The organism is Winogradskyella sp. (assembly GCF_965228925.1).
GTDB lineage: Bacteria > Bacteroidota > Bacteroidia > Flavobacteriales > Flavobacteriaceae > Winogradskyella.
The window spans coordinates 2,652,884-3,114,256 of the sequence record NZ_OZ245845.1; the positions used below are offsets into that span (position 1 = coordinate 2,652,884).

The window sequence follows — 461,373 nt, forward strand, 5'->3', positions numbered from 1 at the left end:
TCTAATGATAGCATAAGTAATACCTTAGACCTACCGGCAACTTTAGACGCTCCTCGACAATTGGATATTGAAGGGAACACAATTTATTTTACCAATGGGACTTCGGTCTATGGGTTTACAACTGGATCCTCATCCGTTTCGGATACACCAATACTTACTTATCAGTCTAGCAGTCAATTTGGTGCCATGTATGGATTCTCGGTAAAGGATAACACCATATATATCGCCGATGCAGGGGATTTTGTGTCCAACGGAACAGCTTTTGAATATGATTTGGATGGAAATCTCCTCAATACTATAACGACAGATGTTGCTCCAAACAGTTTCCATTTTAATTAGGATATCTTTTTTAAAAAGGTCTTTAATAATTTAACTAAATGATGAAATACTTATGAAGAATCCAATATATATGAGTTGTCTGGACATCTATACATCCAATAGCAAAACGTCTCAACTTGAAAAATTTCAAACAGGTATTGAAACAGAAAAGTTTAAGACCATGCCTTTGATGAGCTGGGACATTTTTATGACCGATTATTACCAGAGAATTGAAGCATCCCAAAAGCAAATGGAATTGGACCAAGTATTGTCGTTTGCAAGAAAGTTCAAGTGGAAAAACGACTTCAAAAGTGCCTTTGCTGAAAATGATTATGAAGCCTTAGTAATTACCGATAAAGATCAAAATATCATTTGGGTCAATTCTGGTTTTACCCAAATGACGGGATATTCTAAGTCTTTTGCTCTTAACAAAACACCTAGGTTTCTGCAAGGTGAAAAAACCTCAGAAAAGACGAAACGTAGAATTAGACAGAGTATTGAAAAGAACAAACCCTTTAGGGATATTGTTTTCAACTATAAAAAGGACGGAACCCCTTATAAATGTGAAGTTCATGTTATTCCGTTGTATAATGAACATACGACTCATTATATGGCTTTTGAGAGACAAGTAGTGTAAACTATACTATTACTCAAATTGATTTTAAAGTTATTAATGGTATACATAAAAGTGTCTATATACCACTCAAAAAGATGAATTTATATTAAAATTTGAAAAAAGCCGCGTAATGCGGCTTTTTAATTTAAACTAGTCATTTGGTTGTATTAAACCACCGCCTCTAATCATAATTTGCCGGTCAAAACGGTCATTGATATGAACTGCGTATTGGCCCCTTGGAAGATGAGAGATATCTATGTTTGTTTGAATACCAGAAAAATTAACATTGATCAAAGGACTTAAATTACTAGTTGAAACACTGTATAATTTGATATTCGTGTTTAGACTATTTGTATCATAGTCGAACGGAATAATTATATCTGAGCCGCTAGAGGTATTTAAATGTATTCGTCCAGCAACTGAACTTGACCATTTTATTGGAATGCTAATTTTATTATTGTTCTCATCAATTTCCGTGACTTCCGTTTCAGCATCCAACTTGAAGACTATTTTGTAATTATCTCCAAAAGCAAGCGCTGGAAAATCGGCACCAAAAATGGTATGAGAAAATAAATATGATGAGTTAGCAGGTATTGGAGGAATACTAGTCACATAAGGTAATTCATATTCACCAATACCAGATCCTGATGTCGCTTCAATATAGTATTTAACTTTTGAAGATGAGGCAGGCACAGAAGTGGGATTTTCAATTAAGGCGCTAACTATTTGCAATGTAGTTGATGGTGTTATTTTGTGCTTGTCTGTTCCTAAATTTGAAAGTGTAGTATTACAGTCAAAACAATCACTAATGACTAAAACATTATTTGTTGTCGTAACCAAGTCTGGATTACCATTTACCGTATCACATACATCACCAATACCATCTCCATCAGTATCAGATTGATTTGGGTTGGCATCATTAATACAGTTATCACAGGCATTTCCGACACCATCATTATCCGCATCTTCTTGGTTTGGATTGTGGTCATCTGGGCAATTATCTTCACTATTAAGAATCCCATCATTATCGTCATCTTGAGGATATATGTAATCACAACGATACAAGCGCCTTATATTACTCACAGAACAAAGAATAGAACTGCCTTCAATCCAATTAATAAAGCCATTAAAGTCTAGGTAATAATAGGTGATAACCGTAGTTCTGAGAACGACTTGTTCAAAGTCGCCACCGGGAGTAGATGGATTGATTTGATATGTGCACTCACCTGTTGAGGGATTCTCATCGTTTCTTAATTCAATTTCGTAATTGTAATAGATGCTTGTAAAGTCTGGATTGCCTGAAGTACTGGTGTAATTATTTGGTTCAAAGAAATATGTTGCTATAACATTTCCGTGATCATAAGAAACAAGTTCTAATTTATACACGTAAGTATTAAATGAAGGATAACTAATATCATATACTCTATGATTCAACAAATCTCGTGTTGAGTATTCCCCTTTCAAGATTTGCCCATATAAGCTAGGAGAGTACTGTTCAGTTAAGAACGATGTGTTATTGTCTAAGCTGGTATTAGCACAGTCTTCTGCTGGCAAAGGATCTCCTAAAGTTTGTGCATTACTAAGTTGCGCAAAGCACAAAATATAACATATAATAAATGTTTTTTTCATTTCATTCAGTTAAATAATTAATATTTACATTAGAATCACATTTAAGGCACGTGAATTTAGACAGCAAAGAATTAATTTGAATTGAGATGAAAGTAAGATTATTTTTACAAAAATAAAAATGAAGTCTTATAAATTATCAATTTAATAATTTTAGGCAGTATTAAATTTTAGTTTGCCAAATAGAAGTAAGTCCAACTTGAAAAGCATTTATATGTGTTTCTTATACCATTGATTAAATTGACTTGATAAGAACATTTAACTTAACTATAATAAACAATAAGGGTAAAACTGAATTTAAGTTTTTTTATTCTTCGAACATTAAATTTTCTATAGGCGAATTAAACAGGGGGGGGGGTAAGGCTCTCAGGCCTTCAATGTCTGCGGGTCTATCAAAGCTTCTATCACCAACAGTGATATCAACAATGACTGCGGCTAACAGTGGATCGGACGAAGTGCCCAAAGTCCCTAGATTTCCAGGAGTTTCCTTTAAAACAAAATCTGGTGTTAATCCATTCGTTGGCACTAACACCTCATTAACGTTGGTGGAGTTAGCGATAAGCGGAAATAAGGCATAAGTGTGACCTGCATTTGCGTCGTTCAGACTAGTAAAGTTTTGCGAATCAAATATTAGCTGGTTAGATTGTGTCTTTCCAGCAGTCTCATCACCGATATGAATAACCTCTATATAAGGTCTTAAACTATTGATTATCAATTCACTAGCCGAAGCAGAGTCATCAGTCGTCAGCACATAGACCTTATTTAAATTGAGACTATTTATACTTGTATTATTAGATAGCGTACTTGTAAATTCAAAATCTCTATTGCGCTCTTGCTGATTGTTATTATAAAACAATTTAGAGAACACTTGTCCATTAAATTGACCTGTTAACATACTCGCCAAATGTACAGCCGTTTGTATACTACCGCCACCATTATATCTCAAGTCCAATACAAATTCCTGAACACCTGCGGATTGAAATTGGCCAAAGGCATTGTTCAATTCATCGTCAAAGCTACTTGTAAATCTATTATACATTAAGTAGCCTACATTAATTCCTGAAAAACTAAGCACATCTGCGATATGAATAGGATTTTCGGTATAAATTTCTCTGGTAAGGCTTACACTTTCTCCGTTTGGGATAATGGTGTCATCCTCTACTTCTGGTGTGCCATTATTTTCATAGTCCGCAAAATTCAAAGTGTAACTGTTTTGGCTTAATAGACTAAATAAATTTGTCTCGGTAAGATTAACCCCATCCACACCGCTAAAGATTTGGCCACGAGTTAATCCCAGATTGTCGGCAACACTGTTATTTAAAACAAGTGTTATAGCCCCAAATACTTCCTCACTATCTTCGGATAATCTATAAAGATTAAATTCTAAACCATTAGTAAGTATGGTGCCTTGCTGTGCATTCAATATATCAAAATAGTTTGGAACTATGGCACTAAACGAATCTAGGGAATTAAAGGTTAAGGTTTCAAATAAATCTTCTGGCTCAGCGAATTCATCAAGATAAGCAGAATACTCTTCAGTTTTTTCATAACGATTATCAACACCATTAATTCCAAATCTATCATTGGATAAATCAGGGACGTTGTCATTGTATAAATAGAAGGCATTCATCGCTTTCCAAACAAAGTCGTTGATGTCGGCGTTGGGAACGGCATTATCATCTAAATCTTCAAAGCAGCCTGTTAAGGGTAATGCCACAGCACAAGCTAGGAACAAAACTTTAATTTTTTTCATAGTTTCGGTTTTCTTAATAAATAGCAATCTTTTACTTCTGTCTGTAAAACTCTAAATTTACTTACATTATTATAAATAAAAAAACTTTGTAACAAAATGTAAGGTGTATCGTCGTAACTATGAAAGCGACTAAAAACCGTTTTTTTAACCCTGAGCATATCTGAGCAAAGTGCGGACGAAGTGTCGAAGGGACCACCAATCAAATTAGTAATGAAGCAGGCAGATTTTGTAAGCTTAGTAATGCCATTTAAGGATAAAGTATTTCGTTTAGCCAAGCGTTTATTGGTATCGCGAGAAGAGGCCGAAGATGCTACCCAAGAGATACTATTGAAATTATGGAATAATAAAGAGAAGATTAGCAACTATAAAAATGTAGAAGCCTTTTCTATGACAATGACCAAGAATTTTTGTTTAGACCGATTAAAATCTAAACAAGCGCAAAATCTTAAGATTGTTCACAGTAATTACACGGACAACAACGCGTCATTACAGAAACAGGTAGAAGCTAGAGATAGTATGGACTGGGTGTCTCGAATTATGGAAGATTTGCCCGAGCAACAAAAAATAATAGTGCAATTAAGAGATATAGAACAATACGATTATGCCGAAATCGCTAAAATGTTAGACATGAATGAGACAGCTATACGTGTCAACTTATCCAGAGCACGAAAAACAATAAGAGAGAAATTGACTAATACACATCGTTATGGTATTAAATAGTATAGAAAAACTAATTGAGAAGTACAACAACGCAGAGACATCGCTTAAAGAAGAAGCACAGTTAAGAGCCTATTTTGAAAGTGATGATGTAGCGCCACATTTAGAGCATTATAAGCCTTTGTTTCAGTACTTTTCGTTAGCACAACAAGAACAGTACACCAAAGACGTTCCATTAAAACCTAAGAGAACAAAATTGTATCAATGGATTTCTGTCGCAGCCGTTGCCGTTCTAATGCTCGGAATTGCCATTCCGCAATTCTTTGGTCCTACCGAAGAAGAAAAGAGACAAGCACAGATAGCTTATGAGCAAACCTTGGAAGCTTTCAATTTGGTCTCTCTAGGAATGAATAAAGGCAAGCAACAACTTAATTCTCTGGCTATGGTCTCTGATAATTTAAATCAAGGTATAGAAGAAGCTAGTCGATTAAGTGAATTTTCAAAAACAACAAACAGAATTTTTAAAAACAAGTAACAAACACACAAAAATTAGAGAATCATGAAGAAATTAATTGTAATAATCGCACTTATCGTCGCACCAATGGTATCAGGGGCTCAAAGCATCTTTGATAAATTCGAAGATATGCCAGAAGTGGCTTCGGTTATCGTTAATTCAAAAATGTTCAGTATGATCGCCAGTATCGATATTGATATGGATGACCCAGAAGCGCAACAGTATATGGACATGGTAAAAAAGATTACTGGCCTTAAAGTTTTTACAACTGGCGATGAAAAAATATCAGCTGAGATGAAAGCAACGGTAAGTAAGTATCTTAAATCCTCAGAATTGGAAGAACTAATGCGTATTAAAGATGGTGACCAAACCGTAAAGTTTTATGTTAAGGAGGGCAAAGATGAAAACCATGTAAAAGAACTATTAATGCTTGTAAGCGGATTAAAAGAAATGATGGATGGTGATATTGAGATTAATGGGAAAAAGCGCGAATTCGAAACCGTATTGTTAACGCTTACCGGCGATATAGATTTACGACAAGTGTCTAAGATCACAAATCAAATGGACATTCCTGGTGGTGATCAGTTGAAAAAAGCTGGTGACAAGAAGAAAAACTAAGAGTACTTCAATGATACAATCAATCAAAAAAATAGCAGTAATTGGCGTCTTGGTTGCAACCTTTATGAGTTGCAACCAAGGCCCCACTTTACAAACCTACTTCGTGGATCATGAGTTAAAGCCTGGGTATTCCCAAATAGATGCTCCTACGAGCTTAATTAATGTTGACCAAGTTGAAATGACGGATGAGCAACGCGAAGCTTATAAATCTGTAGATAAACTCAATATTTTAGTCTATACACCTACGGATTCTTTAGAAGGCATCAGTGCTGAAATTGAGAAAGTCAATAAGATATTAAAAGACCCCAAATATGAAGAACTTATCAGGGGTAATACGATGGATGGAAAATTTAGTGTAAACTATATAGGTGAAGTGGATAATGTTGATGAGGTTATACTTTTTGGAAGCGCCGAAGATAAAGGATTTGTCGTAGCACGTTTGTTAGGCAATAATATGAATGCGGGAAAAATTTATTCTTTAAGGTCTGTTTTGGAAAATGCATCATTTGATGATTCTAACCTAAACGGGCTTACGGAATTTTTTAAATAAACTGACAATTATTTAAATGTTACTGTAAATCGTCTTGAAGTTGTTCTTCAGGACGATTTTTTTTGCCATCATTTTTAAAGGCATACCAAAAGGCTATAATGACTAAAACCCCAAAACTCCCAAACAACAGGACTTTTACAATAAAGTAATCTAAAATATGCAATAGTCCGGCGATAAAAAAACCGATACCAAGAATGCTTACGACGGTCAGTGCTAAAGAATTTTTATTGACAGGGAATTGCTTCATATACCAGTATAGTTGCTTGGTGAAATAGCCTTTAACTCAGATTTGATGGCATCTGAGACCTCTAAGGTATCAATAAAATCTGAAATGGACATTTTGGTGATGGTTTCGTTGGTTCTCGTAAGGCCTTTTAAAGCTTCGTATGGATTAGGATAAGCCTCGCGTCTTAGTATGGTTTGAATAGCTTCTGCGACCACCGCCCAGTTTTCTTCCAAGTCTTTTTCAAATTTAGTACTGTTTAATAACAGTTTGTCTAAACCTTTTAAGGTCGATTTAAAACCAATGATGGTATGGCTAAAAGGGACTCCAACATTTCGTAAAACGGTACTGTCCGTTAAATCACGCTGTAATCTAGAAATAGGTAATTTTGCAGCTAAATGCTCAAAAATAGCATTAGCCATCCCTAAGTTACCTTCACTGTTTTCAAAATCAATCGGGTTGACTTTATGAGGCATGGCAGAACTGCCGACTTCCCCTTTTTTAATTTTTTGTTTAAAATAATCCATCGATACATAAGTCCATATATCCCTATTTAAATCGATGATAATGGTATTTATGCGTTTTAAGCCATCAAATAGTGCGGCCATATGGTCGTAATGCTCAATTTGAGTGGTTGGAAACGAATGTTGCAAGCCTAATTTTTCTTGTACGAAATCTGTTCCAAAAGCTTTCCAATCTATATTGGGGTAAGCCACCTTATGCGCATTAAAGTTCCCGGTAGCACCTCCAAATTTAGCGGCACTAGGAATATCGTTCAATAAATTAAACTGTTCTTTAAGTCTTGCGGCAAAAACGGCAATTTCCTTACCGAGTCTTGTAGGTGATGCCGGCTGACCATGGGTTCGGGCCAACATGGGGATGGCTTGCCATTCTTCTGATAAGGTCTCGATCTTATTGAGTAATGTTAAATATTCAGGGACATAAACAGCGTTCATGGCATCCTTAATACTCAGAGGAATTGCAGTGTTATTAATGTCTTGTGAGGTCAGTCCAAAGTGAATAAACTCTTTATAATCCGATAGACCTAAAGCATCAAACTGTTCCTTTATGAAGTATTCAACTGCTTTTACGTCGTGATTGGTGACCTTTTCAATGGCTTTAATGGCTGAAGCATCAGCCGGTGTGAAATTCTTGTAAATTGCTCTTAAGTCTTCAAAGACGGGATGAGAAACGGATGTTAATTGCGGTAATGGTAATTCACAAAGTGCTATAAAATATTCAATTTCTACTAAAACACGATATTTGATCAGTGCTTCTTCAGAAAAATAATTGCCTAAAGCCTCAACTTTAGATCGGTATCTACCATCTATTGGTGAAATTGCGCTAAGTGCCGAAAGTGCCATTTGCTCAAGAATTTTGAAGCATCAAAGATAGCAAAGTAAGTTAAGAGTTATAAGTTATAAGTTAAAAGTTATGAGTTAAAAGTTAAAAGTTATGAGTAAAAAAAGAAGAATAGCTTTTGTTCATTATAACACTTTGTAGAAAATAGTACTAAATTCAGTTATTTTCACTCATCACTATTTTTTATTTTTTTTAGAATGTGTTTGGCCCTAGCTTTAAAACCAGAGCTTTGCATCTGAAAATCGCGTTCCAAAATCATGGCGAGTTCAGGATGAATCCAATGGTATTCCGTTCCTAATAGATATAAGGAATTCATCGAATAGGCCTTAGGCGCAATTTTCTCGTCATTAATCATCCAATCGAAACAAGCTTCTACAATTTTTTCTCTGTGTGTTTCCGTAAGCGCGGCTTTAATCTTATGGTCCTTCTTAGAATAATAGGCTTTAATAAGATATTCGCAAACCTTAGCCACAGGTCGAACAGCGGGATCTAAATGTACCTTTGATACATGTTGGGTAAACATATCGAGATGTGGAATTATAGCTTCGAGTCGTTCTCCACACATAAATTCGAATACCCAAGCAGCGCGACAAGAAATTTTATCATCCACGTCAAATAGAATTTCAAGGAGAGGTTGAACCAGTTCAGGATGGTCTATAACAAGATTGGCATAGTATAATCGCTTTTCCCGCGAATGATTTACATAATTTAACTCGTTGTAAAGTTGGTCTTTTGTCAAAATTTAAATGTCTATTCGAGCGTTTTTTATCACTTAAAGTGAGTAAAAAATACTTCTATTGGCGCTACATTGAGCCATTGAGAATTTATTCATGTTAAATTTACTTGCTTCATACAATTTTCTTTCGAAAATCGCTCAAACTGATGTAAATTTAAGTCCTAAATTAATCAAAAAGTCATGATAAAAAAACTGCTTAAAAAGCTTGGACTCGCCCTATTGATCGTTTTCATTATTGCTCAATTTTTCGGACCGGAAAAAAATGAGGGAGATATCGCTTCTGTCGGCGCATTTCTAGAAGATACCAATCCACCAGAAGATGTAAAACTAATTTTAAAAACAGCTTGTTTTGATTGCCATAGCGACCATACACGTTATCCTTGGTATAACAGCATCACACCGGTAAATTATTGGTTGGCTGACCATATACGACATGGTAAAGGAGATTTTAACGTCTCTAAATGGAATGATTATTCGGATAAGAAAAAAGATCACAAACTAGAGGAATTGGCAGAAGAGGTAGAGGAACGACATATGCCATTACCGAGTTACACATGGACGCATGGTGATGCTAAATTGACAGATGAACAAATTGAAGCTATAGAAACTTGGGTAAAGACAGCGCGTATAAAATACGCTTTTGTCAAAGAGCCTGAATAGTGTAAATTATTCAAAATTCAAAAAGCAAATTCCAAAATAATGACTTGGAATTTGTTATTTGGTTCTTGGGATTTTATCCGTTATGGAAAAAAGCTTACTTATTATAGGATTCGTTTGGCCAGAGCCCAAAAGTTCTGCAGCAGGAAGTCGAATGCTGCAGTTAATAGCACAATTTCAAAATCAAGGCTACATCGTGACATTCGCTTCAACAGCGAATACATCTAACAATACCTTCGATTTATCACAAATTGGAGTTCTCACCAAAGACATTTTTTTAAATGATAGCTCGTTTGATGATTTTATCTCAAATCTAAATCCGAGTATAGTAGTGTTCGATCGATTTATGACCGAAGAACAATTTGGTTGGCGCGTCGCTGAGCAATGCCCCGAAGCTTTACGGATTTTAGACACTGAAGATTTTCACGGTTTGCGAAAGGCGAGGGCATTGGCCCAAAAGGAAGGCATTGAGGTATCTAAGGATCATTTACAAAATGATACCTCAAAACGTGAAATAGCGAGTATCTATCGCTGTGATTTGAGTTTGATTATTTCTGAGGCTGAAATGGATATTTTGACGCGGCAGTTTAAGATGCCTGAAAGCCTACTTTATTATTTGCCATTTCTGCTGGAGTGCACCTCTAATGATCATGTCAATCAATTACCAAGCTTTGAAGTACGCAAACACTTTATAACGATTGGTAATTTTTTACATCCACCAAATTATGATGCGGTGTTGTATTTGAAACAAAAAATTTGGCCATTAATTCGTCAACAACTTCCAACAACGGAATTACATATTTATGGGGCTTACCAATCCCAAAAGGCCGTTCAATTGCATAAGGAAAAAGAAGGCTTTTTAATCAAAGGATTCGCTGACGATGCCCATGAGGTGATGCAAAAAGCAAAACTATGCCTGGCACCATTGCGATTTGGAGCAGGACTGAAAGGCAAACTCGTTGATGCCATGCAAAATGGTACACCCTGTGTCATGTCTACCATTGCGGCGGAAGGGATGTTTGGAAATTTAGAACCCAATGGTGTGGTAGAAGATGATCCTGAAGCCTTTGCCCAAAAGGCCGTTCAACTTTACACCAATCCTGCAGTTTGGAAAGACAAGCAGGAGTATGGCTTTAAAATCTTAAAAGAAAGATTCAATACGACGAGTTTTGAAAACCAGTTCGCAGATAAAGTTGCAACACTAAGCGGAAACCTAAAAGCGCATCGACAAAGTAACTTTATTGGCAATATGTTGCAGCATCAGACTTTACAAAGTACCAAGTATTTAAGTAAGTGGATAGAGGAGAAGAATAGCAATAAATAATCTTAAAAGCTTAGTTTTGCATTGCTAGGATTTAATTTAGCCTCTAAACCTATCACTCAACAATTAGAATATAGTTTATTTAAAATTAGGACAATGCTTAATTGAATGCATTGGGTCACAATTTTTATAACATGAAAAAACTTATCGCTGTTATGGGCATGATGCTGATGTTAGCTTCATGTGGCAGTTCTAAAAATGCGGGTATACAAGTGGTTAAATTGGCGGAAACAACAGAAAGTTGGAACGGCGATACATTGCCAAAATATCCAGAAGGGCAGCCAAAAATTACTGTGCTAAAAATTACTATTCCACCAAAAACGAAATTGCACAAGCACTACCATCCCGTTATCAATACTGGTGTTTTATTAAAAGGTGAGTTGAAGGTCATAGATGCCGATAATAATGTTTTGACTTTAAAAGAAGGTGATGTTATTGTCGAGTTGGTTAATAAAATACACTATGGCTACAATGAAAGTCATAAACCTGCAGAAATTATAGTGTTTTATGCAGGAACCGAACACGACGCTATTACCGTGCTTTCAGATGAATAAACATCCAAAAAATAGACACACTTCTGAAAAGGTCTTTCCCTATTGGGTATGGCTGATATATGCCATATTATTTGCATTATCAATTCCATGGTATTTATCAGAAGCTATAGCCATGCGCTTGGTGTTGGGTTTGCCCCTTTGGCTAGTTGCCAATATTTGTGCTATCGTAATGATGGCAGGGTTTACGATTTGGACCATTAGAACCTATTGGAAAGATTAAAATTGCATGGGTACAACAGGGGTAATCATATTGAGTATAGGGGCGTATCTAATTCTTTTATTGGCACTTGGCTTAATCGCCAATAAACAACGTAAATCCAATACATTAAAAGATTTTTATCTCGCTGGCGGTAATATGGGGGCTTTTGTGTTGTTATTTACACTTTATGCTACGCAATACAGTGCCAATACGATGCTTGTAACTCCTGCCGAAGTGGTCAATAAAGGTATGGGCATGATATTGATTTTGGGATACATGACGGCTGTGGTCGTTTTTTATCTTACGTTCGCACCACAATTGTATAACATATCGAAGAAACAGAGTTTTATTACTCCAGGCGATTGGTTTGATTATAGATTTAAGTCTCCTAAGCTGACGCTACTTGCCAATGGTATACTCGTTTTAGTTTCTATTAATTTCTTATTGTCGCAATTGATGGCCATGGGGCATATCGTTAATGGGGTTACCGATGGTCAAATACCATATTGGGTAGGGGTTGTGTCGCTTGCGTTTGTGGTGATTGTTTATGAGACTTTAGGGGGCATGCGCGCTGTAGCGTGGACCGATGTGATTCAAGGTATTATGCTATTTATTGGCTTAATAGGTTTATTTATAATGGTGATGCCAAGTACGGATGAATTGGCAAAGATTAGTATATGGCTTATTGAAAATGAGCCTAAAAAAATCGCTGTACCCGATGTTAGTTTTCGCATCTATTGGGCGAGTTTATTGCTTATGATCGGATTGGGTGGTGCTGTTTATCCCCAGGTGATTCAGCGTATTTATGCCGCCAAGTCTGTCAAAACGCTAAGAAACTCACTAGGCGCAATGATTATAATGCCCTTAGTAACCGTATTGATCCTGTTTCTTTTAGGTGTTATAAGTATACCGCATTTTATTGACTCTGAAGGTGTGTCCAAGGATACCGTACTCCCCGAGATGCTGCATTATTGGGGTAGTTTATCCGTATTCAATTTTGGATTAATGATTATGGTCGTTGTAGCGCTTATTGCAGCTATTATGTCCACGGCTGATTCTGTATTACTCTCTTTGTCTTCAATCATTGCCAAGGATATATTTGGCAAATCAAAATACAAGAGTGCCTCTAGTGAAAAGTTGACCAAATTAGGGAAACTATGTTCATGGGTCATCATGTTCATTATGGTGCTCGTGGCGCTTCATCCTAAGATAACCTTATGGGGTCTAATTGAATTGAAAATGCAAATATTAGTTCAGGTCGCACCTTTATTTTTGTTGGGTGTTCACTCAAAGACCATCAACTCAAAAGGCATGTTTTTAGGCCTTGCAGTCGGCTTTTTATTCGCTACAGGAGCCTTTTTAATAGGAGTCAAGACTATCGGTAATATCCATGTAGGCCTTATAGGGTTTGTTTTAAATATTATGGTAGCCTATAGCTTTTCTAAAAAATCGAAATAGTTAAGGTAATGAATAACGAAGACGTGTAAGGCTAGTTTTGCATTGGAGACCAACTAAAATAGTAGATGCCATAATGGTCTAGGATTGACCTAAATTTTTCAGGGTCGTGATGCCAATGTTTATCTTTTTTCATTTTTTCAACGATTTCATTATTAATATCAGGATTATTAAATCGCAATAACTCTTCAATCGTTTTAAAATAATCTGATGTCCCAGTGTTTTTAAAATTAGTATTTCTTAAATATTGAAGTAACGCCGTTTCAATTTTTTTATAATATTCGGCTTTGTGAAAGTTGTTTAGATAAAAGAGTGCTTCTCTGTTGGATTTGTCAAATGCAAGTTCAGCGATTCTCGATTTATAAGGCTCCTCATAAACTCTGTTATCAAGGGCTCGTAATGCTAATAGCCAATAAGGTTTGGGTTGGTATAAAATCATGCTATCGAGCTCTTGTAGTATTTTATTTTCAGAGCGATCTTCAAAGCTTGTGCTATTCCAGTATCTATGGTATAGCTCACTCGCCATATGCCCCCCAGACATTATGCAACCACTAAACGTTTCTACCATTTGGTTGTCATCCAGAAAATTCCTAAATATTAATTTTAAATTGGGGTATGAACGATCGGCTAAAGCCCAGCCAGCGTAACAAGCAACAACTGCATTTTCATTTTGGGTTAAAGTCACTAATTCTTCAATGTTTGCTTTGGCTTTTAATTTTTTGAAGTTTCGATAATTAGCGCCTTCCCAACCGCCTATGCCTACGGATTCATATTCAACAATATTTATTTTAGCAATACTATCTATTATCGCTCTTAATCTTTTGGGAGTATCCAAATATCTTTTAGAATGTTTAGAAATGACTGTTGTACTGTTCTTTAAATTGATTTCGTTATTCCCATTATCATTGCAGGATATTAAGCATATGGCAATGACAATCAAAACTGTTTTGAAATCGAAATACTTCATTTAAGACATAAATTATTGGTAGTTTCTAAACGTAATGTGAGGCGATAAATTATACGTGTACCGTTTTTAATAATTATTTGTACAATTCAAAAATGTAAAGTATATTTGTCATATAGTAAAAATAATTTTACTTAATATAAAATATATTTGTCAATTATGAAAACGGAAACGTATATGCAAAAAGAGCAACGCGCTCTGCTAAAATTGATCAACTTTAGGTTGCCACGTCGGTTTATGACCATAGGTATTATTATCTGTGTGGCAACAATACTTTTAATGGTATTTAGGGAGACCTTGTTTGGTGAGGAATCTTTAGTTATCAGAGATACATTGCAAAAATCCTTATTAATAGGAATGCTCGTGATGTCCATCACCAAAGATCGGGAAGAAGATGAGATGACTATTCAGTTACGCATGCAATCTTATGCTTGGGCTTTTATTACTGGTGTGATTTATGCCTTAATCATGCCATATGTAGAGTTTGGGGTATCTAGTGTATTGAATGCTGATAATGAAACCTTTAAAAATCTTGGGGATTTTCAAGTATTACTGTTTATGCTCCTAGTACAATTAATGTGCTATCACGTTCTAAAACGTTACAGATAATGGAAAATACAATTAAAGTGGAACGTGCCATTTTGAGTCTAACCCAAGATGATTTGGCCAAAAAAATTGGAGTGTCCCGACAAACCATTAACTCTATTGAAGCCAATCGTTATGTGCCTTCAACGGTTTTGGCTTTAAAATTATCGAAAGTGTTCAACAAACCTGTAAATGATTTTTTTAAACTAAGTACTGATGATTGATGTATTGATCATACTATTTATGATGCTTCTTACTTTTTTGATGACTTTTATGTAGTATTTCGATGTGATAGTGTATAACAAAAAATCTACACTATTATGAAAGCTAAAATTCAATCCTTTGTCGTCCTGGTTCTATGTCTTATAATTGCATCTTGTTCATCAGATGATGACGGTAATGTTACTTTAACTCCAGAAGGCCAATGGCTGGTAACATCATTGCTAATAGAATCATCGTTTGATTTTAATGGTGATGGTAATGCCTCACGAGATATGTTTCAAGAAACGTCTTGTTATAATGGTAATAGCATCCAATTCTTTGATGACGGCGACGTCACTATTGATGTTGATCTCGCCTATATTTTTATTGATAACAACAACCTGCACGATGTGGAATGTCAAAATGGATTTGGGTTAACGTCAACTTGGACACAAAATGGAAATACTATAACCGTTGTTAATGATTTTAACGATGATGATTTGGTCGGAACAATTTCTGGTAATACCATAACGTTAACGGTCGAAAATGGCTTTGAAGTTGAATTCTATGATGCTGTAAATGACGATGTCGTGATAATGGATGAAGATTTCACTATTATTTTTACAAAGCAATAAACTAAATTCTATTTCAAAATATCTAGCAGCTCCTGCATCCCTGCCGTAGCGGTTTTGGCTTTAGAATTATCGGAAGTCTTAACAAGCCCGTAAGTGATTTTTTTAAATTGAGCGAAGATGATTGGTCTTATTCTGATAGTATTTAAAATACTTTTAAGCTTTTTGATAACCTTTCTCTAATACCTTTGATAATCGCGAGTATGATTGTCAAGCTAAAAATTGTTGATTTTAGAAGCCTCAACATCCGCCCAAGTATTCCAAATGGCTTTCAATAAAGGCTTAAAGGTTAAACTATCCTTGGTTGTTTCTATACTATCAAAAAGATCATGCATTTCTCCTCTCAAATTGGAATATTGGGTTGTGAATTCTCCCATTTTGGTCCATGCCTTGGCATGATTTTTAAAGGCGGTATGAAAATTTTCTGGACAAGCATTAAAATCTAAACGGTTTAAGGCATTGACATACTGTTCAATGGTAGAGGCTAAAGATATACGTTTACATGCATGATTTCTAATGGCACCCAAAGAATCATCATGTTTGAGAACAGTATTGATGCAATAGTGGGTTGTATCTTTACTAATAACCTTATTTTTCTTTTTATCTGTGCAATTTATAATAAGCAAGCCAAAGCAGATTAACCCCAATCTTATAGATGAATTCATAGTTTTAAGATTTTAAGTAACTCCCTCATACCTTCAGTCGCAGGTTTTGCAATCACATTAATATTAGAATTGCGAACAACAGCAGGCTTAGGATCTATATAGTAAATACATGTATCTGGTTGCACATAGTGAATAAGACTAGCCGCAGGATAAACTTGCATACTCGTACCAATTATTAACAAGATATCTGCCGCGTAGCATATTTTTATAGCTATTTCCATCATAGGAACGTCCTCACCAAACCATACAATATGAGGCCTTAGCTGATAACCTTTTTCACAGGTATCCCCCAGGTTAATATCTTCGGTCCAAGTCTTAATACCTGTTGGATTACCCGTACTACGTACTTTTGTGAGTTCGCCGTGCAAATGTACCACGTCACTACTACCGGCTCTTTCATGAAGGTTATCTACGTTTTGAGTGACAACGGTGACTTTGTAGTTTTGCTCTAAAGCGGCAATGTCCTTATGTGCCTGATTGGGTTCGACCTCTTTAAGTTGTCTACGTCTTTGATTGTAAAACTCTAAAACCAATTCGGGATTTTGCCGAAACCCTTCAGGTGATGCCACCTGCATCACATCATGACCTTCCCATAAACCATCATGGTCCCTAAAGGTCTTAACACCACTTTCGGCACTCATGCCGGCGCCGGTTAATACTACAATATGCTTCATAGGTTAAAAATAGTCAATTTTGTATCATTAGGAAGGAATCCCGAAAGCTTTCGGGATGACCGAAGCATCTGTTTGCTAAAAGTGTCTCGGGATTCTTAGCTGCGCACTGAATAACATTCCTTATTTTTGGTATATGCCAGATTTAAAACTACTTGAGTATTTAGAATCCTATCTCACCGAAAATCGCAGAAATCGCTTTAAGAAGGTATTGGCCCAGCGTACGAAGCATTTTACGGTGGCCACCGAAGATGTCTATCAGTTGCACAACACAAGCGCCGTTATACGTTCTTGTGATGTTTTTGGTATTCAAGAGGTCAATATTGTAGAAGAAGTAAATTCAAAACGCATCGATCGAGAAATAGCCATGGGAGCACAAAAGTGGGTGGACTTAAATCGTTATCATACTACCAAGTCATGCATAGCCGATTTAAGATCCAAAGGCTATCAGATTGTTGCGACGAGTCCACATGCCGATGACTGTGATTTAATCGATTTTGATATTTCGGCAAAGTCCTGTTTTTTCTTTGGAAGAGAAACCGAAGGTCTATCACAACAGGTCTTGGATAAAGCCGATTGCTTTTTAAAGATTCCCATGTTTGGATTTACCGAAAGTCTCAATATATCGGTTTCTGCGGCCATTATTCTTCAGCATGTCACTTCAAAACTCCGGAAGTCAAACATTAACTGGCGATTAACCGAAGAAGAATTCATCGAAAAACGATTCGACTGGATAAAGAAAACTATAAAAAATTATGATGCTATTGTAGAACGTTATCAATCCCAACGCTAATTTTTTGTAACTTTAAATACTAACTAAAAAATCAAGAAATTATGATGATAGCACTTTACATCGTCCTCGCCATCATTGCCATAATCGTACTTCTGGCATTGGTGGCACCAAAATCTTACAATGTAAGCAGAAGTATTACCATTGATAAGCCAATAGCAGAGGTTTTTAACTACTTAAAGTATATTAAGAATCACGATGAGTGGTCGCCTTGGAAAAGGAAAGATCCCAACATGAAGCAAGAGCATGTTGGCACAGATGGTGAGGTCGGTTTTATCGCCAAATGGGAGGGCAACAAAGACGTCGGTACCGGAGAGCAGGAAATTGTTTCTATTACCGAAAACAAATCCATAAATAGCCAATTAAGGTTCTATAAACCATGGAAATCCCAATCCGATGCCTATTTAACCACGCGCGAGCTCGATGCTAATTCTACAGAGGTGGTTTGGGGTTTTTCGGGAGTGAATAAGCCACCTTCAAATATCTTCTTTCTATTTTTCAACATGGATAAAACGGTAGGGAAAGATTTTGAAGAAGGCTTGAACGACTTAAAACAAATTTTGGAATCCCGATAACGTAAAATCAATGAATTATGAAATGTGATGTTTACCTTTCTTTTGACGGCAATTGCGAGGAGGCTATGGCCTTCTATAAAGATATTTTTGATGGCGACTATATGATGGTGATGCGCTATAAAGATGGTCCACCAGAGTACAGCAAACCAGAGATTGAGAATAAGATCATGCATGTGACCATGACCTTTGGTAATGGCTGTGAGTTAAAGGCTTCTGATGATTACTTTATGCCGCTGAGCAAAGGGAACAATTTTCATGTTAGCGTTGCCGCTGATGATGAGGAACAAGGCTATGCCATTTTCGCAGGATTAATGGAAGGTGGTAAAATAGCCATGCCATTTGAAGAGGTATTCTGGGGCGGCAAATTTGGAAGTGGTACTGACAAGTTCGGTGTACAATGGATGGTAAGTTCACCAGATGAAAGTAAAAATGTATAACTCATATAAATTTATAAATAGATGACGGTAGGTTGGTTTGAAATACCTGTTAATAGCATGACCCGTGCCAAAGCATTTTACGAAGCAGTATTTAAAGTTGAAGTAAAAGAGGTCGATTTTGGTGGATTGAAAATGGGATGGTTTCCACATCAAGAGGGTGATCGTGGTGCTACGGGAACGCTCATAAAGCAAGAATCTTATGTGCCTTGTCAGGATGGGACTTTGGTATACTTTACCAGTGAGGACGTTCAGAATGAACTCGATAGAGTAGAGGCTGCGGGAGGAAAGATTTACCAAGGCAAAACCAAAATCTCAGATGAGCATGGCTATATGGGCGTATTTATAGACACAGAAGGTAATCGGGTGGCCTTACACTCTAATGCCTAGGGTTGGGCTTTGTCTTTCTTGTTTTTCTTCTTTTTGCGGTCTTTACTGCGTTGAATCACTTTGTATTCTTCATAGCATTCACTAATGGCATCCAATATTTGAAGATCATTGGCCGTATTGATGAAGTCTTTGGAGTAATTACACTGATTAACGATTTCGTCTAGGTCGTATTTGGTAACCTGAAGCAAAACCATAAGCATTTCCCGGTCAAATCGTTTAGCGAGCTGATTTCGGATTTCATCATCCTCCTTAATCTTCTTAAGCTTTTGCATTTCGTTAGGCTTTTTGCCAAACATCTTGTAGAGGAAGTCTGCAGGATTAAATATGGCCCCTAATACTTTGGTGGCAATATTGGTTTTTCCACCTTCGTAAGCTCTTCCATATAAGCCAGAAATTCTATATTGATTGTTGTTACGAATAGGGACTTGCATCATATCCACCTCTAAATAACCCGTAAGCTCTAAGGATTTCACCGTCACTTCTTCTAAGGCCAATGCCAATTCGGTCATGACAATTTCCGTATTGCCAAACTTCAACCAGTCATTGGTGACCCTAACTTTAATAGATTTGTAACCTATATAGGACAAGTGTAAGGTATCATTGGCTTTAGCTTTTATCTCGAACGTACCATCATCGCCTGTTGCCGTACCCACCACTTGATTAATATTAACAATATTGACCTCACTCAAAGGGCCTTTGGTCGTAGAACTCGTAATGGTTCCTTTTACGGTTTCTGGCATTTTGGTGGCTGTACTGTCTTGACTATAGCCGTATACTGTAGAAAGACATAAAAATATTGCTAATAAATATCGCATTCGTATTAATTACAATGTAAAGGTAGTAAACAAAACGGATTTAAGGTCGGCAATTCATCGATTTGACTAAATATTAACAGGATTATCGAGCTTTCGTTCGTTTATTATAGTGCTATCAATTAAGGCTACCATTTGCACATCGCCAACACTTTTGTGTAGTTGTACTTTTCTCTTGAACTATAAAACATGGTCACATGATTTTTCTAATTGGTGCTCATACATGCTTACGACTAGATACAATATGATAAAGATTGATACAGATTATACGGCTGTTTCCCCTTAAACTTTAAGACCTGACAGCCAAAAGAGGATCGTTGTATTGTATAATTATGATTATCTTGTTATCTGAAAAAGAAAAAAATTGAAGGAAAAAGCGTTTTTAATACTATTTACGGTATTATGTCATTTAAAAATTATAGCCCAAGCAGAAGCATCAAATTGGTATTTTGGTACAAATGCTGGTCTTAATTTTAATGCAAGTACGCCAATTGCTTTAATTGACGGCCAATTGGCAACTGATGAAGGTTGTGCCACTATTTCAGAGCCTAATGGCGAATTACTTTTTTATACCGATGGTGTTAACGTATGGGATAAGCAACATAATGTTATGCCTAACGGCACAGGACTTACCGGAGATGCTTCGAGTACACAATCAGCAATTATAGTACCTAAACCAGGTAGTGAATCCTTGTATTATATTTTTACTGTTGATGATTTGGCAGGACCAAATGGCGTAAGGTATTCAGAAGTAAACATGAACTTGAATAACGGTAATGGCGATATTACTAATCAAAAGAATATTGAATTAAGCGCTTCGGTTACAGAAAAAATTACGGCCGTGAAGCATGCTAACGGTATAGATTATTGGGTAGTTGTGCACGACTGGAACAATGATAACTTCTTATCATATCGCATAAGTGCATCGGGTGTTTCAAGTACTCCTGTTATATCTGCTGTTGGTCAGGTTCATGGAACTAATGGATTGGATTCTAAAGGCTATATGAAGATTTCCCCCGATGCCAATCGTTTGGCATATGCCGCCTGGACTGGTAATAGTGTTGTTGAAATATTTGATTTTAATAATGCAACAGGCGAGGTTTCTAACCCCATTTTAATAGATGATGGTTTCTTTTCTCAAGGACCTGCTTCTGGTGCTTATGGAATAGAGTTTTCACCGGACAGTCAACTTTTATATGTTACTGATCAGAAATTTTTATTCGGATTTGTCACCAGCCGTTTATTCCAGTTTGATTTGAGTCTTGCTAATGCTAGTGATATGATCAATTCGGTAACGACACTTTATGACGACAATAGTTCAAATACGATTCTTGCGGCTCTTCAGCTGGCAACGGATGGTAAGATATATATTGCCAAATCTCAAGAACATTTTTTGGATGTCATTGAACATCCAGATGAGATTGGTTTTGCTGCGAATTACATAGCCGACGCTATCGATTTGGGTGGTGGACTATCTGGGGCTGGATTACCACCTTTTATAACATCGTTTTTTAATTTTTCAATTTTATCACAAGGTGGTTGCCTCGGGCAGGCTACCAATTTTGCCCTAAACACCAATAGCGACATAAACTCGGTCATTTGGGATTTTGGCGATGGTTTTACATCAACAGATATTAATCCCATTCACCATTTTGAAAATCCAGGGACTTATAACATCACAGCAGAAATAAGTGCTCCGGGTGAAACAATCAACGTTTCAAGTTTTATAACGATTTACGAGTTTCCCATAGCCAATACACCAGATGATATGTCTATTTGTGATGATATGAGCAATGATGGTGTCGAACCATTTGATTTAAGTTCACAAAATGACTTCATACATCCAACATCTCCAGAAATAAGCATTACTTATCATCTTACGGAAAGTGACGCTTTAAATAATTTGGCCCCACTAGAGTCGCTTTATGAAAACATCTCTAATCCTCAAACCATTTATGCAAGAGTTCAAAATATTTCAAACGCCGATTGTTTTGATATGACGTCTTTTGATTTAAACGTACTGTATACACCGGATTTTAGTGAAGAAACAATTTACTTATGTACGGACCAACCTGCTACTTTAAGTGCTGGTCTTGAATTTGACGCTTATATGTGGTCTAACGGTGAAACCACAGAATCAATAACGGTTACATCTCCAGGAACTTATACTGTTGAGATTCAAAATATATATCAAACATCCCAACAACAACAGATTATATGTACAGGGACTAAAGCATTTACAGTTATTGAATCTAGTGAGGCTATTATAACCACGATAGAAATTAATGATTGGACAGCGAATGATAATACTATAACTGTTGTTGTAGAGGGCATTGGAGATTATGAGTTTTCCTTAGATAACTCTAACTACCAAGATTCAAATATATTTAACAATGTGCCATCTGGCGATTATACAGTATATGTGAGAGATAAAAACAACTGTGGTATTGTAACCGAAGTGGTGTACGTATTGCACTACCCTAAGTTTTTTACTCCTAATGGGGATGACAATAATGACTATTGGCATATAAAATTTTCTAATACCGAACCCGATCTGGAAGTACTCATTTTTGATAGATATGGAAAGCTGCTTAAACAAATAAACGCTAATTCAATCGGTTGGGATGGCACATTTAACGGTACTAAAATGCCATCCTCAGATTATTGGTTTGTCATTAAAAGACCGTCCAAGAACCAGATGTATACAGGTCATTTTAGTTTAAGACGATAGTGTATCTATCTTCTCCTTGAACGACGTGGTCTATCCGAGGCCGAACGTCTACTCTTTTTAGATCTGTCCGAACGTCTGCCTTCAGGTCTTTCTGAATCGCTACGTCTTCGTGAACGCCGTTCTCCTCTTGGTCTGTCGTTACCTTTTCGCTTTCCACCGCGACCTCTGTCACGTCGACCGCCACCACTGCGACCTCTATTTTCGGTGAGTTCTACATTGACAAAACGACCATTATATTTAAAATCGGTAAAGAAGCTTAAGACCTTGTCCTGCAAAGCTTTTTCTGTATTAAAGAAGGAGAAACTGTCTTTGACATCGACTTTAAAGACATCATCGCGACCTAATTCCAAAACGGCTTTTAAGAAATCTTTGAGCGACATCCAGTCATAGCCATCCTTGCGTCCAATGTTAATGAAATAACGTACATCATCAGCCGACCGCTCTTTAGAATCGCTATCGCTAGAGGCAGAGACCCTTAAGTCCTTTGCATCTTTGTAATAGTTATAGAATCTGGTAAACTCTACCGAAAAGAATTTCTTAATCAGTTCGTCCTTGTCTGTATCTTCAAATAAGGTATTAATGCTGTCAAGGTAGCGATCAATCTCGTGATTCACTTCGGTATTGTGAATTTTATTGGCCAAACTCATTAGTTGCACTTCACAAATTTCCATTCCAGAGGGAATATCTTTTTGTTCAAACTGCTTTTTGATGATGCGTTCGATGCTTTTGATTTTTCGTACTTCGCTTTTGGCAACAATCACCATAGATACACCTGTTTTACCGGCGCGTCCCGTGCGACCAGAGCGGTGTGTATAGGTTTCAATCTCATCGGGGAGTTGGTAGTTAATCACGTGCGTAATATCATCCACATCTATACCACGGGCAGCCACATCGGTAGCGACCAACATCTGAATTTGCTTATTTCTAAAGGATTTCATGACCAGATCACGTTGATTCTGGCTTAAATCTCCATGTAAAGCTCCAGCATTGTAGCCATCTTCGATTAGTTTTTCGGCCACACGTTGGGTATCCCGCTTGGTTCTACAAAACACGACTGAGAAAATATCAGGATTGGCATCTGCTAAGCGCTTCAGTGCGAGGTAACGATCGCGGCCATTGACCAAGTAATATTCGTGGGAGACTTGATTGGTACTTTCGTTTTTGTTACCGACCGTAATTTCAATAGGATCGTACATAAACTTTTTGGCAATAGAAGCGACTTCTCTTGGCATGGTTGCAGAAAACAACCAGGTACTTTTATCCATGGGGGTATGCGAAAGGATATCTGTAATATCCTCATAAAAGCCCATATTGAGCATCTCATCGGCCTCATCCAACACACTGTATTGAATTTTTGAAATATCAACCAATTTTCTACGGATCATATCCTTCATACGACCCGGAGTGGCGACGACGATTTGCGCGCCTTTTTTGATCTGTTTGGCTTGTTCGGTAACACTGGCGCCGCCATAAATCGCTACGACATGCAAGCCCTTGCAGTATTTGCCATAAAGGTTTAATTCGTTGGTGATTTGCAGACAAAGTTCACGCGTAGGCGATAGGATCAACCCTTGTGTCGTTCTGCTATTAATGTCAATTTTCTGAAGCATTGGAAAGCCAAAGGCAGCTGTTTTACCAGTGCCCGTTTGTGCTAAGGCGACCAGATCGCGTTCTTCCTCTAGTAAAACGGGAATGGCTTTTTGTTGGACTTCACTAGGTGTAGTAAATCCTAAATCGGTAATAGCATGGAGTAGATCTTGGTTAAGACCGAGTTCTTGGAATGTACTCATTTTGTACTGTTAGTTTATGTGTTATGCCGTGTTATTTTAGAAGTGTCTCGACATAACTTCGGCCTCTTAGCCTTACTAACCTAAACTTCCTATAACACTTGTCCTAAACCTTTTAGGACCTTTCGCTCAATAAAGGCGCAAAGATAGGCTTTTATTTGGATTGTTGGATTTTGTTAGTGCTTATCTGTCTCTTATATGAAAAGTAGCAGATTTTAAGCACAAACTTTTAAGTTTTACGAAGGCCTTTAATATATTCATTTTCTTTAGTTTAAGCGATTATAGCACTATTTTTCATATACTACGTTAGCAAACGTTATTTTTATTCTTTTATAAATTTAATTGTAATTCCATTATCAAATTTCAAGAAATATAACCCATTAGTAAAGTTTCTAATGCCAATTAGCTCACTATTAGAAATACTTCCGTCTTTAATTTCTGCCCCTAATATATCATATATTTTATAGGATTCTTTTGAGGTTAAATTTTGTATTTGGATAAAGTTAGATGCTGGATTTGGATACAATTTTATAGCTTTATTAGGTAAATAGGTGTCTACCGAAAGTGCACCTATATCAAATTTGGAAACTAAATTATCGCTAAATTCAGCAATATAAAGATCATTTCCATTTAGTATTATTTTATTAGGGTTATTTAATCCCATTACTACATCAACAACTGTAGGTGAAATATCTGTAATATCAATTCTTGAAATTTTATCTAATTCAAGATCAGCAAAATAAAGGTCATTTTCGTTGAAAGTTAATGTACGAACATCATCTACTGTAATTACTTCAACAGCTATTGGCGTAGGGTCTGTAATGTCGATTTTTGAAATTTTATTCCCATCGAGCTCGGCAATATAAAGGTCATTTCCATTTAAAGCCAATCCGGAGGGTCCATTTAATCCTGTTATAACATTCACGGCTATTGGTGTAGGGTCTGTAACATCAATTTTTAAAATTTTATTACCAAAGAATTCAGAGATATAAAGGTCATTTCCATTTAGGACTAAATCAAGAGGTCCAAATATTCCTGTTACAACATCTATAGCTATTGGTGTTGAGTCTGTAATATTAATTTTTGAAATTTTATCTCCAAATAGCTCAGCAATGTAAAGGTCATTTCCATTTAGAACCAACCCATTAGGCCCACTTAATCCTGTTACAACATCGACGGCTGTTGGTGTTGAGTCTGTAATATCAATTTTTGAAATTTTACCTCCACTGCTTTCGGCAATATAAAGGTCATTTCCATTTAGAACCAATCCTGTAGGTCCATTTAATCCTGTCACAACATCTGTTTGTGCATAAATAATATTTTCACTAATGATCAGAATTATCATTGAAAGTAAAATGTAAATTGGTTTCATTTGTTCTTAATTAAATTGTTTATACTTAGTTTAATGTTTACTAACGCTAAGATAAGTTCAGTTTTAATACTTTGGCCGAGCTCAGTACAGGTTGAATTTATTGATTGATACTGAGACAACATTTAATGTTTCGACTGTGCTTACGCTAAAGCTTCAACAACAAGCATACGTTCAACACAGGCAAGCTATGTATGACAGTTCAATACACGGCGAATTTAGGTTTTTACGAACTTAAAGTCAATGAATTAGGAAATGAATTAGTAATGAGTTTTTAACAGCTGTTTACTTAATCCACTTTATCAAATACAAGATTCCTCACGCGACCAGTCGAGACTGTAAGACCTTTAATGCTATTATCCGCATTACGTAGAAATTTAATGATATTGCCTCCAGCAGTAAAGACATCGCTTTTCGCTGTCGTGAGTTCAAAGTCACTGGCTCTGGGATGGGTCCCAATGATTTTATTATCCTTAATGATTAGCGTATAAGAAGAACTTAATTCATCGCTATGATACGTCCCAGCAAATTCTTTGAGACTGTTAGTATTATAATTTGGTGGGGTAAATGCTTCTGAAACAATCGGTGCATCATCGTTGATGACTACAATCATCGTAGTGTCATCCTCATTTTTTTTGAACTCTACATACAAATCCACACCAACATTCAACATTTTGTATTTGTTTTCAGCTACAGGTGCCAGTTTACTCTCGTTTGTGCCACCTCTGTTGTACATCAGCGTATCGTTTTTTACGTAGATTCTACGGGCATAACTACCGGCTTCGTTCCAATAATTACCTTCATAACGTTTTAATTCTGCGTTGTTGAGTTTTATAAAATTATCGGGTGCTTTGTCTTCTGAATCTGGTACATCCTCTTCCTGTAAATCATCTTCTAAAAACAGGTCCGCCACCTGTAATGCCAGATTGGTTGGATTGGACGCGGCTAAATTGCTAAATACCATTACTGCAAAGTCCTGATCGGGGAAGCGCCCTAGATAGCTTCGGTAACCCGCATCAGCTCCACCATGTTGAATCTGCTTTAAGCCTTTGTATTCATTAACAAACTGGCCATAAGCGCCACCAAATTCCGAACCATTATTTAATTTTGCAAGCGTATTCATTTTTGAAACAATATCAGCAATGTCTTCGTTTGGTTTATTAAGGTGCATGGACCATAAGGCTAGATCTTCAACCGTAGTAAACAGACTTGTGGCGCCTACATTGGCATAATTCAGGACGCTTTTTTTATAAGTTCCATCCTGTGAATAATAGGAGTAGGCTCTGTTTTTTACCACCTTCTGATGATCGTCATAAAAAAGTGTTTGGTTCATTTTTAAAGGCCCAAAAATGTGCTCTTGAGTGAACTCAGCAAATGATTTACCGGATATTCGAGCGACCACTTCGGCTAATAACGTAAACCCTGTGTTAGAATAGGTATATTCTTCACCTGGCTGGAAATTTAAATCTTTCTGTTTGGCCACAAGTTTCATAATATGTTCTTTGGTAATGACATCATCCCATCTCCAACCTGCAAGATTGAGTAAACTCCATTGATCGCGCATGCCACTGGTATGGGCTGCCAAATGTCTTAGGGTAATTGTCGTACCAAAATCTGGGACTTCGGGAATGTGTTTACGAATATCGTCATCAAAAGACAATTTGCCCTGTTGTTCTAATAATAAAATAGCATAAACAGTAAACTGTTTGGATACCGAAGCAATATGAAAAACGGTTGACGGTGTAACAGGAATATTGTATTCGAGTTGGGCACTACCATAGCCTTTTTTAAAGATAATATCACCTTTGCTTACTACGGCAACGGCCGCACCTGGTTTATTGATGTCATCATAATTGCTAAAGATGTTATCAATTTTCGTTTCAATTTCAGAAGTAGCTTTCTCTTGGGCCTTTACAATCTGTACAGAGAGGAATAAGACAAGCAAAAGCCCATTTGTGCTTAGTTTTTTAATGGATGTCATGGTATAGTATTTGCTACTAAATTACCAAAAACCAAATAAATAGCGTATAATAAAAATAGTTGCAATTTTATTTTTTGAACAACGCCTCAAAAGCAGCATAAACGGCTAGGTGCAGGGCGTCACCATGATCTTGCTCCTCCAAGAACTTAAAATGAACTTCTGTGTTTTCTTTGGCATTGGTTTTTAATGCATCATAGAGCGATTTTGCGTCACGTTCCATAATCTCACCTTCCTTACCTACCGCGACATAAATTTTCTTTTTTGAAGTGTATGATTTGGGTTTTAATTGCAATAAAGACTGGTTATCCCACCAAAGACTAGGGCTAACGATGATATAATTGTCAAAGACATCGGGCTTTTTAAATAATACTTCTGTAGCCAGCAAACCACCTAAGGACTGACCTATAATGGTCCGTGTTTCTTGTACGCGGTATTTTGAATTGATAAATGGGATGAGATCGTTTTCGATATAACTAATAAAATTTTCAGATTTTCCAGAGGTCGGGAAGTCTTTTTTATCTTGCGCTATGCTTGTAGGATAGGTGAAATCACGCCTTCTATCAACATTAGAAATACCAACAACAATAGATTCTGGAAGCATATTTATCCAAGAAAAAGAACCAAATTGTACCAATCCAGCGATATGAATAAAGTCCTCATCGATTGACCCGTCTAACAAATAAATAACGGGATAGGTCTTGGTAGAATCGGAAGCATACCTATGCGGTAAATAAACATTGATACGGCGATCTTCATTTAGGCTATTAGAATGGAATCTTATGGATTCTCCTATACTTAATGGGTTGGTTTCAAGTATTTTTAAATCATTTTGGGCGTCTAACTTTAAAAGACCAAAAAAGATAAGTACTGTTAGAAGGTTTTTCATATTTAAAGATTGTTTAAATAATCTATCAAAGACTGTACAGCCTTTCCGCGATGCCCAATTCTATTTTTTTCTTCTAATGAGATCTCGGCAAAGGTCTGATTGTAACCTTCGGCCTTAAAAATGGGATCATAACCAAAACCATCATTACCTTGTTTTTCTGTAGTGATGTCTCCTTTACAAATGCCTGTAAAGGTTTTGAATTCTCCATGGAGATACAAAGCAATCACCGTTTTAAACTGTGCTTTGCGTGAGCTCGCATCCTCTAATTCAGACAGTAGTTTGTCCATATTGTCATCCGCATTACGCTGCGGACCTGCATAATGGGCCGTGTCCACACCAGGACGTCCATCTAAGACTTCTACTTCCAAACCGGTATCGTCCGCAAAACAATCGTACCCATAATGTGCTTTAATGTAATTGGCTTTTTGTTTGGCGTTGCCTTCAATGGTACCCGTCGTTTCTGGGATCTCCTCGGTACAATCAATATCCTTCAAGCCCAACAGCTGTATATGCTGTGGTACAAGGGCTTGTACTTCTTTTATTTTGTTCGGGTTATTAGTAGCGAAGACCAGTTGCATAGACTCAAAGTTTACGTTCAAATATAAGTACATATTCACTAATTTTATCACGAATCCATCAAATCATGAAAAAGTATTTGCCCCTTATTTTTGTTCTTGCTCTCGTAAAATTAATCATCCAGTGGTTAGGTAATCGCAACTATGGTTTCCATCGCGATGAATTATTACATCTTTCGGTCAGTGAACATTTGGATTGGGGATTTATGGAGTTTCCTCCGTTCATTGCTTTTGTAGGCAAGTTGTCCTATTGGTTTTTCGATTATGATTTATTGGGAGTGAGGCTATTTCCAACCCTTGCAGGAGTCACTATTTTGGTGCTTTGCTGTTTTATGACTAAAGAGCTAGGAGGAAAATTCAGGGCTGTACTTTTAGCGGGAATTTGCATACTGGCTTTTGTGCCCTTTTACAGAAATCAGACCTTATTTCAACCCGTGGCTTTCGATCAGTTATTCTGGACACTAGGGCTTTACTTTTTAATCAAGTTTATCAATTCCAAAAACAAAAGGTTCCTCATCTTAACCGGTATAACATTAGGATTTGGTTTGCTTAACAAATACACCATGCTGGTTTGGGCCTTTGGTATATGTATTGGATTGTTATTCTATAAAAAAGGAAGTTTATACAGAAACAAGTGGCTCTATATGTCTAGTATTGTGGCCTTACTAATGTTTTTACCAAATATAATTTGGCAGTTTAATCACGACTTTCCACTTGTACGACATATGAAGCGACTTCATGAAGGTCAACTCGATGCTATAGGTCCGTTGAAATTTATTTTGGACCAGGTGGAAATGGCTCCAATATTCCTCATGTTTTTGTTTGGGTTTATGGGATTGTTTTTTAGCAAGAGATTAAGGGCCTTCAAGGTTTTAGGAATCGCTTGTTTGGTGATATTTTTTACCATGTGGTTAGCAGGGGCCAAGACCTATTACATTTTTGCCTTATATCCTGTACTGTTTTCGGCTGGTGCTGTTTTTGTAGAACAGTTGTTGGTGAAGCGTTTGAATTTGGTTTATGCCGTTGCTGGCTTCGTTCTTTTACCCATGGTCTATTTTATTCCAGAAGCGACTCCCATGCTGCCTATTGAGCAATTTGTGAAATACAAAGGCTTGGAAGAAGTTGACGGGCGCTATGAACTAACGGGCGATTATGCCGATATGTTTGGTTGGGAAGAACAAGTGGCACTGGTCGATAGTGTTTATCGATCCTTAGGTGATGAAGAGCGACAGAATTGCATGCTTTGGGCAGAGAATTATGGTGAAGCAGGAGCCCTAAAAATACTTGGTAAGCCATATGATTTACCTAATCCAATCTGTCGCCATGGCAGTTTTTGGTCTTGGGGATTTGGCAACAAGGAGGCTTCCGTTTGGATTAGCTTAGGTAATGAAAGGCCCTCGGTAGAACATGTATTTGAAGATATCGAACAGGTAAAGATGATTACTCACAAATATGCCATAGATGAGGAGCATAACATTCCACTGTATATCTGTAGACAACCAAAAGTAGATATCGAGACCTGGTGGAAAGCTTACGAGCCTTATATTTTTGATTAGACAAGTCCAGTTCAAGATTTAAGAAGGTCTTGGCGAATTGCCGTATCTTTATAAAAAACTTTGAGCTATGCGCATCTTCTGTTGCTTTATTTTCTTATCCCTTTTCTCTTTTTCCCAAACAACTGTTGAAAAAATAGAGGGTCACTGGACGCTAAACATTGATGGAGAACCCTTCGATATTAAAGGAGCAACCTTTGGTTATGACAATGATGTCGCGAATTACGATAGGTATTTTGAAGATTTGAAATTTTTAGGGGTGAATACAATACGAACTTGGGCAACGGGAGACCATGCCCCGCAATTGTTAGATGCTGCCGAAAAACATGGTATGAAGGTTATGATGGGCATTTGGATGCGGCATGGACGTCCAGGTATGGAAGATGATGACAGCTTTGATTATTTGACCGATATTAAAGGTATGGAAGAGATGTACAACAATGCCATAAGCAAAGTTGAGGCCTATAAGAATCATCCCGCCGTATTGACATGGGGCGTTGGAAATGAAGTATATTTGAATATCGCTACTGACGAAGAAAAAATGGCCTATTCCAAGCTATTAGAGCGTATTTGCAGTAAGATTAAGGAATTGGATCCCAACCATCCGATTACCTCTGTAGAGGCTTGGACCTTCGGTATGGATTGGTGGCAAAAACATGTGCCCTCCATTGATATTTATGGTTTGAACTGCTATGGGCCTGGCGCTAACCTTCTTCAAGAGGAATTGGAAAAACGACAAATCGATAAGCCTTATATCATCACCGAGTTTGGAGTTATAGGTGAATGGGATGTGCAAACCGATAAAAACGGTGTTAAAATAGAACCCTTGGATAAGGAAAAATACCATGCCATAGCCAGTGGCTATCGTAATTGGATCGCCAACAAATCCTCTTGTCTTGGCGTTTATATGTTTCACTATCGCAGTCTAAACAATTTTATGTCTCCGTGGCTCTTCACACATGTCAATAATTTAAAGCGACCTCAATATTGGGCCATTAGAGAAGCCTTTACAGGCAATAAGCCTAGCAACAATGTTCCGAATATTGAAGCATTTAGCTTACCAGATGCAACATATAATAGCGGTACCTGGATCCCTATGAATTTGAAAGTTTCTGATGCTGAAAATGAGACCTTAGATATTAGCTTTTATTATAATCAACGCGAAGGCAGCAGGAAGCGTCGCGATCAGATTAATCCATTAAACTTCAGAGGTAATTTATCCGAAGGTTTTGAGATCGAACTGCCCAAGGAGCACGGTGCTATTAAAGTTTATGCCTATGCTAAAGATAGTTTTGACAACTTAGGGATCGCCTCGACCTCCATTAAGGTAGAGGATAAGGATGCCAAAGCTGTAAAGTATAAGGTGCCAAAAGTGAATTTACCGTTTTATGTTTATAAGGACAATAATGACTTACCTTATTCCGCTTCAGGCTATATGGGCAATTACAAGGCCTTAAGTGTTGATTTGAATGAGAAAAAAGAGGTGCATTCTGGTGAGACCGCTATAAGAATTAATTATTCTGAAGAGAGTGGTTGGTATGGTATTGCCTTTATGGACCCAGCTAATGATTGGGGGGATATTTTGGGTGGTTATAATATTTCTGGGGCTAAAACCTTTAGTTTTTGGGCGAAATCTAAATTTAGTGGGGTTGTTGTAAAACTTGGTTTTGGTTTAATTGATACTGATAAACCTTATCCCGATACGGCAAAAAAAGCCGAAGAGATTACGCTAAGCTCAGAATGGCAAAAATATACCATAAAACTTAAGAAAGCTGATCTCAGTTGTATTCGTTCAGGTTTGGTGCTATTTGCTAATAGTTATGGTTATCCACAGACGATTTATATTGATGATGTTGTTTTTGAGTAGTTAAAGGCTATCTAAAATCAATGGTACAGCTATTGGATTGCCCAAACCACTTTACGCGATTTTTAGAAGCAGTTTTATAAATGAAGTCTCTAATCATTCTTGGAATAAAAGCCAATAAGGCAGCGACGCGCTTCCACTTGGGGATTTTAGAGATAATTTTGAGAAAACCGTCAGAATGGGTCTTTACTCCATGTTCATCTATAAGAATCACTGTATCTAATTGCTGTGTAGGAAAACCATGTTTAGTCAATAACTCTTGACCGTAAAGTGACTGAAAAGCGACAAATTGAAATAAATCTTCTGGCGCAAATTTCAACAGCCAACCGACCACACCATTACAAAGATTGCACTCCCCGTCAAAAATAATGATATCCTTAGTGATTTGATTTTCCATGATTAGATAGTTTATAGCATAGTAGACGTTGGAGGTGGGAAATACTTTCAAGTTCTAAGAATTTTTAGAGATTATTTATGATAATTGTCAGCTTCATACATGGCTAAAAGTCGTATATTAGATATAGGAATTATTAATTAAAACAAGTAAGATTATGACGGTAAATTTTCAATATGTAAATACGCATGTAAGTGATACATTATCAGCATTTACAACAGAAAAATTAGAAAAATTAGCTAATAAATTTGAGTTTTTGATTTCTGCTCAGGTGTATATTAAACACGATGACAAAGACCATGATGCAGGTAAAATTTGTAATATAGAGTTGAGTTTACCCGGACCACGTATCTATGCGACTTCCAATGAAGCCACATACGAGATGGCGGTTAATGAAACCATCAATGATTTAACGCGTCAATTAAAGAAAAGAAAAGAGGTTTTTAAAACCTATTAGTTGTTAATAACGCTTAGGCGTTAATAATACCAGAGGGTTCGTTATTTTTTATCCATGGTGATAGGGTTCGTTATTAAAAGTAACGGACCCTTTGTTATGTCGTTACTTTTTGCTTTAGGTCGTAGAGCTCTATTTGGTTCTCCTTCCCTTTGAGCTTTAATTGGCCCAGATGGCTAAATTGTAGATTCGCATTTGGATTTAATGCTTCCTTGACGGCTTTAGACACAATGAATTTTGAATGATAGGTATTGCACTTGGCCTGGATTCTGGCTGCCGTATTAAGGACATCTCCTGTATAGATAATGTCCTTTTTTAGCACACCAATTTCACCAGTAGTTACAGAACCCATATGCAGCCCTGCCTTAAACTCGGGGAAAATACCGAATGTTGCTAAATAAAACGCTTTTCTTTTGAGAATTGCCGTTTCAATTTTAAAAAAACACTGAATGCAATTATTGTTTTCTACCCCTTTATCCGCTTTCCAGGAGATGACAATTTCGTCTCCAACATATTGATAGATTTCGCCATAACTTTCAATAATGGCGTTGGTCATATCAGAATAATAGGCGCTAATGAGTTTAAAGTAGTCTTTATGACCAATCTTTTCTGCTATAGTGGTCGATGATTTCATGTCTAAAAACATAAAAATTCTTAGCTCTTCTTTAGGTTTGTGATATTTTCCAAATAAAAGATTGTAAAATACTTCATGACCCAAATAATCTATAATTTCAGAAAACAGTAAAGCAAAAAACACACCAAGTCCTGTGTAATAGACGATACTCCAAAAGGCAAAAACACTGAAAAAGTTCATAAACTCATCCATAACATGTTCGCCAAAAGGCCCTTCGTTAAAGGTGCTCATACTGTTTAATACGGTCAGTACAATAAGAAATATTATGATTAAGAAAGTATAAATGATGGTCTTTGTAACAATCTTTAATCCTAATGCGGACTTTTGGAATCGTTTTTTGAGCCATACCATTTCGATATAGCCCTGTAATAGTCCCATGAGCAGCGTGGCAGGAAAGACATATCCCAAATTACGAGAAAAACTGTATTGGTTTCCTGTTGCGGGGTATATAGCACTATTCCCTAAAATACCGTATTCTACTATGGTGTATGTAACTCCAAATATGCACCAAAGCACTGCAAAAGGGGTGTATCGATTAAGACGTCTAGTGAATTTCGCTGAAAACATATTAGCGGTGGTGGTAAGGTTCGTTCCTCAAAATAGTAAACCCTCTGTATAATTGTTCTATAAAAAATAGGCGTACCATTTGGTGTGAAAAAGTCATTTTAGAGAGCCCTAGCTTACCGTTGGCTCTATTATATATGGCTTCAGAAAAGCCGTAAGGCCCACCAATAACAAAAATTAGTGTTTTGATTCCAGAGTTCATATGTTTTTGTAAATAGCCCGAAAAGACAACAGAATCCATTTGCTTCCCATGTTCATCGAGTAGAATGAGTACATCCGATTTTTGAGTTTTAGAAAGGATAAGTTCACCTTCCTTTTCCTTTTGTTGTGCCTCGGAAAGGTGTTTTACATTTTTTATATCGGGAATAATATCAAACTCAAACCGTATATAATGGCTTAGGCGCTTTTGATAATCTTCAATAAGAGCTTGAAGCTGTTTGTTATCGGTTTTACCTATGGCAATGAGTTTTATAGTCATAGAGACAAATGTACAATCTTAGTTAGAAGTAGCAATTTTGGATTTTTCAAAAACTGTGAATATAATTTTCTTCAGTTTCTTGTAATCCCAAAGTATTAAATAAATATTCCCCAATAACATAAGGCCTGTTACTATTGGTGTACCCTTGAATTGCATTGAGCTTACAATAAAGAAAATATTTATAATGACGGGAAGATAGAGTAGGGAAGCAAAGAACGTCGTTCTTGGTATTAATAGTAGAAATGCTACTAATAGTTGATATATGCCAAGAAAATTCCAATACCAACCTGTTTGATACAATGCCTCGAAGAAGAAACCTATTGGGTTTTCAACACTAATAGTTGTAAATCTATTGCCTACAAGTTTAGTATAGCCTGAAGGTAAAAAAGCTAGGGCTAACAATATACGTGTGAACCATGTGAAAATGAGATATACCTTTTTACCGTAAATTTTACTGTGAAGTTTTTCAAAAGGCGACATCTATAGATTGGTTTACTTTACGACGAATCAAAACAGAACTTGTAACAGTTCTAATTTCTTAATCAGAAATCAATCCCTATTTTTACAGCAAATAAGACTTTACATGATTTCAAAGGAACAATTCGATAAGGAAATAGCGTTAATTATAGCCAATGCCATACGTGAGGATGTGGGTGATGGAGACCACAGCTCATTGGCTTGTATACCGGCTACAGCCATGGGTAAGGCAAAGCTCTTGGTCAAGGATGATGGTATTATTGCCGGTGTTGAATTTGCGAAACAGGTGTTTGCTTATGTGGATGCAAAGATGACTGTTGAGGTCTTAATTGAAGATGGCGCGGCCGTAAAATATGGTGATATAGCCTTCTATGTGGAAGGGGCTTCTCAATCCATACTAAAAGCCGAACGGCTGGTATTGAACGCCATGCAGCGTATGAGCGCCATTGCTACAAAGACCAAAACATTTGTAGATTTGCTAGAAGGTACAGGTACCAAGATTTTAGACACCCGTAAAACAACACCAGGCATTAGGGCATTGGAAAAATGGGCTGTGAAAATTGGAGGTGGAGAAAATCATAGATTTGCCCTGTATGATATGATCATGTTAAAGGACAATCATATTGATTTTGCCGGTGGTGTAGCAAAGGCCATTAATATGACCAAAAAATATCTGGAGGCTACCCATCGGGACCTTAAGATTATTGTTGAGGCTAGAAACTTAGATGAGATAAAAGAAATTTTAGATTGTGGGGGTGTATATCGTATTTTAATTGACAATTTTAATTATGAAGATACGCGTAAAGCCGTAGCATTAATTGGGGAGCAATGCTTAACGGAATCTTCGGGAGGCATCAATGAAAATACAGTGCGTCATTATGCTGAGTGTGGCGTAGACTATATTTCTTCAGGTGCCTTAACACATTCAGTCTATAATATGGATTTGAGCTTAAAAGCCGTATAGGATGACCAAGGCCATCGAAGACAAACTCGATAAAATTCCTGTTCTCAATTTGGTAGTTCGCTTTTTTAAGCAAATACGACTGCCAGGTTTTGAAGGCTTATCCATTTATGATCTGCTGGAATTGTATATTTTGGGTATTGTTAAGGGTGCTTTGACCACTAGGGCCAGTGCCATAGCTTTTAGTTTTTTTACCGCTATCTTTCCGTTTTTGTTATTTGTGATCATCTTAATACCATACATTCCCATAGATGATTTTCAAACGGAATTTTTAGAGTTTCTAAATTCAATTTTGCCTCCCCAAACATCGGATTTCTTTTTTGCAAATATTTTTGAGAATATCAGCGGAGGTTCTGGAGCAGGTTTATTGTCATCTGTGTTCCTATTGTCGATGCTGCTCATGGCTAATGGTGTGAATGCCGTATTTTCAGGCTTTGAGAACTCATATCACGAGCAATTAACACGTAATGTTTTTCAGCAGTACATGTATGCTCTGGGGGTAGCTTTAATTTTAGCGATTTTAGTATTATTAACCGTTGCCGTTTTTGGATATACGCAAATCTATATCATTACGCCACTAAATGACGCTTTAGAGACCGAAGAGGCCACTGGACAACAATGGATGTCGGTGGTTAAATATGTATTCTTTGTCATTATGGTGTATCTCGCGACGGCAACCTTATACTATTTTGGTACTAAGGAAGGGCGACATGGCAGATTTTTGTCCATAGGCGCACTTCTAACCACGCTGCTCATTATGTTAACGTCCTACTTGTTTGGTATATATATAGATAATTTTTCGCAGTATAATAAATTATATGGTTCAATAGGTGCCCTATTGATATTACTGCTATATCTATGGTTGAACTCTAATATTTTACTTTTGGGATATGAGTTAAATGCTTCATTGCAGTATTTGAGGAAGTATCCTAGAAAATAACCACATCTGCTACAATTATCTATTTAATAGATACTGAAATTCTGTACTATGTGATGGAATTGTTCTTATGTATTTATGTCTGTTGCCCCATCTATTACTTAGTATTTTAATTGTTTTTATGCACTAATATAAGAACAGACAATGAAATAGCTGTAGACTATTTCAGATATAGATTTTAAATTTTAACATTTAAAAGAGTGACGTTTTTATAATTGCTGTTATAAATACAAAATGAACGCTCAGAACCGAAATGCAGAACTTAATTTAAAATCACAATGATAAGTACTAATTCTTTATCTGATTTTATTGTAGTTCGTAGAAAACTAAAAGAAACGTTGGGTGTAAGTCATTGAATAGTAAAAAATTACATTATTTTAGAACGGTGTTGAATATATTGAATTTATTCATCATTTTTTGAACTTAAGCATTTAATTGACCAATGAAACTAAACCAATACGAATGGGATCCTGAAACAGACTTAATTGCTGAGGGAGCATTTGCCGAGGTATTCAAAGCTAAAGATACCAACAACGAAAATAGATTTGTAGCCTTAAAAATATATAAAGAAGGCATTTCAAAAGGGACATCTGGAAATAGTATGGGTAGCAAGTACACGCTTGAAAAAGAGTTTCGAAAAATCGATGGTCTGTCTCATACGAACATCATAAGTTTTTATGGGTTGGATTATATCACACATAAAGACAGTCTCGGCAGAGCATCAAATTACCCCGTAATTATTATGGAGTATGCCAGTGAAGGGACGCTCTTGCAGTTTTTGAAGCATAATGGATCTCCAGATATTGTTGAAGATTTAATGATACAAATAATCGAAGGTGTCGCTTATCTTCATAAAGAAGGAACCATCCATAGGGATCTAAAACCAGGCAATATATTGGTTTCGAGAAATAGAAGAGGTGAACCAGTTGCGAAAATTACCGATTTTGGAATAAGTAGAGATACGGTTAATACAGATAATATAGAACAGTCAGTCACTGAAGGTGTTGGTACGCCACACTATATGGCTCCAGAACAGTTTTACAAGAAAAAGTTTGGTGCTAATGGTGAAGTCAATGAACAAACAGATATTTGGGGTATTGGTGTAATAATATATGGAATGCTAACAGGAAATCTTCCGTTTTGTCATGGGATAAATGATTTTGAACTTGTTAGGGATGCCATAACCATGGAAGAGCCTAATCTCGATCCGATTCCCGATCGCTATAAAGAGCTTATTAAATGTTGTTTACAAAAAAAGGCTGAAAATAGACCAAAGAAAGCTGCAAGTCTACTACAAAAAATTGGAGCTACATCTACGTTCGAAGCAGAGAAAACTATTGACATTCGAGAGCTTAAAACTAGTTATGGAGAAAAGACTATAGATATACGCACGAAGGGTCAAACGAAGAAATCTGAAAATAAAAGGAAGATAATTATCCCAGTCATAATATCAGCTTTAGTGCTTTTACTTGTCGTAGTTGGGTTCTACTTTTATAAAAGTAATGAAGTTCCATCAGAGTTAGCAGTTATTCAATTTAATAAAAAGTTTGGCTACTTAGACAGGGATGGTAACAGAACTATTACAGCAAAATATAACGCAGCATGGGCCTTTTCTGATGGTTTGGGATTGGTGAAATCCGGAAGTAAATGGGGTTTTATAGATGCTAGTGGAGAAGAAATTATACCAATGAAGTATGATAACGCATTGCCATTTAGCGAAGGACTTGCGCCCGTAAAGATTAGCGATAAGTGGGGTTTTATAAATAAAAATGGAGACGTTAAGATTGAATCACAATATGATAATGCTAAAACATTTTCTCAAGGTCTAGCACCAGTAAATAAGGCGGGTAAATGGAGCTATATAAACACCAATAACGAAACCCTCATTCCAGGACCTTACGATGCAGCATATTCATTTTCTGAAGGATTAGCGGCCGTAAGAAAAAATAATAAGGAAGGATTTATAGATAAAAATGGACAGTTGCTAATTCCATTTCAGTATGATGTTGCTTTGTCCTTTTCAGATGGTTTAGCAGCGGTTAATATTAAAGGTAAGTGGGGTTTTATTAATAAAAAAGGTAACGTGGTGATTAAACCAAGTTTTGATAATACTTGGGGATACTCTCAAGGACTTGAGCCTGTTTTATTAGATGGAAAATGGGGTTTCATTGACAAGAAGGGTGATTTTGTAATTTCAAATAAGTATGAAGGTGCATCCGGATTTTCAAATGGACTTTCGGTAGTTCGTTTAAATGGAAAGGAAGGCTTCATTAATAAAGATAATGAGATCGTAATTCCTTTAACTTATGATTATGCAGATACCTTCTCTAAAACCGATGAATAATAATATTATGGAAATTTCTAACAATTATATGTACGCACCAGTTTACCTAAATGAAATAGGGCAACGCGAGAATAATGAAGATTCTATATATCCTAAAAACCCGTCATTACATGATAGACTGTTTATAGTATGTGATGGTGTTGGAGGTCGAAGCAAAGGAGAAATAGCTTCAGCATTGGTTTGTGAGAAATTTGCCGAATATATTAATCAATACGATAAAGATCATGTATCCAAAGCCTATTTTGAGTCGGGTTTGAAGTATGTAGAAGAAAAAATGGAAGACCATACAAAGGAGAATGTAGAAGCATTTAAAATGGCGACCACATTAACGCTACTGTATTTTTCTACAGATTATAAAGCGGCTTATTTAATATGGATAGGAGATAGCCGCATTTACCATATTAGGAATGGGGAAATCCTATTTTAAACAAAAGATCATTCAGAAGTTCAAAGTTTGATTGATATGGGTGAGATTACCCAGTTAGAAGCTGAGAATCACCCAAGACGAAATGTGATTACTAGGGCAGTTTCTGGAGCATCTCGTCCAGCAAGATTAGATTACAAAGAAATAAACGATGTGCTTCCAAATGATTTTTTCTTACTATGTACAGACGGCATTTTAGAAAATTTAAATCACCAGAAGATTAATATGTGGTTTGATAAAGATTCGAGCCCAGGAGACATAAAGAACAAAATAGAAACGCATGCTTATAAGAATACAAGAGATAATTACTCTATGTATCTTCTAAAAATTAGAAACAATAACTACTAAGATAATTTTAAATCCATTGAACATGAAAAAAGTAACATTTATAATTTTATTGATTGCATTCAAGGTTTTTGCACAAGATAAACCCACAATAGCCATGCTGTCATTTAAAGCTTCGAACCCTGAGGAAGATTATATCGAAGCCGAGCTGGCATTTCAAAAAGTGAAAACTTTGTTAGTACAAACTAATCGATTTACTATAGTAGATAGGGAGAGTTTAGGTATAATAGATATTGAACAAGGAATTCAAAGTGAGCTTACATCCATTAATGCTGAAGTAGTCCGTCAAGGGCGAATTTTAGGAGCAGAATACATCATCAATGGAAGGCTCGTAAGTGTTGAGTACAAGGTCATTGCTGGTGAATTATATCGTCCCATTTTTACCCTCATTTTAGAGGTGCTTGATGTTGAAACGTCCGAAGTTATAAACAGCGAGGAATTTAAAACTGGGATTTTAGATCCAAATCCTGGTGGGGTTACTAAATCTGAGGCCTTTTCAAGTGCTTTAAAAGCTAAAGAAAAGAAAATTCTTAAAAACTTCATCAATAAATTTTTACCCGAGAAAGTATCCATAGTCACTATTGAAGAAAATAAAGGTAAAACCGAGGCGCTAATTAATACGGGTAGTGACAGTGGTACCAAAAAGAATTATCGCTTCGTAGTTTATAAAGTATCAGAAATTGTAGTGGATGGTGATAAAATAAAAAGAGAGCAACAAATTAGTCAGTTAAAGGTGGTAGAAGTACAAGGGACTAAATTATCACTCGCCAGAGTCGTTAAGGGCGAAGATGAATTAAAAGAAGCCTTTAACAACGGCGATAAATTAATATGCAAATTAAAATAAGATGAAAACTATTAGCTACATACTTTTATTAATGAGCTTTCTGGTATTATCGAATTGTGGAAGCTCAAAGGAAGCAGAATTTACATCCGCAAGAGTAAAATATATATCAAACAACGATTATGAAACTTTAACGCTTAGTAGCGTTGATTCAGGATCAGACAAAGAAGAGGCCATATATAAAGCACAAAAACTCGCATTTCAAAATCTGTTCTTTAGAGGCGTACCTAACTCACCTTATAATAAACCATTGATTGGTCTTAATGAAAGCGAGTCCTATAAAAAGCATAAAGGGTATTTAAATGAGTTTTATAATGGCAGAATGCAAACATTTATTACCAATTCCACGGATTTTATCGATAAAAAAGGACCTGGTGTAACGGCAACCGTCAATCTCACTATAAACATGAGAGCCTTAAAGAAAGATCTTCAAAGTAATAACCTAACACAAAAATTTGGAATATGAAACAGCTAAGAACCATAATAACCATAACATTCATCACCTTATTTATACTAAAAACACATGGTGTATTTGCGCAATGCGATGAAGATTTAAATGTCATACAACCTAGTATCATGGTTTTACCTAGAACAAATGCAGGAGAAGATTTAAGAACCATTATAGATGAAAGACCAGAAATTCGTGTGGGTATTTCAAGAGTAACGACATATCTCAACGAAAATCATGATTATCAGACCTATGACTTTGAAACCAAGTTAAAAGCTTTGATTAGAGCAGGCGTTATTACGGATACCCAAACTAAGAGTGAGGTAAAAGATGCTTTGTTAAAAAATATACCAGCGGATATCGTTATGGAGCTCGATTTTATGCCCATAGAGCAGAGAGTCGGAGACCGAGTGAAAAATCAAGTAAGAATAGTGTTAGAGGCGAACGTTACTGCGACGGGTAAAAATATGGGAAGTATGATTTGTGAATCAAATGCAAGGTACACACCCGATTTAGGTGCACTAGCAAATAATGCGCTTAAATTTAAAACTGATAATGATGTACCATGTGCGGATGAGTTTTTGAATGATATGATGAACGACTGGGCCAAAATTTCCTCAGGCGGGCAATCCCTAACAATAGATTTTAGTATTGATAAGGATTCTGATAAAGACATGAATTATATCGTAGAATCTAAGAAAGACAGACTTAGATATGTCATTGAAGATTGGTTGGGAGAAAATGCGCTTAGAGACGGATATAAGATAGCAATGTCTACTGAAAATAAAGTCATAGTTGAAGACTTTCGATTTTCGAAGTGCGACCCTAATACTGGAAAAAGACAATCTACAACTGATATCGAACGCAAGCTAGATCGATTTTTTATTCGACTAGATGACCTGTCCGCCACCCTTACAAGTAGTACGGGGTCGATTTTTGTGAAAATTAAATAATACAACTATTATGAAAAATATATTAACCATATTATTAGTTCTTGGAATATCTGTAAAAGGGCTCTCTCAAGAAAACACTATAAACCTGTCCGTTATTTTAACCAATAGTGGCATGGAAGAGTTGAATACTGCTCAAAAGCAAAAGATAGAAAGAAAATTATATACTATGGTCACTAACCATGGTATAGCAGGCGATAGTTATTTTGTACTTTTTCCTAAATATGAAATCTACAATGAAACCTTAGTCGAAGGATTACAGAATCTCACGGTTTTAGACATAGAATTCAGTTTGTTCGTGAAGGAAATACAAACCGGTAGGATTTATGGTTCTCTAACACAAACTATTCAAGCCCAAGGACCATCAAAACGAAAAGCAATCGATAAGAGTATTTCTAAAATAAACACCTCTGGGGACGAGGTCGAAGCTTTCTTGTCTAAAACAAAAAAAGATATTATGAATTACTATGAGTCAAATTGCGTCCAAATCGATTCCGAAGCCAATGAACTCATAAAACAAGAGCGCTATAAGGAAGCCATAGCACTTTTATATGCTGTTCCTAAAAGCACTGGGAATAGTTGCTACACAAAAATTCAGGATAAACTAAATGAAGCTTATTTAGGTTATATGAATGCCACTTGCGAAGACAATATTATCAAAGCAAAAAATGCTATAAAAAACAACAAAAACAAAGATGCATTGGAAGTTTTGGAAGATATCGAACAGGAATCTACTTGCTATGAAGAAGCAAAACAATTAAGCCTTGAAATAGGTGGAGGTATAAGTAAAACCACATCTTCAGGGAAAAATGAGCAAATTGCAGCTGGTGGTGGTGTTACTGCGACATCTTCAACTGCAAAGGTTAAGACGGCTAAAGCAGAAACAATTGCTGAGAAACGCAGAGCAAAAAGAGTTAAAGCAGTTGCTGTCTCTCAGTACAGAAGTAGACATGAAAAGTTTATGATGGACAATAATTAGTAGTCATGGCAACACTAGAGTTGTACTTTAACTAGAGCAACTTAGTGCCTGTTTTATTTCGATTGTTGGTTGTTTAACAAGTAAAAAAGAGAAAAATGAAATATAGTATTATTAGCCTTTTCCTGATGCTGATAGCATTGGATGGTTTCGGACAAGAAATAGGTGATTTCAATCTCGAAGATATGATTAAAGAGTATAAAATGAGTTTAGATGATATTGGAGAATTTAATGGCTGTGGGCATGTTTTAGATGGGCCATTGTACATTATGAAGACACTAGAGAATAAGTCTTTAGATGCAGCAATTCAATTTAATAATTTTGATACTGATAAAGTTGGTGAAGAGGTTTATCAACAAATTATAGAAACGAATACAGTTTTAGATGATCATTGGGCAAAGGACGAAATTGCAAATGTGGTTAAAAAACTGACGGAGCAGTTGGACCCTGAACATAAGAAGGAGTTTAAACTAAAAATATTGGATTCTGAGGTTGTAAATGCCTATACAACTTACGGTGGCTATATTTACCTAACAAGTGGCTTAATAGACTTCGTAGACAGTTATGACGAGTTGGCATTTATAATAGCACATGAGATTGCCCATGATATTAATTTACATACACAAAGAAAAATTATCAAATTATTACTCACCTCAAATCTTTTAGATGAAATGAACCTTAATACCATTAGGGATGTAGTTGTAGGTTTAAATACTAAGTATACAGCCCCTTTTGATCAAATAGATGAATATGAGGCGGATAAACATGGCGCTATTTTGGCCCATAAGGCGGGTTACGATTCCAGTAAATTTGCAGATTTTTTTAAAAAGATGGAGAAATATGATGATAAGACAATTTTAAAAAAAGTATCATCTACCCACCCTTTTTCTGAGGATAGAATAAATTGTTTAGAGACCTATATTGCTGACTAGTTATGCAAGCAAAGATTATTTTATTTGAAGATAGAGAGATTCTTCTGAACCCGAACGAAGAATATACCATAGGTCGGATAGGCCATAACGCCATGATCGAAATTGATGATTCTTCTGCTTCTAGAAAACACGGTATTCTGATTTTTGACGGAACAAAAGTTCTTATTAAGGATACCAATAGCTTAAACGGAATTTCCGTTAATGGACAAAGAATAGATTCGGATGTTTTTATAGAAATCGATCCTAATGACTCTATTAAAATAGCCTCTAAAACTTTAAAAATTAAGGGTGGAGATGCTAGAATCTCTAATCAAAAGACACAAAAAGAAGACTCAAACCTTAAGGAAAAAATAAGGAACGGTAAAGTCCTTAATATAGGGAGGTTACCAAGCAATGATATTGTAATTGATGATCCTACCGTATCTAGATTGCATGCTAGAATAAGTTATGAAAACGATCAATATTTTATAGAGGATTTAGGGTCCAAAAACAAAACATATCTTAATGGCGATCCTATAAAGCATAAAACAAAGTTTGATGATAATGATATTATCACAATCTCCTTTTATTCCATCAATCTTTTAGAAGGGCTAAAAGATCTTAAAAAAGAGAAACATTCCATTTCCGCAATGGCTATTGAAAAAGTTTATCCCAATGGAAAAGTTGGACTACAACCTTTATCGGTAAATATTAATACATCGTCCTTTATTGCGCTTATGGGTCCATCAGGTTGTGGAAAGAGTACACTTTTGAAATGTCTTAATGGCGAAAACCCAGCAACAGCAGGTGAAGTGTTTATACATGGATTGTCACTCAATAAGAACTTTAATTTAATTAAAAAGAAAATAGGTTACGTTCCCCAAGATGACATTATCCATAGGGAGTTAACCGTTTATAAAACCTTGTATTATGCTGCGAAACTGAGGTTGCCAGATGATACCAGTGATGACGAAATAAATAGTAGGATATCTAAAGTTATAAAAAACCTCAATCTAGAACAAGACGAGAAAAAGGACATTCGCGACATTAAAGTTGGAGATCTTTCAGGTGGGCAACGCAAGCGAATATCAATAGCCGTAGAATTATTGACCGAACCTACAATTCTTTTTCTAGATGAACCCACTTCACCACTAGACCCAGAGACTATAGAAAGTTTTCTAAAAAGTTTGAAGTCCTTAACATCCGAAGGCACAACCATTATTATGGTTACGCACAAACCCGAAGATCTTAATTATGTTGACGAAGTCGTCTTTCTTGGGGTTCAGGGACATTTAACATACAAAGGAGCTGCAGAACGTTTAGTATCTAATTTTCACGTCGATAATATTGTAGAAGTTTACAGTAAAATGAGTGATCCAGAGGAAGTGGTTACGCATTACAAAAAGCCAATTGAAGGACTTTCCAAGGCGCCATCAGGTCCTATAGAACTTAAAAAAGACAAAGCTGATTCGTTCTTTGCCCAATTGTATTGGATGTGCGTAAGATATTTTAAAATCAAAATGAGCGATAAGCAAAACTTGATTTTATTATTGGCGCAACCTCTTATCATTGCAGGTCTTGTATGCTTAGTATTTAATCAATTTAGAATAGGTGTCTTATTTCTAATGACGATATCAGCGATTTGGTTTGGTGTAAGTAATGCCGCCAAAGAAATTGTGGGCGAAATAAACGTATACAAGAGAGAACGGATGTTTAATCTTAAGATTAATGCCTATATAATATCTAAGTGTATCGTACTATCCATAGTTGCTCTGGTACAAACCCTGGTTTTTGTTAGTATCATTTATTTGAATTTTAAGATGAATCCGGTTACTGAGTTTGAACATGTTTATCTAAAACCATATGTCTCAAGCCTATTATTTATGTTTTATATAGCATTTGCTGCAACATTAATAGGGCTGCTATTATCTGCATACTTTACGTCTACGGAAAAAGTAATGACTGTTGTACCAATTACCTTAATGCCTCAAATTATGCTGGCAGGAGTTATGACAAAAATTGATAATGTTCTAGTGGAAATACTGAGTTTTACGACACTCGGGAGATGGGGAACCGAGGGTTTTTCTAGAATCCAGGATAAAGCGTTTGAAGGAGTTGATAACGGAGGAAGCGTCTTGGTTTCTATGAATCCAGCATTAAGTAATGGTCAGATAAGCGATGGTTGTAACTGCACTTCGGTAAAGGCATTGACCAGCTTGGATTTATATAACGAAAAACTCATAGATGAAGGAAATTTAATCGGTTCTATGTTCAATAGTTTTTTGGCCAACTTGTTGGTGATAGCATGTCTGAGTCTAATCGTTTATGCTTTGATATACTATTCTCTAAAACGAAAAGATAGCCTCTAAGATTAATCATGAAAAACTTCATTATATATTTCGTCATCGTAATTTTATTGACGTCTTGTGGCAAAAAACCAACGTTTATTTCTGTCAAAGATCTCAAAGTTGAAAGTGTCAGGGATTCTATGATGTCTATAAAAATGAATTATGTGGTTTACAATCCAAATACCATAAAATCAAAATTAAAGGAATCGGAACTGAAGATTTATTATCAAAATACTGAAGTAGGTGAGGGCTTTTTAAATCAAGAGATTTTATTATCTCCGAAAGACACGATTCAAATCCCATTAAATTTTAAAGTCAATATAAAACGTCTTAGTGAATTTTACCCGAAGCTTCTGAGTCTTGATTCCTCTAGGTTCGACGTTGAGAGCAATAGTAAGATCGAGACCATACTAAAGACGTTTTCCATAAAAGGGAATGAGATCGTTTATTTAAAGGTAAATGATATTGTACAATCAGAAATTAGAAATAGAATTAAAAACGGTGGAAATTTTAAAATTAAAGGCATGACTATCGATAAGATACCGTCGTTGAATCAGTCTAATTTCAAGATTAATATTCAAGCAAATAACAATTTCCCTTTTGACTATGTGTTAAAGGAAATCGACCTTAATTTTTATAATTCTTCAACAGAGATTGCAAAATGGCAATTGGGAGAGCGTTTTAATTTAAAAGCTAATACATCCAATACAATTCCTGTTTCGATTGTTGTAAATAATCTAAACGTTTTAAAGAAAGCAAAGCCGTCTTGGTTTACAAAACAGGAAATAGAATTTGATATGTTAGGTAAAGCGGTTATTTTAGTGAATGGGTATAAATTTGAAGTACCCATACAGGACGCACTTAAATTCGACATAAAAACGCTAACCAAAATATTTGAATGAAGGATAAAGAAATCATTGAAAGACTAAAGACAGGAGATGAAAGTGGATTGAAATACCTATACCAATATCAGAATAAGATAACAGCATATGTAATTAAAAATAATGGTAATGAAGCCGATGCAAAAGATCTTTTTCAGGATGCGATTATCGTTTTTTACAAAAACGTAATGTCCGGAAATTATCAGCAAAAATCGAAGATAAGTACATATTTGTTTTCAATATGTCAAAGGCAATGGTTAAACCAGTTAAATAGAAGAAAAAGCAAAGTGCAAACAACGAGTGACTTTATAAAGTATGAAAAAGGCGAACAGACAGAGTCTAGGGACGAAAGTTCTAATGAAGGACTCTTGAGTTATATTGTTAAGGCCTTAAAGGAGCTAGGTGAACCTTGTAAATCTTTATTGGAGGCCTCAATTTATCTACAAATGAGTATGAAAGATATAGCTCAAAAGTATAATTATAAAAACGCACATTCTGTAAGACAGCAAAAACTAAGGTGTCTTAAACGTTTAAGAGGCGGTATGGATAATAGGATTATCCAACAGCTAAGCTAATTATGGACGAAACATCAAAACATATAGATCTAATAGATAAGTATCTTAACCAAACCCTTAGCCAAGAGGAATTGGAGATGTTTAATACACAATTATTAAGCGATCCAGATTTTGTGAAGGAGGTTGAGCTGTATAGGATAATTTATGCAGGCATTAAAAAGGAAGGTGAAGATGCATTAAAGGAAAGGCTGGGTAAATATGCCGAAGAATACAAAAATGAGGATCAACATGTTCCCCAAAAAGGAAAGGTAATTAAGCTGATCATGCGACTTAGCGTTGCTGCGACCATTGTATTGGGGGGGTATTTTATTTTCAATTATTATAATCAAGGTCCCAACGCCGTAATTGATGGCCCAAAAGTAGTAGAAACCGATACAGTCCAGGAAAAAAAGCCTAAAGACTCCATTTTTGAATCTAGTAAAGAAGTATTGGTAGAAGAGAATGACACCAAGAAAGAAATCATGCCCCAAAAACCAAAAAATAATGATACCTTTTTTAAAGATAATTCACAATTGTCTATAGGTGGTGTGGAAAAATTGAGCAAAGAACGAATTAGAAAAATCACCTATCCACAGCAGTTACAGTATACCTTTAACGGTAAAACCCTCTCTATATTTGGTGATCCACTTATAGCGGCTTTACAATTACAAGTACTTAAAAAACCGGATGGAGCTTATGTATTGAAATACAAGAATAAGTACTATGAAATTGAACAGAAAGCTTCGAGAAGCGATTTCATTGAAAGTAATAAAACCTACAGTGCAGGAATAAAATCAGACGAACAGATAAACATTAAAATAGAAAGTATCGTTGAGTCTTCGATACCTTATTCTAATATTGAAGTAGCCTTGAAGGTCGATAATTCTAATATATCATATGCATTTAATAAAGACATAAATGAATTAACCTTAACCGGAAATATAGATCAATCAAAAGCAACTTTGTTTTTATTGGATAAAGAAGGCAGCATCTATTATTTCCTAATGTTGGGTAATGCTTTATATGAATTAAATGCGAATCAAAACTCACCAACAAGCATTATGCAGTCAGACATATTAAAAAGCAAAAACACGAGGCTTTTTAGGGAAAGAGATGCTTTTATCAAGGATGTTTTCCTGATAAATTAAAAAAAATCAACAAAAAAAAGTGACGTTTCTGTTTTTTGGGTATAAACAATTGTAAGTAACAATTAAAACCAAAAAACATGTCACTCAAAATCAAAACTCCCTCCCCATTTAATGTAACCTACACCTATCCGCAAATAGCAAAACTTATTGGAATTCTGGTTCTGTTTCTATTGTCCTATTCTAATGTTCAGGCCCAAGAAGTATTTGAAGTAAAGTTTAAAGTGGGTTTCACCCAGTATAGAGGCGCACTAGTTGTTTATGATGGTGGCTATGGCAAAATGAGAGTCAGATATTATAGAGATGGCCGAACACGAATGGTTGAGCAATCAATGAAAGTTGAGAAAACTCTATACGGGATGAAACTAAACGGTCATAACCCTGTTTATCCTGGTACATCAACAGCACATCCGTCTTATAATGCAGATAATTTCTACATCTCAATTCATGAAAATGGTAATTACAGTATTATTAGCGTAGATGATGATGGGACAGCTGCTGCACAAACTACTATCCGATTAATAAAAGGAAAGTATACAACTGAAAACTTCCTGGATGATTTTAACTGGACACTTAATTCAAAGGCGTCCTACAGAAACATCTATTTTAAAAATGCTTGTGGATCCGATATCAAATTGGCACTTAGATATCGCTATAACGGCAAAGATTGGACCACAAAATCATGGTACCATATTGATGGTAATGAGAAGACATATCTGTCCTCTAATGGCATAAAGTTGTCTACTGAAAATAGTATCGTTTACGTATATGCATATACACCTTATAATACACATAAGTGGTCGGGTGATGACTCTCGATACATAGATGGTAAACTCTATAAAATGAGAAAATACGAGATGGAAATTGATGCCGATGGCGATTACTACATTGATCTAAATTGTAATAGCCAATAGTCATTTAAAATTTGGTATCAATATAACATTGAATCAAAAGTTCTAGCCTTCCTAAAACTAGAGGGAAAAGCAATCTTAAGCTATTAATTAATCCGAAACTGTATTACCGATGAAACTGACCAAAACACTTATTTTAATATTAACTTTTAGTTGTGCAATAGGATCTTACGCTCAGTACTATCCGCCGATTCCAGAGTACCAGGAACTAGATTCTTGGAATGGTTCATCTTGGGATCCGTTTATATCGATAGATTATACCTTTAATTCAAATTGCCTTCCCATTTTGGGCATTCAAGAAGCTTCATCAGGTCAATTATCCGCAAGGTTGACTTGGCAGTATAACGAAGATGATTTAGTATTAGAATTTTTGACTGAAACCTGGAATTCTATGGCTATGACCTGGGAAAATCTGCTTTTGGTCACTTCAAATTACAGCAACAATAATCAGAATGTTGAAGTATTAAGCTATGATTGGATAATCGACCAATGGGTGCCAAATGGAAGAACTCTATTGTCCCTCAATGCAGAAGGTGGTTTGATTGAGAATATCGGGCAGAATATAGGCGATGATAATAGCTCATATATTAACTCTAATAGAACTGTATACACCTATCAAAACGGTTTGCCCATTGAAGAAATTGAGTACGAATGGGATGTTGTAGCCGGAGTTTGGCTGAATTTAGGAAGGTCTACTCGCTTCTACAACGCAAATAATGATATCGAGGCCATTACATCAGAAACATGGAGCGTAAACCAATGGATTGAAAGTTCGGAACAGGTATATACTTATAATTCCGAAAACCAAGTGTTGCAATGGCAGATGAATGTCTGGGACTCAAACAGTTTTAGCTACATGCCAAATGGCAGATGGACTTATAGCAACTACTCTGGTGAATATCCACAGACCATTCTTTACCAGTCATGGATCGGGGGTGCTTGGATAAGCTTTAATAGAGAGGAAAGAGTATATCCAGATTGTCTTGAAACGTTATCTTCAAATGAGTTTGATTCGCAAGATTTAAGGGTTTATCCGAATCCATTTAAAGAAACGCTCAAATTAGATATTACACAGCAAATAGAACTTCAGTCTATAGTAATATATGATATAACAGGGAAAGAAGTATTTCACTCTTCTGAGAACCTAAGACAGTTAGATTTAAGGCATCTCGAAGCAGGTACTTACATTTTAAGTCTTCAAACAGAGAAAGAAAAGACAACGTTTAAAATTGTAAAACAATAAATAAATTAAAACTATGAAGAATTTTACCCTTATATGTTTAGCATTCGTATCAATTCAACTGTCAATCTATGCTCAGGTTTTGCCTACGGATACACCTGAAACTATTGATACGGAAATATGGAATGGATTTTCATGGGATTCAGCCTTTTTTACAACAATTACGTTTAATGCAAACTGCTTACCCACGGTTGCGCTTTTTGAGCAGTATGACGATTCATCCAATTCTTATAATAATCTAAGAAGAGATACACAGGTATATGATACCAATTCTAATCCTGTCACTAGTTTGGTAGAAGTATGGGATGTTGCCACTTCTGCTTGGATAAACGAAGAACAGACTATAACTACTATTACAAACAATGAGATAGTCTCAGAGTTAACGCAAATTTGGGATTTATCATCGTCAACTTGGATCAATGCATCTAGAGATGATTATACGCATAACTCTCAGAGTCAAGTCGCTGTCGTAACTACATTAGAATGGGATACTGATAATGATATGTTTGTTAATGTTCTTCGTAAAACATACACATATTTTCCAAATGGTTTAGTGGATACGATTTTAGATGAGGATTATGATACAAATACTTCAGGTTGGGTCAATTCTATTAGAGCTACTTATACCTATAATGGAAGCGATTTGGTTTCTGAGTTACTAAGCGAAAGCTGGTCAGGTACGGAGTGGGCACCATTAGCAATTAATAATTTCACATATGATTCAAATGATTCGATAACTGAACTTTTGCTAAGTAACTGGAACGCTACATCAATGTCCTATGAGGCTTCACAAAGAACATCTTATACCAATAATTTGTTGGGACAACCTACTGAAATCTTACTAGAGGTGAATATAAGTGGTGTTTGGTTTAATGCTAGTCGCAATTTTCAAACCTTTCCCAATTGTCAAACACTATCTATTGAAAAAGATGACAAAATAGAGTTTGAAATATTTCCAAACCCTTTTGCAAATACTATTAACCTGAAAGTTTCCGAGCCTATAGTTTTTCAATTGATGGAAGTTTTTGATCTAACAGGCAAAACCGTATTTAAAACATCAGCAAATTTAAGATCCTTGGATTTGGGGCATCTCGAAGCAGGCACCTACATTTTGGTTCTTCAAACGGCGACGGAGAAGACAACGTTTAAGATTGTAAAACAATAACTATTAGTTTTAGGTGTTACCAGCCATCTCGAAACCGGGATGGTTTTTTTGTTTAAAACATCTTATTTTTGAAAATAAAAACAAATCTCATGAAATATACGTTTAGCCTACTCTTGGTCCTGATAACAGTTGCAAGTGGTTTTAGTCAAAGTATTCTTGGTAAATGGAAAACCGTTGACGACGAAACCGGAAAAGAAAAATCTGTTGTTGAAATCTATGAGGACGATGGCAAGATTTACGGTAAGATTGTTGAGATATTGACGGAGAAGAAAAAAGCGGTTTGCAGTAAATGTAAGGGTAACAAAAAGAATCAACCTATTTTAGATATGGTTATTATTGAAGGATTAGAAAAAGACGATGATGTGTATGACGGAGGCACAATTCTCAATCCAGAAAACGGAAAAGAATACAAATGTAGATTGAAAATAGGTGAAGATAAGGATACGCTACAAGTTAGAGGTTATGTGGCGTTCTTCTATAAAACACAATATTGGGTTAGACTATAGCGGATTTAAATGATTGAAGGAGTTTTAGTCATATTATTTTTCATTGCCGTTGTAGTACTATTGGTTTATTTGTCCACGAAAATGAAAACTAAATCTGAGCGCGAAGAGGAAGAGAAAATGCGCGCAAGTCTCGAAGAGGCCTATATTTTCGACCCTGTTACAAATTCAAAAATTACCTTAGAACAAGCTGAATCTGGAGAATGGGAAGTGAATGAAGACGAATTTTGGGAAATGCCAGAGGAGGATATTAGAAAGTTTGCTTTCGAAGAACAAAAAATAGAAGAAAGAGCGCTCAATTTGTTACGATCAAGTAAACAATTTTTGAAAACAGAACCCTTATCAGATGATGAGATAGATGTCTTAGAATCGGGAAAAATACTCTCACAGTATGGGGATTGGAGTTACAATAATATTTTCAAATTCAACGAAGGATTTATCTTAACTCCATATGTTAAATATGAGTATAGGGTATTGATGTGGCTAAAAATTTTTGATATAAATGGGCATTATTACTTCAGGGAAAAGACAAAAGTCGAGGCATTTTTTGATAAAATTCGAATGGATGACGACATAGAAATTAACAACTATGAATGTTATACCTTTAAAAAGTCTTATAACGTATCTAAGGTTGGAATACTTATTCGGAAAATTGCTCAATTCTCTGGCCTAGAAATAGAAATTAAAGATGAGAATTTATTTATTATTTCTCAAAAGTTAGTAAATAAGGAAGACATTATTAAGTTTGAAAAATATTGTCAATACTATATAGAGACATAAAACCATTTTATTAAGCTGACCCATTTTTTAGATGTTATATTGCCTATTCCGCTTCAGAAGGCTTTTACCTATCATATTACTGAAGCCGAAGCCCAATTCCTTAAAACAGGGATGCGCGTCGCTGTACCTTTTGGGAAGCGCAAGATCTATACGGCTCTGGCCTACAACGTCCATAATAATCCGCCAACGGCCTATGAACCTAAAACCATACATCAAATATTAGATGAATCCCCGGTTGTAACAGCATTACAGCTAAAGCATTGGGAATGGATAGCCCATTATTATATGTGCACTTTGGGGGAAGTGATGCGTGCAGCGATGCCTAATGCTTTTATTCTAGAAAGTGAAACCCTCATTTCAAGAAATGAAGCTGTAACCATTAAGGATTCTGAATTAAAAGATGATGAGTTCTTAATTTATGAAGCATTGCACTATCAATCATCCTTAAAGATTCAAGATATCGTTGCTATTTTGGATAAGAAGCGCATTTTACCTGTGGTTAATGGTCTGGTTGAGAAAGGGGTGCTACAGCTACAAGAGGAGCTATACGAAAAGTACAAGCCCAAGTTGGTACGCTATATAAGGCTTCATGGGCATTATAAATCCGAAGACAAGCTCCAGGAATTATTAGAAATTCTGAGCCGTGCACCAAAACAACGTGAGGTTATTTTAGCCCTATTCCATTTAAGAGCTTCAGAACATCGACCCATCAAAGTGTCGGAATTGATAAAACAAAGTGGCGCTACTTCTGCAATCATCAAGGCCTTAATAGATAAAGGGATTCTTGAAGACTATCATATACAGACCGATCGCATTCAGTTTGAAGGAGAAGCACCTATAGCGTCTAAAATCTTAAACGAAACACAGAAAGAGGCCTTTAATGGTATAAAAACGGCCTTTAATACTAAATCCGTGGTCTTATTGCACGGAGTGACCTCTTCTGGAAAAACTGAAATTTATGTCAAGCTTATTGAAGAACAGCTTGAAGCTGGGAAACAAGTTCTTTATTTATTGCCAGAAATCGCTCTAACAACACAGCTAGTGCAACGTATGCAAGGGTATTTTGGGGAGAAGGTAGCCGTATTTCACAGTAGGTATTCAGGTAATGAACGTGTTGAGGTTTGGCATAATTTATTGGCCAATTCAGAAAAAGCACAATTAATTATAGGTGCTCGATCGGCTTTGTTACTGCCATTTTCCAATTTAGGACTCATTATAGTAGATGAAGAACACGAGCAATCTTATAAACAATTCGATCCTGCGCCGCGTTACCATGCTAGAGATGCTGCTATAGTACTAGCTAGTATGCATAAAGCTGAGGCACTTTTAGGGTCGGCAACCCCAAGTTTAGAGAGCTATTTCAATGCTAATCAAGGCAAGTACGGCTTGGTAGAACTCACCAAGCGTTACAATAATGTTTTAATGCCAGATATAGAGTTGGTAGATTTAGCAGATAAGTACAGGCGCAAGAGGATGAAGGGCCATTTTTCGGATCGGCTAATCGAAGAAATGACAGAAACCTTGGACCAAGGCTTTCAGATTATTTTATTTCAAAACAGGCGCGGTTTTTCACCGATTGTAGAATGTAAAAGCTGTGGGCATTCTCCGCAATGTCCCAATTGCGATGTCAGTTTAACGTATCACCAGTATAGAGACCAACTGCGTTGCCATTATTGTGGATATCATACGGTAATGCCCAAAAGTTGCGAAGCTTGTGGTAATGCGACTTTAGACACTAAAGGTTTTGGTACGGAACAAATAGAGGGGGAGGTAAAGGCATTGTTTCCAGATCAGAAGGTAGCTCGTATGGATTTGGATACGACGAGAGGTAAGCACGCCTTTGAAAAAATCATCACCAGTTTTGAACAACGTGACATCGATATTTTGGTAGGCACCCAAATGCTAACTAAAGGTCTCGATTTTAGGCATGTAAAACTTGTTGGTATTATGAATGCCGATAATTTGTTGAACTTCCCTGATTTTAGGGCCCATGAGCGTAGTTACCAACTCATGACGCAGGTATCGGGACGGGCAGGACGAACCGATGTGAGGGGCAAGGTATTAATCCAGAGCTATAATCCGCATCACAATATCTTACAGCAAGTTTCTACAAATGCCTATAATGAGATGTATACCGAGCAACTGAACGATAGGTATAATTATAAGTATCCACCAATTTATAGGTTGATAAAGCTTACGTTTAAGCATAAAGATTATAATCGCGTGAATTTAGCAGCCGATTGGTATGCCAAATCGCTGCGTCAAGTATTTAAATCGAACATTCTCGGACCGGAGTTTCCGCCAATATCGCGCATTCGTAACTTGTACAATAAAAACATTTTGGTAAAAATTCCTCCGCAGCAGTCTTTGGTCCAAACCAAAGCGGCGATAAAAAGGATTGATAATAGCTTTAATGCCATAAAAGACTTTAGGGCTGTTCGGGTTATTATTAATGTGGATAATTACTGAAAAACACCCCTAAGGTCCCCTCAAGGGGACAAAACTTTAAACCCAATACTGAAGTAATCGAGAACATGAACTATTGAGAAACCCAGGTTTTTAAGGCTATCTTTTAAGTATATCGAGCTTAATTGTCCCCTCGAGGATTATCGAAATTAAAGTAATAGCTTTAATTGAAGATACCGAGCGTAGCTCATTAGGGGTGTAAAACAAAAAAATCCCAAAACTATGTTGGGATTTTTTTGTTTGCCAAAAGGCAAAGAGATATTCTAAAAATTGTAATTTTTTACATATTGTTTAAAGCATCTACAAGTTGGGTCTTTTTATTTCGACTTAGGGGGATTTCATAAGCACCAACTTCAACATTTTTACTGTTAAAGCGATCTATTTTATCTAAATTCACAATGTAGGATTTGTGAATTCTCAAAAACTTGCCTTCAGGTAATTCTTTTTCAAAAGCTTTCATCGTAGATAATACGACAAGGCTATTTTCTTCCGTTACAACTTTTACATAATCGCCTAAAGCTTCAATCCATTTAATATCCTTAATATAAACTTTACGTTTTTTAAGGTTACTCTTAACAAAGATGTGTTCTCCATCGGTTTCGTTGAAATCTAGCTTTAATTTGTGCTGCTCAATAGCTTTTTCTACGGCAGTATTAAAACGTTCTTTGGTAATTGGTTTTTGAAGATAGTCGGTAGCGTCGTAATTAAATGCTTTAAAAGCATATTCCGTTTTACCTGTAACAAAAATAATTTGGGGTTTGTTGTTGAGTACATCCAAGAGCTCAAAACCGTTTAATACAGGCATCTCTATATCTAAAAAGATAAGATCTACTTTATGTGTATTAAGACCGTTTTTTGTTTCTAACGCACTGCTGTATTCTGCAATAAGGTTAAGCGAAGAGTGGTTCTCAATTAACTTAACTATAGAGAGACGTTGAATCGCGGAATCATCAACAACTACACAGTTTAAAGTCATAACATTACTATTTTATTAGGTTAAGATATCGACAATAGTACAATAATTTCGGTTAAAAAACAAATTTTACCGACAAACTGTAAAATTTAACATAATCTTTAGTGCAAAAATTGTTGGAAACTTTGCTATCAAAAACATTGCCAGAATTAGAATTAATGCTTATTTTTGCAGCCGTTTTATGAATAAACAAAATAATTAATTATGAATCATTATGAAACTGTTTTCATCTTAAATCCCGTTTTATCTGAAGATCAGATAAAGGAAACAGTTAAGAAATATGAGGATTTCCTCGTTTCTAAAGGAGCTAAGATGATTGCCAAAGAAGATTGGGGCTTGAAAAAGCTGGCATATCCAATCCAGAACAAAAAAAGTGGTTTTTATCACTTATTTGAGTACCAAGTTGCTGGTGAAGCAATAGAACCTTTAGAGTTAGAGTTTAGACGTGATGAGCGTTTTATGCGTTACTTAACTGTAAAATTAGACAAGCATGCTATTGCTTGGGCTGAGAAGAGAAGAGAAAGAAACAAACAAAAAGCTTAATTATGTCATCAATAGAACAACAAGCAAAAGGAAAAAAGGATGGTGAGATTAGATATCTTACACCATTAAACATTGAGACTCAAAAAACTAAGAAGTATTGTCGTTTTAAGAAGTCAGGTATTAAGTATGTAGATTATAAGGATCCTGATTTCTTATTAAGCTTTGTTAACGAACAAGGCAAATTATTGCCAAGACGTTTAACAGGTACTTCTTTAAAGTACCAAAGAAAAGTATCTGTGGCTGTAAAGCGTGCTAGACATTTAGCCTTAATGCCATACGTTGCTGATTTATTAAAGTAAAATATCATAACAATGGAACTTATATTAAAACAAGACGTTGAGAATTTAGGATTTAAAGACGATATTGTAACAGTTAAGAACGGTTATGGTAGAAATTATTTAATTCCTCAGGGACATGCTATTATGGCAACACCTTCAGCGAAAAAGATGCTAGCTGAGACCTTAAAACAAAGAGCATTCAAAGAAAAATCAATTATTGAAGCCGCTCAAAAAACTTCTGAAGCTATTTCGGCGTTAGAAGTAAAAATTGCTTCTAAAGTAGGTGCGGGTGATAAGCTTTTTGGATCCGTGAACAATATGGACCTTGCTGCAGCTTTGCAAAAGGAAGGTCATGAAATTGACAAGAAATACATTAATGTGATAGGTGGTAATGTGAAGCGTTTAGGTAAATACAATGCTGTCATAAGATTACACAGAGATGTCACGGTAGACTTACCATTTGAGGTAGTTGCTGAAAAATAATGACTTCAAAGTTTTCAATATAAAACCGTTTAGTTATCTAAGCGGTTTTTTTATTGAAACAAATTTTTGCAGAGTAGTTTACTGCGAATTCAAATATTTTAATTGAGATCATACCTCAGAAAATGGTATTTCAATAGAGTTATAATTTGAGTTTTAAATTGAATTAATCCTGCTCAAGAACAGGATCCCATAGGTTAGATGATATGAAAAGACTATTACTCGTATTTATCCTGGTCACTTTTACTGGCTGTAAGGATTCAAAGTCTAGTCAAGGCACTGATTTCAATCGTAAATCAAAGTTGATTGAACTCTTTAAGACTTCAAATTCTAATTACCCTAATATAAGTGTACATAGAGGTGGTATGGGCTTAGAAAAATATCCCGAAAACTGTTTAGAAACTATGAGCTATATCAATGATAGTATTAAGGCGGTATTTGAAATTGATGTGTCGCAAACTAAAGATGGAAAACTCATATTAATGCATGATAATGCTTTAGATAGAACCACCAATGGAAGTGGCTTAGTTAAGAATTTGAATTATACAGAATTAAAAGACTACAAGCTTATAGATGGTTATGGAAAAGCAACTCCATTTCGTATTCCACTATTCAAGGATGTTTTAAAGTGGTGTAAGGCTAAAAATGTAATTTTAACTGTAGATATTAAGCGCAGTGTTAGTCAAGCGCAAGTGATAGATGCAATTAGGGCTGCTAAAGCAGAAGATAATTGCGTTATCATTACCTATGATCTAAAACAAGCACAATCGGCTTTTGAATTGGCGCCAGAATTATTATTATCAGTTTCAGCGAGAAATCATGCAGAGTTAGATCGCTTAATAGACTCGGGAATCCCTACAGAAAATATGCTCGCCTTTACTGGGACGCGTTTATCTAAAGCGTCATTATATAAACGTCTTCATAAAGAAGGTATAGTCTGCATACTTGGGACCTTAGGGAACTTAGATAAACAAGCAGAGGCTAGAGGCGAAGACATGTATCAATATTGGAAAAGTCTTGGAGTAGATATATTGGCTACGGATAGACCTTTTAAAGCTTATAATGCTATTAATTGATTGATTTTCAGATATATGAAAATAAAATTTTAAGAGATGCTGAAATACTGAAATGCCTATCTGTAGGCTTAGCTTCCAAAGTCTCGTGCGCCTGCATGCCGGCTAGACAGGGGCAGATCAGCAGACAGGATTCAGCACAAATAAATTGACCGTAAATGAAGTACACACGATTAACAAAAGAACAATTTGAAGAATTACACCAAGAGTTTATCAATTTTTTGGCGACACAGTCTATTACAGCAGACGAATGGGAAGATATCAAAACAAATAAACCTGAAGCCGCAGAGCAGGAGCTCGATGTATTTAGCGACTTGGTATGGTATGGTGTACTAAGCAAAGTTGAATTCCTAGAGCACATTTCTCCCAACCAAATACACCTTTTTAAATGTGGGGCAAAGGATATGCACCTTATTGCTCTTAAATTAAAAGAAAATAAAGCGGATTTCACTACTAAAGAGGGCTTTCAATGGCTTCGTAATAATTTGCTCTCAGACGATATAGAGTTCTATAATGCCAAAAAAGGTTACTCAGAAGATAAACATCAAGATATATTCAAAATTGTACAACAAGGAGCCAATATCACCAAAGGTGAATTGTTTCAGTATTTTGAGAAGCTAATCCAACAGAATTAGATTCCTCTTAGAAGTAAGTAAGCTAAAAGAGCAAGGTTTTCTATTTGTATTTATTAAGCAGACCAAAATCGAATGGCGTCCAAAGACAAGATGTTAAACCACTTTCTTTAAATCCGGTGTTTACCCAAGAATTACAGGTTTTAAAGCATGAATAGTTTCCTTTTGCCTTATAAAAATCATCATTTGCGGTGTAACCCTTATTTTTCAGTATAATTTTTGTGCCGTCATCATTGAGCACAAAGGTTTTAAATACATAATGATTCAATTTCTGGAGTTCAGAATCATTTACTTTTATAGCTATCCAATCTGATTTTTTACGACGATATCTGGTGACATGAACCAACGTAGGGCTTTTTAAAAATATGGCCTTAAAAGCATTATTAAACGTTAAATCTCCCCATGTTGGTGTGTTTATGTAGAAATTTTCATCCCCCCAACCAAATGATAAATAATTATCGTTATGGTCATACCTAATTCCAGATAAAACCGAGCCTGCAATATCTTTTTTGGGCATAATAATTTCTAAATGAACACCATTTGTGCTCAAAAAGATTGTTTTATCAGCATTCTTAACCCCATCAACGCGATTGATGGTAATTAATGAGAGTACCAAAGAAATGAGAATGTAAGTCAAAGGAATGATTAGAATGTATAAAAACCACTTGAATATGTTCCTTAAGATGACTTTCATTTAACTTTTTAACAGTGCATCCTAAACTGAAATTACTCGTATCTCAAGGACTCGATAGGATCTAGTCTAGCAGCTTTTGTCGCAGGATAAAGCCCAGAAATAACGGCCACAATAAAAGCAATGGATGTGGCCCAAATCATGGCTACCCAAGGTGTGGAGAACTCCAGTTGAAATCCAGCCGCGACTCCCCATCCAATTAAAATACCGAGCGAAATCCCTAAAATACCACCAAGTTGCCCAATGATAATGGTTTCCATAAAAAATTGAAAGGCAATCGTTCTACGCTTCGCTCCTAAGGCCTTGCGGACACCGATTTCTCGTGTACGCTCACTAACCGAAACCAACATAATATTCATCAGAGCAATGGTAGACCCAAATATGGTAATGATACTGATCACCCAAGCCGCAATGTATAATGTACTCGTATTCTCTGCCACACGATTAATTAAATCTTCGCTGCGTTCTATACCAAAGTCATTCTCCTCAATAGGGTTGAGTCCGCGAATATTTCTAAAGGTCAATATGGCATCGTCTTGAGCACCTTCTAACATATCTGTTTTATCGACTTTGACACTCAATCTATAGTTAATGTTGGGATTCGTAAAAATAGACCGGGCTTTTTGTATAGGCATCACAACAGTTAAATCTTGATTATTGCCAAAGGTGGAGCCTTTCTCTTTTATTACACCAACCACTTTAAATTTAGAACCTCTCACGCTGATGGTCTTATCTATCGGGTTTTCATCAGGGAATAGCGCTTTCTGCAGATCACTACCAATCACACAAACGGCGTTGTTGTTTTCAATATCAGCAAAGTTTAAAGAACGACCATTTTCTATTTCTAAACCAGAGTTTTCAATATAATGCTCGTTAGAACCTATAATGGCAACCTCAGGATCGGTTTTTTTGTTCTCATATTTTACTTCTGAAGCTCTGGATCCATAGAATGACACAGCCACTTGGGTAAACGGAAAATCGTAAGTGTCGATAAAGTCCTTCACATTTCTGTAACTAATGACCGGGTTTATTTTTTGGCGTTCCCTACTGCTTTGGCGTTGGGCTCTAAACTCATAACGTTGAAAGTTAAAGGTATTGGCGCCCATCGACGAAAAATTGCTAGAAATGGTATTCTCTAAGGCTGAAACACCACTTAATATGCCAACTAAGGCCATAATGCCAATTGCGATGATCAAAACCGTTAGAATGGTGCGAAGAAGTTGGCTTTTAATAGAACCAAATGCAATTTTAATATTCTCTCTAGCTAGTGAAAACATAGTGTTGTCTAAAGTTAGTTGGATCGTTTAAAACCATAAGACGTTCTAAACCCCATAAAGTTACTATAAAAATAAAATTACTTGGGTTTGCCTCTAAAATTTATAATATTTTTGTGACATATGAGATTAGATGATGTTAATCTCATAAGTCACACTGAGCTTGTCGAAGTGTTTTTGAAGTTAAAAAAGTAGATTTAGAAAACTAGAATTGTCACACTGAGCTAGCCTGTGCTGAGCATAGTCGAAGCATCGAAGCGTTGTTGAAGTACTTAAGATGATTTGTATTCAACGAGATTTGAATTCGTTGAACGTTCGGTTCAGCTATGCTGAAACTGCGATTTAGCTACGCTGAATCTTTAGATTTCTCGATTACGCTCGAAATGACAGTGTGTTTTAATTTGATTTAAATAATTGTTTCATTAAAAAAAGGATGCCTGCTGTAGTTTATCCTGAGCAGGGTCGAAGGATGGAAATATTATGGCGCAAAAACCAAGTATTCCTAAAGGTACCAGAGATTTCAATGCCTTAGAAGTAGCCAAACGCTCTTATATCATAGAGACGATCAAAGCGCAATTTGAGCGCTATGGATTTGAGCCTATTGAAACCCCAAGTTTTGAAAACTCAGAGACCTTAATGGGCAAATATGGGGATGAAGGTGATCGTTTGATTTTTAAGATTTTGAATTCTGGTGACTATTTGAGTAAGGTTTCTGAAGAGGACTATAATTCTAAATCCGAAAATGTACTAACATCGAAAATTTCCGAAAAGGCCTTACGTTACGATCTAACCGTACCATTTGCACGTTATGTAGTACAGCATCAAAATGAGATTGCCTTTCCCTTTAAACGTTACCAGATTCAACCCGTTTGGCGTGCTGATCGACCCCAAAAAGGTCGTTTTAGAGAGTTTTACCAATGCGATGCGGATGTTGTTGGGTCAAAGTCCCTTTTTCAGGAAGTGGAGTTTATACAATTATACGATGCGGTTTTTACAACCTTAAAGTTAGAAGGGGTGACCATTAAGATCAATAATCGTAAAATTTTATCCGGTATTGCCGAAGTCATTGGTGCCCAAGATAAGCTTATTGACTTTACGGTAGCTTTAGATAAGTTGGATAAGATAGGTGAGGAGAAGGTCAAAGCGGAAATGCGCAGTAAAGGAATTTCTGAGGATGGAATTTCTCAGCTTCAACCTTTGTTCACTTTAGAAGGGGACTTTGGAGAACAGGTAGAGCGTTTAAAATCCATTTTAGGGACGTCTGATATAGGTTTAAAAGGTATTGAAGAGTTAGAGTTTATAAATTCGGCCATTTCAACACTGGGTTTAAACACGGCAACATTACAATTGGATGTAACGTTAGCCAGAGGGCTCAATTACTATACGGGAGCCATTTTTGAGGTCTCTGCTCCAGAAGGCGTTGATATGGGCTCTATTGGTGGAGGTGGCCGTTATGATGACTTGACTAGTATATTTGGAAAGCCTGATACCAGTGGCGTTGGGATTAGTTTTGGTTTAGATCGCATCTATTTGGTTTTAGAAGAATTAAACCTTTTTCCTGAAACCATTGCAAATACTACAAAAGTGCTATTTATTAACTTTGGAGACAAAGAAGCTCTGGCTTGTTTAAAAGCCGTTACACAATTAAGAAAGGAAGGTGTAAAAGCTGAGTTGTATCCTGATTCGGCCAAGATGAAAAAACAGATGACTTATGCGAACAGGCGCCATATACCTTTTGTGGTTTTAGTAGGTGAACAGGAGTTAGCTTCTGAAAGCTTTACATTAAAAAATATGGATACCGGTGAGCAGCAAACCTTAGATATGTCTGCTTTACTAAAGGCCTTAAAATAAGAAAAGCCCGACCTGAGTATTGGTCGTGGCTTTTCCAATCACTAACTAAAAATAAAAATCACGTCTATTCAATTATAATTTTTTTGGAGTGGATTCCAGTGATGGTTTTGAGTTGTATAATGTACACTCCCGTACTTAGATCCTGTAGTTGATACTCGTTATAGGTTTCTTGCCATAAGTCGGTGTTGGTATAAACTACCTGTCCATTTATGTTGTAAAGTTGCATTTGCTCTAATTCTATCAGTTTTGGATTTAAAACAACGATTTTACCGCGATTAGAACTGTAGTACATTTTTAAATCTTCAACAGTGAGCTCATCATTAGATAGGGTTTCTGGATTGTCGAAAACGAGTTCAAAACGACTTAGATGGTCGCCAGCGCTCAATAAGACGTCATAATCCTCAGTTCTTAAATCGTGGTAGAGACTGAGGTCAATATCGTGTATATAGATATTGAGATCTTCGGGCACATGTTGTAATGAATCAATTCTGATGGTGTTAGTACCGTCAATACTTGTTTTGATACCTAGTGGAAAAATAGTTGTGGTACTGGCCTCATTACTGGCTTGAATAATGTATTTCTCATCATTGATCATCCAGAACATGTCGTCGGTCTGAGCATTACCTAATATCCCGTCATAGGCCCAGTCCACATCAGGCGTTGCATTCTCATCGATGGTCAACAGAATTTGTCGGCTGAGTTGAAGTGTGTTGCTCGATTTAAAACCTAATCTAAATTTCATTCGCTCATCGACAATGCTATCTATAGGTTGAGAGTTCGTCACATTAGTACCACGCATAAATATAGAATTTCCACCACTTTCCTTTGCGAATATGCGCTGGTCATTTTCAAAAGTGATAGTTCCATTACTGGTACCGTTTACAAAGAAGCCCTGACCAACGGGGATATAGCGACCAGGTGTTTTGGTCCCTACACCGACTTGAGCTACATCGGGATGAGGAGCTGGTGCCGAAACCCCACCAGATAAATTATAAAGGGCATAGCCCCCTTGATATTCAGAGAGTATATGTGAACCGCCACCCCAATGTTCCCAGAAAGAAAGGGTACCTGATAAGTTGGGATTGTCATTAATAAACTCGTCAGCATCAATTGCCGAAGCATAAGGATTGCCCACAAGATAGCTATTACCAGAATTAATATTTAAGGTGATGTCACCATTATTTGGTTTTCCAGAAAAGACATAATTTTGCTCATCCAATATGTCCCCTGTACCCGGGCCTTTCATTGTAAATCCTTCGCCAGGTGACATTAGGCCTGTTCGGCGCACGTGTTGCCAAGATGAGTAATCGCCAGAGGTAGAATTAGAAAACTTCCAGAGCCAATGAAAGGCAATGCCGATTGGACTGGTATTGGTACCATCATAGCCACTAATGAAACTAATAGTCTGTGGGTTGCTAGCGTCACTACCATCCATTATGACTTGTGGGATGGTATAGTCAGTATTATTACTTGTCTCATTAATGATGCTAACCGGTGAGGACCAGACATTATAAGTATACGTATCTGCGGTGCCTTGTTGATCACGCTCTATTTTTCCTTTGCTTGTAGGGTCAAGTAAGCCATCATCCCCTTGAATTAACTGCGATTCTCCTTCCAAATCTATAAAGCCGTCTAATTTTAAATACCAAGATACATTAAGTTCTGAGTCATTGGTAACATGGTATTCAATAGCATTGGAGCTGGCATCTTCTTCATTAATATACAAGCCTAAATGTCTTTGAGTATCACTGTAGGTTATATCATCATGTTCTATGCGAACGATAGACCAATCATAGTCGACGACATCCTCTCCGCGAACACCATCAGCAGAAATGTCAACCGCTAATGGTAAACTAGTATTCCCTTGTTGTGAAACAAAAGGCATAGGCGCCGACTGATAAGTGATCTCTTTAATATTGTACATTTTTGCACCGGTGCCTTCATCTACAGCAGGAGTCGTTAAGTTATCGGTAATGTCTCCTTTAAAGCTATCCAATCGATAATATTTCACTAAGTTCGACCATGACAATGAGCTAATATCTCTTGGGATTTCAGTACCACGAACATTTCCATTATCTTCGATTTCTTGGTATACAAGTTTTTGAATTTCATCATCGGATAAGGCTTTGTCAAAGAGTCTTACTTCATCCACATAACCCTTAAAGAAAAGGTTCGTGTTTGCTGTATTACTTCCTATTGTAAATGAACTTGTATCACTATTTAATGCACCACTTTTTGAGATAGATCTATTTAAGGCACCATTAATATATAAGTTTAATTCCTCAGATGTACTACTGTATGTTGCCGCTATATGAATCCATCGAGAATCGGCCAGAGTTGTTCCACTTATTAGAGAGGATCCACTAGCCGCTACTTGGATATTGTTACCGGGTAAAAGTCTTAGGTTAAAATTACCCTGGCCAAACAACATTCGAGATGCACCAAAACCTAATGGGTCGAGTTTTATCCATCCCATTAATGTAATCTCAGACCATCCACTCGTCAGAGACTCATCCTTTATGTAATCATTACGACCATCGAAATAGAGTTGTAATTTTGTGGATATATCCCTTGGTGACCCAAATGCGCTATCATTGGTGTCAAAAAGGTCTAATAAGCCATCACCATCGGTGTCATTAGTATCATCTATAAGGCCGTCATTATTTGTATCGAGATGAGGATAAAGGGTTTGTGAAATATCATAGGTGCTTGTGGAATTATTATAAGTGTCTATGTAGTCGGGGAGGCCGTCACCATCGGAATCTAAAACATGATAAGTATGACCCATACCTTGATTTTGATTACCAAAAGCTGTACTCATAGTACTTCCATCCAGAAAATCATAAATATCCAAAATACCATCAGCAAAATATTCAGAAGTGCCGTCAGAGTTAAAGTCTTTTTCCCTTACAGCATCCGTATCTTCACCATCACCGACACCATCTCCATCAATATCGCCATCTCCGTTTTCAAAACTCGAGTCTCCAGAGTTCCCAGCACCCGATTCATCAACATCAAAAATGGTATCATTATCACTGTCTAAATCTAAATAATTTGGGGTGCCATCGCCATCTGAATCTAAAGGTGTAACGCCCTCGGCGGCATCGTGCATACCGTTTGCGTTTGAATCGACCCAAGTATCTATATAAGCTTTTCCATTACTTGTAGTGGCAAATCCAGATTCTACCACATCGGGTATACCATCATTATCACTATCCAAGTCAAATACATCGGCCACGTTATCACCATCCGTATCGCATAAAGTCTGTGTAATTTCAATATCATCAATAGCTAGGTCGTTACCTAGACCACCAAGTTGGTTGTTATAGAAGTAAACATTAAACTCACTAACGGAAAATGTTAAATCTGCAGAAAAATTGTGCCAGCTACCGGCGGCATCTCCATTTATAGAAGGTGGAATGTCGCCCGTCGTTATAGAGGCCAATAAGTTATTGCTAGCATCTCTAAACTCAACAAGGATGTCGGGCCTTAATCGTGTGGCAATCCCTGGTGCAGCAACTGTATCTAAATTTAATACCCAAAAACTATAGGTAATGGGAATATTGGGAAGTGCACCTGAAATATTTGCCGTATAAAATATGCCTGGATCTATGGCAGCGTTGAACATCGCCATTCTTCCATTGGTGTCTCCAGTGGTATGATCTTCTCCGGTATACCAGTAAGCGTCTGCCCATGAACCTATTTCCTCTATAGGTGTATCGTCTATACCATCACCATCTGCTGCACGATAATAAACCGTGTATTCCCCATCATTCAAATCGTCGCCACCGGTCGAACAGCTTGCAGTACCATCTTCATAACAATATGTGGTCACCGCATTGTAAGTTGTATTAATGGTAGTTCTATTACCAGTGCCAAAGGATTCATTTAAAAATTTATAATTAGTGGTCACTGAGATATTTGAGTTCTTGCAGGCCGCTTCTTCAAGCGCATCTGCTATACCATCATTATCATCATCAATATCTACATTGTCTAATACACCATCCCCATCACTATCAAAGAAATTTTGTTCTGCGGTGGCTTGTATGTCAAAGACAAAGCTCGATTCATCTAGGTCATCATTCGCAATGGTGACCGTGGAGGATTTTAATCCCGCGGTACTGGAATTAAACTGTACCTGAAATGTTGTGGATCCTCCAGCTGCTATGGGGGATGAAAAAGGTGTTCCAATAATTGAGAAATCAGTTGTGTTTGACAGGGTAATACTTGAAATGGTAAGTGCTGTTGTACCTGTGTTGTTAATAGTAAATGTTCTTGATTTCGATTCGCTGACATTCACAGATTCAAAATCGGTATGATCACTTACGGCAGGGCTAAGGTCGTTATTGGTAATAGATACGCTATTGCCTTGAACATCAATTTCTGGTCCTGGTGGTGAAGTACCTTCAATAAGGACATCATCGATATAATTATATTCACTATCACTGCTAGCTGTACCGGAAAACCTGAATCGTGAACTTGAATTAAATGTATAGGTTGCGTCATCTAGGGTATGACTAAAATAATGTGGATTACTAGTTCCGTTACTAGACCAATCTACATCTCTTTCCCAAGTTCTTACAATCGTCCAGCTCGTTCCATCATAATATTGGAGGTTAAAGCCTTCATCATCATCAACACCTGATGATTTATGACAAAAAGAGATATCAATAGACGTATAAAACGATAGGTTCAAGACCGGTGAGGTCATATAATTGTTAGAGGTCTGATCATCTTTGGTATAGATACATCTGCTACCGCTACAAGACCAACTCGAACTATTATATAATCCTGCATCGGATCCACCATCGGTCCAACCTTGTAGTCCTGTATTAAAATCATAGGAGGCTATGGTAGTTTGTGCCCTTAGACTATAAGTACATACAACTAGAGCAGCTAAAATAAATACGTTTTTGATAAACGGTTTCTGTTTTTTAGTAGGGTAAATGGATTTCATCGGTTAATAGTTATATAGATTAAGGGGTCTAATTTTAATTTTTACTTCTTGACAATTAAATGTTTAAAGAGGGTTTGTTTTGAACTTGATAAGCTTACAGCGTAGATACCTTCCGCAAGTTCAGAAATATCCACCTCATCATTAAGATTACTCAGTGTTACGGATTTTGTGAGTCTACCTTGCATATCAATGATTGTGACACTTAAATCTTCTAAAGAATCAAATCCGTTAGATTTGAAATGAAAGGTATCTTTGGTCGGATTGGGGTATATACCAATATCCGTCAAATCTTGCGATGTATTACTCAGGGTTTGACCTGTAAACTGAATTTTCATAACCACTCCAGGGTTTTCTATACTTACGCTCGAGGTTCCTGAAGGACCACTTGTACCGCCGGTATTATCGGTAATGGCGTAAAATGTTATACCATCAGGATCTATGGCAACATCTCTATAGCGATCGTTTGATGAGTGGAATTCTTCATAAACTGAGCCGTCTAATAGTGTAGGGTTACTATCAATGCCATCGCCTGTTGCGTTCAATTTTACTCTGTATATGGTACCGCGCTTCAACGTTGGTATAAGCAAAGACTCACCCCAGTCTGGGATAAGGCCGCCTTCATAAATAGAAATACCAGCTGGCGCCACCGTTGGCCAAGTCAACCATCCACCAGTGGGTTCTGTAGTGATCGTACTGCCATAGGTGCCTATTGGTTCAACAAAATCGCTAGGTGCTCCAGATGGGTAAGACATGCTCTCTGTCATAGGTGTAACACCCGGAGCACAATTGTGATTGCTAAAACCGCTACCAGTGCATCCACCTGGAGTAGAGGACCAATCACAATACGTGAATCCATAGTTGTCAAATCCTCCTGATATTTCGGGCCAACCGTAATTTTTTCCGGCTTCTATGATATTAATTTCATCATCGACTTTTCCACCGTGCTCAGACGCATATAACTTTCCGTTAGATCCAAATACAATACCTTGAGCATTGCGATGACCATAGCTAAAAACATGACTTTTAACGCCGTTAAGCAAAGGATTGTCGTTTGGTATTGAGCCATCTAAATTTAAACGTAAAATTTTGCCTTTATAAGCATCAAAATCTGTTGTACTCGTCGGTAAGTCTTGAGACTGTATGGGATCGCAGGCATTGCTAAATTGATTGGCGCCTTGATCACCTATGGAATAATATAATTTTAAATCTGGCCCTATGATGAGTTTGCCAGAGTTATGGTCGTTACTGGCGTCAAGACCGTCAACAATGGTCATGGCCGATAAAGGTTCTAAGATATCGTTAGTATAATTGTAATCGTAGCGTTCTATGATTAAACGCCTATCAACATCGCCTTCCGTATTATCATTGTTATCATCCGAGGGGTTAATATCATAGGTATAGGCTAAATAAATATAGTTGTTACTTGACGTGGTGATATCTGCATACAAATCAGGGTGTATGGCCATGCCCATAAGTCCGTCTTGTCCTTTGGACTGATGTACCTCAGCAGACAAATCGAGTAAGACAGACTTTGCTCCAGAAGTTTTATCAATCTTTACGACTTGTTTACCTTCCCGTTCGGTAATCCATAAGCCCCCATCCGGTCCGTAGATAATGGTATTGGGATAGTCTAAGGTATTATCTGGGGTAATATTAGATACCGTCCAGTCAGAATCATCCGTCACAGGATTTTGGCCAAATGAAAGCATGGCCGAGAAGATCAAAACTTGGGTAAGGTTTTTTTTCATCATGGGGCAATTTGGAGAACGAAAAATTTAATTTCTTCGTTTTCAGGGCTAAACATAACAAAAAAAATTGAAATAATCCATAAAGTGTTTGATTTTATCGACAAAATACACATTAACTATGCGATTTTATGGGAAATAGTGAAAAAACCTTAGAACAATTCAGGATTTGTCCTCGATTAAGATTTAAGGCAAAAATTACTTAACTAAAACGTTCTTGGTAGCGGCTAAACCACCTAATTTAATAGCATAAAGTTCCTATACTTACATTCTTAACGCTGTATTCAGGTAATTGCTTTCTGAATGTTTACGTTAAGGCGTATGGAAACTTGAGAGCAAGAAACCTCATATTTTGATGCTGTATTAAAAGCTATAAAGCAGGAAAAGCCGCAATCAGTATTAAGATACTGATTGCGGCTTTTCCGGGCATTAACCAAAAATATAAAACTACTTCTACTTTATTATAATTTTTTTGGAGAGTGCTCCGGTCAAGGTTTTAAGTTGTATAATATAGACACCTGTACTGATATTTTGAAGATCATATTCATTATAGGATTCACGCCATAAATTGGTATTGTTATAAACCACCTGTCCATTAATAGTATACACCTGTAATTGTTGCAATTCTATCAACTTGGGATTTAAAACAACGATTTTGAGGCGATTAGAACTATAGTACACTTTTAAATCTTCGACGTTGAGGTCGTTATCAGATAAGGTTTCTGGTGTATCAAAAACGATTTCAAAACGATTTAAATATTCGCCAGCATCTAATGAGACTTCATAAGCCTCAGTTCTTAAATCATGATAAAGGTTGAGGTCAATATCATGCACATATATATTAAGATCCTCAGGAACATACGCTAAGGAATCAATTCTGATGGTGTTAGTACCGTCAATACTTGTTTTGATACCTAGTGGAAAAATAGTTGTGGTACTGGCCTCATTACTGGCTTGAATAATGTATTTCTCATCATTAATCATCCAGTACATATCGTCGGTCTGACTCTGATCATCATCCAATATACCATCATAGGCCCAGTCCACTTCAGGTGTCGTATTCTCATCGATGGTCAACAGAATTTGTCGACTTAGCTGAAGAGCGTTATTCGATTTGAAACCAAGTCTAAATTTCATTCGTTCATCGGCATTACTATTATCCTGCGGCTCAGAGTTCGCAACGTTAGCGCCACGCATAAATATAGAATTTCCATCACTTTCCTTTACAAATACACGCTGGTCATTTTCAAAAGTGATAGTTCCATTACTAGTACCGTTTACAAAGAAGCCCTGACTAACGGGGATATAGCTACCAGGTGTTTTGGTCCCCACACCGACTTGAGCTACATCGGGATGCGGGGCTGGTGCCGAAACCCCGCCAGATAAATTATAAAGGGCGTAGCCCCCTTGATATTCAGAGAGTATATGTGAACCGCCACCCCAATGCTCCCAGAAAGAAAGAGTGCCTGATAAGTTAGGATTGTCATTAATAAACTCGTCAGCATCAATTGCCGAAGCATAAGGATTGCCCACAAGATAGCTATTACCAGAATTAATATTTAAGGTGATGTCACCATTATTTGGTTTTCCAGAAAAGACATAATTTTGCTCATCCAATATGTCCCCTGTACCTGGGCCTTTCATTGTAAATCCTTCGCCTGGAGACATTAGGCCTGTTCTGCGCACATGTTGCCAAGATGAGTAATCGCCAGAGGTAGAATTAGAAAACTTCCAAAGCCAATGAAAGGCGATGCCGATTGGACTGGTATTGGTACCATCATAGCCACTAATGAAACTAATAGGCTGTGGGTTGCTAGCGTCACTACCATCCATTATGACTTGTGGGATGGTATAACTATAGTTATTGGTAGCTGTATCCGTTGCACCAACCGGTGATGACCAGATATTATAAGTATAGGTATCTGCCGTACCTTGCTGATCCCTTTCAAGTTCGCCATTAGTGGCTACCATGAGATCGCTATCGTTCTCTTGGATCAGTTGTGATTCCCCTTCAAGGTCAATTTTTCCGGTCAAGCTCAGGTAATGTGACACGGTAAGGGCATTACCAGTATCCGCTGCATTATCCCCAGATAAAGTGAGCTCATTGGCATCCACATACAAGGCCAATACTTCTCTATTGTCATTTTTTCCAGAGGGCAAGGATGAATTGTCCATGGTCACGTTATGCGATGTCCTTACAATGTTCCAATCCACGGTAACGGATGCGTCTACAATCGATGCAGCTCCCGGAATGGTTTGAATATCGCCATTGGTCCAAGTTGCGCTAGTATCCCAATTGCCATCCTGGGTAGACTGGTAGGGTAGTGGAGCGGTTTGTCGATCCACAGTGTTCAGATTTCTCAAGGCTCCCTGGTTGCCATTTCCAGAAGCATCGTCTGTATTCGTATAGGTATAGACCGACATTGGATAATAACCGGCCAGATCACTCCATGGTATGGCATTAATATCGTTCTTTGTAATCGATGTCGGTAATACTTTACCCATTACCTGACCCGAGTTGTCCTCAATCTCTTGATTCATGACAAAGCGCAACTGATCTAATGAAAGTGCCGTATCCCAAACACGAACTTCATCAATATTACCCCTAAAATGTTGGGTAATGGTACCCTTACCTGCGGCACCAATTAAAAATGAGTCATCCGTATCTACCGGGGCACTCCTAGTGGCTGATCTGTTCAAGACACCGTCTATATAGAGTGCTATGGTCGTTCCATTATAAATCGCTGCGACGTGGTGCCACTCATCATCCGGTATCCCAACGTTGGCATTTAAAAGTTGTGTACCACTGCCGTTTACCCAATACATTTGTATTCTATTGGCATCGGATATTCTAAAGTCGAATCCCGAAGAAAATGCTGTGGTTCGTTTAGATACAATAGATTTGGTGCCCGTATCGGCGGCATCGCGTTTAATCCATGCAGAGATGGTAAATCCTGTTGGCTCTAAATCCAAGTTGTCTTCCATATCGATATAATCCACGGCACCATCAAAATAAACGGAGCGCTCTTCAATGACCTGTGGGGCATAGCCAAAGGTAATATATTTGGTACCATCAAAGTCATATACAGCCTCTAGGTTACCGCTTCCGTCAGAAGTCATTACTCTATAATCGGAAGTAGGATCAAATACACCCGTATCTGAAATAAACATGTAGTAGTTCCCGGGTGGTGCAATATTTCTTACAGCATCTTCTTGTAAACGCACTTTAACCTCTGGGATGTCACCGCCATTTTCTACAACTTTCCATATTCGTTGCATCCCCGTAAACGTCACGTCCGTCGTTAGGGCAGGCGTAATTCCTGCACTCATATTGACTGATATTACTGAAGCCGTTAAATTTAAGTCTACACCATTGTTTCCCCACATTAAAAACTCTTTATCATTAAAGGTGGTGGTATTGGTGTTTTTGTTTTCCGTATTGGTATCGTAAATATCCGTTAGGCCCATGGTAAGCACACCCTGTGTTCTCCCAATACCATCTGCGGCATCATTAACACTTCTGGATTGCTTTTGGTTAAGTTCAGAAGCATCATCGCGACCGATTCCTGCTACATCATAGTTATAACTAGCATTAGCGGATTGATCCCAAATAACGGTACCGTCACTGTCTACATAGTCTTGTGATGTGCCATTGACTCCTAGGGTAATACCGTATTTTATAGCTAAATAGGATTGGATTCTGTTTCTGGCCTGTGTTAAGTCCCCATCATCATTCGTAGCAGAATAAGTAATAACCTCGGCAATACGGCCATCAAAGCTGCCTTCAAAATACTGACTACGACCCAACCAAAATCTTGTATCATTAACCGTACCAAAGGAAGCTGCATCAGCAGTAACATTTCCAAAAGCTTTGGCATTGAGGAACATATCCATATCGGTATCAGTGGAATTGTGTCTAATGTTGATGATGCTAACTTGATTAAAATTTGTTGTCCCAGAGTTATCTGCTCTTCCATAACCTATACCTGAACTTGTACTATATGTCCCAATACAGTAACCAAAATACTCACTGGTAAATCTTTGACTATAAGCACCATAGCCAAATCCTGTAACATCTTCTGTCCTAGTGTTATTTGTAGTTGGATTGGTACTGGTAAAGGCATCAGCAGGGAACATGGTATTTGTAATGATGACATCTGGAATAATGATCACGAACATATCGGAGCTATTGAAGCCTCCTGTACCAGTTAGTACATCCCTAGACCCAAGATTTGCAATATAGGTTAAATCAGAACCAGCCGTATTGAGGTCATTTGTAAAATCGATAACCGGATTAAAATTAATATTCCTTGAGGTATTGTTTTGGTAAGTTGGCTCTAGCCCAGTTACCATAACTTCTGCATTGTTCCCCTTTCCATTATCCACCATTTGACTTACCAAAGCACCATCGGAACCTTCACCGATACCGTCGATCATATCTGCTTTCAGCCAAAGATCTAAATTGTCCGTTACGCCACCAGGGGCTTTTGTCGGGGTACAATAACTGGTTCCGGTAATGGTAATATCATCGATAAAGACTTCATCATTATCTTCACTTGCATCACAGCGAAGTCTAAAACGCGATATGGCTGAGGCGGGGAAGCTGTAATCCGAACTTTTAAGCGTCACGATTCTCCCGTAAAATATGGTGGACGACGAGGTTTCAAAATCGGCATCTTGTTCTGCGATTTTACCACTTTCAAAAGTATATAAGGTTGTCCAATTAGTTCCGTTGTCACTGCTGTATTCTAAAATGAATTCTTCTGTATAAGTTTTAGTATTCGGGGTACCACCATCATATGTAGACTCCATACTGTTGGGGGCAAAAAAGAATTTGAAATCTACCTTGTCGTAGCTCGATAGATCAAAGGCCGGGGAATCGAAAGACGATGTCGTTCCTGTGGGATCATCATCTCTTACTCTTAAACTATAATTACCACCATAGGACCAAGTTGCATTATTTTCTCTGGTGGCATCAACACCACCTGAGGTCCAACCGTCTAGTCCGGTTTCAAAACTCGCGGTATGTATCACTGAAGATCCACAAGGCGGTGCAACTATACCAGTTCCCTGAATACTAAAATTATAGGGGTTTTCATCGGCGTCACTATTAGCGATACTCACGGATGCGGTAATGAGACCTAAACTCGTTGGGGTAAATGTAATAACAAAACTTGTGCTACTACCAGCAGTAATGGCATTACTTGGTATAGAGGTTACCGAAAAGTCAGATGAGCCCGTAATACTAACGTATGGGGAGCTTCCTGTTAAGTTAAGTGTATTGGACCCACCATTATTTTCAATCACAAAGGTATTGGCCGAGGAATTAGATGAAGCAATAACATTTCCAAAATCGGTATTGTCCAAAAACGAGGGTGTTGTATCCCCATCGGCAATCGCATTGGAGTTTCCAAAGACATCCATCTCTGCCAAAGGATTAAATCCGTTACCTTGAATATCGAAAGTATATGGATTTTCATCGGTATCGTTACTAGCAATGCTTATAGTTGCGGTTCGTAAACCGTCTACAGTGGGATCAAAGGTAATATTAAATGTCGTTGAACTACTAGCACTTATAGTAGATGAAGGTGTTGTGCTTAATGTAAAATCTGCTGTGTCACCAGATATACTTACATAAGGTGAACTACCAGTTAAATTCAAAGTAGTTGTTCCAATATTTTGAATGGTGAATGTATGGACATCCGTTCCACCGGTCGTATTCACATCTCCGAAATCCGTATCATCAGAGACGTCCGGTGTTGTGTCACCATCTACGATGTTTGTACCGTTACCTTGTAAATTGATTTCGGGACCCACAGGAGCAGCTATGACGATACCGTAATCTTCAACCTCACCGTCAAAATTTTTTTCACAGCTGGTGGGATCTGAATTGTATTTTGCGGATACCCGCATTCTTGTGGTCCCAGGTGTTGCACCAGCAGGAATATTAATCGTTAAGGGTGATAAGCTTGTTGCTCCGCTAGTGACATTTTGGGCGGTGCCAAGGTCGTAAGCTTCACCCGCATCATCGAAGTCACCATCCAGATTCCAGTCGATCCATGCATAGGCATGTATTGTGACATTACCATCCGTATTGAGACTAACGCTTAAGGACTCCGTACCACCTGGCGATACGTTAGCAATGTGTGTAGCGGTAAAGTCCTCATAGCCAACGTCTTTTCCTGTACCATCGGAGTTGTTGATGGATTCAAAAGTAACGTTGGTAACACCAGTTTGATAGTCTAAATTCCCATAAGAGCCACAATAAATTGGGCTGCTAGAACCTTCAATAAGGACATCATCAAAAAGACTATATTCGCTATTGCCATCAGCAGTACTAGACAATCTAAATTGTGAGCTTGCATTAAATGTGTAAGTTCCACTACTTAAGATTGCATCAAAACTAGTTGATGAGCCACTACCATTGGTCGCCCAATCTACTCCAAAAGTCCTAGTTCTTACAACGGTCCAGCTCGTTCCGTCATAATATTGGAGATTAAAACCTTCACCATTATCGACATTAAATGATTTATGGCAGAAAGAGACACTAACAAAAGCATAACCGGTTAAATCCACAACGGGCGAGGTCATATAATTATTGGGCGTCTCATCATCTTTGGAATAAATCATTTGGCTGCCATTACAAGCCCAAGTCGAATTCGTAAATAATGCTGCATCGCTACCACCAACGGTCCAGCCTTGTAGACCAGATTCAAAATCGTAAGAGGCGACGGTGGTCTGTGCACCTATACCATAACTAAAAATAATTAGAGCAGCAAATAGAGATGCTCTTTTAATAAGCAGTTTACGTCCCATAATAGGTCAATTTCATTAATTGATAATAAATATTGTATATCTTATGGGGTAAGAATTTTACTTTTTATATGTTATGGGGTAAAGATTTTATTGTTTTACAATGCGTTTTATTTTTCGATAAACGATTGTCTTGAACTTGAAAGGTTTATCGTATTCATCCCTTTTCCAAGTTCAGAAACATCCACATCGTTATTGGGGTTGTTGAATATAACAGATTTTGTGAATTTTCCTTGCCTATCGATAATAGCCACATTAACATCATTTGATAATATGGACAGCGAAAACTTTAGTTTATTTGTTTTCAGGGCTAAACATAACAAAAAAAATTGAAATAATCTATAAAGTGTTTGATTTTATCGATAAAATACATATTAATTGTACGATATTGTATAAAATAATGAAAAAAGCCCTAGAATATTCAGGGCTTTTCTTTGGTTAAGATTTAAGATTTGGGGCAAAAATTACTTAACTAAAACTTTCTTAGTCGTTACTGAACCGCTTACAGTATATAACTTAATAATATAAGTTCCAGTACTTAAGTTCTTAACCTCGTATTCAGAGTAACCGCTTTCTGAAACGTCTTCTATAGCGTAAACCGATTGGCCAAGAACATTGAAGAGTTCAATGGACTGTACATCTATAAAGTTAGGGTTAATCAATACAATTTTTTCTTTATCATTTGAATAAAGGACATCGAGACTTTGGTTGTCTTCATCATCAATGCCCAGTAATTGTGCTTCAGTGGCAAAGGTGATTTCGAAGCGATCTAGGTATTGTTCTGCATTTAAGAAAACTTCATAATCACTTACTCTTAAGTCGTGATATAATCCAAGATCAATATCGTGCAGATAAATGTTGATGTCATCAGGTACATTTTCTAAGGCATCAATTGAAATGGTATTAATACCGTCTACACTGGTTTTAAGACCTACTGGATATGTGGTCGATATATCAGCACTATTACTAGCTTGGATAATGTATTTGTCATCATTAATCATCCAGAACATGTCGTCGGTCTGATCGTTATCCAATATACCATCATAGCCCCAATCGACATCTGATGTTGTATTCTCATCTATGGTCAATAAAATTTGTCGTTCTATATGCAAATCATTATTGGACCTAAAACGAATTCTAAATTTCATCCTCTCATCAATAGCACTACTATCGATTTCAGTATTTGAAACATTTCCACCCCTCAAAAATACTGAGCTTGCGCTACCCTCTTTCTGGAAAACACGTTGGTCGTTTTCGAAAGTTATGGTACCCGTACCTGTTCCCTGTACGAAGAAGCCTTGACCTACCGGGATGTACTGACCTGGTGTTTTTGTACCCACACCAACCTGTGCCACATCGGGGTCTGGTGCCGGTGCCGGTACGCCTCCAGAAAGGTTGTACAGGGCATAGCCACCTTGGTATTCACTTAGGATATGAGAATTGCCACCCCAATGCTCCCAGAAATAAAGCGTACCCGATAGCGCTGCCGCGTTGTCCGCGATAAATTCGTCAGCATTAAGGGCTGATGCATACGGATTACCAACGAGGTAGCTGTTACCCGCATTAATGGTTAATGTAATTTCACCATTATTTGGTTTTCCTAGGAAGACATAATTCTGTTCGTCTAAGATTGCGCCCGAACCAGGCCCCTTCATAGTAAATCCTTCCCCGGCAAATAAAGTTCCCGTTCGTCTTACATGCTGCCATGAGGAATAATCGTCAGTGGTTTGGTTCGCAAATTTCCAAATCCAGAAAGATGCAATGGTTATGGGGTTCGTTGGACTTCCATCGTAACCTGCGGCCACAAAGTTAACGGGATTGGTACCATCATATATAATATCTTGGACCGTATAGCTATAGTTATTGGTAGCTGTATCCGTTGCACCAACCGGTGATGACCAGATATTATAAGTATAGGTGTCTGCTGTACCTTGCTGATCCCTTTCAAGTTCGCCATTTGTGGCTACCAGAAGATCGCTATCGTTCTCTTGAATCAATTGAGATTCCCCTTCAAGGTCAATTTTTCCGGTTAAGCTTAAGTAATGGGACACGGTAAGGGCATTACCAGTATCCGCTGCATTATCCCCGGGTAAGGTGAGCTCATTGGCATCCACATACAGGGCCAATACTTCTCTATTGTCATTTTTTCCAGAAGGCAAGGATGAATTATCCATGGTTATGTTATGCGATGTTCTCACAATATTCCAATCCACGGTAACGGATGCATCTACAATCGATGCGGCTCCCGGAATGGTTTGAATATCACCATTGGTCCAAGTTGCACTCGTATCCCAATTGCCATCCTGGGTAGACTGGTAGGGTAGTGGAGCGGTTTGTCGATCCACGGTGTTCAGATTTCTCAAGGCTCCCTGGTTGCCATTTCCAGAAGCATCGTCTGTATTCGTATAGGTATAGACCGACATTGGGTAATAACCGGCCAGATCACTCCATGGTATGGCATTAATATCGTTCTTTGTAATGGATGTCGGTAATTCTTTACCCATCACTTGACCTGCGTTGTCCTCAATCTCTTGATTCATGACGAAGCGCAGCTGATCTAATGAAAGTGCCGTATCCCAAACACGAACTTCATCGATATTACCCCTAAAGTGTTGGGTAATGGTGCCCTTACCTGCGGCGCCAATTAAGAATGAATCATCCGTGTCTACCGGGGCACTCCTGGTTGCTGATCTGTTCAAGACACCGTCTATATAGAGTGCTATGGTCGTTCCATTATAAATCGCTGCGACGTGGTGCCACTCATCATCCGGTATCCCGACGTTGGCATTTAATAGTTGTGTTCCGCTGCCGTTTACCCAATACATTTGTATTCTATTGGCATCGGATATTCTAAAGTCGAATCCCGAAGAAAATGCTGTAGTTCGTTTAGATACAATCGATTTGGTGCCCGTATCGGCGGCATCGCGTTTTATCCATGCAGAGATGGTAAATCCAGTTGGCTCTAAATCCAAGTTGTCTTCCATATCGATATAATCCACGGCACCATCAAAATAAACGGAGCGTTCTTCAATGACCTGTGGGGCATAACCAAAGGTAATATATTTGGTACCATCAAAGTCATACACGGCTTCCAGGTTACCGCTTCCGTCAGAAGTCATTACTCTATAATCTGCTGTTGGGTCGAAAACCCCCGTATCTGAAATAAACATGTAATAGTTTCCTGGAGGTGATATATTCCTAATGGCGTCTTGTTGAATACGTACCTTCACATCTGGGATGTCACCACCATTTTCTACAACTTTCCAAATACGTTGCATTGCTGTAAATGTTACGTTAGTAGTTAAAGCTGGTGTAATGCCGGAACTCATATTAACAGTTACCGTAGTGGCTGCTAAATCCAGATTAACACCATTACTCCCCCACATTAAAAACTCTTTATCATTAAAGGTGGTGGTATTGGTGTTTTTGTTTTCGGTATTGGTATCGTAAATATCCGTTAGGCCCATGGTGAGTACACCCTGTGTTCTCCCCGTACCATCTGCGGCATCATTAACACTTCTGGATTGCTTTTGGTTAAGTTCAGAAGCATCATCACGACCAATACCGGCAACATCATAAGCATAACTGGCATTAGCGGATTGATCCCAAATAACGGTACCGTCACTATCGACATAATCTTGTGAAGTCCCATTGGCTCCTAGGGTAATACCATATTTTATAGCTAAATAGGATTGGATTCTGTTTCTGGCCTGTGTTAAGTCGCCATCATTATTAGTCGCAGAATAGGTAATAACTTCAGCAATACGACCATCAAAGCTACCTTCAAAATATTGACTACGACCCAACCAAAATCTAGTATTGTTCACTGCTGCAAAATCCGCGGCATCTGAAGTGGTATTTCCGATAGCATTAGCATTGAGATACATATCCATGTCAGTTACTGCCGCATTATGTCTTATATTAACAATGCTTACTTGATTATAATTTACAGTCCCTGTATTATCGGCTCTTCCATAGCCATTACCCGATCCGCTACTTGAACCTATACAATAGGCAAAGTATTCATTAGAAAATCTTTGACTATAAGCACCATAACCAAATCCCGTTACATCTTGTGCTCCCCAAATACCTGTCGGATCAGTACTTGTAAAGGTGTCTGCAGGTAACATGGTATTATTTATTGCGATATCTGGTATGAGAACCACAAACATATCGTTACTGTTAAATCCTCCGGTACCGGTTAATACATCCCTGGACCCGAGATTTGAAATATAGGTTAAATCAGCACCTGCAGTGGTATTATCATTTGTGAAGTCAATAACTGGATTAAAATTAATATTCCTAGTCGTGTTGTTTTGGTAAGTAGGTTCTAATCCTGTTACAACGACTTCGGCATTATTCCCTTTGCCATTATCTACCCATTGACTTACGGCGGTACCATCACCATTTTCATTGGAGCCATTAACCATATCAGCTTTCAGCCAGAGGTCTAGATTACTAGCTATACCTCCAGGTCCTGCGGTAGGCGTACAATATCCAACACCAGTAATTGTTATATCGTCTATATAGACTTCATCATCATCTTCGCTGGCATCACATCGTATTCTAAAGCGCGATACTGTAGACGCTGGGAATGTGTAGTCTGAACTATGTAAGGTCACTGTTCTATGATAGAATGTAGCTGTTGAAGATGTTGCAAAATCAGCATCATTATTAGAAATATCACCACTTTCAAATGTTCGAACAGTGGTCCAGTTCGTCCCATTATCACTACTATATTCAAAAATAAATTCTTCTGTATACGTTTTAGTATTGGGGCTACCACCACTATATGTGGATTCCATACTATTAGGGGCAAAGAAGAATGCAAAATCTACTTTATCGTAGGCTGATAAGTCAAATGCAGGGGAGTCAAAAGAAGACGTCGAACCCGCTGCATCATCATCTCTTACTCTTAAACTATAATTACCACCATAGGACCAAGTTGCATTATTTTCTCTGGTGGCATCAACACCACCTGAGGTCCAACCGTCTAGTCCGGTTTCAAAACTCGCGGTATGTATCACTGAAGATCCACAAGGCGGGGCAACAATACCAGTCCCCTGAATACTAAAATTATAGGGGTTTTCATCGGCATCGCTATTGGCGATACTTACCGATGCTGTAATGAGACCTAAACTCGTCGGGGTAAATGTGATAGCAAAACTTGTGCTGCTGCCAGCTGTAATGGCATTACTTGGTATAGCGGTCACCGAAAAGTCAGATGACCCCGTAATACTAACGTATGGGGAGCTTCCTGTTAAGTTGAGTGTATTGGATCCACCATTATTTTCAATCACAAAGGTATTGGCGGTAGAACCAGCAGAGGCAATAACATTTCCAAAGTCGGTATTGTCCAAAAACGAGGGTGTAGTATCCCCATCTGCGATCGCATTGGAATTTCCTAAGACATCCATCTCTGCTAGAGGATTAAATCCGTTACCTTGAATATCGAAGGTATATGGATTTTCATCGGTATCGTTACTGGCAATGCTTACGGTAGCCGTTCTTAATCCATCGGCACTGGGATCGAAGGTAATATTAAATGTCGTGGAACCACTAGAAGCAATCGGTGTTGTTGGATTGGCGGTCAAGGTAAAATCTCCCGCATTAGCACCAGTAATGCTAACATATGGAGAACCACCGGTCAGATTTAAGGCGGTAGTTCCAATATTTTGAATGGTGAATGTATGCACATCCGTTCCACCGGTCGTATTCACATCTCCGAAATCCGTATCATCAGAAACGTCCGGTGTTGTGTCACCATCTACGATGTTTGTACCGTTACCTCGTAAATTGATTTCGGGACCCACAGGAGCAGCTATGACGATACCGTAATCTTCAACCTCCCCATCAAAGTTTTTTTCACAGCTGGTGGGATCTGAATTGTATTTTGCGGATACCCGCATTCTTGTGGTCCCAGGTGTTGCACCAGCAGGAATATTAATTGTTAAGGGGGATGCGCTTGTTGCTCCGCTAGTGACATTTTGGGCAGTGCCAAGGTCGTAAGCTTCACCCGCATCATCGAAGTCACCATCCAGATTCCAGTCGATCCATGCATAGGCATGTATTGTGTAATTACCATCCGTGTTGAGACTAACGCTTAACGACTCTGTACCACCTGGAGATACATTAGCAATGTGTGTAGCAGTAAAGTCCTCATAGCCTACGTCTTTTCCGGTACCATCGGAGTTGTTGATGGATTCAAAAGTAACGTTGGTAACACCAGTATCATAGCTTAAATGTCCGTAAGAGCCACAATAAATTGGGCTGCTAGAACCTTCAATAAGGACATCATCAAAAAGACTATATTCGCTATTGCCATCAGCAGTACTAGACAATCTAAATTGTGAGCTTGCATTAAATGTGTAAGTTCCACTACTTAAGATTGCATCAAAACTAGTTGATGAGCCACTACCATTAGTCGCCCAATCTACTCCAAAAGTCCAAGTCCTTACAGTGGTCCAGCTCGTTCCGTCATAATATTGGAGATTAAAACCTTCACCATTATCGACATTAAATGATTTATGGCAGAAAGAGACACTAACAAAAGCATAACCGGTTAAATCCACAACGGGCGAGGTCATATAATTATTGGGCGTCTCATCATCCTTGGAATAAATCATTTGGCTGCCATTACAAGCCCAAGTCGAATTCGTAAATAATGCTGCATCGCTACCACCAACGGTCCAACCTTGTAGACCAGATTCAAAATCATAAGAGGCAACGGTAACTTGTGAATAACTTAATGAAGTCAAAAAAAGTGCATAGCACATTAATGCACGTTTCCCTAGTTTTAAGGTAAAAGTTCTCATAAGGGGTAAGTTTAGTTTGGGACTAAAATTATGCGTCAAACATAAAACTTTATTCCATAAAGTGCAAAAATAATCGATGAAATACACAGTATTAATTGTAAATTATTGAAAATGAAGTTTTTAAATTAAAGAGATTTATACTAAAATCAATACTTATCCGAACGATTTTGACTATTGGAAAACAAGGTGGACTACCTAGGATTGATTTGACTTGTAGTTGGCCTTCTTTTGGGTAGGTTAGTGTGAGATATCACTCCATATATGAGTGGCCATCTGTAATCATTTTTCCTCAATGCGACTTTTGAAGGTATCTATCAAGACATTAGAAAAACTTGGTCCGCTAGGTATCTCATAACTGTTGGTAAGAGGCTTGCTTGTCACTGAAGCATCAGGGCTTCCTACAATAGAACTTTCAGCATCTGTTGGTACAATTGGTGCCAGTCTTATGGTACCTAGCTGTTTGGTTTGGTAATTTTCAATACGCATAGCAGTGAGAACCATGGGCTCGTAGTTAGGGGCCTCTACCACCAAATCATAGGTTCCAGCAAATATGGGTCGGTAATAGCTACCATGCGAATCGGAAGTCGTCCAGGAGCCAAGCTTATCATGCCCTGCAACCATTATGGTAGCCCCCTCTATGGGTTGTTCCGTATTGACATCTTTTATAAATCCTCTAAACCCATAGGTGCCTTGTATGAGATAGTCGATTAAGGCATCTTTATTATAATTCCAAAGTGTTTTTAATTGACTTGAATACGGTTTTTTGATCGTAGATAACTCTATGGTCATTTCTTTGCAGCGGTGGTCGTGGTTCATGTAATCTTGTCGACTTCCATTCACCAAATACCAGTCTGCGCCATTAGTGATACCATTATTTTCATCATCCATATATCCTGAAGGGCTATTATTCTGAGCATTATCCCGGTACTCTCCAGCTGTAAGCACAAACCAAGAATCATCAGGGTGTCTGTCGTAGGTATTGTCCCATGGATAGTTGACCAATTCGATACCACTGTGAAAGTTGGCGGCTACCACAAAATGATTGTTCTCAGCCAGTTCCATAAAAGTCAGCGTTTCGGTCTGATAAACTTCACCGTCGGGATGGGCTCCTTCGAGGTTATCTGGATAATTTCTGTTTAAATCTACGTTATTAGCATTACCTCTTCGCGCATGGGCCACTGAGGTATTATCAGCACTCAGGTGATACGTACCATCAGGATTGGCGTTGGGGTTAATCCATATCTCGGCACCATTGATTAAGTCTGTGATTCTGGCATGATCTGGATGATTTTCGTCCCTGTAGGCAGTGATTAAATAATCTACAAGGTTCATCATTATCGGAAAACCAGTGAGTTCATCCCCATGCATGGTGGCTGTATATAGCAATTTTGGTTCTGCTTCGTCCGTCAATACATTATCAGAAATTTTTACAAAGAGTAGTTCCTTATCGCCTTGTCCAGTAGGTCCAATACTAAAAAAATCAACAATATCGGAATGCGCAGTCTCAAAATTTTGCATTTGAGCGGCATAGTCTGCATAGGTCGGATAGGCCGTTAGCGGAAATTCTAAGGTATAGCCCAGTTTTGGAGCTTTAGAATACTCACTAATATCATCGGACATGAGGCGTTCATTGATGTCGTTATCATCTTTGTAGACTTTATAGGGAATGTTCAGGCCTAGGAAATTTTGAAACTGCTCGCGATTAGCCCAAGCTTTTATCGTTTGTGTATCTCCATTGAACGCCACAATGGTCATCAATTTTGTAAAGAATCCCAATTCTTTCTCATTATCAACCCTAAATGTGAACGTGAGTTCCCCTTGAGTATCCAATAAATGGTCGATGTCTTGTTGTTGTAATTCTTGGGAATTACCATATAGGCATACCAAAAGCATAGCGGTTAAGCTTAGGTAAATTGTTTTCATCAGATTTGGGATTAATGAAACTAATTTTGAGGCTAATATATCAATTAATTTTAATTTTCATCCATAAAGTGTATTAAAAAATCGATTAAGTGTAATATCCTGTTTGAAAATTAAAAACATATGTCCGTGATTCCTCCTATAATTTCAGAATTAAAAGTACGATTGGTCTCAGTATTTAAAGTACATATTAAGTGGGCTAAGCTGATAAATATCATGGGAAAATTTAAACGGCATGACTAACTTTAATAGTGAAGAAATCCAAAATCCATTTGCTATGTTATCTATTTTATTGCCTACCGATTTTTCAAAAAACTCTGAAAACGCGATTAGATATGCTTTAGAGTTTTACAAGGCTGAAAGCTGTAAGTTTTATTTTTTGCATTGCTATCCGCCTGCAATTTTTTCCTATGAGTACCAAATACATAAGGGGCTTGTAGGTAAAAATATTCATGATATTCTTGAAGCCGAAACCAAAGAACGGCTATACGACTTCGCCTTTTCAATCATGAACGACTATGGTCATCATAAAGAATTTAATATCCTGGTCGTTAAGGGTTTTTTACCGGATCAAATAGTGCGTGTCACATCACAACATCATATTGATCTTATCGTTATGGGTACTAAGGGGGAAACCGCTTCGGATAGGGTAGTATTTGGTACCAATGCCATTCAGGTCATTAATAAACGTTGTTGTCCGGTGATTGCTGTACCTGAAGCTTATAAATTTAAGGGTATCAACAATATACTATTCCCGTCTGATTTGAATATATCATTTTCATACCATCACTTAAAAGCTATTGCCAAGGTTTTAGAACTGCACGAAAGCGAGATTAACATTCTACATGTGTCTTATAGAGGATTGACCTCGACCCAGCGAAGGCACAGAGTATTATTGGAAGAGGCTTTTTCTGGTTTTAGAATCCATATAGTTATTAAAGAGGACAAGGACATTGCAGACGTTATCTATGATTATCAAAAAGACCATGAATCAGAACTTTTAGTGATGATTAACAATAAGCAAATGTTTTTTGAAAATTTATTCTTTAAGCCCACGATTTCTAAGATTGCAATGCATTTAAGTACGCCTTTTTTGGTGATTCCGGCATAAAAGATTTAAAAAGCGCAGCCTCGATAAAGCTATTTATCAATTGCCCAATATGATGCCTTCTAGAACATCACCAACAAAGTAAGACACCGTAGCGGCTAACGCTCCTAAGATGAGCGTCTCTAAAATGCCTTTTATTTTGCTGGTTTCCGTGACATAGGTTTTTAATATTCCGATGACCATAAAACCAATAGAGGTAAAAATACTGGTCCATAGAAAAAGACTGCCGGGAAATGGGCTAAAGTAATCCCAGACATAAATCAGTAAAGGAATCAGCCCGATTAAAATAAAAGAGCAATAGGTCACGAAGCCCATCATTAAAGGCGATTTGGTTTCCTCAGTCATGATTAACTTATCTTTCATCATCACATCGACCCAAAGGTCTTTATCTGCGGTAATCCGATCCACAACTTGTTGTAGCATCTCTCCCTCAAATCCCTTGGCCTTGTATATCGCTTCAACTTGCTTGCGCCCCAAATCGGGTGCCTTCTCAATAGCGCTGTACTCTATAGCCTTATATTTGTTGTAATTATCTTTAACAGACTTGGACGAAAGATAAGCACCTACAGACATGGCAAAACCATCGGCTAGTAAATTGGCAAAGCCTAGTATGATAATGACCGCATTATCCAGTCCTGCGCCAACAGCTCCACAAACAACAGCAAAGGTGGTCACCGCACCATCGATACCGCCATAAACAAATTCACCTAAATACGCTTGGTACTTCTGGAACCATATCTTTTTTCTGTGTTCGCGATTTTCTTTTGGCGGCATTGTTTTAAAAGATATTATAGCTGTAAAGCATTTGAAACGGCAACTATTTCATAATTGGCTGTTTGTTCACTTGTGGTTAAAGCCTTATGGGCACTGATGTTAAAAGTTTAGTCTTCGGTTTTTGAATGTTGTTTTATGGAATCCTGACGCTTCTTTTCTTGCCGCTCCAGTCTTCGCTCTACTCGCTTTATGGAATCTTGATGTCGTCTTTGTTGTCGTTTTAAGATTCTCGATGCGCGTTTTATGGAATCTTGTCGTCGCTTTTCTGTTCGTTCTAGTTGTCTTTGCGCAATCTCTGTCGAATCTCGCTTTCTAAAGATATTGTTGAGGAATTTAGAGGTTTTGCTTTGGGGTTTCTCGCTGTAAACACTGTCATTTTTATAATAGGTAGTATCGGCTGTTTTATGATTAATCCATTGATTAGCCCTTATACCTTTTCTAAAACTACCAGATACAATCAGCTCACCACTTTGGTCATATTGGAAGTACTTGCCCGACTTGTAGCCATTTTTCCAATGGGTAACGGTCTTCACCTTTCCGTTTTCGTGCCAATGTCTCCAGGTGCCATTTTTTAACCCATAATTAAAAAAACCATGTTGGGCCAATTGCTTGGATCTATAAAATTTCTTAAACTCGTCATGTAATAATAAACCTCCAGCATTGGCATAAGAACTATGCACCTCACCAGATTTAAACCAATAATACTCTTTGTTCTTATTAAAGCCCTCTAACTTTTTAATATACACATAGCACTCGATATCAAAATCGCCCTGTCTTATTCGTTTGCGTTGAAGGTCTGAAGTTATAGATAAAAAAAGGAGTAGCGATCCAAAAATTGCGACTAGTTTATGCATCCTATAGTTTTTTATAAAAATAAACTTTTTCCATTAGTTTCATCCAAAAGCTGACTTAATAAGTTTCCAATTTGGCATGTACCTTATCGATTTCCTTATCGATATAGACCTGAGCATAGTGCACATAGCGGTTAAAGGACTTGCTGGAATAGCTATGGCCACTGATTTTTCGTACTAGATGCTCGGGCATGCCGAGAATCAATAAGGTTGTAATAGCGGTTCGTCGCATCATATGGGAGCTCATCTTATCGCAAAAGCGTTGCTGTTTATTGGCGCTCACATTTTTGGCTTTACCAAGGCGTTCCCGGGTCATGGCAATAGGTTCCGTAAAACCTGCACGTTCGCCAATACCCTTTAGGGTTCGGTTGAAGATAAATAGACTGATCTTGCCAAAGATGGGCTGTCGTGTCGATTTGGGCTTGTAATTTTTGTAAATATCCACCGCATAGTTGGGCAGTTTGATATAGCTATAGGTTTTGGTTTTTTTGGATTTGACCTTAAGATACCATTCCCCGTTTTGTTTCTCAAAATTTTTGGAAGTCAATTGGTAGATGTCCGAGAACCGTAGGCCTGTGGTACAGCCAAAAACAAAAACATCCTTAACACGTCGTAGGGCAGGGGAGAGCTGATGGTGAAAGGCCTCATCATGAATTAAAAACTTTAATTGTTCTGGGGATAACACCAAGATGTCTACTTCTTCTTTACGCACATAAAACAAACGCTGAAAATCGCCAGTAGGGAGATCCTTATCGTACTTTAACCAATTAAAAAATGTTCGGATCTGTTTGATGTTATGTCCCACATAGTTGTCGTAGCAACCCTTTTTATAGAGGTAGGCCGTAAATTTTTTATAGAATTTCTTCCAGTAGTTTTTTTCAGAGCCCATCTCGCGCTTATTGAGTTTTGAGGCATCACATATACGAAGCTCAAAGCCCGTCTCTTCTATAAAACCTTCAATATTCTTGAGGGTAAAACGGTAATTATCAATGGCGCTGTTGGTGATGCGCTCACCGTTTTTCTTAAGGCGTTTTCCGGTTTGACTATCCCTAATAAACTGTCGAAACAAGGGGAGCAGGGGAGTTGTTTTTTTCATCTAGACCTATTTTAAGAAAAACACAAATCTAGGGGATTATTTTTATTAGGTCTTTAGAAAAGAGAAGCTGCCGTTTCTAGTAGCTCTTTGTTGTTGTTTTGTTGTTTGGACTATGCTTCGGCAAGCTCAGCAGGGGAGAGTCCCCCATTACCAGAAAGCACTTATAGTTTTGTATAGGTTTATGTGGCGTCTTCAAAAATATAGTCTACACAAAAAAACCTCCATTATCTATGATTACGGGCACTTCTAATCCATTGGTTTCTGCATTGGTTAGAGTATTACCTTCTAAGGTGAACATCATTGTAATTACAAAGTTTACAGCAGTTATGGTATTACACATATAGGTATATTCATAACTAGAATCTGGTAACTGCTCGACATCTAAATGAATATTATCGGTGTCTAAAACTAAAAAAACCTGTGCCATCTGAATTAAAAATAAGTTGATCTCCTCGGCTACATTAGGTTTCATCCAATAAATTGGCATTGGCCTGCCCGTTGCCATTATAGTCGTTGGTGCTTTCTACGGATAGTGAACCGAGTTGCTAAGTACCAGCTATACTAGAATTACCATTGTCGTTATCATCGTCGCTACAGCCCATTAGTCCTAATAAGCCAAAAACAACTGCGTATATTTTTCTCATTTTGAGAAATTTTATTTAGCCATAAACCTATAAAAATAGATGCATTGCCATGTTATGTTTTTGGTTAATTTTCCCGCAGTTTCATTTGCAAACTGTGCCGAGGTAGCACCATCAAATATATTTAAAATTATAACGTTCATTCACTCGGACTGCAAGTCCGCGCTATCCACGTCTGCGCCATCGGGGATTATGGAATTTATAACTACGGCTCATTAATTAAAACTACAACTAATAAAATAGTTTAACTAATTATACCACACGAACGGATTCGTGCGGTAGCGGGGGCGCCATAATAACTGAACAAATGCCACGCTAGTGGAAAAAAGGGTTTGATAAAAGTTTTGGAGCCAAACTAATTGCATAACTTTTCACATCTTTTCTTAATTTTTCAAAAACACTCAACAAATATTCGTACTCGCCTTTTAATATGAAGTCTGTATAATCTTCGTAGATTAAATAACCAATTCTTAGTTTGTAAATATTAAAATAATATTCTGTATATCGAGAGTCAAAAACACCTACCGAAGCATCTTCATATTCTTTAGGTATTTTATTCATTTCTAAAGTTCTTAAACCACCTATAAAACTACTTATCAATTCAAAAATATGTGCTCGAAAAGAAACTGTTTTTTTTTCGTCATTTGTCATAGATATTCTACAATAAAACATTTCATTAATTATAGTGCGCTCATCTAAATTTGAAAGATCGGTTCTTTCAAATATCTGTTTTTCATCTATTATTTCATAAGAAATATTCATACTCTAATTATTAAGTAACTTTTCATTAGCCTCATTAACAGCTTTCATTGCTTTTGATCTATCTCTTAAATTTCTTCCTACTGGATAGGCATTTAAAACATTAAAATCTTTATCCAGAAATATTTCAATAGCAGTCTCACCTCGAGTACCTACAGTCTGACCCACGTCTATTTTAACACTATATTGTCTTGTCCCATCTTCAGCATACTTTATCACTAAATCTTTGGTACTTTTTGCTTTTGCAATAGCGTCATTTACTACATTTTTTAATTTACCTATATTTTCTGTAAATGCCTGAGTCCATAAATTCTTATCTGCAAATGTAGATTTAAATCCATGTCTATGTATTATGTGCTCAATGGCTGTTTTATAAGGGCTTAATGGATATACGGCAGCCCCCCATTTTACCTTAAAACATAAATTATGAACAAGTATATTACTCTTTGTTACAAAATACGAATGATTACCTTCAACTTCAAAATTGTATACCTCAACAGGTTTATTAATTTTTCCTACTTTTAATACTACTTCTTTAGAAAAACCTTTTAGGGTTAATGAGTCTCCAACATTAATATACTTAGCTTCTTTCCATATACCACTCACATAAAAAGGATGTTCGTCAGTAGTTTTTATAATATTTTTATCTGTTTCAATTGTTCTAATATGATCTGATTTTGATTTAAACGTCTTAGTTACCTTCTTTAATTCATTCTTTGATAAGTTTTCATTAAATGACCAAACATAATCGCCTACTTGTATATCTTCTATATTTTCATACTCATTCTCAGCAAGTACTTGTGTTCCTGCGACAAAGCAGAGCTTATTTGCCACTTTGACTACATGCTCAGTCACATCTACAAATTCATCGCCATACTTAGCTGCGAATTTAAACCCTTTCCCTAACTTCCCCGGACCTGGTAATATTCCCACTGTATTTATCAAATAGTCATACCATTGAGCTTCTGTTCCATCTAAATTTTTTCCGGTTGCTAAATTTTCATAAAGTTCTAATGGTAGGACAAAATCAGCAGCTTGTTTAGTTGTTGTAACTAAACTATTTGTAAAAGTCACCATTGCATCAATTTTTTTCTGAGCTGCTTTACTTTTTTCGTATGCTCTTTCTAATTCCTCTTCCGAGTTAGCATCTTTCCATGCAAATAAATCTTCAATAATTTGCATAAACTTATCCCCTGGGTTTGATGTATACTTTCTTTTAAAGTCTTTCTCTATTTCATTAAAGTTTTTATCAGATTCCAAGCCATCTATATCAATAGCTGATATTGGAGTATTAGAAGCAAACTGATATGGAGTATAAAAAGGGTAGCCTTTAAATAATGGATCCGTACTCAAGAACTTACCTAACCTAGGATCATAAATCCTAAACCCATAATCAACTTGTAAACCTTCCCCTTTGACTTCATCGTCTTTCTCCTTACCATTAAACCCATAACGGTATGTATCTGTTGAGCCATGGCGGTTTGGCATTAGCATTCCGAAGGGATAGTAATCATTGTAGGCAATTACATTAGGTTTAAAGATACCACTATCATACAATTTTTGATCCGTAATGACTGCCAAAACATTACCTAGGTGATTGCTTAACTCATAACGTTTGTCACCCACAGTATTTTCATAATCGTCGTCTTCAGCTGTTAAGTCGTTTACGTATTTTTGTAACCCTAATCGGGAGCTTCCATATAAATGGTGTTCAGATAATTCAAGATCAACAATCTCTACTATTGATGTCGTACTTGGGTCTATAAATAGATGCGCATTCGCACCCGATTGGATATGTGTTCCTGGATGAAGTGTAATAGAATTACCCGCCTGCAGCGTTACATTTCCTGTTGGAGTTATGGTATAACCACCACTTTGTGCTGCTATGATATTGCCGCTGGCTTGTATAAGTTCGGTACCACTATGCACAACATCCGCAGGGATGATAAAATCTACTGCATTGCCCGAACCACCCGAAGATATTACAGCACCGCTAAAATATATAGCCATGGTATTACCTTGGGCATCCCTAATGTAATAATTTGTGCTCGTTTGTTGAGCGTCCCCTTGAGGCACTGTGGTTTTAGACAACCGGTTCCCTAAACCATCATAGTCAAAACTAATCGTCGTCCCATCAGCTTTAGTGATTTGTCTTACTTTACCATCGACGCGCCAATCTATATTAGAGATGCCTTCTTGTTCGTCCTTAATCAGTTGGCCAATAGCATCATATTGATAGTTAGGTCCTTCTATTAGACTTGTAACTGGATTTAATATTCCATCAAATTCACCAGTATCTTCATTCAAAACCCCAATATTTTGACCAGTATCAATATCCGAATCAAAAGCGTTATCTGTAGCAAGATTTTCTGTTACGGCGTATAAGCGATTATTTCTTAGAGCCTTGTCTTGGACATCCGTGTTATATTGATAAGAAAAATTGTCCATTGGTACATCATTTACAGAACGGGTAAGATCTGTCAAGTTACCATTACGATCATAATTATAGGTAGATGCATAGGCTCTTTTGTCATTACCCACATCATAGCTATCCATAGATTTAATACGATTGAGCTGGTCATAGGTGTAATTGTTTTGCAACACACTTAATGGGTTCTCATCCATATCAATAAGGCTAGTCACCATAGTTTTGATATTACCATTATAGAGGTTATTTGTGTTAACATAAGTACCATTTTCTGCAAGTCTAAATGGGTTTGTTCCACCAATAGTTTCATAATCTCCATTAAAATAATTGAGTGAATAGGCAAATGCATCTGTAGCTGTTATAGTACCCAAATCATTACCTACATCATTAACACCTGCTTCCTCGCTATTTACACCTTTTAACCACCCCTGAATTGTATAAACATAGTCCATTCCCTGAACTTGCTTGTCTCCCAATAGAGCCCTTGCTAGAGGTCCGTGCTCATAATATTGGTAGTTAGCATCCTCTTCCCAAATTACACCGTTTTCTGAGGTCTTAACATTCATAATACGATTGTCGTCATCGTATGCGTAACGGTGGAGAAATTGATCGGGTTTATTGGGCTGATACTTCACCTCATGGACGTTACCACTTATTAGGTCATAATCATAATGAATGCGCCTCAAATGGGCTTCACAATCTAAAGTATTAGCATCTTCGATACAATTTGGGATTTTTAAACTTGTAATATAAGTGATGAGTTCTTTTACATTGCCATGAACATCGTAATTATAAAACAGACCATTATCAAATGGTTCGCTGTTATCAATAGTCGTGAGTTCATCAAAATACAAGACAGCAGTTACCCTATTAATGCTGTTATAAAGTGTATAACCACTAGTAAATAAGTCATTAGAGTATACAGCGGACATAGTATTGGCTGTACCTTCTACGAGAATCGCATCGTCATAAAACGTCTGAGTCACTTCCCTTCTTCTGGTCGATATATCATACGGAAAGCCCTCAGTATCAATCTCGGTACCATCTAAAACTTTTTCCAGACGACCATTATCGTTAATTATATATTCATTGAGTGGCAGTTTTACTTCCCCTGCTTCTATGATACGCCCCAATCCATCATATGTGGTATAACTAAAGTCTTCTTCGGTTTGACCTAGAATATTGTCTATGGCTTGCTTCTCATTTTGTGAAGCAATAATACGTCCTAAATCATCATAGGCAAAACGCGTTTCACCACCGTCCGGTGTTTTTTGCCAAACGAGTTGGTTTAATGAATTATAACGGTATTGTGTCTTAAGGAAATGATTTGGTAAGACCGTCTCATCCGGAGTTTGCTCACCGCTGTCCCTAATAGTGGCTATATCGGGTGATAGTGCGTTGAACTCAACTCTATTTGCCCCTTGTGGAGGGACCGTTTGTATTAGATTTCCCGCTTGATCATAATAGTATAAGGTATATTGATATTCTTTATCTTCATATTGTAGTGTAAAGCTCTCTTCCACACTTTGCAATGCCGCATTAATATAGTCTATTTTGAATTTACGTTTAAGACGATTAATATACTCTGCATAATTATCAGCCCCATATGCTTCTGATACATTTGTCGCAAATTGCTCACAATCTGAGGGTCCATCATAAGGAGGAATATCAATATTGGCGGGCATAGGATCTGGTGGGCAAATACTATTGATCTCAACATAGTGGGCCGCAAAATCGCGCCATACTAAAAACCCTTCTATTTCTGGAGTTTCAGGGTCATCATTGATACCATCCGGGCTCAAGCCCATATAGGGCTGATAAGCAGCAATGACACTATTGTAATCGTCGTAACCATAGTTTAAGGGTGTAGCCCCAAAACCTGAAATAGTTAGAAATAAAGGATGCTCTGTAGAAAGTGTACTTAAATTACCATTACTGAGAACAGTTAAGTATTCAATATAGCCTTCCAAAATATATTGGTAATTCCGATCGGAAAAGTACTCCCAACTATATTGACTCGGAATTTCATACCCTACTACGTTTTGTAAATTGGCCACAAAAGTGTTTTGGTAGATACTTTCACTCCAAGGAACTGGCGTTATACTTTGTGGTATACAAACCTCACAGCTATCATCATCTACAATACTTTTACTGCTAATAACCGATATAGACTTTGAAAAAACTAAAGGTGCTGTTGGACTGTTGACAATTGTATCTAAGTTACAGCTAAAGTTTAAAGGAAAATATTGAGATGAAGTTATATTTCCATATGTCTGGTAGAACAGTAATGTTGAACTAGACGGTATATTTCCGACAGGCAATTGGCCAATAAAATAGATGCTTTCTGTATTCGGAAGTACTCCCAAAGGTGTAATACTAAGGTAATCATCGCTAAAATCAATTTGTTTGACTAGGACGTAATAATTTGACGCGCCAGAAAATTCCAGCTTTAGATAGTCTTCATTGTCAATTGCATAAGGGTAAGTCCAATTGACGCTACTAAAGGCATAATTTGGATCATTGAATATGATTTTAGCATTAGATTCAAAAAAAGTTCTAAGGTCGTTGGTAAGATAGCTTGTCACAACAAAATTGCCTATGCCATTAGGATCATTATTTGTTTTTACCTGATTGATTAGTGCTATCATTCCATTACTAAATATTGCTTTATTATTTTCAATATCAGCTATGCACGGAGCTGGCATAACTTCAGGATCACAAGCATCATCAATGCCATCATTATCGGTATCACCTATATTAAATGCATTAGGGCAACTATCACAAACATTACCCACACCATCATCATCTGAGTCCGCCTGATCGGTATTTCCATCTTTCCAACAATTATCACAACCGTCATCTACATCATCATCATCAGAGTCAACTCCAATGAAGGCTTCACATAGGTCATTCATATCGCATTGAAATGCACCTTTTTTGTAAATAAAACTATTAGGGTTATTAAGACTGTCAGTATAAGCTAATGTACCATCAACCTCTATTAAATTAATTGAAGTAAAACTACTAACATCTAGATTATTAATATCACCTGGTCCTACGCCTAGAAGTTCCACAATTAAAACACCATTTCTTCTTAATACAAAGTTATTGGAGGGGTCATTAAACTCCCATACTAATGAATCCCCTAAATTAATTTGATAAAATTCGTCTAAACAGGTGGCGTAAAAAAGAACATTGGATGTAATATTATAACTACTGTCGTATATATGTCCTTGGGTTAATAGAAAATTCATTAGCCCAATCAATGCAGTGTCACAATTTAAAGGAGTACAACCAATAGGGTCGCATAAATCACCTATACCATCGCCATCGCTATCCGTATCACCACAACCATTATCATCGTCACATAAATCACCTATGCCATCACCGTCACTATCTAAGACACCACAAGGGTTGTTAGATTCTATATAACTACAACAGTTATAGTCTAGAGCCGTAATGTTACTATATATAGCTCTTGGTATCGCAAATGTATATGTGGTTCCATAAATAGTCATACTTTCTAGAGACGAATAAATGATTTGTAATTCGTCAAGATTACCATCGGCAAACTCTATACGATGAAAAACTATAAAATCACCACTATTAATATCGTTGTATAGTACACTGTTTAATGGAATTGACACTATTTCGGTAAGCCCTATAGCTATGGTTCCAGTATGTGTTGAAACATCATAACTCCAAGTCGCTCCTAAGTTAGTATCCCCCAAGAATGTTGGTAAAAAGTCGTTAGCACTATATAAGCCAGTCGTATTTAATGAAATATTCTGATTAAAAATTTCATTAGAATTGTTGAGTGAATTTAATAGATTAAGTATTGCTTCGGTAAAATCATCGGCATCTTGGCATTCGTCATCATTTAATGGCCCACCAGTTAAAGGGCCTTCTCCAACTGGATCATCTGGTCCTCCGCCCGAACTTCCTCCATTAATATAGCATTCCCCTATGCGCGCAATAGTTTTTCCAGAAATAATGATTTCTTCAATAATGACATCAGGTTGAGACGGGTTGGCGATTTTAACGGTCATTAAAAAACCAAACTCTATTGGATTTACTTCAGTATATCCTTCGTAATTAAACTGACTGATTTCTTTTATAATCCATGTGTTGTTGTAGTTTGACCATGAGTAATTATTATCCTGCAAGTAAAACAAAATAGGATTGTTTGTTAATATACTGGTCGTGTTACTAGAGGTAATGTTTAAATATAATTCACTATTACTGGGTGAACTAAAATTAAAGTTCATATTACTATTAGGCACATTAAGCACAAACACACCACTTTGTTCTACGTAAGTGGGTAGGCCTCCCAAGTCTAAATAAAGATCCATACTTAAATAACTATCATTATAAGGTATCTGATATGGATTGGTAGAAAAGCTTAAACTCCCATCACTATTGACATCCTCAAATAAGCCATTTACAAAAAATTCAAAATCTCTACCCATAGGGCATTGGCCTGTATCTATATAGTAATTATAATCCGTTAACTCTTCTAGATCTTGTGAGTTTTCTACCGCGGACGCAGAAGAATCATAAAGGTAATCCTCAGACACGATACGTTTTATTTTATCAAAATATAGCCCAGCATTATCACCACAAACAGCTCCAGAAGATTGATTTGTAGAAACACTAAAAGCCACATTAAGTCGCAATAGAGGATCATCATCTGTGATTAGCCCCTCACCAATACAATTATTATAGGTGTTGTTGTTGATAGCATAAATATTAGACAATGCGCTAATTACACGGTCTCTAAAATTAAGATATGAGTTGAGATACACATCCCAAAACTCTTCTTTGTCTTCTTGTGTCTGTAATGCAGCAAAAGCACTGTTATAATCGTTGTAACTACATTCACTAATAGAATTACAAACTACGGTCAATATACTTTCATAAGCTATTGCCGCGTTTGAGCTGGCAATTAAGAAATTGTTCTCAATAAAAGTTTGAAAATCTGGTAAACTAGGAAACCCGAGCTCTGCTGCTAAATCAACTGGAAAGGCGTTATATAAAGGATCATCTAATAAGAGATTTGTAATCGTAGCTTCCGTAAGATAACCTTTGCCCAGAGCAGCGTTATAGTCTAAATTCTCTAAATAGTTTTTGAATCCATCGATATTAACATAAGCGGTCGTTGTTTCTAAAATACCATCTCCGTTAGAATCTACTGTGACTTCCAAAGTATTGAGACTAATGACCTCACATAGTTTAAACGCAAAATCTACATATGAATATTCTGGATGAAAAGCCATAAGCGAATAGGCCCAGTGATTGGTATAGAAATAGTCGAAATCACTAAAATTAAGCAAAAAGTGAGGCTCAACTAAACCATATCCTTCATTTAATGGATCTTCAGTAATTAAAGGATTGGCATCAATAAAAGGGTAATCTATAGGATTAATCAAGGGATATTGTGTAGACTCGCCATTTTCATCCAAAGGAACCGATATATATACAATACTTCCATTTTCATCGTAATAATGAAAGGGATCACTTGGAAATTCTAAATTAAAAGGTGTCCGCCAACTAAAAAAATCTGGCATTTGTCCAGAGTATAAATTGTCATATAGGGTTGTAATAAATGGGTTGGCAAGTAAATTTTGCTCGTTATAAATACTAAGTAAGTCGGTATCATCAATTTCCGGACTATTGCCATATTGACCGCCCAATTCCATATCTGCTTTTATAATTAATGTCTTAACATCACAAGAAATAGATTGAATCGTACTATTGGGATCTGTTGTACCAACCCCATCAGTTTGACAATTAGAGTTACAAGCCTCTACAAGTAACTCATATTCTCTCTGAAATCGTTCTGTTAAGGCATTTGTGACAAAAGTCAAATCCTCGGGAGCCACGGTGGCAAGTGTTTCAGTATATTCTAATAAATTTGTATCGATATACTCTTGTAGTCCACCACCATTTGGTGCAATGGCATCCTCACATTCTTGACAACTGCTAAAACAACCATCTATACCGGTGTCAGGATTAAAAAATCCTAAATCAAGAATACAATCACTATCACTCTGCTGTACTTTTACAATCCAGTCATCGGCGAACTTATCTAAAGCATTTTTGTTTACTTTTAAGGTCTTTAGTATTTGCAGATTTCCTATAGGTGGTGCCGGGACTGTTGTAAAGTTATCTGAAAATAACTGTTGCGTACTGCCTAGAGGACTCACTAAATCAACAGCATCGTAAGGAATCAATGTTTCGTCATTTGTTAAAGGATCGTCATCTTGATCATCATAAGATAGCAAAACAGAGATTTGTGTTTGAGTTGTAGCATAGCCCAAAGGATGAGACGTTGCCTCTGTAGACTGAATATTGTCGACTAAGGCATTGCTTAATAGTGAATCCCCACATTCCGTTATAGCATCAAGGCCCAGATCAAATACAAAAGGATAACCCTTACCATTATACTCCGCGATCTCAGCAAAACAATCTGGTTGAAAAATATCAGTAACACCTAGACTATAAGACATTGTATGAGCATTACTCTCTGAAACCACGGCCTTAAACATTTGTGTTTTTAGGCCATCTGATATGCTTAAACCAGGAAATTGATTGGAGTTATATGAGGTGTTATTTAAGATGTCCTGTGTAGTGAGTCCATGAGTCAAGGGATCAATACCATCTTCCGTATTTATACCCTCCTCGTCATCTAATCCTGTTAAGGCAGGTGGGTTATCGGCAACTAAAGCCGTTGCAATGGTCCGCCCCTGTGGATCAATGTAACTTACACTTACCTGCTTGTTTGGATCAACAACTGCGTTTTTTTTGTAATGATTATGTAAGCCAACCTGATAACCAAATAAGCGATCTAATTCATTTTGAATTGGTTTTGCATAGACATATTGCATTTCGTGCCCCGAATTTATCTGATGTGTTAGTCCAAGACCACCTTTCTTTTTAATTCTACCCGTATTATCATCCGTATAGATAATTTGTGAAAAGGGATAATTTAGAGCATCTGGAATATAGTCTCTAAATTGACTCGTGGATGTGTTTAATCGAGAATAGTATTTACTCGCTCCGGCTTCAGGAGACATCTGGGTTGCAGCGATACCACAGACATCGTTTGCGGCACTATCCCAATCAAAATCTAGATGCGAGTATTTATCACCATTTATATTGAGGTTAAAATTTTGGTGAAACCCTAGTTTATTTTTATCAAAACTTGCCGGTACAGGTAAGACTTCTATTGCCGGTCTACCTTGATTGTCGTAAATCACTTCGCCGACAATAGCATTATTATCAGTATTTATTCTAGTTACGGTTTGACGATTTCGCAAAGTGCCATCAAAATAACTGACCACTTCTTTTTTCTTACCTTCCTCTGCGTAACTAGCCTGAAACTGCCAGTTTTTATTTATTTCATGTCCTGTCGTTAATGTAATAAATGCGTCGTTCCAATCTTCTAAATGGGAAGCGTTTTGAGATTGAAAACTCCAATTTCCTTGTTCAAAGAAATACTCACCGCCAGAATAGGCCATACCAACAGCCCTCACTCTAAAAGCTAAATGGCCTTTTCCGAATATATTTGCAATTGCATATTCTCTTTGGTCTGTGTTAATCCTAGTACTATTGTTTTTAAAGTCTTGGAGTGTAAGGGGAATCATATCTGGAGTGCGATCATAATTATCATACCAAGACCATTCCAAATCATAGCTCACCGCGCCTTCCACAGCTCCCCACTTCAAAATATATTCATTTGTAGAGGCATTATAGGTAATATCGCCTGTGGATATCGGAGGCGCATTAGCAGCAAGTGCCTTAATCTTATAAGCGACATAGCCTAAAGTCAACCTTACGTTATCGGGTAAAGTATTTGTCGTATTACCTTCTTGCTGAGTGGTAATATTAATTATTTGGACGTTTACACCATACCTACCATCAATTTTATGATAAATCTGATCTATAGTATTACCTGAGCTACCATCAACTGCATAATCCAACACAAAGGTTTTAGTATAGGATGTATCCGAACTTCCATCGGAGAGAAAAGGCGTGATTTGCAACTCTATACTGGTACTATAGTTAACGAGTGATGGAGTGTCATCATTATCGATAAAAAAATGAAGGAACGTTTCTGGTTCATAGGTGTCAGTATTAGGCTCTGTCACACCAGTATCGGCATATGGTAGAGGTAGAGTGGTACCGATTGCAATAGTCGTCTGTTCATTAGGATATTCAATACTCGTTTGAAACTTAGGGGGTAAATTCTGAGTTTGTACTGTAGACATTGAACACCATAGTGCTATTACAGCGAGACAAAATTTGTTTGATAATGATGTTAAATATTGCATAATATTACATTTAGTCATTAAAGTTTAGAGTATTTGGTAGTTTTTATAAGCCTTTACAGGGACGATTTTACCATTTTTTTTATGGATGTAATTATCGAGATCAAGTAGTTTTTTTTGTTCTGGTTCAATTAATGTTTTGTGGTCTGTAACACTAATCTCTAATCTGGGATTAGCCATTTGCCTGCCGTCCTCATCATTATAAGGAAATTGGGCGCTGATATACAGTACCTGCTTTGTTATCATGTTGTCACTCTTATTGATGTAAAGTTCTACTTTGCTGTAAGGGAGTTGGGATATTTCTGGAGCGACTAAAATACATTTCCAAGTCGTAGTTGTTTCAGTCAGCTCTTTAGCATCAAATTGACTAATAATATCTCTAAGGTTAGATAAATAATCCATGTTGCTGGGCATATCCAAGTTGTTGCTAATAGACATTGCTTTTTGAAGTTTATTGACTTTTAATACAGTTTTAGAATTGTGATTAGTTAAAAAAATGGTTTCTTTAATTTTTAGGAAAGAATCAAGCTCATCTTTTATAAGCACGCCTTTGTAATTCGCCGTATGTTCTTCAGACACGTAAGTGGGAAAGTATTTATAATCCAAATTGCAGGAAAAAGTGCTAAATTGCTCAGAAGTTTTCAAGCTCATTTCCAAAACTTCCATGACCGAAGTTTGGGAAAAACCAAACTGTATGAAGAAAAATAATAGTCCTAGGCTATAAATGTGTGTCTTGTAATTCATTAGTCGTTCTTTTTTGTGCTAGACCTTGTTTCCTGTATGGTATAAACCCCTTTTTCGGTTTCTTTTTTAACACGAACCAGACCTCCTTCTTGGTCATATTCATAGTAGGTCGCATAATTATTCTCATCTAACTCTGCCATTAAACGCTGCGTGTCCTCATCATAGACAAAGCTTTTCATTGTACCATTTAACGGGTAGACCCTAATATCATCAAACCAAGCATCTCTTGAGGGATTGTTGTTAAAAAGTTCAATCGTAATAAGTAATTGAGAACTCACAACATTACTGGGGACTTGAAATTTACCAATAATACGTTGCCATCCGTCTATGATATTACCACTGACCGTAAACGGAAATACAATCGGACTTGTAGAGTCAATACCGTCATCGTCAAAAGCAATATTAATACCTACTTCAGTGGTATAAGTTGTCACTTTAGTAGCATCTTGTTTTACCCAACCACTAACTACATACCATTCATTAGGCTCAGGAAAAAATGAGGAACATTCTACATAATCTTGGCTGTGGGTATTTAAGCTTATTAAAATTGTCAATACTATAATTAAATGCTGTTTCATAATTTTTAAAAATAATAGGTTGGAATTTCAGGGTTATTAGGAAAAGTGATTTCTATATAAAATTGATTTAGCTGAATTATTCCGCTACAGTCCTGTATTTCAACAGCTTTTCTAAGGAAAAAGTCTAGATTTCCATTGCTATCAGTTGTCATTGTGCCCTGAATTTGATTATTGACAAACTCAAGTTCTTGTGCCGGAAAAATATCTTCTATGAGAAGTTTTTTTACAGTTTGCGGATTGGCATCAAAGTATATGTTGGCCGTAAAATTTAAAGGTTGATTCGGCGTACCTGAATAATTATAATTCACGTTAGCACCAAATCCACAAACTAAACCATAATATGTGGCTGGAGTATTAAATGGCATAGAAAAGCTAGCCGCATCTAGATTTAGGGTAGAAAAACAGGAACTATAACCAGTTTTATTGAAAGTGATTGAAATATCGCATGAACCAACTGATGGGTTATATGGTACATCTTGAGCTGGATGCGTATACCTAATTTGTATGTTGCCAGAAGCATTTTCTACAAATTCAACTGTGCCATAACTGTTACATTGACTATCATCATAAGTGATTGTAGTCCCAGCAAATGGATAATCTGTATCAAATACTTTTATCTCATTAGAAGTAAGATTGGCATCAGTTACTGAGTAATCGGAACATGTTATACAAATATTACAATCGTTTGGATAAGTCCCGCCACAAGGGCAATTATTAACAATAACATCTGCACATTCATGTTGGGGTAGAATTAGTTCACATTTACCAATCTCTTCGTATTGTTTTAACATAGCAACGCTACTAGAAGGTGGTACTTTTATACTATATTTCCCTGTATGCGCTGTTTCTGAGGTTACCGTAGCAGAAAAATTTTCAACCGCCGTTTGAAATCCAAAATGAGAGTTTCTGTGTCCATAGCCATTGGGGTTATTCACTCCACTTGCAACGTAGCTGTAATCTTCGAAGCCATCGTATCCCATTTCTCGGTATTGACTATTAGACGCTACCGCTGTGGGTAGGGTATAATTATAACCATATTGTGCTGCGGAAAAACGATTAAGCGCATCCTTATTTTCTAATTCCGCACCAAAAGGACTGTACTTCGTGACTTCGCTGGCAAAGGTCCAATTACTTAATTGTCGCTGCCACAGGTTATTTTCGTACTTGTAAAAAGGGGAAAAACTAGTGAAAAAACCATCTTGTCGAGGTGATATGCCATTAGAACGTCCCGTTAGATAAGCATATGACGCCACGGCACGCCAATCGCCTTTAATATTATTTACAAATGGGTTGGTTCCGTAACTCGGATAGCTGATAAGCCCATTAGCCAAGACAGGTGAATTACTAACCGGATATTTACTTAGATTGTTTTCACGTTGGGTATTCCAAAAATCATTGTATTCAACAGCTGATGCATTAACGATTTTGGGATCGTCGACACCACCACCTCCATTATAAGAAAAATTGGGGTCACTAATTTTTTCTAACTCAAACAGATTAGCCATACTGGTGATAGATGCCATAGAAGCAGATTGTAAATTACGTTGATGTGAGCGAACCACCTTCACTCTAATAGGGTTTTCACTTTCATCTCCACAAGCATTTACAACATCACCGTTTCTATCAATTAGAATCATGGCATTATTTTCAACTTGATTGATCCAGTATTTATCTAATACAATACCCGAGTTAGACAACAAAGCCAACTCATCTCCTGGTGCAAAATAGTCCGATAGTGACGTACTGTTTGGATAATTGTCTATTAGGCTATACCAAGCCGTAGCCCCATCATCATCTTCTGTACTGCCTGGTGTGGACTGTACGGGCTCTAACCAAGCTTCAATACCTAAATTATCTACAGCTTGCCCCATGCCTTTATAGGCCCAATGCGCAGGATACATATGGTTGTAATACTTATCTTCATATTCATTAATGGTTTCAGTTAGCAACACCTGACCACTCAAGGCATCCCATGCTAAGTTTTTAGTTCTAACTGAAGACCCTAAATCGGTAGCGACCTTTTCCATTAAAATTCCGGTTTTGTGCACGACTTTAGTGGTCGTTGTACTTCTAAACTTTGCGGTATTAGATTGATGGGTATAAGGTAAACCACCTAACCAGATCGGTATGACGCCTATACCAATGGGTATCACAAAAAAGTTTGTATTAACATGCACTCCATGTACTTCTGAATTGTTATAGCTTTCATTAAAATCTGTTATAACATCATAATGTGTACCTATTAACCTATTCGATTGGCTGCCGTCCTCTAAAATCACGGGCAAGTTATTGTCTAAATTCCCATTATCATCGACATTATAAATATAGTCTATGCTAGATATCGGCATACCGCTTTCATTGAATACTTCTTGTTTACTAGGTTTTCCGTTCATATCATTGGTGACAATGGAGAAGCCTTGGGATAAGACTAATTCCGTATTCACATCTAGTTTAAGTATATTGTCCAAGATTTCATCAGCATTTGACACATAGTTTCCTCTGCTATCTATTTCAGTGAAGTCAGCTATAGTTGGAAAATCTTTAGAGGTATAAAATGTATTGACAACACTTCCTGTTGCATTGTTTTTTACGAAACTATCGTCGGTATTATCATTTTCAGTTCCGTTGTCATCAATTTTCGTCAAATTTCTAACTTCGACTCTACTGTAGGTTACCGTTGCTGCTGGAAAGAAAGACTTTCCGAAAGGTTTTTCGACATAGTCATGTGCTTGTAAGCGGTCTTTACTGTCAAAAAATGGTAATATATGAGGATTCTCCTTACTCATATTAGGTTCCCATGTGGCAACACCACTAGACCCCAAGCTTCCCACTAATCTATAGGTATATTCCTGTCCATAGAAATTGCTGTAAGGATTGTATTTGTCTGTTTGGGGCAGATTGACCATCTCATCCCAATTATCAAACATCTTAATGGTTTTTACCCGCAAACCTCCTCCTAATTTTGCATTAGTAGGGTGTTTTAGACGTATCCAAGACTTTTCTGGGTTAAAGTACTTTGCTATATGTTTATCTCTTAAGTATTTGTTTGGCCCTACAAATATTTCAGACAAGACACCTATCGAGGTAAAAATACCGTCTACAATTTCTCCAATATTGGTGGTATTGGGTTCATCATCTCCTGTTCCATAGGCATAGCGATTAAGATTTTTTCTAGCAAAATACCACCCTGCTTTAGCTATTGGGTTGACTTGTCTATTACCATTCACACCTCCCTCTATGTCTTGGGTTTCGATCCTTATTAATGCAATATGGCCATAATCTGGATGGTTATCATGCAATCTAATATCAGGGGTCTCTGGGGTAGCGACGTTAAAATAGCCTTCCACATAGTCTTTGGAGCAAGAACTCCCTGTTTCCATATTCAACAAAAACTTGTAATATATAGGTTTGTCAATATGTTCACCCAAATATTTTCCTATAAACTCATCGATTTGATTATCTAGGCTCTCATTATTGGCATAGCTTTCTAAGGGTTCGAGCAATTGAATAGCGATGTAATTATTATCCAATACATCGTCTCCGTACAATCTATGATCTGCACTTAAAGTCACAGATCCATTATGATTAACTCCAACAACTTTAAACATTTGCATGGCCTCCTCATCCTGCACATACTTATAGTCGTCTGACTCATATTCTAATTCAATCTTGCCACCAGAGGGTAAATCTATAGCTGATAGCGTCCAAGCGGATACGTATAGATCCTGTAACGTCTTGTTATTTTGTTTTACAAAAGGAAACTCCTGACTTGTTATTGGATTATTAGCTTGGCATGAGGCACTTAAACTAGGCATTTGACTATTATCGATGGTAAAATTGGTTGGACTTTCTGCATTATCTACAATAACGGCAGTGTCATTATCGAAAATAGGTTTATAGTTGCCCCAAACGTCATAAGACTTTATTTGATAATCTGGATTAGGGTTGTTATAATTAAACACATACGGGGTATATTTACCCATTTTAGAACTTCTATAGGTAAAATACAGTTTCTTTAGAGTCAGTTTGCCATTACCATTAGCAATACTTCCGTTTGGGGTGCCTTTAACTAAATCATAAGTATATTCAAAATAAGCCGTCTTTATGGGGTCTACCGGATCATTAAGTTCATCAACATCCTCTAAAAGTAACTGGTGCTGAAGATACTCTGGTTTAGAGTATAATCGTATTTTGTCCAGTTGAAGCATAAGAGAATTTTCAGTTCCTCGTCCATCTTCTCTATCTGATAAATCAAATAACGCAACATGTGTTTTAGTCTCTATCTTAGTCACATATTTTAATTCTTTAGTACCAGAAACATAATTGGCTTTTTGGTCGTTACCTTTTGTAAATAAACCTGGATTATAGGTCGCCTTATTGCCAAATGGTACGCGCCAATTATAATTCCCATCTGCATTGGTGTAGGTAATTTTTGTATAGGCGCCTAAATCATCATCTGTTGGGCCATTACCAGTAAGATCTTCATAATCTGTAGATAAAATCGAGGTTAGCAAATACGTATGGGCATAGGCTGGGGTCTCTACATTGTTATAGAAATTATCAAAACCTGAACTATTACCCATATCATCTTCGCCAGAAATTGGGGTGATGGTACCATCTAATAAATCTGAAGCATTTGGCGTTCTGTTTGTTGAAAACGTTACTTCATTTTTTATACTATTGACAGCTGCCTCACCATAAATATAAGTTGAGCCATCGGGTTGTAATATTTTATAGCCATTCGTATGATGGTTTTGCAAATTGATATGAGGAATCACAAAATTATCAGTAGCCTCGGCTTTGGTAATCTTTTGTACCGCTTGGTTACGCTTTTCTCTATGTGCACGTTTAATTTTTCCTGCAATGCTATAATCTATATGACTCGCCAGCCCTGAAGCTTCGGAATACTCCTTAACTTTAAATGCACCAATGGCTCTTTTGCCTAACAGTTGATCTCCATCGGGATATAAGTCTAAGGCCATGGCACTTTCGCCATGTAAGGTGTTCTCAAAAAGTGATTGCTCATCATCCACACTTAAGTCCCCAGAAACCTTAAAATAAGTTGGTTCATAATCTATATTATTATTCTGTGAGGCTTTAAACTTATTAATAACTGGTACATCCCATACACCAGTCCTGCTGGTTGTAGGAGCATACTCTAAATCTACTCCTGCATGAAAACCCCAGCCCCCTTCGAACTCACCACCAAGACTAAAACTATCACTATTGTCTTCAATTTTTTGTCCAAAAAGATAACCTACCTGACTTTTATAAGGACGAAATTGTCCTCCTATACCTTGTCCATTAATACTGTAAATATCGTAAGTATAATTCGTGGTAGGCAAGGTAAGTGTACGTTTAGAAGCAATGCGCTCATTTTCTCTGTTAAAATCTAAAAGATCATTATGGGTAGCAGATTCGGTATACTCATAACCAAAGGCATTGGCCTTTCTGTTAGCCTCATCTTCATTTAATTTTTGTTGGGTATAAAAGGCTGAGACTCCGGCTTCAAAACTTAAGACAGTAACATTGGGACCTACAGAGGCCGTAAATGTATAATTTTCATTATCATAAGCCATACGCTTTGAGGGCGTAAAGGTGTTGTCCAAAAATGAAATCCCGCGGGTCATGTTTGAAGATGAATTTGCTTTATCAACTTGCCAACTTCCGTCTTGCTTTTGAGTAACTTGTGTAGACTTTCTCGATGTTGATGTATTAATATTAAATGCTGTAATTCCTTGTCGACTGTTAAAAGGAATACCTAAACCTATATTATTAGTTAGTGCATGAGTGGTACTATTTTTTGTGTCTTGTAAATAACTATCAAAGCTTTGTGAAGCTGTTGGTGTCACGGAAGCTCCATCCTCAACTGAAGAAGTAATATTCATACCTACTGATGTGCCGGTGCAAAATTTATAAGACAACCCAAATGATGGACTAAAAGAAAACCCTTCATAATTATTAAACATTAAGGTGGCACTTGCGCTACCACCAAAGCCAAATTCGCTGCCAGAAAGTTGTCCATTGATAGAGAGTGTAGTACCAACGGTTCTATTGGGTTTCATAGAAGTTCTGTAGGTCATTTCATCCCCTTTAAAATCATCCGGTAAACCACGGACTTGTCGGTTGATTTGTCCAACATTGAGATTCCAGCCCAGTCCTACCCAAGAGGCTTCTTGATCCATAGATATGCCCGAATCATAGGACAGATTTAACGGATAACCTCCAACATCCATAATAGGAATATTATAATTAAAGTCACCCGAGGATAGATTGACCATATCAGATGTACCAATCGGTGTGAACGTATTAAACTCGGGTTGTGAAGGACCTCCCGTCAATGCAAATAGACTAAAAGGTTGAACTGTAGTCATAATAAGCTGCAGCGCTAAATAACTGGCTATAACTTTTGAAAACTTACTTTCTCTGATGTTCTTCATTCTGATCGTTTTTTCTTAATAAACCTATGGTTTGTAACTCTTCTTAATTAGACTTTTCTATTAATTGTTCTAATTTGGCGAGTCGTGCTTCTAGTTCTTTATTTTTCTTGGTTTGTTTGTCTAGTTCTTTCTGTTGCTGAATCGTGTAAAGGGTTAATTCCTCTATCTTTTCCAAAAGCTTTGCATTCATATCTCCTAATAGTAAACCATCCTTTTTGATCTCACTTTGTGTCGGGATATTTGGTAAATGGCCCTGAGTGGTTATATATTGCTCTAAATCTTGTAAAGAAAGTAGGTTGTAGTCTGATGCAAAGACATAATCTGGCCAACTTCCTTGCAGTTGTACCTTAACTTCTTCACTAATCATTTTACCTTTTACTGCCAAATGATAGTCATTTGGAATTTCGGCAGCAGTTACACCAACACCTATCTTATTGTTGGTTAATATATTACCTTCAATCATGGCACTTCCATCCTTAACCACGAGTTTGTGGCCATCTGAAGACAAATAATCGCCATATCCTCCTATGACAACTCTTGAGTTCGATTTTGGCATATGGATAAAAGCCCCTAAACTCGGATCTCCTGCCACTTTAAAAACTTGAACATCTTGGGCATCATTTAACTCAACCCATTCGATATTTCCTCTAGCCATTACCATAAACCTATTACTAAAATTATTATCGAACATGGAGAATTCTAAGGTCGGATCAATCGCTCCCTGATGACTCACAAAATCAAAATTTCTTCTTGCTGGATTTGCTGGAATAGGGTCGCCAAATTGTGCGATGATTCCATCCGATGGTCGATCGACAATAAGCCTTTCTGATAGTATAGTTCCTACAACCTCCAAGGCCTCACTGGGTGCATTGGTGCCGATGCCCAATTGCCCATTAATATTGACCAAATCATTTTGAAAATCACCCCAGATGAGCGGATTGATGGTATTGGAATTTTCGATATAGAGTTTGTTGCTCCCCGTTTCGTTATAGCCCGCTTGGTATCCCAAAAATAAGTTGTTATTGCCACTAATATTATTAAAGCCACTATCAGCGCCTAGATAAACATTGTTGGCTCCTGTTTCATTAAAGCGACCCGCACGATAACCGTCGAACAAGTTCTTACTACCTGTAGTTGTATTATAGCCTGTTTCATAACCGCTAAAAACGTTATTACTCGCAGAGGCGTTGCTGTATCCGGCACGCCACCCGCTAAAAACATTAAATCCACCATCTGCATTGTTATAGCCAGCTTGATACCCATTAAACACATTGCTTCGGCCTGTCGTATTGTATCTACCTGCGTTGGTCCCTAAAAATAAGTTCTCTTTTCCAGAAATGTTTTCATAACCGGTATTTCTTCCTATAAATACATTATCTTGACCTTCGGTATTCTTGTAACCAGAATAGGTCCCTAAAAACACATTATTCTCCCCTGTTAAGTTCTCACGACCTGAGCCTCCTCCTACAAAAACATTGTTACTTCCAGTGGTATTATTAATACCTGTGGCACTACCTAAAAAGACATTATTACTTCCCGTGGAATTATCATATCCTGAGTAATAACCATTAAAAACATTATTTGATCCCTCGGTATTACTTCTACCTGACCAATACCCATTAAATACATTATTTTCACCTATGGTATTATTTAATCCAGATTCGAAACCTGTAAAACTATTACGACTGCCCGTACTATTATTAACCCCTGCTCTAGACCCATTAAACACATTGTAATTACCGGTTGTGTTATAGGAACCTGCGGTATATCCAATAAACACATTCTGTTCTCCTGTTAAATTAGAACCACCTGAGCCTGTCCCTACAAAAACATTTTTACTACCAGTGGTATTGGCGTCACCTGAATTATTTCCCAGAAAAACATTGAGCGTACCAGTGGTATTCTCATATCCTGATCCTGCCCCAAGAAAAACATTGGAAGCCCCTTCGGTATTATTAAACCCCGCATTATTTCCTATGAAAATGTTATTCGCACCTATAGTGTTAAAAAGGCCCGCCCTTCCTCCAATAAATATATTCTGTATACCCGTAGTAGTGCTCCTACCAGCTCTATAACCTGCGAAGACATTATAAGTGCCTGTGGCTATCATACCAGCATCTTCACCAAGGTAAGTACTATAATCCCCTTGAGTTCCAGAATTTGTGCCGTAATTGGTAACACCCGACTGTGCTTTGACACCAATTGAAAAGGTTAATAAGATTACAAAAGCTATATACTTCATATGTTAAAATTTATAAGTTTTATTGAAAACTCAATCTGCTGACATCCTTACTAATTGGCCCTAGCCATTAACTTTTCCAATTTTGCGAGTCGTTCTTCCAAAGCTTTATTTTTTTGTGCTTGTTGTTCTATTGCTTTTTGTTGCTTTTTGACATAGTTTGTCAATGCTTCATTTTTCTTGTTTTGTGCTTCAATTTCTTTCTCTTGCTGAATCGTATAGAGTGTTAGTTCTTCTATCTTTTCTAAAAGCTTTGCATTCATATCTCCTAATAGCAAACCATCCTTTTTGATCTCACTTTGTGTCGGAATATTTGGTAAATGGCCTTGAACCGTTATGTATTGCTCTAATTCTTGTAAAGAAAGTAGGTTGTAGTCCGATGCAAAGACATAATCTGGCCAACTTCCTTGCAATTGCACCTTAACTTCTTCACTAATCATTTTACCTTTTACTGCCAAATGATAGTCATTTGGAATTTCGGCAGCAGTTACACCAACACCTATCTTATTGTTGGTTAATATATTACCTTCAATCATGGCACTTCCATCCTTAACCACGAGTTTGTGGCCATCTGAAGACAAATAATCGCCATATCCTCCTATGACAACTCTTGAGTTCGATTTTGGCATATGGATAAAAGCCCCTAAACTCGGATCTCCTGCCACTTTAAAAACTTGAACATCCTGAGCGTCATTTAACTCTATCCACTCTTTATCACCATAAGCCATTATCCTAAATCTGTTGCTATAATTATTATCGAACATGGAGAATTCCAGAAGAGGGTTACTCGCCCCTTGATAACTAATAAAATCAAAATTTCTTCTCGATGGATTTGCAGGTATAGGGTCGCCAAATTGTGCAAGCGCCCCATCAACTGGTCGATCAACAATAAGCACTTCCGATTTAATTGTTCCGATAACGTCTAAGGCCTCACTGGGTGTATTGGTGCCAATGCCTAGTTGTCCATTAATATTGACCAAATCATTTTCAAAATCACCCCATATGAGCGGGTTGGTAGTATTGGAGTTCTCTATATAGAGTTTGTTGCTCCCCGTTTCGCTCAAGCCAGCATTATAGCCCAAAAATAAATTGTTGCTACCACTAACATTATTATAACCTGCGGATTGGCCAACAAAAACATTATTACTGCCTGTGGTATTTTTTCTGCCTGCCTGATGCCCGGTGAAAATATTACTTGCACCTATTGTATTACTATAGCCTGATAAAACCCCAGTAAACACATTATTCACGCCTGTTAAGTTCTGATTACCTGAACCGCTCCCTACAAAAACATTATTACTGCCAGTGGTATTATTACTCCCTGAGGTATTACCTAAGAAGGTATTATGACTTCCAGTGGTATTATCGTTACCTGATGTATAACCATTAAATACGTTATGTGATCCTTCGGTATTGTTTCTACCTGACTTATAACCATCGAAAACATTATTTTCACCTGTTGTATTCCATAGTCCAGATTCAAAACCTACAAAATTATTGCGACTTCCCGTGGTATTATGTGCTCCTGCTCTAGAGCCATTAAATACATTATAAACTCCTGTTGTATTATCATAACCTGCTGTATATCCAATAAACACATTCTGTTCTCCAGTCAAATTAGCACCACCTGAGCCACTCCCTAAAAAAACATTTTTACTACCAGTGGTATTGGCGTCACCTGAATTATTTCCCAAAAAAACATTGAGCGTACCAGTTGTATTTTCAGATCCCGATCCGGCGCCTAAAAAGACATTAGAAGAGCCTTCCGTATTATTAAAACCTGCAAGATTTCCTATAAAAACGTTATTCGCGCCTGTAGTGTTATAAAATCCAGCTCTTCCGCCAGTAAATACATTTTGTATACCTGTTGTATTAGTAATACCAGCTCTATAACCCGTGAATACATTATATTGTCCTTCCGTGTTGTTAGCTCCTGACTCCGCTCCTAAAAAGACGTTATAGTCTCCAGTAGTGTTATCATATCCTGAATCAGCTCCTAAAAAGACGTTATAATCGCCTTCTGTATTAGAAAAACCAGAGCTTCTACCTTGAAATACGTTTCTTAGCCCTGTTGTATTGTTTCTTCCAGCCTGATAACCAGTAAACACATTGCTACCTCCAGTTGTATTCTCAAAGCCCGAAAATGCACCCGAAAACACGTTACTACTCCCAGTCGTATTATTATAACCAGAAGCGCGTCCGTTAAATACATTACTATTTCCTGTGGTATTATTTATCCCTGTATTTCCGCCAATAAATACATTACTACCTCCAGTAGTTGTACTAGACCCTACATTATATCCTAAAAATGTATTATAATCACCGGAAGCCAATACCCCGGCATTAACGCCAAAGTAAGCACTATTAGTTCCTTGTGTTCCAGAATTCGTACCATAGTTGGTAGTTCCGGTCTGCGCCTCAACACCAATGACGAGGGTGAATAACATGGCTAAAATTATATGTTTCATGTTTCAAAAATTTATCTGTTTTTATTGAAAATTAGATCCGTTGATATACTTTTAATTAGACTTAGTCATCAATTGTTCTAATTTTACAAGGCGCTCTTCCAATGCTTTATTTTTTTGGACTTGTTGTTCTATCGCTTTTTGTTGCTGTTTGATTTCTTTTTGCTGCTGAATGGTGTACAGCGTTAACTCTTCTACCTTTTCCAACAGCTTCGAGTTCATGTCGCCAAGTAAAACTCCATTTTTCTCAACATCTTGTGCACTTGGAATATTTGGTAAGTGACCTTTAAGGTTTATATACTGCTCCAAGTCTTGAAGGGATAATAATCGGTAATCTTTAGAGAAGACATAATCTGGCCAGCCTGAAGCAAACAACTTCACTTTAACCTCTTCGCTTATGATTTTCCCATTGACAGCCAAATGATATTCGTTTGGAATCTCTGCAGCGCTGACCCCAACGCCTATCTTATTATTAGTTAGGATATTGCCTTCAATCATGGCACTGCCATCCTTAACGACAAGTTTATGTCCATCTGAAAATAAATAACCGCCAAACCCTCCTATGACTACCCTTGAATCCGATTTTGGTAGGTGAATTAAAGAGCCTAGGCTTGGATCTCTCGCCACTTTAAAAACTTCCGCGTTCTGGGCATCTTTTAGTCCAATCCACTCGGTATCACTTTTAGCTCTTACCACAAATCTATTGCTAAAATTATTATCAAACATGGACAACTCTAAGCTGGGGTCACTTGCTCCTTGATAACTCACAAAATCAAAATTTCTTCTTCCTGGATTTGCGGGTATAGGGTCGCCAAATTGAGCAATTATTCCATCCGATGGTGGATCAACAACAAGTGTTTCTGATTTAATGGCTCCCACAACTTCCAATTTCTCACTCGGGGTATTGGTGCCAATACCGACATTGTTGGTATCGTAGAAAATATCGTTACTATTATTAATGCCCCAACACGCACAATTTTGATTATTATTACTACCATATGGTAACAATTGGATTAACGTCGCCTTTGGTAAGGTAGCGCTGTCGTCACCATAGGTAGAATCGCCACCTCGACCTCTTAAGTGGATACTTATTAAATTGTTGACACCATCACTGTAAAGTTCTACTTTAATGGCGTCCGCTGTAATAGGCTGCTGATCGGTTATATCCCAGACATAAATACCGCTATCTATCCAGCCTCCTGTACCTTCTTCAATTATGGTCCATACAGCATTATTTCGATAGCTTATTCTCCATGCCGTATTGGGTTGGGGCTGATTGGGGTAAGTTCCCCCAAATGTTATATAATTTATTTGTTTGGCTGTAGTCCAAGTCACTTGCCAATTTAATCCATTTCCAATTGTTGGAGTACCAAGATCTTCGCTTACTGCGACACCATATTCATTAAACTGCGTTACCGACGCATAATTACCAATTGATGGATCATATAGAATATCTAAAGGTGTTCCCCTGCCAGTACCAACTGGAACACTTCCACTCAAAGTGGCATCTACTGAAAGTGCCAAATTTACATTAGCATCTGGCTGTTGCTGTGCTTCTCCAAAAATTGGAAGCAATAGGGTGATGATTAACAAGCCTGTTCGTAAACACATTTTTCTCATTAGTTATAGTTTAGGGGTTGCTCTTCAAAGTTAAATTCAATAATACCATGTCTAAATGGAATATCATTGTAGACTAATTTTATAGTTTCGCTAGTAACACTTACCGTTTTAAGACGCTCATCATATGAATAGAATAGCTTAATCATAGGCAATATATTGGCCGTACGAGCACAAGACATGCTCATAGCTTATAATATAAAATTAACGTAAGGGATGGGATTATTTACACTATAAATTTAGTAATAAAAATACTGTTAAAGAAACCTTAACATTTATTTATTGTTAAAAAAATGTTAAGGTTGTGGTCTCAAGGTTCTAAAATTTACGGTTTTTAGCTTTTTTTATAGAATGTCTTAACCTCGTTATTGTACTCAACGCTAATAGAGTCGCTATATACGGTCTTTATCTTCATATCCCCTATAGTCTCAGACTCTCTTATTTTGTACATTTTATTATTCACAGTAATAGCAATAAGCCGTTTACTGCTTAGTCTATTCTTTATAAAACCGTGATAAATTACGCTGGGCCAAATTGTTTTTGAATATGTAGGGCTTTTACTAACCTTTTTTTTAGGTACTATCTTTTCTGTCCTTAGAGGAGTCGCCTTACGAGGCTCACCAAAAGGGCTTCGCTTTGGAAAAAATAATTCTACCGAGTCCTTGGTAGTTCCCATATCTAAATCCACACTGACAAAGTTATCAATGCCTGTTGGACTTGTATTGACCACCTCTTTTTTTATGAAGGCTTTAAAGAATATGGCCCCATAAATAACCACACAAAGTGTAATGAGTAGAGCATTTATGGTTTTCTTTTGCATTATTCTATCGTCAAGGTTCGTGTTATACTATTGTCACTTTGATTCCCGGCCTGGTCATAGGCTCTTACCCTCCAATAATATACTCCTGTATTTGAAAAAGTATACTGATAGGTGTTATTTTGGGTGTCATCCGAAAATAATAAGGAACTAAAGTTAATATCGGATGCAATTTCTATAGTGTTTGTCACAGTCGATTGGATATTGCCCGTATCCGTGCCATTGGTCCAATTAAAGGTGACTTCGGTAGTACTTGTAATATTATCATCTGGAGTATTCAAGGTGGGTATATTAGGAGCTACTCTGTCTATAAAGAGTGATCGTTCCGAAAAAGTGGTTTCAGAAGTGGTATTTACACCTTTGACTTTCCAAATGTACTCGGCATCGACATCAAATAGGGCAGCGTCTATATTAAAACTTGTTGTCGTAATACCGGCTTCCTGATATATGGTCGTTTCTCCATTGTTGCTTTTTACGACTTCTGAAGTATAAGAGTCCACGCTGCTCAACGTATTCCAAGTAAATGTGATGTTTGTGTCATTGGTATAGAGTTCATCTGAGGGTGTTGAAAGGAGTACACTTTGATTAGTAAGATCATCCGAAACTTCTACAGTAAAATTGACGGGAAATGTAAATTCTGTTTCGTAAGCGAAATTTTCACCCTTAACACGCCATTGATAACTCCCTTCATTTAAGTTATATTCTAATAGATTTTGAGACACCAAAGAATCTAATGCGAGCGTCTGATTTTGATCCAAAACCTGCACCCTGTAGTTATCGGCCCCGTCAAGATTTTGCCATAAAAATTGCACCGTATTTCCCACTACAACCTGTCCTTCTGCAGGTGACGCGATTTGTACGGTATCGCCAGTAATATCCTCTTCTAGAATGTCATCGCAACTGTAAATGACTACGATTAATAAAAAGCAAAGTAACTTAAATATTTTTTTCATAATTCTGTAAAATTAACTTGAGAAAGAGTTTTTTTGAAGACGTTCTATAATTTTTTTCGGTATAAAATTCCGAGCAAACCACTTTGGAGGCCGTAAAGTCCTTTTCAACAGCATGTAACAACTTCAGCAGCGTGTTGTAATCCCCTTCGACCTGTAAGACATTAGTATAAATAGTGAACTCATCATCACTAAAGACATGTGTGTCCTCGATATCGTGAATGTTAATATCAAAGTCGGTGCTAGTCACAAAGTCTAATATGAGTTCTTGCACCAGTTCGGGATCTTTGGTTTGCCCACCAATAAGGTCATTTAACTGGGCAATTTCATTTTTAAGAAAATAAATCTGTTGATAAGACCCATCGACGGTATTTAATTTCTTATTGATATTGCTCAGTTGACTTCTGATTTCAAAGATGCTCTTAAAATTCTTTTTATAAGCCGCCATAAGAAGTATGACGAAGCCCACAATAATAAAAAGAAACTTTTTTTTATATGTAATGTTCTTAAACATCAGAGTGTGATTTGAATTAAGAATTCATTTTCTGATTTTGAATCTTCCCTGTACTTGGTAATTTCTAGATCTTTTACCCATGCTATTCGCTTTAAGTCTTTCACCCAAGTATTAAATGTGCTATCAGAGGTCGTATAGCCCCCAATTTCTATGCGATTTAGATGAAAGCTTATTTTTTCGTCTGGTTTTATCTTTCTAGTGGGTTGTTTAAGTTTAATAAGATCCAATGAAATTGTCGAAGGTACCGACTTACCAATATCACTGAAATAGCGCACCGCATAGTTTTTATCGATTACACCGCTAGACATCAATACCTTTTCTTTTAGAACACGTTCCTCTTTTAAGGTATTGAGTTGCACTAATGATTGGTTTGATAATGACATCAAGGATTCTTTTTCGGCGAGTTCCTTGACTTGATGCTGTAGGAGAAAATGGCTTAAAAACAAGGCGACCATGATTATGGCCAACACGGCTGCTCCATAAATCTTAAAATACCTTTTGTATTTGTGCTGTTCTCTGTTAAAGCTCAAATGTTCATCCTCTGTTTTAATCTGCGTATTTGGATATAAATAATCAATTAATGATGCCAAAAGAACCGTTTCCCTCTCATTGATCATATCATTTCCAATCGCGTATGTGGTGTTTATCTCTGTTTTCTTTTCATAAGATACTATGGAGCCATTCTCAAGTGTTATCTCATAATTATGACCTGCCAAAACGGATTCGTTTTTTAAGGCTAGCTGCAGATTGATGAGCACAAAAGGGCCTAATGCCATATGGACCACGTAGCGGTCTAAGGCATTGATCTGTGCCAATAACTCGGTAATGGCCGCTTTTCTGGTTAGGGACGCAAAGATACTTTGGTCCTGATGGTACTCATAAAAATAAAAGTCATCTGGATTGGACTTAAAAATTAAACCATTTCTATAACCAACTGTGTGTTGTACATCCTTAGAAATCACCGTATCTCCATCTATATGGACGATAATAGGATAGTTTTTCTTAAGGTATTTTGAGGTGGAAGCATCGAGTTTAGAGAAGTTTTGTCGGTTTAAAATATGGATTTCCTGATCTTTAAAAAGGAACTCCATGAGATGGTAATCGGCAGTGCCGTCATTAGTATTTACACCCAAAACATAAAAGGTCTTGGATTCCTTTATAGTATTTATGAGCTTTTTTATCATTATACTAATAGGTTACTGTTGGTTTAATAAAAATATGAAGTTTAGATTTTTCTTTTCGTTTGCGTCTTCCACTCGTAAACCAGCTAAAAGGTGGAATTCTTGAGAAAAATGGGACACCTGTTCCTGAGTTTTCATTTTCTAGTTCTTCTAATCCACCCAATAAAATCATCTCGTTATTTTTCACACTAATTAAGGTCTCAAACTTTTGGGTAGCCTTTCCTGGAGGAGCAGTCTCTGCAACCCTTCCTAAAAAAGAACTGCGTTCTACTACAATATCTAAGGTCACCGTTTCGTCCTTAGAGACGAAAGGCTTAATATTGATACTAAGATTGGCCTCGGTAGATTTCCAGGTTCCTGATTGTAATATATCGGTGGTTACATTACTAGTTAGTAGTTGGTTATTTTGTTCAAAATAATAGTTTGTTTCTCCAATAGTTGAGTTGGCTTCATGTCCGTTCAAGGTGACCAGCTTTGGAGTGGATGAAAGTTTTATCAATGAGTTATTCTCTAAAAAGCTAAGATTTAAATAGAACTGCTCAGTAACTTTTCCCAAATTAATGATGCCCAATCCATTAAATGCATCTATAAGATTATTCACGGAATTTGCATTTAGCGAAACATTGGTAGAGGGATATAAAACACCAGAAGTGGTTCTGGTTTGGTCATCCAACCCAGCTTGGATCCCTGTTTGGATTTCATAAGACTTTTGATATTGGACGATGATGACTTCTATTTGAATGACAGGGACTACCCGATCAATTTCCCTGATGTAATCCTTAAACTCTTGTATATGGGTTCTAGAGCCGGAAACCACAAATCCATTGAGCTCTAAAAACTCTTTGACCTCTAAATTTTGGGTTATGGTAGCAGGAAGGGAGGCCAGTACGGTCTCTATGGTTCGGTTTTCTAACTGGACCAACTCAGTAGTTCTTAAGCCCTTAGTATCATGCTGTCCTATAAGATAAACGCCATCTACAATCTTATAAGTGTAATTCTCCCCAGTAAACAGATGGTCTAAAAGTTGATCGAAAGTAATGCCTTGAGCAATTAGTGTTGTGGCGATGCCTTCGGGGGTGTCATACATAGAAACGCTGATATTTAGCTGATCTGCAGCTTCTATAATCATTGCTGCAGCATCGGCTTCATATGCTCTAATGGATAAAAATCCTGAACTGGTTAATTGCATCTCAAAGTCACCACCGTTATCCGTATTACCCCTCGTCTGTTGTCTTGATGTACCCCTTCTGTTCCCTTGGTTATTAGCAGGGACTTCTTTGGGTGTTATGTCCTTATTTAAAAAATAGTTCTCATTGTCATCAACTGTTAAGGACAAACCATTGGACTTAGACATCATTTCCATGACTTGGTGAAAGGGTCTATTGAGAATGTAGGAAGATACTTTTTGATCCTTTATATCTGGTGCCAATATCACATTTTTTCCAGAGGCATCGGTTATGGCCTGAGCTACTCTTGGTAAGGAATCATTTTTCAATTTTACAGATAAAAAATTGTTTGCATCATTATAGCTTACATCTATGGCCTTTAAGGGCTCAGGTTTTTCCTCTACAACAACTTCTTTCTTTTTATTAAAGATGATAATATTATTGCTGACACTAACATCCAAATCGTACTTATCAATCAAAAATCTAAAAACGTCTTTCACGCTCACATCAAAGAAATTACTTCGCACAATATCCGTCAGCTCAGGATCAATACTTACATTTAATTGGTGTTCTTCCGCTAGCGTCGATAAAAAATCGTAAAGTGTTAATCCAGTAAGATCAATCCGAATACTTTCGTTTAAGCTTTCTTTGGTCTTTGATAATTCTTCAATTTTTGCATTAAAGGTTTCTATGCTGCTTTGGGCAAACCCAAATTGCAACATCCCTACAACTGCTATTGAAATAATACATTTTCTAACCATAAACTATGAATTAATAAGAATGGGGTAGATCTCGTCCAAAGATGTCATACCGTTTGCAAACACCTTAAAAGCTTTATCCGCGAGTTTTTCGTTTTTTATAAAATCTGAGTTTTCAATGGTATTGGATTTTATAGCATCAGCAACCTCTAAGGAAATCGGTAAAATTTCGTAAATCGCTTTCCGACCTTTATATCCCGTATGGAAACATTGATCACATCCTACCGGTGCATAATGCGTCTTTAAAGATTGAGGAAACTTGAAATTTCTGGGGAAATCTTCAGGATTTACCTGAACTTCCTTTTTACAAGAATCGCACAAAAGCCTCAATAAACGTTGTGCCACCGATAGATTAATGGTTTCAGCAATTAAAAACCCTGGAACGCCCATATCCAATAGCCTAGAGATCGTTCCTATGGACGAATTGGTATGAATAGTAGATAACACGAGATGCCCTGTAAGAGACGCTCTTATGGCCATTTGTGCCGTTTGGGCATCCCTGATTTCACCTAACATAATGATATCGGGATCTTGTCTTAAAAATGATCGCAGTGCAGAAGTAAAGGTTAGCCCTATATCCTCCTTGAGTTGCACCTGATTGATTCCTTTTAATGTATATTCAATAGGATCCTCAACAGTAACAATATTGCGTTTTATATTGTTTAAATGTTTTAATGTGGCATAAAGGGTGGTGGTTTTTCCAGATCCGGTAGGGCCACTAATTAAAATGATACCATTGGTCTTTCTAACCGCTTCGAGATAAAGCTGTAAGTCTTTATCTTCAAATCCTAATTGATTAATATCCAGGCTCGAAGCATTTCTACCCAGAATACGCATCACTACCTTTTCACCATAGTGCGTCGGAAGGATGGATACCCTGATGTCAAAATCTTCATATTCGATTCTGCCATCTTGTGGTAAGCGTTTCTCTGTAATGTCGAGGTTAGACTTAATTTTAATTTGATTAATGAGTTCGAGGTAATTTTCCTTTTTTATGGTGTTCTTTTCTATCAGAAGCCCATCAATTCTCAGTCTCACCCTAGCATCCTTTTCATAAACTTCTATATGAATATCACTGGCGCTGATATCCCTAGCCTCAAAAATCAACTCTTCTAAAAAATTATTTGAAAACGATACAGATCTGGTGTTACGGTTATTGGCACGATAATATATAGACAGTGCTTTTTTTACCGACAGGCTGTCCTTAAGTTCCAATACCACCTTTTTGTTTAGAATAAGCTCCAACTCGCTTTGTATGGCTTTTGAATTACCAGCGCCTTCTTCGTCCATATAAAATGTCAATTCATCCTTAGATATGGATTTAGGGATGATCTTAAAATGATTGGCCAGATCAGCATTAATACTTTGCTGCAGCTCTACGTTAATATCGATATGGTCTATATGTTGTGTGGGCACTATAATGTTGGAATTTCAATTTTAAAAAGGAACTTGAGGCCTAAGTTAAGGCCGAGAAAAATGGATAGGTAACCCGCAAGTGGAATAGTCTCAATGGTTTTGAACATATTCGTTATCAAATGTATACCGAGTGAAAATATGAGACCTGACACAAAAAACAAAATGAATGCCTGTAAACTAAATAAGGGAGTGATGGCTAAGAAAAATAAGATATCCCCCAGGCCAAGCATCGTGTCAACTGGATTATAAAGGCGCTTTTCCTTTATTGAAAAATACAGGAACAGTCCTAAAATATTTAAGCCCACAAACAGAACATTATAAAGCATATGTGTAAAATTCAGCTTAAAATCTAAATAGTTTATAGCCAAGGCCACAATTACTAAAAGTAATGGTAGACTCATATGTATAGCTCTGTATTTAAGGTCTTGAACGATAATGATAAGTAAAATGATACAAAGACATATGTATGCCACGGTTAATGCCATACTAATCCCTCACAATTTCCTTCAAAACTCGGTCGTGGTTGATTTCCCAAGTATTGTAATTACCATCACCATCAAAATCCTGCAAGGAGGTAGCCGTGGCCTTAAAGGTATTCATGGAGGCCTCAATGACTTCTATTTTATAGACGGCTTGCCCACCTTTATCTATGGTGAGTTCATGCTCAAAGCCCAGCTCGTCAAAATCTGCCGTATAGCGTGAGTATCTGTAAAAATGACTTTTTTGCAAACCATGAATCATACTCAGCATATTCTGAGCTTCTATAGATTTTGCTGATGTTACAATAGAGGTTTGATTGGGTACTACTAAATAAATAAGAATTCCAATAATGCATAATACTACAAGTATTTCTTGCAACGAATATGCTTTTACATAACCCTTTTTCCCCGTTCTTAAATTTTTATGCTTAACCATTCTTAAAAAATTATTAACCGACAAAGTAGAAAAAAATACACTACTAAATATTAACCGAAAGTTAACATATTTGTGCGAAAATAATGTCTTTTTTAACAAAGAAAAAATCGCTATTTTCACCAAATGTTGTCATTTTCTGATTTATGGCATCATAAGACGTTCTTTTATATATAAGCTTTAGATAGAAATAGGATTACTATCCCTTCGGAATGCTAATGCCAAACCGCCATGGCTCAACAGATACATACCGTTATGGGTTTAATGGTAAGGAGAAAGACGATGAAGTCAAAGGGGAAGGTTTACAAGTTGATTATGGGTTTAGGATTTATGATCCTAGGTTAGGTAAGTTTTTATCTATGGATCCTCTAACTTCTAACTACCCATGGTTTACCCCATATCAATATGCTGGTAACAAACCTATTAAATTTAAAGACTTAGACGGTCTTGAGGAGGCACCTAATGATAGGGATACGGATCCATACGAAACTTATAAATCAAAATCAAAAAATTCATTACTTGAATGGTTAGGTATTTTAAGCTCAAAAGAAATCTCAAGTGTAAATTTTGGTGATCAAAAGCAGGCTGATGCTTTTCAAAGAAGACAAGAATTAGCAGATAAAAAATGGAATACGCACGTTGAAAATGCGATAAAAGTTAAAAAAGATTTACTCAACGTAGCAGATATAGTACTTCCTGTTAATCTAGCACATATCCTTGTTACAGGTCAAGATATAGAAGGTAATACACCAACACCAGGTCAGATTGCAATGGAAATAGCCTCTGTCGTACCAATTGCTAAATGGCTTGGCAAAGGGTTTAAAGTCGTAGTTAAACACGGTGATGGGTATATAAAGTTAGGCGAAGAAGCGCTTCAAAAGTTTATGAAGCATAACCCTTGTGGTTGTTTTGTGGCGGGAACTGAAGTTCTAACTGATGATGATTACAAAAATATTGAGGATATAAAAGTTGGTGATTTAGTTTGGGCTTATGATGATAAAACACAAAAATTAGATCTTAAACCTGTAACTAATATCTTTAGTTATACTAGAGACCATGTTTACAAAATTTACTTTGGAAAGGAAGTTATTGAAGCTACCAAAGACCACCCATTCTTTATTGGTGGTAAATGGATAGAAGTAAAAGACATCAAAATTGGCGATAAGCTGACCCTTTATAATGGTAAAGAAGTTTTAATAGATAATATAACTTACCATAAAGGCGAATACAAAGTATTTAATTTTGAGGTTGCAGATTTTCATACGTATTATGTTTCTAATAAAAATGTACTAGTTCATAATACTAACTGTGATAATATCGCTGATTTATTATCAAAAAAGGGTAAGGGTCTGTTAGACGATAGTTTAATTGATAATGTTAGTTTAGATGGATTTTTTGAAATTACAGATTCAAACGCTTTCTTCCACATATCTGATATACACAATAACGGTATTAAAGGTGCTTTGAGGAGCGTTACCGATCTTTTGGAAAAAGCTGCAAAAAAATCTAAATCGGAACAGGCAACAATAATGTTTACTACTGTTACTAATAAAGATTTGAAAGATCCTAAAATAGGTAAAGAAATAGCAGAAAAACTAGGTTTTGATTTCAAAGTTATTGAGGGTACTAGTGGTACTAATGTTATTTGGACTAAGATAATGGAATAGAATAATTATGCTTGATTTTAGACTAGAAACAATTGTAGAAGTATCATTAGCCTCTGTGTCAGGTGACTTTTCAGAGTGGTTTGATTCGGATAATTGCGAGATATTATTTGTAAATTCGTCAGGGATTAATAAGTCAGAATATTTTGATTTTCTTGAAGGTGAAATAATTGTATTTCAATATAAAACTACTTCCTACCGTTCAATAATCACTAATCAAAGGGTTTTATCATTGAAAAATGGTAAAATAGAGTCATTGATGTTGGGCGAGATTAAAAAAGTAAATAAGCCAAAACAGTTTTATATGATTGATGGTGAGATTAAAGAGTTTCCTCTTATTAAGCATGTAATAATTGAGTCTAATGATGGCAAAACAATAAATCTTAACGCGGAGAATTCTGTTTCATTATACTTTATTAGAATCTTAGTAAGTAATTTATTTTTTGTAAAAACTAAAGGCAAGTATTATTATTTGCCTAATAAATATAGATAATCCCGATAGCGCTAACCTAGACGCAGATAGCATCATGCATGGACTTGCAGCCATGCAATAAAACAACTGCACATACTTTGACTTAGAAGGATGACTCAAAAATGCATTTTGCCTCTCTGGTACATGATTTCCTGTTCTGAGTACAGCACCTCTCAAAGTCTTCTTCGAAGGACAAGGTAGTCGAAGGGTCGAAGTATATGGCGTTCCAAATAAATGATCAACCAAGCACAAAATTTAAGTTGTAGTGGTGAGCTCTTTTTATAAAAAGCTCAATCATAGTTTTTTAAATAATAGGATATACCCAAATGTAGTGATACCTACCGCTCCAAAATCTGACTTAAATTAAAAATAGGGGAGTACATCGCAATCATAATAAAGCCCACAACACCACCTATGAAAATAATCATTACAGGCTCTAAAATTGTACCAATCATTTTGGTAGAATGCTCAATGTCTTTATTGTACTGATCAGCGAGTCCGTTATACATTTTATCAAGTTCATTCACCTGTTCGCCTATAATGGTTAAAGAGATAATTTTTTGCTCAAAAAAGGAATATTTCTTTAAGCTATTGGCTAAGCTCTCTCCTTTTAAAACATCGTCTTTGGCGCCGATCAAAGCTCTTTTAAGGGGATAAAAGGAAATCATCTTTTCGGTAAGATCCAAGGCCGTTATTAAAGGCGTTTTGGCCGATAATAATAAACTTAAAGACTGGCAAAACCGCGCCAAATACACCTTTTTAAGTAATTTGCCAAAGAAGGGTAATTTTAGTAGTAATTGCGCTGTAAAACTTCTGTAAGTGTCGTTGGTTTTTAAAAGTCTGTGACCGATAATACCGACTAATACCAACCCGAGAAAGACTATGGCTATGGTATTAAAGTGTTTGGAAAGATTCACAACAAATTGGGTGATGGACGGCAAGTCCTTACCAAACTGCTGAAATACCGTGGCGAACATAGGCACTACATAGTTGAGCATAAAATAGAGCACCGCAAAAGTGATGATGAGTACAAATACAGGATAGGCGAGTACAGATACCACCTGGCGTTTCATACCGATCTTTCTTGAAAAGTAGGTTTCCAATTGTTTAAAAACTTCGGGCAGTCGTCGCGTTTCTTCCCCGATTTTAATACTGTAATATTCATAAGGGCTAAAGGACTTATGGGCCTTAACCGCTTCGTGCAAGGTCTTTCCCTTTACCACATCGGTATTAATGGCTTCGTAGATCTGTTTTATGTGCTTCGACTTTTGCTGCTCGGTCAACAATTGTATGGCCTGATTAAAGTCAATACCGGAGGATATCAAGGTGGCAAACTCTCGGTAAAAAGCTTCTTTTTGTTTATCTGAGAAGCGCTTTAGACTAAGGCCTTCAAAACTAAAATCCGTTTTGGATTTGATCTTGGGTTTGGAGGTTTCGTATCGACTGACATCAATCTTCATGGAACAATTGTTTATTAATGATGGTGTTGGGAGGTTGCTTTAAAAAGTAATGGGCACTGATAGTATCATTGAGCAATTTAAAGGCTACAGTTAATTGCGGTGGTTGGCGCGTTGCAGCCGCTGAGAACGTTTTACTTAAGATATTGATTTTGAAGGTGTCGCTATTAATACCTTCAACCGTTCGTGTAATAACCGTTTTGTTAAAGTTGTAAATCACATCGGGTTTTAAATAGTTGTTGAGGATCAATTGGCCTTCACTAAAGTTGCACGTTGTAGATTGGTTAATATCCAGTAGTAAGGTGGTATTGAAAAGGTTGTAATTAATGATCTCAGTGTTTTCTTTTTCAAAAATCGCCATTTGTTTATTAATCAATGTATATAATGAATAGCTTAAGGCAATGATAATACCTGTTAAAATAAGGCTTATTAAGGCCTCTAACATTGTAAATGCACTAATTCTTTTCATCTAAATACAAGGGTGCTACTTTAGGGATGGTATGTGTTTTGTTGCCTGTTTTGATTTTAAAATCGAAACGAATAATATGCTCCTTTTCTAAAATAGTAACCTGTTTTTCAATTCTGTAATCCTTATAGACGTAATCCTCATTCTCAAAGTCTTGGTCGGCCATAGATTGCTGATACAACTCCTCCACCTGATGTTTTGCATTGTAACTAAGCACGGATTTGTTTTGCTTAATGACATTGATATAAACCAAAAAAGCGACCAAAATGCATATCGAAATAATAGCGATAGCAATCACCGATTCTACAAGAGAGTTGGCTTTTAGAGACTTAGAATTCTTTGATAACTTCATATCTGGAGTTCTCAGTATTAAACAATGGTAATCTAACAAAATTTTTGGGTAAACGCTCGCTGTCGATATTACAATTTTGAATCATGTTTTCGTATTCTGAGGATTTGGTCTTTAAAACAAAACGGTCGGAATACACCGTGCCTGTAATTTCGCCTTCCAATTGTGTTTCACCATAGCAATACACGTCACCAATAATCTGCGAATCGGGCGCGATGGACAAATGTCGTTTTAAGGAGCCGCTGTAGGTGTTGCCATTAATCACAATTCCACCTGCGATTTTAGCATCCTTTTTTATGCTAACACTTATAGAATCGATATCGTTCTCTACATAAATGCTCGATGGATATTTTAATAATGCACCATTATTGATCTCAACATGTTCTTCGGAGATGATCTGAAGATTGCCAGTAAAGTTGGGCGCGATGACAACTGATGGGGCAATGACCAAAATGTCCTCTATAGTATTTGATGTTTCTATGTCCATTGGGTTTTTGGAAAATAAAATAATATTGCCTTTTAATTCCAGTTCCTCTATTGTGGTATTGTCAGAGACATTAATGACTAAGGTCGGCTTACTAAATTCATTAAAAATTGACCTTGAATTGAAGTCACTTAAGGATTGCATTTCGGTGTCAAATAAGCCATAGTCTAAAACATCCGATATCTTGGGAAGTACATCTTCAGATTTTAGAGTAGTTCCTTTGATGGTTAAAGAGGTCTTGATTTTGTTATCGATATAACCACGCTCTGTAGCACCTTTAGGCACTTTAATGTCGCCTATGATCGATGACTTTCCCGATAGTTTCAGTATATTGTCATAATCGGTAACGTAAAGCGCTAATTTGTCATTGCTATCAGAAGATTTTCCTATTAAGGCGGACTTAACAATCGTATCGGTCTTAAAGCCCGTGGTACAAATCAATACGTCATAAAACCCCCATTTTTTCTTGATTCCCGTCGTCGTAATACCAGTATTAAAAATATCGATGGTATTATTTTCTTCATCTAAGGTGCTGTAATTAGACAAGAAGTAATTAAAAGACGCATTATTGGTGTTAATCAATTCCTCACTAAATTCTAATTTATCGATAAGTATATTTTGATAATGGGCTATAAAGACCAAACACCCGCACAAGACAGAGATAATCACACAAATAAAAATCGTGTTGGATAGAGAAGAGGACTTTAAATAAAACTTTGATAACATATGAGTGATGACAAAATCTTGTAAAGATTAAAAATAGGCTATTTCCACCGATATTATGAGATCATGTCTAAAGAAAATGCTTTGAAGGATACCATACGGCAAGCAATAAAAACAGAGGACATTTCAAAACCAACTAGTTTTCATCATTCAGTATGTTTTTATCAACTTTAAATAGTTTCCCATGGCCAGGGATGATATAATCTGCATGTTTTAAAAGTAGTTTTCGACTCTCGACCAAAGCCTGCATATCCATATCAATGGCTTGCATATGGTCTGGTTGATGAAGGTTAAATTGTTGTTCTTCCGTATCAAGCCACCAAACGACATCTCCAGCAACGGCAACCTTACCTTTCGGCGTATTCACAATTAATGAAAGGTGCTGTTTAACATGCCCTGGTGTATGGACAATTTCAATGTCGTTACCTAGAACGTGCTTATTAAATTCTGTCATAAGGTCTTTCTCATACATTAAATCGGCATCATAAGTGATGTACTTGGCGTTTTCAAAAATACCTGCCAATAATATATGATCTGGATGATAGTGGGATAAGAACACATAATCGATATCATTTGTTTGTAATTGTTCAGCGCTTAAGGCTTGTAATAAGGCTTCTCGATTACATCCGGGATCAGTGATAATCTTTTTATCACCTGTTGTAATCAAGCAAACGGTTGAACTGGCTTTCCAGCCTTTATCGAGCGGTATGGCGTAACCTTGGACTAAAACCTTGATTTGGGTCATAATTGGAATTAAAAACTTTTGAATCTGTAGCCTTTCTAAAACTGCAACGTTATTATTTATAGCCCTTAAAATACACAAATTTATGCAATCCATACATTCGGTATTGACGTTTACTTTTGAAGTGAGAAGAGGCTTTTTTGCCTAAATATTGCAATGGTTCAATACAGACAAAAGTTCTGTGTGTACAGGAATAAAAGCATTTCACAAAACCAAATAAGTTTTCTATCTTAGTGATACCCTTTAAAAGAACCATTAATAGCAAAACCTTAACGTTATATGTTTTGCTATGCCAAAAAAAATAGGAAATATTGAAATCTATATGGGACCCTCCCAAATAGGTAGCCCCGACAATCTTCTCACTCCAATAATCGACTTCATTGATGGCGCTCAAAAGAACTTGAACATTGCCGTACAAGAAATTGATAATGTTGACATTGCGAAAGCCATCATCAGGGCAAAATCAAGGAAAGTTAGGATACGGGTGGTACTAGAAGCTGATTATCTTATCTCCAAAAAGACAGGACCAGATCCCTTTAAATCCAAAGGCTCTACTTATGAAGTTAATCGAGAGTTGTACAATGCTATTTTAAGATCAAAAATTCGTGTGAATTCGGACTTTAATCCTAAGATTTTCCATCAAAAATTTATAACAAGAGATAATACTTCTGTTCTGACTGGGTCGACAAATTTTACTGATAATGGTGTCGAAAAGAACCTCAACCATATTATTATTGTTCACGATGAAAAAGTTACAAAAAGCTATAATGATGAATTTAAGGAAATTAGAAATGGACATTTTGGAAAATTTAATATTGGGCACGATAGAAGACCAAAGGAGATAGAGGTGTCTGGCGTTAGGGTTAAGACACTCTTTGCTCCAGATCATAATCCCGAAATGGAGATCATGAAACAAATTGCTAAATCCCAGAGCCATGTCGATTTTGCAATCTTCACATTTGCCAAATCATCTGGAATTGACGATGAGCTCGTGAGTGTTTCTAGGCGTGGTGTTAACGTGAGAGGGGCTTTTTATGCCATGCAAGCTAATCAAGATTGGTCGGCAAAAGATACCTTCAAAGGTAGTCAAGCCCAACTTTTCTTAGTGCCCAAAAAAGGACTTTCCAATCCAAAACCGAGAAAATTGCACCATAAGATAATGGTGATCGACAAGCAAGTCATTATTGCGGGGAGCTTTAATTACACCGCACCTGCTAACTTAACGAACGACGAAAACATTATCATTTTAGGGGATTTGGATGCAATAGATCCTCAGGAGATTAATCGCCAAAAGGACTTGGCCAAGTACGTTTTAGATGATATAGATCGGATTATTGAAGACTACGGGGAAGTTATTATCAACTAGATAATAATGCCATAAAATATCAAAGGCATACTTAGTCCTATCTTGACTATAGACTATTACTCTCGAAATTTATAGAATACTAGTTGGAGAAGATTCACAATAGTAAAAGTCTATTATTGGCATTACCATTTTACAATTATGTCTTCCATTGACCAAAAAAGTGAATTGAAAGTGTATTAATTTAACTCATCTGTATACAGATCCTTATGCTATTGACGGTAAATAGCTAGTTAAAAAAAGGAAAACCAGAAATATTCAAAAGAACTAGTTTTATAATTGAAACACTATATTCCATAAAATAAATTAGACACATAATAAGCCCCATGATGTTCTGAAGAAGTAATGAACTTTTGAAAAACAGTTGGTGACATAGAGGTTTGTTTCTTTAAATGATGTATAAAATGAGATTGGTCATAATAGCCGTCTGGAACTATATAGTCTAATTTTTGCCCTTTTAGAAGATTGAAGGTATGGTTTTGAATCTTTACAATTTCGGTGTATGACTTTGCGGACATTCCTAAATTGTACCTAAAAAGTTGTTGAAGCCTTCTTTGGCTGAGATTTAATTGAGAGTTGATGGTTCTAACTGAAATATTCCCCCTGTGTTTTATAATTTCATGAAGAGCTTTGAGTACTCTTATATCGACAAACAAATTGTCTGCGCATGCTTTAAAAAATGAACTTGCATTTTGCAATACCTTTGAGCTCTTTAGATTAGAATTTATGAGTTCGCCCAAATAATCACTCATCTGCTTTGAGAATGCCTTAAGCGGTACTCTTTGTTCCGAAAACTCGTCTGCTGGTATTCCTATTAAATACGGAATAGCATAAGGCTGTAACTGGATTGTTAGAGCACGTTTTATAACACACATATTCAATTCAAAAGGATATCTAGAATTACCTGAGATGTAAGCTGTTGTTTCTTGCGTATTACCTTTATGGTCTTTAATTGAAAATGCTGTACCAGAAATTACATTGATGTAAGGATAGCCCGTTGGAAATGCCTTTACTTGAATATTAATTCCATTGGCTTCCTCGACAATCCACATGTCGCGAATGAGGAGTTTAGAAGAGCTATCGAGCTGTATTGGGATGATCTGCATACTATGAATCTAAAGATAATCATTTATATTTATTCTGTTTTTTGTTTTATGTTTCATGTATAATTTACAGAGATGTATATAATTTTTAAGGTTCAGTTATGACCGAAAAACTCATTAAAAGTATAAATAAGCTCATACCAAATATGACTTCAGAAGCTGTTGAAATATTTGAAAAGTCTAAAATTAAAACTTTAAAGAAAGGAGAACACATTTTAAGAGAAGGACAACTTTGTTCTTCTTACTATTTTGTAAATAATGGTGTTTTACGAACCTATTTTTTAGATGATGGTACTGAAATATCAAATTGGTTTGCTTTCGAAAACTTTTTCTTTACCGAGTTAGAAAGCTATACGTTCAAAAAGCCTTCGAAATATTATATACAAGCTATAGAAGCGTGCGAGATTCTGGTTATTGGTAGGAAGCAAATAGACGATTTCTTAAAACATCCTATTGGTCAAGAATATGTCAGAAAAAATTGGGAGTACGCATTTATCCATCTAAATAATGTCATAACATCATTTCAAAGTAAATCGGCAAAAGAACGCTATGAGGAACTCCTCCAATTTCCAGATTTCATTCAGCGTATCAAACAAAAAGACCTCTCTTCCATGTTAGGCATCTCACAGTATTCACTCAGTAGAATTAGAAATAAAAAGAATCAGTAGTTTGCCGAATTTGTCATTTGGCAATTTTTTATTCGATTAATTAAGTGATTTTTGAAAAGTTAATGGGTGTAAACTTTTAAAAAATGACAAATTCCGACTACAGATACCAGTACTTTCAAAAACCTTTTATAGCGTCGATTAAGGAGAAAATGGAAAAAGGTGCACTACTGATGGAAGAAAGGATATTTTCAAGATCATTAGAACTGATAGAGGCTAATAAAGCTATATTAGAGGATCAACAATCACATGAGCACCTTCATACTGTAAGTTTTGTAATTGCATCATTCGAAGAACTTAAAAAACTATATGATGAAAAAAAAGCTCTAGACATTATCAAATATGCATTTGTTGACAGCTTATCATTTGTAACCGAACAAACAAGAGCGTTTTTGGATCAATCAGAAGATCCCTTCAAAGCGATTGTAGCCATATCAAAACAAAAAGAAAAAGACTATGGAAAAACATTTTTATTCCATAGAAGGCAAGATGACGATAGCGCATATCTTTTGGAGGTCAAAAAGTGTTTCTACTGCAAAGTTTTAAAGTTAAATAGCGCAAAAAAACTCATGCCAATATTCTGTGATTTTGATACAAATTGGATGATGGCTATAGACCCATTAAAACATAGATTTAAATTTGAAAGACCTGAAACAATAGGAACTGGCGGTGAGATATGTAAATTCTATTTTACCAGGGTAAATTCCAAAAGCGAAGATTGATCGTCCCTTCGATTTTAACTATGATTTCGTTTTTATACAATACAGGCATTTTAAAAAATAGTTTATTTGTTAATCTTAATAGGAAAACATGTCAGCAAGAAAGGTTGAAGTTAACATAATAATCAAGACCAACCCCGTAAAGATCATACAGGCGTTTACAGAATTCGGTATGCTAAAAGACTGGTGGGATGTTGACAGGAGTTATATTGATAAACGTTTAGGTGGAACTTATACCTTAATATGGGGTATTTCTGATGAAGGACTGAAGTATGTCTCGACTGGGATAATAGATGAATATAACCCAGAACAGATATTAAAGATTAAAAACCTTAGCTACATATCTACTGAGCGACCTGTTCTTGGTGGAATGACTCTTGAAATTCGAGTAGAGGAGCAGCCTAATGAAAATGCCAAAGTTTACTTATGTCAAGACGGTTATCAAAATGGTAAACACTGGGATTGGTATTATGATGCCGTTTCTCAAGCATGGCCACAAATGCTAAACTTACTCAAGGACTATCTTGAAAAATAAACTCTAGTTTTAAGACTATGAAATATACCATCGAGACAATTATTAGTAAACCGTTACAACAAGTTACGCAACTTTATAATGATACCTCAAACAACAGTAAATGGATGCCAGGATTTATTAGCCATGAAATTAACTCAGGAAGTCATAGGAATGCTGGTAGCAGGTCAACTTTTACATTTAAAATGAATGGTAGAGACTTTACGATGACAGAAACCATCATAAAAAATAACTTGACCGAAATTGTGGTCGAGTTTATATCAAACGGCACTGTAAATACACAGACAACACAATTCTCAAAAATAAATGAACATAGCACAAGCTATAGGGTTCACGAATCTTTCAAATTAAAAGGCTTTATGATAATTATTGGGCTCTTAATGCCCAACGCGTTCAAAAAACAAACAAGAAAATTTGTGCACGCTTTTAAGAGTTTCGTAGAAAATCAATAAGTCGTGGTAAACCATCAATCAAAAATATATGAGCAGTTATTAAAGATTTCTGATGAGCAAAAGCAACAGGATTGTTTTACACTACTTGACCTAATGGCAGAAATTACAGGTGAAGAACCAAAACTTTGGCATGGTCAAATGATTGGATTTGGCAGCTATAGTTATAAATATAATAGTGGACGAGAAGGAGAATGGTTTTTAACAGGTTTTTGCCCAAGAAAGAATAATTTGGTCATCTATATAGTGGCAGGGTTTAAGGCTTATGATGAAATACTAGCAGATTTTGGAGTGTACAAAACGGGTTCTTCATGTCTTTATATCAATGCGTTAAAGGATATTAAGATGGATAAATTGAAATTACTTATTGAAAAATCCGTGCAGCACATGCGCACTAAATACAATATTAAAGTATAAAATGAACGCTATCATAGGATTTACTTTGGCCGTAGTACGTATGGCAGATATGCTAGAATTTTATTCAAGAGTATTTGGTATTGTCTATGAAAGTTTTGATGACTTTGGGACTACATTATATCGCGGTAATTGGGGTAATTTAGACATTCTGTTTTGTCCTGCAGATGTCGCTAATAATAAGGCAACACAAAATAGACATCAACTAGAGGTTGAAGTTCAGGATATACATACAGCTATCGCCTTGATTAAAATTCTCAAAGGCGAACTAATGGGGTCAATCCATGAAACTGAAGCAGCCTTAAGTATTGGTTGTTATGATCCAGATAGAAATTCTATTGTGTTAAAACAAAGAACGAAGTAAAGACATAAAGATATTTTGGAAACACCAAATACACTTTGCTAGCTGTTCGTTCTTACTTAGTTTTTCTGCTCAATGATATTTTTGAGCTTTCCTACGTCTACTTTTACGACATTTTCATTTTTTACCTTTCTTTTTCTTTGTAAAAATTGTTCTTGAATTGAAATTACTTCCCATTCAATTAACCGTTCCAATTGTTTTGATGATATTCCTAAACAAGTCCGAATAACGGATGATAATTTAAGATTGAAATCAAAAGGATATTTGATGTTAAAAGTGATGATTTCGATGTTTGAATTTAAAATATCTTCCAAAGTTATACCATCATGACATATTTTATAGTCAACACTTTTAAAGTCAAATTCAATATTGTTTTTTTGTTTTATTTCATAAGAGAATGCGTATTTCCACGCTAGTTCGGATTCATTTTCAGAAAGTTGTTCATACAGCTTTTTGTTAATTGAACTTGTTTTGACGCGATGGAATATGGTCATATTAGTTGTACTATCACATTTTTGGCATCTGTAAATCAGCCATACATCTACATTTTTTTTTTGAGCATTTAATCTGAATTTTTCACTACAATAAAATCTATCATTATTGCAATGACTGCATTTTTTTATTAAAAGAGGAGTGTTTGTTGCTTTGATCTCCCAAGTATATTCGTTTCTCACAATTTATAATTCCGCTTAACATTTTTTTGATTTTTAGACAGCATTTAATCATTACGTTTTCAGAATTGAATTATCAAGACCGAAAACAATACGTGATTGCTCTTACAGCAAGACAGCAAAGAATGATTAAATGAAAAACCGATTCGAGTAGATCACTCGAATAAAAAAGTCATTAGCCCAGTGGTTTCTGAGGCTAATTTTAAGCGAATATAAATTTAAGAGTCGTTCTCAAAATGTTATATGTTTACATCTTATATGATCGTCGCAAAAATACTATTTTTTTTAATAGGGAATAGTGATACCGCTATTAATATGGTGTCTGAGCCGAAGGGTTTTTTGATAACAAGAGATTGATAGCGAGTTTCGTATTACCATTTTTTGTTTCCTATGCACTTTGAAGCAAGCTTCAGTGCCGTCAACAAAAAAAGCCCAATACTTTCGTATTGGACTTTTGCTGCTGTAGCGAGATCGAGATTTGAACTCGAGACCTCCGGGTTATGAATCCGACGCTCTAACCAACTGAGCTACCTCGCCATTATTGCGGCTGCAAATATAAAAACAAATTCTACGACAACAAACATAAGATTCTAAAAAAAATAATTTTCGTCTAAAGTTTTGAATTGTATCATAATTGTATATATTGAGCCTTAAATCAATGCTTATATGGACGATAAAGAAAAATATGAAATGGAGTTTGTGATCCAAGCATCCCCATCGCTTATTTACCAGTACATCTCAACACCTTCCGGTTTATCAGAGTGGTTTGCCGACAATGTTAATTCTCGAGGAGAGTTATTTACTTTTATATGGGATGGTTCAGAAGAACAGGCAAAACTGTTAACCAAGAAAAGTGGCGAACGCGTTAAGTTCCGTTGGTTAAGTGATGAAGAAGATGGTGCAAGCTACTATTTTGAAATACGAATTCAGGTCGATGAGATTACCAAAGATGTGTCCTTAATGATTACCGATTTTGCAGAAGATGATGAAATTGAAGAAGGTAAAATGCTCTGGGATAATCAGATCTCGAGTCTTAAACAAGTTTTAGGCTCTCGTTAACTCGTAACTAACTCAACTATTATATCTTTGTCTCGGTTTATTTAAAAACTAAATCGAGACTTTTTTTATGGTAAATTTTAATGGACGGCTCTACGATCAGTCCCACTCTAATATCACCCCTGAAAATAGAGGGTACAAATATGGTGATGCCCTTTTTGAAACCCTTAAAGTGGTCAATGGAAAGCTCTTTTTTTGGGAAGATCATTACTTTAGACTTATGGCGTCCATGCGCATTATGCGAATGGATATCCCCATGCACTTTACCATGGAATTTCTTGAAGCGGAAATACTCAAAACCGTTGAGGCTAATCATTTGATGACAGCTGCGGCTAGAGTACGATTGAATGTCGATAGAGGAGAGGGCGGTAAATATTTACCTAATGATGACACGAATATCGCATTCAATATTAGCGCCGAAGCCCTGGATAATCCATTTTATAGCATCGCCGCTCATGGCAATTACAGTGTTGATCTTTATAAAGATTTTTTTGTAGCTCCAGGTATACTATCTGGTTTAAAATCTAATAATAAGGCGATTCAAGTTCTTGGTAGCATCTATGCTAAGGAAAATGACTATGATAATTGTTTGGTATTAAACACTGATAAATCCGTCATTGAAGCACTAAATGGCAATTTATTTTTGGTAAAAGGCGATCAAATAAAAACCCCTCCTTTAGAAGACGGTTGCTTACGTGGTATTATGCGTAAACAGGTTCTAAAAATCTTGTCCAAAGATGTTAATCTCTATGTCGAAGAGGCCTCCATTAGCCCATTTGAGCTACAAAAAGCAGATGAACTTTTTATTACCAATGTTATAAAAGGGATCATACCTATTACCAAGTATCGCAAAAAATCATACGAAAGCAGTTTTGCTCAAAAAGTCGTAGGCCGACTCAATGCGCAATTGAGGCTCATGTCTTAATTGTAACTTGGATTCTCTGGTGCGTTGGACCAAATACTGTATTCGCCACCGAGTTCCAACATTTTTTCACGCCAAAAGGTGCTGCAAGATTTGGCGATGATACCATTATTGTAAATATTCTCAGAGACTAGCCAAGCATTAGACTCCAGCTCATCATCAAGTTGCTGCTCGGCCCAGCCAGAATAGCCTAAAAAGAATCTAATGTCATCCTTTGATATTCTTTGACTGTTTATTAGTTCTAGGACAACATTAAAATCACCTCCCCAAAAAATACCGTTAGAGATTTCGATACTATTAGGGATCAATTCAGGAGATTTGTGTATAAAATATAAGTTGTCTTGTTCAACAGGGCCTCCGTTATAAACAGTAAATTCTGATTCAGTACCCTCAATAAGGTCTTTAAGATTATAGTCCAAAGGTTTGTTTAAAATAAACCCAACCGAACCCAATGCATTGTGATCTGCTAAAAGAATCACTGCACGATTAAAGGAAAGGTCTCCGATAATGGATGGTTCTGCAATGAGTAAATTGCCTTTTTCGGGCTTAATCATATAACTCTATAATTAATAGTCAACTAAATCTAGGATATTTTTGGCACTTAAACAACTTTAACTCCTTAAAAATTAGAGCAAAAAAAAGCCTGCTAGATAAGCAGGCTTCGTATCTTTAAGAAAAAATGTCTTAGTTTACAGCGTTGCTTAAGTCAGAACCTGCCTTAAACTTCACTACATTTTTAGCTTTAATCTTGATAGTTTTACCGGTCTGAGGGTTTCTTCCGTCTCTTGCAGCTCTTCTAGAAACTGACCAAGATCCGAAACCTACTAAAGAAACTCTGTTTCCTTTCTGTAATGCTCCTTCAATGTCAATAAGCATAGAATCTAATGCTTTTTTCGCAGCAGCTTTTGTAATTCCAGCATTCTCTGCCATACCATTGATTAAATCTGTTTTGTTCATAAATGTTAAATTTAAATTGTTAAAAATTCGGTTTTTAATGATAATTCTTAAAAATCCGTACACAAATTTATTAGTAATATTAAGCTATGCAAGTAATAGCAAGGGAAAAGAGCGTTTTTGTTGATAAGTCATGGCATTTGTTAATAAAGGAATGCATTTTGTCGGATTTTTTACAACGTCAATGATAATAAGGGTTTACAGAAGTTTGGCGCCTTCTTTAAATTCAAAACCATTTAATAAGGACTTTATATCCAATTTTCGCTTTCCAGGGAGTTGGATTTCATTCACTTTTATATAACCACCAGAACATGAAATTTTTATACTGTTTTTATCCGTAAAAATTAGTCCCGCACTGTGTTTATGTGCAGCTATTTGTTTTTCAATACCATATATCTTGACGCTAAGTTGTTCTTCCCCACCATTATCTAAGTAGCACCAAGCAGTTGGAAAAGGGTTTAATCCGCGTATTTTATTGTAAATGGTATCTAAATCTTCTGTCCAATCAATTTTACAATTATCGCGATTGAGTTTATAAGCGGTTTTTAAATCCGTTGACTGCGGTTGAATGGTCGTTGAAATAGTATCAGTTTTAATAGCTTCAGCCGTTTTTATAACCAGATCACTTCCTAAATGCATTAAATCGTCGTGAAGCTCCCCTACAGTGGTATGATCTTCTATCGTGATGTCTTCACTCAATATAATGGCACCCGTATCAATTTTTTCATCAATAAAGAAGGTGGTAACACCTGTTTTGGTCTCACCGTTGATAATGGCCCAGTGTATTGGGGCGGCACCTCTATATTGTGGCAATAAGGACGCGTGCAGGTTAAAGGTACCATATGCTGGCATTTGCCAAACGACTTTGGGCAACATTCTAAAAGCAACAATGATTTGCAAATTAGCATTCAAAGCCTTGAGTTCTGCAATAAAGGATTCGGCCTTTAAATTTTTGGGCTGTAAGATATGTAATTGGTGTTCTAGTGCAAATGCCTTTACGGCTGAAGCCCTTAGTTTTTGTCCTCGACCAGCCTTACGGTCTGGAGCGGTAATGACGCCGACCACATTATAATTATGGTCTAATAGGGCTTTTAAACTGGCAACGGCAAAATCTGGAGTGCCCATAAAAACAATTCGTAAGTCGCGTTTTTTTGTCATGAAAGCGTGTAGGTATTAGCGGATGTTAGTTTAATCTTATTGATCTCAATAAGCTCAGACAGACTTTGGATCAGTTGCTTTTCGGTACAATTTATGGTCTGTAATAATTGGCGCGAAGATAAGTCTTCCATTTGTAATGCGCTAAGAATACGATGGGAAACACCAATAGGCTCATCTTGGGTATTAGCCTTCAATTGCAAACACACTGAGCAAATTCCACATGGTTTGGATACCTGTTCACCAAAATAGCGAAGCATTTGTTGGCTTTTGCAAACCTTGTCATTTTTGATATAGTCGAGTACGGCATTCACCTGCTGATGTTTTAACAGATGCTGTTGCTTAATAATTTTGGCAATGGGGTTAATGGTCGCATCGTCTTCGCGTGGTTTTAAAAATGTAATTTCAGAATCAGTATTTGCCATTTGTAAACTGATGATGCCATCTTTTTCCAGTTGCTGTAATTGGGAAATCACCTGTTTTTCAGACAAGCTCGATTTTTGTGTAATCAGGTTTAAATTGACCTTTGTTTCATAATCAAAAATACCTCCGTAAGTTCTGAGCAATGCTTTGACTATAGTGTTTAAATCGAGATGTTTTTCTAGATATTGAAATAAGATTGTATTACTAATTAAGAACTGTATTTTGGTTCTGAAATTAAAATGCTGTGTTAAGGAGATAACGGAATTTCGATCTAATAATATGAGAGCGTTGTAGGTGATACTAGGATTTAACTGATATGTAGAGCAAAAGGACCTAAAATCAAATTGGTGTGTACTGTTTTCCCCTTCTCCATAGGCAATTTGAAAATAGCTGCTCAATTTTTTGTAAACCTTCTTTATAAATTTTACGGCGGGCAAGACATTTAAAAACTGTTGGCGCAAATGATCTTCATCGATAGGCTGATTTAGGATAATGGCGTGTGCCAATGTACCATCTCTTCCAGCACGACCAGCTTCTTGATAATAACTCTCTAAACTTTCCGGTAAATTAAAATGAATGACGGTTCTAACATTAGCTTTATCAATGCCCATTCCAAAAGCCGTTGTAGCGACCATAATCCGCGTTTGTCCATGGCTCCATTCTTGCAAACGCTCTTGCTTTTCTTTATTGGTCATACCGCCATGATAAAAGGTCGATGAAAACCCTTTGGTTTCCAGATAGTGGTGGATGTCTTTTGTGGCGCGTCGATTTCTTACATATATAATTGAAGTCCCGGGATGTGTATTTAAAGTATGTTCTAATTGGAATAGTTTATCCTCCGTAGACCTTACATGATAAGCGATATTGGGTCGGGCAAAGGAGCCCTTAAAAATTCTGGGCGCAATAAAATCGAGATTGGTGATGATATCTTCAACAATATTGTGCTTAGCTGTTGCCGTAAGGGCGATGCAATTTACATGGGGATGTAGGGTCCTCAGGATAGAAATATGCTTATAAGCTGGTCTAAAATCATTCCCCCATTGGCTAATACAATGGGCCTCATCTACAGCGATAAGGTTCACTTTCATCTGCTGAATGCGTTCTTGTACTATAGGTTGCTGTAAACGCTCTGGTGAGAGATACAAAAACTTATACTTGCCATAGATACAATTATCTAGTTGTGTGTCTAAATCGGTATAAGACATTCCAGAAGTCAGAGCAATCGCTTTAATGCCTTTTTGCTTTAAGGCGTTCACTTGATCTTTCATTAAAGCAATAAGAGGTGAGACCACAATACAAATCCCATCCCTAATGAGTGCGGGAATTTGAAAACATATGGATTTTCCACCACCAGTTGGCAACAGCGCAAAGGTGTCTTCACCATCCAATACGGAAGTAATGATATCTTCCTGTAAAGGTCTGAAGGAGGTATAATTCCAATAGCGTTCTAAGACTTCTATAGGATGCATTACTGTATATTTAATTCCTCTAGAATAAAATCCGATCGTTGTTCAACGGATGCAAAAGGCACATCAATGAGTTGATAGCCAAAGCGTTTATAAGTGCTCAGTAAATGATGATGAATCTCTATGGCTTGTTCAAAATTTTCATAGCGCTCACTATCGCTGATGAAAATTTCTTGCCATGGGGCCAATATAAATACATAGTCATATAGGTTAACTTTAGAGGCTTCAATAAAATAATCAGGGTAAGGATCACCAATATAATCCATATAGGCTAATACATCTGGAATACCTCTATCTAAAAAGACAACAGATTCGTGCTCTTGTGAAGCATTGTTAAACTGTTGTATTCTTCCTTCCAATAACTTTTCGCTAAAAAGCAAAGGTTCTATAAGAAAGAGTTGTTCAATACCATCCTTTCTGGCCTGTAGCGTTACTTGTCGCGATATTTCATCGTAACAAACAAAACCTCGTTCTTTTAGATGATCGATAATGGAGGTTTTCCCAGTTCCTGGGCCACCAGCAATAACAACTTTTTTTGGATTCAAATTGGCAGTATTTTTGCAGTAAAAATCGGGATAAAATATTAAAACGAAAAATGTAAAGTAAGATGTATCTTTGCATTTATAAAAGCTGATAATGGACAATAATAAAAAATCTGAAGAATTTTACAGCAAGCTAAAGTCTCAATTACAAGATACGGCACTTTGGCCCACAGAATATTTATATAAGTTTATCGTAATTTCTGAGACTTCAAAGATCGAAGAAATAAAATCCTTGTTTAATCATTTAGGCGCCGTAATAGAAACGAGGCCATCTAAAAATGGTAAATACACAAGTGTCTCTGTGAACGTTAGAATGAAAAATCCAGATGCTGTCATATTAAAATACAAAGAAGTTGCAGAAAAAGTCGAAGGCGTAATTTCGCTGTAATATTTCTTATAAGCTAGCTATTTTTTTGTACTTTGCGACAAAACCGTAAACTGCAGGTTTTATAATTACTACACATTTTACATTTTGATAGATAATTTAGAATACAACACAGAGCGCGAGCATTTAATTATACCAGAATATGGCCGTCATTTGCAAAAGATGATCAATTATGCCAAATCGCGCGAGACTAAGGAAGAGAGAAACAAATTGGCAAAAGCTATCATTTCCGTTATGGGGAATCTTCAGCCGCATTTGAGAGACGTCCCAGATTTTCAGCATAAATTATGGGATCAGCTTTTCATCATGTCCGATTTTGAATTGGATGCAGATTCACCATTTCCAAAACCGTCTAAAGAAGAACTCACAGCAGGGCCGGAACCTTTAAAATATCCGCAGAATCATCCCAAGTATCGTTTTTATGGCAATAATATCAAAACGATGATCGATGTGGCCAGTACCTGGGAAGATGGCGAAATGAAAGAGGCTTTGGTCTATACCATCGCCAACCACATGAAAAAGTGCTACCTCAATTGGAATAAGGATACCGTGGAGGATATCGTTATTTTTGATCACTTGTTTGAGCTTTCCGATGGTAAAATCAATTTAAAGGATAGCGAAGAAGATCTAACGGATGCCTCTAGCTTAATGAAAACCAAGTCTAAGTATGGTAGTAAGAGCGGTTCTAAAAAATCCAAAAAGAAATATTCCAACAACAGAAAACGTTACTAATAACGTATGAGTACATTTAAAATTGAAGGTGGCCACCAACTAAAAGGTTCAATAAAACCTCAAGGTGCCAAAAATGAGGCTTTGCAGATTTTATGTGCGGTCTTGCTCACCCCAGAAAAAGTAACTATCACTAATATCCCAGATATTGTAGATGTTAATAAGCTCATTAAACTTTTAGCTAATCTTGGAGTAACTGTTGAAAAATTAGCTTCGGATACCTATACCTTCAAAGCGGAGCATATTGATCTCGACTATCTAGAGTCTGATCAGTTTAAAGTGGAAGGACGCGGCTTACGCGGTTCCATAATGATTGTTGGTCCCTTATTGGCGCGCTTTGGTAAGGGGTATATCCCTAAGCCTGGTGGGGATAAAATAGGACGACGACGTTTAGATACCCATTTTGAAGGCTTTATTAATTTAGGTGCTAAGTTTCGATATAATAGAGAAGATTATTTCTATGGCGTAGAGGCAGAGCAATTAAAGGGGACTTATATGCTTTTGGATGAAGCCTCGGTTACGGGAACTGCAAATATCGTTATGGCAGCGGTCTTGGCCGAAGGTACAACAACCATATACAATGCGGCCTGTGAGCCTTATCTACAACAATTGTGCAAGATGCTCAATAGAATGGGAGCCAAGATTTCGGGCATAGGATCTAACATGCTTATCATTGAAGGTGTAGAGCACCTCGGCGGAACAGAACACAAAATGTTGCCTGATATGATTGAAATTGGTAGCTGGATCGGTCTAGCTGCCATGACCAAAAGCGAGCTGACCATTAAAGATGTGAGTTGGAATGATTTAGGTCAAATCCCAAATGTGTTCAGAAAGTTGGGAATAACGGTTGAGCAGCAAGGGGATGATATCCACATACCAGCGCATAAAGATGGTTACCAGATACAAAACTATATTGATGGTTCTATTTTAACCATTGCCGATGCACCATGGCCAGGATTTACACCGGATTTATTGAGTATTGTACTGGTTATTGCCACGCAAGCAAGAGGTGAGGTCTTGGTACATCAAAAAATGTTTGAAAGTCGCTTGTTTTTTGTCGATAAGCTTATAGATATGGGGGCAAAAATTATCCTATGCGATCCACATAGGGCAACGGTAATAGGGCATGATTTTAAGTCTACTTTAAAAGCTACCACGATGACATCGCCAGATATTAGAGCAGGTATTTCTTTATTGATAGCAGCACTCTCTGCCAAAGGCACCTCTACTATACACAATATTGAACAAATAGATAGAGGCTACGAAAATATAGACGAGCGCTTAAGAGCTATAGGCGCAAAGATTGAGCGCGTGCCGGGCAATTAAATTTAAAGACTTATAAAGGTACTTGCGTTTTACTATATCATCCTAAACTGTTCTTAACTCATTACATTACGGATTTTCTGCAAATACGCCATCACATAAATTTTAGACCATTATAGTAATGCTTTAAAAGCCAGTACTGACACATGGCCTTATACGATGTCCAATAAAATTTCGGTTTTATTTGGTGGAATTTGTCCTTAATTGTTTAATTCATAGATAATTGTGTTAATTATATCTAAGAGTTTCTAATTGAGCTCTATAATTATCGTATCTTATTCAAAAATTGCTATTAAGTTAAGTACAATGGATTCTATGTTCCCTCTAAAGCATTGTATTCTATTTTGTTTTTTGTTAATGGGGCAACTCATAGCTGCTCAATTGAATGATTTTGATTTATCACTATCCGTAATTGATGAATCCTGTGCTGGTAATGGCTCTATTTCAATGACCGTCTCGGGCACTACAGATGGTGCTTCAATCGTCTACAATCTTTTTTTATATCCAGATGTTAATACACCCATTGCACAAACGTCTGCAAATATCTTTAGTAATTTAGAAAGTGGTAATTATAAGGTACAAGCGATACAGGCGCTCGGAGAATTACAAAACTCACAAAATGCTGATGGAACTGTAAATAGTGTATTTTCTGTTTTAGATTTTGAAATTGAACAAGGTGCGCTAGGGGAATGTGATACATCGAGTCTTATTGTAACGACATTATCTGGTAACCCCGAATTTTATGAAATTATTTCTGGTCCAGTCACTGTTCCTTTACAAGAGGAAAATACCTTTAATAATCTCCCAGATGGTACTTATGTTATTCGTGTTTTTGATGATTGTGGTAATGCCTTAACAAAAACCTATACATTAATAGCTGTTGAAGCTTCTTTTTCAATTAGTGCGATTCAACAACCAGATATTTTAGATAGTTGCGAAGAAATCACAATAAGTTATTCAATTATTGCGCAAAGCGGAGTAATCCTTTCATACCCTATATCGGTAGAATACACCTCTAGTTTATTGGATGGAAGTGCATCTACAAGTTTTACCAATACTTATGATACTGGTCCCGATAATGAACTTGAAATTACTGAGACTATTGCAAATTTTGACGATGAGACCTATGAACTAGAAATTACAGTTCAAGACGACTGTGGCAATATAGTAATCAATACTGAGGTTGTTGACCTTAATCCCCAAATTAGTTTAATGCCCGTACCTGGTATTTGCAATGATAATCTGACGATCAATGTAACTAATATATTACCACCATACACTTTAGAATTTATTGAAGCGCCAGAGGGGTTCAATCCTTCGGATTTTAATGATAATGACGGTGTTTATACAGAATCTACAATCTTATTTGAGCAGGAAGAAACGGGCTTACCTATTGGAACTTATACTGTTGTTGTAGTGGACTCCTGTGGCAGAAGCGATACGGCTACTGTTGATTTGGTTGAAGAGCTAGAAGAGCCCATGATAACTACAAATAATAGGGGATGTGACCCTTTAACTGGAGAATTTACTTTTAGTATTCCTGACAGAGAGATTGTTTCTGCTGTATTTATGGACGCACCAGTGGACTATGAAAATGATATACCAGATAATATAGGCAGTTTTATATCGTCGTCAGGTAGTCTCTTAGCAGTAAGTGATTTGGTGATAGGATCTTATATGTTAGAAGTGATAGATAATTGTGGTAATATATATTTAGAAGAAATTGTTATCCCAGAATTAGAAGACTTACCTCTAAATATTAGTACATCACCTAATTGTCTATCAGATACAGGCAGTCTGCGAATTGGGGGTTCTTATGGAACTATTGAATCTGTTGTAGTTATTGAGGCACCATCTACATTTTCGTCGACACTACCGTTTGATTATAGTGATGCTATACTGGCAAGTGGAATTTTTTATGTGGATAGCTTACCAACAGGTAATTATACTGTTCAATTTACTGATAGTTGTGGTAACGAATTCACCTTTAACCAAAATATTGAGAGTTATGTAAGTGACCCATCGATTTATAGTTTACAAAAAAATTGCGGCTCTTTTGATTTAGGCATTTTGGATACTGATGATTCAGTCACTAATAAATCGTTTTGGTTTCAAAAGTACTATCCAGATAGTGATAGTTGGGGCCATCCAGATACGGGAGTTATTTATACAGAAGGTGAGCTGCCCAATGATTCAAATGCCATTGCTATTCAAAATGGAGAAACGATTCTTAACAATTTCTTCATAGGAACTTTTAGGTTGATAAAAGCCTTTCAATCTTTTAATGACCTAAATGCTGATTCGTATTGTCTTGATATTTTTGCGGAATTCGATATAGGTTCAGATCTGATTATAAACAATGTCTTTAATCTTAATTGTGATGGCGGTTCGGGTCCATCAGATATATTTGTAGATGTCACGGGGGTTCCTCCATATAATTTTTCCATAATTTCGCCAATAGTTATAGATAATGCCGAGGACAATGTTTTTACAGGTTTAGATCCTGGTATTTATGAAATCAGAGTTGAGGATGCCTGCGGTAGTATAGAAGCTATTAGCATTAATTTAATGGATTTGGTTCCTGTGGTAACCATTGGTTCACCCATGGATTTAGTGATTTGTAGTGAGGAATCTACCAACCAAGCTATTTTTGATTTATCCCAACAAAATCCAGAATTGTTAGGTAGTCAAAATCCAGAAAATTTTACGATTACGTATCATTTAAATCAAAATGACGCCGATTCTGGTAATAATCCCATCTCAGAAAACTATGAAAACATAACCAACCCTCAAACTATTTTTGCAAGACTGATCAACAATACAATAGATATCTGTTATAAAACGACTTCTTTTCAACTGACAGTCGGCTTAATTCCAGAATTAGGGGTGGACGAATCGATTACCATTTGTGAGGATGCCCCGATTTTACTGTCGGCAGATTCAGGGTATTCTAGCTATTTATGGTCTACGGGCCAATTAACTAGAGATATAATTGTTAATACAGCAGGTGTATATTCGGTAACCGTTTCAAATGATTATGGTGACTTTTCGTGTAGCGCAACTAAGACTTATACAGTCGAGGCCTCTGGAGTAGCTGTTGTTAATTCCATTGTTACCGAAGACTTCACTGCTAATAGCAACTCTATCACCATTGAAGTATTGGGTCTAGGTGACTACGAGTATTCATTGGATGGATTAACTTACCAGCCACAAAGCTTCTTTACGGATCTAAGCACCGGTGACTACACTATTTTTATAAGAGATAGAAATGGTTGTGGTGTTATTACAGAATCAATTTCATTACTCGATTATAGAAGATTTTTTACCCCTAACGGCGATGGCGATAATGAATATTGGCAAATTTCAGGGTCTCAATTTGAACCTGATTTAAAGGTTTTTGTTTACAATAGATATGGAAAATTATTAACTGCTTTTTCAGGTGATCAAAGAGGATGGGATGGGACTTATAATGGTAAAAGAATGCCAACCAGCGATTACTGGTTTGTTGTAGAAAGAAAGAATGGTAAAACCCATGTAGGTCACTTCACGCTTAAGCGTTAGATAATCACATTTAATATTGAATTGTTGTTATAACGTATAATACATTAAAACCTCTTAGAATAGTTTATACTAAAAAAACCCTGCGATAAACAGGGCTTTTAGAATTGTTTTTTGAAATGGTTATTTCGGTTAAGACGTGGCGTCTTAAAAGAGCAACGCTTTAAATTTTGATTTATTATATAAATCGTTAAAAAAATTAAAATTAATTACAGATAATGTTAATTTAATGCGGATTTATAAACCTCTAAACAGCGTTCTCTAGCCATTTTGTGGTCCACTATAGGGCGAGGATAGGTTAACTCCTGAAAGTCCGGCACCCATTTTTTAATGTACTCTAAGTTTTTATCAAACTTTTGAATTTGAGAGGTGGGATTAAAAATCCTGAAATAGGGAGCGGCATCGACTCCCGAACCGGCAACCCATTGCCAGTTCCCCACATTGCTTGCCATCTCGTAATCGTGCAATTTTTGAGCGAAGTAAGCTTCTCCCCAACGCCAATCGATTAAAAGATGCTTGCACAGAAAGCTGCCGACCAGCATTCTTACGCGGTTATGCATAAATCCAGTTTCATTGAGTTGCCTCATACCTGCATCGACTAAAGGATAACCCGTTTTACCTTCGCACCATAATTTAAACTCCACTTCGTTATTTCTCCATTGTATCCTATCGTACTTAGGCTTAAACGCTTGGTCCTTGGTATGAGGAAAGTGCCATAGAATTTGCATAAAAAACTCACGCCAAATTAGCTCTTGCCAAAAGATTTCATTTTTTTCTGCAATAGCTTTTTCAACCATCTTTCTGATGCTAACCGTCCCAAATCGGAGATGAGGTCCCAGGCGAGATGTCGCATCTTTGGCAGGAAAATTTCGAGTTGCTTCATAGTCTTGAATGAGCTTTGGATTAACCGTGTAAGGTAGTACGCTTTGAGAGCCACTTTCAAAACCAATATCGGATAAACTTAAATGGGGTAGGTCCTTCGTTTTTAGCAGTCGTTCAAGATGCGCTTCTGAAGGGTAAAATTTAAATTCACTGTGTTTGAACCCCGCCTTCCAAGTGCGCATATATGGCGTATAGACCACATAGGGATGACCATCTTTTTTTACGATTTCGTCTTTTTCAAAAATGACTTGGTCCTTGAAGGTTTTGAATGTTATGCCGTTCGATTCTAAGAACTCGCCTATTTCGGTATCCCTAAGCGTGGCGTAAGGCTCATAGTCGTGATTGGTATAAACGGTTGCAATACGATATTCTTGTATGAGTTGTTTGTAGATATCTATAGGTTTGCCGTGATATAATGCTAAACTGCTCCCATGTTCATCCTGTAACTTTTGTCTCATCTTTAAAAGGCTGTCATGTATAAAATTGACACGCGCATCGTCTTTAGGCAGTTGATCTAAAATCTCTGTATCAAATATAAAAACGGCTAATACGGGATGTTCACCGTTTAAGGCGTGAAATAGCCCTACATTGTCCTCTAGTCTCAGGTCTCTTCTAAACCAGAATATGTTTATTTTACTTTTCATTCTATTTGATATGTTTTATGTCATTGCGAGGGGAGAATGACCGTGGCAATCTCTTTATCTTCTAATATTAATAAACAGATAGCCATATTGTTCGTGCCTCACAATTCGCTATGACAGCTAGTAAATTAATACTTACCAAACAGTTCTTCTAATTTTTGAGTTCTGTAATTAAAGATCTCTTCAAGCTTTGGTTTAACCAATATAGGATGAACCAATTGTCCTAAAATACCCATTGGGATTTTATAGTCCACAATATCTTCCATTTCCACGCCTCCATCAATAGCTTTAATAAAATGTTTATGATGCCATAACGAATAAGGACCAAAGCGTTGTTCATCTACAAAGTATTCCTTATCCTTGACATGTGTAATTTCCGTAACCCACTTGGTTTTAATACCTAATACAGGAGTCACGATGTATTGAATAATCTGTCCGGGATACATAGGCCTGTCAGCACCAGAAAGTATGTTAAAGCCCATATAATCAGGTGTAATGGTTTTTAGATTTTTTGGACTCGATAAAAACTCCCAAGCTTCATCAACGGATATGGGAAGGTTCTGTTTTTTGTGTAAGGTATATATTTTCATGAGTTCGAAAGTCGAATTTATACTAATTATTAAACACAATATAGCCGTTTAAGGATGTTGCGATACAGAGCCAGATTAAGTAAGGTATCAGCAAATACTTGGCATATTTTAAACGGTCATTTCTAAAAGTGATAAAGAAATAAAAGATCACCATAAGCAAAAGGCTAATGACCAGTAAACCTAAAGTGATGCGATGCTGATTGAAAAATACCCAATTCCAACCTACATTTAAAAGTACTTGAAGCCCATAGACCAACCATATAAATCTTGAACTTCGGTTATGGAAAAGTTCGGCCAAATACCATGAAAAACAGACCATGATCGTGGTCCAAGCTGCTCCAAAGACCCAACCTGGTGGTGTCCATGGTGCTTTGTCGAGATTTAAGTACCACGAGGATTCTGGGCCATTATTCATCAACCAACTGCCAAGAGCCAGTCCGCCAAAATTGATGATTAAAAACAAGATGAAATAGACCAGTTTGCTCAAGGCATCAGTTTTTTAAAGCATCAATTTTTTCAAGTACACTTTGAGCGGCAGCATATTTTTTGTCGCTTTCGGCGCGGTTGGTGGTTGAAAGCTTATGCCAATCGGCCATGAGCTTTTCGTATTGTTTTTGCAGCTTTTCGAGCTCAGATGTTTTTTTAAATAAACCAAACATAGTTTTAATTTAAATATTTCGTGATGCGAGAATTAAAGGGTTTGGTAATAGAGTAGAAGAAGTCTAAAAATTCCCCGTGCTCATCCACCAAATACTTTTGAAAATTCCATTTAACGGTAGAATTTTGTTTCCCATTAATGGCTTTTGTTGTTAGCCATTCGTATAAGGGATGCTGATTTGGACCTTTGACATCGATTTTTTCAGTGATTAAGAACGATACACCATAATTGACTTCGCAAAACTCTTGGATATCTTCTGTAGTGCCAGGTTCTTGTCGTCCGAATTGATTACAAGGCACACCAATAATGACCAAGTGGTCTTTATAAGTGTCGTGCAGCTTCTGAAGCTCTCGATATTGCGGCGTAAATCCGCATTTTGAGGCGACATTAACGAATAGTAGTTTCTTACCTCTAAATTGAGACAAGGCTATAGCTTGACCTTGCAAACTGTTAATTTGGATGTCATAAATTGATTTTGATGCTTTTCGGGTCACATCGTTATCTGTTGCACTGAGCGTGCCAACAAAGGCTTTAAGTGGGTTCATAGGTTTAAATTTTGAAGCTTACTATGCCACAGTCCATTTCAAAAATCTGTCCTGAAAGAGATGCGGCCTTTTCGGATAATAAGAAGGTCGCCATATCGGCGACTTCTTCGGGTTGTAGGTATTTTTTTAGAGGATGGCGCTCATTCATATTTTCTATCATACGTTCGTTGCGCAGTAATTTCGATGCCAAATCGGTATCCGTAACCGTTGGAGCAATAGCATTGACTCTTATAGTCGGTGCCAGTTCTGCCCCTAAGGATTTTGTTAACCCTTCAACAGCCGACTTTGAAGCTGCAACACTCGCATGAAATGGCATACCTAGCTTTGCCGCTACCGTACTGAACAATAGGATAGAAGGCTTATGACCATGCTTTAATGCTGGTAAATACTTCTGAATAGCTTTTACAGCGCCAATGACATTGATATCAAAGTCTGATTTAAAATCGTCAATACTTAGCCTGTTTATAGGTTTTAAATTAATACTGCCCGGGCAATACACTAAACCATCAACAGCTTCAATATCGGGTAATTCATCACTGAGAATATCACAATCATAATGCCTTAAATGCTCATGAGAGGACTCAGGAGGTGTTCTACTAATATTCACGATGTTATGTGTTGGAAGCAAAGACGAGACGATTGCATGGCCTATGCCTTTGCTTCCACCAATTACAATGATAGTCTTCATTGGTCTTATGCAGCCGTTAAAGGTCTTCCTTTTAAGCGCTTTTCAATTTTTTGTTTTATCACTGTAAGACGCTTCATCAAGTCCATTAGTTTGGTGTCTTTCTTTTGCTTATAGATTTCATTTACCCCAAGAATAATTTCTTTGGCCTCTCTTGCGGCTAAAATTCTATCACTAGTGGTCTTAAACGAGAACTTTCTGTTTTCAAATTCTACTGCTCTTTCTAATATATCCATAGCTTAATTATTTAAATAGTTTTGTAATTCTGCGATTTTTTCTGGTGTATTGAATTCACCTCCATAATATGTGGTTACAGTTGCTGAGGTATCGTCTTTCACACCTCTCGAAGACACGCATAAATGCTTAGCATCAATGATAACCGCAACATCTTCTGTATCTAATACTGTTTTTAATTCATTGGCTATCTGGTTGGTCAAACGTTCTTGAACTTGAGGACGTTTGGCATAATATTGCACAATACGATTCAATTTTGATAAACCAATCACTTTCCCTGAAGATTTATAGGCGATATGTGCCTTACCAATAATAGGTACAAAATGATGCTCACAGTTGGAATAAAAGGTAATGTTCTTCTCTACCAACATCTGGTTATATTGGTACTTATTGTCAAACAAGGCTACCTTGGGTTTATTTTCTGGATCTAAGCCCGAAAATATCTCCTCCACGTACATTTTTGCCACGCGATCTGGCGTGCCTTTTAAGGAATCATCAGTTAAATCTAAACCAAGTACATCCATGATTTCTGAAAATAATATGGATATACGTTCTTTCTTTTCTTCATTAGACATCTCAAAAGCATTAGCTTTCATTGGTGTTTCTAACGATGTGAATAAATGATCATCACCTATGTCATCAATACTAAAACCGTTGAGGTAGTGACCATTTTTTTTGGAAATTGTTTCTGTATTCATAGAATCTTTTTAATGTGCTGTCTTTAAGTACTCCACACTTAAATCAAAGCACGTGTTAACGTTTTGAAATAGAGTTATTTGTTATAGTTCTTTGACGCGAGCATTTAAATCGGCCTTTGTCAAAAGTTCTTTTTTTAATATGTTTTGTTGCCCTGCCTTGCACGCGTGCTCTCCACATTTTGAAACTGCTCGGTTTCATTTCTCGTCGCATCAACGCTATGACTTCTTGTTCTTTAAGTCCAAATTGAAAAGTAATAGCTTCGAAAGGAGTGCGGTCTTCCCAAGCCATTTCTACTATTCTATCAATATCTTTTATCTCTAAAATCATATACTCTCAGGCATGGCAAACTGCATGTCATATTTCACTTTTTCATCCATAAGTTTGTCAAAAAACTTTTTATTTTCCTTGAACGTCTTGTTGTTTCTAAAGTGTATGAATCTGCCTTGCGCATGAATGCTAGAACCATTGACCTTATAAATCACTAATTGATAATAAGGAATAATCCAGGTGAAATTTTTCAAGCCTTGATTGATCATCACCAAGATACCCTTAGGTCGTAATTCAATATTCGCATAATTAATATCTGACACTTTGTTCATCATGCTCTGCATATTAGGACTCACTTCGTCAACAATCATACGTTTAGAGCCCACACCATGCATTTTCAATTTCTGTACCAAACTAAAAGGACTGCCAATAAGGTCAGCTATAATTTGTTTATGTTCAGGATGGTGATGTGTTGTGTTCAATATCATGACATGGTAAATATACAAAATGTTTAACCTTTTGTATTTAAAGTTAAACAAAGTTTAACACAGAATTAAGAATGTAAGAAAATTACCTTTAAAATCAGGCTATTCGTTCCTTAACATACGATTTCTGTCCCTTATGGTATGTCGTTTGAGAATGCGAAAACTTTCTTCGATAACCTCGGCGTCTTTTTTCATATTCCATAAGATATCGCTGGCTTTTTTCCGGTTTTCTTTAATGTCTACAATGGGGTAGGGATAATCAACACCCAGTTTAAAACTGAAGAAGGCCTGTTCCATGGGTGTCATAAGGTAAGGTTCGTGTACAAATGGTGTATCTAGGTGAGCCAACTCTGGAACCCATTTTCTGATGAAAACTGCATCGGGATCATGCTTTAGACTGTTCACTGTCGGATTATAAATCCTTAGGTTGTTAATACCCGTTTCTCCCGCTTGCATTTGTAGCTGTGGAAAGTGTATACCCGGTTCAAAATCCAGAAACTGCTGCGACAAATGTGTTGTTGCGGCCTGCCAAGGTTGCCATAAAATATGTGTAAAGAAGGAGGCTAACATAGCCCGCATTCTAAAGTTCACATATCCCGTTTCAATAAGACAGCGCATACTGGCATCTACGAGGGGAAATCCTGTTTGTCCTTCGCGCCAGGCCTTTTGATAGTCTTTTGAAATACTCTTTTTAAGCTTGTGATACCCTTTATTGACACTGGCATTTTCCATGGTATGCTCCATCTCGAACTTCTGAATAAAATGAGCTTGCCATCGCAATCGTGATATAAATGCGCCGATGTGACGTTTATCCTTAGACTTAGTTTTGACGTCTTGCGCTTTTTGGAATACTTGGCGTATGGATAAATTACCCCAAGCGATGTAGGGCGAAATTCTGCTACAGCTTGTACGTGATGCTTCTGGCTTCGAAATGTCAAACATATAGCTTTCGTGGCGACTTTCTAAAAAAGAATTGGCGTATTTCCAACCTATGGCACTGCCGCCTCTTTGAAATTTCGTGTCGGACGGCGTCTCTAAGTCCGTCACTGTTAAGACCTTCTCCAAAGTTTCAATATCTTGAATTGAGAGCAATTGGTTGGCCTTTGGTTGAAACTCCTCTAGATCTTGATACATGTACGCCTCCCAGTTTTCAAACCAATTATCCCTATTGGTCAAACCGCGTTCAACACCGTTGTTTTTGTTTTCCACCCAGTTAATCATGTTGTTTCTGCAATAGCGCGTAAATTCTTTATCTCTATTGTATGTGACGAGTAAACCAGTTTCTGTATGTGAGTAAATGGCATCGACTTTGTAAAACTCCTGAATAAGGTTAAAGGCCGTCTGTATATCGCTTGTTACCGTCAATACCTTGGTGCTGTATGGTTTTAATTGCGCATTGATGTCTTTTAAGGATTCTTTTATAAAATTAAAATGGCGAGGACTGTAATGGTCGTCGCTTAACAGTATAAACTCAAAGACATAGAGTAAGAGCGTGCGCTTGCTTGACTTTAAGGCATTGGAAATGGCCTCGTTATCCTCGAGTCTTAGATCGCGTTTTAGCCAAACGACATTTATGCGTTCTCGGTCTGCCATTCTAAAGTCTCTAAAAAGGTTTGCGCATTATTAAAGTGCCTTTCCTTCGTTTCCAGATTCATTTTATCAAAAGTCCGTATTAGCATGCCCAGTCTCGGATTACCCAAAAAGAAATCGCGGTGTTTATCCATAAAGGTCCAGAACAAACCATCCCAAGTCGATTGCCAATCCCCTTTTTTATAATTGCTCATTTTCATAATGTAATTGCTGCTACTGATATATGGTTTAGTAGACATCAAACCACCATCGGCATAGAGACTCATACCATATACATTGGGCACCATCACCCAATCGTACGCATCGATAAACAATTCCATAAACCATTTATAAACATCATCGGGATCAAACTCGCATAGCACCATAAAGTTGCCTAAAATCATTAAACGTTCTATATGATGCGCATAAGCGGTTTTGTTCACCTTTCGAATAACATCATCAATGGGTGGAATCCCAGTGGTGCCATTATAAAAGGATGATGGTATGTTGCGTTTAAAATTCCAGAAGTTTTTGGTGCGTTCTTCGGTACCTTTTACTTCATAGACTCCTCTTATAAATTCCCGCCAGCCCAGAATCTGCCGGACAAAACCTTCTGTTGAGTTCAAGGGCACATCATGGGATTGGGCGTATGCAATGGCTTTTTGTATGACATCCATAGGGTTTAAAAGTCCGACATTGATAAGCGGTGATAGAACACTATGATTCAAAAAATGAGCTTCTTTGACGATGGCGTCTTCGTAGATACCGAATTCGTGAAATCTTATGTCAAAGAATTGTTGCAACCAGGCTTCCGCAGCTTCAAAGTCTATAGGATAAATGCTCAATGCTGATAATTCTCCATAATGGGTACTAAAATTTTGACCAACATAGTCTTCGGCTTCTCTATGATACTCGGTTTTGTCAGGAAATTCTATACGTGGTGGTATTTTATCCTTTGGATATTTTTTGCGATTATCCGTATCATAAGTCCATTTGCCTCCTAAAGGTGCTCCAGAATTCATCAAAATATTTCTGTTTTTGCGCTGTTGCTTGTAGAATGCGGTTTGAAAAAATTTGGTCTTAGACGGTTTAAAAAAGGACTTTAACTCATCTTCAGAATTGATAAATAGTGGGTTCTCATACCAGGTTACTGTAATGTACTTTGAAACGGACTTAATATGCTTTTGAAGCCAATTATCCGTAGGATTTATAATATGTAGTCGTTTTAACCCATCGGCAATCAAACTTGGAATCAAGGTTCTTACGTCACACAGGCCCGATGTGGCTTCTATATAATGTACCTGCTTGCCTTTAGATGCCAAATAGGCTTCATAGGCTTTCATGGTGGCGCGATGAAAGGCTATTTTTTGTTTGTGAAATTTATAATGTTTAAAGAACAGAAACTCTTCGACCATATAGATATCACAGTTCAATTCGAGAACGGGTGAGTTCTTAAACAGTTGATGTGGAAATATGAGTGTTGCTTCTTTCATTTTTGTTTTCATTTGATTTAATCATTGCAAACACAGTGAAGCAATCTTTTAATTTTATGAGATTGCCGCGTCATTCGTTCCTCATTCCTCGCAATGACAATTAGTTTAAAATAAACTTGGTTGTAACCAAAGCCTTCTAAATGTTCCGCTAGTATCATAGCGCTCTGCTTGTAATTGTACATTAAACTTTCGGTCTCTTGGGTCGTTACCAACCCCAGCGACGTACATCCAATTGCCATAATTACTGTGTACGTCATAATCGATCAGTAAGGACTCGAAATATGAGGCGCCTATACGCCAATCGAGTTCGAGTTCCTTGGCAAAATACGATGCGACATTTTGTCGACCTCTGTTACTCATCCAACCCGTTTCTTTTAGTTCTATCATATTGGCATTGACAAAATCGGAAGGCGTTTCGCCATTGATCCATTGCTCTATTTGGGAGGCATTGGTAGACCATGTATAATCTTTTTGTAGAATGCCACCTAATTTAAAAATGTGGTTTCTATGTTTCATGGCGATGTATTTAAAATAGTCGCGCCAAATCAATTCGAAAATGAGCCAATAGGTCGATTGATTTTTAAAATATTCTTGTTCAAATTGTTTTACTTTCCAGTAAATCGTTCGCGCCGACATACTGCCATTTGCTAACCACGACGAGAATTTTGAGCTATAATCTACACCGACCAAACCATTTCTGGTTTTTTTGTAAACCCCGAGTTTTTTGGTGTTAAACGTATAATCTTCCAAACGCTTCAAAGCTTCTCTTTCTCCTCCTTTGAATGGGAATGCCGAATGCGGGTGGGGCTGAAAATCTTCAAATCCTAAATCTGCAAGGCTGGTAATGGATGTGTTGTTGTCGATTCTGTATTCCTCAGATTGTTTTTTAGTTTGAATCGTTTCACGTATGGCAATATATTTTTCAAGTTTTTTTCTAAATACGGTGAAGACCTGTGGTGTATTGTCAATCTCAAAATTGATATCATCAGGATGATACAAAAACTGGTTGTACATAGAATGCCATCCAATATTTGATAATTTTGATTTTACCGCAATTTCAACATCCACCTCTTCTTGGGTCCATTCCTTTTGCAGGTAAATACTTGAAACATTAAAAGTTTCACAGAGCTTTGGTACGACAGCCTCTGGTGTATCATGGTAAACCAATAAATCAATATTTAAGGCATTTAGCTGTAGTTTTAAATCTTTAATAGATTCAATTAGGAATTTTGCCCTAAACTTTTCGGTTTTTTTAAATCCATAGGCATTCAACTCAAATAGCCTAGGATCAAAACAATACAGGCCAATGACACGCTTACCATTTTTACAAGCTTCAGCTAAAACGGCATTGTCAATAGTTCTTAAGTCATTTCTAAACCAAACTAGGTTCGTTTTTTCGTTCTTCTGCATCTTTCACTACAATATTTTACAGTATTCCAATTTTTAGCCCATTTTTTTCTCCAAACGAATGGGCGTTTACAAACCAGACATATTTTTTCTGGGAGATGTTGTTTTTTAACACCTTTCATTTTGGCTCAACCAAGGCATTAATCATACCCTTAAAAACAAAAGCGTGGAATGGCAAAACCATATACCAATACAAACGCCCCCAAACGCCTTTGGGTCTAAATACAGCACGTTGGTAAAGTTTATCCTTGACGATCTTAAACTCTAACCAAGCTTCACCGGGGAGCTTCATCTCTGCAAAGAGTAATAGCCGTTTTTCGCTTTTGTCCGCGAACAAAACACGCCAAAAATCTAAAGGATCACCAGGTTCTAAATAAGTATCATGCGTTCTGCCTCTACGCAATCCTACACCACCAAACAACTTGTCGACATAACCTCTTAGTTTCCACAAACCATTAAAACTATACCAGCCATTACGCCCGCCAATACTCCATATTTTGTTTATCGTGAACTGTTCGTCCTTTACTTTTCTGGAGCGCACATCTTTAAAACAACCAAACTGCGGTAATTCGATGTGTTTGGAGAGCTGATCCTTAAAAACGCCACTGCTGACAGCATCCTTCCAGCTAGAAACCACTGAATTTTGCTGTATTTTTTGAAAGGCCAAATTCACCGCCGTTTTATAGGTCATAGGCTCGATATCAATATGTTCATTGATATCACTGGGTTTACCAATGACTTCGACCTTCATACTATCCACTAAAGCTTGGGCCAACTGAAACGACGTAGAGGTAACAAAATATAACCAATACGATGACAGTTTAGGGGTTAATATGGGGAGCGTATATATGTATCTTTTTAACCCACGAACCTTAGCAAACTGCAATAACATATCTTTATAAGTCAATATCTCGGGCCCAAAGATGTCGTATGATCTATTGTATAGTTGTTTTTTTCCGATAGCACTTGACAAATAGGTGAGAACGTCCCTGATACTGATAGGCTGAGATTTGGTGTTTAGCCATTTTGGTGTAATCATAAGAGGAAGCTTCTCTACAATATCTCTTATAATTTCAAATGAGGCGCTGCCACTTCCTACGATGATTCCTGCTCTGAAGGTGGTGAGGGCATACTTGGATGATTTTAAGGTATCCTCAACTTGTAAACGCGACTTCAGGTGTTTGGACAAGGAATGGTCATTGACGATACCACTTAAATAGATGACTTGTTTACAACTAGTGGCTTCTATAAGATGTTTAAAGTTTAATGCACATTGAAGCTCCAGATTTTCAAAATTTTTGGCATTGGTCGCCATAGAATGGATAAGGTAATAGGCGACATCTATGGTTTTAGGGATTTGGTCTGCTTTTGGATGAAGAAAATCAATCTTGATAAACGTACATAATGGATGGGTTTCGATTTCATCCGGAATGCGATTCATGTCACGGACACAACAGATGAGTTCGTGCTTAGCTTCAAGCAGCTGAAGTGCTAGTCGTTTGGCAATGTAGCCCGTTGTGCCTGTTATTAAAATACGCATTAGTCATTTAATTTTTCCAGTACGGTTTTAGGTCTTTGATAGTCTAATCGGGTTTTTAACTCGGGTACAGCATAACCGTCCAAACCATTAATAGTGGCGACTTTGCCTTTAGATAAATTAATGAAACCATCTTTCTCTAATAAATCGTCGGGAACGTATAATTTGGTGATTTTACCAATCAATAAAATGGTATTGTTTGCTTTAATTGGGTATTCTTCAACATATTCCATAGCCATTTGAACCGGACAGCCTTTAACAAATGGGGCTGAAAAGTCATCTTTATATTCTTCCTCCAAATCGGTCACATCAAATTCTGATACAGAAGCATCATATTTAGCGGAAGTGTGATGGGCGTCCTCTAGAATATCTAAGTGGATGTGATTTAGCGTATATTGTCCCGTCGTTTTGATATTATCATAGGTATTCCTGATCACCGTTGTAGGTCTTAAGAAAAAACCTAACAAGCCAGGATTAGATCCTAGGTGTGTTACAGAACTAAATACCGCCACATTAGAGGTCCCAAGCTCATCTATAGTACCAATGAGATTTGCAGACTTATAGCCAGAACAACTGTTGATTAAGTTGATACGGTATAAATGATGCATAGTGTTGATATCCTCTAAGGAAAATGTAGCCATTTATAGATGTATAAAATTGTTGATTTTTATGTTTTCGGCCTTGAGGTCGAACATGAGATTGTACAAGCCAAAGAATGTACGATTGATGTAAATAAAGTGCTTAGACCCTCTATTACCATTCATGTTTCTGAGTTCGGTACTCTTAGAATATTTCTGTCCCATTTCTGCCACCTGATTAAAGAACTCTGGATTCGAAAAATCAAAAATGTCGTTATGAAAGGGCTGCGTAAAGAGGCTTAGTAATTCATGAAACATTGCGCTAAAAAACTGAATCTCTTCTTCAGAATCATCTGGTCTCAAGATTTCCAATTCGTACATTTTTGCCTTGAAGATATTTGGGTCTTCAATACTTTCTTTTTTAGCAAGTTCAAAATACGGGACATAAAAGTCATCTGGGATGGATTTCATACAACCAAAATCTAAGGCGATTAAATGACCATCTTCGGAAATTAAGAAATTACCAGGATGGGGATCGGCATGCACTTTTTTAAGTTTATGAATCTGGTACATATAAAAATCCCATAGGGCCTGTCCTAGGATATTGGATAAGTCTTGATTCGTATTATGCGCTACAAATTCTGAAAGGTGTTCACCTTTCATGTAATCCATGGTGATGATGCGCTCAGAAGAGTATTCCTCATAATAATTAGGGAACTTTAAGTTTGGAATATGCTTACAAGCTTCAACGACTGCTTTGCTCTGTGCTACTTCTAAAAGGTAGTTGGTTTCCTCGACCAATTTGTCTTCAACTTCCTGAAAGTATTTATCCGAGTCTTTACCTTTGATATTGAACATTTTAATCGCTACAGGCTTCACCAAAGCCAAGTCTGAGGCGATACTCTCCGCAACTCCAGGATATTGGATTTTCACAGCAAATTTTTTCCCATTCTTATCTGCGATGTGTACTTGACCAATGCTCGCAGCATTAACTGAAGTTGCGTTGAAAGTATCAAAAAGTTCATTGGGATGTTTCCCAAAATATTTTTTAAATGTCTTTATCACCAAAGGTGGTGATAATGGTGGTACGGAAAACTGAGATAGGGAAAATTTTTCTACATAAGCTTTTGGTAAGATACTCTTTTCCATACTAAGCATTTGTGCGACCTTGAGTGCACTGCCCTTAAGCTTTTTAAGGCTATCGTAAATATCTTCTGCGTTGTTTTTATTGAGACGTTCCTTAGCTTCTTCTTTAGAATTCACCATTTTGTCTCCGTAATATTTTAAATAATTAACACCGACTTTAGCACCTGTACTAACCAGTTTTGAGGCACGGGATATTTTGGTTATGGGTATACTATCTATGGTCTTCATTTAGTTCATGTGCATTTTTTCTTTATACAAGAATTTACCGAGATCAATAATACTTTTGAGTGGTGCAGTATCTATTAAATCGAAGCTCGCCCTAACGGATTTCTCAATAAATAAATCTGTTTTTTCGAACCCCGGTGAAGTATCATCCAGCCAAAACCGCATAGTCATTAATAATTGTAGCCAAGCCGATTCTTTTAAACTTCTGTTTTGTAACCGCACCAATTGTTCTTGTTTAAGGTCAATTGTTTTAATGTTGAGGTGCTCGATATAGTTGACAAATCTTTTCTTGAGATGGACGAGCGTTCTAAGCGATTTTAAAGAAGATTTATGGCCATCAAGGGCATAGGTCACATAACTTCTGTTCGCTGTCAATACCTCGAAGAAGGTGTAATAGAAACTCAATAATTTATTCTTGGCGTCAAAGGTTAAGTAGTCTTCACTTTTTTCTAAGACAGCATGCGCATTGTCAAAGAATATTTTAAAGATAGATCGCTCTAAAGAGTCAAAGGAAGCAAAAAAGCCATAGAATTCTTGTTCTTCGAAATTATGGTCCTTCGCGAATGCGTAAACGGATTTAGGATTTTCGTTATGTGTCAACACATAATCCATGTAAAACCCGACGATGTCTGTTTGTGATATTGATTTTTTCTTAGCCATGGTATTTACTTTACCATGTAAAGATACAAATTGTTTAACTATTTTAATTAAAGGTTAAACAAAATTTAACAAGATGGATGGATTTTCGCCTATATGTTGGCTTAACAACCGTCTTTACAACAGTCATCCTCCTTAACCAGTTTGCAGCTCATTACGGCCAAAAGAGCTCCAATAACTGGTGCGGACAGATACAACCATAAATGCTGAAGATTTCCTGAAACCACTGCTGGGGCTAAGGATCTAGCTGGATTCATGGAGGCCTTGGTCATGGGGCCTGCAAACATGGCTTCCAACAGAATTACAGCACCGACGGCTATGGCAGCCATAGTGCCTATTTCTTTGCTTCCTGTAGATACATTGATAATGACTACCATTAAAAAAAACGTTAGCAATAGTTCTAAGATAAAGGCTTTATATGGAGCAAAGCCTTCCGCTGGGTAGGTGTGCCCAAAGCTATTGCTCTCTGGAAATAAAATCCATAGGGTTCCAATAGCAAGAAATGCGCCTACAACTTGAAATAAAATGTATACTGGAACATCAGCCCACCTGAATCGCTTTGCGAAAGCAAATGCTATAGTCACTGCAGGATTAAAATGTGCGCCAGATATCTCCCCAAAGGCATAGATCATAGCCATCACAATCAACCCCCAAGTTATAGCAATACCAACATGAGATACGGCACCGCCTGTGATTTCATTCACGGTCATAGCACCACAACCGCAAAATACCATAGAAAAGGTACCTACTAACTCTGCAAATGCTTTTTTCATAAGGTTTTTAAGTTTGAGAACACATAGTTTAGCTCCGTTGCGATTTGAAGGCTACGTTCTAAATACATTTCGGCCTGTTGTGGTGTATTGTCGAATGCCTTAGGGTCTTCATAGGTCAAGGGAATACGTTGTTCTGATCCTGGTACAAAGGGACAAGCTTCGTTCGCCGAATCACAAGTCATAATTGCTGCAAATTCTGATGACGGATTGAAGGCTGCATCAAATGGTTTTGAGAATCCAATAATAGGATGGGTTACCTCAGAATATTTAATGGCATAGACTGGATTGCTCGTATCAGAAAGTTTTTCAATCTTAAACCCGGAAGTTTCTAGCGCTTTTGCCACCAATGGAAATAGGGCAGTAGCTTCGGTTCCACCAGAGTATGTAAATACATTACCGATGTTATGGTAATGAGCTAATGTTTGTGCCCAGACTTGAGATAAATGACTACGACGAGAGTTATGGGTACAAATAAAATTCAAGTTAATAATCGCTCCATCCTTGATTTTATTCTGAATGAAATCAATCAGTTGTTGTAAAATCTCTTTTCGTTCATCCGGGATGGATTTACTTTCTAGTTGGCCTAGGGTACGAGCGATGCTATTATAAATCATGTATTGTGCGTTTTAGGATATACCTACTATTTTACTTCGTCTTTCTAATATGACTTTGTTTTTCCATTGCCCATTAAGACATCCGATCTTTTCTCTATAGCCGATGGTTCTGAAACCGCATTTTTTGTGAAGTTTTAGACTAGCAATATTGCCTTCCATGATACCACCTTGTAGGGTCCAAATACCATTTTTTTCGCTTTCATCTATTAGTTTTAGAAGCAATTGTGTACCGATGGACTTTCCTTGAGCTTCTGGGTGAACATATACACTTACTTCGGCCACACCTTTATAACAATTTCGGTCCGATACTTTGCTTAAAGCTCCCCAACCTAAGATTTTTGAGTTTTGTTTTAGCGCAAATCTGCAATAGGACAAATGCTTTTTGTCCCAGGTATTAAAATCAGGAATTTCAGTTTCAAATGTGGCATAACCAGCAGCAATACCCAATTTATAGATTTCTGCTACAGCCGCATAATTTGAACGCTTAATGGAAACAAAGACCATGTATTACAAGCTTAACAACACCCTGAATTTGGCTCACAACAAGCCGATGTTTTTTGTAAATCCGATAGTCGCACACGTGGTTTTTCTGAAGGAATGCCACAATTGTCTTTGGCTAAACAATCGGTTTGGGTTGTAGTCAATAAAAAGTGCTTACCGTCAAAGTCTAAATTGTACTTGCCAATAGTATCGCCTTGGTATTCAACTTCAATATCCAAATCACCAATGTTTAGGACATTTTGAGAGAGTTCTATAATCTTCAACAGTTTTTCGGGATGTAGTCTATGATCGTAGTCGTTGGCTTCCCAAAGTTGAAAGTTAACGACTTCTTCATGTCTAACGGTGCCACCACAATCTATAAAGTCTTTTGTAACTTTGCCTACTTCGGTGACGTGAAAATGCCTAGGCACTAAGGTGCCATTTGGTAATTGAAAAGCTATAGTATCTAGCGTTTTGAGCTTTGATTTTATTTCTGATAATTTCATATTTAAAAATTTAACAACAGTCGTTGGATTTTATGTCTTGGTTAAAAAATACGTTTAATACATGTTTCATTTCGGACCATTTGTCTTGATCGATACAGTAGCAAACACTGGTTCCTTCGATACTACCTTTTATCAAGCCCAAGGTTTTCAGTTCTTTAAGATGTTGAGAAATAGTCGCTTGTGCTAGTCCAATTTCCTCCACTAAATCCCCACAAATACAAGAATTTGTTTTAAAAAGATGATGCAAGATAGCTACACGTGCTGGGTGTGCAAACGCCTTCGCAAGTGTTGCGATTTCATTCTGTACATCGGTAAAAATCTCAGTTTTTGTGAGTCCCATTGATCAATTCATTTATATATTGCAATATTACGATTAATATTCGATTTATTAGACCTATTAGCCTAAAAATTTACTTCTTTTAAGTATTCCTTAACACCTATACCCTAGGTTATATAGTACCTTTATGCCACTAATAAAAAATCACTTAACACTAATCAAAATGAAGAAATTAGTACTTTTTGTATTTGCATTAACACTTACGTTTTCTGTAAGTGCGCAAGTTGAAACCCCCCAACCGAGTCCTTTTACAAAAATTGAACAAAAGGTTGGTCTTACTGACGTTACCCTAGAATACTCTCGCCCGAGTATGAAAGGAAGAAAGATATTTGGAGATTTAGTTCCTTATGGCAAGATGTGGAGAGCCGGCGCTAACAAGAATACAACCATTACGTTTAGTGATGATGTTACTATTGATGGTAATAATGTAAAAGCAGGTTCTTATGCTATTTTTATTTCTCCAAATAAAGAATCTTGGGATGTCGTTTTCTACTCTGATACTGAAAATTGGGGTACTCCAAGAGAGTGGGACGATTCTAAAGTAGCTGCTAAAGCTTCTGCCAAGGCTTATGAGATGCCTATGAGTGTTGAAACTTGGACTATTGGAATTGATGATGTCACTAATAGTTCTGCACACATTGGTTTTATCTGGGAGAATACGTATGCCGCTGTAAAGTTTGAAGTACCTACAGATACCAAGGTGTCTGCTTCTATAAATAAAGTGATGTCCGGACCATCACCTAATGATTATTATGCTGCGGCAGTCTATAGCTTATCTGAAGGTAAGGATTTGGATAAGGCCATGAAATGGATCGATAAGGCCGTAGAGATGACCAGTGATCAGCCACGTTTTTGGTACTTGAGACAGCAGTCTCTGATTCATGCAGCCAATGGTGATAAAAAAGGTGCCATTGCAGCCGCTAAAAAGTCGCTTGAAGGTGCAACAAAAGCTGAAAATGCAGACTATATTAAGATGAATAAAGAGTCCTTAAAGGAATGGGGAGCGATGTAATACATGCTCTTTAAGAGAAATATCTGAAAAGCGTAACTTATTGAGTTACGCTTTTTTTGTTTACATCAGCTATAATTTAAACCTATACAATGCCTAACCCTATCTAGGGTAGCAATGAGATCCATACTTCTATCGAATGACATCATATTGCTTTCCTTTTTGCCTTGCCTTATGAGATTATTAAAATGGGCTATTTCGTAACTATAACCGATGGTCTTATAATCAAACGTTTTCAATTCGGTATGCCCCTGTCGGTCAATCAGCAAGACCGACGATGGCTCGTGAAAGCGTCCATTGATTTTAATGGTTCCATATTCGCAATACAACGTAGCTTCTGTTTTGGTCTCTTCGAGTAAGGTGCTTTTTAAATGTGCTTTTGCCTTGTTGTGATGAAATATCATCTCACAATTGGAATCTGCTCCATTAGGGAAGGTCTCAGCTTTTGCTTCGATACGATTCGGTATTCCGAGCGTCGAAAGTGCAGCGAAAATAGGGTAGATGCCTATATCCAATAAGCTTCCTCCACCTAGGGCTTTGTCAAATACTCTTGAATTTTCATCATATAATGGATGGAAACCAAAATCGGCTTCCATTTTAATAACCTCACCAAAATACTTGGTTTCTATAAGCTTTGTCACATATTGAAAATGCGGTAAGAATGCGGTCCATAGGGCTTCCATTAACAGCGTATTGTGCTTTTGGGCCATTTGAATCATGTCTTTGACTTCATTGAGATTCATAGCAAAAGGCTTTTCGCATAACACCGGAATGTTGTGGTTTAAGCAGAGCAGGGTATGGGTATGATGAAAACTATGTGGGGTTGCAATATAGACGGCATCTATATTTGGATCTAAAACCAATGCTTCATAACTGTCATAGGATGCACTAGCATTAAATTCGGATGCGAACTTTTCCGCTTTTAAGAGATTGCGCGAAGCTATACCATAAAGTTCAGTGTTGTCCAATGTGCTCAAATCAAGAGCGAATTTTTTGGCGATTTTCCCTGCACCAATGATGCCCCAACGAATAACTTTTAGACTCAAGCCTTTACCTTTTTAGGTATTATGGGTTGTAAAATATGAGCTATGACCATAACAATAACACAGCCAATTAAATTAAGCCATAAATACGGTAAATTGATAATTTCGAAATTATCTAAGAAATAAAGTACAATGATAAAAACCTGAGTAATCAGTGCTCCAATAAAAACCGCATGACCTCTAATGTGTTTAAAGAAAAATGCCAACAAGAAGATGCCCAGTACATTACCGTAAAATATGGATCCAATAATGTTGACGAGTTGAATAAGGTTCTCTGCAAGGTTGGCAAAACAAGCAATGATAATAGCTACGATGCCCCAACCAAAGGTAAACCATTTGGTCATATTGACCATGTGTTGCTCTCCTTTATCGTCTTTTAAGTTTCTTCCGTATAAGTCTATCGAGGTAATGGTGGCCAATGCATTAATTTCTGAAGCCGTAGAGGACATAGCTGCAGAAAGAATTACAGCCAGTAAAAGGCCAATTAAACCTTTGGGTAGGTGATTCAAAATAAAAGTGATAAACATATAATCCCTGTCATTGGTTTCCGTGTCCTTAGCGGCATCTTTATACAGTGTGTTTAGTTGCGCTGATTTTTCCTTATAGATTTCACTTTCAGGATTAGATTTTAAGTCTTCAACTTCCTTTTGAAGTTTGATGTATTCGTCTCTATATTCGGGATCTATGGCTTTTTTGATCAGGAATTTTGATTCTGAACGATAGGTTTTTTCTAAGCTGTCAATTGCGAATAACTCAGATTTCAAATCAGGGTTTTTACTTTCAGTATAAGCTAGACTTAGGCGTTGTTTGGTATCGAAAAGTTCAGCCTGTTTATCCTGAAGTGTTTTATAGGCATTACCATATTCAGAGGCTAAAACCTTTTGAGTAGATGCATCAATAAAGTTGAGAGGTGAGGGGTTAAATTGGTAAAAAACAAATACCATGACTCCAACCAACAAGATAAAAAACTGCATAGGGACTTTCAACAAGCCATTAAAGAGTAGGCCCATTTGCATTTCCTTCATGGATTTACCCGATAAGTAGCGCTGTACTTGACTTTGATCGGTCCCAAAATAGGACAACATTAAAAAAGTACCGCCAATAAATCCAGTCCAAACGGTATATCTATTGTTTAAATCAAAAGAGAAATCCAAAACTTGCATTTTACCTGTAGCGCCAGCAATATCTATGGCATCGGTAAAAGAAACTTTATCAGGAATTAAATTAATAATAATGACCAAAGCCGCAATCATACCAGCAAAAATGACAAACATTTGTTGCTTTTGAGTTACCGTTACTGCCTTTGTTCCTCCCGAAACGGTATAGATGATGACAAGGACACCGATGATAATGTTAAGAGTTATGATATTCCAGCCCAAGACGACCGATAGGATAATGGCTGGTGCAAAGATGGTAATACCAGCAGCTAAACCGCGTTGAATCAAAAATAGAATGGCGGTAAGGGTCCGGGTTTTTAGGTCAAATCGGTTTTCTAAAAATTCATAAGCCGTGTAGACTTTCAGACGATGGTATAACGGAATAAATACCAAGCAGATAATGACCATAGCGATGGGTAGTCCAAAATAAAATTGAACAAATCCCATACCGTCCGAAAAGGCCTGACCTGTGGTGGATAAAAAGGTGATAGCACTGGCTTGGGTGGCCATAACGGACAAGCCGATGGTCCACCATTTTGAGGAGTTTCCACCTCTAACATAGTCCTGAACGTTTTTACTGCCTCTAGTTTTCCAAGTACCATAGCCTACAATAGTAGCTAAAGTGACTATTAAAACCGTCCAGTCAATCCAATCTAAAGTTTGTTGCATAAGCTTAAGCGAATGAAGCCGTTATGAAGTAAAATAGAACAATGTACAGGGCATTAGCAATTAAGACAATGGTATACATTTTATCCCATTTTTGTTTTGGTTGAGGTTGGTCAGGGTTGTGCATATTAATCAGTTGTTAGTTTTTAGAGATTAAATTCTTCATTTGCTCGTTGAAGATGTCAAAAAATCTTGAAATGTTAGAGTGTTTTTTATAAAGAACCCCGTGGCACCATATTAGAGTTTTTATTTTCACACCTTTAATCATTTCAGATTTGATAGAACTGCATCCATCAGACATATACCCATTGAGTAATAATAATTTTCCGTCATTAAAAAATTCTGTAGCTAGTTCTCTTACATGATTTTCTAATACTAAAAATGTAGCATCAGTTAGCTTTAATTCATTTTTTGCCAAACATATTGAGAATAACGTATTAAGAGAACTAACTTTAGTCTTATGTTTTTTTTCAAAATCAGATTTATAATCTTCATTTGCTAGATTTGAGGGTATATAATTGATTAGAAAATTAATTTCATCAGATTGGTTTTCGATTGTCTGAGATTGAAGGCTCAGACAGACTAAAAAGGTCGATATTATCACATAAGTTTTTATCAAGATTTTTAATTTCAATTAAATGAATAATATATAATATCAGTTTTTTAGGGTTGTTTGGTCTTCTTTTCCAGCAGACAATAGATTGGCGAAAAGGCGATAAGCGCCAGAAACACCGGCAGGAAATTCCCTGAAGAAACTCAAGCCCGTATATATATAATTTCCTTTGCCGTATTTGGCGACAAGTAAGCTACCTTCTTTTGAGCTTTCCCCTTTGTCATTCATCGCTAACAAGGGAGTAAACTCATCGGACCATTGATTAGGGAAATAGAGACCCCGTTCTTGAACCCATCCTTTAAAGTCTTCTTGGGTAATCTTGTTTGGATAATTAAGTATTGGGTGATTAGGATCTAAAATTCTGACTTCGGCATTTTCATCGGTAACACGATCCCTTGAGAGTTGCAAATCATAAGGCGCAATATTGTCGGTTTTAATGCGTCGATTGGTATTGTACTGCACGATTAAATTACCGCCTTCATTAACATAATCTAATAGGAATTTTTGCTTGAATTTTAATTCATCCAAAATGTTATAAGCTCTTATGCCGACTACGATAGCATCAAAATTTATAAGGTTTTCAGGAGCAATTTGCTCAGGCTTTATAATGGTGACATTATAACCGATTTGACGTAAACTCTCAGGGACAACATCCCCAGCACCTTCAATGTAGCCAATATTGTTGCCGCGTTTAGTTATACCTAGGCGTACCACCTTACTCTTGCTTGGCAGCAATACCGTTTGATAGGGAATATGGTCATAGTCAATTTCTATGAGTTCGTCCGTGTAGAATTCTCCGTTGATATTTACCATTGGCGTAATCAATCCTTCACTTTGGCCTTTGGGTGGAAGCACTGTAAAAACTACTTTCTGGATATCTCCTTTATTGGCGATTTCAATTTTTTGTTTTTCAGGATAGACGCTCCAATCGTTTGGATATGCCATTTGCACATAACCTTCGACAGCATCACGACCTGCTTTCACAGTGATTTCAATCTCTTTTTGTTGATCGTTTTCGAAAATGAATACCTTATTACTTATACTAGCAGATACTTCTGGTATAATTTCAAAGGGTCTGTATAATTCCCCTTGATCTGGTTTTGAATAGCGATACACCACTGGTTTTGTAATTGTTAGTGGCGTGCCATTGATATTTAGATTAAAATCGACAAAGACTGCTCTTGGCGTTTCAGGTAATCCTATGAGTTGTTGCTCTTCAACATGATACATGCCCAAGGAACTTTTCTTATTGAGCCAATAAGGCGCCGTAGTGGCGATATCACTAGGAATCGTAATACCTTCTTCGAAATTTAAACGCTCGTTTTCGGGCATTTCCATGTTTTTTGAAATCCCATTTTGAAGTGTAGACAGCTTGTAGGATACTAGGTTTATTTTTGCATTACTTCGATTTAAAGCTTCTATTCTCAGGCTAATTGTAGAGTTTGGTGAGGTATGTGGTGCGCTAGCCGAAACTTCCAAATACAGACCAGCACAAGCTTCGATAATAGCTTTAAGTTCTTTGGATTTAATTGTTTTCCAATGCTCATTTTTTACGGTTTGGAGCAATTTGTAAGCTTCTAACAACTGTGGTAGGTGTGCAGCAGGATTTATAAAATTGAAATTCTTTTCAATCCCATTTAAAATGTCTCCGATGGCTTGTCCACCTTCAATTCTGCTCCAAGAGGTATCGATTCCAGCGAACACGTCATTACTGCCATCTAGAGGTTCTCCTTTTAAAAATTCAATGTATTCTTCCTGAGTACCGCGTGTGGTTAAACGCCCAAAGCCTTGGCACAGATGCTGACTGCTTGCCAAAGAGGCCACCTCGTTATTAGACATGCCTTTAGTGGGATAATAAACACCGATATCAAAATTGATCATGTTGCTTTTGTCTGCTTTCTCAAAGTTTTCTCGACTACCATAAAACCACCAAGAGGTATTAAAGAACAAACGTTTGGGCTGCCAAGTTTCCGTAAGACTTAGCTGCGACGGATATTTTGAAGCATCATTGGTCAAATCGAAAGCTTCCATACTCAACATGGCAGATGCCGTATGGTGACCATGTGTACTTCCTGGCGTTCTGTGATCGAAGCGGTTGATGATAATATCTGGTTTAAACTCTCTAATGGCCCAAACGACGTCCGCCAGAACTTGATCTTTATCCCAAATATCGAAGGTCTCACTAGGATGTTTTGAATAGCCAAAATCATTAGCTCTAGAAAAACGCTGCTCACCGCCATCCACACCTCTGGCCGCCAATAGTTCTTGCGTTCTGATTACACCAAGCAGCTCTCTTATTTCTGGTCCAATAAGGTTTTGGCCACCATCACCACGTGTTAGGGATAAGTATGCTGTTCGCGCCTTTACTTCGTTAGCCATATAAGCAATCAAGCGCGTGTTTTCGTCATCGGGATGTGCGGCAACGTAAAGTACTGAGCCCAAAACATTGAGTTTTTGAACGGCCTCATAGATTTCAGAAGAACTCAGTTTTTGGGGTTGCTGTGCTTTTAATGTAACCAAGCTACCTAATACGAAACATAGGCAAAGTGTAATCCGGCGCATGTGCTTATGAGTTAGTGACGTTTCAAATATATAAAAGTAACTAACTTATGGGTTTGGTTTTAGGTTTTGTTTAACGTTAAAATATACCTGATGTTTCCTTGCAAGCTTATTGCTGATATATTCCAAGAATCGGGTCGATTCATATCTGAAAATCACAAAATAACTACAACCACTTCTTGCGTTTAAAATAATATAGCATGGCCAAGAACATTAGAATCATTATACCCCAAAGCACGAAGTAGCCATATTTATATTGAAGTTCAGGAATGAACTGAAAATTCATGCCATAAATGCCAGCAATAAAGGTCAATGGAATAAAAATTGTCGCAATAATAGTTAATACTTTCATCACTTCGTTCATCTTATTACTAATGGTCGTCATGTACATATCCATTAAACTCCAAACCATTTCACGATAAATATCTATATTCTCTGATACTTGAATTAGGTGATCGTAAATATCTCTATAATAAGTAATTGTACGTTTGTAGATTAAGGGTTGATCATCTTTAGTAATTCTGCTAATGATTTCGCGCAATGGAAAAATAGCACGTCGAACTTTTAGGATTTCTCGTTTGAGTTGTTGAATTTCAATATTTACATCGTCCCTTGCTTGTCCTTCAAATAATTCGGTTTCTACATCTTCAATTTTATGCCCTAAAGTTTCAATAATGGTATAATAATGATCGACCACAGCATCGATTAATGCATACATAAGGTAATCCGACTTAAGGCCTCTAATTCTTCCATTATTATGACGTAACCTGTGTCTTATGGTTCCAAAAACATCACCTTCAGATTCTTGAAAGGTCAGAACATAGTTCTTTCCAAGTACAAGGCTAACCTGCTCAATGACTAAATTGTCATTTTTATCGTAATAAAGCATTTTTAATACCAAAAACAAATAGGCTTCGTATTCATCAATTTTTGGACGTTGGGTGGTGTTAACGATATCTTCTAAAACTAGAGGATGTAGGTTGTACTGCTTACCTATATTTTCAATTTTATCGGTGTGCTTAAGGCCATCCACATTAATCCAAGTCACCGAATCTGTTTCTTTGTAGTTGACGGCCTCTTCAATATTGAGGAGTATGGATTCTTCAACATTTTCTTTTGTGTAATCGAAACACTCCACCTGAAAATCCTTATCTGATTTTTCACCCGTATAAATAAGGGTGCCAGGGACCTGACCGATATGCTTCACATAATCTTGAGTACGTTTTTTACTAGCTCTTTTTGCCATATTTAGGGGATACTTTAATTTAAAGCATCTTTTTGTATTAAAGTTACAGCCTTTTGAAGAATAAGATTATTTGGATAGGTGACTAAGTCTCCATTATCTTCACGTAACAGTAATTGAAATGCTCTTATATCTTCAATAATGGCTTCAACGGGATAATCCTTATCGTGAATCTTTATTTTATCCCCCACTTTATAAGGAAAGGAGAAAAACATAATAACTCCCGAGGTTATATTACTTAAAATAGACCAAATAGCGAATAGCCCTATGCCAATAACCGCAAATACCGAGGAAAATACCAAGGTAATATCATGTGTGTCGAACCCCAAAATAAAGGCTTCTATAAGAAACGCCATAAGCACTAATGTTACTGTAGCATAACGACCAATTAAATGGGCTCTTGCTTCCGTTGTACCACTACGCTTCCCGATGCGTTTAACACTAAGCACGATGATGGTCCTTACAATGAATAGGACAATGAGTACGATGACCGAATAGATAATTTCAGAACGGTAGGTTTCGAAGAATTGTATCATGTTACAGTACTTTGATCTGTAACAAATATAGTTTAAAATAGGTGTCGGTTTAGTGTTCCGACTGTCCCAATAGCTATTGGGATAGGAATGTGTCGAGAACTGGATATTGAATTCATCCTACTTCTCGATATAAATTTTATAATTTTAAAGGGCAGAATTTACTCGAAACACCTACTATTACTGTAGTTTTAAAGTTTTTCTCAAACTCTCGTCTACATTACTATTTTTGCTCCAATAGGCCGATTTAATAGATTCTAACTTCGTGGCTTTTGTTGTTAAGGTCTTTGCTGAAGCACCATAACCGCTTTTGGTGGTTTCTTCCCAACCAGAAATGTCATATGGAAATTCTAGATTAAAATTGATTTTAAGTGTTCTGTTGAGCTCAGGATATGTGATGGTATAAGTGCCGCCGTCTAGGCTAGCAAAGGCGTTATAGGCTTTGATGTCTTTGTGTCTTAAACGGATGAACTCTAAAGATGGCACGACATCTATTTCTCCAGTGGGTAGGCTTTTTGGGTCGATGCGGAGTTTCGTCCATAGTTCATTTTCGGTCCAGGTTTTTTCAATATTAAAGTGTTGGTCGGCTTCACTCTGAAAGTAAGAATGCGACATCACTTCAAAATCAGTTCTATTATTAATTTGAGTATAGACTTGTCCGCACCACTCTTGAATAGACGCCGAAACTTTTAAAGCGTGGGCATTATTAGCCACAGGATAGAACGTACTCTGCATAATAGAATAGGGGTAAATCCCCGTATTAAAATTTTTGGTAGCATTGAGTTTTAGAACGGGGGTATTAGATTCACTATAATGATCTGCTTTGACTTGGGCCTTGGGTAAAAAATCTTCGGTAACAAAAACTAATACGGCAGTACCATCTCGTAGTTCTCCATAACGTGCCTGTTCTAGTTTGTAAGAGGTGATTTCGGCTTCGCCAGCATACCAATAGGCTTTGAATTCTTGAGATAGCTTAGTTTTTGGCTTTACAGGAGCTTCTTTTATTTCAGATATCGCAAGTATTTCAGTAGTTTCAGGTCTATCGTCTTTGCAAGACATGACGATAATTAGCATACATATAAAGCATAAAAAAACGACAAGTGCTTTTATGGATTTGTTCATTTTTCAAGTTTTTTACAAAAATAAGAAGATATTAGGTGTTAACTATGTTAATTAACGTTTCATAAAACAAATGCGTGGGTAGGCCTACCACATTATTGTAGGAGCCCTCAATGTGGGTAATGCCGATAGCCCCAATCCATTCTTGTATGCCGTAGGCACCAGCTTTGTCTAGGGGTTTATAACTGTTGACATAGAACCAGATTTCTTCATCTGTCAATGCTTTAAAGGTTACTTTAGTGGTTGTGTTGACGAGTTTTTGACGGTGTCTTTGCGTAAAACAAATCGAGGTCATTACTTGGTGCGTGGTATTGCTTAAGGATTTTATCATCCTAAAGGCATCTTCTTCATTTTTTGGTTTTTCGACGGCTTTCCCATCCAACCAAACAATAGTGTCACTCGTAATTAAGATATCCTTTTCCGCAAGGTTCTTTTTGAAAGCCTCCGCTTTTAACTTGGCTAAAAAATCGGTGATTTCGGTACCTTTCAGAGTTTTGGGATAAACTTCATCTACGGGATGCAGTTGGACCTCAAAATCGATAAGCATAGCCTTTAAAAACGCATGGCGCCTGGGCGAAGCCGATGCCAAAATGAGGTTGTATTCTTTGAGTTGGTCGTTGAGCATTTATATTATCTAATTAAAAGTTAAAACCCTGCATGTACACTTTGTAGGACTGAAATTTTATTGCAACCACTTTAGTTTCTATAAACTTCTTGAACGTATTTGTCATTTCGAACGAAGTGAGAAATCTCATTGCAAAATGAAACTGTGAGATTCCTCGTCCCCCGAATTCTCGGGGTCTGTCGGAATGACATTAAGCTCCTTAGTGAATTTCATTTCAACAAATATGGATATAGTGTAATTGAAAGCAATCCTGTTAGCATAACTAATTTAAGTACTAAACTTAAATGTTTATAATGTGATTTATGTTCTGCACCAAATAGTTTTATAGTGATATAGATTAAAGGTGCTATGACGAAGATGAGGAAATAACCGACAAAAAGCTGTTGTTTAAACAAGTTGGTAATGACGTAGTAGACTACAGAGAATAATGGAATCAACGACAGTATACATACAATTTTAGTGCTGCGTTCTCGGCCTAATGCGATGGGCAGTGTTTGCATACCAGCTTTATGATCACCATCAATATCTTCAATATCCTTAACCAGTTCTCGAATAAAGTTAATCATAAAGGCAAAAATGGCGTAGTCTAAAATAAGTCGAAAAAAGAATATCTGAACTTCTCTATTTTCTTCATTTATAACGGGCAGTAATTCAAAAATCCCTACTAAAAGCAAGCTCAAAGCTACCGTCAGAGACACCACAATATTTCCGATGAGTAACATCTGCTTTAAGTAAGATGAGTAAATGTATAGCAGTGCAGAGGCTATAATAAAAATGACAAAAAAACCTGATTTTCCAATACCATTAGATAGATAAAAGCCTAGCCCAACTCCTATAATATTGAGTATAATAAATAATCTAAGCGCTACCTTTTCCGAAATATGTCTATTAACAATCAACCGTTCTGGTTTATTGACTTTATCCGTTTCAATATCGTAGATGTCGTTAATGACATAACCACTAGCGGCAATACAAACGGTAGCAATTACCAATAATGAAAAGTTCAAAGGGCTCAGTGTAGTCATAACTCCATGACTTTCAAAAAAGGGGAGGAGCAGTGCATACTTAATTAAGATTTGCGCTAGGGCAATCATAACTAGGTTTTTCCAGCGCATTAGATTTAGAAAATGAATCATGTAATGGGATTAACGAGAGAGAATTTGATTGATTAAATAATAAGCGATATACGCCACTCCAGCAAAAACAATAAGGCTTACAATGGTGGTTCTAATAAATAGCCTGCGTTCTTGCTTTCTTATTTTATCTTTTATTTTTTGCTTGTCAGCCTTGCTTAAATCTTTGTGCATAAACTCCATTTCGTAATGGAGGTGAGCTTCGAGATCTAGTTTTTCTTTATATACAGAAAAGGGCACAGAGGTTTTTTGGTTAAAGGTCGATTGGCTGTTGCCAAAACCTATATAACCAAAACCTGTACTATGTCTTCTACTTCTGCGTCCCATGTATTAGTCGTATTTTGCATCGAAATTGCTATTCCATTTACCATGGACTTTAAGCACCTGTTCTATCACATCGCGCACGGCACCTTTGCCGCCATTTTTGTGCGAGATATACTTCGAAATTGCCTTAATCTCAGGTGCCGCATCCTGAGGGCAGCACGGTAAGCCTACTAGTTTCATCACCGGATAATCTGGAATGTCATCTCCCATATACAACACGGATTCGGGCTTGATATTGTAAATATCCAAATATTCATCCAACTGTTCAATTTTGTGGTGTGCCCCGAGATAAATATCGGTAATACCAAGACCTCTTAGTCGTTTTCGAACGCCTTCATTAGAGCCCCCAGAAATGATACAGACCTTAAACCCCGCATCCACAGCTGTTTTTAAGGCAAAACCATCTTTAATACTCATGCTTCGCAGCATTTCTCCATCAGTGGTAACTGTAATAGTGCCATCGGTGAGGACACCGTCAACATCGAAGATAAAGGTGGTAATATTTATTAAATGTTCTTTATAGCTTTTAGCGTCTGATTTATCCATTTGTTTTTATAATGTGTCACTTCGAGAACCTCAGTGACCCGTTTTATCTTTAGTCTTTCTTTGGTTATTGGGAACAGTCGAGACACCATGAGTTTTTTTGATTGAAGCGGTCAACAATTCATAAATGGCTTTGTGTGCTTCATTCTCTATTTGCTTTAAATGCCTTCTGATGGTTTTTTTATCGTTGCGTTTTGCTGGTCCTGTTTGCGCCATATAGGGTGACATGTCCTGAACCTTTTTGGCCGTTTCTAATATTAAGGGCTTTAAGATATCAAAATTTATGCTTTTCGCATCACTAATCTCGTGGGCAATGCGATACAATTGATTGGTGAAATTATTGACAAAAACGGCGGATAAGTGTATGGTCTGTCGTTGCTCTGTAGTGATTCTATAAGGCGTACACCCTAAGGCTTCAGCCAAACCCTTCATAAACTGAAGGTTAGACTTTTCAGTAACTTCAATACAAATTGGTATAGCACTAAAGTCGAGATCTGCCCCTTTAGAAAAGGTTTGTACTGGGTAAAACACAGCACGCTGATTTTTTTTGTCCAAATCGTGAATAGAAACACTACCTGAGGTATGGGCCACTAAGCGATTTTCAAAAGGCAGGTCTTTGGATAGCTTAGTAATACTGTCATCGCTGATCGCCAAAATATAAATATCCGCCGCTTTTATTTGCGATAAATCATCCGTGGTTTCAACGGCATTGGCGTAGGAGGATATAGCGCTGTAGGAGCGATTATACCACTGTATCAAAGTAACAGCATCAGACGATTTAAACGCTTTATACAAATGTATGGCCACATTGCCAGCGCCAAGAAGAACGACAGTTATCATGCTGTAAAAATAGTAAGATTTAGATTAAAAGAATAACTTTGAACTATGGACAAATCAGATATTAAAAGTAGAGCAGATGTGTTTAAGTTGGTTTCTACTTTTTACGCCAAAATTAGAAAAGATGAGGTTCTAGGCCCTTTTTTTAATAAGACGATTAAAGATTGGGATACGCACCTAGAGCATTTAACGACCTTTTGGGAATCGAGTTTGTTTTTAAAAACCAAGTATTATGGTAACCCCCTAGAGGCTCATGTCAAGGTCGATGCAGCTCACAACAACACGATTACAGAGTTACATTTTGGCTTATGGTTGAATTTATGGTATCAAACCATAGATGAATTGTTCGAAGGGGATTATGCCGAAAATGCCAAACGTCGTGCCCGAAAAATGGGTACATTTTTATATTTAAAGATTTTTGAAGCTAGAACTAAATAAAACAACTAACGAATTATGAAACTTCTTAATGAATTTAAAGAGTTTGCCGTAAAAGGCAATATGATGGACATGGCCATTGGTATTATCATTGGTGCCGCATTTAACAAGGTCATCGATGTATTGGCTAAGCAAGTATTGTTGCCTCCCTTGTCCTTGCTGTCCGATGGGATTAACTTTCAGGATAAGAAATTGGTGCTTAGAGATGCCATTACCGATGCAACGGGAACCATCACAACAAGTGAAGTTGTCGTAGCTTATGGTGCACTTTTGGAAGTCTTTCTCGACTTTTTAATCATTGGTTTCACGATTTTTATTGTAGTCAAAGGGATGAACCGATTACGCAATAAAGCACAAGATGCCGACGACCATACGGTTGTGACTCCAAAAGATATAGAACTCCTGTCTGACTTAAAACATTTGATGGAAGAGCAAAATCAATTGTTAAAGTCTAGAGCTTCGAATTAATTAAAATTTAAGATGCTAAGCGATTAGGAAAGCAAAAGTGACAGCTAAAAATTTATTGGCAATTTTTAACGCTTTTTGAGGGTTTAAAAACGACTGCAAAATCATCAAAAAGCATTATCTTTGCACGAGCTTAAAAAAGCCTACCGCGCTATGCAAAAGAAAATCATTAATTTCCTCTTTTCCACAAGACTTACTGCTGTTTTATTTATTGTTTTTGCTGTGGCTATGGCCACGGGAACTATCTTAGATAGAAACATGGAAACCTCGCCAACACCTTATACCAGAACTTTGATTTACAATGCTTGGTGGTTCGAGACCATCATGGTCATTTTTGTGATTAATTTTATTGGTAACATAGGACGATACCGCCTATGGCGAAAAGAGAAGTGGGCTACCTTAATTCTACACTTGGCATGGATATTTATCATTGTTGGTGCCGGAGTAACGCGTTATATTGGATATGAGGGTATGATGAATATCAGGGAAGGAGCGACAGAAAGTCAATTCCGATCTTTAAAAACCTATATCAGTGGTCGTATTGTGGGTAAATACGAAATTAATGGGCAGTTGCAACAACGCAATATTATGGAGGAGGTGGATTTTTCGCATCGTCTAGATAATGATTTTGATCGTACCTATGATTATGGAGACACTAAGGTCAATGTGAAACTCAAAAAATTTATCAAAGGGGCAGAAAAAGATATCATACCGGATGAAAATGGGGAAAGCTATTTGAAGATTGTTGAAGCCGATGATGGAAGACCCCATAATCACTTTTTAAAAGAAGGGCAAATCTCTAATTTACATAATATTCTAATCTCCCTAAATAAGGAACAAGAAGGCGCTATAAATATTTTTAACACTGAGGAAGGTTTATTCATTAAGTCACCTTATGAAGGTGAGTTCATGACTATGGCAACTGGTCAACGGGGTAAATTGGTAAAAGATAGCTTGCAACGCTTAGCACTGCGCTCGCGATACCTTATTGGGAATATGCAATTGGTTTTTCCTAAACCCGTCGTGAAAGGTGTTTTTGATATTGTTAAAAAACCTACCATTCTAAAAGGAGATCAAAGTGGTGCTGTTCTAGATATAACGGCTAATGGTGAAACTAAAAGTATCAACCTCCTTGGTGGCCCGGGTACCTATAACAGACTGGAAGACATCAATGTGGGTGGGTTGGATGTGGCCTTGCGCTTTGGCTCTCGATTAGAACAGTTGCCCTTTCAGGTAAAGCTTAATGACTTTATTGCCGAAAAATATCCAGGGACTGAGAATGCCTACTCTTCTTATGAAAGCAAAGTCACTGTTTTAGATCAAGATCAGGGAGATTTTGATTATCACATCTACATGAACAATATTCTCGATCACAAAGGCTATCGGTTTTTTCAAGCGAGTTTTGATCCCGATGAAAAAGGTACGGTATTATCTGTAAATCATGATCGTTGGGGCACTTACATTACGTATGCTGGTTACTTATTATTATACTTTGGACTAATGGCGATTCTCTTCGCTAGGCATACACGATTCGATGATTTAAGACAACGTTTGTATAAGCTTAAAACGAAAAAGGCAAAGTTGATGACGATGATTACTTTGTTATTGAGCTTTTCTGGTTTAGCCCAACAGCATTCGCAAAGCGATGGTCATAATCACTCCCAAAAACCGGCCAAGGCACAGATTGATTCTATTTTACACGCCAATATCACACCAGAAGCCCATGCTGATAAATTTGCAAAAATGGTCATTCAAGACTATAGCGGTCGTATGATGCCGATGCATACCTATGCTTCTGAAACACTTCGAAAGCTCAGTAAAAAAGATGTCTACGAGGAGTTTAATGCAACTCAGGTCTTCCTATCTATACAAGAGAGCCCGTTATTATGGTATAATGTACCCATTGTTTATTTAAAGAAAAGAAAAGCGGACTCAATACGAACGCTTATTGGGGTAGACTATGGGGAAAAATATGCCAGTTTAGTCGACTTTTTTGAACCAGACGGGAGCTACAAATTAGCGCCATATCTCGAAGAAGCTTACAAGGCACAGGTCCCTAATGGATTTCAGAAAGAGGTGAAGGAGGCCGATTCGCGCGTTAATCTGTTGTACAATGCCATACAAGGGCGTTCCGTTAAAATATTTCCTGTTCCAGAGGATGAAAACAACACTTGGATATCGGCATTAGAATTTAGAGAAGCAGGCTATGGTGATAAAATAAGAGATTCCCTATACCAAAATTTTATCAATAACGGTTTTAGTGCTTATCTAGTCACTTTAAATAATGCTAAGCAAACAGGCGATTTTACAAAAGCTGAAGGACTCTTAGAAGGTATAAAGAAAACCCAGCAAAAATTTGGTGGTGATATCATGTTATCGGATGAAAAGATTGAAGCTGAAATTCTATATAATAAGTACGATATTTTTAAACAATTGTTCAGCTACTATATGTATGCTGCTACGGCTTTATTTATCCTCATTATTTTTCAGATATTTTATTATAAAAACAAATGGTTGAAAATCGCGATTAACGTTTTGATTGGCATTCTTGTTGCTTTATTTGCCCTTCACGTAGTCGGTTTGATTTGGCGCTGGTACCTTTCAGGTCACGCCCCTTGGAGCGATGCCTATGAGTCCATGATATACGTGGCTTGGTCGGTGATGTTATTTGGTTTATTGTTAGGTAGAAAAAGTAGTCTTACAGTGGCGGCGTCTGCCTTTGTTTGTTCTATAATTTTAATGGTCGCCCATTGGAATTGGATGGATCCGGCCATCGCCAACCTTCAACCTGTTTTGCAAGGCTATTGGCTTATGATACACGTATCGGTTATTGTAGCGAGTTATGGTCCTTTTGCCATAGGTATGATTCTTGGTGTAACAGCCCTGCTTTTAATGATTCTAACCAACACAACCAATAAAGAACGTATGCTCATAAACATAAAGGAATTGACCATAATTAATGAGTTGGCATTAACCATAGGTCTAGTGATGTTAACCATTGGGAATTTCTTGGGCGGTATGTGGGCTAATGAAAGTTGGGGTCGCTATTGGGGTTGGGACCCTAAAGAAACTTGGGCCTTAATCAGTATTATGATTTATGCCTTTGTGATTCATATGCGATTAATCCCTGGATTACGCGGACGATGGTTGTATAATCTCATGTCCGTGTTGGCCTTTGGAAGTATCTTAATGACTTATTTTGGAGTTAATTTCTATTTATCAGGCTTACATGCCTATGCCAGCGGTGATCAGATACTGAGTTTTCAGTTTATAGCTATTACATTGGTTATCATAGCGATATTAGCCTTTTTCGCCTATAGAAAGCACAAGATCTATTACAAATAGTCAATTATTTCTTTAGTATTTTTTTAACACATTGTAATTTTTTTTAAATTGAGGTTTTAAACTAACCCTCAAAGATGGATTACTTCAAAAAATTAGGAACTGCAAATTTGTTCATGTTGATCTTATGTGCAGTTATAATTATTGTCGCAGAATATTTGTTTTTAACCGGAGATCAAATGCATGGTATATTTGTGGGCCTTTGGGCACCAACCTTACTGGGTGTTATGATCTACTTAAAGCTTGTAGATCATGGTGGCAAATGATATCGTTTTATGGTTTTCTATTATTGTCATTGCGCTGGTTGCACTTTGGGCGATTCTTATGATTCGTGCCTATAATAAGGCTGGTAAAAACGACTAAACTTCTCTTACACTCTTTTTTATGTTCCTTATCTTTGCGTAAAAAAGAAAATGCGCTTAACACTTCGCCTCGCAGCAGTCTATAATATTATTTGGGGCACTTGGGTCGTTTTGTTTCCCAATCATTTTTTTGACCTTGTCGGTATGGAGCCGCTTAATCACCCTATGGTTTGGCAGGGTATGGGCATGGTTATCGGAGTTTATGGTTTGGGCTATTGGTGGGCATCCTATAATCCAATGAAGCACTGGCCTATTGTTGCTGTGGGCTTTTTAGGGAAAATCTTTGGCCCTGTAGGGTTTCTATTTAATTATTTAAATGGCGATGTACCTTTTGCCTTTATGTATACATTGATCACTAATGATTTTATCTGGTGGATTCCATTTTTTCTGATTCTTAGGAAAGTACATGTGGATCATAAATGGAAACTACAATGATTAGAGTCTTATGTCTTTTGTTAATAGGGTTCTATCTGTTTGCTGGGAGTTATCATTTTATAAATCCGGGGTTTTACTCAGATCTAATTCCCGATTACTTACCATATCATTCGTTTATTAATTATGTAAGTGGTGTTTTGGAAATCGTTTTGGGTATTGGTGTTGCATTTCCGAAGACAAGGTTGCTGGCGGTTAAAGGTATCATTGTATTACTCATTTTATTTATACCATCGCACATTGATTTTATCATCAAGGGGTCTTGTGTAGAAAGTGCCTTTTGTGTTTCACCTTGGATAGCCTGGTTGAGATTATTGATTATACATCCAATACTCATGTATTGGGCATGGATGATTAGAAAAACGGATGCCTATGACACTTGAAATCATAAGATTACTCATCGATTTTGGATTTGTCGTTTTAATTTGGGCCGTTCAATTAGTTATTTATCCGAGTTTTGTCTATTATACCAAAGCGCGTTTGGTCGAGTGGCACAGAAGCTATACCAAACGCGTTACTTACATCGTATTGCCTTTAATGTTCAGTCAATTAATAGTGTGTACTATTCAGCTGTGGCAAACTGTAAATTGGTACACCTGTCTTAGTTTAATCCTAATTTTGATATTGTGGTTTCTGACGTTTCGCGTCTTTGTGCCTCTCCACTTTAGTATAGATCATAATCGTCCTGTTGAGAATGTCTGTGAAAAGTTGGTGACAAAAAATTGGTCGCGAACGGTCTTGTGGACAGTATTATTTTTAATATCCTTGCTTAATTTTCTTTGGAATTAAAAAAAAATGTGCATATTTGCGCCATTATGATTGCTTAATTCACCTTTCGGAAAAAATCATCACCACTTCATGTGATGTAGAAATGCTAAACAAATGACTTGTTTAGCTATGTTCAATAGTACATTTTTTAAATTATGCAATCCAATAAAATTTCAATATTACAATTTTTCAAATATCTAAGAATCGCAGTTTCAGGTAAGGAACAGAATTTTACCTCTGGTAGTATACGTAGGGCCGTTTTTATGTTGTCCATTCCTATGATTTTGGAAATGCTCATGGAATCTATCTTTGCTATTGTCGATATATTTTATGTTTCTAAGGTTAGTGTCAATGCGGTGGCGACTATAGGGCTTACCGAATCTGTTATCACTTTGGTATATGCCGTAGCCATAGGTTTAAGTATGGCGGCTACAGCTATTGTGGCACGGAGAATAGGCGAGCAAGATCCTGAAGGGGCTTCGCAGGCGACGGTGCAGGTAATAGGTCTCGGTGTTTTGGTAGCGGCCGTTATCAGTGCCATAGGTATATTTTTTCCTAAAGATATCTTACAACTCATGGGTGGTGAACCCGATTTAATTGCAGAAGGCTATGGTTATACCCAGATTTTGCTAGGGGGGAATGTAACCATTATGCTATTGTTTTTAATCAATGCTGTTTTTAGAGGAGCCGGTGATGCTTCAATAGCTATGTGGGCTCTGGTACTTTCTAATGGCTTAAATATCATTTTGGACCCTATATTTATTTTTGGACTAGGTCCGATACCAGCTTATGGCGTAAAAGGTGCTGCCATTGCAACGACCATCGGTAGAGGTACAGCTGTAATCTTTCAACTGTTGGTTTTATTTTATGGTTGGAGTAAAATAAAAATCGCTTTTAAGGATATTGTTCTTAGAGTTGCCGTAATGGTTAATCTTATCAAGGTATCTCTAGGAGGTATTGGACAATTTTTAATTGGCACATCATCTTGGGTGTTTTTGATGCGAATTATGAGCGAATTTGGTAGTGAGGTTTTAGCCGGTTATACGATTGCCATACGGGTCATGATGTTTACACTTATGCCTGCTTGGGGAATGAGTAATGCGGCAGCGACCTTAGTAGGTCAAAATCTAGGGGCCCAAAAACCAGATCGTGCCGAAGCTTCTGTCTGGAAAACAGGAAAATATAGCGCTTTTTTTATGGGCTTTGTATCTGTGGTGTATCTCATTTTTGCACCAGAGATTATCTCGTGGTTTACATCAGAAACCGAAGTGATTAAAAATGGAGCTTTATGTCTCAGAATTATTGCTGCCGGTTACGTGTTTTATGGTTACGGTATGGTGATTATTAATGCCTTTAATGGCGCCGGCGATACAAAAACCCCGACCTGGATTAATTTTATTTGCTTTTGGCTATTTCAATTGCCATTGGCTTATATATCTGCCTTATCCTTGGATTTAGGACCGCTAGGTGTTTTTATCGCCATTACTTTGGCAGAAGTATTGATTACGGTAATTGGGCTTATATGGTTTAGAAAAGGCTACTGGAAAAATGTAAAAGTATAAAAAAAGCCTTTCCATTTCGGAAAGGCTTTTCAACCTAATTAAACTAAGATTAAGCTTCAGATGTGGTTGAAGTTGAAGCTACAGCAAGGCTGTATACAACTAATCCAAAACCTATTTTATTCACGGCATCACCAATGTTATAAATAACATCCATGTTAAGGCCTAATCCAGCTAAACCGTCATACCAACCTTCTGTTCCGGCCATATAGCCTAAAGGATAGATAGCCCATCCCACCAATACAAACCAACATAAGGTTTTGTGTGCTTTTAAAACGGCTCCACCAGCTTGTTCTGCCAATTTTTTTGCGGCTCCAAACCAAATGATATAAACAATAGCAAAATACGCTAGACCAGAGATAAGTCCCCAAACGGCTGGTCCAGGTGCGGTGGTATGTACAGCTTCACCGAAGTAGCCAGTCACTAGCATAATGACTGATAAGAAAATCATTTGCCACATTAGGGATTTTTTAGCGCCTGCAACTTTTAAGATAAGATAAAACTCAACACACATTAGTGGTACGGTAAGGACCCAATCGACATATCTAAAAAATGTTGGGGATTCTTCGAAGGATGCCCAATAATCTCGCATGTACCAATAATGTACTGCAGCAATAAATGTAATTAATCCTGAAACAAGGATTGATGTCCTCCATTTTCTATCAAAGCTGTTCATTGATAAAAAGAAAAAGGCCGAAGCGGCCATCATGGCCATACACCCGACAAAGAATGTAAAGCCAACGTAATCATCAGTTGCAATTTTACTTGCTTCTGCCATTAAAACGGTTAGTAATTTCATAATGTTAATTATTTTGTTTAAGCAAATTTAAAAATAGTTAAACAAAAATATGTTTAAAGTTTTCATAAAAAAATTAAACAAAATATAATTTTCATACCTTTATATTATGAAATTCCCAATTTTCAGTTTGATTTTTACCGTATTCTTATTTTGGCTAACCACCCAGATTAGTGCGTCTTATGAAGAATATCTATCCTATATTTTTATATTAACTGTAGGCATAATTCACGGGTCGAATGATATTTCACTCATTAAAGTTGTAAGAAAACGAGAGAAACTTTCTATAAAGTACCTGTTGTTTTACATTGGACTCGTTCTTTTAAATACTATTGCATTTTTGGTTTCGCCCATTTTAGCTCTAGTTCTCTTTGTTCTTATTAGTTGCTATCATTTTGGCGAACAACATTTTCATCATCAGATTAAAGAACTCAATATCTTAAGTAGACTGTTGTTTTTAAGCTATGGAATTTTAATATTCGGTTTGTTGTTTTACTTTAATTCAGATCATACATCTCTAATCATCACTGATCTAATAGCATACGCATTAACTGAACATCAATTTTTATGGTTTTTAGGTGTTGGGATTATTTCTACTTTGTTGTTTTATGGCCTTAATTTTAAAAACTTTAAAACCGGGTCTAACCATTTTCAAGAAGTATTTTTGATTTTATTATTTGCTATACTCTTTAAGTTGGCCGCATTATTATGGGCTTTCGCCATATATTTTGTAGTATGGCATTCCATTCCTAGTCTTAGGGATCAGATTAAAGTACTTTATGGCGAATCCACTAAGATAAGCATTATGCAATACATAAAATCTTCATTGATGTATTGGTTGATTTCAATTTTTGGATTAACGCTGCTATACTTCGCTACCAGCTATTACCAAGTAAATTTTGTGACGGTCTTTTTTGCTTTTCTAGCTGCGATTACAGTTCCTCATGTGATCGTCATGTATTTTTTAAATAAGAATTGAACTTTCTTTAAAACATTTAAAAGTCTTATCTTATTTTTATATCATGAAAAAACTAGGATTAAATACCATATGTACACACGTTGGTGAAATTAAAGACGAACAGTTTAAGGGTTCTATTTCGCCCATGTATTTGAGCTCTTCTTATGAGTTTTTGGATGTTGATGTAAAACGTTATCCAAGATATTTCAATACGCCAAATCAGGAATATCTCTCCAAAAAGATTGCCGCACTAGAACATACGGAAACTGCCCTAATTTTTGGTTCAGGTATGGCTGCAATAAGCCATATGTTTTTGGCGTTTTTACAAAAGGGCGATCATTTGGTGGTACAAAATACGTTATATGGTGGAACGGTTAATTTTATAAAGGAAGAGTTTCCTAAATACGGTATAGATTACACATTTACAAATGGTTATAAGGTGGAAGATTTTGAAGCTGCCATCCAAGGGAATACAAAGCTCATCCATATCGAAACCCCTTCAAATCCGTTGTTGACCATTACGGATATCAAGGCTTTGGTTCAACTGGCCAAGTCCAGAAATATCTTAACATCTATAGACAATACCTTCGCCTCACCTGTCAATCAAAACCCTATCGATTTGGGTATGGATATGGTGATGCATTCGGCGACCAAATATTTTGGTGGTCATAGCGATATATGTGCCGGTGCCGTTGCCAGTACCCAAGAGCATATTGAGCGGATTTGGAATGTGAGTAAGAATTTGGGAGGTAGCCTGAGTGATATGACGGTCTGGATGTTAGAGCGCAGTATGAAAACCTTAGGACTGCGTGTCAAAGCCCAAACTAAAAATGCTATGAAGTTGGCCAAATGGTTGTCTAAGCATCCTCAGATCGATAAGGTCTATTATCCTGGTCTAAAATCGCATCCAGAGCACAAACTGGCAAAATCCCAAATGAAAGGTTTTGGAGCGATGCTGTCTTTTGAATTAAAAGAAGGTTTGGATGCTTATCAATTTCAAAAGGCGTTGCGATTAGTAAAATCGTCAATGAGTTTAGCTGGTGTTGAAAGCACCGTTATTTCACCACATTTAACATCTCATGCCTTGTTAACCCAAGAGGAGCGAGAGGCTGTCGGTATTAGCGATCGGTTAATTCGATTTTCTGTTGGGATAGAAGAATTTAAAGATGTAAAGAAAGATATCAATCAGGCTATAGCGCGGCTAACTTAGGTTTTTGTTTTCTAGAGTCGGTTGTTATACTGATTCCAACTTGAATTCTGTTCAAGTTGTTTTTTCTAATATGCTGTTTTAAATAACCTATTTGAAGTCTGGAGTTTTTCAATACGTTAATACCAATGCCGGCGTAAAATCGATTTTCGTGAAAGACCTGATCCTGAAAGTTGACAAAGGGCTCTTCGGAGATCAATAAGAAAAACGTTTTGCTTAAATCGTACTTTAAACTGATGCGATAACGAAAACGGTTTTGAAGTTCGTTTCGGTCTGAAAAATCTAAAAAGCGATGTTCTAGTTTTGTCCGGTGCTGGATACTTATCTTGGATACCTTTTGAGTAAAGGTGTACTGTTCAAAAATACGGTGCTCGTGTATATGAGGTTCGTTATCAAATTCGAATACCGTGTCAATATCCAAATACGCATAACCAAGCCCAATAGTCATATTAGTGTTGAGATGGTAATTGCCCCTAAGCGATACAAAAGCCAAATTATAGTTAGATGAAGGTTCGTAAAACCGTAATTCGGCATAGGGATTAAGACTTAATCGTTCACTTAATCTGTGATGGCTTCCGTACGTATACCAGGATCCCAAATAATCCTCGGAGGGGTTTTGGGCAACTAATTGAAAGGTGTAAAAGACTAGAAGTAGAGAAAGCAGGATTCTCATGATAGCTATGTTAAAAAAAGAGGCAGCCTGAAAAGTGAATTGATTAGTTTTGTCATTCTGAGCGTAGCGAAGAATCTTATTTCATTAATAATTGATACATTATGTTTTGATCAGATTCTTCATTTTATTCAGAATGACACTTTTCAGACTGCCTCCTGGTCATGGAATTATTAAACGTGGTCGTTTAAGTGATGGTGTTCATCAATTAAGGGACCGCCTTCTATGATTTGATTGGAAGCTTCACTTGCAAATTTTTCAAAGTTCAAGTGGAAAGAATGGGCTAATTGAATAGCCTTACTTATATAAGCTCCTTTTTGTAACCAAGTATTCATAGGATCTAACATTTCTGTTGGAACATTAGGACAATACTTTGGCATAAATAATCCAAATATTGGATGTTGTTCATAATCGACATTGTCTAAGTCTCTATTAAGTATGGCTGTAATCATAGCTCTTGTATACTTCAATTTTATACGAGAGCCTACACCGTATGGGCCACCGCTCCATCCTGTGTTTACCAACCAAACGTTCACGCCGGCTTCTTGCATTTTTTTACTTAGCATTTCTGCATAAACTGTGGGGTGTAGTGGCATAAATGGCTCACCAAAACATGCAGAGAATGATGGTACGGGTTCGGTAATTCCTGCTTCTGTACCTGCTACTTTAGCGGTATAGCCAGAAATAAAGTGGTATGCGGCCTGACCCGGTGTTAATTTAGATACAGGTGGTAATACACCGAAGGCATCACAGGTTAGGAAGAAGATATTCTTAGGATTATCCGCATAAGATGGGATTTGGATATCTTCAATATGGTAAATAGGATAACTCACACGTGTATTTTGTGTTATTGAGCTATCGAAATAATCCACTTCATTATTGTCCTTGAAAATTACGTTTTCTAGGATGGCACCGGGTTTTATGGCTCTATAAATGTCTGGTTCTTTCTCTTCTGTTAGATCGATACATTTGGCATAGCAACCTCCTTCAAAATTGAAGATTCTATTTTCAGCAGTCCAACCGTGTTCGTCATCACCAATCAGTTTACGATCTGGATCGGCAGAAAGCGTCGTCTTACCAGTTCCTGATAAACCGAAGAATATCGCAGTATCTCCATCTTCACCTACGTTTGCAGAACAGTGCATAGGCAATACATTTTTATCCACAGGTAATATCATGTTTAATGCCGAGAAAATCCCTTTTTTCATTTCACCAGTATAAGCAGAACCGCCTACCAGTGCTATCTTCTTAGTGAAGTTAAGAATAGAGAAGTTACCTTGTCTCAATCCATATTTTGCAGGTTCCGAGCATTCATAACCCGGAGCACAAAGCACTAACCATTCTTCTTCAAAGGTTTCTAGTTCTTCAGGTGTTGGTCTTAAAAACATATTGTAAATAAACATGTTGGACCAAGGATATTCAGTTACGGTTCTTACACCCATTCTGTATTTAGGATCAGAACAAACAAAACCATCGCGAACGAAAATCTCTTTTCCGCTGAGGTACTTTTCGATCTCGGATTGTAGGTAATCAAAATTCTCGGGCGAAATGCCTTTATTGGTTTTTCCCCACCAAACTCTGTCTCTAGTATAATCATCTTTGACTAAAAAGCGGTCTTGAGGTGAACGTCCTGTGAATTTTCCAGTATTAATGGCTAAGGTACCATTTGCAGTTTCTTTTCCCATTCCTTTTTCAACGGTAATGGCTTGTAATTCTTCTGGCGTTAAGTTCCAATGTGCAGTTGTGTCCTTAAGGCCGTACGCAGTAAGGTCTTTAGTTTTCATAATCGGTTCTTTTAATAATGTTTCCATGAGTTAATAATTTAAAATGGCCAAATCAATGGCACTAATACTAATGTCGTTATTAAGAAGAGTAGCAGTAGTGGTGCTCCTACTTTTACATAATCAATAAACTTGTAGCCCCCTCCGGTCATTACCATAGCGTTGGTAGTGGTACCAACGGGTGTCAAGAAAGCGGTTGAGGCACTTATGGCCACGGCAATCATAAATGGCGCTGCGGATAGACTCAAAGTATTTGCGGCAATGATAACAATAGGTGCCATAAGTACGGCTGTCGCTGAATTGTTGATGACTTGACTAAATGTCGTGGTTAAGAAAAAGACACCGCCGAGTAAGACAATTGGATGTAGATTTCCTAAGGTCTCCACTAAGCCATCGGCAATAAGTTGTGCCGTCCCCGTTTTTTGTAGTGCTAATCCCATCGGGATCATAGCGGCAATCATAACAACGCTAATCCAGCTTATACCTTTGTACGCCTTGGTTATAGGGACACAACCCGTCACTAAAATAATGCCTGCAGCAATCAATGCGGCGATAGCACCGGGAACAATTTTAAACACCAGTAAGCCTATCATCAGTACAAGGGCAAAAAGGGCGATATAGGATTTATAAGTAATATTAGTCACTGTTTTCGCCATCCCTTCAGGGCTTCCAATAATGACAAGATTTTCGTGATGCGCTTTTAATTGCTCTATGTCACTCCAGATGCCTCGAATCAAGAAGGCGTCACCAGCCTTGACTACAACTTCACGGTCGGTAAATGGTTTATTATTTCGAGATGCGGCCATGAGTTGTACCCCAAAACGTTTAAAGAAGCGACCGACTCGCACTTTTCTGCCTACTAAAGTCGATTTTGGAGTGACTATAATTTCGGTCATACCCACCTCTTGATTAATTAGGTTATTACGAAGCTCATCGGCAATAGGCTCTAAGGGTAAAAGCCCCAATCTAAATCTGATCATTAAAGCATTAATGGCTTTAGTATCTCCCTTTACAGTGATGATATCGTGGTATTTAAACTCGGTGTCGTTAGAAGGAAATTCTATAAAAGGCTCGTTACCCTTTAATACATTGGGGTGGCGACGTTTTATCCTTAGGATAGAAACTTGATGCTCGTCCTCAAAATTCCATTTACCAAGGGTTGTTCCTAATAATGGCGATACAGAACGCACTCTAAGGCGATAATAGTCATCATCCACTTTATAGGCTTCAATCCATTTGTGAAGCGTAGAGCTGATGTCTACAGGTTTATTATTGGTCTTATTGCTTGGTAGTAATCGATATCCAATATATCTGAAATAAATCAGTGCGATAAGTAATAAAGGCAGGCCTATTAAGGCAAATTCAAAAAACGAAAAACCTTCTAATCCACTTTCCAACATGGTATTATTGACAATAATATTGGGTGGTGTTCCAGTTAATGTCAATAAGCCCCCTGTGTTCGATCCAAAAGCTACAGGCATTAAGAGCTTAGAGGGTAGGGTACCGATACTCCAGGCTGAAGAAATGGTAACAGGCATTAAGGTGGCAACGGTTCCCGTATTACTGACTACTCCAGAGAGCAATCCTGAACCCAATGTGGTAATGAGTAAGAGCTTGGTCGTACTTTTACCTGCCATTTTTATGAATTTTTGCCCTGCTAAAGCTGTCCAGCCGGTTTGGGATAGCCCTTCTCCTATAATAAACAAAGCGGCTATCATAATAACCGTAGGATTACTAAAGCCGCTTAAGGTTTCCGGTAAATCTAAAATTCCGAAGAGAAACAGACTTAACATAGAGAGCAGAGCGATGATATCTGGAGTGAACTTGCCCCAGATGAAGAGTATAATCGTAGTAATTAAAATAATTAGCATTAAAGTCATTTCTAGAGTGTTTTTGCGTTACACCTTAAAGTTAGAAATACTACCGTAAAGTTACTGGCAATGTGGAGCAATTATTATGACGAATGTCATGCTTTTTTGGAATTGCGAATTATTCAATTTTAGTCATGTATTTAAGAAGGCCAATGGAGAGAATTTAAACGAAACCGTTTGCGAAATGAAAAGAAAATGGGATTCTATATCCTTTTTAATATTTTTGACATCAGAGAAAACTGAAATCCAGATGAAATTAGACATTTTAGCCATTGGGGCGCATCCAGATGATGTAGAATTAGGTTGCGGAGCGACCATTGCTAAGGAAGTAGCAAATGGTAAAAAAGTTGGCATAATAGACCTAACTAGAGGGGAGCTAGGCACCCGTGGTACTGCAGAGACACGTGATGCAGAGTCTGCGGAAGCGGCCAAAATCCTCAATATAGCTGCACGTACGAATATGGAATTTGCTGATGGGTTCTTTGTTAATGATAAATGGCATCAAATTGAACTTATTAAAGAGTTACGAAAGTATCAACCAGACATCGTGTTATGCAATGCCGTTGAAGATCGCCATATCGACCATGGCAGAGCAAGTCAATTAGTCAGTGATGCTTGTTTTTTAAGTGGCTTGCGAAAAATTGACACCAAGCACGATGATGGGGATGATTGGCAATTGCCTTGGCGACCCAAAGCAGTGTATCACTATATTCAATGGAAAGACTTAGAGCCAGATATTGTTGTTGATGTCACTGGATTTATGGACAAAAAGATGGAAGCGGTACTGGCCTACAAAACCCAGTTTTTTGATCCGGATAGTAAGGAACCAGAAACACCCATCTCGAGCAAAAACTTTACAGATAGCATCAAATACAGAGCTCGAAACTTAGGAAGACTTGTCGGCACTGAATACGGTGAAGGCTATACAGTTGAGCGGTATCCTGCGGTAGATTCTTTATTTGATCTTATATAGGACTACAAAAAAAGCCCTTCATTTCTGAAAGGCTTGGTCTTTTTGGGTGGAAGATCGGTCTCGAACCGACGACCTCCTGAACCACAATCAGGCGCTCTAACCAACTGAGCTACAACCACCATTTTAATTAGGATTGCAAATGTAAACGATTTACGTTTTTCTGCAAAACCTTTTTTTACTTATTTGTTTTGTATCCCATGGTTTTAGTATTTCCAAAGGACTTATCAACTTTAATACGTTCTTTTCGATTAGCCAATTCCCAAGCCGTATGAAACACGAGTCGTGCTCTATTTTGCAATAAATCGTATTCGATTTTATCTGGGGTATCACTCGGTCTGTGATAATCATCATGTGTTCCATTAAAATAGAAAATCACAGGGATATTATTCTTAGCAAAATTGTAATGATCCGATCTGTAATAAAAACGATTGGGATCATTATCGTCGTTATAGGTATAGTCTAGTTCAACATTGCAATACTTTATATTGACGGCTTCTGAGATATTGTGCAATTCTGTACTCAACTTATCACTGCCAATGAGATATACATAATTTCTATCACCCTCTTCGCGCTTTGGATCTGTTCTACCAATCATATCGATATTTAAATTAGCGACAGTATGTTCTAAAGGAAATATAGGATCAATATCCGTATAATGCTTTGAGCCTAAAAGCCCTTTTTCTTCACCAGTAACATGCAGAAACAACATGGAACGTTTTGGTCCATGACCATCTTTTTCAGCCAATTTGAAGGCTTCTGCAATTTCGACAACTGCAACCGTACCCGAGCCGTCATCGTCGGCACCATTATAGATTTCACCATTTTTAATGCCTTCGTGATCCAAGTGTGCAGAGATGACAATCACTTCGTCAGGATGTTCTGTACCTTTAATGTATGCCACTACATTTTCTGAGGATACTAATTTCGAAGTACTCTCTATGGACAAATCCATATTTGTATTAAGCACTTTTGGTGTTTCATCTTCTAAAAGTTGACTATGCAAGGCTTTACCTAAGGTTTCACTCACCATAAGCATCATCATGTCTTGTTCATTGCTCTTTAAACTTAGTCGTCCCGATACGCCAGCCGCTGCTTGTCTTTGATAGTAGGGCGCATATCTCTGGAATAAATAGTCGTCGACATAAATAAGGCCTTTAGCACCATTATCCTTTGCTGCATCACGTTTACTGGATAGTGATTGGCGCCCATTCGTCCATTTGGTATTCTCTTTACTGCCCGTCGTGATATAGTTGCCTTCTGCATCCTTGGGTTCTCCTGCCTTGGCTAGTACAATTTTACCTTCGACATCTATATCCTTATAATCTGAGTAGTTATCGGCGTCTATGCCATAACCGACATAGACCATAGCGTCTTCCGATATATTGACATTTCCAGAGGCTCTTAATACGATATGGTCGTCAAAACTTTGAAAAGGGGTGCCATTCACAGAAATTTTCGCTTCAGCTACACCTTGCTTTTCTAAAGGGACTTCCTGGAAATAATCATAATTACCTAAAGGTGTACTAATACCCATTGATTTGTATTGATCCTTTAAATACGCAACAGCCAATTTCTGACCTTTTTCTCCGGTATTTCTACCTTCAAATTCATCAGAGGCATAGGTGTATAAAAGGTCCTTTAATTCGTCTGAAGTAATAGTAGTTGCATATATTGTGGGGTCAATTTGTTCTGCTTCATTCATCTGTATAGCAGCCGTGCTGCGCTTAGATGAGGTACCACAATTTACCAGTAGGACTGAAATGCCAAACAGTAATAGTGTCTTTTTCATTACAATATAAATTAAATAGGAGTTACTTTTTTAAACAAAAGTCACTCAAAAAGTGGATTGCTAAAAATACAAAAAATCGAGGTTGAGCGCTTTGGGGCATTTCGCTTTCGGTAAACTTTAACACTATATGACTTCTGGATTTAAACGAACTGGGGAATTTGCCAAGTACCAAGCCGTGGCGAAGATAAGCTTTGTTCGTTTTTCCAAAAGAGGGTAATTAATTTTATCTGCGGTATCTGTGGGCTTTGTATAGTCTTCGTGTTCACCATTAAAAAAGAACACCACGGGAATGTCTTTTAGCGCAAAATTATAATGATCGGATCTGTAGAAGTAACGGTTAGGGTCACTATCTTCATTGTATTTATAATCCAAGTCTAGGTTCACAAAATTAGAATTGGCTTCTTGTATGATGAAATGAAGTTCGGTACTTACACGATCTGCTCCAATAACATAAATATAATCTTCATTGTCTTCATGTCTTTCATCAATACGGCCAATCATATCAATATTTAAGGTGCTAACGGTGTTTTCAATGGGAAAAATGGGATGAGCTGTATAATACCGTGAACCATGCAGTCCGACCTCTTCTGCGGTGACATGCAAGAACACAACGCTTCGTTTAGGGCCATAGCCGTCTTTGGATGCTAGTTTAAAAGCTTCGGCCATTTCAAATACAGCCGCTGTCCCCGAACCGTTGTCATCTGCTCCAGCATATATTTTTCCGTCAACGATACCTTCGTGGTCCGAATGTGCCGAAATATAAATGTATTCATCCGGAAATTCCGAACCTTCAATATAGGCGATAACGTTTTGTGATGCACTTAAATCATCAGGTAAAGCCTCTGCTGGCACTGTTTGATAGTAATCAGGATGCGATTCAGGGGCTTTTATATTCAGTGATTTGTAATAATTTCGGATATAGTCGCACACTTTATCATGACCTTCTTCTCCCGTCATTCGACCTTCGTACTTGTCATCGGACACCTCTTCAACATAGGTTTTTAGCTGTCCTGCGTTTATGGTACCCATATAGTACTCAACCCTACTTTTATCATCGTAAGATATACTATCTTTTAGCTGATCTATCTTTTCGCTGTGACGAAGTGTAGAACAAGAACCAACAAGAACAAGCGCGGAGGCAACTAAAAATTTCATGTAACTATTTGATTTGCGCAAAAATAAGCTAAAACACGATATATTTTCTTAGCTCATCAAGGAAATTTTATAAATTCTCGTCAATATCGAGATCTTCCAGGATTTCTTTGGAATCTTCTAGATTTTCTTCATCGCGTTGCTCGAGTTGTTCTGTATCTCCAATCTCTGTCGTGGCGTTAATACTTTTGTAAATGGTTAAAGCCAAGGCAATGATAACCATTAGAAAGATATACTGGATGGTTTTAGTTTTGGCCTTCTCTTTTTTTGAAATGAATAGTATGACCATTCCACTAATAAATGCGACGATAATAGGTGCTATGGCCAAGTTAGAGAGTGGGGTAACCGCTAAAATGACCGCTAAAAGTGCCGCTATAAAACCTAATATGATGAATAATTTTTTAATCATTCTGTTGTATTATTAAGAATGTTCTGTTTAATTTTTTAGTCCAGAAGCGGACTCAATCTTTAACTCTCCATTTCCGACTGGAATTTTAAATCTTGCATATACCGGAATTTTATTGGCATCCGCGGTTAGCCATAATAAGTTATCATTGTTCCCTTTTAAAACGCCACTTCCTGTCATGGATAAAGCCAGTTTGTAGCATTCCTTTTTTCCAATTTTTGTAGAAATGGTTTCTTTGCCTAAATATTTTAAAGTGATGATTTTTTCGCTGTTGTCAAAGAGTACTGTAAAGTTTTGTTGATCGCCTGGACTGGCTTTATGTATATCTAAGTTTCTTATATGATACAATGTGCTTACAATATCTCTAGTAGCGGGTTTAATCTTTACGCTTTTCTTCTCATCCCAAGTCGTACCATCTTTTCTTTTTTTACGTTTTAAGCTGTTGACGAGTTTAGACTTATGGTTATACTTGTATTGCATAAATTTATAGTAGCCCCCTTCACTGATATCTCTTTTGTACAAATAAGGTGTGAGTGTTTTTGGGTTAACATAACTTTCGTACAGGTCTCTAATTTTAAAAAAGTCATCCCATTTTTTATAGGTAGTCGCTGTACATTTTAAACGCATTAAGGTGCTTTTGGATGTTTTTACCTCACTGGTCTCCATTTTAACCTGCGCAATATTGGTCAACAAACCTGACATGTTGTAAGATGCAGAATACACCAGTTTCTCGCCAGCGGCAATCGTTTTATTCTGTGCAAAACTAAAGGCTGTAAAAAAAATGATGGCAAATAATGCGTAATGTTTCATAAAGATGGGTTTGTGATACTAACGTATTTAATAACATATATTGTGCCGAAAATACAACCCATAATTTAATGTTGCTAATTTTATTTTGAAATCAAGAGGGCTAATTAAACAGAAAAAACTAAAAAAACCCTTTGGCAACATCAAAAAGGGTTTTATATTTGCACCCGCCTACGAAACGCTTTTGGCGATTCTTTGACAGGCAAGCCCGTTAAGGCAAAAGCAATAGACACTGGAGAAATGGCAGAGTGGTCGAATGCACTGGTCTTGAAAACCAGCGAGGGTCACACCTCCGGGGGTTCGAATCCCTCTTTCTCCGCAAAAGGAATCCACAACGTTAGTTGTGGATTTTTTATTTCAAGCATGTCGAAAATTTATTTTCGTAAATGATTGGAATTAAAAATAAAACCTCGAAGAGGTTTTTGGATTCTATGCTTGCCCAGGATAACCTTCTGGGATCATTGAAAATAATCCCTCTTTCCCATAAAAAAATCCGTAACAACAGTTACGGATTTTTATTTCTGTATATAGTTTGATTTATAAACCTTACACCGTCAAATCCGTCTTACGCTTATTAAGCTCTTTAATAAATGGTTGCTTTGTCAGCACCTTATCCGTAGCGTTTCTTATGGCATTTGCCAAAGCGCCTCCAGCAGGTGGTAAGCCAGGCTCACCTAAACCAGTAGGGGACAACTCATTGTCTACAAAATAAGTGTCGACGATCGGAGTTTCTTTCATTCGTATTAAGCGATAGGTATTGAAATTAGTATCATCAGGTTTTCCCTTCTCAAAAGAAAAATCTCCGTACATGGCATGTCCTATACCATCAATGACTCCGCCTTCAATTTGATTTTTTGCGCCCGTAGGATTGACGACAATACCACAGTCTACAGCAACTGTAACTTTTTCAACTTTTGGTTGTCCATTGTCTAAAGAAATATCAACGACTTCTGCTACATGGGTATTATGACTATAATAGGCTGCAAATCCTTGATAAGTATTGGAATTAGGTTTTCCCCAGTTGCCTTTTTCAGCGGCAAGCTTTATAGTATCAATCATACGTTTTGCTGAATACTGAATGTTAGGATCTTTGCCGTCCTCAACATTAGCTAATAAGTCCAATCGTAATTGTACGGCATCTGTATTTAGTTCTATGGCCAACTCATCAAAAAAGCTTTGCTCTGCAAAGGCCAAAAAGTTGGTATATGGTGCCCTCCAAGCTCCTGTGGTGATATTACTTTTATAATTTCCTGATTCAACTTTATAGTTAGCAATAGCGCCGGCCGGAAAGAAATTAGGTATTAATCCATACATGTTGGAATTAATGGCAGCTTCCTTTAAATGATACCCCGTGACTTTACCATCTTTTAATGAAGCTCTAATTCTATACTTAATTGCAGGCCTATAAATCCCTGCAGCCATATCATCTTCGCGAGAAAAAATCACCTTGACGGGCTGCTTGGTCAAATGAGAGATCTCGGCAGCTTCGAGTACGAAATCCCCATAGAGACGTCTGCCAAAACCACCACCCATTCGTGTCATTTCCAAATGGATATCTTCTTCATTTCTGTCAATTAAATTGGCGACTCTTCTTGCCGTTCCAGCGGGAGTTTGTATGGGGCCGACTAAATGCACTTTTTCATCAGTGACATTTGCATAGAAATTCATGGGTTCCATACAGTTGTGAGGAAGAAATGGGGACTCATAGGTCCGCTCAATAATTTTATCGGCTTCGGCAAAAGCCTTCTCAACATTACCATCTTCTCTGCGCACATCCAGATTTTTGCTATCTAGAATTTTATTGAGTTCTTCATCATGGTCCGAAGTACTTTCTAGAGTTCCATCATTGGCCCACTCTATATCTAATGCTTTTTTTCCCTTCATTGAAGCCCATGTATTAGAGGCTAATACGGCAATTTTATCACCAAATTTTATAACGTCTGATACGCCGTTAACAGCTTTAGCTTTAGTGGCATCAAATGCTTTGATTTTCTGGCCAAATGCTGGCGGACGCGCTACGGAAACATATTTCATTCCTTCATTGGTGTAGTCTAGTCCAAATAACGGCTGACCCGTAATGATAGCATCCATATCTACATTTATAGCATCCTTGCCAATAATCTTGTAGTCTTTTGGAGATTTGAGGCTTACATTTTCCGGTACTTCTAGTGTAGCCGCTTCATTAACCACATCGCCATAGCCTAAAGTATCGCCACTGGCATTGGTTATAACGCCATCAGAGGCTTTGCAAGTCGATGCATCAACTCCCCATTTTGTAGCTGCAGCATTTATCAGCATCTGCTTTGCCGTAGCACCAGTTTGCCTTAAGGCATCCCACCCAAAACGAATGGACTGGCTACCACCTGCGACTTGTCTCTGAAAATTTTTTGTATCTAAATCACCTTGCTTAACCGTGACATGTTCCCAAGGCACATCGAGCTCTTCGGCAATAATCATTGGCATAGAAGTTTTAACACCTTGTCCAATTTCTGGATTGGGTGAATAAATGGTGACATAGCCGTTATCTGCAATCTTAATAAAGGCGTTAAAATCGTTGAAGTTTAATTTTGATATGTCTACAGGCGGTTTAGCCGTTTCTTTACAGGCTGTTAAGAAATTAAACCCAATCAATAATCCACCACTGGCCAAGGCAGAAGTCCTTATAAAACTTCGTCTGCTAAATGTTACTTTGTTTTGATCTTTCATAATTGTTGGACTTAAGACATTTTCTTAGCAGCTAAAGCCACTGCTTTTTCAATTCTATTGTAGCTAGCACAACGGCATATATTGCCGTGCATGGCATTTCTAATCTCCTCTTTTTCCGGACTTGGATTTTGCTTTAAAAAGGAGGTAGCGGTCATGATTTGACCCGCTTGACAATAACCGCACTGCGGAACATCGAGTTCTTTCCATGCCTCTTGTACCGGTGTAAGTTTATCTGTGGCCAATCCTTCAATGGTGGTGATTTCAGAATCGGTTAAACCCGATGCTGGTACGGAACAGCTTCGTATGGCAACACCATCGACATGAACGGTACATGCACCACATTGTCCTATGCCACAACCGTATTTGGTACCCACCAAATTAAGTTCATCTCTAAGCACCCATAATAGGGGCGTATCGTTGTCTACGGTAACAGATACACGATTACCATTGACCTTTAAATTAAAACTCGACATTATAAATAATTCTATTATTCGCTTAAAATTAAGAAATTATGAGCATTTTTAGTACAGGTAGTTCGTTAACATTTATAAAAAACTGGAATAGTTAAACCCTAAAATGAGCGATTTTTTAAATCGGTTATCGTTAAAACTTTTAGATTATTGAATTTATATTTTGATTTGAAGTCTTCTAAACAATAATCTCTTACAACCAGAATAAGGTTGGGATGTGCTTTTTCAGTAGTATTCTGTAAATGCAGAAGTAATTGATGGAAACCTAAGTTTTTTTTTATTTCCAAGGGACCTATTTCATCGAGCACAATGACATCGGCTTTGTTAAGATGCCAGGCCTTCTTGATCCGTTGTTCGACATAATCAAAGCTGTCTTTGGCAAAATTATATTTTCCTACAGTCAAATCTCCATCGCTTTTCTCCATCGCTAAAAGCTTCCCTGTTTCGATCTCCAGAAACATACGTTTTCCGTTAATATCTGGTGATAAAAAACCGACAACATTAGATGTCTTTTTTACCCATTCCTGCAATGCTGTTGTTTTGCCGCTTCTGATCCTATCAGATAAGATGTATATTTTAGTGTTGGTCATCTTCGGAAAAATAGAGTGATAAGCTCAACCAGTGAATTACAAATGATTTTGAGCGTTTTATGACCTGCTTTTTATTGGATGACAACTGCAGTGCTAAACCAACATAATTTTTAATATCGGGCATCAAGGTCATAATCGTATTTAATGTCTTTTGGTTTTTTACTTTTTCCTTGTTGGCCCATTTCTGAATAAGATATTTAAAGATAGGGTTGAAGAGAAACAAAAAGAAAACAATGGCGGCAAGTGTTCTTAAGATAATCGTTAAGGCCTGCTTATGCATACCAGAAAACAAAAAAACGACAGATGAAAACAGCAAAAGACCAATGATGAGTCCTACGCGCTTTCTTTTCCGTTTTTTTACGGGGTCTTTATTAGTCGCTAATTCCAAATTCATATGCTGTAATGACTTTGCAGTTTTGAATACATTTTCTGGGAGTTTAAAGGCAAAGCTACCAGCAAAAACCCCAACGATGAAATACAATAGTCCGTAAAACACTAAAAATAGCCATGGTAATTCAGTGATCCAATCGGCTTGTAACTTGTCTTGAATACCATCAAAAAACCGTTGGATGGATACCCATAGATTCATGCCAAATATAATGGTAAGTGTTAGTATCTTTTGAAATGCAGACTCTAATAAAGCCAATGCACCAAGGCTCATGGCCGTCATTTTATTAACTCCAAATACACTATACAAACTGGCCCCAAGTACCCCTTGAAACAGTACAGCAACATAGGCCATTGGAGGTGAATGGGGACTGGCCATCGCCTTTATGAGTATAACAAGTATAGTCGCTTTTATAATGGAATTGAACCTATTCGTATTGGATTTTGCGATATAGGTAATAATGATAATGGCGAAACTGCCTAAAAGAATACCACTAAAAGGAATTTTTGCCGCATGTAACAAGCCGCCCAAACCACTTTCACTTATGGCCCAAACGGCTATGAGCTTTGTGTTGAGTAATTTTGGCTGCGATTGAAATACGAGCATATTATGCTTTTTTGACTCTATTGATTAGTTCTTTATAGTCCTCTTGAGTGTCTACATCAAACAATGTCTCTGTTTTTAAACCAATAATGTTATCCCCTTGTGAATTTAAAAATTCTTTTGCGCCTTGATCTCCTTTCAATTCCGTTAAATCTGAAAAATAACGTTTTGGGATGACGATTGGTACACCAAAATTACCGATATAATCTGTAGCAACAATTTTTCTTTGCTGGGCTTTGTATGTGGCAATAAGCTCATTAAAATAAGCTGGTGGAATTAGAGGTTGATCTCCTAATGTAATGAGTATGGCATCAATATGTTCTCTATTTATGCGTTCAATTCCACATTTTATACTTGAACTCAATCCATTTTGATAATTAGGATTGACAATGACTTCGATCTGATGTTTTTTAAGGTATGGCGCAATGGATTCTGCTTTAGCTCCTATGACACAGTAGACCTTGTCCACATCCGTTAACTTCACATTTTTTATAACATATTCTAGCAGTGTTGTTTTTTGTAAGGGCAATAGTTGTTTTAGAACACCCATACGCGATGAACTTCCTGCCGCAAGAATTAAGGCTGCAATGCGAGATTTAGGCATAAGTTTTACCAGAAAGTGTTCTCAATGAAACCGGATTTGTATTACGAACTATGGCTAATATTTCAGAAAGGATAGATAGAGCAATTTCTTCAGGGGTAATGGCACCGATGTTTAATCCTGCGGGACTGTAAATCCTATCTAAAAATGCCTCGTCGAGCTCTTCTTTATGGTCCAACAAATCATTTAGCAATCGCTCTCTTCGCTTTGCGGACCCTAAGATACCGATATATTTAGCCTTTTCCTCTACCAATCTTAATAGGTATTTTAAATCTAAAGCATAATTGTGTGTCATTACAACCACAATTGTTTCGTTGTCAATGTTTAGGTCCACTAGTTCTGGCGTACTATCTATTACGGATGTTGCACCGGGAAAATCAGACCGTTGTTTTGGGTCGTTTATTGATGCTATGACATCGATTTCCCAACCCAATAAGGATGACATTTTGCAGAGTTTCACGGCATCATGTTCGGCACCAATAATTATCAATCTTGGACTGGGGTTTAAGGCTTGTGAAAATTTTTGAAGGCCTTCAATATCTATAGTTTTGTTAAATGGGTAGGTATAGCCATCTTCTAATCTAAAAACACTTCCATAATTGCCGATGGCTTCATCTTGTGTTGAAAAATAGGAATCTAGGATAAATGTTTTGCGTGAATCCAGAGTCTTTTTAAACACGGTTGTGAACACTTCAGTAATAGAGATTAGTTCAATTAATATATATAAAGTGCCTTCGCAGCCCAAGCGGTATCGGCCATCGTAAGTCATCATTTTAGACTTGCCGTCCTCGAAAACAGATGTTGTCTGTCGTCTTACTTCAGCTTCAACACATCCACCACTGACGGCACCCGTCATTTTAAGATCCTCAGAAATGAGCATTCGTACCCCTGGCTTTCTGTACGAAGACCCTTCGAGATAGACTACGGTGGCTAGTACGCTCTTGAGACCTCTTTCTTGATTGGCAATGGCTTGTGCAATTATATCTTTGAATTCGTGGGTCATTTTGGGTCGATTCGATGTGGATAACAAAGTTTATAAAAATACAATTTTATTTATCAATAAAACATACGACTTAGTTAAAGCTTCTATGGCTATTCATAATAACTTAGCATTATTCCTTAATTTTGTCGAAAAGAAAAAGATGTCCATAATAGATCATTTAAAATGGCGCTATGCCACTAAAAAATTCGATAATTCAAAGTTATTATCCACTGAACAACTTCAAATACTTAAGGAGGCATTTAACCTTACCGCCTTGTCCTACGGTTTGCAAACCTTAAAAATGGTGATTGTTGTGGATAAAGCGATTCGTGAAGCCTTGGTGGAACATGCTTATGGGCAGCGGCAAGTGGCAGATGCCTCTCATCTCCTGATATTGTGTATTCAAAACGATATTGATGATACCGATGTAGAACAGCATTTTGGTAATGTGAAAAAAATAAGAAATACGCCGGATAGTGTTTTAGAACCTTTTGAAAGCGGTTTGAAGACTACAATTAATAATATGCCAAGCGAGAAGAAGGTTAATTGGGCTTCGAAACAAGCTTATATTGCCTTAGGAAACCTTATGACCGTTTGTGCTGTCGAAGGTATTGATGGATGTCCTATGGAAGGTTTTAGTCCAGTCGAAATTGATAAGGCCTTAAAACTAGATACCTATGGCTTAAGTTCTGTTTTAATGTTTCCTGTAGGTTACCGCGCGGAGGACGATATGTTTGCCGAGCTTAAAAAAGTAAGAAAATCTCTATCCGAAACCATAATTGAATTATAAAAGATGCGTCTAAAACGTCTTCAAAAGGTTATATTTGTTTGATAACATATAACTATAGATTTTTATGCCTGGATTCGAATTATTTGGTGATTTAGAACGTGCAGAAGTTAATGATGTATTAGACAATGGCGTGCTCATGCGTTATGGTTTTGATGGCATGCGCAAAGGCCACTGGAAGGCTAAGGAATTGGAGTCAGAATTAACCAAAGCTTTCGACTCTAAGTATGTACAATTAGTATCTAGTGGGACAGCTGCCGTAACTGTAGCATTGGCATCTGCTGGAGTAGGTGCAGGTGATGAGGTGATTATGCCCACATTTACCTTTGTGGCTAGTTTTGAAGCCATTATGATGCTGGGAGCCATTCCTGTTTTGGTCGATATTGACGCTACTTTGACCTTAGATCCAAAATCTGTTGAAGCAGCTATAACTTCAAAGACTAAAGCCGTTATGGTGGTGCAGATGTGTGGGAGTATGGGTGATATGGATGCTTTGAGGTCTGTTTGTGATAAGCACAATTTGATTTTTGTTGAAGATGCTTGCCAGGCTATAGGAGGAAGCTATAAGGGACAACCTCTGGGAAGCATTGCCGATATAGGTTGCTTTTCCTTCGATTTTGTAAAGACGATTACCTGCGGCGAAGGCGGTGCCGTAGTTACAAACCATAAGGATTACTATATAAATGCCGATCATTATTCGGACCATGGGCACGATCATGTTGGTAATGATCGTGGCGCTGAAACACACCCTTTTTTAGGATACAATTTCAGAATTTCCGAATTGAATGCTGCCGTTGGTTTGGCTCAGGTGCGACGATTACCGGAGTTTATTCAAATTCAGAAAAGAAATTATACCATTATCAGAGAAGCACTTTCTCAAATTCCAGAAGTGGAATTTAGAAACGTACCAGAAGGCGGTGTAGAAAGCTATGCATTTTTAAACTTCTTCTTACCAGATTTAGATACAGCTCGGAACGTTTCAGAGGCCTTTAAGCAAAACGGTATTGATGCCTGTTTTCATTACTATGACAATAATTGGCATTATATAAGAAAGTGGGACCACCTTAAGAATCTTAAATCATTGTTCCCCATATCAAAAGAAGTCAAAGAAGGATTAAAATACCTTCAGACAAAAACGTTTCAGCAATCGGATTCTTATATAGCTAGGAACATATCCTGCTTAATAAAAATGTCTTGGACACAAGAAGACGTTGAAAATCGCGCCAAAAAAATGGCAGATATCATCAAAGAATCATGCCATATCGTCTCTTATTAGTGATGTACAGTTTTTGTATAGGTCACTTTCTAGTAATTAGTTCATAGTATTTCTATTTTTAGGTCAAACTAAATACTATGAAGATAAATTACACGCTTGCATTGCTGTTTTCTTTTTCAATGGTTTCATTGTTTGCACAGCAAATGCCCATTGATTTTTCAGACAATTCACATACTTTTAATGTTTGGGGTGGCAGCACATTTGCCATTGTGCCTTCACCAACAGATGCCAGTAACCCTACTGGGGAGTTTTTTCGATCAAGTTCCGCACTAGAGCAAGGCCATTATATCGATTTATCCCAACCTATTGATCTAGATGCTGAGGATGAGATTACACTGCGGTTTTATGCCTTTGATCCTAGTGCGCACACTGTGGTTGTTAAATTAGAGAATGGCACAAATCCTGATATTGAAGTTAGTGTCGCCGTTCCATCAAATCAAAATAATTGGTCGGATCTCACTTTCGATTTTTCTACGGTAGGCGGTAGCGGTGCCTATAGTAGATTGGTCATAAGGATAGATGATGGCAGTACTGTGCCGGGAGCATTCCGTATCGATGATATTAATGATAACTCGGTTCCAAGCGACCCTCATGAGTTGGATGTGATTTACACAGACTTGGTTTGGTCTGATGAATTTGATAGCTCAGTTCAGGCAGCTGTTGACGACACGAAATGGTACCACCAAACTTTTGGTCCCAATGGTGGACAGTGGTTTAATGGTGAGGAGCAACATTATACGGATCGACTAGACAATTCATTTGTCGAAAATGGCTTTTTAAACGTTGTTGCCAAGAGCGAAACCTTGACGCAAGATGGAGTGACCTTAAACTATACATCGGCTAGGTTAAATTCGAAATTTGCCTTTACATACGGTAGGGTAGATGTTAGGGCAAAATTACCAGCAGGCGATGGTACTTGGCCAGCGATATGGACACTGGGGAAAAATGTTAATGAAACAGGCGCTTATTGGCAAACACAGGGCTTTGGAACCACAACGTGGCCAGCATGTGGTGAATTAGATATTATGGAGCATGGCTTAGGGGCAACAAATCATGTCAGTTGTGCCATACACACGCCATCGAGTTTTGGCAATACAATCAATACACAATCCTTTACTTTAAGTGATGTCGCCAATGATTTCCACATCTATTCTATGAATTGGTCACCAAATCAAATTACCTTTATGATTGATGGTGTAGGTTACTATACCTATAACCCTGCGGTTAAAGATGCAGACACATGGCCTTTTGATTTGGAGCAATATTTAATTCTGAACGTAGCTATGGGTGGTTTTGCGGGTGCCATAGATCCTGGTTTCATTGAAAGTCCTATGGTTATTGATTATGTGCGCGTATATCAAAACACGGGATTGAGCATTGATGACGTATTTGAAGCTAGATTTAGCGTTTATCCCAACCCAACTTCGGATTATATTAATATTGAAACCGACGAAACCATCACGCATGTTGAACTTTATAATACTTTAGGACAACGTATTATTCAGCGTTATGGAAGTACAAAACGCATCAATGTCGGAGACTTAAAATCTGGGGTTTATATTTTAAAAATCCACTCAGGAGACCGTTCAATAACTAAGAGGGTATTACTAGATTAACGTGAGTTCGATATATGTATAAATATACACCTAGTTGTAAAGTAGTTAATAAAATATAAGAACCTTGTCATTCCGAACGAAGTATGAGGAGGAATCTCATTATCCTGAGATTTAGCTGCGCTGAACCTTACGGTTTTGCTTCGCAGAATCTAAAGATTTCTCGTTCCCCTCCCGATAGCTATCGGGATCGGGGTCTGTCGAAATGACAAACGTCTGAAAATTAAGAGTTTGGGGTATATTAATATGCAATTCTTATCTTGACTTCACCTTAGACTAATAATTAACGTAGTCCACAATCTCCAGGCCATAACCAATCATACCGACGCGCTTGGTTTGTAGACTATTAGACATTAGTTTGAGCTTACTTATTTTTAAGTCGTGAAGTATTTGGGCACCAATACCAAAGTCCTTGCTATCCATAGGTATTCTAGGTGCTTTTACTAATTTACCCTCAACTTGATTTTCCTTGAGTACAGCAAGACGGGATAGGAGATTCATGGATTGTGCCTGCTGGTTTATGAAGATAATAGCACCTTTCCCTTCAGAATTGATGGCATTGAACATGTCGTCTAATTTCTGATCAGCATTATTGGTCAATGTACCTAATATATCATTATTGACTAAAGTCGCATTAACTCTTGTCAATACCGACTCGTTAGATGTCCAATTGCCTTTGGTTAAAGCAATATGAACTTGATTATTGGTAGTTTGTAAATAGGCTCTTAGTCTAAATTTACCAAAGCGTGTTTCTATATCAAAGTCCTCTTTTTTCTCTATTAAAGAATCGTACTCCATACGATAAGCAACTAAGTCTTCGATAGATACTATTTTTAGATCGAATCGTTTGGCCACTTCCATAAGTTGTGGCAGGCGCGCCATAGTGCCATCTTCATTCATTATTTCTACAATAACCCCTGCAGGTTCAAAACCGGCCAAACGCGCAAAATCAATGGCAGCCTCTGTATGGCCTGTACGCCTTAAAACACCTCCTTCTTTCGCAACTAATGGGAATATATGGCCAGGTCTCGCCAGTTCGAAGGCCTTGGTATCTTTTTTTACTAAGGCTGTTACGGTTTTTGCCCTATCACTTGCAGAAATTCCCGTACTAACACCATTTCCTCTTAAATCTACTGAGACGGTAAATGCCGTTTCCATGGGATCTGTATTGTTCCTTACCATCATGTTCAGCTCTAATTCTTCACAACGATGTTCGGTGAGCGGTGTACAAATTAAACCTCTACCATGAGTCGCCATAAAATTGATCATTTCTGGTGTCACTTTTTCAGCAGCAGCCACAAAATCACCTTCATTTTCGCGATTTTCATCGTCTACAACAATGATAACCTTGCCTTGACGAATATCTTCAATGGCCTCTTCAATAGTGTGTAGCTTGGTTTGTGTATTCATAGAATTTACAGTCATCACAAGGATTTTATACGAAACAAAGATACGCTTATTTTATATTCTGAATACAACTTTGGTAGAAGTCGTGTTCTATCTTATTTCTAAGGATGACATACTTTAAAGGGTAGAGCGGCAAGGATAGCACTAAAAGAATTGGATTTATGCGTTTGTCTTTTTGTCCAATGGTTTTATAGAATGTTGAATATACATAAGCGTCAACAACAACGTAAATTGCAAAAAAGATAAATGCTATAATGCTTAAGTTAATCGAAGCATCCGCAATTACAGGTAATTTATTGTTTTTAAAAACAAAATGTAAGCCTAGTAAAGCGCCTCCAACAATAAAACTGACCAAGCTTGTTTTTGAGTAATCTTTATAGTCTTTTAATAAACGCTTTCCTTTAATGATATTATCGCCCACTTCAAGACCTTCTTCCTTTAGGTTTTCAAGGGGGATATTTCTATTCAGTAAATTATGTAGGGCAATTTCCTTAGGTTTTTTATCTAGGTCATATTCCCCTTGCTGTTTAATTACATTAACCAATTCTTCAACTGTATATCTTTTGTAATAATTATAAGATTTGGTTTCACTTTCCGAGAGCTGTAGTCTATTTTTTGGTGTAAACAATCGTTTTAAAGGCACCAAAATGGCATCAAATTGAAAAACGCCTTTATCATTGGTAGTTCGATAAGTCAAATACACACTCAAAGGAAACATGACCATAGTAGAAAGCCATGAGCCTATTATTGGGCTAAAACTCCCTTTTTCTGCACTTTTCTTGGCAAAAATGCCGAAGAAATGATAAGATAAGAATATGACCATTGCTATTACAATAGGCAAACCAAGACCACCTTTCCTAATTAAAGCGCCAAGTGGAGCCCCTACAAAAAAGAGAACGATACAGGCGAAAGCCAAAACAAATTTGTCATGAAGGGCAATAATATGCTTATTTAACCAAATCGCTTTGGTTTCAAAATTTTTCTTGTTAGAATCTAGAATCTGTCTTGTACTATTGGCAGAGTTGATGGCCAAATTTACGATTTGAACTTTTTTGTTCGCTCCAAAAAGGTCGAGTATTTCACCTTTATATATGGAGTCTTTTTTAGTGATATTGATGTTTGCATTAAGTGCAGCATAAGTTGAACGGTTGTAAAGGGTTTTTGCTAAATAGCCATAGTCCTTATTACGTTCCTCTTTTAAGGTATCTATGGCTCTGTTGAGCTGATTAATATTCAGCATATTATAACGGTCCGTAAAATTCTTTTCATCGAGATCTTCAGAGTTCAAGATTTCTAAATCGACATTAATGGTGTACGAATCAAAATAACTTTTTGCATGAGGTTTGTTCTGATTTTTACGGGCATCTTTATTGACTATTTCTTCATAATAGTTACCATTAGTTAGTTCTAATTGCAAGATATTAGAATCTGGTGTACTTTTTAATTCTCCTTTTTCAGAAACAATAACTATGTAATTTCCAGATTTTGAAGAGCTTTTTTGATGCATGACTACACCCTCTAGAAACTGCCCTCTGTCTCCACTTTTTTTATCGACTTTAATATTGATATTACCGATTTCATTAAACTGACCTTCAGCTATCGCCAATGCGGGTTTTACCTTAGCGATATTTCGTCTTAGGTTATAAAAATTGAATTCGCCCCAAGGGATGACGTTGTTGGCAAAAAAGAAGCAGGCAACACCAAGGGCCACTATAAAAACACTAAGACTACGCATGGCCCGCTGTAGGGAGATCCCTGTGGATTTCATGGCAGCAAACTCATAGTTCTCGGCAAAATTTCCAAATACCATTATGGACGACAACAAAATGGTTAAGGGTACTACTAAAGGAATTAGTTTGGGGATATAATACAATATGAATTTAGCCGTAACTGAAATATCCAAGTCTTTACCGGCGAGTTCAGAAATATAGAGCCAAACTCCCTGTAGTACAAAGATGAACATGAATATAATTAAGACGCTAAAAAACGTTCTTAAAAATGTGATAAGTATGTACCTATCAAGTATTTTCACTTATTTGCGTTTAAAACCTTAGTCGATTCTGTTAATAAAGTAATCGTCGTATTTACTCTCGTCAAATGTAAATAAGGTTTTTGAGATAGGCTGGTCGGTTTTAAAAGAATTAACAGTTAAGGTTGTTTTCGTTCCATTTTTGCCGACCTCTATAAGATTGTAGATATGTTTTGTTGTGGCGTCAATCCCCAATAGCACATGTTTAATTTCAGAGTTGGTGTCCATGGGACTCAGTTTGACATACTGGATTTTTCTGCCTTTTACATTTTGAACAATATCCATTCTATAAATATAGCCCTCTTCATAAAACGATAGCATTTTACTAGGTGTAATGGTACCTTCATCTTCTGTGTTGTCTGAAGAAATGGTCACTTCCTCGTCTTCAGGACTAATCGTATACAGGGTTTTCCCATCATAGATTCTGGTCACCCCTAAAACATTAAGCTTATATTTTTCGCCTTCAATGACCACATCACCTCTGGTTTCTTGTTTAATATTCTCACTCACATTATTGAGCTCATATTTAAAGTCTAAACTTATATTCTCGTAGGCCTTTATGATGTCGCTCACTTCATTTAGTAATGTTTCGGCATTTGCATCACTTTGGGCAAAGCCTAGCATGCCTAACCCTAAAAATAATACTAGAACAAATAGTCTCTTGCTCACAAGATTTTTGTTGTTCTTATTGCATTCGTGAATCTTCGATTTCATTTTGTTAATGTCTATTGTCGTGTTATGGTTTTTCATTTTCTAATAGTTGGTCCAAAGCTACTAAATCTGGCACTAATACCTGTCTTGCTTTACTACCTTCAAAAGGACCAACAATACCTGCGGCTTCCAACTGATCTATTAATCTTCCAGCTCTATTGTAGCCTAGTTTTAGTTTTCGTTGTAATAAAGAAGCCGATCCTTGTTGTGCCGTCACAATAATTTCTGCAGCTTCCCTAAACAATTTATCTCTATCTGAAATATCTATATCAAGATTTGTGCCACCTTCTTCGCCCATATACTCTGGTAATAAGTGTGCATCAGGATAGGCTTTTTGTGCACCTATATATGCTGTGATTTTTTCAACTTCGGGCGTGTCTACAAAGGCACATTGCAGGCGTATGAGATCATTGCCTTGGGTGTAGAGCATATCCCCACGACCAATCAGTTGATCCGCTCCAGAACCGTCCAAGATGGTACGCGAATCTATTTTACTGGTAACCCTAAATGCGATACGCGCCGGGAAATTTGCTTTAATTATACCTGTGATGACATTGACCGATGGACGTTGCGTTGCAATAATGAGATGGATCCCTATCGCTCGTGCTAATTGTGCCAATCTAGCAATGGGCGTTTCTACTTCTTTCCCCGCCGTCATAATGAGGTCTGCAAACTCATCAACCACTAAAATGATGTACGGTAAAAACCTATGACCATCATTTGGATTGAGTTTTCTGGCTTTAAACTTGGCGTTATACTCAGCGATATTTCTACAAAATGCATTTTTGAGCATATCATAGCGGTTATCCATTTCGATACAAAGCGAATTGAGAGTATTAATGACCTTCGTATTGTCTGTGATAATGGCGTCCTCGCTATCGGGAAGTTTCGCTAAATAGTGACGCTCGATCTTATTGTATAAGGTCAATTCGACCTTTTTTGGATCTACAAGAACAAATTTAACTTCAGCGGGATGTTTTTTATACAAAAGTGAGGTCAATACCGCATTTAAGCCCACAGACTTTCCTTGCCCTGTAGCACCAGCCATTAGCAGGTGAGGCATTTTGGCTAAGTCGACTACAAAGGTTTCGTTGCTTATGGTTTTACCAAAGGCAATCGGTAACTGCATTTTGGATTGCTGAAACTTTTGCGAGGCAATCACCGAACGCATAGATACAATGGTCGATTTTTTATTAGGAACTTCAATACCAATTGTGCCTTTGCCCGGAATGGGAGCAATAATTCTGATACCCAATGCCGAAAGTGATAAGGCAATGTCATCTTCTAGATTTTTGATTTTTGAAATTCTAATGCCTGCATCTGGTACAATTTCATAAAGCGTAACGGTTGGGCCAATGGTAGCCTTAATACTCGTAATGCCAATTTTGTAATTGTTTAGGGTTTCGACGATACGATTTTTGTTTTCCTCTAATTCTTCTTGATTTATTGAAATCCCTTCATTGTCGTACTTCTGCAACAAATCTAAATGGGGAAATTGGTAATTACTCAGTTCTAAGGTTGGATCGAACTGTCCAAAATCTTCAACGAGCTTGTCGGCCAAATTATCGGTTTCGGACTTTTCCTCTGCCATGGCTTTAACTTCAACTTTTAAGTCTGGTGTATCGACGGTTTTCTCTTTTGGTGTTTTATCAACCACGATATCTAGCTTTTCGGTGTTTTCTTTTGGCTTAGAATGGTTGCTTATGGTTGATGCTTTTTCGTCGAGCTCAATTTCAAATGACGATTTTATAGCTTCGGCTTCTTCGGTTAAGCTATTATCGATCACAACAGCTGTAGAGGTGTTTTCGGGATTTGAAGAGAAATCTTCTTTTAGGTCTTTCTTGGCGCGACTGAACATATGGACAAAGGTATCACCAGTAACCTTAAATCTTATGGCTAAATAGGCAATAAGACCAAAGAGTAGGAGTAGTGCTGTGCCTATTTTACCGATATAGTCCTGAAAGAAGTGATTCATTTCAAAGCCAATGGTACCACCCAGCATATCGTATTTGTGTGAAAAAAAACCGAAGAAAATGGAAAACCATATTACGATTAGGGTTCCCCATATCCAATGCTTCCTGAGCTTCGTTTTCTTGAGATTTAGGGTCACGTAAACCCCAGAAAGAAAAATCAATCCTGAAAAGATAAACGAAGGTATACCAAATCCTTTACTTATAAATAATTCACTTACCCATGCGCCTAATTGACTCGCCCAGTTTTTGTAAGTATCTGAACGCTCCGGAAAATTACTAAGCGCACTTTGGTCCTCCTTTCCTGTGAAAATGAAGGATAAAAACGAGATAAAAAGCAATACGCCAAGTATAATCAACAAGCTTCCGAATATGAGCTTCTGCTGATTGGATAATTTAAAGGAAGGCCTCTTGAGTTTTGCTTTTGGCTTCGCCTTAGCTGTGGTAGTTCGTTTCTTTCTGGTTGTTTTTTTTGCCATACGTTTCTTCCACTTTAAGTGAAAGTCTAGTTATAATTTATTGCTTTTTTAGAAATGCCATTAATATAATTTTCAATGATTCTAAGCTGGGCGGCCAATTCTGAACCTTTAAAGCCATTAATATCCTTTTCGCTAATATGAGCATTATAAAAGGCTAAATATTGACTTGCTAAAGGTAGATACGACCAATGCCACTTTTCTGGATGATATCCAGTTCTACCATTTACTTTATCCGTATAAACTTGATAAAAACCAAATCTATTGGCATGGCTTATTAACCATTGGTACTCCTTTAGACCTTTTCCGCTGTTAAAATACGAATTATTTAAACTATTCAAATCAATATCAGTTCCCCAGTGATGTCTAGACGTACCAGGCATTGAGCTGTATTCCAAAATTTTCAAAGCACGGTCTTCAGGATTAAGATGTTTATACCTCGTCCATTTACGTTCCCAAATCGCTTTTTGTTCTTTAAAATTTCGGGTTCCGGAAATTAATTTAAACACAATGTCATCTTGTTTTGCGGCCTCTAGCATTTGCAAAAAGGCTTGGTAAACCTCCCGATTTAAATATATGGTTTTTTGCGTATGTTCGGCATTTACCTTTACAAAGGACGAATCATTTTTGTAATCAAACCTCCCTAGAACAAGGGCATTTGTTATATTTAAGGTGTCTTTTTCAAGGGAGATAACGGTATCTTTGGAGACGCCGTTGGTCTCAATGACAACCGAATCTTTGGTATTGGTATAACAACTCATCATGACATGACCGAGAAAAAGAATAAGCACTAATTGCTTCATTTAAATGTACTATGAATTAAAAACAGACCAAGCTGCACTTCAGTAACGCTTGTAAGGACGGGTTTGGTATTTAAAAAATTTTGGGAAAATAAATTATACAACCAACGATTACTGCAACTACAGCGGCAATAAAAACGGCGCCTGCAGAAATGTCTTTGATCAATCCTATTTTTGGATGATGGTCGGGATGAATAAAGTCCGCCATATACTCAACAGCTGTATTAACGCCTTCAATACTCATCACTAGGCCTATCATAGCAATTTGTATCAACCATTCCGTTGTAGATATCTCAAAATAAAATCCAGCAATAGTCGCAGCAATGGCAATAACAACTTGTATTTTTATGCTAGACTCTGTTTTTATAAGAATAAGCATCCCCTTAAAGGCAAAACCTACACTCTTAAGTCTATTGATAATGAACGGTTCTTTTTTTTGCATAAAGAATTTATGCTAAGCTCTCAATCGCGGCCTCGTAGTTAGGTTCATCGGCAATTTCAGAAACTTGCTCGGTATGTAAAATAGTCCCATCAGTATCGATGACCACAATACATCGCGACAATAGCGTTTCGAAAGCACCAGTGGTGAAGGCCAGACCATAGTCCTTACCAAATAGTCCTGTTTTATAATCCGAAAGACTCTCCACATTTTCTATACCTTCGGCACCGCAAAAGCGCGCCATAGCAAAAGGAAGGTCTTTAGAAATGCACAATACTTTAGTGTTGCTCAACTGACTCGCTTTCTCATTAAATGTTCTTATGGATTGTGCGCAGGTCCCTGTATCGACACTAGGAAAAATATTTAAGACTAATCGTGTTTCTTTATAATCAGCATTCGTTTTATCTGTTAAATCAGTTGCCGTAAGTTTAAAATCCGGTGCTTTGCTACCTACAGCTGGTAACTGTCCTATGGTTTCTACTGGAGTACCTCCAAGGGTTACATTTGCCATTTTTTGATGTTTTAAGTTTTGTTAAAAATAAAAAAAGGGTTTGTGATAAGTGTAAAGAAAATGATAATGTTTTACAGCAGTATCAAATTAAAGATTAGGAACATCATGGAGCATTGTATAATGCTGCTTACCTCAATTCTGCACCAAGTTTCGATTCAAAATTCGCTTGTAACTTGGACATAATCTTGTCAATTTGTTTATCATTTAAGGTTTTATGTTCGTCCTGTAAGGTGAAGCTCACCGCATAACTCTTTTTACCCGCCGGTAAGTTCTTGCCCTCATAAACATCGAATAAATTGATGTTTTTTAGCAATTGCTTTTCGGTCTGTTTGGCAACGGTATGAATGTCTTCGAAGCTTACATGGTGGTCTAGTAACAGCGCAAAATCCCGTCTTACTTCAGGATATTTAGGAATCTCACTAAACTTAATTTTGTTATGCTGTGCCATATCCAACACATTATCCCAATTAAAATCAGCAAAGAGAACATTTTGGGATATCCCGAAGTGCTTTAATACCGATTTCTTAACCAATCCAAAATCAACCAGAGTTTTCTTTCCGAGCGAAAGACTCATACCTTCACTTAAAACCCCAGATGTTGTTGGAGCAGACTTTAAACGGTTTAGACCCAAGCGCTGTAGAATGGTTTCAACGATTCCTTTTAAATAGAAAAAGTCGCTAGGGTTTGTCATAGAATTCCAGCGTTCTTCGGCCTTGCTTCCAGATACCAATAGGGCCAAGTGTTTTTGCTCCTCGCGATGATCCGAATATTGATGATAGGTTTTACCAAATTCAAATAGCTTTAAATCATGGCGTTTCCTGTTGATGTTGTGCGACACTGCTTCCAAGCCAGAAAACAATAAGGACTGACGCATTACTTCCAAATCGTTGCTCAATGGATTTAATATTTGCACATTATGATCGGCCTTTAAATCCTCACTTAATGCTACATATTTAGGTGTGGTCAAAGAGTTGGCCATAATCTCATAGAATCCTTGAGCTGCTAACTGATGCCCAATAACATTCTGGAGTTTATAATCTTCAAATCGGTTGGAGTGTGATATAGAAGCATTTAACTTTTCGGTGGTGCCTATGTTATTGTAACCGTAGACCCTCAGGATTTCTTCAATGATATCGGCTTCGCGTTGTACATCATTTCTAAAGGCTGGTACGGTTAAGCCTAATCCAGTTTCCGTAACATTATTGACCTTAATTTCTAAGGATGTTAAAATACTTTTTATGGTCTCTCTTGGAATTTCCTCACCGATAAGTTTCTTGGCATTTTCAAAGCTGAGGCGTACTTCAAAATCCTTGATTTTATTCGGATAGGCATCTGAGATATCACTTGTAATTTCTCCGCCTGCAATTTCGGTAATCAATAGGGCAGCACGCTTTAGGGCATATTCGGTGATGTTTGGGTCAACACCTCTTTCAAATCGAAAGGACGCATCTGTATTAAGCCCATGGCGCTTAGCTGTTTTTCTAATGCTAACTGGATCGAAATAAGCACTTTCCAAGAAAATATTGACTGTATTTTCGGTGACCCCAGAATCAATACCTCCAAAAACACCAGCGATACACATGGGTTTTTCGGCATCACAAATCATTAAATCGTCCTTATGCAATTCTCTAACGGTTTCATCGAGTGTTGTAAACTTGGTACCCGCCTTACAGGTTTTGACTTCAACTTTATTGCCCGCGATTTTATGAGCATCAAAGGCATGTAAAGGTTGCCCTAGTTCGTGTAAGACATAATTGGTAATATCTACAATATTGTTAATAGGTGACAGGCCAATGGATTTCAGGCGATGCTGCAGCCAATTGGGTGATGTTGCCACTTTAACACCAGAAATGGTCACCCCACAATAACGGGGACACTTTTCTTTGTCCTTAACCTCCACATCAATCTTTAATGATCTTGCATCTACATGATAGGACATTACGGATGGTGTGATTAGCTCTAGAGCAATTTCCTTTTGTAAGAGGCCAGCTTTTAAATCGCGCGCCACACCATAATGACTCATAGCATCGGCACGGTTGGGTGTTAGGCCAATTTCGAATACATCGTCATTTTCTATATCGAAGATATCGGCAGCTGGTGTTCCCACTTTAAGTGTTTTGTCCAATACCATAATGCCGTCATGCGATTCACCGAGACCTAATTCGTCCTCGGCACAAATCATACCATGACTTTCTTCACCGCGAATTTTTCCCTTCTTAATCTTCCAAGCCTCACCTTCAGCAGTATATAATGTGGTTCCTATGGTCGCCACAGGTACTTTTTGACCAGCTGCCACATTAGGCGCTCCACAAACAATTTGCACAGGTTCCTTTTCCCCAATATTTACTGTGGTCACTTTGAGACGGTCGGCATTGGGGTGTTGCTCACAGGTTAAGACCTCACCAACAACTATACCTTCTAATCCACCCTTCACAGATTCGTAGCGTTCTATACCCTCTATTTCTAAGCCAAGATCAGTGAGTAACTCACCTGTTTTCTCGGCATCCCAATCTATCTTTATAAACTGCTTAAGCCAGTTGTATGATATCTTCATTATTAGATTTTAATTAAGCCCCAAAGATAGAGTTTTGCATCAAAGTAGACAACGACCTAAGCGAAACATATTTAACAGGAAAACAAATACTAATTAACAATTGTTAACAAATAAATTAGGTTTATATTATTGGAAAACAGATATTTGTCTCAAGTGTGTTGTTAAGTTTTATCACAAAATCAATTTCATAAATTTTAATTGTAGTTATATGATTTAGTACCATACTTTGTTTTTAACCAAATCTTTTACATTATGAAACAAAACCTACTAATGTTGCTCATTATATTAATGAGTGGAGCTTTGTATGCTCAAATTCCAACCTATTACAATGATGTTAATCTCAATCTTACCGGACAAGATTTAAAAGACGAACTAGCCGTAAAAATTATTGGTACACATACCAATTTTTTAAGTTATACTCCTGAAGTATGGGAGGCTTTACAACAAGCGGATTTAGATCCTAACAACGCTAACGATGTGCTTCTCATTTATGGTTATGATGATAATGATGGTGAATTTAAGACGGATAGAACACGAGGTAAATTTGAAAATGGCGGAAGTGTCGGGGAATGGAACAGAGAACATACCTATCCCAAGTCCCTTGGAAATCCTAATCTTGGAACCTCTGGTCCTGGAAGTGATGCACATCATTTAAGAGCTTGCGACGGTCAAATGAATTCCACTCGAAATAATAGAATGTACGCCAATGGGAATGGAAATGCCGGCATTACTGCACAAGGACATTTTTACCCTGGCGATGAGTGGAAGGGAGATGTGGCGAGAATGATGATGTACATGTATTTGCGCTATGACACGCGATGTTTACCGAATAATGTTGGTGTTGGGAATCCTACTCCAGGTGATGCGAATATGATTGATTTGTTTTTACAATGGAATGTTGAGGACCCTGTTAATGGTTTTGAAGATAATAGGAATGATGTGTTAGCTGGAATCCAAGGTAATAGAAATCCATTTATCGATAATCCGGCATTAGCGACTCAAATTTGGGGAGGACCTCAAGCCGAAGATCGTTTTGGTATGGGAGTTTCCGATACTGAAGCACCTTCTATACCTACTGGCTTAGTCGCAGCGAATACTACCTCTGATGGCACTATGTTGTCATGGACCGCTTCTACGGATAATATTGGCGTAACTGCTTATGATGTATATCAAAATGCTACAGTCATAGCAACGGTTTCTAATGTATCTTACAATGTTTCAGGATTGGCAGCAGATACGGCCTATGATTTTACCGTGACTGCCAAAGATGCTGCAGGGAATGTCTCTGCAAATAGTACTGTAGCGAGCATTGTTACCTTACCTTCGGGACCGGGAGGTAATGCTTCAGAATTATTTATCTCGGAATATATAGAAGGGTCTTCAAATAATAAAGCTTTAGAAATCGCCAACTTTACAGGGTCGACGGTTGATTTGTCTAACTATGCTTTAAAGAAAGCGACTAATGGGAGCGGATCCTTTTCAAGCAATTATAGTCTAAGTGGGCAATTAGCCCATGGTGACGTTTTTGTGTTGGCAAATAGCAGTGCCAATGGGACTATTTTAAGCCAGGCCGATGCGACCAATGCTGGAGTCATGACCTTTAATGGAAATGATGCTGTCGGTTTATTTAAAAATGATGTGCTTATAGACCTATTAGGAAATCCCAATAGCAGCTCTAATTTTGCTAAAGACGTCACACTTCGTAGAAAGTCAACGATCCTAAATCCTAATGTATTATACACAGTATCTGAGTGGGATAGCTATCCACAGAATACCTTTGATGATTTAGGAACCCATACTATAGATGGTGGAACTCCTCCGGTTGATACCGTCGCACCAAGTGTGCCAACTAATGTCGTAGCTTCAAATGTTACGGAGACCTCTGTTAGTTTATCATGGACAGCATCTACGGATAATGTTGATGTCACAGGTTATGACGTCTATCAAGATGGCAGTTTATTAGCGTCAGTAAGCACAACAAATTACGATGTCACAGGTTTAGCGCCATCGACAACTTATAGTTTTACGGTAAGAGCAAAGGATGCTGCAGGTAATGTCTCAGATTCTAGTGCTTCGGAAAGCATAACCACTGCTACTCTAGCAGACACTATAGCACCGAGCGTACCAACCAATTTAGTAGCTTCAAATGTTACGGAGACCTCCGCTAGTTTATCATGGACAGCATCTACGGACAATGTTGGTGTAACAGGTTATGATATTTACCAAGATGGTAGTTTATTGGCATCAGTAAGCACAACAAATTACGATGTCACAGGATTAATGGCGAGTACAACCTATAGTTTTACCGTGAGGGCTAAAGATGCAGAAAATAATGTATCTGCATTTAGTACTGCTGCAAGTATTACAACCGATGCTATCGTGCTCACGTATTGCAATTCTCAAGGTAACAATACTAACTACGAATACATTGATTATGTTGCTTTAGGGGGTATTGCAAATGCTACAGGAGCCAATGGTGGTTATGCTGACTTTACCAGCCAAATAGGAACCATATCTTATGGAACCAACACGATTGTGCTGAGCATTGGTTTCCCAGGATCATCGTATACCGAAAATTGGAAAGTCTGGATTGACTTTAATCAAAATGGCACTTTTGAAAGTTCAGAAGAAGTCGTTAGCGGTTCTACGTCGAGTTCTGGTAACTTATCTTACAACTTCGATGTGCCTACATCTGCACTCTCTGGGGCGACCAGGATGCGTGTGTCTATGAAATGGAATGGTGCGCCGACAGCTTGTGAAGCCTTCTCTTACGGCGAAGTAGAAGATTATACGGTTACTATTGGAACAGCTTCTCGTCATCTAAGTATTACTGATGTACGTATTGATGGGGAACTTACTGAAGAAGATAAGGTATTCGATGCAGCTATACACCATGCTTACAATGCTTTAAAAGTAGTTATGAAAGACGACAGATTGGTAAGTTTTACGCTAACTAACATGCAAGGACAAATCATTGAGAACGGTGAGTTCAAAGAACAGCTTAAGCTTTCGAATATAGCTTCGGGTGTTTATGTGATAAATATATCGGATGGAAGACGGACTATTTTTAAGAAGTTTATAAGGCCATAAGTACTTTGTAAATCCCGATAAAAGCTCAACGTAAAGTTGGGCTTTTTTTTGTAAGTTATTTGTTGTTATTTCGAACTCTATATAAACCCTTATTATAATGCGATTTATTCTTTTTTACTTAGTTCTAATCTTAATGATTACATCTTGTGATATTGACGTGAAGAATAAGTTTTTGGAACAAGGAACTTATAAAGCATGGTTATCTATTCAAGATAATCAAGAAATTCCATTCATTTTTGAAGTAGAATCGAAAGACAAATTAAAAATATATAATGCAGAAGAAGTCATTGAGGTAGACGAAATTGAATATCGAAACGATTCCGTTTTTATCACTACACCAGTGTTTGAGGGTTATATCGCTGCTAAAATTAGTAATGAAGAAAGCTTGAATGGATTTTTTATTAAAGAAAGTTTAGACAGAATAGTGCCCTTTAGAGCTGAAGGGCATGATAATCAGAGATTTCAAATTGATTCTAAACCAACTCAAGATGTTTCGGGTATTTGGGAAACCGTATTTAGTCAAGGCATTGAAGGCGATGAATATATCGCCAAGGGCATTTTTAAGCAGGAAGGACAAAAGGTCACAGGAACTTTTAGAACCACAACTGGTGATTACCGTTATCTTGAAGGTGTTATGGACGGTAATACTATGAAGCTCTCCACCTTTGATGGGGCCCATGCCTTTTTATTTATGGCTCAAGTGACCGATTCTACTATGGAAGGCACTTTTTATTCTGGGAACCATTGGAAAGAACCTTTTGTCGCCAAGCGTAATGCCACGTATGAATTGCCTAGTGCCAATGAGTTAACGTTTTTAAAGGAAGGTTATGACACTATCGATTTTACGTTTCCTAATACGGCTAATGAACCCATAAGTTTGAAGGACGAGCGATTTAAAGACAAAGTGGTTATTGTTCAGATTATGGGGACTTGGTGTCCAAATTGCTTGGATGAGAGTAAATATTATGCCGACTTTTACAAGAAAAACAAGGATAAAGACCTTGAATTTATTGCCCTAGCCTTTGAATATGCCAAGGATCAAACCACAGCGTTTAGCCGTATTGAACGCCTGCAATCCAAAGTAGGTATCGAATACCCCATACTTTTGGCGCAATATGGCACCTCTAGCAAAACTAAAGCCCAAGAAAAATTACCGATGCTCAACCATGTGCTGTCCTATCCAACCTCAATTTTTATAGATAAACAGGGAAAGGTGCGCAAAATACATACGGGCTTTAACGGCCCGGCCACTGGTGAAAAATACACTGCTTTTAAAACAGAGTTTGAAAACTTTGTGGCTGAATTGTTAAACGAATAGCAAGAGGTGAATTTTAATCCTATTAGTATTGCTTCAATTGCCTCAAAAAACGGGATTCTTTTATAATACTATGTATAATTATGGCAATGACTACTATGAGCGAGGCCACACCAGAAATGACAATATAATCGTAAAACCCTTCGGAAAATGTTTTCTTGAAATACGGTAATAGCAAATAAAAGCCGTAAATATAGAGTGAAATACAAATTGGTGTAATCAGGTAATTAATAATTAAGCGTAACCTGTAGTGTTTCTTAAGGTAATTTTTGTAGGATTGGTTGTCCAAAGCAAGGAGCCGGCTTTGCTTGCGGTGTATGGTTCCAAATTCCAACAATACTCTAAAGGTTAAACTCCCAATCATTAACAATAAACCCAATGTGAAATTATTCCACCGACTAGGGGCTACATAAATGGTGTATGCTATGAGTATGATTACGGTCAGACTCATTATAAAACTGGAGGCTTGCTGTCTTTTTCGCTGCTTTTTAGCTTTGGCAATAATGTCTTGAGGATTTTTGATTGTGGTGTCTCCCTGTGTGTTCCAGAGCTTATCTAATATATCATGTTCCATTTGTAATGCATTTTAATAGTGATTTTCTGATGCGACTTAATCGTGTTCTTAGTGTGCCGTGTTTCAATCCAACAGTATCGGCTATAGTCGCTTGCGGTAAATTTTCTAACTCTAATAGTATGAGCGCCTTATTTTGTTGGGACAATTGTTCTATACAGCGATACATTTTTCTGATATGCAATGCATTGTCATTGTTATCCTCTTCTGTACTTGTGTTTCCTAAAAATGTATCGCTAATAGGGATATTTTTTTTGATTTTACGCAAATCTCCCAAGCAGGTGTTTACGGCTATTCTATAAATCCAGGTATCAATGGACGATTTGCCCTTAAACGAATGCCGATGATTCCAAACTTTTATAAAGGTCTCTTGTTGCCATTCCTTGGCCATCTCAACATTGCCTGAAGCGTAACCCAAACAAAGTCTATAGACTTTTGATGCGCGGGTATTATAGATTTCAGTAAAGTCTTCTTCTATATTCATTCTTGGGGTGACAACAACTTTTGAATTTCGTCGATAAACCAATCTGGCCTATCTAGCATTATAAAATGTGCGGCTTCTTCGGCTAAGATAAAGTTGTAATTTTTTAGATTGGCATATTGCTCCTTATACGTTTTGGTCACCATGTCTTTTCCATAGGGTTGGGTAGCCGCTATAATTGTAGTGGGTACCGAAATTTTATTTAAATCTTCTCTGAGGTCTAATTTAAGATAATCGGTGTAGCCATAGACATAGGTTTTGCGGTCGGCCATTATAATCCATTTTTTAATAGTGTCTTGTGCTGTTTTTTTAAGGCTCATGCCTTGTGACATCATAGCTGCCATTTGCTCAAACTGCTTATCATCCATAGCGAGTTGTTGCTTATTATATGGACTGTCGTAGGCCAGGTTGTCAGGGTTAAAATTGGGAATCATTAAAGCACCCGCTGCTGGTAAGGCGTCTACTAAAATGAGTTTTGAGACTGCTGCATTGTCTTGACTTGCTAACCATGTAGCAATGGTGCCTCCCAGACTATGTCCGATGATTGCCACATTCTGTAAATTGTTTTCAGCGATATAGGCTTTCAGTGACCTATTGATTTTAGGTAACCAAGGAAAGGCAATAGGGGCTTTGCCACCAAAACCTGCTAGAGTCACAATATGACACTCGTAATTTTTTTCTAGTTCCTCAACCAAGGGATTCCAAATCTCTCCTGGAACGGTAAATCCTGGGATAAGTATAATAGGGTTTCCTTCACCTACGACTTTGACATGTATGGGTTTGACAGTTTGGTCGACTTGAGTATGAATAGCGAAAGACAAAAAGGTGGTGACGACTAATAAGACTATTTTTTTCATGATTTCTAAACTTTAATTTTCCTTTAGATGCAGAACTTGGAAAATGTTACATGTCACGATCAAAAGATTTTAATTCTTAACGATCATGTTTAGAAACCATGTATAGACTAATCACTTCCGTTTAGATTGTAAATGGACATTATGGCACCATTATCGCATATTTCTGATTTAATCAAAGACAAACTTTTTAGGCTTAAATCTTTCGCAAAAAGTCGCTTTCCAGAACCTACAATCACCGGAAAGGTCCAAAGACGTAATTGGTCAATAAGATTGTACTGTAGTAATTCTTGAATGAGTTCCCAACTTCCGTGAACTTGCAATAAAGGTCCTTCTTTATTTTTTAGTTTTTGTATTTCTGATATAACATCACCTTTAATGTTAACTGAATTTTCCCAGTTTATTGGACTTTCATTAGAGGCTACCACATATTTTATAGCCTTATTTAATCGTTGTGCAACGGGGTTATTTTTATCTGCATTGGGGAAATGCGATGCAAAAATTTCATAGGTTTTTCGACCTAGAAGAAGGTCGTATGGTTCAGCCATGGCTTCTCGCATCACTTGTTCCATTACTTGGTTCCAATAGGGTTTTGCCCAGCCACCTTTTGTAAATTCATCAGAAGTATCTTCGCTTGGGTCACTTGGAGCTTGCATTACGCCGTCGAGCGATTGAAAAGTTAATATTGCTAAATCTCTCATAAGGTGTGTTTATATGGTTGTATATTGTTTAAGTCTTTAATGTTTCTTTCGAATATAATAATTGTTTTATACTTGCTAGATGTGCATATAATACCATAGGCACAATAACTGTTGGTAACCATACAAAGGGGAAGTAGGTGACTCCGATATTGGGTTGATCAAAAGCGAAGACTTGAAAAGGGGTTTGTGCACTTAGCACTGCGATGGTTAAGATGTTTAAGAGTAGCCCCAAGCAGATAAAATTCCATGCCAGAAGCCCGCGTTTCCCTAGTCGCTTTTTTACAAAAACCAAATAATAGATTACTGGGGCTGTAAGTCCAGAAAGAATATCGTAATTGTAACCTTCAAAAGTCATTACATCAGGGATTAAACCTTCGATAAAAGCAAAAAACAGGACAATTTCGACTGGGATCCTAATAATATGCAGTAGGGTCAACCATTTTAAATCCAATTGATTGGTAAAGGTTTTACCTTTTTTACTTGTTAAAAGCATAATGACGAATAGTATTCCTGGGACCAATAAGAAAATAAATCGTGGCGGTATGGCATCTCTGACCCTGAAAAAACCATAAACCCCAAGAAGCCCAACAATGGCCATCCAAATCAGAATACCAAAAATTGAAAGTTTACTGTTTCCGACTTTATAAAAGAGCCATAGGGCTAAAACTGTAGTGATTAAGAATAGGCTAATTGTAAATAGTGATGCCTCTGCCATTGGTCTTGGATTTTTAACAAAGGTCTCGTAGTTATTTTTAATTCTACTTGACAAAAGGCAAGAAATGCTTGTTTTACATTTTTTTTCGCAATCGGCTTAGCGTGCTATCGGTAACTCCCAAATAAGATGCAATATATTTTAACGGAGAATACTGAAAGATTTGTGGTTGAGAGGCCATTAAGTTCTGATAGCGTTGGATGGCTGTTTTATTAATGAGGCCAAAATTCCGTTTTTGGGACGTACTAAATTTTTTTACGAGAAGCGCTCGGCCAAAATCGCGAAATGCCGGTTTATTGTGGAACAGCGTGTTGAGTTCATCATAGGTCACGGTATACCCATAACAATCCGTTATGGCCTGAATGTTCGCTTCGGATCGAACCCGGTTAAAGAAAGAATTGACTTCAAATACGATGCTGTTATCGGTAAAAAAATCAATGGTGATTTCGTTGCCTTTCAAATCATACAAGAAGGTGCGCATGACCCCTTTTTCTAAATAGAGATAAGCATCGCTGAATTCCTGTTCTTGTAATAGAAATTCCTTTTCCTTCAATGCAATAGGTTTAAAGCGTTTTACGATGTCTTGCGCATCTTGTTTTGAAATGTCAACGACATTGAGAATAAAATTGATAAGCGATTCCTTATTGTGCATAGGCTACTGCTTTGATACGTATTTTTTTAGCTCTGGTGAGTTCGGGTAATAGGCCATTGCCAAATGCAATACGTCTTTTAGTTCCTTTTTTCGACCTTGCCGTTCTAAACGCCTTAAAGTACCAGATAAGGTTTGTGAGGCATAGAACGCATCTTCGAGTGGGAGAATTTCAAAACCATATGCTTTGGAAAGTTCATCATAGAATGTCTTAATTTCGACCGCTGGTTGCTCTGAATTCCAGAAATTCCTGTAGGGAATATTCCATTTTTCAAACGGATAAATGGTTTCTAGACCATGTTCTATTCCAGAAATTGACATCCCATAATGATTTTCCTTTTTAAGGATTTCAATCTTATAATTAATGTTTGGATTAGCGGTGTGTTTTAGCTCCTGGTTCAATTCGGTATATGCCAGAGTTTCATCTTCTGGTCTTCGTTTTAGGTCATCACTGGCCTTACCAATGTAGATGGCACTTTTAGTGCGTTGTTTATCTTGAATAGCTTTCAGAACACGTTCTTTGACAGTTGCTCCAGAACTTGTTTTCACAGCGAGTTCCGAGGCCAAAACGATATAAGCGTCAAATGTATTGGGCGAATTCCAGAACGCTTCTAGAACAGGTCCAAATGTAGGGGACATACCTATGATGGTTTCATGATTATTCACTCTATAGTTTTCTTTTAAATAAGGAAGCAATTCATCCTTTAAAAATGTCAAATAGCTAGGCATGGCCTTACCATCGGCATTACCAAAAAAGGTACTACCGTCTTCATAGCGCAATTCCATGGCCATATCATAGCGTTTGCCCTTGGTATTCGGGATACCAACAACAATACTCTCTGGCATCTCGTTCCTAGATGCTTTTATGTTTACAATAGAAGTTGTGATATTGAATAAATATTCAGCATCTAATACTATGATAACAGGGTAGGAGTGGGTGTTCCGTTCATAATTTGTTGGTAAGGACAGGAAGATGGGCCGGTCCTCATTTAAGGATGACGAAAACAAACTCGAACGTTCGCCAATAGTAATATGGTTTTTAGCATTATCACTGATCTTGATATTCTGCTTTGAATCTGGTGATTGACAAGTAACAAACACTAAACAGATAAAACATATGAAAAGTCGTGTCATTTTATTAGAGTCGGATTTATAGATTTATGCGTTTATACTACCGATTTTTAGATAAAAAAGATATAAAGTTTTATGGGTTTTTGGTATTATTTATGGCGTCCTTAAGAAACATGTCAAGTCTGTCGAAGGCAGATCCCCATCCATTATAGAAGCCCATTTCTTCTTGCTGCTTGCGATATTCTGGTGTGGCATGAATGACCTTAAACGTAAATTTTGTTTGGCCCTTATCGGCTTCAAAGTGTATTTGTATTTCTACATTTTGGGTCATGGGTTTAAAGTCGGCCTGCGTTACAATTTTTTCATGAATTAAAATCTCAGTGTATTTGCCTTCTGATATAAATTCATTACCATCGGGCATAAGCATGCTATATTTCCATGTCCCACCGACTTCAAAATTGTGCTCAATGACGTTAATGGCCATACCCTTGGGGGCCCACCATTTTACTATGTGCTCTGATTGTGTCCAAGCATCCCATACCAGTTTTAGAGGTGCATTAAATGTTTTTTCGATGGTTGCTGTTCTGTTTGCTAAATCACTCATTTTTATGCTGTTTTGTTTGTAATTGATTAATGTAGTTTTCAAAGGCGTCTATACGGTCTTCCCATAACTTATTGTACTGTTTTATCCATAGAAAAGCTGGAATTAATTTTTGCGGTTGGATTAAGCATAGACGTTCTCTTCCAACTTGGTTAAAACTAATGATCCCGCACTCATTTAATATCTTAAGGTGTTTGGAAATAGCAGGTCTGCTGATTTCAAATTGTTCTGCTACCTGATTAACAGTCAAGGATTCAGATGCCAGTAATTCGATAATAGCCCTTCTAACTGGATCTGCAATGGCTTGAAACACATCTCTTCTCATTATATATGTAACTGTTTGGTTACAAATATACATGTAATCATTCGGTTACGCAAATTTATTCTAAGAAAACGTTATCGTAAAAACTTCAGGTCATTTAAAGGGAATACTGAGCAATTAAATATCTTCGCATTTGAAACGAGAGGTTAGTATGAAAAAGATATTATGCGTTTTATTGTGGTTACCTATCTTGCTATCAGCGCAAATTAACGAAAGTGATTCGCTGAAAATTAAGGCGGATTTATCCATAACGGGGTTTTGGCAAGGGGGTAATGTGGAAACCTTGATATTTAGGACCAAGTCTGGGGTGACCTATAAGCCTTGGAAGAAGTGGGTGGTTAAAACCCAAAATTCCTATGTCTACCAAGAATTTGGCAGGGAAAAGGCCGATGCCGACTTTTTGAGCCTTAACTTTTTATACTTCAATCCCGAAAGGAAAATTTACCCACAGGTCTTAGGCTTTTTAAGTACCAATTTTAGGCGAGAGATTAGTTCGCGCTCGCTTATTGGCGCCGGATTTACATGGCAGGCTTATAAAAAAGAGAAGAATTGGTTAAAGTTCTCGTTGACCAGTGAGTATGAGCAAACGAATTTTGACAATACCGATTTCAATATTGATGACTACGATAGCAATGACGAGATCAATACCTTTCGTGCTACCGTTTGGGTGAATGGGAAATATTATCTCTTTAAAAAGAAGGTGATCATTACTCACGAAAGTTATATTCAACCCTCATTGGAGGAAAGTAATAATTACCGCTGGCAAGCTGATTTTGGATTAGAACTCCCCATTTGGAAATTCTTAAACTTTAAGATCAATTACCTACATACCTTTGAAAGTATTGTCGTTGAAGGCCAGAAGCGTGAGGACCAGTTTTTAACCTTTGGGTTCACTTTGAAGAGCTATTAGTTTTGAACGGGAAACATAGATTCTAGTCACCAAAAGTATTGGATAAGGATTGCAAACAGGGGCTCACATCAAAATACAAACCTTCAATTCCAGATTCATTCTCTGCAATCTCTAAGTAATCGTAATGTTCTATAAGCCTTTGTGTCCCACCAAATTGAAAGCCCAAAACTTCTAAAATAAAATACTCATGAGAAGTTTCTATGACATAAAATGCACTTTCCTTTTTTTTACCATCACCAGAACTAAATATAGCATCTAACACAATATTTACTTTATCGATAGTTTTATTAAAATTGAGGGTGTCTTTTTTGGTATCAAAAACATACAATTTATAATTCATTGCCTTAAAACTAAAGGGTTTTTCTACGAGTATAGAATCCGAAAACTTCTCTATTTCATCAAGGTCACCATCATTGTGATTAGGTTTTTTTAAGACTTCTCTTAGGCTATCACTATAATCAGACCTACCGTAAGGTGAATATAAATCTTCGTTTATAAAGCCATAGTATAGGTGTCTTTTTTCGTCTATGTTCATTGTCGAATCACCAGCTTTAAAACGTTCCATCAATGCAGGATAATAGAAGTCTCCATTTTCTTTTTGGATGCTTTTTTTAATCTTCTTGTAGTTGGGTTTTCCTATAATATTTTGTTGCGCATAAAAGGAAAAAGATACTAGTAATAAACATAGTTGTAAGAAGTAAGTTTTCATAGAAAAGATTTAAAACATTAAGTTACAAATCAAAATTATACCAAAGAAGCCAATAACAATTTATTTAGAATATACTTTTTAGAGTGTTGCTTTAAAGGATCAGTTTCAAGTCTTTTTAAATTAGTTTTTATAACGTTTTACGATAGCAACAAGCTCTTCATAAGTTTTTCTTCCTAAAAAGCGCTCCTTAACTATCCCTTCTTCAATAATTATGGTAACAGGCAGAAATTTCTCTGGATTGATCCAAGAATAATTTTCTTGAAAACCTATGATGGAGGGTCTTGGTACTCTAGTAATAAATTTTTCAATGTGTTCTGGGGGCTCATTACTAATTGCAACCACTACCAAATCCTCTGGGAATTCACTTTCTAGCCGTTTTAAATCCGGAAATTCTTTAATACATGGGGGACAAAAGGTTCCCCAAAAATTTAAAAGAATAATCTTATTCTTATACGTTTCGAGTGTTTCAATGTGTTGACTATCAATATTTAAATACTCAAAATGAACCATCTCTGTTCCAATAGCCTGATCGACTTTAGACATAGAACTAATCATTGGTTTAAAGGAAACGTTGATAAGAAAGATTAATATGGCCAAAACGGTGGCAGAAATCGTTAGACTCGTTCTGATGACCTTTTTTTTAAGATGTGACAGTTTCGATTTGGCAACTTTCCAGTCGGTAATAAACACCAGTATAATCACAGGAATCAAGACATAATTTCCGTAGTGGTCAAAAAACATTGCGTACTCAGCAATTGATTTCGTTATTTCTTCCATTTTTTATAATTGCGATTGCCGTTTGGCCTATTACGATGTATTAAAAAGCGCATGAATGATGAGCGCTTATCATCTAAAGATAGTGAATTGTATGGTATTTATTAAAGCGCCAAGGTGTAAATTCGACTGGCTTTAACCCTAAAACCTAAGTCTGAATACAGATGTATGGCCGATGCGCGATGGTCTTCGGTAAAAAGCAGTATTTGCGATATATTTTTCTCCTTTGCTGAGGCAATTAATTTAGTCATAAGCTTTCTTCCGATGCCTTGACCTCTATATGCTGCGTTGACAACAACATCTTCAATCCAGGCTTTTTTTCCAGAAATTACATTGTAATGACACATCAGTGCCATCCCAATAATTTCATTATGAACTTCGCAATAGGCAAGCGTTATTTGATTATTGCCATCTATGACATCGTTTAAGGCAACTTGTGTTTTGTCACCTCCCAATTGTTTGAATAACTCAGAGATTTGTTTTTGAACCCTAGGACTTAATTGCTGTTTTTTTAGAATATCAATCTTCATTTTTGGGTCTTTATGCTATTTAAGTTGGTACCCGCTTTTTCTTTTGTTTTAGAATCCAAAATTTGAAGTAGGGTAGGTATTCTATAGTCCCCATGCATGGATTGGATGAGATTAAAAGCTAGATCTAAAGCTACGCCTTTAGCCGAGATATATAAAGGATTTTTACTTTTGCCTCTAAAAAGCTCCCTTGAGTAGCGGTTATTGCCATTAAACCTTGATTTTGCTACACCAATTATAGGTGTTTTTTTATTTAGAGTTTCAAAAAGGTGGCCTCCGAGACCTAATTTTCCTTCATTATTTAAAACAGCGTAACCATCCACAATAATGAATTCAATAGCATCTAAATCAAACCTATTCAACAAGCTTAGAATACATGGCAATTCTCTTTTGTAAAATTCACCCGATTCATAGGCGGCAACCCCTTCAATGATTTCAGAAACTAGCTGTTTTGGTTTTGCATCGGTCCAAGTTTCGAAACTCAGGCAAACGGTTTTTGCTTTAGTGTCAAAATAATAGGTATCGAATGCTAGTATCATAGAAAATCTTGGATTTAACTTTTTACAGGTGCTAAAAGGTCGGCTGAGCTTAATGTGTAATTCAGTTCTGGATATACGAAGTCATTACTTTTGTTTTCTTGACTTCTAAGTTGAAAAAAGGCTTTTCTCTGATGGTTATCGGCCAATTCCAGTGGATGACCATTTGAAAAATAAGGTCTGTCATCCTTGAATCTAACAAAAGTATTGGAATTTCTGAAGGTGATACCTAACCACCTATTATCCGATTCTAGAGGTTTCATGCCTTTAACGGGCTCTAATACTATTTTATGGAGGTACTTAGAGTTGGTTGGTGTAGAGAATAATATCACAGAGTTATGGGTGAGATCAAACACTGTTTCTTCATCGGTAGACTTATCCTTAATTTTAAGTTTTCTAATGGACTGCAAGCTTAATTCTTTGGGCTTTTCATAACAAGAAAATAGCGCAATAAATGAGTTCTTTTCTACATCAAGACATTGATCGGAATGGTACTTCATTTTTTTATAATTTTGATCGTATATCTCGATTAAAGCATTATTAAAATGCAATGATTGGAAAAGCGGATCATCTTCCATACTGGCTTTGATTTTACGGACTAACATCTTGTGATTAGAGGAGAAAAGATGAGCAGGTATATTGTAATTTGTAGTCGTTCGTACTAATGGAATGCCCCTTTCATCTTCCCAGACCAAATGATTTCCTAATCGTCCTTTACCGGTAACTTCAAATGAAACCGAGTTCGAAAATTCGTCAAATAGATTGCGATCTAAATCAATGGTTATTTTATAAAATCCAAAGTTGTCCATTAACCAGCTTTATGTGGTATTTAGTATATCGGTTTCTTATAATCACCAGAGTTCATGCTAAATCTGATCTTTTTATAGGTTATCATATCCTCAGTTTTATTCTCCTTTAAATAAGTGCTTCGTAAGTCTTCCATAGTTTCAACTGTCATGGGTTCTAACTTTAACAATTCTCCGTCTTCCCTAATGTATACTTGATGGTCCTTGTATATCGCTTCTAAATTAGAACAACGGACGACATATCCCATACGTGTTGGGATTTTATCCATATTTAACACGGAAGGCCTTATTTCATGTGTATACCATCTGTTGGTGGAAAGTGGTATTATAAATGCTGAATTTGGATACAGTGTTACACTAAACTCTTTAACCAGGGAGTCGTCTTCTACGGTCTTTTTTAATTTGAAGAGTAACCTCGTTAGTCCACTTTGCTCTTTATAAACCCAGTCGTGTTTATCAGTTTCAGATGGTTGAAGGTGATCAAACTGAACATTATTATAGAAGGTACAAAAAGCGATTAGCCCTGCTTTGGGCATATCTTTAGTTTTATCTGAATGCGCACTAATCCTTGCTTTTGTTTCTTTACCATTGTCAGTTTTCTTATTCTCATAAATCTGGGCTAAGACATGATTCAATTGGATTTCTTTTTCAAAAGTACATTGAACAGCATTATTTAGCGTATGGAGTATATGATGATCTGTTTGGCGAAAGTTATCTGATGGACCGGTTAAATTGCTAGAACATCTCAACAGATTAAAACGCAGAACTTCACCATGACTGACAGTTTCTTCTTTAGAAACATTGGTGATATAGATCCCTTTTCTTAAAGCTTTAGAAGGCTTATTGGATTCTGTCAGCTCTTGAAAAACATGTTCGGTTTGAATCGCTTTGAAATAATTACCATCACCAAATAAATTTTTGAAATAGACTCCTACATCGTGGATACTATACGGAACTTTACCAAGATCGATTAGGTTAACGGTATTAAGATGTTCGTAATTAAAAGATAAGGCTTTGATTACATCGATTTCAAAACTCAAGTTTTTTAGCTCTTTTAAATCACCGCAAACATATCGCTTTTTATATTTAGGGTTTTGAATATCAGATATTTCGCTTAGAATTTCTCCACAGAAATGTGTCTTGAGATCATTCAATTCATTACTTCCATCAAGCACAGAAGGCAGCACAAGAAGTGCATTTTTTGATTTAGAAATTTTGTTTTCGGTATGCATTTAGTCCTATCAATTATAGTCATATGTAAATATCCCTGTATTTACCTCGCTTTCGTCTAACTAAAATAAATTTTAAATGTCAAAAATCGAGACCTTAAAATTTGAATTAGAGCAAAGTTATTAACACCGTTACATCGCAATTGCTTAAAAACCAGATAGGGAATTTGGATTATCATAACTCAGGCCCTAGTTTTTAACCAGCATTAGGTTTTGGTGGTACTTTAGGAATTTCCGTATGGTTCATTCGTTTTACATCCGCTTTTTCCAATAGCGCATCTTTTTTTATTCCTTCTTTAAGTGTTGTTTCCACTTCATCAAAATATCTTTTTCTCTTTTCATAAATGACCGTTCATTGGTCAATATATTGTCGCGTCTTTTTTGTGAAACGGCATCTGAATACCACCATGATTTGGTAGCTTCTACGGTATCCGCTAAGGATCTAAAGCTAAGGCCAGCTTTAATCGCTTTGCTATTATCACTTTGTGACATTCCTGCATATTGTGGTAATTGTATCACCCATGGTTGAATACCAATTAGTCCATTATCTTGTAAAAATTGAAGATCATCAATTTGTATATAATTAACGGCAGAATTAAAACAGGCATGAATACCGTGAACAAAGGCATTGGTGGTCATTTTAAACCCTGGGCCAGAGCCATTATAGATACCGGCAGCTTTAGTTTCGCAGAGTCTTATCATCCATTCGGCCAAATCTCTTACATCGATATACTGCACCACTTCTGTAGGGCTACCTGGAATGATGATATCTCCACCTTTTTCCAATCTTGCCAACCAATAAGGGAAACGGTCAGTTCTGTCTCCTGGACCAACAATTAAAGTAGGTCTTACTATCATTGATCGTTCAGATCCAAAGGTTTTTATAGTTGCCATTTCGGATGTGGCCTTCATCACACCATAGGCATAGGTCTGTTTCTCGCCTTCATCAATATTTTCTGGAATTTCTGTAACTAAAGTGCGATTCTCGGTAAAGTCATCACCTGTAAATGGATAGTAGACACTAATTGAAGAGGTATACATATAGTAACCTACGTTATCTACTAGTAATCGCGCCGTATCTTCAGTCCATTTCGTTTTACGTCCTGAATTATCAATAACGACATCCCATTTCCTATTTTTTAAGGCTTCTAGGTTATTTTCTCGATCTCCTATGAGCTGTTCTACTTTAGAAAAAAGTTCTCCATGTATTTTAGGAACCGTTTTACCTCGTGTGAACGTCGTTATCTTATGTCCTCTTTTTAGGGCATAAGAAATTTGATGCGGTCCTAAAAAACTAGTACCTCCTAGAATTAATATGTTTAGTTTTTTATCATTAGGAGCAAAACCACCTAGAGCTTCTAAAGCGTTGGGAGCAATTAATGAAGCCAGTCCTAATGCCATACTATTTCTTAAAAATGTACGTCTGCTTTTTTCCATAGGTCAAAATGTTTTATTTGATCTTCGATGCTGCTCTAAATTACTAATATCTGAATCATTTTCTGCTAGAAGTAAAGTTAATTTATTAGAGTGATACCGTATGAACTCGCATTAGCAGGTCGCTAAAACAACACTTCTGAGTAGCTTATAGCTATTGTTTGCTGCTTTATATTTTTAATAATTTACCGTTTTCAAATTTTAAATTCACGGTCTCATAATCTTTGGAGTAGAACCCTACATCACTTTCAAATTTATAGGCTTTATAGGATATGGTGCTGTCTTCTGAATTGTATTTTAAATCGATATTCTGAGAGCGGTTAGAGCCAATTTCAAGTTGATTGAGCTCTATTATGGCGTTATTTTGATACTTTAAAATTTTAATTAGAAAATGCTGTTTGCCTCCTCCGTAAGTACCATATCCAAAAGCCAAGTAATAGTTGTCAATCTGAACAATGTCGTAATAACCAACTTCAGGATCTTCTTCCTTAGTGTCTATCGGATTAGTAATACAGTTTCCTTTATCATCTGTGTATTGTAAGTAGTTGGTATAAGAATGATACGATCCGCCTCCCAAGTCATCCCATGAATAAATTTTAATTTGACCACTAGAAGTAATTACGATATTATTCATGAAGGCATAAGCCAATTTTTGTCCGATCGAAATATGTTTAGCTTTAGGGGAGATGTCTTTGAGCTTGTTGACCAAAAAATAATGATTTGTCGAGTCTGGAAGTTCTCGGCATACCTCGCTTGAACTCAAGAGTGCATTGATTGCGGTATCAAAACTAGAGAAAACAGAATCGCGTTGTTCGCTAAAAGTGTGCTTTAGTCTTAACTTTTGAGCCTTATTTACATCTGAAAACAGTGCGTCCGTTTGTCCTTGAACTCCTAAATTAGTCACTAAAAATAATACTAGATGACGTATGGTTTTCATTATTGCTGTTCATGGTTTTGGATGACTTTTGCCGAAAAGTATAACGGTCGTTTATCCTTGTAGTCTAAAATTAATTAATTTGAAGGATATGGACTAGTTTGGCTGCCCGCATTCTTAAGTCTCATAAGGATAATAAACAGACAGGAATAAAGCGCTATGCTCCTTGTAATATAAATTATATCCTATCGACAAATTCTCTTATGATGTCTTTATTATAATCAATAGGATAAATTAGATCTAGTTTCGAATAGTTCTTTGAGTTCAATCTTGCAAAATGTAAATTTCTTTCTCCATATCCGAAATACCATTCATTCGTTTTTATTAAATCATATTCTTCTTTGTAATAGTTATCACTTAAATGTGAGTTGGCGTGTTCGATTTTATGCCAATATAACACGACATCATCAAAAACACCAGAAGCGTGAAATTGCGCACTTTGGAATCCAATTTTTCGGAGTATATGCTCCATTTTTAGGATAAATACCTTCCAATCTTTTTTATCGTACCCAAAATTCTTGTACGTAGCTCCAAAAGTCAAAATAATATCATCATAATAATAAGGAATTTCAATTTCACCAAAGTTGAACATATTGGTATTTATGAAAGGGTATTCTTTATCTTTCTTTAAAGATTCTATAATGTCAAAGGATGCATTAAAATCTTTAACTATAATTGCTCCATAGATATAATTCCATTCCCACATGAGTTGTTGATTGAAGTTTGAAGTAGCTTATCTTAGATATGAGGTGTACTCGGTTAATGGTATTCGCAAATTTTGTTATCATTATTTAAAAACTGCCTTCATAGTTCTATTGTCTGATTTTTGGACTATCATTTCTAACAGTCCAGAGTCATTTAAGTAAAGACTACCGTTAACACTTTTATCGTCACTGAATACGTTATACATACTGTCATTCCGTTTTGTCCAGTTCAGCTTATGCGTATGATAGGATGGTATCGAGTCAACTTCAAAGTATTCGCAATGAAATGATAGGGCGATTCCATCGGTACGAATGTCTAAATAATCTTGTTTCGTACAATCGTCTAAGGTTATATCTTCATTATTAAACTGAAGTTCTGTGATGGTCCAAAATTTAATAATGGCTATTTCTGAATCATCAGACTTTTTATCCTTAAAATTACAACTCATCAAAATTGCTAAAAGAATTAAGTAGGATAGTTTATTCATTTAAAAGGTTTATACCTCTAATATAGGGTTAAAATTATTAATGAAAGGTTTGATTTTCACCTTGTAACATGACCATGAGTAATTTTGACTCCCAATCCCTACAGCTGCAAGAATTTTTAGGTATAATGCTCTATAATCGATATTAGTTGCTGTTTTTTAGTTTTGGCTCATAATTTTGGGGAATAGAAACTTTGTACTCGGATTTCTCGATGAGTATTTCAAATAATTTTTGAATATCATCAACATGATATTCCTTTGTTTTAATTGGGATATGGGATTTCGATTTAAAATAAAGCTTTAAATTTTTACTGAACCTATCATATCGTATTTGCGTTAGTTCGGTGAGATTTCTTTTTTGAGTCCAGCGATTGTTTAGGATGAGCTCATCTCCATTTATGAAAAGAGTAAATGGCTTTTGCTTTTTGTAAACAAACCACATCATAAGTTCTGCAAAAGGTATGGCCCAAAAGGCAAAAACAAGATAAACAAGAGATTCACTATGGTCACTCAAGAATAGGATAAAAAGTGTCCAACAGAGCGCATATCCAATATCGAAAATTCCGATCGATTTACGTTGGCTTCTCAATTTAAAATCGGATTCAAATATTTTCCCCAGAACAGAGTATTCCCATAAAAAAGCGAATAGGAGGGTTAAAAAAATAAACACAGTTTTTAATTCATGCGCATATTCTGTTTCCAAAATTATTCCAAAAACGAAAAGTCCGATTAATGAGATGACTAAGGCTATAAAGTATTTCATGCGCTATGACTTGGTTTAAATTGCCTTAAAATGGCTTAGGTTCTGCGATTTATACTGTGCGGTCATTTCCGCCATAGCCAAAAGTAATTAATTTGAGTGATACATTCTATGCGGACCGGCCTTAGCAACTTGCCAGAAGGTTGCCTTAGAACATGAATCTCGCGAGCTCAATTTAGTTCGTCTCATTTCTATTGTTCGCTCAAGTTTCATTCTCCGACTTCTTTGACTTGAAATTCCCCCTTTTTTATATCTGACAAAAAATTGTTCATTTTATGTTTTCTTTCTACAGGTATTTCAAAAGACTTTTCATTTATGGTATAGCTATAGATTTGGTTATCCCTGATGCACAAAAATTGACCTTTTTCATTATTTAACGTATAGCAAGAATTTTCATCTCTTTTAATTAGATTAAAAGTATTATTCTGGTTTTTAGAATCCATACTAGGCTTTAGTAGGCCTATCTTTTTTCGGGTTACTACGAGTAGAATATCATCTAACAAAAATGATGTGTCCAGATAATTACTTAAGATATTGCTGTGTTCAAATAGTCTAAATTCAGCAATTGGTTGAGATTGATTAAAAATGGAATAATAACATAAAAATGGAATTTTCCCATTATCATTTTCGGTGATAATTAAGAACTCATCCCCAATGCTATTAATTGAAATCGCATAACATTCTATCTCATGTCTTCCACATACTAGATTCTTTTCGTTGATATATGAAAGGGTATCTTTTTCTGTACTTAAAACATGGAGATGAACACCACACCAATAAGCATTCGCCGTACCGTATAGAATCGTATTTGTGTTTTCTATTTTAAAATTTCTGTTATAATGACCATAAGATTCAAGTTCAAGTTCTTTAATTGTATTTGAGGCCATGTTCCATATCCCAAGTGCTCTATTGCCTGAAAACTCATATAGCTCTAAATATAGTGTTTGATGGTCTACAAAATATGAACTCAAAATACCATCGTCCCTCTTATGTTTTAAGAAGATGCTACCGCCTCTATTAAAAAGTGCAACTACGTCTCCAAAACAAATACAGAATTTTTCAATTTCAGGAAAAAATTGAAAATCATAGATTTTTTCGAATACGATATCATTTATTTGAAATTCAATACTATCAATGAAATTATATTCAATACTGTTGTAGTTTTCTAAAACCAATTTTTCGTCATGAAACTTTAAAACCCTGATAAGGTCATTGTCAAGTTTTAAATATAAGATGCTATCTATAGCATTGATAGTCGTTAATTTTTCAATTTTGTAATTCATTGATCCTGTTAAAGTTAAAGTTGTTGCCTATAATATTTTTTAAGGCTCTGTTTTAATTCGTTGGTAGCTTTTAAAAGAGAATCGTGTTTTATGTTATGGACTTCATAGAGTTTATGGTCATATTTTATAAAAACTTGTGAAGCCGTCATATAACTATAGTTCTCAGATCCTATTACGTTATGCTTATGCATTCGTGCAATAGCGTTTTCAAATCTTTTTACAGCGTTTATCGCTTGAAAACTATCAATAGGAATTTTTTCAGTCCAACTGTCACGCTCTTTAAAATTTATAACATATTGCCTTTCGATATTTTTTATTTCTATGTCATCTTTAGGATGCTGGTCAAATTCATAGGTCACTGAAATATTGATTTTTTCAGCATTTTTTAAGTCATTCAATGAAAAGACTTGTACCTTGTGGAAGCAAGCTTCATAAAAATACAAAGCTGTATCTTTTTCAATAGTTATGTGTCTTTTAATGACTTCATTAAATGGTGTTTTTATCGAATAGCTATAATTCCCTTTCTCTAAAGCATATGTTATATGCCCACCGGTTTTGGTAACTGTATCAAATTTAGATTCCAATTTTTCACCTTGAAGATTGTGCAATTCAAAATTGATTTCATTTTCATAAACCTTATTTGAAGATTCAAAAGGTAGCCGTATTTCTAGACCAGTCAAGGCTTTGGTAGTAGTATCCGTCAACTTTTTATTGTGGTCACATGAATACATAATCGATAGCCAAATTAGTATCCACATTTTCAATTGTTGCACTTTACTTTTCATATTATAGGTAACGTGGTACATTGTATTTATTCAACCCGTATTTTATGTTCAGATTTTGATTCATAATTATCCAGTTTTACCGTGCAATTATAGTACAAGTAAGTGTTGTCCCTCCATTGAAATTCATATAAAAATCCACCGTTACGATTTATTTCTTGTAGGTCTTCATCCATTTCCATTTTCGATTCATCATTTTTTAAAATATAGTCACAATCGTTAATCCATTTAATGGTATAGAAATCTTTTGAGGATTGCGTTGCCTTTCCATTTTTTAATACTATTATGGAAACTTGGGTACTATCATTTCGTTTTACTTTTTTGCCTATTACAGGATAACTGTATACGATTTCATAAAATTCACCGATCTTATAATTCTCACAAACTGTATTTTCCTTACAAGAGCACAGCATGGTCACAAGAAAAACATATTTAGCAAATGTAAGTTTCATATTGAGTACAATGATCTTGGCTATGATTTTCGAATGATGCGAACGAAGCGAACATATGCCGTTAAATTGTGGTTATACATCCTTAGCTACTGTTTTAATCTTCAAAAGTTTCTATCAGCTCCTTATCGTTACTGCATAAAGGTGTCACGACATTCTTTTTTGGGAAAGCAATAATATTTAATTCTAACTTACCAATATCATTGTCTGACTGGTATGAGGGATAACTTCCAGTCCAATTTATCGTTAAGCTATAGTCATTATTCAAAGAGAAACTAATTTTTGAATTATTTATTGGCTCACCATCTCTTACGCTAAGCATTGTAAATAACTGTTTGTCAGACCAGCCTTTTTTTATTTCAATTGTAGTTTTATCAAGTTCTTTTAAGTCATTTATTTTAACGGGAAAGTTCGCAAGCATTATCTCAGTACTCCCATCAAACAACTCAAAAAATCTTGCACTTTTCCTAAGTGTATTGATTTTTCTAAAATAGATTTTAAGGATATTCGTCTGTTCGGATATTTTGTCCAATTCTATTTCTCCAGATATTGCTGGTTGGTAATTATATTCCTCAATTTTGCCAGAATCTTCATCCTTCTCCCAAAATTTCACATATTGTTTCATAGGTCAAATTATAGCTAACGTTTAGTATATGAAGCAGCCAATGTTAGGCGGCTATGATTTTGTCATAGTGTTTAATTTATATTGTGCTCGGAGTTTTTCATAAACATCGGATAATCGTCAAGACCACTGATATTCGTATTAATGCTAATTAATTCACCGGTAGTCGTGGGAATAAACACTGTTCCTCCTTTTACTACGGGACTTGAACGAACCGTTTTTTTTGTTTCTTTTTCGAACAGAACGCTTCCGGTTTTGCAATCTAAGATGATGAGTTTTCCTTTCAGGGTTACCGTTACCAGCTTATCACCGACAATTATGGGCGTACTTGCAACAGCACCACCTTCCTTAGCCTGATCGATATCAATTTTATAGCTCCAATGCACGTTTTCGTTTAACGGGTCAATACATTTAATCACATCTCCCATTAAGCAAATGATATTGTTTTCATGAGCGGCTACCAAAGATGGCTGAAACAACTGAAGTGATGCTACATTAGACTGTCCTATGTTTAAACTTGCTAATTCCCATCCGGAAGTTACCGGTGCACCTCCAAAGAAACCATTACCCAAGTCTAAGCTGTCTGATTCTAATTTCAATTTTGATTTTTTTTGAACCGAATAATCGAGATATGGGGCATCTGTTTTTTCAAGTTCCTTTATGAAGTTTAATGATGGTGCATCTAGTATCGCAATTGATTCTTTAATTCCCGTTGAATCATCTGAACGTTTCGTAATTAAAACTCGATTATTCAAAATACTTGGCTGTGATGTTGCGCTCAATGAAATACAAGACAGGATGTCACCGGTTGTTTTATCCATTTTATATAAAGTACCGGGAAACGTCGTTAAGTAGATGTTAGAATTGACAATCACCGGTGATTTCAAAACATCCCCATCGAGCCATTTTTGCCAAATAATTTCCCCATTTGTAGCATCTAGACAGATGAATGGATGAGATGGTTTTATCTTTTTATAGTTCTTGGTTAGCGTTTTATCCGAGTACACTTTCGCACTTGGATAAGACGTGTAAACGCGATTTTCGGAGACAACGGGAGTGGAAAGCAAAGGGTCACCTAACCAATAGGACCAAGCTAGGTCTCCAGTGAACCGATCTACAGCAAATATCGTACAAGATTCCGTATTAAAAATAAGAAGTGAACCTGAAATAACAGCAGAAGAGGGGCCATCATCATCAAGATCAAGCGCCCAAACAAGACTACCATCCTTAACTTTGAAACAGAAGTACGATTTACTTCCAAAACCTCCTGATACATAGAGATGATCATCTCTAATTGTCGGTGTAGTAATAGGTGTTTTGCTTTTAAGTTTAATGGTATAACCATCAGCGTTTTTTGTAAGATACCCTTTAAGACTTCCTTGTTTGACGTGTCCTGTCTTGAAGTTGGTCTGAAATTTTAAGGTTGTATCTTTATTAAACTGAATCACTTCAGATTTAAAATCGATACTCTTGGTGAAAACAGAATCGATTTGCAATTCGGAGATATTCGTAATCTCCACTTGGGTGATATTGGGCTCCCCATCATCGAACTCAAGAATATAGTATGTGCCAACTCCAAAAGAAATCAGCAAAAGCAGAATTAGTAATACGTTTCTCTTTTTATTCATATTTAATTATGGGCAACGGTCGGGTAGAACCGTCAGTTGCGTTTGGTGAACTTAAATGTCGCATTAAAAACTGACTTTAGCAATTCGGCTTGAATTGCCTAGCAGGAAATTGTACCGGAATTGTGCTTGTTTAAGGTTATCTACTGGCATTTTTCCATTCATCTATTATCTTTTTCCTTTTGCGTCTTTCTTTTCCCTTTACGCCTTTAATCCAATCTTTAGATAGCCAACTTATATATTTCTCTTTAAATTGCGAAACTCCATCACGAGTTATCCAATCAAAATAGTATTCTATTAAATTAGAATTGTCTTTGCAAAATTCAAGAGTGCAGTTCTGAACACCGGTCAAAAGCGCATAAGGCATCCGGCTAATTTGGTCCGCCATAATTATGGCAATTTCTCCTTTAGTCAGATGTCGTTCATGACAGTCAGATTCTACCGTTGTAAGATTTAGGTCAGAAAAAAAATCAGCAAGTGTTGGTAAAGCTTTTTCTCCAAAGACCATTATTTTTTCCGCTTGCTCTGTTTTTATGATGTGTTTCGAGTTTTCAGTTTTGGAAATTCCATTTAGCAAGGCGTCAATTTCAGATTTAGTTTGTGATAAACTCAAATTGAAATTCAGAAGTAAAATCAAAAATAGATGCCCAAATGTTTTCATGTAATTCAAGTTTATTTCAAATCTAATCGTTCTTTGACTGTTCACTAACTCAAAATGAGTGAGTAGCTGTTTTCATTTAGCCTATAGGTTTTTTATGTTCACTGCGAACAGTCTCCTATCAACCTAGCTGCCTGCTTTGAGGCTCTTGTGGCTTGCAGCTCAGACTTCAATTTACAAAACTAACTTTAGGTAAGAATATTAAATCGCCGTTTTTTAATATACCCTATTATTTAGTCTTTAAAATCCAATCTAAACCCATAGGCGCTGTTAAAAAAGGATTACTTGCATGATTAGCATTTGGAAAGTACAAGCTTTTAAAATGTGCTTTTGCAGCGTTTTTGTCAAGAACATCTATTGTCATATCAAAAGCATGTTTCATTTTATCTACCTCTAAATCACCCAAGGTCAAGAATAATTTAGAAGCAATTGTGTCATTATTTTGAATAAAACCTCTGAATTTTTTCACAAAGAGATTGTCTTCTCTCCACAGTGCAGGGCTTAGCGATAGATGACCATTAAAGAGTTTGGGTTTTGCTAATAGTGAATACATAACCATCAATCCTTCTCTAGAATGTCCAACGGCAATTCTTTCGGGAGTTGTTTTGTAATTGGTCTCAATAAGAGGAATAACTTCAGTCTCTATAAATTCTAAATACACATCCGCTTTACCCAGAGGGGAATTACTTTCGTCTAAATCTTGTTTAAGGAAAGGAGGCGTTAAATCTCTTTGTCTAGTTTTTTGGTTAATATTAGGTATTCCAACCACAATTGCTGGTCTTGAATAACCTGTACGAATTAATAAATCCAGATCATTTACAATTGAATATGTCAAAGCGTTTCCTCCAAACACATAGATCGTAGGATAAGGTGTCGATCCCTGTTCTTCGTAACCTCTTGGAGTTCTTACTATTATTTCCCTTTCTTCAGAAAGAATTGTGGATTTTATATGGTAAATATTATATGTGCTTGGTGTTTCTGACGTGTCAATTAAGTATACTGTAATTACAATTGTTGCCATAATTGAAAACAAAAACAAAAGTGTGATAATGAGTTTTTTTTTCATGTTTTTAATATTTAGATAGTATTTCAAATTTTTTATAGACCAAAACATCACAGCACGTACAAAAGCAAACCGAATATTTATAACCTTTAGAAATAATATGTTGGCATTTTGCTGAGGTATAAACGAATACTGCCAAAAGTGCTAAAAAAGTAGTCATGTTTCTCCCTTTTTGATAAAGGAGTAAATTATAATTAGAAGATTGGTAAAACTCTAGGAGTCATTTGGACGTCATTTAAACGTCATGTTTTTAAAACATTGAAAATCAAATTTTTAAATTGATTCTTTTTGAAGAATATGATTTAAACGATGCAATGTAAACCAAAGGTTAATGAGGGCATAAAACCAATAAATAGGAATATATAAAGGCAAAAATCTCATTACCGTAGGTGCATCAAAGCTTCGCAAGATCAAGGCTGTTACCACCACAAGCATCGGAATGGCTAAACAACTCGTGATTAGGTTAAGGTATACAATACCTCTCAAGGCATTAGCCATATTTTTCTGTTGGACGTTTAGATGCTTCCAATAGACTAATGCAATGATCGAATAGAGTAGAGGTAAGCAGAGTGATGAGACAAAAATCCATTTTAAAAAAGAATAATGAGTGGCAGGATTAGTTTTTTCAACTTCTAGATAGTCCTTTATTCCCAGTGTTTGTTCTATTGTTCTTATGGTATATGGTCTAGGAGCAACCTCGCCATTTTCAATACGCTGAATGGTTCTTAATGAAATCCCCGTTTTTTCGGAAAGCTCTTTTTGGGTAATTCTGCTCTCTATTCGGGCTTTGCTTATATATTTATATTGGTTCATTAAACAAACAGTATTTTAGTCAAAATTAAGAACAACGCTGGACTATCTAGGTGCCTTTCTAGCTTTCGTGCTCCCATTTTAAAATGTCTAATACTTGGTTTTCAAATGTTTTTATCATGAGCCTTTCGAGTTCTTTGTCGTTCATCTTACCGGCGTTCTCGGGATTAATGGCAATCAGGAAATCACGAAAATCATTCAGAAATTCATCTCCGAATTTTGAATATAATTCCTTGGCTTTAAGATAGAATTGACTTTGGTACCACCCGTAGTTTCGACCTTGTTTTAATACTTCAAAATAATCATCTTCAAATTGTTTTAAGGTTTTGAATTTTAACTCTCCCCACCGATTGGAGTTAATGAGAAACAATTGATAAACGTCCATGCGATGAAATACATCTTGAGTGTCTAAATTCTTCGCAGCAGCGACTTGGCAAAGGTTGCCAAAAATTTCATTTAACCAGTGTCTTTGCGTGCCTTTCCCCGTTTTATAAAATTGATATAAATGACCTAGCTCGTGCAGGGCTAGCGCATCTCTGAAGAATAAGTCTAGATCGAGTTCTTCACCAAAATGCTCCTTGAGTATTTTTAATTGGGGATCGGGTACCTGTTTGAGCCCTTCTTTAGCTCTTATGGCCATGACAGAATTGCCCAATCCCAAGATGATATTCCCTTGGTGTAGTGCTTGGGGCATTCCAGGTGGCGGTGTAAATGCATAGGTGTTCCAGTTGGTGTCATCTACAAATAGTACAGCAAAATTTAAATTTTCATTAAAGGTTTTGTCGAAATATACCTTGGCCTGTTCAAGATTTCCAATAGTGTTTTTTATATGCTTTGGATGCGCTTCAGTACAATAGGTTTCAAAAGCATCGGAATAGTTTATATCGTATAGGCCTTGGTGCTTAGATCGATCAATCCAGTCTGTACCTGCTTGTTTACAAGAGGTCATTAAAACTAAAAATACAATCAGAGCTATTCGCATTGGGTATTGGTTTTGATTATAGCTAAGGTTTTGTATCGCCCCGAAGACAGCCAATTGTGACTATTATTCTTGGCAACTCTTTATTTTTCTTCGATCTTTATTTTGCCATCAACCCAGTCGGGTAAATAAAGATGCATTCCCGTTTTTCTTTCAATATCGATCAATTTATTTCTCAATTCTACAGTCCTTAATCCAATGGCTGTTCTTGTTTTATTTACTTGAGAAATATTTGATGTGTTGGGAGGATTAAGATAACCATAGGGTGATTCGTTCCATTCTGATATCGTCGTTTTTTTCCAATCTTCGGCTAAAGCAATTTCATACGGGGATATATACCCTTCATTTAAGAATTGAATCAATTTCGGCTTTATGAAATCATAAAGGGTATCATTTCTGACATAGTCAACGCCTTGAGAATTGTGATGGCTCAAGATGGTTGAAACCCAGAAATCATTCCCTATTAAAAACTCTCCTGGGTAACCCTTAGTTTCCATAATCTCAATTAAATTAACCAATTGTTCTTCACTGTGTTTAGGGAAATTTTCTGTAATAAATTTTTCTTGTTCTATTTCATCTTCAATAATAAAGGCTTTATACGCAATTTTCTGATCTTTATCAAACATCGAGCGGACTCTACTTTTTATTGCTGAATCAATCTTATTTAAAAACTGATTGTGCAAATCTTCATACTGCTTTTCAATAGTCTCCCAATCAGAAGCAAGTAGATTTTTACTTAAAAATTTTTGTTCTTTGAGATTTGTTAATTCCCAGCCATTGGAGATTGCTTTTTTAATGTAAGTCAACCCTTTTTCCTTTTCTCCAATAAGAAAAAAAATCTGGGAAGCAACTTTATAATCCCGAAGAAAAATGAAGTCATATTCGCTAAATAATTTTTCATATTGAATTAATGCTTCTTCATATTTTTCTTGGCTAATTAATGCTTCTGCCAATATAATTTCTGAATGATATTTATTGTAATCAATGGCCTTTTTTACACTGTCTTCGCAAGCCGTCAAACCATAAAGAAAGCCAAAAAGCAAAAGAATGTTCATTACAGTTATATGCCTTGTCATACGGATGATAACGTTTTTTAATAGTTTACCGCATAATATCCCATAAAATCGGGAATCAAACCTTTTTCAATAGCTAGTTTATATTTTTCTGGTGTAACAAAAATAAAACTGGCTGTTTCATCATCGGGTGGCATTTCATAGAATTGATATTCTAATCCTGCTTTATTCAAAAAGGGATTTACAACAGTCGCCACAAAACTATCATCACCTTCTCCTGCTTCAAATTCATCAAAATTGATTTCAACATGCTCTGAATAATCATTTATTTTTATTGAAACCGAGTGCTCATTAATTTCATAATCAAGGTCTTTGAGCACTTTTTTTAGGCAATCAAAAATATGTTCTACTTGTTCAGTTCCATAAAAATCTAAAGTATAACCCGTTTGCCTTAATCGCGTGGCTAAATAGGGCAGGAAAGAGCATTCCATGATTTCACTTTCCATGTCTTGGGCATTGATATAAGGATTTTGAAACCAGTCAATTTTATGCAATTCATCAATGTAGTTTTGATTCCCTTTTTCAAAAACAGATTTATATTTGTCCATATGTTTTGTTTAAATTGTTTACAACAGGCTCGACTATAGTTTTCTGCTATAGTCTAAAAGTAAATAATTAGAGTGACACAGGCAATGCCACTGGTGAAGCAAATTGTGGTTATAGATTATTGGTTGTAGTTTTTTATACTCCCAATATTACTTTATAGTAATCAAACTGTTCGATGTCTCCATTTTTCTTGATTCTGAAAAACACTTTGTCAATAATGTTTGAAGCATTTGAAAAATTCAACATATACCATTGTCCTTTTTCCAATTGCATAGGAAGCTTCTCGAATACACTTTTAGAATAATCATAAAACTTTAAATCGGCCACTCCTTCTTTGGTGAATACCCATTTGTAATTTTCGCTTTTTTCAAAAAATCTGATTTTTCTTTGAGCTTTAAAAGGAAAGTTGTCATTGATGATACTGTCGATGAGGTTTTTGCTATGGATGTATTCCGTAATTCTTTTATTGTGACCTTCCCCGCCGAGTGTGTTTCCGTTCAAAGCCATAATGGTATCCATTTTCTTACGATTTACGGAAATCAACCTTTTTTCTTTTTGATTATATACCCGTTCACCTAAATGTCCAGAAAATCTCTTTGTCGGTCCGCAAAAGACCGATTTCCCATCAGTATACTTAAGAGGTCTTCCTTCTTCATTAAATTCCGTTACAAATATTTCAATCAAGTCAAATCCGTCTTGAATCGGTTCGCTTCTAGTTATGCCCTCTTTAGTAATTTGATATGATGGGTCACTGCAACCTAATAAGATTAAAAAAATTATGACAAAAGGAATTCTGATGTTCATTATTCAAAGTGTTGAGAGTGTTCTTGTTGCAATCGTTGACGGCAACTGCAATTTTTTGTTAACTATTAGAACCGTTTCTTCTTCTAATTCTTTTAATTGAAAAGTCAAATGTGTTTGTTTATCAGTTTCTTGGATTGCTATTAAGTTTGAAATTGTATTGATTATTGAATATTTGTCTTTCTTTGCTTTTGGATTGTATACAATTCTAAAGGGTTTTTCTAGAGTATTATAAAAAGGAGAATCTAAATCCGCTGTTTTATAAGGGAAAAAATAAATAGAGTCTGTGGTAATTCCGATATGACATTTGTTAAACTTAAATTCAATTCTTTCTTCATCTTGATTTAATACAAGTTTTAAAATACTTGGCTTTTCACCATTCCATTCACAATTTAACTCGGGATAGAAATTCAATAATTTCTTTTCGATAGAATTATAGAGTTCGTTCCAAGATTTTCTTATTTGGTAATTATAAATAGAACAAGGAAACAAGCTAAAAAAAGCGCCAATTCTATTTCCTATTCCATTAGGTGTTTTCTTATTCCTGAATTCTGATTTCAGAAATTCAGTCAGAGTGATATTTTGAAAATATTGATTGCTCATTGTTGTTGCCAGGGGTCTCGGTTATGAGTAGTTGTATGGTGATTACTTATAACCCTTACTAGCTCTAGTGCTTATTTAGTTTTAATATTTTTTCGCGATTTTTCGACACCATTCTCATAAACTATTTCTTCTTTGAGATTTCCCTCATCATCGTAAGTTTTAGTAATTCCATGTTCTTTTCCTTCCTTCATTTCTTGATATAAAGACAGTTTATCGTTGTTATAAGTATATTGTTTTCCATGTCTTTTATAGTTTAAGTATTCTTGCTCATTTCTTTGAGTAAAACCTTCCCAATATGTACTCTCATTTATGTATAAACCGGTACCATCTTTTAGAATCTGGGTCCCATCCTCTCTCCAGCAATTTTGTACAAAAAATTTCTTATTAACAAATTCGGTCTCACTTTTCATTTGACCATTTGGATAATACTTAATCCATTTCCCATCTCTATCATCCTTCGTAATATAAACTTCTGTGGATTTTAGATTTCCGTTTTCGTAGTAATGAGAGTGCAAATTCCCTTTTGGGTTTTGGGATTTTGTAACTGAAAACTTCTTATTTCCATTTTCATAATATTCTGTTCTTATGTCTGTTTGTTCTCCATTTAGATAATGGATTTCATCTTTTAGTTGCCCATTTTCGAAGTAACTTCTGAAAGTACCTGATACAGTTCCATTCTCAAGTGGGATTATTTCCTTTACACTTTTATTTGAGTGGTAAGTCTTAAGTTCACCAGAAAAGTCTAAGTCAAATTCGTTTCCATCCTCATCAATGCATATTTCATTTGGATGTTTACGAATGTAATTTTCTATCAAAGACATTGTCTTTTCATTGAGTTCGTAGTATTTGTCATCAAGTAAGGATAATTGGTCAAGTCTATCGTAAAGATCGCTACCAAACGAATCTCTTTCTTGTGCTTTGCTTATTAACTTCTTGTTTTTTTGATAGATTTTATCTGCTTTTATGACTAGGTTTGTCATTTCAGTATCGCCAATATGTTTTAACCCTTTAATTATTGTGGGAATATAGGGACCGTAACCATTGTAGTAGAATTGTACAAAACCACCGTTTGTGACTTCGGCATCTAAATACCACCAATAATAAAGTGCTTTTTGACCGTAGGATAATGATTTTCCGCGTTCAATTTCTTGTGCTTTGTTCTTTACAAATTTTGACATTGGCTCAAGAACGAACCATCCAAAATCATAACCGCTTAACTTAAAGAATTCACCTTTATTTAATTCAGGCCGGAAGTGTTTGGTTTTATCAAATTCCCAATAGGGATCATTTTCGATTTGAGCCTTGCAACCGAAGAGGTTTAATAGGTCTATCATTATAATTGAAATGGTTAGTATTCTTTTCATTCACTTTGTCTATTCATTGTTATAGCCATTTTGCACCGCGTTTTTTATTCATCTAACAAGTCCAATGTCCAACCTGGGTCTGGTCTTTTGTCTTTCCAATCCCAATAAGTTCCATAAAAATCGTCATGAAGCATTGATTCAACTTCATTTTCCTCATCAAAGTCAACCAACATAATGTCTTCCCATTCTCCAAATTCAACAGTGGGATCAGCCGTTCCATCTATGATATTAAGTACAGCGAAAAAGACATCGGCGGTATTACTGGCGAATACTTTCCTTAAGGCACTTTTTAAATCCGGATTCATTTCCAGTTTTTCCAATTCCGATTGCTCCGATTCCGTAAGTCCTCCATTTGAAGGATAGTTAATTAGTCGGTTGGTTCTTTTATGCTCAAGGTCATTCACAGTATGATTTGCATTTTCCTCAATGAGTTGATGGATGGATACTAAAAGTGATTTCTTATTGTTTTCAGATAATTTCATAAGTGGTTTTCAAATGCTGTACAATACTTGTTATATATATGTTTTCAGGGAACAGTCGATCATTTTTCAGGCTTAATCGAAAGATAGTAAATTCCTTTGCAATGACAAATACGTGATATTAGCCACTGGAATTATTCTAGAAGCTCAATGCTCTCCACAAATTCCGTGAATTTCGGCAAGTTAAGTTGATAGGTTTCTGGTGTCGCAACAAATTGAACCCAAAGAAATGCTCTTTTCGTTTCGATTAATGAAAATTGATTATGATAAATTTTATTTTGAAAGCATGTAAAAACCTGCAGCTCACCCCATTCTTAATGTCGTGCAAGTCACTTGGATTATGTCCATACCAAACATGATTTTCGCTATGCAAAGTCTTATTTCCAAAACTCCCACCATTTTTTAATAGTCTTGTTCGGAGTCTCAAGTTTAGTGGATTCATTTTGATCTTCGATACTATTGTTCTGCTCTTTTTTTCTATTTAAGACATCTATTACACAGTCGATGGCACTGTCTATATCAGAATTAGTTTTCTCTGGTATAAGTGTTTTAATATGATTTAAGTCTTCCAAACTGATTTGATTCACAGAAATTTGAAGCCAACCTAAGTCTGGTATTTCATTAAATATCGATTCGGGGAACTTCTGAATTTCATTAAATCTTATATCGAGTGACTCTAGATTTTTAAGTTGGCTAACCGCTTGGTTGAGCGTTGTGATTTGATTGCTTGAGACATCTAGATTTTTCAAACTTTTAATACTAAAAACAGAATCCGGTAAACTTGTAAATGCATTATATTTCAATTTTAGTTCTTCTAAATGCTTAAAATTCGAAAATGATTCAGGTAAGCTTGAAAGCTTGTTAGATCCTAAATCTAAATGCCTTAGGTTGGTTAGTAATCCAATTTCCTTTGGAATTGATTCTAATTTATTGCCATCAAGGCTTAAAGATGTTAAACTTTTTAAAGACGAAATCTCTGCAGGTATATGCTCTATCTTGTTATTGGCGACTGTTAGTTCTTTTAATGCCTTTAGTTTAGTGACTTGCAAAGGAAAAGTCTTCAGCATATTGAATGACAAGTGCAAAGATGTTAAGTTCTCTAATAGACTAATCTCTTCTGGAATTTGATCAATATGGTTTCCGTGAAAGCTAAGCTCTTTAATTTCGCTCAAGAGCACTATGGTTTCCTCAGCCGTTAAATCAGAAGGCCTGTTTCTGTAACCATAGATCATTTTAAGATTTACTAACCAATCAAAAATATTTTGGTAAGGTGCAGTGTTTTCGACATCAATGGACTGACTTAATTTAGCTAACCGCGATTTGCGTTCGTCCAAATCTTCAAGCAGGTGGAACTTTGTGAAATATTGGGTTAAAAAGTGGTCATTTTCGTCTTTACTTTTGGCCCGATGAGGACTATTACCATATTCCCAGTCGGCGACATGCAAAAGTGTAGCACCGTGAAATGCTACTCCAAAACCATGTTCGGTTTCCCACGAACATGAACCTGTAAACCCTATAAAGGCGATATTGTCTTCATCTGAATGACTAATATTTATGGCGTCTATAGTAAAATGGTTTATAAACTCTGTAACTTCCTTAACTAATGGGAATCCTTCTCTGCTTGTGTAGTTGTACTCTTTCTCGTTGATGTAAAAAGGTTCGTGCTCAATTACCCTGTAAACACCATGAAAATCGATAAAGTATTCTTCGTCCTGTTTGAGGTATTGAATGATGCTCTCCATCATTTGATTTGCGCTCGACACAAGGATTTCATGAGTTTTAAGCTGTGTCTCACTGGGCTGCGTGTCTTCGTCGGTGAAATTAAAATTAATCACTATATAATGATCTTTACTTTTCCTATAAAAAGATGCAAAATCCGTAAATAAATCTTTAAACTTTATGTAATAACCTAGTTCATCTGATTCTGTGAGTTCTAATTCAGGAAGCATTTAGAAGTTTTTGTTTTAGTTAATGTTTCTGTTGCAATAATCGGTTATAATTTCGCTATAGCCTAAAAATAGCTAATTAGGGTGATAAGAGCAACGTGAAGTGGTAACAATAAATTGAGCTTATAGATTCTTCTACTATCCACTAAATTCTTGTACTTATAGCTATCCTGTTCCAAGCATTTATAGTAGTTGCGGCCATGATGACTGCGATAATGGTCTTATCATTAAATAAATGTTGAGCGCGTTGGTATGTTTTATCAGTTAAGCCATTCTGATGAATCAATGTAATTTCTTCTGTGATTTTGAGTAAGACTTTTTCCTTGTCTGAAAACAAGTTCGATGCTTTCCAAGCATTGAGCATGTGCAAGCGTTGATGTGTTTCACCTGCCTTAATAGCTTCTTCGGTATGCATATTAATGCAATAAGCACAGCCGTTAATTTGGGAGGCACGCATTTTGATTAATGAAATTTGTTGCTTACTTAAAGGTGAATTATTAAGAAATTGTTCTAAAGCAAACATGCCTTCGTATGCTTTAGGTTCGGACTGATAAATATTAACTCTTTGTTCCATTTTGATATAAATTCTAATATCAACAAAGGTCAATACAAAAAAGACCAATCTTCTTAAACCTGTTTAAGAAAAGTGTTTTGCTCTAATTTCACTAACATACTCGGGTGTTAAACCAAGAAATGACGCTATAAGATATTGTGGAATTCGTTGAGCAAATTTAGGGTGATGATTTACAAAATGAAAATAACGTTCTGCTTTTGACCCTTGATATAAGTATTTGATTCGATATAATGAAGCACCATAAGCAATTTGATAAATAATCCTGAAATAGCGTTCTATTTTAGGAAACGCAGTGAATAATTTTTCTTGATTATCTTTTGAAATAGACACTATTTTACAATCCTCTACAGCTTGAATATATAAGACACTTTCTTTATTACGATATAAGCTTAATAAGTCGCTCATCCACCAATTTTCAATAGCAAATTGAATAGATTGATTTTCTCCTTTGTCATTTATAAAATACATATTTAAACACCCTTGGACTACAAAAAAGTTGTACTTCGAAATGTTTTTAAAGGCATTTAAATTCTGCTTTTTTTTAACCTCAAAATAGTCGAAATACATTTCGATTTGCTGAAACTCTTTTTCAGATATTAAAATATACGCGCGTAGATGTTTTAGTAATTCTTTCAAGATTTTAGTTGTTAATTCAAATTGTAGATAACGCGTTCGTTGATAAGTAGTAGCGCCTGCCTGTCGGCAGACAGGGATTTCTACTCACGAAGCTTTCGTCCCGATAGCTGTTGGGATTGTATTGACCTTTGTTTATTGATAATCCGTTCATTACATCGCTTAAATCATTATTGCTCCAGCCGTTGTATACTAATTTTTAATTAATTTCTGTATTCTATGATATGCTTCCATTGGCTACAACCAGAATCATCCTCCAATGTATATTCCGTTCCAATACGACTGCTTTTTTCATCGTAAGTGTAAATGATGTTAGCGTTTTTGGGCTTCCCTATAGACTTCTTTTCTAGTTTCCTACAAATTGGAATGCGCCAGGTAACGTAATCTAGGTTTTTGACGCGAACAGAATTTATGGCAATTAACTTTTCATTTTCGTATTTAAAATGAGACTCTAAGTAATTGTCTTTCCCTTTTTTCTGAATGTGCTCCTTCATCCATACAAGTCTTTCGTTTTGGTCGTATTTAAAACGTGTAACTTTTGTCATTTTTGAATCATATAGAACAAGTGAGTCCAAAATCAATAAACCTCTCGAGTTGTATGTATAAGAACTGCGAGCTTGAAGATGAGGGACTTTGTAATACTCTGATTCTATGTAACTACTACGCTGAACAACTCTGCCGAGTTCATCATATTCAAATCTAGAACTATTATTAATTTTGGTCTTTCCGTTAATACTTTTTGTTTCAATTAAGAGGCTATCACTATATCTATATTTTGTTTTATAATTACCCGATAAGGACGAATACGCTATTTTTTTAGTGGTCTCGATGGGTTTACCATTTTCATAATGTACAATCATATTATGCTCGTCCAGAACTTTATTATCTTTTAAGCTAATTTCCTTTCTATTGAAGTTAGTAAGTTGGTCGTCGGTATTGTAATTATAATTCAATTCTGTTCTACTATTTTTCGTCAAATTATGCCATGTGCCTTTTACAAGTTTACCGTCGCTATAGGTATTCGTAGTAATGTTCCACCGTTGGTTATTTGAAAAATTAATTTCTTTTTCTAACCATCCATCTTGATTATAGTGCTTTATGTATAAGGTATCAAAATCTTGAACATTTGTATTTCTATTGATGAGAGTGACCATCGATTTTACCTTGGAAAAGTCGATGTGTTCCTCGAACATAATTTCTTCGGGCTTTGGAATCTTTACTCCAGATAAGTCGGCAGGAAAGTCTTGACCATAACTATTTTGAATACATGTTAATAGAACTAAAATTACAAGATTATTTTTCCACATGAAATTTTAATAATGTAGGCGACGTGTTCGTCCATGAGTAGTAGCGAATGACAAACGCCTAATTTCTGTTCAGAAAAATACAAAATATAAAAAAAGCGACTTGAATAAAAATTCAAATCGCCATTGTTACACGCCTTGATGGCGAACGTTTTTTAAATGATATTTATACGGTTAACTCTGATTTATGCAAACTAACTACAGTTATAACTGCAATTCCATTAATCCAATAGTAATAGGCATCTACTCCTTCGAAAGATAAAGCAAATGGTGCAATGATAAATACTATGGCGACAATGAAATCTACAATTAAATGCGTTCTGTATGAAATTACTTTAAATACTCCTAGATGATGGTCAGTAAGTAATGTCAAAATAAAAGCAGCTATTCCAGTTGCCACTGAAAGTTGTAAAGCTAAAGGATTAGAGCTTCCCAATCCAAATAGAAAGGGAAGTGCTATTAATGCTATAGCAACAGGATAATCTAAAAAAGCATGTATTCTTTTGGTTACAAATGTCATGATATTAGTTTTTAATTGTGAGTCTTGCTAAGGGTCTTCCAATTCTTGTCAGCAACACTTTTTAATTTAGCATGATTGTTTTCGGCTAACCAAAGTTGTTTTGCATCGAGTTCTACATTGTTTAAATACAAATAGTATTTTCCATCTTTTATCAAAAATTTGTTTGGGTCAACTCTAAATTTTGCACCAGCATAACACCCAAATGCACAAAAACCACCATATTGCGGAAGGTATTTCTCAGGGTTTTTGTCAAATGTTGTTTTTTGTTTTGCTGATGTAAAGTAGTATATGACTTTTTTATGTTCGGATTTGAAATTTTTATTTCCTTTTTGTGCTAAACCTAAATCTAAGTAAGAAACAGGGCTATAACCTTGTAAAGCAATATTACTGTTATCAATGTTATTTGCCATTTTGTCTTGGGCAAATACTGAAGTAGCAAATAAAACTACCACAATTGCGATTGTTGTTTTTATTGTTTTCATTTTTATAATTTTTTATGATTATTGCATGTGTTATGCTGCGTTGAAGTATTCTTCATGAATTACTTTTCCATCCTCATTCCAAATTCGACGAATGATTTCGTGCCAGTAAATTTTACTACCATCTTTCATATCGAAATCGAATGTAAACTCTGATGCTGATACATTTCCATCAACAATAGAATGATGATGTGTAATGCCATTTACTTTTGCAATTGCACCTGCAAAATCTTTCATTTTAGCAATCATTTCTGGTTTACCAGTGGTTCCACCATTTCCGTAATCTGATGTGTTTGCGTTATCTGCAAAGAATTCTTTTACAGCATCCACAATGGCGCCTTGAGAAACTATGGCATCCATTTTTTGTACTTGTTCTTTAATATTCATCTTTATGTGTTTTTAAGTTACACTGCAAAGATGCGATGGTTTTAAAGCTGAGTTGCTACAAAAAAAGGACTAAGAATTGTACTTTTTTGATTTGAATTCGGTGGGTGTAATTTTAGAATAATGTTTGAAGAATCTTGAAAAATGATTTGGTTCTTCAAAGCCCAATTGTCTAGAGATTGTTGCGATGGATTGACCTTCAAGAAGCATTAATTTAGCAGAATTGATCAATTCTAAACGTATAAGTTGACCTAATGACGTATTCATTTTTGCCCTAACTTTATTAGATAATGCTTTTATTGAAAGATTCATTTCATTAGCATAAAATTGAAGCGACCTTTCTTTTGTGTGGTATTTTTGTAAAAGTTCTAAAATATCTTGTGAAAATATATCTCTGCTTTCAAAATCGAAATTTTCTCTAAATTGTTTAGGCGTTTGGCCTACTGAGTTTTTGAAGACTCTATTGAAATAAGCATCATCTTTATACCCTAAACCATAAGAAATTTCTTGAATGTTTTTATCAGTAAACGCCACCTCTTTAAGACTTTCTTGAAGTCGTTTTGTTTGCATTAAATTTTTTACGGTTAATCCTACTTTATTTTTGATTAGTGCTTGTGCATTATAGCCTCTGTCATTAATATGACTTACTAGGTCATTGCTAGTTAAATTATTGTTGTACTCTTGGTCAATAATATCTTTAGTATCAAAAATAACTTGATATTCCTCTTTATTAGCCTTAAAAGGGTTTTGCCAGAACCATTGTTTAGAAGACACATCAATAATATCCGCTGAATTTTCCGTCAATGCAGTTTCAGAGAGAAAGGCATTGCATTCATTGCATTCTAATAAGTCAATATAACCTAAAGAAATTAGGTGCTTAAACAATACTCTTACATCATTATTATAAAACTTGCTCTCATTAGAAAATTCAATTCTTCTTACTACAAAATCATCAGATAGAAATTTAATGTATTGCCCTTTTTCTAAAAAAATAGCTTTTTCTTGCCAATCAAAATAGTTCTTAAAATCAACTTGAATGCTTCCTGTACCAGAAAGTACATGTATTAAAGTATGACTCTCTATAAAGTACACTTTATTAATTTCTGGTGAAAATTTTTCTACTTTTTGCATTTAGGTTGGTAATTTTTGCTAATGGTATCGGCTATGATTTTGTTTGAAACGAGCCTTTCAACTGAGCCTGTATCGAGCTCGTCGAGATGCTCAAGACGGGCCAAAGTGAAATGAATTAAGTAATTATGGCCACTGCAGTAGCCAGTTTTATTCAATTCTTCCAGATAATTTAATCATTCCACTAAGTTTATCCCCAACTTTAATGTCGTTTAATTCCGTATTGTTCTTGTTTAGAAAAACATCAAGTTCAAAATAAACATTTTCTTCTTCAGACCTTACTAGAATTAAGGTCATAACATAACCTTCAATATTAATTCCGTAGATATCTTCGTTAACAAATGAAACGTTTTTTACTTCCCCAACATAATCCATTACTGAATATTTTCCATATTCGCTATTAGGCATATAGGCAACAAAATTATCTGCAAATCCTTCACTTGGCTGAAAAATTTCAGCAGTAATAACAAAGCCTGTCAAAACGACTCTTAAATTTTCATTTTCTTGATACTTTCTTTTATTTAAGACGTAATCATCTGCGAAAAATGAAATCCCAAATTTATTTTCTCCTCTCCCTTCAATTTGAGCTTCTAAATTTTCCATATGCTCCCATTCTATTATTTTGATAGTTTGGAATGAAATTGAATTCTTTGATTTTAAAATTGGATAGGCTGAAAGTATAGACTCATTTTTAGAATACATAAAAATTGAAGAATGGCTTCCATCTAATCTTGAAACGATAATTGAAGCGTTAGAACTAATGATATGACCATATTCCATAGTACAAGCTGTTAGTTCTTGTGCAAAATTATTAGCACCATGTTCTTCAAATCCTAAGTAACCATTCCAAAAATCTCCAACAAATCCATCTGTGGTTTTTTCAATCCTAATTTTTGAATTGATAGTAGTTTTATTTTTCTTTCTAAATAAATTAAACATAGTATTTCTTTAATTGGCTACAACATGTTAGTTTAAGGTTAATTGCGTTATTACTAAGATAGCAAATAGGAGCGAACCCTTTGTTCAGAAGCGAAAGAAATTCCGACTGTAAACACCGAAGTTTTTCAGCCTTCGTAGCGGATCTACTTCGGCGAAGTGGGCTAGCGTAGGTGTGGAATTTCCGAGCAATGAACTATACACATGTTGGTAAATCGTTTTTTATTTTGGTTCATATTCTTTTTTAAAAACAAACGCAATCGGTTTATTATTGATATCCATTCCATTGTATTCAAACAGCATTTCATTTGTTGCGTGTTCTCCATTTTCTCCAAACATAAATGAAATGAAATTCCGATTAGTTAAATCTCGATTTTTTAATTCTGTAAGGAGTTCGTTGAAAAAATATTCGGAATCGAGTAAGTCGTCTTTATAGTCATTGAGTTTGTTCAATTTCAGTTCGTCAAACCACCAACTTTCCATAAAATCTTCATCATAGTATTCAAGCCCAGCATCTTTTCCGAACTCAGATTCAGGCTCATCCTCGTTTTCATAATCAAAATTCAGATAGTTCTGGTAAAGTTTATTTTCGGATTCAAAAGTTCCAATCCAAACACAAATTACTTTCTTATTCATCAATTCTTAAAATTTTTGCAAACGGTCTAGGCTATGAGTAGTTGGGTGTCCCGATCCCGATAGCTATCGGGACTACCGGGAGGGTTCGCTTGAGCCTGCCCGGAATATCTCGACAAGCTCGATACGGATTCTGTCGAAGGATAAGCGAGAACGGCGTCATTATTTATAGTCATTGCTCTGTGTAGTCTTTTATTCGGTTTTGTCGTATTTCCACCAGTCATGTCCATATTTTTCTTTTAATGATAAATAGTTCTGTCGATATTCCTTTATTAACTCAAAGTCCACAGAATTACAAATTCCTAATTGAAATGAGTTTTTTGGAACATCATATTTCAATCCCTTAGCCATGTGCAACTTTTTAATGATTTCTGGAATTCCATTTTCGAACTCAAATATGCACATATGTTTATGACCATGATCAATTATCCCTGTTGGATAAAATCCTTCATATAAAGATTGGGTCAGTTCGAAATTACAATTAATATAATCATTTGGATGGTTTAAATCGAATAAGCAGTCGAATGCTTTCGGTGTTTCAAAGTCAGCATACGCATAAAGTGTAAAAATTACGACCTCATTTTCCTTTTTTGTCCAATTAATAAACTTATGATAATGACTATCCTTTTCTCTTTTTTCGAATCTTTTTATTACCTCATTCCTTAACTCATAAACTGCTTGTTCTGATAATAGTTCATCAGAAAATAAAAATCTTTGAGTAGGTTTACATTCTTCTTCTGTTCTCATTTTTCAGAATACATACAACGGTTTCGTATATTAGTCATAGCGGATTTAGCACGCTTACTTTTTGGTTTAGAGCAGTCCTTGAATATACGAAAAAGCCATAAAAAAGTCCTGAACTCCGTTATGGCTTGTACACATTGTTGGCGGTTCGTTGTTCTTGTATACCTCACTCTCAACTTGTGTCAGATACGTTTACACCATCTAAAACTTAGGTTTTAAGTAAGATTTCATCAATAAATCCGAGTTCTTTTGCTTCTTTGGCAGTCATCCAATAATCTCTATCGGAAAGTTCCCTGATTTTTTCTAAATCGTTGTCCGAATGGTCTGCTAAAATCTGAAATAATTCATTTTGGACCTTTAATACTTGCTTTACGCTTATCTCAATATCCTTTGCAGTTCCTTGAGCACCACTGGAAGTTTGGTGAATCATCACTCTTGAATGTTTTAACGCAGAACGTTTACCTTTTGCCCCTGCACAAAGCAATACCGATCCCATGGATGCTGCCATTCCTGTGCAAATTGTGGCAACATCGGGACTTATATACTGCATTGTATCGTAGATCCCAAACCCTGCATAGACAGAACCTCCTGGTGAGTTGATGTAAAGTGAAATGTCCTTTTTTGCATCAAGAGATTGTAGAAAGAGTAATTGTGCTTGTATGATGTTTGCGGTGTGGTCTTCCACTGCTTGACCTAAAAAAATAATCCTGTCCATCATCAAACGTGAGAAGACATCCATTTGAGCGACGTTCAACATCCTTTCTTCAACAATATAAGGTGTCAAGGATTGTATAATGTACTTTTCTGAACTTGTGGAATTTATGCCGTGTTCCAGTCTTGCATATTTTGTGAACTCTTGGTTTAAGTTTTTCATATTATATGTTTTAAAATCTAGTCAAAACGGGTACTGTTTCTTTTAAATGAAAAGAAATATATGGGTGTAAAACAGTGATGAATAATTAGTTACAGAACAGATTTAATATTCTGCTTTTAAGGGCATTTTTTGAATTTGGGTGAAACAAACTGTCATGAACTTCATTAATTTCTCTCTTCAATTCCATTCTACCCGATTTTAGGACTAAGTCAACTGTTCTTTTCTGATTCTCAATTTCAAGCTCAAAATTGGCATCCAAAATTTTGTATGATTCGAACAAGGCTTTTTCTTCAGGATTTAAAGAATTCGAATTGAAAATGAGTTTTTCAATCAGTGCGATTTTATTCAAAGAAACTCTCATATTTCAAGGAATTTTGTTTAACGGTTTCACGAATTTTTTCTAAACATTTGTATTTCTGTACTGCTGTTGAATGATTGGAAGAAAAGCCAAATTCTTCTCTTATGATTTCGGTTTTTTGATTGTCGTAATAAAAACGTTGCAATAAACGCATACATTTTTTACCTGCCGAATTCAATAACTTTATGAGGCGGTTTTCATCAACTGAAGGTTCAAGTAATTCAGGGAAATCCATATTTCCGTTTTGGAATTTTGAGGTATTATTTGAATATTTAAACCAAAGGTTTTTGCAAATTCCAAATAGATAAGCGTCTTCGTTTAAATTGAATTCCGTGTTCTTTTTTTCGTATAGAATCACTAGACTTTCCTGAAAAATATCTTTCGCATCTTCCAAAGTTCCGCCTCTTTTTGAAATAAAGGATGCGACTTTTGGAAAATATGATATATACCATCGTTTGATTAGTTCCTTTCTTTCCATTTTAAAATCCGTTTTATTATAAGTACTGAAATCAACATTAAAATCACCTTATTTGGGTGACTTTTTTAGGAAATGAAATTTTGTGTTGATTCAAAGCAATGAACTATACACGTTGTTGTACGCTGGCTTTTTTGTCAATTGTCATATTCTGCCAATTCAATTTCCTCATCACTCGGCAACCAACCATTATTAATTTTTTTAATCAAGTCGGTCAAATGTTTTTTCACTTTCCGCTTGGTGAAGTCAATACACACAACTTTATCTATGTCAAAATTGTCATCTTTTGCAAGAGTAGAAGCAAACCAAAACCCTTCTCCAAAATTCTTATGAGCCGTCGTAACGGGTGACTTTTCATAATCAAATGATTGTTTTGTCCGCATTTCATAATCGACTCCTCTCCAAGCTATTTCCTCATCAAAATAGTTTTCAGTCCAATGTGCTAACGTTCCAGCACTACAGGTGTACGAGACGTTTTTGTCCATACAGACTTTGACCGATGGCGGAACCAACTCTTCATCTTCTTTATTGGCTATTGTAAATGCTACCCAATCATTCTTTGGTAAAGAAGATTTCCATTCAGAATTATTTCTTATCTGAACGTAGTATATTTTTCTTCTATTTATTCTACCTATGAGTTCCATTTTTCTGCTTGTGTACAACGGTTCGTATAACCGTCAGTTACGGGTTTTTTAGTTATTGTTTTTAGGTTAAGCACTGGCCTTAGCGATTCCGAGTAATTCGTTTGAGCCTGCCCTGAGCATCTCGACAAGTACGATACAGGCTTTGTCTAACGGTAGTCGAATCCGCCTTAATTACGGTTATACATTGTTGGCAACTGACTTTTATTCAATCGGCATGTCTCCCTCGCCTGGTGGTACTATTACGAATCCATATTCCACATCATCAGGTACTTTGTACTTTTCCCAATATTCACCGCCAATTCCAGCTATTTCACCTTTTTTTTCATCAACTTCAAGCCCTGTATCCCCAAAAAATATTTTAGCTCCAAAGTCAAATAGGATTGAATCTGTATCTACAAATTCGAATATTTTCTCTTCATTGGGTTTAAGAGTGAATTTGTCTTTTATACTCACCGTTTTATCAGTTTCATTCCGTAAAAATATTTTATAAGATGCCCCAGTTTTCTCATATTCGGCGGGTATTATGTAAGTTTTATCACCTTTTTCAATTATAACGTTTCCGTGCTTGTCTGTATATCTATTCTCTTTTTTACAGCCAAATAAAAATGATAAAATTCCCATAGCTACTATTATTGTTTTTAGCTTCATTTTTTCAATATGTTCATTTTCAAGGTGAAGTTTACGGCATGTTGCTAACGGTTTTGTGTATGATAAGTTGAGGGAAAGGACCCTGGTCGTTTTCCACCTCAGCCTAAAGTTAATTAATTCGAGTGAATTTCAAATTTCAGAGCTATTTTTTGAGATTGTTAACACCAGTTTTTATTTCATTAATTAATTCCGAATATAAATATTCCTCATTTTCCGATACTACTTTTATAATTCGGTCGGGTTTGATTTCATTAAAAAGTAAAACTTCAAAATCCTCAAAGACAAATTCCATGAATTCAGGATTATCCAAAAATTCATATATTTTTTTTGAGTCAGAGTTTAACAAGTCAATTCCGTTTTGATAAACTAACTCGTTTGAATCTTTCCCCAATTCACTTATCGTTCCTCCAATCCTCCAAATAATATTTCTTTTATAGTCTTCCTTTAATTCAGATAGATTTTTAAAAACAGCACGTGGATTATCTCTTAATATTTCTGATAAATTATATCTCTTTTCCTCAATTACATTTAAATCGTCATCTTGTTTTTGATAAGAATCAATGCACCAATGTGAATGAACAATAGGAAAGTCAGATTCTGATAGTTCAAATACGAATCCAATTTGTTCTTTCTTGTTAAGCAAGAAGTCAACCCACCAGCGATTCAGATTATGAAAAGGTGTCAAGATTGAGCAAGAAGTCCAAGTGTCAGAAATTTTAATTCCCTTTTCAAGTATGCTTTCTTTATGCTCCTTAGATGACCAATGTATTAATTTCATGGGTTGCTTTAAATTGGTACTAACAGTTTGTGTAAGGATAGTTGCGCAATTAATCAACTAACTTAACAAAAATGGAACGAACCTAAGGAAAATTCTTCGGATTTCCCGAGTAGGCTAGAATCAAGCAATTATTCTCACACTATGTTATGTGTTCGTTTTTTATTCTAATTCGGCTTTAAAATCACCTTTAATTTCAACTTCTCCATTACAATCGGATTCACAAATTCCTTTAAAATAAAATTTGCCAAAAATCATTTCTCCTTTTTGTTTAGGAATTGATTTTACAATTAATTTCTGTTTTAATCTTTTAATTTTCGGGTCGATTGGTGGTCCTGACATCCAATAATTAAAATCCGATTTAAATTGATTGTCAACTATTTTTACGGTCAAATGTTGACTATATGCTGGATTAGTCTCAAATATTTTCAATTCAAGAGTATCAGAATCAATTCGTTTTAATTCCGCAAACCTCATTAATCTCAAACTATCATTATTTACAATAGCATTAGACTTAATAACATATTTAGTTGAATCAGGGACATTGTCATATCCAGATTCCGTTTTCAATGTCAAAGGGTTGAGCATAAAGTCAGTTGAATCAAACAAATTACTTTCCATTTGTTTGTCAATAATTACTTCTTCAAATTCCGATTCATTCTTCTTAACTCCGCAAGAAACTAAAATTGAACATAATGTTATTGTCAGTAGTTTTTTCAATTCAGAGTTAGTTTTTTAAATGGCGCACAACGTTCAAGTATAAACGAAGTGCTGAGTTAAAAGTACTTCATTTTCAGGTTAACCTTATTTTTTAATATCCAATTTGTTAAAATTTAGCATTTTCGCCCGCATTACGATTATACAATGTCGTGCTCAGTGCTTATTTGATTTTCTTGTTTTCTTGTAGCGTTTTATCATTTTTCCAAAATCTTTGTCCTTTCTGCGTTTTTCAGCAACAGTGGATTCATAGTGTTCCTTTTCCCGTTCCAGTTTCAAGTAGTTTTGAAAATAAGATGCGTCTATTTCACCATTTTCTATCGCTAACTTAACGGCACAATCTCTTTCCGAGGTGTGGGTACAATCTGAGAATCTACAATCTTGGGACAGGTCATGTATTTTTTGAAACGTACTTTCCAGTCCACCTGAACTATCTGCAATACCAACTTCACGCATACCCGGATTGTCAATAAGTAGGGCGCCATTTACCAATGGAATTAACTCGCGATACGTTGTAATGTGTTTGCCTCTATCAACACTTTCACTAATGGTATCCGTTTTCATCCGATTTTCTCCAAGCAAGCTGTTGATAAGTGAGGACTTTCCTACACCTGATGAGCCTAAAAGGCAATACGTTTTTCCCTTATAAAGTAGCTTTTTCAATTTATCTACTCCGATTTGAGTTTCATTGCTTAGATGGATGACAGGCACATTTTTTATTCTGCTGTTTATTTTGCCAAGTAAATCATTCAAGTGCTGCTCGTTCGTTAAATCAGTTTTTGAAACAACGATTATCGGCTTAATTTTGGAAGTATGACAGAGCGTTAAATAACGTTCCAATCGGTTAATATTAAAGTCTCTGTTGACCGACTGTACAATGAGCGTATAGTCGATATTACAAGCAATTATTTGCCGCTCACCAAACTTCTTAACGGCCTGCCTCGAAAGAACCGATAATCTAGGTAAGATGCTGTGAATGAGTGCTAAACCGGAATCATGAGTGATTAATACGACCCAATCGCCAACGGCAGGAAAATCGTTACGGCCGTTGGCCGAAAACCTTAAGTTTCCGGTAATCTCAGCTTCAAATTCGCCTTTTTCATTCTTGACAATATATCTTTCCTTGTGCTCGGCTATTACACGTCCAACTTCCAAGCCCTCAAGGTTTTTTTCTGTTTTTGACTTCTTGAAATGATCGTTATATCCCAAGTCCTGAATCCTCATGTCGTTATCCTATTTTCAATTAATTTTTTAGTCTAATTTAATGACCTTTATTTTTTGATTAACCAATGCTTCAAACCGATTCAATTCTTCAAGATTTTTGATTTCATAGTGCATCGGAATGGCAATGTCAGGTTTGATTTCATTTACGATCTCAGCGGCCTCTTCTTCATTCATCGTTAGGTTGTCACCTCCAATGGGTACCAAAGCAACATTAATACCAATTAGATTTTTAATTTCAGGAACATAATCAGTATCACCTGCGTGGTATACTTTTAAACCATTTTTTAACGTAATGATATAGCCTACATTTTCTTTGGATTTGGGATGAGCTTTAATCCATAGAAAAACGGACTTCGTATTATAGGCCAGCGTTGTTTCAACACCAAATTTTTCAAACTCTAATTGCTCATTAGGTTTTACAATATGTATGGTGTTTGTAATACCTTTCAGTTTTTTTGATACTTCTTTTGTGCAAATTATTTTTGTTTCAACTTTCAGAAGGTTTTTAATGTCCTTAAGAGAGAAATGATCCGGGTGTGCATGTGTGATTAAAATATAATCTGCGGGTTCAGTATTTCCAACTTCTACCGGGTCAATATAAATGACTTTATCATCAGTTTTTAACTGAAAACTCGAAGGAAAGAAGTGAGATTTATTTACTTTAATCGCACCCCATGTGGTAAGGGTCGTTTTTTCTCCAATTGATACTTGCTGTGGAACCGGATTCCTCTTTTCGCTTATGGCAACTTTAACCATGGTACAACTTTGATTGACTAATAACACCAAATAGACTGTCAAAAAATGTAACGTGTTTCGTTTCATCCCTATTTAATCTTTGGGCAAAACTATATAGATTGTAAATCAGATTTTAGTCGCTACCGTCTAATTTGATTTTTTGAAAAGGAATACCATTTGCCGAATACTCGCAAAGTATGTCTTTAGCCACGATTCATTCAGAGTCTCTTCCGTAATTTGAAGATAAAAGTTCTCCAAGCTAAGGTGCAGGACCATTTGTGCCAAAGCACCATTCTCCGTTAAGGAAATGATGTTTTTCCACACGGGAAGTAATCCCTGAACGGAAAATTGAATGATGTGATCAAGGTATTCTTTAAATTGGGGGTTGTTTCTATGAACTCTCAGTTGGCGATTAAATAAAAGGTCGACTTTGTGTTCAAGGATTATGGATATTAATTCCTTCTCATTCGTTGCAGTTGATTCTTTTTTTGAAATAGCTTTTGCTTGACCCAAGTGTAACGCTAACAATCGTTCTGTAAAGATTTCTAAGTCAGCAAATAGATGATAGAAAGAAGATTTGTTTTTCCCAACTTCTTTGGACAGTCTTTCTACTTTAAGGCCTTCTGGCCCTTTATGGGCAAAACATCTGTAGCCAGCTTCTAACCAAGTTCTTTCTATTTCTTTCATCTCAAATTGCGACGAGGTATAGTCAAAGGTGATGGGATTTCTGTATTTAGCACAACGATTTTGTATAAGATGAGTTACGCTGTTTCAGCAACTAATTTAGTAAATACAAACTGAATAGAAAATCCACGAGATTTTTTGTAAGTAGGCTTGTACTAGTAATTAATTTTATAGGTTGTTGCCAGTAGTTTTTCATTCAAACGCAATCTGTTTTATTTGCTCGCATCTTATGTGTGTTGAAACTGTTTCGGATGCTACTTGGTTAAACTCTATTAGCTTTTTCCATATTCCGTTGTCATTTCTGTAAAGTCCAGTAAATCCATTTCCATTGCAACGTCTTTGCTTAAAAAAAGAGAGTAGCGCATGTCTTTTATTTTTAGAAAATATTGGTTTGGAAAAATGATAATAGATTGTTTCTTCTGGATTGTTTTTGTCATCCATTTTCCAATTTTCAATAAATTTCGCGTAGAGTCTTTTATTCTTCCAAATTCTGTTTTTGTTCCAATACCATTTCTTTTTTATGATTAGAGTATATGGCTCTTTATACTCGACGAGACTGTCATATTCCTTTTCGTCAATGTTGTATTTGACGAATTTTATTTTTTTTGTTTGCGGTGGTGACAACCTGTTATTATAATTGTGCGCGTCAGCAACTAATTTTGATTTATTCAGATTGTAATTTTTCCAATTGACAGTCTCTTTTTTCGATTGTGTGCTAATGAAGGTTTCTGAAAAGTCCTCATCAACCATTTTTAATTCTCGGATTTGATAATTTTGTAGTGAATCATAAATATTTTCTTGTTCAAGGCTTTTGGGAACTAAATAATAGTACTTGAAATTTTCAGGGACTTCAGCTTTAGCAACCTGATTAATCAACTCTTGAATATCGGTTTTTTGCCCAAAAGACAGTGAACTAATCAGCAATAAGATAAAGCTTAATTTCGTCATAATCTTAAAAGTCTTTATCAAATTTAAATCCGTTGTTGGGAAATTAAAATCGAGAATGAGCTAACGATTATTTTGAATTAGTGAAGCGGTCAATTTCGACTTCGTCAAATTACCAGATACGGTCTCCTGTATGGCTCGTTACGTAAAATAAGCTATGATTTTCCGCCGTAACTGAAAGATAGCAAATAGCAATGATACGAGTCTCTTTTAGTGGCGAACTGGTGAAGCAATTCCGGACTGTGAACACCAAAGTTTTTCAGCCTTCGTAGCCGATCTACTTCGGCGAAGTGGGCTAGCCTAGGTGGGGAATTCAGCCGTGATGAGCTATTCACGTTTTTAGCTGCTGTATATTTTCGTCATTCAACACGTTGAGTTCTATTTTACAAAAAGGCGTGATAGTGTTCATGAATAAGAAAAATAGTATGTCTTTGCCTTTTACATATTCGAATGACATATTCTTTTCCTTTATTCTTTGCTCAATCTCATTGTCATAATAACATAAAAATCCTTCAAAACCAGTTTGGTCGTCATACCCATAATAACGAAAACGAGCTATTAATGCATATTGTAAAAACTGTTCGTGTTCATAAACTTCTGTTACGCTTGCACCATAACATTTTTCTAATGAAAAAGCAGGGCGTGCAGTGTTTACTTTATGCAGCATATACTCTTGAAAAAGATTATCTTCTGAGTGATAATTGTTAATACACTCAAATTGTCTTAGCTCATTAATATCATCATGTCCAATGAGTATTTTTTTTTCATAAGATATTTCGCAAAACGGATTAATTATGTTAAAGTAAAGTAAGTTTAATAACCCGAAGTAATCAATGGAAGATAATTTATAACTATTTTGACTTTTCATTTCTTCGAAGGTTGGCTGCCATGAATGAATCCAGATACCATCGATGTACTTTGAAGCTTTTTTTTCGTCCGTTATGTTTTGGATAAAAACGTTATAATGGTAATCCGCACGGTCTATCTTATATTTTGTCCTTATTAAGGATAATTTATGTTCAGTTTGTAGATATTCCTCTGTTATGCCATGATGTGCAGAGCCATATTGTACAATTTCTTTGAATTTTTTACTTATAAAGGCACCACCAAGACCAACAAATTGTTTTCCAAATTCGCCAGTCTCAACATATTCTTTAGAGTTTATATAGAATTTAAAAAAGTCATAATATTCTCTAAGAAATAACGGCTCAGTATGCCATCTTTCATCAAAGTTTTCTAAAACATATTTTTTTATGATTTCTTTTGCTTCTTTCTCGTGCATTTGGGAAGTATTGTAGCTAATGGTCTCGGCTATGAGTTGTTGCGTGTCCCGATCCCAATAGCTATCGGGACTATCGGGATAGCAATAAACTTTGCAATTACACACCAAGTTGGAAGTTCCGCAGGAATTTCCAAAGTAGCGAATAACGAGCAATTACTTATAGCCATTGTTGTAGGGCGTTATTTTTTCATTTTTATTATAGTTTCTGTTTTTCCAGCAGCATATGTTTGCTTTATACTCTCAATATCATCTTTAGCAGCTTCTATAAATTCTGCCATTTGTTCCTGTTGATGTCTAATAAATTCGTCTTTTTGTTTAATCCAAGCTGATGAATTCACAACGATTTCTTTGGCCTCAGATAATGAACACTTCTGATTAGCTCTTACATATACGATACATTCCAAAATTCGACAATTGAGAGATTTCAATTCAGTTAATTTGAGTTCTAATTCAGCTTTTGTAAGCTTATTTTCCTTTTCTGCTAGTTCAGTCAGTTTTTCTATTGTCATTTCCTTTTTTTATTCTTCGAGTCGATTTTTGATTTCCATGGATAATCTTTTAAGATAATCCCTTGCAATTTCTTCTGTTCCAAGCATATCATGAAAAGCTGTTAGTTTTCGTTTCGGATTAATCAGTTCCTCATCAATATCTTCAATTAATACTTTTATATATCTTTTATCATATTCAAGATAGCCCGATGCCATCTGATTTATTTTTTGATGAGATACTTTTTCTTTTTCAAAAATTATCGCGTAAAGAGGAATGGCAAAAGACCAATCTTTTCTACTATCAATTAATGTTTTCCCTTTTTCCTTGGCATAACCTTGTCCACATTTTTTACATTCACTAGAAAGAATAGTATTAGAATCTAGTGAGAAAAGCAATTTAGTTCCGCATTTAAAACAAAAATCTTCCTCCATATTTTTTGTAATTACCTACAATGGTTTTGGCTATGGTTTACTTCGTTAGTTCGATGCTTTAGCGTAGATGTGGAGTTCAGCCGCAATGAGCTATGCATGTTGTTAGCCATAGTATTTTCTTAATTTGTCGGTCGTCATTTTGTCAATGCTAAAACCATTTTGATAGTCTATAACATCAAACATTCTTTTGTCTTTTTTCATAGCAAAATAACAAGCGAAATTATCTCTAACACTCTCTTCTAGATCTTGAAAAACCTTTTCAATAAATTTATCATTATTTTCTATATTCAAATGTTGTTCAATAAAATTGTCCATTTCATTTAGTAGAGACGACAATCCGCTTTCTGTAATTCCAAAAACATTATTATGTCTAAACGAATATGTTTTTGGTGCATAAATAGTAGGATTTCTTCCAATCTCATGTTCTTTAATCCACTTTCTTAACTGTTTAGAACTTACATATGGTAGTATTTCCAATTGAACATATGAACCCGCCATATTACTGTGGGAACTCCAAAAATTTATTTCGATTATTAAATCATTTGATTCTCGCTTTATTTTCGGTCTACCGCCATAATATTTCCATCCTTTTTCTGAATAATATTTGCCAATCAAATGACAAACTTCTTTAAAAATCTCCGAGGGTTTGGTCTCCTCATTGTAGTTTTTCAGTATTGAGTCGTTTTTCAAATGTACTTTCATTTAGAATAAGCTTTGCTTCATGTTTTTAGTTTCGTTTTATCAATTAAACCGCGATTACTTATACACCATGTTATGCATTCGTTTTCATTCTTTGAATGGTTTTTAATAGTAATTTAGAAAGGTGTTTGTTCTTGTCAATTTTTTCTAATTTGGATTCTAACAAAGGAATCATATTTAAATCTCCCAATTCTTCAATAGCTTCGAGAATAAGAGCATCATTATTATCAATGGATTGAAGCTCTTTTTCCAAAATTGACTTTATCTTATTATCTTTTCGGTTGGCTAGTCCATAAATGGCATATTGTCTTAGTACTTTGTGTTGATTCTCTGCGTTCTCCCACAATACTTTTCTGATTTCTGGTGTATCCCAATCGTATTCATGGCTTAAATTCATAATGGCTTCTTCTTTTACTTCCCAATTATTATCTCTGCATATTTCTATAAAATAATCCACAACTAAAGGGTGATTAAAGCCACTGAATACATCCATTAAGCGCAGTTTAAAGCTATCACTTCTTTCTTTCAAGGACAATAAGCTTTTGATTTCCTTATCACCAAGTACATTGAGATTTGAGGTTAATGCAAATAGCAGGATTTCTAAAATTTCTTTTTCATTTTCCGAACTAAGTTTATCAAATAGAAAAGATTTTATTTGTTCCAAATTATATTCAGATTCATATAATTCAGCCATTAAACGAAACCCTGAAATTTTATCTTTTATAGAATTGACATTGCATAAGTAAAGCGCTTTTTGAAAAGATGCTTTTGGAAATCTGTTTGCCAAAGCAGTGATGAATTGCCTTTGTTCTTCATCATTATTGTCGGATAATAGGTTGTCGAATAATTGACTCACTGAAAGTTTTTCTTGGGATACCAACCAACTATTGGTCTTTTTTGGTTCTGAAACTTCTCTTAAAATTCTTCCTTGAGCTATGGTTTTAGTTATAGACACAAAGGCCGGATTTCTACCTTGTTGCCAAAGGTTATTTTTATAAATAACACTAAAATATTGGTAATAAGGATGCTTTAAGCCGTTGTCGATATGTAAGCAATCTAATTCCTTTGGATGATAATCAAAATCAAAATAGCTTAAATCAGAATTAAGCATATTAAGTATTCTGGTTAGTGTTAATCCTTGCCCCAAATCCTTTGAGGGCATTAAAATTTTACCTCTTATTCTAGACTTTCTATAACCTATATAAGACGTAAGAAGCCAAGTGTAATAGATGTCTTTAACATAATGGTCTGATGTCTTGTCTTCTTTTTCGGAACAAGTACAAAATATTAATTTTTCATTTTTAATACACATAGCTTTTGGTCAAATGATGCACAACGCAATCAGCCTTTAATTTATACTTTTATTTTGATGTGACACTAAACCACAATGACGCTATTGCAGCGAACTGGCGTGAGCAAATTGCGGTTATACATTGTTGCGTGCGGGCTATTAATCATTTTCATGATACTTTTTGATTTCATCCCAAGCTTCTTTTCTCCAATGGAAGTGAATAAAGTCGGACGATGAGTTCTGATTGCGTTTTGGTAAATAATTTTGTTTGGTAGAGATGAAAATAAACTTTTGTCCTAAAAGACTGAATTTATTGTAATTTTTAGGATCGATAATTTTAAGTCCATATCTATTAACCCTGTAAACGCCAATTGTCTTTATATCGCTCCAATTTAACAAGTAGTCTTTTGATAATGAACTTTGAATAATTCCTTTTCTTTCAATCCGAATTTTAGTCATATATCCAATTGAAAATAGAACTCCAAGAAACACGAAAATTCCAATAGATATATATAAATAATCTTTATTACCCTCGAAATAATAGTAAATCAAAAATCCAATTCCCAAAACAATAAACAATGTATAGAGAATGTAGATATGAGGACTTTTAAAATTGTTTTTTGTTATCGTCATTTTTTCTGCTTGTGCACAACATATTCGTGTATGGTCCGTTACGTTCACACTAAAGATAGCAAAAGAAACACCTAATGTTCAGAAGCTTTGGTTTACCGAAAGGAAAATCAGAAGCAATGAACTATACACGTTGTAGGCAATAGTTTTTATTCCATCATATTTGTTGTAGCTACTTCTCTATGCAATTTCCATTTTCCATCACTTTTATCTTTTTTAAGAATAGCTAAGAATGTATCATGAATTTCTACTGGCTCACCTTCTGCATTGGTGTAGTACATTGAACTTGTTCCAAAATCATATGCAATACTATCACTTACTATAATCGTTTCCTTCGGCTTCATTATAAGACTGTCATAACTAAAAGAACCTAAAGGTTCATTTCTAAGTCGTTTATATTCTTCCCAAGTCCCACAAATTGGGGTCAATGAAATAATGTCATTGGTCCCAAATTCTTTTAAATCAGCATAGCGCTTTTCTTTAATCGCTAATTGGAATTCTGCACGGGTCTTTTCGATTGATGCTAATTCAGCTTTAATATTTATTTTATCTTTCTCAGTCGAATTCATCTTAGTTTGATCGTTCTTTTCTTCACAAGAAATTAAAAGTAATATCAGAAAAACAAATAATAAACTTTTCATTTTATTTTGGATTTACGGTTTACAATAATTAGTGCCAACGTCTTGTGCATGGCTTGTTGCGGAAACATTCCGATGAAACACTAAAGTAGCAAAATTGCAATGAATTCGCCAATGGTGAATTCCATCGCAATGCGCTATACAAGTTGTTACCATGCGCTTTATGTTTTGTTAAAGAGTCCAATTCCTGCAAATACAAAACCTATTGCACAGATTAGCGCTGATATCATATTTACTTCGGGAAAAGCAAAATACAGAGCATAATCGGCAGCTACTCCTGCCAATATCGCAACGATACACGATGCCAACAAGGCCCAAAATACCCAAACCTTTCCTTTATTAAGTCCTTTCCAAATTGCTATTAGAATCAATAAGTTTAAGGCGGCCACAGATAAATTTGCAAAAAGACCAATAGAATCGACAGTCGCTAGCATCTCCTGACTCATCATTTTGATCTCTTCTTCCCTTAGTATTGCATATAATCCAGGTGGGTGTTTTTCAAAAAAAGGATACTTATCACAACATAAAGTGAAGGAAAAAAATTTAAGCTGCTCCAAAAGCTCAAAATTAGGGAACCTATTTTTAGTTTGTTCATTGTTTATTAATGTATGGTAATGGTCTTTGTGTATGAGTAGTAGCGCCTGCCCGTCGGCAGACAGAGATTTCTACTCACAAACCTTTCGTCCCGATAGTTATCGGGATTGCACTGGCCTTTATTTTATGTTTATACTTTGGTGTTATCACTTAAACCACTATTACTTATAGACATTGTTGGCAGTAGTTAAATTAATAATTGTTATTCCTTAGATTTTTGTGATTCGTTTTTAATGTCTTCTCTTGTAAAACCCAAAAACTGACCTTTTTCATTAATTAAACCTCTCCGTTTACCATATCGTACAGTGACCAGTCCAGTTCCTTCTATACAATAACCATTATCAAAAATTGGTTCAATCACGAATTCTCCTAATTTATTTACAAATCCAATTTTTCCATTTAATTTAACTCTTCCGATGCCTAGTCCACCAAACTTGTCAGCAAATTCAAACTGAGGTTTGATAACAAACTTTCCAGTTTTGTTTATGTAACCGTATTTACCATTTAATTTTACTGGTGTCAAACCAAAATTATCAAAATCGAGATAAGCTATGTCAAATTGTGGTGATACTAGATAATTATCTTTTTTATTGAAATAACCAAATTTTCCATTTTTTTCTACCTTAGAAAAATCGCCTTTAATACAATTATAAATTCTGTCAAATTTAGGTTTAACAACAATTTCACCTTTTTTATTTATAAATCCCCATTTCCCGTTTTGACTTATGCAAGCTAAATTATTATCATAAAAATTATAAGCATTATCAAACTGTGGTTTAATAACAAATTTTCCAGATTTATTTATATAGCCCCACTTACCCTTTAGTTGCACAGCTGCGAGATTATACTTTTCAAAACTCTTAGCATCTTCAAATTGAGGCTTAATTACAAATTCTCCTTTTTTGTTGATATAACCATATTTCCCATTCAACTTTACAGCTACAATAGTAGCTTCCTTAAACTTATAATCATATGCTGCATCAAATTGAGGCTTTATAACAATTTCACCTTGTTTATTTACAAAACCCCATTTCCCATTTTGTCTAAAAGCGGCTAAATCATTCCTAAATCCATTGGTATAATCAAACTGTGGTTGAATTACAACTTCACCTTGCATATTAATATATCCATACTTTCTATTCTGTTCAATTATCATTAAATCAGCAGAAGAACCGAAACCAGTAGATTCAAATTGTGGTTCAGCTATTATTTTCCCTTTATTACTAACAATTCCATATTTCCCATTTTTCTTGACCCTAGCATAACTAGCATTTTCAAAGCTCGTTGCTTTAGTAAACTGTGGCTCAATTACAACTTCTCCTTTTTTATTTACATAGCCAATTTTTCCATTATTTCTAACCTTTGCAACATCTTCTCCTTGAAAAAACCACGCTAATTCAAATTGAGGTTTAATAACAATTTGACCACGTGAATTCATATAACCATATTGATAATTTTCATCATTAAATGGGTATATTTCTTCTGATTCAATGTTTTGATTATTAGAATTTGAGTTTTCTGAATGAATAGTAGTTGTGGATAGAACTTTTGCTTTTTTTATGTTATCTCCATTTTTAGCATCTTGGCTACAAGATAAAGACATATTCAGAATTAATATAAATGTAAATAATCTATTCATAGGGTTCTTTATAATTACTATCAACGGTCTCGTGTATGAGTAGTAGCGGAATTTTATGCAACTACTTTCATACTACAATACAGTTTAATTAAATTAAAAAGCGATTCGAGTTGACACTCAAACCACTATTACTTTTACACCGTGTTAGGGTTAGTTTTTTATCCATTTAATTGAATTTTCCGACATTTTCCTGTAATCATGACCTACGTTTTTAACGGTGTCAATTTTCCAGTTGAATGACCATTCGTTTTGCTCACTTAGCTTCTTGTTTGTATTAAAAAAATTAGTTCCACGTTCAAGTCTGTGTGCGCCTTGTTGCATTGCCAATTCAGTTGTTCTAAAAGTTCCTAAACTTGGGTCATTGTCCTGTTCGCCCAATAGAATAATCAACCTCTTTTTGTACGCCGTTTGTATCTCGTTGTCCAATTTGATGTCTGTTTTTTTGAGTCCATATGGAAATGCAAGATTTTTGTCTGGAAGGCTGTAAAATCCAGCATTTGCCGCAATGGCTGTTCCAATTCGTGATTCGGGCCTAATCATTATCATCCTATGAACGAATTGGCCGCCAGCTGAATGTCCAAAAATGTCGTAATGGCTATTTGTAATATCATTGACCGATTTGATATAGTCGAATATGTTTTCAACTACCGTATAAGCCCATTCGCTTTCTGGGTTTTTAGTTCCGAAAAAGGTAAATAAATTACCCTCTTGATAGTCGTTGGTCGTATACTTTGAAAACTTGTTTTCGAATTCAGGTGCTATTATGAGTAAATTATTGTTTTTAGCTAATTCTACCCAAGCATCGAGGTAGTCATCTGCATTACGTCCTCCACCATGCATTACAAACACTATTTTATCTTGGTCTTTCCAACTTTCGGGTTTGTAAGTCCATACTTTGATTGACTTGCGCTTACTATTCTCATAAGCGTAAATAACAAATGAGTCTTTTCCAACATTTATTTTATTTGACTCGGTAATTTCAGGTCCTTTTGGAAGTACGTACAGATAAATGTAACCACTGACGATTAGCAGAATTAAGAAAGAGAAGGTGTAAATAAGTATTTTCCTTAGCATTCTAAAAAATTTGTTCATTTTGGGAGCTTGTTTTAATTAACCCTAATGGTTTTGTGTATGGCTTGTTGAGGAAATCTGCCAGATTCATGAATACCTTAATATAAAATAGATATGTCATGAATAAAATCATAGCTGATTTTCCGCCGTAACCGAAAGATAGCAAATTGCAATGACACGAGCCACTTTTAGTGGCAAACTGGTGAAGCAATTCCGACTGTGAACACCGAAGCTTTTCAGGCTTCGTAGCCAATCTACTTCGGCGAAGTGGGCTAGCTTAGGTGTGGAATTTCCGAGCAATGAACTATACACGTTATTAGCTACAGTTTTTATTGTTAATAGGATAATCCATTTTGTTCCATGGTTTATAATATCCTAAACCATTTTCATCATCGAGGGTAACCATCCATTCAAATCCACAATTTGAACATTTATAAATATATGTGTCATAATATCCATCAAAATTGCATCCGATTTCGTTCAGATACTTGTGCTTTGGATCTATTTTAAATTTATTTCTGATTGCACACTCGCATTTTGGATAATTTGTGATTTTCTTGAATTCATTGAATTCGATTTTCCGTAAAATATCTCTTAGTTGACTAGTTAACAAAAAAGAGTTTACAAATAATTTATTCTTACCAATGAAGATATTTTTTGAATTCTTTTCATGATAAATATTTAGAAACTGATGGATTGAATCATAGTTAAAATCATTTTTTTTAGATTCTAGCTTTATAATTTTTTTGAATTGCTTATGAATTCTTTTTATTTCATTTACCTGTTCAATCATTTCTAGGTTATCAATTTTGTTCCAATCAATAGCAAGGAGTTCGTATAAAAGTGAAGAAATTTTATTATTCATTGCTTGTGTTCAAAAATTGTAGTTAACGGTCTCGGCTATTAGTAGTTGCGCGTCCCGATCCCGATAGCAATGGGGACTATCGGGATAGCACTTAACTTTACAATTACATACCAAACTGACACGAGCGAAGCGAACTGGCGCAGCAAACCATAAATTTAGCAAAAAGGCTTGACATTTCGACAGTGAACACCGAAGCTTTTCAGCCTTCGTAGCCGATCTACTTCGGCGAAGTGGGCTAGCATAGGTGTGGAATTTCAGCGCAATGAGCTATACACTTGGTTGGCCACAGTTATCTATTTTTTTTAATTGGATGTTTGAGTTATTTCTTTAATTGTATTAATGTCATATCATAAAATAGGGTCTTGTCTTATGTAGAAAGGCAAAACCTTAATTCTATTCGAATTAATATTTAAAACTATAATTATTTTATTCCGACCGAGTTTCGTTGCTACATAACCTAATTCAATCATGATATTAGGACCTAATACATTATCTCTACAGGCACTTTTTAATCTCTTTTTAACAGGAAAGCTTAATTATTAAATAAAAATTTTCTTACATTTATTTGAATGAAATAAGGTAACAATAAGTTCGATTTGAAATAAACTAACATGAAAAGATTTTTAGCTCTACACTTTTTGATATTTTCTTTTATAGTTACTGCTCAATGTCCAACAGGAAGTGTTAGCTTTTACACACAAACGGATATTGATGCGTTTATGCTAAATTATCCAAATTGCGCAGAAATTAGTGGTAATCTCGAGGTATCCAATTATAATAATCTGATTCTCAATTTAAATGGATTGAGCAACATAACTTCGGTAACTGGTAATCTTGCAGTAAGTAATATTCCAGAATCAATGGATTTAACTGGTTTAAATGGCCTTGTTTCTATTGGTGGTAGTTTCACTTTTTCATCCAGTTCTAGTTCTGATTTTAGTGGTTTTGAAAGTTTATTATCTATTGGTGCAAGTTTTGTAATAGAAGATAATGAAAATTTAAATTCATTTAGTGGTTTTAGCAGTTTAGAAAGCATAGGAGGAGAAGTGAGATTGATAGATAATCCACTTTTAAGTACGTTTACTGAATTTGACGCTTTAAATACTATAGGATCTAATCTTATATTTCAAAACGTTGGTTTAAATGAAATTTCTGGTTTCAACGCAGTTGCGACTATTGAAGGTAATGTTAATATTCTTAATAACTCTAATTTAACAGTAATTAGTGGAATGAGTATGGCCAGTCAATTGGAAGGCGAACTTCGTATCATAAATAATGATGCATTGATTAGTTTATCTGGTTTTAACGAACTCGTCTCTATTGATTCAAGTCTTTTCGTCAATGGAAATGACCAGTTAAATCAAATTACTGGCTTAAACTCACTAGAATTAATTGGGTCAGATGTTTATATAGGTTCAAATTCAATCAATAATTTTGAAGGTTTAGATAATCTTCAAGAAATTCAAGGAAGCTTAACTATTACGAGCAACAACGGAATTAGCGATTTGAATGGATTTAATCAGCTGAATAATTTAGCTGGGGATTTGTTTATTTCATCTAATGATTTTGGTAATTTAACTGGTTTTGAAAATCTATTAGAGATAGAAGGAGCTTTGTTTATATTGAATAATTCTATGCAAACATTATCAGGATTTGATAATTTAACAAATGTATCGAATAGAATATGGATTTATAACAACCAAAATATCACGCTCTTAAATGAATTTAACAACCTGATTTCTATTGGGGAATCATTGGTTATTCAGGATAATATGGGGTTAATTGAAACAAGTGGATTTAATGAATTAGTCTCAGTAGGCGAAGAGGTGAAATTTGAATCAAATAATAACCTGATTAGCATTAGTGGCTTTCAGCAATTGGTCTCCGTTGATAAAAGTGTAAACTTTTTTTATAACAATCAACTTTTTGAAATAAGTGGATTTAATAGTTTAACTACAATCAACCAATTTGATGGTAATTCAGGGCTTATTTTTTGGTATAATCCAAATCTAGAAATTATAAGTGGTTTTAATAACCTGATTAATCTTGGGTCTAATTTATTTTTTGGAAGTAGTCTTGGTTTAAATAATATTTCTGGGTTTAATAATTTAGAATCGGCGAAAGTGATAGGTTTTAATAACACAGCTTTATTGAATTTCACTCATTTAAGTAATTTAAGCACAGTTGAAGACAATATATTTATCGGTTATAACAATAATCTTGTTAGCTTAAATGGCTTGGAGAATATTAATTCTGCAATTGGTAATTTAATTATTAATGACAATCCAGTATTAAACAATATAGATGGGGTGGCCAATCTTGGAACTATTTCTGAATTTGTTCGGATTCAATATAATAACACTTTAAGCAATTGCGATATTGAGTCCGTTTGTATTCATTTGGCAAATAATGGCAGTGCAATAATTGAAAGTAATAACTCGGGTTGTAGTAGTGTTAGTGAAGTTTCAAACAATTGTATTTTGTCTGTTGATGATGAGGTGTTTGATACAATTGTTATTTACCCAAATCCTACGGAAGGAATCATAAATATTAGTGGGCATTATTCACAAAGTTATACTATAAAAGTGCATGACGCCTTAGGCAGAGTTGTAATAGAAGAAAGTGGAAAGAGTAAAATAAAAGTTGATTTATCGAATTTAATCAGCGGAGTATATTTAGTTTCTATTCAGGATAGTTTAAGGCATTATTCGGTAAGAATTATAAAACAATAATTTAAGTATATGATGATTCAGTTCAGAATATTATGCAACTGAGGTTAAGCACAGAAAGAACAAGTATTTAGTTCTATAGTGTTACTTCGGGAAGTAGATTAAAGTTTTGTTTTTTTACAGGTATGTATAGAATAAAGGTAGAATCTGATTGATTTTTTACTTTTTCTATAATTTGAACCTCTTTTGTTCAGTTCGATGAGTTTTTTTAGTTGCTTTAATTTCAAACCCAATTATTTCATTAATTCAATCTGAAACTCGGTAGCTTTAAAAGCCACTTCCAAACCTCTTAAATTATGGGTCACGTCAGTTTCAAATTGTTGCCTTAAATCATCAACCAGTGAGGCGATCTTCTCAGAATCTCTCTTTAAAATGGCATATTTCAACCAGATTAATTGGGCCATAATCCTATCTTCTACGGCTAAGCCATCATCCTTAAGAAGCGCTTCAATAGTGGGTTCTATAAGTTCGTCATTATCTAGGAGTTCGTCAAATAGGTATGCATTTACTAAATCGACCTTTTCCAAACTGTTGTAATCGCTTTGGTCCGACATATCCTTACGATAGGTCATTTTATCGTCATTGAGGAAGTACCATCTCGTATAAGAGTCGTTCTCCATTTTTATCTCTTTTTCAAATGTCTTCTTTTGGGGGCTCCAGTTGGTAAAGGCTATTAACAATTCCATATCATCTTTTTTTAAGATGGCCATCTTAATGATATAATTTGCTTTTCCGGGCTTTTTAACTTCAATTTCTAAGGGGCTGTCTTCAGCAACATAAGTCTTTATGGCACTCAGTATTGTCGAAACTTCATCTGCCGTGGCATCCGGAAACAAATTTTCTCTCAGAAACAAGTCGATATATAAATGATGCGTGAGGTAAAAGTCGTCCATTTGAAGATAATTTATGGCTTCCATACCATCTGACTTTATAGTAAACCTTGGCGATTGTGGAAATGCGAAAAATGCGAAGAGAATTAAAACTAAAGTTGCAAGTGTTTTTAGTTGGTTCATGGTTAGTGTTTTTTACAATTAATTATAAGGTAGGCTATTACCCACCAATATAGGCATCTTTTTGATGTGCTTAGGCAGATTGGATGAAATAAAAAGGTCGTTCTATAGCGGCACATAAGTCACGAGCAACGCCTGTATCACAAACAAGACGATAAAGGGAATAAAGAGATAACCTATCACATCCCTGGCCTGTATTTTAAGGCCTTTGCCCATTACAGGGAAGACAATCAATAAAAAGAAAGGTTGTAATAAATTACTCAGGCTTTCACCATAAGCTACTGACATAGAAGCTCTTGCCGTCATCGCCGTGACCTCGCTAGGAGAGAGGTGAGCCCCCAATTCTTGTACCATGGTAATAATGCTCGGACCAACCACAGCAAACTCACCACCAGCAGAAGGAATGGCAAAATTAATGACACCACCCGTAAGGTAGGAGATAAAGGCATAGGATTCTGGTGTCGCTATAGATACCAAGAGTTGGCTGATAATAATTGCCAGACCCGAGGCCTTCATAATGCCCATAATACCTGCATAAAAAGGATATTGAAATAATACACCAGAGATATTACTGCTGGCGCGCTTCATAGCAATACTATAGCGCATCGGCGTGATATGCAATACCATCCCAGCGATTAGGAAAATAAAAATCATGATATTAAGATTAAGCTCAAAACCATAATTGTAGAAATAGTAAATGATATACAGCACACCTAAAAAAGCCACTGATAGTTGCAACCAACCCGCATTGTTGAGCGCATCAGAGAGCGCTTTAAATGGGAGTTTGTATGATAAGGCTTCGTCCTTTACAGAGCCCTCGGCATCATCGAGAGAGGTTTGTAAATCTTTCAATTCCTTGCCGGCAAAGGATTTAGGGATTAAGATCCAAATCAGAATAGGCGATACGACTACAAATAGCAAGGTCATGGCTAGGTTCAAGTTAGAGCCCAAAGTATAGCTCGAGGAAATGGTATGGCTAAGTATGGCATCTTTTATTAAAAAATTATTATCCGTGTTTAAGAGCAAAGCAATAGAACTCGAGAGCCCACAGACCCAACCGTTAAATGAGAAGTACACACAAGCCACCAAAAAAGGGTAGTGGATCCCTTTGATGCGAAGTGCTAATTCACGCCCAAGAATAGAGGTAATTACCACCATCCCAAAGCTTACTAAGGATAATAAGGCACCAAGGGCAATGATAATCATGTAGACCTGTGTAGGAGTCTTAATCCATTTGGCTAAGTGGTCAATCCCTCTTTTTACTGGCCCTGATTGAGCAATGCAATAGGCCGTGATAATGATCAACACGATTTGCATGCCGAAAGAGAGCAGATTCCAGAACCCATCGAACCAGCCTTCTAAGACCAGTATACCTTTGTCTTTTAGTGTGTCTGCGTCAGCAACAAAAAAACCAACCAATCCAGTTAACAAGGTTAATAAAAGAGCAAAGACATAGGCGCTGGGCATATATTTGGTAAAGCCGTCCGTGAATTTCTGACCGAGTTTGGTAATCATATAAAAGTTAGTTGGTACAACGAATATAAACGATTTATAGGAATTGTTTTTTTATGAACTTTTTGTACTCTTAAGAATACGTTAATTAACACTCATGCCAATTTCTTTAACAAGTCCCTAACAGCCTTGCGTCTAAAATCCCCATAATTTGGTGGTACTACTAATCAAAATTTATAAAAATGAGAGCAACAATTACTCCGTTAGTAATAGGCTTATTACTATGCGTTTCATTCAGTGCGACCGCACAGCTCAATACCCCACGTGGTAGCCAAATGGCTTCCGTTATGCAACGTGTTGGGACGACAGACATTACCATTACCTATTCCAGACCAAGTGTTAACGGTCGTGAAATTTGGGGCAAACTGGTCCCTTATGGTTTAACCAATCTAGGCTTCGGAACTTCTAAAGCAGCGCCTTGGCGTGCTGGGGCCAATGAGAATACCACCATTACCTTTACCCATGATGCTAAGGTTGAAGGCAAGGCTATCGCGGCAGGGACTTATGGCCTACACATCAATGTGAAAGATGCTGATAATGCAACTATAATTTTATCCACAGACAAAGATGCCTGGGGCAGTTATTTCTATGAGCCTGCCAATGACGTCTTAACGGCGGATGTAAAATTAAAGACTATTGATCACGTCGAGCTATTGACCTTCGATTTTGATGAGGTTAATAAGACCTCAACTACAGCGTCCTTAAAATGGGAAAAGAAGGCTATTCCTTTTAAAATAGAAGTGGATGTCACCTCTATTGTGATGGACGATATTAGAGGACAATTTAAAGGCCAAAAGGGCTTTACCCGTCAAAATTGGGAGCAGGCCGCAAATTTCGCCCTCAATAATGGTGGTGACCTTGATGAAGCCTTAGAATGGATCAACGCGGCATTGGAAGGTAACTTTTTTAGTGAAAAGACGGTTAACGGTCTTGCGACCAAAGCCCAGATCCTTCAGAAAAAGGGCGATACAGAAGGTTTTGGTAAGGCTATGGACGAAGCGTCGACCTTGGCCAATCCCAATCAATTAAATCGTATGGGCAACTATATGTTGACTGTCAAGGATTACGATAGGGCATTAAAATACTATAACATGAACCTGGAGAGTGATCCTAAAAACGCAACTTGGCATAATAGTATCGCAGGGGCTTATAAAGCAAAAGGCGATAATAAAAAAGCCATTAAGCATTACAAAAAAGCATTAGCTTCTAATCCTTCGGATAAAGACAAGTCGACGTCTGAAAAGAATCTCGAAGAGCTAGGAGCTTTATAAGAATTTCATCAGCAAAACACGTTTGGTTATGTTTTGGAAGGTCTGGTTGTTGTTGGTGCCAGGCCTTTTTTTATTTGTTGGCTTTTTTGATAAGTTTTAGAGCCCAATCGTAATGGCTAGAAGTGGCTGAAATTAGGTAGGCACCCAATGATGTGGATCCCGTCCATTTGTAACGTTTCTTTTCGAAAAGCTCGTCATTGCTATGGCTCTTTATTAAATGGATAACCTTGCTATAGCTTTCCTTTAATAGAGTTTTCGCCTTTTCTAAAGGGATATCCGTATATTGTTTTTGAATCCAAGTGTTAAGCTCTGGTGTTGTTTTCCAAGTGTAGCCTTTCGCGGGCATATCTGGCTTTTCACCGCGCATACCAACGTCATACCAGTTGAGCATCATGCCATGCCAATGATGTAGGTGCATCAATACATCTCTTATGTTGCGGTTGAGTGTACCTTTGGGAAAGGTCTTCTCTTGTGCTTTCGGACTTAAGGCTTCTATGAAATCAAATAGTTTTGAAAAATTGACGGCGCTAAGCTCTAATAACTCTGGTTTTGATTTTGGTCGTGGCATATTACAAAGTTGGTGTTTATTACAAAGCTATAATCAAAATAAAAAAAAGCCTATGACAAAAATCATGAGTGCAATAACTAAGGGTTGCAAAAGTCGCAATACATGGGATCTTCTGTTTTTTTACTGTTTGGATAGAAGACCTCTTTACTATAATTGCAATTTGTACAACTGTAAATGAGACTAAGCGTGGATTGCGTCGGTGAGCCACAAAGGTCGCAAGGCAAGCCTTTTTTTAAATCGGTGACCCCAAAGCCCGGTGTTTTACAATTAGGGCAAAGCGATTGAATTTTGTCCACTAATTTTTTTGCGGCAAGCTCTATAACGCGCATTCGACTTGGGTTGAGCATGGCACGCATATCGGTTTCGGCATAGACCGTGCTGTAGTTTTGATACATAAACTCATAAGTCCGTTGCAATTCCGGTAAGCTGCTAATCCCTTTTAGCATACCCTCGGTATCGGATTTGGACTTTTTAAGGATTAAAGCATGGGAGGGAAACTTGACGAGTTGTGCAAATTCCAATAACTCTTTTTCATTATGGATGATTTTACCATTAAAATTAGTATCCATACTGAGCTCTCGCACCACAATTTCAAGATTGTTTTTTTGGTCTATAAAGATTAAAAGTTCATCATCGGCGCTAGCAAAATACATGGTGGGATGCGGTCCAAATGAACCCTCACTAGCTACGCCCAGATCACAATGATTGCGTTCCATAACCTTAAGGCATTTTAAACGTGCGGTTTCTAATGGGGTATTAATGCGTTCTACTTCACCAGAAAAGGTACCTAAAGTGTCCGTATCGAAACTTGGATCAGTGAAACATTGTACGCCAAGCTGCGTCTCGAGCAGTGGAGCAATAACCGATTCCTTTTGGTGCTTAGTGGCGATGATGAGCTTTCTGTTTTGAAACAATTCCATATCAACTGATATAATTCCAAATATTGCGATACTTGCCCATTTGACGATAGGTGTTTAAAATGACCTTATGTTCTGGTAAACCAAGGCTTGGATCTAATTTTAAAATAGACTTCGCATAATAACGTGCGCGCTCTAGAATGTCCTTGTCTTTTACAATGTCAGCAATACGTAGGTTAAGGACTCCACTTTGTTGTGTACCCATAACATCTCCTGGGCCACGAAGTTTTAGGTCCACTTCGGCAATTTCAAAACCATCACTAGAGCGTACCATGGTTTCTAATCGGGTTTTGCTATCATTACTCAGTTTATGACTGGTCATTAAAATGCAATAACTTTGTTCGGCACCGCGCCCCACACGCCCGCGTAATTGGTGCAGTTGGGATAAACCGAAACGTTCCGCACTTTCTATGACCATTACCGAAGCATTAGGAACATTAACCCCAACTTCAATCACTGTTGTGGCAACCATAATATGGGTTTTGCCTTCAGCAAAGCGTTGCATCTCATAATCTTTATCCGCAGCTTTCATTTTACCATGAACAATAGAAATCTGATAATCCGGGGCAGGAAACTCGCGAGCAATACTTTCGTAACCATCCATAAGATCCTTGTAATCCATTTTTTCACTTTCCTGAATTAAAGGATACACCACATAAATTTGTCGCCCTTTGGCAATTTCATCTTTCATAAATCGAAATACCTTAAGCCGATTATTGTCATAACGATGCACCGTTTTTATCGGTTTTCTCCCAGCTGGTAATTCGTCAATTACCGAGATATCCAAATCACCATAAACTGACATGGCCAAGGTTCTCGGAATGGGTGTTGCGGTCATGACGAGAATATGTGGAGGGATAGCCCCACCAACCTCCCCAGAGGGGAGACTTTTTAATTGCTTTTCGATAGCGTTTAAAACTGAATCTATATCGCCAATCACTTGTTCATTAGAAAAGCGAATAACCTTAAAGCCAAGTTCGGTTAATATTAAAGTTCTTATTTCATCTACGTCTTGCTGTTCCTTTGTATTATGGTAGCCACCATCTACTTCAATGACTAAGTTCTTTTCTAAATTGACAAAATCAACAATGAACTCATCAATGATATGTTGCCTTCTGAATTTATATCCCATCTTTTTGGCTCGAAGAGATTCCCATAAAATACGCTCAGCTTCAGTACTGTGTTTTTTATTTTCTTGCTGTAGCTCCTTCATCAATTTATAAGTTGAAGGACGCGCCGTCATATATTTTTTCAGTACTACTTTTACGTTCCCCCTTAGGGGGAATTGAAGGGGGCCTTTCTGCCATAATTTCGACCTTTGCGCCACTCCAAACCGATGCTGTTCGTCGATGATAGCGAGCCCTAAGTTTTTAAATTTTACCTTATCTTCGAGTAGGGCATGGGTACCGATTAAGATCTGTAATGTTCCATTTTCAAGATTTTCGTGAATTTCTTTTCGTTCTGAAGTTTTACTTGAACCAGTCAATAATGAAATACTGATATTCAATTTATTACATAATTCAAGTAATCCATTGTAGTGTTGAACTGACAAAATTTCAGTTGGCGCCATTAAACAGCATTGAAAACCATTGTCAAGCCCCATGAGTATTGACATAAAGGCGACTATAGTCTTTCCGGATCCAACATCGCCTTGCAAAAGACGGTTCATCTGCGCATTGCTGCCCAAATCGGCCCTGATTTCTTTTAGAACACGCTTTTGGGCATTGGTCAAATCGAAGGGTAAATGCGCCTTGTAGAAGGTATTGAAATAATCTCCAACTTTGTCAAAAGTAAAGCCTTTAATTTTGGATTTGTGGATTAAATTTTTGAGAATTAATTGCAACTGAATGTAGAACAATTCTTCGAATTTTAGACGAAATTGTGCTCTTGAAAGCAAGCTTTGGTTCTTCGGAAAATGGATGTTAAACAGTGCGTCTGATTTCGAAATTAATTTCAGTTCCCCTCTTATCGATTCAGATAGGGTTTCCACAAATTGCCCTTTGGTTTCTAGGAATAATTGTTGCATGATCTTGGTGATGACGCGATTGGTAATCCCCTTGTTCGATAATTTTTCAGTCGATGGATAAATGGCTTGCATGGCAGAGCGCAAATTACGGTCGTGCTCAGATTGTAATTCCATTTCCGGATGTGGCATGTTGAATTTGCCGTTGTACCAATTAGTCTTACCAAAAATCACATAAGGTTGATTGATTTTAAGGTTGTCCCTGATCCATTTCTGACCTCTAAACCACACGAGTTCCATCATACCGGTATCATCCCTAAAATCGGCTACAAGGCGCTTTCCACGCTTTTGCGCCACCTCTCTGAGGCCTGTAATAAAACCTATAATTTGAACTTCGGCAGTATTGCGCTGTAGCGCGTTGATTTTATAATATCTAGTGCGATCGATATAACGATTAGGAAATAGATTGATGAGGTCTTGATACGTGTTAATGTTCAATTCTGAACGCAACAAATCCGCTCGGTTGGGCCCAACGCCTTTGAGATAATCTATAGGAGTCTGTAAGTTGACACTCATAAAGCGAATTTAAGTCATTTAACCTGAATTATAAATAAGAGATTTTTCAATGTATAATGTTACTTCGAGTGTCACGCCTAAGGCGTGATGTATCGAGAAGTGCTTGTTAACTAGAAATTTTATGGTTTTTGACATTAATTTTGTTTATTTCAATTGCAAAATTCACTCAAACTGACGAAAATTTCTTTTTTAGTGCAAACCGTTTTTTTATCATTCAGAGTCCGACCCCGATAGTTATCGGGACTATCGGGACGAAGCATCTTGATTCTTTTTAGATTCCTGCCTGCGCAGGAATGACAGAAAAATGGAATTCCCATTTCATCTACATTTCATGCATGTCGGGTTTATTGGGGGGATACACTACTCAATTTTGAGTAAATTTTATGAGAAAGCATGCCCCAATGTATATTTTTTAATGTATTATTTTAAAAAAATGTAACTTTCTGATTAACTGACACAATCGACTCTGACTATGCTTAAAAAGCTACTGGCTTTTTTGTCTAATACATTTATCATTTCGGGAATTTTATCCGTCATAATAATCGTTTTGTTGCCAGACTATTTTAATAAGTTTAAAATGGAACTTGTTAAAACAGACCGGTTGCATCCTGAAAGTTCTTTGTTCTATGAAGACTTAAATAATGACTTCATTGATGAGAAAATTGTGACCCAGTTGAATAATCTAGGGAATGCTAGTTTTATAATTTACGAGGCTGGGACCAATATCATAGACCAGTTCAATTTTAAAGCGCCTTTCATTACAAACAAGAAAAATATTTGGTTTCAGGATATCAATGGAAATGGTTTTAAAGAAATTTGTTTGCTAACACAATCTAGGGATTCTGTATTTTTAAACATACTTGAGCCCTTCGCAAATAAAGGTATAGACAGAACGTCAATATTTGTAGACAAGGTAAGGGGATATGAAGGGCGCTATCATCTCAATAGTGGAGAACGAAATACATTCAATTATTTTGAAAGACCATCAAAACAACTAGTATTTGCACTAAATACTGGTTTTTCTGGTTATCCAAGAAATGTTTATAAATATGATTATGATACAAATCGTATAATGAAATCCCCCCATTTAACCAACCCAAGTTCAATATCCAGTATTGTTAATATTGATGATGATATAGATTCCGAATTATTGATACAATCAACCGCAGCGCAAAATAACTTGGATTCCAGTTTTGCAAAACGATCGGATTACAGCGCTTGGTTATCAGTATTAGATGATGATCTCAATTTTTTATTTCCGCCTTTGGAATTTAAAACCAAAGGGTCAGTAGATATGCATACCTTAGAAATTGGAGGTGAACATAAAATTGTGGCTGTATTTAAATCAAGGGCACATAAGCTGATACCCAGTCAATTACTTCTATTGAACCTTAAGGGAGACATAGAGCATCAACTCGAATTACCGCCAGGCATTTACCATACATTTCACAAAACCAAACATGATGAATTTTATATCAACGAACATACTAGGGGTGACATTTTGCGATTAGATAAGCAGTTTAACCTTATGGAAACTTACAAAATTGACCCTTATAGTAACCTGTATTTCTATGATCTTAATGCAGATCACATAAAGGAATGGATTGCAATTAAGGATAATACAGAGATTGCTGTGTATTCTGAAGGGTTTACGCACCGTGTTGCACTTAAATTTGAAGATAACATTTATAAAACTCTTTCTACCAAGGTCAACGCTATAGGTGATGGGAAATCGCAGGTTGCCGTAAAAAAGGGGGCGTATGCGCGACTATATGCGTATAAAACCAACCCCCTCTATGTGCTTCAGTATTTGATTTATGTAATGATATTTCTATGTCTTACTGTTTTGGTATGGACCATTCAAAAGGGGCAGCGCATAAAAATAGAGCGCCAGCAGACTATTGAAAAGGAAATAGCAGAGCTACAACTAAAGACCATTAAAAATCAGGTCGATCCGCATTTCGTGTTTAACGCTATTAATACGATTAGTGAAATGACCCTTATGGATAACAGACTTGAGGCCGATGCGCTTATCTGCCGTTTTTCTGGTTTTATGAGAGATACGCTAAAACATTCCGATAAAATATCGACAACTTTAAAAGAAGAACTACACTATGTGGAGAATTTTATAAAGTTACAGCAGTTGCGATTTTCGAATGCCTTTACTTATAGTATTGAGGTTGCTGGGCCTATTGATCAAAGCTTTTTAGTGCCTAAGCATGTGTTGTTTACCTGTGTCGAAAATGCCATAAAACATGGTTTGTCTGCAGCGCAAAATGGACAATTGACAATAAGGTTACAGGAAACAAAATCCAACCTTATTCTTAAGGTAGACAATAGCGGAAAATGCTTAGGCAAACATACGCAGGCCCAAGGAACTGGAAGTGGCTTAAACATTATGGAGCGTATTTTTAATTTATATACGCAGCGCTATGGGAGAATCATCAAACACGATATTACTAAAAATAACAAGGTAGAAGGCCAATCGGGAAGATGTGTAAGTATTTATATCGCTAAAACCAATACCCTATGAGTAAAGTAAAAATTAAGACCATTGTTGTTGACAATGAGGCAAGAGCATTAAACCGTATGAAACTTTTGCTGAGTCATTTTGAGGAACTAGAATTATTAGAATGTATTGACGATGCTAATAAGGCCGTAGATAAAGTTTTAAGGCTTCAGCCTGATTTGGTGTTTATGGATATAGAAATGCCAGGAAAGAGCGGTTTGGAATTGGCAGAAGACATTAATAAAAACTATTTAGATACTAAGATTGTCTTTGTGTCTGCCTATGATCATTATGCCATTAAAGCCATAAAAAATAGCGCCTTTGATTATTTACTAAAGCCCGTAAGTATCGACGAACTAAAAACCACTATAGAGCGCTATAAAGCAAAATTGCAGACCAATTTGACTAAGCGTGAGTTTGAAATCATAAGACTCATAGGTAAGGGGCTCAATAGCAAGGCCATTGGAGAAGCGCTTTTTATCAGCCGCCATACTGTGGATACCTATAGGCGTACTATTCTCGAAAAAACGGGCTGCATCAATTCTGCAGAACTCATAAGTTATGCGACAAAGAATAACCTGATTTAGTCGCAATTGCGAGTCCCGAAACATTGGGACGCGGCAATCCCACATAAAAGTCATAAGATTCCTTCGGTCACTCCGTTCCCTCGGAATAATACAAAGAACCTTCATTTTTAGATTTTTTGTCCATTCATCCGCTTTTTTAGGGTTTAAACGAAACCCTCAATGTTGAGGGATTCATTACTGTTTTTTGATGAAATTATTTTTTTTTCATATAAATAATTTAGACGTATTAATATAAAAATCAATTAATTATGTCAAATTTTATTAGAGCAGCAAGGTATAGAGAGCGCGCTGCAAAAAAAAGATTAGAAGCTCAAAAATTAAGACGAAGAGGGAACGAAGTTAAAGCTGCGCGAAGGGAAGCAGAGGCAGCAAAAGATGATTTGTATGCCGCAAAATTGGAGAGAAGATGAAGATGTTAAGTATAACAGTAAAAAGAAGCTTTTGTTTCTCAATTCTGTTTTGTGCAATTTTTATAATTAATGGAAATAGTCAAAATTGGAGAGATAAGGTAAAACAAAGAGCCCAGAAAACGAGAAAAAAATTAAACAACCGTATAAACAGAGCCAAAAGTAATATGACTATCAATTACAAAAAGGCAAAAAACAATGCAGAAAAATCTATAAAAAGGACTCGAGAAAGAGCGAAAAAAATTCAAAAAAAAGTAAAAAGAACATATGCTAGAAGTAAAAGTTTGCATCAGAAATATTCTCCCCAGATAAAGAAACATGGCAAAAAAGCTTACGATAATATTGTCAGTACTTCTAAAAAATATGGAGAAAAAGCGGCAGAAAATATAAGTAGGGCTTATGAAAATCATGGTCCCATTATTGCCGAAAAAATAAAATCAAGCTATGATAAACATGGGCCTAAAATAGGACAAACGATAAATGATGCCTATTATAATTGGGGGCCAGAAGTTTCGGATAAAATAAGGTTAGTTTATGACAAATACGGGCCTAAAATAGGCAATAAGATTTCTACTGTATATAATAAATACGGTACTGAAATTACAGATTCTTTCTTAGAAATTTACACAAAGTACTCGGTAGATATTGCAAATTCTTTAGTCAGTTCGTATGAAAGACATGGGCCAATTGTTGGTAGGGACTTGTCAAACTTTTTCGAAAAGTACGGTTCGATTGTAGGTTTACAATTAAGGGCTGTCTATGATGACTTTGGGCAAGAGGTTGCTGAAGATGTTCTTAGTGTTTATAATAAATATGGGCCTGAAATTGGAGAAAAAATAAGGAGTTCTTTGTATGATTATGGCAAGATAGTTGGAAATGAAATAATTGAAATTTATAGAAAGCATGGACCTGTTGTCGGAGCTAGGATTCACGATATCAAGGATAAAACTATTCGGTATTTGTCGAGTTCGGAGTTTTGGGGAGATTCAATTGGTGTGAGTCTTGCCTTAACCGATCAAATAACAGAAAACATAGGGTTCGAAAAAATTAGTGAGAGACCAAAAGTTCTATTAAACAACTTACAATCAGTGTCTAGTTTTAAGGTTAAATTGCCTAAAAATATTGATAAAATCGGTTTGGACTACAAAGCATTTTATAAATTTTCATTACTTCAGGATAAAGATTTAAAAAAAATATCTAAAAGAGTGTCCCGGAATAAGAACTTAAGGGATTTAGTTTATAAAGAATTATTAAATATTCGTGAGGATATTAAAGAAGGTCGTCCAATTAATGGTTCCATCAATGGATTAAAGCCATATTTAAAAAGCAATGGTTTTAATTAAATTTTGATAATTTATTTTACAATCTAAATATTTCTTGGCATCATTCTGGTTATATTTAAACCATGAATCGATGCCTTTATTATATTTTGACTTTCTTTAGTCTCTTCTCCTTTGCCCAGCAGACAGATTATGTTGATTTCTTGGAAATCCATCCGTTGATAATTGTAAAAATGGATGAGGGTAAAGTTTCGGGTAATCTTATGGTCAAGCTTAAAATTCTAAAAGACGTAGACTCAATTTATTTAGATGCCAAAAATATCAAAGTGACCTCGAAAGTTTATGATGACGATCCTACTAGTTTTGAGCCGATACTTATAAATTTCAATGTTGAAAATGATAAAATTTGGTTTATAAGCGATTTTGAAAAAGGCAAGACCTATAATTTACTGTTTGATTATGAGGCTAGTCCTCAAAAAGCGCTATACTTCCTAAAACGAAAAAGCGATTGGAATGTTTGGACTCAGGGCCAGGGGAAGTACACAAGTAATTGGTTGCCGAGTATTGACGATGTTAACGATAAAATTCAATTCAATTTGGATGTGATTGTTGATAATGGATATACTGTTGTTTCCAACGGGGAATTGCAAAATGTAAACTACGGGCCAAATTCATCTATGTGGCAATTTGATATGCAAAAGCCTATGTCCAGCTACCTAGTTGCCTTGGTCGTAGGTAAGTACGGTAAGCAAACAGAAATCTCTAAAAGCGGTATTCCCTTAGATTATTATTATTACCCTGAAGATTCACTTAAGGTCGAGCCTACCTATCGTTATAGTAAACAGATGTTCGATTTTTTAGAAGATGAGATTGGGTTTGCCTATCCTTGGCAAAACTACAAACAAGTACCTGTACACGATTTTTTGTACGCTGGTATGGAAAATACGAGTTGTACCATTTTTTCAGATGCATTTGTGGTGGATTCCATCGGGTTTAATGATAAGAACTATGTCAATGTCAATGCCCATGAATTGGCGCACCAATGGTTCGGGAATTTGGTCACTGCAAAATCTGGAGAACATCACTGGTTGCAGGAAGGCTTTGCCACTTACTACGCCTTATTGGCTGAGCGCAATATATTTGGCGATAATCATTTCTATTTTGAGCTCTATGAATCCGCAGTGGATTTGGGTCGGCAGGATATTGCAGGCAAAGGGACCTCACTTTTAAACCCCAAATCGAGTAGCCTTACCTTTTATCAACGCGGCGCCTGGGTGCTTCATGCCTTAAGAACATTGGTTGGCGAAAAGGTGTTTAAAAGCGCTGTAAAGAATTACTTGGAAAAGTATCAGTTTGGCAATGTGGAGACCTCTGATTTTGTAAAGGAGGTTGAGCGCTTATATGGTAAGTCATTGACAAGGTTTGTAAACGTGTGGATCAAACAAAAAGAGTTTCCTGTAGATGCTGCATTTGGTTTGCTTAAGAACCAATCGACCTTTATCAATGAATATTTGATGGTCGATTGCCAGGCCAAATCTTCCAAGTGCTCCGAGTACTTAAAATACTACGTGTCTGACGAGGCTAAAGTAAAGGTCATTTCCCAAGTGCCAGAATTGGTCACAACGGATACCTTTAAACACGGTCTAAAAGTGCGACAGGCCATTTCTCAGTACGTTACCAAAATTCCTGAGAAACTAAAAGCCGATTACGAATCTTTGCTTGACGACAAGTCCTATATCACTGTAGAAAATGCGCTTTATAACCTTTGGTCCAGTTTTCCTGAAGAACGCGCTAAATACTTATCTAAAACCAGGAATATCATTGGTTTTAGCGATAAGAACGTGCGTCTGTTGTGGATTGTTTTGAATTTGAGTACGCCTTTTTACCAAGCGGATAATAAGCAAGGGCTTTATGAGGAATTGGTGGGTTATACCAATGAGAGGTACCATGCCGATTTAAGAATGAAGGCCTTTCAATATTTAGATCTCATGAGGTCTTGCGACACGAGGTGCAAGTCCAATCTCGAAAACGCTAAGTCGCACCATAACTGGAGATTGGTTAAGTTTGCGAAAGAATTGTCCGAAAAATTACAAAATAAACAGTAATGCGAGCATTGGTGATATCTGGCGGTGGAAGTAAAGGCTCATTTGCAGGTGGAGTAGCGCAATATTTAATGGAGCGCGAAAGGCGTGAATACGATATGTTTTTAGGAACATCCACTGGAAGTCTTTTGGTGCCGCATCTGGCCGTTAACAATATTCCGAAGCTGTACGATATTTTTACCAATGTACAGCAGCAAGATATTTTTAGTGTAAGTCCTTTTGTGCAACGCAAAAAAGGAGATAGGGAGTATGTCTCGATCGATTTTGTGAATTCATTATGGCAGTTCATTAAAATGAAGCGCACCTTTGGGGAGAGTAAGGCCCTAAAACGTAATATTCGTAAGAATTTTACAAGAGAAGAATATCAAAAAATTAAAGCTACCAAGCACGATGCGGTGGTAACGGTTTCTAATTTGTCCATGAATCGCGTCGAGTACAAGTCTATCAAGGACTGTACTTATGAAGAGTTTTGTAACTGGATTTGGATTTCGTGTAATTATATCCCGTTTATGTCATTAGCCAAGGTGGATGGCTATGAGTATGCCGATGGTGGTTTGGGTTGTGTCATTCCTATACGAGAAGCCATTTTAAGAGGTGCGACCGAAGTGGATGCCATAGTGTTAGAAGCCGAAAATATGGGGAAGCAACGTGTACTGGGCAAAAATCCCTTTTCCTTGATGATGAATTTATTCGGGCATCTTTTGGATCAGGTAGAGCGCAACGATATTGTTATCGGCCAATTGGCTGCTAAAACCAATAATGTAAAATTGAATTTGTACTACACTCCTGTGAGCCTGACCGAGAACTCCTTAATCTTCAGCAAGCGCTTAATGGAAAAATGGTGGCAACAAGGGTATGATTATGCTGAGGAGAAACACGCCTCCTGATTACCATAGTTCTCCAACCTCTTGTTTGATGAATGATAAAGCTGCATTGCTCGGGGCCGGCTTATCCATCAGTTCGGTCAGTACCACTTCACGCAACTTGTTAGCAGTATCCGTTTTTTCATTCATACTGGCTTTACGGATTAATTGAATTGTGGCATTTTTTGCGGCCATGATAATACTCCAACATTGATCACTTACATAGATTTGCTGTGATAAATTATGTTCAAATTCTTGTTCAATAGTTGCTACAAGTAAAGTTTCATAATCATCTTTATTTGAAGATGTTGGATGTATTCTAGGAATTAATTTCGAGGGTTTTATACGTTCGAGGAAAAGCGACATGCGTTCATAAGCCTGAAGGCGAATGGGGAAGGCTTCTTTTTGCAAGTCTTTTGTAATTAAAAAATTACGTCTGTTGTTTTCGTTATCCACGTGTTCCCTGAAAAATAAAAAGGCAATAGCTCCGGTGATTAACGCAGGAACAGAGTACATTAATAGATCGATGAGTTGTTGTTCCATAAATATTTTTTTGCGAATATATCATTTAATTGTTCAATAGATAATGACTTTTTTTGTTAAAAAAAATCAAGCTATATTTAGTGAAACTAAATTAATCATTAAAAATGAAATTAAAGCGCGCCAACCATTTTATCAAAGGAATTTTACTATTACTAATTTTAATAAGCTGTGGAGGCGATGATGACACTTCACCAGCAGAAGCTAATCCTTCAATAAATGTCATCGGAAATTTTACATCTTTTTCTGATACGGATGTTTTAAGTTTTTCTGAATCTCAGAATATTCAGGTAAGTGCTTCAAATTTGACATCAAATTTAAATGTTACTACCACCACAAATTTTCAAGTTTCACTAGATAATCAGAATTTTTCTAACCAGTTGTCAGTAACTAGTACGACAATTAATGAAACTAATCAAACCATATATGTTAGGTTTTCTCCGACACTGAATGCTGTTGGTGCTATTTCTGGTAATATTACTTTTGAGAGTACAGGGGCTAATCCGGTGACTAAGCAATTAAATGGAAATGGCCTTAGTATTGATCCTATGATAGGCGTGTCTGATGATTCATTGGTTTTTGAAACCATGATCGGTAACACATCAGATCCACAACAAATAATAGTAGATGCTGGTAATTTAGATGCGGTACTTGAAATTGGCACGACGGTAAATTTTGAAATATCATTAGATAATATCACTTATTCTAATTCAATTCAAGTCCAAGCAGAAACGGCCAATGCTGGCTTCACCTTGTTTGTAAGGTTTTCTCCGCAAGAACTAGGCGAGATTTTAGGCACAATCACATTACAAAGTACTGGAGCTACTGATGTTGAGATTGGTCTCTTAGGTACAGGAACACCAGTAGTACATACATATTATACATTCGATCAGGAACCCCTAGCTTTTGGATCTGGTTTTAGTCAATCAGCATTTCAGACCTTTACACTACATTCGGATGTGTCCAATATTTCCCAGATAAAAATGTACTTAGAGATTGACTGTCCTGGGACAGGTTGCGATGACTGGGATAGATATGCCAATGTAATGGTTAAAGACCCTGAGTCTAACACATGGTATGAAATAGGGAGATACATTACACCATATTGGGTGGGAACTGAAGTTTTGCCACGTGGATTAGAGTTTGATGTCACTGACTTTAAGTCTTTACTAACTGGCGATGTTGAACTAAGAATATACATTGAAAACTGGACAACTAAGGCCGATTTGATTTCCATTGAGTTTGATTATATACAAGGAACTCCTGATTATGAATATTATGCAATTGCTGAAGTAATGCAGTACAACGGAAACTCACTAGAAGGTGTGCCTTATGGTGTGTCCCACAATTTTGATTTAGATAGAACAGTATCTCTGCCAGCTAATTCACAAGAAGCTCATTTACGAACCTTAATTTCTGGTTGGGGACACGCAACACCAAGCGACCCTGATGGCCGGCCTTGTGCAGAGTGGTGCTATAGAACTCATCGTGTAAAGATAAATGGAACTTATTCTTTTGAACATTCCATGGAGCCAATTGGATGCGCATCTAATCCGTTAAATAATCAAAATCCTGGAAATTGGCAACCAGATAGAGCTGGTTGGTGCCCAGGAATGGCTGTACCTTATCGTGTTGACGCATTAGGGACATCTATGTCTGGTAATAGTTTTTCCTTTGAATATGAGTTTGAGAATTGGGTTTCTAATGGAGTAAATGGAGATGCGTTTTATGCTATTTCGACGTTTGTAGTAGTAAAAAGTACTACGCCAATAAGTAAGCCAACTGTAAATTAAAATATGCTCAATAAAGAAGAAGCTGTCTCAAAACTTAGCTTTTATTAACTTGTATAAGTGGTTTTGAGATGACTTTCTTTATGTGTTTTTTATTTCAGCTTGAAAATCACCTGCTTTAGATGGTGGTAATGTATTTTTGGCATTACCATTTATTAGATCTTTAAGGTTTTAAAACCTAAAGTTCTGACTGATAAAAAGCCTAATTTTTTATATCCTGTTTTCATAGCACTTTTTAGGGGCTTCTGAAAGCCACCTCTTCAGAAGGTGTGAGTTTTACGTCTTTACACCACCAAGATAAGCACAATCTTTTAAATGTTGCATACCTTTAAATGCAACAGGCGTTTTTTCATATTTAAAGGTTTGGTCAAAATCTTTGGTGAGATTATGGTCATCCACATTCATTTCAATATCGTTCATATTAAATTGGCAGGGGTGTTCGTAGCCAGCAGCATGGGTAATCTCTATCAGTTCTTTTCTAAAGGTTTTGAAATATTGCGCCAAACGCTCAGATTTTAAAGGGACATTGATGCCGTTTTGTAACCATTTACTTTGTGTTGCGACTCCGGCCGGACAACGATTGGTATGGCATATTTGCGCTTGGATACAGCCAATACTCATCATGGCTTCCCTGGCCACATTAATACAGTCGACGCCCATGGCAAAAGCCATAGCTGCTTTTGCTGGAAAGCCCAATTTACCGCTACCGATAAATACAATCCGATCGGTGAGATTTCGTTTTTGGAATAATTTGTAGATGTCGCTAAATCCATAAATCCATGGTAAGGACACATGATCGGCAAAACTTGGTGGGGCAGCTCCAGTACCACCTTCGCCACCATCTATCGTAATAAAATCTGGACCGCGATTTTCCTTTTCCATAAGTTCGGCAAGTTCTTCCCACTGTTCTAGTTTTCCGATGGCTGCTTTAATACCCACGGGTAATCCGGTGGCCTCGGCAATACGTTCAACAAAATCAACCAATTCAGGGACGTTAGAAAATGCCTTATGGTTGGGTGGTGATAGTACCGTTTTACCGATTTCAACACCTCTGATTTCGGCAATTTCCTTGGTGATTTTTTTTCCAGGCAATACACCGCCTTTTCCTGGTTTGGCTCCTTGAGATAGTTTGACTTCAATGGCCCTGATAAATGGGTTGTTTTCAACAAGTGTTACCATTTTTTCCATCGAAAAGCCACCATCTTCAGACCTGACTCCAAAATACCCTGTGCCAAAGTGAAACACCACATCACCACCATTACTGTGATAGGGAGATAGGCCGCCTTCACCAGTATTGTGGTAGGCGCCAGCAATTTTTACACCTTTATTCAAAGAATCTATGGCTTTGGCAGATAAAGAACCAAAGCTCATGGCCGAGACATTGATAATAGATGCGGGTCGGTATGGGCGTTTGCGTTTATGATACGCGCCCATAACCTTTGCGCAAGGGATAAAAGTCTTATCTAAAGCATTCGGATGATGATGCTCTAATTTATAAGGCATCATGGCGTTATTAATGAATATATGTTGATGTGCATAAATATCCCTATCGGTACCAAAGCCTTCGTAATTGTTTTCATTTTTAGCCGAGGCATAGATCCAGCCGCGTTCAATACGATTGAACGGTAACTCTTCGCGATTGTTGGCTACAAAATATTGGCGCATTTCAGGACCAATGCTCTCCAGTAGGTAGCGTAAATGACCAACTATCGGAAAATTGTGACTAATCGTATGTCTGCGCTGAAAAAATATATCGCGAAGGGCAACCAAAGTCAAGGCTATGATAATCCAGGCCCACCATGGTACTCCGCTAAGGACGTCTAGTAGTTCTTTCATGTGTTTTCTTTATGAGTAAAGATATTTAAAATTACCCGTTAACAGAAAATGAATTTATATATTTAGAGTATGGCTTTCACAAGACATAAATGGTTGTTTCGACTTACTATTGTTCTCATACTAATTGCCGTATCTGGTATTCTGCTTAATATAGTTCTCAAGAAAAAAGTAGCGGGTCATATAGCACAGCTACCTGATCATATTCAATTAACCTACGATAACCTCCGTGTCAACTCTTTTTTTGGGAATTTAAAACTAAACAACCCGCATCTTAAACTTTATGATAAGGATAGCAATCAGCTGCAAGCAGTTGTTAAAGCCCATAACATTGAGGTTAGGGGCTTGGGTTATTTTGACTTAGTGTTTCGCGATAAAATTGACCTTGAGGAACTGGTTTTGGATCATTTGGATGGCTATTATTCGCAAGTTGATGCTGCGTCAAAAACTACTAATGGCAAGGCGAGTGGTCCCTTAAATAATGAAATAAGCATTAATAAAGTAACTGTTAAGGACTCTAAAATTGCAATTAAGGAACATCAGGTTGATTCCTTGGTTTTAGGTGTAAATGACTTAAATCTTGTATTAACTGATTTTAAAATTAACACAGATGACGAGAACACTGATAATTCGATGACTTACGAAGACCTCAATTGCCAGCTAAAGCATATCAAAATTAAGTCGAGTTTATACGATGATATCCTTATTGATGACTTAACCTTTGAAAATAATAAACTTGTATTGTCGGCATTTGAATTAAAGACCAGATATACACGTGAGGACCTCTCTAAAATTCTGAAAGCCGAACGCGATCATTTTGATGTTAAGGCCGATTCCATAGTATTTGATGCGGTCAATTTTGGTTTGGGACCATCCAATAAGGTTTACGTGTTGGCTGATTCCGCTCAAATATTAAATCCCAACATTAAGGTGTTTAGGGACAAGTTGGTTAATGATAATCATGAGGTAAGGCCTTTATATGGAAAAATGCTACGAGATTTGGGTATCGATTTAGGTATCGATCAACTAAAAATTTCTAACGGAATGTTGTCCTATGCCGAAAAAGTTAAAGCCAAAAACAAAGGTGGGCAATTGGATTTCCATAAGCTCAATGTCAATGTTAAAAACCTAGGCAACATATATGAAAAAGATACGACCCGTATTAACATTACATCTCATTTTATGGGACGCTCTCATTTGGATGTTAATTGGAGATTTGTTGTGCAGAACCCTTCGGACAACTTTTCATTTAGTGGTGAGCTCGATAATTTTAAAGTAGGTGAAATAAGTCAATTTACACAACCTAACTTAAATGTTAGCTTTAAAGGTGAATTAAAGAAAACCTATTTCAATATCAATGGTAATCCCTATTATTCGGATATTGATTTACAGGTGAATTTTGAAGATTTTCAGGTCATCGTTTTAAAGAAAAATGGTAAGGAAAAAAACAAATTCTTGTCAAGTTTGGTTAATATGTTTGTGTCCACCGATAGCGACAATAGTGCCAATCAATTTTATCACGGTAATATCAATAAGATAGAACGGGATCGCACAAAGTCAGTTTTTAATTTTGTTTGGAAGAATCTCGAGTCTGGTTTAGTCTCAGCGATGCTAGGTAGTGGTAAAAAGAAAGATTAGTTTGGATGATCTCTAAAAGGGACAATGGTCATCATAGCTATTGTATTTGATTGTTGCGTGATGTAACGCTGAATTCTGGCCCTATCACATAAGCGCTTATATCTTGTTTATAATTATTGGTAATTAAACAAGGAAAAACCTAAGACTATATGTATTTTCACAGTTCGAAAAAACAAAGCTTTGGAACAGTACCTCAGTCAACTTAATGACGCTCAATTAGCACCGACATTGCAGAAAGATGGCCCTATGATTGTCATAGCAGGCGCTGGATCTGGCAAGACACGTGTGCTAACCTACAGAATTGCGTATTTAATGAGTCAAGGCGTTGATGCCTTTAATATTCTGGCCTTGACCTTTACTAATAAGGCGGCCCGTGAGATGAAGGGTAGAATTGCGGATATTGTTGGGGATAGTGAGGCTAAGAATTTATGGATGGGCACCTTTCACTCGGTTTTTGCCAAGATCCTACGGTTTGAAGGTCATCACTTAGGGTTTCCTAGTAACTTCACTATTTACGATACACAAGATGCGCAAAAGCTTTTGGGGTCTATCATTAAAGAAATGAACCTCGATAAAGATATTTATAAAGCTAAGCAGGTGTATAGCCGTATTTCTTCCTATAAGAATAGTCTCATTACGGTAAAGGCGTACTTTAATAACCCTGAACTGATGGAAGCGGATGCTATGGCCCGTCGTCCTAAAATGGGGGATATTTACAAGGAGTATGTGGATCGCTGTTTTAAAGCAGGGGCTATGGATTTTGATGATTTGTTGCTTAGAACCAATGAACTGTTAACGCGCTTCCCAAGTGTTTTGGCCCAGTATCAAAGTCGATTCCGTTATATATTGGTAGATGAGTATCAGGATACCAACCACTCACAATATCTTATCGTAAGGGCTTTAGCAGATCGTTTTCAGAATATATGTGTCGTCGGTGATGATGCCCAAAGTATCTATGCCTTCCGCGGTGCTAATATTAATAATATTCTCAATTTTCAGAAAGACTATGATGATGTAAAGGTCTATCGTTTAGAGCAAAATTATCGTTCGACTAAGATGATTGTCGGTGCTGCAAACTCAGTCATAGAACACAACAAAACAAAGCTCGATAAAATTGTTTGGACGGCTAATGAAGAAGGGGAGCGGGTTATTGTGAATCGCTCTATGACCGATGGAGATGAGGGGCGCTACGTGGCGAGTACCATCTGGGAAACTAAGATGAACAAACAATTGGCAAATAGCGATTTTGCCGTGCTGTATCGTACCAATGCGCAATCTCGTGCTATTGAAGATGCTTTAAGAAAGCGCGATATCCCATATCGCATTTATGGGGGGCTATCGTTTTATCAGCGCAAGGAAATTAAGGATGTAACAGCCTATTTACGCCTTATTTTAAATACCTCGGACGAAGAAGCCTTAAAACGTGTCATTAACTATCCGGCACGGGGCATAGGACAGACCACAGTAGATCGTCTGGTGGTGGCTGCCAATGCTACTGGCAAGACCATTTACGATATAATGAAGAATATTGATGGTGAAGCCGTCAATATTAATAACGGAACCAAAAACAAACTCAAAGACTTTGTGACCCTTATTGAAAGTTACAAGGTGATGAACCAGAATGCCAACGCTTTTGAATTGGCTGAACACGTGACCAAAACAACAGGTCTGATTCGTGAGTTAAATAAAGATGGCACCCCCGAAGGGGTTACTAGAATGGACAACGTTCAAGAATTATTGAACGGTATTAGAGATTTTGTCGAAGGTCAGGTTGAAGTTGCGGATAGCACGGGCTCTTTAGCAGAGTTTTTAGAAGACGTCGCTCTAGCAACCGACTTAGATGGTGACAAAGGTGATCCCAACCATGTGGCGTTGATGACCATTCACTTGGCAAAAGGATTAGAGTTTCCACATGTGTTTATTGTAGGTATGGAAGAGGACTTATTCCCTAGTGCCATGAGCATGAATACCAGAAGTGAATTGGAGGAGGAGCGCCGTTTATTCTATGTGGCTTTGACACGTGCCGAAAAGCAAGCCTATCTCACCTATACCTTATCACGCTATCGCTGGGGAAAATTGATTGATGCCGAACCAAGCCGGTTTATAGAGGAAATTGAAGACAAGTATGTCAACATCACCACTCCGCTGAAAGAACAGCGTTTTAATCCGATGCTCGATGCTTCCATTTTCGGTGATATAGAACCCAATAAAATTCGGTTTGCAAAACCAAAGTCTCCAAAATTTAAAAAGACCGGGACTAAAAAAGCCGAACCTTATAAGATTAGCACACCAAAACAGTTAAAACCTGTAAGCTCATCTAAAGGTGCTTCTAATTTGTTTGATACCAAATTAACCGCTGGTAACATTGTCAATCACCACCGCTTTGGTCGTGGAGAGGTGCTGAAAATTGAAGGGAGTGGAGGAGATTTAAAGGCAGAGATACGATTTGAAAATGGCGATACCAAAAAGTTATTACTACGATTTGCCAAGCTTGAGATTATAGGGTAGTTAGTATTCATAGTCCCAAAACTTTATTTTATCTCATCTAAGGTTTTTATTTTAAAGTGAGTTCAATACACACACCGAATTATAAAGTAGTTAATAAAATAAAATATAAGAACCTTGTCATTCCGAACGAAGTATGAGGAGGAATCTCATTATCCTGAGATTTAGCTGCGCTTAACCTTACGGTTTAGCTATGCTGAATCTAAAGATTTCTCGTCGCTTTCCCGATAGCTATCGGGATCGCTCTGTCGAAATGACAAACGTCTGAAAATTAAGAGTTTGAAATATATTTATATGCAATTCTTATGTCGAACTCACGTTATTTTACACTATAAGTAGCGTTTCCAAATTTATGATAGGTCGCATTGCTCAATATATAGTCTTCGACATGTAGGCTACTGTCATTAATGTATTTATATATGGTTTTACCGGTTTCTGTGTCACTATTGCCCCAAAAAATAGTCAAGGTATCATCGTTGACTTGACCTTTTAAGGGAAGAGATATACCTCTGTTGTCAAACCAATGTCCTGTAACGATTGTATCATTTATTATGTTGTAAAAGGCAGTAGCCTTAAATACAATGGCTTCATTATTTTCTGATTGGTGTTCGTTTTGAAATTCGAGTTTTATAAACTGGTCATTCAGCACGTTTTGCCAATTCATTTTAAATGTCGCTTTCTTACCCATTAATGTGCCTGTGCCCTCCCAATTTTTATTTACTAAGGTCTTTATAATCCTCTTTTCCTTATTTTGATGATACCGATGTTTTAAGTCCAAAAACATAGTTTTTGAACTGTTCTTGTTAACAATCAATTCTGAGGCCTTATTATTTTGAGTAATCAATAGTACAAATGAAAGTAAGATAAATAGCGATGTTTTAAGTACGGTGCTCATGATAAGTTACATTAGAATTTTTGTATCAATTTTTGATATCTTTTTCGACTGAGTTTGCATTATCTATAAAGAAAATCCAATCAAATGGATAAGGTATCGAATATCTGCCCTCAAAACCATAGGCTTCGGCAACATAGCCGACATATCTACAGCTCGTATTTGGGTGATCCAATTAAAATGCGGCTAAATCATTCTTAACCATACCGAATTGAGTAAAACAAATTCAGGGATTACTTCACCATACAGACCGAATTGATATTGCCCTTATCGTCATATTCCTTTACGGAATTTTCGGGATCGGTCATCCATTCACCATCGACGATAAACTTATATTGATATTTACCGCCAGAAAGTCTTTTGCTATATACCCAGCAATCGTCAATTTTGGTCATTTTATAGTCTTCTTCCGACCAGTCGTTAAAATCACCACTGAGAACTACGGTTTCGGCATCCAAATAATCACAAAGCCGAAACTCCACATTTTTTTGTACATCAATTACAGAATTGAACCCCCCAAATTCGTTGACAATCTTTGAAGGATTGTGTGGGTCTTCAATCCAATGGTGCCCGTCAACAATAAACTTGTACTGATAGATGTCCGGTCTTAACTGTAGGGTAACTTCCCAGCCTTCATCCGTAGGTTTCATTAGAAATCCAGACTCGTCCCATCGGTTAAAAGTACCGCTTAAAATAACGCGTTCTGCCTCTTTATAGCCTCTCAACCTAAAGGTAACGTTACCGTAATCCGAGGCAAAAGTACTATACAATTTTAGGTTATAGACCATTAAACGGTGCCCCTTATAATCTAAGGCATCAACGATATTGTCGAAATCTTCGGAAGGCTCAGCCCAGTGCTCACCATTGACGATAAATTTAAATTCCCAGTCAAAATCCGAAGTAAAATAGGACAGTTCTTTCCGCAGCTCGTGGATAGAATCATTGACCTTGGTCATTTTCCATTGATCTTTTGCCCAGTTGTTAAATTCTCCAGAGACACAAACGTAGTCGATCGTATCGCCATTATACATAATATTGGGATAATCATTAACATCGAATATAAAAATGACGTCCTCACCTTCAATTTTATACCCTTTGATATTTTGGGAGGTAATGCTAAAAGTTAAAAATAGAAAGCCTAAAAATGATAGCAGTATATTGGTTTTAATACTCAATGTTTAATTATCGGGCTCTTAATAAAATAGAGCCTCTCTTTTCTGTAATTGATTATGGTTCTTTTCTGTGCGAAGAATTCATAACCTAAGATACCATCGAGTTTCGTACCAAATGCGGTATTCATTTTTCTTAAATTGGTAAGTACTGTTTTCATGGGTCCAAAGTAAATTGAATCGTTCAATTTAACTCTATACAATTTCCCTGCCAAAACTTTTTTCTTCTTGCCACTGGCACCCGTAAGCTTCAATTCTTTGCTGGGATAAAAATAGTCTAAAATTTCTGAACTCAAATTTTTGTTGAGCTGATTGTATTCAGCTCCTGTATCTAATCCAAATTTTACTTTCTTGTCACCGATATAAGCATCCAAAATTATGGTATGCCTTTTAAGCTTAAAATCAATACTATCGTGAATGGTTTCTGCATAAACCTTATCAGATAGTTTATCACCATTTTTATCGACTTTGGTCAATGTTAATTGGTTAAGGTGCATATCTATAAAGATTTCAAAATCTTTGAGAACGCTATAGCCTATAATGCCCAAGAGCTTTATTTTCTTGGTTTTTTCGATATGGGAAAGATCTATAACATCAGCACTGAGCTTTTCCAGATTCATATCTTGGATGCTTAGTAAGTTGAGATGCTTCTCCTTGACGCCTTCTATGTCATTGTGCACACCACTTTTCTGTTTACCATCATCTCGGTATCTTCTAGAGGGCTTAAAATGGGCACTGTTGAGAATTAAGGATTCCGAACCTGTATCTATGATAAAGTTACCTTCTTGATCTAGGATTCCGACTTCCACGACAATAAGTTGGTCGATAACTTTAAAGGGCACACGCGTTGTCGAGGCATTAACAAATTCGGCTTTGGTAAAGTACATAGGTGGTGCAGCCTTATCTATAATAATTTCATTGGCGAATAATGGCGCAGAAATTAGAAGGGCGATTATGATTTTGATTGATTGATGCATACTATATAGACTACAAGTTATAGCATCTTGTTACAGTATAGAAAAACATTATGCTTTTTTTAGCATTTATCGTATCTTTAAGTTATGGCAGACTTTATTAAAATTTATCCAGAAAACCCGAGCCCCAAGGCTATTCAAAACGTTGTAGAAGTTCTTAAAAATGGTGGTTTGGTCATTTATCCTACTGATACGGTTTATGGTTTAGGTTGTGATATTACTAACCTTAAAGCCTTAGAGCGTATAGCTCAAATTAAGGGTGTAAAACTCGAAAAATCCAATTTCTCTTTTGTTTGCGAGGACTTGAGCAATCTTAGTGACTATGTAAAGCAAATAAACACATCGACCTTTAAAATTCTTAAGCGTGCTTTGCCAGGTGCGTACACTTTTATTCTGCCAGGTTCAAAACGTTTGCCCAATCCTTTTAAGAGACGAAAAACGGTAGGTATTAGAGTACCAGATCATTCTATTGCATTAGCTCTGGTTAAGGGTTTAGGCAATCCCATCGTGTCTACGTCCATTAGAGACGAAGATGATATTGTCGAATACACAACAGACCCAGAGCTCATTCTAGAAAAATGGGATAATCTTGTGGATGTGGTTATTGATGGTGGATATGGAGGTAATGAGGCCTCTACCGTTATTGATTTATCCGTTAACCCACCTGAAATTATTAGAGAAGGCAAAGGAAGTCTCGAAATATTTTAATTACTAATAATTCTTTTATACATTTATTAAAAAAATTGCTGTGGTTAGGTTTTATAAATACAAGCACAGGCATCCATATGATGATTATCTGCAAAGTATTTGGGCACTGACTAATGACGAGGGCATTAGTAGAGAACCTATAATTTCTGATGGATTTCCTGAAATTCTATTTTTAATCCGCGGTGCCGTTAAAATTGTTATTGGTACCGATATACACCAAATTGAGAGTCATACCTTTATTGGCCTTTTTGACAAAAGCGCCTTTTTTGAGTTAGATCCAGATACTATTATTCTTTCTTTCAAATTAATGCCTTGGATGACATCGAATGTCATTTGCGATCAGGCGCACCTTGTTAAAAACCAAATTATCCCTTTAGACGACCTAGGCTACAAACGATCTTTACTCGATTTTAGTTATTCTAAGAAGTTTGATAGTATGGACGCCTTAATAAGCCACATTATATCTAAAGAATTACCTCAAATATTAAATTTGAATGGACGCATTCCGTCAGCGCTTTTAATGGATATGCTTTCGCAATTCAACTCGCTCCAAACACTATCCGCATCTGATCGAAAAACGGGTAGTTCAAGATATTTTGAGAAGCTCTACCGAACACATGTTGGTATAAGTCCAATGCGTTATAAACGCCTGCTGAAAATTAAAAAATCTTCGCTCATACTAGCTGAAAACCAAAGCGTAAAGATAGAGCCTCTGGCCTTGGCCTTGGGATATTACGATCTGAGTCATTTTTACAAGGACTTTTCGCTCTTTACCGATACCACTCCAAATGAATTTAGATCAAATTGTCGTCAGTCCATATTGCTAGAAGATAATGATTATGTCAATCAATATCTGTATTCCTAATCTAAGTTTTATTTTGTTCGCTTTTTTACAATAGCATTTTAGCACTAGTGGTTTTCTTTGTTGGAAAAGAAATTCTACTAACCATAACAATTTGCTATGAAACGAATTATACTATGGGGTTTTTGTACCCTTTTTGCATTGCATATTAGTGCACAATCAACAAGTTCACCAACTAATGGAATTGTACCTCAGACCATTCTTGATCACGATAATTATTATAAGCAGTTATTGCATGATGTAGACCATGATTTAAGTCAGTTAAAAGGCTCTGGTTATATGCAATATATGAGAGAACGTCGATTTTATGAACAACGTCGAAATGTGGAGGGATTGGGTGCTGTAAGTGATAGGTGGCGTATTTTCCAGAATGTCAGAACACTTGGTGAGCGTTCTGGAACAGGACCTATGGCTAATTGGCAAAATATTGGACCAATAGATATGGACGGCCATGGCGGCAGGATGATTTCTCATGCCTTTGATCCAAATGACCCGGATGTCGTTTGGGGAGGTTCAGCCTCAGGAGGTCTATGGCTGTCAGAAGATGCAGGCGCTAATTGGATGCCTATGACAGATAACATTCCTTCGACAGGAGTGGGGTCGGTTGTTGTTAAACCCGATGATAGTGACACGATAATCATAGGAACTGGAGAAGGCTATTCTCCTCCTGGAATTGTTCTTAAAGGAGGGATAGGTGTTTTTAAATCTACAGATAGAGGCTTAACCTGGCTACCGACTAATTTTAGTTATGCAAGTTCTCTGGGGGTTTCGGTTCTAAAAATAACATGGCATCCGACAAATACGGATATTTTGTGGATGGCAGCAACCAATGGGTTGTGGAAGAGTGTAGACGGAGGAGATACTTGGTCGGTAGTTTTTGGTGATGGGACAAATCATCAAAATTTTATTTTCGACGATATCATCATTCAAGACAATAATCCCGACATCATTTTTGTCGCACAGGAGAATGTCGGAATTCATAAATCTGTAGATGGAGGGGATACTTTTACATTACTTACTAACGGATTACCGACCAACAATGTTAACTTTATTAGTATTGATCAGTGTAACTCAAGCCCGGACGTCCTATATACCAGTATAATTAGGGCAAGTGATACAGGGTTGGAAGGCCTCTATAAGTCTATTGATAATGGAGCTAGCTGGACACGATTGTTTAGTGCGCCCAATGCTCCCTGTACCTTTAATTCCGTATTGGGACTATTTTGCCAGGGTTGGTATAATAACACGGTAGCTGTGTCGCCAACTAATCCAGATTTAGTATTGTTGGGGGGAATAACGTTTTGGCGAAGTTCTGATGGAGGAACAACATGGGAACAAAAAGATAGATCTATATGCCCAACATGCCAAGAAACACCGGCATGCGCCACTTATGGGGATCATCATGATTTAGGTTTTAGCCCTCATAATGCAGATATAATTTATTCATTCAATGATGGTGGTGTTTCTAAAAGTACTGATGGTGGGTCTTGTTGGGCTCATGCTAATAATGGTTTGGTCAATGCACAATTTTTATCTGTGGGTTCAGGAAGGTCAGATACCAATATTGTTATAGGTGGATTATGGGATCACGGCTTACAAGGGGCGAATATTGCAAATGGACTCAATTGGGAACGCTGGGGTTGGTTTGACGGCGTAGAAGCAATAGTAGACCCTATAAATCCTAGTATATTTTACGGAACATGGATCAATGGCACCTATTGGAAGACATCTAACGGAACCAATACGGTTTCAACGCAAATTACCGCTGGAATTAATTTAAGTGAAAATACGGGCACTCACTTTGCACCTCTTGCCGTACATCCTACAAGCCCTAATATTCTACTAGGATCAACGCAACAAGGCATATATAAAAGTGATAACGAAGGTGGGTTTTGGGTAAAAAAATTGAATGCTTCCATAATAACTGAAATAGCATTTAGCCAGGCAGATCCTACAGTATGTTATGCTGCTGCTTGGACGGGTACATCGTGGTCCGTATATAAAAGCAATGACACAGGCGAGACTTGGCAACAAGGCCCAGCGCCTGGTTGGAGAATGACAGATATCGCTACGAGTGGGATAAATGCTCAAACCTTGTTTATCAGTCGCAATAGTATCAATGCTAATACACCTCACATTTACAAGTCAACCAACGGCGGACTCATATGGAATTCCATTCAAGGAGACTTGCCGGATATTCAGGTTAATGCTATCGCTGTAGACCCCAACGATGATGACATCGTATATGCTGCCACAGATTTAGGTGTTTACATTACGATTAATGGTGGTACGCATTGGACGGAGTTTAATCATGGACTCCCCATAACCTTTGTTAACGATATCGAGTATAACACATCTGATGATAAGTTACGTATAGCGACATTTGGCCGAGGTATTTGGATATCTGATGCCTATAACGTTTTAAGCATCGATGATAATGACAAATTTGAAGATGTTTTGGTCTATCCGAATCCAATACGCGATACCAATATATCCATAAGGTTTCCAAAAGATATATCGCTAGACCATGTAAAGATAGAAGTACTTAATTATTTAGGGCAACAGTTATATGTTCTTAAAAATGAGGAGTTAAGTGTCTCGGATTCGCAAACTATTGAGCTTAAGCATCTCACTTTAGGTAGAAGTGAAGGTGTTTATTTCTTAAGGATAAGCTCCGGTAATGCCTCTCTAGTTAAAAAAATAGTGAAGCAATAGATGATTTGATTTAAATGAAATGATAAATTATGAAAAAGAGAATTTATATCTATCTATTGGTAATTTTGATGTCTTGCGGAAGTGATGATAGCACTGCTGGTTCTCAAGACATAACCCAATTAAGTCCTGTAACTTCTATAACCGTTGAGGATATTGGGAATAATGGAAATGCATCCGACATTAGGGTAAGTTTTAGTACTAATACACAAAACAATTTAATGTCCTATCGTCTATTTGTTCTTAGGGCTGACGATAATTTATCATTAAATGAGGCTTTAGACTTACCCAGTGGTGCTTATCACGAATTTTTATCAGGGACAAGTATTGTCCTACCATCTAATCTAGAAACAATCAATGGGAACCCTATTGTTGAAGGACTCGCTTATAAAATAGCAATACTTTCACTCCATAGTGTTGATGCTAGTTTTAGTGCCCTATCATCTTTTTCTCAGGTATTTACTTTGGTGAACACCGATTTATTACCGCTAGAACCGGTTACATCGATTCAAATTCAAGATAACACCAATAATGGCAATGCATCGGATATTGACTTGAGTTTTCAAGAAAGCCAATCATCACCATTGTTAGAAGCCTATAGGGTTTTTGTATTGAAGAATACAAATACCATAAACTTGAATGAGGCATTAAATAGCGTATCTGAACGGTATGTGCAATTATCAAATACAACAAGCCAAGTCATATTAGACGCTGCATTAAAAGATACAGATGGGGATGCCATTACCGAAGGTCAAACCTATAAAATTGTGGTAATGTCCATGCACTCTAATGATACTTCCTTGAGTGTTTTATCTAGCCCTTCGGACCTATTTTCTTTAGAACGCACAAATTTAATGAGCACTTTGGTTTCTTCAATTAACATAGGAACTGGTGGGGTGTCGGTGGATAATAACGGTAGGATTTATGTTGCTGATTTTGGTGTTGCGCTATCAAATGGCAATGGGTCGAGAGTGATGTCAATCACAGCAGATGGCAGTGTGTCTACGTTTATCACTGGATTTATGGATGGCGCATCAGGAAACCATATTGATGCTCAAGGTAATTTTTATCAATCGCATCAGGCGGGTGGTAGAATTTCGGTAACGGATACTGACGGCAATACTTCAAATTTTACAATAGGAGGCTTTTTATCTGCTCCTATAGGTATTGCCATAGATGCAGAACAAAATCTTTTTGTTGCTAATTGTAATGGCAACAATATCATTAAAGTAGATGCTAACGGTAATCAATCTATTTTTGCTTCCAGTGATTTGTTCTCTTGTCCTAATGGCATTACGTTCGACGACGGAGGTAATTTATATGTGGCAAACTTTGGGAATGGCAATGTCATTAAAGTAGATGCGAATGGGATATCCTCTGTTTTTGCGACTATACCCGGAAACAATAACGGCCATTTAATTTTTGTTGAAGATAAGTTCTATGTGGTAGCAAGATCAGCACATCAAATTTATGAAGTCGATATGCAATCTAATGTGGTGCTTTTGGCCGGTAATGGCCTTAGAGGCGGGGCTAATGGTGCAGCTTTAAATAGTAATTTATCCTTGCCAAATGATTTAGACATAAGTCCAGATGGTACAAAACTTTATGTCAACGAAGTGGCAAATTCTACGGGTGCTGGTCTAACGCCTACTCGAATCAGAGTAATCCACTTAGATGCTGAAAATTAAGGATTACTTAATAAGATCTAGAGGCCCTATTCCTGCTTTTTTTGCATGTGGATTTGTGCGTAAGGATTGACTGTGGTTAAATTAGGAGGAGATTAGTTTAGAAATTCTAGTCGTATTATAATAGAATAAAACCAATGAAATAATACCACAAACTAAAAATCCAACAAAAAGCGGAGTTACTGAATTTACGACATATTGACCTATGTAATCTGCAATTGGTACAGCCATGACCGTTGAAATAAAGCCATTTAGTGCAGAGCCTATCCCTGCAATGTGTCCCATGGGCTCCATAGCTAAGGCGCGAAGGTTTCCGAATAGAAAGCCAATAGTAAAGAACTGAAGGGCAAAAAAGAGTATCAAAACTTCTATACTGGGGTTGTGTCCAGAGTTAAATAACACTATGAATACTAAGGATGTGATGATAAAGCTCCACATGGCAATATGAACGATACGCTTCATACCAAACTTAACGACCAATTGACTGTTGAAAAAAGTAGCCAGCCCCACTGAAATGGCCAAACTTGCAAATATTAGAGGGAATTCGTCCGCTAAATCGTATTGCTTTTCAAAGATCTGTTGCGATGTGCTTAAATACACCATAAAAGATCCAGTAATAAAACCAGAGAGCAATGTATAAATAACGGCAGATTTTATTCTGAAAAACTGTACTGTTCCCGTCTTAAATATCATTAAACGATACGGAATTCGGTACTTATCTTTTAAGGTTTCTGGCTGCCTGAACCAAAACCATATCATAATTAGAAGTCCAAAAATTAAGTTGAACGTGAAGATGAACTGCCAGTTGTAATGATTCATAAGATATTGCCCTAAGGTTGGTGCAACGACGGGAACCAGAATAAATACCATAACGACAATAGAGATAATCTTAGCCATGTAATCCCCTTCGTAAGTATCTCTTATCATAGCAATACACATCGTTCTGGGGCAGGCCAAGCCAATACCCTGTAGTACACGTCCAAAGAGCATCATTTCAAAACTCTTGGTCGTAACGCATATAATCGAGGCCACAATAAAAAGTATGAAACCTACGTATACGATGGGTTTTCGGCCAAAGCTATCCGATAGTGGTCCAAAAATTAACTGTCCAATACCTAAACCTAGGAAAATGGAAGTAATGAGCTTTGGATTTTCGATAGGATTACTAACGCTCAGATAATCGCCAATTTTTGGTAATGCCGGTAAAACAGCATCAATGGATAAGGCTACGATAGACATTAATGCCGCCATTAAGACTACAAATTCAAATTGAGACCGGTTTTGATTTTGCATGCTGCAAAAGTAAGTTAATTATTGGCTATTTTTGAATAGCTGTTATAGCAATATCCAATGCCAATATTTAATAATTGATTTGTATGCTTACTGACACATTGATAAAACTATTCAAAAGAGATCTTAACAAATTGAAAGACGAAGTTCGAGCTTATACCAACGAAGCAAATTTATGGTTGGTTACTGAAGGGATTTCAAATTCAGCAGGCAATTTAAGCTTGCATCTTGTAGGCAATTTAAACCATTTTATTGGTGCAACCTTAGGGAATTCTGGCTATGTGAGGCGACGTGATTTGGAATTCTCTCTTAAAAATGTTCCAAGGTCCGAAATGATGCGACAAATTGATGAAACGCTAATAATGATTGAAACGGTCTTGCCTCAATTGAGCGATACCGATTTGGAAAAAGAGTATCGGAGAAACCCATTCGAAGACTATATGACTACCGAATATTTTTTGGTTCATTTGACGACGCATTTAACGTATCACCTCGGACAAATCAATTACCACAGAAGACTATTAGATACTGATAATTAAAAGTATATTGAAATGAAAAACCTATTACTAACCTTAGTTTTTATATTTAGTATTTTAAGTGTTGAGCTCTATGCTTCAGACTTAAAAATCGAAAATATAAGAACTGTCAATAGAACAGATGTGCTCCAGACCCCTATAAGTGTTATTTTTGATATTAGTTGGGATAATGCGTGGCATAATGACAAAAATCACGATGCTGTTTGGGTATTTATGAAATATAATGGCGCTTGGAACAACCATGTTAAAATACATCAAACAGGTCATAAGGTCATTAAGAATAGGACTTTAGATCTGCAACAGCCTACCATTGAAGTGTCATCAGAAGGCACAGGGTTCTTCATATATCCTCCAAAGGGGCTTAGAGGCCCTGTCAATTATAAGCTTCAGATCCGTATTGATACGGAAGATAAGGAAGTCGGCTGGAATAAATTAAAAGGACTTTCTGTTTACGGTATTGAGATGGTTTACATTCCTCAAGGTGCATTTATTTTGGGAAGTCCGGATGAAGCTGCCATTAAACGTGCCGCATTTTACAAGAGTGATAGTGAAGGGCAAGCAAAAGGATTGATAAAAATAGATTCTGAAGACCAAATTGAGGTTGCTCCGAAGGATAATGCGCTGTATTATTGGAGCGAAAATGCCTTATATAATGGCGATCAACAGGGACCAATACCCAGCGAATTTCCAAAAGGCTATAATGCGTTTTATATCATGAAATACGAACTTACGCAAGGGCAATATGCAGATTTTTTAAACACGCTTCCCGATAGTTGGACTTATAAACGCTCACCAATAGGAGGAAAAAGCTATTACAATAACAGAGGTGGTATTCGATTGGTCGATGGAGTTTATGTTGCAGACAATCCCCATCGACCTTTGAACTATGCCAGCTTTACGGATGCTCTGGCATTTACCGATTGGGCGGCGCTACGACCTATTACCGAATTAGAATATGAGAAGGCAGCAAGAGGTCCCTCTAAGCCCATTGATGCCGAATTTGTTTGGGGCACTAATACCTATGATGATTTAGAACGTTATGTCAATGAAGACAGTGAGTTGGTGTTTGCTAATGGTTATGAAGAAAGCATGCTCAACGACAGTAATAGAGCGTCTTTTGGCGCTTCTTATTATTGGGTTATGGATTTAAGTGGTAGTCTTTGGGAAAAAGTAATAACCATAGGTAATCCTATTGGCAGGACCTTTAAAGGAAGTCATGGTGATGGCAAACTAAGCTTTGGTAATGCGACCAACGAAGATTGGCCACAAAGCGATGATGAGCTTGGTGGTTTTGGATATCGCGGAGGAGGTTATTACGAGATTGGGACAGGGTACTCTGACTTTAATCCGCATTCACCAATAGGATATCGCTATTATGGGGCTTGGTCTGGAGGTCCTAATTCTATAGCTTATGGTTTTCGTGCTGGTCGCTCGGCTAATTAAATTTTTGATATGATAGAAACATTTGATAACTACAAAATCGCATTATTAAGAAGAGAGGACGGTGAGGCGTTCTTCAATTTAATCGAAAACAATAGGGTGCGTCTCGAAGACTTCTTTGCAGGTACCGTATCGAAAACAATGACCTTAGAGGCTACACTGAACTATTGTGAAGACATTCAAAAGCGTATAGCGGATACTAGCTATTTACCTTATATGATTACAGACCTTAACACCCAGCAGTTTGTGGGTTTGGTCGATGTAAAAAACATTGATATGAATGTGCCCAAAGCCGAATTGGGGTCCTTTATTGACAGCCGATATGAAGGCAAAGGTATTGTCACTAAAGCGACAAAACATGTTATGGATCATATTGTTAAAGAATACAAGTTCATAAAATTACTATGTCGGGCCAACAGCAGAAACAAAGGAAGCATAGCCGTAATACTTAAAAATGGTTTTGAACTCGAAGGCACTATAAGAAAGGATTACAGAACGACTAAAGGCGAAATTGTCGACTTAAATTACTACGGTAGGGTCTTTGACTAAGATTGGACTTTATCAGTCTGAATCTACAAAAATTAATACCTTTACCCCATATCTAATAGTAATTAAATTAAACTTGATGAAAAGCACTTTTTTAAAATTAAGCGTGTTCGCTATTTTATTGACGTCATGGTCTTGTAAACCAAAATTTGACGTGGAACTTCACAAAGAGATGGCCGCTGAACATACAAAGCTTGAAAGTGAGCATTCGGCATTAGAGAAGGCTCATGCTAAGTTAAAAGCAGCTCATGCCGCTTGGGTAGATGCGCATGCGGCTCTTCAAGAGACAGATTCCTCACACGCGAATATAGAAGCAAAGCACAGTGCACTCATAGCACAGCATGATGCTCTTATTCAAAAGCATGCCAATCTCGTTAAAAAACATTCGGATTTAGAAACGCAACATGAAAAAGGGGAGATGAGTACCGAAGATATCAAGGCAGAACATGAAGCCATAAAAAAAGAACATGATGAGATGGTAACTGACCATAAACAAATGGAAACTGATCATGACATTATGAAAAAAGACCATGAAAGGATTATGGCCGATCACAAGAAGGCTGAATCAGAAGAATAGACACCTTTTTATAATCAAAAAGCTCACCATTAGAGGCGAGCTTTTCTTAAACAAATCATTGTTTAATTAACTAATTAAACACATTAAAATTGATTCCTCAACAAATCAATTTGCTTTAAAAAGGTGTTGCGTTCTTCCAGATTTAGGAAGCAACCACCATATTCCATAGTCGTTGTCGAACTATTTTTATCTTTTATGCCTCTTGAGGACACACATAAATGTTTGGCATTAATAACCACGATGACGTCTTCGGTTTCTAATACGTCTTGTAGATCTTTCAATATTTGAAGACATAGACGCTCTTGAACCTGTGGCCTGTGGGCGTAATAATCCACCAAGCGATTAATTTTTGAGAGTCCAATAACCTTGTCTTTTGGGATGTAGCCTATATGTGCCTTTCCCATAATGGGTAAAAAGTGATGCTCACAAGAAGAATCAATGGTAATATCTTGCTCAATCAGAAGCTTTTTGTAACCATATTTATTCTTAAACGTTGATAATTTAGGGCGATTACTAGGATTAAGACCATAAAACAATTCTTTGACATACATTTTTGCAAAGCGATAAGGCGTGCCCGATAGGCTGTCGTCGTTAAGATCCAATCCAAGTTCGTGCATAATGGCCTTAAAGTGATGCTGGATGACTTCTATTTTTTCATCATCAGATTTGTCAAAAGCATCCGCTCTTAAGGGTGTATCTATGCTCGTTGAGATGTGCGCATCTCCTAAAAGTTCAATATCCTCTATTCTCATTACTATAGGTTTTGTTTTTGGAAGTACAACATTGATCATCGTCACATTGGCAGTACTTCTTGTTATAAAGATGTAAAACAACTAAGGCAATTGCTGGAACATATATAAGGCTTTCTGGAAGGGCTAAAAGATGTAGTTTTTCATTGCCTATAACCAAGCATAGGCCAATCCAACTCGCCCATAAGGCGTTAACCATCCAGGGTTTTGAGCTGTTTTTTGTAGACCAATACACGGCAAAAAAGGACACCCCAATAAATAAAAGGTCTATACCTTTCCACCATGAAGGCGCATCAGCACAACAGGCAGCAGCACCTGCATGGGCAATAAAAACAAATGGCGTAGCTAAGCAGTGTATTAAACACAAGCTGCTAGCAAATGCACCAATAATGTCCGAATTTGTTTGTCTTAAAGATTTAGCGATCATATATTTAAATGCAACTAAGTTGCAAAAATAAGACAAAATTCAATAACGCAACTCAGTTGCGGTAAAATTCTTTTCCAGTTTTATTAGCAATGCCAGGACTAGAACTGCTTTAAAAACGTGATTTTACTAATAAATTGTCGACTTCGACTTATAGGGTCGAATGCATCAATTTCAATATCATTGAAGACAATATAAATAAATGACAAAGGCTGGTATTCCCAACTAAACCTAACATTCCAACGGCCTTGTTCGTCAAAACTATTGTACTGGTAAAAGGTTGAAAGCTGCACACGCGGATTTAGGGCCAGTCGCAAATTAGCCGTATAAAGATCGGTATCTAAGTTCTCATTATTGAGACCGAGCCCATTAATGTTATTATGCTCGTAATCAACATTCATGGCGACCTGAGGAATAGGCGCATATCTGGCACTCGCACGAATTGTGTTTCGTGTACCATTATAGAAATTGCCGAAATTATAACTAAATGCCCCTGATAGTTTTTTAGACTGATCGGTGTTATATCGCAGTGTATATCGCGTATATTGGTAATTGTCCTGATCTATTGCTATACCCAAAGGAGAAAAGTCAAAGTTGATATTTTGCCACGTTGGTGTAAAAGACGCCTCAAAAAAGCTATTGTCCTTAAACCAAATGTAAATGGGAAAAATGTACAAACTGGCTTGCTGAAAATTCCCAAAGTCTTCAAAATCGTGATAGTAATTAACGAAAACTCCAGGGTCCCATCGTCTGATAAACGACCATTTTTTAGGGCGCAAAATGGCATAGCCTCCTGGGCTATGGTACATCACGTCATTTTGATATACAAAGCCCATATCTGGTGTATAATCTTTGCTTACAAAATTATTGACATAGCCCAAATAGTATTTATTGGTTGTAGAACCAATAAAAAAACGACCAGTTAAACCTGGGTTATCAATTTCGCTGTCGATAGATGACGATAGCATATACGATATTGACAATTCCGGTTTTGGACGTATAAAACCATCGACTGTAATGGTGGTGTTTGAATCTGAAGATAGCCCCAAGTCGCCCGATGAATCGTTCAAACGATGGGTCACCATAACACCTACATTATTTTCTTTCCCGTAATTTTTAAGATATCTTCCTACAGCAAAATTACTAGCTTGACTATTATCGGTTTCGCGCTGTCGCACTACCAGAGCTGCTATGCTGCGTTTGTCTGTCCTATCGGTATATCTTGCACCAATATCTATAGGTGCTGGTGCCGCATTAAAGGAATTTTCCAAACCTATGGTCCTGCTGAAAAAAGGTCTGATTTGAAAATTTCCTGCTCCAGCCCATATCCCAGAATTCTCTAAGAAGAATTGACGTCTTTCAGGAAAGAAAATATTAAAACGTTCTAAGTTGTTAACCGCCCTATCGACATCGGCCTGTGCAAAATCTGTGTTAATGGTTAAGTCGAGCACAGCATTGGGATTGATGGCCCATTTTACATCACCACCGATTTTAGGTTCGTTAAGTTTATCGGTGAGGACCTCTCCTGATTTGTTTTCATCGTATTGATAGAGTGCGTAGGGTTCTACTCTGATATTTGCCGAAGGTGGCGGAACTTCCAGCCCTGTGAGTGTGGCTGCATATACCATTCTATTTTGTGAAAAAGATTGCGGAATGGCTGGAAAAACAGTTTTTTCGTAGTCCCGTCGTGCCAACCTGTAAAATGTAATTCCCCATTCGGTAGCTTGTCCTTTTATAGGCTTATCATAACGTATGGATTTGAAAGGAATGGAAAATTCAGCATAATACCCTGAGTCTGTTCTTTTAGTACGCACACTCCACAAGGCATTCCAATCCCTATCGGTATTTCCACCATTAAAACTCTGTAAATCCAATTGATTACCATGTGGCGTTGTTTGAAATGATACTGCATATTGCTTGGTGTTTTGTGCATCAATCTGAATACCAAATACGTCATTTTCACCGGAATTAAAATCGCGTCTTAAATCCTGAATTCTAACGCCTTCCTTCCCTAGGGAATCCTTAGCAAAAACGCCAACATAAAGATTGCGTTTGTCGAATAGTACCTTTACAAAGGTCTCATGTTTGTAAGTGCCGCCCTGACGTGGTTCGGTTCTGAAGAATTTGGATGTGGTTGAAGCAAGAGCCCATGAGGTTTCCGATAGTTCTCCATCAATATTTATTTTTTCCGAGGTTTTATGTGCAATTATTTTTAGGGGCTCTTCTGGAGGTGGAAAATTTTCTTCCTCTTGTGCATATGCATGTGGAGAGGATAACCAAAGTAGGCATAAAAGTGCTAGCGATTTAAAGTCGAGAATATGAAATGTTTTTATAAAATTCACTGTTCTATGGGCTAAATCAATTAAATAGATCGCGGTTATCTTTTATATTTTATTTTTTGTTGGCATTCAACTTACTCCTATACTCTAAATAGGTCTTTTCGTCTACTTCTATACCATTCCATATATCTAAGACCATAATTTCAATTTGATGATCAATCAACTGCTGAATCTCATCTCTATAACCTTGGTAATCGTCAAAATGGGTTTTTGTAATGCTGTTAAATTTATTTTGAAATAGCGTCACCGGATTTATCCAATAAGAGTGCTTTATGGCATTGTTTTTTTGGCGATAGCTCTCTTCAATAGGTTCTAGGCTATTTTTAGTTAAGTCATTGGTTAATGCATAAGATGATTCATTCATTGCTGTAGTCCGATTTAGGCTATCATTCATAATAACACTAGTCAAGATTTGAGGAAACTTTTCATTCAATTTTTGTTGAAAAATGCTATCTGGTAATGCATATAATTGGTCTCTTTCATCCCTTTGAGCATCAATAAAGTCCGTCATTAGATTTACGGGATATTGCATGCTTATCCATTGATGAACAGCGCCTGGAATAATAAATGTAAACAGCAACCAAACCCCTACCATTTTTAAGGTGTTTGTCGTGCTGGCGGATCCAAATTGAATAAGTATACCAAAACCTATAACCCAAATAGACAAATACACAAGTGTCCAGAGAAAGAATGAAAAAACGTCATCTAAATGTGTATCGAACACTGGGGTCAACATACCGCCATATACAAAGAGTAATGCTAAAATTGTAATTGCCAAAACAGTGTAAAAACTAATCCTAATCCATAACCAAGGTCTTGTATTTGCTGCTTGTACGGCTATAATAGGTAAAATGCCAGAATCTATTTCGGCACCTTTAACATTGTAAAGACAGATCATTAGGAGCAGAGGTAATAAGTAAATAATGGCAAAAGTAAAATCCAAGCTACCTGTTTGCAATCGTTCAGGATTGGCTATTTCTTCGGCCATATCAGCGTCATACGGACTATTTGTAAATGTCACCTTTTTGTAATATCCATATTGTTCGGATTGTCCTATACCATAAACCATGAGTGGGGAAGGCGTTTTAAAATGGTGTAAATTAGTGTACCACATGGCCCAAAAAGGCGTTGTGACATTAACCCATGGTCTACCTTGAGGCCCCTTTTGATGATTGTCATAATAGGCGATAACTTCAGCTTTGGATGCCTCTGCCTTGGATTGGATTTGTTTTATTTCGGATACTTGGGTATGATATAGCGAAGACGCATTGTGTAATCCATAGAGGGAAGCTAAAACAAATAGTGCGACTGCAGCAATTTTAAATGGACTTCTTATAAAGTGAATCCACTCGTATTTAAGAATAGCTAATGTCTTCATAAAACGACCATCCTTTTAGTTCCGTATAGAACAAGCCCAAGACTAAGCATCGACCATAAGACTAAGACCATAAAATCGAAGACATAATGTTTCCAGATACTTTTCAGACTGGTGGCTTCGTATTCAAAGTCTTTGATTGATTTAAAAAAGTCATTTTGCGCTTTCCATCCCCAATCGCCTGTTTTTGATCCGCCATAGGCATGTTCGTCGTTAAGCGCTTTAATAAAAACACGTCTGTAATCTTCGACTTGTCTTTGAAATTTCTGATGATGTAGATTGTCGTTGCCAGCATAACCCATACTGGAATTCTGAAGGGAAATCAATGGACTAAGGCAACCAAACCACTGTACATTTTTCTTTTGTTTTTCGAGAACATCCGAAAGGTTTCCGAAATGTTTATCCCAAACAATATTGCCGTATTCTTCATCTTCTTGCATTCTAATACCATCAAAATTAATAGGTAATTGCGAGAGACTATCTACCTGGTACTTTGCCAGAATCTTTTCTTCTAATGCCTTTCCGCGTTCATCTGATGGATTGTGCCCATCGATTCCCTTGGAGCGATCTTCTCGCATAGCTGTTTTAAACGCATCTCGACTTGGTAATGGATGCCATTTCTCAACATTGCTCATTACAACGTTTGGAACAAACACCGTCCAAAGAATCCATATACCAATCATACTTGTAAGTGCTAAAGTCGAATTATTAAACTGTACTGTAAGAAAAACAGTTAAGCTGACAATAATAAAGTAATACAAACTATAGCTACTTATAAAAAGTATAAGTCTGTATAGCGAATCGACATTAAGCTTATCGAAGTTTAAAAGTGCATAAAACAAAACAGAGAGGCCCAATAATAGCAATCCAAGGCACCAAATGGCCAAAGCTTTGGATATCATAAGCCTAGAGGCACCAGCACCCTGAAGTAATAGGATTTTGAGCCGTCCTTGCTGTCGTTCGGAATTCACAGACGAAAATGCTAAAAAGATGAGCAATAAAGGGACAATATATTGAAGTAAAAGAGCGGCTTTTAGTTTACCAAATTTAGAAACACTCATCATTTGCGAGGCTTCGGAATGAACCATTTCATTCTGCACATGACCTTCTACACGCAACACATTACCCGTCACATTGTTAACGCCTTCATCTAAATTGGTCAGGAGGTTTGTAGGTTTAAATACGTAAGTGCCGTAGTGGGCTGCACTGTGTGGGTTCATAGAATCAATACTTTCCCATTGAGCTCTGAGTTCACCTTTAGCATTAGTGTATGTGGTGAGTTGCTTTTGGTATTGTTTATGAGAAAGAAAAATGGCGACTACAAAAACTAATAAAAAACCAATACATAACCCCAACAGTATTTTGATTCTTAGCAGTAATCGCCATTCGTTTAATATGATTTGCCTCATCCCATCTAATTTTTCATGTATTGTAGGTAGAGGGCTTCTAATTCGTTTGCACTAACATCTTTACTATGTAATTCTTTAACTAAAACTCCATTTTTTAATATGCCAATACGATGACAGACTTCTCGGACTCTGAATATATCGTGTGATGCCATTAAAATGCTTGTTCCAGATAAGGCTAAGGTTTTAAGCAACTCAGATAGCTCATTGCCCGCTAACGGGTCTAGACCACTGGCTGGTTCATCGAGTAGTAATACTTTTGCCTTTTTTGCATAGGCAATAGCTATACCGACTTTTTGTCGCATTCCTTTTGAGTAGGAGGAGACTCTTTGTTGATGGGCTTCTTCTTGTAAGCCACAGGTGCTCAAAAATGCTTTAAGCTCTGATTTATTGTATTTTAGATTTGCAATTTTACAGAAATAATCGAGATTCTCAACACCTGAAAGGTGAGGGTAAAGACTCACATTCTCTGGAATATAACCTACTATTTTTCTTGCTGATTCAGAATTATTAATAGCATCTATATCGTCAATATGGATAGCTCCAGAATCTGGTTTCACGAATCCTAATAACATATGTATTGTAGTAGACTTACCAGCGCCGTTAGCTCCTAGAAGGCCTAAAATTTCCCCTTCTGCAATATCCAAACTGAGATTTTCCACGGCTTTGTGGCCCTTGAATGATTTTGAAACTTGATTAAGGGAGATCATAGATTAATGTTATTGCAACCTAGTTGCAAAATTAAGATAAAATTTGATATTGCAACTTCGTTGCAGTAAATTTGTGCTATGAGTATTATACGACGAACCAAATCTGTAAATATCATTTTATCCATATTTGAAGATAGGCATGAAGCACAATCTGTTGTCGATTTAGTGGAGCAACTAAAGGGACAAATGAATAAGACGACGGTATATAGGATTCTTGAGCGTTTAGAGAACGAGGGGACTATTCATTCGTTTTCAGGTACCAATGGTCTAAAATGGTATGCTAAAGGTCATCAATGCTCGACCCACCAACATAAGGATATACATCCGCATTTTCAATGTAAAGATTGTGGAAAGGTAGAATGCTTGGATGTCAATATTGCTATTCCCAAAATAGATAATCACAGCATTGAGTCAGCAGATGTATTGCTCAAAGGTCAATGTGCTGATTGCATAGGTTAGAATATCATTTTTTTTAAATGGAAGTTGCTAATTGACGTTTTTGAGGCGATTTTTTTCGCAATTTTTTTAAATTTTCCCCTTCAAAATAGCTAAAATCCACCCCTGTTTTTATTCTTTTTTTAGTGTTTATCAATGTTACCTTAATGTTAATAACAGTGTTAAAAAATTAGGTTTTCTACTATGGTAAAAAGGAGGAATAAATTGGATATTTGAAACTATTCAAATTAATTCCAAATACTAATCCTCATGCAAATAACTCACATCCTTAAGCGCGATTTTTCTACAAAACCTTTCCAATTAAGTAAAATTACTAATGCTGTATTGAAGGCCATGACCGCTTTAGAGCATGGAGGTCTTGAAGATGCCGAACGTATATCTCAGCAGGTTAACGAATTGTTAATCAAGCAAAAAGAAATCGATTCTGAGTATGTTCCGACCGTCGAAGAAATACAGGATGCCGTAGAAAATGCATTAATGCAAAGTTCATTTTTTGATGTTGCCAAAGCCTACATATTGTATAGAGATGAACAAGCGAGGAAACGACAGACCAATATCTTTGAAAAACGAATCAATCTTAAACCTTATGAGTATCCGGATTTGTATGAATATGTGCCTGCCATAAGACATTCGTATTGGATACATACCGAATTCAATTTTACAAGTGATATTCAAGATTTCAAGGCAGGATTGACTGAAGTTGAGCGCAGTGCCATTAAAAATGCGATGCTTGCTATTTCGCAGATTGAAGTAGCCGTAAAATCATTTTGGGGAGACATATATCACAAAATGCCTAAACCAGAGATTGGTTCTGTTGGTGCAACCTTTGCAGAAAGTGAAGTTAGACACCATGACGCCTATTCGCATCTACTAGAAATTTTAGGTTTAAACAATGAGTTTAAAACCTTAAAAAAGAAACCGGTGATGATGCGTCGGGTGCAATATCTAGAAAATGCACTAAAAAATTCAAAGAGCGAAGACAATAGAGCATATGCAGATGCTGTTTTATTATTCTCCTTATTTATTGAGCATGTATCACTGTTCTCTCAGTTTTTAATCATTATGGCATTTAACAAGCATAAGAATATGCTGAAAGGTATTTCTAATGTCGTTGAGGCAACATCTAAGGAAGAGCAAATCCATGGTGATTTCGGTATCGATATTATTAAGATCATAAAAAATGAAAATCCAGATTGGTTCAATGATAATTATCATTCCACGGTTCAGGATATGTGCAGGGAAGCCTTCGATGCTGAATGTAAAATAGTGGATTGGATTTTTGAAAAGGGAGAAATAGACTTTTTGCCTAAAGATGTTATTAACGAATTCCTTAAAAATAGATTCAATAAATCCTTAGAGAGTATCGGAATAGATGCTATCTTTAATATCGATGAACAACTATTAGCAGAAACAGAATGGTTTGATGATGAAATTATAGGTACCAAGCATGGTGATTTTTTCGTTAAACGCTCCATAAACTATAGCAAAAGAACCCAAAGTATAACCAGTGATGACCTATTTTAAGAAATGATCGAAAACAAGCTAACTAACACGGAAACTAAATCAAAAGCAACAAGTACTGATAACACCTTAATTAACGCCAGAAAGAAGTCGTTAGAACAATTAAAATCCAAAACTCAAGGGGATTTTGACTGGTTAACCGATCATAGCCGTAAGTTCTTGGCATCAGGGTATTTAACAGATGGTTTTAGCGCGGAAGAACGCATAAAAGAAATTGCGGATAGAGCAGAGCAAATATTAGGAATACCAGGATATGCAGATAAGTTCTTTAACTATATGTCTTTAGGCTATTTTTCATTATCCTCTCCAGTCTGGTCTAATTTTGGTAAAGAGAGAGGACTGCCAATTTCGTGTTTTGGATCACATATCGATGATGACATGGGCAACATTTTATATACCCAGTCTGAAGTTGGAATGATGTCGAAATTAGGTGGGGGAACCTCTGGTTATTTTGGTAAAATTAGACATCGCGGAGCGGCTGTAAAAAATAATGGACAAGCGTCTGGTGCGGTTCATATTATGCAGTTGTTCGAGTCTATGGTAGATGTGGTTAGCCAAGGCTCAGTGCGACGCGGGCGTTTTTCACCATATTTGCCAATTAGCCATCCAGATATTTTAGAATTTTTGGAAATAGGTACTGAGGGCAATCCAATTCAGGAGTTAACGCATGGAGTTACCGTGACCAATGATTGGATGCAAGAGATGATTGATGGTGATGTGGAAAAAAGAACGGTTTGGGCAAAAGTGCTACAGCGCAGAGGCGAAATGGGTTATCCGTATATTTTCTTTACAGACAATGCTAATAATGGTGCAGCCGATGTATATCGAGATAAAAAGCTGCCTATTTACGCTAGTAATCTATGTACAGAAATCATGTTGCCTTCCAGCGACGATTGGTCATTTGTATGCTGTTTGTCATCCTTAAATGTGCTACACTATGACGACTGGAAAGATACAGATGCCGTAGAAACTATGGTGTATTTCTTGGATGCTATTATTACAGAATTCACCGAAAAATTAGAAACCTTCAAAAACTCTCCAAATCGAGATGATCGACAGACGTTTTTATTTATGGAGCGTGCTTATAATTTTGCAAAAGACAACAGGGCCTTAGGTTTAGGTGTATTGGGATGGCATTCACTATTACAATCTAAAATGTTAGCATTCAATAGTCAGGAAGCCTTTAATTTAAACAGTGAAATCTTCAGACTTATTAAAGAAAAATCATATAAAGCGTCAGAAGAATTAGCTGAAAAACTTGGCGAACCAAAAGTGTTAAAAGGTTATGGCAGGAGAAATGCAACCTTAAATGCTATTGCCCCAACAACCTCTTCAGCATTTATTTTAGGTCAGGTGTCACAGGGTATTGAGCCGATTTGGTCTAATATCTACGTCAAGGACATTGCAAAAATAAAAACCACAATCAAGAACCCTTATTTAGTTGATTTCCTAGAGTCAAAAGGGAAAAATACACCTGAAGTGTGGAGAAGTATTAGAGATTATGATGGCTCTGTTCAGCATTTGGACTTTTTGACCGAAGAAGAGAAGGAAGTCTTTAAAACCTATTCCGAGATTGACCAATTGGATATCATTTATCAGGCAGCCAACAGACAAAATCATATCGATCAAGGACAGTCTGTCAATATCATCGTACATCCTGATATGTCTGTAAAGGAGATTAATAAGATACATGTCACCGCTTGGAAATTGGGCTTAAAATCATTGTATTATCAGCATAGCATGAATGCGGCACAAAAATTTAGACAGAAAAAAGAGTGTGCAAGTTGTGAAGCCTAATTAAACCGTATTTCAACATTAAAAAAAACTGCTTTGTAATAATTTTACAAAGCAGTTTTTTTAAATACACTTTATTTATTTAAATCACCGTAAATGATGTATTGCATTTAATAATGAAAGAGCATTAGCAGGTCGCATTGTTATATGGTTTCTATGTATAATAGCCTTAGCTCTAATCATGCTTCTTTATGTGACTTTTGACAATTAAAGTGGGATGTTGCCATGCTTCCGCTTAGGTTCGGCGACCTCCTTATTTTCAAGCATACTAAAGGCCTTAATCAATTTACGCCTAGTATTTTTTGGCAAAATCACCTCGTCGATATAACCGCGTTCGGCAGCACTGTAGGGGTTGGCAAAAAGCTCTGCATATTCTGCTTCTTTTTCCTTCCATTTTGCTTCAGGATCATCTGCACTTGTAATTTCTCGTTTAAAGATGATTTCTGCAGCACCTTTAGCTCCCATCACAGCAATTTCGGCATTGGGCCAAGCGAAGTTCATATCAGCACCAATGTGTTTGGAGTTCATCACATCATAGGCGCCGCCATAAGCTTTTCGCGTAATGACCGTTACCCTAGGCACTGTGGCTTCACTGAAGGCATATAATAATTTTGCACCGTGTACAATGATACCGTTCCATTCTTGGTCCGTGCCTGGTAAGAAGCCTGGAACATCCTCCAATACCAATAATGGAATATTGAAGGCATCACAAAAACGAACAAATCGCGCTGCTTTCTTTGAACTCTTTACGCCGAGAACCCCTGCTAAAAACATGGGTTGATTAGCGACAATACCTATCGACTTTCCTCCAAGTCGGGCAAAGCCTACAATAATGTTTTCGGCATAGTCTTTATGGATTTCATAAAAAGAGTCTTCATCGATAATACCTTCGATAACGCTATGCATATCGTAAGGCTTATTGGGGTTATCTGGGACAATATCGGATAAACTCTCTCGCACTTCATCCTTTAAGTCAAACGCGATGTCCTCAGGCTTTTCTCGATTACTTTGTGGTAAATAACTCAATAATCTCTTGACATCTTCTAAACACGCTACATCATTGGCTGAGGTTTTGTGTGCTACACCAGACTTGGTCGAATGCACGCTTGCACCTCCAAGTTCTTCACTGGTCACTTCTTCGTTAGTCACGGTTTTTACCACATTGGGTCCGGTAACAAACATATAACTGGTGTCTTGTACCATGATGGTGAAATCCGTCATGGCTGGCGAATATACGGCGCCACCAGCACAGGGACCCATAATTGCCGAAATTTGTGGTATAACACCAGAGGCCTGTACATTTCTGTAGAAAATATCGGCATAACCTCCTAAGGAACGCACACCTTCCTGAATACGTGCGCCACCTGAATCGTTTAATCCAATAATAGGCGCGCCTACATTGACCGCCATATCCATAATTTTACAGATTTTTTCGGCATGGGTCTCGGATAATGAACCACCAAAAACCGTGAAATCCTGAGCAAAAATATAAACCAAACGTCCCTCGACAGTCCCATAGCCGGTTACGACACCATCTCCATAAAACTTTTGATTTTCCATGCCAAAATCTTTAGTTCTATGTGTCACTAGGGCCCCGATTTCTTCAAAAGAACCTTCATCCAATAGATAGAGAATACGTTCTCTAGCGGTCAGTTTTTTCTTTTGATGTTGTTTATCGATTCTCGCTTGACCTCCACCTAATTTCGATAAGGCCATTTTTTCATTTAGTGTTTTTATTTTAGCGTCCATAATATCTTAATTAGGTAGTCTTAATAGTTTTTGATCTTCCAAGTATTTTTTGAGAGCCAATTTAGCGGCTAGTTCGGCCTCTATTTCACTGGCTTCTTCAACGATACTAGGGGAATAGTAATTCTTTACAAAATGCGTATCGAAATCACCACTTCTAAAGGCTTCATGTTTGCAAACAAATCGGCCAAAAGGTAATGTGGTTTTTACACCTTTCACCTTGTAATTATCTATGGCGTATATCATCCATTCAATAGCTTCACTTCTAGTTTTGCCATAAGTAATAAGCTTGGATAGCATTGGATCGTAATAAATCGGAATATCCATGCCTTCTTCAAAACCATTATCAACACGGACGTGTTCGCCCGTTGGTAATTGATATTCCTCTAAGTTACCGACGCTAGGCAGAAAATCATTCATTGGGTCTTCTGCATAAACTCGAAGTTCAAGCGCATGTCCATTTATTTTAAGATCTTCTTGTTTCAGAGTCAATTCTTCTCCACGTGCCACTTTGATTTGTAATTCCACTAAGTCGACACCAGAAATCCACTCGGTCACAGGATGTTCTACTTGAAGTCGCGTATTCATTTCGAGGAAATAGAAGTTATGATCGGCGTCCATCAAAAATTCTACCGTGCCTGCACCGACATAATCACAGGATCTGGCAACATTAATAGCCGCTTGTCCCATCTTGTCTCGTAGTTGTGGGGTAAGGATAGCCGAAGGGGCTTCCTCAACGACTTTTTGGTGACGTCTTTGAATGGAACATTCGCGCTCAAAGAAATGGAGGTAATTGCCATGCATATCGGCCATAACCTGAATTTCGATATGTCGTGGTGACGTGACATACTTTTCAACAAAAACAGAACCGTCACCAAAAGCTGATGTCGCTTCACTGATGGCCCGTTTCATCTGGCTCTCAACATCTTTTTCATTCTCTACAATACGCATACCTTTTCCACCACCACCAGCGGCTGCTTTAATAAGAATCGGGAAACCGATGCTTTTAGCAATCTCCACAGCTTCTTTTGGATCTGTGATGGCATGGTCAACACCAGGGACCATCGGAATATTATAATCTTTAACCGCCTCTTTAGCTGCCAATTTATCGCCCATCATTTTGATGGCTTTGGATCGAGGACCTATAAAAATAATATTGTTAGCTTCACACAATTCGGCAAAGTCTGCGTTTTCACTTAAAAACCCATAGCCCGGATGAATAGCATCTACATTCAGAGCCTTGGCAACCTCAATAATTTTATCACCTCTCAAATAGGATTCGCTTGATGGTGCAGGACCTATACAAACGGCTTCACCGGCATATTTTACATGTGGGGCATGTCTGTCTACTTCAGAATAGACCGCTACAGTTTTTATACCCATTTGTTTTGCAGTCCGCATGACACGAATGGCAATTTCCCCGCGGTTGGCTACTAGAATTTTTTTCATATAAGTTTCTTTTGTGTTCAGTTCGAGTGATTTTTGATAAAACATTTTATCGAGAACTTCTCGATACCAGCCTGAAGAACAGGCGGGCATTTTGTTCATACTTCACAAAACACTCGAAGTGACGCATCATATTATTCGAATTCGATTAAGAGTGCATTTTTTTCAACCGTATCACCTTGTTTTACTTTTAGGGATTTAATAACCCCTTCTCGTGGTGAGTTAATCACATTTTCCATTTTCATGGCTTCTAAAATCACCAAGGCATCATCTTCTTTGACCTCTTGACCTTCCTTTACGTTAATTTCGAGAATTAAACCTGGCATAGGCGCCTTGATATCGCTAACTTTTTTAGAAGACCCAATTTCGAAACCTAAAGCGGCGATCTGCTGGTCTAAGGTGTCACTAATAGCAACTTCGTAGATACTATTATTAACTTTTATGCGATATTGTTTTTTGTTGAAGTCGGTATCCAAAATTTTGGCTTTTATAGACGCATTATCGTGAAGGATATGATACTGATTTGTCGATGTTTCAACAGCATCAAGTTGTTCAAGTGCGGCTTCGTTTATATCAAACTCATAAGACGCATTAACTTTTGCTTTATACATAGATGTGGTTATTAAACTTTGGCTAAATTAGATTATAAAGAGGTCCTAAAATATGAAATAAATCATGTTTAGAAAAGCCTTTACTAAGATTTAAAATTAGAATTGTCCTGATGACGTTTTATAGCTTTCCGAGACAAAATGATAGCGATTAATAGAGAAATAAATGCGCCTGTGGAGATACCGGGGATAAATCGTATAAACAAGAAGAAGTCATAGGCTCCATGGAAAAGTACGGCCAAAAATAAACCGGCCATATTGAGCTTAAACCGACGGTTCGAAAATTTGGCCTTGCCCATGTAGTAGCCCATTAAAACTCCGAAGGTCGCATGGGCAGGAACAGCTGTAAACGCTCTAAGCACTGCAGTTTCCATACCGCCTTGTAAGACATACATTATATTCTCTGTACAGGCAAAACCCATAGATACCATGACCGCATAGATAATGCCGTCGTATGGCTCGTTAAATGCCTTTTTGGGTTGTGCAAAATATTTTACAATGACATACTTGCTAAATTCTTCGGATAGGGCGACAACCACAAAGGCCTGAATAAACTGCTGCCAAATGCTATACGGATCAGTAATCGGGATAAATTGACCTGTGAATATGTAAAGTAACGTCACAATTAAAATGCTGACGATAGCACCAAATAAAAAGCAGGCTATCAACAAACCGATAGGTTCTTTCTCATATTTATCCTGAAAGTAGATATAAACAATAATCACCATTACCGGTGCTACGGCCATCAGTAATAAATTCATGAGCTCAGCTTTTCTTTAATGGCATTTAGAACAAACCTATAGTAATCACTATTGGTCGCAATAAAGTGATGATTGGATGCGCTATGCTCCAGAAGTGTTTCAAATTCTTTGAATGTCACCAGTTTTAGTGCTTCAACTTCATCCTCCTGAGGGATTAAATCCTTAAGCCTTACTTTTAATTCTGCTATATACACCTGATGAAACTCATTATCTTGAATAGCCCCATCCGCATAAGAGCTTTCATGCAACTGTACTCCAATTTTAGTCAGATCTTCGGCTTGCAATTGTAACCCGATTTCCTCTTTGGTTTCTCTAAGGGCCGCTTCTACGAATGTCTCTCCTGCATCGATATGACCAGCTGCCGAAACATCCCAAAGTAGGGGATGAATGGCCTTTTTGTGCGAACGTTGTTGCAATAGGATTTTCCCATCCTTGGTGTATAACCATAGGTGAATGGTATTGTGATACCAACCCTGTTTATGTGCTTCGGATTTTAGAGCTCTCTTCCCTGTGGGAAGGCCTTCATGAGTTACAATATCGATATACTCATCCATAAAAAAGATTCCCACATACGTGGGAATTAATTATTCAAAATAACTAAATGTTTCTCCGTCTTCGATTTTCAACAGCGTTTCATAAATCAGTCGTATCACATTCTCCACATCACTTTTATGTACCATTTCTACTGTAGTATGCATATAACGAAGCGGTAGGGAAATTAAGGCCGAAGCTACACCGCCGTTGCTATAAGCAAAGGCATCGGTATCCGTTCCCGTCGCTCTTGATAATGCCGCACGTTGAAATGGGATTTTCTTTTCTTCTGCGGTATCGGTAATTAAATCGCGCAATTTTTGTTGTACCGCTGGGGCGTAAGCCACTACGGGGCCTTTGCCAATCTCCGCATAACCTTGTTTCTTTTGATCGATCATCGGCGTTGTAGTATCGTGTGTTACATCAGTAACGATAGCGACATTTGGCTTAATAGTTTCGGTAATCATTTCGGCGCCGCGTAGGCCGATTTCTTCTTGTACAGAATTTGTAATATACAGCCCAAAGGGCAAGGTCTTTTTATTGTCGTGCAGTAAGCGCGCTACTTCTGCAATCATAAATCCTCCCATTCTATTATCTAATGCTCTACAAACAAACTTGTCTTTATTAAGAATATGAAACTCGTCGGGATAAGTAATGACACAGCCCACATGGACTCCCATTTTTTCAACTTCGGCCTTGTCTTTTGCACCAATGTCTATACAAATATTGTCAGGCTTTGGTGGTTCTTCCTTGGCTCTGTTTCTAGTATGGATCGCTGGCCAGCCAAAAACACCTTTTACAATCCCTTTCTTGGTATGGATATTAACCACTTTGCTGGGAGCGATCTGGTGGTCACTACCACCATTTCTTATGACATATAACAAGCCTTTTTCTGAAATATAGTTGACATACCAAGAGATTTCATCGGCGTGCCCTTCAATGACCACCTTATATGCAGCTTTAGGGTTTATAACAGCGACCGCAGTACCATAAGTGTCCGTAATAAATTCATCGACATAGGGTTTTAAATAATCCATCCATAGTTTTTGCCCTTCCCATTCGTAGCCTGTTGGTGATGCATTATTTAAATATTTCTCTAAAAAGTCCATCGACTTTTTTGTAAGTAATTGCTTTTTTGCCATTTATAAAATTTTTGTTTAAAAATAATAATATTAATAGGAATTTAGGGTTATAGCCTGTAATAATTGTTAATTTTGAAAGCGCTATAAATGGTTCTTTGGAACGATTTTAGAAGTGGTTTTAGATATGAAGTATATTAGGTACATAATATTATTAATTTCTGCATTGACCTTTGCTCAGGAAAACCCAGTAAAGCAAGACACTACCCAGGTACATTATATGATTATTGAAGGGGATTCTATAGCTGTTACTGAGGTGGAGTTAGATGAGGTCTTGGTATTGCCCAATCTTAGCTTCAGCAATAGGGAAGAGCGCATTCGCTATATTGTTCTTCGTCGTAAGACGCTTAAAGTGTATCCCTATGCTAAATTGGCTGCGGAGCGTTTAGAAACTTTGCAAAAGCGCTTGGCGACCTTAGAACGTAAACGTGATAGGAAGCGTTATGCTAAAGTGATCCAAAGGTATATTGAAGATGAGTTCTCAGAAGAACTCAAAAAACTGACCAAAACGGAGGGACAGATTCTCGTAAAGCTTATTCATAGACAAACAGGGAAAACGACCTTTCAGCTGATTAAAGAATTGCGCAGTGGCTGGCGCGCCTTTTGGTTTAACAATACGGCAAACTTGTTCGATATCTCCTTAAAAAGAGAATTCAGCCCGATTGATGAGGAAGAGGACTATTTAATTGAAGATATTTTACAGCGTGCGTTTCAAAACCTGCAACTGGATCGTCAAAAACCAGCTTTTGATATTGATTTTTATGCCTGTGTCGATAAATGGGGCAAACCGAAAAAAAATCGCGATAAAGCCAAGGATTAATGCGTAAGCAAACCAAACTCGAAGAACAGTTAAATGCTTGGTCTCATGGTATAGGGGCCGCCTTGGGAATAGCAGCTTTGGTTTTACTCCTTGTCTTTTCTGATAATACCACAAAACCTTGGAGCCTTTTTAGCGTTATCATTTATGGTATCTCCATCATCGTTTTGTTTTTGGCATCGACATTTTATCATGCCGTAAAAGGGGAGCGGCGAAAGCACTATTTTCGGATCTTTGATCATATTAGTATTTATTTGTTAATCGCAGGAACTTATACGCCTGTGCTACTCATAGTACTCAGAGATAGTTTGGGTTGGCCCTTGTTTTGGACGGTCTGGGGAATTGCGGCTTTTGGTGTAGTTTTAAAACTCTTTTTTACGGGCAGATTTGAACTCTTCTCAACCTTGTTGTACTTAGTTATGGGCTGGTTGATTGTTTTTGATTTTTCCGAACTCTCCAATGCTATTGGTCCTAATGGGGTCCTATGGTTATTTGCCGGAGGCCTATCCTATACGGTCGGCATTGTTTTCTATGCTATAGAACGCATACCTTACAATCATGTGATTTGGCATCTATTTGTTTTGGGGGGTGCTATATGCCACTTTTTTATGATTTTTAATCATGTGATTTAGGAAGACCCTATCATTTTTTTTATTATCGCAATTTGCCCCAAATGGTAATGCGCATGTTCTATGATTCCAGCTAGATTTCTATAGTAAGTACCGTATTTTTCTTCAGCTAAATATCTATTGAGCACATCGTCTTGTAAATTTTCGACCAAGGCGATAAATGTTTTGGCTTCTTCCCAGATGTTTTCTAAGAATGCCTGCCATTCTGCTTCATTTTGAATCTGTGGATGGTCAAAACTATACTTATCCCTGATGGTTAAATCTCCCCCTTTTAAGACCTCCATAGTCCCTTTTAAATAGTAATGGATATGATAGGTTAGGGCCAAAATGCTATTTAAATCATTGACTTTTTTAGTTGCCATCTCTAAGGAAACACCATCGAGTTGATCCATAAGATTTGAGGCTGTCCAATTACCACCAAAATAGACCTGGTGCAGGTTTTTAGCAATGTGTTGCGTGACTTTCATTAGTACATGGTGTTTTGATGTGCAGAAGTTTCCGGTATTTGTTGCATGGCGTCCCAATGCTCCACAATTTTTCCGTGATCATCAAATCTGAAAAAATCCATAGTGACATATTCATCATTGCCTGGCCATATTTGATGTGTATGTAGGGCGACTAAGTTTCCTTCTGCAATACACCGAACAAATTCTATGGATTTGTCTTTATATTCACGATGCATACGTTCAAAATAGTCGATAAAAGGTTGTTTGCCATCACCAACTAATGGATTGTGTTGTATATAGACGTCACCTACAAATTTTTCTACAGCTTTAACAGGATTGCCCAAATAGGCCATTTTATAAAAGGCGATCGCATTTTTTTTATTGTTTTCAAGATTCATAATACTCGTTTTTAATGATGCGTAAGTCTAGCTACTATACTTTCTAAATGAGGAAATAGTTCCGTAAGGTCCTTTCTAGGTTTTAGTTCAAAATCTTCAAAACTAAAGCCAGGAGATACGGTGCAACCGACAAGAGCATAGGCTTCTTTTTCTATAACTTCAGCGGCAAACCAATTGCCACCAGGCACAACAAATTGTGGAACATGTCCTTTACTAAAATCGTTTCCAATGCTATGTTCTGTATGTTCACCAGACTCGGATATCATATGCAATCGAATAGGGGAGCCCGCGTAAAAATGCCAAATTTCATCTTGTTTAATACGATGCAACGCTGAGAAACTCTCTGAAGTCAATAAGAAGTATATACAGGTCGAATAACTGCGTTCGCCATTATAGCTCGCGTTCAGACTATCTGGCTTTATTACGCCAGCACTTCTGTAGGTTTCTTTAAAATAACCCCCTTCGGGATGTGGCTGTAGATCGAGTTGCTCTATAATGGTTTTAATCGAATTCATATATTGATGGTTTATTAGAATGGTAGTTTCTATTTTAGTCGTACTAAGACTCCTTTACGTTTGTAAATATTTTTATAGTCCCACTGAATGGCCTTGGATTTTTCCACCCAGCGTTTAAGTTTTTCAAGATCAATTTGACCCACAGATGTAAAGATGATGGAGGCATCTTTAAACTTACCAGTGCCGGGTTTTAACGCTTCTTCTTCAAAGCTTGCACCACTCCAAAACATCAATCGTATGCCAGCTTTTAGCTTGGAGTAACCTACGATTGGGTTTTCGTTAAGAAACCAAACGGGATGTCTATGCCAAATTTTACGGTCTGCTTCGGGCAATAGTTCATCCAAATACGTGGCTAATCGGTCACATATTTCTTGGTCTTGGTCTGTTTGACTTTTATTAAATGTTACTATATCTGGGTGCATTCTTTATGCTTTCTTATGTTTATGAAATCCATAGGCTTAGATTTTAATATTACCCTTGTCATCTAGTTCGAGATAAGGGTTAAAAGCTACTTCCCATAAATGGCCATCTAAATCAGACACGTAACTACTATAACCTCCCCAACTGACTTTTTGAGGTTCTTTGACAATCTCAACACCCTTGCTTCTTAAGTCTTCAATTAATTGGTCGACTTCGTTTTCTGATCGGGCATTGTAAGCGATGGTGAACCCTTTAAATCCATGGCCTTCTGAATCGATAGTGGCGTCTTCTGCTAATGCTTTTCTTGGATAAAGGGACAGATAAATACCGTTTAACGCAAAGAATGAAATATGGGCGTTGCTTGCTGCTGACTTTTCCCAATTGAATTTTGATTCGTAAAAATCCGTTGCTTTTTCTAGGTCTGATACCCCTAAAGTAATAATGGTTAATCGTTGTTCCATTTTTTAATAATTACTAATTAAGCAGGAAACCTTTTTATTATAAATTTCATTTGACCCCTGTGATTGGATTCGTGCTCACAGACATGGAACCATTTACAATAGTTGTTTGTGGGCTTGTTTTGAAAAAATGGCTCCGACTTCATTAACCAATCGTCATCTCTTTTAGCAAATTCTTTCTCTGTAACAGCTCTCACGTCTTTGAGCTTTGCTAAATAATAGTTGATGTCATGACCTTTAATCTGTTGTCGCCCTTCTTTTCCAAGCATGCTTGGTACATCCCATTCTTTTTTTATGGCTTCGTCCCAAGTGCCCCATGCCAGCTCATCAAAGGTGTTTAGCTGATAATATTTTTCAGTAGCGGCCAAATGTAAGAGCATGGCTCCTATGGAGTTGGATTGCTCATCGATTTGAAAGTCTAGCTGTGCTATGGTTAAATCCTTAACGGTATCTATGACCCACTGTCTCATCATGGTCATGGTGGATAAAAGCGCTCCAACATGAGGCGAGTAACCGTCTTGAGGACCGATTAAATAAATACTATCTGATGTTGTTATTGGTGCGGTTTCTGCAAAATTCATAAGCGGGAGTGACATCGCCCCAGCAGTCAGAAAGGCTGTGTTTTTAATAAACTGCCGTCTATTGGTATTTGTTTTTTTAATCATGATGCAATGTGGTATAGTTAATAAGATTTTGGCTAATATTATATCGTTTATGATTGTGTCTAGAATAGTACTTAAGCGTTTTGCTGTTATCTTTCTAAAGATAGTTATTTGCAACGAATTCTAACCGGAAAGATCAAGCCTTTTTAGCAGTAGCGGTCTCAAGTATCTCGACAAGCCCGATACAGCCGCTGACCTAGAGTAAGCGGTAGTAAACCGAGCTTGCGAGATTTATCAGCACCAACGGTAACTTATGTTTTGCAAATCAAATTGTGGTTATACACTGTTATGGTAAGTGCTTTACTTTTTTTTGTGTCCAGGTTCCCATATCAGCCTAACAAAAGAGCTTAATCTCTCATTTTCTCTACTGAAGGGAATCCCTGCTACAATCCCAATCAACAAATTGTCGACAATGCCTAACCTCATTTGGGGTCGCATTGTCATATCAAAGTCCTCATTTTCGATGGTCTTGTTAAATTCAATTCCGATAAAGTTTCTTGTACCTGAAATCATATAGTGAAAACTGGTATTGATGTCATAACTGGTGTGAAACTTATGAGAACTAAAATTCTGTTCAATCATTGGTCCTGTGTATATCAAAGAGTGAAAATTATTTCCCCAACGTTTGGCTACTACTAAGAACGGATTGTAAACATTACCTTTGATTAAGGGCTTTCCAAAGTTTCTAAAGTCTGAAAGCTCAAATTCATTTATATATCCAAGTGCCATTGAAGTGGCCATAGGTTCATTAACAAAAAATGACCATTGAACCGCAATTTTTATACTGTTTAATTGGTGGGATGAGACAGAATTATTTTCCGCTCCGTTGACAGGCGAGTAGAACGTAAAAGGTAATTCTACTTCCAGACCCAATCTATCAATAGGAGCCCACTCGTATTCTATCAGAGCTTCATAGGAGTCGAATTTTAGATTATCGGTCAATCCTAATCCTATGTTCCATTCCTTTTCACCTTTTCGGGCTCCCAAATCACGGATTAAGTCAATGTATAGTGGTTCGGCATGCAAAACTTTGCCGGGTTCTTTATGGTCTTCAATTTGTTGAATATAAAGGCTGTCTTTTTCAGAATCAGTTATCTGAGCGAAACTGTATGTGAATGATACCAATACAACGATTAGCATCATAATTGTTTTGATGTTCATATTTGATTTGTTTTTTAAGTATTAAGAATCACCTCATGTCCATTTGGTCATAAGGGTAGATAAAAGGGTTATAAAAACAAATCAAACTTGGGGTGGGGGACTATCTATTTCTTTAAACCCATTTATTAATCGGGCTACGTAGTCAGGATATTTTTCTTTCTTTTCGGGGAGTTGGTTTCGCCTGGTACTGTTGGTATTGGTTTGGAGAACCAACAATTCAATCTTCACATTGTTTTTCTTGTCGTGGTCCTCAGTATCATGGTCGTCATACTCTTTTATGGCATTTTCAAAACCCAAAATCTGCTCAATGATAATTTCAACAATGCTTTCTTGGTCATTAATAGATAAGTCTTCAGGGATGTATTCTGGGTTTGGGTCTGGTGTATCAACACTAATGTTGAGCAAATAAAGTCCCATGGATCCCCAGAGAATTTTAGTGAGTATACTATTTTGAATTCGACTTAACACAGTCCAAAAATAACATTCTTTTTTCTAGTTTATTGTATAGTTATCAATGGTCTTTTAGGAAGGATGGACAGGTCATTACTTATAGCCATTGATAGGTAATATTTCTATTCATAGTCTGGAATATTTAATCCCAAAATGATATCTCTATGTGCTGTCCAAATACCGTTTTTCATTTCGAGTTGCACAATTCCTGAACCTCCACGATTTTTTTGAGACATCTTTTCTGCTTCCGTCAGTGTTGGGTCACTCTCAAAAAGATAGCTATCGATGTAATATGGTATGGTATTCGGCTCTTTCACATAAATATGGATATGTTCTGGCTCTGAGACTTCTGGGTAGGGTGCTGGTCTAAACGTATAAAATGCAAAGTTCCCATTCGCATCTGTTTTTAACCAACCACGATATTGTCCATGTCTTCTTTCCCAGCCTACAGGGTCGTTGCTTGGTTGATAAACCCCGTTACGGTCAACATGATAGACGTATAGCAAAATATGTTCTGCCGGTGTTTTTCCATCGTTGTGATAGACTGTACCTGTCAGTTTTATTTTCGGTTCGTTTTCAATAAACTTTGGCAAGGTGTCAACCGACTTTGGCGCGATATTGAGTTTTATGTAATCCAAAGTCGCTTCGCAATCTTCACAAGGACCACCAACATGTCTTTCCGTTTCACTGTTGGATTGACCCTTACAGGATACTGCAATTAAGCTAATAAATAGTAAGAACAAATACTGTTTCATTTATTGTATTTAAATGTTCCCGACGGTCTTGACTATGATTTATGCCCGATCCAAAATTTTAGATTCAGTTATTTACGTACTTAAATCGGTGTCTTCCCAACTGATACCTTTAGATAGCATCCAAGTTAAAGCATGTCTACGTTCGTGTATCACGCCGCCATTACCCATGGGATCAAAACCACTAGGGACAGTATCTCGACCCATCTGCGCACTTCTAACGGCATTATGCACACAATAGAATAAATCCTCTTTTTCAATGAGGCTTTCATCAGAGATGGTGTCTTGCGTCTTAACCCATTCTTCGACGTTTTGTTCTGGTGTACAGGTATAATTTGTCATAATGTCAACCATCTGTTCTCCTGGCATCATTTCTCCTGTAATTTCTGGTGCCTTGTAACCAAAATACCAAGCCAGTGGCCAGGCATTTTCAAATTTCCAGCCTATTGAATTCCGCAACTGCTCATTATCCCTTGAAGCGTCCAGGATACTTTTTTCATCTTCTGTCATAAAGTCTTCGAGCTTATTTTCGCTAATATGATCCAAGATTTTCTGACCTTTCTCGTTTTCTGGGGGAATATTTACTAAAAACACCAAGGCTTTAATGGCATGTAAGCGTTTGGCAATTTCTAGGGCAGGTCGAAGCTCTCTACCAAGTTCTGTAGGTAATGAACTTGCGGGCCTAAATCCACCCTTAAGACAGATTGTTAGGTTTTTCAGCCTCATGTCCGTCATCCATGGGACTTTTTTATAGATATCTAAAATACTCTCATTATTGTTAGGTGTAGAAGTTTTGTTGTTTTTTGAACCAAATAATTTTTTGAAAAAACTCATAGTTATAATTGCCTGTGATAATTGTGGTTAATAGGTTGGTTATGTCTTGTTGTATAAGCACGAAGTTAGCAAATAAAACTAGACCTGCTATGCAATCGTCTTGTTTTACCTTCTCTTTTATTCATTTGATTGTATAAGGGGTTGAAACCCTCCATAAACCATTCTACTGGCGTCAAAAATTAATCGTTCAGGATTAACTAACGGCCCGACTAATGCTGTCATCCTAGGATCTAAAGGCACTTTTTTGTTGGCTGACTCACGAATCGCTTTTGAGGGAAAAACCACCCAGCCAAAGATAATAGCCTCATCATCTTTTACATTTAGAGCTTCAACGAATGACCTTGTACCTTCTAAAAATAAATCATCACCAACCCATTCGAAGTAAGCTGTTGCTCCATAGGCTTTCCAAATTTCGGCTACTTGTTCTGCCACCTTTTTATAGTCGTCTAAATATATGCGCCGAATGGGGAAAACGAAACCATCTATATAGTTTGTCATAGGTTTATCTTTTTTGGATTTTATGGTTTAAAACTATACCATTTACTGTACTGCATTAAAAGTACAGATAAAAAGTGATTTGGTTACATTTAGCAGCCAGCCATATATATCACTATAGGGTATGAATATAGGCGCAAGGGAGGTTTATTCTTTGGTTGAGCGGCTTATTGCACCATAAATTTGGTGAGCGCTTTTCATCATCTATAGATTTAGGCCTGATGCCTTTTCTAATTGTATTGATTAATGCTATGCTATATCAATCCCCTATATTGTCCCTTCTATTATTTGAGACTTCTAATGCTAATTCGTTCATCAATTGTATAACTAACACCCAATTAATAGCATCTAATTTATGTTCTAAATAAAAGGATTTACTTACCACAAAAGGTGAGATTTTAACTCCTGAGAATGCAGAAACGTTTTCTTTATAGGAAATAACTTCTTGATTATTGTAGTTTACAGTTTGTGCTGCACTAACTTTTCCTATACCCATACGAACTCTATAATCAAAATCATAAGGCTGTTGGAAATAATCTACTTCAGAACGATAAGACACTTTTAGACCTTTTATTTTTCCAGTAAGATTAATGAGTCCTCTAGACTTGTCTTTATTCCTTAAATGAACCGTATATCCGTTTTCGGTAATTATAGGCACTAGAATATAGATTAGTTCTTTTTTTAGGTTGTATAGTCTCACTGCTTTGATGGGACCACTTTTATTTTCAAACCGGTCATAGTAGGCAATTGTATTATTTTCAGAGTCTAATATGCTCATGTAGGCGTCTTCATCGAATGCGACATTATCCAGTTTAATCGAAATCGTATCCGTTAAAGCGCCTTTTATATCCTTTTCTTGTGTATAAGATGTTTGACTCAATGTTATTAGCAATAGAGCAACTAAAGTTAATTTTATATCCATGTATCCTAAAAATTTTGTTTGTTGAAATGGAATCAAATTTAGTGCCAAGCTACATCTAAAACTAAAGGCTTTTTATTGCGAAGTATTGCTAAATTAAATAGCCTTTTTATTAAGGCTGTCTTGTTAATCGGATAGAGGGCTAGGCGAGAAGTGCTTCAATTTTTAATTAGCGCTTTATTGGGACTATAAGGATTAATAAAAATAACTGGCTTCGTTTATCCAATGAAAACGTCTTTTCATTAATCTGAAGTCATTTAAATCCAAAGATTTTCTTTTGGCGCTAATGTAAACAGAATCGTTTTTTACCCTTCCCTTTAATTTGAGGGTCATTGCATCGGAGGTTTCTATATGAAATCTACTTATTTTTTGTTGGGCAATTAGTATGGAATCCATTTTTATCCATGTGTCATCCGATAGGCCTTTTTCATTATAAACCTCTTGTGTTTTTTCGGCTAAATCGGCTAGATTGCCATATACGATAAGTTCTTTTTTATCGACCGGAATATTTATGAATGCGACACTATCTTCCTTGAAGCGCACCGCTTCAAGTATGTTATCTCCAATGATTAGCTGGTGCCAACGCAAAGGATTCTCTAAGGACAATGTATCTTTATTCACAACGAAGGACTCAATATCATAAATTCCCGAATATTCAGACTTAGATTGTAAACTTTCTTCTGTGAGCTTCTTATAATCAATATTGCTTTTGACAGCAGCAATGAGGTAATAGCCGATGATTAAAATTTTCAGTACCAATTTTGAGATACGCATCCAACGCTTTTTAAATACGGGGGCTTTGATTGCTTGGAGAGAAATGGCTTGGCCCGAAAAGAAAAATCGTGTTATACGTTTGGCGTCTTTAAGAAATAGAAAAAACGCCATAATAAATAAAGCTGTGGGATACATTTTAGCGTGAACATCATAGCTATAGTTCACGGCTATCACATTGGCTAGAGCGCCCATAGTGATAATTGCTCCAAGTGTAGTTGTTTTGCGAAACAACAGCAGTAGTGATGCACTTTCTGCTATGCCCATAAATACGTTGTACTCATAAGAATAGCCAAAAAAGGCCCAGGCCAAATGCATAGGCGACATATCTCCCACTTGCTCGGTCAAAGTATAATATCCAAGATCTGGAAATTGCAGCTTAAAAAATTTATAAAGTGCAAAGAGAAACATGGTGAACGCCAAATAGTAACGTATAATCGTTGTAAGCCAATAATAGGCTATATCATAATTTTGACGCTTTCTGTCGAACAAACCCCAAACCATAGCCCCTAAAACAGCTACAACGACAATTGCGAAATAAAGTAAATAAACATAAGTTCTGTCATTATGTTCGCCATCATAGGGGGATATAATAATATATGGAATGCGAAACAGGTCTTTCCCTATCCATGAAATAACGTTATCCAAAACGGTAGAAAGCGGCCCATAATAATAGAGTTTGGACAATATAGGATTGACAGACCAATCCACAAAAATGATAAACAGCATGAAAAAAATGAAAACAAAACGGAATGCCATTTTTTTGTAGGGCTTCCAAGGTATTGATAGGTTCGATGTTTTTTCCATATCGTATTGTTTTATTTAATCCCGAGGAAGGTCATTAAAAATGTGTGTGGAATCAAACTTGAGTCGGATTCGGCTGTAAATCAGAACACTAAATTTAGCAATTAAAATTGGAGTAGAGAAGAAGTATTACAGGTTGTAGTAAGTTTTATATCAATTGTCTACATAACCTTGATCCCAGGTCTTTTTTGGATTGTGATTTCTCAAATCGCATTGGAAGTCAGCAACCGCCTTTAGATTCATTAGAACAGATATCCATCCCGCATTGACCTCAGGAAAGTCGCTTTCGGTTACATTTTCATTAATTAAGATAAGATCAGTTCCTCTATTTTCTGAAGGTTCTAAATGAAATTTCACCAAACTGTTAAAATAGTCCAGATGGAATGCTCTAGGCGGAATTGCTTTTATAATTTTACTATCGTAGGCTTGTCCATTGGGAAATACGAAGTGAATGATGCCCTTGTCTTCAGTCGCAGTTTCGGCCCAGAATTTTTTTCTTCCCTCTGAAGTGGAAAGTAAATCAAAGATGGCATTGGGATCGGACTTTAGATGTAATTTCCAAGTAATTACCTTCATTTAATTATTAAGGTTTTAATTCATCACAAGTTTCAATGATGATGTCGTTGGGTCTAGCATGGTGGATTGTATACCATTTTAGTTTCATATTCCTAAAGTTGGTAAGTGCTTTACTTTGTGATAGGTCAATGCAGCCCTGATACAATATTTAAGTTCTTCTCTGGGGATTTCATGGTCTAAAGGAAATACAATAGCTCTTTTTCCTTCAAAATCAAATGTGTTATGGAATATCATCTTAAACGTTTCATCAGTCTACTTGTACATTGAAAGTACATGGCATATTGCTCAGGAGACTTTTGTTTCCAATCCATTCTGATGGTACTTCCGATTTTGGTTATAAAACTTGGTTCTCCCCATTTTAAGGTCTCTTCCAATGTTTTGACGCCATCGGTTTCTTTTGCCGTCTCTATGACTAAATTTCGAAGTGCCAACATTTTGTGGCGAACAGTATCAGGATAATTACTGAAAACAACTTCTACTTTTGGATCGGTTGTGATTTGTAATTCCTCCATGACTATTAAAGTTTTACCTCGCGGTTTTAGCTCTTGTTTTATACCGAAAATTAGAAGGGACTTGAGTTTAAAGGCCAATCGAACTGACACCAGTAATTTTCAATCCTATACTCCGGCTGTTTAAAATTAAACTAATTTTAGGTTTTGCGATAGTTCAGCAAGGAATTGATTCCTTTTTTATATGCTATTCATTGGGACTGTTTAATTAATTTATATGAAAAACCTTTATCATCATCTCCTAAAACTGAAACCTGTAATTCATTGGCGTTTAATATTTTATATTGAATTTTTTTTGGAAAATCATGATGAGGGTTTTCAAAAGAAAATACCTTCTGTTGAAGCAACTTCAACTTAAATGGAATCCCTTTACCATCATTCTGATTTAAAACTATTGGGGTGTAAATTATTTGATTTTTTTCTACTTTCAACTCAAGGTGTTCCGTTACGATGCTTTGGCCATTTTTAATTTTATAAGATTGTCCTATAAGCTTATCTTTCTTTTTCTCCCAAGACTCATAGCTTTCTTTACCTTCTATTTTCCAGATGCCTATTAGAAATTCAAGCTGTTGTAAATTGGCATTTTGACTATAAGCGCTATAAGTTGTTAATAGCAATAAAACGATAACTAATCGGAGTGTTTTCATCACGTTTGTTTTAAAAAATTAGTGATGTAAATGTAGATTCAAATCTTAGGGACGTATTGTAAGAACCCGACAGCTTATCTGTTCAAGAAAAAATTGGCCAGATTTTTTTCGTCAAAACCATACTTTGATGGATCTTCACCTGTAAATTCCTTGAAGTTTTTAATGAAATGTGATTGGTCATAAAATCCAGAAAGAAAGACGATGTCTAACCAATCCATTTTATTATCCGACTGGGCCAATTTAAAAATATGGGAAAAACGAATAATTCTACTGAAATATTTTGGGGCTAATCCGATTTTTGTTTTAAAATAGCGCTCTAAAGACCGTTCGCTTATGTCAATGTCATTCCGAATCTCTTTTAAATTGGTCTTCCCTTGATCTTTAATGATGAGTTGGACCGCGTCCTGTCCTTTGAAGTGCTTTAAATTTAAGCTAGAAAGAAATTCGACAAACCAATCTTCGATGTTTGAGACTTTTTCAGTAAAGGTCAATGTAGATGTACCTATCTTTTTGATTGGTGCGAGTGTCCTTAGTATCTCAATGGGAATTTCAACCACTTTATCGGTCAACTTAGACATGTCAATATCAAATAACTCATTTAAGCCCCAAGGTTGGAGTTTAATTCCAAAAATTTTACTTTTCCCAGAATTCTCTAGAAAAAAGTGATTTTTTATTTGACCTGCCATAAGATTTGGTTCTTGGACTTGCCAAACGCCATCAATATTCGTTTTATAAGGGTCGCCGTAGTGGAAAATGAGTTCTGGATAACCATCTGGTATTATTTTTTCTCTAACAATAGATACATCTTCTTTTTTATCAATTTGCCAAAAGCCTTTTATGATTTCAGATAATTTTGGAGTTGCTTCTTTTTGAAAATATATGTTCTCCATAGTTGTGGTTATACCTTATTGGTGCGCATTATTTTTTGTTTTCATATAGTTCAATCGCTTTCAAGTAGTTCATTCCACCAGTTTTTGTTTGGTCGTGAATAAACCCATTCAATTCAGGATGATTTTTGGCAATCCAATTTACAAGTTCATCTCTTTTTTTGACAAAAGCTGAATCATTGAAAACCACATATTTTGTTGTTTCTATACTGGTTATTTTATCATTGTCAAAACGGATAATTTGGGTAGTAACAATTGGCTCTTTGTGGAGGAAAGTGATTCTTCTATCCATTTTTGAAATTTCAGCTTTTACAATGTCGTCGTCTTGCTCGATTTTTAGAATTTTATAAGCTGGATCAAATACCGAATCCCATTTTAACCATTCAACATATTGTTTCTTGGAAAATGTCTGTTCATAGTTATATTCGGTTTCCTTTGTTAAAAGACTATCGGCCAACAAAATTTCGATTCCAGACACATTTGATTGGTCAAGAACCTCATAATATATTTTGGCAATTCCCAATTTGTCAATTTCCTTTTCAGAATTTTTACAGGACATAAATCCGATGGTCAAAAGAAATAAGAGCACTATAGTTTTGTTCATTTTTGTTTGGTTTTAACCTATTGCAAGACTTTGGGTTATGATGTCGTCACGTTTGGAGTAATTAATTATACTTCGTCTTTGTTATTGGTAGATTTTCTTATACCGTATATTTTTTCATCCAAATAGTTACCGTTTTTAAATACGGCCTTGGAAATTGTTGCTTCCAATTGAAACCCTACTTTTTCAAGTGCACGTTGCGAACCTATGTTGGTTCCGAACGGTTTGGCATAAATCCGAGTTAATTCTAGATGGTCAAATCCATAAGCTACTATTTGTGCAATGGCTGCTGTCGCCACTCCTTTTCCCCAATAAGGTTCTGCTATCCAATAAGCGATAGCAGCATTTTTTCTATACATATCCTGATCGGGAAATATGCCGATTGAACCAATGGCCTTATTATTGGTCGTTATGGCAAAAAACTTTGTAGGGGTCTCATTCGAAACGCGTTCGATAAACTTTAATCCAAATTCTTTGGTGTAAGGAAAAGGGAAAGCATCTGCTAAATGGTCCGAAATTTTTCTGTTATTAGCAAACTGGACAAGGTTTTCAATATCAGATAATTGCCATTTTCTTATTGTGATATGTATAGATTTGGTCAAGTGGTTTTCATTTTGTTATGAACCGGATAGCATAGGCCAAATGAGTTCCTTAATAATAGCATATATAATAAATCCGGCGATAATACCTAGGTAGAAATTACGACTGCTTTTTTTTCTTTGTTTATTTTCCATAGTTATTTTGGTGTTCATAGTAATCGTAAGCGTCATCAACTTTCAACATTATCTTTCAGCCATTTTTTACGTTCTGAATCTGGAAGATGAATAATCTCAAAGTTCTCGAATAGTGCTTGAAATCCATCTCCATCAGGAGACGCCGCCATTAGCCCTACCTTAACAGGTGTATTTTCTGGAAAGTACGCCAAACGTAGCATCGTAAACTCCTCATTGTTCAACGAATACGAAATTTTAATTGAATCTGCGATTCTCACCACTTTCATCCAAACGGATTTTGGGTTCTCATTCAATTCTACAACACTCCAATCACTCATTTTAAGCGTCACAACTGCGCTTAAATGGATTCTGTTATTTACGAATTCAACTCCCGTCTTAATCCAACTCTTTTCATCTTTTCGAATCATCAATCCCATTTGGTCAAATCGACTCGTGTAATCTCCTGTAATTTTGACATTCGCTTCGAATTCACCACCTACTTTCAAATAACAAAAAGGGCCATCATCAACAGTAAATCCATAATGTGTTTTTCTCCAAAAGTCCGTTTTAGGTGTCACGAACATGGACAAGGAAGAACCATTTATGATCTCCCATTTGTCAGGCTCATTGTACCATTCTAATCTCTTCATTTTTTTTAAATTACCACTAAGCGTTTTGTGTATGATGAGCTACGTAAACAAACACGAGCCATGTTTTGCCGTGACCGAAAGATAGTGAATAAGGTTGAATTTCTGAATAGGAATCATCTCGTCAGTTGAGGTTGTCGAAGGGTAGGTGAGAACCTGTCTGCCCTGCCCAAGCGACAAGCGGGTGCGCCTTTACTTATTGCTATTGTCGTATAGGGTCATTTTCTTATTCAAGTTTCAAATCTGAACTTTCATATCGGACAAATCCATTTTTGGTCGGTAATTGCTTTTTCAAATTCCAATACTTTTTGGCATCTTTTAAAGTTTTGTTTTTATTATCTTCCAAAAAATCTCTGGTATACTGAGCAAGCATATTGTTATCCGCAATTGTTCTTTTAAAATTGGGATCCTCTTTTCTTCTTTCGAGTTCGTTCCATTTATCCACGGCATCCGATAGTGATTTTCCTGCGTTTGACTTCACCCAATCCATAAAATCGCTATGACAGGAAAATTTATTTCCAATCTGATTTTTCATAAAACGTCTAAAATTTGGACCAAACGATACATTGTCGGTAATGAGTGTTTCGAGTGATAATTGAGACTTAGCCCAATTGAATTTTGATTGTATGCTTCGTTTTTTTGGTTCAGGTTTTAGTTTTCCATCATTATCAAGAGCGTACATAATTCTATCTCTTAGATCAAATTTTCTACCTTTTATTGGCAACTCTAAAAGTTTGCAGATAGTAATCATTTCGTCTTTCAACCAATACCATTGATTAAATTCGTTTCCGGTTTTTATATCTTCAAATCGCGGTCTCGACATCAGTTTTCTTTCTTAATTAAGTAGGCGTTTAAGGCTAGTCCAATAAAAATCATACTCAGAATAATAAATGGCGTCCATAGAGCGTCCAAGATCCAAAAAAGTGTAAAAAGAGAGCCCAAGGCATAAACCAAAAATGTAAGACCGCACCAAAATCTTGTTTTAGGGGCTAATGCACTTACTCTTTGGGAAATAGATTTATTATTAGCATATAGATGATAATGTATCCACATTAAAGCGCAGAATAATCCTAAGTATACTATAATGAACTGTTCTTTACTATTTAAGTCAACAATGTACCCCGTGATTAATCCAAATGACACTAGATTGAGTACGTGTAAGGTAGAAAGTGCTGCCACTGTAGACGAAATAGGATTTAGTCTATTTGTTTTTGCAAAGGACGAATATACACTCAGAAAAATCTTTTCGTAAATAGTCATTTCAGTTAATATTGAGGGTCTTGTCTATAGTATCTTTATGCCACAGGTGAGTTATAATTATTTGTTATGAACCGTTTTATGTTCTAAATCTATAAACCAATAGCTTATTTTATCCTTCGTGTCTCCATTGGGCCTATTGTATTGTCTTAACACTTTGTCTCCGATTTCAAATTCTATTGGGTATGAGAATATCGGACCATCATAGCAAAACGTGTGGAATTCACCATGTTCTCCACAGGGATCCACATTATCGGGTAAATCCTGAAGAAATTTATGGTCAAGCACTCTCCCAACAAAGGAGGAATCGAGTAATTCTCCATTGATACAAATGACAATCGCTTTGAAACCGAGGTTTACGAATTCTAAATACAGATCCTTGGTATTTCTTTGCCATAAAGGAAAGTGGCATTTAATACCTTTGAGTTGCTTTTCGCGATAGATTCTTAAGTCTTCCAGAAAAATATCTCCGAATCCGCAATCCGTAAATCCTTGTGTTTTAAGCGTACTGACTTCTTTATCCATGAGCCTGTTGTAAACTTCCATCGAAGGTTGTTCTGGCAGTTCAACAGTACTATAGGGTAAACCGATTGAATCGACCTGTTTTAGAAATAACTCCCTCCTTAATCCGTGCATAGAAACCCGATTATGATGTTTGTTTATGGTCGTTAATAAATGCTCGACAGATAACTCATTATTTTTCTGCAAGTAGTATAGCGCCATCGCCGAGTCTTTTCCTGTACTCCAGTTGAAAAAGGTTTTAAGCATTTGCTAGGTAATTGTTCATAAGGGGTTTGTATATGATTTGTTGTATGTAAAGGGCATAATTAATTATTCATACTATAACTCAAAGTTTTCAGATGGATAATAACAAGTAACAATCGTCATCGTGTTCTCCAAACAGAATATAAAACTCATCATTTTTGTGGACCTTATCGAATGCGTTTTCATTATGTAATTCATAAAAAGCTTGATGGATTGAAATCATTCCCTTTAATTGGAAACACTTAGCTAATTCTGTATCCTCAGTTATTAGTATACCATCCTTATAATACGATTTTCCGAGTTTATTTTTGACGAATGGATTGTAAAACTGCATTGTTATTCCGGGGTCTTGTTCCAAGCCGTCAGCAAAGTCGTAGGCATAGCCCATATCAATGACTAATTGATCCACCTTTTTTTCTTCCCAGTCTATGATACCATAGATATCCGCTTCATGGTCCTTGACTTCAGGAAAGTAGTGCTCAAATAAGAATGCATCTAACTTTAGTTCTGGGTTGATTCCTTTTTTAGGATTTGTCCAGCTTCTTTTTATTTTTCTCTTTATTTCTTTCTTAAGTTTTCTTTTGTACCGGTCGAAATTATAATTCATAAGTTCGTTAAATACACTTTCGGTTTCTGTGAACCGTTCTGAGTTTTTGTATGCAGCAATCGCTTTTTCTAGTTCAATTTTGATGAGATGTTCTATGTCTTTATTTTCTATCATAAACGTCTAATGAAATTGTGGGTAATGGTTACGTACCAACTTATTGGCCTACAATCCAAAGCTTCTTGCAGCGGAGCAGAGGGTTTGCATCGACTTTAAATTTATGAAAATACCTTTGCTTAGGCAATTAGTCGCTAGTTCTTAACGGGTAATAATTAGATGTCATTTCTCGTCTTACCTGCTTTAATACATTGCTAACAACGCTTTCATCTAAATACTTATCGGCATCTTGATACATCGTCTTTAGATCATTAAGCCTAAGATAATCTGGATGATAGACTTCTGAAATAATCGCATACTGATGGTTCTCATGACCTTTTGTTATATGAAATCCATAGGTGTAAATTGCCAATTTGGAAGGCACAATATCTCCCATAAGCTTATAGATATCTCCATAATCGGACGACGCTAAAATCTCACCAAAAAACAAACTTTTCTTTTCAATGTTCCATTGGCCTTGTTTAAATACACGTCCTATAGACTGTCCCTCCAAAATTTTTGTATGTTCTTTAAGGTAACTACTGTCAATCTGCTCTGGGTAACGAACAACGGCGAAAGTTCTCGTTATTTTCTTATCATCGTGCAAGCTGTATAAATCAGAAACTCTTAGTTGAGCGCTGTTATTGAGGACTTGGATACCATAGCTTCCAAATGTCATTTTAATTCTTTCGCTATTCAGTAGTTGAGGTGATAAAATAGAGTCATGAGAAGTTAGAGATACTTTTGAATGTGGCTTTTTATCTTTACAACTATGAAGACCATATAATAACCCTATCAATAGAAAGAGAATATGTAAATGTTGTTTGTTATTCATCTTTTATTAGCGATTACAAAATTGTTGCGACTAGTTTATTGATTTACAAATTCTGAGATGATTGCATTTAGAGCAGCGATATCCTCTTGCTTTTTTACATAGGTATCAATTTTTGTGTCTCCCATGCTTTGAATTCTATATTCAGGCAGTTCTTCTTTAAACATAAGATATACAAATGTGTCTACCAACCGCTCTTTTAGGCCATGGGAAAGCTTATATTTTTGAACAATAGAATATTCCATTCCCATATGGGCGATTTCGTGAATTATCGTATTTGCAGGCTGTTTATAATTCATAAATTTTCCGTTTTGATTGGTGAGCAACGTAATAATTCCTTCATCAGGATCGTAACTGCCTCCTGTGCCATATAATGTAAAAACGACTTTGTAGGTGTCAAACATGTTGAATTTCCAATCCCATTGATTTTTTTGGGTATCTATTTCATTAACGAGTGTATTCATAAGTTCAACCTGACTTTCAACTTTTTGAATCGCTTGCGCATAGTTGTTAGGGTCGAAAAATTGGGTTTCGATCAAGGTGTAAATTGTCGTAAAATCATCACTGCCAAAGGTCCCATTTTTAGATTTCGCAATCAATGCATCGATCAACGTGTCCTTTGGTAGGTTAATCCGATAGCCTTGCTTTTCTAAAAAACTAATATCATTGATGGTTCTCCAGATGGATGTTGTTTCTTGTTCGATGGTTGGATGAACGATTTCAATTCGAGACACCTGTTTTTGTGATTTACAGTTTAAGCTGCTTATTGAAACAAGAACAAGGAATAATTTGGATAATTTCATTTTAATATGCACGACGGTTTTGACTATGACTTAGTTCGCCTGACTTCCATTTTTTAAGTGCTCATGAATCTCATAAGCGCGATTTACTTTGTCAGTTCGGGGCTTAAGCCCCTTATATCATTACGCCAAGGCGCAATGAACTATCCCCTTTATTGGTTATCGTTTTTTAATCATTTATGATTTTCAAAATATGTTCTCTTGTACGCTTTAGTTCATCAATCTCCCTCTCAATGGTTTTTAGCTTGCCCTTTAAAATCTTGGTTTTATCAATACATTGGTCTGGGTTAGCATCTTTTAGGTCAAGTAATTCTTTTATCTCTTTTAAGGTAAATGAAAAACGTTGAAGATACTTCACTAATTGTATCCTTTTTACATTCTTATCCCCATAATCCTTATAATTATTCCACTCATAAGGCCTAGTTATATTGGTTAACATCCCTCGACTCTCATAGAAACGTATGGTGTCTCTTGAAACTCCTGTTAGTTTAGATAACTCACCAATTTTCATTTTTTTTAAATTTAGCTTGACCATGGACTATAGTCCATGGTTTATATTTGTGAAATGTACTAAAAATAAAAGTGATGCGAAAACAAAAAATTGCAGTTTTGACGGGTGTAACCAGTGGCATAGGAAAGGAAGTCGCATTAGGACTGGTCAAACTGAACTATGAACTGTTTATTATAGCAAGAAATGAGAAAAAGTTTGAACTCCTAAAACGAAAAGCCTTAACAATTGATAAAATGGCTTCTTTGCACTTCTATCAAGCTGATTTGTGCTTGGTGAAAAGTACATCTTCAGTTTTGGCCAGAATTAAAAGGGATGTTGCATGCATAGATCTCCTTTATCAATCTGCTGGTCTTATTCCTGGCAAGATAGAATTGACCCAGGAAGGTATAGAAAAAACTTTTGCTGTTAGTTATTTAACACGATATCTAATTCTAAAAGCCCTATTGCCATTAGTAATAGAATCAAATGAAAAAATGATTTTAAATATGGCTGGGGCAGGTCAAAACGGTAGGATAAATTTCGAGGATATCAACTTTCAAAATACAAAATTTAGTCCGATTAAAGTTGTAAAACAATTTCAACAGGCTAATGATGCAATGATTCTTGACATACATAATAAATATAAAAGTGATGGATTAAAAGTGTACTGTTTAAGACCAGGATTAGTAGATACTGGAATTCATGATGGATGGCCAAAATATCTTCGTTTTTTTATCACGAAAGTGTTTGGAGCCTTTTTTATGGTTTCTGCTGATAAAGCTGCAAAAATACCTTTAAGTATAGTAGATGGTACTATCAAAACCGATGGAGTTTTGATAAACGAAAAAGGCAAAACGGTTAAACCCTCAAAATTGCTATCTGGAACGGATTATCAAAATCAAGTCATTCAAATCAGTGAGCAATTACTAAAACCTCTAATTTAACAACAATGAGATTAAACATTTAAGCTTTTTGATAAATGAGATGACGGTTTAGGTAATGGTTTTGTCATGCAAGGCACGATGACTTGCCTAACCTTGTTCATTTCTAATTTTCTCGGTGTCCAATGCCCCTTATCGGATTTGTTCCAAATTCTCCAATGCTTGTCTGATGTTTTAAATGGTAAATGAGATGTAAGTGCTTTTATAAATTTGGATTCGTAGGTTCCCATTTTCTCAAAGGGGAGGGCGAACCAAACTGATATGGTCGATTTTTTGGACAGTCTCAAATAAATTTGAGAGTTTTTTATTCTAGAATCCAGTTCAGGTATGAGCTCTTGATTTGGCAGCACTCGATTGGTATTTGGATCTTTAAAGTGGAAATTCCAACAAAAATTAAGCACTATTGGTCCTGCGGGATTTGCTGGTAATTCATTATTTAAGTCAAGTGTCTTGAATCCTTTTTCAATATCCTTTTTGGCCAGGCTCCAGGTCCAAGTTCTTAACCAACCGTCATTTCTTGTTTTTGGAATACCAAATTTCAAAGTCAATTTAGGTAATAATTTCAAAGCGGAGTATTCCTTTTTTTCCGACTCGTACAAGGTCAGTTCGATGGATTCTGCTTGAGTGTTGTCTGCGAATATGTTTAGAAAGTCTAAGGTCTGGGCGTAACCCACTTTTGGGGATTTTTTACTTATGCTATGGGCACCACCAGAATGAATTGGTAATCCTTCGTATGATATGAATCTGTTCATTTCTCAAAAAACTGTATGCGATTACCATCAGGGTCTTTTATAATCACCATTCTTTTATCAGATTCAGGCTGATTTACTACGCTACCGTGAAATTCGACATTTTGCTTATTCAAATAGTCCATCCATTGATCAAAGTCAGAAATTAAAAAGCCGATTTTAAAAAATCCTATGAGTCTTGTCTTGCTGTTATAATTTGGGATAACTTCTTTGGCAGAAATAGCTGTGTCTAATTCAATTAATTCGATTAAAACATTCCCTCGCTTTAAATTCGCTTGTTTAAATCCCGCATCAGGAAATTCGTTTTTGTTTAAAATTTCAAACCCAATAGTGTTGGTATACCAAGTTATGGAGTGCTCAATATTGTCTACAATTAGCGCCGAAAAATAAGCTTCAGGATCAGAAGGAGTATTCTCTTGGGCATCAGTTTGAAGTGATAAAAGAGAAATAGTTAAAAGGATATATAGTCTTTTCATTTTATGTTTTGCTTTATAGATAGTGTTGACCATGATTTTTTACTTAAACATTTTAATTAAATCAGGGATCGATTCTTTTTTGTTTACCCATTCTTCTATCATATCTGGGGTCCCAAGAGCAATCCAATGTTTAGGTTTAGCACTAACATGCCTTAAGATTTGAAATTTCAATTCGCTTAGATTCAGTCGCCCTGTTTGTTCAAATTCAAATTTTAGTTGCTCCATAGGCTGAAAATAACGTATAGAATCTATAAGTCTTGCTTTATGCTTACCTGAAATTGATTTCAGCTTAAATTCTAATCCATCTCGGTCAATTAACTTGATCGATCTTTTATAGAAAGATTCTCCGCCTTTAGAAATTAGTCCTAATCCATTGCTTAGCCCGTATAGATTATTATCATTTTCACGGACAAGAAGAATGGGATATTTTATTTCTGAATTGGTCATTTAAACTCTAGCTTCGGGTCTCGTTTACGATCACATTGAGGTTGTTAGCCATAAAGCGACAAAAGTTTATTGGTACAGCTCTTCATTTTGAGTTGTTCCACTCATAAAGACACATACGCTAAAATAAAAATAGATTAAGGAAACTCTCATTTTACATGGCAGACTAATATTGCCCTAAGGTTAAGCCTTGAAGTTAAAAAAAATTAAGTTGATATAAAATTCTTTAAAGCATCGATTCAATTTGGAATAGTTGCCATGACCTATACACATGGTTAATCAATATATATCAGATCATTGCTTCTAAAACACATTTTAAGGACTATGAGCTACTATTTGGAATATACGAGGAAGACTCATAATAGTATCCTTTCTTTTTCTAAACTTTACTAATTCAGAATGAATCTCCAGAAATTCTCCGTTGGTAATAAGTTTTTCTTCCATTAGTGCTTTTGAGATGCCCTTAAAAGTTATTTCGGCCATTAGTTTGCCCTCTTCAGTCCTATGAACAGGTTGTGATATTTGAAATTTTACTTCCGTAAAACCAGTGTCTATTAATAGCTTAACCAGGCTTTGGCCCAAATTTGCATTTGCGCCATGTTTTTTTAGTAGATTTTGATAAAGAGTGATATATTGATCGAAATAGTCTGATCTTGGATAACTGAAATGCCCTGAAAAATCGGTTTCCTCAATGAGTAATTTACCACCAGATTTAAGAGCTTTTAAAGCATTTTCAAGAACAATTTTTGGATTTGCCAAATGCGATAACAAAAAACGTGAATAGATAAGGTCATATTTGCTCTTACTTTTCAATTTGTATGCGTCCAAAGTTTTATAAGTGACATTTTTTATGTGTTTTAATTTGGCAGCCTTAGTAGCTCTTTGCGTATTTAGTTCGTCGATATCTAGCCCGAGAACATGACCTTGATCTCCAATAACTTCAGCTAATAATGTAGTTACTTTTCCGGTTCCACAACCAAGGTCCAAGGCCTTCATTGTATCTGTCAATTCAACACTTTTTAAGAAGTCTACCGTACTTTTTTCAAGGGTCCTACTTAAAATATCTAATCGTATGCTTCCTTCATCTCCTCCTTGAATAGAATATTCTCTCATATTAATTGGTATATCAATTTTATCTATAAATTAGCTTCCTGCACTTCTAGGCTTATAGCCTCATATTGTTACTTCGAGACGCTATGAATTATGACCATTGTTGTGTATATTTTTTGTTTATAATTAAATCTAATTTGGAATAATCTTTACAAGTTCCCTTTTCTGTCTTTCGTTTGTAAATAGAATCAAATAGTCGTTCCTAAAATTGAAGGAATTAATGGTGCTCATAGGTATATTGGTACATTCATTTATTTCTTTATTCAATTCAAGATCATACTTAAATTCATAATTTTGTGGTTTATTTTCATTGAACTTATATACTTTGATGCCCTCCTTTTCCTCAACCGAGGATCTTAAGTACAAATAAATATAATCGTTCTTTTTTATGCTTGAAATAGGACTCTGAATAGGATAGAAATTATTAGTGGGTATTGTTTTATAAGTAATGTCAAAGTTTGTCAAATTACCTTGGTTATCAAATTTGTTTACCGCCATATTACCATAATACCAAGTATCTATTGAAAAATTGCTACTTGTTTGGTTTTGTGATAAGCTGTAATTGTAACTCGCTTCATTGAGCAGAAAATATGAATCATTAGAAACGTAAAAATCCAATATTTCGAGGTGGTTTATTTGTTTAAAGCTCTTTTTGGAAGTGTTGAGATTCATCTTAGTCATGTATTCCTTTTTAAAAGGACTGATTTTAATAAATTCTTGCTCGGTATCGGCTACATTTAGTTTTGAAATATAAAACCCTTTTAAATCATTTTTTTTATAATAATCACTGTAATGACCAGCTAAATAGATTTGATTTTCATAAATAAAGAACTTCAGATCTTTAACAAATTTATTTTGGGTGTCGATACTCAATAAATCCTGAGAGTCTTGATTTATTTTTATAATATCGTAAGAGAATGTCGATTTATGCTTTGGTTTGTAATTTTTTACAACAATAAGATTTGAGCCGTTTTCTAAAGTATAAATATCGGAGATTTCTACATTTTTTTTCTTATGAAAGTCTTCAATTTTTATTTCTATTCTTTCTTTAAAATCATCGCTAAATAATAAGATCTTTTTTGCTTTTGTAAAATAAATATTAGGCTTTTTAACTTTCCTATCTCCTATCATTAGACTCATAAAAGTATTGTTTTTAGAAAAAGATGATTTTGAGGCTCTAGTTCCCTCATTGCTTTCATAAAGAACCTGTTCTTTAAAATCTAAGTCATCTATAGAACAATAATACCTTTTAACAGTTTTCATCCTCAGCTCATGAGGTTCTGCTACTATGATACTCACATTATTATTAATGACTTCCATATCCATAATAGAGCCTTTAAACACTTTGGATATATCTTTTTCTTTAATAAGCGTCATGTCCTTATTAAAAAGGCTTAAGGTATAGTATTTTTTAAAGGACAAATGGCTTTGTTTTTTACCAACACTTAAGTTAATAATGTCTCCATTTTCAGTTACCGAAGTCCTGAAAGCATAATTAATCTTTCTTTTGGCCTCATTATCATTGCTTTTGATAATTTGTGTTTGACTATGGGTAAATGCTAATGCTAATAATAAAAGTAAGGTAATCGTTTTCTTCATTTTTTGTGATTGTAGTTACTGCAAGTTATGTGAAAATTTAAAAGACAAGTTGAACCTAGTATTTATTCAAATAGGGCGACAACCCTAGCTGGCGCTGCCGACGCTCCAACAATTTTTAGAGGAAAAACAGCAACTTTAAATCCTGTGTATGGAAGTTGATCTAAATTCACCAGTTGTTCTATATGGCAATATTCTTTTCGTTGTCCGACTAAGTGCGCTTCCCAGAATAACTCGGAATTGTTGGTTTCTTTTGCTTTTTCAATGAGGTGCTTTAGTGGTAAATCCCAACCCCAAGAATCAATTCCCATAACTTTAATGCCTTGATCAATGAGCCATTCAGTGGCATTGGCGCTCATTCCGGTTCCTTTGTTTGGAAAGTCTTTGGTTCCATTGTAAATATCTCGGCCTGTTTTGATTAAAACAATCATTCCTTTTTGGAGTGTTAATTGTTCCTTGTTTAGAAAGTTTTGAATATCTTGTACTGTTATCGCGTCAAAATCCTTTTTGTGTGTCATATCGATGACGAGACCATCTCCATAGCACCAGTCCAATGGAATTTCATCAATGGTCTTGGCGCGCTCCCCATTGACCGTAGGAGAGTAATGCCAAGGTGCATCAATATGTGTGGTAGAGTGTACCCCCATTTTTTTGATTGTATCATCTGCCCAGCCCACAAAGCCTTTTGGATACAATCGTTTAGGCAAGCCTAGAAAACGTAACAATAGCCCCGCCTTTTTATGTGGTTTGTGTTTAATTTTCACCTTCATAAACCAAGGATCAGATGAATTATACTGTATGGGTTTTGATAGATCTATTATTTTCATCTTTGGTAATGTGGTCAACGCGTTTATAAGGCTAATATATTCTATAATTCGCTTTATAACAACCTTATAATAGGATAAGATGTTTCTTGCTGAATGGTTTTTACATATTAAACAAGAAGTCAATATATGTTTTAAACATCTAAGGTTTTATGATATCCCGATATTCCTCAAAAAATGTTTCAAACAATACCATATGGATATTAAAGAATTCCATGACCGGTTGCCAGGTAATTTTGTTATGGATAGAGACCTTTTCTTCTAAGGGTACATAAATACGTGAGATTTCTTTACCGTTGTCCAAGTAGTGTTCCTCTTCATAAATGGCATTTGGCAGATAATCATTATGCAGAATACTTTTTAAGGCGACCAGCTTTTCCCAGCAATTGATACGATTTTCTAGATGATCCTCAAGATCTAAGGCGATGAGTGCCGATTTGGTATCGAAATAAAATTTAAAGGACAGCCCTTTAATCTTGGTATTGTACAAGAGCCATTTTCTGGGAAAGGACTTTCCAAAACTGGTCCAGAATTCTTGGCGTAATAGACGGCTTTCTTCTTTGGAGAACATATATTAAAAATTACATACTACATTATGATTTTATACTTGACCATAATTTATATAAAGTAGGCTATTAGTACTCCTAAACAGATTGCTAAGAGCTTAGACAAGTTGAATTTATGGCCCTCACCCGTTTCAAATAAAATCGTTGTAGAGATATGTAAAAAGATACCGATCACAATCGCATTGATACTCGTAAGATATATCGGTGGAATAGATGTGGTGTTAGATACCAAGGTGCCTAAAGGGGTCATGACCGTAAAAATCAAAATAAAACTTAAGGCCTGCTCCTTCATATACTTAGATTGCAATAAAAAAGAGGTGAGGAGTGCGGCTATTGGTATTTTATGTATAAAAACGCCATACACGATATCGTTATGTTGATGTATAGGAAAGCCTTCTAAAAAGCTATGAATACACAAACTGATAAATAGCAACCAAGGAAATTTAGAATTGTTTTCGCTAATATGCACATGGCCATGCTCCGCACCTTTTGATAAAAACTCCAATATGATTTGTAATAAAATACCGCACATAATGAACAATCCTGTGCGCTTGGCATCCAAGAATTCATAGACCTCAGGCAATAAATCGAATAGGGTCAGGGCCAGTAAAAAGGCGCCACTAAACGATAATAACAATTTGGTGTAGGTTGACTTTTGCCTTTTGGTTAAAAAGGCAATGATGACGCCAATGATAATTGCATATATGGGAAATAGATACTTGTTCATACCTTCAATCACTTAAAGATCATAATCAAGCGCTCTGAAGTCTTGTGGTGGTACTTTTGTAGCTTGTAATCCCCAAATACCTCTAAGAGATGCACGTCTGCTTCATCAAATAAGGTTTTAAAATCCGATAAGGTCAGTGCCTTTACCTGTTCTTGGAATTCGTGGTGTTCACCGTCAAACTCAAAACTAATGTCCTTTACAATATAGCCATCTTTAACGCTGCGCTTTTGATAAAAGTCAATGCCATTGACGGTTTTAACATCTTCGGAAACCAAATGATCAATGACATAGTTAACGTTCATAAAGTCAATGACACCAAAGCCAAAGGTATTTAATTCAGCTTTTATGGCAGAAATAGTCTTGAGATTGCAAGTATCATCTTTAAAATACCCGAAGCTTGTAAACAGGTTAAAAACAGCATCGAAGGTTTCGGGATAGGGCTTGGTCATATCATGAACATCGAATTTAAGGGTGTCATTTTCAAATTGCTTGGCGTGTTTAATACTTTGTTCTGATAAATCGACTCCAGTAACATTATAGCCAAGTTTGTTGAGATAGATGGAATGCCTACCCTTTCCACAGGCCAAATCCAGAATTTTGCCTCCTTCGGGTAAGTTGAGATAACTAGTAAGATTATCCATAAAACCTTGCGCTTCAGAATAATCCCGATCTTTATATAAAATGTGGTAATAAGGTGTGTCGAACCACGATGCGTACCATTGTTTAGTTGATTTTGCCATAAGTGTAATACGTCCTGCAAAAATAGTTTAAATTTGCGTTTTATTTGCTCGCTAGACGAGATTTGAATATGATATCTGTCGTAAAAGCGTTGCTTTTATTTCAATTAATTCTGAAAGGCCTTGCGCTGAGTTATTTTATTTAAGTCATGGACAATAATTTTAAAATGGTAGCCAAAACCTTATTTGGTTTTGAAGACCTCTTGGCCAAAGAGCTCACCCAGCTAGGTGCCATGCAGGTTGAGAAGGGTGTCCGAAATGTGAGCTTTGTCGGAGATAAAGGCTTTATGTACAAGGCTAATATGGCCATACGTACAGCCATAAAAATCCTAAAGCCTATTACTTCTTTCAGAGTGGTGCGAGAAGACGATCTCTACAAAAACGTTAAAAATATCAAATGGGAGCATTACCTTAAACCCTCGGGATCCTTGGCTGTTGATGCGACAGTACACCATAGTGTGTTTACCCATTCGCAATACACGGCATTAAAAACCAAGGATGCTATTGTCGATCGCTTTAGGGAACTGGGTGGCACGCGTCCTAATGTAGACCTGCGTTTTCCAGATTTAAAGATCAACGTACATATCGACAGGCAACGTTGTACTATTTCTTTAGACACCTCAGGCGAATCTTTGCATCGCAGAGGCTACAAAACAGCAACTAATATTGCGCCTATTAGTGAGGTACTTGCCGCTGGTTTGATTATGATGAGCGGTTGGGACGGGCAAACCGATTTCATGGACCCTATGTGCGGTAGTGGCACTATTCTGGCTGAAGCCGCAATGATCGCCTGTAATATTCCGCCGAATTTGATGCGCAAGGAGTTTGCTTTTGAACGCTGGGAGGATTGGGATGTCGATTTGTTTGAAACCATAGAGGAGTCTTTGTTAAAGAAAATACGAGATTTTCATCACAAGATTATTGGTTATGATAAGTCGCCATCAGCCATAAGAAAAGCAAAAGCCAATATTAAGAATGCCCATTTGGACGAATTTATACATGTACAACACGAAGATTTCTTCAAAACCCAAAAGGCGGGGACAGATAAATTACATATGGTATTTAATCCACCTTACGGCGAACGTCTAGAAAGTTTGAATGTCGAGGAATTTTATGCCAATATTGGTAATACCTTAAAACATGGCTACCCCAATACCAATGCATGGCTCATTACATCCAATCTTGAAGCTTTAAAATATATAGGGCTTAGACCTTCTCGAAAAATAAAAGTCTTTAATGCCAAACTAGAATCGCGACTGGTAAAATACGAAATGTATGAAGGCAGTCGTAAAGCAAAAAAACAAGCTCATTGAAGGTCTTCCTTAAACGCATCTGGGTGTTGCCCCACTTCAGTTTTAGGATAGGTCGCAAACAAATCCTTAACTAAACCGTCGATATAAGGTTTGAGCTTTTTCTTTGACTTATTGAGCTCGCAAATAATTGAGGCATGCCATAACACTCTGTTGGTATTGAAATCAGCGACATAAACCACTAATGTTTCTTCTTCGTAGGTCTCTTGGTGTATGGTGCAATTTTCCCAATAAACGAGATGTTCTGAATATTCACAGCTCTTGAATTCAGCAGTTTCCTCACTGATCAAAATTTTAAAACCGGCTTGTAGTTGTGGCTTTAAAACATTGGTTTTATGTGCTTTATTTTCCATTTCTACAGCAACGGCATCGCCAATAAATTGTCGTACCGCGTCATTGTCTAAATCGGGATGATTAATATGTTCAACAGCAAAATCCTCAATACACAGAACATAGGTTTCATATTGGTTAAAATCAACTTCTATGTTGTAATCATATACCACTTCGCTTGTGGCCGCACAGTTAAAAAGTAATACCAATAAAAGGCCGGAAATAAATGAATAAACTCTCATGACTCAGTAATTTAGAATGTTCTTAAAGTTCTGAATTACGGTTAAGATATACTATGATAAATATCAAGTTTGGCAGAAAAGTTATTTCAGTATGTTATAACAGACCTATGCGACACACTGAGCTTATTTAGATGACTACAGCAGTTCTTCTAATTGCGAATTATAATCGTACTGTAGGTCTTCGTGAAGGACCGCTATTTTTTTCTTTACGGCCGTAACTTGACGCTCGTATAAATTGTGAAGTGTTCTGTTTCTATGGATTGATGGTTTTAAGGTCTTCAGGCGTTCACAGAAATAGAGTAGGAGTTCCACTTCAGTCGATTTTTTTAGCGAATAACGACTGTATATTCTAAGCTGTCTCAAAATTTTTCTAATGGTCTTTTTCATGTAGAAATAGCTGTCCGTATTCATCCCGTCAAAGAGTTCGTCTAAAGTCGATTTAACACTTGAGACATAGCCGTCTTCATCATGAGCTTCAAAGAGCAGGTAAGTAAGTAGGGCCTTATTTTCTTTTTTAAATTTCCCCAGTCTTAAACACAATTCTAATAAGTCTTCCTTTGGTAAGTGTTGAAGCTCTTTCTTTATGGTGACGATAGATTCTATTTTCATGAATCACAAATTTAAGGCTTTTAAAACAGACTGCTTATAGGTCTGACCAATAGGGATTTTATGGTCATCAATAGTAATCTGATTACCTGAGAGATGGTTGAGTTTTTTAAGATTAATACTAAAGGATTTATGCGTTCTTAGAAAATAGTGGGGTAAGTTTTCGATAAATTTGGAAAAAGTACTATGCGTTATTATGGTCTTTTGTCTCGTATGCACCTTTACATAATCCCCAAAAGCCTCAATATATTGAATGTCCTCAAAGTGAACTTTATAGAGTGCCTTATTTTCTTTAAGGACGATGAATTCACGGTCATGGACTTTGGGGTCATGACTATGGAGTACTTTGTTAATAGCCGTGAGGAAGCGTTCGTAGGCGATAGGTTTGAGTAAGTAATCTACGGCGTTGACTTCGAAGCCATCTACGGCATATTGCGGATAAGCTGTGGTGAAAATGACTTGCGGAGGATTTTTTAAGGATTTGTAAAAGTTCAGTCCAGACTGTTTGGGCATATTAATATCCAAGAACAGCAAGTCGATCTTTTCATTCAGTTGTAAATATTTAAACGCTTCTTCAGCATTACTACAGGTCGATTTTAAGTCCAAAACAGGTGTTTGAGCAATAAAGTGCTGCAAAACGTGCTGGGAAGAAGGCTCGTCATCAATGATTAAACAGGAAATAGATTTATGAGTGGTCATTGTTAATGGCTAATCTTACTTTAAACAAATTGTCGGTTTCACTAACGTTTAATTGATGCCGATTGGGGTAAACCAAACTAAGGTTATTCTGAATATTTTCCAGTCCAATGCCGGAATATTTATCTTTAAGTTGGTTTTTTGTATTCAAACTAAGGTTAGTGATCATAAATTCAAAATTAGAACCTTTTTGAGACATTTTAATAGTTATTGATGGTGTTGTTTTATCAGTACCAATGCCGTGCTTGTAACTGTTTTCCAAGAGTGGTAATAACAACATGGGGTAGATCTTAAAATCGTCGTTTTCAATATCCAAATCGAGACGTGCCACGTTAGATGTTTTTACGCGGTGATTTTGAAAGGCCATATAATTCTTTAATAACTTAATTTCGTCTTTTAAGGTGACTTGCTCTGTGTCGGAATCGTATATGACATAGCGCAGTATATCGGAAAGTTGCACAATAGCGTTGGTAATACCTTCTTTTTTTTCTAAGGCCAAGGCATAAATAACATTAAGGGAATTGAACAAAAAATGCGGATTAATTTGCGATCGTAATGTCGATAATTGCGTTTCTATCTGTTGATTTTTTAGGCGTAATATTTTGTTCTCGTTCGTATTAAAATAGAACCAGTCTTCTGCGAGCTTTAGCAATGTGGAGACGACTAAGAAAATAGCAAACACGAAGAGAATGTTTTCTTGAGACAAGTATGAAATGAAAAAAAAGCTTGTAAAAAGTAAGTCTAAAATGGGCTGTAATAACCAACTACTTAAGAAGGCAAACACTAGTAGGTTTAAAACAAAGGATAAACTATAAGCTAGATAACGCTCTTTTTTTAAAAGCTTTGGCATTAGGATATAAAAATTAATCGATGCAGGTATAGCTAAAGCGACTATAAATGCCACCGTATATATAAAGTCGATGCTTATAGGTGTTTTACCCTTTGAAAATACAAATAAGAGAATTAGGAATGCCAAAGACCACAGACCACCATTAAACAAAAGTGGTCTGTGGTAATTAGAACGCTTTTCTGATATATAAAAATTAAGGTTGCGCATTAATTGGGTTTAGGGTGATAATATCGTCTTTCCTCCATTTATTAGTAAAATCAGCTGCTACAAACTTTTTAAGAAAACTATATAATTCTTCACTGCTGGCCGTTAGTACTAGATCTTCTTCAATTCCAACTTTTTCGTGTTTTAAACGTATTTTTTGCTCTTCAAATAATTGCTTAATGACTTGCTCAGAAACCCAAGATAGTTTAATACTTCCATCTTCATTAAAATCTACTTTTGCTGCGGAATGGGTATTCAATATGTGTTGCGCTACCATGGCATGCAGACCACTGTTTTCATAATGAACAGGTGTTATATCCAAAAATAAATGGTCATCGACTTTAAAAGGCATGGCAATAAACAATGCTTCCTTATCTTTACTGATACATTCGAGAGCATAAGCATTTTTATAACGTTCAAGATGCGCATAGTCCTCCTTGGTCAATTCTGATTTGTCCTTATTGTCATTTTCCCATTCTGTTTTAAAGGACATAAATTTCCAGGTTGTTTTACTTTTGGTGATAAACTCCCCTTCTAATCGGTCATCATAAAATTGCGAATCTGCCGTATAAAACGGTTGAATGGATTTAACAAGGCAAGAGCTTAGTAATAAGGCTAATCCAACTAAAATAAGTGATGTTTTAAATTTCATAATGAGTAATCTTTAAATGTTTATGCTAAACTCTTAATTCAAATGGAGCATTACAATTAATTTCGACAAACAATGACCAACTCATGCCAAACCCTTTTCTACAAAAATAAAGAAGGCCCAAAGGCCTTCTTCGCTCTAACTTTTAATAGCAACAACTTTAATTTTTACAGTACTCGTTGACGATTTGTTTTAAGTTGTCCAAGTTACTCAAATCAAATTCCTGATTTTTTATATCCTCAGCTAAACTTTTACAGTTTGATACATACTTAGCCAATTTAGCAGAGATCTTGTCGTTCTTGCGTTCATCTATCATAAAGCCTTCCTTTTTACCGGAAAACTTCAAGACGTAAGTGTCATCTTCACCCGGTTTGGCGAGTACCATATGCCCATTGTTTTCGTAAATAATCTCATAGAAATAGGAATTGTCGAATCCAAAATTTGAGGCATTAGACAATTTTTTCAAGGCATTTCCCTTGGTCTTCATACCCATGAAGCACTTCTCAATGCCTTCATCCATAGCGCAAAATTTTACCTTTTGTTTGGCAGAGAATTTTTTAGTACGTTCTCTGTTCTTTTCGTTTCTGTATTTCACGCTAACGAATTTTCCGAATTTATCTATGGAATTCATTTCGGCATAATCGCTTTGCTGTTGGGAAGGGTCTATTTGAAGCTTCTCAAAAATAGCATATACTGTACCCTTGTAAGTTTTACCATCTTCATCGGTTACTGTACCTTCCACACCATAGAGATTAATACTATTCGCTTTGGCGACCTTAATGCGCTCATTACGCAATTTGGCTTTATAAGCTTTTGCTTCGTTTTGCAGTTGGTAACCTCTTCCTAAGAGTTCTTCGACAAAAATCTGTGCAAGCGAACGGTCAAAACGACCCGTCATCATCGTACGGGAACCATAATCGAATTTAAATGTTTCATCGGTATATGTTTTGGCATCTACACTTGTGCAAGTGGAACAACCTTTAGCGGTACCTACTGTTATGCCGTCGAGATCAACAACATAATAGATATTCTCTCCGTATGTGACTCTCCCGGCAATTTTTGTGCCTCGGGATCCCCCAAAAAGAATGGTACCGTCATCTTTAACAAAAGGGTTGAAACGCCCCACGGTTTTTTGACGTTCGGCCTCATCGGCTTTTGCGGATACCACAGCCTTAGTATACTTATCACTTAATTTTTCACGTTCAACCGCAAAAAAAGCATCAACTTTGGCCATATCTATACCATTGGAGGTAATCAATTCGTACTTTGCACTTAGAAGTTTTATGATGAGCTTGGTGGAGCTAAAAGATGTCATGAGGACTTCGTAGGGAACTTCCGTTTTCTTGCCTTCGGCTGAGGTCAACTCTAACCATTGAAAGCCCTCCAAATTTGACGCCGAAAGCCCTTTAAACTCTACATCGAAGGCCTTTTCATCCTTAAGCGTAGAGAATTTGTAAAAGTTTCTAACATCATCATCTAATTTGGCCACGGCCTTGCCGTCAAAAGTGACAACACCTTTCTTAATTTTTATTTTTTGCCCACTACACAATAAGGGGAGTGTGATTACTAGTGCAAGAAAAATTTTTTTCATTTTTGATATTTAAATTGTGAGTTTTTTATATGCCTACGAATGTACAATAATTACACAATTATTGCTTTTGATAGTCTATTTGACATCTATTTTGTAGTGTTTTCTAATGGTTTTTTTGACCCGAAATAATCTATAAATGCCAATAAATAATAAAATTGCTGAAGCTATAATAAGAACAATACCATAAGACTTTATGTCTGAAAAGAATTCAAGTTTTAATATAGTAACACCTGTGCCAAGAATTACCAGGAAGGTTCTAAAGTAAGCTAAAAAGGTGCGTTCGTTGGCCAGCTTTGTACGTTCTATGGCCAACCAATCCCTTGTGATAAGCGCTTTGTTTTGATTTTCGGTTGGATTTGACATTAGTGGGTGCCTTTTAATAGATTAATGCTTACTGTAGCTAATTCGTTATTTGGGAATTTAGCAAAATGTGTTTCGTCTGGTTGTAATCCGGCTTTTTCTGCTATGTTTTTAAACACATCGACCTCTAGGATGTATTGGTCACTATAACCATGTGTTGCATCATAAGCTGTTGCTGCTGTTTTTCCTAAATTGGCAGAAGCAAGTTTTGGGTTTATGGTATGTAGTTCTATAATAAGCAATCCAAATTTATCGACATAAGGCTTCCATTTTATTAAGTGCTCTAAAAGAGAGGCTTCCACATGGTTATTACTCAGTCGATTACCCATGTTCGCATAAGCGCCAGAAGACTGACTGGTGAAATCATAGGCCTTTACTGGTAGTTGCCACATCCGGTTGTGGTCTAAAAATGTTCTTACGTTTAGTAAATCTTTCAGGTCGATATTGTAGTCCTCTTTTAGGTCGGATGCCAATACCTCTGGTCTCCCTATATCTCCCCAAATGACTTTGGCCCAAATATCTGCAGCTATAAGATTGGCTCGTGTTACCTTAAGTGCTGCCTTATTAAAATCGGCACCTACAAGAAATAAGGGGTAGTCGTCAAGCATCTTGCCTCTTAAAGTCTGTTGCTCAATAACATTAAAGATGTGTTCGATGAACGCGCCGTTACCACAGCCCATATCGAGAATACCTCTAGGTTGGTAATCAATAGGTCGGTTGAACAGATCAATAATCACTTGGTCGATGACCTTAAAGTAGGTCGCGTGAGCCCCACCACTTCCCCAAACATTCATTTCGCGATGGACGTGCTTTTCCGTATCGTGCGGTGAATTAGTTTTAAGGACTAAAGGATTGCCAAAAATGAGTTCATCTAATTGTAAAAATGTGGGAATGTAGGATACGGTAACACCGTAAGCACTGGCACGTTTTGCGAAAAAAAGCCCCTTATCTGTGAATTGATACGTGTTCTTTTTCTTTTTAAACCATCCTAAGTGCGCGAAAAAATCCAATATTTTTTTAAAGCTTTCAGGGTCTTTATGGTATTCTTCTGCCGTAAACGAAGCTTCCATAAAGTATTTATGAAACAAACCATTAACTCCTAAAAGTACAATGATCGGCCCAGCAATAACGCCTTCTATATGTTTATAGATTTGATATTCTATAGAATTTTCATCACTTATATCCAAGCCAAATTTCGCTTCGAATTTATCAAAAATGCGTTCCAAGGCCACAAATGCATCTAAGCTGATTGTTTTGTCCTGAGCAAAGCGGTCTGAATATCTCAAAAGCGTAACCGCCTCTGAATACACATGAACCCACTTGAATGCTACTTTTGACTTATTAGTAGTTGTATAGGAAACGGTATTTCTTTTATTATCGATATGCTGCTCTAGCCATCCTTGAGAGCATAAAATTCGCAATGCCACATTGAGATACCCCTCATTAGCATCAAAAACATCCGAGAGCTGCTTTATGGACACGGTTTCTTTTTCTAAGAGATAATTCAAAACCTCTTTTTTGTGAAGTGAAAAAGCAGATGTTGCTGTCGCAATACCATCTAAGTGGCGAAAGATGATACTTCTAAGTTGAGACTTATCCGATTTAGTTAGCATAAAGGATAGATTAACTTTTAAATATAAAAAAACCGTCATAATTATGACGGTTTTATGAGGTTTATTTTGGCTAATCGAACAGCGCTACGACTTTACCCTCATCTTCTTTTTTAATGGTAATGAGCAACTTTCTAAAACCCAAGCTATTCACTTTGTAGACCTTGGTGCCCACAGACCAATTTTCTCTACGCTTCGCATTTGGCATCATGGGAAAACCATAGCTGAATTTGGTACCGTCTGGTTTTGGGCCTACCACGAAAAACTGATGGCGATTATTGGAGTTGTTTTGGATTTTAAAATTGATAAATACGGCTTCGGGATTTTTGATCTTAGTCATTTCTTCTGAAGCGTATGTTTGTCCACCATTTTTCGTTTTAACTTTAAACTCCTCAGGCTTTGATTGGTAAACTAATTTGCCGTCATTAGACACGTCTGCCCATAGTTTTTGGATAGGGTTAACAGAAACATGTCCCCAGCTCCATAGATTTACATATACAGTTTCTGCTTCGGTTTTAGAAGCATTGACTTTGGCCAGTTCAGCGCCGATTCTTAGTTCTTTGGTTTTACCCTCTACAATAATGTTGCCGATCGGCGCCATGATTTCTAAGTAATCATTGTCGAGATTGATGATTTTTGTAGTGTCATGCGTTCCCGATTCAACACGTTTAAGTTTTGGTGCCCCAATGGTGATGATAATGTCTTTGGATGGGGATATCCATTCCTTTTGGTCTAGGTATAACTTGCCATCAATGATCTCTCGGTCTATAAGGTCCAACAAGTTTTCGTCGGCAGTAATCGTTAAGCTTTCTTCAGCAGATTGGTCTATGGTAATCTTAGCATAAAGATTGATCTTTATGGCTTCAATCGTTGTGACGTCATAAGAAGCCGTCACTATCGTTTTGTTGCCCTTAACTTGCCCTATAGCTATGTTTGTTATGAGCACTAGTAAAATAGATAGCTGTTTCATTGTTTTCGTTTTTAATTGTTTATGGTTTGTTGTTGTCCTTTGGGATTATTGAATACAGCTTCATAAACAATGGTTTCGGGTTTATATTCGAACTGAATCCTTCTGTTGTCTTGTCCTTCAAGTTCAAATTCGTTGTTATTTACAAATTTGAACTGAATGCCATTAATGGCCGTTTTTTGAGAAAATGTGCCTTCATAGATACCATCTCCATTGTCATCGGTCAGCGACGCGGTTTCATTCCAAGGGTTTGAAGTAAAATTACCTCTTATGCCGACATTTTCTGGATGTTCAACTCCGGTCATGTCCACCTTAAAAGTCACGGTTTTTGTATGGGTCTCTTGGACACAACTTTGTGATGTTAAGTATATGCAGATGAGTATTGTTTTTAAGTATTTCATGATTATTTAATTTTAATATAGTTATAGGTGTTTCTTAGCAGGCGTTCTTTAGTATCGAGATAAACTACTTCCTTAGATACAGAATAGGTTGAGTCGGTCATGGTATGCGTTAAATACATATCGGCCTTTCTATTATCGTCTTTTCCCCTATAGGTGGTGACCAGAATTTTTGTGCCGTTATCCTCGGAAAAGCTTAATACCTTTTCGTTGCCAAAATAGGTGCCATTTTTTTTGATTTTTATTGAACCTTTATAGTTTTTGTTGGGTTCGTAAGTGTATTGAACTTGTGTTACTATTTTATCACCGTCAATTTTAAATTGCATAGTGGCATCTACATCTGTTAGTTTGCCGCTTTGATAATCTTTATAGGTTAGTGTACCTTTCCAGTTGATGTTATTCATGCTTTCAAAATCTGAAAGTTTGATGGTGTCTTGCGCATGGATCATTAATCCGATGCTTAGCATTAGTGTTGTTAATAAGGTTCTCATGATATTAGTTTAGTTTTTTATTGATTAGATAGTCTAGTCCAAATCGACCAGAACCTAAAAGAAGGTTGTAGATGGCTACCCAAAGGAATCCCATGGCCGGTAGCATTCCCCAAAGACCTTGGTTCCATTTTTGCATAAAAATGGCCGTGAGCATGGTACACATAATTAAGAATGAAGCGATTCTGGTTTTAAACCCAAGCGCTAAGAATAAGCCGCCTACGGCCTCGCTAAAGGCTCCCATCCAAGCGAAAAATACAGGAGCCATAGCAAAGATGCCTCCGTAGGATGCCACATCTTCAGGGAACCATGCAGATACTTCAAATAAATTCAAGTTTTGACTATCTGCTGTCCAAGGCATACCAAACTTATCGGCTCCAAACATTGTTGTAAGCCAAAGTCCACATAGGATTCTTGGGATGGCTAAAATGGCATCTGCCAACCAGTGTTTTTGTGTTACAGGTGCTACTACTAATTTTAAAAGAGTTTTTATTCGTGTCATAAAAAATGGGTTTTAATTACTGAAATAGATTCAGCAGAAATTGATGACACAAATTTCGAATACTTGTTGCCTGTGGACGACTTATAACGTACTAGAACGTCCTAAATACGATTTGAGACGTCTTAATTTAACGTGAGTTTCTAAAAACTTTATTATAATACTAGTTGTAATTAATGAATGTTTTAATGTCAGGTTGAGCGCAGTCGAAACCTATTTGGAAACTAAATTTTAAAGACCTTTCGACCGCGCTCAAGGTGACAATGTCTTGTTTTATTAAGATAAAAACAACCTACTTTTAAGCCTTCACATCAAACTCACGTTAATTTAATCGGGTTTTTAAATATTCGGTAGGAGAGAGGTCGGTCAGTTTTTTGAACACGCGATTAAAAGTGGCCTTACTGTTAAAACCACATTCTTGAGCTATACCAAGTAATGACAATTGCTTATGCTTGTCTTCTTTAAGCATATTTTTAAAAGCCTCTACGCGATAACCATTAACAAAGTCATTAAAGTTCTTTTCAAAAGCAGTGTTGACAATTTCAGAGAGTTGTCCACGAGACATATTGGCCATTTTTGCCAAATCGGATAAGTTGAGTTCTGGGTTTAAATAGACTTTATCATCTTCCATTAATTGCTTAACAGTAGCAATGTCTTCTTCAGAGATTGGTTTTTCTTCATCAAATACATTGGCGTCCTCAGGAATACCTATAGTTTTAGGAGAAAATGAAAAATCTAACTTGTTGAGCTTTGTGGTATCCGTAAAATAGCCCTTAACACCTACATAAAGCGTTACAATGGCCATAGTCAAGTTCAACCACCAACGTTGTTCATAACCTAAATCCATAAACCGCGATCCAATAATATCTTGAATGGTGCCATAAAGGAATAATAGGCTAAAAAGGATTAAGAAACTTAGAATCCAATTGAGTTCTAGCTTATAGGTATTAGAGAAATATTGAATGATCTTTTTTCTATAACTATAGAACAGTTGAAATGTGAAGGCCAAATACATAAGCATAAAAGGCGTCTCGACATAGCTCATAATGGGCTGCCAGTACGCTTCGTCGAGTTCAATTTTTAAGATACCGTTTTGGGTGTCATGAAATCCCGGTTGCAAGGCATCGTAAGTATAAATACTCAATCGGTAAAATACGTACAAAAACGCTAAAGAAAAATGCCACCAATATGTCTTCTTAAATCTAAAGTTTGAAGTTGTTATGGATTTTACGTAGAGGTAAATTAATGGGGCCAATCCGACAGCTATGTTGATTAGGAAGTAATTGATTTTTGTGGTTCTAAATTCATTATACCATCCCATAAACCCAACGGTATAGCATATTTGGGCGTAGCAGGATAGGAGTAGTATTAAACCTAAGAATAAATCGGAAAGCTGTCGCTTCTTAGAATACCTTATAAAGAGTAGCACCACAAATATCATCCCCTGTAAGACAAGGATTAATAATGGCAAACTATGTCTATTAAAATCTGGAAACATTAATCGTTATAGGAATAAAACCTAAATGTATAGGATTTATCTCAATTTAGGAAAATCAATACGACTCATTTCGTATTCGTAAGACCAATTGAATGATTTAGAAGGGACTAAGCATCATCTAAAATGGAGCGAAACGTCTTCGGCTTTATGGTTTCGAGATCCTTTGTTTCATAGGGAATCATTTTTAGAATATACTCAAAGGCTCTAATCCTAGCACTTGTTTTACGGTTAGCTTTTATAATTTTCCAAGGTGCATAAGCCTGAGTTTTTTCGAACATTTGCTCCTTGTATTTGGTGTATTCATCCCATAGTGATAAGGCGCGTCTATCTACATCGCTATATTTCCATTTTTTTATTGGGGTAGTAATGATGTCTTTAAAGCGACGTTCTTGCTCGTTTTTGGTAATAGAAAAATATAGCTTTAATAAGTGAATGCCAGATTCCTGAATCATCTTCTCAAATTCATTAACCTGAGACATAAATGTATCGTATTGCTTTTGTGTACAAAAACCGTTTACGGGCTCAACAACAGCGCGATTGTACCAACTCCTATCGAAGAATACAATTTCACCATTATTAGGCAACTGATTGATATAGCGCTGAAAATACCATTGTCCTTTTTCTGTTTCATTCGGTTTTGGTAATGCTACTACCCTAATGGCACGAGGAGGCAAATGCTGAATAATTCTCCGAATAGCACCACCTTTTCCGGCGGCATCTCTACCTTCAAATAGAATAACCACTTTTTTATTATGAGCGGCCACCCACTGCTGTAGAATCAACATTTCTTCTTGAAGTTTTTCTAAACGTCTTTCATATTTGACATTTCTCACGGTTTTGTTGATATCTAAATGCCCTTGTCTAAGTAAAGCGCCTAAACCCTTTTTCGTATTGATAATACTCAATTCCTTTTCCGATAAATTCTTTAATGGACTCATGATTATTGATCTATTTGAATGGTATTTCTAAAGTAGCGTTGCACAATATTTGGATCTGGCAATATGGACTTGCAATTATTACCCTTGTTTTCATAATCGAATAAACTTAGTACATATTTAATGCTTTCTAGACGTGCGCGTTTTTTGTCATTAGATTTAATGATGACCCAAGGTGAAAAAGAGTTGTGCGTTCTTGAGAACATCTGATTTTTGTATTGTGTAAAATTATCCCACAATTCCTGACCTTTTTCATCTACTGGACTAAACTTCCATTTTTTTAAGGGGTTGTTTAAACGCTTTTCAAAGCGACGCAATTGTTCATCTTTAGAGACCGAAAACCAGAATTTAATAATAGAAGTACCGGACTCATAGAGCATATTTTCAAACTCGGGAACTTGAATGATAAACTGATCATACTGTTTTTTAGTACAAAATCCCATAACGGGTTCTACAACAGCGCGATTATACCAACTTCGATCAAAAAAAACAATTTCTCCGGCGTTGGGTAACTCTTTGATATAGCGATTAAAGTACCATTGATTCTTTTCTACCTCCGTCGGCTTATTGAGTGCTACAATTCGCATGGCCCTTGGATTAAGATGCTCTTTAAAGCGCTTTATAGTTCCTCCTTTACCAGCAGCATCCCTGCCTTCAAAGATGATAGCAATCTTTTTATTTTCTTTTTGAACCCATCTCTGAAAATCTACGAGTTCGGCTTGCAATGGTAATAGCTCTTTTTCGTATTCGTACTTTTCTAAGGCAGATTGAAACAATAAGTTGTCATCCTTGTGTTCAGTCAAATAGGCGACCAAATCGGAATGTCTTTTAAAACTTGCAAGAACATCTTGTGTGAGCATAAAGGATTAATTGAACTAGTAATTATTAAATTTATGTTTTATAATCAGGACAATTTATGACTTTTATCATTTCAAACCAATGAAATAAAAAAGCCTTCTTAAAAAGAAGGCTTTATATTAAATGGATTTAACTTATCTCAATTTCGGAAAATCAACAGGGTTCATTTCGTGCATAACATCATAAACAGTTTCAAAAATATCTTCAGTTGAAGGTTTTGAGAAATAATCACCGTCGGATCCATAGGCAGGGCGATGCGGTTGTGCAGCTAATGTTCTCGGTGGGCTATCTAAATACTGAAATGCGTTTTGTTCATTTAAAATTTGGTCCAAGATATAAGCTGAAGCTCCACCTTTAACGTCCTCATCAATGACCATAACACGATTGGTTTTGGCAATACTTTTTACAATGTCGTGATTTAAATCAAAAGGCAGTAATGACTGTACATCAATGATTTCTGCATCAATACCGACTTCGAGTAACTCTTTGGCAGCCTGTTCTACCAATCTCAATGTTGACCCATAAGATACCAGAGTAATATCTTCACCTTCCTTAATCGTTTCTACAACTCCTATAGGCGTTTTGAAGGCGCCCATATTACTTGGCATTTTCTCTTTTAAACGATAACCGTTTAGGCATTCTACAATTAAAGCGGCATCATCACTTTCCATAAGTGTATTATAAAAGCCTGCTGCTTTAGTCATATTTCTTGGTACAAGAACGAGGACGCCTCTTATAAGATTTAATATGCCGCCCATTTGTGAGCCAGAATGCCATATACCCTCTAAGCGATGACCTCGTGTTCTCACAATTAGAGGCGCTTTTTGGCGACCTACGGTTCGGTACTGTACTGTTGCTAAATCATCACTCATTATCTGAAGTGCATAAAGCAAATAATCTAAATACTGTATTTCGGCAATAGGTCTTAAACCTCGCATAGCCATACCAATGCCTTGACCAACAATTGTGGCTTCTCTAATACCAGTATCGGAAACCCTAAGTTCGCCAAATTTTTCCTGTAGCCCTTCGAGCCCTTGATTAACATCCCCAATGTATCCGGCATCTTCTCCAAAAACCAAGGCTTCTGGATATTTTCTAAATAGAGCTTCAAAATTGTCCCGCAATACAATTCTACCATCTACCTCAGTAGAACTACCATCGTATTGAGGAAGTACCTCTTTTTGGTCTATGGCCTTCAAGCTAGACGCGCTGTAAAGATGCGAACTGTATTTAGGTTGAATTTGCGCTATATAATTATTGATCCAATTCTGAAGCGCTAACTTTTCCGCTATATCTTCGGAAACCACATAGCGCAAAGCTTTACGAGCTGTAGATAAAATGTCTTTACGCAGCGGTTCGTCAATACTTTCTAAATCGTTTTTTAGTTTTGCAATGAAGGCACCGTTGGCACTTGAGGCAGCCATATTTTCTAAGAGCGCAATGACGTTCTTCTTGTCGGCTAGCATGGGTTTAATAAACTTAGCCCAAGCACTCTTCTTGCCATCCCTAACCGCTTTTTTAATGTCCTTTTCTAATACGGACAATTCTTCATCTGTAGCGATATTGTTGGCAATTATCCATTGGCGCATTTGTGCATTACAATCATACTCTACTTCCCATGCTAATCGGTTTTGGTCCTTATAACGTTCGTGGGAACCAGAAGTAGAGTGGCCTTGTGGCTGGGTAAGCTGTAGCACATGAATCATCACAGGGATATGCTCTTTTCGCGAAATTTGCGCGGCACGTTGATAGGTGTCTACTAATTCAGCGTAGTTCCAACCATTGACCCTAAATATTTCATAACCCTTGTATTGGTCATCACGTTGAAAACCCTTTAAAATTTCGGAGATATTTTCTTTGGTGGTCTGGTGTTTGGCATGTACCGAAATACCGTACTCGTCATCCCAGATACTAATAACCATGGGTACTTGCAATACCCCTGCTGCATTTATAGTTTCGAAGAATAAGCCCTCGCTCGTACTGGCATTTCCAATAGTTCCCCATGCAATTTCATTGCCATTTCTGGAAAATTTTGTGGTATCAATGCCTTCGACATTTCTGTATATTTTCGATGCTTGTGCCAATCCAAGTAATCTAGGCATCTGCCCTGCGGTCGGTGAAATATCTGAACTCGAATTCTTTTGTTCGGTCAAATTCTTCCAATTGCCGTGCTCGTCTGTACTGTGAGTGGCAAAATGCCCACCCATTTGCCGTCCGGCAGACATGGGCTCTTCATCGATATCCGTATTTGCATAAAGGCCAGCAAAAAACTGTTCAATAGTTAATTCACCAATAGCCATCATAAAGGTTTGATCCCTGTAATAGCCCGATCTAAAATCGCCATTTTCAAAAGCTTTAGCCCATGCGATTTGAGGGATTTCTTTCCCGTCACCAAAAATGCCAAACTTGGCTTTTCCTGTTAAAACTTCCCGACGTCCCAACAGACTACATTCGCGACTCGTAACGGCAAGTTTGTAATCGTTTACGACTTCCGCTTTAAAATCTTCAAATGTTATCTCTGTTTTTGTGTCCGGGTTTGTTTTCATAAAGGTCAAATTTTTGGAAACACAAAAGTACAAAATTGCAGGGTGATATGCAATAGGTGATAGTGTTATAATATTGAATAATTCTCAGTAAAAAGATGTTTAGATAAATAATTAATTAAAATAATTTAAAAAATTAACATTTAAGTGAGAATATGTTAATACCATTTGCGTCTAAAAAGACCCAAGAGTACTTGAGGATCTACCGTGATAATAAAGCGAATACGTTCTTCATAATTGGGTTGGGCAATCTCCCAACCGAGGTTAGAGTAGACAGGGAAGTAGAGCTCGAAAAAGTCTTCGACAAGGTTAAGTCTTACTCCAGAGTCATAGACAAATTTGGTGCTATTATATTTGTTTTTCACTAATCCAATGTCGCCATAGGCTTGAATGTATCTCCAAATCGAGGTACTGAAATTGGCCGTGGTCATCCATTGGTTAGCAAATGCGGCCCCCAACGGATCTAACTGTGATTTAAAACCACCTTCTGCAATAATAATTTGTTGGCTGAACAATCCCGCATCCTCAGAACGTCCTAAATAGTTAAGGTCAAATAAGTAATCTTGAGGTCTGTCCAAAGCGAAACTAAAGAAATCTGAAGTGGGATCTGTGTTGTTTTTTAGAAAGAACCCAGCAAAAAGTCTGATATTTATATTTCTGTTACTTTTAGTGAGTCTTCTAAACTCATAATTAAAGGAGAGTTTACTAAAATTGCTTGCAATTTGAAAATCAGTATTGAAACTCGAAAAATTAATCCTTCCAGGATTGAAATGCGTGTATCTGAGATTAAAGACACCATAGTCGGGTTCATCTATTTCTACAACAGCATCTTCACCAACATCTCGGTTAATGCTAACATATCTTGCTGTGATATTATCAATCCGATCGGCCCTAAAATCGTCATCATTTCTAAACCTAAATGTAATTGAAGGTCGTATCCTTGTAAAGAAGGCATCTTCAGCAAAGGATTGATAACCGGCAGATATACCATAGGTAATATCAAAAAGGTTCTTGTTTTCAATATTATGGGTATAGAATACGGATGTAGACCCTGTTAATGCCTTTGACCGTGTCGCGTACTGGGGCGAAAATCTGTAGTTGAGGCGTTTTCTAAGTATGGTTTTGTTATATATTTTCGTACCGAGTGTTAGACCATCGTATATGTTCTTAAATTCTACCAAAGGCATAAAAAAGACTTGATTGTAGTAGGGGTCTTCAATATCCTTAAACAGTCTAAATTGCAAAGGTTTGTTGTTTAGGAAAGAGCCATTAACAGATTTATAATTATCGCGCTGGTTAAACTCTGGGATGACGTTATAATAGTCCAAAACAAATTTATCGGTACTGTCTTTTGCTAAGCTAATCGTTTTTGTACCGCTAATATTTTCGACCCATTGCTTCCCGATAATTGAATCATTACTCAATTTAAACAATGAAATAGGCATTGTATTATTGCGCTTGTTCTTTATGGTTACCCTAATAGAATCGTCAGTAGTTTCGACTTTTTTTATCTTGAAATCTATCTTTTTTCTGGTCCCAACATAATCGGTAAAAAACCAATCAATATTCTTCTCGGTCTTAGTGTTTAAATAGGTCTCAAAATCGGAGATACTGACAGGTTTAAGTTTATGATTTACTAGAAACGTGGTAATCGTTTCAGATAAATTGATATCATCAGTAAATTTGTCCAAATAGTTCAATCCAACACCAGCCTTATATTTGTTGGCTATATTAGCGTTGAACTTAAGCAGCGAGTCTTTCGACATATTTAAGGGCTGATCCCTATTTTTTCTTGCCAATTCCATAGAATACAAGAAGTACTGAAAATTAAAGTTAAGGTCTGCTGCATGAAAGGCTCTAACGCCCCATATATCGGCTAATGTCCCCAGTAACTTCATATCTGGATAATAGGTTTCCACATATTTTATCATGAAGTAAATCTGGAGTCCTTCACTTAGCCAGTGTTCTTTTCTGGGGTTGAGAAGAAGAATATTGTCAATGTACTTTTTTAATGCGGTTTTTAGCAGCTTTAATTCATATTGAAAAGGATCGGGAAACGGTCTTATAAAATCCGGAAGCTGGTTTAAACCATAAAGGGGATTCTTATTGTAATCAATTCTAGAAACTAATAAGCGTTTATGAGGGTATTCTCCTAAGTTCTCAGTTAAAAATTGTGCTATTTTATCTGTAAGGATGGCTTTATCACTGCCAGATAATCCGCGTTCATTAATATTGGAGATCAGTATTAAATCATCCGTTTGTACAAATCCAAATAAGGGAAATTTTTGGAGTGCCAAATACGTGTCAATCCTATCTTTACCATAATAGACGGTAACTTGAGTTTTAGTTTTAGGATCTGGTGTTGCTGATATTAAATCTAATTCTGAAGTCGGACGATAATTAAAGGGGTGCGTAATGGTCAGTGCGATATCCGCTTTAGGAATATATAGATCATCAATGTTTTTATTGCTGTAATAGTGCCATTTCCCGTCGTAAACTGCAGGTGTGATATACCAGTATTTGAGCTCGAAATCCCTATTTTTGGTAAAGCCATAGCTTGTAAAAGTAGCATCAGGCAAGACTAGCGCATAGCTTAAATCTAAACGATATGAATCACCAGGTGAAAGCGGCTCAGTCAATATCACTTTAATGACGTCAGGATGCTCCTCTAAATATTCAAAATCAAGGATAGAATCATTGCTACTTTCCTTGATACTGGTGATTACCGTAAAACCACGTTGCTCATCACTAGCAAGATGAAATTTAGTACTAAATTCTTCTTCAAAGCGTTTTGCCAATGGTGTGGATTTACTAGAGTAGCTGTTATTCCAATCATGTAAATAAATTTCCTTCAAGGTATCGTTCGTCTCATTTTTATAAATGATGGATTGCGCGATAGAAATAGTCTTTGTTTCTACATCAACATCAGCCTTGACATTAATTTGGTTTTGGGCCAGCGAAAATGCACTAACTAAAAGAAAACTATATAATATGAATAATCGTTTAATCAATGGGATACAACAAATTTTAAGGGTTGTGTATGAGATTCCGAAAAGCTTATAAAGTAAATGCCATGGCTTAAACTGTTGGTGTTAAAAACTTGTCTTTGACTCGAATTGGTCTGAAAGTTTTCTACCACTTGACCGAGTGAATTGTAAATATATAGCCGTTGATTAAAATAACGAGATGAATTAATATAAATAGTCAGCTCTGAATCGATTAATGATTTTTCTAATCGAATAGCCTCTGCAAGGTCCTCTTGGTCTGTAAGTGATAAGGTCACATCAGCTTCCAAGGATAGAGTTACCGGCAAATGATCACTAAAATTATGTAGTGCGTTCCTCACTTCAAAAGAATAAGGCGAACCGGGGATGGCACAATCCGATGAGTTTATAGCTCTGTTATAACATGCAGATAGGCCATTATTGCCATACACTTGGTAGGAGTCGTTGACATAGTTAATGTCTGTAGTACCTAGCATATTCTCCGAGGTTAAAATAAAATCAAACCGATCATCAAAACCTCCTGGGGCACCTCCTAGATCATCCCGAGTTCTGGTAGACTGTGTAAAAACATCCACAAAATTTGGGTTATTACTCCAATTACCGACACGGTTTATGGGGTCGGCGAAGGTAATATTGTTGGTGTCTTGTAAAAGCAGTTGAAATGCAGGCTCCGTTCCCTCGTAAAGATTGAGATCACCTCCCAGCAATACGTTAGTATCTGCGGGAAGTGTACTGAGATAATTATCCAATTCAACAACCATATCAAAGCGTATTTGGGCGTTTACAACACCGCTAGAGGCTTTGAGATGACATACAACGACATAGATTTCAACAGGATTTGTAACCTGATCAATGGTATTCAATCGGAGTTTATAGATATTAAAATCTCTTAAACCCGTAGGCACAATAATCTCCTCTTCAAGGATAAACTTGGTACTATCGTAATACAACAAATTTTGTAATTCATTATTATCTCCTGACAGATCATCGGAGGTATTGGTGGCGAAGGTGGCCATTTCAAAACTCGGGCTTATGGCCGATCTCGTAATGTTAAGCACAGTATTGGCACCGGTGCTATTGTTAAGCTCACATACTAGGAATAAGTCGGGTTGATAGTCGGATAATATGAATTCGAGATCATTCTCGCGATTGGGAACTGCAACTTCATCAGGGTATTTTAGTAAATTGTAGAACATCACCTTAAAAGTCTCCTGCGAAGAAACTTTAAAATTAAAACATAGAACGACCAGTAAAAACCCTAGTATTTTCTTTTTCATAGCTCTAATACAACGTTCGTTTTTTCTAAAAATTTGGACTCAGTCCATATTCTTTATAAAAACTGTTCAAAATAGTAATGACTTCTTCTGACGTATCTACTAAATGAAATAAGTCTAAGTCTTTTGGACTGATATTACCGGCATCCAATAATGTCGTTTTAATCCAGTCGAACAAACCTCCCCAGAATTCCTTACCAACTAAAATAATAGGAAAGGTTTCTATCTTATGGGTTTGAATAAGGGTCATCGCCTCAAAAAGCTCATCCAATGTTCCAAAACCACCGGGCATTACTACAAAGCCTTGTGAGTATTTTACAAACATTACCTTTCTCACAAAGAAATAATCAAAATCCAAACTTTTATCCTTATCTATATAAGGATTATCATGCTGCTCAAAGGGCAATTCTATGTTAAGTCCTACAGAGGTTCCTCCAGCAACATGTGCGCCCTTATTACCGGCTTCCATAATTCCCGGGCCCCCACCGGTGATGACACCATAGCCATGCTCAACAATTTTCTGCGCTACATCTACGGCGAGCTGATAATATTTATGGTCTGGTTTTGTACGTGCTGATCCGAATATAGATACACAAGGCCCTATTTTACTTAGCTTTTCATAGCCATTTACAAATTCACCCATGACTTTGAAAATGGCCCATGAGTCGTTTGTTTTTATTTCGTTCCAGCCTTTATGTTTACTTTCTTTTCTCATAATACACTTTTCTTATGTTGCAAACGTATGCACCTAAACTCTAAACAAGTCCTGCACAATATACTATTATTTCAATTCCTTCCTCAAAAATTTAGCCGTATAACTCTTTTTATCTTTGATGATTTGTTCTGGAGTACCCTTGGCAACGACCTGACCACCGCCTTTGCCACCTTCATAACCAATATCAATGATGTGATCCACGGTTTTTATAACATCCAAGTTGTGTTCGATAATTAAAACGGTATTGCCTTTGTCCACCAACTTATTGAGAACTTTCATCAAGACCCTTATATCTTCAAAATGTAGACCGGTAGTGGGTTCGTCGAGTATATAAAATGTATTACCCGTATCGCGCTTACTCAGTTCGCTCGCCAGTTTAATGCGCTGGGCCTCACCACCAGATAGCGTTGTGCTTTGCTGTCCTAGGGTAATGTAGCCTAAGCCAACATCCTTAATGGTCTTAAGTTTTCGGTATATTTTAGGGATATGCTCAAAGAAATTTACGGCCTCCTCAATGGTCATATTTAAAACATCACTTATAGATTTGCCTTTGTAGCGTATTTCTAGGGTCTCTCGGTTAAAACGTTTGCCTTGACAAGTTTCACATTCGACGTAGACATCTGGTAAAAAGTTCATTTCAATGACACGTAGACCACCTCCTTGACAGGTTTCGCAGCGTCCCCCAGCGACATTAAAGCTAAAACGCCCCGGTTTGTATCCTCGAATCATGGCTTCGGGAATCTGCGCGAATAATTTCCGTATTTCATCAAAAGTTTTGGTATAGGTGGCAGGATTACTTCTGGGTGTTCTTCCGATAGGAGATTGGTTAATATCAATAACCTTATCAATATGCTCCAAGCCTTTTATACTTTTGTAAGGCATTGGTTTTTTTACACCATTAAAATAATGTGCATTAAGAATAGGATAGAGGGTCTCATTAATTAAAGTTGATTTACCACTACCTGAAACACCAGTAACTCCGATCATTGTCCCTAAGGGGAATTCCACATCTACATTTTTAAGATTGTTACCAGTACAACCTTTAAGCACTATTTTTTTACCATTACCGGAACGTCGCTTTTTTGGAACTTCAATTTCTTTTTGTCCATTGAGATATGCTGCAGTTAACGTCTCTTGTAGACGTAATTCTTTAGGTGTGCCCTCGCTAATAATTTCCCCACCGTGTTTACCGGCAAACGGGCCAATATCAATAACATGATCAGCGCGTTCTATCATATCCTTGTCGTGCTCTACGACAATTACTGAGTTCCCAACATCTCTGAGCGATGATAGTGAATTGATCAGTTTTTCATTGTCGCGTTGATGCAAACCAATACTAGGTTCATCCAGAATATAAAGCACCCCGACTAACTGAGAGCCTATTTGTGTGGCCAGTCGGATTCGCTGTGCCTCACCACCAGAAAGGGACTTGGAACTTCTATTTAAGGAAAGGTAGGTAAGGCCCACATCCAATAAGAACCCCACGCGGTTCTTTATCTCTTTAATGATTTCTGCGGATATTTTGCGCTGTTTTTCTGAAAGGCGTTCGTCAATATTTTTTAGCCAATTTCCTAATTCAACAATATCCATCTTTACCAAATCGGCAATGCTCTTGCCATCGACTTTAAAATAAAGGGATTCTTTTTTTAGCCTAGACCCTTCACAGACTGGACACTCAACTTTATCCATGTAGTCTTTAGCCCAACGCACCAAGGATGTAGAATTGGATTTGTACTGGCTTTCTATAAAGTTGGCGACGCCTTCAAAATCGATATTGTAGTCCCTAGTAACACCAAGGAGTTTACTCTCTACGGTAAACTTATCTTTACCACCGTAGAGAATCATTTGTTTAGCCTCTTCTGGGATATTTTTCCAAGGCTCATCTAATGAAAAATCAAAGCGCTGTGCTATGGTATGAAACTGTTTAAAAATCCAACTCTTCTTTTCGGGGCCGTGTGGTGCTAAAGCCCCATTTTTGATGGAAAGTGTTTCGTTGGGAATTATTTTTTTCTCGTTGACCACATACAATTCACCAATACCGTTGCAATTTGGACAAGCGCCTTTAGGTGAATTAAATGAAAAGTTATTAGGCTCCGGGTTAGGATATGAAATTCCAGAGGAAGGACACATAAGATTACGGCTGAAGTAGCGTGATGTATTGGTGTCCTGATCGATGACCATTAACACATCATCTCCATGATACATAGCGGTGTTAATGGATTCCATGAGCCGTTTTTCATTATCCAACGAGTCGTCAATCTTTAAACGATCAATAACAATCTCGATATCGTGTGTTTTGTAACGATCGAGCTTCATGCCTTTTTCAAGGTCGACGATCTCACCATCCGTTCGTACCTTAACAAAACCTTGTTTTGCAATTTGTTCAAATAATTCACGATAGTGCCCTTTACGCGAGCGTATGACGGGCGATAAGATATTTATGCGTTTACCATTGAACGATTTTAAAATTAAATCTTTAATCTGCTCGTCGGTATAGCTCACCATTTTCTCGCCTGTTTCATAACTGAATGCATCTGCTGCTCTCGCAAATAATAGACGCAAAAAGTCATAAATTTCTGTAATGGTACCGACAGTCGAGCGTGGTGATTTACTTGTTGTTTTTTGCTCGATGGCAATAACTGGTGATAGCCCATCAATTTTGTCGACATCAGGTCGTTCTAAACTGCCTAAAAACTGTCGCGCATATGCCGAAAACGTTTCTATGTAACGTCGCTGTCCTTCGGCGTAAATCGTATCAAAAGCTAAAGACGATTTTCCGCTACCCGAAAGCCCTGTAATCACTACAAGTTTTTCTCTTGGAATAGTTACATCAATGTTCTTAAGATTGTGTACCCGGGCACCTTTTACTTCAATAGATTCGTCAAAATAGCTCATAAAATAGATTGCTTTTCTATGATTTATAGCAAAGTTGCAAAGGTACAATTTTAGATGTTAAATAGATGTGAAGGTTTAAAGTGAATATTCTGTTTAAAGAGGATAAAAAAAGTGTTCTATAACCTATAGAACACTTTATAAAGTTTTAAGCAGTAAAGTCTATTAGCTCTTTATTGAAATTTCTCCAGCTTTAATTGACTTTGCATAGTTGGCTTTTACCGTGGTTAAATATCCAAAAAATTTAGTACCATCTTTTTTCTTTAATACCACATCAGTCGAGCCATCTTTGCCCTCAATGATTTCGTCAATAACAACAATATTGCCTTTTACACTTTTATAGTTCGCGACTTTACCTCGCTTTGTCAAGGTATTAAGTTTTGGAAACTTAACATAGTTGTAGACGTGTGAAGATGGACGTTCTATAATAAGTACATCTCCTACTTTTGGTTCATTTTGTCCAAGCGCTATAAAACAAAATCCTAAAAATAATAGGGTAAAAAATAATTTTTTCATAATTAAAAGCGTCTAAATTAAGAATAATACAAAATTATTAAGAATTTGTAAGATTTTCAATCTTTTCAAGCTTTTTGTTTAAGAAATTTAGGGCCTATATAATTTGTGCAATATGAAGAAGATATATGGTATTTTATCTAATTTAAAACCCACCCTATCATAAAAATATTAAATTGGAACTGAATCCTAAGAGCTACCCCTTGCGCTAGGAACATAAAATGGTTTTATTGACCCTAAATGAATAATGATGCTTTGATGGGTAATTAGGTATGCTCTTCAGAGTCAGATTTATTAATAAAAAACAGAAGCTATTAATTAATTTATTCTAGTCGAAGACGTATCATTACAGATTTCACGGCCTAGTGTTTATTAGTTAAATCAACTGTTTGTTAATTTGCTATTAACAAATTATGGGAAGATATAAACACAGCGTTCTTGTTGTGACTGCTTATTTGATTGTTGGTGTTGCTACAGCACTAAATGTTTCAGATATCATGGCAGATATAAGCCGAACGGTTAAGGCTAATTTGCCATTAAATGCTACAATCTCGGGTACTGCAACTGTATGCCTTAACGAAAACCCACAACCTCAAATTACTTTTACTGGATCTGACGGTTCAACACCTTATACCTTCACCTATACCTTAAATGGTGGTGCCAATCAAACCATAAGTACAGCTGGAAATAACACTTCAGTATCAATACCCGTTAGTACAGCGGCAATAGGTACTTTTGAATATCAACTGGTTTCAGTAACCGATGGGACCAATGACATGGAGACTGTTAATGGTACGGCTACAGTAACAGTGGCCAGTCCACCAACCGCGAGCTTTACCTTTAATAATGGGGGATGTTCTGCTGATGCTGTAATGTTTAATTCTACAGTTTCTGGAGATGGACCTTTTACTTATAGTTGGTCATTTGGGGATGGGAATTTCTCCGACTTAGAAGACCCGTCCCATATCTACGATGCCTTTGGATGTGGTTTTACCAATTTTACAGCGATTTTAGAGGTTACGGATGCTAATGGATGTACGACTACAGTATCAGAAATTGTGAACATAGAACAGCGCCCCGATTTAAGTTTTGAAGATTTAGATGCACAGTTTACACCACCTTTTGATAATTGTGGGAATAATACCGTGGACCCTGCTTACACCGTAAACGTCGGAAATACATCAACATCAACAGCTTGTATAACCTCTTACGATATTGATTGGGGCGATGGAAGCTCCGAAACCAATGTTACGTTCCCCATATCCCATACCTATGCGACTCTAGGTTCCTTTAATATGGTTATTACGGCTTATGGCGATGGCGGTTGTAATGCCACAGAAACTATTTTGGTAAAGAATTCCAGTAACCCTATTGGCGCTATAATAAATCCTGGAAATACGGTCAACTTATGCTTACCAGTGAATGCGTTAGATTTTGCCATTGGGTCTTGGGGTGCGAATCCTCCAGACACCACCTATTTTGTGGATTATGGGGACGGTACGCAAGAGACCTATACGCAGGCAGATTTAATTGCCGCAGTAGCGAATTATGATCCTAATAACCCCGAATTGGCAGATCCTTTCGAGATTCCGCATGTTTATACCGAGTCTAATTGTCCTAATCCTGACTATACCATTACGTTGATCATTGCAACGTCGTGCGGACAAACGGTTTTAACGGCTGGACCTATTATCATTTTGACCCAGCCCACTGTGGATTTTGAATTTGACTCACCGAGTTGTGTTAATACGGTAGTTCAGTTTACCAATACAACGGAAGGAGGTTTTGGTCCTAATTGCTTAACGCAAGCGTTACATAATTGGGATTTTGGTGATGGGACAACCTCTAATCTTGAAAGTCCAACCCACGTTTACACATCTCCAGGAACATACACGGTTACTTTGACTGAAGAAAATTTTTGTGGACTATCGGATCCTGTTGTTAAAACCATTTGTATTGAGCCTGATTTAATTGCTGATTTTTCCCTTAATACAAATGAAGGTTGTATCCCTTTCAATGTCACAGCAACTAATACTACGGACTTGTCCCAGTCTTGTGGTGGTGAAACCTATCTTTGGGAGGTGACTTATACACCTGATTTTTGTGGTGTAGCGGCTTCTTGGAGTTTTACAAATAATACGGATGAAACCTCAGAAAATCCTTCATTTCGGTTCGATACAGCAGGATTATACACCTTAAGTATGACCGTTACCAATTCCTGCGGGGATTTTACGACTGAACAACAAGTTAGTGTAAAGCGCCCACCGACAGTTTCGATAGACCCTATAGACAATGCATGTGGAATGGCTACATTTAATCCAGTGGCGACCGTTGACAATTGTGCACCTAATACGGACACTATTACTTACAGTTGGTCTTTTCCTGGCGGTACACCGGCGACTTCGGATCAGTTAAACCCCGGTACAGTGACTTATACAACTGTAGGGGATTATACAGTTACGTTTAGTGCGACCAATAGTTGTGGTACGGAAACGGTCACAGAAGACTTTTCTGTTAATCAAAGTCCAAATATTTTAAATACAGATTTAGACCAGACCTTGTGTTCTGGCAATGCTACAACTGAAATTAATCTGACCTCTGATGGCCCTAATACCGTATTTACATGGAGTGCCAACAACCCAGCAGGGCTTACTGGATTTATACCTAATGGAACGGGCAGTATAATACCATCGCAGACCCTCATCAATAGTTTGTTGGTACCTGTAACGCTTATATATACGGTTGTACCAGAAATTGACGGTTGCACAGGGCCTCCTGTTAACTTTAATATTACTGTAGACCCTGCACCATTTATTGATACACAACCACAATCGGAAGAGGTCTGTCTTAATGGAAACACCAATGACTTATCGGTTAGTTATCAAGGTTCGGGAACACCAAGTTATCAATGGTTCGTAAATACGGTAAATAATACAACTGGTGGTACAGCCATTGCAGGTGCCAATGGGCCCACATTTTCTCCTCCTAGTGATACCATAGGAACCTTGTATTACTATGTTGTTATTACGTTTACGACTGGTGACTGTAATGAAATTACATCCGACACAGCGGCTATCACAGTCGAGGAGATCGCTCAAATCACTGCTGAACCAATAAATTCGCAGTCTATATGTATTGGTGGTGCTTCCGAAGCCCTTACAATTTCGATAAGCGGTGGTGCAGGTATAGTCAGCTATCAATGGTACAGCAATACAACCAATAGTAATTCTGGCGGAACTATAATTCCCGGGGCTACGTCTGCGACATATACACCACCAGTATTTACAAATTCAGGTACATTTTACTATTACGTCGAAGTCAATTATACGGCAAATGGATGTCCAGGTTTGATGAGCAGTGTTTCCGAAATTATTGTGGTCGAAGACCCTATGATAACAAGCCCTGCATTAGGTGCTCAGGATATTTGCCAAAATACTGTAGTGCAAGAATTAGAAGTTAACGTATCTGGTGGTTTAGGTACCATTTCTTATCAATGGTACGTCAATACGGTTAATGATACCACTTCGGGAACTGCCATTGCAGGTGCTACGGCTTCTACTTATACGCCTCCGTCCAATACTGTTGGAGTTCTGTATTACTATTGTATTGTTACTCAGGATGTATCGGGATGTGAAGTGACAAGTACCGTAGCCACCATAACGGTAAATGCAGCTGCACAGTTTAGCGCGCAACCTTTATCGGACGAACTATGTCTTGGGGAAACCACGGCAGCCCTAACAGTTTCTTATTCTAATGGCACAGGAACACCAATATACCAATGGTATGAAAATACGGTGAATGATACCGCCTCAGGAACAGCAATCGCGGGGGCAAACACAGATACTTACCAACCTATTGTAAATATTGTGGGAACGACCTACTATTATGTCATTATCACATTTAATTCTGGTGGGTGTTCTGAGATTATATCTAGTGCTGCAGAAATTACCGTTAATGAAACCCCAAGTATTTCTGATGGTTCGGTTTTAATTTGTAGTGGTAATGATTTTGAATACATTCCCAATAATGCTGGTGATATCGTTCCATCGGGAACTTTGTATACTTGGACGACACCTGTGATTAATCCAGCGGGTAGTATTACCGGAGCTACGGCACAAACCACACCAACGGGCTCTATTTCTCAGTTTTTAGTAAATACGACAACAAATCCAGCGACGGTGACTTATACTATAACTCCAGTGGCAGGTATTTGTGTCGGAGAAGATTTTGAAGTCATCGTAACTGTGAATCCATCGATATCCGTAACCTCAAATCTTAGCAATAATTCATGCTTTCAATCTAATGATGCATCCATAACTATTGATATTGTTGGCGGTATACCATTTTCGGTAGGCGATCCCTATAATATTATCTGGACAGGACCCAACGGGTTTACAAGTAACGATGAGGACATTTTTAATCTGGAAATAGGCACTTATACACTAAATATTGAAGATGATGGGGGTTGTCCATATTCTGAAATATTTACAATTACAGAACCTGATGAGCTTACATTTAGCGGGGTGAGTTTTGATCCAGAAACGATTTCATGTTTTGGTGCTAATGATGGTGAAATAAGTATTGATGTCGCTGGAGGAACCTTGCCCTATACCTATTCTTGGACCCTAAACGGCAATGCCTTTTCATCAGATGAAGATTTAATAGATCTAGGTCCTGGGGACTATGCGGTCTCTGTGACCGATGTCAATAATTGCGGGCCCATTAATCTCAACTTTATAATTGAAGAACCCGAAGTTTTAGAGGTGACTCTAGATACTAAGGTAGATGTGATCTGTTTTGGTGAATCTACGGGTGCCATCAATGTCAATGTTACTGGTGGCCGACTCGATTATTCCTATAGTTGGTCAGGGCCCAGTGGGTTTGTCAGCACTGATCAAAATATAGATGCTTTATTTGCTGGGATTTACAATCTCACGGTTACAGATAGTTCGGGCTGTACTGACGATCTTCAAGTGGAAATCCTTCAGAATGATCAGCTCAATATAGACGTGACCATTACGGAGATTGTATGTTTTGGGGATGACAATGCTTCGATTACCATTGATAACATTTTAGGTGGCGTTGGACCTTATGAGATTGCTTGGAGTAATTTTGGCACTGGTAATGTTCAAACCAATCTGTCGGCTGGGACTTATACAATTACGATTACAGATTCGGAGAATTGTACCAGAGATTTTCCTATTCTTATTGAAGAAGCACCTGTGTTTTTGATTGATCCTGTCGTGACACAAATGTCATGCTCTGGTGAAAATGATGCTAGTATCATACTCAATTTTGAGGGAGGTATAGATCCTGTTACTGTAGTTTGGGATGATGATGCAACGGCAGGTGTGGAGCGCAATAATTTGGCGCCTGGTACTTACAGCGTTACCATTACGGATGGTACACCTTGTGTGATACAAGACAGTTTTACCATCTTCGATATTTTGCCTTTACAACTTTCGGCGAATGTCATTGATGCTCTAGACTGTGATGATACCAATAGTGGGGCCATAAATTTACTAGTTCAGGGAGGAACGCCTCCATTTACTATTAATTGGTCTAATGGTGCTACGACTGAAGACTTGACTGCTATTCCTCCTAATACCTATACCGTGGTTGTGACCGATGCCAATGATTGTACCATTGAAGGAAGTTGGGACGTCAACCGGTTTGAACCATTAGTTCTCGATGTTGAAACTCAATCTGAAGTGGATTGTGAGACTAAAACGGTCAACCAAACCTTTGTAGCGACCACAACAGGTGGCGTGCCTCCGTTTACTTATAGTTGGTCGAGCGGTACGGTTAGTGGTTTAAACAATGAATTTATGACCACAGGTGAAGACGGTTTAGTGCTTTTAGAAGTCTTAGATGCTCAGGGTTGTACGACTAATTTTAGTTTTAATGTCGATCTTCCTATACTCGGAGATCCCGATTTTGACATCGACTCATTTGGATTTGCCAATTTTGGCGTATATGCTATAGAGGATCCCATAACATTTACGAATTTGGCTACTGGTGATGTGCAAAGTATTTTATGGGATTTTGGTGACGGTAGTTTTTCTTCGGAAGAAAATCCCACCCATACTTACAACGCGATTGGGACTTATGTCGTGACTCAAACAGTCACGCATCCATTTGGTTGTGTTTATGAACGCGTTATTACGCTTGTCATTGAGAAGGGCTATAAATTGGTAATGCCAGATGCCTTTACACCAAATGAAGATGGTATTAATGATTTCTTCGGTCCTGTTTATGTAGGGCTAAATAGTTTAGAGCTCAATATATATGATACTTGGGGAAGCTTAATCTATACCGAAGATGACGAGAATTTTTCGGGCTGGGATGGTAAAATCAACGATGAAATTGCTGAAAACGGCAATTACTATTACACATTTTCGGCTAAAACCTTTTATGGAAAAACTATTACGGCACAAGGAGCTTTTGTGTTTATAAAATAAAAACAATGACATTTAGACAACTGTTATTAGTAGGAACTGTTATTGGATTTTGGACCGCAAAAGCTCAAGATCCAATTTTTACGCAATCTAATTATATTCAAGAGACTATCAATCCTGCATTTTCGGGATTTGAAGACAATGACCGTATAGGCGCAGGATTATTAAGTCGGGTGCAATGGCCTAATTTAGACTTACAGATCAATACCCAATACGCTTTCGTCAACAGATCTTACGAATATAGTCCTAGTTTAGCCTTTGGTTTGGGGGTTAATGCCGTTTGGCAGTATGAATCCTTTAATAATTACAATTACGCACAAGTCAATTTTAACTATGCACATCGTATTAATCTCAATAATGGTTGGTACTTTAGACCAGCTCTCGAAGTAGGTGTGGGCAATAAGAGCAATCGTTTTAGAAATCTTACACTTGCCGACCAGATCAATATCAATTCTGGTTTTATCAACCCCGTTTCGGTAGACCCATTTGTAGATCGTGTTAATACAAGATTCTTTATGGATATTAATGCGGGCTTTATCATCGAAAAGGAAGAATCTAGTAATGGTATAGCCTATTGGTTGGGTGGTGCAGTACGGCATCTCAATAGACCCAACATATCCATCGTGGAGGGTGAGCGGCTGCCCTTGGATATCTTTTATTCGTTTCACGGCAACTTTAGATTTCCGTTTTTATTGGACAATAGCATTATGATGACGACTAATTTAATGGTACAAGGACCCTATAACCGTTTGGATGTTGGTGCGATATTTCAATTGAGAGCTATATTATTGGGCCTGACGGCAGCGACAAATCCTGCACGCAATGACGGTAATGAGCATTTGGTGACGTCTGTAAACGCGCTTGTGGGTTTTGAGTATGACACCTTTAGATTTGGATTTTCGTACGATAAAAACACCTCTAATATTGGTCGAACGGATGGCGTCTATGAGTTGTCGGTAACCTACTTGTCGCGATGCCGGCGCTGTAATACGGATCGCAGTAGAAAGCGATAGCTTATTAATTGCTATTTTTATGAAAGTCTAAAATGTTATTCTTGGTATGTCTAAACAAAATTCTTTAGTCGAAGCGATTCAGAAGCTTATAGAAGCGATTCTAAAAGCTTTGGGTCACGATACTACTAAGAAACGCACTTGGCATCAACACGTGGTGCCTTATGAGGAGGGTTGGGCAGTGCGACGCGAGGGCAATAAACGTATTACTTCCAAACACCGAAAGCAAAGTACGGCTATACGAAAGGCTAAAACCTTAGCCAAACGTTATAAGGCCGATGTGATTATACATCGAGAAAGCGGTGGAATCCGCGATCGTTTAAGCTATAGTGATTAACTATTATCTAATCCCAATTCAGTGCGCTATTCTCCTGTGCACAACTACCGTCCAATGTTGCTTTTGGATTATTGAGAAACTGTTTCGCCAGGCCGAAAAAGCAGGAATTAACGGGTACATGCCCATCATTAGTAAAGGTAATATGCTGGTCTTGACTTAAACCTTTTGCTACAACAGCTCCATTACTTGGAGGTGTTACAGGGTCGTAATCACCACTAATGAGCAATGTGGGAATATCAGACTTAACAGGACGCATCGGATTGGATTTAACTTTGACACTTGGCCATAGTTTTATGACCTCAGGATCTGCTGAAAACAAACTTAATCCTGTATCACTAAAGAGTGAGTGCTCACTATCTTTATTAAGCTTAGCTTGATTGTTATAGCGGCCTTCATCAGCGGTCATAATGGCGTAATATACCGCAAGGTTAATTAAGGTGAGTCGAGGCAAAAACTGATTGATAGCTCTCACTATATGGTTTTCATCTCTGGTTTTAAGTGCTTGTATAAACTCAGGTAGTCCTTCAATCGTATTGTCCTTATATAGCATCTGATGCATAAAGAGCAATACATCCTGTTGATTTAAAGCAAAATCGCTACCATTAAGTGATATCATAATAGGATTGGTTTTAAGGGTATCATACACTTCGAAAAACTCCGATTTTAAATTCGGATAGCTCTTATTACAATCAGTAGTATTAGCACAATCCGTAAACATTTTATCGAGTGAATTACTGAAGTTTGAAAACAAATGATCGTACATACGAATTTCAGGTGGAAACAAGCCCGATAGGATAGCACTCCTTACGTGTTTTGGATAGAGTTCCATGTACTTTAAGCCGAGGCGTGTACCATAAGAGCCACCGAATAAGTTGAGTTGTTTATAACCTAAATGTTGTCTTAGGGCTTCTAAATCTTTGGCGCTCGTGGTGGTGCTAAACTGCCGGTCATCGGTTTTCAAATAATCGGTACAGGATTGGATACGTTTTTTAAGTTCAGCGATTTCTTGTTCAATATCCAAATCCAAAGCCATAATTTCCAGAAGTTGCAGGTTGAGGTTGGGGCAGAGCTCTTCAGAAAAGCCTATGCCGCGTTGATCGTATAAAATATAGTCGCGATCTGGATCCAAATTAATCTGGCTGTAGATATTTGCTAAATCTAGCACGCCACCTCCAGGACCACCTTGTAGGAATACCACAGGATCTTCCTTCCGGTTGTCGCTTTTAGAACGTATCACTAAATATCCGAGTTTCGTCGTTTCAGAGTGCTTAGAATCCCAATTTCTGGGAACTTCCACAAAACCACATTGGTCACCTTGTTGCATGTTACTATAAGGAAACGGACAGGCTTGTTGCGTTTGCGATTGGCAATTGGTAAATGTGAATAATACAAATGTGATAAGAACGAAGTAGCGCATGGTTTTGATTGATTATTTATCTAGTAAATTAGATAAAAAATAAAGAACAATCTTTAGAATTAACAAAACTATAATACCTTGTTTTGTGGGATTATAGCTATTTTAGTTTTTTAATTATTGTTTAACATTAAAATAGATTCCTGCCTTGCGCTTCCGCTATAACAATGGCGAACGCAGACGCAGGAATGATAAATCATATGAAATTATTAGGCATAGGCTCGCGGATTAATCATTCGGAATATGGTAAAGGGGTAGTTACCAACGTTACCTCTAAGCATTATTGGGTAACTTTTATAGACAATGGACTGGAAACTTTAGAACTTGACGAGGAGTTTGAAGTCATTGAAGCGGCTGAAGATGATGTGGATACCGTTAGTTTTTATGAGGTTGAAAAGAGTTTACGGGATATTCTTAAGAAATGGTCGGATGTGTCTGAAGTTGTTAGCATTGGCGATAAATGGAAGGGTGGTACTTTGATTATGCAGCCAGGTGATCCCAATTTAAAGGCGAGTGAACTACCCATAGATAAATTCTTTCATAAGATTACTATGGTTCGGGATCGTCTCCGTGTGATGGAACAAAAAATTAATTCCAGTAATTTAGAAGAGCAAGAGAAAATCGATTTACAGCAATATATTACACGTATTTACGGCAGTTTAACTAGCTTTAATGTACTATTTAAATTGAAGACACAGCAGTTTGTTGGGCAGAGAAGTAAGTAGTAATTTATTGACTAAGACTTAGTCCTTTGACTTCACCCATATCTAAGTCTAAAACTAACAGTTTATGGGAGGTCGGAAGAAGGGCCCCACTTTCAGTAGTGATCCAGTTATCCCAAGTTGCTTCTAATCCAGCTATGGGTAAAATGTCGACCCACATCTGGTAACTCTTAGGCTTGCCCGTTTCATCAAAGTGCCATAAATAAGAATCTCCTGGTGTGGTACCACCAGAGGTATAGGTCACTAAAAGGGCGTCTTTGCCTTCCTCCGTAGTGACCAATCGACGTTCCGTACCAGGGTCGAAGACTTTATATGGAGCGACCAACCAAAAGGAATCGTTATTAAAGTAAGCTTTGGCTTTATCGATATAATCTTGTTTTTCTATACCATTATATTCTTGTTGCCCAGCAAAGACTTTAGACTGATGATGATTCTCTAAATCCAAGATTACAGTCATGTCATCCCAATAGACCTCGCAGGTTTTGTCAGTTTTATACCATTTGTAATGGTGCCGACCTTTAAAGGTCCATTCTAAGTAGTCGGTATTGAGATAAGCTTCCTCATTTAAGGCCTCAAGCATTTGAGTTGCCAATACATCAGCTTCAGGGCCTTTAGTACCAACAGGTAGATCTTCGTTGTATCTATGATATAAAAAGCCAAAGAATAACAGTGACGGTAAGGTGAAGAAGATAATGACTCCTGCTATAATTTTTAGGATACGTTTTGTTTTAGAGGTTTTTGGCACTTTATAATTAATAGTTTTTTTCAAAGATATTTTATTTTAGATTCCTGCCTTCGCAGGAATGACAAAATAAGAGATCATGAGGCTAGATTCTACATTAATCCAAATAAACATTAAGACGTAATGATCTTAGTTATTCAGTTTTTCCTTAATCGCCTCTGCCAAAATCATAGCGGCTTCAGGATGGTTACGAAACCATAATTCGGGTTCTATAAGTTCTAATTCGGCCAAAGCGATTTTTCCGTCATTATCATTAAAAATATCCACTCTGGCGTATAAAGGCAATTCATTACAAGCCTTTACCGTGTTTTCTGCAAATTCAATTTCAGCTTCTGTAGGCGTATGGTCATGTACCGAACCACCAAAATCATCCTGAACCCTAAAGTCTCCGGCTTTGGCCTTTTTCAAAATGGCATGTGTAAACTGCCCGTTGAAGACCATCATAGACACTTCGCCTTCGGAGACGATACGATGTTGAAATGGCTGTAGCATCATGGCTTCATTAGCGATGAGTACCTTATAGACACCTTCGTGATTCGCTCTATTTTCGGAGTTTAACTTATAGGTATGACGAGCTGCCCCTGAAATGCATGGCTTCAAGACCGTTTCGGTCCAACCCGTTTCAGCATGCAATTCTTCTAGACTTTTTGAAGTACCAGATTCAATGAATAGCGTTTCAGCGATATGAACGCCATTATTTTTAAGGTCTTGAAGATAATGTTTATCGATATTCCACCGGATTAAGGCTTCTGAGTTAATTAACGTCGTTACTTTTGAAACGCTGTTTAACCAATCCGAAAATTTGGGAAAATCATCAAAGTAATCCCAAGTTGTTCTAAAGAGCACTGCCTTAGTAGATGACCAATCAAAATCGGGATCACTCCAAGCCAAGCGCGTAACTTTTAAACCTAATTTTCCCAGAGCATTGGTGACTAAAGCATCTTCAACAATGACATTTTTGGTGTAGTCGTCGATCTTATTCGGATGAGCGTGCTTTTGGTCTGTAAGGACAACGATATCGTATGGCATAGGTTTATCTTAATCGTTTTAGAGCCTCTCTTTTGCTGAGAGGTCTTAGTTGTACTTGGTTTGTAAAATCTATAACGGCTTTTGGATCAGTCTTGGCATATTCTCTTAGTGCCCAACCAATTGCTTTTTGAATAAAAAACTCATCTGAATCTGCATGTGTTTTACAGACTTTAAAAAGAATCTCAATGTCTGTTTTGGTTTTATAACCTAGTTGAAAAAGTATGGCGGATCGATTAAGCCACATATGCTCAGAACCAGATAATAGCGAAATATACTCATATCTTTTATCCCAATATTGTAGGATGTAGTTACCTAGAATATGTTTAGCGATGAAATCAACAGTGTCCCAATGGGGTTTAGTGGTAATCAAATCTGAGATATAGTCGAAATCAGCTTCGATATACTTCTTATTCAAAAATTTATACACTAACTCTATAGCGCAATAATGAAACTCGCGTGCTTCTAATTCATAGAGTGCGATAACTATAGGCCGGCAATTTTCGTTTAGCTCCTCTTTTTCGGAATTTACGATCTGCTTAAGTAAGGCCTTGCGCTGTGGTGCTTTTATACCCAAAAAAGGAAATAAATCTTTCATGTATGCCTGCATCTGCAGGGCATTATCCTGATTTCTATGTGCTTCTAATTGCGTTCTAAGTTGATTAACAAAAGCCATTAACGCTTGGAAACATCATTATTTATCCGATTTGTAGCCTTTTGGACGTTTCCAGCGTACCGGGGCTTTTGGTTCAGGTTTTAACTCGAATTCCTGAGTTTTTAAGAGCTTCATAGCTTCGGCTACGGCACGTTCTAACTGCGGGTCATTACCTTTAGAGGTTTCGTTGGGGTGTTGAATCACTTCAATATCTGGTGCTACACCTTCACCTTCAACAGCCCATTCGCCGTCAATATCATAAAATCCACCTCTTGGCGCTACCATACGTCCACCATCTATAAAACGTGGGGTATCCCAAGTACCAACAAGTCCTCCCCAGGTTCTTGTACCGATTAGCGGCCCAATATTTTTCATTTTAAACATGTAAGGTAACAAGTCGCCACCAGAACCGGCCCGCTCATTGATCAGCATCACTTTTGGTCCCCAAATACCTGCAATAGGTGTGGTCCAAGGTCGTTTATCTCCGGCTTTACTATTAAAATACCCAAAGAGTTCGCGAGACATCACATCGATCATATAGTCTGCGGCAGAACCACCACCGTTATTACGTTCATCAATAATTGCTCCTTTCTTATCTTGCTGCGAGAAATAATAGCGATTGAAAGATGCAAATCCACCACCACTAGTATTAGGCACATACACATAGGCGAGCTTACCATTAGACCATTTATCCACTTTTCGTCTGTTGTCTTCTACCCAATCGATACTTCTTAGATTGCGCTCACTACGAACTGGTTTTACTAAAACGGTTCTGGCATTAGTCATTGATGGTGTGGCGTTCACTGTAATATTAATTTCTCTACCAGCGGTCTGTTCTAATAATTCATATGGATTTGCATTAGCCCTTAAACGTTTTCCATCAATGGCTAAAATGTAATCACCTTCATTAACATCAATGCCTGGTTTTGAAAGTGGTGCATCGGTATTTGGATTCCAACGCTCACCAGAATAGATTTTCGAAATCTTATAATTGCCATTATCATTTTCAAAATCACAACCTAATAGACCCACAGAAACGAAATCGACATCAGGGAAATCACCACCTGATACATATGAGTGTCCTACAGCAACTTCACCACTCATAATATCCACAACATAATTTAAATCGGTTCTGTGTCGTACATGGTCTATCCATGGTGCATACCATTCATAAACATCGTCCCAAGGTGCTCCATGTACATTGTCGACATAAAGAAAATCGCGCATATATCTCCAGCCTTCTTTAAAGATCTGATGGGCTTCAGCTTTTGGATCTAGTTTAATTTTGATGTTTATTTTTAGATTGTCTTTCCCAGGTTTCGGTGGAGCGGAAGTACCAGCCATCACCCAACTACTACCTTTTCTTAATAGAATGGATTTTCTGTCATCCGACGCAACCATTTGTGATATACCATCTGCAAAATCGGTTGCTTTTTCTTTTTCCACATCATAAGAATGCACTTTGAGGCCACGTTCATTTGGAATTGCTTCGGCAATAAATACCTTATGTTTTGGACCCTTAAGCAGGGCCACATAGTTTCTTGCTGGTAAACTTAAAGCAACAGCCCTGTCGAAAATACCATCTTCATCTATAGTAACGGTTACACCATCAGATTTTTTATCATCTTTCTTTTTGTCTTTGTCCCCATCCTTTTTATCCTCTTTCTTTTCAACAGCTTCCATATCGTTTTTAGGCAGATTAGGTGCTTTATCACTAGCACTTAATACAATAGCATAAAGACTGCGTCTGAGGTTAGCACCAGGATCATAATTGCTCATATCTAGCCAACCACTTTGTAAACCATAATTGGTACTAGCCAACGTGTAGATATATTTTCCAGAAGCATCCCAAACTGGTGTAATGGCATCGGCAATGGGGTCCGTTATTTGAATGGTTTTCTTGGTCTCGATATTATAGACAAAAATGGCCTTAAAGTGGCTGTCCTGTTGTTTGGCGTAGGCGATCCATTTGCTATCTGGAGACCATTTAGGGTTCATTGAGCGCACAGGATGTGCATAGCGATCGGTATCAATCTGCTTTGTTTTCTTAGTTTCTAAATCGATGATCCAAATATTAAAATGTGTGTCTGTATACGCAATATGCTTACCATCAGGGGACCAATCCGGTTGAAAGTAGAAGGTCGGATTGGGTAATGTAATAGCCTCAGCATTTTGTCCATCCTGATCCGCTAACATCAACTGATATTCGCCACTTTTATCAGAAAACCAAGCAATTTTATCTCCTTTAGGGGACCAAATTGGTGTACGGTCCGCAACACCCGGTGAATTGGTAATATTCATCCAAGTGCCTTTATCCTTAGGAACAGTAAAGATTTCACCACGATGTTCAAAAATGGCACGCTTTCCTTTAGGTGAAACATTTGGATTAGCCAATCGAAACGCAGAAACATTATCCCATTTGGTACGGTAGAAATTTAAATCTGCTTTAACATCAATGTTCAACTGTTTAGTATTGCCAGAGCTTGGATCGTAAACATGAAGATAACCGCCCTGCTCGTATACAATCTTATCCTTACTTGCATCTAGACTTTTAACATCAAATTTTTTGTGGAAGGTAATTTGCTTTTCTTCCTTAGTTGAAGGATTGAAGGACCATATATTCATCGTATAATCACGCTCGGACATAAAATAGACAACGCCGTCTAACCAAACAGGATCCAAATGACGTTCTTTGGTAGGTTGGGTTGTTCGGACTAAATCTTTAGTTTTCATATTGACTACCCAAATAGGCATGGCTTGACCTCCGCGATAATTTCTCCACTCAGCATCCCAACCCGTAATAGGAGTGTAGGCGATATGCTTACCATCGGTAGACATTTCCCCGTATGCCGCTCTTGGAATATCCAAAGCTTCTGGTAAACCACCGTTAGTTGATACCGTAAAGAATTTGTTGGTCATCGTTGGTTGTGCCTCACGACTCGAACGAAATAAGACCTTACCGTCCGGAGTCCAGCCTTGAACGATATCCCCACTTGGATGGTAAGTCAATCGCTTGGGTTCTCCACCTTCAGAAGGCACAACAAATACATCGACATTACCATCGTATTGTGCCGTAAATGCTATCATTTTCCCATCATTTGAAAAATGAGGATTGTATTCGTAACCGTCATCACTGGTTAATCGAATTGCAGTTCCTCCGCTGATAGAGGCTTTCCATAAGTCATTGGCATAAACAAAGACCACATCATCTCCGTGAAGTGTTGGTTGTCTTAATAATTGTGTGCCTTGAGAAAAACTAAATAATGTATAGCAGCATGCTATAAAAACAGATAATTGTCGCATTTCGGTTGGTTTTAAGAAGTAATTGTATTCTGAATATTCAAAGTCCCTAAATATACAATATAGACGATGTTATTCTCGTAAAACAATGTTAAAACCAAGTTGTGAATTTTGTGTCCTTAAATAGTTCTCGATACAATTTTTTCTTCTTCATAGTCAGAAAAAATCACTCGAACTGACAATTTAAGGCTAGAAGGCTAGAAGGCTAGAAAATATACAATTGGTTAAAACCCTACAGCAGTATCATCACCTCTATGGTCTGCACCGCCTTCCAATGTGCCATCTTCAAGCTTTAGGATACCATCGACTTTACCGATAACAGGTGTTTTGGTTTCATTGATGATATAGCCGAGCGTTTTTAGCTGTTCTTTTAGTTGAATATCGAATACATGGGGTTCCATTCTGATTTCGTCTGGTAACCATTGATTGTGAAAACGTGGGGCGTCAACAGCTTCTTGCATGGTCAATCCAAATTCATGAACATTTAAAATCGTCTGTAGCACCGAGGTGATAATGGTCGATCCACCTGGTGTTCCAACAGACATATAGAAGTCTTCATCTTTTTCGACAATGGTTGGTGTCATCGAACTTAGCATACGTTTCTCCGGAACAATACTATTCGCTTCTGCTCCAATTAGACCATAGTAATTGGGCTCGCCAGGTTTACTGCTAAAATCATCCATTTCATTATTTAGGAAAAACCCCAAGTCATTAACATAAAGCTTAGAGCCATAACCGCCGTTCAATGTCGTAGTGACCGCAATAGCATTTCCAAATTGATCGATAATAGAGTAGTGGGTGGTTTCATCACTTTCATAGCCCATAATATGACCATGAGCAATGGAATCTACAGGCGTCGGGGCAGTAAAAGAAAAATCTCTCATTCTATCTTGAAGATAGACATCACTTATTAAAGTATTGACAGGAATATCCACAAAATCAGGATCACCTAAATAATGACTTCGATCGGCATAGGCCCGCTTTTCGGCCTCTACTAAAACTTGAATCGTTTTCAGCGAGTTATGCCCATAATCATTGAGATCAAAAGGTTCTATCATTTTCATTATTTGTCCTAAGCAGATACCACCAGAAGCTGGTGGCGACATCGAGGTAATCGTTAAATCGTCGTATTGAAATGTAATTGGGTCTCGCCAAATGGCTTCATATTTAGCCAAATCTTCTAAGGTAATGATGCTGCCTTTCGATTGAAGGAAAGTGACCAATGTTTTAGCGGTTTCTCCTTTATAGAACTCATCAGGGCCATGCTTTGCAATACGCTCTAAGGTACTTGCTAAACTCGAATTTGTAAGGGTATCACCTGCTTTTAAATTTTTGTTGTAAAGAATTGGGTTTCCATTGACAGCCGTCATAATACTGTCATATTTTGAAATTCTTTTTGCTTGTTTAGCCGTAATAACATAGCCGTTTTTAGCTAATGCGATGACAGGTTCTAAAATAGTTTCAACCTTAAGTTTACCGAATCTTTTTTGGGCTTTAAATATACCTGCTATTGTTCCTGGTATTCCAACAGCCATTGGGCCTACAGTACTTAAATCTTTGATGACATTACCATTGGCATCGAGATACATGTTCTTGGTCGCTGCCAGAGGTGCCTTTTCTCTGTAATCTAAGGCTCCTTTTGTGCCATCCGCCATTCTGTAGACTAAGAACCCACCACCTCCTAAGTTGCCAGCGTAAGGATAACAAACGGCTAGGGCCATCTCCGTAGCCATCATTGCATCAAACACATTTCCTCCTTTTCTTAGAATGGCAACACCAATTTCTGAAGCCTCTTTCCGAGCACTTACCACCATCGCATTTTTGGCGATCAGTCCTTGTTTAGAGGGTTCGGAAACACGGGCTTTCGATTGATCTTTACAATTTAAACAGGCCAATAAGATGAATACCAGTAGCGCAATACGAGTCATAGCTTGTACAGTTGTTTAAGTTCTAAACGCTTTTGTTCACTAAAAACGATAAGCGCTTCAAAAAATGTCGTAAAATCGTCTTCAAAATCCTGATAGTAGGCCTTTAGTTCTCTTGTCGCTTCGTTCATTTTAGAAATGCCTTTGGTTCTTCGGTTCATACCGTTTAAAACGGATTGAATACCAGCTATACTTGCATAACTCAAAAGCCAATTACCTTCAATCATAATGGGCGCAATATGTTGATACCTTGGTGGTAGCATAGCCATGTGCTTTTTTAAGCTTTGGTAAAAATTATCGACATAAACGGCTAGAGGTGTATCCGAATACATCTTCCAGTTTTTTGCCAAAAAATGATCATAAAAGATGTCGACAATAACGCCGCTATAATGCCCATAATGTTTATGCAAGCGTTTGGTGCTCTTTCTAAAGATGGGATGGGCATCGGTATAGCTGTCAATCGCTCGGTGGAGTAATATACCAACCTGAATTTCGTCTGAATACGATTCGTAGTTTTTACCTCTAACGCCATCCGCGGCAAAATTACCGATGCTTATTAATTCGTTATCGCCAGATAGATATATATGGGCAAGAAAATTCATTTGTCGAATTTACAAATTCATAATAACAAAATAGGTTTAAGATATTATATTTGCTGAAAATTGAAAATCTATGACTTTAATAAAATCGATCTCTGGAATCCGAGGTACTATTGGGGGAGCTGTTGAAGATAATTTAACACCTATTGATGCCGTTAAATTTGCTGCTGCCTATGGTACTTGGATTAAACAGCAGCGAAACAAAGACAACTACAGAGTCGTTGTTGGCAGGGATGCGCGAATTTCGGGTGAAATGATTCAGAGTTTGGTGATGAATACCTTAGTTGGATTAGGAATCCATGTGATAGATTTAGGATTGTCTACAACACCAACCGTTGAGGTGGCTGTACCTATGGAGCACGCTGATGGTGGCATTATTTTAACGGCCAGCCATAATCCCAAACAATGGAATGCTTTAAAACTATTAAATCATAAAGGCGAGTTTTTAAATGGTGAGGAAGGCCAAAAGATTTTAGATATTGCCGAGTCCAATACGATGAGCTTTGCTGAAGTGGATGACCTAGGCAAAATCACTAAAAATGAAGCATATATCGATTTGCACATCGATGAAGTATTGGACCTACCTTTAGTGAACAAAAAAGCAATTGAAGCTGCAAATTTTAAAGTGGTTGTAGATGGCGTTAACTCAACAGGAGGTATTGCTATACCCTTACTATTAGAACGCTTAGGCGTCCACGCCGTGAAGTTGTATTGTGACCCCACAGGACATTTCCCTCATAATCCTGAACCTTTGAAAGAACATTTAGGGGATTTGGCAGAAGCAGTCGTCAAGGAGCATGCAGATTTCGGAATTGTGGTCGATCCAGACGTCGATCGTTTGGCCTTTATGGATGAAAATGGAAATATGTTTGGTGAGGAATATACCTTAGTAGCATGTGCCGATTACGTGCTAAGTAAACACCCTGGGAATACAGTAAGTAATATGAGTTCGACTCGTGCGTTGCGCGATGTTACAGAAAAGTATGGCGGTACGTATGAAGCTAGTGCGGTAGGTGAGGTGAATGTTGTAGAGCTTATGAAGAAAAATAACGTGGTTATTGGTGGGGAAGGCAATGGTGGCATCATATACCCAGAATTACATTATGGACGTGATGCTTTAGTTGGTGTAGCTTTATTCTTAAGTCTTTTAGCCGAAAAGAAGATGACGGTAAGTGAGTTAAGAGCTACATATCCAAATTACTTTATGAGCAAAAAGAAAATCCAGTTAACGCCAGAGTTGGATGTAGATAAGATTTTGAGCACTATGGCATCCAATTACAGTCATGAGGACCTAACAACTATTGATGGCGTTAAAATTGACTTTTCAGATAAATGGGTGCATTTACGCAAGAGTAATACAGAGCCTATCATTAGAATCTATACCGAGGCACCGTCTCAAGAAGCAGCGGATGGCTTAGCGGATCGTTTTATAGGGGAAATTAAGGCAGTTGCCAATATTTAGTATCTTTGACGGGTACCTAACACTATTTTTATGGCTCTTGTTTCTGATATTAAGAAGAATGACATTGCTAATTTGGAGGCTTATTTTAACCACTTCAGAAAGCATATTATTGGTCAGAATCAAACCTTTATGTCTCCATTTGGAGAACAAAAAATCATCTATACCGATTGGACAGCTTCGGGTCGTTTATATAGGCCTATTGAAGAAAAGCTATTGAATGATTTCGGGCCATTTGTCGCCAATACGCATACGGAGACTACGGTTTCTGGAACGGCAATGACCAAGGCGTATCACAAAGCAAAACACATCATAAAGGATCACGTCAATGCCAATGAAGATGATGTTTTAATTGTTTGCGGCAATGGAATGACTGGTGTCATTAATAAGTTTCAACGTATTTTGGGACTTAAGGTGCCCGAGAATTTAAGGCCTTATGCCGATATTCCAGATGAAATTCGCCCTGTGGTTTTTGTGTCGCATATGGAGCATCATTCTAATCAAACCTCTTGGTTAGAGACCATGGCCAAAGTTGAAGTGGTACCACCGGATGACCATGGCTTGTTCAGTCTTGAAAATCTTGAAGTATTACTAAGACAGTATAAAGACTGCACGCTTAAGATATGTTCTATTGTAGGTGGCTCTAATGTTACAGGTATCCAAACACCATATCACGATGTTGCAAAACTGATGCACAAACATGGTGGTGTCTGTTTTGTTGATTTTGCCTGCTCGGCGCCTTATGTTGATATAGATATGCATCCCGAGGATAAGGACGCCCAGTTGGATGCTATTTTCTTTTCACCTCATAAATTTTTAGGTGGACCAGGAACTTCTGGGGTTTTAATATTTAACAAAGAACTTTATAATAATATGGTCCCCGATTGTCCAGGAGGTGGTACCGTGAGTTGGACTAATCCTTGGGGCGAACATAAGTACATTGATAATATCGAAGACCGTGAAGATGGCGGTACACCGGGATTTCTTCAGACGATTAGAACGGCACTTGCCATTAGGCTGAAAGAACAAATGGGAGTAGCGAATATACTAGAGCGCGAACATCAGTTGATTGCGACTATCTTTAAGAAGTTAGACCCTATTTCGAATATCAATATTCTTGCAGGTCAGCATAAAGATAGGCTAGGAGTGATTTCCTTTTATATTGATGATTTACATTATAATCTTGGTGTTAAACTATTGAACGACAGATTTGGTATTCAAACACGAGGCGGTTGCAGTTGCGCAGGGACCTATGGCCATTTCTTATTGCATGTCGATCAGCAAACATCTAAAGAACTAACGGATGAAATTTCTATAGGCGATTTGGTACGAAAACCAGGTTGGATCCGTATGTCTATACATCCGACCACCACTGATACCGAAATAGAATTTGTTTGTGATAGTATTATAGCTTTGGCCAAAAATCACAGTACATGGGCGAAAGACTATGAATATTCGAGGTGCAATAATGAGTTTATTCATAAATCCCAGATCGACCAGCCCTGTAGCGCCACCAATGTGGATCATTGGTTTAATTTAGATTAGTGGTTTTAGGCGCTTTATCTTTATGTTTCCAGCGCTTATGGGTCCACAGGTAAAATTCTGGCTTAGCTTTGATTTGCGCTTCTAAAAGGCGATTGAATTTTTCGGTGATTTTAAAATCGGGTTCTTCTTTTGGATTTTCGGACAGACTAACAATTTCAGCCTCATAATGGCCGCGCTTCACTTTATCAATTTTTAAAAACCCAATAGGGTAATTATATTTTTTAGCTACAGCTTCGGCACCGACAAAACTCGGTACAGTAATACCCATAAAATCTAACCAAACACTGTTGGCACGCAGTTTTGGGGATTGATCACTAAGAAAGGCAATCATGCGCTTATCATTGGCCTTATGGAGTTCTTTTATTCTACCGATAGCCTTTTTAGAATCAACGAGTTCGGTATTGTATTTAGAGCGGATACGCCGCACTAAATGATCAAAATGGGAATTGGCAATTTTCTTGTAGAGCACCAAACCTGGAATATCAATATGCGATTGTAGCATTATGGACCATTCATAGCTTGCATAATGTCCAAACATGAGAATAGAACTGTGTTCGGAATGTTGAAGGGCTTTGATTTTTTCTGGATTTTTGAGAATAAAACGCGCGTTTAACTGACTTCTTGAAATGTTTAAAGTTTTTATCATTTCGAGAAATAAATCACATAAATGGCTGTAGAATTTTTTGGTAATACTGCTGATCTCTTTTTCAGATTTATCAGGAAAAACCAATCTTAGATTACTTTTTACGGTAGATGTTCTGTATCCAATAATTCTATAGACGATAAAGCAAATAATATCAGATAGAGCATATAGCAACTTAAATGGAAAAAGGGAAATTAACCATAGTATCGGATAAATACATATGTAGGCAATAAGTTGCATAAAAGCGTGTTCTTTCTGAAGCGCAAATATATTATATTTGGCTCAATAGATATTTTATGTACAATTTAGATCCAGTCACTATTGCGATTATTGCAGCAAATGTCATCATGTCCTTAAAAGGTTTTGACGACCGTTTATTTTTTGAAAAGTATAAATTCAACGTGGGGAGTATAAGACGTGGCGAACAAATTCGGATGTTTAGTTCTGGCTTTTTACATGTGGATACGACGCATTTGTTATTTAACATGTTGACCTTGTACTTCTTTGCTAATGCAGTAATTTCTGAATTGGGACAGCTTCACTTTATAGTTATTTATATAGCGAGCTTAGTTTTTGGGAATCTTTTGTCCCTATATTTCCATAAGGAAGAATATTGGTATAGTGCGGTAGGTGCCAGTGGTGCCGTTACAGGTATTTTATATGCTGCTATATTGTTGCGCCCAGAAATGAACTTATATATGTTTTTTGTTCCAATACCAATTCCAGGTTATGTTTTTGGAATCGGTTATTTACTATATTCTATTTACGGTATGAAAAATAGAATTGGTAATATTGGTCACGATGCGCATTTTGGTGGTGCGGTAGGGGGATATGCCGTGACATTAGTTTTAATGCCGAGTTTGTTTGAAACTGATTTAGGCCATATAGGACTTTTGGCCATACCAATTATTGTTCTGTATGTGCTCTACAAAACAGGAAAATTGCATTAAAAAAAGCCTGCAGAATGCAAGCTTTTTTATTGTATGATATGCAATGTGTTTAAAACTCTCCAAGTAGCTCTTGAACTTTACGCTCCAAGGCGCGTCCTCTTAAATTTTTTGCCACAATTTTACCATCGGCGTCCAGAATATAAGTCGCTGGAATAGACTGTATATTATACATTTTGGCTACGGGATCATTGAAATATTTAAGGCTTGAAACATGATGCCAAGTCAAGCCATCTTTTTCTATAGCGTCTAACCATGCTTTTTTGGGATCTTGTTGTCTGCTCTGTCCATCTAAGGATACCCCTATAATTTCTAAGCCTTTGTCATGATATGTGTTGTATACTTTAACCACATTTGGGTTTTCTCTTCGACATGGACCGCACCAGGCCGCCCAAAAGTCAATGATGGTGACTTTTCCTTTTAAATTCTCTAAACTCACAAGAGTTCCGTCAGGAGTTGGTGCTTCAAAATTTGGAGCTATTCTCCCAATTTCCAGGTGGGCCGTTTTTTCATAAACTTCATAAAGTTGATCGAGTTTTTGCTTTACAATGGCCCCTTTTTTTGAGTTTTTTAGCTTAGGCGTAAAGTTTTCAAAAGCTTCTTTATATCCTAGGATGTCAAAACCTTTTCTGCTCGATTCCAATTCCATAAGACTAAGACTAAAATAACGGTCATTGTTGTCTTTTACAAAACTAAGCGGGTAGGCACTTTGTCGTGCTCTAAGTTCCTCCATGACCTGTCCAATAGAATCTCTTTTTTCTGGTGCTGCATCAGCACCTAGGGCTCTAAAAGCTTCCATTATCGCGGTGCCTTCATCTCTAAATGGAAGCATGCCATTTTGAAAATCCTGATAGCCTTCGTTAGATTTAGAACCAGTGACCTCAGATTTCATTGGCACTTCTTTATTGAAATTAATGTCTATAGCACTGTTTTCTAACATAAATACAACATTACCAGGGGTTCCATCTACGGACAGAAAATAAACGCTAGGCTCTTCAACGGCGCCTTTTATACTAAATTTTCCATCCATTACTATGGCCGAGTCTTTTATGACTTGATTTCCGGTTTCATCTATTTTTGCCAAGCGCACTCTAATGCCGTTATGAATACCTTCAGTATTCCCATTAATGACATAATCTGTTCGATTCTCTTGTTTACAACTCGCTAACATTAAACCTATAGCAAGTATGATCAATATCTTTCTCATTTTTTAAGTTTCTAAGTTTTGCTTTGCAAATATAAAAACTAAGCCCAAAAACTTGAGGTATCCCATGTGAATTATATCTTAAATACGATAGCGGCTTTAACCATCTGATATTTTACAATATTTTTGCATTAAAGCTTAAACTATGCATAACGATACTATCGTAGCTTTGGCAACACCATCAGGAAGTGGTGCGATTGCGATTATAAGATTATCTGGTCAAGAGGCTATCACTATAGTGTCTAGAGCCTTTAGGTCGGTATCTCATAAGGTACTTAGTCAACAAGCCACGCATACTATACATTTAGGTCATATTATCGATGGGCATAAAACGCTCGACGAAGTGCTCGTATCCGTTTTTAAGAACCCAAACTCTTATACTGGCGAGGACGTTGTTGAAGTGTCTTGTCATGGCTCACCTTATATTCAACAAGAAATCATACAGTTGTTTTTAAGATTAGGGTGCAGAATGGCAACAGCTGGGGAGTTTACCTTAAGAGCTTTTTTAAATGGAAAGTTAGACTTAAGTCAGGCGGAAGCCGTGGCCGACCTCATATCTAGTGATAATGAAGCTTCCCATCAAATTGCGATGCAACAAATGCGGGGAGGCTTTTCGTCCGAAATCGCCAAATTGCGGGAAGAGCTGTTGAATTTTGCGTCGCTGATTGAATTGGAACTCGATTTTGCGGAAGAAGATGTTGAGTTTGCGGACCGAACCCAGTTTAAAGCATTAGTTGAACGTATCAATTTTGTATTAAAGCGTTTAATTGACTCTTTTGCTGTCGGTAATGTGATTAAAAATGGTATTCCCGTGGCCATTGTGGGCGAACCCAATGTCGGTAAGTCTACGCTTTTAAATGCGCTTCTTAATGAAGATCGCGCCATAGTATCAGATATCGCAGGAACGACGAGAGATACCATAGAAGACGAGATTTCTATTGGTGGTATAGGTTTTCGGTTTATAGATACGGCTGGGATAAGAGATACTGCAGATGTGGTAGAAAGTATTGGTATTAAAAAGACCTTTGAAAAAATTGAACAAGCTCAAGTTGTTATCTATTTATTCGAAGCAGATGTCATTTCGAGGGATAGCGCGAAATCGCAAACACTAAAGCTTGAAATCGAAAAAATCAGGAACAAATACCCTCAAAAACCACTTATTGTTCTGGCTAATAAGGTAGACAAGCTTTCCGATATTGAAGTTGAAAGGTTGAGGAATGAACTCACTGTCATTTCGAACACGAGTGAGAAATCTCATGTCCAACTTTTATCGGCCAAATCAGGCGATGGTGTAGAAGAACTCAAACATACCTTATTGAGTTTTGTCAATACCGGTGCCTTGAAAAACAACGATACTATAGTCACTAATACTAGACATTATGATGCCTTATTAAAAGCTTTTGAAGAGATCCAAAAAGTACAGCATGGTTTAGAAACAGGGTTGTCCGGCGATTTATTGGCTATCGATATCCGGCAAGCGCTTTATCACTTTGGTGAAATCACAGGTGAGATTACCAATGATGATCTGTTAGGTAATATTTTTGCTAATTTTTGTATTGGTAAATAGTTAAAAACCTGTACTATTTTCTTGAAATACCTATGATGAGACGGAAAGACTTTTTGTATCATACTAAATATTGGTTGAAAATAATCCAAATCTTTTGGAAATCAATTAATTATCTATATTTGTTTGTCTTAATAAAGAAGATTAACTAAATTTAAATTCTCCTTATAATTATTTAATTGTGTATTATAAAATTATCTTTTAAAAGGTGTTTTCCTTAACATAATTATGCCTTAAAAAGAAGAAATAATTGTAACTAATCTTTTTTTGAAATTTGCCTTACCGAAGGTATGTTTTGGAATAGTTAAGTAGTATAGATTTGAAATATTAATTCAACGAATTGTTTAACTAAAATTTCAAGTCATGAAAGAAACTACACTAAAGAGCCCCGAACACGTAAGAACATTTTACAGTACAGGTAATTATTCTATTGAAAATAAAACAGTAGAAATGTTTACAGAAATACCAAAGGTGATTTTATCTGATGAAAATGGGAAAACCTATTCTCTAGCTCAGGTAAAGCGCTATGATATTTCCACGACGAACATATCATGTATGCTAAGTATTTATGCACACGGTCACCCTACAAATAGGGAAAAATTGGCATCTGAAAATATGATTTGGGATAAGAACCAATTCCCTTTGGATGAGGTGTTTTCAAATTTTGATTTTTCGAATAATAAAATTCTGGTCATTACGGTCCATGATGAAGATTTTGAGCAATGGCATAAAGACGTATATAGGTTTTTTGTGCAAAATCATGTGTCGTATGATGCAAAATCAGAAGAATATATTTTCAATTTGGAGGAACTGCAAGAGTTTATCAACGGTTCTTTTAAAGATGTAAATCCGAAAGAAGAACCTAAAACTGTAGCTGGAGGTGTACTAGACCCAGCAGGATAAAGTTTAATCGAATTAAAAAATAATCAGTATGAAATTGAAAGTCGTGTATTTGGTTTTTAGCATTTTGTTTTCAAATGTTGCCACCTCTCAAGTAAGACTATTGGACTCTTTGCTGGAAAATAAGCAATACTCGACTTTCAATTATAAAATCAATGTTATTGATCTAGATAGTAATAGTTACCATTACTACTTAGGAAAACTTTACTTGCAAAAGCGCAACATTGACTCGGCTTTTAGCCTATTGAAAAAAGTTGATACGACCCAACTAACAAAACCCTATAAGGCATGGTACTTCCATGTTCTTGGCGATACATATCGTTATCAAAATCGAGAGGAAAGAGCATTTCAACTTAAGATAAAAGCACAAGAGCTATTTAAGGAGACAAGTAATTTATTAATGGAGAATAAAGTTAATTATGATTTGCATTACACGTTATTTTCTCAAGATTTTTTAGATTACGATGGGCGTTCTTATTTGATGACCTTTTTTGAGAATGCCAAAAAAAATGATACTCCAGAACAATTGCTCACAGCACATCTGAGCTTTTGTTTTATGGATATATTGCCCAATAATTTGGAAAAGGCGATTTTTCATCTAGATGAAGCCAGCAAATATGCCAACATGATCGGTACTCCTGAGGCATTTTATAAGGTAAATAATTATAAGGCGGTTTTTCTCCAGAGCTATGCAGATGATTATACCAATGCCGAGATTCATGCAGATAGCATGATTCATTATGCGGAAATTTTAAAGTCCCCAGATAGAATGGATTCCTCTCTCAAAACCAAAGCATATAACTATACACTTCAAGGCGATTACGAAAAGGCCATACAAATACTAAAAAAAGCCGATGCACTTCCCATTGCCGAAAATATCTTCAATCGTAAAAAACAATTATATCAATATCTGTCTATTAATTATGAGAATCTCAATGATTTTAAATCATCGCATTTGTATTTAAAGAAGATGATAAGCTATAAGGACAGTATCAATATTGTAGCCCAAAATACCGTTTTAACACAGCTTGAGACGATTGAGCTTTCAAAAAAAAACCTAATCCTAAAGGCCGAAAAGCAAAAGCAAAAGATGTATTTGTATACCTCTATTATTGGCTTAATGCTCATTATAATTCTAACCATATTTATGTCAATGTACTATAGGAAGAAGAAAGAGTTGGATACCATAGATGCCCGTAATGAAGAAAAGGACAAACAGCGACAGAGAATTGCAGGCGAACTTCACGATGATTTGGGAGGCCTGATTATAGCAATTCGAAGGTGCTTTGAAAACCTTAAAATACGAAAGGATCGTTTTCTGCAAGAAGAAGAAAGCCTGATTTTAACGGCGCGGAGCCTGTTGGAAGAAGTATATCAAAAGATTAGAAATATGGCTCATGTTGAAGATTCGGCATCAAGGCGTTCCGAGTATTGGCTCGATTCCATACATGATTTTGCAAATAATGTCACCGAAGCTAGCAAGCTTAATATTGATATCAGTACTCACGGCCTGGAAGATTTTGTTAACGTTTCCTTGGAAAATGACTTGAGAAGGATTTCTGTTGAACTTATAACCAATATCCTAAAATATGCAGATGCAAAAGAAGTGACGATAGAAATAATACTTAGGGATAAGATAATCAGTATCTTGGTCGAAGATGACGGAAATGGCTTTGATACCTCAAAGTTGAAAAACACCAAGGGGATAGGTCTGAGGAATATCAAGAAAAAGGTTGAGGAGTTGAAGGGAACACTCAATATCGATTCATTAATACATAAAGGAACCACAATAATCATAGAAATTCCAGTATGATAAATTTAGTTATTGCAGAGGATCACAATAGTCTCATAGACGGCATAGAACTTTTCTTCGAGATCGAAGAAGACATTTGTATTGTAGACAAAGTTAATGATGGAATTGAACTATTGGATGTTTTAAGAAAAAGACACGTTAATATGGTTATTACAGATATTCGTATGCCTAGAATGGACGGTATTGAGGTCACTAAAATAATCAGCACTCAATATCCACATATTAAAGTTATTGCGTTTACAATGCTAGGGCAAAAAAATACTTTGAAAAAAATGATGGATGCAGGAGCTAAAGGGTATCTTCTTAAAAATGCGTCATTGTCGGTTTTATTGGAGGCCACGCGTAGAGTTCATAAAGGAGAGACCTATTATGATCCGAATGTTTTAGTAGATGAAAAGCTTAATGGTAACATCAAGAAAAAAAGTATATTGACCAAGAGACAGCAGGAAATATTGGACTTGATAGCGCAAGGACTGAAAAACAGAGAAATTGCTGATAAACTATTTATCCAGGTGCACACTGTAGGAACACACCGAAAAAACATGATTGAAAAGTTGGGTCTTAAAGGCCAAAACTCACTTTTAAAATACGCCTTGAGCAAACGATATGACTCAGAATAATATACCTTAGCTACGGTATTGCAATCATCTTGGAAAGCCTCTTTATTTGTTCAAAAGAAAATTTATTATGACTCTTGAACAACTACTAGAAAAGGAAAATCTTCGGAATACACCATACGAAGTATTTATAAACCTTAAGGACAGCATCGACGATATCGAAATCTTAAGTGAAATATGCACCTATATAGATTTTGAAAACCATGAGGCATTTTATGCAAGCGTAAATAGGTTCTTCATTCAATACGGAAAAAAGCTTAGCATAGCTAATAGTACTGAAATCACAAAAACACTTGTCGGCAATAATTTTGACCATAATATCTATAGCGAAAAAATTATCAGCGCATTTGGTCGCCCCGTGATTTTAGTAATAAATGATACCATTGAAAGCTCTATTGATACGATATGGAAAAAGCGTATTCATGATAGTAAAGCCAATATCGATACCGCGATACCTAGTGTTGGACGTATTGAAATTAAAAACCACAGTCGTTTTGATTGGGTGGGCACAGGATGGCTCATTAAGGGGACAAATATTGTCGTAACCAATAGGCATGTGGCCGATACTTTTGCTTCTAGAAGAGAGAACTCATTTGATATTTATGCAAACCATATGGGAAAAACTTTGGAAGTCTCGATTGACTTCAAGGAAGAGTACAATATCAATGACGAAAAGACCTTTAAGATAAAAAGAGTATTGCACATGACTGAAAATGACGAGCCGGATATTGCGCTCCTAGAGGTATATGACAAAAGTTGCGAAGGGGAATCTTTACCATTGGGACTGGAAATAGCTACGCATAAATCTAAGTATGATAATGAGGTTTTTGTTATTGGATACCCAGGAAAGAACTCCATGTACAGAGACGAATTTTTTAATGAAATATTTGACGTGAAACGCCTGGCTCCAGGCATAATATCTCCGTCCAGTGCAGCATCATTTATTTATGCACATGATTGTAGTACCTGGCATGGTAACTCTGGCTCACCAGTAATCGAGCTTGATTCAGGTGAAGTCATTGGTGTTCACTATGGCGGCTCAGACAATAATATAATTGGGAAACAGGGAAGCAATTGGGCGGTCAGCTCAACATATTTAATCGATTTGCTTAATGAACTTAAGATTGCATACTAATAAAAATTTACCCTAGCCAAGGTATATCCATGCACGACGTGGTACATTATCTTGGTGATGCCAACAGCCCCTTAATTTGAGTTTATAAAATTTAAAATATTATGGATAATCTTGAATCATTTATTCCAAGCTTTGATGACCATAATGAATCGGAATCAGATAACAATAGCATGGACCGCAACAATTCAAATAAGACCAATGTACCAGATTTGGAAAGGTACAGTTTCTACGAGATTATAAATAGCTCAGAAGCGCCAAAAAAAGCATATGAGGATTTACTGAAAGACTATCTGGAAAAAAGAAAGGTTAGCCAGCTCAATATGGAAGACTGTTTCAAGAAGGATTTAGAGCGCTATGAAGAACAAATCAAAGGGTTTGAAGCCCTAATAAAAGAGGAAAGGGAAAAACTGAGAGCTTTTGAAAAAGAAGTGGCTTTAACGGCATCTTATAAAACAGAACTGAAGAATAAAATTGATGAGCTAGAGCAAAAGATCCAGAGCACAATGGATACAATGAATAAAAAAAATGAAACAGTTATTATAGATCGCATCAAACAAGTCAAGGATGAACTGGATGAACTCATCAGGACCTTGAGCGAAGTTTCAAAAAACAAGTATGCCATTAACGAGCAAACCTTTAAGCAAAATAAGGATGGTTTATTAGAAGAGAGTAAGTTTTTTAAAAAACTGATTGAGGGTTATGAGGCCATTTTGGAAAACATTAAAACAGATGTAGATCGATACATAAAGAAGGGAGTCAATACAATTACAGCAAATTTTGTACTCTACATCGGATTAACTGTAACTGGTGTTGCTGGATGGTTCTTTTCTATTTTTTCATTTAAATATGGAAATTTCAATTCTGAAAGTTGGTTGTATTCTATTCTAAATGCACTGTATCAATTTGGTGAAAATGTAAAAGAACAAATACCCTTGCCAGAAGGGCTCAAGCTTTTGATCTTTATGATGATTGTGCTCGTGTTTTTATTTTTGGTCCTAGGGCTGGCATGGGCTTGTAGCAAACTTATTTCAATGCTTATTTCTGGGGATATAAACGAACAGAAATTAACGATCAAAGCTGAAATTGAAGACCATATCAAATATGCCCAAAACATTGAGACGTCATCATTTTTGGGAATGTGGCTTCAACTCATGCCTTACATATTTGTTCTAAGTGTCATATTCATCATCTTACAGTCTGGTCTTGGTTCTGGAGACATTAACAAACTCGACTTATCATTATCTGGTCAGGTTGCAGGAAGCACCATGGCCTTGATGATTGGTGGTTTGGCCTTCATGTACATTATCAATGTCATCATTCCTCGCTTTTATATAGATTCTGAAAACAACACCTCAACTTCGAAGCCGTCGGGCTTGCTCAAAAAAAATACAGAGTTGCTCTTTTTGGTCATTTTGTTCATAACAACAGCTTTGGTCATGTACATTAAAAACCTTGAGGGCGCTGCAGAGCTTATCGGATTTCTGACCTGTAGTTTGGTGGGAGGATTTTTGATAGGGATAGCATTGCACTATAAAGGGCTTATTCAAACTCAAAACACTATTGTCAGAAGAGTAACACATTTACAGCACCGTATTAAAATGAATTCAGTACCTGAACCCTTAATGTATACTTTGGCTGAAAATAGACAGTTCTCAGAAAAACTGATTTTACTGGAAGAAGAATTGTTGGATCTTCTAATTCTTAAAACCAATCACATAAGAAATAAATGGCCTACATTCTTAAAGAGCCTTGTGCCAAAAATCAGAAAAAGGTTTCGACGTTTAATTTCATGGACCTATTCCAGCAAAGCACAAGAAAAACGCCTTTTGATGTCTGATGCTGATGGATTTATTCCAATCAGCTCTTTTAAAAGGCTACAATTCCCTATTGAAACTGAATATATTGATGGACTTAGACGTAAATTAAAATCAAGTGAAATAGAATTGATAGATGTTGAAAAGGACCTTAAGGATTTACAAAATGAAAATTTAGATTACCAAGAGAAAAAGAAGTTGCTGCTTAAAGGGCTGGTGCAACAAACGGATCAGAGCCGTAAAAAATATTCAGATAGAATGAAAGGCTTTCGTAAAAGTCTGGATGATTTTAATAATCAAACCTTTGATCAAAAAATGAAGCTGGCATTTGGTTATGATCTTGCGGATTGGTTTATAACTCAAGGAAGAGATAGATATGACACTTAATAACAGATTACTATGAAAACATTTCTACTAAACCTTAAAAATTGGATGTCTAGAGTTTTCGCTGCCATGATCGGTAACTCAAAAGACGAGACCAGTTCAATAAATGATATTCCCAATCCAGATGAATACTTCGAAAGCTCCATAGAAATAAATACAATTGAAAAGGATCAGGATGTGCCTAAAACATTCAGACAGATTCTTTCCGAAATTGGTAAAGTAGGGGAGAATTTCAGAAAGGCAGGTATCAGTGATGGGATGCTCTCTATGAATAAATCAGCTATTGATTCCATTGTCAGTGATAGTGTAAGAAGAACAAGAGCTTATGTTGAAACAATTTTTAAGGGACTTGAGCAAGAGGTTAAAACGATATTAGGCGGTGCAGAATCACTCAGAAGCCAAGCAAATGATTTGCTGAAAATTAATGAAAAATATTTAGGAACTCTTACAAAAGCTTATCAATGGCGCCCCAATTCATTTTCTTTTTTGTTAGGTATGTTTTATGTCGGAGTTGGGTTAATGCTAATCGTTGCCGATGCCATTTTGTCGTTTAAGATTACAAACCAAGGATTTGATTTAACAGCCCCGCACGAAAAATACGGTATGGCAATTGGTATTGCACTGTGTGCAGTATATATCAAAATATATTTTGACATGTACATATTACCATCTCTTGAGCGTAGTGTCACCATGTTTAAGAAAGAGAACTTACCAGGAATTACAGACAACTCTGAAGATATAGAGCGTATAAAAACCGTTTGGAAAATTAGGTTTGGTTTTAATACGTTTTTATTTGCCCTTTGTCTGGTAACAATAATTGCCTTGGGCTACTTTAGGTTTAAGTTCATAAATTATATGGTCGAAGAAAAAGAAATACTTAACCAAGTTTTGACGCAAGGTGAGTTTTCCAATGGCACATTGAATTTACCGACGAACCCAGTAGACCTAAAATCTGTAACAAAATGGGCATTTATCCTATTGGCCTTGTTATTTCCTTTAATTGGTGGCATTTGTGGCGCGATGGGAGTACATAAGATTAGAAACAGAATCATACTGGCAAAGGCTCGATATCGATATAAAACGGCCCAAAAAAAATTAATCAAGCAAGAAGTAAAAGTAAGCGCTTTAGAGCAACAGTTGGCGAGTTATAAATGCTATTTGGATTGGTGTGAGGAAAAAGGTGCTTTTATAAAAGATACAACATCATATTATAAAGATTGTTATTACCATGGTTATGAGCATGGCTTTCAAAAACGAAATATAAACCTGGATTTATTCCAACGAGCATTGGAGATGCGTAAACAATATGCTGCTCATACCAGAAGATTAAATCATTAAACGATACCATTATGAAAATTAAAGTTACATGCCTGATTTTACTGGCCATTCTTCTTGGTTGCGAAGAATTGACGAAGAATGCCTTTGAAGAGGAAAAAGTTACCGAGAGCCTAAGGACTCCAAAAAATATTATTCTATTTTGCGACATGACCACTAGTCTGGATAGTATAAGTATTAGCACACTGGCGCAATACTCAAGGAGACTTATTAATCAACTCCCATGGGGATCAAAAATTGAAGTTTACCCAATAAATAATAGTACATTTTCAAAGGCTATTTTCAAAGAAGAGATAGCTCCATTTCCTAAAAGTGGGCTAACTTCAGATGTAAATAAGGCAAAAAAACTGAGATATATCAAGGCTTTACAATTAGAAAAAGAAATACTTAAGCGCTATGGCTATGAAAAAATAGATACCATCAACCAATATCAAAGCTGCATCATTACCAGTCTGGAAAGTATTCATGGGCTGTTGAAGAGTAGAAAAGATAACAAAAACACTCGTGTTGTTTTCTTTTCAGATATGGTGGAACAATGTTTGGTGTCCTCCGCTGGACCAATTTATATGTGTACCAATATTAAGAACCGAAGACCTGATAAAAAAGAAATTCTTCAGAAGATCGAAAAAAAGTATAATCCGGATTTTAATCTAAAGAACCTTATTGATAATAGAATTTCCGTTGTAATAACATCTGATAAAAAGGAAGAACATAGGTGTTTATTGGATAAGGATTTAAAAGAAATTTGGCAAAAAATATTTGAAAAGGTTGGGTACTCAAAAGAAGATTTTATTTCATTTCATTTTAATCAAAGATTACCTAGTTTTGATTAATTTGGGCCTATGAGTATATATTGTCTACATGAAAATTAACAAATAGAAATTTGTAATCAATAATATGATTAGTTCTTACAACATAAATAAAGAGATTCAGTATGAATCTAACTACTTATCTCTTTGATTATAGATGTTTTGATCTATTTTGATTTTCAATGTGCCAAATTTGTATCGTAATAGCTTTAAGATTGATATATTCTATGGTTTTACTTTCTGCATCGGTAAATAGCAGTTTTAGGTCATAAAGCATATGCGTTATTGTATGGGATAGTTTTTCGATAAAGTGCCAATCATAACTAAACATTTTGTGAATAGTGGCTATGGAAACAATTTATTCAAATTAGATTTATAGGTTTTCCCAATAGGAATAACAAAATCATCGATAAATATTCTATTGCCTTCAATTTCAGTAATGTGTTTTTTGGCAATAATAAAAGATTTATGAACCTGAAAGAATTCATTTTCTGGAAGTATGGTTAGTATATCGGAAATCTTTTCTCTCACCTGAACTTCATTTGAGTTTGTTACCACCTTTACATAGTTTCCGGTAGCTTCAATAAATAAAATGTCATCACGTTTTACTTGAATAAGCTTTTTGTTAGAACGCAAAAACAAGCCTTCTTCTGTTTTACCGCTATTCAAAGTTGGTGTTTCAACGTGCTTAGAGTCTATTTTGTTGATGGCTTTTACAAACCGTTCAAAACTGAAAGGTTTTAATAAATAATCTACAATATTTAATTCATAACCTTCTAAAGCATGTTCTTGATAAGCCGTCGTTACGATAATGTTAGGAGGATTTTTTAAAACCCTTAAAAACTCAAAACCTTTCAATTTAGGCATATTTAAATCAAGAAAAACAAGATCAACCTCATTTTTTCGCAGGCACTCCATAGCTTCAATAGCATCATAACAATTCGCTACAAAACTAAGGTTCGGCAAAGCATCACAATACCCTTTTATGATATCGTGTGCGATGTGCTCGTCGTCAACAATTATATACCTAATCATAATTTTAAAGAAAGCTCTGCAGTGTATACATCATCAACTTTTGACGTATTAAAACTATGTATTTTATCATATGCCAATTCTAATCGTCGTTTTAAGTTGTTTAAACCAATGCCCGTTTCATGTGTCTCTTCAATATCGAAATTGTTTTCAACTCTAAAAGTTACTTCATTTTTTTTGGTGACTAGTGAGATGTTTACAAAGGCATTATGCCTTAAGACTTCTACACCGTGTTTAAATGCATTTTCCACTAAGATAATAAACAGTAAGGGCATTATCTTAAGATTTTCGTTTTCGACCTGAACATCAAATTCTACGCGTATGTCCTTATGGTAGCGCATTTTATGGAGCTCAATATAATTATAGATAAAGTCAATTTCTTGTTGTAATGTAACATATGCCTTTTGTCCTTCATAAATACTATAGCGCATCATATCAGAAAGTTTTAAGATCAATTGTTTTGCTTTCTCACTGTCTTTATCAACCAAACCATAGAGATTATTTAACATATTAAAGAAGAAGTGTGGATTTACCTGGGATTGTAGGTTCAATAGCTCCGTCTTGGCTTTTTCATTCTTCATAGTAATCAAGAACTTGATATTTACAAATAGCCAATGAAAAACTGTAGTAAATACGACTATAAAGTAGCTTAATAAGAATTCTACAAATCCTTCAATCTTCCCAAGAGTATCATTGAATAGTATGATGATTATTCCGACGAAAACCAGTACTAATCTAAATATAAGTATCGGCGCAACCTTCCTCTTACCGATATGAAACTTTGCATTCATGGGTCAATAATAGGTAATTAAATCTCAGCAGACAACTAAGTTGACAAACGACCTCCATACTTGCATAAATATGTCATTTAGTGTGATGAACCGCCTTATCGCACCTCACAGCATTTATATCACCCTAAAGACCTAATACATCCCACTTACTTTTTACAGATGAACTTCAGTATTAGGTTTGCCCTAAATCAATAAGAAAATCGTATGGAACTCATTATTAATAATTTAAGCAAGACTTATGATAATGGCGTAGAAGCACTTAAAAATGTTACTCTAGAAATTCCAAAAGGAATGTTTGGTCTTTTAGGGCCTAACGGCGCTGGAAAATCTACTTTAATGCGCACTATTGCAACACTTCAAGATGCAGATGAAGGAAGCATTCTTTTAGATGATCTCAATGTACAAACTCATAAACATCCTGTAAGACGTATGCTAGGCTATCTGCCTCAGCAATTTGGCCTATATCCAAAGATGTCTGCAGAATTGCTTCTAAATCATTTTGCCGTTTTAAAGGGAATTACAAATAAATTGGAACGAAAGCAAATTATAGAGGCACTACTGCATAAAACCAATTTGTATGATGTTAGAAAGCGAAATCTTGGTGGGTTTTCTGGTGGGATGAAACAACGCTTTGGTATTGCTCAAGCTTTATTGAACAATCCAAAACTACTCATTGTAGATGAGCCTACTGCTGGTTTGGATCCTAAAGAGCGTAATCGTTTTTACAACCTTCTAAGCGCAATTGCTGAAGATACCATCGTGATATTCTCCACACATATTGTTGATGACATTAAAGAACTTTGCACTAAAATGGCCATTATCAATAGAGGAGAAGTGGTTTTACAGGGAAACCCACTAGAACTGATTGAACAATTTAATGGAAAGATATATCAGAAATCCATAAAAAGATCCGAACTAGAGTCTTACAAAAAGTTGTATAACGTCATTAATGACAAGTTATTCTTGGGGAAACCAATTATTCAGATTATAAGTGAAGAAAACCCCAGAAACGGATTTGTTCCCGTAGACCCCAGTTTAGAAGACGTTTATTTTTCTCAAATCAATAACTAAAACTAAGAACTATGTGGTACGAAATATTCAAATTTGAACTAAAATATCGACTTAAACGTCCTGAGACTTATGTGTTTTTTGGCTTCCTGTTTCTATTTTCAATTGTCGGTGTTGACTTCATTTTTCAAGGCGTAGAATTGGGTCTTATGAAAAGGAATGCACCACTGGTTATTGCTAAGACAATGGGTGCAATTACAGGAATTTTTATGATCATGGTATCCATGATTATGGGCGTTCCGGTATTACGCGATTATCAATACGATATTGAAGCACTGTTGTTTGTTAATCCTATTACAAAACGAGATTATTTGTTAGGGCGTTTTTTGGGCTCATTTACAATTCTACTATTCATTTTTAGCGGATTATTCTTAGGAATGGTATTAGGTTCTCAAATGCCATGGCATAAAGCCGAGGATATGTTGATCTTTAATGCACTATCATACCTCCAATCTTTCGTAGTGGTTGTTTTACCAACCTTATTTTTTGGTGCTTGTACGTTCTTTGTTACAGGAATGTTGAGTAAAAAATTGTTGATTGTATATACTCAAGGCATAGTATTGTTTGTCGCATTTCTACTTACAAAATCCATAACTAATGAATATTTACAAGGTTTGTTAGATCCTTTTTCTTTAACCACTCTTACACAGTTTTCAAAAGATGTACCTCCTAACCAGCTTAACGAACTGAGTATTTCATTAAACGGAATTCTATTGCACAGCAAACTTTTTTGGATGGCATTAGGATGTATTATTTTAGTTTATGGTTATCGTAAGTTTTCTTTCAGTGTTTTAGCTAAAAAACCAAAGGAAAAAAGTAAAACTATTGAACGTATTGAAAATGAGAAGCCAATTATAGATTTAGAGCTTCCAAAAGTTAGTTTACATCATAATTTTAAAGCGCACTGCATTCAACTATTTGAATTAACTAAATTCTATACATTATCGCTTTTAAAAGAAACCTCTTTTTGGGCTATTGCCATCTGTGGAATTATAATCATCCTTAGTAATTCAGTAAATCTAGGAACCGTATTCGGTGTCGACAGCTATCCCAAAACCTACTTTATTATTGCCGAATTACAAGAAATGTCAATGTATTTTTTCATTATCATTCTGCTTTTTTATTCGGGGGAATTGATCTGGAAAGAGCGCAATATCAAACAATATGTATTAAATGATGCTACACCTATCCATAACTTCACCACCTTGGCAAGTAAATTTATGTCGCTAATAGGTCTTTATATGGTATTGATGTTTACTTTGATCTTAACGGGAATACTATTTCAAATAGCAAGTGGCTTTTACGAGTTTCAATTGAGGGTTTATTTCTCAGGATTTTTTGTGGAAATTCTTCCGTTCTTAATCTTATACACCTTTATTTCTTTCTTCTGTCAAGTACTCTCAAGGAATAAGTTTATCGGGATTTTCTTAACACTGATCTTTTTTATTCTAAATGTGGCTTCGGAATACTTAGGGTTTGTTCATAGCCTTTATAAGTTTGGCGGCAAGCCTTTAGGCGTATATTCTGAAATGAATGGTTACGGACACTTCTTAGTTCCATATCTATGGGTCAAATTCTATTGGATGGTATTTGGAATCTTACTATTGATCTTAAGCTCTTTATTGATGAAAAGAGGAATACAGATGAAATTTTGGAAAAGAATTGAGTCAATACCTAAGCAATTGACTCAACCTGTATTATTGACTTCCTTATCTTTAACCATAGTATTTATCCTATTAGGAAGCTATATCTTTTACAATACCAATATCTTAAATCCGTATTGGACCAGTTCAGAGAAGGAAGACTTCAGGCTTCGATATGAGCAAATATTAAAACCCTTAGAATATTATCCTCAACCTAAGATTACAGATGTGAAGTTAAATTTAGAATTATATCCCGAGGACAGAAGTTATGAGGTAGAAGGCAGCTATATATTAACCAATACAAAAAATACACCCATTGAAGAGATTCATATCCAGAAATTAATCGCTTCCCATGTGAAATTATCTGATGTTGTCTTTGAAGGAGGAGCTACGAAGGACGACAGATATGCCGAGTTTGATTATTCAATCTATAAGCTAAACCAACCTCTAGCGCCGAATGCGAAGATTGAAATGAGCTTTCAACAATCGTATTTTCCGAAAGGTTTTGAAGATAATCACTCGGATATCAAGATTGTAAATAATGGCACTTTTTTTAATAATAGTATATTCCCAACAATAGGTTATAATAAGAAATATGAGTTGCAGGATCATAGCATTAGAAGCTATTATGAATTACCAGCCAGAGAAGACAAGGCCAAGATAGATAATGCGCTAGAACTGGTTAATGCAAGATCTGGAGGAGATTCTGATGGAATTACATTAGATATCACCATTGGAACTTCTAAGAATCAAACAGCTGTGACTTCTGGTCAACTAATGAAACAGTGGAAGGAAAATGACCGTAATTACTTTCATTATAAAACAGATGGACAGATTATTAACTTTTATTCTATAGTTTCTGCTGAATACGAAATACAAAAAGATAGCTGGGAAACTAAGGATAGTATTGAAAACGCAGTAGACCTGTCGATTTTTTATCATAAAGGACATGACTATAATGTAGATAGAATGATGGATGGAATCAAAGCCTCTTTGAGTTATTATAGCGAGCATTTTGGCCCTTATCAATACCAGCAAGTGAACATTATGGAGTTTCCTCGTTATGGCGATTTTGCTCAGTCATTTCCTGGAGCCATCCCATTCTCAGAATCCTTAGGTTTTGTATTGGATATTGATGATGCGAGGGATGTAGATATGGCATTTTATATAACGGCACATGAGGTAGCACATCAATGGTTTGGTATGCAAGTTGAGGGTGCCAATGTACAAGGAAGAAACTTTATACTAGAAACTTTGTCCCAATATGGAGCGATAATGGTATTGAAATCTAAATATCAGCAAGAGAAAGTAGATCAGTTCCTAGAATTGCAAAAAGAGACATACAATGAAAAGAGGAGGAAAGCGATTTCAGAACCTTCCCTAGCATTGGTGGAAAATGAAGATTATGTCCATTATAATAAAGGCGTAATTCAAATGTATAAGTTGCAAAACCTGATAGGAGAGGATCAAGTCAACCAAGCTTTACAAGCCTTTATAAAAGATTGGAGAAGTTATACAGGGGTTAAAAAATCACAAACGCAACATTATGCAACTTCTGAAGATCTGTTAGGATACTTCAGAGAAGTAACTCCTAAAGAGCAGCATCATGTCCTCTATGAGTTGTTTGAGACGAATACTGATCTAAAATCCGAAGAAAATAATCTATGATAATCCGCTCACTCGGTTGATGTCAAAATCAGTAATTTTGGATAAAAAAGTCCTTGAGAACTAGGTTGAGATATCAAATGAAAAAATTGATTTATTCAAGATAAACTTTACTGGAAATGAACTTATTGGAAAAGATTATACGCTTATTGCGAATTAGATTTAGCAGAGCATATAAGGCCATAAAATCCAATGATTATAGTTTAAAGGCAATAGGAAACAAAATGAATATAGAACCAAACAAAACGTTTTATGCTCTTGACTATATTTTACCATACGAAAAAGATGGTTGGAAATATTGGTGCGTCGCTGATAGTAGTGGAGAAGATGTTATTAATTGGGGTGAAAAATTTGGAATTAAGCACTATTTGGTGTTTGAGATGAAATTTAACTAAATTAAACATCGCTAACAACTTTGGGTACATGAAACTAAGGCCATAATAAATGATTCAGAATGAAAAAAATTAAAAAAGTCGCTCTAAGCATCGCCATCATCTTAATATTATTAATAGTATGGGGATATTTCCATATTTGGCGCTCACCAAAATTTTATTTGGATAAAAACACTTGCGACCCTTTTGAAAGGGTTTTAACCATGGAAGAATATAGGAATTACGTTAACAGCCATGAAAGACCATATGTTTATAACAAAGAGAATATTTTGGTCTTCGGTTCTGAACACACAAAAAACCCAAATGATCCGCAAATAGGATCCATTGAAATTGCATTTAAAGAATTTAAACCAACAACTGTTCTCGTTGAAGGTCGTCTTGGTTTTTTGATTCCATATGCCATGGATCCAATATTAAGGTTTGGTGAAATGGGCAAAGTTGGGGAACTCGCAAACAAAAATAGTATCCCGATGTATTCATGGGATACTCCAAAAAATGAGTTGCTGAAAGCATTACAAGAAAAATTTGAGCCTGAGCAAATTGCACTGAAAGAAATTCTAACGCCTTATTTCGGTAATCTTCGATTTGGTAAGCCAGAATCACCCGAAAAATATGTGGAGCAGTATTTATTCAGGGCAGAATGGCTAGGTGTACAAGACAAAATAAAATCCATAAAAGATATTGACCGTATTTGGAAAAGAGATTTTTCTACTGAAAAAGATTGGAGAGATACTAGCGACCAATGGGGCTTACCAGGATATTTATCTGAAATTGCGGACCATTCTAATTTTATAAGAAACCAACATTTAGTCTGTACGATAAATCAACTATTAAGTCATGGCGAAAGACTATTTGTTATTTGTGGAAGTAGCCATGCTGTATGCATTAAAGATGAAATTAAATCTCAAATATAGCCTAAGGTGGCACGTTCCTCTTAAGATCATTTCCTAAAACATTTGGAAGTCCTACTATAGATAAAAAGGGAGTATTCTATTTATCCTTATCAATTATTATCTTTGATTGAAACTACATTTTGATTGAATTTAATTAATAGATTTACAGATATTGATAAGTCCATAGTTGTTTTACCATTCAGAAATATGAGTGGAGATAATAGTTACGATTACTTTTCTGACGGTATTACAGAAGAAATCATTAATGCACTATCCAAAGTTGAAGGACTTAAAGTAACAGCAAGAACATCGGCATTTGCATTCAAGAATAAGCCTATAGATATTCGGATTATTGGTAATGAGTTGGGTGTTACAAATGCTGTTGAAGGTAGCATTAGAATTGCTAAAGATAGGATTCGAATATCAACTCAATTAACACGCACTGACAATGGCTTTCTCTTATGGTCCGAAAAATTCGATAGACAGTTAGATGATATATTTGCACTGCAAGATGAAATAAGTCTTTTAATTGCAGATAAGATAAGAGAGAACTTTGGGCATATTGAAATTGATGAATCCCTATCAACCATTCATACTCAAAACTTAAAAGCCTATCAGTGGTATTTAAAGGGCAGGCATTATCAGTTAACCTGGAATTTGGTTAATATGGAAAGAGCCATTGACTTCTATAAAAAAAGTGCAAGCATTGATACCAATTATGCAGACCCTTTAGTAGCCATTGGTTGGTGCTATGCCATAATTGCCAGTTGGAGACATATAGACAGAGTAGATGGTCTAAAAAAAGCTAACGAATATCTCGAAAAGGGCTATAAGCTAAATGCAGATTCGTATATGGGGCATTTCGCAAAGGCAACAATTAGTTTTTGGGGTAATTGGCAATTCAAAAAAGGATATCAAGAACTCATACAGTGTTTAACTGTAAATCCTTATTTCGGTGAAGCTAATGAAGCCTTAGCAGAATTATACACTGCAAATGGCCTTTTTGATGAGGCTTTAAAAGAAACAGACCATATTCTCAAAATAAACCCATTATCCCCCAATCATTATTATACAAGAGGTAATATTTTTTATCTAAAGGGTGATTTCAACGCTGCAATAAAGTGTTTCGAAAGTTCTTTAAAGATTGATAAGACTTTTGATTTAAGTAGACATCTAAAACTAGCTTGCCTCATATTTAAAAGGAACAAAAAAGAGGCTATTGCATTTGCGAAGACGTTTTTAAGTGATAAATTTTTGGTCATAATTGAAGAATTGTATAATGCGATTAATAATCAGCAGACTATTGAGTACAATGACTTTCTTTTATCTGATACAGAAAACTTAATGGTCTTTTGGGATTTGTATTACTTAATACATTGCGACAAATTAGAAGACGCTTTAAACCGTTTAGAAATCTTAGTAGATGAAAGAATCGGACAGGTAATCAATTTTCAGTTCGATCCGTTTTTAGAACCTTTAAGACATACAGGCCGATATAAAAAATTAATAGAGGGTGTTTCGGCAAGAGAAGAAATCAAAACATTGTTGATTCCACAAATAAATAATACAACGTCATTACTATTCTCAGATGATGAATCCTCAAAGTTAACGGTACAATTAGGCGAACTTCTAAATAAGTCCAAACTGTATTTAAATCCAGAAATATCCTTGCGTTTATTAGCGCAAGAATTAGATATCAATCCTAATAAACTGTCAAAGTTTATTAATGATAATCTCAAAACTAATTTTAACGAGCTTATTAACAAACATCGATTGCTCCACTTTAAACATATAGCCTTAAAACCCGAAAACAAATATCTTACTTTGCTCGGTTTAGCTTATGACAGTGGTTTTAATTCTAAGACCGTTTTCAACACCTATTTCAAAAAGGTAGAAGGTCTAACACCAAAGCAGTGGTTAAAATCGCAACTATAATTAGTTAAAGCATACTAGTCATCTTTTCCTTTACTTTTCTTTAGAGCTCAATAAGTTCTAAATCTCACTTTATAAGTTCTGAATTTTATTTCAGAACGACTGCCTATACTTTTCACAGCACCTTTGTGACATTAAAATTTAATAATCAGCTCATAAAGAGCAAAAATCGAACAGTTATGTTACACAAAACAAACACAATAAAGGTATTTGTAACCATTGTATTCGCAATACTTACAATAGCGTGTTCCAATGATGATGATATGGTCATAGGAAATCCTTTATCCACAGAAATACAAACAAGGGCAGATTTAACGGCATATTTACAAGACGTCTTAGAGGCTAAAGAGGTGGCTGGTTTCGCAATTAATATTGTACAAAATGATAGTCTAACCTATAATCAAGCATTTGGGTTTCAAAGTATTGAACAGAACCTGTTCTTTAATAATCAATCCGTAATAAATATTGCTTCGTTGAGTAAAACTTTTGTAGCAGCAGCTACGGCTAAGGCCATTGAACAGGGGCACTTTAGTCTGGATACACCAATTAATGAAGTACTTCCTATAGATATCGTTAACCTTAAAAATCCAGAAGCTATTATTACGGTAAAGAGTTTAGTTACCCATACATCAGGAATAATTGATGACCCAAGTACATACATCGCAACAAACTATTTTGTGTTACCCGGTCAAGATATGTCCACAACAGGCGCTAATATTTTGGTAAATCAATTAGGGCTTTCCATTACCAACCCAGTACCATTAGAAGATTATTTAGCCGAGTATTTTATTGAAGATGGAGAACTCTATAGTGCAAATAATTTTATTGATGTTGAACCAGGAAGTACTTGGTCGTATTCAAATGTAGCTACGTCATTAATGGGATTTGTCATAGAATCAGCTACTGAGGTTGATTTTGCAACCTATGTAAAATCGAACATTATAGAACCATTACAAATGAATAACACAACATTCAATGTGTTAGAAGTAGATTTTAACCAGACTGCTGTACCATATTTAGATAAGAACACACCACTTCCTTTATATGGAAATCATGGTTATCCTGAAGGAAGTATACATACGACCAATTCAGATTTAGGCTATTACCTTTTAGATATGACTAAAGGTATGAAGGGCCAATCTAATACTTTGTTTAGTAGTGATTATTATGAAATGCTATTCACAGAGCAACTTGGTTCTGGGATTATTCCAAATTTCTTTGCTGATAACCATGGTGTTTATTGGTATAAAAAAGGAAGCAATTGGATGCATGGCGGAAATAGTTTAGGAGTATCTAGCCATATGGAGATTGATGAAGATGGTGGTTTCGGATTTTCCATTATTTCAAACATGGATGCAACATTTTCCGGTAACTCTCCAAAATGGGAAGAAGTACTATCACTCATTAAATATGCTATTGAGCAATACTTACAGAATAATTAATTCATCAAAAATATACTGAAATGATAGCAAAACGAAATAAGGGAATAGTTCTTTTGGCCGGAGCGACGGGTTACTTAGGGAACTATATTGCTCAAGAAATGATCCTTAAGGGAATTGCAGGAAGATTGGTTGTTCGCAACCTCGAGAAACTTCAACATATTGAGTCATCGAAATTGCAAATAGTAAAAGCGCAAGTTACAGATTCTCAAACATTGAAGGGTATTTGCAAAGATGTCGATACAGTAATCTCGACCGTAGGAATTACACGTCAAAAAGATGGATTAACCTACATGGATGTGGATTATCAAGCAAATCTAAATTTATTGCGAGAAGCTCAAAAATCAGGTGTTAGAAAATTTATTTACATATCTGTTATCAATGGAAATAAGCATCGCGATTTAAAGATAATGGAAGCTAAAGAAGCTTTTGTAGATGAATTGAAGAACTCTGGTCTTGAATATACTATTGTTAGACCAAACGGATTTTTTTCAGATATGAAAGACTTCCTAGACATGTCAAAAAAGGGTAGGGTGTTCCTATTCGGAAATGGAAAACAATTAATGAATCCCATTCATGGTGAAGATTTGGCAAAAGTTTGTTTGAAACTTGTAAATGATCCTGTAAAAGAAATCTCCATAGGAGGACCAGAAATTTTATCACAAAATGAAATTGCTAGTATGGCATTTAAAGCGAACAATAAAAAAGTGAAAATCCTGCATTTGCCAGAATGGACTCGTAAGCTAACGATATGCTTATTAAGAAATCTCACAAAGGTCGAAACCTATGGGCCTATTGAGTTCTTTCTCACACTTATGAAAGAAGATAGTGTTGCTCAACGATATGGAAATCATAAGCTTAAAGATTTTTATTTAAGCGAAGCAAAAAACAGATAGAAGTTATGATACGGAACATATTAACTAATAAGTGCCCAAATTGTAAAGAGGGTCATATTTATAAAGACAAGAACATTTATTTCAATTTTTCAACAAATAAGATGAATAAGACCTGCGACAAATGCGGGTATAAGTTTGAAAAAGAACCAGGATTTTTCTTTGGGGCAATGTATGTGAGTTATGCGCTTGGAGTAGCTGAGGCTTTAATTACCGTGACGGTTGGTGCATACTTCTATGGTACGGCTTTAACCCCAAAATTGTTGCCTTGGATAATTATTGTAGTGATGCTTATGTCATCATTTAACATGAGGGTCTCTAGAATTATATGGATGTATTTATTTAAAAATATATAGGATTTTAATCAAGAAAAATGAGGAATATATTAATTATAAATGGACACCCAGATAAAGAGAGCTTTAATTGGGCATTAGCAGAGGCTTATAGAAAAGGAGCGGTAATGGCAGAAGCTCAAGTAGAAACCATCAATCTAATGGATTTAAAATTCGATCCAAATTTGAAGTACGGATATCGCATACCTTTTCCTTTAGAGCCAGATTTAGAAAGCGCTATTGAAAAGATAAAAGAAGCAGACCACATAATTTGGTTTTTCCCGATGTGGTGGTATGGAACGCCGGCATTGTTAAAGGGTTTTATTGATAGGACATTTCTACCAGGCATCACTTTTAAATACAAAAAGGGTAAGGTTTTTCCAGAAAAGTTATTAAAAGGTAAAACTTCTAGAATGGTTATTACCTCAGATACTGTTAGTTGGTATCATAGTTTGTTTATGAAAAGACCAGTAATCAATCAAATGAAAAAAGGCGTATTGGAGTTTTGTGGTTTTAAACCTGTAAAAACGACCTATTTAGCACCTATAAAGAACTCAACATTAGAACAGCGAAAAAAATGGTTGCATAAAGTGACCACATTGGGAGAGCAGTTAAAGTAAATAAGAATAATAATATATATAATTAAAGAATCATGAAAAACATTTTAGCATTTTCTGGAAGTAACAATCCAGATTCAATTAACGAGAAATTAATACAGTCAGTAATTCAAAAATATAACGATTACGATGTTCGGTTTATCGATTTAAAGGTGTTCGATGTACCAATTTATTCTCAAGAAATTCAGTCTAAAGGGATTCCATTACCAATCCTAGATTTATATAATATATTTCAAGAAAGTGAAGGTTTTATAATTGCATCACCAGAGCATAATGGTTTGCCTTCGGCATTCCTGAAGAATATAATTGACTGGCTTTCTGTAATTACTCAGAGGTTTTTTGATAATAAACCAGTACTATTATTAAGTACTTCACCTGGAGCCACAGGAGCAAGAACACATTTGGCTTTATTAGCAAATTTAGTTCCGCTTTGGGGTGGACAACTAAAGGCAACATATTCGCTAGGTAGTTTTCAGGATAATTTTGATAGTTCTCTCAAAATAATATCAAATGATCAAGAGCTGAAAGCCCTTGATGATGCAATGACATTATTTACGAATAAAAATGTCAAGCCTCCTATGAAAAACAAAGAAGTTGTTGAAGCATACTTCAATGCATTTGCAAAAGGTAACCAGGAAGAAGTGTTAAACATTTTTCATCCAAACTGCTATATCGTTAGTGTTAAAGAAGAAGAAAGACCTAAAGAACAGTTACACGGCATCTATCGCACACGCGAAGAATCAAAACAATTTTTAAAGAATATTGGGTCACTTTTTGAGACTAAAGAATTTGCGGTAGATACTATTGTTGAGGCAGAAGGTAATTTGGTCATTGCCAAAGGGAGATTTTCACATCTTGTAAAAAGTACAGGAAAATTGTTCAATAGCAATTGGGTACAACTATGTGTTGTAGAAGATGAAAAGATAAAAGAGTATCGTTTCTATGAAGATTCTGCCGCACTTATCGAAGCATCATATATTGAATTTGCATAATCATGATATCAAGACCAATAGAACATCAATTCGAGTTTTGGACTCATTTAGGTAATGTAGGAGGCTATATTCATCAGTACGATGGATATACCTCGCTATTACCATTAACAGGAGAGTGGCCATCTAAGATTTACAATCTGCAAAATGCGAATATCGCTCAATTGAAAACCAATATTTTAGAATGTGACTTACCAAAATCCATTGCTCTTGATGCAGAAGATAAGTTAAACCTAAATCTTGAAAAGCAAGGGTTTACTAAAAAGTCGGTAGTTGAAGGAATGTCATTAAAGGTGAAATCCAACATGACATTCAAAGAGAGCTCAAATATTACAGAAGTGGTAGACCAGATCGGTATTCAATGTTTCGCAAACATTGCATCAGAAGCTTTTGGTTACAATATAGATAGTGCTTCGATAATTGGTTTGCTTAAAAATGACAGAACACAATTGTATCTCAGGAAATGCAAAGATCAATTTGTAAGTTGTGGTATTTTATTTCTAGACATTAAAGGGGATTCGGGTTTGCATATGATCGGTGTAAATAAAAAACATAGAGGTTTGGGATTAGGTAAGGAAATGACACAACATTTATTGTTTAATGCTCTAAAAAATCAAAGTGAAAATATTCACTTAGTAGCATCAAAGTTTGGGGCACCTATTTATAAAAATTATGGGTTTTTAAATAAAGGCTACTTGAATTCGTATACTTTATAAATATCGCGTTGTACTTTACCTTAAAGAAAGAGTTTTTTAATTTCCTTTACCTTAGTTCTTCCCAAAGGGATCCTTTTTTCGTTGGTTAGAACCAAATGGTAATCACTAGAGGATACACGCTCCATTTTTACGCTTTTCTTAGCACACTTTTCTTGTACACAAGCTGCCCTCTGAAGTATTAAATGGCTCACTTTATTCACTTAGAAGATGATGTTGTATAAAAGTATAGATACCTTAAACAACCCGGCTTTTGTATTCGTATGGAACGTCCATTATAATTATTTAATACCAAAGCATTATTGTATATTTGATACTTGTAATTTGGATATAAAATGAGGATTAGAACCGAAATTTCTAGCGATTATATTTCAGAAGAGGATAAGAGAATTGCCGTGATAGCCAATGCTCTTGCTCATCCTTTGAGAGTTGCTCTTGTCCGCTATTTGAGCACAAAAAATTGTGGAAAAGGGGTAGATAATGTAACCTGTAATAAAGATTTGGTAAAAATGTTTGATTATGCACAATCGACAGTATCTCAGCATGTTAAAATTTTGAAAGAGTCAGGTTTATTTATTACAGAGAATAAAGACAAGTTTACGTTTTACACTTTAAATAGAGAACTTTTGGAAGAGGTTAAGGATTATTTTTAATCTTAAATTGATATTTATTTTTGAGGTTAAATATATTTTTTATAATTTTATATCGTATATAGACGATATACGTTTTATATGAAAACAAATTACCTTCCCATTGCCGTAATAGGAGCAGGACCCATTGGTTTGGCAGCCGCAGCCCATATCGTTAATAGAAAGGCTCGGCCATTAGTGTTTGAGGTTTCAGATTCCATAGCTGGTAATGTGAAATCTTGGGGTCATGTTACTATGTTCTCACAATGGAAACTCAATATAGATAAGGTATCTCAAAACATTTTGGAGAAGAATGGCTGGCAGGCGCCAGAAGGCGAAACCATTCCTACTGGGAACGACTTAGTCGAACAATACCTGAGACCTTTGTCTCAAACTAATGAGTTACAATCACATATTAAGTTAGGGGCTAAAGTAGTTGCCATTAGTCGTCAAAGAATCAATAAATCTAAGGATGCACACAGAGACCGCGCACCATTTATAATACGGGTACTTGAAAATGGAAAACTAAATTCCTATAAAGCTAGAGCCGTAATAGATGCGTCTGGCACCTGGTCTAACCCAAACCCTATGGGGTCCGACGGACTTTTTGCTGTGGGCGAAAAAGAACATAGAAGTCATATATTTTACGGAATACCTAATGTTTTAGGTGTTCATAAGAAAAGATATCAATCTAAAGAGGTCGCTGTAGTAGGAAGTGGTCATTCAGCTATCAATACCATACTCGATTTGGTAGATCTAAAGCACGAATTTCCTTCTGTAAAAATCAAATGGTTATTACGAAAAAAAAGTATAACGGATATTTATGGAGGTTTGGATAACGATGAACTTCCTGGGCGCGGACGTCTTGGGCATAAAATTAAGGCGATTGTAGAGTCAAACTACATTGAGGTGATTACGCCTTTTTTTATTGATGAAATAATGCGCAGCAAGAATAAATTGATGATTAAAGGCATCTCTGACTCGCATAATAATTTTGTGAGTACAGATGAAATTATTGTTTCGACGGGATTAAGGCCAGATATTCAGCTATTTAGGGAACTACGAATTTCTTTAGATGCCGCATTGGAGAGTCCTATAAGGCTAGCACCATTAATTAACCCTAACATTCATAGTTGTGGTACTGTGGCACCCCATGGTGCCACAGAATTGCAACATCCTGAGAAAGATTTTTATGTGGTTGGCATGAAAAGTTATGGTAGGGCACCAACATTTTTATTGACTACAGGATATGAGCAGGTGCGATCGGTTGTTGCTGCTATAGAGGGTGATTGGAAATCGGCGAAAGAGGTACATCTAGAATTACCCAAAACAGGAGTTTGTGGTGTAGCTAAATCGATAAATCCCAATGGTTTTGATAAGGAAAAAAACGATATCAATGTACCGTGCTGTTAAATTAAAAGCCATTTTATAATTTGAGATGAGAGATAAAGCCATTAAGGACAGAAATTTTGAGACGGTGTCTGTACACTCGGGTACTGATATTAAAGACCATTTTGGCGCACTATCTGTTCCCATTTATAATGCCTCAACTTATGCTTTTGAAAATGCCGAAAAGGGATCAGCAATACATGAAGGGGAGATTAAGGGATATTTCTACAGTCGAATTAACAATCCGACGCAAGAGGCACTAGAATTGGCTTTGGCAGCACTAGAGCAAGGAGAGTCAGCGATTACTTTTTCATCTGGGATGGCAGCAATATCCAATTGTTTACTGACCCTTTTAAAAAGAGATGATCATATCATTGCACCTCAATCGATATACGCCTCTACGAGTTCTCTTTTTGGCTTTTTAGAGGCAAAATTTGGTATTAAGACAACCTTTGTAGATGCCACAGAATCTTCTCAATATCAAAAGCATATAACAAATCGCACTAAAGTTCTGTATTTAGAATCTCCAGCTAACCCTACACTTAAGCTTACGGATATAAAAGCTGCAGTAAAAATTGCGAAGGCATTTAAACTAAAAACAGTAATGGATAACACGTTTGCAACACCCTTTAATCAACACCCTATAGCTATGGGTGTTGATGCCGTGATACACAGCTTAACGAAATACATAGGTGGTCATGCAGATATATTGGCAGGTGCTCTAATAAGTTCAAAAGAACTCGTAGAACAATGCCGATGGAATACCAATAAGTATCTAGGTGGGGTAATTGCACCCCACACGGCTTGGTTAGCGCATCGCGGTATTAAAACATTTGCTCTCCGTATGGAAAAACACAATTCCAATGCACTAAAGGTGGCTCAATTTTTAGAGAATCACTCAAAAGTAAGTAAAGTGCATTACCCTGGTTTGCCATCTCATCCGCAATACCATTTGGCCAAAGAACAAATGAAAGGTTATGGAGGCATGATTGCATTTGAAGTTAATGGAATTGAATCAGGGAGAACACTTGTTAATAATCTAGATTTAATAACACTAGCCGTATCCTTGGGCGATGTATCATCAATTATTCAGCATTCGGCATCTATGACTCATGCTTCAGTACCTGAGAATTTAAGGAAAAAAGCAGGTATAAATGACGGTCTGCTAAGGCTCTCCGTGGGTATCGAACGTGTAGAGGACATTATAAACGATTTAAGACAAGCCTTAAAACTAATTTGAATGAAAGACTCAAAGATTATATGGATTAAAGCTAAGATAAGACTTTCTGCAGTAGCGATATTGTTTGCAATGTTGCTTGGGTATTCAGCCCAAAATAATAGATCGGAAACTGTATTGGAGCCTACTTTTTATGAGCTATCCTATCATATAGATGTCAAAAAGGAACTCCTTTCTGGGAGTGCCACAATAACCATAAAGAATAATTCGGAAAAGTCAATTACCGAAATCCCATTTTTACTATATAAACTATTCGAGGTCACTGGTGTAGAGTTGTCCGATGTTTCAATAGATTATAAACAAGAAGTTAAGCCATTTGATGACTGGAATAAATTTAGAGCAAATGCAATCACTATAAAATTGCCAAATGCTCTGGATCAAAAGCAATCGATTTCCATTAGAGTTTATTATAAAGGAACCTTAAAGGGATATGAAGAAGCAGGCTTACATTACCTAAAAGATAATATCAATCCGAGCTTTATAATTTTGCGCCCAGATTGCTTGACATACCCAATTATTGGAGCGCCAAATATTTCGAGCCTAAGGCATATAAATACGCAAAAATTCAATTATAGAGTAAGCATAGATGTCCCCAAAGAATTACATGTTGTTTGTGGTGGTAAGCTTGTAAAACAAAACACAGAGAATGAGTCAAAGCTTTTTTTATATGAAAGTCATGAACCAGATTGGAGGATAGATATAACAATTGCGAAATATAAAATTTACACTTCTAAAGGTGTTACTACCTATGCTTTTGATGAGGATCTTGAAAAGGCAAAATTAGTTCACAAGGCTATGGAAGATTGCATGGATTTATTGACGTCTTGGTGGGGGGACGTAGTTATTAAAGATAATTTTAAACTCATCCAAATCCCTGAGGGTTATGGCTCACAAGCGGGTTTAAACTATATACTTCAAACCTCTGCTGCTTTTGACGATAAAAGACAATTGAAAGAAGTGTATCATGAGATATCTCATTTATGGGATGTCAAAAATATCGAAAAGTTTCCATCGCGGTGGAATGAAGGCTTAGCAATGTATTCACAGTTTAAGGTAGCCGAAGTATTGGATAAAGACATAGTGGAGGAAGACATAAACAAAATTTTAGTCAGTCTGTATGATGATACTATTGTTAAGGAAGTGGCATTCAAAGATTATGGGTATAAGAATGTAACTGTTTATTCATACAAGGTTGGACTCCTATTTTTTTGGGGACTCAATGAGTTATTAGGTAATGATGAGTTCAACGCACTTATGAAAGCGTTTAGAGTACAATATTCAAATACTGGCGCGACTGCAGAGGACTTTATAGCATACGTTAAGAAAAACACACTCAAATCTAACATAGGTCAATTTATTCAAGATTGGTATTACACCACTGACTGTTGTTTAAACCTAAATCAATATAAAACTATAACAGATATAGTTAATAAATATAAAATTTAGGTATTCAATATGAGCTTGGAAACACAAATTACAGGATTGATAGAAGGTATAGGCCAATCACCAGAGATGCTTCATGAGTTGATAACTTCAATTCCAGAGTCCAGATTGAAACAAAAATTAATACCGAATAAATGGTCCATACATGAGCATGTTTGCCACCTTGCCATGTCCGAAGAAATGATCATACGACGTTTTAGGGGTTTTAAGGATAGGCCTAATCCACAGTTTCAATCTTACCAACCAAATGATCGGTCAGATTACGATGAATTAATGCATTTAGACATGTGGAATTATCTCGATCGCTATAAGGACATTAGGCATCAAACAATCGAACTAATAAAAAACTTTGATGCAAGGATTTGGCGAAAAGAGGCCACTCATGAGGAGTATATAGCTTATAGCGCTTTTATTTTTTTGAGGCATGTGCTAATGCACGATTTTTTTCACATGTATCGTATTGAAGAGTTGGCACTTACAAAAGAGACCCATTTAAAATCTGAGTAGATGCAAACAAAGATAGATAAAGGGATACTTCTTGATACGATAAGACCTCTATATGTTCTTGAAGGAAAATGGACCGGTTATGGCAAAGGCAATTATCCCACCTTAAATGAATTTTCATATAAAGAGGAAACCTGTTTTGAGACTGTAGCAAATGAGCCTTATATATTAATGACGCAAAAAACGTGGCTCAAAGGTAGAGGCCAAAGCGAATTTATCCATATAGAAACTGGTATAATATCGGCAGTTGATATGGGAGTTTTAAGATTTTATACCTGCCATATGAATGGGCGTATAGAAATTATGACTGGTAAATATTTAGGGCTTACAAAAGAGAGCATCGCGTTTGTAAGTGACTTGGTTAAGAATGAGATTAATTTGAAACAGGCATTGTCCTCAAGCAGAGTATTCAAGTTTAACCCAAATGTTTTTGAATATGAGTTGTGTCTATCAACCATAGATGTTATAAAAAAGACAAAGCACGCAAGTGCCAGGCTTTTAAAGGCTTTTTAAACCATAAATATGTAATGATATGAAAGAAACAATAACAATTTGCTTACTTGTTGCTATTATTGGAATGTCCAGTTTCAGAAGAAAACAAGTAAATATACATCCATTAGAACCAGCAAAAAATCATTACGCTTCTCTTAAGAAATTGAGTGATGGCAAAAATCTAGAAAGAGCAGAATTAGATGAAGTTGCGTTTCCTGCATCAGATTACAGTAGTGGAACATTAATATATACGTTAATGGCACCACATTATTTGACTATCGAACAGGCGGAAGAACTTAAGACCAGTATGCAATATCCAGCCAATAGCTCGGATCAAACCAAAGCAGAATTGGAATATTTGCTTGAATGGGAAAAAAAGCGAAGTAAGGAACAAACGGATAGAGCGGTCAATGTACTAGCAAGAATCGGCTATTGGCCCCATATAGATATCTTGGCAACACATCATAGATATAATGAAAACTTAGACCATCTACTTTACGAGGGAAGGACAGTCATGGGGAAACATGTAACCGCAAAGAATTATCCAGCTACAACCCACTTGCTGCGAGGCGTAACAAAGGACATGCGTCTTATGGAATTTAAAGTCAAATATCATCTACTTAGGCCAAGACCTTATCATTTAGAATCCAAGTTGAATCCACTTGCAAGAATTTCGTCACCATCATTTGCAAGTGGGCATACGCTTTGGGCCTACATACAAGCGTTTACTTGGAGTGAATTAATACCACAGAAAAGGAAATCTTTTTTGGATGTAGCCTATGAAGTAGGAGAGTCAAGAGAGATAATGGGAATCCACTATCCGAGTGATGAAGAGGCGGCCAGAGTCTTGGCACATAAAATGCTGGTAGCAATGTGTAGTAACCCTCAATTTATAAGAGATTTAGACGCTGCCAAAAAGGAATGGAAATGATGAGTAGGACGGTAACGTAAAAATTTTGGACAGTATAAGTCTTAGTTGGAATTCAAGAAAAAATCAATATACACAACAATGTTAGTATAACGAAATACTATTGGGTTAAGGAAAGTGAAGAACTTATGGACATATAATAATTTGGGATAAAGCGTATATCAATAGTCATGTAAAAAGGGGTATTAATTTATAAAATCACACTCCTTTTCAAATATTGATGTCGGTTTTTTACAATCCATAAGCTATTTTGGATTCTAGTTTTAATAATCATTTTTAGTCATTAGATAGATAATCTATAAATAAAAATACAATCATGAGAAAAATTGCATTGGTATTAATCGTATTCATATCACATTATACATGTGGTTCACAAAACAATGACATTCTAGGGATTCTATACGATCAGGTGGAAGCATTTAATAATCAGGATATCGACAAGCTGGTTGAAAATGTTTCAGAAGACTATAAATACTATTATGTGACCTCCAATCAATTAATAAAAGAGGTTGAAGGTAAGGAGAACTTTAAGAAAAGTATGCAATCGTATTTTGGCTCTGGCATTAAGGTTACTTCAGAAATCAAAAGCTATGTCATTGAAGGGAATCGCATTAGCTTTAGGGAAGAGGTGAGTTATCTTAACAAAGACAATAAAAGAGTTTATGCTTCTTCATTAGGAGTATATCAGATTATTGGTGGCAAAATTACAAGGTCTTGGTACTTTATGGATTAAGGACATTAAAAGCAGATATTAAACACTTAATGTGAACAAAAACCATAGCTATCATGATATTTAAGACTAGTTTATTGAAACCGCAAATAATTTTTAGCCTGACCGTTTTATGTTTGATTTGTTTTAACTGTCGCGCTCAAGACCAACAGCTTATAAATACACAACTCCCAGAATTAACAACGGATGAGATGTTAGAAGATTTTGACAGTTTTCTTAATACGGTCAAGAATTATAGTCCTCAAACACCCGTACGAAAAGCTGTGACTGGCATAGATCCTTTAGAAGAACTGTATAAAATGCAATCAAAGATTCCCAATATAAAATCTACTGAAGCATTCGCCAATTTAATTCTTTCAGCCATAACCGTACTCCAAGATGGGCATTCGAGCTTGTTATGGCCTAGAGGCTATTCTTCGGAAGAATTAAAAGAACTGGGTTTCTCAGATATTACAATAGAATTATTTCCATTATACTACGAGCTAAGACGATCTAAAGGCATACAGAAGAAGTTTAATTTAAAGCTGAAGTACCTCGATGGTCAATATTACAATATTATGAGTTTTGTTCATAATGGTGTTCATTACGACTCCGGACTCAGACTTGTTGCAATAAATGACCAACATGCTCAAGACTTCATTGGGGCGCTTTACCCATACAAATATCGGATGCGATGGGATTATTCAAACAAGAGGTATTATTCAGAGAATTTTTACAGAGCGCTGAATTTTGAACCTGAGCAAAGATTAAAATTAAAATTTGTCAATAAAAACAAAGAAGTTTTTATGGGGGAATTTAAGCAGAATGAAGCCATTGCGTACGGAGAGAACCAAGATAGTGATGTTTCAAGAAGAGAGAAGAAAGTTGAATACTTCGAGGAGGAGCAGATTTTATATATACGCATTCCTAAAATGAACTTGGATCATATAGATTTTTATCCTGAAGAAATAAGGGCAAAAGCTTCCGGAAAGCCTCTAAAGAAAGTAATTATTGATATTCGTGATAATACTGGAGGAACAGATAATGTTTGGGTTAAAGTTCTGTCATCCATTATAAATAAACCCATTGATTTTGAGTTACTTCTATTAGCGGTCCCATCGGAAGAAATGAAGAATAGGTATCCTGAAGATTCTCCAAATTGGAAATCGTATAAGGCGACATTCTTAGACGACTATGAGTATGCGGTTTTTGCATCAGGCGATAGAAAAATAGAGCCCGATTCTACGTCCTTAAACTTTAAAGGCAAGATTTATATACTTCAAAATGAAAACATCTACTCTTCATCAGGTGCCTTAGCTGCAATAGGGATGCTAGCCGAGAATATTTATACAGTGGGGCAAAATACAGGACAATTACTTGGACGCGGTATCAACCCATTTGTTTTTGAGTTGCCAAATTCTAAAATCTTATACCGTATAGAACCGGTAATTGATTTTCAAAATGTAGAAAATGCTCTGGATGTTTATCACGACAATGTAGAGATACCTGTTGAATTAAATATTGATCAGTATCTCAAAAGAATTAACCATCGAGGAGATATATACGGGAGAGATTTTTTGTTTAATCACGACCCTGTTTTTATGAGGGTGTTACAAGACTAGACCAATACAATTTTATAATGGTCTTTTTTACTATCGTTGCTACTAAGTTCGGCAATAAGTTTCTTTTTGAGGAAGATAAGGCTGATTAAAAAATATGTGTGAATAAGTAAATCATTTCTTTATATTCAACATTAAAACAATGCAATGAGAAAGTTCTACTTACAAGATGATTCTCTGTACTAGAGTTTATTATTACTGAGATTTGTCCTTACTTATATATTTTGATTTAAATTGTCCTGAATTTGTATTTTCTTTTGATTAGACTAGTTGAAATAGACTTTTTCTCTTTATATCAGGAAATAATACTCATAATTTCACAACACGATTATTCCAACTAAAATAGATGATATATGCTTAATTTTATGTTTTGAGAATAGGCTTTGAATAAAATAATACATAACACTTTTTTTAAGAACTTACGAAGTAAGATTCCCATACTCATATTCAGTATTGTTATTTTATTGATTATTGCATTTGAAACGTTGCAGGAGCATTATCATTTAACCTATTTAAAACAATTTGGGATCATTGACGAGGATCGTGCGGAATTCCTACAATTATTAAAAGGACAACTTAGAAGGTGGTTAATATGGCTGGTACTTTTAATAGTATTAATTAAATACATAAAAAAAGAGGTTTCTAAATATGAACTGACTATTCATGATTACTTAAGGTATTTTGGTGTTATTTTAGCTTTTGTTTTTTTAAATATTTTTTTCATATCCTTTCTTGAACTTATTTTATCAAATTATTTGTTGACATGGACTAATTTATTTGAAGAATTTTTGCCGTACTTCATTTTTAGGAAAGGCTTAATTTTCTTGCTTTCTTATGTGATTTCATTTCTCATTCTATTTTATTATTACCAAAATTTAGATATCAAACTCAAAATAGAGGAAATATCTAATTTAAAGGGAGTCAACAAGGCGTTGACTGAAAAACTCGAGGTTAATAAAAAAGAGCTGCTAAAAGTTATTCATATTAAGGTTGGCAATTCCAAGAAAATAATACCGATTTCAGAAATTTTCTGGATTGAGGCCGATGATTATTGTGTTATAGTTCATACCGAAGAAAACTCATTTACAGCAAGACATCCTCTAAAAGCTTTTGAGGAAGAATTAGACGCTCCATTTATTAGGGTCCATAGAAGAGCCATTGTTAATATGAGTCGGGTTAAAGAAGTTAATTTTTCTTCTCAACCCGTGCTCATTCTAAAGAACAATGCCACAGTGCATATTTCGCAACGAAAGCTGAAAATTGTCAAAAGTTTTTACCATCAGTACAAATCTTATTAATATCGTTTAATGCATAGCACAACGCTTACTGCAAAAACAAAAACGCTGACTGCTTCTTAACACTTATTAACAGAAACGATGAATGTATTGTTTTTGAGTTGAAATATATTTCATAGCAAATTCAATATTAAAGTTAAAAGATTTATAGATGAGAATTAAAAATTCAATACTGATACAATTAAGCTTTATATGTCTTTTGAATTCGTCCATGGCCATTTCTCAAAAAAGTTCAGAAAGCGCATTAATTGATCAACAGGTGTGGAAGCCTTTTATTGAGAGCTATTCGACTTTTGACCATGAAGCCTTTAACGATATTCATAGCGATCAATTGATTCGAATTAATAGTAAAGAATTAAGAGACGCTGAGGCTTATAAAGCACAAAATACTAATTGGTTTAAAAGAGCAAAAAAAGAAGGTTATAAACAAAGTATACGATTCAATTTTGAGAAGAGGATTGTAACGGCTGATATGGCATTCGAAACTGGGTATTATAAAATTGTAATTACAAAACCAGATGGGAAAGTGTCAGACTATTTCGCGAGATTTCATGTGATGCTTAAAAAAGAGAATGGCAGGTGGAAAATTGTGCAGGATTGGGATAGTAGTACAATTAATGGCGAAAAAGTAACACAAGAAGACTTTTTAAAGGCCTCAGGAAAAGTCGACTAATCTAAAAAAGCAGTCCAAAAAGATAAATTAAAAGCTCTATGGGCTACTACCTTTTATATTTATAAGTCTTAGGTAAGTATTCATAAAGCTTTACAAAAGACCGATCTTTAAATTGGGAAATCATCATAAAATCATTGATCAATTATGAAACTAAAAATATTCGTAACAGTTCTTCTTCTATTTGTAATTGTTGAGGTTTACACTCAAGAAATAGATTTTATTGAGGTTAATTTAGATAGTATTTCAGGTAGTCAGGTAAGAGGATTGTTCCAAGATTCTAAAAACCAAGTTTGGTTGGGTATTAGGGAAAAAGGGATTTATCGCATAAATAACAACAGAATTTTTAAGCTACAGCTTAATAATCCAGATGCGCTTACCAGCTTTATTTCAGCTGTCGAAGACAAGGATAAGATTTGGTTTAGCGCAAGAGGCGTTATGCATGTTAAAGATAGTTCTGTTACAGTTGTTGAGAACCCAAGAGAAGTAAAAAGTACAGTGGTATTCTCAATATCCACGCATAAGGATAAGTTGTACTTTTCGGGGAATAGGGGTGTTGATATATTTGAAAATGGGAGATGGTTACATATAAATGAAGCTAATGGATTAAAACATCAGGTTGTTCATGATACAGCCGTAGATAATGATGGCAATATTTGGTTTGCTACAAGAAAGGGGGGACTTAATATGTTGGATAAAGGAGGAAAGTGGCACTACTTTTTGCCAAACCAAAATTGTAGAAAATTTTTAAAAACGTCATCGGGTGATATTTGGATAGGTACTTCAAAGGGCGCAGTACTTTTACATCCTAGCACTAGAGAAACTTTAGAATATTATAAAGATACTGCAGTTTTACCGCAATTTGAGGCTAAGGACGGAACCGTTTATTTCTCATCCGAAACATCTGGGATACATGCGTTTTCACCCGGTGAAAATGTTTGGAAGTCGTTTTCTACAGAAAACAGTAATCTGGATGACAATACGGTTTATGTCGCAATTCAAACTAATGATGGTAAAATTTGGATAGGGCAAAGTCAAGGGTTTCAAGTACTAAACGCCTTAAGTAACGACTAATGGATAAATCACTTTTTATTGCGCGATATAGGCTCAATGAGCATTACAAGAATTTAGAGAATTGGGATGAAAAAGTACAAGACTATCTTGAGCAGCATGCCAAATATTTGAACACATTGGGACAGGAGGGAAGTCTCATTTTTGCTGGTAGGACACTATTAGGAGTTGATGATGCTAATCTTTTTGGAATCTCAGTATTTAAATATAGTTCTAAGGAAGAGCTATATAAAATTCTTAAGAAAGATCCGGTAATCCTATACAACATACAAAGTGTAGAGGTATTTCCCTTTTCAATGGGGATTCAATTTTTTAAGAATTGGGCTACTTACTGAGGTAATCCGCAGGATTGTCAATGGCGATTAAATCAAATTTTTCTTCGCCTAAATAAGACTTTAGGTCTACAAAAAGGTTTTTATCCGACTTGTGGTTTCTTACCACATAGAAATCGGTTCCAAATAGTATTTTCTTTCTAAGGGCTTTATTTTGGACAGATTCTTTAATTAACGGGTAAACAGATGCTTTACTCAAAATATAACTCAGGTCGGCATATACATTTTGATATTGTAGCAGCATGCTACTGATTATCGAATACCAATCGGCGTCCATCCATATATTATTGACCTTGCCCCAAGAAAATTCATTTGTGGTATTCTGTCGAATTAAGTTGATTCCAAAGTCAGGGCGTTGCATCAATTCCTGACTGTAATTATTTCGATCACTTTCCATATACCTAATCCATTCGTCTTCACCGCCATAATGGGCTAAACAGATTTTTAAATTCTTTAATGCCTCTAAATCACCGTTCTCTTCTTGTCCTTTTTCACATCTAAATGCTTTAAGCGCTCCACTTCCTGCGTCTTTTACCGCTTTTAGTGCACCCAATAATAGGTCAGGTTCTAATAGGCACAAATAGTTTAATGGATGCGTAAAATTTCTTTGGAAATCATAATTTTTTGATTCAGGTAAAAATTTTGGAGAATTCCCATCATTCTCTTTAAAAACAGGGTGGTAGTGCCAATTACTTTTTATAGTGCCGCGGTAATAGATTCTACCCATAATACAATGCGTCATAATTGGGATGTTGTTTTCAGCTGCATAGCGCCAAATGGGTAATAGATATTCGTCAAAACAGTGATAGCCAAGAGCAGGGTAAATTTTAAAACCACAAAAACCTTTATCTTCAATGACCGTTTTTACATAACAATCATCCAAAACCATTTTCGGGTTCTCTAAATCCCCATTCCAAGACCACTTAAAGAAGTCTTTATCATCCTTGACTCTTCTAGGATCTATAAACAGAAAAGGATAGTATTTCTTCCTTCCATCAGCAGTTTTTGAAGATTGGTAAAATTTGTCTATCTCGATTATTTGATATTTATAACTGTCCTTAAATTTAAAATTGAGCTTAAACTTATAGTTCCAATTGGGAAATGACTCGGTATATGTCAAGTTCTTGGCCAAATCATCATTGGTATAATTATTCTTTGCGATTTTCTTCTGCCTTCGGTTTGGAAAGGTTCTTCCAGCTTTCATAAAGCGCATATCCATTGGCAAAATGACCAGCCCAGAATCAGCAGGCAATTGTCTAATAGCGCGACCCGCAATACGGCTTTGGGTTTTGTAGGTTGTAGCAAATCTTCCGAGAAGATAATAACGCTCAATAACATCTAAAGCACCAGAACTTAAAGCACTCTTGAGGACAGGAAATATGGCATTCCATACAAAGAGCAAAAATCGTCGAGATGATTTTATAAAGATCAGTAGCGTCAGAATAAATAGTAGTTTTTGATTTGTGGAGAGATTAAAGTCAAAGCCAGTAGCGGTCAACCATGATCTTATTAAACTCAATTTTTGTGCTATCCATCCCTCTTTATCCATCTTCAACAATTCACCAAATAAATCAATAGAATAAAAAATGGCTATGGCACAAAGGAAATAGATAAAGATTTTTATTGGTATTCTTAAAAGGTATTGACCAAACAACCAACCTTGAAATTTTTTTAATGCATTTCTAAATCCGTTGTATAATTTTCCATACCATGTATCTTTAGCGGCCCTATAAACGATGTCATAATCAAAGAAATTCTTAATGTCAAAATACCATTTTACTAGGGTTACAAAAAATTGGGTGTGTATGAGGTAGTATATGGGCCAAGGTAGCATCGTCTTTGTTAAGAACGGCGGCACAAAATTTCCTGTAAAGACGTGGGCATGCGTATTAAAAATCGGTTTTTTAGACATAATACTATTGGTTTGTTAGTTACATGGATTATTCAAATGTTTTAACCAGGGTTAATGAGCTCTGTTCAGGATAAGCGTATCGCTTTTTATAACCTCAATTTTTTTAAGGCAATTAGTTTTTAACAGTATATTCCACAAACATTTTCTTGATCTCTAGATGACTCTTGAATTTTTTCCATTCGTTTATACTCAAGGAATTTGGTCGTTTTTCTAGGATTTTCTCTGCTGGGTGGTTTTTATCTGCAGAGAAAATGACTCGCCCTTTTGCCTTATCCATTAGTCGATCCAGTAGGGGCTTATAAGGAATACCATTATAAGAATCTTGTTTTTCAGGGATTAAAGCCACAAGCTCATCATGACTCATCATTTCCAAACCCAGTTCCTTTAAGGTGGCATTATGGCTTAAATGATGCGATGCCTTATAAAGTACCGTATTTCTGAAAATATCTTGTATTTTGATGTCTTTGCTATCGCCGTTCTTACCCTGAATCGTCCAGGTTAAGTCGTGCCAACTGAGCCAGCTTCCAACTTGGGCATCACCTGGGAATAGTAATGTTTTCTTAGAATCGATAAACTCAATAGCAATAGCAAGACTTGTGTTGTTTGTATCGTTGTCCATTTGTAATGCGAGAGCACCACTAATACCCAGCCAATCATGATCAATATTTCTCCATGCTTCCTCCGGATCAAAATAAGTTGAATTTAGAAACTTCCTGTTTTTGGCCTCTTTCTCAGGAATGGATTTTTTATAATGCTCAAAAGGTCGTCCACTATCCATATTAGAAAATTGATCATCATTTAATGATAAAACACCATTGACAAATCCGGCCATTGCGGTCATTCCAGGATGATAATACACCTCTTTCTTTTGACCGGATGATGGGTTCTCTTTATTTAGTAAGCGACTTTTTGGAGGTCCTAAAACATAAATCCGAATCCCAGGAAGTAAATCATTCAGTATCACTTCGCCAGGATCAAAATATTCAACACTCGATTTTCCGGCATCTATGCGTTTTTTCACATGATTAAGAGCCCTTTCAGAAGATTTAGATATTCTATATTTGTCTTTGAACTTAATACCGCTTTGGGTCACATTATCCATTTGTATAGGCCCATATAAATTAACCACCTCATTGAATTGCTCGATGAAGTTTTTTCTATTCTTATAAATGTCTTCGCCCTTATAAAGCATATCAAAATGTCCAGATTCCTTATCTCCTTGAAGTTTTTCCGTAAACATTGAATTTGCTATTCCAAGCGCAGTAATGGTATCTTTCAAATTTTTATTTATCTGAACAGCCTCTGGATCCTTTGGGTTCTCTGTCCACCCTAACCAAATCTTATCTATTTGTATATCCTCGAACAAATCTCCTCCTTTTGGATCAAATCCTGCGACATGATCCCAATGCTCATGGGTAATAATGAGGAAGTCTAATCTCGGTTTCCCTTCAGTTGTTTTTGGGAGTAAGGTCTTGATGTTATTGACGACACTTTTCAAAGATACGCCTTCGACTTTGTCATTCCACTTTATGCCACAGTCTATGAGCATCGAACAGACTTTTTCATCCGTATTGAAGTATTGCAGCAAAAAGCAATCTCCAAAACCGTGTCTGTACATTCTAACTTTAATTGAATCTATCATAGGTTTTCGTGTTGATCTGAAAATGAATGCATAAAGGCGAACGGACCACAAAATGAACTTAGCGCATCTTCATCAAAATAGGTTGACACCCCAACTCCTTTAGTCGTTTGATATCTAAATTGTTGCTCTATTCGATCTTTATCATCAATCGCTTTCTTAATAGCGTATTTTAATTTTCTATGGTTAAGGTCAAAAATCAATGTGCAACCTCCTCTGAAAACAAAACCATTGTCCGGTGGCTCTTCATCTGGGTGGAAGTAATCTGCAATCTGAAAATGGTCATTAACTATTTGGCCAATAACCCCTCTTCTTTGTTGAAGTGTAATAATAACATGATTGGCCACTTTTCCCATAGGACTTACTCGATTGGCCAACCATATTTTATCGACGGCATATACGGCATGATTATAACGACTCGAAAACTTAATACCCAATTTTTTGGCATCAGTTAGTGTATCAGGAAATAGAATTCCGGTTAATTCAGAAAATCGATCTTTAGTTTCGCCTTGGAGAAACTTACGTGTTATGGTTGAATATAAACCTCCACTACCAATAAATTTTTTAGAAAGCTTGTAGATATCTCCTCGGTCGGTGACATAGCTCAACTCTTGTTGGAACGACTTTAATAAATCGACAAACATGGCTTCAAGATTATCTCCAGCTCCCATATCAGGATAGTCCTCATAGGCTAAAACCTCTTCCGACATGCTCTTTAAACCACTAGGAAATATCCCTCTTTTCTGAAATGCTTCTATGAATGCGACTCTATAGTTTCTATCATCCTTGGGCACTAAATCACGGTCTGCAGTAATAATAGCTCTTAGATAATCTCCAAAGGTAATGTCTAATGGCGGACAAAAATCCAAAGCTCTGATACATATTCTAAGTACATGGCCAGCTATTTGGGATGCCTTTTTAGAGAGATCATGTACCAGATCGGGATGCAGCTCTCCATCCGAAAGCACTCCCGAACCACCAGTTGCAATCCGCATAATTCTTCGCGTTTGTGCATGATAAATATTGACAAATGCTTCAAATACTGCAGATACCAAAATTGAACCTCTCTTATGAAATCCAAATGTATTCGCATATTGCTCAGGTGTGGCTTCTTGCAATCGCCATCCATCTTTATCTTTCTGACCAATAGCATCTCTTAAACTACCATAATGGCCTACAGCCTGACCGAATTCCTGAGCCAACTGACCGAGAAGATTTTCAGAACTGAGGTTGCCTCTGGTCTTGGCAATCTGATGTTCCAATACCTCGGGGAAAGTGAAATGCTGGAAAAGAGCTACCAAATCAGCAAAAGCTTCATGGAAGGCTCTTGTATCAGGATGCGTTGGCTCTATATATCGGCTATGCAGTCCGTCTAATATGGCATGGGTGGTCTCGTGTGCAATAATATCATGACTTAAACAGGTAAACACGATACTTCCCGGCAGTTGTAAGCTCGCATTAGCAGGGGTCGCAGGAAAATATCCAAAAAGTAAGGACTTTTTTATGGAATCGTAATAGGCATTAGGTTGTCTCAAGGCATGTGGATATACCCTTAAACGACCAACAAATTCACTTTCGGTTCTAACTTTATTATTAGCATCCTTTACACGATACAACCTTTCAGACCATTGGATCTTTCTACCTAGGGCTTTCTCAAAATTCTTAATGGTGGTCATAATGATGGCATAAACCATTTGCTGATGGAACTGAGGATTACTTACATCAGGATTTAAACCATTTTCTGCCAAGATTAACGGATCATTGAGATCAATAGGCGGGTAGAACAATTCGCTTGCCGGATCATAATCAATGATTTCGATATATTCTCCAAGAGGATAAGAAATCTCCCTGGAGTTGTTTTTGATATCAAAATGTTTACTAGTAGCCAGATCCTCCCATTCGATTTCATAGATTATGGTGTTAAGCCCAACAGTATCCATTTGAATGCTTAAACTAGGATCAAAGGCATAACCCCTTAATTTTCTGGTTGATGGATTTTCTGATGATTTCCTTACTTTAAAAGATAATCGAACAGACATATATTTGGTTTTAATAATTATCGCCTAACAATACCGGATTTTGTTCTCTTAGATACTAATGTCATAAAAGAGAAATTTCCTCTATTCTCAGCACTTTGTTACACTATATTTTTTCTAATATTAGTATTTGGGCAACCGAATGTCATGCATACTCAATATGATCAATTGAATTTTGCAATGAAAAAACATATATCGTAATGCTCTTCTTTAACCAACACGTCAATGCGAGGTTCAAAGGAGATGAGTCAATACAACTATGCCCGACTACAAATTTTATGGGCTATTAATCTGAAGTTAAGCACTATAAAAAATGATAACTTAAATTATCTTAAGGAATTAGAACTAAAATTAAAGAATAAACTACAGAATAACAAGAGATAAGTTCTTATTGCGTATTTAAGGCTAATTTAATATATCCATCAGAGCCAATTCCGAATTCATTGACATCGGGCCATATTGTTTTATAGTTATAATCCTGCTTCATTTGAGGATTGTCTATTTCAATAAGTCGGTCACCTTGTCTATAATTGAAAACAAACGTTTTTTCCGATTCCGTATTATGCTTTTTTAAGATCCAGGCCATAGTTTCAAAGTGTGGATGATGATGGCGCTTACCATTACTTGAAAACAGATAATAATTTGCACGAAGTTTATCAATAAGTTGAGGCGAATTATTGTACCAAGCGCCATGATGTGCTACTTTTAGCACATCGATTTGTAACGGAAATTCATCATCAGGAATCAGTTTTTCCAATTGCTTTTCTACCTGACCAGGAATTGCATCTCCTAGAAAAAGCATGTTTAGTCCCTTAAATTCTATCAAGAATATAATTGATGAACCGTTGGTAGGGGAGTTGTCCTCATGGTCCCAGACTTTACAATAATCTGCCACCCAATCTCCCGAAGCGGACACTAAAGCATCTTGGTCCAAGACTGTGCGGTTGAGTTCGGCCTGACGCATTTCTTCCATCATTTTTTCAAAGGCATCGTCAAAAAAAGCGTCCTCATTAATACTATCTTGATAAATAGTTTTGAGGTAGTTATACCATTTCTCGGCCAAATTCTCTAAAGCCTCCTTTGTAGGCCCTAATAAAGTCAATCTAAAGGTATCCCCGCTTTCAAATACAATTGGCTCATCTGCTTTTACAGCAGCACCGCCAAAAGCTTTGTTCCACGAATAATTGTTCTTTAGAATTTGACTTCCAAAAGATGTCCCTTGTCTATGACTTACGAGTTGTTGGTCATCTTCGGGATCTAGACTTTCAGTACCACCAACTATTGAAAGGTTTGGTCGCTCACCATCAAAATCACCTTGCTCTTTATCCTCAAAATGAAGGTGTCTATAGCTGTTAAACCAAATATCATCAATCCCAATAATATTTGGATTATCTGCACTACCATTGGCTTTAATGAACGCAATGGCGCCCGATATATGATCGGCATCGATATGAGTGACTATAAATTTTGAAATACGTCTACCTTGGTTATGAAGTGTTTCTAATCGGGGTTTGAGATGATTTCTAAATGTTGATACAAAGCCGGCATCAATTAGTATAAGTTCCGAACCAAAATCAATGAGAACGGCATCGCCATTGCCTGCTGGAAACATTTCAATGGTTATTATATTGGACATGGTAAGTAGTTTTGATTGTAATTTAAGGATTTTTTAATGCACTTATAAGCAGTATAGTAGCATTCCTCGAATAGGATATTTACCTAATTATTGTTATATTGTGATTAATCTGGTCCCCTTAAGATTCTTTATTTAATAGCCGGAAATGATTTAATACTCATTGCAATGGCTGATGCTTTAATTAATTTATTACAATCTCGAACTGTTCTAATAAGGGCCGATAAAGCCGTTGGCACCGGGACTTTAATAGCACCAGGTGTTGTACTTACTTGTGCCCATGTGGTTAGACATGCTTGGGACAACAATAAGATCATTCATGTCTCTCTCCCGGATCTTACCTTGCCAGGACAATTTATTTGGGAAGATGAAGCTCAGAAGATTCATATTTCTGAAGTTTATGAGGAAGCCACTCCAGTTAATGTGGTCTCAGATGCTAATACACCTGAAATAGCCAAAACTGAATATCCTGATGTTGCCATAATTGAAATTGAGCGAAAAGACCATGCATTGATTGAATTGCCCTTTAAAGATATGGTGACAGAAAAACTCATAGACGGACAATTCATTGCTTTCGGATTTCAGAAAAGAGAAGCACAACTAGATCGGAACGTTCCGCAAACCATAGGCCTGTCTTATGAAGGCCTGCAGGTAGATGGTATTATTAAGAAACTTATGTTTACCCATGGACTTGTACGCCCAGGAATGAGTGGTGCTGCATTAGTAGAACGGGGTTCGGGTAAAATCGTTGGGCTAGTACATATGACTAGAAGCAGCAATGATAACCTAGGAGCCTATATAATTCCGACGGAAGTCATCTGGGGTGTTATTAAAAAATGGGAGGAAGAAGGTGAAACAAATTTGTATTCATTGTTGAGGAGTAAGCAACACAAACTAAAGCTTAAAACACAGTATTACAAGGAATATCCACGTTATCCCATGCTCAAAAAGTATGGTATTAAGCTGCTCGTTTTTTTGGTGTTGCTCGTTCTATTTTTATGGTGGTTTTCCTTCCACATTGGCCAACCTGAAAACTCTGGACTAATTGCAGTGATACTTTCGGCTTTAGGTGTAGGTGGTGTTTTTGTGGGTAATTGGCTCGGAAGTGATATGCGAGATGAGACCCAAGCGTATAAAACTAGTTTTGGAAAATGGATTTTGAAGTCAAGTGTGCTCATCGTTTTGGCATTAATTATTTTTTCACTTTGGAATTTTAACAGTTCAATTTGGATTTACGGGAATTCGGGATATAAGGAAATTCCTGTGACCATGTACACAGGTGATTTTAAAAATGGTGAAGTCAAGGCGATTAATCCGACAACGCGGAAGATTCGATTTTTCTTACCATTTATATTAAAAAGTGATTCGGCAAAATTGGTTCTTGAAGGACGAGAACCAAAATTTTTAAATATTAAACCCTATTCCAGACAGGTGCTGCACTATCCAAAGGATTTTTTGACGGAACCTGTTTTTTTAATCCGTTTGGATTATGGTTATATCGCTACAATAGATAAATTCAAGATTCAAATAGCAGTTGAGAAGGCAAATACTCAAGCAGATGATAACAACTTCGAAATCACACATGATATATTAGCAGAAGAAGGTTCAATGATCCTTGGTTCACGACACTTTGTAATTGATAAGACAAAAGAGGATCAATGGATAAGCATATTACGAGAAGATTTACAATCAACCGAAAATACAATAGATGAGGTCATTACCAAATGGAAAAACGTAAAACGATTTAAAGACATTGATTTAGATTTAGGAGATAAAGTCAACATTATTGTAAAGA

428 protein-coding genes and 3 tRNA genes (2 of these 431 only partly in view) are annotated in these 461,373 nt (G+C 36.6%); 148 read left to right on the forward strand and 283 right to left on the reverse strand.

Annotation, left to right across the window (positions count from 1 at the left end; translation table 11 throughout):
* Positions 1-339, forward strand: partial view of a YncE family protein gene (locus ACO052_RS10825; protein WP_422103748.1) — the 3' end only. 720 nt of this gene lie to the left of the window's left edge; 339 of the gene's 1,059 nt are visible here — the last part of the coding sequence; its start codon lies off the left edge, out of view; the stop codon is at positions 337-339.
* Positions 340-391: 52 nt separating this feature from the next.
* Positions 392-955, forward strand: a complete 564-nt coding sequence (locus ACO052_RS10830) for a PAS domain-containing protein (RefSeq protein WP_422103750.1) — start codon at positions 392-394, stop codon at positions 953-955.
* A 129-nt stretch (positions 956-1,084) separates the two neighbouring features.
* Here ACO052_RS10830 and ACO052_RS10835 read toward each other — a convergent pair whose 3' ends face one another.
* On the reverse strand, positions 1,085-2,563 hold the full coding sequence (locus ACO052_RS10835; RefSeq protein WP_422103751.1) for a thrombospondin type 3 repeat-containing protein: 1,479 nt from the start codon (positions 2,561-2,563) through the stop codon (positions 1,085-1,087).
* A gap of 304 nt (positions 2,564-2,867) precedes the next feature.
* A complete protein-coding gene (locus ACO052_RS10840) occupies positions 2,868-4,313 on the reverse strand; it encodes a S41 family peptidase (protein ID WP_422103752.1) in 1,446 nt (481 codons plus the stop codon).
* Between the two features lie 210 nt (positions 4,314-4,523).
* On the opposite strand from ACO052_RS10840, the gene ACO052_RS10845 reads away from it, so the two are divergent.
* The 4 genes from ACO052_RS10845 to ACO052_RS10860 are packed head-to-tail and all read left to right on the forward strand — an operon-like array spanning position 4,524 to position 6,652.
* The gene (locus ACO052_RS10845) at positions 4,524-5,033 is read left to right on the forward strand and encodes an RNA polymerase sigma factor (protein WP_422103753.1); all 510 of its coding nucleotides are present in this window, start codon (positions 4,524-4,526) and stop codon (positions 5,031-5,033) included.
* A complete protein-coding gene (locus ACO052_RS10850; protein WP_422103755.1) occupies positions 5,020-5,505 on the forward strand; it encodes a hypothetical protein in 486 nt (161 codons plus the stop codon). The genes ACO052_RS10845 and ACO052_RS10850 overlap by 14 nt, the downstream gene beginning before the upstream one ends.
* 24 nt (positions 5,506-5,529) lie before the next feature.
* The gene (locus ACO052_RS10855) at positions 5,530-6,102 is read left to right on the forward strand and encodes a DUF4252 domain-containing protein (RefSeq protein ID WP_422103756.1); all 573 of its coding nucleotides are present in this window, start codon (positions 5,530-5,532) and stop codon (positions 6,100-6,102) included.
* A 10-nt stretch (positions 6,103-6,112) separates the two neighbouring features.
* On the forward strand, positions 6,113-6,652 hold the full coding sequence (locus ACO052_RS10860) for a DUF4252 domain-containing protein (protein ID WP_422103758.1): 540 nt from the start codon (positions 6,113-6,115) through the stop codon (positions 6,650-6,652).
* Between the two features lie 19 nt (positions 6,653-6,671).
* Here the strand turns inward: ACO052_RS10860 and ACO052_RS10865 are convergent, their stop codons facing one another.
* The 3 genes from ACO052_RS10865 to ACO052_RS10875 all read right to left on the reverse strand — a co-directional run bounded on the left by ACO052_RS10865 (position 6,672) and on the right by ACO052_RS10875 (position 8,976).
* Positions 6,672-6,899, reverse strand: coding sequence for a hypothetical protein (locus tag ACO052_RS10865; protein WP_422103759.1), 228 nt, complete (start codon positions 6,897-6,899; stop codon positions 6,672-6,674).
* Positions 6,896-8,239, reverse strand: a complete 1,344-nt coding sequence (purB, locus tag ACO052_RS10870; RefSeq protein ID WP_422103760.1) for an adenylosuccinate lyase — start codon at positions 8,237-8,239, stop codon at positions 6,896-6,898. The genes ACO052_RS10865 and purB overlap by 4 nt, the downstream gene beginning before the upstream one ends.
* A 164-nt stretch (positions 8,240-8,403) precedes the next feature.
* Positions 8,404-8,976: an adenylosuccinate lyase gene (locus ACO052_RS10875; RefSeq protein ID WP_422103761.1), complete on the reverse strand. Its 573-nt coding sequence runs from the start codon at positions 8,974-8,976 to the stop codon at positions 8,404-8,406.
* A 177-nt stretch (positions 8,977-9,153) separates the two neighbouring features.
* Between ACO052_RS10875 and ACO052_RS10880 the strand changes: the two genes are divergently transcribed.
* The 5 genes from ACO052_RS10880 (at position 9,154) to ACO052_RS10900 (ending at position 13,162) form a co-directional block, all read left to right on the forward strand.
* On the forward strand, positions 9,154-9,633 hold the full coding sequence (locus ACO052_RS10880; RefSeq protein ID WP_422103764.1) for a heme-binding domain-containing protein: 480 nt from the start codon (positions 9,154-9,156) through the stop codon (positions 9,631-9,633).
* A gap of 82 nt (positions 9,634-9,715) precedes the next feature.
* Positions 9,716-10,954, forward strand: a complete 1,239-nt coding sequence (locus ACO052_RS10885; protein WP_422103766.1) for a glycosyltransferase — start codon at positions 9,716-9,718, stop codon at positions 10,952-10,954.
* Positions 10,955-11,085: 131 nt separating this feature from the next.
* Positions 11,086-11,505 (forward strand): cupin domain-containing protein, encoded by a 420-nt coding sequence (locus ACO052_RS10890; protein WP_422103768.1) that lies wholly within the window; start codon positions 11,086-11,088, stop codon positions 11,503-11,505.
* Entirely contained in the window at positions 11,498-11,725 is a 228-nt protein-coding gene (locus ACO052_RS10895) for a hypothetical protein (RefSeq protein WP_422103769.1), read from the forward strand. Before ACO052_RS10890 ends, ACO052_RS10895 begins: the two co-directional genes overlap by 8 nt.
* A gap of 6 nt (positions 11,726-11,731) precedes the next feature.
* Positions 11,732-13,162 carry a sodium:solute symporter family protein gene (locus ACO052_RS10900; protein ID WP_422103770.1) on the forward strand — a complete coding sequence of 477 codons (1,431 nt, stop codon included), beginning with the start codon at positions 11,732-11,734 and terminating at the stop codon, positions 13,160-13,162.
* Between the two features lie 31 nt (positions 13,163-13,193).
* On the opposite strand, the gene ACO052_RS10905 is transcribed toward ACO052_RS10900, so the two are convergent.
* The gene (locus ACO052_RS10905) at positions 13,194-14,126 is read right to left on the reverse strand and encodes a hypothetical protein (RefSeq protein WP_422103771.1); all 933 of its coding nucleotides are present in this window, start codon (positions 14,124-14,126) and stop codon (positions 13,194-13,196) included.
* Positions 14,127-14,282: 156 nt separating this feature from the next.
* On the opposite strand from ACO052_RS10905, the gene ACO052_RS10910 reads away from it, so the two are divergent.
* From ACO052_RS10910 to ACO052_RS10920, 3 genes are all read left to right on the forward strand, one after another.
* Complete coding sequence (locus ACO052_RS10910; protein WP_422103772.1) at positions 14,283-14,732, forward strand: hypothetical protein; 450 nt, start codon at positions 14,283-14,285, stop codon at positions 14,730-14,732.
* Positions 14,732-14,932, forward strand: coding sequence for a helix-turn-helix transcriptional regulator (locus ACO052_RS10915; RefSeq protein WP_422103773.1), 201 nt, complete (start codon positions 14,732-14,734; stop codon positions 14,930-14,932). The genes ACO052_RS10910 and ACO052_RS10915 overlap by 1 nt, the downstream gene beginning before the upstream one ends.
* A gap of 96 nt (positions 14,933-15,028) precedes the next feature.
* Positions 15,029-15,544, forward strand: a complete 516-nt coding sequence (locus ACO052_RS10920) for a hypothetical protein (RefSeq protein WP_422103775.1) — start codon at positions 15,029-15,031, stop codon at positions 15,542-15,544.
* Between the two features lie 212 nt (positions 15,545-15,756).
* Here the strand turns inward: ACO052_RS10920 and ACO052_RS10925 are convergent, their stop codons facing one another.
* Together ACO052_RS10925 and ACO052_RS10930 are read right to left on the reverse strand one after the other, a co-directional pair.
* Positions 15,757-16,206, reverse strand: a complete 450-nt coding sequence (locus ACO052_RS10925; RefSeq protein ID WP_422103777.1) for a hypothetical protein — start codon at positions 16,204-16,206, stop codon at positions 15,757-15,759.
* The gene (locus ACO052_RS10930; protein ID WP_422103778.1) at positions 16,203-16,880 is read right to left on the reverse strand and encodes an SIR2 family NAD-dependent protein deacylase; all 678 of its coding nucleotides are present in this window, start codon (positions 16,878-16,880) and stop codon (positions 16,203-16,205) included. The genes ACO052_RS10925 and ACO052_RS10930 overlap by 4 nt, the downstream gene beginning before the upstream one ends.
* 133 nt (positions 16,881-17,013) lie before the next feature.
* Here ACO052_RS10930 and ACO052_RS10935 point away from each other — a divergent pair, with 133 nt between their 5' ends.
* Genes ACO052_RS10935 through ACO052_RS10950 form a run of 4 tightly spaced genes read left to right on the forward strand, consistent with a single transcriptional unit; the run spans position 17,014 to position 19,066 of the window.
* The gene (locus ACO052_RS10935) at positions 17,014-17,670 is read left to right on the forward strand and encodes a TrmH family RNA methyltransferase (protein ID WP_422103779.1); all 657 of its coding nucleotides are present in this window, start codon (positions 17,014-17,016) and stop codon (positions 17,668-17,670) included.
* Positions 17,671-17,714: 44 nt separating this feature from the next.
* Complete coding sequence (locus ACO052_RS10940; protein ID WP_422108062.1) at positions 17,715-18,242, forward strand: SRPBCC family protein; 528 nt, start codon at positions 17,715-17,717, stop codon at positions 18,240-18,242.
* Between the two features lie 17 nt (positions 18,243-18,259).
* Positions 18,260-18,679: a VOC family protein gene (locus ACO052_RS10945; RefSeq protein ID WP_422103781.1), complete on the forward strand. Its 420-nt coding sequence runs from the start codon at positions 18,260-18,262 to the stop codon at positions 18,677-18,679.
* 21 nt (positions 18,680-18,700) lie between these two features.
* Positions 18,701-19,066: a VOC family protein gene (locus ACO052_RS10950; protein ID WP_422103782.1), complete on the forward strand. Its 366-nt coding sequence runs from the start codon at positions 18,701-18,703 to the stop codon at positions 19,064-19,066.
* On the opposite strand, the gene ACO052_RS10955 is transcribed toward ACO052_RS10950, so the two are convergent.
* Complete coding sequence (locus ACO052_RS10955; protein ID WP_422103783.1) at positions 19,063-19,881, reverse strand: carboxypeptidase-like regulatory domain-containing protein; 819 nt, start codon at positions 19,879-19,881, stop codon at positions 19,063-19,065. The two genes, ACO052_RS10950 and ACO052_RS10955, sit on opposite strands and share 4 nt — an antisense overlap.
* 361 nt (positions 19,882-20,242) lie before the next feature.
* Between ACO052_RS10955 and ACO052_RS10960 the strand changes: the two genes are divergently transcribed.
* Positions 20,243-22,609, forward strand: coding sequence for a T9SS type B sorting domain-containing protein (locus ACO052_RS10960; RefSeq protein WP_422103785.1), 2,367 nt, complete (start codon positions 20,243-20,245; stop codon positions 22,607-22,609).
* 5 nt (positions 22,610-22,614) lie between these two features.
* Here ACO052_RS10960 and ACO052_RS10965 read toward each other — a convergent pair whose 3' ends face one another.
* The 5 genes from ACO052_RS10965 to ACO052_RS10985 form a co-directional block, all read right to left on the reverse strand.
* Complete coding sequence (locus ACO052_RS10965) at positions 22,615-24,399, reverse strand: DEAD/DEAH box helicase (protein ID WP_422103787.1); 1,785 nt, start codon at positions 24,397-24,399, stop codon at positions 22,615-22,617.
* A gap of 319 nt (positions 24,400-24,718) precedes the next feature.
* A complete protein-coding gene (locus tag ACO052_RS10970; protein WP_422103789.1) occupies positions 24,719-25,768 on the reverse strand; it encodes a T9SS type A sorting domain-containing protein in 1,050 nt (349 codons plus the stop codon).
* 286 nt (positions 25,769-26,054) lie between these two features.
* Positions 26,055-27,746 (reverse strand): serine hydrolase domain-containing protein, encoded by a 1,692-nt coding sequence (locus tag ACO052_RS10975; protein ID WP_422103790.1) that lies wholly within the window; start codon positions 27,744-27,746, stop codon positions 26,055-26,057.
* 67 nt (positions 27,747-27,813) lie between these two features.
* Positions 27,814-28,632 (reverse strand): alpha/beta hydrolase, encoded by an 819-nt coding sequence (locus tag ACO052_RS10980; RefSeq protein WP_422103792.1) that lies wholly within the window; start codon positions 28,630-28,632, stop codon positions 27,814-27,816.
* 2 nt (positions 28,633-28,634) lie between these two features.
* The gene (locus ACO052_RS10985; RefSeq protein ID WP_422103794.1) at positions 28,635-29,210 is read right to left on the reverse strand and encodes a non-canonical purine NTP diphosphatase; all 576 of its coding nucleotides are present in this window, start codon (positions 29,208-29,210) and stop codon (positions 28,635-28,637) included.
* Between the two features lie 65 nt (positions 29,211-29,275).
* On the opposite strand from ACO052_RS10985, the gene ACO052_RS10990 reads away from it, so the two are divergent.
* Positions 29,276-30,763, forward strand: a complete 1,488-nt coding sequence (locus tag ACO052_RS10990; protein ID WP_422103795.1) for an ArnT family glycosyltransferase — start codon at positions 29,276-29,278, stop codon at positions 30,761-30,763.
* 67 nt (positions 30,764-30,830) lie between these two features.
* Entirely contained in the window at positions 30,831-32,627 is a 1,797-nt protein-coding gene (locus ACO052_RS10995) for a glycoside hydrolase family 2 TIM barrel-domain containing protein (RefSeq protein WP_422103796.1), read from the forward strand.
* A gap of 7 nt (positions 32,628-32,634) precedes the next feature.
* Here ACO052_RS10995 and ACO052_RS11000 read toward each other — a convergent pair whose 3' ends face one another.
* Positions 32,635-33,021 (reverse strand): thiol-disulfide oxidoreductase DCC family protein, encoded by a 387-nt coding sequence (locus ACO052_RS11000; RefSeq protein ID WP_422103797.1) that lies wholly within the window; start codon positions 33,019-33,021, stop codon positions 32,635-32,637.
* 154 nt (positions 33,022-33,175) lie between these two features.
* On the opposite strand from ACO052_RS11000, the gene ACO052_RS11005 reads away from it, so the two are divergent.
* Positions 33,176-33,475 carry an HPF/RaiA family ribosome-associated protein gene (locus tag ACO052_RS11005; RefSeq protein ID WP_422103798.1) on the forward strand — a complete coding sequence of 100 codons (300 nt, stop codon included), beginning with the start codon at positions 33,176-33,178 and terminating at the stop codon, positions 33,473-33,475.
* Positions 33,476-33,569: 94 nt separating this feature from the next.
* On the opposite strand, the gene ACO052_RS11010 is transcribed toward ACO052_RS11005, so the two are convergent.
* The 3 genes from ACO052_RS11010 to ACO052_RS11020 are packed head-to-tail and all read right to left on the reverse strand — an operon-like array spanning position 33,570 to position 35,628.
* On the reverse strand, positions 33,570-34,673 hold the full coding sequence (locus tag ACO052_RS11010; protein ID WP_422103799.1) for an adenylate/guanylate cyclase domain-containing protein: 1,104 nt from the start codon (positions 34,671-34,673) through the stop codon (positions 33,570-33,572).
* 1 nt (position 34,674) lies between these two features.
* Complete coding sequence (gene rlmH, locus ACO052_RS11015) at positions 34,675-35,148, reverse strand: 23S rRNA (pseudouridine(1915)-N(3))-methyltransferase RlmH (protein ID WP_422103801.1); 474 nt, start codon at positions 35,146-35,148, stop codon at positions 34,675-34,677.
* Between the two features lie 18 nt (positions 35,149-35,166).
* Positions 35,167-35,628 carry a DoxX family membrane protein gene (locus ACO052_RS11020; RefSeq protein ID WP_422103802.1) on the reverse strand — a complete coding sequence of 154 codons (462 nt, stop codon included), beginning with the start codon at positions 35,626-35,628 and terminating at the stop codon, positions 35,167-35,169.
* Positions 35,629-35,731: 103 nt separating this feature from the next.
* Between ACO052_RS11020 and nadC the strand changes: the two genes are divergently transcribed.
* The 20 genes from nadC (at position 35,732) to priA (ending at position 56,758) form a co-directional block, all read left to right on the forward strand.
* Positions 35,732-36,589 carry a carboxylating nicotinate-nucleotide diphosphorylase gene (nadC, locus tag ACO052_RS11025; RefSeq protein WP_422103804.1) on the forward strand — a complete coding sequence of 286 codons (858 nt, stop codon included), beginning with the start codon at positions 35,732-35,734 and terminating at the stop codon, positions 36,587-36,589.
* A 1-nt stretch (position 36,590) separates the two neighbouring features.
* Complete coding sequence (locus tag ACO052_RS11030) at positions 36,591-37,526, forward strand: YihY/virulence factor BrkB family protein (RefSeq protein WP_422103805.1); 936 nt, start codon at positions 36,591-36,593, stop codon at positions 37,524-37,526.
* 439 nt (positions 37,527-37,965) lie between these two features.
* Entirely contained in the window at positions 37,966-39,867 is a 1,902-nt protein-coding gene (locus ACO052_RS11035; RefSeq protein WP_422103806.1) for a WG repeat-containing protein, read from the forward strand.
* Positions 39,860-40,294, forward strand: a complete 435-nt coding sequence (locus ACO052_RS11040; RefSeq protein ID WP_422103808.1) for a PP2C family protein-serine/threonine phosphatase — start codon at positions 39,860-39,862, stop codon at positions 40,292-40,294. Before ACO052_RS11035 ends, ACO052_RS11040 begins: the two co-directional genes overlap by 8 nt.
* Before the next feature lie 36 nt (positions 40,295-40,330).
* Positions 40,331-40,639 (forward strand): PP2C family protein-serine/threonine phosphatase, encoded by a 309-nt coding sequence (locus ACO052_RS11045; RefSeq protein ID WP_422103809.1) that lies wholly within the window; start codon positions 40,331-40,333, stop codon positions 40,637-40,639.
* A gap of 22 nt (positions 40,640-40,661) precedes the next feature.
* Positions 40,662-41,480 carry a CsgG/HfaB family protein gene (locus ACO052_RS11050; protein ID WP_422103810.1) on the forward strand — a complete coding sequence of 273 codons (819 nt, stop codon included), beginning with the start codon at positions 40,662-40,664 and terminating at the stop codon, positions 41,478-41,480.
* A 1-nt stretch (position 41,481) separates the two neighbouring features.
* The gene (locus ACO052_RS11055; RefSeq protein WP_422103811.1) at positions 41,482-41,943 is read left to right on the forward strand and encodes a hypothetical protein; all 462 of its coding nucleotides are present in this window, start codon (positions 41,482-41,484) and stop codon (positions 41,941-41,943) included.
* Positions 41,940-42,878 carry a DUF6175 family protein gene (locus tag ACO052_RS11060; protein ID WP_422103812.1) on the forward strand — a complete coding sequence of 313 codons (939 nt, stop codon included), beginning with the start codon at positions 41,940-41,942 and terminating at the stop codon, positions 42,876-42,878. The genes ACO052_RS11055 and ACO052_RS11060 overlap by 4 nt, the downstream gene beginning before the upstream one ends.
* A 10-nt stretch (positions 42,879-42,888) precedes the next feature.
* A complete protein-coding gene (locus ACO052_RS11065) occupies positions 42,889-43,854 on the forward strand; it encodes a hypothetical protein (protein ID WP_422103814.1) in 966 nt (321 codons plus the stop codon).
* A 95-nt stretch (positions 43,855-43,949) separates the two neighbouring features.
* Positions 43,950-44,783, forward strand: coding sequence for a M48 family metallopeptidase (locus ACO052_RS11070; RefSeq protein WP_422103815.1), 834 nt, complete (start codon positions 43,950-43,952; stop codon positions 44,781-44,783).
* A 2-nt stretch (positions 44,784-44,785) separates the two neighbouring features.
* Positions 44,786-47,131 (forward strand): FHA domain-containing protein, encoded by a 2,346-nt coding sequence (locus ACO052_RS11075; RefSeq protein WP_422103817.1) that lies wholly within the window; start codon positions 44,786-44,788, stop codon positions 47,129-47,131.
* 8 nt (positions 47,132-47,139) lie between these two features.
* Positions 47,140-48,012, forward strand: a complete 873-nt coding sequence (locus ACO052_RS11080) for a hypothetical protein (protein WP_422103818.1) — start codon at positions 47,140-47,142, stop codon at positions 48,010-48,012.
* Positions 48,009-48,566 carry an RNA polymerase sigma factor gene (locus ACO052_RS11085; RefSeq protein WP_422103819.1) on the forward strand — a complete coding sequence of 186 codons (558 nt, stop codon included), beginning with the start codon at positions 48,009-48,011 and terminating at the stop codon, positions 48,564-48,566. The genes ACO052_RS11080 and ACO052_RS11085 overlap by 4 nt, the downstream gene beginning before the upstream one ends.
* A 2-nt stretch (positions 48,567-48,568) precedes the next feature.
* The gene (locus tag ACO052_RS11090) at positions 48,569-49,693 is read left to right on the forward strand and encodes a hypothetical protein (RefSeq protein ID WP_422103820.1); all 1,125 of its coding nucleotides are present in this window, start codon (positions 48,569-48,571) and stop codon (positions 49,691-49,693) included.
* A gap of 77 nt (positions 49,694-49,770) precedes the next feature.
* A complete protein-coding gene (locus ACO052_RS11095; protein WP_422103821.1) occupies positions 49,771-50,604 on the forward strand; it encodes a hypothetical protein in 834 nt (277 codons plus the stop codon).
* Between the two features lie 109 nt (positions 50,605-50,713).
* Positions 50,714-51,844 (forward strand): T9SS type A sorting domain-containing protein, encoded by a 1,131-nt coding sequence (locus ACO052_RS11100; protein WP_422103822.1) that lies wholly within the window; start codon positions 50,714-50,716, stop codon positions 51,842-51,844.
* A 13-nt stretch (positions 51,845-51,857) separates the two neighbouring features.
* On the forward strand, positions 51,858-53,006 hold the full coding sequence (locus ACO052_RS11105; protein WP_422103823.1) for a T9SS type A sorting domain-containing protein: 1,149 nt from the start codon (positions 51,858-51,860) through the stop codon (positions 53,004-53,006).
* 89 nt (positions 53,007-53,095) lie between these two features.
* Positions 53,096-53,512, forward strand: coding sequence for a DUF2147 domain-containing protein (locus tag ACO052_RS11110; RefSeq protein ID WP_422103824.1), 417 nt, complete (start codon positions 53,096-53,098; stop codon positions 53,510-53,512).
* Positions 53,513-53,593: 81 nt separating this feature from the next.
* Positions 53,594-54,289 (forward strand): hypothetical protein, encoded by a 696-nt coding sequence (locus ACO052_RS11115; protein WP_422103825.1) that lies wholly within the window; start codon positions 53,594-53,596, stop codon positions 54,287-54,289.
* Between the two features lie 15 nt (positions 54,290-54,304).
* The gene (gene priA / locus ACO052_RS11120; protein WP_422108063.1) at positions 54,305-56,758 is read left to right on the forward strand and encodes a replication restart helicase PriA; all 2,454 of its coding nucleotides are present in this window, start codon (positions 54,305-54,307) and stop codon (positions 56,756-56,758) included.
* A 277-nt stretch (positions 56,759-57,035) separates the two neighbouring features.
* Here the strand turns inward: priA and ACO052_RS11125 are convergent, their stop codons facing one another.
* A complete protein-coding gene (locus ACO052_RS11125; protein ID WP_076620930.1) occupies positions 57,036-57,731 on the reverse strand; it encodes a LytR/AlgR family response regulator transcription factor in 696 nt (231 codons plus the stop codon).
* 201 nt (positions 57,732-57,932) lie between these two features.
* Between ACO052_RS11125 and rpsF the strand changes: the two genes are divergently transcribed.
* The 5 genes from rpsF to ACO052_RS11150 all read left to right on the forward strand — a co-directional run bounded on the left by rpsF (position 57,933) and on the right by ACO052_RS11150 (position 60,737).
* Positions 57,933-58,271, forward strand: coding sequence for a 30S ribosomal protein S6 (rpsF, locus tag ACO052_RS11130; protein ID WP_076620932.1), 339 nt, complete (start codon positions 57,933-57,935; stop codon positions 58,269-58,271).
* Positions 58,271-58,570, forward strand: a complete 300-nt coding sequence (rpsR, locus tag ACO052_RS11135; RefSeq protein WP_198658944.1) for a 30S ribosomal protein S18 — start codon at positions 58,271-58,273, stop codon at positions 58,568-58,570. Before rpsF ends, rpsR begins: the two co-directional genes overlap by 1 nt.
* A 12-nt stretch (positions 58,571-58,582) precedes the next feature.
* Positions 58,583-59,032: a 50S ribosomal protein L9 gene (rplI, locus tag ACO052_RS11140; RefSeq protein WP_422103826.1), complete on the forward strand. Its 450-nt coding sequence runs from the start codon at positions 58,583-58,585 to the stop codon at positions 59,030-59,032.
* A gap of 203 nt (positions 59,033-59,235) precedes the next feature.
* Positions 59,236-60,105, forward strand: coding sequence for a glycerophosphodiester phosphodiesterase family protein (locus ACO052_RS11145; protein WP_422103827.1), 870 nt, complete (start codon positions 59,236-59,238; stop codon positions 60,103-60,105).
* Positions 60,106-60,260: 155 nt separating this feature from the next.
* On the forward strand, positions 60,261-60,737 hold the full coding sequence (locus ACO052_RS11150) for a DUF6495 family protein (protein WP_422103828.1): 477 nt from the start codon (positions 60,261-60,263) through the stop codon (positions 60,735-60,737).
* Positions 60,738-60,777: 40 nt separating this feature from the next.
* Here the strand turns inward: ACO052_RS11150 and ACO052_RS11155 are convergent, their stop codons facing one another.
* Together ACO052_RS11155 and ACO052_RS11160 are read right to left on the reverse strand one after the other, a co-directional pair.
* On the reverse strand, positions 60,778-61,428 hold the full coding sequence (locus ACO052_RS11155; protein ID WP_422103829.1) for a DUF2459 domain-containing protein: 651 nt from the start codon (positions 61,426-61,428) through the stop codon (positions 60,778-60,780).
* Between the two features lie 32 nt (positions 61,429-61,460).
* Positions 61,461-62,702, reverse strand: a complete 1,242-nt coding sequence (locus ACO052_RS11160; protein ID WP_422103830.1) for an ABC transporter permease — start codon at positions 62,700-62,702, stop codon at positions 61,461-61,463.
* Between the two features lie 477 nt (positions 62,703-63,179).
* Between ACO052_RS11160 and hisS the strand changes: the two genes are divergently transcribed.
* Positions 63,180-64,550, forward strand: a complete 1,371-nt coding sequence (gene hisS, locus ACO052_RS11165) for a histidine--tRNA ligase (protein WP_422103831.1) — start codon at positions 63,180-63,182, stop codon at positions 64,548-64,550.
* Positions 64,551-64,614: 64 nt separating this feature from the next.
* Here the strand turns inward: hisS and ACO052_RS11170 are convergent, their stop codons facing one another.
* The 5 genes from ACO052_RS11170 to ACO052_RS11190 form a co-directional block, all read right to left on the reverse strand.
* Positions 64,615-69,507, reverse strand: a complete 4,893-nt coding sequence (locus tag ACO052_RS11170) for a LamG-like jellyroll fold domain-containing protein (protein WP_422103832.1) — start codon at positions 69,505-69,507, stop codon at positions 64,615-64,617.
* Positions 69,508-69,548: 41 nt separating this feature from the next.
* Positions 69,549-71,258, reverse strand: a complete 1,710-nt coding sequence (locus tag ACO052_RS11175) for a PQQ-dependent sugar dehydrogenase (RefSeq protein WP_422103833.1) — start codon at positions 71,256-71,258, stop codon at positions 69,549-69,551.
* Between the two features lie 447 nt (positions 71,259-71,705).
* Positions 71,706-78,068, reverse strand: coding sequence for a choice-of-anchor D domain-containing protein (locus ACO052_RS11180; RefSeq protein WP_422103834.1), 6,363 nt, complete (start codon positions 78,066-78,068; stop codon positions 71,706-71,708).
* Between the two features lie 461 nt (positions 78,069-78,529).
* On the reverse strand, positions 78,530-84,880 hold the full coding sequence (locus tag ACO052_RS11185; RefSeq protein ID WP_422103835.1) for a choice-of-anchor D domain-containing protein: 6,351 nt from the start codon (positions 84,878-84,880) through the stop codon (positions 78,530-78,532).
* A 279-nt stretch (positions 84,881-85,159) separates the two neighbouring features.
* Positions 85,160-86,803, reverse strand: coding sequence for a M14 family zinc carboxypeptidase (locus ACO052_RS11190; protein ID WP_422103837.1), 1,644 nt, complete (start codon positions 86,801-86,803; stop codon positions 85,160-85,162).
* A 232-nt stretch (positions 86,804-87,035) separates the two neighbouring features.
* Between ACO052_RS11190 and ACO052_RS11195 the strand changes: the two genes are divergently transcribed.
* Positions 87,036-87,911, forward strand: a complete 876-nt coding sequence (locus tag ACO052_RS11195) for a universal stress protein (protein ID WP_422103839.1) — start codon at positions 87,036-87,038, stop codon at positions 87,909-87,911.
* 36 nt (positions 87,912-87,947) lie between these two features.
* Here ACO052_RS11195 and ACO052_RS11200 read toward each other — a convergent pair whose 3' ends face one another.
* The 21 genes from ACO052_RS11200 to ACO052_RS11300 all read right to left on the reverse strand — a co-directional run bounded on the left by ACO052_RS11200 (position 87,948) and on the right by ACO052_RS11300 (position 124,587).
* Entirely contained in the window at positions 87,948-88,682 is a 735-nt protein-coding gene (locus ACO052_RS11200; RefSeq protein WP_422103840.1) for a VIT1/CCC1 transporter family protein, read from the reverse strand.
* 107 nt (positions 88,683-88,789) lie between these two features.
* Positions 88,790-89,536: a toxin-antitoxin system YwqK family antitoxin gene (locus tag ACO052_RS11205; RefSeq protein ID WP_422103841.1), complete on the reverse strand. Its 747-nt coding sequence runs from the start codon at positions 89,534-89,536 to the stop codon at positions 88,790-88,792.
* Positions 89,537-89,591: 55 nt separating this feature from the next.
* Positions 89,592-90,629, reverse strand: coding sequence for a site-specific integrase (locus tag ACO052_RS11210; RefSeq protein WP_422103842.1), 1,038 nt, complete (start codon positions 90,627-90,629; stop codon positions 89,592-89,594).
* A 205-nt stretch (positions 90,630-90,834) separates the two neighbouring features.
* Positions 90,835-91,101, reverse strand: a complete 267-nt coding sequence (locus ACO052_RS11215; protein ID WP_422103843.1) for a hypothetical protein — start codon at positions 91,099-91,101, stop codon at positions 90,835-90,837.
* Positions 91,102-91,585: 484 nt separating this feature from the next.
* Positions 91,586-92,032, reverse strand: coding sequence for a hypothetical protein (locus ACO052_RS11220; protein WP_422103844.1), 447 nt, complete (start codon positions 92,030-92,032; stop codon positions 91,586-91,588).
* A 3-nt stretch (positions 92,033-92,035) separates the two neighbouring features.
* Positions 92,036-102,727, reverse strand: coding sequence for a polymorphic toxin-type HINT domain-containing protein (locus ACO052_RS11225; protein WP_422103845.1), 10,692 nt, complete (start codon positions 102,725-102,727; stop codon positions 92,036-92,038).
* A gap of 87 nt (positions 102,728-102,814) precedes the next feature.
* Positions 102,815-103,531 (reverse strand): hypothetical protein, encoded by a 717-nt coding sequence (locus ACO052_RS11230; protein ID WP_422103846.1) that lies wholly within the window; start codon positions 103,529-103,531, stop codon positions 102,815-102,817.
* Positions 103,531-104,109: a hypothetical protein gene (locus ACO052_RS11235; protein ID WP_422103847.1), complete on the reverse strand. Its 579-nt coding sequence runs from the start codon at positions 104,107-104,109 to the stop codon at positions 103,531-103,533. The genes ACO052_RS11230 and ACO052_RS11235 overlap by 1 nt, the downstream gene beginning before the upstream one ends.
* A gap of 5 nt (positions 104,110-104,114) precedes the next feature.
* A complete protein-coding gene (locus tag ACO052_RS11240; protein WP_422103848.1) occupies positions 104,115-110,549 on the reverse strand; it encodes a hypothetical protein in 6,435 nt (2,144 codons plus the stop codon).
* Positions 110,550-110,592: 43 nt separating this feature from the next.
* Positions 110,593-112,791: a hypothetical protein gene (locus ACO052_RS11245; RefSeq protein WP_422103849.1), complete on the reverse strand. Its 2,199-nt coding sequence runs from the start codon at positions 112,789-112,791 to the stop codon at positions 110,593-110,595.
* A 50-nt stretch (positions 112,792-112,841) separates the two neighbouring features.
* Positions 112,842-115,256, reverse strand: coding sequence for a hypothetical protein (locus tag ACO052_RS11250; RefSeq protein ID WP_422103850.1), 2,415 nt, complete (start codon positions 115,254-115,256; stop codon positions 112,842-112,844).
* 51 nt (positions 115,257-115,307) lie between these two features.
* Positions 115,308-116,873, reverse strand: a complete 1,566-nt coding sequence (locus ACO052_RS11255; protein ID WP_422103851.1) for a hypothetical protein — start codon at positions 116,871-116,873, stop codon at positions 115,308-115,310.
* A complete protein-coding gene (locus tag ACO052_RS11260; RefSeq protein ID WP_422103852.1) occupies positions 116,873-117,019 on the reverse strand; it encodes a hypothetical protein in 147 nt (48 codons plus the stop codon). Before ACO052_RS11260 ends, ACO052_RS11255 begins: the two co-directional genes overlap by 1 nt.
* Before the next feature lie 185 nt (positions 117,020-117,204).
* Entirely contained in the window at positions 117,205-117,690 is a 486-nt protein-coding gene (locus ACO052_RS11265) for a hypothetical protein (protein WP_422103853.1), read from the reverse strand.
* Positions 117,690-118,640, reverse strand: a complete 951-nt coding sequence (locus ACO052_RS11270; protein WP_422103854.1) for a hypothetical protein — start codon at positions 118,638-118,640, stop codon at positions 117,690-117,692. Before ACO052_RS11270 ends, ACO052_RS11265 begins: the two co-directional genes overlap by 1 nt.
* Positions 118,624-119,151 (reverse strand): hypothetical protein, encoded by a 528-nt coding sequence (locus ACO052_RS11275; protein WP_422103855.1) that lies wholly within the window; start codon positions 119,149-119,151, stop codon positions 118,624-118,626. Before ACO052_RS11275 ends, ACO052_RS11270 begins: the two co-directional genes overlap by 17 nt.
* On the reverse strand, positions 119,151-120,335 hold the full coding sequence (locus ACO052_RS11280) for a PilN domain-containing protein (RefSeq protein ID WP_422103856.1): 1,185 nt from the start codon (positions 120,333-120,335) through the stop codon (positions 119,151-119,153). The genes ACO052_RS11275 and ACO052_RS11280 overlap by 1 nt, the downstream gene beginning before the upstream one ends.
* Before the next feature lie 4 nt (positions 120,336-120,339).
* The gene (locus tag ACO052_RS11285) at positions 120,340-122,259 is read right to left on the reverse strand and encodes a type II secretion system protein GspD (RefSeq protein ID WP_422103857.1); all 1,920 of its coding nucleotides are present in this window, start codon (positions 122,257-122,259) and stop codon (positions 120,340-120,342) included.
* A 3-nt stretch (positions 122,260-122,262) separates the two neighbouring features.
* On the reverse strand, positions 122,263-123,672 hold the full coding sequence (locus ACO052_RS11290) for a GspE/PulE family protein (protein WP_422103858.1): 1,410 nt from the start codon (positions 123,670-123,672) through the stop codon (positions 122,263-122,265).
* The gene (locus ACO052_RS11295; protein WP_422103859.1) at positions 123,672-124,073 is read right to left on the reverse strand and encodes a hypothetical protein; all 402 of its coding nucleotides are present in this window, start codon (positions 124,071-124,073) and stop codon (positions 123,672-123,674) included. The genes ACO052_RS11290 and ACO052_RS11295 overlap by 1 nt, the downstream gene beginning before the upstream one ends.
* 85 nt (positions 124,074-124,158) lie before the next feature.
* On the reverse strand, positions 124,159-124,587 hold the full coding sequence (locus tag ACO052_RS11300) for a type IV pilin protein (RefSeq protein WP_422103860.1): 429 nt from the start codon (positions 124,585-124,587) through the stop codon (positions 124,159-124,161).
* 215 nt (positions 124,588-124,802) lie between these two features.
* On the opposite strand from ACO052_RS11300, the gene ACO052_RS11305 reads away from it, so the two are divergent.
* Together ACO052_RS11305 and ACO052_RS11310 are read left to right on the forward strand one after the other, a co-directional pair.
* Positions 124,803-126,251, forward strand: a complete 1,449-nt coding sequence (locus tag ACO052_RS11305; protein WP_422103861.1) for a polymorphic toxin-type HINT domain-containing protein — start codon at positions 124,803-124,805, stop codon at positions 126,249-126,251.
* Between the two features lie 7 nt (positions 126,252-126,258).
* Positions 126,259-126,741 (forward strand): hypothetical protein, encoded by a 483-nt coding sequence (locus tag ACO052_RS11310; protein WP_422103863.1) that lies wholly within the window; start codon positions 126,259-126,261, stop codon positions 126,739-126,741.
* A 317-nt stretch (positions 126,742-127,058) separates the two neighbouring features.
* On the opposite strand, the gene ACO052_RS11315 is transcribed toward ACO052_RS11310, so the two are convergent.
* From ACO052_RS11315 to ACO052_RS11335, 5 genes are all read right to left on the reverse strand, one after another.
* Positions 127,059-128,180, reverse strand: a complete 1,122-nt coding sequence (locus tag ACO052_RS11315) for a type II secretion system F family protein (RefSeq protein ID WP_422103865.1) — start codon at positions 128,178-128,180, stop codon at positions 127,059-127,061.
* The gene (locus ACO052_RS11320) at positions 128,170-128,646 is read right to left on the reverse strand and encodes a hypothetical protein (RefSeq protein WP_422103866.1); all 477 of its coding nucleotides are present in this window, start codon (positions 128,644-128,646) and stop codon (positions 128,170-128,172) included. Before ACO052_RS11320 ends, ACO052_RS11315 begins: the two co-directional genes overlap by 11 nt.
* Complete coding sequence (locus ACO052_RS11325; RefSeq protein WP_422103868.1) at positions 128,633-128,995, reverse strand: hypothetical protein; 363 nt, start codon at positions 128,993-128,995, stop codon at positions 128,633-128,635. The genes ACO052_RS11320 and ACO052_RS11325 overlap by 14 nt, the downstream gene beginning before the upstream one ends.
* Positions 128,973-130,202: a hypothetical protein gene (locus ACO052_RS11330; RefSeq protein ID WP_422103869.1), complete on the reverse strand. Its 1,230-nt coding sequence runs from the start codon at positions 130,200-130,202 to the stop codon at positions 128,973-128,975. The genes ACO052_RS11325 and ACO052_RS11330 overlap by 23 nt, the downstream gene beginning before the upstream one ends.
* Before the next feature lie 133 nt (positions 130,203-130,335).
* Entirely contained in the window at positions 130,336-131,037 is a 702-nt protein-coding gene (locus tag ACO052_RS11335; RefSeq protein ID WP_422103870.1) for an MBL fold metallo-hydrolase, read from the reverse strand.
* A gap of 193 nt (positions 131,038-131,230) precedes the next feature.
* Between ACO052_RS11335 and ACO052_RS11340 the strand changes: the two genes are divergently transcribed.
* Positions 131,231-132,307, forward strand: coding sequence for a phospholipase D-like domain-containing protein (locus tag ACO052_RS11340; protein ID WP_422103871.1), 1,077 nt, complete (start codon positions 131,231-131,233; stop codon positions 132,305-132,307).
* Between the two features lie 284 nt (positions 132,308-132,591).
* Here the strand turns inward: ACO052_RS11340 and ACO052_RS11345 are convergent, their stop codons facing one another.
* On the reverse strand, positions 132,592-133,410 hold the full coding sequence (locus tag ACO052_RS11345) for a helix-turn-helix domain-containing protein (protein WP_422103872.1): 819 nt from the start codon (positions 133,408-133,410) through the stop codon (positions 132,592-132,594).
* 98 nt (positions 133,411-133,508) lie between these two features.
* Here ACO052_RS11345 and ACO052_RS11350 point away from each other — a divergent pair, with 98 nt between their 5' ends.
* From ACO052_RS11350 to ACO052_RS11375, 6 genes are all read left to right on the forward strand, one after another.
* Complete coding sequence (locus ACO052_RS11350) at positions 133,509-134,075, forward strand: Crp/Fnr family transcriptional regulator (RefSeq protein WP_422103873.1); 567 nt, start codon at positions 133,509-133,511, stop codon at positions 134,073-134,075.
* A gap of 83 nt (positions 134,076-134,158) precedes the next feature.
* On the forward strand, positions 134,159-134,794 hold the full coding sequence (locus ACO052_RS11355; protein ID WP_422103874.1) for an L-2-amino-thiazoline-4-carboxylic acid hydrolase: 636 nt from the start codon (positions 134,159-134,161) through the stop codon (positions 134,792-134,794).
* A gap of 88 nt (positions 134,795-134,882) precedes the next feature.
* Positions 134,883-135,326, forward strand: coding sequence for an SRPBCC family protein (locus tag ACO052_RS11360; RefSeq protein WP_422103875.1), 444 nt, complete (start codon positions 134,883-134,885; stop codon positions 135,324-135,326).
* Positions 135,327-135,343: 17 nt separating this feature from the next.
* Entirely contained in the window at positions 135,344-135,775 is a 432-nt protein-coding gene (locus tag ACO052_RS11365) for an SRPBCC family protein (RefSeq protein ID WP_422103876.1), read from the forward strand.
* 3 nt (positions 135,776-135,778) lie between these two features.
* The gene (locus ACO052_RS11370) at positions 135,779-136,189 is read left to right on the forward strand and encodes a DUF1801 domain-containing protein (RefSeq protein ID WP_422103877.1); all 411 of its coding nucleotides are present in this window, start codon (positions 135,779-135,781) and stop codon (positions 136,187-136,189) included.
* 1 nt (position 136,190) lies between these two features.
* Positions 136,191-136,550: a VOC family protein gene (locus tag ACO052_RS11375; RefSeq protein WP_422103878.1), complete on the forward strand. Its 360-nt coding sequence runs from the start codon at positions 136,191-136,193 to the stop codon at positions 136,548-136,550.
* 56 nt (positions 136,551-136,606) lie between these two features.
* On the opposite strand, the gene ACO052_RS11380 is transcribed toward ACO052_RS11375, so the two are convergent.
* Together ACO052_RS11380 and ACO052_RS11385 are read right to left on the reverse strand one after the other, a co-directional pair.
* Positions 136,607-137,221 carry a DUF1062 domain-containing protein gene (locus ACO052_RS11380; protein ID WP_422103879.1) on the reverse strand — a complete coding sequence of 205 codons (615 nt, stop codon included), beginning with the start codon at positions 137,219-137,221 and terminating at the stop codon, positions 136,607-136,609.
* Positions 137,222-137,681: 460 nt separating this feature from the next.
* Positions 137,682-137,755: transfer RNA gene (locus ACO052_RS11385), tRNA-Met, on the reverse strand.
* A 129-nt stretch (positions 137,756-137,884) separates the two neighbouring features.
* Between ACO052_RS11385 and ACO052_RS11390 the strand changes: the two genes are divergently transcribed.
* Positions 137,885-138,277, forward strand: coding sequence for an START-like domain-containing protein (locus ACO052_RS11390; RefSeq protein ID WP_111684042.1), 393 nt, complete (start codon positions 137,885-137,887; stop codon positions 138,275-138,277).
* Between the two features lie 67 nt (positions 138,278-138,344).
* Positions 138,345-139,199 carry an aminotransferase class IV gene (locus ACO052_RS11395; RefSeq protein ID WP_422103880.1) on the forward strand — a complete coding sequence of 285 codons (855 nt, stop codon included), beginning with the start codon at positions 138,345-138,347 and terminating at the stop codon, positions 139,197-139,199.
* On the opposite strand, the gene ACO052_RS11400 is transcribed toward ACO052_RS11395, so the two are convergent.
* The 5 genes from ACO052_RS11400 to ACO052_RS11420 form a co-directional block, all read right to left on the reverse strand.
* Positions 139,196-139,750 carry a YqgE/AlgH family protein gene (locus ACO052_RS11400; RefSeq protein ID WP_422103881.1) on the reverse strand — a complete coding sequence of 185 codons (555 nt, stop codon included), beginning with the start codon at positions 139,748-139,750 and terminating at the stop codon, positions 139,196-139,198. The genes ACO052_RS11395 and ACO052_RS11400 overlap by 4 nt on opposite strands.
* A gap of 130 nt (positions 139,751-139,880) precedes the next feature.
* Entirely contained in the window at positions 139,881-140,153 is a 273-nt protein-coding gene (locus tag ACO052_RS11405) for an HU family DNA-binding protein (RefSeq protein WP_076620986.1), read from the reverse strand.
* Between the two features lie 195 nt (positions 140,154-140,348).
* Positions 140,349-141,308: a methionyl-tRNA formyltransferase gene (gene fmt, locus ACO052_RS11410; protein ID WP_422103882.1), complete on the reverse strand. Its 960-nt coding sequence runs from the start codon at positions 141,306-141,308 to the stop codon at positions 140,349-140,351.
* Entirely contained in the window at positions 141,305-143,197 is a 1,893-nt protein-coding gene (locus tag ACO052_RS11415; protein WP_422103883.1) for a RecQ family ATP-dependent DNA helicase, read from the reverse strand. Before ACO052_RS11415 ends, fmt begins: the two co-directional genes overlap by 4 nt.
* The gene (locus ACO052_RS11420) at positions 143,197-143,739 is read right to left on the reverse strand and encodes an AAA family ATPase (protein ID WP_422103884.1); all 543 of its coding nucleotides are present in this window, start codon (positions 143,737-143,739) and stop codon (positions 143,197-143,199) included. The genes ACO052_RS11415 and ACO052_RS11420 overlap by 1 nt, the downstream gene beginning before the upstream one ends.
* Positions 143,740-143,830: 91 nt before the next feature.
* Here ACO052_RS11420 and ACO052_RS11425 point away from each other — a divergent pair, with 91 nt between their 5' ends.
* From ACO052_RS11425 to ACO052_RS11440, 4 genes are all read left to right on the forward strand, one after another.
* On the forward strand, positions 143,831-144,124 hold the full coding sequence (locus ACO052_RS11425) for a DUF493 family protein (RefSeq protein ID WP_422103885.1): 294 nt from the start codon (positions 143,831-143,833) through the stop codon (positions 144,122-144,124).
* Between the two features lie 84 nt (positions 144,125-144,208).
* A complete protein-coding gene (locus tag ACO052_RS11430) occupies positions 144,209-144,853 on the forward strand; it encodes a DUF4290 domain-containing protein (RefSeq protein WP_422103886.1) in 645 nt (214 codons plus the stop codon).
* Between the two features lie 6 nt (positions 144,854-144,859).
* A complete protein-coding gene (gene murA, locus ACO052_RS11435) occupies positions 144,860-146,176 on the forward strand; it encodes a UDP-N-acetylglucosamine 1-carboxyvinyltransferase (protein WP_422103887.1) in 1,317 nt (438 codons plus the stop codon).
* Between the two features lie 354 nt (positions 146,177-146,530).
* Positions 146,531-149,734 carry a T9SS type B sorting domain-containing protein gene (locus ACO052_RS11440; protein ID WP_422103888.1) on the forward strand — a complete coding sequence of 1,068 codons (3,204 nt, stop codon included), beginning with the start codon at positions 146,531-146,533 and terminating at the stop codon, positions 149,732-149,734.
* A 218-nt stretch (positions 149,735-149,952) separates the two neighbouring features.
* On the opposite strand, the gene ACO052_RS11445 is transcribed toward ACO052_RS11440, so the two are convergent.
* The 23 genes from ACO052_RS11445 to ACO052_RS11555 all read right to left on the reverse strand — a co-directional run bounded on the left by ACO052_RS11445 (position 149,953) and on the right by ACO052_RS11555 (position 166,742).
* Positions 149,953-151,257 (reverse strand): cryptochrome/photolyase family protein, encoded by a 1,305-nt coding sequence (locus ACO052_RS11445; protein WP_422103889.1) that lies wholly within the window; start codon positions 151,255-151,257, stop codon positions 149,953-149,955.
* A gap of 125 nt (positions 151,258-151,382) precedes the next feature.
* On the reverse strand, positions 151,383-151,844 hold the full coding sequence (locus ACO052_RS11450) for an SRPBCC family protein (protein WP_422103890.1): 462 nt from the start codon (positions 151,842-151,844) through the stop codon (positions 151,383-151,385).
* A 22-nt stretch (positions 151,845-151,866) separates the two neighbouring features.
* The gene (locus ACO052_RS11455; RefSeq protein WP_422103891.1) at positions 151,867-152,331 is read right to left on the reverse strand and encodes a TspO/MBR family protein; all 465 of its coding nucleotides are present in this window, start codon (positions 152,329-152,331) and stop codon (positions 151,867-151,869) included.
* 4 nt (positions 152,332-152,335) lie between these two features.
* The gene (locus ACO052_RS11460; protein WP_422103892.1) at positions 152,336-152,503 is read right to left on the reverse strand and encodes a Lacal_2735 family protein; all 168 of its coding nucleotides are present in this window, start codon (positions 152,501-152,503) and stop codon (positions 152,336-152,338) included.
* A 4-nt stretch (positions 152,504-152,507) separates the two neighbouring features.
* Positions 152,508-153,047: a glutathione peroxidase gene (locus tag ACO052_RS11465; RefSeq protein ID WP_422103893.1), complete on the reverse strand. Its 540-nt coding sequence runs from the start codon at positions 153,045-153,047 to the stop codon at positions 152,508-152,510.
* 4 nt (positions 153,048-153,051) lie between these two features.
* Positions 153,052-153,735, reverse strand: a complete 684-nt coding sequence (locus ACO052_RS11470) for an SDR family NAD(P)-dependent oxidoreductase (RefSeq protein WP_422103895.1) — start codon at positions 153,733-153,735, stop codon at positions 153,052-153,054.
* Positions 153,736-153,740: 5 nt separating this feature from the next.
* Positions 153,741-153,968, reverse strand: a complete 228-nt coding sequence (locus ACO052_RS11475; protein WP_422103896.1) for a hypothetical protein — start codon at positions 153,966-153,968, stop codon at positions 153,741-153,743.
* Between the two features lie 3 nt (positions 153,969-153,971).
* Positions 153,972-154,664 (reverse strand): GTP cyclohydrolase I FolE, encoded by a 693-nt coding sequence (gene folE / locus ACO052_RS11480; protein ID WP_422103897.1) that lies wholly within the window; start codon positions 154,662-154,664, stop codon positions 153,972-153,974.
* 55 nt (positions 154,665-154,719) lie between these two features.
* Positions 154,720-154,992: a TIGR03643 family protein gene (locus ACO052_RS11485; protein WP_422103899.1), complete on the reverse strand. Its 273-nt coding sequence runs from the start codon at positions 154,990-154,992 to the stop codon at positions 154,720-154,722.
* The gene (locus ACO052_RS11490; RefSeq protein ID WP_422103900.1) at positions 154,989-155,420 is read right to left on the reverse strand and encodes a hypothetical protein; all 432 of its coding nucleotides are present in this window, start codon (positions 155,418-155,420) and stop codon (positions 154,989-154,991) included. Before ACO052_RS11490 ends, ACO052_RS11485 begins: the two co-directional genes overlap by 4 nt.
* A 99-nt stretch (positions 155,421-155,519) precedes the next feature.
* Entirely contained in the window at positions 155,520-157,010 is a 1,491-nt protein-coding gene (locus ACO052_RS11495; protein WP_422103901.1) for a deoxyribodipyrimidine photo-lyase/cryptochrome family protein, read from the reverse strand.
* On the reverse strand, positions 156,989-158,491 hold the full coding sequence (locus tag ACO052_RS11500; RefSeq protein WP_422103902.1) for a cryptochrome/photolyase family protein: 1,503 nt from the start codon (positions 158,489-158,491) through the stop codon (positions 156,989-156,991). The genes ACO052_RS11495 and ACO052_RS11500 overlap by 22 nt, the downstream gene beginning before the upstream one ends.
* Before the next feature lie 93 nt (positions 158,492-158,584).
* Positions 158,585-159,889 (reverse strand): DASH family cryptochrome, encoded by a 1,305-nt coding sequence (locus ACO052_RS11505; RefSeq protein ID WP_422103903.1) that lies wholly within the window; start codon positions 159,887-159,889, stop codon positions 158,585-158,587.
* On the reverse strand, positions 159,862-160,008 hold the full coding sequence (locus tag ACO052_RS11510; protein WP_422103904.1) for a DUF2256 domain-containing protein: 147 nt from the start codon (positions 160,006-160,008) through the stop codon (positions 159,862-159,864). Before ACO052_RS11510 ends, ACO052_RS11505 begins: the two co-directional genes overlap by 28 nt.
* Entirely contained in the window at positions 160,005-161,426 is a 1,422-nt protein-coding gene (locus ACO052_RS11515) for an SDR family oxidoreductase (protein ID WP_422103906.1), read from the reverse strand. The genes ACO052_RS11510 and ACO052_RS11515 overlap by 4 nt, the downstream gene beginning before the upstream one ends.
* The gene (locus tag ACO052_RS11520) at positions 161,426-162,064 is read right to left on the reverse strand and encodes a flavin reductase family protein (RefSeq protein ID WP_422103908.1); all 639 of its coding nucleotides are present in this window, start codon (positions 162,062-162,064) and stop codon (positions 161,426-161,428) included. The genes ACO052_RS11515 and ACO052_RS11520 overlap by 1 nt, the downstream gene beginning before the upstream one ends.
* Positions 162,065-163,375, reverse strand: coding sequence for an ABC1 kinase family protein (locus ACO052_RS11525; RefSeq protein WP_422103909.1), 1,311 nt, complete (start codon positions 163,373-163,375; stop codon positions 162,065-162,067).
* Positions 163,376-164,032: a TetR family transcriptional regulator C-terminal domain-containing protein gene (locus tag ACO052_RS11530; protein WP_422103910.1), complete on the reverse strand. Its 657-nt coding sequence runs from the start codon at positions 164,030-164,032 to the stop codon at positions 163,376-163,378.
* A 101-nt stretch (positions 164,033-164,133) separates the two neighbouring features.
* Complete coding sequence (locus ACO052_RS11535; RefSeq protein WP_422103911.1) at positions 164,134-164,802, reverse strand: MIP/aquaporin family protein; 669 nt, start codon at positions 164,800-164,802, stop codon at positions 164,134-164,136.
* Positions 164,799-165,416: a protein-tyrosine-phosphatase gene (locus ACO052_RS11540; protein ID WP_422103912.1), complete on the reverse strand. Its 618-nt coding sequence runs from the start codon at positions 165,414-165,416 to the stop codon at positions 164,799-164,801. The genes ACO052_RS11535 and ACO052_RS11540 overlap by 4 nt, the downstream gene beginning before the upstream one ends.
* Positions 165,417-165,428: 12 nt before the next feature.
* Entirely contained in the window at positions 165,429-165,920 is a 492-nt protein-coding gene (locus tag ACO052_RS11545; RefSeq protein ID WP_422103913.1) for a GNAT family N-acetyltransferase, read from the reverse strand.
* An 11-nt stretch (positions 165,921-165,931) separates the two neighbouring features.
* A complete protein-coding gene (locus ACO052_RS11550) occupies positions 165,932-166,402 on the reverse strand; it encodes a DUF6428 family protein (RefSeq protein ID WP_422103914.1) in 471 nt (156 codons plus the stop codon).
* Between the two features lie 10 nt (positions 166,403-166,412).
* Positions 166,413-166,742 carry an ArsR/SmtB family transcription factor gene (locus ACO052_RS11555; protein ID WP_422103915.1) on the reverse strand — a complete coding sequence of 110 codons (330 nt, stop codon included), beginning with the start codon at positions 166,740-166,742 and terminating at the stop codon, positions 166,413-166,415.
* 160 nt (positions 166,743-166,902) lie between these two features.
* Here ACO052_RS11555 and ACO052_RS11560 point away from each other — a divergent pair, with 160 nt between their 5' ends.
* Positions 166,903-167,751, forward strand: coding sequence for a DUF2911 domain-containing protein (locus ACO052_RS11560; protein WP_422103916.1), 849 nt, complete (start codon positions 166,903-166,905; stop codon positions 167,749-167,751).
* A 65-nt stretch (positions 167,752-167,816) separates the two neighbouring features.
* Here ACO052_RS11560 and ACO052_RS11565 read toward each other — a convergent pair whose 3' ends face one another.
* The 12 genes from ACO052_RS11565 to ACO052_RS11620 all read right to left on the reverse strand — a co-directional run bounded on the left by ACO052_RS11565 (position 167,817) and on the right by ACO052_RS11620 (position 180,146).
* A complete protein-coding gene (locus tag ACO052_RS11565; RefSeq protein WP_422103917.1) occupies positions 167,817-168,794 on the reverse strand; it encodes a Gfo/Idh/MocA family protein in 978 nt (325 codons plus the stop codon).
* The gene (locus ACO052_RS11570) at positions 168,791-170,617 is read right to left on the reverse strand and encodes a sodium:solute symporter (RefSeq protein WP_422103918.1); all 1,827 of its coding nucleotides are present in this window, start codon (positions 170,615-170,617) and stop codon (positions 168,791-168,793) included. Before ACO052_RS11570 ends, ACO052_RS11565 begins: the two co-directional genes overlap by 4 nt.
* 136 nt (positions 170,618-170,753) lie before the next feature.
* Positions 170,754-171,248, reverse strand: a complete 495-nt coding sequence (locus tag ACO052_RS11575; RefSeq protein WP_422103919.1) for a hypothetical protein — start codon at positions 171,246-171,248, stop codon at positions 170,754-170,756.
* 21 nt (positions 171,249-171,269) lie between these two features.
* Complete coding sequence (locus ACO052_RS11580) at positions 171,270-173,789, reverse strand: PIG-L family deacetylase (RefSeq protein ID WP_422103920.1); 2,520 nt, start codon at positions 173,787-173,789, stop codon at positions 171,270-171,272.
* 163 nt (positions 173,790-173,952) lie between these two features.
* Positions 173,953-175,032 (reverse strand): magnesium/cobalt transporter CorA, encoded by a 1,080-nt coding sequence (corA, locus tag ACO052_RS11585; RefSeq protein WP_422103921.1) that lies wholly within the window; start codon positions 175,030-175,032, stop codon positions 173,953-173,955.
* 14 nt (positions 175,033-175,046) lie between these two features.
* Positions 175,047-175,565, reverse strand: a complete 519-nt coding sequence (locus ACO052_RS11590) for a mechanosensitive ion channel domain-containing protein (RefSeq protein ID WP_422103922.1) — start codon at positions 175,563-175,565, stop codon at positions 175,047-175,049.
* 177 nt (positions 175,566-175,742) lie between these two features.
* The gene (locus ACO052_RS11595; protein WP_422103923.1) at positions 175,743-176,684 is read right to left on the reverse strand and encodes a septum formation inhibitor Maf; all 942 of its coding nucleotides are present in this window, start codon (positions 176,682-176,684) and stop codon (positions 175,743-175,745) included.
* Between the two features lie 31 nt (positions 176,685-176,715).
* A complete protein-coding gene (locus ACO052_RS11600) occupies positions 176,716-177,306 on the reverse strand; it encodes a Maf-like protein (RefSeq protein WP_422103924.1) in 591 nt (196 codons plus the stop codon).
* 209 nt (positions 177,307-177,515) lie between these two features.
* A complete protein-coding gene (locus tag ACO052_RS11605) occupies positions 177,516-178,442 on the reverse strand; it encodes a geranylgeranylglycerol-phosphate geranylgeranyltransferase (RefSeq protein ID WP_422103925.1) in 927 nt (308 codons plus the stop codon).
* Positions 178,443-178,451: 9 nt separating this feature from the next.
* Positions 178,452-178,766 (reverse strand): hypothetical protein, encoded by a 315-nt coding sequence (locus tag ACO052_RS11610; protein ID WP_422103926.1) that lies wholly within the window; start codon positions 178,764-178,766, stop codon positions 178,452-178,454.
* A gap of 3 nt (positions 178,767-178,769) precedes the next feature.
* Positions 178,770-179,309 carry a KdsC family phosphatase gene (locus ACO052_RS11615; RefSeq protein WP_422103927.1) on the reverse strand — a complete coding sequence of 180 codons (540 nt, stop codon included), beginning with the start codon at positions 179,307-179,309 and terminating at the stop codon, positions 178,770-178,772.
* A gap of 30 nt (positions 179,310-179,339) precedes the next feature.
* Complete coding sequence (locus tag ACO052_RS11620) at positions 179,340-180,146, reverse strand: Rossmann-like and DUF2520 domain-containing protein (protein ID WP_422103928.1); 807 nt, start codon at positions 180,144-180,146, stop codon at positions 179,340-179,342.
* 45 nt (positions 180,147-180,191) lie between these two features.
* On the opposite strand from ACO052_RS11620, the gene ACO052_RS11625 reads away from it, so the two are divergent.
* From ACO052_RS11625 to ACO052_RS11655, 7 genes are all read left to right on the forward strand, one after another.
* Entirely contained in the window at positions 180,192-180,581 is a 390-nt protein-coding gene (locus tag ACO052_RS11625; RefSeq protein ID WP_422103929.1) for a group III truncated hemoglobin, read from the forward strand.
* Positions 180,582-180,596: 15 nt separating this feature from the next.
* Positions 180,597-181,046, forward strand: coding sequence for a large conductance mechanosensitive channel protein MscL (gene mscL, locus ACO052_RS11630; RefSeq protein WP_422103930.1), 450 nt, complete (start codon positions 180,597-180,599; stop codon positions 181,044-181,046).
* 150 nt (positions 181,047-181,196) lie between these two features.
* Positions 181,197-184,388 (forward strand): cytochrome c biogenesis protein CcsA, encoded by a 3,192-nt coding sequence (ccsA, locus tag ACO052_RS11635; RefSeq protein WP_422103931.1) that lies wholly within the window; start codon positions 181,197-181,199, stop codon positions 184,386-184,388.
* Between the two features lie 410 nt (positions 184,389-184,798).
* Positions 184,799-185,182, forward strand: a complete 384-nt coding sequence (locus tag ACO052_RS11640; RefSeq protein ID WP_422103932.1) for an alkyl hydroperoxide reductase — start codon at positions 184,799-184,801, stop codon at positions 185,180-185,182.
* Entirely contained in the window at positions 185,179-185,562 is a 384-nt protein-coding gene (locus ACO052_RS11645; RefSeq protein ID WP_422103934.1) for a hypothetical protein, read from the forward strand. The genes ACO052_RS11640 and ACO052_RS11645 overlap by 4 nt, the downstream gene beginning before the upstream one ends.
* Positions 185,552-185,968, forward strand: coding sequence for a hypothetical protein (locus ACO052_RS11650; RefSeq protein WP_422103935.1), 417 nt, complete (start codon positions 185,552-185,554; stop codon positions 185,966-185,968). The genes ACO052_RS11645 and ACO052_RS11650 overlap by 11 nt, the downstream gene beginning before the upstream one ends.
* Before the next feature lie 134 nt (positions 185,969-186,102).
* A complete protein-coding gene (locus ACO052_RS11655) occupies positions 186,103-187,509 on the forward strand; it encodes an MATE family efflux transporter (protein WP_422103936.1) in 1,407 nt (468 codons plus the stop codon).
* A gap of 49 nt (positions 187,510-187,558) precedes the next feature.
* On the opposite strand, the gene ACO052_RS11660 is transcribed toward ACO052_RS11655, so the two are convergent.
* On the reverse strand, positions 187,559-188,305 hold the full coding sequence (locus tag ACO052_RS11660) for a bacteriorhodopsin-like (RefSeq protein WP_422103937.1): 747 nt from the start codon (positions 188,303-188,305) through the stop codon (positions 187,559-187,561).
* Between the two features lie 106 nt (positions 188,306-188,411).
* On the opposite strand from ACO052_RS11660, the gene ACO052_RS11665 reads away from it, so the two are divergent.
* Complete coding sequence (locus ACO052_RS11665) at positions 188,412-189,281, forward strand: Brp/Blh family beta-carotene 15,15'-dioxygenase (RefSeq protein ID WP_422103938.1); 870 nt, start codon at positions 188,412-188,414, stop codon at positions 189,279-189,281.
* Between the two features lie 43 nt (positions 189,282-189,324).
* On the forward strand, positions 189,325-190,470 hold the full coding sequence (locus ACO052_RS11670) for a trans-sulfuration enzyme family protein (protein WP_422103939.1): 1,146 nt from the start codon (positions 189,325-189,327) through the stop codon (positions 190,468-190,470).
* Here the strand turns inward: ACO052_RS11670 and ACO052_RS11675 are convergent.
* From ACO052_RS11675 to ACO052_RS11685, 3 genes are all read right to left on the reverse strand, one after another.
* A complete protein-coding gene (locus tag ACO052_RS11675; RefSeq protein WP_422103940.1) occupies positions 190,451-191,140 on the reverse strand; it encodes a DUF2490 domain-containing protein in 690 nt (229 codons plus the stop codon). The two genes, ACO052_RS11670 and ACO052_RS11675, sit on opposite strands and share 20 nt — an antisense overlap.
* Before the next feature lie 170 nt (positions 191,141-191,310).
* The gene (gene pckA / locus ACO052_RS11680) at positions 191,311-192,948 is read right to left on the reverse strand and encodes a phosphoenolpyruvate carboxykinase (ATP) (RefSeq protein WP_422103942.1); all 1,638 of its coding nucleotides are present in this window, start codon (positions 192,946-192,948) and stop codon (positions 191,311-191,313) included.
* 11 nt (positions 192,949-192,959) lie between these two features.
* Positions 192,960-194,798 (reverse strand): SLC13 family permease, encoded by a 1,839-nt coding sequence (locus ACO052_RS11685; RefSeq protein WP_422103944.1) that lies wholly within the window; start codon positions 194,796-194,798, stop codon positions 192,960-192,962.
* Between the two features lie 241 nt (positions 194,799-195,039).
* Here ACO052_RS11685 and bshB1 point away from each other — a divergent pair, with 241 nt between their 5' ends.
* The gene (bshB1, locus tag ACO052_RS11690) at positions 195,040-195,762 is read left to right on the forward strand and encodes a bacillithiol biosynthesis deacetylase BshB1 (RefSeq protein WP_422103945.1); all 723 of its coding nucleotides are present in this window, start codon (positions 195,040-195,042) and stop codon (positions 195,760-195,762) included.
* Between the two features lie 44 nt (positions 195,763-195,806).
* Here the strand turns inward: bshB1 and ACO052_RS11695 are convergent.
* The 5 genes from ACO052_RS11695 to ACO052_RS11715 all read right to left on the reverse strand — a co-directional run bounded on the left by ACO052_RS11695 (position 195,807) and on the right by ACO052_RS11715 (position 199,919).
* A tRNA-His gene (locus ACO052_RS11695) sits at positions 195,807-195,882 on the reverse strand.
* Between the two features lie 55 nt (positions 195,883-195,937).
* Positions 195,938-197,551 (reverse strand): M28 family peptidase, encoded by a 1,614-nt coding sequence (locus ACO052_RS11700; protein ID WP_422103946.1) that lies wholly within the window; start codon positions 197,549-197,551, stop codon positions 195,938-195,940.
* A 123-nt stretch (positions 197,552-197,674) separates the two neighbouring features.
* The gene (locus tag ACO052_RS11705; protein ID WP_422103947.1) at positions 197,675-198,706 is read right to left on the reverse strand and encodes a M28 family metallopeptidase; all 1,032 of its coding nucleotides are present in this window, start codon (positions 198,704-198,706) and stop codon (positions 197,675-197,677) included.
* A gap of 67 nt (positions 198,707-198,773) precedes the next feature.
* Positions 198,774-199,112 (reverse strand): FUSC family protein, encoded by a 339-nt coding sequence (locus ACO052_RS11710; protein WP_422103948.1) that lies wholly within the window; start codon positions 199,110-199,112, stop codon positions 198,774-198,776.
* A gap of 27 nt (positions 199,113-199,139) precedes the next feature.
* On the reverse strand, positions 199,140-199,919 hold the full coding sequence (locus ACO052_RS11715) for a DUF3108 domain-containing protein (RefSeq protein ID WP_422103949.1): 780 nt from the start codon (positions 199,917-199,919) through the stop codon (positions 199,140-199,142).
* Between the two features lie 231 nt (positions 199,920-200,150).
* Here ACO052_RS11715 and ACO052_RS11720 point away from each other — a divergent pair.
* A tRNA-Ser gene (locus ACO052_RS11720) sits at positions 200,151-200,235 on the forward strand.
* A 227-nt stretch (positions 200,236-200,462) separates the two neighbouring features.
* On the opposite strand, the gene ACO052_RS11725 is transcribed toward ACO052_RS11720, so the two are convergent.
* The 6 genes from ACO052_RS11725 to ACO052_RS11750 all read right to left on the reverse strand — a co-directional run bounded on the left by ACO052_RS11725 (position 200,463) and on the right by ACO052_RS11750 (position 206,277).
* Positions 200,463-202,622, reverse strand: coding sequence for a molybdopterin cofactor-binding domain-containing protein (locus ACO052_RS11725; protein ID WP_422103950.1), 2,160 nt, complete (start codon positions 202,620-202,622; stop codon positions 200,463-200,465).
* Positions 202,623-202,633: 11 nt separating this feature from the next.
* A complete protein-coding gene (locus ACO052_RS11730) occupies positions 202,634-203,095 on the reverse strand; it encodes a (2Fe-2S)-binding protein (protein ID WP_422103951.1) in 462 nt (153 codons plus the stop codon).
* Between the two features lie 98 nt (positions 203,096-203,193).
* On the reverse strand, positions 203,194-203,682 hold the full coding sequence (locus tag ACO052_RS11735) for a nucleoside-triphosphatase (RefSeq protein ID WP_422103952.1): 489 nt from the start codon (positions 203,680-203,682) through the stop codon (positions 203,194-203,196).
* A complete protein-coding gene (locus tag ACO052_RS11740) occupies positions 203,669-204,676 on the reverse strand; it encodes a hypothetical protein (protein ID WP_422103953.1) in 1,008 nt (335 codons plus the stop codon). Before ACO052_RS11740 ends, ACO052_RS11735 begins: the two co-directional genes overlap by 14 nt.
* A gap of 1 nt (position 204,677) precedes the next feature.
* Positions 204,678-205,277: a nucleotidyltransferase family protein gene (locus ACO052_RS11745; RefSeq protein ID WP_422103954.1), complete on the reverse strand. Its 600-nt coding sequence runs from the start codon at positions 205,275-205,277 to the stop codon at positions 204,678-204,680.
* Positions 205,270-206,277, reverse strand: a complete 1,008-nt coding sequence (locus ACO052_RS11750) for an XdhC family protein (protein WP_422103955.1) — start codon at positions 206,275-206,277, stop codon at positions 205,270-205,272. Before ACO052_RS11750 ends, ACO052_RS11745 begins: the two co-directional genes overlap by 8 nt.
* Before the next feature lie 85 nt (positions 206,278-206,362).
* On the opposite strand from ACO052_RS11750, the gene ACO052_RS11755 reads away from it, so the two are divergent.
* The 3 genes from ACO052_RS11755 (at position 206,363) to ACO052_RS11765 (ending at position 209,935) form a co-directional block, all read left to right on the forward strand.
* A complete protein-coding gene (locus tag ACO052_RS11755) occupies positions 206,363-207,046 on the forward strand; it encodes an NAD(P)H-dependent oxidoreductase (protein WP_422103956.1) in 684 nt (227 codons plus the stop codon).
* 64 nt (positions 207,047-207,110) lie between these two features.
* Positions 207,111-208,319: a DegT/DnrJ/EryC1/StrS family aminotransferase gene (locus tag ACO052_RS11760; RefSeq protein ID WP_422103957.1), complete on the forward strand. Its 1,209-nt coding sequence runs from the start codon at positions 207,111-207,113 to the stop codon at positions 208,317-208,319.
* A 77-nt stretch (positions 208,320-208,396) separates the two neighbouring features.
* Positions 208,397-209,935, forward strand: a complete 1,539-nt coding sequence (locus tag ACO052_RS11765; RefSeq protein WP_422103958.1) for a family 16 glycosylhydrolase — start codon at positions 208,397-208,399, stop codon at positions 209,933-209,935.
* A gap of 273 nt (positions 209,936-210,208) precedes the next feature.
* Here the strand turns inward: ACO052_RS11765 and ribB are convergent, their stop codons facing one another.
* The 8 genes from ribB to pheT form a co-directional block, all read right to left on the reverse strand.
* Positions 210,209-211,357, reverse strand: coding sequence for a 3,4-dihydroxy-2-butanone-4-phosphate synthase (gene ribB / locus ACO052_RS11770; protein WP_422103959.1), 1,149 nt, complete (start codon positions 211,355-211,357; stop codon positions 210,209-210,211).
* A 31-nt stretch (positions 211,358-211,388) separates the two neighbouring features.
* Positions 211,389-213,302 carry an LptF/LptG family permease gene (locus ACO052_RS11775; protein WP_422103960.1) on the reverse strand — a complete coding sequence of 638 codons (1,914 nt, stop codon included), beginning with the start codon at positions 213,300-213,302 and terminating at the stop codon, positions 211,389-211,391.
* Positions 213,303-213,389: 87 nt separating this feature from the next.
* Positions 213,390-214,082 carry a LolA family protein gene (locus ACO052_RS11780; protein WP_422103961.1) on the reverse strand — a complete coding sequence of 231 codons (693 nt, stop codon included), beginning with the start codon at positions 214,080-214,082 and terminating at the stop codon, positions 213,390-213,392.
* Positions 214,083-214,104: 22 nt separating this feature from the next.
* Positions 214,105-216,528: a DNA translocase FtsK gene (locus ACO052_RS11785; protein ID WP_422103962.1), complete on the reverse strand. Its 2,424-nt coding sequence runs from the start codon at positions 216,526-216,528 to the stop codon at positions 214,105-214,107.
* Positions 216,529-216,554: 26 nt separating this feature from the next.
* Positions 216,555-217,328 carry a M15 family metallopeptidase gene (locus ACO052_RS11790; protein ID WP_422103963.1) on the reverse strand — a complete coding sequence of 258 codons (774 nt, stop codon included), beginning with the start codon at positions 217,326-217,328 and terminating at the stop codon, positions 216,555-216,557.
* 70 nt (positions 217,329-217,398) lie between these two features.
* A complete protein-coding gene (locus ACO052_RS11795) occupies positions 217,399-217,767 on the reverse strand; it encodes a diacylglycerol kinase family protein (protein WP_422103964.1) in 369 nt (122 codons plus the stop codon).
* Between the two features lie 7 nt (positions 217,768-217,774).
* On the reverse strand, positions 217,775-218,275 hold the full coding sequence (tpx, locus tag ACO052_RS11800) for a thiol peroxidase (RefSeq protein WP_422103965.1): 501 nt from the start codon (positions 218,273-218,275) through the stop codon (positions 217,775-217,777).
* A gap of 127 nt (positions 218,276-218,402) precedes the next feature.
* Positions 218,403-220,829, reverse strand: coding sequence for a phenylalanine--tRNA ligase subunit beta (gene pheT, locus ACO052_RS11805; protein WP_422103966.1), 2,427 nt, complete (start codon positions 220,827-220,829; stop codon positions 218,403-218,405).
* Between the two features lie 252 nt (positions 220,830-221,081).
* Here pheT and ACO052_RS11810 point away from each other — a divergent pair, with 252 nt between their 5' ends.
* Positions 221,082-223,919: an endonuclease gene (locus ACO052_RS11810; RefSeq protein WP_422103967.1), complete on the forward strand. Its 2,838-nt coding sequence runs from the start codon at positions 221,082-221,084 to the stop codon at positions 223,917-223,919.
* 133 nt (positions 223,920-224,052) lie between these two features.
* On the forward strand, positions 224,053-225,237 hold the full coding sequence (locus tag ACO052_RS11815; protein ID WP_422103968.1) for a peroxiredoxin family protein: 1,185 nt from the start codon (positions 224,053-224,055) through the stop codon (positions 225,235-225,237).
* Between the two features lie 22 nt (positions 225,238-225,259).
* Here ACO052_RS11815 and ACO052_RS11820 read toward each other — a convergent pair whose 3' ends face one another.
* The 9 genes from ACO052_RS11820 to ACO052_RS11860 all read right to left on the reverse strand — a co-directional run bounded on the left by ACO052_RS11820 (position 225,260) and on the right by ACO052_RS11860 (position 231,199).
* Positions 225,260-225,808, reverse strand: a complete 549-nt coding sequence (locus ACO052_RS11820; RefSeq protein ID WP_422103969.1) for a hypothetical protein — start codon at positions 225,806-225,808, stop codon at positions 225,260-225,262.
* The gene (locus ACO052_RS11825) at positions 225,798-226,289 is read right to left on the reverse strand and encodes an RNA polymerase sigma factor (protein ID WP_422103970.1); all 492 of its coding nucleotides are present in this window, start codon (positions 226,287-226,289) and stop codon (positions 225,798-225,800) included. The genes ACO052_RS11820 and ACO052_RS11825 overlap by 11 nt, the downstream gene beginning before the upstream one ends.
* Complete coding sequence (locus ACO052_RS11830) at positions 226,286-227,143, reverse strand: alpha/beta fold hydrolase (RefSeq protein WP_422103971.1); 858 nt, start codon at positions 227,141-227,143, stop codon at positions 226,286-226,288. Before ACO052_RS11830 ends, ACO052_RS11825 begins: the two co-directional genes overlap by 4 nt.
* Before the next feature lie 107 nt (positions 227,144-227,250).
* Positions 227,251-227,841, reverse strand: coding sequence for a dihydrofolate reductase family protein (locus tag ACO052_RS11835; protein ID WP_422103972.1), 591 nt, complete (start codon positions 227,839-227,841; stop codon positions 227,251-227,253).
* A 28-nt stretch (positions 227,842-227,869) separates the two neighbouring features.
* Complete coding sequence (locus ACO052_RS11840) at positions 227,870-228,556, reverse strand: hypothetical protein (protein ID WP_422103973.1); 687 nt, start codon at positions 228,554-228,556, stop codon at positions 227,870-227,872.
* A gap of 73 nt (positions 228,557-228,629) precedes the next feature.
* On the reverse strand, positions 228,630-229,205 hold the full coding sequence (locus tag ACO052_RS11845; RefSeq protein WP_422103974.1) for a Crp/Fnr family transcriptional regulator: 576 nt from the start codon (positions 229,203-229,205) through the stop codon (positions 228,630-228,632).
* A gap of 3 nt (positions 229,206-229,208) precedes the next feature.
* Positions 229,209-230,336, reverse strand: a complete 1,128-nt coding sequence (locus tag ACO052_RS11850) for an alpha/beta hydrolase (RefSeq protein WP_422103975.1) — start codon at positions 230,334-230,336, stop codon at positions 229,209-229,211.
* 70 nt (positions 230,337-230,406) lie between these two features.
* The gene (locus ACO052_RS11855; protein WP_422103976.1) at positions 230,407-230,877 is read right to left on the reverse strand and encodes an SRPBCC family protein; all 471 of its coding nucleotides are present in this window, start codon (positions 230,875-230,877) and stop codon (positions 230,407-230,409) included.
* Positions 230,870-231,199, reverse strand: a complete 330-nt coding sequence (locus ACO052_RS11860; RefSeq protein WP_422103977.1) for an ArsR/SmtB family transcription factor — start codon at positions 231,197-231,199, stop codon at positions 230,870-230,872. The genes ACO052_RS11855 and ACO052_RS11860 overlap by 8 nt, the downstream gene beginning before the upstream one ends.
* A 148-nt stretch (positions 231,200-231,347) precedes the next feature.
* Between ACO052_RS11860 and ACO052_RS11865 the strand changes: the two genes are divergently transcribed.
* The gene (locus ACO052_RS11865; RefSeq protein WP_422103978.1) at positions 231,348-232,106 is read left to right on the forward strand and encodes a DUF481 domain-containing protein; all 759 of its coding nucleotides are present in this window, start codon (positions 231,348-231,350) and stop codon (positions 232,104-232,106) included.
* 22 nt (positions 232,107-232,128) lie between these two features.
* Here ACO052_RS11865 and ACO052_RS11870 read toward each other — a convergent pair whose 3' ends face one another.
* From ACO052_RS11870 to ACO052_RS12165, 60 genes are all read right to left on the reverse strand, one after another.
* A complete protein-coding gene (locus ACO052_RS11870) occupies positions 232,129-232,815 on the reverse strand; it encodes a DUF4919 domain-containing protein (protein WP_422103979.1) in 687 nt (228 codons plus the stop codon).
* Positions 232,816-232,935: 120 nt separating this feature from the next.
* On the reverse strand, positions 232,936-233,592 hold the full coding sequence (locus tag ACO052_RS11875; protein ID WP_422103980.1) for a TlpA family protein disulfide reductase: 657 nt from the start codon (positions 233,590-233,592) through the stop codon (positions 232,936-232,938).
* Between the two features lie 101 nt (positions 233,593-233,693).
* Positions 233,694-234,119, reverse strand: a complete 426-nt coding sequence (locus tag ACO052_RS11880) for a GNAT family N-acetyltransferase (protein WP_422103981.1) — start codon at positions 234,117-234,119, stop codon at positions 233,694-233,696.
* Positions 234,116-234,655: an endonuclease V gene (locus ACO052_RS11885; protein WP_422103982.1), complete on the reverse strand. Its 540-nt coding sequence runs from the start codon at positions 234,653-234,655 to the stop codon at positions 234,116-234,118. The genes ACO052_RS11880 and ACO052_RS11885 overlap by 4 nt, the downstream gene beginning before the upstream one ends.
* A 14-nt stretch (positions 234,656-234,669) precedes the next feature.
* On the reverse strand, positions 234,670-235,461 hold the full coding sequence (locus ACO052_RS11890; RefSeq protein ID WP_422103983.1) for an alpha-ketoglutarate-dependent dioxygenase AlkB: 792 nt from the start codon (positions 235,459-235,461) through the stop codon (positions 234,670-234,672).
* Between the two features lie 20 nt (positions 235,462-235,481).
* Positions 235,482-236,690, reverse strand: a complete 1,209-nt coding sequence (locus ACO052_RS11895) for a hypothetical protein (RefSeq protein ID WP_422103984.1) — start codon at positions 236,688-236,690, stop codon at positions 235,482-235,484.
* Positions 236,691-236,972: 282 nt separating this feature from the next.
* Entirely contained in the window at positions 236,973-238,124 is a 1,152-nt protein-coding gene (locus tag ACO052_RS11900) for an NAD-dependent epimerase/dehydratase family protein (RefSeq protein WP_422103985.1), read from the reverse strand.
* Positions 238,125-238,290: 166 nt separating this feature from the next.
* A complete protein-coding gene (locus ACO052_RS11905) occupies positions 238,291-239,058 on the reverse strand; it encodes a hypothetical protein (protein ID WP_422103986.1) in 768 nt (255 codons plus the stop codon).
* Between the two features lie 175 nt (positions 239,059-239,233).
* Complete coding sequence (locus tag ACO052_RS11910) at positions 239,234-239,761, reverse strand: hypothetical protein (protein ID WP_422103987.1); 528 nt, start codon at positions 239,759-239,761, stop codon at positions 239,234-239,236.
* 81 nt (positions 239,762-239,842) lie between these two features.
* A complete protein-coding gene (locus ACO052_RS11915; RefSeq protein ID WP_422103988.1) occupies positions 239,843-240,247 on the reverse strand; it encodes a hypothetical protein in 405 nt (134 codons plus the stop codon).
* A 142-nt stretch (positions 240,248-240,389) separates the two neighbouring features.
* Positions 240,390-241,007 (reverse strand): hypothetical protein, encoded by a 618-nt coding sequence (locus tag ACO052_RS11920; RefSeq protein ID WP_422103989.1) that lies wholly within the window; start codon positions 241,005-241,007, stop codon positions 240,390-240,392.
* Positions 241,008-241,213: 206 nt separating this feature from the next.
* Positions 241,214-242,287 (reverse strand): hypothetical protein, encoded by a 1,074-nt coding sequence (locus ACO052_RS11925; protein ID WP_422103990.1) that lies wholly within the window; start codon positions 242,285-242,287, stop codon positions 241,214-241,216.
* A 14-nt stretch (positions 242,288-242,301) separates the two neighbouring features.
* Complete coding sequence (locus ACO052_RS11930) at positions 242,302-243,072, reverse strand: hypothetical protein (protein WP_422103991.1); 771 nt, start codon at positions 243,070-243,072, stop codon at positions 242,302-242,304.
* Positions 243,073-243,098: 26 nt separating this feature from the next.
* Positions 243,099-243,521, reverse strand: a complete 423-nt coding sequence (locus tag ACO052_RS11935) for a hypothetical protein (protein ID WP_422103992.1) — start codon at positions 243,519-243,521, stop codon at positions 243,099-243,101.
* A 94-nt stretch (positions 243,522-243,615) separates the two neighbouring features.
* Positions 243,616-244,143: a hypothetical protein gene (locus tag ACO052_RS11940; RefSeq protein ID WP_422103993.1), complete on the reverse strand. Its 528-nt coding sequence runs from the start codon at positions 244,141-244,143 to the stop codon at positions 243,616-243,618.
* Positions 244,144-244,214: 71 nt separating this feature from the next.
* Positions 244,215-245,768 (reverse strand): PQQ-binding-like beta-propeller repeat protein, encoded by a 1,554-nt coding sequence (locus tag ACO052_RS11945; RefSeq protein WP_422103994.1) that lies wholly within the window; start codon positions 245,766-245,768, stop codon positions 244,215-244,217.
* A gap of 136 nt (positions 245,769-245,904) precedes the next feature.
* The gene (locus tag ACO052_RS11950) at positions 245,905-246,426 is read right to left on the reverse strand and encodes a hypothetical protein (RefSeq protein WP_422103995.1); all 522 of its coding nucleotides are present in this window, start codon (positions 246,424-246,426) and stop codon (positions 245,905-245,907) included.
* Between the two features lie 226 nt (positions 246,427-246,652).
* Positions 246,653-247,489, reverse strand: coding sequence for an alpha/beta hydrolase (locus ACO052_RS11955; protein WP_422103997.1), 837 nt, complete (start codon positions 247,487-247,489; stop codon positions 246,653-246,655).
* A 270-nt stretch (positions 247,490-247,759) separates the two neighbouring features.
* Entirely contained in the window at positions 247,760-248,299 is a 540-nt protein-coding gene (locus ACO052_RS11960) for a helix-turn-helix domain-containing protein (RefSeq protein ID WP_422103998.1), read from the reverse strand.
* A gap of 58 nt (positions 248,300-248,357) precedes the next feature.
* Positions 248,358-249,278, reverse strand: coding sequence for a hypothetical protein (locus ACO052_RS11965; protein ID WP_422103999.1), 921 nt, complete (start codon positions 249,276-249,278; stop codon positions 248,358-248,360).
* Positions 249,279-249,358: 80 nt separating this feature from the next.
* Positions 249,359-250,351, reverse strand: coding sequence for a hypothetical protein (locus ACO052_RS11970; protein ID WP_422104000.1), 993 nt, complete (start codon positions 250,349-250,351; stop codon positions 249,359-249,361).
* A gap of 17 nt (positions 250,352-250,368) precedes the next feature.
* On the reverse strand, positions 250,369-250,896 hold the full coding sequence (locus ACO052_RS11975; protein WP_422104002.1) for a hypothetical protein: 528 nt from the start codon (positions 250,894-250,896) through the stop codon (positions 250,369-250,371).
* 133 nt (positions 250,897-251,029) lie between these two features.
* Positions 251,030-251,698: a hypothetical protein gene (locus ACO052_RS11980; RefSeq protein ID WP_422104003.1), complete on the reverse strand. Its 669-nt coding sequence runs from the start codon at positions 251,696-251,698 to the stop codon at positions 251,030-251,032.
* A 3-nt stretch (positions 251,699-251,701) separates the two neighbouring features.
* Positions 251,702-252,298 carry a hypothetical protein gene (locus tag ACO052_RS11985; protein ID WP_422104004.1) on the reverse strand — a complete coding sequence of 199 codons (597 nt, stop codon included), beginning with the start codon at positions 252,296-252,298 and terminating at the stop codon, positions 251,702-251,704.
* A 71-nt stretch (positions 252,299-252,369) separates the two neighbouring features.
* Complete coding sequence (locus tag ACO052_RS11990; RefSeq protein ID WP_422104005.1) at positions 252,370-253,662, reverse strand: DMP19 family protein; 1,293 nt, start codon at positions 253,660-253,662, stop codon at positions 252,370-252,372.
* 44 nt (positions 253,663-253,706) lie between these two features.
* Positions 253,707-254,144, reverse strand: a complete 438-nt coding sequence (locus ACO052_RS11995) for a hypothetical protein (protein ID WP_422104006.1) — start codon at positions 254,142-254,144, stop codon at positions 253,707-253,709.
* Between the two features lie 374 nt (positions 254,145-254,518).
* The gene (locus ACO052_RS12000; RefSeq protein WP_422104007.1) at positions 254,519-256,090 is read right to left on the reverse strand and encodes a leucine-rich repeat domain-containing protein; all 1,572 of its coding nucleotides are present in this window, start codon (positions 256,088-256,090) and stop codon (positions 254,519-254,521) included.
* A 142-nt stretch (positions 256,091-256,232) separates the two neighbouring features.
* Positions 256,233-256,661 (reverse strand): carboxymuconolactone decarboxylase family protein, encoded by a 429-nt coding sequence (locus ACO052_RS12005; RefSeq protein ID WP_422104008.1) that lies wholly within the window; start codon positions 256,659-256,661, stop codon positions 256,233-256,235.
* 63 nt (positions 256,662-256,724) lie between these two features.
* On the reverse strand, positions 256,725-257,297 hold the full coding sequence (locus ACO052_RS12010; protein WP_422104009.1) for a Crp/Fnr family transcriptional regulator: 573 nt from the start codon (positions 257,295-257,297) through the stop codon (positions 256,725-256,727).
* A 200-nt stretch (positions 257,298-257,497) separates the two neighbouring features.
* Entirely contained in the window at positions 257,498-258,601 is a 1,104-nt protein-coding gene (locus ACO052_RS12015) for a hypothetical protein (RefSeq protein ID WP_422104010.1), read from the reverse strand.
* A gap of 163 nt (positions 258,602-258,764) precedes the next feature.
* Positions 258,765-259,118 (reverse strand): SPW repeat domain-containing protein, encoded by a 354-nt coding sequence (locus ACO052_RS12020; RefSeq protein WP_422104011.1) that lies wholly within the window; start codon positions 259,116-259,118, stop codon positions 258,765-258,767.
* An 11-nt stretch (positions 259,119-259,129) separates the two neighbouring features.
* Entirely contained in the window at positions 259,130-259,600 is a 471-nt protein-coding gene (locus ACO052_RS12025) for a YHS domain-containing (seleno)protein (RefSeq protein WP_422104012.1), read from the reverse strand.
* A gap of 30 nt (positions 259,601-259,630) precedes the next feature.
* Positions 259,631-259,984 (reverse strand): hypothetical protein, encoded by a 354-nt coding sequence (locus ACO052_RS12030; RefSeq protein ID WP_422104013.1) that lies wholly within the window; start codon positions 259,982-259,984, stop codon positions 259,631-259,633.
* A gap of 69 nt (positions 259,985-260,053) precedes the next feature.
* Positions 260,054-261,112: a helix-turn-helix transcriptional regulator gene (locus tag ACO052_RS12035; protein WP_422104014.1), complete on the reverse strand. Its 1,059-nt coding sequence runs from the start codon at positions 261,110-261,112 to the stop codon at positions 260,054-260,056.
* A gap of 147 nt (positions 261,113-261,259) precedes the next feature.
* Positions 261,260-262,048 carry a hypothetical protein gene (locus tag ACO052_RS12040; protein WP_422104015.1) on the reverse strand — a complete coding sequence of 263 codons (789 nt, stop codon included), beginning with the start codon at positions 262,046-262,048 and terminating at the stop codon, positions 261,260-261,262.
* 219 nt (positions 262,049-262,267) lie between these two features.
* On the reverse strand, positions 262,268-262,681 hold the full coding sequence (locus tag ACO052_RS12045) for an immunity 22 family protein (RefSeq protein WP_422104016.1): 414 nt from the start codon (positions 262,679-262,681) through the stop codon (positions 262,268-262,270).
* Between the two features lie 26 nt (positions 262,682-262,707).
* Positions 262,708-262,854: a hypothetical protein gene (locus ACO052_RS12050; RefSeq protein WP_422104017.1), complete on the reverse strand. Its 147-nt coding sequence runs from the start codon at positions 262,852-262,854 to the stop codon at positions 262,708-262,710.
* A gap of 16 nt (positions 262,855-262,870) precedes the next feature.
* Positions 262,871-263,425, reverse strand: coding sequence for a hypothetical protein (locus tag ACO052_RS12055; protein ID WP_422104018.1), 555 nt, complete (start codon positions 263,423-263,425; stop codon positions 262,871-262,873).
* A 205-nt stretch (positions 263,426-263,630) separates the two neighbouring features.
* Entirely contained in the window at positions 263,631-264,296 is a 666-nt protein-coding gene (locus tag ACO052_RS12060; protein ID WP_422104019.1) for a ClpP family protease, read from the reverse strand.
* A gap of 85 nt (positions 264,297-264,381) precedes the next feature.
* Positions 264,382-264,657 carry a hypothetical protein gene (locus ACO052_RS12065; RefSeq protein ID WP_422104020.1) on the reverse strand — a complete coding sequence of 92 codons (276 nt, stop codon included), beginning with the start codon at positions 264,655-264,657 and terminating at the stop codon, positions 264,382-264,384.
* Complete coding sequence (locus ACO052_RS12070; protein ID WP_422104021.1) at positions 264,638-265,132, reverse strand: RNA polymerase sigma factor; 495 nt, start codon at positions 265,130-265,132, stop codon at positions 264,638-264,640. Before ACO052_RS12070 ends, ACO052_RS12065 begins: the two co-directional genes overlap by 20 nt.
* 134 nt (positions 265,133-265,266) lie before the next feature.
* On the reverse strand, positions 265,267-265,773 hold the full coding sequence (locus ACO052_RS12075) for a hypothetical protein (RefSeq protein WP_422104022.1): 507 nt from the start codon (positions 265,771-265,773) through the stop codon (positions 265,267-265,269).
* Positions 265,774-265,974: 201 nt separating this feature from the next.
* The gene (locus ACO052_RS12080; protein ID WP_422104023.1) at positions 265,975-266,421 is read right to left on the reverse strand and encodes a hypothetical protein; all 447 of its coding nucleotides are present in this window, start codon (positions 266,419-266,421) and stop codon (positions 265,975-265,977) included.
* A gap of 142 nt (positions 266,422-266,563) precedes the next feature.
* Positions 266,564-267,199 (reverse strand): hypothetical protein, encoded by a 636-nt coding sequence (locus ACO052_RS12085; protein ID WP_422104024.1) that lies wholly within the window; start codon positions 267,197-267,199, stop codon positions 266,564-266,566.
* 159 nt (positions 267,200-267,358) lie between these two features.
* Positions 267,359-267,916, reverse strand: coding sequence for a hypothetical protein (locus ACO052_RS12090; RefSeq protein WP_422104025.1), 558 nt, complete (start codon positions 267,914-267,916; stop codon positions 267,359-267,361).
* Positions 267,917-268,069: 153 nt separating this feature from the next.
* Complete coding sequence (gene rsgA, locus ACO052_RS12095; RefSeq protein WP_422104026.1) at positions 268,070-269,137, reverse strand: ribosome small subunit-dependent GTPase A; 1,068 nt, start codon at positions 269,135-269,137, stop codon at positions 268,070-268,072.
* Positions 269,138-269,164: 27 nt separating this feature from the next.
* Positions 269,165-269,959: an MBL fold metallo-hydrolase gene (locus ACO052_RS12100; RefSeq protein ID WP_422104027.1), complete on the reverse strand. Its 795-nt coding sequence runs from the start codon at positions 269,957-269,959 to the stop codon at positions 269,165-269,167.
* 60 nt (positions 269,960-270,019) lie between these two features.
* A complete protein-coding gene (locus ACO052_RS12105) occupies positions 270,020-270,559 on the reverse strand; it encodes a TetR/AcrR family transcriptional regulator (protein ID WP_422104028.1) in 540 nt (179 codons plus the stop codon).
* Positions 270,560-270,748: 189 nt separating this feature from the next.
* Complete coding sequence (locus ACO052_RS12110) at positions 270,749-271,504, reverse strand: hypothetical protein (RefSeq protein WP_422104029.1); 756 nt, start codon at positions 271,502-271,504, stop codon at positions 270,749-270,751.
* A gap of 328 nt (positions 271,505-271,832) precedes the next feature.
* Positions 271,833-272,783: a hypothetical protein gene (locus tag ACO052_RS12115; protein WP_422104030.1), complete on the reverse strand. Its 951-nt coding sequence runs from the start codon at positions 272,781-272,783 to the stop codon at positions 271,833-271,835.
* 179 nt (positions 272,784-272,962) lie between these two features.
* Positions 272,963-273,292, reverse strand: coding sequence for a hypothetical protein (locus tag ACO052_RS12120; RefSeq protein ID WP_422104031.1), 330 nt, complete (start codon positions 273,290-273,292; stop codon positions 272,963-272,965).
* A 9-nt stretch (positions 273,293-273,301) separates the two neighbouring features.
* Positions 273,302-273,703 (reverse strand): hypothetical protein, encoded by a 402-nt coding sequence (locus ACO052_RS12125; protein WP_422104032.1) that lies wholly within the window; start codon positions 273,701-273,703, stop codon positions 273,302-273,304.
* A gap of 102 nt (positions 273,704-273,805) precedes the next feature.
* Entirely contained in the window at positions 273,806-274,405 is a 600-nt protein-coding gene (locus tag ACO052_RS12130; RefSeq protein ID WP_422104033.1) for a hypothetical protein, read from the reverse strand.
* 70 nt (positions 274,406-274,475) lie between these two features.
* Complete coding sequence (locus ACO052_RS12135; RefSeq protein ID WP_422104034.1) at positions 274,476-275,714, reverse strand: hypothetical protein; 1,239 nt, start codon at positions 275,712-275,714, stop codon at positions 274,476-274,478.
* Positions 275,715-275,852: 138 nt separating this feature from the next.
* The gene (locus tag ACO052_RS12140) at positions 275,853-276,152 is read right to left on the reverse strand and encodes a hypothetical protein (RefSeq protein ID WP_422104035.1); all 300 of its coding nucleotides are present in this window, start codon (positions 276,150-276,152) and stop codon (positions 275,853-275,855) included.
* Between the two features lie 320 nt (positions 276,153-276,472).
* A complete protein-coding gene (locus ACO052_RS12145) occupies positions 276,473-276,964 on the reverse strand; it encodes a hypothetical protein (protein WP_422104036.1) in 492 nt (163 codons plus the stop codon).
* 158 nt (positions 276,965-277,122) lie between these two features.
* Positions 277,123-277,518, reverse strand: coding sequence for a hypothetical protein (locus tag ACO052_RS12150; protein ID WP_422104037.1), 396 nt, complete (start codon positions 277,516-277,518; stop codon positions 277,123-277,125).
* Between the two features lie 239 nt (positions 277,519-277,757).
* The gene (locus ACO052_RS12155; RefSeq protein ID WP_422104038.1) at positions 277,758-279,194 is read right to left on the reverse strand and encodes a WG repeat-containing protein; all 1,437 of its coding nucleotides are present in this window, start codon (positions 279,192-279,194) and stop codon (positions 277,758-277,760) included.
* Between the two features lie 150 nt (positions 279,195-279,344).
* Positions 279,345-280,286 carry a hypothetical protein gene (locus ACO052_RS12160; protein WP_422104039.1) on the reverse strand — a complete coding sequence of 314 codons (942 nt, stop codon included), beginning with the start codon at positions 280,284-280,286 and terminating at the stop codon, positions 279,345-279,347.
* A gap of 295 nt (positions 280,287-280,581) precedes the next feature.
* Positions 280,582-281,130 carry a hypothetical protein gene (locus ACO052_RS12165; protein WP_422104040.1) on the reverse strand — a complete coding sequence of 183 codons (549 nt, stop codon included), beginning with the start codon at positions 281,128-281,130 and terminating at the stop codon, positions 280,582-280,584.
* 611 nt (positions 281,131-281,741) lie between these two features.
* Between ACO052_RS12165 and ACO052_RS12170 the strand changes: the two genes are divergently transcribed.
* The gene (locus ACO052_RS12170; protein ID WP_422104041.1) at positions 281,742-283,862 is read left to right on the forward strand and encodes a T9SS type A sorting domain-containing protein; all 2,121 of its coding nucleotides are present in this window, start codon (positions 281,742-281,744) and stop codon (positions 283,860-283,862) included.
* A gap of 230 nt (positions 283,863-284,092) precedes the next feature.
* Here the strand turns inward: ACO052_RS12170 and ACO052_RS12175 are convergent, their stop codons facing one another.
* Positions 284,093-284,872 carry a hypothetical protein gene (locus ACO052_RS12175; protein WP_422104042.1) on the reverse strand — a complete coding sequence of 260 codons (780 nt, stop codon included), beginning with the start codon at positions 284,870-284,872 and terminating at the stop codon, positions 284,093-284,095.
* A 102-nt stretch (positions 284,873-284,974) separates the two neighbouring features.
* Positions 284,975-286,384, reverse strand: a complete 1,410-nt coding sequence (locus tag ACO052_RS12180) for a short-chain fatty acid transporter (RefSeq protein WP_422104043.1) — start codon at positions 286,382-286,384, stop codon at positions 284,975-284,977.
* A gap of 179 nt (positions 286,385-286,563) precedes the next feature.
* On the opposite strand from ACO052_RS12180, the gene ACO052_RS12185 reads away from it, so the two are divergent.
* Entirely contained in the window at positions 286,564-287,652 is a 1,089-nt protein-coding gene (locus tag ACO052_RS12185; protein ID WP_422104044.1) for a DUF2911 domain-containing protein, read from the forward strand.
* A gap of 70 nt (positions 287,653-287,722) precedes the next feature.
* Here the strand turns inward: ACO052_RS12185 and ACO052_RS12190 are convergent, their stop codons facing one another.
* The 3 genes from ACO052_RS12190 to ACO052_RS12200 form a co-directional block, all read right to left on the reverse strand.
* On the reverse strand, positions 287,723-288,220 hold the full coding sequence (locus tag ACO052_RS12190) for a ClbS/DfsB family four-helix bundle protein (protein ID WP_422104045.1): 498 nt from the start codon (positions 288,218-288,220) through the stop codon (positions 287,723-287,725).
* A 77-nt stretch (positions 288,221-288,297) separates the two neighbouring features.
* Positions 288,298-289,134 carry a DUF6671 family protein gene (locus ACO052_RS12195; RefSeq protein ID WP_422108064.1) on the reverse strand — a complete coding sequence of 279 codons (837 nt, stop codon included), beginning with the start codon at positions 289,132-289,134 and terminating at the stop codon, positions 288,298-288,300.
* 7 nt (positions 289,135-289,141) lie between these two features.
* The gene (locus ACO052_RS12200) at positions 289,142-291,676 is read right to left on the reverse strand and encodes a DUF559 domain-containing protein (RefSeq protein ID WP_422104046.1); all 2,535 of its coding nucleotides are present in this window, start codon (positions 291,674-291,676) and stop codon (positions 289,142-289,144) included.
* Positions 291,677-292,253: 577 nt separating this feature from the next.
* Here ACO052_RS12200 and ACO052_RS12205 point away from each other — a divergent pair.
* The 6 genes from ACO052_RS12205 to ACO052_RS12230 all read left to right on the forward strand — a co-directional run bounded on the left by ACO052_RS12205 (position 292,254) and on the right by ACO052_RS12230 (position 299,448).
* Positions 292,254-294,209 carry a sensor histidine kinase gene (locus ACO052_RS12205; protein ID WP_422104047.1) on the forward strand — a complete coding sequence of 652 codons (1,956 nt, stop codon included), beginning with the start codon at positions 292,254-292,256 and terminating at the stop codon, positions 294,207-294,209.
* Positions 294,206-294,772: a response regulator gene (locus ACO052_RS12210; RefSeq protein ID WP_422104048.1), complete on the forward strand. Its 567-nt coding sequence runs from the start codon at positions 294,206-294,208 to the stop codon at positions 294,770-294,772. Before ACO052_RS12205 ends, ACO052_RS12210 begins: the two co-directional genes overlap by 4 nt.
* Before the next feature lie 248 nt (positions 294,773-295,020).
* Positions 295,021-295,182 (forward strand): hypothetical protein, encoded by a 162-nt coding sequence (locus ACO052_RS12215; RefSeq protein ID WP_422104049.1) that lies wholly within the window; start codon positions 295,021-295,023, stop codon positions 295,180-295,182.
* Positions 295,179-296,522, forward strand: a complete 1,344-nt coding sequence (locus ACO052_RS12220; protein WP_422104050.1) for a hypothetical protein — start codon at positions 295,179-295,181, stop codon at positions 296,520-296,522. Before ACO052_RS12215 ends, ACO052_RS12220 begins: the two co-directional genes overlap by 4 nt.
* 62 nt (positions 296,523-296,584) lie before the next feature.
* Complete coding sequence (locus tag ACO052_RS12225) at positions 296,585-298,564, forward strand: M1 family metallopeptidase (RefSeq protein WP_422104051.1); 1,980 nt, start codon at positions 296,585-296,587, stop codon at positions 298,562-298,564.
* Complete coding sequence (locus ACO052_RS12230) at positions 298,564-299,448, forward strand: patatin-like phospholipase family protein (protein WP_422104052.1); 885 nt, start codon at positions 298,564-298,566, stop codon at positions 299,446-299,448. Before ACO052_RS12225 ends, ACO052_RS12230 begins: the two co-directional genes overlap by 1 nt.
* Here the strand turns inward: ACO052_RS12230 and ACO052_RS12235 are convergent, their stop codons facing one another.
* Positions 299,449-299,967 carry a hypothetical protein gene (locus ACO052_RS12235; protein ID WP_422104053.1) on the reverse strand — a complete coding sequence of 173 codons (519 nt, stop codon included), beginning with the start codon at positions 299,965-299,967 and terminating at the stop codon, positions 299,449-299,451.
* Between the two features lie 104 nt (positions 299,968-300,071).
* On the opposite strand from ACO052_RS12235, the gene ACO052_RS12240 reads away from it, so the two are divergent.
* A complete protein-coding gene (locus ACO052_RS12240; RefSeq protein WP_422104054.1) occupies positions 300,072-301,757 on the forward strand; it encodes a peptide-N-glycosidase F-related protein in 1,686 nt (561 codons plus the stop codon).
* A 273-nt stretch (positions 301,758-302,030) separates the two neighbouring features.
* Here ACO052_RS12240 and ACO052_RS12245 read toward each other — a convergent pair whose 3' ends face one another.
* Positions 302,031-303,590, reverse strand: coding sequence for an FMN-binding glutamate synthase family protein (locus tag ACO052_RS12245; protein ID WP_422104055.1), 1,560 nt, complete (start codon positions 303,588-303,590; stop codon positions 302,031-302,033).
* A 69-nt stretch (positions 303,591-303,659) separates the two neighbouring features.
* On the opposite strand from ACO052_RS12245, the gene ACO052_RS12250 reads away from it, so the two are divergent.
* Both ACO052_RS12250 and ACO052_RS12255 read left to right on the forward strand, forming a co-directional pair.
* The gene (locus tag ACO052_RS12250) at positions 303,660-305,225 is read left to right on the forward strand and encodes a hypothetical protein (protein ID WP_422104056.1); all 1,566 of its coding nucleotides are present in this window, start codon (positions 303,660-303,662) and stop codon (positions 305,223-305,225) included.
* A gap of 180 nt (positions 305,226-305,405) precedes the next feature.
* Complete coding sequence (locus ACO052_RS12255) at positions 305,406-307,733, forward strand: ATP-dependent helicase (protein WP_422104057.1); 2,328 nt, start codon at positions 305,406-305,408, stop codon at positions 307,731-307,733.
* A gap of 316 nt (positions 307,734-308,049) precedes the next feature.
* On the opposite strand, the gene ACO052_RS12260 is transcribed toward ACO052_RS12255, so the two are convergent.
* From ACO052_RS12260 to ACO052_RS12270, 3 genes are all read right to left on the reverse strand, one after another.
* Positions 308,050-308,625 (reverse strand): hypothetical protein, encoded by a 576-nt coding sequence (locus ACO052_RS12260; RefSeq protein WP_422104058.1) that lies wholly within the window; start codon positions 308,623-308,625, stop codon positions 308,050-308,052.
* 230 nt (positions 308,626-308,855) lie between these two features.
* A complete protein-coding gene (locus ACO052_RS12265) occupies positions 308,856-309,797 on the reverse strand; it encodes a hypothetical protein (protein ID WP_422104059.1) in 942 nt (313 codons plus the stop codon).
* The gene (locus tag ACO052_RS12270; RefSeq protein ID WP_422104060.1) at positions 309,794-310,768 is read right to left on the reverse strand and encodes a pepsin/retropepsin-like aspartic protease family protein; all 975 of its coding nucleotides are present in this window, start codon (positions 310,766-310,768) and stop codon (positions 309,794-309,796) included. The genes ACO052_RS12265 and ACO052_RS12270 overlap by 4 nt, the downstream gene beginning before the upstream one ends.
* A gap of 84 nt (positions 310,769-310,852) precedes the next feature.
* On the opposite strand from ACO052_RS12270, the gene ACO052_RS12275 reads away from it, so the two are divergent.
* From ACO052_RS12275 to ACO052_RS12290, 4 genes are all read left to right on the forward strand, one after another.
* Positions 310,853-311,473, forward strand: a complete 621-nt coding sequence (locus tag ACO052_RS12275) for an L-threonylcarbamoyladenylate synthase (protein ID WP_422104061.1) — start codon at positions 310,853-310,855, stop codon at positions 311,471-311,473.
* A gap of 40 nt (positions 311,474-311,513) precedes the next feature.
* Positions 311,514-312,338 (forward strand): helix-turn-helix domain-containing protein, encoded by an 825-nt coding sequence (locus ACO052_RS12280; protein ID WP_422104062.1) that lies wholly within the window; start codon positions 311,514-311,516, stop codon positions 312,336-312,338.
* Positions 312,339-312,434: 96 nt separating this feature from the next.
* Entirely contained in the window at positions 312,435-315,050 is a 2,616-nt protein-coding gene (locus tag ACO052_RS12285; protein ID WP_422104063.1) for a T9SS type A sorting domain-containing protein, read from the forward strand.
* A 29-nt stretch (positions 315,051-315,079) separates the two neighbouring features.
* A complete protein-coding gene (locus tag ACO052_RS12290; RefSeq protein WP_422104064.1) occupies positions 315,080-316,735 on the forward strand; it encodes an NHL repeat-containing protein in 1,656 nt (551 codons plus the stop codon).
* Positions 316,736-316,816: 81 nt separating this feature from the next.
* Here ACO052_RS12290 and ACO052_RS12295 read toward each other — a convergent pair whose 3' ends face one another.
* On the reverse strand, positions 316,817-318,025 hold the full coding sequence (locus tag ACO052_RS12295; RefSeq protein WP_422104065.1) for a multidrug effflux MFS transporter: 1,209 nt from the start codon (positions 318,023-318,025) through the stop codon (positions 316,817-316,819).
* 83 nt (positions 318,026-318,108) lie between these two features.
* Here ACO052_RS12295 and ACO052_RS12300 point away from each other — a divergent pair, with 83 nt between their 5' ends.
* The 4 genes from ACO052_RS12300 to ACO052_RS12315 all read left to right on the forward strand — a co-directional run bounded on the left by ACO052_RS12300 (position 318,109) and on the right by ACO052_RS12315 (position 321,121).
* Entirely contained in the window at positions 318,109-318,561 is a 453-nt protein-coding gene (locus ACO052_RS12300) for a DinB family protein (RefSeq protein ID WP_422104066.1), read from the forward strand.
* Between the two features lie 12 nt (positions 318,562-318,573).
* Entirely contained in the window at positions 318,574-320,001 is a 1,428-nt protein-coding gene (locus ACO052_RS12305; RefSeq protein ID WP_422104067.1) for a formylglycine-generating enzyme family protein, read from the forward strand.
* Positions 320,002-320,010: 9 nt separating this feature from the next.
* Positions 320,011-320,547, forward strand: coding sequence for a GNAT family N-acetyltransferase (locus tag ACO052_RS12310; protein ID WP_422104068.1), 537 nt, complete (start codon positions 320,011-320,013; stop codon positions 320,545-320,547).
* Between the two features lie 76 nt (positions 320,548-320,623).
* Positions 320,624-321,121 (forward strand): hypothetical protein, encoded by a 498-nt coding sequence (locus tag ACO052_RS12315; RefSeq protein WP_422104069.1) that lies wholly within the window; start codon positions 320,624-320,626, stop codon positions 321,119-321,121.
* Between the two features lie 83 nt (positions 321,122-321,204).
* Here the strand turns inward: ACO052_RS12315 and folE (ACO052_RS12320) are convergent, their stop codons facing one another.
* The 6 genes from folE (ACO052_RS12320) to ACO052_RS12345 form a co-directional block, all read right to left on the reverse strand.
* The gene (folE, locus tag ACO052_RS12320; RefSeq protein ID WP_422104070.1) at positions 321,205-321,873 is read right to left on the reverse strand and encodes a GTP cyclohydrolase I FolE; all 669 of its coding nucleotides are present in this window, start codon (positions 321,871-321,873) and stop codon (positions 321,205-321,207) included.
* Positions 321,854-322,297, reverse strand: a complete 444-nt coding sequence (locus ACO052_RS12325; protein ID WP_422104071.1) for a MerC domain-containing protein — start codon at positions 322,295-322,297, stop codon at positions 321,854-321,856. The genes folE (ACO052_RS12320) and ACO052_RS12325 overlap by 20 nt, the downstream gene beginning before the upstream one ends.
* A gap of 98 nt (positions 322,298-322,395) precedes the next feature.
* Positions 322,396-324,636: a DUF5916 domain-containing protein gene (locus ACO052_RS12330; RefSeq protein ID WP_422104072.1), complete on the reverse strand. Its 2,241-nt coding sequence runs from the start codon at positions 324,634-324,636 to the stop codon at positions 322,396-322,398.
* Between the two features lie 49 nt (positions 324,637-324,685).
* On the reverse strand, positions 324,686-326,011 hold the full coding sequence (locus ACO052_RS12335) for a hypothetical protein (RefSeq protein ID WP_422104073.1): 1,326 nt from the start codon (positions 326,009-326,011) through the stop codon (positions 324,686-324,688).
* Positions 326,008-327,417 (reverse strand): ABC transporter permease, encoded by a 1,410-nt coding sequence (locus ACO052_RS12340; RefSeq protein WP_422104074.1) that lies wholly within the window; start codon positions 327,415-327,417, stop codon positions 326,008-326,010. Before ACO052_RS12340 ends, ACO052_RS12335 begins: the two co-directional genes overlap by 4 nt.
* A gap of 5 nt (positions 327,418-327,422) precedes the next feature.
* Positions 327,423-328,124, reverse strand: coding sequence for an ABC transporter ATP-binding protein (locus tag ACO052_RS12345; protein ID WP_422104075.1), 702 nt, complete (start codon positions 328,122-328,124; stop codon positions 327,423-327,425).
* Between the two features lie 78 nt (positions 328,125-328,202).
* Here ACO052_RS12345 and ACO052_RS12350 point away from each other — a divergent pair, with 78 nt between their 5' ends.
* The 3 genes from ACO052_RS12350 to ACO052_RS12360 all read left to right on the forward strand — a co-directional run bounded on the left by ACO052_RS12350 (position 328,203) and on the right by ACO052_RS12360 (position 331,898).
* On the forward strand, positions 328,203-328,583 hold the full coding sequence (locus tag ACO052_RS12350; protein WP_422104076.1) for a Fur family transcriptional regulator: 381 nt from the start codon (positions 328,203-328,205) through the stop codon (positions 328,581-328,583).
* 246 nt (positions 328,584-328,829) lie between these two features.
* Positions 328,830-330,104, forward strand: coding sequence for a ribonucleotide-diphosphate reductase subunit beta (locus ACO052_RS12355; protein ID WP_422104077.1), 1,275 nt, complete (start codon positions 328,830-328,832; stop codon positions 330,102-330,104).
* Positions 330,105-330,107: 3 nt separating this feature from the next.
* Positions 330,108-331,898, forward strand: coding sequence for a ribonucleoside-diphosphate reductase subunit alpha (locus ACO052_RS12360; RefSeq protein ID WP_422104078.1), 1,791 nt, complete (start codon positions 330,108-330,110; stop codon positions 331,896-331,898).
* A 204-nt stretch (positions 331,899-332,102) separates the two neighbouring features.
* Here ACO052_RS12360 and ACO052_RS12365 read toward each other — a convergent pair whose 3' ends face one another.
* The 6 genes from ACO052_RS12365 to ACO052_RS12390 form a co-directional block, all read right to left on the reverse strand.
* The gene (locus ACO052_RS12365; protein WP_422104079.1) at positions 332,103-333,644 is read right to left on the reverse strand and encodes an acyl-CoA carboxylase subunit beta; all 1,542 of its coding nucleotides are present in this window, start codon (positions 333,642-333,644) and stop codon (positions 332,103-332,105) included.
* A gap of 6 nt (positions 333,645-333,650) precedes the next feature.
* A complete protein-coding gene (gene accC, locus ACO052_RS12370; protein ID WP_422104080.1) occupies positions 333,651-335,090 on the reverse strand; it encodes an acetyl-CoA carboxylase biotin carboxylase subunit in 1,440 nt (479 codons plus the stop codon).
* 131 nt (positions 335,091-335,221) lie between these two features.
* Positions 335,222-335,698, reverse strand: a complete 477-nt coding sequence (locus ACO052_RS12375) for an acetyl-CoA carboxylase biotin carboxyl carrier protein subunit (protein WP_422104081.1) — start codon at positions 335,696-335,698, stop codon at positions 335,222-335,224.
* 83 nt (positions 335,699-335,781) lie between these two features.
* Complete coding sequence (locus ACO052_RS12380) at positions 335,782-336,456, reverse strand: PrsW family intramembrane metalloprotease (protein WP_422104082.1); 675 nt, start codon at positions 336,454-336,456, stop codon at positions 335,782-335,784.
* Positions 336,453-337,025: an NUDIX hydrolase gene (locus ACO052_RS12385; RefSeq protein ID WP_422104083.1), complete on the reverse strand. Its 573-nt coding sequence runs from the start codon at positions 337,023-337,025 to the stop codon at positions 336,453-336,455. Before ACO052_RS12385 ends, ACO052_RS12380 begins: the two co-directional genes overlap by 4 nt.
* A 15-nt stretch (positions 337,026-337,040) precedes the next feature.
* Complete coding sequence (locus tag ACO052_RS12390) at positions 337,041-338,129, reverse strand: M42 family metallopeptidase (protein WP_422104084.1); 1,089 nt, start codon at positions 338,127-338,129, stop codon at positions 337,041-337,043.
* Positions 338,130-338,253: 124 nt separating this feature from the next.
* Between ACO052_RS12390 and ACO052_RS12395 the strand changes: the two genes are divergently transcribed.
* Together ACO052_RS12395 and trhA are read left to right on the forward strand one after the other, a co-directional pair.
* Positions 338,254-338,946, forward strand: coding sequence for a DUF4294 domain-containing protein (locus tag ACO052_RS12395; RefSeq protein ID WP_422104085.1), 693 nt, complete (start codon positions 338,254-338,256; stop codon positions 338,944-338,946).
* Positions 338,946-339,575 carry a PAQR family membrane homeostasis protein TrhA gene (trhA, locus tag ACO052_RS12400; protein WP_422104086.1) on the forward strand — a complete coding sequence of 210 codons (630 nt, stop codon included), beginning with the start codon at positions 338,946-338,948 and terminating at the stop codon, positions 339,573-339,575. Before ACO052_RS12395 ends, trhA begins: the two co-directional genes overlap by 1 nt.
* Here the strand turns inward: trhA and ACO052_RS12405 are convergent.
* The 28 genes from ACO052_RS12405 to ACO052_RS12540 all read right to left on the reverse strand — a co-directional run bounded on the left by ACO052_RS12405 (position 339,572) and on the right by ACO052_RS12540 (position 358,102).
* Positions 339,572-340,039: a DinB family protein gene (locus ACO052_RS12405; protein ID WP_422104087.1), complete on the reverse strand. Its 468-nt coding sequence runs from the start codon at positions 340,037-340,039 to the stop codon at positions 339,572-339,574. The genes trhA and ACO052_RS12405 overlap by 4 nt on opposite strands.
* Complete coding sequence (locus ACO052_RS12410; RefSeq protein WP_422104088.1) at positions 340,039-340,416, reverse strand: nuclear transport factor 2 family protein; 378 nt, start codon at positions 340,414-340,416, stop codon at positions 340,039-340,041. Before ACO052_RS12410 ends, ACO052_RS12405 begins: the two co-directional genes overlap by 1 nt.
* An 11-nt stretch (positions 340,417-340,427) precedes the next feature.
* Positions 340,428-340,931: a cupin domain-containing protein gene (locus ACO052_RS12415; RefSeq protein WP_422104089.1), complete on the reverse strand. Its 504-nt coding sequence runs from the start codon at positions 340,929-340,931 to the stop codon at positions 340,428-340,430.
* A 29-nt stretch (positions 340,932-340,960) separates the two neighbouring features.
* The gene (locus ACO052_RS12420) at positions 340,961-341,353 is read right to left on the reverse strand and encodes a DUF1801 domain-containing protein (RefSeq protein WP_422104090.1); all 393 of its coding nucleotides are present in this window, start codon (positions 341,351-341,353) and stop codon (positions 340,961-340,963) included.
* A 36-nt stretch (positions 341,354-341,389) separates the two neighbouring features.
* Entirely contained in the window at positions 341,390-341,812 is a 423-nt protein-coding gene (locus ACO052_RS12425; protein ID WP_422104091.1) for a VOC family protein, read from the reverse strand.
* 17 nt (positions 341,813-341,829) lie between these two features.
* Positions 341,830-342,474, reverse strand: a complete 645-nt coding sequence (locus tag ACO052_RS12430) for a DinB family protein (RefSeq protein ID WP_422104092.1) — start codon at positions 342,472-342,474, stop codon at positions 341,830-341,832.
* A gap of 297 nt (positions 342,475-342,771) precedes the next feature.
* A complete protein-coding gene (locus ACO052_RS12435) occupies positions 342,772-343,632 on the reverse strand; it encodes an HAEPLYID family protein (protein WP_422104093.1) in 861 nt (286 codons plus the stop codon).
* A gap of 81 nt (positions 343,633-343,713) precedes the next feature.
* Positions 343,714-344,049, reverse strand: a complete 336-nt coding sequence (locus ACO052_RS12440) for a hypothetical protein (protein ID WP_422104094.1) — start codon at positions 344,047-344,049, stop codon at positions 343,714-343,716.
* 155 nt (positions 344,050-344,204) lie between these two features.
* Positions 344,205-344,837, reverse strand: coding sequence for an intradiol ring-cleavage dioxygenase (locus ACO052_RS12445; protein WP_422104095.1), 633 nt, complete (start codon positions 344,835-344,837; stop codon positions 344,205-344,207).
* Between the two features lie 72 nt (positions 344,838-344,909).
* Positions 344,910-345,668, reverse strand: coding sequence for a DUF4272 domain-containing protein (locus tag ACO052_RS12450; RefSeq protein WP_422104096.1), 759 nt, complete (start codon positions 345,666-345,668; stop codon positions 344,910-344,912).
* A 117-nt stretch (positions 345,669-345,785) separates the two neighbouring features.
* Complete coding sequence (locus ACO052_RS12455) at positions 345,786-346,166, reverse strand: DUF1428 domain-containing protein (RefSeq protein ID WP_422104097.1); 381 nt, start codon at positions 346,164-346,166, stop codon at positions 345,786-345,788.
* Positions 346,167-346,422: 256 nt separating this feature from the next.
* Positions 346,423-347,085, reverse strand: a complete 663-nt coding sequence (locus ACO052_RS12460) for a hypothetical protein (protein ID WP_422104098.1) — start codon at positions 347,083-347,085, stop codon at positions 346,423-346,425.
* Between the two features lie 192 nt (positions 347,086-347,277).
* On the reverse strand, positions 347,278-348,660 hold the full coding sequence (locus tag ACO052_RS12465; RefSeq protein ID WP_422104099.1) for a hypothetical protein: 1,383 nt from the start codon (positions 348,658-348,660) through the stop codon (positions 347,278-347,280).
* A gap of 150 nt (positions 348,661-348,810) precedes the next feature.
* Positions 348,811-349,233 (reverse strand): SRPBCC domain-containing protein, encoded by a 423-nt coding sequence (locus tag ACO052_RS12470; protein WP_422104100.1) that lies wholly within the window; start codon positions 349,231-349,233, stop codon positions 348,811-348,813.
* Positions 349,234-349,317: 84 nt separating this feature from the next.
* Positions 349,318-349,467: a hypothetical protein gene (locus tag ACO052_RS12475; protein WP_422104101.1), complete on the reverse strand. Its 150-nt coding sequence runs from the start codon at positions 349,465-349,467 to the stop codon at positions 349,318-349,320.
* Entirely contained in the window at positions 349,464-349,745 is a 282-nt protein-coding gene (locus ACO052_RS12480; RefSeq protein WP_422104102.1) for a hypothetical protein, read from the reverse strand. Before ACO052_RS12480 ends, ACO052_RS12475 begins: the two co-directional genes overlap by 4 nt.
* 188 nt (positions 349,746-349,933) lie before the next feature.
* Entirely contained in the window at positions 349,934-350,389 is a 456-nt protein-coding gene (locus tag ACO052_RS12485; protein WP_422104103.1) for a DUF6265 family protein, read from the reverse strand.
* Positions 350,390-350,463: 74 nt separating this feature from the next.
* The gene (locus ACO052_RS12490; RefSeq protein ID WP_422104104.1) at positions 350,464-351,279 is read right to left on the reverse strand and encodes a DUF6597 domain-containing transcriptional factor; all 816 of its coding nucleotides are present in this window, start codon (positions 351,277-351,279) and stop codon (positions 350,464-350,466) included.
* Positions 351,280-351,307: 28 nt separating this feature from the next.
* Positions 351,308-351,880: a hypothetical protein gene (locus tag ACO052_RS12495; protein ID WP_422104105.1), complete on the reverse strand. Its 573-nt coding sequence runs from the start codon at positions 351,878-351,880 to the stop codon at positions 351,308-351,310.
* A 65-nt stretch (positions 351,881-351,945) separates the two neighbouring features.
* Entirely contained in the window at positions 351,946-352,479 is a 534-nt protein-coding gene (locus ACO052_RS12500) for a GNAT family N-acetyltransferase (RefSeq protein ID WP_422104106.1), read from the reverse strand.
* Positions 352,480-352,646: 167 nt separating this feature from the next.
* A complete protein-coding gene (locus ACO052_RS12505) occupies positions 352,647-353,240 on the reverse strand; it encodes a DUF1349 domain-containing protein (RefSeq protein ID WP_422104107.1) in 594 nt (197 codons plus the stop codon).
* Between the two features lie 223 nt (positions 353,241-353,463).
* Positions 353,464-354,060, reverse strand: a complete 597-nt coding sequence (locus ACO052_RS12510) for a DUF6434 domain-containing protein (protein ID WP_422104108.1) — start codon at positions 354,058-354,060, stop codon at positions 353,464-353,466.
* Positions 354,060-354,497, reverse strand: a complete 438-nt coding sequence (locus ACO052_RS12515) for a hypothetical protein (protein ID WP_422104109.1) — start codon at positions 354,495-354,497, stop codon at positions 354,060-354,062. Before ACO052_RS12515 ends, ACO052_RS12510 begins: the two co-directional genes overlap by 1 nt.
* 57 nt (positions 354,498-354,554) lie before the next feature.
* Positions 354,555-355,262, reverse strand: coding sequence for an ATP-binding protein (locus ACO052_RS12520; RefSeq protein WP_422104110.1), 708 nt, complete (start codon positions 355,260-355,262; stop codon positions 354,555-354,557).
* 88 nt (positions 355,263-355,350) lie between these two features.
* Positions 355,351-355,980, reverse strand: a complete 630-nt coding sequence (locus ACO052_RS12525; protein WP_422104111.1) for a hypothetical protein — start codon at positions 355,978-355,980, stop codon at positions 355,351-355,353.
* A 127-nt stretch (positions 355,981-356,107) separates the two neighbouring features.
* On the reverse strand, positions 356,108-356,794 hold the full coding sequence (locus ACO052_RS12530) for a hypothetical protein (protein WP_422104112.1): 687 nt from the start codon (positions 356,792-356,794) through the stop codon (positions 356,108-356,110).
* A gap of 35 nt (positions 356,795-356,829) precedes the next feature.
* Positions 356,830-357,594, reverse strand: coding sequence for a hypothetical protein (locus tag ACO052_RS12535; protein WP_422104113.1), 765 nt, complete (start codon positions 357,592-357,594; stop codon positions 356,830-356,832).
* 166 nt (positions 357,595-357,760) lie between these two features.
* A complete protein-coding gene (locus ACO052_RS12540; protein WP_422104114.1) occupies positions 357,761-358,102 on the reverse strand; it encodes a MerR family transcriptional regulator in 342 nt (113 codons plus the stop codon).
* Positions 358,103-358,176: 74 nt separating this feature from the next.
* Here ACO052_RS12540 and ACO052_RS12545 point away from each other — a divergent pair, with 74 nt between their 5' ends.
* Positions 358,177-359,025 carry an SDR family NAD(P)-dependent oxidoreductase gene (locus ACO052_RS12545; RefSeq protein ID WP_422104115.1) on the forward strand — a complete coding sequence of 283 codons (849 nt, stop codon included), beginning with the start codon at positions 358,177-358,179 and terminating at the stop codon, positions 359,023-359,025.
* 11 nt (positions 359,026-359,036) lie between these two features.
* On the opposite strand, the gene ACO052_RS12550 is transcribed toward ACO052_RS12545, so the two are convergent.
* The 9 genes from ACO052_RS12550 to ACO052_RS12590 form a co-directional block, all read right to left on the reverse strand.
* Positions 359,037-359,774 carry a hypothetical protein gene (locus ACO052_RS12550; protein WP_422104116.1) on the reverse strand — a complete coding sequence of 246 codons (738 nt, stop codon included), beginning with the start codon at positions 359,772-359,774 and terminating at the stop codon, positions 359,037-359,039.
* Positions 359,771-360,247, reverse strand: coding sequence for a VOC family protein (locus ACO052_RS12555; RefSeq protein ID WP_422104117.1), 477 nt, complete (start codon positions 360,245-360,247; stop codon positions 359,771-359,773). The genes ACO052_RS12550 and ACO052_RS12555 overlap by 4 nt, the downstream gene beginning before the upstream one ends.
* 39 nt (positions 360,248-360,286) lie before the next feature.
* Entirely contained in the window at positions 360,287-360,694 is a 408-nt protein-coding gene (locus ACO052_RS12560) for a hypothetical protein (RefSeq protein WP_422104118.1), read from the reverse strand.
* Between the two features lie 312 nt (positions 360,695-361,006).
* Positions 361,007-361,804 (reverse strand): class I SAM-dependent methyltransferase, encoded by a 798-nt coding sequence (locus tag ACO052_RS12565; RefSeq protein ID WP_422104119.1) that lies wholly within the window; start codon positions 361,802-361,804, stop codon positions 361,007-361,009.
* A gap of 129 nt (positions 361,805-361,933) precedes the next feature.
* The gene (locus ACO052_RS12570; RefSeq protein ID WP_422104120.1) at positions 361,934-363,400 is read right to left on the reverse strand and encodes a hypothetical protein; all 1,467 of its coding nucleotides are present in this window, start codon (positions 363,398-363,400) and stop codon (positions 361,934-361,936) included.
* A gap of 62 nt (positions 363,401-363,462) precedes the next feature.
* Positions 363,463-364,224, reverse strand: a complete 762-nt coding sequence (locus tag ACO052_RS12575) for a cyclase family protein (RefSeq protein ID WP_422104121.1) — start codon at positions 364,222-364,224, stop codon at positions 363,463-363,465.
* A gap of 139 nt (positions 364,225-364,363) precedes the next feature.
* Positions 364,364-364,792 carry a DUF4268 domain-containing protein gene (locus tag ACO052_RS12580; protein WP_422104122.1) on the reverse strand — a complete coding sequence of 143 codons (429 nt, stop codon included), beginning with the start codon at positions 364,790-364,792 and terminating at the stop codon, positions 364,364-364,366.
* Between the two features lie 47 nt (positions 364,793-364,839).
* Entirely contained in the window at positions 364,840-365,514 is a 675-nt protein-coding gene (locus ACO052_RS12585; RefSeq protein ID WP_422104123.1) for a ZIP family metal transporter, read from the reverse strand.
* Positions 365,515-365,522: 8 nt separating this feature from the next.
* Positions 365,523-366,254 (reverse strand): SAM-dependent methyltransferase, encoded by a 732-nt coding sequence (locus ACO052_RS12590; RefSeq protein WP_422104124.1) that lies wholly within the window; start codon positions 366,252-366,254, stop codon positions 365,523-365,525.
* Between the two features lie 146 nt (positions 366,255-366,400).
* Between ACO052_RS12590 and ACO052_RS12595 the strand changes: the two genes are divergently transcribed.
* Positions 366,401-367,564 (forward strand): THUMP domain-containing class I SAM-dependent RNA methyltransferase, encoded by a 1,164-nt coding sequence (locus tag ACO052_RS12595; protein ID WP_422104125.1) that lies wholly within the window; start codon positions 366,401-366,403, stop codon positions 367,562-367,564.
* Here the strand turns inward: ACO052_RS12595 and ACO052_RS12600 are convergent.
* The 21 genes from ACO052_RS12600 to ACO052_RS12700 form a co-directional block, all read right to left on the reverse strand.
* Complete coding sequence (locus tag ACO052_RS12600) at positions 367,558-368,133, reverse strand: DUF4136 domain-containing protein (RefSeq protein WP_422104126.1); 576 nt, start codon at positions 368,131-368,133, stop codon at positions 367,558-367,560. The genes ACO052_RS12595 and ACO052_RS12600 overlap by 7 nt on opposite strands.
* 135 nt (positions 368,134-368,268) lie before the next feature.
* A complete protein-coding gene (locus tag ACO052_RS12605; protein ID WP_422104127.1) occupies positions 368,269-368,742 on the reverse strand; it encodes a hypothetical protein in 474 nt (157 codons plus the stop codon).
* A 3-nt stretch (positions 368,743-368,745) separates the two neighbouring features.
* Complete coding sequence (locus tag ACO052_RS12610; RefSeq protein ID WP_422104128.1) at positions 368,746-369,438, reverse strand: LytR/AlgR family response regulator transcription factor; 693 nt, start codon at positions 369,436-369,438, stop codon at positions 368,746-368,748.
* On the reverse strand, positions 369,425-370,492 hold the full coding sequence (locus ACO052_RS12615; RefSeq protein WP_422104129.1) for a sensor histidine kinase: 1,068 nt from the start codon (positions 370,490-370,492) through the stop codon (positions 369,425-369,427). The genes ACO052_RS12610 and ACO052_RS12615 overlap by 14 nt, the downstream gene beginning before the upstream one ends.
* Positions 370,479-371,141, reverse strand: a complete 663-nt coding sequence (locus tag ACO052_RS12620; RefSeq protein WP_422104130.1) for a hypothetical protein — start codon at positions 371,139-371,141, stop codon at positions 370,479-370,481. Before ACO052_RS12620 ends, ACO052_RS12615 begins: the two co-directional genes overlap by 14 nt.
* Positions 371,142-371,298: 157 nt before the next feature.
* The gene (locus tag ACO052_RS12625) at positions 371,299-372,729 is read right to left on the reverse strand and encodes a hypothetical protein (protein WP_422104131.1); all 1,431 of its coding nucleotides are present in this window, start codon (positions 372,727-372,729) and stop codon (positions 371,299-371,301) included.
* A 75-nt stretch (positions 372,730-372,804) separates the two neighbouring features.
* The gene (locus ACO052_RS12630; RefSeq protein WP_422104132.1) at positions 372,805-373,092 is read right to left on the reverse strand and encodes a DUF202 domain-containing protein; all 288 of its coding nucleotides are present in this window, start codon (positions 373,090-373,092) and stop codon (positions 372,805-372,807) included.
* Positions 373,092-374,741 carry a class I SAM-dependent methyltransferase gene (locus tag ACO052_RS12635; RefSeq protein WP_422104133.1) on the reverse strand — a complete coding sequence of 550 codons (1,650 nt, stop codon included), beginning with the start codon at positions 374,739-374,741 and terminating at the stop codon, positions 373,092-373,094. Before ACO052_RS12635 ends, ACO052_RS12630 begins: the two co-directional genes overlap by 1 nt.
* Before the next feature lie 31 nt (positions 374,742-374,772).
* Positions 374,773-375,669 carry a GIN domain-containing protein gene (locus ACO052_RS12640; RefSeq protein WP_422104134.1) on the reverse strand — a complete coding sequence of 299 codons (897 nt, stop codon included), beginning with the start codon at positions 375,667-375,669 and terminating at the stop codon, positions 374,773-374,775.
* Between the two features lie 11 nt (positions 375,670-375,680).
* Positions 375,681-376,067: a hypothetical protein gene (locus ACO052_RS12645; RefSeq protein WP_422104135.1), complete on the reverse strand. Its 387-nt coding sequence runs from the start codon at positions 376,065-376,067 to the stop codon at positions 375,681-375,683.
* 2 nt (positions 376,068-376,069) lie between these two features.
* Complete coding sequence (locus ACO052_RS12650; RefSeq protein WP_422104137.1) at positions 376,070-376,555, reverse strand: hypothetical protein; 486 nt, start codon at positions 376,553-376,555, stop codon at positions 376,070-376,072.
* A 4-nt stretch (positions 376,556-376,559) separates the two neighbouring features.
* Positions 376,560-377,054 carry a DoxX family protein gene (locus tag ACO052_RS12655; protein ID WP_422104138.1) on the reverse strand — a complete coding sequence of 165 codons (495 nt, stop codon included), beginning with the start codon at positions 377,052-377,054 and terminating at the stop codon, positions 376,560-376,562.
* A gap of 319 nt (positions 377,055-377,373) precedes the next feature.
* A complete protein-coding gene (locus ACO052_RS12660) occupies positions 377,374-378,522 on the reverse strand; it encodes a helix-turn-helix domain-containing protein (RefSeq protein WP_422104139.1) in 1,149 nt (382 codons plus the stop codon).
* A gap of 134 nt (positions 378,523-378,656) precedes the next feature.
* Positions 378,657-379,487 carry a polyphosphate kinase 2 gene (gene ppk2, locus ACO052_RS12665; RefSeq protein WP_422104140.1) on the reverse strand — a complete coding sequence of 277 codons (831 nt, stop codon included), beginning with the start codon at positions 379,485-379,487 and terminating at the stop codon, positions 378,657-378,659.
* Positions 379,488-379,489: 2 nt separating this feature from the next.
* A complete protein-coding gene (gene ppk2 / locus ACO052_RS12670; RefSeq protein ID WP_422104141.1) occupies positions 379,490-380,344 on the reverse strand; it encodes a polyphosphate kinase 2 in 855 nt (284 codons plus the stop codon).
* A gap of 132 nt (positions 380,345-380,476) precedes the next feature.
* Positions 380,477-382,888: an alpha-ketoacid dehydrogenase subunit alpha/beta gene (locus ACO052_RS12675; protein ID WP_422104143.1), complete on the reverse strand. Its 2,412-nt coding sequence runs from the start codon at positions 382,886-382,888 to the stop codon at positions 380,477-380,479.
* 155 nt (positions 382,889-383,043) lie between these two features.
* Positions 383,044-385,896, reverse strand: a complete 2,853-nt coding sequence (locus ACO052_RS12680) for a metalloprotease (RefSeq protein ID WP_422104145.1) — start codon at positions 385,894-385,896, stop codon at positions 383,044-383,046.
* Complete coding sequence (locus tag ACO052_RS12685; RefSeq protein WP_422104146.1) at positions 385,893-387,167, reverse strand: T9SS type A sorting domain-containing protein; 1,275 nt, start codon at positions 387,165-387,167, stop codon at positions 385,893-385,895. Before ACO052_RS12685 ends, ACO052_RS12680 begins: the two co-directional genes overlap by 4 nt.
* 25 nt (positions 387,168-387,192) lie before the next feature.
* Positions 387,193-387,879, reverse strand: coding sequence for a TIGR00730 family Rossman fold protein (locus ACO052_RS12690; RefSeq protein WP_422104147.1), 687 nt, complete (start codon positions 387,877-387,879; stop codon positions 387,193-387,195).
* A gap of 66 nt (positions 387,880-387,945) precedes the next feature.
* The gene (uvrA, locus tag ACO052_RS12695) at positions 387,946-390,774 is read right to left on the reverse strand and encodes an excinuclease ABC subunit UvrA (protein ID WP_422104148.1); all 2,829 of its coding nucleotides are present in this window, start codon (positions 390,772-390,774) and stop codon (positions 387,946-387,948) included.
* 162 nt (positions 390,775-390,936) lie between these two features.
* Entirely contained in the window at positions 390,937-391,287 is a 351-nt protein-coding gene (locus tag ACO052_RS12700; RefSeq protein WP_422104149.1) for a hypothetical protein, read from the reverse strand.
* Positions 391,288-391,697: 410 nt separating this feature from the next.
* On the opposite strand from ACO052_RS12700, the gene ACO052_RS12705 reads away from it, so the two are divergent.
* The 3 genes from ACO052_RS12705 to ACO052_RS12715 are packed head-to-tail and all read left to right on the forward strand — an operon-like array spanning position 391,698 to position 399,089.
* Positions 391,698-397,745, forward strand: coding sequence for a PKD domain-containing protein (locus ACO052_RS12705; protein ID WP_422104150.1), 6,048 nt, complete (start codon positions 391,698-391,700; stop codon positions 397,743-397,745).
* A gap of 5 nt (positions 397,746-397,750) precedes the next feature.
* Positions 397,751-398,755 (forward strand): PorP/SprF family type IX secretion system membrane protein, encoded by a 1,005-nt coding sequence (locus ACO052_RS12710; RefSeq protein WP_422104151.1) that lies wholly within the window; start codon positions 397,751-397,753, stop codon positions 398,753-398,755.
* Positions 398,756-398,801: 46 nt separating this feature from the next.
* Positions 398,802-399,089: a DUF2188 domain-containing protein gene (locus ACO052_RS12715; protein ID WP_422104152.1), complete on the forward strand. Its 288-nt coding sequence runs from the start codon at positions 398,802-398,804 to the stop codon at positions 399,087-399,089.
* Between the two features lie 7 nt (positions 399,090-399,096).
* On the opposite strand, the gene ACO052_RS12720 is transcribed toward ACO052_RS12715, so the two are convergent.
* Positions 399,097-400,506: an alpha/beta fold hydrolase gene (locus ACO052_RS12720; protein ID WP_422104153.1), complete on the reverse strand. Its 1,410-nt coding sequence runs from the start codon at positions 400,504-400,506 to the stop codon at positions 399,097-399,099.
* Positions 400,507-400,703: 197 nt separating this feature from the next.
* On the opposite strand from ACO052_RS12720, the gene ACO052_RS12725 reads away from it, so the two are divergent.
* Positions 400,704-401,228 (forward strand): hypothetical protein, encoded by a 525-nt coding sequence (locus ACO052_RS12725; protein ID WP_422108065.1) that lies wholly within the window; start codon positions 400,704-400,706, stop codon positions 401,226-401,228.
* A gap of 4 nt (positions 401,229-401,232) precedes the next feature.
* Here ACO052_RS12725 and ACO052_RS12730 read toward each other — a convergent pair whose 3' ends face one another.
* The 6 genes from ACO052_RS12730 to ACO052_RS12755 form a co-directional block, all read right to left on the reverse strand.
* Positions 401,233-401,994: a hypothetical protein gene (locus tag ACO052_RS12730; RefSeq protein WP_422104154.1), complete on the reverse strand. Its 762-nt coding sequence runs from the start codon at positions 401,992-401,994 to the stop codon at positions 401,233-401,235.
* A gap of 102 nt (positions 401,995-402,096) precedes the next feature.
* A complete protein-coding gene (locus ACO052_RS12735) occupies positions 402,097-402,996 on the reverse strand; it encodes an ATP-grasp domain-containing protein (protein WP_422104155.1) in 900 nt (299 codons plus the stop codon).
* Between the two features lie 4 nt (positions 402,997-403,000).
* A complete protein-coding gene (locus ACO052_RS12740) occupies positions 403,001-403,669 on the reverse strand; it encodes a DNA alkylation repair protein (protein WP_422104157.1) in 669 nt (222 codons plus the stop codon).
* Between the two features lie 18 nt (positions 403,670-403,687).
* Entirely contained in the window at positions 403,688-406,951 is a 3,264-nt protein-coding gene (locus ACO052_RS12745) for a S41 family peptidase (protein ID WP_422104158.1), read from the reverse strand.
* 221 nt (positions 406,952-407,172) lie between these two features.
* A complete protein-coding gene (ggt, locus tag ACO052_RS12750; protein ID WP_422104159.1) occupies positions 407,173-408,876 on the reverse strand; it encodes a gamma-glutamyltransferase in 1,704 nt (567 codons plus the stop codon).
* Complete coding sequence (locus tag ACO052_RS12755) at positions 408,873-409,475, reverse strand: ACP phosphodiesterase (RefSeq protein ID WP_422104160.1); 603 nt, start codon at positions 409,473-409,475, stop codon at positions 408,873-408,875. The genes ggt and ACO052_RS12755 overlap by 4 nt, the downstream gene beginning before the upstream one ends.
* 70 nt (positions 409,476-409,545) lie before the next feature.
* Here ACO052_RS12755 and glmM point away from each other — a divergent pair, with 70 nt between their 5' ends.
* A complete protein-coding gene (gene glmM, locus ACO052_RS12760; protein ID WP_422104161.1) occupies positions 409,546-410,934 on the forward strand; it encodes a phosphoglucosamine mutase in 1,389 nt (462 codons plus the stop codon).
* A 30-nt stretch (positions 410,935-410,964) separates the two neighbouring features.
* Positions 410,965-412,476, forward strand: coding sequence for an aminotransferase class V-fold PLP-dependent enzyme (locus ACO052_RS12765; RefSeq protein ID WP_422104162.1), 1,512 nt, complete (start codon positions 410,965-410,967; stop codon positions 412,474-412,476).
* Here ACO052_RS12765 and ACO052_RS12770 read toward each other — a convergent pair.
* The gene (locus tag ACO052_RS12770; RefSeq protein WP_422104163.1) at positions 412,463-413,359 is read right to left on the reverse strand and encodes a lysophospholipid acyltransferase family protein; all 897 of its coding nucleotides are present in this window, start codon (positions 413,357-413,359) and stop codon (positions 412,463-412,465) included. The two genes, ACO052_RS12765 and ACO052_RS12770, sit on opposite strands and share 14 nt — an antisense overlap.
* Before the next feature lie 56 nt (positions 413,360-413,415).
* Between ACO052_RS12770 and ACO052_RS12775 the strand changes: the two genes are divergently transcribed.
* Positions 413,416-414,069 (forward strand): rhomboid family intramembrane serine protease, encoded by a 654-nt coding sequence (locus tag ACO052_RS12775; protein WP_422104164.1) that lies wholly within the window; start codon positions 413,416-413,418, stop codon positions 414,067-414,069.
* A gap of 49 nt (positions 414,070-414,118) precedes the next feature.
* Here ACO052_RS12775 and ACO052_RS12780 read toward each other — a convergent pair whose 3' ends face one another.
* Positions 414,119-415,273, reverse strand: coding sequence for a redoxin domain-containing protein (locus tag ACO052_RS12780; RefSeq protein WP_422104165.1), 1,155 nt, complete (start codon positions 415,271-415,273; stop codon positions 414,119-414,121).
* 142 nt (positions 415,274-415,415) lie between these two features.
* Here ACO052_RS12780 and mnmE point away from each other — a divergent pair, with 142 nt between their 5' ends.
* The 8 genes from mnmE (at position 415,416) to ACO052_RS12820 (ending at position 425,665) form a co-directional block, all read left to right on the forward strand.
* Entirely contained in the window at positions 415,416-416,837 is a 1,422-nt protein-coding gene (gene mnmE / locus ACO052_RS12785) for a tRNA uridine-5-carboxymethylaminomethyl(34) synthesis GTPase MnmE (RefSeq protein ID WP_422104166.1), read from the forward strand.
* A 360-nt stretch (positions 416,838-417,197) separates the two neighbouring features.
* Positions 417,198-417,737 (forward strand): hypothetical protein, encoded by a 540-nt coding sequence (locus ACO052_RS12790; RefSeq protein WP_422104167.1) that lies wholly within the window; start codon positions 417,198-417,200, stop codon positions 417,735-417,737.
* 28 nt (positions 417,738-417,765) lie between these two features.
* On the forward strand, positions 417,766-419,547 hold the full coding sequence (locus ACO052_RS12795; protein ID WP_422104168.1) for a tetratricopeptide repeat-containing sensor histidine kinase: 1,782 nt from the start codon (positions 417,766-417,768) through the stop codon (positions 419,545-419,547).
* Positions 419,544-420,167: a response regulator gene (locus ACO052_RS12800; protein WP_422104170.1), complete on the forward strand. Its 624-nt coding sequence runs from the start codon at positions 419,544-419,546 to the stop codon at positions 420,165-420,167. Before ACO052_RS12795 ends, ACO052_RS12800 begins: the two co-directional genes overlap by 4 nt.
* Positions 420,168-420,234: 67 nt before the next feature.
* Positions 420,235-421,299: a trypsin-like serine peptidase gene (locus ACO052_RS12805; RefSeq protein WP_422104171.1), complete on the forward strand. Its 1,065-nt coding sequence runs from the start codon at positions 420,235-420,237 to the stop codon at positions 421,297-421,299.
* A gap of 101 nt (positions 421,300-421,400) precedes the next feature.
* The gene (locus ACO052_RS12810) at positions 421,401-423,500 is read left to right on the forward strand and encodes a hypothetical protein (RefSeq protein ID WP_422104172.1); all 2,100 of its coding nucleotides are present in this window, start codon (positions 421,401-421,403) and stop codon (positions 423,498-423,500) included.
* 12 nt (positions 423,501-423,512) lie between these two features.
* Positions 423,513-424,835, forward strand: coding sequence for a hypothetical protein (locus ACO052_RS12815; protein ID WP_422104173.1), 1,323 nt, complete (start codon positions 423,513-423,515; stop codon positions 424,833-424,835).
* A gap of 11 nt (positions 424,836-424,846) precedes the next feature.
* The gene (locus ACO052_RS12820) at positions 424,847-425,665 is read left to right on the forward strand and encodes a hypothetical protein (protein ID WP_422104174.1); all 819 of its coding nucleotides are present in this window, start codon (positions 424,847-424,849) and stop codon (positions 425,663-425,665) included.
* Positions 425,666-425,986: 321 nt separating this feature from the next.
* Here the strand turns inward: ACO052_RS12820 and ACO052_RS12825 are convergent, their stop codons facing one another.
* Both ACO052_RS12825 and ACO052_RS12830 read right to left on the reverse strand, forming a co-directional pair.
* Complete coding sequence (locus ACO052_RS12825; protein ID WP_422104175.1) at positions 425,987-426,676, reverse strand: LytR/AlgR family response regulator transcription factor; 690 nt, start codon at positions 426,674-426,676, stop codon at positions 425,987-425,989.
* Positions 426,673-427,254 (reverse strand): sensor histidine kinase, encoded by a 582-nt coding sequence (locus ACO052_RS12830; protein WP_422104176.1) that lies wholly within the window; start codon positions 427,252-427,254, stop codon positions 426,673-426,675. The genes ACO052_RS12825 and ACO052_RS12830 overlap by 4 nt, the downstream gene beginning before the upstream one ends.
* A 414-nt stretch (positions 427,255-427,668) precedes the next feature.
* On the opposite strand from ACO052_RS12830, the gene ACO052_RS12835 reads away from it, so the two are divergent.
* The 24 genes from ACO052_RS12835 to ACO052_RS12950 all read left to right on the forward strand — a co-directional run bounded on the left by ACO052_RS12835 (position 427,669) and on the right by ACO052_RS12950 (position 452,361).
* Complete coding sequence (locus ACO052_RS12835) at positions 427,669-428,535, forward strand: ABC transporter ATP-binding protein (protein WP_422104177.1); 867 nt, start codon at positions 427,669-427,671, stop codon at positions 428,533-428,535.
* Between the two features lie 11 nt (positions 428,536-428,546).
* Entirely contained in the window at positions 428,547-431,843 is a 3,297-nt protein-coding gene (locus tag ACO052_RS12840; RefSeq protein WP_422104178.1) for a M1 family aminopeptidase, read from the forward strand.
* Between the two features lie 116 nt (positions 431,844-431,959).
* The gene (locus ACO052_RS12845; RefSeq protein WP_422104179.1) at positions 431,960-432,235 is read left to right on the forward strand and encodes a hypothetical protein; all 276 of its coding nucleotides are present in this window, start codon (positions 431,960-431,962) and stop codon (positions 432,233-432,235) included.
* A 59-nt stretch (positions 432,236-432,294) separates the two neighbouring features.
* Complete coding sequence (locus ACO052_RS12850) at positions 432,295-433,146, forward strand: hypothetical protein (protein WP_422104180.1); 852 nt, start codon at positions 432,295-432,297, stop codon at positions 433,144-433,146.
* 123 nt (positions 433,147-433,269) lie between these two features.
* Positions 433,270-435,060, forward strand: coding sequence for a helix-turn-helix domain-containing protein (locus ACO052_RS12855; RefSeq protein ID WP_422104181.1), 1,791 nt, complete (start codon positions 433,270-433,272; stop codon positions 435,058-435,060).
* Between the two features lie 176 nt (positions 435,061-435,236).
* Positions 435,237-436,499 carry a serine hydrolase domain-containing protein gene (locus ACO052_RS12860; RefSeq protein WP_422104182.1) on the forward strand — a complete coding sequence of 421 codons (1,263 nt, stop codon included), beginning with the start codon at positions 435,237-435,239 and terminating at the stop codon, positions 436,497-436,499.
* Positions 436,500-436,519: 20 nt separating this feature from the next.
* On the forward strand, positions 436,520-437,392 hold the full coding sequence (locus ACO052_RS12865) for an SDR family oxidoreductase (RefSeq protein WP_422104183.1): 873 nt from the start codon (positions 436,520-436,522) through the stop codon (positions 437,390-437,392).
* 101 nt (positions 437,393-437,493) lie between these two features.
* On the forward strand, positions 437,494-437,745 hold the full coding sequence (locus tag ACO052_RS12870) for a hypothetical protein (RefSeq protein ID WP_422104184.1): 252 nt from the start codon (positions 437,494-437,496) through the stop codon (positions 437,743-437,745).
* A 17-nt stretch (positions 437,746-437,762) separates the two neighbouring features.
* Positions 437,763-438,341 carry an NAD(P)H-dependent oxidoreductase gene (locus tag ACO052_RS12875; RefSeq protein WP_422104185.1) on the forward strand — a complete coding sequence of 193 codons (579 nt, stop codon included), beginning with the start codon at positions 437,763-437,765 and terminating at the stop codon, positions 438,339-438,341.
* A 32-nt stretch (positions 438,342-438,373) separates the two neighbouring features.
* Positions 438,374-439,330, forward strand: a complete 957-nt coding sequence (locus ACO052_RS12880; protein ID WP_422104186.1) for an NAD(P)H-dependent oxidoreductase — start codon at positions 438,374-438,376, stop codon at positions 439,328-439,330.
* 2 nt (positions 439,331-439,332) lie between these two features.
* The gene (locus ACO052_RS12885) at positions 439,333-440,043 is read left to right on the forward strand and encodes a GNAT family N-acetyltransferase (RefSeq protein WP_422104187.1); all 711 of its coding nucleotides are present in this window, start codon (positions 439,333-439,335) and stop codon (positions 440,041-440,043) included.
* Positions 440,044-440,375: 332 nt separating this feature from the next.
* Entirely contained in the window at positions 440,376-440,693 is a 318-nt protein-coding gene (locus tag ACO052_RS12890) for an ArsR/SmtB family transcription factor (RefSeq protein WP_422104188.1), read from the forward strand.
* Positions 440,694-440,771: 78 nt separating this feature from the next.
* Positions 440,772-442,082: an NAD(P)-binding domain-containing protein gene (locus tag ACO052_RS12895; protein ID WP_422104189.1), complete on the forward strand. Its 1,311-nt coding sequence runs from the start codon at positions 440,772-440,774 to the stop codon at positions 442,080-442,082.
* A 25-nt stretch (positions 442,083-442,107) separates the two neighbouring features.
* Positions 442,108-443,298 carry a trans-sulfuration enzyme family protein gene (locus ACO052_RS12900; protein WP_422104190.1) on the forward strand — a complete coding sequence of 397 codons (1,191 nt, stop codon included), beginning with the start codon at positions 442,108-442,110 and terminating at the stop codon, positions 443,296-443,298.
* On the forward strand, positions 443,299-444,741 hold the full coding sequence (locus ACO052_RS12905) for a hypothetical protein (RefSeq protein WP_422104191.1): 1,443 nt from the start codon (positions 443,299-443,301) through the stop codon (positions 444,739-444,741). It begins immediately after the preceding gene.
* Between the two features lie 9 nt (positions 444,742-444,750).
* Positions 444,751-445,245, forward strand: coding sequence for a DinB family protein (locus tag ACO052_RS12910; protein WP_422104192.1), 495 nt, complete (start codon positions 444,751-444,753; stop codon positions 445,243-445,245).
* The gene (locus tag ACO052_RS12915) at positions 445,246-445,755 is read left to right on the forward strand and encodes an FABP family protein (RefSeq protein ID WP_422104193.1); all 510 of its coding nucleotides are present in this window, start codon (positions 445,246-445,248) and stop codon (positions 445,753-445,755) included. It abuts the gene before it with no gap.
* A 64-nt stretch (positions 445,756-445,819) separates the two neighbouring features.
* Entirely contained in the window at positions 445,820-446,665 is an 846-nt protein-coding gene (locus ACO052_RS12920; RefSeq protein ID WP_422104194.1) for a phosphatase PAP2 family protein, read from the forward strand.
* 313 nt (positions 446,666-446,978) lie between these two features.
* Positions 446,979-447,395: a nuclear transport factor 2 family protein gene (locus ACO052_RS12925; RefSeq protein WP_422104195.1), complete on the forward strand. Its 417-nt coding sequence runs from the start codon at positions 446,979-446,981 to the stop codon at positions 447,393-447,395.
* Positions 447,396-447,448: 53 nt separating this feature from the next.
* Positions 447,449-448,993 carry a S41 family peptidase gene (locus ACO052_RS12930; protein ID WP_422104196.1) on the forward strand — a complete coding sequence of 515 codons (1,545 nt, stop codon included), beginning with the start codon at positions 447,449-447,451 and terminating at the stop codon, positions 448,991-448,993.
* A 461-nt stretch (positions 448,994-449,454) separates the two neighbouring features.
* Positions 449,455-450,288: a LytR/AlgR family response regulator transcription factor gene (locus ACO052_RS12935; RefSeq protein ID WP_422104197.1), complete on the forward strand. Its 834-nt coding sequence runs from the start codon at positions 449,455-449,457 to the stop codon at positions 450,286-450,288.
* Positions 450,289-450,436: 148 nt separating this feature from the next.
* Positions 450,437-450,958 carry a YybH family protein gene (locus tag ACO052_RS12940; protein WP_422104198.1) on the forward strand — a complete coding sequence of 174 codons (522 nt, stop codon included), beginning with the start codon at positions 450,437-450,439 and terminating at the stop codon, positions 450,956-450,958.
* Between the two features lie 144 nt (positions 450,959-451,102).
* Positions 451,103-452,029 carry a ligand-binding sensor domain-containing protein gene (locus ACO052_RS12945; protein WP_422104199.1) on the forward strand — a complete coding sequence of 309 codons (927 nt, stop codon included), beginning with the start codon at positions 451,103-451,105 and terminating at the stop codon, positions 452,027-452,029.
* Positions 452,029-452,361, forward strand: a complete 333-nt coding sequence (locus tag ACO052_RS12950; protein WP_422104200.1) for a YciI family protein — start codon at positions 452,029-452,031, stop codon at positions 452,359-452,361. The genes ACO052_RS12945 and ACO052_RS12950 overlap by 1 nt, the downstream gene beginning before the upstream one ends.
* On the opposite strand, the gene ACO052_RS12955 is transcribed toward ACO052_RS12950, so the two are convergent.
* The 4 genes from ACO052_RS12955 to ACO052_RS12970 form a co-directional block, all read right to left on the reverse strand.
* The gene (locus tag ACO052_RS12955; protein WP_422104201.1) at positions 452,351-454,270 is read right to left on the reverse strand and encodes a hypothetical protein; all 1,920 of its coding nucleotides are present in this window, start codon (positions 454,268-454,270) and stop codon (positions 452,351-452,353) included. The genes ACO052_RS12950 and ACO052_RS12955 overlap by 11 nt on opposite strands.
* Before the next feature lie 112 nt (positions 454,271-454,382).
* A complete protein-coding gene (locus ACO052_RS12960; RefSeq protein WP_422104202.1) occupies positions 454,383-455,912 on the reverse strand; it encodes an MBL fold metallo-hydrolase in 1,530 nt (509 codons plus the stop codon).
* Positions 455,909-457,948 (reverse strand): hypothetical protein, encoded by a 2,040-nt coding sequence (locus ACO052_RS12965; RefSeq protein WP_422104203.1) that lies wholly within the window; start codon positions 457,946-457,948, stop codon positions 455,909-455,911. The genes ACO052_RS12960 and ACO052_RS12965 overlap by 4 nt, the downstream gene beginning before the upstream one ends.
* Positions 457,949-458,333: 385 nt before the next feature.
* Entirely contained in the window at positions 458,334-459,581 is a 1,248-nt protein-coding gene (locus tag ACO052_RS12970) for a ComEC/Rec2 family competence protein (protein WP_422104204.1), read from the reverse strand.
* 165 nt (positions 459,582-459,746) lie between these two features.
* On the opposite strand from ACO052_RS12970, the gene ACO052_RS12975 reads away from it, so the two are divergent.
* A protein-coding gene (locus tag ACO052_RS12975) for a trypsin-like peptidase domain-containing protein (RefSeq protein WP_422104205.1) crosses the window boundary here: on the forward strand, positions 459,747-461,373 show its 5' portion. 86 nt of this gene lie beyond the right edge of the window; 1,627 of the gene's 1,713 nt are visible here — the first part of the coding sequence; it begins with the start codon at positions 459,747-459,749; the stop codon falls past the right edge of the window.

Coding starts and splice junctions, on each gene's coding strand:
- ACO052_RS10830 (WP_422103750.1), top strand. CDS start 392: ATGAAGAATCCAATATATATGAGTTGTCTGGACATCTATACATCCAAT.
- ACO052_RS10835 (WP_422103751.1), bottom strand. CDS start 2,563: ATGAAAAAAACATTTATTATATGTTATATTTTGTGCTTTGCGCAACTT.
- ACO052_RS10840 (WP_422103752.1), bottom strand. CDS start 4,313: ATGAAAAAAATTAAAGTTTTGTTCCTAGCTTGTGCTGTGGCATTACCC.
- ACO052_RS10845 (WP_422103753.1), top strand. CDS start 4,524: ATGAAGCAGGCAGATTTTGTAAGCTTAGTAATGCCATTTAAGGATAAA.
- ACO052_RS10850 (WP_422103755.1), top strand. CDS start 5,020: ATGGTATTAAATAGTATAGAAAAACTAATTGAGAAGTACAACAACGCA.
- ACO052_RS10855 (WP_422103756.1), top strand. CDS start 5,530: ATGAAGAAATTAATTGTAATAATCGCACTTATCGTCGCACCAATGGTA.
- ACO052_RS10860 (WP_422103758.1), top strand. CDS start 6,113: ATGATACAATCAATCAAAAAAATAGCAGTAATTGGCGTCTTGGTTGCA.
- ACO052_RS10865 (WP_422103759.1), bottom strand. CDS start 6,899: ATGAAGCAATTCCCTGTCAATAAAAATTCTTTAGCACTGACCGTCGTA.
- purB (WP_422103760.1), bottom strand. CDS start 8,239: ATGGCACTTTCGGCACTTAGCGCAATTTCACCAATAGATGGTAGATAC.
- ACO052_RS10880 (WP_422103764.1), top strand. CDS start 9,154: ATGATAAAAAAACTGCTTAAAAAGCTTGGACTCGCCCTATTGATCGTT.
- ACO052_RS10885 (WP_422103766.1), top strand. CDS start 9,716: ATGGAAAAAAGCTTACTTATTATAGGATTCGTTTGGCCAGAGCCCAAA.
- ACO052_RS10890 (WP_422103768.1), top strand. CDS start 11,086: ATGAAAAAACTTATCGCTGTTATGGGCATGATGCTGATGTTAGCTTCA.
- ACO052_RS10895 (WP_422103769.1), top strand. CDS start 11,498: ATGAATAAACATCCAAAAAATAGACACACTTCTGAAAAGGTCTTTCCC.
- ACO052_RS10900 (WP_422103770.1), top strand. CDS start 11,732: ATGGGTACAACAGGGGTAATCATATTGAGTATAGGGGCGTATCTAATT.
- ACO052_RS10905 (WP_422103771.1), bottom strand. CDS start 14,126: ATGAAGTATTTCGATTTCAAAACAGTTTTGATTGTCATTGCCATATGC.
- ACO052_RS10910 (WP_422103772.1), top strand. CDS start 14,283: ATGAAAACGGAAACGTATATGCAAAAAGAGCAACGCGCTCTGCTAAAA.
- ACO052_RS10915 (WP_422103773.1), top strand. CDS start 14,732: ATGGAAAATACAATTAAAGTGGAACGTGCCATTTTGAGTCTAACCCAA.
- ACO052_RS10920 (WP_422103775.1), top strand. CDS start 15,029: ATGAAAGCTAAAATTCAATCCTTTGTCGTCCTGGTTCTATGTCTTATA.
- ACO052_RS10925 (WP_422103777.1), bottom strand. CDS start 16,206: ATGAATTCATCTATAAGATTGGGGTTAATCTGCTTTGGCTTGCTTATT.
- ACO052_RS10930 (WP_422103778.1), bottom strand. CDS start 16,880: ATGAAGCATATTGTAGTATTAACCGGCGCCGGCATGAGTGCCGAAAGT.
- ACO052_RS10935 (WP_422103779.1), top strand. CDS start 17,014: ATGCCAGATTTAAAACTACTTGAGTATTTAGAATCCTATCTCACCGAA.
- ACO052_RS10940 (WP_422108062.1), top strand. CDS start 17,715: ATGATAGCACTTTACATCGTCCTCGCCATCATTGCCATAATCGTACTT.
- ACO052_RS10945 (WP_422103781.1), top strand. CDS start 18,260: ATGAAATGTGATGTTTACCTTTCTTTTGACGGCAATTGCGAGGAGGCT.
- ACO052_RS10950 (WP_422103782.1), top strand. CDS start 18,701: ATGACGGTAGGTTGGTTTGAAATACCTGTTAATAGCATGACCCGTGCC.
- ACO052_RS10955 (WP_422103783.1), bottom strand. CDS start 19,881: ATGCGATATTTATTAGCAATATTTTTATGTCTTTCTACAGTATACGGC.
- ACO052_RS10965 (WP_422103787.1), bottom strand. CDS start 24,399: ATGAGTACATTCCAAGAACTCGGTCTTAACCAAGATCTACTCCATGCT.
- ACO052_RS10970 (WP_422103789.1), bottom strand. CDS start 25,768: ATGAAACCAATTTACATTTTACTTTCAATGATAATTCTGATCATTAGT.
- ACO052_RS10975 (WP_422103790.1), bottom strand. CDS start 27,746: ATGACATCCATTAAAAAACTAAGCACAAATGGGCTTTTGCTTGTCTTA.
- ACO052_RS10980 (WP_422103792.1), bottom strand. CDS start 28,632: ATGAAAAACCTTCTAACAGTACTTATCTTTTTTGGTCTTTTAAAGTTA.
- ACO052_RS10985 (WP_422103794.1), bottom strand. CDS start 29,210: ATGCAACTGGTCTTCGCTACTAATAACCCGAACAAAATAAAAGAAGTA.
- ACO052_RS10990 (WP_422103795.1), top strand. CDS start 29,276: ATGAAAAAGTATTTGCCCCTTATTTTTGTTCTTGCTCTCGTAAAATTA.
- ACO052_RS10995 (WP_422103796.1), top strand. CDS start 30,831: ATGCGCATCTTCTGTTGCTTTATTTTCTTATCCCTTTTCTCTTTTTCC.
- ACO052_RS11000 (WP_422103797.1), bottom strand. CDS start 33,021: ATGGAAAATCAAATCACTAAGGATATCATTATTTTTGACGGGGAGTGC.
- ACO052_RS11005 (WP_422103798.1), top strand. CDS start 33,176: ATGACGGTAAATTTTCAATATGTAAATACGCATGTAAGTGATACATTA.
- ACO052_RS11010 (WP_422103799.1), bottom strand. CDS start 34,673: ATGTTTTCAGCGAAATTCACTAGACGTCTTAATCGATACACCCCTTTT.
- rlmH (WP_422103801.1), bottom strand. CDS start 35,148: ATGACTATAAAACTCATTGCCATAGGTAAAACCGATAACAAACAGCTT.
- ACO052_RS11020 (WP_422103802.1), bottom strand. CDS start 35,628: ATGTCGCCTTTTGAAAAACTTCACAGTAAAATTTACGGTAAAAAGGTA.
- nadC (WP_422103804.1), top strand. CDS start 35,732: ATGATTTCAAAGGAACAATTCGATAAGGAAATAGCGTTAATTATAGCC.
- ACO052_RS11030 (WP_422103805.1), top strand. CDS start 36,591: ATGACCAAGGCCATCGAAGACAAACTCGATAAAATTCCTGTTCTCAAT.
- ACO052_RS11035 (WP_422103806.1), top strand. CDS start 37,966: ATGAAACTAAACCAATACGAATGGGATCCTGAAACAGACTTAATTGCT.
- ACO052_RS11040 (WP_422103808.1), top strand. CDS start 39,860: ATGAATAATAATATTATGGAAATTTCTAACAATTATATGTACGCACCA.
- ACO052_RS11045 (WP_422103809.1), top strand. CDS start 40,331: ATGGGTGAGATTACCCAGTTAGAAGCTGAGAATCACCCAAGACGAAAT.
- ACO052_RS11050 (WP_422103810.1), top strand. CDS start 40,662: ATGAAAAAAGTAACATTTATAATTTTATTGATTGCATTCAAGGTTTTT.
- ACO052_RS11055 (WP_422103811.1), top strand. CDS start 41,482: ATGAAAACTATTAGCTACATACTTTTATTAATGAGCTTTCTGGTATTA.
- ACO052_RS11060 (WP_422103812.1), top strand. CDS start 41,940: ATGAAACAGCTAAGAACCATAATAACCATAACATTCATCACCTTATTT.
- ACO052_RS11065 (WP_422103814.1), top strand. CDS start 42,889: ATGAAAAATATATTAACCATATTATTAGTTCTTGGAATATCTGTAAAA.
- ACO052_RS11070 (WP_422103815.1), top strand. CDS start 43,950: ATGAAATATAGTATTATTAGCCTTTTCCTGATGCTGATAGCATTGGAT.
- ACO052_RS11075 (WP_422103817.1), top strand. CDS start 44,786: ATGCAAGCAAAGATTATTTTATTTGAAGATAGAGAGATTCTTCTGAAC.
- ACO052_RS11080 (WP_422103818.1), top strand. CDS start 47,140: ATGAAAAACTTCATTATATATTTCGTCATCGTAATTTTATTGACGTCT.
- ACO052_RS11085 (WP_422103819.1), top strand. CDS start 48,009: ATGAAGGATAAAGAAATCATTGAAAGACTAAAGACAGGAGATGAAAGT.
- ACO052_RS11090 (WP_422103820.1), top strand. CDS start 48,569: ATGGACGAAACATCAAAACATATAGATCTAATAGATAAGTATCTTAAC.
- ACO052_RS11095 (WP_422103821.1), top strand. CDS start 49,771: ATGTCACTCAAAATCAAAACTCCCTCCCCATTTAATGTAACCTACACC.
- ACO052_RS11100 (WP_422103822.1), top strand. CDS start 50,714: ATGAAACTGACCAAAACACTTATTTTAATATTAACTTTTAGTTGTGCA.
- ACO052_RS11105 (WP_422103823.1), top strand. CDS start 51,858: ATGAAGAATTTTACCCTTATATGTTTAGCATTCGTATCAATTCAACTG.
- ACO052_RS11110 (WP_422103824.1), top strand. CDS start 53,096: ATGAAATATACGTTTAGCCTACTCTTGGTCCTGATAACAGTTGCAAGT.
- ACO052_RS11115 (WP_422103825.1), top strand. CDS start 53,594: ATGAAAACTAAATCTGAGCGCGAAGAGGAAGAGAAAATGCGCGCAAGT.
- ACO052_RS11125 (WP_076620930.1), bottom strand. CDS start 57,731: ATGACTTTAAACTGTGTAGTTGTTGATGATTCCGCGATTCAACGTCTC.
- rpsF (WP_076620932.1), top strand. CDS start 57,933: ATGAATCATTATGAAACTGTTTTCATCTTAAATCCCGTTTTATCTGAA.
- rplI (WP_422103826.1), top strand. CDS start 58,583: ATGGAACTTATATTAAAACAAGACGTTGAGAATTTAGGATTTAAAGAC.
- ACO052_RS11145 (WP_422103827.1), top strand. CDS start 59,236: ATGAAAAGACTATTACTCGTATTTATCCTGGTCACTTTTACTGGCTGT.
- ACO052_RS11150 (WP_422103828.1), top strand. CDS start 60,261: ATGAAGTACACACGATTAACAAAAGAACAATTTGAAGAATTACACCAA.
- ACO052_RS11155 (WP_422103829.1), bottom strand. CDS start 61,428: ATGAAAGTCATCTTAAGGAACATATTCAAGTGGTTTTTATACATTCTA.
- ACO052_RS11160 (WP_422103830.1), bottom strand. CDS start 62,702: ATGTTTTCACTAGCTAGAGAGAATATTAAAATTGCATTTGGTTCTATT.
- hisS (WP_422103831.1), top strand. CDS start 63,180: ATGGCGCAAAAACCAAGTATTCCTAAAGGTACCAGAGATTTCAATGCC.
- ACO052_RS11170 (WP_422103832.1), bottom strand. CDS start 69,507: ATGAAATCCATTTACCCTACTAAAAAACAGAAACCGTTTATCAAAAAC.
- ACO052_RS11175 (WP_422103833.1), bottom strand. CDS start 71,258: ATGATGAAAAAAAACCTTACCCAAGTTTTGATCTTCTCGGCCATGCTT.
- ACO052_RS11180 (WP_422103834.1), bottom strand. CDS start 78,068: ATGGGACGTAAACTGCTTATTAAAAGAGCATCTCTATTTGCTGCTCTA.
- ACO052_RS11185 (WP_422103835.1), bottom strand. CDS start 84,880: ATGAGAACTTTTACCTTAAAACTAGGGAAACGTGCATTAATGTGCTAT.
- ACO052_RS11190 (WP_422103837.1), bottom strand. CDS start 86,803: ATGAAAACAATTTACCTAAGCTTAACCGCTATGCTTTTGGTATGCCTA.
- ACO052_RS11195 (WP_422103839.1), top strand. CDS start 87,036: ATGACTAACTTTAATAGTGAAGAAATCCAAAATCCATTTGCTATGTTA.
- ACO052_RS11200 (WP_422103840.1), bottom strand. CDS start 88,682: ATGCCGCCAAAAGAAAATCGCGAACACAGAAAAAAGATATGGTTCCAG.
- ACO052_RS11205 (WP_422103841.1), bottom strand. CDS start 89,536: ATGCATAAACTAGTCGCAATTTTTGGATCGCTACTCCTTTTTTTATCT.
- ACO052_RS11210 (WP_422103842.1), bottom strand. CDS start 90,629: ATGAAAAAAACAACTCCCCTGCTCCCCTTGTTTCGACAGTTTATTAGG.
- ACO052_RS11215 (WP_422103843.1), bottom strand. CDS start 91,101: ATGAAACCTAATGTAGCCGAGGAGATCAACTTATTTTTAATTCAGATG.
- ACO052_RS11220 (WP_422103844.1), bottom strand. CDS start 92,032: ATGAATATTTCTTATGAAATAATAGATGAAAAACAGATATTTGAAAGA.
- ACO052_RS11225 (WP_422103845.1), bottom strand. CDS start 102,727: ATGTCTACAGTACAAACTCAGAATTTACCCCCTAAGTTTCAAACGAGT.
- ACO052_RS11230 (WP_422103846.1), bottom strand. CDS start 103,531: ATGAATTACAAGACACACATTTATAGCCTAGGACTATTATTTTTCTTC.
- ACO052_RS11235 (WP_422103847.1), bottom strand. CDS start 104,109: ATGAAACAGCATTTAATTATAGTATTGACAATTTTAATAAGCTTAAAT.
- ACO052_RS11240 (WP_422103848.1), bottom strand. CDS start 110,549: ATGAAGAACATCAGAGAAAGTAAGTTTTCAAAAGTTATAGCCAGTTAT.
- ACO052_RS11245 (WP_422103849.1), bottom strand. CDS start 112,791: ATGAAGTATATAGCTTTTGTAATCTTATTAACCTTTTCAATTGGTGTC.
- ACO052_RS11250 (WP_422103850.1), bottom strand. CDS start 115,256: ATGAAACATATAATTTTAGCCATGTTATTCACCCTCGTCATTGGTGTT.
- ACO052_RS11255 (WP_422103851.1), bottom strand. CDS start 116,873: ATGAGAAAAATGTGTTTACGAACAGGCTTGTTAATCATCACCCTATTG.
- ACO052_RS11260 (WP_422103852.1), bottom strand. CDS start 117,019: ATGATTAAGCTATTCTATTCATATGATGAGCGTCTTAAAACGGTAAGT.
- ACO052_RS11265 (WP_422103853.1), bottom strand. CDS start 117,690: ATGCAAAAGAAAACCATAAATGCTCTACTCATTACACTTTGTGTGGTT.
- ACO052_RS11270 (WP_422103854.1), bottom strand. CDS start 118,640: ATGAAAAAAATATTTAAGTTACTTTGCTTTTTATTAATCGTAGTCATT.
- ACO052_RS11275 (WP_422103855.1), bottom strand. CDS start 119,151: ATGTTTAAGAACATTACATATAAAAAAAAGTTTCTTTTTATTATTGTG.
- ACO052_RS11280 (WP_422103856.1), bottom strand. CDS start 120,335: ATGATAAAAAAGCTCATAAATACTATAAAGGAATCCAAGACCTTTTAT.
- ACO052_RS11285 (WP_422103857.1), bottom strand. CDS start 122,259: ATGGTTAGAAAATGTATTATTTCAATAGCAGTTGTAGGGATGTTGCAA.
- ACO052_RS11295 (WP_422103859.1), bottom strand. CDS start 124,073: ATGAGTCTACCATTACTTTTAGTAATTGTGGCCTTGGCTATAAACTAT.
- ACO052_RS11300 (WP_422103860.1), bottom strand. CDS start 124,587: ATGGTTAAGCATAAAAATTTAAGAACGGGGAAAAAGGGTTATGTAAAA.
- ACO052_RS11305 (WP_422103861.1), top strand. CDS start 124,803: ATGCCAAACCGCCATGGCTCAACAGATACATACCGTTATGGGTTTAAT.
- ACO052_RS11310 (WP_422103863.1), top strand. CDS start 126,259: ATGCTTGATTTTAGACTAGAAACAATTGTAGAAGTATCATTAGCCTCT.
- ACO052_RS11315 (WP_422103865.1), bottom strand. CDS start 128,180: ATGAAGATTGATGTCAGTCGATACGAAACCTCCAAACCCAAGATCAAA.
- ACO052_RS11320 (WP_422103866.1), bottom strand. CDS start 128,646: ATGAAAAGAATTAGTGCATTTACAATGTTAGAGGCCTTAATAAGCCTT.
- ACO052_RS11325 (WP_422103868.1), bottom strand. CDS start 128,995: ATGAAGTTATCAAAGAATTCTAAGTCTCTAAAAGCCAACTCTCTTGTA.
- ACO052_RS11330 (WP_422103869.1), bottom strand. CDS start 130,202: ATGTTATCAAAGTTTTATTTAAAGTCCTCTTCTCTATCCAACACGATT.
- ACO052_RS11335 (WP_422103870.1), bottom strand. CDS start 131,037: ATGGATTGCATAAATTTGTGTATTTTAAGGGCTATAAATAATAACGTT.
- ACO052_RS11340 (WP_422103871.1), top strand. CDS start 131,231: ATGCCAAAAAAAATAGGAAATATTGAAATCTATATGGGACCCTCCCAA.
- ACO052_RS11345 (WP_422103872.1), bottom strand. CDS start 133,410: ATGCAGATCATCCCAATACAGCTCGATAGCTCTTCTAAACTCCTCATT.
- ACO052_RS11350 (WP_422103873.1), top strand. CDS start 133,509: ATGACCGAAAAACTCATTAAAAGTATAAATAAGCTCATACCAAATATG.
- ACO052_RS11355 (WP_422103874.1), top strand. CDS start 134,159: ATGACAAATTCCGACTACAGATACCAGTACTTTCAAAAACCTTTTATA.
- ACO052_RS11360 (WP_422103875.1), top strand. CDS start 134,883: ATGTCAGCAAGAAAGGTTGAAGTTAACATAATAATCAAGACCAACCCC.
- ACO052_RS11365 (WP_422103876.1), top strand. CDS start 135,344: ATGAAATATACCATCGAGACAATTATTAGTAAACCGTTACAACAAGTT.
- ACO052_RS11375 (WP_422103878.1), top strand. CDS start 136,191: ATGAACGCTATCATAGGATTTACTTTGGCCGTAGTACGTATGGCAGAT.
- ACO052_RS11390 (WP_111684042.1), top strand. CDS start 137,885: ATGGACGATAAAGAAAAATATGAAATGGAGTTTGTGATCCAAGCATCC.
- ACO052_RS11395 (WP_422103880.1), top strand. CDS start 138,345: ATGGTAAATTTTAATGGACGGCTCTACGATCAGTCCCACTCTAATATC.
- ACO052_RS11400 (WP_422103881.1), bottom strand. CDS start 139,750: ATGATTAAGCCCGAAAAAGGCAATTTACTCATTGCAGAACCATCCATT.
- ACO052_RS11405 (WP_076620986.1), bottom strand. CDS start 140,153: ATGAACAAAACAGATTTAATCAATGGTATGGCAGAGAATGCTGGAATT.
- fmt (WP_422103882.1), bottom strand. CDS start 141,308: ATGACAAAAAAACGCGACTTACGAATTGTTTTTATGGGCACTCCAGAT.
- ACO052_RS11415 (WP_422103883.1), bottom strand. CDS start 143,197: ATGCATCCTATAGAAGTCTTAGAACGCTATTGGAATTATACCTCCTTC.
- ACO052_RS11425 (WP_422103885.1), top strand. CDS start 143,831: ATGGACAATAATAAAAAATCTGAAGAATTTTACAGCAAGCTAAAGTCT.
- murA (WP_422103887.1), top strand. CDS start 144,860: ATGAGTACATTTAAAATTGAAGGTGGCCACCAACTAAAAGGTTCAATA.
- ACO052_RS11440 (WP_422103888.1), top strand. CDS start 146,531: ATGGGGCAACTCATAGCTGCTCAATTGAATGATTTTGATTTATCACTA.
- ACO052_RS11445 (WP_422103889.1), bottom strand. CDS start 151,257: ATGAAAAGTAAAATAAACATATTCTGGTTTAGAAGAGACCTGAGACTA.
- ACO052_RS11450 (WP_422103890.1), bottom strand. CDS start 151,844: ATGAAAATATATACCTTACACAAAAAACAGAACCTTCCCATATCCGTT.
- ACO052_RS11460 (WP_422103892.1), bottom strand. CDS start 152,503: ATGTTTGGTTTATTTAAAAAAACATCTGAGCTCGAAAAGCTGCAAAAA.
- ACO052_RS11465 (WP_422103893.1), bottom strand. CDS start 153,047: ATGAACCCACTTAAAGCCTTTGTTGGCACGCTCAGTGCAACAGATAAC.
- ACO052_RS11470 (WP_422103895.1), bottom strand. CDS start 153,735: ATGAAGACTATCATTGTAATTGGTGGAAGCAAAGGCATAGGCCATGCA.
- ACO052_RS11475 (WP_422103896.1), bottom strand. CDS start 153,968: ATGGATATATTAGAAAGAGCAGTAGAATTTGAAAACAGAAAGTTCTCG.
- folE (WP_422103897.1), bottom strand. CDS start 154,664: ATGAATACAGAAACAATTTCCAAAAAAAATGGTCACTACCTCAACGGT.
- ACO052_RS11485 (WP_422103899.1), bottom strand. CDS start 154,992: ATGATTTTAGAGATAAAAGATATTGATAGAATAGTAGAAATGGCTTGG.
- ACO052_RS11490 (WP_422103900.1), bottom strand. CDS start 155,420: ATGATATTGAACACAACACATCACCATCCTGAACATAAACAAATTATA.
- ACO052_RS11495 (WP_422103901.1), bottom strand. CDS start 157,010: ATGGCAGACCGAGAACGCATAAATGTCGTTTGGCTAAAACGCGATCTA.
- ACO052_RS11500 (WP_422103902.1), bottom strand. CDS start 158,491: ATGAAAACAAAAATGAAAGAAGCAACACTCATATTTCCACATCAACTG.
- ACO052_RS11505 (WP_422103903.1), bottom strand. CDS start 159,889: ATGCAGAAGAACGAAAAAACGAACCTAGTTTGGTTTAGAAATGACTTA.
- ACO052_RS11510 (WP_422103904.1), bottom strand. CDS start 160,008: ATGAAAGGTGTTAAAAAACAACATCTCCCAGAAAAAATATGTCTGGTT.
- ACO052_RS11515 (WP_422103906.1), bottom strand. CDS start 161,426: ATGCGTATTTTAATAACAGGCACAACGGGCTACATTGCCAAACGACTA.
- ACO052_RS11520 (WP_422103908.1), bottom strand. CDS start 162,064: ATGGCTACATTTTCCTTAGAGGATATCAACACTATGCATCATTTATAC.
- ACO052_RS11525 (WP_422103909.1), bottom strand. CDS start 163,375: ATGAAGACCATAGATAGTATACCCATAACCAAAATATCCCGTGCCTCA.
- ACO052_RS11530 (WP_422103910.1), bottom strand. CDS start 164,032: ATGGCTAAGAAAAAATCAATATCACAAACAGACATCGTCGGGTTTTAC.
- ACO052_RS11535 (WP_422103911.1), bottom strand. CDS start 164,802: ATGAAAAAAGCATTTGCAGAGTTAGTAGGTACCTTTTCTATGGTATTT.
- ACO052_RS11540 (WP_422103912.1), bottom strand. CDS start 165,416: ATGATTTATAATAGCATCGCTCGTACCCTAGGCCAACTAGAAAGTAAA.
- ACO052_RS11545 (WP_422103913.1), bottom strand. CDS start 165,920: ATGGTCTTTGTTTCCATTAAGCGTTCAAATTATGCGGCTGTAGCAGAA.
- ACO052_RS11550 (WP_422103914.1), bottom strand. CDS start 166,402: ATGAAATTATCAGAAATAAAATCAAAGCTCAAAACGCTAGATACTATA.
- ACO052_RS11555 (WP_422103915.1), bottom strand. CDS start 166,742: ATGGGACTCACAAAAACTGAGATTTTTACCGATGTACAGAATGAAATC.
- ACO052_RS11560 (WP_422103916.1), top strand. CDS start 166,903: ATGAAGAAATTAGTACTTTTTGTATTTGCATTAACACTTACGTTTTCT.
- ACO052_RS11570 (WP_422103918.1), bottom strand. CDS start 170,617: ATGCAACAAACTTTAGATTGGATTGACTGGACGGTTTTAATAGTCACT.
- ACO052_RS11580 (WP_422103920.1), bottom strand. CDS start 173,789: ATGCGCCGGATTACACTTTGCCTATGTTTCGTATTAGGTAGCTTGGTT.
- corA (WP_422103921.1), bottom strand. CDS start 175,032: ATGGCAAAAAGAGCTAGTAAAAAACGTACTCAAGATTATGTGAAGCAT.
- ACO052_RS11590 (WP_422103922.1), bottom strand. CDS start 175,565: ATGATACAATTCTTCGAAACCTACCGTTCTGAAATTATCTATTCGGTC.
- ACO052_RS11595 (WP_422103923.1), bottom strand. CDS start 176,684: ATGAACAAATCCATAAAAGCACTTGTCGTTTTTTTATGCTTTATATGT.
- ACO052_RS11600 (WP_422103924.1), bottom strand. CDS start 177,306: ATGCTCAACGACCAACTCAAAGAATACAACCTCATTTTGGCATCGGCT.
- ACO052_RS11605 (WP_422103925.1), bottom strand. CDS start 178,442: ATGATTCATTTTCTAAATCTAATGCGCTGGAAAAACCTAGTTATGATT.
- ACO052_RS11610 (WP_422103926.1), bottom strand. CDS start 178,766: ATGGGACGCAGAAGTAGAAGACATAGTACAGGTTTTGGTTATATAGGT.
- ACO052_RS11615 (WP_422103927.1), bottom strand. CDS start 179,309: ATGGATAAATCAGACGCTAAAAGCTATAAAGAACATTTAATAAATATT.
- ACO052_RS11620 (WP_422103928.1), bottom strand. CDS start 180,146: ATGATAACTGTCGTTCTTCTTGGCGCTGGCAATGTGGCCATACATTTG.
- ACO052_RS11625 (WP_422103929.1), top strand. CDS start 180,192: ATGGACAAATCAGATATTAAAAGTAGAGCAGATGTGTTTAAGTTGGTT.
- mscL (WP_422103930.1), top strand. CDS start 180,597: ATGAAACTTCTTAATGAATTTAAAGAGTTTGCCGTAAAAGGCAATATG.
- ccsA (WP_422103931.1), top strand. CDS start 181,197: ATGCAAAAGAAAATCATTAATTTCCTCTTTTCCACAAGACTTACTGCT.
- ACO052_RS11640 (WP_422103932.1), top strand. CDS start 184,799: ATGCGCTTAACACTTCGCCTCGCAGCAGTCTATAATATTATTTGGGGC.
- ACO052_RS11645 (WP_422103934.1), top strand. CDS start 185,179: ATGATTAGAGTCTTATGTCTTTTGTTAATAGGGTTCTATCTGTTTGCT.
- ACO052_RS11650 (WP_422103935.1), top strand. CDS start 185,552: ATGACACTTGAAATCATAAGATTACTCATCGATTTTGGATTTGTCGTT.
- ACO052_RS11655 (WP_422103936.1), top strand. CDS start 186,103: ATGCAATCCAATAAAATTTCAATATTACAATTTTTCAAATATCTAAGA.
- ACO052_RS11660 (WP_422103937.1), bottom strand. CDS start 188,305: ATGAAATTACTAACCGTTTTAATGGCAGAAGCAAGTAAAATTGCAACT.
- ACO052_RS11665 (WP_422103938.1), top strand. CDS start 188,412: ATGAAATTCCCAATTTTCAGTTTGATTTTTACCGTATTCTTATTTTGG.
- ACO052_RS11670 (WP_422103939.1), top strand. CDS start 189,325: ATGAAAAAACTAGGATTAAATACCATATGTACACACGTTGGTGAAATT.
- ACO052_RS11675 (WP_422103940.1), bottom strand. CDS start 191,140: ATGAGAATCCTGCTTTCTCTACTTCTAGTCTTTTACACCTTTCAATTA.
- pckA (WP_422103942.1), bottom strand. CDS start 192,948: ATGGAAACATTATTAAAAGAACCGATTATGAAAACTAAAGACCTTACT.
- ACO052_RS11685 (WP_422103944.1), bottom strand. CDS start 194,798: ATGACTTTAATGCTAATTATTTTAATTACTACGATTATACTCTTCATC.
- bshB1 (WP_422103945.1), top strand. CDS start 195,040: ATGAAATTAGACATTTTAGCCATTGGGGCGCATCCAGATGATGTAGAA.
- ACO052_RS11700 (WP_422103946.1), bottom strand. CDS start 197,551: ATGAAAAAGACACTATTACTGTTTGGCATTTCAGTCCTACTGGTAAAT.
- ACO052_RS11705 (WP_422103947.1), bottom strand. CDS start 198,706: ATGAAATTTTTAGTTGCCTCCGCGCTTGTTCTTGTTGGTTCTTGTTCT.
- ACO052_RS11710 (WP_422103948.1), bottom strand. CDS start 199,112: ATGATTAAAAAATTATTCATCATATTAGGTTTTATAGCGGCACTTTTA.
- ACO052_RS11715 (WP_422103949.1), bottom strand. CDS start 199,919: ATGAAACATTACGCATTATTTGCCATCATTTTTTTTACAGCCTTTAGT.
- ACO052_RS11725 (WP_422103950.1), bottom strand. CDS start 202,622: ATGAAAGATCAAAACAAAGTAACATTTAGCAGACGAAGTTTTATAAGG.
- ACO052_RS11730 (WP_422103951.1), bottom strand. CDS start 203,095: ATGTCGAGTTTTAATTTAAAGGTCAATGGTAATCGTGTATCTGTTACC.
- ACO052_RS11735 (WP_422103952.1), bottom strand. CDS start 203,682: ATGACCAACACTAAAATATACATCTTATCTGATAGGATCAGAAGCGGC.
- ACO052_RS11740 (WP_422103953.1), bottom strand. CDS start 204,676: ATGCTCGTATTTCAATCGCAGCCAAAATTACTCAACACAAAGCTCATA.
- ACO052_RS11745 (WP_422103954.1), bottom strand. CDS start 205,277: ATGCCTAAATCTCGCATTGCAGCCTTAATTCTTGCGGCAGGAAGTTCA.
- ACO052_RS11750 (WP_422103955.1), bottom strand. CDS start 206,277: ATGACCCACGAATTCAAAGATATAATTGCACAAGCCATTGCCAATCAA.
- ACO052_RS11755 (WP_422103956.1), top strand. CDS start 206,363: ATGGCTATTCATAATAACTTAGCATTATTCCTTAATTTTGTCGAAAAG.
- ACO052_RS11760 (WP_422103957.1), top strand. CDS start 207,111: ATGCCTGGATTCGAATTATTTGGTGATTTAGAACGTGCAGAAGTTAAT.
- ACO052_RS11765 (WP_422103958.1), top strand. CDS start 208,397: ATGAAGATAAATTACACGCTTGCATTGCTGTTTTCTTTTTCAATGGTT.
- ribB (WP_422103959.1), bottom strand. CDS start 211,357: ATGACTGTAAATTCTATGAATACACAAACCAAGCTACACACTATTGAA.
- ACO052_RS11775 (WP_422103960.1), bottom strand. CDS start 213,302: ATGTTCATCTTTGTACTACAGGGAGTTTGGCTCTATATTTCTGAACTC.
- ACO052_RS11780 (WP_422103961.1), bottom strand. CDS start 214,082: ATGAAATCGAAGATTCACGAATGCAATAAGAACAACAAAAATCTTGTG.
- ACO052_RS11785 (WP_422103962.1), bottom strand. CDS start 216,528: ATGGCAAAAAAAACAACCAGAAAGAAACGAACTACCACAGCTAAGGCG.
- ACO052_RS11790 (WP_422103963.1), bottom strand. CDS start 217,328: ATGAAGCAATTAGTGCTTATTCTTTTTCTCGGTCATGTCATGATGAGT.
- ACO052_RS11795 (WP_422103964.1), bottom strand. CDS start 217,767: ATGCAAAAAAAAGAACCGTTCATTATCAATAGACTTAAGAGTGTAGGT.
- tpx (WP_422103965.1), bottom strand. CDS start 218,275: ATGGCAAATGTAACCCTTGGAGGTACTCCAGTAGAAACCATAGGACAG.
- pheT (WP_422103966.1), bottom strand. CDS start 220,829: ATGAAGATATCATACAACTGGCTTAAGCAGTTTATAAAGATAGATTGG.
- ACO052_RS11810 (WP_422103967.1), top strand. CDS start 221,082: ATGAAACAAAACCTACTAATGTTGCTCATTATATTAATGAGTGGAGCT.
- ACO052_RS11815 (WP_422103968.1), top strand. CDS start 224,053: ATGATTACATCTTGTGATATTGACGTGAAGAATAAGTTTTTGGAACAA.
- ACO052_RS11820 (WP_422103969.1), bottom strand. CDS start 225,808: ATGGAACATGATATATTAGATAAGCTCTGGAACACACAGGGAGACACC.
- ACO052_RS11825 (WP_422103970.1), bottom strand. CDS start 226,289: ATGAATATAGAAGAAGACTTTACTGAAATCTATAATACCCGCGCATCA.
- ACO052_RS11830 (WP_422103971.1), bottom strand. CDS start 227,143: ATGAAAAAAATAGTCTTATTAGTCGTCACCACCTTTTTGTCTTTCGCT.
- ACO052_RS11835 (WP_422103972.1), bottom strand. CDS start 227,841: ATGAGAGATTTAGCAATATTAACTTTTCAATCGCTCGACGGCGTAATG.
- ACO052_RS11840 (WP_422103973.1), bottom strand. CDS start 228,556: ATGGCAGAGGCATCACTATTTACAATTAGCCTATTCTTAATCACTACA.
- ACO052_RS11845 (WP_422103974.1), bottom strand. CDS start 229,205: ATGCACAATAAGGAATCGCTTATCAATTTTATTCTCAATGTCGTTGAC.
- ACO052_RS11850 (WP_422103975.1), bottom strand. CDS start 230,336: ATGACACGACTTTTCATATGTTTTATCTGTTTAGTGTTTGTTACTTGT.
- ACO052_RS11855 (WP_422103976.1), bottom strand. CDS start 230,877: ATGAGTGATTTAGCAAACAGAACAGCAACCATCGAAAAAACATTTAAT.
- ACO052_RS11860 (WP_422103977.1), bottom strand. CDS start 231,199: ATGAGAAGAGATGTGTTTCAAGCCATTGCAGATCCAGTTAGAAGGGCT.
- ACO052_RS11865 (WP_422103978.1), top strand. CDS start 231,348: ATGAAAAAGATATTATGCGTTTTATTGTGGTTACCTATCTTGCTATCA.
- ACO052_RS11870 (WP_422103979.1), bottom strand. CDS start 232,815: ATGAAAACTTACTTCTTACAACTATGTTTATTACTAGTATCTTTTTCC.
- ACO052_RS11875 (WP_422103980.1), bottom strand. CDS start 233,592: ATGGAAGAAATAACGAAATCAATTGCTGAGTACGCAATGTTTTTTGAC.
- ACO052_RS11880 (WP_422103981.1), bottom strand. CDS start 234,119: ATGAAGATTGATATTCTAAAAAAACAGCAATTAAGTCCTAGGGTTCAA.
- ACO052_RS11885 (WP_422103982.1), bottom strand. CDS start 234,655: ATGATACTAGCATTCGATACCTATTATTTTGACACTAAAGCAAAAACC.
- ACO052_RS11890 (WP_422103983.1), bottom strand. CDS start 235,461: ATGGACAACTTTGGATTTTATAAAATAACCATTGATTTAGATCGCAAT.
- ACO052_RS11895 (WP_422103984.1), bottom strand. CDS start 236,690: ATGCATACCGAAAACAAAATTTCTAAATCAAAAAATGCACTTCTTGTG.
- ACO052_RS11900 (WP_422103985.1), bottom strand. CDS start 238,124: ATGGAAAAAAGCAGACGTACATTTTTAAGAAATAGTATGGCATTAGGA.
- ACO052_RS11905 (WP_422103986.1), bottom strand. CDS start 239,058: ATGAAAACCATACGTCATCTAGTATTATTTTTAGTGACTAATTTAGGA.
- ACO052_RS11910 (WP_422103987.1), bottom strand. CDS start 239,761: ATGTGGGAATGGAATTATATCTATGGAGCAATTATAGTTAAAGATTTT.
- ACO052_RS11915 (WP_422103988.1), bottom strand. CDS start 240,247: ATGAATAAACTATCCTACTTAATTCTTTTAGCAATTTTGATGAGTTGT.
- ACO052_RS11920 (WP_422103989.1), bottom strand. CDS start 241,007: ATGAAATACTTTATAGCCTTAGTCATCTCATTAATCGGACTTTTCGTT.
- ACO052_RS11925 (WP_422103990.1), bottom strand. CDS start 242,287: ATGAATTACAAAATTGAAAAATTAACGACTATCAATGCTATAGATAGC.
- ACO052_RS11930 (WP_422103991.1), bottom strand. CDS start 243,072: ATGAAAAGTAAAGTGCAACAATTGAAAATGTGGATACTAATTTGGCTA.
- ACO052_RS11935 (WP_422103992.1), bottom strand. CDS start 243,521: ATGAAACTTACATTTGCTAAATATGTTTTTCTTGTGACCATGCTGTGC.
- ACO052_RS11940 (WP_422103993.1), bottom strand. CDS start 244,143: ATGAAACAATATGTGAAATTTTGGGAGAAGGATGAAGATTCTGGCAAA.
- ACO052_RS11945 (WP_422103994.1), bottom strand. CDS start 245,768: ATGAATAAAAAGAGAAACGTATTACTAATTCTGCTTTTGCTGATTTCT.
- ACO052_RS11950 (WP_422103995.1), bottom strand. CDS start 246,426: ATGAAAACATTTGGGCATCTATTTTTGATTTTACTTCTGAATTTCAAT.
- ACO052_RS11955 (WP_422103997.1), bottom strand. CDS start 247,489: ATGAAAAAAAAACTCATTATCACACTTTTGTTTTTGTTTTCAATTATG.
- ACO052_RS11960 (WP_422103998.1), bottom strand. CDS start 248,299: ATGAACCAATATAAATATATAAGCAAAGCCCGAATAGAGAGCAGAATT.
- ACO052_RS11965 (WP_422103999.1), bottom strand. CDS start 249,278: ATGCGAATAGCTCTGATTGTATTTTTAGTTTTAATGACCTCTTGTAAA.
- ACO052_RS11970 (WP_422104000.1), bottom strand. CDS start 250,351: ATGACAAGGCATATAACTGTAATGAACATTCTTTTGCTTTTTGGCTTT.
- ACO052_RS11975 (WP_422104002.1), bottom strand. CDS start 250,896: ATGGACAAATATAAATCTGTTTTTGAAAAAGGGAATCAAAACTACATT.
- ACO052_RS11980 (WP_422104003.1), bottom strand. CDS start 251,698: ATGAACATCAGAATTCCTTTTGTCATAATTTTTTTAATCTTATTAGGT.
- ACO052_RS11985 (WP_422104004.1), bottom strand. CDS start 252,298: ATGAGCAATCAATATTTTCAAAATATCACTCTGACTGAATTTCTGAAA.
- ACO052_RS11990 (WP_422104005.1), bottom strand. CDS start 253,662: ATGAAAAGAATACTAACCATTTCAATTATAATGATAGACCTATTAAAC.
- ACO052_RS11995 (WP_422104006.1), bottom strand. CDS start 254,144: ATGAAATTATCTGAAAACAATAAGAAATCACTTTTAGTATCCATCCAT.
- ACO052_RS12000 (WP_422104007.1), bottom strand. CDS start 256,090: ATGCTTCCTGAATTAGAACTCACAGAATCAGATGAACTAGGTTATTAC.
- ACO052_RS12005 (WP_422104008.1), bottom strand. CDS start 256,661: ATGGAACAAAGAGTTAATATTTATCAGTCCGAACCTAAAGCATACGAA.
- ACO052_RS12015 (WP_422104010.1), bottom strand. CDS start 258,601: ATGTGGAAAAATAATCTTGTAATTTTAGTTCTATTAACATGTATTCAA.
- ACO052_RS12020 (WP_422104011.1), bottom strand. CDS start 259,118: ATGACATTTGTAACCAAAAGAATACATGCTTTTTTAGATTATCCTGTT.
- ACO052_RS12025 (WP_422104012.1), bottom strand. CDS start 259,600: ATGAAAACAATAAAAACAACAATCGCAATTGTGGTAGTTTTATTTGCT.
- ACO052_RS12030 (WP_422104013.1), bottom strand. CDS start 259,984: ATGAATATTAAAGAACAAGTACAAAAAATGGATGCCATAGTTTCTCAA.
- ACO052_RS12035 (WP_422104014.1), bottom strand. CDS start 261,112: ATGCAAAAAGTAGAAAAATTTTCACCAGAAATTAATAAAGTGTACTTT.
- ACO052_RS12040 (WP_422104015.1), bottom strand. CDS start 262,048: ATGTTTAATTTATTTAGAAAGAAAAATAAAACTACTATCAATTCAAAA.
- ACO052_RS12045 (WP_422104016.1), bottom strand. CDS start 262,681: ATGAATAAGAAAGTAATTTGTGTTTGGATTGGAACTTTTGAATCCGAA.
- ACO052_RS12050 (WP_422104017.1), bottom strand. CDS start 262,854: ATGACTATAAATAATGACGCCGTTCTCGCTTATCCTTCGACAGAATCC.
- ACO052_RS12055 (WP_422104018.1), bottom strand. CDS start 263,425: ATGAGAACAGAAGAAGAATGTAAACCTACTCAAAGATTTTTATTTTCT.
- ACO052_RS12060 (WP_422104019.1), bottom strand. CDS start 264,296: ATGAAAAACTTAAACCAAGAGTTCACAAAATATGCAAGACTGGAACAC.
- ACO052_RS12065 (WP_422104020.1), bottom strand. CDS start 264,657: ATGAGAGTTTCTTTGAATAAAATCGCACTGATTGAAAAACTCATTTTC.
- ACO052_RS12070 (WP_422104021.1), bottom strand. CDS start 265,132: ATGGAAAGAAAGGAACTAATCAAACGATGGTATATATCATATTTTCCA.
- ACO052_RS12075 (WP_422104022.1), bottom strand. CDS start 265,773: ATGGAACTCATAGGTAGAATAAATAGAAGAAAAATATACTACGTTCAG.
- ACO052_RS12080 (WP_422104023.1), bottom strand. CDS start 266,421: ATGAAGCTAAAAACAATAATAGTAGCTATGGGAATTTTATCATTTTTA.
- ACO052_RS12085 (WP_422104024.1), bottom strand. CDS start 267,199: ATGAAATTAATACATTGGTCATCTAAGGAGCATAAAGAAAGCATACTT.
- rsgA (WP_422104026.1), bottom strand. CDS start 269,137: ATGAGGATTCAGGACTTGGGATATAACGATCATTTCAAGAAGTCAAAA.
- ACO052_RS12100 (WP_422104027.1), bottom strand. CDS start 269,959: ATGAAACGAAACACGTTACATTTTTTGACAGTCTATTTGGTGTTATTA.
- ACO052_RS12105 (WP_422104028.1), bottom strand. CDS start 270,559: ATGAAAGAAATAGAAAGAACTTGGTTAGAAGCTGGCTACAGATGTTTT.
- ACO052_RS12110 (WP_422104029.1), bottom strand. CDS start 271,504: ATGACGAAATTAAGCTTTATCTTATTGCTGATTAGTTCACTGTCTTTT.
- ACO052_RS12115 (WP_422104030.1), bottom strand. CDS start 272,783: ATGCACGAGAAAGAAGCAAAAGAAATCATAAAAAAATATGTTTTAGAA.
- ACO052_RS12120 (WP_422104031.1), bottom strand. CDS start 273,292: ATGACAATAGAAAAACTGACTGAACTAGCAGAAAAGGAAAATAAGCTT.
- ACO052_RS12125 (WP_422104032.1), bottom strand. CDS start 273,703: ATGGAGGAAGATTTTTGTTTTAAATGCGGAACTAAATTGCTTTTCTCA.
- ACO052_RS12130 (WP_422104033.1), bottom strand. CDS start 274,405: ATGAAAGTACATTTGAAAAACGACTCAATACTGAAAAACTACAATGAG.
- ACO052_RS12135 (WP_422104034.1), bottom strand. CDS start 275,714: ATGTGTATTAAAAATGAAAAATTAATATTTTGTACTTGTTCCGAAAAA.
- ACO052_RS12140 (WP_422104035.1), bottom strand. CDS start 276,152: ATGACTAAAATTCGGATTGAAAGAAAAGGAATTATTCAAAGTTCATTA.
- ACO052_RS12145 (WP_422104036.1), bottom strand. CDS start 276,964: ATGAAAAGTTTATTATTTGTTTTTCTGATATTACTTTTAATTTCTTGT.
- ACO052_RS12155 (WP_422104038.1), bottom strand. CDS start 279,194: ATGAATAGATTATTTACATTTATATTAATTCTGAATATGTCTTTATCT.
- ACO052_RS12160 (WP_422104039.1), bottom strand. CDS start 280,286: ATGAACAAATTTTTTAGAATGCTAAGGAAAATACTTATTTACACCTTC.
- ACO052_RS12165 (WP_422104040.1), bottom strand. CDS start 281,130: ATGAATAATAAAATTTCTTCACTTTTATACGAACTCCTTGCTATTGAT.
- ACO052_RS12170 (WP_422104041.1), top strand. CDS start 281,742: ATGAAAAGATTTTTAGCTCTACACTTTTTGATATTTTCTTTTATAGTT.
- ACO052_RS12175 (WP_422104042.1), bottom strand. CDS start 284,872: ATGAACCAACTAAAAACACTTGCAACTTTAGTTTTAATTCTCTTCGCA.
- ACO052_RS12180 (WP_422104043.1), bottom strand. CDS start 286,384: ATGATTACCAAACTCGGTCAGAAATTCACGGACGGCTTTACCAAATAT.
- ACO052_RS12185 (WP_422104044.1), top strand. CDS start 286,564: ATGAGAGCAACAATTACTCCGTTAGTAATAGGCTTATTACTATGCGTT.
- ACO052_RS12190 (WP_422104045.1), bottom strand. CDS start 288,220: ATGCCACGACCAAAATCAAAACCAGAGTTATTAGAGCTTAGCGCCGTC.
- ACO052_RS12200 (WP_422104046.1), bottom strand. CDS start 291,676: ATGAGTGTCAACTTACAGACTCCTATAGATTATCTCAAAGGCGTTGGG.
- ACO052_RS12205 (WP_422104047.1), top strand. CDS start 292,254: ATGGAACTTGTTAAAACAGACCGGTTGCATCCTGAAAGTTCTTTGTTC.
- ACO052_RS12210 (WP_422104048.1), top strand. CDS start 294,206: ATGAGTAAAGTAAAAATTAAGACCATTGTTGTTGACAATGAGGCAAGA.
- ACO052_RS12215 (WP_422104049.1), top strand. CDS start 295,021: ATGTCAAATTTTATTAGAGCAGCAAGGTATAGAGAGCGCGCTGCAAAA.
- ACO052_RS12220 (WP_422104050.1), top strand. CDS start 295,179: ATGAAGATGTTAAGTATAACAGTAAAAAGAAGCTTTTGTTTCTCAATT.
- ACO052_RS12225 (WP_422104051.1), top strand. CDS start 296,585: ATGAATCGATGCCTTTATTATATTTTGACTTTCTTTAGTCTCTTCTCC.
- ACO052_RS12230 (WP_422104052.1), top strand. CDS start 298,564: ATGCGAGCATTGGTGATATCTGGCGGTGGAAGTAAAGGCTCATTTGCA.
- ACO052_RS12235 (WP_422104053.1), bottom strand. CDS start 299,967: ATGGAACAACAACTCATCGATCTATTAATGTACTCTGTTCCTGCGTTA.
- ACO052_RS12240 (WP_422104054.1), top strand. CDS start 300,072: ATGAAATTAAAGCGCGCCAACCATTTTATCAAAGGAATTTTACTATTA.
- ACO052_RS12245 (WP_422104055.1), bottom strand. CDS start 303,590: ATGAAAGAACTACTAGACGTCCTTAGCGGAGTACCATGGTGGGCCTGG.
- ACO052_RS12250 (WP_422104056.1), top strand. CDS start 303,660: ATGGCTTTCACAAGACATAAATGGTTGTTTCGACTTACTATTGTTCTC.
- ACO052_RS12260 (WP_422104058.1), bottom strand. CDS start 308,625: ATGAGCACCGTACTTAAAACATCGCTATTTATCTTACTTTCATTTGTA.
- ACO052_RS12270 (WP_422104060.1), bottom strand. CDS start 310,768: ATGCATCAATCAATCAAAATCATAATCGCCCTTCTAATTTCTGCGCCA.
- ACO052_RS12275 (WP_422104061.1), top strand. CDS start 310,853: ATGGCAGACTTTATTAAAATTTATCCAGAAAACCCGAGCCCCAAGGCT.
- ACO052_RS12285 (WP_422104063.1), top strand. CDS start 312,435: ATGAAACGAATTATACTATGGGGTTTTTGTACCCTTTTTGCATTGCAT.
- ACO052_RS12290 (WP_422104064.1), top strand. CDS start 315,080: ATGAAAAAGAGAATTTATATCTATCTATTGGTAATTTTGATGTCTTGC.
- ACO052_RS12295 (WP_422104065.1), bottom strand. CDS start 318,025: ATGCAAAATCAAAACCGGTCTCAATTTGAATTTGTAGTCTTAATGGCG.
- ACO052_RS12300 (WP_422104066.1), top strand. CDS start 318,109: ATGCTTACTGACACATTGATAAAACTATTCAAAAGAGATCTTAACAAA.
- ACO052_RS12305 (WP_422104067.1), top strand. CDS start 318,574: ATGAAAAACCTATTACTAACCTTAGTTTTTATATTTAGTATTTTAAGT.
- ACO052_RS12310 (WP_422104068.1), top strand. CDS start 320,011: ATGATAGAAACATTTGATAACTACAAAATCGCATTATTAAGAAGAGAG.
- ACO052_RS12315 (WP_422104069.1), top strand. CDS start 320,624: ATGAAAAGCACTTTTTTAAAATTAAGCGTGTTCGCTATTTTATTGACG.
- folE (WP_422104070.1), bottom strand. CDS start 321,873: ATGAGAATAGAGGATATTGAACTTTTAGGAGATGCGCACATCTCAACG.
- ACO052_RS12325 (WP_422104071.1), bottom strand. CDS start 322,297: ATGATCGCTAAATCTTTAAGACAAACAAATTCGGACATTATTGGTGCA.
- ACO052_RS12335 (WP_422104073.1), bottom strand. CDS start 326,011: ATGAAGACATTAGCTATTCTTAAATACGAGTGGATTCACTTTATAAGA.
- ACO052_RS12340 (WP_422104074.1), bottom strand. CDS start 327,417: ATGAGGCAAATCATATTAAACGAATGGCGATTACTGCTAAGAATCAAA.
- ACO052_RS12345 (WP_422104075.1), bottom strand. CDS start 328,124: ATGATCTCCCTTAATCAAGTTTCAAAATCATTCAAGGGCCACAAAGCC.
- ACO052_RS12350 (WP_422104076.1), top strand. CDS start 328,203: ATGAGTATTATACGACGAACCAAATCTGTAAATATCATTTTATCCATA.
- ACO052_RS12355 (WP_422104077.1), top strand. CDS start 328,830: ATGCAAATAACTCACATCCTTAAGCGCGATTTTTCTACAAAACCTTTC.
- ACO052_RS12360 (WP_422104078.1), top strand. CDS start 330,108: ATGATCGAAAACAAGCTAACTAACACGGAAACTAAATCAAAAGCAACA.
- ACO052_RS12365 (WP_422104079.1), bottom strand. CDS start 333,644: ATGGACGCTAAAATAAAAACACTAAATGAAAAAATGGCCTTATCGAAA.
- accC (WP_422104080.1), bottom strand. CDS start 335,090: ATGAAAAAAATTCTAGTAGCCAACCGCGGGGAAATTGCCATTCGTGTC.
- ACO052_RS12375 (WP_422104081.1), bottom strand. CDS start 335,698: ATGTATAAAGCAAAAGTTAATGCGTCTTATGAGTTTGATATAAACGAA.
- ACO052_RS12380 (WP_422104082.1), bottom strand. CDS start 336,456: ATGAATTTATTACTGATGGCCGTAGCACCGGTAATGGTGATTATTGTT.
- ACO052_RS12390 (WP_422104084.1), bottom strand. CDS start 338,129: ATGGCAAAAAAGCAATTACTTACAAAAAAGTCGATGGACTTTTTAGAG.
- ACO052_RS12395 (WP_422104085.1), top strand. CDS start 338,254: ATGAAGTATATTAGGTACATAATATTATTAATTTCTGCATTGACCTTT.
- trhA (WP_422104086.1), top strand. CDS start 338,946: ATGCGTAAGCAAACCAAACTCGAAGAACAGTTAAATGCTTGGTCTCAT.
- ACO052_RS12405 (WP_422104087.1), bottom strand. CDS start 340,039: ATGAAAGTCACGCAACACATTGCTAAAAACCTGCACCAGGTCTATTTT.
- ACO052_RS12410 (WP_422104088.1), bottom strand. CDS start 340,416: ATGAATCTTGAAAACAATAAAAAAAATGCGATCGCCTTTTATAAAATG.
- ACO052_RS12415 (WP_422104089.1), bottom strand. CDS start 340,931: ATGAATTCGATTAAAACCATTATAGAGCAACTCGATCTACAGCCACAT.
- ACO052_RS12420 (WP_422104090.1), bottom strand. CDS start 341,353: ATGCACCCAGATATAGTAACATTTAATAAAAGTCAAACAGACCAAGAC.
- ACO052_RS12425 (WP_422104091.1), bottom strand. CDS start 341,812: ATGGAACAACGATTAACCATTATTACTTTAGGGGTATCAGACCTAGAA.
- ACO052_RS12430 (WP_422104092.1), bottom strand. CDS start 342,474: ATGATTAAAAAAACAAATACCAATAGACGGCAGTTTATTAAAAACACA.
- ACO052_RS12435 (WP_422104093.1), bottom strand. CDS start 343,632: ATGAACATCAAAACAATTATGATGCTAATCGTTGTATTGGTATCATTC.
- ACO052_RS12440 (WP_422104094.1), bottom strand. CDS start 344,049: ATGGGACTTTATTTGCTCAACATTAGTGTTGATACACCAGACCCAAAC.
- ACO052_RS12445 (WP_422104095.1), bottom strand. CDS start 344,837: ATGAAACAGTATTTGTTCTTACTATTTATTAGCTTAATTGCAGTATCC.
- ACO052_RS12450 (WP_422104096.1), bottom strand. CDS start 345,668: ATGAGTTTTTTCAAAAAATTATTTGGTTCAAAAAACAACAAAACTTCT.
- ACO052_RS12455 (WP_422104097.1), bottom strand. CDS start 346,166: ATGACAAACTATATAGATGGTTTCGTTTTCCCCATTCGGCGCATATAT.
- ACO052_RS12460 (WP_422104098.1), bottom strand. CDS start 347,085: ATGGATATAAAATTAACTTTAGTTGCTCTATTGCTAATAACATTGAGT.
- ACO052_RS12465 (WP_422104099.1), bottom strand. CDS start 348,660: ATGGAAAAAACATCGAACCTATCAATACCTTGGAAGCCCTACAAAAAA.
- ACO052_RS12470 (WP_422104100.1), bottom strand. CDS start 349,233: ATGAAGGTAATTACTTGGAAATTACATCTAAAGTCCGATCCCAATGCC.
- ACO052_RS12475 (WP_422104101.1), bottom strand. CDS start 349,467: ATGATATTCCATAACACATTTGATTTTGAAGGAAAAAGAGCTATTGTA.
- ACO052_RS12480 (WP_422104102.1), bottom strand. CDS start 349,745: ATGGAGGAATTACAAATCACAACCGATCCAAAAGTAGAAGTTGTTTTC.
- ACO052_RS12485 (WP_422104103.1), bottom strand. CDS start 350,389: ATGAAAACACTCCGATTAGTTATCGTTTTATTGCTATTAACAACTTAT.
- ACO052_RS12490 (WP_422104104.1), bottom strand. CDS start 351,279: ATGGAGAACATATATTTTCAAAAAGAAGCAACTCCAAAATTATCTGAA.
- ACO052_RS12495 (WP_422104105.1), bottom strand. CDS start 351,880: ATGAACAAAACTATAGTGCTCTTATTTCTTTTGACCATCGGATTTATG.
- ACO052_RS12505 (WP_422104107.1), bottom strand. CDS start 353,240: ATGAAGAGATTAGAATGGTACAATGAGCCTGACAAATGGGAGATCATA.
- ACO052_RS12510 (WP_422104108.1), bottom strand. CDS start 354,060: ATGTCGAGACCGCGATTTGAAGATATAAAAACCGGAAACGAATTTAAT.
- ACO052_RS12515 (WP_422104109.1), bottom strand. CDS start 354,497: ATGACTATTTACGAAAAGATTTTTCTGAGTGTATATTCGTCCTTTGCA.
- ACO052_RS12520 (WP_422104110.1), bottom strand. CDS start 355,262: ATGCTTAAAACCTTTTTCAACTGGAGTACAGGAAAAGACTCGGCGATG.
- ACO052_RS12525 (WP_422104111.1), bottom strand. CDS start 355,980: ATGATAGAAAATAAAGACATAGAACATCTCATCAAAATTGAACTAGAA.
- ACO052_RS12530 (WP_422104112.1), bottom strand. CDS start 356,794: ATGAATAACAAACAACATTTACATATTCTCTTTCTATTGATAGGGTTA.
- ACO052_RS12535 (WP_422104113.1), bottom strand. CDS start 357,594: ATGAAATTATCCAAATTATTCCTTGTTCTTGTTTCAATAAGCAGCTTA.
- ACO052_RS12540 (WP_422104114.1), bottom strand. CDS start 358,102: ATGAAAATTGGTGAGTTATCTAAACTAACAGGAGTTTCAAGAGACACC.
- ACO052_RS12545 (WP_422104115.1), top strand. CDS start 358,177: ATGCGAAAACAAAAAATTGCAGTTTTGACGGGTGTAACCAGTGGCATA.
- ACO052_RS12550 (WP_422104116.1), bottom strand. CDS start 359,774: ATGAACAGATTCATATCATACGAAGGATTACCAATTCATTCTGGTGGT.
- ACO052_RS12555 (WP_422104117.1), bottom strand. CDS start 360,247: ATGAAAAGACTATATATCCTTTTAACTATTTCTCTTTTATCACTTCAA.
- ACO052_RS12560 (WP_422104118.1), bottom strand. CDS start 360,694: ATGACCAATTCAGAAATAAAATATCCCATTCTTCTTGTCCGTGAAAAT.
- ACO052_RS12565 (WP_422104119.1), bottom strand. CDS start 361,804: ATGAGAGAATATTCTATTCAAGGAGGAGATGAAGGAAGCATACGATTA.
- ACO052_RS12570 (WP_422104120.1), bottom strand. CDS start 363,400: ATGAAGAAAACGATTACCTTACTTTTATTATTAGCATTAGCATTTACC.
- ACO052_RS12575 (WP_422104121.1), bottom strand. CDS start 364,224: ATGAAAATAATAGATCTATCAAAACCCATACAGTATAATTCATCTGAT.
- ACO052_RS12580 (WP_422104122.1), bottom strand. CDS start 364,792: ATGTTCTCCAAAGAAGAAAGCCGTCTATTACGCCAAGAATTCTGGACC.
- ACO052_RS12585 (WP_422104123.1), bottom strand. CDS start 365,514: ATGAACAAGTATCTATTTCCCATATATGCAATTATCATTGGCGTCATC.
- ACO052_RS12590 (WP_422104124.1), bottom strand. CDS start 366,254: ATGGCAAAATCAACTAAACAATGGTACGCATCGTGGTTCGACACACCT.
- ACO052_RS12595 (WP_422104125.1), top strand. CDS start 366,401: ATGGACAATAATTTTAAAATGGTAGCCAAAACCTTATTTGGTTTTGAA.
- ACO052_RS12600 (WP_422104126.1), bottom strand. CDS start 368,133: ATGAGAGTTTATTCATTTATTTCCGGCCTTTTATTGGTATTACTTTTT.
- ACO052_RS12605 (WP_422104127.1), bottom strand. CDS start 368,742: ATGAAAATAGAATCTATCGTCACCATAAAGAAAGAGCTTCAACACTTA.
- ACO052_RS12610 (WP_422104128.1), bottom strand. CDS start 369,438: ATGACCACTCATAAATCTATTTCCTGTTTAATCATTGATGACGAGCCT.
- ACO052_RS12615 (WP_422104129.1), bottom strand. CDS start 370,492: ATGCGCAACCTTAATTTTTATATATCAGAAAAGCGTTCTAATTACCAC.
- ACO052_RS12620 (WP_422104130.1), bottom strand. CDS start 371,141: ATGAAATTTAAAACATCACTTATTTTAGTTGGATTAGCCTTATTACTA.
- ACO052_RS12625 (WP_422104131.1), bottom strand. CDS start 372,729: ATGAAAAAAATTTTTCTTGCACTAGTAATCACACTCCCCTTATTGTGT.
- ACO052_RS12630 (WP_422104132.1), bottom strand. CDS start 373,092: ATGTCAAATCCAACCGAAAATCAAAACAAAGCGCTTATCACAAGGGAT.
- ACO052_RS12635 (WP_422104133.1), bottom strand. CDS start 374,741: ATGACGGTTTTTTTATATTTAAAAGTTAATCTATCCTTTATGCTAACT.
- ACO052_RS12640 (WP_422104134.1), bottom strand. CDS start 375,669: ATGAAACAGCTATCTATTTTACTAGTGCTCATAACAAACATAGCTATA.
- ACO052_RS12645 (WP_422104135.1), bottom strand. CDS start 376,067: ATGAAATACTTAAAAACAATACTCATCTGCATATACTTAACATCACAA.
- ACO052_RS12650 (WP_422104137.1), bottom strand. CDS start 376,555: ATGAGAACCTTATTAACAACACTAATGCTAAGCATCGGATTAATGATC.
- ACO052_RS12655 (WP_422104138.1), bottom strand. CDS start 377,054: ATGACACGAATAAAAACTCTTTTAAAATTAGTAGTAGCACCTGTAACA.
- ppk2 (WP_422104140.1), bottom strand. CDS start 379,487: ATGAGTCCATTAAAGAATTTATCGGAAAAGGAATTGAGTATTATCAAT.
- ppk2 (WP_422104141.1), bottom strand. CDS start 380,344: ATGCTCACACAAGATGTTCTTGCAAGTTTTAAAAGACATTCCGATTTG.
- ACO052_RS12675 (WP_422104143.1), bottom strand. CDS start 382,888: ATGAAAACAAACCCGGACACAAAAACAGAGATAACATTTGAAGATTTT.
- ACO052_RS12685 (WP_422104146.1), bottom strand. CDS start 387,167: ATGAAAAAGAAAATACTAGGGTTTTTACTGGTCGTTCTATGTTTTAAT.
- ACO052_RS12690 (WP_422104147.1), bottom strand. CDS start 387,879: ATGAGAAAAGAAAGTAAACATAAAGGCTGGAACGAAATAAAAACAAAC.
- uvrA (WP_422104148.1), bottom strand. CDS start 390,774: ATGAGCTATTTTGACGAATCTATTGAAGTAAAAGGTGCCCGGGTACAC.
- ACO052_RS12700 (WP_422104149.1), bottom strand. CDS start 391,287: ATGAAAAAATTATTTTTTACCCTATTATTTTTAGGATTTTGTTTTATA.
- ACO052_RS12705 (WP_422104150.1), top strand. CDS start 391,698: ATGGGAAGATATAAACACAGCGTTCTTGTTGTGACTGCTTATTTGATT.
- ACO052_RS12710 (WP_422104151.1), top strand. CDS start 397,751: ATGACATTTAGACAACTGTTATTAGTAGGAACTGTTATTGGATTTTGG.
- ACO052_RS12715 (WP_422104152.1), top strand. CDS start 398,802: ATGTCTAAACAAAATTCTTTAGTCGAAGCGATTCAGAAGCTTATAGAA.
- ACO052_RS12720 (WP_422104153.1), bottom strand. CDS start 400,506: ATGCGCTACTTCGTTCTTATCACATTTGTATTATTCACATTTACCAAT.
- ACO052_RS12725 (WP_422108065.1), top strand. CDS start 400,704: ATGAAATTATTAGGCATAGGCTCGCGGATTAATCATTCGGAATATGGT.
- ACO052_RS12735 (WP_422104155.1), bottom strand. CDS start 402,996: ATGCCATACGATATCGTTGTCCTTACAGACCAAAAGCACGCTCATCCG.
- ACO052_RS12740 (WP_422104157.1), bottom strand. CDS start 403,669: ATGGCTTTTGTTAATCAACTTAGAACGCAATTAGAAGCACATAGAAAT.
- ACO052_RS12745 (WP_422104158.1), bottom strand. CDS start 406,951: ATGCGACAATTATCTGTTTTTATAGCATGCTGCTATACATTATTTAGT.
- ggt (WP_422104159.1), bottom strand. CDS start 408,876: ATGACTCGTATTGCGCTACTGGTATTCATCTTATTGGCCTGTTTAAAT.
- ACO052_RS12755 (WP_422104160.1), bottom strand. CDS start 409,475: ATGAATTTTCTTGCCCATATATATCTATCTGGCGATAACGAATTAATA.
- glmM (WP_422104161.1), top strand. CDS start 409,546: ATGACTTTAATAAAATCGATCTCTGGAATCCGAGGTACTATTGGGGGA.
- ACO052_RS12765 (WP_422104162.1), top strand. CDS start 410,965: ATGGCTCTTGTTTCTGATATTAAGAAGAATGACATTGCTAATTTGGAG.
- ACO052_RS12770 (WP_422104163.1), bottom strand. CDS start 413,359: ATGCAACTTATTGCCTACATATGTATTTATCCGATACTATGGTTAATT.
- ACO052_RS12775 (WP_422104164.1), top strand. CDS start 413,416: ATGTACAATTTAGATCCAGTCACTATTGCGATTATTGCAGCAAATGTC.
- ACO052_RS12780 (WP_422104165.1), bottom strand. CDS start 415,273: ATGAGAAAGATATTGATCATACTTGCTATAGGTTTAATGTTAGCGAGT.
- mnmE (WP_422104166.1), top strand. CDS start 415,416: ATGCATAACGATACTATCGTAGCTTTGGCAACACCATCAGGAAGTGGT.
- ACO052_RS12790 (WP_422104167.1), top strand. CDS start 417,198: ATGAAAGAAACTACACTAAAGAGCCCCGAACACGTAAGAACATTTTAC.
- ACO052_RS12795 (WP_422104168.1), top strand. CDS start 417,766: ATGAAATTGAAAGTCGTGTATTTGGTTTTTAGCATTTTGTTTTCAAAT.
- ACO052_RS12800 (WP_422104170.1), top strand. CDS start 419,544: ATGATAAATTTAGTTATTGCAGAGGATCACAATAGTCTCATAGACGGC.
- ACO052_RS12805 (WP_422104171.1), top strand. CDS start 420,235: ATGACTCTTGAACAACTACTAGAAAAGGAAAATCTTCGGAATACACCA.
- ACO052_RS12810 (WP_422104172.1), top strand. CDS start 421,401: ATGGATAATCTTGAATCATTTATTCCAAGCTTTGATGACCATAATGAA.
- ACO052_RS12815 (WP_422104173.1), top strand. CDS start 423,513: ATGAAAACATTTCTACTAAACCTTAAAAATTGGATGTCTAGAGTTTTC.
- ACO052_RS12820 (WP_422104174.1), top strand. CDS start 424,847: ATGAAAATTAAAGTTACATGCCTGATTTTACTGGCCATTCTTCTTGGT.
- ACO052_RS12825 (WP_422104175.1), bottom strand. CDS start 426,676: ATGATTAGGTATATAATTGTTGACGACGAGCACATCGCACACGATATC.
- ACO052_RS12830 (WP_422104176.1), bottom strand. CDS start 427,254: ATGAAGAATGAAAAAGCCAAGACGGAGCTATTGAACCTACAATCCCAG.
- ACO052_RS12835 (WP_422104177.1), top strand. CDS start 427,669: ATGGAACTCATTATTAATAATTTAAGCAAGACTTATGATAATGGCGTA.
- ACO052_RS12840 (WP_422104178.1), top strand. CDS start 428,547: ATGTGGTACGAAATATTCAAATTTGAACTAAAATATCGACTTAAACGT.
- ACO052_RS12845 (WP_422104179.1), top strand. CDS start 431,960: ATGAACTTATTGGAAAAGATTATACGCTTATTGCGAATTAGATTTAGC.
- ACO052_RS12850 (WP_422104180.1), top strand. CDS start 432,295: ATGAAAAAAATTAAAAAAGTCGCTCTAAGCATCGCCATCATCTTAATA.
- ACO052_RS12860 (WP_422104182.1), top strand. CDS start 435,237: ATGTTACACAAAACAAACACAATAAAGGTATTTGTAACCATTGTATTC.
- ACO052_RS12865 (WP_422104183.1), top strand. CDS start 436,520: ATGATAGCAAAACGAAATAAGGGAATAGTTCTTTTGGCCGGAGCGACG.
- ACO052_RS12870 (WP_422104184.1), top strand. CDS start 437,494: ATGAATAAGACCTGCGACAAATGCGGGTATAAGTTTGAAAAAGAACCA.
- ACO052_RS12875 (WP_422104185.1), top strand. CDS start 437,763: ATGAGGAATATATTAATTATAAATGGACACCCAGATAAAGAGAGCTTT.
- ACO052_RS12880 (WP_422104186.1), top strand. CDS start 438,374: ATGAAAAACATTTTAGCATTTTCTGGAAGTAACAATCCAGATTCAATT.
- ACO052_RS12885 (WP_422104187.1), top strand. CDS start 439,333: ATGATATCAAGACCAATAGAACATCAATTCGAGTTTTGGACTCATTTA.
- ACO052_RS12890 (WP_422104188.1), top strand. CDS start 440,376: ATGAGGATTAGAACCGAAATTTCTAGCGATTATATTTCAGAAGAGGAT.
- ACO052_RS12895 (WP_422104189.1), top strand. CDS start 440,772: ATGAAAACAAATTACCTTCCCATTGCCGTAATAGGAGCAGGACCCATT.
- ACO052_RS12900 (WP_422104190.1), top strand. CDS start 442,108: ATGAGAGATAAAGCCATTAAGGACAGAAATTTTGAGACGGTGTCTGTA.
- ACO052_RS12905 (WP_422104191.1), top strand. CDS start 443,299: ATGAAAGACTCAAAGATTATATGGATTAAAGCTAAGATAAGACTTTCT.
- ACO052_RS12910 (WP_422104192.1), top strand. CDS start 444,751: ATGAGCTTGGAAACACAAATTACAGGATTGATAGAAGGTATAGGCCAA.
- ACO052_RS12915 (WP_422104193.1), top strand. CDS start 445,246: ATGCAAACAAAGATAGATAAAGGGATACTTCTTGATACGATAAGACCT.
- ACO052_RS12920 (WP_422104194.1), top strand. CDS start 445,820: ATGTCCAGTTTCAGAAGAAAACAAGTAAATATACATCCATTAGAACCA.
- ACO052_RS12925 (WP_422104195.1), top strand. CDS start 446,979: ATGAGAAAAATTGCATTGGTATTAATCGTATTCATATCACATTATACA.
- ACO052_RS12930 (WP_422104196.1), top strand. CDS start 447,449: ATGATATTTAAGACTAGTTTATTGAAACCGCAAATAATTTTTAGCCTG.
- ACO052_RS12940 (WP_422104198.1), top strand. CDS start 450,437: ATGAGAATTAAAAATTCAATACTGATACAATTAAGCTTTATATGTCTT.
- ACO052_RS12945 (WP_422104199.1), top strand. CDS start 451,103: ATGAAACTAAAAATATTCGTAACAGTTCTTCTTCTATTTGTAATTGTT.
- ACO052_RS12950 (WP_422104200.1), top strand. CDS start 452,029: ATGGATAAATCACTTTTTATTGCGCGATATAGGCTCAATGAGCATTAC.
- ACO052_RS12955 (WP_422104201.1), bottom strand. CDS start 454,270: ATGTCTAAAAAACCGATTTTTAATACGCATGCCCACGTCTTTACAGGA.
- ACO052_RS12960 (WP_422104202.1), bottom strand. CDS start 455,912: ATGATAGATTCAATTAAAGTTAGAATGTACAGACACGGTTTTGGAGAT.
- ACO052_RS12965 (WP_422104203.1), bottom strand. CDS start 457,948: ATGTCTGTTCGATTATCTTTTAAAGTAAGGAAATCATCAGAAAATCCA.
- ACO052_RS12970 (WP_422104204.1), bottom strand. CDS start 459,581: ATGTCCAATATAATAACCATTGAAATGTTTCCAGCAGGCAATGGCGAT.